The following is a 461373-nucleotide window of genomic DNA, read 5'->3' as shown; positions in this document are numbered from 1 at the left end:
CAGAGGAAAGTCTGGAAACATACGATTTAATTGTTCAGACTACATCAATTGGAATGCATCCGGACATTGGCCAAAGCCCGCTTTCGGTACATAAGCTTAAGCCTGGAGCCTTTGTCAGTGATATCATTTATAATCCGCTGCAAACCAGGATTTTAAAGGAAGCTGCCGTAAAGGGCGCCGGAATTCAGAATGGTATTGATATGTTTGTGTATCAGGGGGCTCTTGCTTTTGAAATGTGGACTGGCATTGGGCCGGACATTGAAAGAATGAGACAAAAGGTTTTAAATCAGCTGGGAGGATTATTATGCTAACAGGAAAGCAAAAGCGTTTATTGCGATCAAAAGCGCACCATTTAAACCCTATTTTCCAAGTGGGAAAGGGCGGGGTTAATGAAAACATGATTAAGCAAGTAGGAGAAGCACTGGAAGCCCGTGAGTTATTAAAGGTTTCAGTCCTTCAAAACTGTGAAGAAGACAGAGATACGGTAGCACAGCAGCTGTCAGAAGGCACGAAGGCTGATGTTGTCCAAATCATCGGAAATATAATTGTTTTATACAAAGAATCAAAAGAAAACAAACAAATCAACTTGCCGTAAGCTTCGGGGAAATTAAACTGAATGTATGGAGGAGTGTAAATGGAAAAGGTAGGCATACTTGGAGGGACCTTTAATCCGCCTCATTTAGGCCATCTCATTATTGCAAATGAGGTAATGTCTTCCCATGGTTTGGATGAAGTATGGTTTATGCCGAACCATGAGCCTCCCCATAAAAAGAGGTCAGACAATGTCAGCAGCCGTGATCGAATAGAAATGCTGAAACTGGCATTGCAGAATCATCCTGGCTTTAAATTGGAGTTGATTGAGCTGGAACGGGAAGGTCCTTCATTTACCTACGATACGATCAGGATTTTGAAGGAACACTATCCTCAAAAGCAATTTTATTTTATTATTGGAGCTGACATGGTTGAATACTTGCCCAAGTGGCATAACATTGACAAACTTCTTGAATTGATTACCTTTATAGGAGTAAGGCGGCCAACTTACAATTTGCAGACTCCGTATCCGATTCTTTATGCTGACGTTCCTGAAATGGGAATCTCCTCAAGTATGATCAGAAGCCGTGTAAAGGAAGGCGGTACTGTACGATATCTGGTACCGGATTCTATAAGGAGTTATATAAAGGAGAATCATTTATATGAATCGTGAAACAGCTCTGGATATTGTAAAGGAGCAGCTGACAGAACATCGCTACCTTCATACAGTCGGAGTGATGGAAACAGCCATTAAACTTGCAGAGAAATATGGCGCTGATAGTAAGAAAGCTGAATTGGCAGCCATTTTTCATGATTATGCTAAGTTCCGCCCTAAGGAAGAAATGAGGGAAATTATCATTAAGGAAGGTATGCCAGCCGAGCTTTTGGATTACAATAGTGAACTTTGGCATGCTCCTGTCGGTGCTTTTTTGGCTGAGAAAGAAGCGGGAATCCATGATAAAGAGGTACTGGATGCAATAAGATATCATACTTCTGGGAGACCGGGAATGGCACTTCTTGAAAAGATCATTTATCTTGCAGATTATATTGAACCTGGAAGGCATTTTCCGGGAGTTGACGAAGTGCGTGATTTAGCACAGACGAACTTGAACAAGGCTTTAATAAAATCTGTTCAAAATACCATCATGTTTTTAATGAAAAAAGGGCAGCCTGTATTTCCGGCTTCCTTCAAAACTTATAATGACCTTGTAATGAATAAGGAGGATTGATCAAATGAAAGAAAATACTATGCTGATGACGGCAGTAAAAGCAGCGGATGATAAACGTGCAGAAGATATAACGGTTCTTAATATGAAGGGAATTTCCCTGATTTCTGACTACTTTGTTATTTGCCACGGAAACTCTGATAAACAAGTGCAGGCCATTGCTCGGGAAATGAAAGAAAAATCAGAAGAACACGGGTTTACGGTTAAGCGAATGGAAGGCTTTGATGAAGCAAGGTGGATTCTGGTTGATATGGGTGATATTGTTGCACATATTTTCCATAAGGATGAAAGAAGCTACTATAATCTGGAAAGACTCTGGGGGGATGCCCCGGTCGAAAACGTTCAGGGCATTCTTAACCAATGAGCTACGGAAAGTTCGCTTATCTCTATGACAGGCTGATGGAAGATGTTCCTTATGACAGCTGGATTAAATTGGTCAATGAAAAGCATGCGGAATTTAATGTTTCAGGCAAACAATTACTGGATCTTGCATGCGGCACAGGACAGCTTTCCATAAGGTTAAGTGAACAGGGCTATAATGTAACCGGTGTGGATTTATCAGAGGATATGCTGGCTGTAGCTCAATCAAAGGCGGAGCAGAAAGGTCTGAAAATCCCCTTTTACCTGCAGAACATGGCAGAGCTTGTAGGGTTTAGTGAATTTGATATTATTGGCATCTTTTGTGATTCTCTGAATTATCTGGAGACAGAATCAGATGTGAAGAACACTTTCCGGCGGGTCCATAGCTATTTAAAAAACGATGGTCTATTTATTTTTGATGTTCATTCCATTTATAAAATTATGCAGATATTTATGAACCAGACCTTTGCTGAAAATGACGAGGAAATTTCATATATCTGGCACAGCTTTCAGGGCGAATACCCCAATTCTGTAGAGCATGATCTTTCATTTTTTGTTCTGGACGCAGAAACAGGAAAGTATGACCGCTATGACGAACTTCATTTGCAGCGCACTTATCCTATTGATCAATATAAAAGCTGGCTTGAGGAATGCGGTTTTGACCTTGTTGACGTTTCAGGAGATTTTAAAGAAGGACCGCCAGACACCCAGGCTGAACGAATCATTTTTATTGCAAAGAAAAGACACTAAAAAAAACAGCCGGTTTCTCGGCTGTTTTTTTTTAATAGTGAAGGATTATTTCCATTAACGTCGAATAGCTAGTGGAGAGAATACTGCTTTTTTACTTCGACAAGATCTTCGTCAAACTTGGAATGTGTCGCCTGGAATAAGTGTTCAAATACACTGCCGAGCTCGCTTTCAAGAATTTTAATTCCCTCTCCTGTAATTCCTCCTTTGACACACACCTTTTCCTGCAATGTAGGCAATGTATAAAAACCTTTTTTCAGTAATTCCCCAAGCCCGATCAGCATTTCTCCTGCAAGCTTTGTAGCTGTTTCATTATCAATCTCCGTTTCCGCAACTGCCGCATTGATGAAGCGCTGTGTCAAGTAGCTGAAAAAGGCAGGTCCGCAGCTGACAATATCCGAAGAAACCCTGGTAATCGCTTCCTCTATAAAGACAGGTGTGGAGATGCTTTCAAAAAGCTTGTTAAGTTCCCCTTTCCATTGTTTGCTGCACTGCTCACCGAATGATAATAATGACACCCCTGATAAGGCCCGGTTAGTAATGCTTGGAATCGCCCTCGCTGCTGAGCAAGGCACAATTGATTCAAGCTGTTGTACACTAATAGGGCTGGTTATGGACACAACACATTTATCTTCTGACAGGAACGGCAAAATATCCTGAACGACATTATATACATCATGAGGCTTTACACAAATAAAGATCAGCGAAGAACGATGAGCAGCCTCTCTTGCATTATTTACAACGGTAATTTCCTGATGTGTTTCTTTTATTTCCTTCGCTTTTGCCACTGTCCGATTGGTTATAGTCATGGAGGCCGGGGAAACGGCTCCTCCATCCAGGAAGGCCTCGGTCAAAATTCTCCCCATATTACCTGTGCCAATGATTCCGATTTTCAATGCTATATCCCTCCTTTAAAAGCAGGCTCTCTCATATAACGATATGTATCAAAAAAACATTTATTCCAAAAAGAAAGGATGATCCATAGTGCCCGAATGGATAAAAATCTATAAATTTTACTTTGCAGGAGGTGCGATTGCATTGGCTGCACTCCTCTATCATATTTTAATGCCCGTTCAGGAGACTGAAGCATTTCCTGAGATTGAACAGTCAATTTCTTTGAACGGAGAAGAAGGTAAAGAAAAAGCAGGTGATATGCAGGCTGAACAGGTGCCACTGGCGATGAAAGCAGATATTAAAGGAGCAGTAGAAAAGCCGGGAGTGTATGAAGCAGAAGAGGGTGAAAGGGTGATAGACCTGCTGGAAAAAGCAGGGGGACTGACAGCAAAAGCCGATAGCACTAAAATTAATTTTGCCCTGAAAATTACAGATGAAATGGTGATATATGTTCCGAAAGAGGGTGAAATTCTTGAGGAGACCCGGGCGGGAGCCGGAAATGGCGAGGTTAAAGGACAGCAGGATAGCGGAAAGGTAAATTTAAACGGGGCGGATGAAACAGAATTGCAGACATTGCCGGGAATTGGCCCCTCTAAGGCTGCAGTGATAATTGAACACCGCGATACAAATGGACCCTTTAAGAATATTGAGGATTTGAAATTAATATCAGGGATAGGGGAAAAAACTTTTGAAAAACTCAAAGAGCATATTAGTGTAAACTAATTTCATTCCATTGACCTGCACAAGCTTGAGGCTTACACTTATTGAGAGAAAAAGATATATTTTAATTCAGGGCATACAAGCCTGTGTAAAGGGGAGAGACAGATGGACCGGATTTCCTGGAACCAATATTTTATGGCACAAAGCCATTTGCTTGCTTTGAGGAGCACATGTACAAGACTTGCGGTCGGAGCAACCATTGTAAGGGATAAGAGAATCATTGCAGGAGGCTATAATGGATCAATTGCCGGCGGTGAACATTGTGTTGATGAAGGCTGCTATGTTATTGATAACCATTGTGTCAGGACCATTCATGCGGAAATGAATGCGATTTTACAGTGTGCAAAATTTGGGGTGCCGACAAGTGATGCAGAAATATATGTAACTCATTTTCCGTGCCTTCAATGCTGCAAAGCAATTATTCAGGCGGGAATTAAAACAGTTTACTACGCACAGGACTATAAAAATCATCCTTATGGAATTGAACTCTTTGAGAAGGCTGGTGTGAAATCTGTCCAGGTGGCGGCCGAAAAAGTATCCTTCGATGACAGCATACAGGAAAAACGTGATTTTATAGAGGATTTAATCAATGAGCTTGAAAAAAGCGGTAAAGATCAGGACATTATGAAAGGCTATAAAGAAAAAAAGGACAAGCTTTTTCAAAATTAATCCATTGAAGAAGCAGCACCTTCAATGATAAGGTGCTGCTTCCCTTCAAAAAAACTAAAGGAGCAAATGATATGAAAGGCAGATGGATCTACGCAGCTGCTGCCTCACTTCTGGGAAATTTGACATCATTACTTCATCCGGCAATTGCTGTCATTTTTTCTCTTCTTGCCCTTTTCCTTTTAAAAAGGAATATCTTGACTAAACAGAACATGACCATCCTGATTTTGATTTACCTTTCCTTAATCATAAGGAGTGAATTAGCGGCAGAATATCACAGGACAAGTCTTACAGGAAATGAGGGTGATTTTGAAATTACCCTGTCAGAATCAGTGAAGATAGATGGGGACCTTCTCACAGTCCTAATTGAATTGACCGAAAAAAAGGAAAAGCTGGCTGCCAGGTATAAGATTAAATCCGAAGCAGAACAAAAAATCCTTTCAGACCATCTGAGGATAGGCATGACATGCCGGGTTAATGGCACCTTACAGACTCCTCCAACATCTACAAATCCTAATTCCTTCAGCTACAAGGATTACTTAAACCACAATAGTATCTTTTGGATCCTCGAATTGGAACAGTTAAACCTCTCTGATTGCACCTACAATAAAAGCCGCATCACATTACCTATTTTAAAAATGAGGGAGATGGGCACAAAACATATTTTAGAGCATTTCCCTGAACAGACAGCTCCGCTTTCAATCGCACTTGTCTTCGGCGATCGGAGTTTTATTGATGAGAATATTGTCGCTTCTTATCAGAAAATCGGAATTATCCATTTGCTTGCAATATCCGGACTTCATGTAGGAATGCTTGCTGGTATGTTTTTTCTTGCAGGAGTACGTGCCGGGATCACCAGAGAAAAAATGACCAGTATCCTAATAATGGTTTTGCCGGTATATGCAATACTTACAGGTGCTGCACCGTCTGTACTGCGGGCTGTGTTTATGATGCTTCTGGTTTTACTGGCAAAGAAGCTGAAGGCCCCTATTCAATTAGCTGATGTTATCTCCATTGTGTTTGCCGGCTATCTTTTTATCTCCCCTTTTATTATCTATAATGCGGGGTTTCAGCTGTCTTTTGCTGTGGCCTTATCGCTTATTCTCTCAGCTCCTGCCATACTCAAAAAATTCACTCATCCTCTCGCTGCACTCCTGTCTGTTTCTCTTATTTGCCAGATAGCGGCCATTCCTATCCTCCTTTGGCATTTTTATGAGGTATCGATTATTTCCATAATTGCCAATCTGATCTTTGTGCCTTTGTATTCTTCCATAGTCCTGCCTGTTGTATTAATTTTATTTATTTTTGATTTATTAACAGGAGGAAGGGCAGATTTCTTACTTCATGTATTGGAAAAAATGATCGTTTTTCTTAATTGGATTGCTGAAATGCTTTCCGCCATTCCTAATTCGACCCTTATTCTTGGCAGGCCATCCCCTTTAAATCTGATTATATATCTTCTGCTCATTCCCGCATTCTTTGCCGGCTGGGAAAGGTCAAAAAACAAAAAAGCTATTATTAAGAACGGTGTGCTTCCTGTTCTTGCGATAGTAATTCATTATTTTGTAAATGTGCTTACACCAGCTGGTGAGATTACATTTATTGATGTTGGGCAGGGGGACAGCATCCTGATAAAGCTTCCGTATGGGAGAGGGAATTATTTGATAGATGCAGGAGGTGCGCCTATGTTTGAGACAGAGGAATGGAAGATGCGAAGCGACCCATATGAAACAGGAAAGGACACAGTAGTGCCTTTTCTGAAAAGCAAAGGGATCAGTAAAATAGATAAACTTTTTCTCACTCACGGGGATATGGACCACATTGGCGGAGCATCAGCTGTTCTGAGGGAAATGAAGGTAAAGTCTGTTGTGTTTCCACATGGAGCTGAGTTCTCGGAGGCTGAAAAGGATTTGGTTGTACAGGCTAAAAATAACAAAAGTGAAATTTTCTTCATTAAAGCCGGAGATAGCTGGCTCATAGGAGATTCCGTATTTCGAGTTTTGTCCCCGTTTGGCGGGGAGATGGGGGACGGTGTTGGCAAAAATGATGGATCTATTGTCCTTTTTGCCAAAATTGGAGGGTTAAACTGGCTGTTTACCGGAGATTTGGAGGAACAGGGGGAAGGTCAGCTCATAAAGTCTTATCCCAAGTTGAGAGCTGATGTATTGAAAATCGCACATCATGGAAGCAAAACCTCCTCAACAGATTTATTTCTTGCTGGATTGAAGCCGCGGATTGGCGTTATTTCTGCAGGCAGGAACAACAGGTATGGGCATCCTCATAATGATGTAATGAGAAGGATGAATGACTATAATGTCAAAGTATTGAGAACCGATAAGCAAGGGGCAATTACCTATTTTTTTAAAGGGGATTCAGGAACCTTTTCAGTGCAGCTTCCATAGTATATGTTAGAAAGCATCAGCTTCCAAACTTGATAATGCTTCATCGGAATTCCGTCCAAAAAAAAGAGGCTGCTGAGGCAGCCTCAATGTGTCAGCAGTATTGTGACACATTACTGTATGTAGCCATTAAGCTCCTAAAAATTTAATGACTGTAGCAATAATAAATAACGTTGCGAAGAAACCGAATGATACGATGAATCCTACACCAGAGTCGATTGCATCATTACGTTTGCTTTGGACGTTCTTTTCAAATTCGTTCACAGTCTACCCCTCCTATTTCCTATATAGTATAAGTCATTCAAATGAAAAAATCTAGAGTTCGCCTGCCCTTTTCCTGCATTAGCAGGAGTTGTCACAAATATGACGAAACATCATGGGAATAATAACTAACAAAGGTGCACCGCAGCTTCCTGAGTTTCCCGGGCCTCAAGGATGCAGCGTTCTATATAGATTGGAAATTGGCGTTCATGTGGGCGCCAATTTCTTATGTCTTGTCAAATTGCCATCGCTTCTTTAGGATATATAGTGAATATATTGTTTGGCGAACGGAGAGAAGAAATTGGTTTTTGATATTTGGAACAGAATTAAAGCGAAAAGTTTTGCTCCTATTTATTTATTATACGGAACAGAACCTTATCTTATAAACGAAACGAAGCAGCTTCTGATCAGCAATGTGCTAAGTGAAGAAGAAGCTGATTTTAATTTATCCTCTTATGACCTTGAGGAAACCCCCATTGATACAGCGCTTGAAGATGCGGAGACATTTCCTTTTATGGGTGAAAGAAGACTGATCTTTTTACATAACCCGGTTTTTTTAACGTCAGAGAAATCGAAAGCTAAACAGGAGCATAACCTGGCTAAGCTTGAAGCCTATATTAAAGAACCTGCTCCATATTCAGTGGTGGTATTTTCCTCATCGGCAGAAAAACTCGATGATCGGAAAAAAATAACCAAACAATTGAAAAAAACGGCTGCAGTCCTTGAAGCCAAGAAATTAAATGAAGGTGAATTGAAAGCCTGGATCAGGGAAAGGGCAGCATTAAACGGTGTGCAGATTGATGAATCGGCTGTTGAGCTGATTTTGACATTGGCAGGCGCCAACCTGTTTATTCTGACCAACGAGATCGATAAATTAGCCCTATATGCGAATGACACAAAGCGGATAGATGAACAAATGGCAGAAAAAATGGTATCACGGTCTTTAGAGCAAAACATTTTTTCCCTTGTGGATAAGGTGGTTCACCGCAAAATAGAAGAAGCCCTGAGAATTTATTATGATTTATTAAAGCAAAACGAAGAGCCAATTAAGATTTTATCTGTTATTACAGGGCAGTTCAGACTGATTTATCAGGTGAAGGAGCTTGCCAGGAGAGGCTACGGCCAGCAGCAGATTGCCGGCTATTTAAAGATTCATCCTTTCCGGGTGAAGCTGGCGGCCGGACAGGCTCAACTGTTTGCAGATGAAGAACTGGCAGCGATCATAAGCTTGCTTGCTGATGCGGATTATCAAATGAAAACAGGGGGCATGAATAAAACCATGCTGATTGAAATGTTCCTGTTTCGTCTGCAAAGTCAGGCGCTCAGAAAATAGAAAAGCGGAAGTGCCTTGCCCGAAATGTGGAGGCGACTGCTCAGGGACGACAAGCATAAGACGAGCCCTGCAAGAAGGTGTTCTTTCCTTCTGGAAGGGATTAGGCTGGTCTTTCGTCCCTAGGAGCCGAAACAAGACAAGCTTGTGACCTTGAGGGGGTAGGCGCTGGAGCTAGACAGTTCTCGAAGTACAAAGTTATAAATTCTGATTACATAAAAAAAGCGGTCCGCAATTTGGACCGCTTTTTTATGTAAAATAAAAGGCTATCCCTTAAGATAGCCGATATCTTTAAACATTACGCATTTAAAGAGTTCATTTTTTTCATTAAACGAGACTTTTTACGGGCAGCAGCATTTTTGTGGATAAGACCTTTTGCAGCAGCTTTGTCCAGTTTACGAGCAGCATCAGCGAAAGATTCAGTTGCAGCAGCAGAATCGTTGTTTACGATTGCAGCATCAACCTTCTTAACAGCTGTACGCATTGCTGATTTAACAGTAGCGTTTTGAGCGTTGCGAGCTTCGCTAGTTTTAACACGCTTGATAGCAGATTTAATGTTTGGCATTCCATTCACCTCCTGAAAAAGCATCGAGATTCTATAACTCGACATTCACGTTCATTAACAAATTCAGAACAAGTGATATTTTATCAAACACAGGGGCATAATGCAATACTCTGTACTTAAAATTACTGAAGGATAAATCGGGAAGTTCATTCTTTTTCTGCATGTTTTTGCATTTTAAAGGCAAAGATAGTATATATCTGAATTTTAGTAATTTGTCTGTTTTTTTCCAACCTAATAAGCTGAGATTGTGAGGGATACATGTGAAGGAATCCATAGATTTAAGCCAGTACTCAGTTCGAACGGATCTTGCCATTGAAGCCAGGGAAATGGTGATTTCCGGCAGGCAGAAAGACAATGTTCACGAGCAGGAGAATCTTTCCCAAATAGAAGGCGTCATAATTAAAGAAAAAGAAGAAAACGATATTAAAATTTCCTTTGTTGAAGTAACAAAGGAAGGAGCAGAAGCATTAGGAAAAAAAGAGGGCAAATATCTTACCCTCGAAGTGACGGGCATACGCCAGCAGGATACGGAGCTTCAGCACAAAGTGGAGACTGTATTTGCAAGTGAATTTTCCCAATTTATAAAGCAGCTGGGCATTAATGAAAATGCATCCTGTTTAATTGTCGGACTGGGCAATTGGAATGTCACTCCCGACGCATTGGGGCCGCAAGTCTGCGAAAATCTGCTTATTACAAGACATCTCTATCAGCTGCAGCCTGAAAGCGTAGAAGAAGGCTACCGGCCGGTCAGTGCTATTTCTCCAGGGGTTATGGGCCTGACAGGAATTGAAACAAGTGACATTATTCATGGCATTGTTGAAAAAACAAAGCCCGACTTTGTCATTGCGATTGATGCTCTTGCTTCCCGATCAATTGAAAGAGTCAATTCTACTATTCAAATTTCGGATACAGGGATTCACCCTGGTTCTGGTGTAGGGAATAAACGAAAAGAAATAAGCAAAGAAACTTTAGGAATACCTGTCATAGCGATTGGCATCCCAACAGTTGTTGATGCCGTATCCATAACAAGCGATACAATTGATTACATCCTGAAGCATTTCGGCAAGGAAATGAAAGAAGGCGGCCGTCCATCACGTGCCTTGGCTCCTGCAGGAATGACTTTTGGAGAGAAGAAAAAGCTGACAGATGAGGACCTCCCGGAAGAGCATCATAGAAAAACCTTTCTTGGCATGATCGGAACCTTGCCTGAAGAGGAGAAGCGGAAGCTTATTTATGAAGTTCTGTCTCCTTTGGGTCACAACCTTATGGTGACGCCAAAGGAAGTGGATGTATTTATTGAAGATATGTCAAACTTAATTGCCAACGGTTTGAACGCAGCGCTCCACCAGAAAGTGAATCAGGATAATGCCGGATTTTATACAAGATAGAAAATATCCTGTTCTATCTTCTCTAGCAAAGTCATAACATTTACTAGACTAGCAAGGAGAGGTGGAACAATGAAACCTTTTAAAACCAACGGATTTGTAGTAACTATCCAAGGGACAAGCCTGCTGAAGGCTATTGGCGGATTTCTGCTTTTTCTATTTATGATATTTTCCATAAGCGGAGCAATAACTTCCTTAAAGCCTGAATACCGAATCAGTTCATCTTCAGTAAATTCTGCAGCGAACAGCCTGACAGGAGAAATGCTTTATCGTTTTCTCGGATGGGAAAATCACGCATTTCTCCAGGGGGTTTCTGAAAGCAGTTCTCCCCCGGGCTTTGCCAATTTAATTTTTCAGCTATCCACGAATGTCAATTTGGATGATCCCAGAAGTCTTCTGGGAAGGGAGCTTCCTTTTTTCTCGATTTATGACAGTAAAATTCTGGTTGCAGGTGAGGGAACAGATTATACAAACATGCCTGTAGAATCTTCTCCGCCTTTAGAAGTACTCATGGCCGAACAGGAGGCAGCCCTGCAAAACACCGAAGAGCTTGAGCAATCTGGAGATAAAAAACAATCAAATGCCCCGCCGGTGTCAACAGGAGATAAAAAACCTGTCTATGTATACTTTTCGCATAATACTGAATCCTATCTTCCGTATCTGAAGGGTGTCACCAACCCTGATGCTGCCTACCATTCAAAAATTAATATTACTAAAATCGGTGATAAGCTTAAGGAAGAGATGGAGAGTAAAGGAATCGGCACATTTGTGGATAAAACGGATATTCAGGGGAATTTAAACAAAAAGGGCTTAACATATGGACGCTCCTATCAGGAATCCAGAGAGGTAGTCCAGGCAGCAATTACTTCCAATCGGGATCTGGCTTATTTAATCGATATTCACCGTGATTCAAAAAGAAAAAAAGATACTACAAAAGAAATTAACGGAGAGTCTTATGCCAAGCTGGCTTTTATTATTGGAGGAAATAATCCGAATTATGAAAAGAACTTAAAATTTGCAAAAGAGCTGCATGATAGACTGAGCGTCAAGTACAAAGGATTAAGCAGAGGAATAATGAAAAAAGAAGGCGCAGGGACAAATGGCAACTTCAATCAGGATTTATCAGGCAATGCCATACTCATTGAGTTTGGGGGAGTCGATAATACGTTTGAGGAGTTAAACCGATCGGCCGAAGCACTCGCGGAAGTGTTCAGTGAATATTATTGGCAGGCCGAGGAAGTGAATTCACCGGCTGGCGGTGAATCAGAAAAGAAATAGTAATAGGATGATGCGGAATGAAAATGTTTATACTTAAAGCTCTTTTTCTGGCAGCGCTTATGTTTGTCTCAGTGTTATTCGGAATGCAGCAGGCAAATGAAGGAATTCACAGAATGAAGGGATTCCATGACGGGGATTTCAAAAGTGCCCTGACTATAGATGAAACCAACGAAGGCGAAGTTCAGGCTTCTGTCCTGGGGAATGATGTGTCAAGCCATGATCTTCAGAAGAAAAGGGAAAAGCTTGAAGAAATGAAAGCATATAATTTCTTTTCATCCTTAGGAAAAAGCATATCCAATGGCATATCAGAGCTGACAGAAAAATCGGTCGCAATCATCACAGACTTAATAAAAGGGAAATAGGCTGCTCAGGTGGGCAGGCTTTTTTTTTGGAAAATTAGCGGCTTAAAGCTTAGCATTGAATCTTCACAAACCTACTGATATAATCAAAAATAGTGTATAAACTAAAAGGACTATTTTAAAATTGACCACACTTAGCTCCAGGCGCCTGTTTAAGGCGCTTGCGCTTTTCTTAAAAATAAGAAGGTCTGAAATTTTAACGTCGATAGCTGTCTAGCTCCAGCGCCTACCCCCTCGAGGTCACAAGCCGCCCCTCCCAAAAAGGCAAAGAACGCCTTTCTGGGAGGCTCGTCTTGTGCTTGTCGGGGGTGGGCAAGGCGCTTGCGCTTTTCTATAGTAGGAGTTGAAATAATATACAATGAACAGAGAAGAGAGATTAAAAAGACAAGAGAAAATAAGGAATTTTTCGATCATCGCCCATATTGACCATGGTAAATCGACTTTGGCCGACAGAATTCTTGAAAAAACCAATGCGCTGACTTCACGCGAAATGAAGGACCAGCTCCTTGATTCCATGGATCTTGAAAGGGAGCGCGGCATTACGATCAAGCTGAATTCCGTTCAGTTAAAATATAAAGCGAAAGATGGAGAGATATACACTTTCCACTTAATAGATACACCGGGACACGTCGATTTTACATATGAAGTATCCCGAAGCCTTGCAGCATGTGAAGGAGCCATTCTGGTTGTGGATGCAGCTCAGGGTATTGAAGCGCAAACACTTGCCAATGTTTATCTGGCCCTGGATAACGATCTTGAGATTCTTCCAATTATTAATAAGATCGACCTGCCAAGCGCGGATCCGGAAAGGGTTCGAAATGAGATCGAAGAAGTTATCGGCCTGGATGCATCTGAAGCAGTACTGGCTTCAGCAAAGGCTGGAATTGGAATAGAAGAAATTCTTGAACAGGTCGTTGAAAAAGTTCCTGCTCCAGTAGGGGATCCGGAAGCCCCATTAAAGGCTCTTATATTTGATTCCCTTTATGATGCCTACCGCGGTGTAGTAGCCTATATCCGTGTGGTTGAGGGTACGGTTAAAGTAGGGGATAAAATTAAAATGATGGCAACCGGCAAAGAGTTTGAAGTCACTGAGGTTGGTGTGTTTACGCCAAAATCAACGCCATTGCCTGAATTGTCAGTTGGAGACGTAGGGTTTTTGACTGCTGCAATCAAAAATGTTGGTGATACACGAGTGGGTGATACCATTACAAGCGCGAAAAACGGTGCTGCAGAAGCTCTTCCTGGATACAGAAAGATGAACCCGATGGTTTATTGCGGACTTTATCCAATTGATAGCGCCAAGTTCAATGACCTGCGTGAAGCGCTTGAAAAGCTGGAGCTGAATGATTCCGCCCTTCAGTTTGAACCGGAAACTTCACAGGCACTCGGATTTGGATTCCGCTGCGGTTTCCTTGGATTGCTTCACATGGAAATTATCCAGGAGCGCATTGAGCGCGAATTCAAAATAGATTTGATTACAACAGCACCTAGTGTTATCTATGATGTTATCCTGACAGATGGCACTGAGGTTAAAGTAGATAACCCATCCAATATGCCTGATCCTCAAAAAATTGACCGTGTTGAGGAACCTTATGTAAAAGCTACAATGATGGCCCCAAATGATTATGTGGGAGCCATTATGGAACTTTGCCAGCAAAAACGCGGCATCTTTATTGATATGCAATACATGGATGAAACCAGAGTCAATATTATATATGAGATTCCTTTATCGGAAATTGTTTATGATTTCTTTGATCAGCTGAAATCCAATACAAAAGGATATGCTTCTTTTGATTATGAATTAATTGGATATAAGCCATCAAAACTTGTTAAGATGGATATTTTGTTAAATGCAGAAAAGGTAGACGCATTGAGCTTCATCGTTCATAAGGATTTTGCTTATGAAAGAGGAAAAGTAATCGTTGAGAAGTTAAAAGAGCTAATTCCCCGTCAGCAGTTTGAGGTTCCTATTCAAGCTGCGATCGGCCAGAAAATTGTAGCCCGCTCAACCATTAAAGCCATCCGCAAAAATGTATTGGCTAAATGTTACGGCGGAGACATTTCCCGTAAGCGTAAATTATTGGAGAAGCAGAAAGAAGGTAAAAAGCGGATGAAGCAGGTTGGTTCTGTTGAAGTTCCGCAGGAAGCTTTCATGGCCGTTTTGAAGATGGACGATAACACCCCTAAAAAGTAAAATATTTGCTTTGTTTTAAGAGGTTAGATATGCTGTCATAATAATAACAGCACTAGCCTCTTTTTATTTAGGAAACTGCTGTATATGAATGTTGATTGAATGATGAAAGTAGTGAAATGAATGATTAAAGCAGCTTATATACACATCCCCTTTTGTGAACATATCTGCCATTACTGTGATTTTAATAAAGTGTATTTGAAGAACCAGCCGGTTGGAGAATACCTTGACTCTCTTGATAAAGAGATGGATCTTGCTTTGAAAGAAACACCCGCATCGCGCCTGGACTCCATCTTTGTCGGAGGCGGCACACCCACTGCACTGAACGGGAAGCAGCTTGAACAGCTTTGCAGCACAATTAAACGTCAGCTTCCCTATGACTCTTTCACAGAATATACATTTGAAGCTAATCCGGGAGATCTCTCTAAGGAAAAGCTTCAAATATTGCATGATGCCGGAGTCAACAGGCTCAGCTTTGGTGTCCAGACCTTCAACGATGAACTCTTAAAAAGAATTGGAAGGTCACACCGGGCAAAAGATGTTTTTCAGTCAATTGAAGCTGCAAAACAAGTAGGTTTCGATAACATCAGCATCGATCTGATATACAGTCTTCCCGGCCAGACACTTCAGGACTTTAAAGATACACTTGAAACATCATTTACATTGGATATTGTTCATTATTCGGGCTATTCTCTGATCATTGAGCCCAAGACGGTATTCTATAATCTGATGAGGAGAGGGAAACTGCCTACACCCGGAGAAGATGTGGAAGCTGAAATGTATGACTTATTGATGGAGCAAATGGACAAACATGGATTTGCCCAATATGAAATCAGCAATTTTGCCAAACCTGGCTATGAGAGCAGGCATAACATCACTTATTGGGATAATGAATGGTACTTCGGTTTTGGGGCAGGTGCGCATGGCTATGTTAATGGGCTTCGCCGTTCAAACCACGGACCCCTGAAAAAATATATGGAGCCAATTGAAAAGGGCCAGCTTCCGATCCTTGAAGAACATAAGGTGCCCCTTGAAGAACAGATGGAAGAGGAAATGTTTCTTGGGCTGAGAAAAACTGCAGGTGTCTCAATTAGTCGCTTTAAAGAGAAATTTGGCAAAGACCCGCTTGTGCACTTTGAAAATCAAATTAAACAGCACACCGAAAAAAAATTAATTATTGCCGGGGAAGAGCATATTAAATTGACAAGGCGAGGCCGATTTCTCGGAAATGAAGTATTTCAGTCCTTTATAGGGTAATCTGCCTGGGGATTCCTTCAGGAAAAAAGGAAGCCAAATTATTGACACTGCACGTATGATTTGATAATTTATTAGTAGAATTAGCACTCGGGGGCAAAGAGTGCTAACAGAGGTGATAACTGTGTTAACAGATCGTCAATTATTAATTTTTCAAGTAATTGTTGATGATTTTATTCAAACTGCACAGCCTGTAGGGTCGAGAACTCTGTCGAAAAAAAAAGAAATTTCTTTTAGTTCCGCAACGATCAGAAATGAGATGGCTGATTTAGAGGAACTTGGGTTTATTGAGAAAACACACACCTCATCGGGGAGGATTCCATCTGAAAAAGGGTACCGCTACTACGTGGATCACCTTTTATCCCCGCAAAAATTAAATCAGCATGATATCCACAAAGTACAATCGATCTTTGCGGAAAGAATTTATGAGCTGGAGAAAATTGTTCAAAAATCGGCAAAAATCCTATCTGAGCTGACTAATTATACATCCATAGTCCTCGGGCCTGCAGTAAGGGATAACAAGCTGAAGAGAATTCAGATTGTTCCTTTGAATAAAGAAACAGCGATAGCAATTATTATTACAGATACAGGCCATGTGGAAAACAGAATGTTCCACTTGCCGGAAAACATTGATGCAGGTGATTTGGAAAAAGTCGTCAATATCCTTAATGACCGTCTTGCCGGTGCACCATTGGAAAGTCTAAACAATAAGTTATATAAAGAGGTTGCCGTCCTTTTAAGGCATCATATCAATAATTATGATCTAATGCTGAATTCAATTGCCGATACAATAAAGATACCGGCCTATGATAAGCTTTTCTTTGGCGGTAAAACAAATATGCTCAGCCAGCCGGAGTTTCATGATATTGAAAAGGTTAAAAACCTCATGAATATGATCGAGCAGGAAAAAGGCATATATGATTTACTAAGTAAAAACAAGTCAGGGATCAATATTAAAATCGGCCGGGAAAATAATAATTCAGCAATGGAAAACTGCAGTCTGATAACAGCAAGCTATTCAATCGGCACCGAACAGCTCGGCACAATTGCCATTCTGGGCCCTACCAGAATGGAGTATTCAAGAGTCATCAGCTTATTGAACTATATCAGTGCAGACTTATCATCTGTTTTATCCAAGTTGTATCAAAACAGATGATGGTGGAGATATTGATTAAGGGTGGAAAAACCTTTCCACTCCTTTCCTTATGTTTTTTATTCTATAATACAGCCATTCTTTAAGGGAGGTGAACATGTTGGCAGAAGAGAAAGAGACATTGAGTCATGAATTAGATGAACAAACCAACGAACCTGAAGGAACTGAAAATGAGGCTCCTATTGAAGAGGTATTTGCAGAGGCTGATGAAGCAGAAGCAGGTCCTGATGAGGGAACTGATTCAGACCGTACAGCAGCAAATGCAAAAATAGCTGAATTGGAAGGTAAGCTGGAAGAGGCTGAAAATCGCATCTACCGTCTTCAGGCAGATTTTGAAAATTCCCGGCGCCGTGCAAGGCTGGACCTTGAAGCGTCTCAAAAATATAGAGCACAAAGCTTAATCTCTGATTTGCTGCCTGCGCTTGACAATTTTGAAAGAGCACTTCAGATGGAAGCTGAAAATGAACAGGCTAAATCTATTCTTCAAGGAATGGAAATGGTTTATCGAAGCTTGGTGGAGGCTATAAAAAAAGAAGGCGCAGAACAGATTGAGGCAGTCGGGAAAGAATTCGACCCTCATATGCACCAGGCTGTAATGCAGGTAGAAGATGAGAATTTTGATTCCAATATCGTGGTCGAGGAGTTCCAAAAAGGCTACAAGCTAAAGGATCGGGTCATTCGTCCATCAATGGTTAAAGTAAATCAATAATTACATATTTGGGGAGGTAAAGAACATGAGCAAAATTATCGGAATCGATTTAGGTACAACAAACTCATGTGTCGCTGTACTTGAAGGCGGCGAACCGAAAGTAATTCCAAATCCGGAAGGCAACCGTACAACGCCATCAGTTGTAGCGTTTAAGAACGGCGAGCGTCAGGTTGGTGAGGTGGCTAAGCGCCAGTCTATTACAAACCCGAACACCATCATGTCCGTTAAACGCCATATGGGTACAGATCATAAAACAGAGGTTGAAGGAAAGGAATACTCTCCGCAAGAGGTTTCTGCTATTATTCTTCAATATTTGAAATCTTATGCAGAAGACTATCTTGGCGAGAAGGTTACTAAAGCGGTAATCACAGTTCCAGCATATTTCAACGATGCTGAGCGTCAGGCTACAAAGGATGCAGGCCGAATTGCCGGCTTGGAAGTTGAACGAATCATCAACGAACCGACTGCTGCGGCGTTGGCATATGGACTTGATAAAATGGATGAAGACCAGACTATCCTTGTTTATGACCTTGGCGGCGGTACATTTGACGTATCTATCCTTGAGCTTGGCGATGGTGTATTTGAAGTAAAATCCACTGCCGGGGATAACCGTCTTGGCGGAGATGATTTTGACCAGGTAATTATTGATTACCTCGTTGATCAATTCAAAAAAGAGAACGGCATTGATCTTTCTAAAGATAAAATGGCTCTGCAGCGTTTAAAAGATGCTGCTGAAAAAGCGAAAAAGGATCTTTCCGGTGTAACTTCAACACAAATTTCACTTCCGTTTATTACTGCCGGAGAAGCTGGACCTTTACACCTGGAAGTAACACTTTCAAGAGCTAAATTTGAAGAGCTGTCAGGAGATCTTGTTGAACGTACAATGGGACCTACACGCCAGGCATTAAAGGATGCTGGTTTGACTCCTTCAGAAATCGATAAAGTTATCCTTGTCGGCGGTTCAACGCGTATTCCGGCTGTACAGGAAGCAATCAAAAAAGAAACAGGAAAAGAACCGCACAGAGGAGTTAACCCTGATGAGGTTGTAGCTATGGGTGCAGCTATTCAGGGCGGTGTCATCACTGGCGATGTTAAGGATGTTGTCCTTCTGGACGTAACACCTTTGTCTCTTGGAATTGAAACAATGGGTGGAGTGTTCACTAAGCTGATTGAACGCAATACAACTATTCCAACATCAAAATCCCAGGTGTTCTCAACTGCTGCTGATAATCAGTCTGCTGTTGATATCCATGTTCTTCAAGGGGAGCGCCCAATGGCAGCGGATAACAAAACACTTGGGCGTTTCCAGCTAGGGGATATTCCTCCAGCACCGCGTGGTGTGCCTCAGATCGAAGTGTCTTTTGATATCGATAAAAATGGTATCGTAAACGTACGCGCTAAAGACCTTGGAACAAACAAAGAGCAAGCCATTACGATCAAATCATCAACAGGATTATCTGATGAAGAAATTGAAAAAATGGTAAGAGAAGCTGAAGAAAATGCTGAAGCTGATAAGAAACGCAAAGAAGAAGTTGAACTCCGCAATGAAGCGGACCAGCTGGTATTCACTACTGAAAAGACTCTAAAAGATCTTGAAGGCAAAGTGGATGAAGCAGAAGTGAACAAAGCAAATGAAGCTAAAGATGCACTAAAAGCTGCAATTGAAAAGAACGATCTGGATGAAATCCGTACTAAGAAAGATGCTTTACAGGAAGTTGTCCAGGCGTTAACAATGAAGCTTTATGAGCAGGCGCAGGCTGCTCAGGGAGCTCAGGGCGCAGAAGGTGCTGAAAGCAAAAATGATGACGATAACGTTGTAGATGCTGAGTTCGAAGAAGTTAAAGACGATAAATAACCTCTGAATCTTTTAAGTCAAAGTCAGGTCTTTCTTGGCTTTGGCTTTTATTTTTGATACAATAATCTTTATGTGAAATGAATCGGGGAGTGGTAATCATGAGTAAAAGGGATTACTATGAGGTTCTCGGAATCAGCAAGGGTGCATCCAAGGATGAAATTAAGAAGGCTTATCGAAAGCTTTCAAAGAAATACCATCCTGATATTAATAAAGAGCCTGATGCTGACGAGAAGTTCAAGGAAGTTAAAGAAGCATATGAAGTCCTAAGCGACGACCAGAAAAAGGCCCACTATGATCAATTTGGCCATACGGACCCTAATCAGGGCTTTGGCGGAGCCGGTTTTGAAGGTTTCGGAGGATTTGAAGACATTTTCAGCACCTTCTTCGGAGGGGGCTCCCGCAGGCGTGATCCTAACGCTCCAAGACAGGGTGCAGATTTACAGTACACCATGTCCTTAACTTTTGAGGAAGCAGTATTTGGCAAAGAGACCGATATTGAAATTCCGCGTGAAGAGACGTGCGATACATGCAGCGGGTCAGGCGCTAAACCGGGAACTAAGCCGGAAACATGCCGTCATTGTCATGGATCAGGTCAGTTGAATGTTGAACAGAATACGCCATTTGGCAAGATCGTAAATAGAAGAGTTTGCCATTACTGTAATGGTACCGGCAAAGAAATCAAAGAAAAGTGCACAACCTGCCGTGGAGCCGGTAAAGTGCAAAAACGCAGAAAGATACACGTGAAAATTCCTGCAGGCATTGATGATGGCCAGCAGCTTCGCGTAGCAGGCCAGGGGGAACCAGGTGTTAACGGAGGACCTCCAGGCGACCTATATGTTGTATTCCATGTTCGGTCACATGAGTTCTTTGAGCGTGATGGTGATGATGTTTATTGTGAAATGCCTATAACATTTGTGCAGGCTGCCCTCGGCGATGAAATAGAAGTGCCGACACTGCATGGGAAAGTAAAACTTAAAGTCCCTTCAGGCACACAAACAGGAACCAAATTCCGTCTGAAGGGAAAAGGTGTGCCAAATGTAAGAGGATACGGAACAGGAGATCAGCACATTATTGTCCGTGTTATTACTCCGACAAAGCTGACCGAAAAACAGAAGCAGCTTTTAAGCGAGTTTGCTGAAGTCAGCGGAACAGTTCCACAGGGAGAACAGGAAGAAAGCTTTTTTTCTAAAGTAAAACGAGCCTTTAAAGGTGAATAAAGGAATGGGAGTTGGTAGTAGTGAAATGGTCAGAAATCAGTATTCATACTGCAAATGAAGCTGTTGAACCGATTTCGAATATTTTGCATGAAGCCGGAGCAAGCGGAGTTGTAATAGAGGATCCTTTAGAACTTGTAAAAGAAAGAAAGGATCAATTCGGTGAAATCTACCAGCTCAATCCGCAGGACTATCCTGAAGAAGGCGTAATTGTAAAAGCATATTTGCCAGTAAACAGTTTCCTTGGGGAAACAGTTGATGAAATAAAAGAAGCAATTAATAACCTCATTTTATTTAACATCGATATTGGCGCAAATAATGTCAGCATTAGTGAGGTAAATGAAGAAGAATGGGCTACTGCCTGGAAAAAATATTATAACCCTGTAAAAATTTCAGAACGCTTTACCATTGTCCCAACCTGGGAGGATTACACACCTGTCAGCAGTGATGAACTTATCATAGAGCTTGACCCGGGCATGGCCTTTGGAACTGGGACACACCCCACAACGGTTATGTGTATCCAGGCTCTTGAAAGAACAGTAAAACAGGGAGATAATGTTGTAGATGTAGGAACAGGATCGGGTGTTTTAAGCATTGCTGCAGCTATGCTGGGTGCAGGGAAGGTAAAAGCCCTTGATCTTGATGAAGTGGCAGTAAATTCAGCTAAATTAAATATTAAGCTGAATAAAGTGCAGAATATAGTGGATGTATCACAAGGGAATCTGCTCGACGGTGTCAGCCAGGGAGCAGATGTAGTCGTTGCCAACATCCTTGCAGAAGTAATTCTTCGCTTTACAGATGATGTTGCGTCAGTCGTAAGGGAAGGCGGATACTTCATCGCTTCAGGCATTATCCAGCAGAAGAAACAGGAAGTTAGGGATGCTATTTCCGCTGCAGGGTTTGAAATAGAAGAGACCATACAAATGGAAGATTGGGTTGCCATTGTAGCAAGGAGAAAGTAATTAGAAAAACACCGGCTTCCCGGGATGGGAGGGGCCGGAGCTGGATATACCGTAAAAAGGGGGTAATGAACTTACCCTCCTTTTTACAGTTGAAAGGATCTTGAACAGGTAAGAAAGAGGGTGCCGATTGTGCAGCGGTATTTCACAGAAAATGCAGTTAAAGATAAGTACTTTCATATTACAGGAGAAGACCGTCATCATATAGTGAAGGTAATGCGCATGAAAGAAGGCGACAAAATTATCTGTGTCGATCCATCCCAAAATAGTGCACTTTGCTCAATTGCAGAAATTACCGATGAACATGTGGCTGCAGAAGTTGTACAATGGATTGAAGGATCTTCTGAGCTTCCTGCAGATATTACTATTGTGAGCGGACTGCCTAAAGGGGATAAGCTGGAGTGGATCATTCAAAAGGGCACTGAGCTGGGAGCGCGCCGTTTTATCCCTTTTACTTCAGCTCGTTCAGTAGTAAAATGGGATGCTAAGAAATCAGTGAAGAAAGCAGAGAGATGGCAGAAGATTGCTAAAGAAGCTGCTGAACAGTCACATAGGAGCATAGTGCCTGAAGTGCTTGCACCGCTTGATTTAAAGTCATTGCTGAAAATATCAGCTGATTATTCATATAAATTGATTGCCTTTGAGGAAGAAGCGAAGCAGGGAGAGGACTCTGTGCTCTATAAAACACTTTCTTCCATGAACAAAGGAGAATCACTTTTCGTTGTATTCGGACCTGAAGGCGGCCTTGCAGATAATGAAGTTTCATTGCTGCTCGAAGCAGGCTTTCTTGCCTGCGGTTTGGGACCGCGTATTTTAAGGACAGAGACAGCGCCTCTCTATTTGCTGTCAGCTGTTTCCTATCATTTTGAATTAATGGGGTGAATATAGATGCCTGCAGTTGCATTTCATACACTTGGCTGCAAAGTCAATCATTACGAAACAGAAGCCATTTGGCAGCTGTTCAAAGAAGCTGGCTATGAACGGACAGACTTCGAATCCGTTTCAGATGTTTATGTGATTAATACTTGTACGGTTACTAATACCGGTGATAAGAAAAGCCGTCAGGTAATCAGAAGGGCAATCAGAAAAAACCCTGATGCCGTTATCTGTGTAACAGGCTGTTATGCACAAACCTCACCTGCCGAAATTATGGCAATCCCTGGAGTTGATATCGTTGTAGGGACTCAGGATCGGGTGAAAATGCTTGAATATATCGAGCAATATAAACAAGAACGGCAGCCGATCAATGGCGTCGGAAACATCATGAAGAACCGTGTCTACGAAGAGCTTGATGTGCCGGCATTTACTGATCGGACACGTGCTTCCCTTAAAATTCAGGAGGGCTGCAATAACTTCTGCACATTCTGTATTATTCCCTGGGCGCGCGGCTTAATGAGATCAAGAGACCCGAAAGAAGTAATCCGGCAGGCTCAGCAGCTTGTTGATGCCGGATATAAAGAAATCGTCCTGACTGGAATCCATACAGGCGGATATGGCGAAGACATGAAGGATTACAATCTGGCTATGCTTCTTACGGATCTGGAAGCTCAGGTAAAAGGTCTCAAACGTTTAAGAATCTCTTCAATTGAAGCCAGCCAAATTACCGATGAAGTCATTGAAGTTATGGATAAGTCCAAGGTCGTGGTAAGGCACTTGCACATTCCTCTGCAGTCAGGCTCAAATACGGTTCTTAAAAGAATGCGCCGCAAATATACCATGGAATTTTTTGCTGAGCGTCTCGAGCGCTTGAAGGAAGCTCTTCCAGGTTTGGCTGTTACATCTGATGTTATCGTAGGCTTTCCGGGGGAAACAGAAGAAGAATTTATGGAAACCTACAACTTTATTAAAGAGCATAAGTTCTCTGAGCTTCATGTATTCCCGTACTCAAAGCGTACAGGAACGCCTGCGGCAAGAATGGACGACCAGATCGATGAAGAAGTCAAAAACGAGCGTGTTCATCGCCTGATTGCTCTGTCAGATCAGCTTGCAAAAGAATATGCATCTCAGTACGAAGGTGAAGTTCTCGAAGTGATCCCGGAGGAAAGCTTTAAAGAGAGCAGTGACAGCAATTTATTTGTCGGATACACGGACAATTATTTAAAAATCGTCTTCCCGGCAACAGAAGAAATGGTAGGCCAGATCGTAAAAGTGAAAATTACAAAAGCTGGCTACCCATACAATGAAGGTCAATTTGTAAGAGTTCTAGATGAATTGAACGAAACAGAAGAGGCGGCAGTTTAAAGGAATTACCTTTTGGTAGTTCCTTTTTTTGATAAGCGGTAATTGTTTAGTTTATTGCTTATTTGTTTAGAATCACTGAGTTGATTGGAGCGAAGGGCAATTGATCCTCGAAAATGCATTCGCATTTTCTTCGTGCGGTGTTTAGTCAAGGAAGCTTAATCATTGTCCTGCGGGAGACCCCGCAGGCGAAGCTGAGGAGCTCCGTTCTCCCCCGCGGAAAGCAAGTGTCCGCAGCGGAAACAACGGGCTGAATTCACAAGCATAGACATCATCTATGAGAAACGTGACTTTGATAAATTTATTAATATCTTTTGGGAAAACTACTTTCGAAAACGATTACAAAAAATATAAATAGTGCTCGATATTTTTTTATCTAAGTGATATTATGAAGAGGTACGTACAACTGTTTTTTAAAGGAGTAGTTATAATGACAAATAACGTAGCAAAAATGATCGATCATACATTACTAAAAGCCGATGCAACAAAAGACCAAATAGAAAAAATCTGTGCGGAAGCTAAAGAATACAATTTCGCTTCTGTTTGTGTTAATCCGACATGGGTTAAACTTTCAAGCGACCTGCTTAACGGAACCGAAGTGAAGGTCTGCACAGTTATCGGATTCCCGCTGGGAGCTTCAACACCTGAAACAAAAGCATTTGAAACAAAGAATGCCATTGAAAACGGTGCAACAGAAGTAGATATGGTCATTAACATTGGCGCTTTAAAAGGCGGAGACAATGAGCTGGTTGAACGGGACATACGTGCGGTTGTAGATGCTGCAAAAGGAAAAGCATTAACCAAGGTTATTATCGAAACTTGCCTTCTGACTGAAGAAGAAAAAGTTAGAGCATGTGAGCTATCTGTAAAAGCTGGTGCTGACTTTGTTAAAACATCTACAGGATTCTCAACTGGCGGCGCAACAGCTGAAGATATTGCCCTAATGAGAAAAACTGTCGGACCCGATCTTGGCGTAAAAGCTTCGGGCGGAGTAAGAAGCGCAGAAGATGCACAGAAGATGATTGAAGCAGGTGCAACGAGAATCGGAGCAAGCTCTGGCGCTGCTATTGTCAACGGTTTAACAAGCGATTCGGATTACTAAGAAAGCGGAAGGCGCCCGTTTATAAAAAACGCAGACTAAAACAGCTACGTCCTCCCAAAAGCTGCCGGTTTTGGTCGTGCGATGTATCGCTGCCGCAGCTTTCCTTGTCATGCGGCAACGTCTGCATGACCCGCATTGAGCAGGCCCCAAGCATAAGACAAGCCGGCTGAAAGGTTGTTCTTTAACCTTTTGCACGGATTGAGAGAAATGTTGAGGCGACTGCCCAGGGAAGACCTAGCATAAGGCGGTCCCTGTAAGAAGGTGTTTTTTCCTTCTGGATGGGAACGTCTTAGACCCGAGAGTCCCTAGGAGCCAAAACTAGACAAGATTAGACCCGTGAGCCGATGGCGCCTGGGGCTGGACAGTTATCGAAATTCTAAAATATAATAATTGCTGCAGGAAAATGCCGGGAATTCCCGGCATTTTTTATTTATTATCGGCCGTGCAGTCTAATGACAAACCTTCCAAACTGATTTGCAAATGGGAGAACAAGCAGGGAAGATATTACATTAAATAAAACACTGATATGTGCAAGCTGCACATCCGGGGAACTGGCTGCACTCTCTCCTAAGACAGCAAGGACATGAATAAAAGGATAAAAGGCCGCCACACCCAAACAGTTCAGCCAAATATGGGCAAAGGCAGTCAGTTTTGCTTCTTTTCCTGAACCGATGGATGCTAAATATGCGTCTACACATGTACCTATATTAGATCCAAGCATTATGGCAATGCCGGTATCCAAATCCATTGCGCCAGCAGTTAAAAACCCCATTATAATGCCAGTTGTTGCCGTGCTTGATTGGATGATAGCCGTAAGGACAATTCCGGCAGCCACAGCGAACAAATAATTCCCATCCAAAGTAAGCAGCCAGTGGTTGACCATATCATTATCTTTAACAGAACCAGCAAGGTATTCAAACCCGCGCATTGCAGCAAAAACCGCTGATAATCCAAGTAATGCCAGACCGGAGCTTCGCAAGCTCCTATTCTTCATTACAGCCAGGATGCTCCCGGCAGCAGCAAGCGGAACAATATATGATTCAATATTAAAAGTGATTAACTCTGTCGTAAATGTTGTACCTATGTTGGTTCCTAATATGATGCCAATCGTCTGGGGAAAAGTCAGCATCCGTGCAGAAACCATTCCAATTGTTATAATCATTACCGCTGAACTGCTTTGAAGGACAGCCGTCACGATTGTGCCCATCACAGTGCCTTTCCAAGGTGAATTAGTCACAGCTGCCAGCCAATTCTTTAATGAACCTGCAGATAAATTAAAAAGACCCGACCGTAAGAGTGTCATACCATAAATAAATAACCCGATTAGCAGAAAAAATAATAACAGCTGGACCAAGCAGCATTCACCCCCTACATTTAATACTATGGAACACCCTGCCGGGACATGCTTATGTACAAAAAATTGTTTAGCTTGTCAGGAATGGGGTACTAAATAATCACAAACTAATAAAAATCAATCCCGCAGCAGGCTAAATACTGTTGACCTTGATAAGCTGTTATATTATAATTGCAAGGTACATGGAATAAACCATGTTGTTGATGTAAGTGTGTTGTGCTCGGAGGGAGGGAAAGAGAATGTCTAAAACCGTCGTTCGTAAAAACGAATCGCTTGAAGATGCTCTTCGTCGCTTCAAACGTTCAGTATCAAAAACTGGTACTTTGCAGGAAGCAAGAAAGCGCGAATTCTACGAAAAACCTAGTATTAAACGTAAGAAAAAGTCTGAGGCTGCTAGAAAGCGTAAGTGGTAAGAGAGGGTGTATGTAATGAGTCTTCTCGAGCGTTTAAATGAAGATATGAAACAAGCGATGAGGAATAAAGAAAAAGAAAAGCTTACTGTTATTCGTATGATTAAAGCTTCGCTTCAAAATGAAGCAATCAAGCTTGGTGAAGATCTTAACGAAGAACAGGAGCTAACTGTCCTTTCTCGCGAAGTTAAACAACGCAAGGATTCCCTCCATGAATTTGAAAAAGCAGGTCGTGAAGATCTTGTTGAAAAAATTCGTACTGAACTTCAGTATGTCGAATTATATATGCCAAAACAGCTCTCTGAAGATGAAGTTTCAAAAATTGTTGCAGAAACAATCGCAGAAACAGGTGCTTCTTCAAAAGCTGATATGGGAAAAGTGATGGCTGCTATCATGCCTAAGGTAAAAGGCAAAGCAGATGGATCACTAATAAATAAACTTGTACAACAACACCTTTCATAAAACTATGCATTAAAAGACCGAAAGCCAATGGCTGACGGTCTTTTTTACTTTCGTAACAGCAAAAGGCCGGGTTGAATGAATTACTCTTGTTTCTGGGTTATACTAAAGCTGTAGCAGATTTCTGAATAAATAAAAATGAAACTTTTTAATGATTCAATCGTACATACATATAGAAATCACTTTTGCGGATAAAGGGGGGAAAGATTTGATTGCCAGAAGAGCAATAACCGCCTTTGCATTGTTTTTTGCTCTGCTGCTGCTGGGAAGCCCTTTTCAAGGAAAAGCCGATAATGAAAAAGTGCTGATTGTTCCTATCGAAGAAACGGTGGAGAAAGGGCTATATGCATTTTTAAATAGAGCGGTGCAAACAGCTGAAGAAGAAAATGCATCAGCCATAATATTTGAAATAAATACACCCGGAGGGGCAGTGGATGCAGCCGGGCAAATTGGCAGGCTGTTAACCTCAACAAATGTAAAAACAATATCTTTTGTCAACAAGCAGGCCTTATCTGCAGGTGCCTATATAGCTTTGAATACGGATAAAATATACATGGTACCTGGTTCAACAATGGGTTCAGCCGCAATTATTGACCAGCAGGGAAATACAGCTGGCAAGAAAGCAGAATCATACTGGTTTGCGGCAATGCAGAGTGCTGCCTCACAAACGGACAGAGATCCTGTTTATGCCCTTGCTATGGCGGATGAATCGGTGGATCTGCCTGAATTGGGGGCACCGAAAGGAAAGCTGCTTACCCTCACAGCTGAACAGGCTGAGCAGGTAGGCTATTCGGAAGGTACGGTAGATTCAAGGGCGGAGCTACTGAAAGTGCTCGGATTTAATGAAGCTAATATACAGACAATTGATGAAAGCTTTGCAGAAAAGGTTGCCCGTTTTATTACGCACCCTGTCGTTATACCAATTCTATTATCCATTGGAAGCCTCGGGCTGGTTCTGGAGCTGTATTCACCGGGGTTCGGCATCCCTGGATTAATGGGATTGTCGTCTCTGCTTCTGTTCTTTTATGGCCATATGGTCGCCGGGCTGGCAGGATATGAGACCTTAATTCTGTTTGTAATAGGCATTGGTTTAATAATAGCTGAGTTTTTCCTTCCTGGAGGAATTGCGGGAATAGCCGGTATAGCAGCAATACTGGGGAGTCTGTTCCTGGCTTCGGATAATATGGCCCATATGGGAATGTCTATTTTAATTGCTATGGGAGTTTCAATATTGGCATCTATATTAATGATAAAGGTGTTTGGTAAAAAGATGAAATTCTTTAAAAAAATTATTTTAACCGATAGCACAAATACTGAAAAAGGTTATATCTCAAATAAGAGCAGGCTTGAACTGATTGGCCTTGAGGGTTATGCACATACTGCTCTAAGGCCTTCAGGTACTGTAATTATAGGCGATGAGAGAATTGATGTTGTCAGTGAGGGAGCCTTTATCCTTAAAGGGGCAAAAGTAAAAGTTGTTAAAGCGGAAGGTTCGCGTATTGTTGTCAGAGAAATATCTAAGCTTGATTTAGATAAATAAAATCATCAGGAGGTAAGATTATGTTAGAAGCAGGAACAGTAGCAATATTGGTTGCCGTTGTACTCGGTGTTATATTGCTGGGGATATTATTCACCTTTGTACCGGTTATGCTGTGGATATCAGCATTGGCAGCGGGTGTCAGAGTCAGTATCTTTACATTAATCGGGATGAGGCTTCGACGGGTTATACCAAGCCGTGTCATTAACCCGCTAATTAAGGCACACAAAGCAGGGCTGAATGTATCAACAAACCAGCTGGAAAGCCATTATTTAGCCGGAGGTAATGTTGACAGGGTTGTGAATGCATTGATTGCAGCCCATCGTGCTAATATCGATTTAAGTTTTGAGAGAAGTGCCGCTATTGATTTGGCAGGCCGAGATGTTTTGGAAGCAGTACAGATGAGCGTTAACCCTAAAGTAATTGAAACTCCTTTTATTGCAGGGGTGGCGATGGATGGTATTGAGGTAAAAGCAAAGGCCAGAATTACTGTAAGGGCCAATATTGACCGCCTTGTTGGTGGAGCTGGAGAGGAAACAATCGTGGCGCGTGTCGGGGAAGGAATCGTATCTACAATTGGATCATCAGATAATCATAAAAAGGTTTTGGAAAATCCGGATATGATTTCTCAGACTGTTCTTTCAAAAGGTCTGGATGCAGGCACTGCTTTTGAAATTCTCTCGATTGATATAGCGGATGTGGATATCGGCAAAAATATTGGTGCAGAACTTCAGACTGAACAGGCTGAAGCAGACAAGAAGATTGCCCAGGCTAAAGCCGAAGAAAGACGTGCCATGGCCGTAGCTCAGGAACAGGAAATGAAAGCCCGTGTTGAAGAAATGAGAGCGAAGGTTGTGGAAGCAGAGGCACAGGTACCGCTTGCCATGTCAGAAGCGCTGCGTTCCGGAAATATCGGGGTAATGGACTATATGAATATCCAGAACATTTCGGCTGATACCGAAATGAGGGATTCAATCGGCAATATGAGTGACGACGGCAAAAATGGCCGGAAAAATGACTAAATGATCCCATAAAGGGAGAAGGGAGGAAACTCTCTTGGAATTTTTATTGGAGAATCCTTTTATTCTAATTGCTGTCATAGCTTTCATTTCCTCCTTTTTCAAAAAAAAGAAGGAGGAGAAGCCCGTTAAACAGGCTCCCCGTTCAGTACAGCAAGAGAACCGGGCACAGGCGGAAAGAACTTCTGCAGATCCTGCTTTGGCCGAAGTGCTGAAAGAGGAAAAAAGGAAGCTGACCGAGAAATCCAGAAGAATAGAGGAAGATTACAGACAGCGTAAACAGCAGGCAGAACAAAGCATGAAGGCTCTCCAGAGTCAGCAGAGAGCTGCTGAAAGAAAAGCAAGCGCAATATCGAGAACAGCAGCCAATACAAAAACAGGATACCCGGTGGAAGCCTCAGGAGCTGAAAAGTTTGAGCCGCAGAAACAGTCGCTTGTTGACGGGATTATCTGGTCCGAAATTCTTGGACCTCCAAGATCAAAAAATCCTCACAGGTCTCTCAACAGACAGCGGTAAAAAATAAGTGCTAGAACCTTCGTTCATTTCATAAATATGAGATGAAAGGGGGTTCTTTTTTTATGGCAAAAAAGTGGGGACAATTCGTCCGCGGCTGGATGACTAAAAATATGGAGCTTCCTCAAGATGTCATGATGGATCTGCCCCGCATTACAATGATTGGGCAAATCCATATCTATATAGAAAACCACAGGGGATTACTGGCTTTTTCAGATAAGGAATTAAGACTGCTATTAAAGCAGGGGCAGCTATTAATAAGAGGGAAAGCCTTCGTCATAAAAACGATTTTGCCGGAAGAAATACTGCTTGAGGGAAAAATTGATTCAGTAACTTATATTACAGACACTGATTAAGAATTCAGGGGGAAGGAAATGAAGAACCAGTGGATCGAATTTTACAGGGGCCTTGTAACAGTTAAAGCAAGCGGGAAAGGAATAGAAAGATTTATTAATGCTCTTACCCGGAGCGGAATCAACATCTGGAATGTAAAGAACCATGGCACGCAATCAGTCACCTTCAAAATGAAATTGGAAGATGCAAAAAAAATAAGGAGCCACGCCAGGAACAGCGATTGCAGAATCGAGTTCCTGCAGCGGGCAGGAGCACCGTTCCTTATGAAAAGGCTGCTGAAAAACAGCGGATTTGCAGCTGGTGCCCTCGCGTTTTTTGCTGTTATTCTCCTTTTATCCAATATGGTTTGGGGCATAGAGATTAAGGGGGCAAATCCTGCAACTGAATATCAGATCATCAAAGAATTGGACAAGATGGGGGTTAAAAAAGGAAAGCTGCAGTTCTTTGTAGATAACGTGGAGTCTATTCAGCGGACTCTATCCAACAATATTGAGGCAATAACATGGGTTGGCGTGGAGTTAAAAGGGACAACCTACCATTTACAGGTAGTTGAGAAAAATGAACCTGAGAAACCCGAGTATTTAAGCCCGCGTCATCTGGTAGCCAAGAAGAAAGCTGTCATTGTAGAAATGTTTGTTGAAGAAGGACGTCCGGTCGTCGATATTCACGATCATGTTCAGCCAGGACAGCTTTTAGTCTCAGGGATAATCGGTAAAGAGGGCCAAACGGAGACTGTTCCTTCAAAAGGGGAGGTTTTCGGGGAAACATGGTATAAATCTGAAGTCATTCTTCCGCTTAAGAGCACATTCAAAGTCTTCAGCGGCAATGAAAAGGTTAAGCATAGCATTACAATCGGAAATCTTGAAATTCCTATATGGGGTTTTGGAAAACCGGAGTTTGAAGAGTATGAATTAGAGGAAAATGAGAAAGCAGTAAAGTTCCTGAAATGGGAACTGCCTGTTTCATATGTAAACAAGACATTCCGTGAAAGAGAGCAAGTCACCAGAATATATTCCAATAAAGAGGCTTTTGAAGCTGCGAAAGATTTGGCAAGAAAAAAAATAAAAAGCAGCTTAGATGAAAATGCTAAAGTTAAGGGAGAAAAAGTTTTGCACCAATCAATTGACAATGGTAAAGTAACTATAGCAATACATTTCCAAATTATTGAGAATATTGCAGAAGGACAACCAATTATTCAAGGAGATTCGGAATGACAGAAGACTTGAAAACAATGAACCTGCAACTTGAAGATCCTAATGAAGCCATTGCATTATTAGGCAATTCAGATGCAAACCTAAAAATTATTGAGCAAGAACTGAATGTCTCCATCGTAACCAGGGGAGAATCCGTTTATGTGTCTGGTGAAATGGAGAAGGTAGAATTGGCTGGAAAGGTTCTGGATAAACTGCTTTATGTAATCCGGAAAGGAATAAATATAAGCCAGAGAGATGTTATGTATGCTCTTCAAATGGCAAACAAGGGAACACTGGAGTATTTCAGCGATTTATACGAAGAAGAAATCACCAAAAATGCAAAAGGAAAGTCTATTCGTGTTAAGACATTAGGACAGCGGCAATACATTCATGCAATCCGCCAAAATGACCTGGTTTTTGGCATAGGGCCAGCAGGAACAGGAAAAACGTATTTGGCAGTTGTCATGGCTGTCAATGCTTTGAAAAATGGGAATGTGAAAAGAATCATTCTTACCCGCCCTGCAGTCGAAGCAGGGGAAAGCCTTGGCTTTCTGCCAGGAGATCTGAAGGAAAAAGTAGATCCTTACTTACGGCCTTTGTATGATGCTTTGCATGATATATTAGGTGCAGAGCATACGCAAAGAATGATTGAAAGAGGCACGATTGAAATTGCACCGCTGGCTTATATGCGCGGAAGAACTTTAGATGATGCCTTTGTCATACTGGATGAAGCGCAAAATACAACTCAGGCACAAATGAAGATGTTTCTAACCAGGCTGGGCTTTGGTTCAAAAATGATTATTACCGGAGACAGAACACAGGTTGACCTTCCAAAAGGTGTAAAATCAGGCCTGATTGCAGCAGAAGACACACTTAAGGGTGTAAGCGGACTATCATTCGTTCACTTGGAACAAAGTGATGTTGTGCGGCATCCGCTTGTGGCCAGGATTATTCAGGCATACCAAAAAGAAGATAGCCAATGAACCTTTAAGCCGCCGTTTTGGCGGTTTTTTCTTTAGCTGATAAAATCGGCAGGTAATTACCATGGAATTATTTGCTATTAATGAAATGTTTAGGTAACCTGTTGTTAGATAGGTCTTTTTCATTGGTGAAAACCAACAGAAAAACTGTTATGATCTTACATAATTAATAATTAAAACATTTAAGAATATTGGAAGTTTTTTTACCCAGGACAGGAGGGGTAAATGTGCCAAATCTTCAGCAAAGTATGACTACAATCAAAAATTTACTTAATATGACCTTTTTTCGTGTTCTCTTATTTTTTCTTTTGGGAGTTGCTATGTATTTTTCCATGTATAGCAATGTGAAACCTGAAAAGCTGGATTTAAGTCTGTTCTCTGTAGCTGAACAGACAATAAGGTCACCCATAACAATAGAGGATAAAGCAAGCACAGAAAGAAAGAGAAAAGAAGCTGAAAATAATGTTAAGGATATTTACGTTGTAAAAAAAGAGATTGCCCAAAACAGAGTTGACCTGGTTACCTCCATTTTCGGGTCAGTTTCGGAAGTGAATGAAGAAGTAAAAGAAGAGATGGAAGAGAAAAAGAAGGCTGCTGCAAATGAGTCAGACAAAGATGTAGTGGAACCGGACCCTTCCGCCCCTGGTCCTGAAGAGAAATTGTCCATGGTTAAAGAAAAACTCACTGATGACGTAACACGTGAAGTATCGGATGGCGTCTTCCTTGCCTTGCTGCAGGCCAAGGAGGGTGAACTGAGCATTGCGAAAGACCTTACTGTTACTGCCATCAATAAAATCATGAATAATGAAATTCCGGCCGAACAGGTGGAGAACGCTAAGAAGCGCGTTGAAGAAGAACTAAAGTTCACCAGCTTAAATTCAGAAATAAAAAAAGCCGCAATAGAGCTGGGGCGCTATGCAATATATCAAAATCAATTTTATGATCCTGCTGCCACAGAAGAATTGCGGCAGCAGACCATTGAGAGTGTCGAGCCAGTAAAAATCCTTCAGGGACAGATCATTGTTGAAGAAAATCAGCTGATCAGCAGGGACATATACCGACAGCTTGAACTTGTAGGGCTTCTGGACAGTGTTAATTCGATTCAGCCTTTTATCGGCTTATCTCTAATCATTGTCATTGTTTTATCAGCCCTATATTATTATTTCCACGAACTGAATGTACAGAGAGAATTAAAGCAAAGCTATTTATTGCTGTTCAGCCTTGTCTTTATCTTATCGATATTGCTTATGAAGGTCATAAGCCTTTTCCAATACGCTGATTACTCAGAGATAGGGTATATATATCCTGCAGCAATGGGAGCTATGCTGATTAAGATACTGATTGATGAAAAGCTTGCAATGTACTACACAATTATTATGGCTATCAGCGGAAGCATCATTTTTAATGAAGGTGTTACAGGGACATTCCAGCTGACATCAGCCATTTACATCCTTTGCAGCGGATTGGCGGCCATATTGTTTTTAAGTAAGCAGAATCGCCGCTCCAAAATATTGCAGGCTGGTTTATTTGTATCTGCGGTAAACATCCTTGTTATCTTTTCAATGCTTTTCTTAAGAAATGGCCACTATGAGACGATTGAATATGGATTTTACTTTGTAATCGCTCTGATTTCAGGAATCTCATCTGCAGTCCTGGCCATTGGCCTGCTGCCATATTTTGAGGCGGGATTTGGAATCTTGTCTACTATGAGGCTGATTGAGCTATCCAATCCTAATCATCCGCTGCTGAGAAAGATACTAACTGAATCTCCCGGAACCTACCATCATAGTGTAATGGTTGCAAATCTCTCCGAGTCAGCTTGTGAAGCTATTGGGGCAAATGGACTTTTAGCAAGGGTGGGCTGCTACTATCACGATATCGGCAAGACGAAACGGCCGCAGTTTTTTATCGAAAATCAGGTGAATATAGAAAATCCGCATGATCGGCTTCCTCCCCAGACCAGTAAGAATATTATTATCGCCCATGCCGCAGATGGTGCTGAAATGCTGAGAAAGCATAAGATGCCTAAGGAGATAGTGGATATTGCCGAACAGCATCATGGAACAACATTGCTGAAATATTTTTACTACAAAGCAAAACAGAATGGTCTCGAGGTAAAAGAAGAGGACTACCGCTATCCTGGACCTAAACCGCAATCAAAAGAGTCGGCAGTCATTGGCATTGCGGATAGCGTAGAAGCTGCAGTCCGTTCGATGGCACATCCTACAACAGAGCAAATAGAGGATTTAGTCAAAAAGATAATCGCAGACAGGCTTCAGGATGGACAGCTGAATGAATGTGATTTAACCTTAAAAGAACTGGAAACTGTTTCACACTCGTTCTGTGAAACGTTAAACGGAATTTTCCATTCACGTATTGAGTATCCTGAAATGACAAAACAGAAGGTGAAACAGGCATGAATTTAAACATTGATTTTTTAGACGAAACGACTGAGCTCCAGGAAAATGATATAGCCAAAATCAAAGAGTTAATTAACTTTGCGGCTTCAAAAGAATCTGTGGAGCCTGAAAGCGAAGTATCCATTACTTTTGTGACCAATGAGCGCATCCGCGAAATCAACAGGGAGTACCGGGATAAAGATCGGCCGACAGATGTTATTTCTTTCGCGATGGAAGAGCTGGGTGAAGGTGAAGTTGAACTGATTGGTGCTGATATGCCGCGAATCCTGGGGGATATCATTATCTCCACTGCTAAGGCGAAGGAGCAGGCGGAGGAGTATGGACATTCTTTTATTAGGGAGCTTGGCTTTTTGGCGGTCCATGGCTTCCTGCATCTTCTTGGCTATGATCATGAAAATCCGGAAGATGAGAAAAAAATGTTTTCCCGCCAGAAGGATATACTTGATGAATTCGGGCTCACAAGATAAAAAAGTCCGAAAACACAATGTCCTCAAATCCTTTGTGTTTGCTTTTTCCGGAATTAGAATGGCGTTAGTGAATGAAAGGAATCTGCAGATACATTTGGCAGTATCCCTGGCTGTCATGTTCTCTGGAATATATTTTGGCATTACCAGGCTTGAATGGATGATCATTCTGCTGGCCATCGGGGGAATGTTCTCACTTGAATTGCTGAATACAGCCATTGAAAGGGCTGTGGATCTGTCAACAGAAGATTACCATCCCCTTGCCAAACAGGCGAAGGATATAGCCGCTGGAGCGGTGCTGGTGTTTGCCATTATAAGTGTAATAATAGGCGGAGTAATATTCCTCCCTAAAATCCTGAAATTTTTGCAGTAAAGTGAAGCTGTCCGAATGGGCAGCTTTGCTTTTTTGCTTTTTCTATATTAATAATTATGGCTGACCGTAATCTGCTTTGAATTATCGGGCCTGAGTTTGAAAACGTTCACTGAATCAGCTAAAATGACAGAACAGCATTAAATTTCACAGGCCGGGGAGATTTTGAGGGATGCCACTTAGATATCAATGGCCAGATAAAATTTAAACAGCCTGCATATTTTTAGAAAATTCAATTTTTTTATTACGTTTTTGCTACAAACGATGAAAATCAAAGTAAAATGTTGTAAAATAAGAGAGAAGCGGCTGCTTTTCACAGAAAGAAGCTTTGCGAGCCCCAAGGCCCATGATTGCATCGGGAGCAGTTCCGTTTTACAGGAAAGGAAGAAATATTTGTGAATAACGATCAACTAATACAGGAAGCAAAGATTGCAAGAGATAGAGCATATGTGCCATATTCAAAATTCAAAGTGGGAGCGGCGCTATTAAGCAGTGACGGTCAGGTTTTTCACGGCTGCAACATAGAAAATGCAGCGTACAGCATGTGTAATTGCGCTGAAAGGACTGCTCTCTTCAAAGCATATTCTGATGGCGTAAAAAGCTTTTCAGCCATTGCTGTTGTTGCGGACACAGACCGTCCTGTCCCCCCATGCGGTGCATGCAGACAGGTAATATCCGAATTATGTCCGCCTGAAATGAAAGTTGTTTTAACCAACTTAAAAGGGGATATTAAAGAATTAACAGTTGAAGAATTACTGCCAGGAGCATTTTCACCGGAGGACTTACATGAATAATACACAACAAGGACACAAATCAGGCTTTATTTCCATAATCGGCAGACCAAACGTAGGAAAGTCAACATTCTTAAATCGCGTAATTGGGCAGAAAATTGCCATTATGAGTGATAAGCCGCAAACGACGCGCAATAAAGTTCAGGGTGTCCTGACAACCAATGACGCACAATTTATTTTTATTGATACGCCAGGAATCCATAAGCCAAAGCATAAACTGGGAGACTTTATGATGAAAGTTGCCCAAAACACACTGAAAGAAGTGGATGTCATCCTGTTTATGGTAAATGCCCAGGAAGGCTTTGGACGCGGTGAAGAATTCATACTTGAGAAATTTCAGTCAGTCCGTACGCCAATTTTCCTTGTGATCAATAAGATTGACCAGGTGCATCCAGATGAACTTTTTAAAATTATTGAGTCTTACAAGGAAAAGTACGATTTCAGTGAAATTATCCCCATTTCTGCTTTGGAAGGCAATAATGTAGAGACGCTCTTAGAACAGATTAAAAAATATATTCCGGAAGGGCCGCAGTTTTATCCTGCTGATCAGGTAACAGATCACCCTGAGAGATTTATCGTTTCTGAACTGATCAGGGAAAAAGCGCTGCATCTAACAAGAGAGGAAATACCGCACTCGCTTGCTGTAACTATTGATAAAATGGAGCGCCGCGAAGATAAAGATGTCGTTCATGTCATGGCTACGATCATTGTGGAACGTGACTCCCAGAAAGGCATTGTCATTGGAAAGCAAGGAAAAATGCTCAAGGAAATCGGAAAAAGAGCAAGGGTGGATATTGAAAATCTTCTTGGATCACAGGTTTTTCTGGAGCTGTGGGTCAAAGTCCAGAAAGACTGGCGCAATAAAATGTCTCAGCTCCGCGATTTTGGCTTCCGTGAAGATGAGTACTGAACCAGCCCTAATTAAAGTATTATCCATTTCTGGTTTATATGCATACAGGTGATTGACAATATTTTCGTCTCATGATTTTACAAAGACAGGCTATGATATAGATAAATGTATTGGGATAAAGAATTGCTAGTTGAATAACTGAAAGGTGGGGTTTTCGATGATGGATTTTACCTGGAGAGTGTTTTCCCAGACAGGAAACATTGACACATATCTTCTCTTCAAGGAGCTAGAAAAGGAAACTCAGGATATACCCGGCAGCAATGACGAAGAGCTAGCAGAAGCTGATTTTCCCATCTCATAGGTTTGTCGAAAGACAGGGATGGTGTCACGGTTGCTTGATAAATGTGAAGGCATTGTCATCAGGACAACTAATTATAGTGAAACAAATAAGATAGTTACTTTATATACCCGTGAATGGGGAAAAGTTGGTGTGATGGCACGAGGAGCTAAAAAACCGAACAGCAGACTTGCTGCTGTCACCCAGCTTTTTACATACGGGAATTTTTTAGTTCAGCGCGGAAGCGGTCTGGGCACCCTGCAGCAGGGTGACATGATTTCATCCATGCGATCTATTAAAGAAGATATTTTTCTTACGGCTTATGCAAGCTATATTGTCGATTTAACGGATAAAAGCAGTGAGGATAAGAAGCCCAACCCATTTTTGTTCGAATTGCTGCATCAAACGCTAAATTTAATAAACGAAGGATATGATCCGGAGATTCTCACGAACATTTATGAAATGAAAATGCTGAACGGTTTGGGTTTATATCCAGTTCTTGATCAATGTTCTGTCTGCGGGAGCACTGACGGGCATTTTGCATTTTCAATCCGGGAAAACGGCCTCATTTGTCACCGCTGTCTTGATAAGGATCCTTACCATTATAAAGTATCACAGGCGACAATTAAGCTGCTGCGCCTGTTTTATTTTTTTGACTTGTCCAGGCTCGGCAATATCTCTGTTAAACCGGAAACCAAAGCTGAATTGAAAAAGATTATCTCTGCTTATTATGAAGAGTATTCCGGCTTAAGCCTTAAGACTAAGAAGTTTTTGAATCAAATGGACAAGTTTAATGATCTGATGTAATGAGCTCGTCTTGCTTTTTATTAAAGATTGACAATCCAATGTGATTCCGCTATGATTCAAATTAATAAAATATTATTGCTGTGAAGGAGAAGAGTACTTAACTTTTTCTCATTAAAGCGAACCCGGGACAGTGGGAGCCGGGTATGGATAGTTAAGGAAGGGCGCTCTGGAGCAATTTTGTCTATTGACAACCAAAGAGGCTGCGTTCAAACTCGCAGCAAATAGGGTGGAACCGCGGGTAACTCTCGTCCCTATGCCATTTGGCATAGAGACGGGAGTTTTTTATGTTCCGCAGGAAAAGCGAGCAGCCTGGAGCGGAAATCAACGGACAACATTGAGAGACGAAATATAACTATTTATACGAAAGAGGTGTCCTATGAATATTCAAAACATGATATTAACACTTCAAAAACATTGGTCTGAACAGGGTTGTATCCTGATGCAGGCTTATGATACTGAAAAGGGCGCAGGTACTATGAGCCCATATACATTTTTACGTGCAATCGGACCAGAGCCGTGGAATGTGGCTTATGTAGAGCCTTCACGCCGTCCGGCTGATGGCCGATATGGAGAGAATCCCAACCGGCTTTATCAGCATCATCAATTTCAGGTGATCATGAAGCCATCCCCTGATAATATCCAGGAGCTGTATCTTGATTCACTTAAGGCATTGGGCATTGATCCGCTTGAACATGACATCCGGTTTGTGGAAGATAACTGGGAGAATCCTTCACTGGGCTGTGCGGGCTTAGGGTGGGAAGTGTGGCTTGATGGAATGGAAATAACACAGTTCACATACTTCCAGCAGGTAGGCGGATTAGAATGCAAGCCTGTGTCTGTTGAAATTACATATGGAATTGAAAGGCTTGCCTCTTACATTCAGGATAAGGAAAATGTCTTTGACCTTGAATGGACAGAAGGATTTACAGTTAGGGACATTTTCCTGCAGCCCGAGTTTGAGCATTCGAAATACACGTTTGAAACATCAGATCAGGAAATGCTCTTCAATTTGTTCAATATTTATGAGAAAGAAGCACATAGGCAAATGGATGAAGGGCTTGTACACCCGGCTTATGACTATGTATTGAAATGTTCCCATACTTTTAACCTGCTCGATGCCAGGGGAGCGATCTCAGTAACAGAAAGAACAGGCTATATTGCAAGGTGCCGGAATCTGGCCAGAAAAATAGCCAAGACCTTTTATGAAGAGAGAGAAAAACTTGGCTTCCCAATTCTAAAGGATAAGGAGGAAGGCTCTCATGAATAAGAAAGATCTTCTGCTGGAAATTGGACTCGAAGAAATGCCTGCCAGATTTGTCACTAATTCAATGAATCAGCTTTCAGATAAAGTGAAATCATGGCTTTTGGAAAAGAAAATATCTTTTGAAGAGATCAGCGCTTTCTCCTCTCCCCGCCGTTTGGCTGTTCTTGTAAGGGGAGTGGATACCGCCCAGGAGGACATAAATGAGGAAGCGAAAGGACCTGCGAAAAAAATCGCTTTAACAGAAGATGGAGAATGGTCAAAAGCTGCGGTTGGATTCAGCCGGGGTCAGGGAGCTTCTATTGAAGATATATTTTTTAAAGAAATTAACGGCGTTGAATACGCCCATGTCAGCAAATTCATTAAAGGTCAGGAAACAGCTGCTCTTCTGCCTGAACTTCAGCAGATTATTACCTCGCTATCATTCCCGAAGAACATGCGCTGGGCAAACCAGGATTTGCGTTTTATCAGGCCGATCAAATGGCTTATTGCATTATTCGGAAATGAAGTCATTCCTTTTTCAATCACAAATGTCCAGACCTCCAATCTTACAAGAGGTCACCGCTTTTTAGGGGAAGAGATTGAGATTAACAATCCTGCTGATTATGAAAAGGCATTGCTGGCTCAATATGTGATCACTAACCCTCAGGAAAGAAAAAGTGCCATTCTCTCTCAATTGGAAAAAATTGAGGAAGAACATGGCTGGGTTGTCCCGGTGGATGAAGATTTATTGGAAGAAGTAAATAATCTGGTTGAGTACCCGACTGCATTATATGGCAAGTTTGAAGAAGAATACCTTGAGCTTCCGGAAGAGGTGTTAATTACTTCCATGAAAGAGCATCAGCGCTATTTCCCGGTAAAGTCCAAAGATGGCACTCTTCTTCCTTACTTTGTGACAGTCCGGAATGGTTCACATGAACATTTGGAAAAAGTGGCTAAAGGAAATGAAAAGGTATTGCGGGCAAGGCTTTCTGATGCAGCTTTCTTCTACAGAGAAGACCAAAAAACGGATATCTCAGCATCGCTCGAAAAACTCAATAACATTGTGTATCACGAAGAAATTGGAACCCTTGCTGAAAAGGTAAACCGTGTCCGCCAGCTGGCAGCAAAGCTGAGTGAGATTCTTGACTTCAGTGGTGAAGCAAAAGCAGTGACAGACCGCGCTGCTGAAATCTCTAAGTTTGACCTTGTTTCACATATGGTTTACGAATTTCCTGAGCTGCAAGGGTTTATGGGAGAAAAATACGCCCTGCAAAAAGGTGAAAAGGAAGCTGTGGCGCGTGCAATTAATGAACATTACATGCCGCGCAATGCAGAGGACCAGACGCCGGAAAGTGATGCTGGTGCAGTGCTTTCCATTGCTGAGAAGCTGGATACGATTGTGTCATCCTTTGCAATTGGAATTATTCCAAGCGGTTCCCAGGATCCATATGCTTTAAGAAGACAGGCATCCGGTATCATCCAGACGTTACTGGCTAAACACTGGGATTTGAAACTCGAAGAATTGATCGCATTATCTTTAGAGACCGTGCTGAATGCGAATATAGGAAAGAAATCAAAAAATGATTTAATGCAGGAATTAGTTTCTTTCTTTAAATTAAGAATTAAATATATGCTGCAGGAAAAAGCAATACGCTATGACTTAATTGAAGCTGTATTAGGAAATGATATCGGCTCCGTGCCTTCACTTGTGAATAGGGCTCAGGTATTGGAATCCAACAAGGATGCAGATGGCTTCAAGGAAAGCATTGAAGCGCTTAGCCGGGTAATCAACATTGCTTCTAAGGCTGAAGATAAAGGGGATATTGACAGCGGCTTATTTGAAAATGATAATGAAAAAGCTCTGTTCAGTAAATATTTATCAGTAACCGAGGAGTTGAAAAAAGAGGTTAAAGAGGAAGAAGCCTTTAACTTGCTAATCAGCTTGAAACCTGAAATTGATCAGTACTTTGAGCATACTATGGTAATGGATGAGAATCAGGAAATTCGCCGCAATAGGCTGCATCAAATGGCACATTTGTCTGATGTGATAAAGAAATTTGCAAATATGAACGAAATAATTGTTAAGTAATAAGCTAAAACTTTGCGTCTTATGCTTGAATACGATTAAAATCTAAGATGAGGACAGCTGCCGTGGCTGTCAGGAAAGAGCCTGTTTATCACACTGACGGGCTCTTTCGTATTTTGGGCATATTAGGCAGCGTAAATCAAACTATAGATGAAACACATCTTTTCATTTATGACAAATAGTATATAATAATTATATAAAAGTATAACCTTATTATAGTGGGAAATGAGTGCCAAAAGCATCTCCTTTTCAGATTAGGTGGTGAGAAAAATCGAATTAAATAAAAGGCAGGAAAAAATAATAGAAATCGTTAAGGAAAACGGGCCGATCACTGGTGAGAGTATTGCAGAACAGCTTAATTTAACGAGGGCAACACTAAGGCCGGATCTGGCTATATTAACGATGGCAGGCTATTTAGATGCCCGTCCGCGTGTAGGCTATTTTTATACAGGGAAGACTGGGGCGCAGCTGCTGACTGAAAACCTTCAAAAGCTATATGTAAGGGATTATCAATCTATTCCTGTAGTGGTTAATGAGAATGTGTCGGTATATGATGCAATTGTGACAATGTTTCTGGAAGATGTCGGCACGTTATTTGTTGTCGATCAGGGTTCACTGCTTGTTGGGGTTCTGTCAAGGAAGGATTTACTCCGTGCAAGTATTGGCAAGCAGGAGCTAAATTCCATCCCTGTAAATATCATTATGACCAGAATGCCTAACATTACCATGTGTGAAAAAGATGATTTGCTTATCGAAGTTGCTAAAAAGCTGATTGAAAAGCAGATCGACGCCCTTCCTGTTGTAAAAAAGACGGAGAAAGGGTTTGAAGTAAACGGCAGGATAACCAAAACAAATCTGACGAAAGCATTCTTGGCTCTAGCCGGGGAAAAGTAGCAGTGAAAGAAGGAGATGGTGTTAAAGGATGGAAAAATTGCCAGTCATTTATGTCGTTTCAGACTCAGTGGGAGAAACGGCTGAACTTGTAACAAAAGCTGCAACGAGCCAATTCAATGGCAGCGATATATCTATCAAGCGTTTTCCATATGTTGAAGAAAAAGTACATATTGATGAAGTTATTTCACTCGCAAAGCTTGATAATGGGATGATAGCCTATACGATGGTCAAGCCGGACATGAGGAAATATATTAACCAGCGGGCTGCTGAAGAAGGGATATATGCTTTTGATATTGTTGGCCCTTTAATGGATCAAATCCAAAGAGCCTGCGGCATTACACCGCTTTTCGAACCAGGACTGGTCAGAAAGCTGGATGAAGATTATTTTAAAAAGATTGAAGCAATCGAGTTCGCTGTAAAATATGATGATGGCCGTGACCCCCGTGGTATATTAAAGGCTGATATAGTGCTTATCGGTGTATCAAGGACTTCAAAAACACCTCTTTCCCAGTATCTTGCCCACAAGCGCCTTAAAGTGGCTAACGTGCCCCTTGTGCCTGAAGTCGATCCTCCAGAAGAGCTGTTTCTAGTCCCGCCGGATAAGTGCTTCGGTCTGAAAATCAGTCCTGAAAAATTAAACTTTATTCGAAGAGAACGCCTGATATCATTAGGTCTAAGCGATAATGCCAGCTATGCAAATATAGAGAGAATCAAAGAAGAAATAGGTTACTTTGAAAAAACCGTTTCCAAAATTAAATGCCCGGTTATTGATGTTACGAACAAAGCAGTAGAAGAAACAGCCAATATGATCCTAAATCAATACCGGAAAAACTTTCCAAAAAGCTAGCACATAAATTCTTTATGTGCCTTTTCTTTTTTTTTACCCGGCAAGGTTACAAGGGCTTTTTTCATATAAAAACTGCAAAATTAAATTATATTCTTGCCAGATAAAATAATGGCAAAATAGAGATTAATGTACTATAATAAAAAATTGTGATAAAAATGTATCCGAATAGGTTTAGAGTTCATTGCCAAGGAATAAACTATTTATTGTGGCATGTCAAGCTTTCGACCAAGAAAAAATTCGACATATCTCACTATGCAAAAGTTATTCATGTAAAGAAGGATTATGCGGAGTGATGTAGAATTATTAGAACATTAGGCAAACCAATCATTATGGTGGATGCTGATTCCTGTCCTGTAAAAGAAGAAATTGTCGAAATAGCCAATTCCTTTACTGTGGACGCAGTGTTTGTTGCTTCTTATGCCCATATGCAAAATGACCTGAATGGGGCTGTCTGGAAATTTGTTGACAGCAGTAAGGAAGCTGCAGATTTATTCATAATGAACAATGTGAAAACAGGAGATGCAGTTGTAACTCAAGATATTGGATTGGCATCAACTCTTTTGTTAAAGGGTGTTTATGTCCTTTATCCCAGGGGAATTTTATTTGAGGAAAGTGAAATTCGAACCGCTTTGGAAATGAGGCACCTTTCAGCCAAGGCGCGAAGAAGAGGGGTTTATGGGAAAGGCCCAAAACCATTTAGTCAAGAGGACCGATCCAGGTTTGTGCAGCAGCTGACAAAGATTTTGTCGAATTTTGAAGGGATTCAGTAACGTTTATCGAATACCTCAGTAAGTAATGGAGTTGTTCATATGGCAGAACGGATCGCCGAGGAGAAAGTAAATGAGATTCGGCAAGCTGTAGATATTGTTGATGTCATTGGCGACTATATCCAATTAAACAAGCAAGGACGCAACTACTTTGGGCTTTGTCCTTTTCATGGCGAAAATACTCCTTCCTTTTCTGTATCACCCGAAAAGCAAATCTACCATTGCTTTGGATGCGGAGCAGGAGGCAATGCGTTTTCTTTCATAATGGATTTAGAAGGATATTCCTTTCAGGAAGCCGCATTAAAACTCGCTGAAAAGGGAAATATCAAGCTCGAAATTGATGCATCCGCAGCATCAGCAAAATCAATGCCTGTGGATATACAGCAGATGATGGAAGCCCATGAGCTTCTGCGTAAATTTTATCACCATCTGCTTGTAAACACAAAAGATGGTCAGCATGCATTAGAATATTTGCTGAATAGAGGCTTTACGATGGAATCGATTGAGAAATTTCAAATCGGTTATTCATTAAAGTCCTGGGATTTTGTCTTCAAGTTCCTGACTAAAAGAAAGTTCCCCGAAGGCGTCATGGAAAGAGCAGGACTGATCATCAAAAGGGAGAAAGACGGGAACTATTTTGACCGCTTCAGAGATAGAATTATGTTCCCGATTTTTGACCGCAGCGGAAATACGATTGCTTTTTCAGGGAGATCCCTTGGGGCCGATGAGCCCAAATATTTAAATAGCCCTGAAACAGCAATCTTTAATAAAAGCAAAACTTTATATAATTTTCATTTGGCGAGACCACAGATTAAAAAATTGCAGAGAGCCGTTCTTTTTGAAGGGTTTGCAGATGTAATCGCCGCTGATCGTGCTGGCGTCGGTAATGGTGTTGGTACGATGGGCACTGCTTTAACTGAAGAACATGTTGCTTCCTTAAGAAGAAATGTTCAATCAATCACGATCTGTTATGATTCCGATAATGCCGGTATCGAAGCCGCATACCGGGCAGCAAACCTGCTAACGGAAGCAGGCTGCCAGATCAGAGTGGCACTGATGCCTGACGGCTATGATCCGGATGATTATATTAAAGAATACGGCGAAGAAAAATTTCGTCATGATGTAATCGAATCCAGCATAACCTTTATGGCATTTAAACTTCTTTATCTCCGCAGAGGCAAAAGGCTTCAAAATGAAGGAGATAGGCTCCTTTATATCGAAGAGGTATTAAAAGAAATCAGCCGACTTGATAAAGCGGTGGAAAGAGACCATTATCTTCGCCAGATGGCGAATGAATTTTCACTTTCTCTGGAAGCCTTGAAAGAGCAGCAAAAACAGGTTTATTACACGGAGAAGAGAAAAAGCAGCCAGAAGGGCAAAGGTGCTTTCGAGCCTCAAAAAAGGCTGCAGACACCCAAAAGGGCTGATAGTCTTAAACCCGCCTTTCATACAGCGGAAAGAAGGCTGATTGCCCATATGCTCAGGAATAGTGACATAGCATTTAAAGTTCAGGATATGCTTCAGGGAAATACATTTAACATCGATGAACACCAGGCTATTATTACCTATCTTTTAGGTTTCTACGAAAAAGGCCATACGCCTGATCCGAGTGCATTCATAAATTTTATAAATGATGAAAAGCTTAAGCGTATTGTGGTGGATATAGAAATGATGTCCATAAATGATGAAATAAGTGAACAGGAATTATCAGATTACCTTAAACAGGTGTTGAATTATCAAAAGATGTTAAAAATAAAAGAAAAACTAAATGAAGAAAAGGAAGCAGAACGCCAGAAGGATTATGCTAAAGCGGCTTTAATCGCAATGGAAATTCTTCATTTGCGAAAGTCACTATAAGAAGGCTGTGTGCCTTGAATAAATGTTTTTGGATTAGCATTACCTTAGGAAAAGTCCCATTTTAAGAAGATTTAGAATGTGTGTGATTTTTGGAAGGAGGGGGACATATGGCTGAAAAGTCGGCCCGTTCAAAAGAGGTTGATACAGAATTGACCCTTGAACAAGCGAAAGATCAATTAGTTGAAATAGGAAAAAAGACAGGTGTCCTTGCCTATGATGATATAGCAGAAAGATTGTCTCAATTTGAACTTGATTCCCACCAGATGGATGAATTCTATGAATTCCTCGGAGATCAGGGTGTTGAGTTAGTTGGTGATAATGAAAATGAAGATCCGAATGTTCAGGAACTTGCAAAAAATGAGGAAGAATTTGATCTTAATGATTTAAGTGTCCCTCCGGGTGTGAAAATTAATGATCCTGTCCGTATGTACTTAAAAGAAATTGGACGTGTTGATTTACTCTCTGCAGAAGAAGAGATTGCACTTGCCAACCGTATTGAGGAAGGCGATGAAGAAGCTAAAAGACGCCTGGCAGAAGCGAACCTCCGATTGGTTGTGAGTATCGCGAAAAGGTATGTAGGACGCGGAATGCTGTTCCTTGACCTTATCCAGGAAGGGAATATGGGACTGATAAAAGCGGTTGAAAAATTCGATTACCGCAAAGGATTCAAGTTCAGTACGTATGCAACTTGGTGGATACGCCAGGCCATTACGAGAGCGATTGCTGACCAGGCCAGAACGATACGTATTCCTGTCCATATGGTGGAAACCATCAATAAATTGATTCGTGTTCAGCGCCAGCTTCTTCAGGATCTTGGCCGTGAACCAACACCGGAAGAAATTGCTGAAGATATGGATTTAACTCCAGACAAAGTAAGAGAAATTCTTAAGATTGCACAGGAACCTGTTTCATTAGAAACACCTATCGGTGAGGAGGATGACTCTCACTTAGGTGACTTCATCGAAGATCAGGATGCCACTTCTCCATCGGAGCATGCGGCATACGAGCTTCTGAAAGAACAGCTTGAAGATGTTCTGGACACACTGACTGACCGAGAAGAAAACGTTCTGCGTCTTCGATTCGGCCTTGACGATGGCCGTACGAGAACTTTGGAAGAAGTCGGCAAGGTATTTGGCGTTACCCGCGAACGTATTCGCCAAATCGAAGCCAAAGCCTTAAGAAAGCTGCGCCATCCGAGCAGAAGCAAACGTTTAAAAGACTTTTTAGAATAAAAAATAATTGCCAGTGGATAGTTTACTTCTTACAATGGAAGTAAACTATTTTTTTTGACAGGATGTGCTTTGGTTGGAAGAAAACAGAAAAAAAATCATTGTTAACGAGCTGCTTCATTGGAAAAAGAGCCGAATGCTCCCTGACCATTATTGTGACTACCTGCTTGCTCTTTACACCGAAGGAAGTCAGCCGAAAGGAATAAAAAAACGTAAAAATACAGTGGTTTTATATCTTGCCAACCTTATCCTCCTACTGCTGATTCCAATTTCTGCTTTATTAATTTATTTTACTGAATTGTCTATTACTTTGCAAACCGTCATTTTAATTCTTTTCATTTCTTCGGATATTTTCTTTATTTTTTATTTTTCTAAAAAAGTAAAAATGATGCATATCCCCATCATATCAGGAGCTTTGATTTTACTAATGGGATCTGTTGATATTGTATCGGTGTTTTATCCAGGAAACGAGAGAATTCTCTATGTTTCCCTAGTAATTAATTGTGTTCTTTGGCTGTTTTCAGGATTAAAATGGAATTTCCTATATCTATGGATTTCAGGGGCTCTTGGCTTTCTTTTATTAGTTATTTCTATATTCGTATAATAAAATATTTTAAAAAGTTTTTAAATGTTGAGAAAACTCTAATATCCCTTATATAATAGTAATGAAAGCGTATACAACTTTTGTTCTTATAAGGGGGATTTACATGAATTTTGACTTAACTGCAGAACAGAATATGATCCTTAAAACAATCAGGGAATTTGCTCAGGAAGAAGTTGCACCGGGAGCTTTAGAAAGAGACCGTACAAAGGAATTTCCAGTAGAAGTATTTAAGAAAATGGCTGACCTTGGCTTGATGGGGCTTCCTTTCCCTGAAGAATATGGTGGGGCAGGGGCAGATACTGTTAGCTTTGCTATTGTAACAGAGGAGTTGAGCAGGGCTTGCGCGTCAACTGGAATCACTTATTCCGCGCATATATCACTTGGCGGAGCACCGCTTTATTTATTCGGTACCGAAGAGCAGAAGCAAAAGTATCTGGTGCCTATCTGTACAGGTGAGTCTTTTGGAGCTTTCGGGCTGACAGAGCCTAATGCAGGCTCAGATGCTGGCGGTACCAGAACAACAGCTGTCGAAAAAGATGGTGAATATTTCATTAATGGTAATAAATGCTTTATTACGAATGCCAGCTATGCGAAGCATTTAGCTTTGACTGCTGTCACGGGTGAAGTGGATGGAAAAAAAGAAATTAGTGCGATTATTGTTCCAACGGATGCAGAAGGATTTACCGTTATCGATAATTATGAAAAAATGGGACTCAATGCCTCAAATACAACTGAACTGGTACTTGAAGACGTACGCGTTCCGACTGAGCACTTGCTCGGCAAAAAAGGCGAGGGCTTCAAACAGTTTTTAATCACACTGGATGGAGGGCGTATTGGTATTGGAGCAATGGCTTTGGGGATAGCGCAGGCTGCTTATGATAAAGCGCTTCAATATGCAAAGGAGCGCCAGCAGTTCGGCCGTTCTCTCTCAAACTTCCAAGCTATTCAGTTTAAACTTGCAGATATGGCGATGAAAATTGAATTAGCACGAAATATGGTCTACAAGGCTGCATGGCTGAAAGATCAGGGGAGACCATTTGCCAAAGAAGCTTCCATGTGTAAGCTCTATGCCTCTGAAATCTGTATGGAAATCGCCGACCAGGCTGTCCAGATCCACGGCGGATACGGCTATATGAAAGAATACCATGTTGAACGATACATGAGGGACGGTAAGCTCACAGAAATCGGTGAAGGCACCTCTGAAGTACAAAGAATGGTCATTGCGCGCCTCATCGGATGCTAAGACTGTATATTATAGGTATGAATAAGCTATGCAGGTGAAATAATTAGCAAAAACTCCATCCTCAAGATGGAGTTTTTTGTCCATTTTATGAACAAGATTTGACAAAGTTTACAATAGGGCTTTTCCTTCTGTCTTTTTTAAAGTAAAATAGACATTGTTTGTATACTTACTTAAACTGAATGTGCTTACATAAGGGAGGTTAAATCATGAATCGCAATCCAATCATTCCATTTGTGTTAATTATGGTTTTTGGTGTGGTAGCAATGTTCCTAGTTTCTTTTAAAGGTCTTGGCGATATGGAAGAGCTTGCAAAAGAACAGGAAGGCGGCGGTGCTGAAACTGAAGAAACTGCAGCTGCGACCCCTGAAGAAATTTACCAGAAGAGCTGTATCGGATGTCACGGTGACCAGTATCAAGGCGGAGTTGGTCCTGCTCTAACAGGTGTAGGCGATCGTTTATCGCAGGATGAGATCGCTGATATCGTAGTAAACGGTAAAGGCTCAATGCCTCCAGGATTAGTGCCTCAAGACAAAGCTGCCGAAATGGCTGAATGGTTAGCAGGCCTTAAGTAATACCTATAATGAAAGTCCTTTGCATATGTAAAGGACTTTTTTTATACTATAAGAAAGGCTATCGTAAATTGACGATAGCTTTTCTAGCTTTTGCTCAGGAAGAGCAGGCGCTTTGCGCTTTTTACAATACATAAATAAGTGGTGACAGAATGAATACTGAAAAATTATCAAATCGGCTTGAAGCTGTAACAAATTATATTCCCTCAGGCGCACGAGTAGCTGATATCGGCTCAGACCACGCGTATTTGCCATGCTATGCAGTAAAGAAAGGGATTGCCTCTTTTGCTGTTGCTGGTGAAGTGGTGGAGGGTCCCTATCTATCCGCCAAAAAACAGGTGAAAATGGAAGGACTCGAAAATCAGATCTCCGTTAGAAAAGGGAACGGGCTTGAAGTGATTAGCCCAAATGAAGTTGACTGCATAACTATTGCAGGCATGGGAGGGGCTTTAATTGCGAGCATTCTTGAAGAGGGGAAGAGCAAGCTTGCTTCTGTAAAGAGGCTGATCCTCCAGCCGAATTTAAGTGCTATCTCAATTAGAAGCTGGCTGATTGACAATGGCTGGGAGTTAATAGCCGAACAAATCCTTGAAGAAGACGGAAAGATCTATGAAATCCTTGCAGCTGAAAAAGGAGAGCCATTGAAACCCTACCAGAATACAGAAAAAGGTTTACTGATGGGCCCTTTTCTTATGGAGCAAAAATCAGCCGTATTTCAAAACAAGTGGCTCGGCGAAAAGAAGAATTGGGAGAGAATCCTTTTGCAGCTTGAAAAAGCAGCAAATTCCAGTGAAACAGAGAAGAGAAAACAGGAGTTAAAGCGGAAAATCAAAATGGCAGAGGAGGTATTGATGCAGTGAAAAAAATAAATGGACATGAGATTATCCAACTATTTGAACAGTATTCCCCAAAAGGATATGCGATGGAAGGAGACAAGATTGGCCTCCAGGTTGGCAGGCTTAACACTCCTGTTGAAAATGTCATGATTGCTCTGGATGTTCTCGAAGGTGTAGTTGATGAGGCAATTGCAAAGAATGTTCAGCTGATCATAGCTCATCACCCGTTAATATACAGACCTCTGCAAAAAATTCCCACTGATACTCCATCAGGAAGAATTATTGAAAAGCTTATCAAACATAATATAGCTGTGTATGCAGCACATACAAATTTGGATATCGCCAAAGGCGGCGTCAATGATATGTTGGCTGATGCACTGAAGCTTTCCAGTACGGAAGTCTTATATCCCACATACGAAACTGTATTGAAAAAGCTAGCTGTGTTTGTGCCTGAAGAAAATGCTGAGTCTTTAAGACAAGCACTTGGAAACGCAGGGGCTGGTTCAATCGGCAATTACAGTCATTGCTCCTTTACGTCTTCAGGGACAGGGCAGTTTAAGCCTGGCAGTGAAGCAAATCCTCATATTGGCCAGCTGGGTGAGCTTGCGGCTGTTAGTGAAGTCTGCATTGAGACCATTTTTCCCGAACATATAGAAAAGAAAGTGCTTTCTGCTATGTTCAAAAACCATCCTTATGAAGAAGTTGCCTATGATATTTACAAGCTTGAAAACAAGGGTGAAGTTCTGGGGCTGGGTAAAATTGGAGTAATTGGCGAGATGACTCTGGGGGAATTTGCGGAGCATGTAAAACAAACACTTGAAGTGGAGAGAGTTCGTGTAGTGGGCGACCTTTCTTCAAAAGTGAAGAAAGTTGCTGTTCTGGGGGGAGATGGAAACAAGTACTTTATGTCAGCAAAGATGAAGGGTGCTGATGTATATGTGACTGGGGACATGTATTACCATGTGGCACATGATGCGATGATGACGGGCCTGAATATTGTTGATCCCGGCCATAATGTTGAAAAGGTAATGAAAAAAGGAGTCACCCAAAAATTATCTCAGATGTGTACAGAAAAAGGGTATAGCGTATCCATTTTTCCTTCTGAAGTTCATACAGATCCGTTTAAATTTGTCTGATAATAAACAGAACCGGCCTCCCTCAGGGACCGGTTCTGTTTATCGCAGCCTAACGGGCAGTAAGATCCCGCTTCAAGAATCAGAGAAATCAAATGAGGGTAAGTGGGGGTCAAACTGCCCAATCTAGCTGCGGCTCCTAGGGGCTCGAGGTCATAAGCCGATCAGCTGATGGGAAGAAAAGCACTTCCCACCATCTGCTCGTCTTATGCTTGTCACCCCTGGGCAAGTCGCCTCGCTTTATAATGTAAAGGCCCGAAAAGAAGAACAAAGACTAAGAACGCCACATCCTCCCAAAAGCTGCCGCTTTCGGTCGTGCGATGTATCGCTGCCGTAGCTTTCCTTGACCTGTGGCAACGTCTTTGTGACCCGCTTTCCGTGGGCCTCAACTAACAATCAGCGGGGGATAAAGCCCCCGCTGATTGAAGTTTCACTTTATATGCACTTCCGTTTTTCTTATAACTTTGCAGGCTTCTTTACTTTCGGAAGTATTTTATTTAGCGGCACTTTCTTCTCGCGTGACCATGTGGACTCATCAGCCGGATCAAATTGTTCAAGGAAAGTAATAACTTCCTTTGTAATCGGTGTCGGGGTTGAGGCTCCTGATGTAACGGCAACTGTTGATGCCTCTTTAATCCAATTCACATCCAGTTCAGTAATATCAGCAATACGGTAGGCTTTTGTCCCCGCAATTTCTTCTGATACCTGTGCAAGACGATTGGAGTTATTGCTCTTAGGGTCACCTACAACGATTAATACATCGGCCTGGCCAGCTTGTTCTGCAACTGCTTCCTGGCGGACCTGGGTAGCCATGCAGATTTCTTTGTGGAACTCTGCATGAGGGTATTTTTCCTTAATCTGATCCATTACATGGACAACATCCCATTGGCTCATTGTAGTCTGATTTGTCACCAGTATTTTATCAGCCTGTATGTTAAGTTCATTTACATCCTCAACAGTCTGCACTAAATGAACTGCATGGGGAGCCACTCCAACTGCACCTTCAGGTTCAGGATGGCCTTTTTTGCCAATGTAAATGATTTGAAAGCCTTCCTTTTCCTTTTCCCTGATCAAGTCATGTGTCCTTGTTACATCAGGGCAGGTTGCATCAAGTGTTACAAGGCCTTTTTGTTTCGCTGCTTCCCGCACTTCAGGTGAAATGCCATGTGCTGTAAAAATGACAGTGCCTTTGTCCACTTTATCCAGGATTTCTTTGCGGTCTTTACCATCAAGTGTAACAATGCCTTCCTCTTCAAAAGCATCTGTCACATGTTTGTTATGGACGATCATACCCAAAATATAGATGGGTCTCGGCAAAGATGGGTCAAGTGCAGCGTTCCTTGCAATCACCATTGCATCCACCACACCGTAACAATACCCCCGAGGAGAGATTTTTATGACGTTCATCGGTATATCCTCCCTAATTAAAAGCTTATATATGAATTGAACTGAGTTCTGTTTCTAAACGGAAAAACTCCATATTGCATCTTTATTATATAAGAGATAAACCGATAATACAAAAGGAGTAATTTTTCTTAAGGAAAAAGAAAAAAGAATGCCCCGGCATCCTTTTCTTTAAATATATAATTTGGGTTTGGAAATACCTTCTGCTGATGATCGCTTGGCAGCGGGCTGTTCCATCTCATGCTCCTTATTGATGTTTTTTGGCCTTGAATTCTGTTTCTTTTTTTCTGTATTTGCCTGAGGGGATTCCGATTTAGCTTCTGAAGCTGTCTCATCAGCTTCAGGTGCATCCTTTATGCCTCTATAAAGCTTCCACATGGCAGGAAGATTCCTGACCAGCGGTCCATACTGCTGAACCATAGGTCCGATCTGCTGTGCTGTATTTAAGACCTTTTGAGTGTTGGTTAAAAAACCGTTTATGGAAGATGGGCTGCTTATTGACTGAAGGATGCCTCCGCCTGCCTGCGAGCCCCCTGCAGCTCTTGCAGCTCCCATTCCTGCTCCAGGCTGGGCATTTCCTTTTCCTAATATTTTGGAGAGCAATCCTCCTCCTCCGCGTTTCATTCCCGGAGGACCGCCTGTCATTGGACCGCCCATCATTGGCCCCATGGGAGGTCTACCCTGCATCGGGGTCATAAAAGGATGGGGATGCATCCCTCCGCGCATAGGGGGTCTTGATCCTGGCATCATATTAATTGGCCTCCTTTCGCTGCATAGTTCTTCTTTTTAAATAAAAATTCATATTATAAAGTATGCGTTTATCCCATTTTGGTTTAGGCATTATGCAGAAGAAACCAATTTATTTATTAAAATCACCTAAAAAGCTCATCATAAAAATATAAATGCCTGTTTGAGTGGTTATTTGCAGGAAACTTTATTATAATAACAGGATGTAAGAAAAGCTCGGAACCAGCAAGTTGTCAGTTGATACTAGTAGATCTTACTCACTAATATATGTTTCGGATGAAGCCTGAACCAAGGCAAATCTGAAAAATTGAGGAGTTTTTTATATGAACGAAACGAAATTTGACCGATTTAATTTAAAGCCATTTATTATAGAAGCGGTTAAAGATTTTGGCTTTTTTGAGCCGACAGAAATTCAGGAAAGAATGATCCCTGCCGTGCTGAAGGGTGAAAGCGCAATAGGACAATCACAGACAGGAACAGGAAAAACGCACTCATATGTGCTGCCTATCCTTCATAAGGTTGATCCTTCCCGTCAGGAGGTTCAGGCTATTATAACAGCTCCAACCAGAGAGCTTGCCAATCAGATATATCATGAAATTCTTAAGGTTACAGAGCATTGCCCGGAGGGAGAAGAAATAACTGCACGCTGCTATATTGGCGGTACGGACAAGCAGAGAACCATTGAAAAGCTTAAAAAACAGCCTCATGTGGTTGTAGGCACACCGGGAAGGATCAATGATCTTGTAAAAGAACAGGCATTATTTGTGCATACTGCCGAAATCCTTATTGTGGATGAAGCAGATTTAATGCTCGATATGGGGTTCATTGAAGATGTTGATCAGATTGCAGCAAGGATGCCGGAGAAGCTCCAGATGCTGGTGTTCTCAGCTACCATTCCAGAGAAGCTGAAGCCTTTCCTGAAAAAATACATGGAAAATCCTAAATATGTTCACGTGGAGCCTAAGCAGGCCGCAGCAGCCAATATTGAGCACTGGCTTCTTCCATCCAAACACCGTAATAAAGTGGAGCTGGTCTATCAGGCACTGACTTCCTTAAATCCTTACTTAGCCATTGTTTTCACCAACACCAAGAAAAAAGCAGATGAAGTGGCAGACGGATTAATCAGCAAAGGCCTGAAAGTCGGACGTATCCACGGGGACCTTAACCCGCGTGAAAGAAAGAAAATGATGAAGCAGATTCTCGACCTTGAGTTTCAATATATTGTGGCTACAGACCTGGCTGCCCGGGGCATTGATATACAGGGAATCAGCCATGTAATCAACTATGAGCTTCCAACTGATCTTGATTTTTATATACATCGGGTTGGGCGTACAGCGCGTGCAGGTTTCTCAGGAATTGCTGTAACAGTGTATGAGATTTCCGATGAGGATGCATTAAACAGACTTGAAAAAATGGGAATCGAATTCAGGCACAAAGATCTGCAAAAAGGTGAATGGACAGACCTGGAAAATCGCAACAAGCGGAAAACAAGACAGAAACAAACAGATGACATTGATAAAAAAGCCGCTTCATTGGTGAAAAAGCCGAAAAAAGTTAAACCAGGCTACAAAAAGAAAATGAAATGGGAAATGGACAAAATAAAAAAACGCGAAAGAAGAATCAAGCGTAAATAAAGAAATAAAGGGAGAGGTATTGTCATGCTGAAAATTGGATCACATGTTTCCATGAGCGGGAAAAAAATGCTTCTAGCAGCAAGTGAAGAAGCTGTTTCATATGGCTCCAATACATTTATGATCTATACAGGAGCTCCGCAAAACACAAGAAGAAAAAAAATCGAAGATCTGAACATTGATGCCGGGCTGAAGCATATGGCAGAGAACGGGATTGCTGATATTGTTGTACATGCTCCTTACATTATCAATATCGGGAATACTTCAAACCCATCAACATTTGAATTAGGCGTTAATTTTCTTCGCTCTGAAATCGACCGCACCGAGGCGATTGGAGCTAAGCAGATCGTTCTCCATCCCGGCGCCCATGTTGGGGCAGGAACAGAGGCCGGCATCAAAAAGATCGTAGAAGGCTTAAATGAAGTCTTAAACGGCGAAGAAAATGTGCAGATCGCACTTGAGACCATGGCGGGAAAAGGATCGGAGTGCGGGAGGTCCTTTGAAGAGCTGGCTATGATTATAGAGGGAGTCAATTATAACAACCACTTATCTGTATGCTTTGATACTTGCCATACACATGATGCAGGATATGACATTGTGAATGATTTTGACGGGGTATTGGAAGAATTCGATAAAGTTATTGGACTTGACCGCCTGAAAGTTCTCCATATCAATGACAGCAAGAATGAGCGCGGAATGCGTAAAGACCGTCATGCAAATATCGGCTTCGGCCACATCGGCTTCAGCGCGTTAAATTATATTGTCCATCATCCTCAATTAAAGGATATCCCTAAAATTCTGGAGACTCCTTATGTTGGCGAAGATAAAAATAATAAAAAAGCCCCTTATAAACATGAAATTGATATGCTGCGCAGCCAGGAATTCAATGAAAGCTTATTAGAAGCTATTACGGCTGTATAAACATAGTAAAAAGCTGTGCCTGGACTGCACAGCTTTTTTGCATGAGAAATTAAGTATCATAAACTAAGTTCTATTTTGTAAATTGCAAAAAAAGCCTGTTTACTTCCCTTGCAGTTTCCGGGCCGGCAATCCTGGCAATTTCCTTTATGATTTTTGTCCTTTCCCGGTCATCAAAGATGTTTACCTGTTTGCCTCTCAAATGATCTGCAATTTTTTGGGCCTGCGCTTTTGTTATCTGGATGTTGAACTGCTCCCCATATTTTAATAATTCATCTGCGGTTATATTGCTTAATTTATGATTAATGATGTTTTCGAATATTTTCACTTTCATCACTCCTCCTCAGTACTGTATGAGTGAAGAATGTGAATAGTGACAATAAGTTTTAAGATTTATGATAAAAGCATGTACCTTTACTTTAAATGCAGGTTCCTGTATACTGTGTTAGTAAATCGTAATGATTCTTAATATTTTAGGTGATAAAAATGGAACAGCCAATAATTGAAATAGCTCATGTATCTTATAGATATGAGAAAGAGAATGTTCTTGAGGATATCAATCTGACCATTAATTCAGGAGATTTCCTCGGAATTGTAGGTCCCAATGGGTCGGGTAAATCAACCCTTTTAAAGCTTATTCTGAATTTGCTTAAAGTGCAGAAGGGGAGCGTCAAACTGTTCGGCCAGGAAATCAGCCGATTTAAGGATTGGCAGAATATTGGATTTGTTTCTCAAAAGGCAAATTCATTTAATACAGGATTCCCGGCAACAGTCTTTGAAGTCGTTTCAAGCGGTCTTACAAAGAAGCTGGGGCTTTTTAAATTTATGGGCAAGGCCGATCAGGCAAAAGTTATGCGTGCAATTGAATCTGTTGGCATGCATGAGTATGCAGGACGTAATATTGGCGAGCTTTCAGGCGGGCAGCAGCAGCGGGTCTTCATCGCCCGGGCATTGGTAAGCGACCCGAAATTATTAATATTGGATGAACCTACAGTAGGTGTGGATGTGAAAAATGTTCAGTCCTTTTATGAAATGCTGGATGATTTAAATAAGGAGCTGGGCATTACTTTATTGCTTGTTACGCATGATATTGGGACAATTTCTGATAAAGTCACTCATGTGGCATGCCTGAATAAAAATTTGCATTTCCATGGAAATACAGCAGAATTTGAAAGCTTGAATATAAATGAAATGTCGGAAATCTACGGACATGATGTACATGTCCTGACACATAACCATGATCACCATGATCACTACCACCACGATAAAGGAGCAGGCAGATGATTTCGGGAATCCTTCAATATGAATTTTTACAAAATGCTTTTTTAACTGGAATGATCATCGGGATCATTGCTCCTCTTCTGGGTGTGTTTATTGTTGTCAGAAGGCTATCTTTAATTGCCGATGCTTTAAGCCATGTCACACTTGCAGGCATCGCTGCAAGCCTGCTGCTCGAAAAGAAATTTATCGGTCTGAGCGGGTTGAACCCTTTGTATATGGGGATGGCTTTTTCAGTAGCCGGGTCGTTGTTTATTGAAAAGCTGAGAGCTGTTTATAAGCACTATCAGGAGCTGGCTATTCCCATTATATTATCTGGCGGCATTGGGCTTGGAGTCATATTCATTTCACTGGCTGACGGATTCAATACAGATTTATTCAGTTATCTCTTTGGCAGCGTCAGTGCAGTCAGCCGGCTTGATTTATGGACTATTTTGATTATCAGCGTGCTTGTCATTGCACTTGTGGTCTTGCTCTATAAAGAATTGTTTTTGCTGTCATTTGATGAAGAGCATGCCAAGGCATCCGGAATAGCTGCCAAAAGTGTCCACTTCATATTTATTGTGATGGTGGCCCTGGTTATAGCTGCTTCCATGAGAATAGTGGGTATTTTATTAGTTTCCTCCCTTATGACATTGCCGGTTGCTGCGAGCATCAGAATTGCAAAAGGATTCAAGCAGACCATTTTCCTGTCCATGCTTTTTGGTGAAATATCAGTTCTGGGCGGATTGACTATTTCCTACTATATTGATTTGGCGCCGGGCGGAACAATCGTTATGATTGCTGTATTAATACTGATTGCAACAATATTGCTGAAAAAACTTGCGGGCATGAGGCCGGCATAAATATGAGTGACTTCTATCCCAGATGATTTAAAAGCAAAAAAGAGGTGGAAAGAATGAATGTTGATGAAGCCATGCAGCTTTTAAAGGATAAAGGCTATAAGCATACGGGGAAAAGGGAAGAGATGCTTCAGCTGTTTGCCGACAGTGATAAATATATAACGGCTAAAGATGTTCTCGAAAAAATGAAAGATAATTACCCTGGACTTAGTTTTGATACCATTTACAGAAATTTATCGTTATTCGTGGAACTGGGTATTTTTGAAATGACAGAGCTGTCAGGCGAAAAACACTTCCGCTTTACGTGCTCTCATGATCATCATCATCATCATTTTATATGCCTGGATTGCGGAAAGACGAAAGAAATTGAAGTCTGTCCTATGAAACAGGTGCAGGAAAATCTAAAGGGCTATGATGTTTCAGGACATAAGTTTGAAATATATGGTAAATGCCCGGAGTGTTTTTAATACTGTAACAAACAAAGAAGCATGGAGCTATTCTTCCATGCTTCTTTTTTGCTGAAGCCAATCCTCTGCCCATGCATTGGCTTCCTTCCAGTTTCGAACTCTTATGACGCCATTGGGAAGGGGATCCTGATTATAGGGTGTATCGAATAAAATGACAGGAATTCCGCAAGCTTCATGAATCATGACCGCATTATCATGCTTGTCTTCCAAAAAGATATCCACCTCATACTTTTTGGCAGCTTCGATTTTATCATGGTTCCCGATTAGTTCGATATGATCAAAATCCAATGCATTCTCTAAAAACCATTCCTCTGTGACTTGCTGCAGGTGAGAGCCCCTGGCACTTATAAAATACAATTCATGCTCCTGTTTCCATTTGGTCAGAACTTCCTTTGCGCCTTTTGCCAGGGGGGATTCTTTGTAGATAACGGGCTCATTTTCATAAAACCACTGTGCAAATTGTTCTTCTGAAATCGTCACTAAAGGTGTTAAATCATATTGCTTAATATCATTTAAAGTAATATTCAAATTAAATGCTTCATTTAGATACGGGACCATGGCTTCAGGGCTGGTAACCGTTCCGTCTATATCGATGCCAAAGCGCTTCTTCATTATAATAATCTCCTTTAATGCATATATCCCTTATCTTAACAAAAGTCATGGCCTTACAAAAGAGTGTTGCAGACCAGGTTTGACAGTTAAACATTAACATCTTAAAAAAGCCTTTTATCGCAAACACTATAAATGCTCCATTAAGCAATATTTTTTTAGGAACACAGCAAAGAAAGAGAGGGATCATGATGGCAGACCAAGATCGCACCAATGAAGAGTATGACCTCCGATACAGTGAGCGAATTGGTGAAGCAGGTGCAGCAGATTATTCAGAAGAAGCTGCTGCAGAAATAGCGGCGCCGGGTGTCTATGACAGGTCGCTTGATCGGGATGAGGAAATCGAAGAAGAGGCAGTTCAGGCAAATTATTCTGAGGAAACCTCTGCAGAAATAGCAGCGCCAGGTGTCTACAATAGATCATTGGACAGGGATGAAGAGAATGAAACCGCTGCAGCCGGCAGAGGAGTCGGTTATGCAGCCCTGGCACTTTCCATTTTATCTTTGTTTGTGCTGCCGGTTCTTTTTGGAGCAACAGGAATTGTCCTTGGTTTTATCGCAAGAAGAAGGGGTTCAGAAAGCCTTGGGGGCTGGGCGATTGCCATAGGAGCGATTTCCATTATTGTCGGTATGTTTATACTGCCGTTTTTTTAGAAAATAACAAAAAAGCCTGGTTTCCAAATATAATTTGGTGCCAGGCTTTTCTGTTTAATTTATCGTGCGGTTCTTTCTATGGCTGCAGGCTTTCTGACTGTGCTTTTTCTTCTTCCTGTTTTGCAAAATATTCTTCAGCGATTTTGTCGATTTCAATCTTAAGTTCCTCGACCATCGTTTCTTCCGGAACCTTCCTTACAATCTGGCCTTTGCGGAACAGAAGACCTTCTCCACGGGCGCCGGCAATGCCGATATCAGCTTCCCTGGCTTCACCAGGTCCGTTAACCGCACAGCCTAATACAGCAACCTTAATGGGCGCTTTAATTTTTTGAATATATTCTTCCACTTCATTAGCAATACTGATTAAGTCAATCTCAATCCGTCCGCATGTTGGACAGGAGATCAGTGTGGCAGCATTGGAGGATAAGCCAAACACTTTAAGAAGTTCGCGGGCAACCTTGACTTCTTCAACCGGGTCTGCACTCAATGAAATTCTTAATGTGTTTCCAATGCCTTTGCTTAATATTGCCCCGAGTCCGGCAGCACTTTTCACAGTACCGGCAAAAAGTGTACCTGATTCTGTTATACCCAAATGAAGAGGGTAGTCAAAAGCTTGTGAAGCTTTCTCATATGCTTCAATGGCCAAGTTCACATCGGAAGCCTTCATAGAAACGATGATGTCATGGAAATCAAGGTCTTCTAAGATTTTGATATGATGCAGGGCGCTTTCAACCATGCCATCTGCTGTAGGGTATCCATATTTCTCGAGGATTCTTTTCTCAAGAGAACCTGCATTTACCCCAATCCGGATAGGTATACCTTTTGCTTTGGCAGCCTTGACGACTGCTTCCACTTTTTCACGTTTACCTATATTTCCGGGATTAATGCGGATTTTATCTGCTCCGCCCTCGATAGCCTTTAGAGCCAGCTTGTAATCGAAGTGGATATCAACAACAAGCGGTATGTTAATTTGTCTTTTAATATCTGCTATGGCATTTGCAGCTCTTTCATCTGGGCAAGCAACACGTACGATCTGACAGCCTGCTTCTTCCAGCCTTTTAATTTCGGCAACAGTTGCTTCAACATCATGTGTTTTTGTTGTGGTCATGCTCTGGATGAACAGCTCATTGCTTCCGCCAATTGTTAAAGGCCCAACTTTTACAGGCCTTGTTTTCGTGCGATGTATAATTTCACTCAATGGAGATTCGCTCCTTTTTATCTATTCATATAACAGCTGAATAGTACGCTGTTAGAGAAGGTCCACTCTATTGTATCAATGAACCGCTGATATTGACAAGAATGATGATTAGTTGTCCTGACTATATTTTGGGAATCTATAGGTTTCACCGGATTTTATTTCTTCTGGCTGCATTCCATTGTTCAATTCCGAGAAGTCAGATACCACCTGGTCTATGCCAACCGGAATTGGCCCATCAAGGTTTAGTTCAATTATTGAAAGAACTGTCTCTCCCGGATTGACCTTTTTCTCAAAAAACCCTGCTTCTGTTTCTGCAGATGGAATTGTGCTGGCCTCCATAGACGGGTTTTGCCCAGCTGGGAGTGTACCATGATTCAGGTCATAAAAAATTACGTAAATTACAAGGACTGAAAGCAATACTCCCGCGAGTTTCTTCATATTGGACAAACCTCCTGCAAATAGCATGTTTACCCAATATGTATGCTTGTCCTATCGGTCTTAGAACAACAAAAGATCTTTTTTATTATTCTGCAGACATAAGAGAATTATTTTAATGCAAAATAAAAAACGCGCTGGGTGCACGTTTTATTTTGGGTTATGAGCAGGAACTTCCCTAATGGCCAGCAGAAGAATAATAAGGGAAACAAGCCAGTTAATAATTGCCCCGTTTTGCACGGTGGTTTGCAGGGCTGACATGATAGCAAAGAAAATGGTTGGCAAAGTAATACTGTAGGCAGACATGCGCCATAACTGGCGGTATTCCAGTTTTTTGGCAAGAGCTTTTTTAATTAGAAGACCTGCCAGTGCTAAAATAGATATCTCAATAAATCGAATGGCCGCTGCAAAAATATAAATGACAATCCCTATTAAGGGAATAATAATCGGCATAAGGGATTCTGCAGAAGCAAGGAACTCGGAAAGATCACTTTTGGAAATTGTGCCGCCCGACAGCATCAAGTATGGATATGTCTGTTCCTGTCCTTCTGCACGTATGTAGACTTCATTTGTCAATAAAGCAATCGTATTGCCGCTTTCGGTTAGAACTGAAGGGTCAACTGCACCAGTCGAATCAACAATGATTGTAAAGTCATCCTTGCTGATGGTAACTGGTGCTTTTTCATCTGTGTAAAGCTGTCCATTTTTTATTTCAAAATTGGGTAATTGATTATCAATGGTTTCATCAATAGCATTGAAGCCATTTATGATTCCTGCCCCTGAATAAAATACGGTTGGCAATACTGACAGCAGGGTAAGGAAAAACACATACAAAATCGTCTTGCCTATTCCCTGATGCCTGAATAAAGCAATATCTTTAGGAGAAAACAAACTTTTATAAAACTGAACAAAAATATTCATTTGCACACACCCTTTTTGAGATTCACATTCTTATTTTAGCCAAATTCCAAGGAGTTACAAGGGAAATACTCTTTTCGTATTAAAGCAATACTTCTTCTGTTTTTGTAACGAAACTGTAACATTAGGGGCCAATGTTAAGGAATTGTAAATTTGGCTCTGATTATATTTACTTTTATCTTGAATAACATTAATAATTGTATGGGGTTTGATGAATCATGTCGAATAAATTATAGGGGTTGAAAATTGTGGAACTAAATGTTCAGCAAATGCTTTTTGAATTTTTTGGGGGACTTGGTATTTTCCTTTATGGAATCAAGTTCATGGGTGACGGGCTCCAAAAATCAGCTGGTGACCGGCTGAGAGATTTATTAGATCGTTTTACGACAAATCCGCTAATGGGGGTATTGGCGGGTGTACTTGTCACCATCCTTATACAAAGCAGCTCTGCAACTACTGTAATTACAGTTGGGTTAGTATCAGCCGGGTTCATGACTTTGCGCCAGGCGATAGGTGTAATTATGGGGGCTAATATAGGAACTACAGTTACTGCATTCATCATTGGGATTGATATCGGGGAGTATGCTCTGCCGATCATTGCTTTAGGCTCAATTCTATTATTTTTCTTTAAAAAACAGAAAATCCACAATATCGGGCAAATTGTTTTTGGATTTGGTGCGTTATTTTACGGACTGGAATTAATGAGCGGAGGAATGAAGCCTCTCCGCACATTGGAATCTTTCCATGACTTGACCGTCAGCATGAGTTCAAATCCAATTCTGGGTGTAGTTGTCGGAACTGTGTTTACAGTTATTGTTCAGAGCTCGAGTGCCACAATCGGTATACTTCAAGGCTTGTTTTCTGAAGAACTGATCAATCTGGATGCTGCACTGCCCGTTCTGTTTGGAGATAATATTGGTACAACCATTACAGCGGTTTTAGCTGCTATTGGTGCTTCTGTTGCTGCAAGAAGAGCTGCAGCTGTACACGTAATGTTTAATTTAATTGGTACAACCATTTTCTTGATTTTATTAAAGCCTTTTACATTCCTAGTTGAAACTCTGCAGGGTAAAATGGATTTAAATCCTGAAATGACAATTGCCTTTGCACATGGAATTTTTAATGCGTCTAATACAATTATTCAGCTTCCATTTGTAGCTGTACTGGCTTGGATCGTGACCAAGCTAATTCCGGGTGAAGATGCGGTTGCTGATTATAAAGCAAAGCATTTGGATCCTATGTTTATTGAACAATCACCATCAATTGCACTTGGACAAGCTAAGGAAGAAGTGCTCCGTATGGGAACATTCTCTTTACGCGGACTTGAAGAAACGGTTCAGTATTTAAAAACAGGCAATCAAAAACATTCTGATACTGCATACCAGTTAGAAGATGCAATCAATAACCTTGACCGTAAAATTACAGATTATTTGATTAAGCTCTCTACAAGCTCACTTTCTGCAAATGAATCTGCTGAGCACACAATGCTGATGGATACGGTAAGAGATATTGAGCGTATCGGTGACCATTTCGAAAATGTAATAGAACTTATTGATTATAAACAGGCAAATAAAGTGTCCATTACTGATTCAGCCATGGCAGATCTGGAGCAAATGTTCAAATTAACCATTTCCACCGTGAAAGAAGCTATGCAGGCACTGGATCATAATGATAAAATTGCTGCAGAGCATGTTGTAAAAAAAGAAGAAGAGATTGACAAGATGGAAAGAAAGCTCCGCAAACAGCACATTCTTCGATTGAATGAAGGAGCCTGCACTGGACAGGCCGGCATTGTGTATGTCGACATTGTCAGCAACCTGGAGCGTATCGGTGATCACGCTGTGAATATTGCTGAAGCTGTTTTAGGGGAAGAATAAGTGGTAAAATAAGCAAGGGATAATCCCTTGCTTATTTTATTTTAATGAAGGGGTGCTGAAATTGGATATAGTTTATTGGACACTGATTATTCTGTTGTTTATTATCGCTTTTGCGGGTCTGGTTTTTCCAATTATACCAAGTGTGCTGTTTTTGCTGGGCGGTTTTATCCTTTATGGAGTCCTTTTTTCTTTTGAACCGTTTAACTGGCTATTTTGGACGATTCAGGGGCTGTTTGTTCTCCTGCTGTTTGGAGCTGATTACGTAGCCAATATGATTGGCGTGAAAAAATATGGCGGTTCAAAAGCTGGTGTATGGGGAAGTACAATCGGCCTTTTAGCTGGCCCATTTGTCATACCTGTACTGGGAATCCTGATTGGCCCATTTCTTGGAGCGGTTATTGCTGAACTTGCAGTTAACAGGACAAACTTTAATGATGCATTAAAGATTGGATTTGGATCTGTAATAGGATTTGTCAGCAGCGCAGCAGCCAAAGCGGTGATCCAGGGAGTTATGATTATTTATTTTCTTTTTGTGGTTCTTTAAATAAGGCTGTTTTCGCAAGGTTTGTTGCTTTTTATATATTATTTACTGAGTTGATTGCAGCGGAAGGTGCGATACTCGAAAATGCATTCGCATATTCTTCGTGCGGTGTTTACTCAAGGGGGTTTTTTCAATGTCCTTCGGGAGCAGCGGGACAGGTGAGACCCGGCAGACGCAAAGCGTCGGGGAGGCTCACAGCCCGCCCCGCAGTCGCTGAGCAGCCTGGAGCGGAAATCAACGGATAACATTGTTGGCGAAAAACAACTATTTATACGAAAGAGACTTAAATTAGCAAGCTCCTGCGGATTAAAAAATACTAATTTGGATAATGTATATATGTAGCAAAGCATTTTATTTGAAACAAAAATCCAACTTTGGTAATCTTAATCTAAAGACCTTAGAAACATTATAAAATCTGAATTTTATAAATGATTGAATTGTTTCGGGGGCTGACCAAATCATATACATAGGGAGGAATTTTATTATGGCATTCGAATTACCGCAATTACCTTACGCTTACGATGCATTGGAACCAAACATCGACAAAGAAACGATGAATATCCACCATACAAAGCATCACAATACTTATGTAACAAACCTTAATAATGCGTTAGAAGGGAACGAAGAGCTTCTTTCTAAAACTGTTGAAGAAGTGGTATCCAACCTGGATGCTGTTCCTGAAGCTGCCCGTACTGCTGTACGCAACAACGGCGGCGGTCATGCAAACCATTCTCTTTTCTGGCAGATCATTTCTCCTAATGGCGGCGGAGAGCCAACAGGTGAATTAGCAGATGCCATCAGCAGCAAATTCGGAAGCTATGACAGCTTCAAAGAAGAGTTCGCTAAGGCGGCTACAACTCGCTTTGGTTCAGGCTGGGCATGGCTTGCAGTAAACAATGGTGAACTTGAAGTAACAAGCACACCTAATCAGGATTCACCATTAATGGAAGGCAAGACTCCAATCCTTGGCCTTGACGTTTGGGAGCATGCTTACTACTTAAAATACCAAAACCGCCGTCCTGAATACATCAATTCTTTCTGGAATGTTGTTAACTGGGATGAGGTTTCTAAGCGTTACAGCGCTGCAAAATAATAAATCAAACAGCACGGCAGATTATATCTGCCGTGTTTTTCTTTTTACATTGAATTTGCGGCGGTTCTTGCGCAAATTTCTAAATCATTGCATAACCGCAGTGGCTTTGTAGGAGACTACCCTTAGAACCAAAGGGGAGTTTTTTTATGAGCAGATTTAAAAAACTGATCGGTGATGTCGATTTAACAAAAGATTTAACATTGCTATTATTTATTGGCGGGCTGTATTCTTTAAGTGCTGCCCTTTCAAACACGTTTGTAAATATCTATCTCTGGAAGCAGTCTGGTGAGTTCAGTGATCTGGCTTTGTATAACCTGGCCATTGTTGTTCTGCAGCCTTTGACTTTTATTCTGGCGGGGAGATGGGCGAAGAAGATTGACCGTGTCATAGTACTGAGAATCGGTGTGATTTTTTTAGCCCTTTTTTATCTGACCGTACTGTTTATTGGAACAAACGCCTCGAACTTCTTATTGCTTCTTGGTGCTCTGCTGGGGGTAGGGTATGGGTTCTACTGGCTTGCTTTCAATGTACTCACTTTTGAAATAACTGAGCCGGAGAATCGGGATTTCTTTAATGGCTTCCTTGGAATACTAACATCCGTTGGGGGTATGATTGGCCCGATAGCAGCGGGTTTCATTATTTCAAGGATGGAAAAGTTCACCGGCTATTCCGTTATCTTCGGAATTTCCCTGACTCTTTTCTCAATAGCTGTCTTTTTAAGCTTCTTTCTTAAAAGGCGGCCGGCAGATGGAAGGTATTTATTTAAAAGAATTCTTGCAGAACGAAAAAACAGCCTGAATTGGCGCATGATTACAAATGCCCACTTTTTTCAGGGGCTCAGAGAAGGAACCTTTATATTTGTCATATCAGTTTATGTCTTTATTTCAACTGGCAGTGAATTGGCTCTTGGCACATACGGTTTGGTCAACTCAAGTATATCTTTTTTAGGGTATTATCTTGTGTCAAGACTCTTGAAAAAAGAGTATCGGAAAAGAGCCATACTGATCGGCGGATTATTACTATATGCGGCCATATTCTTTATTGTATTTGATGTCACCTATCCAAAGCTGCTGATGTATGCAGCCGCGATTGCTGTAGCGTATCCGCTCTTGCTTGTGCCTTATATCTCATTAACCTATGACGTCATTGGCAGAGGGTGGAAGGCTGCGGAGATGAGGATTGAATATATTGTCGTCAGGGAAATCTTTTTAAATGCAGGACGTATAGTATCGATTTTAAGTTTTTTAGCTGCGGTAACTTTTTTTCAGGAAGAAAAAAGCATCCCTATTCTTCTCCTGATAATAGGAGCCGGACATTCAGTCATTTATTTTTTCGTCAGAAAAATTCAATTTCAGTCTGCATGAGAGAGGAAATCCTCTCTCTTTTTTTTACCAATAAAATTATCTTTGTCGAAAAAGGGTTCTTTATAGAATTTATTGTTATTTTCTTTTAGAATGGGATTATGAGACTTTTTTAAAGGAAGTGTGCGTAATTTGAATAGGAAGAAAAAGAAGACCCATGTTCCTTTCCGTCTGAATATGCTCTTCTTTGCTGTGTTTTTATTGTTTTCTATGCTGATCCTCCGGCTTGGGATGGTTCAGATTGTTTATGGCGATGATTATAAGCGTGAGATTGAAAGAACGGAAGATGTTACAGTCAACAGTCCTGTGCCAAGAGGTAAAATGTTTGACCGAAATGGACAGGTTATTGTCGATAATACCCCGCAAAATGCCATCACTTATACTAATAATGGGTACAAGCAGGATGAAATGCTTGAGGTGGCAGAAAAGCTGGCCAAGCTGATAGACAAAGATACCAAAAAGGTTCAGGAACGCGATAAGAAAGATTACTGGATCATGAAGAATCCTGAAAAGGCAGAAGAAAAGGTTACTAAAAAAGATAAAGAAGAACTTGAAAAGAAGTATGAGGGTAAGGAAAAGGAGCTGGATAAGGCCCTATATCAGCTCACTTTGGATCGGATTACAGAAGAGGAATTAAGTGAATTGACAAAAGACGATCTTGAAGTTCTTGCTATCTATAGAGAATTTACAAGCGGATATGCTTTAACACCCCAAATCGTTAAGAATAAAAAAGTAACACCTGAGGAATTTGCAGTTGTCAGTGAAAATCTGCAGCTTTTACCAGGTGTTGATACAACAACCGACTGGGAAAGATATTATGCCTTTGGAGATACTTTGAAATCAGTGCTTGGAAAAGTAACAAGCTCTGATGAAGGTCTTCCGGCTGAACAGATTGAATACTATATGGCACGTGACTACAGCCGTAATGACCGTGTAGGAAAAAGTTACATTGAGATGCAATATGAAGAAGTACTCCACGGGCAAAAGGCAAAAGTGAAAAATATTACGGACAAAGCCGGGAATGTCCTTGAAACTATTCCCATTACAGATGGTCAAAGAGGCAAGGACCTTGTGCTGAGCATTGATATGGATCTTCAGAAGGAAGTTGAGAAAATCATTGAAGAGGAATTGCGTAAAGCCAAGGCATCATCCGGAACTTCATTACTGGACAGGGCTTATGTGGTACTGATGGACCCGCATACTGGAGAAGTTCTTTCAATGGCCGGCAAAAAGATTGTAAAGGATAAAGACACAGGCCAATCCGAAATGCAGGATGATGCATTAGGCAACATCACGACTACTTATAATGTCGGTTCAGCTGTGAAGGGTGCTACAATACTTACCGGTTATAAAACGGGGGCTATTAATCCCGGAACCGTTTTTTATGATCGTCCTTTAAAAATCAAAGGAACACCGGTAAAAAAATCCTGGAGAAACTTCGGCCCTTTAAATGATATCAATGCTCTTAAATTTTCCTCCAACGTTTATATGTTTGAAACTGTCATCAATATAGGCGGGGGGAAATATGAGTTCGAGAAGCCTTTATGGATAGATAAAAAAGCGTTTAGTACTGTAAGGGAATCCTTCGCTCAATTCGGTCTTGGCGTTCGGACCGGGATTGATTTGCCTAATGAGCAAACGGGATTTAAAGGAATGAGTGCATTGCCTGGTTTCATGCTTGACCTTTCGATTGGACAGTACGACACCTATTCCAACATGCAGCTTGCCCAATATGTGTCTGTCATTGCCAATGGCGGCAATAGGATGGAGCCTCATATTGTAAAAGAAATCCGTGAGCCATTAATGGAAAATAATGAACTTGGCCCTATTGTTCAGGAAATGGAGCCAAAGGTTCTTAATAGGGTTGAACTTGAAGATGGCTGGATGGACCGTGTCCAGGAAGGCTTCCGCAGAGTCATGCAGGAAAAAGGCGGTACAGGTTATTCTTATTTTGCCGGCAAAGAGTATAAACCGGCGGGTAAAACAGGTACAGCAGAGGCCTTTTATGATGGACCCGAGCGCAGCAAATTTGGAAAAGAGCCTCCTGAGGTCATGAATCTCAGCCTTGTTGGCTATGCACCATCAGAGAATCCCGAGATTGCCATGGCTGTTTTAGTTCCATGGGCCTATCAGGGAAGCGTGGACCACGGAGCGAATAAAAAAATTGGCGAACGTGTTCTGGATGCTTACTTTGAGCTTAAAAAGGAGCGTCACAAGAAAGGCAGCGACAGCAAAGAGTCTGTTCAAAAAGTGGAAAATATCGATGAAGTAATTGAAGGGCAGGAAGATGCCCGCAAAGAAAATGAAGAAAATGAATAAGCTTGATGGACTGTCTCCCTATTTAAACGGGAGACAGTTTTTTTTGTCTTAGTATCTTTGATATCTAAATATAACGTTATACCTCTAATTCGACATATTTACACAAGAATTGCTGACATTTACAAAAGCTTTACAATCAGTTAAAACCGCGTTAACAGTCAACCCTTATTCTAAATGCGTAGGACAAAACAACCAAATTTCTTAGGGGGAATTCAGGAATGAAACGTCTTAAAAAAATGAGTCTTTTACTAATGCTATCAGCCGTAATGGCATTCACTGCAGCATGCGGAGGCGAAGAAGGCACCAGCGCAAATGGAGATAACAATGAAGCACTGGAAGGCAGTGTGGTCATAGATGGTTCTGGTACAGTTTATCCATTTATGGCACGCATGGCTGAAAATTATATGGGAGAACAGGAAAATGTCTCTGTAGAAGTCAGCCGCTCCGGAACTTCAGCTGGCTTTAAGAAATTCCTTGCCGAAGACGGAACAGATTTTAACGACGCTTCCCGCCAAATTAAAGATGAGGAGAAAGCTTCCGCTGAAGATCTTGGCATTGATGTACAGGAAATGAAGGTAGCTTTAGACGGTATCACAATCGTAATTAACAAAGAAAATGAATGGGCTAAAGAGCTTACACAGCAGGAAGTTGTTGATATCTTCCTTGCAAGTGCAGGAAAGAAAAAATGGTCGGATGTTCGCCCTGATTTCCCGGATGAAGAAATTCAAACATATGGTCCAAATGAAAACCACGGCACTTACGAATTTATGTTTGAGAATATTCTCGACGAACAGGATCTTCCTGAAAATATCAATCTGCAGCAGGATTACTCAACTTTAGTGGATCTTGTATCTAAAGATAAAAATGCTATCGGATTCTTTGGCTATGGTTACTATGACAGCAACAAAGATAAATTGTCTGCAGTAAAAGTAGACTTTGGCAACGGGCCTGTTGAACCATCATTAGACACAATCAAAGAAGACGGAGATTATGCTCCATTTACTCGCCCGGTATTCACATATTTGAATACAAATATGGCTAAAGAAAAGCCTCAAGTTCTTGATTATGCTATCTATACAATGGAAAATGCACAGGATGTTGCAGCAGAAACTGGATTCGCACCATTATCAGACGAAGATATCCAAGCTTCTCTGGATGCTTTGAACGGATTGAAATAAAGAAGTTTTGTTATGAGAAGATGAGAGGTTTGCATTCTCATCTTCTTGTGATGTTCATGTAAAGAGTTCTTCTTTGGATGAGAAGGCTGAAAGGGGTTTTTCACTTGGCTAAAAGTTCTGTTCAACACGGTAACAAAACGCTGAATGTACGAGAAATCATTCAGCAAAAGAAAAAATCTCGAAGTGTCAATAATTACACAGAAAAATTAATACCGAAAATATTATTCGGCATCGCAGCAATTTCAGTTCTTACCACTATTGGAATTGTACTTACATTAATTACGGAAACAATCGCCTTTTTTAAAGACGTTTCTTTTATAGATTTCTTTACAGGCACTCAATTAAAGCCTTTAGGTGAAAATGCTGTCTTTGGTGTTCTGCCTTTATTGACGGGAACCATCATTTCGACTTTAATAGCTATGCTGGTTGCGATTCCAGTAGGACTGATGACAGCCATATTTTTAAGTGAATACGCATCAGAAAAAACAAGAAAGGCATTAAAGCCTCTTCTTGAAATACTGGCAGGTATTCCTACCATTGTTTATGGATTTTTTGCTTTTACGTTTGTAACACCTTTATTAAGATCTTTTATTCCTGGTCTTGAACCAACAAATATATTAAGCCCCGGGATTGTAATGGGAATCATGATTATCCCAATGGTAGCTTCCCTTTCTGAAGATGCAATGAGTTCTGTACCAAATGCGATGAGGGAGGGTGCTCTTGCACTGGGGGCAACAAAGCTTGAGGTAACCTGGAAAGTGGTAGTACCAGCAGCAATTTCGGGTATCATTGCTTCGTTTGTATTAGGAATTTCCAGAGCAATCGGGGAAACGATGATCGTCACCATTGCGAGCGGAAGTTCGAAAAATTTTACTTTTGATGTTACACAGTCCATGCAGACTATGACTGCTTATATTGTGGAAGTAACAGGCGGGGAAGCAGCCGCAGGAACAACCTTATATTATAGCCTTTACGCTGTTGCAATGACATTGTTTGTGTTTACGTTAATAATGAACCTTCTTGCTCAGTATATCTCTCGCAGGTTTAGGGAGGAATATTAATGAAATATGTAGATACAGAACAAGTGCATAAAAAAATGGGCAGCCGCCTGCTTGCCAATAACCTGGCTAAAACACTATTCTTTTTGGCCACTTTATTCGGTCTGGTTGTATTAATTGTATTAATCTATCGGGTCCTCGCTGATGGTTTAAGCTGGATCAATATGGATTTTCTGATGAATCGCTTATCAACAGATCCTGAAAGGGCTGGAATCTGGGGAGCCATAACAGGAACATTTTGGCTGATGCTTGTAGTTGCTCCTGTAACGATGATTCTTGGAGTAGGCACAGCAATTTACCTTGAAGAATATGCAGCCAAGGGCCGCGTTTCTTCATTTATTAAGACGAACATTTCCAACCTGGCGGGCGTTCCGTCAGTTGTTTTTGGAATCCTTGGATTAACTGTTTTTGCAAGAGCGTTAGATTTGGGTTCTGTAGTTCTCGCAGGAGGACTCACGATGGCACTGCTTGTTCTTCCTGTTGTAGTAGTTGCCAGCCAGGAAGCAATCCGTGCTGTTCCCCAATTTCTAAGAGAAGCCTCTTACGGAATGGGAGCAACAAAGTGGCAAACGATTAAAAATGTAGTACTTCCAGCAGCATTACCTGGAATCCTTACGGGGGTTATTCTTGCATTATCGCGGGCAATAGGCGAAACAGCGCCATTGGTTGTTATTGGAATACCGGCTTTGTTAATTCCCGTTCCTGATGGAATCTTTGATAAATTTACGATTTTGCCGGTACAGATTTATTATTGGACAATCGACTCTGCTCTAGTAGCAGAATATGCAAACCTGGCAGCTGCAACAATTGTGATATTATTAATTGTTTTATTCGTGATGAACTCAATAGCCATCTTAATTCGGAACAAGTTCCAAAAAAGATATTAGCCTGGGAGGTTTTCTAAAATGCCTGTTGTGACAGAAAAAACAAATCCAAATATAAAAAAAGAAAGCATAGCTCCAAATTCAGCAGAAAACAAAAAAGTTGTTTATAATACAAAAGATCTTAACCTTTGGTATGGTGAAGGCCATGCTTTAAAAAATATAAATTTAGCCATCAATGAAAATGAAGTAACGGCAATTATCGGACCATCAGGATGCGGTAAGTCCACATATATTAAAACGCTGAACCGCATGGTTGAACTTGTGCCTTCAGTAAGAATTTCCGGAGAAATCTTATACCGGGAGCGAAATATTCTTGATAAATCATTTAAAGTGGAGGATTTAAGAACAAATGTGGGGATGGTTTTTCAAAAGCCAAATCCATTTCCAAAGTCCATTTATGAAAATGTAGCCTATGGACCGAAAATTCATGGTATCCGCGATAAAAAAATCCTTGATGAGATTGTTGAGAAAAGTTTGAGGGGTGCCGCCATCTGGGACGAAGTTAAAGATCGCCTGAATCAGAATGCGTATGGCCTATCAGGCGGGCAGCAGCAGCGACTTTGCATTGCACGCTGTCTTGCAATTGAACCGGATGTCATCTTAATGGATGAGCCTACATCTGCACTTGACCCTATCTCTACCCTAAAAGTAGAGGAGCTGGTGCAGGAGCTTAAGGAAGAATTCAGTATTATCATCGTTACTCATAATATGCAGCAGGCAGCCCGTATTTCTGATAAAACAGCTTTCTTCTTAAACGGTGAAGTAATCGAGTTTGCCGATACGGATAAGATATTCTCTACCCCTTCAGATAAGCGGACTGAAGATTATATCACCGGACGATTCGGTTAATCGAATGATTATGAAAGAATACAAGCATTATTATATGGATGAAGGGGGATTACATTGATGGCAGTACGTGAAAGGTTTGACTATGATCTTCAGGAGCTTCAAAAAATGCTTATAGAAATTGGCAATTTTGCAATAGAGGCCCTGCATAGATCAGTTGAAGCACTTGAAACCCAAAACATTGAATTGGCACTTGAAATCATTGATGACGACAATCAGGCTGATATTCTGTATGAGGAAATAAATGATTTAGCCATTCTGCTAATTGCAAAACAACAGCCAGTGGCTATTGACCTCCGCCGCATCATTGTGGCTATAAAAATCGCAACAGACATTGAACGAATTGCAGACTTTGGAGTGAATATTGCAAAGTCCACCATACGGATTGGGTCAGAGCCGCTAATTAAGCCGATTGAACATATAAAGAAAATGTATGAAATTTCAACTGAAATGCTGCGTCTATCACTGGAAGCTTTCACTGAAGAAGATACTGCAAAAGCCAAAAAAGTTGCCGATATGGATGATCAGGTCGATGACCTCTATGGTGAAACCATTAAAGAGCTGCTGCAAATTAATCTGCAGAAACCGGAATACCTTCCGCAGATCACCCAGCTTTCATTTATTTGCCGTTATTTAGAAAGAGCAGCTGACCATGTTACGAATATTTCAGAGCATATTTTTTATTTGGTTAAAGGACGCCAGTATGATTTAAATAATTAACAAGAAAAGCGGAAGCGCCTGGTTCACGAGGAATGCAGACTAAGGTCGCCACGTCCTGTGGCGGCAACGTCTGCATGACCCGCATCCTCCCAAAAGCTGTCGCTTTTGGTCGTGCGATGTTTATGCTGACGAAGTCTTCCTTGTCCTGCGGGCCACAAGCACAAGACGAGCGTTGCGGAAAGGCGTTTTTTGCCTTTTTGGGAGGATTGCCCGAAATGTGTAGGCGACTGCCCAGGGACGACAGGCATAAGACGGTTCCTGTAAGAAGGCGTTTTTCCTTCTGAAAGGAAACGGCTTATGACCCCGAGTTCCTAGGAGCCGCAACTAGACAAGCTTGTGACCTCGAGGGGGTAGGCGCTGGAGCTAGACAAGAAAGCGGAAGCGCCTTGTTCACCCCCGACAAGCACAAGACGAGCCTCGCGGAAAGGCGTTTTTTGCCTTTTTGGGAGGATTGGCTTGTGACCTCGAGGGGGTAGGCGCTGGAGCTAGACAAGAAAGCGGAAGCGCCTTGCCATAAAGGAGCTGCAGTAAAAAAAGCTAAAAGGAATCTTAACCTTTTAGCTTTTTGTTATGATTTTAGCAATTTCTTTATAGCTCATATTATGGGTCAGTTCAAATGTGCCCAGCTGTATTTTTTTGCTGTACCCGTATTCCTCCAGGTAATTGCCGAAGTCTGCTGCCTGGTCGATTACACTCGATTTTTCAAGCAGTGACGCGATTTCCCCGGGTGTCATGCCGCTCTCAATGGTAAGCTGATAGACTTTCTGAGACTCTTCTTCCTGCTCCGTATTTTTCTCAGCAGGTTCTTCTTTTACTTCCTTATTCTCGTTTTGGTCTTTAGCGTCCTTCTGCTGCAGGAGAGTATATTCTTCGTTTGTTAATACAGTGTAGCCGTGTGCCTGCAGGAAGTTTTTTGCGCTGTTTTCATCGATTGTTCTATTTTCAGTATGCTCCGGTTTATTCAAAAAGTAGGCTGTGCCAAAGGCTATGACAGCAATAAGGATGCCAAATGCAAATGCCCTGGTATTTCTTTTATACATGGCTATGGCCCCTAAATTTCATTTCTGTTTGGATGGTCCTTACTTCATCAGGAGAGAGTGAAGATTGTCTTGCAATTTGTTCTACTGACAGCCCTTGCCTGGTAAGCAGAATCACCTGATTTTTTATTATTTCATGAACTTCCCTTTTTTCTGCAGAATGAATAGAAGGCTCTGCAGGAACGTGCTGAGTAAAGGGTTCATCCGCCACGAGCAGTTCTTCTTCCAATACTTTTAATTTCTTTTTAATTTGATACATTTCCTGGATTTGCTGCATGGACATTTGGTCCATTTCATCGCGCAGCTCTTTATAAGGATCTCTCAAAAACACTGAAAGAATGAATAGCCCTATAGATAAGATCAATAATGACAGTAAGATAGATTCCAATAAAAGTCACCTCTAATTCATTGCACAGAAATATTTTACCATCTAAATTGACAAATTTCGATATATAATCCATAAACAGGTGAAATTTAAAGATAATTGTCGCTGAAGCTCTGTCGAATAAGAAGCTCAGCAAACGTTTTAAAAGTTTTTTCTATTTGAAATCGGGAAGGCATGTGCATTCGCAAGAAGCGACAATTTCTGTTCATTGTAGGCTATCCATATCAGTGATAACATTGAGTTATATAAATAGTCATAAAATTTTGCTTTTTGTCATATAGAACCCTTTTTCTATGAAAATAATTGCAAGAGGTGCCGTCATGATAGATGAAATTATTAAGCTTCGCCGCAGGGGGCTGTCATTCCGTAAAATCGCCAGTAAGCTTGATACAACAGTAGGAAAGGTACAGTACCAGTGGACCAAACTTATCCAAAATAAAGGGAAACGCGACAGCGGGGAGTCTTTAGGGGAAAAATTAATATCTGAAGAAAACATTGTGCAAAATCAATCGAAAGATCATTTGACATTAACACGCTCAAGCGATGATAAGGCAAAAGTATCCTGGAGATTGTCTATTCAGAAGGTGAAGATGCTATCACTATACTTGGACAAGCCTGTATCCTCCTTGAGAAAATCTTTAAGAATCTATGATGTTACCGGGGTTGTTTTTGACGGAGCCAATGCAGTCTGTGATCATGAAGTTATCCTGTCCGATCATTCTGAATGGACCTTTAAAGGGCTCAAACCCGGCAAAGTGTATTGTGTTGAGCTGGGCATTAAAATAACAGATACTCATTTCATCCCGTTACTGCGTTCAGAAGCACTATATACTTCTGAGGAATCACCTTCCCAAGAAAAAAGTGAATCTGAGGTTCAGCCTGCATGGACGGTAAATGTGAGTACATACACCTATTATGAATCAGTGAGTGAAGGAGAAGGAAAAGAATGATGGACTCGGTAACTTCAGAACTAACTAATAATCGTATCATTAATAATAAACCTAAAATCCTTCTTCTTACCTGGGAGTATCCTCCCCATGTAGTAGGCGGTTTATCAAGGCATGTGTATGGACTCGCAGGAGGATTAAAACAGGATTATGAGGTTCATATACTGACTGCTAATCCCGGCACTCTTTCCAGCTATGAACATATAAACGGTATCTATATCCACCGGGTTAAGCCGCTAAATGAAAAAGATCCTAATTTTCTGCACTGGATTTTGGGGTTGAATTTGGCGATGGAGCAAAAAGCCATTGAACTGTCATCCTTCCACCACTTTGAAATCATTCATGCACATGACTGGCTTGTAGGTGCATGCGGCCTGTCCTTAAAGGAGAGCTTGCACTGTCCTTTAATTACAACTATACATGCAACAGAATATGGAAGGAATAATGGGATTTACACAGAATTGCAGAAATTTATCCATACAAAAGAAGAGCAGCTGATCATTGGATCAGATCAGGTTATTGTCTGCAGTGAATATATGAAGGAAGAAGTACTTCAGCAATTTTCAATTGCCAGGGAAAAAATAGCTGTTATCGCAAACGGAATCAGCAAAGAATCACTTCTTGATGATCCTGACAGCTTATTGGAAGGGGTTCCGGTAAAAAAAGGCGGAAGGCTGATATTCTCCATTGGACGGATGGTGAGGGAGAAAGGGTTTGAAACCTTGATTGAGGCAGCGCCTATAATAAAAGAGAAGTATCAGGATGCTTATATAATCGTTGCCGGCAAAGGTCCTATGCTTGAAGCACACAGAAAAAAAGCAAGAGAACTGAAGGTTGATGATGTCATACTTTTTCCGGGATTTATAAATGACATGCAAAGATTAGCTCTCTTTCAGAAGTGCGAAATCGCTGCTTTTCCAAGTTATTATGAGCCATTTGGCATTGTAGCCCTCGAAGCAATGATCACAGGAAAGCCGGCGATCGTTTCCTATACAGGAGGGTTAAAGGGAATTGTTAAACATGAATATTCCGGACTGTTCATGGTTCCAGGAGATCCACACAGCTTCGCAGAGCAGGCTTCCGCTCTTCTTGAGAACCCTAAAGCCGCCGATACAATTGGCAAACAAGGTCAAAAGGTCGCAGAAAGCCTATTCAGCTGGAGACGCATTGCTGATGAAACAAATAGAGTATTTCAAGAAACCCGGATCAGCCGGAAGCTTGAAGATCTGGTGTGATATATTTTACCTGCCATTAAAATGATGTTAAAAAAATTATAGAAAAAGGTGCATAAAGATGAATACATTAAATTGGATTCAATCTGATGTTTATGAAGAAATGGAGAAAGCGCCGATCGGGAAATTGAGGATGATTCCCGGATTATGGATAGACGGGAAAACTTACTGGATGGAAAATGTCAGTAAAGAAATGTTTCCTGATGAAAATATTTCTGTTCAAATTAAAACAGAAAAAATCCACTCTAAAATTTCCTATTTTAGATGCTATATTACGAACCATGCGGACGAGCCCAGAACGATTAAGCTTCTATTGCAGCACAGACATGAGTTTTCTTCCCGTGAACACCTTTCTTTCATTTCTCCCGCAGAAAATGTCATCTTTCATATGGCTGATTCCAAGCTGTTTTTGGTCAATGGCCAGCTAAACGGTAAAAAAATGGAAGAGTGTACGATTCAGCCATACTGGAACATTTTCAGTGACCAAATATGGAACTGCAAAAAGAAGGGAACATTGAAATACCACCCTATGGCCCAAGGGAATGCAATAAGCATCTTCGCACTTAATGCAGTATTTAATGGCAGAGGAACAGCAGAAGGGGAGTCATGGATTATCAACGGAAACAGCAAATCAGAGACGCTTCAGTATAACAGCCTGCTGATAGACAGGGTTAAAGAGGATACTTTTAAAAAAACGTACTAGCATTTCGATTTAAAAAATGATATTATAGAAAAGTCGTATGAACGAACTAGTTTGAACATAGTTTGGAGGGAAATTACATGCGTGTAAACATTACGTTAGCTTGCACAGAATGTGGAGATCGTAACTATATTTCTAAAAAAAATAAACGAAATAATCCAGATCGTCTTGAGCTTAAAAAATATTGCCCAAGAGACAAGCGTTCGACTGCACATCGCGAAACAAAATAAGCGGTAGGATCATTCCTACTGCTTTTTTTGTTGACTTTTTTTATGGGTATCCTTCCCTTTTCTGGATAAATTATTGTTAGCTTTGTAAAAACTGGAGGTTTTTATATGGAAATTGATAAGAAGGTCCTTAGGAAGCAAATGCAGGATCGGATGAAGGAATTGAGCAAGCCTGAGTATGAACAGCTATCCTATCAAATTGCCACAAGCCTTTATAGCACCACTTTATGGAGCCAGGCCAAAACGATAGGAATAACGGTTTCAAAGGCGCCTGAGGCTGATACATGGCAGATCATCAGAAGAGCTTGGGAAGAAGGGAAGAGGGTTGTTGTCCCGAAGTGCATACCTCAATCAAAGCAAATGGAGTTCCGTGAATTGAATAGCTTCATGGATTTGGAGTCAGTATTTTATGGATTATGGGAGCCAAATCCGAAAAAAACGGATGAAGTCCGCAGTGAAGAAATCGATACTTTAATCGTTCCCGGACTGGCATACATGAAAAACGGCTTCCGGCTTGGGTTTGGTGGAGGATATTATGATCGTTTTCTCGAGCATTATAAAGGAAGAACGGTTTCACTGGCTTTTGAAATGCAGGTTATAACCCGCTTTCCAGTGGAAAACCATGACAAGCCGGTGGAAATGATAATTACCGATCAGCAGGTGTGTGATGTTTGAATCCATAGCTATTATTATTTTTATATTGATCACATCCCTGGCCGGATATTATTTCCGATTACTGACCTTTTCAGGCAGTATAGCGGCATTCATTGTGGGTGCGGCAGCAGGCTGGGGATTTGGTTTTTATGGCCTTCTTGTCCTGGGGTTCTTTTTTGCAAGTTCAAGCTTCTGGTCAAAATTTAAAAGCCATAAAAAAAAGGAATTCGAAAATAAGCATGCAAAAGGATCAAGAAGGGATTGGCAGCAGGTTGCTGCAAATGGAGGCATAGCCGCAATTGCCAGCATATTTAATCTGCTGGATCCATCACAGGTTTGGCTGATAATGTTTCTTATCGGACTGGCTGCAGCAAACTCGGATACATGGGCATCAGAAATTGGCTCATTAAGTCAAAAACTCCCCATTTCTCTGAAAACCTGGAGGACAATCGAAACGGGTACTTCCGGTGCTGTCAGCTCTCTCGGGACACTTGCAGCTTTGTCAGGTTCTTTTATAATAGCCCTTCTATCAAATGTGCTGTTTGACATTTCAACTTATGAGGTTTTACTTATTGGAGTTTTTGGGTTTGCAGGAAATTTGATTGATTCTTTATTGGGTGCTTTTTTTCAAGCTGAATACAAGTGCCCGCTATGCAGTTCAATCGTGGAAACTGCACAACATTGCGGGCAGACGGCCTTTTTGATAAAAGGCTGGCATTTTGTAGATAATGATTTTGTTAATTTTTTTTCAGGTTTAGCTTCTGCCTCAGTGGGAATGCTTCTATATATCTTATTGGCATAAAGTAACTTTGCTGTTCTCTACAATTAAGTAAAGGGGAGTTATTATGAAAAATCGGGTAAACAGAGTGGTGCTGATCGGAACTGGATTCGTTGGATCAAGCTATGCGTTTGCACTATTAAATCAAGGTGTTACAGAAGAAGTGGTGCTGATTGATTTAAATAAGGATAAATCTGAAGGAGATGCCATGGACTTGAATCACGGCATGCCCTTTGCCCCTTCCCCAACATCGATCTGGTTTGGAGATTATTCCGATTGCAAAGATGCTGATTTGATTGTCATTACTGCAGGAGCGAATCAAAAACCCGGTGAGACCCGCCTGGATCTTGTAGAAAAAAATTCTAAAATCTTTAAAGGAATAGTTGAGCATGTCATGAACAGCGGTTTTGATGGCATTTTTCTGGTTGCGACAAATCCAGTGGATATTCTCACGTATGCTGTCTGGAAATACTCCGGGCTTCCAAAAGAAAGAGTAATTGGATCCGGAACGATATTGGATACGGCCAGATTCAGATTTCTGCTGGGTGAATATTTCAAGGTCGATACGAGAAATGTTCATGCTTATATAATTGGTGAACACGGAGATACTGAATTGCCTGTATGGAGCCATGCCGATATTGCAGGGAAAAGCATTGAAGACTGGATGAAGAAAGAAGAGAACTATAGGCAGGAAGATCTTAACGGGTTATTCCTTAATGTCAGAGATGCAGCTTATCATATTATCGAGCGAAAAGGTGCGACTTATTATGGAATAGCCATGGGTCTGGTCAGACTGACGAAAGCCATCCTTCAGAACGAAAATTCCGTCCTTACGGTGTCAGCTTATTTAGATGGTGAATATGGTCATGAGGATGTTTATATTGGGGTGCCTGCTATAGTCAATAGAAATGGCATTCGTGATATTGTTGAACTTCACCTAAACACCGAAGAGAAGAATCAGTTTACCCATTCAGTTAATGTTCTCAAGAAAACGATGGAACCAATATTGAAGGATTAATCAGCTTGTATCAATGGTGAAATTTATCGCAGTCTAACGGGCAGTAAGACCCCCACTTCAAGACTCAGAGGAATCAAAGGAGGATAAGTGGGGGTCAAACTGCTCGTAAAGGCCCGATTGGTGAGATACAGTGAAACTTGCCGACGCGCAGGCAGAGGCTTAGTTGAACCAATCGGGTTCGTAGTGTCGATTGATCGAAGCGCTAGCGGAGATCTTAGCGACACTAGAACGCGACTAACAATCAGTGGGGGATAAGGAAAACCCCCACTGATTGAAGTTTCACTTTATTTTACTATAGAGAATGGATAAAAATTATTCCCTCTTCTCACAATAAGGAAGAGGAGGGAATTCAATGTCTCGATTACTATCTATTTTTATGATTGGGCTGGGTACTTATTTTGCCTATCATAACCGTTATCGATTGATTAATGTTATGTTTGGGAATGTTTTTCTGCGGAAGCTGCTGGTTACTTCAGTCATGAGTTTTCCGCTTATCCGCGACAGGATGATGAGCTCTGTTTTCTCTTCAGGGCCATCAGAAGGGCGGCAATCTTGAAGTAAAAAGACCGTAATAGGTCTTTTTATTTTGCCGATATGTAAAGGTGCTTTTTCTTTTACAAAAGGTTTCTTTTTTGCCTATAGTTAAATAAAGTATAGTAATTATGCAACATATAGAGAGTGGGGGAAGAATTGGCTGTTCAAGAGGATTATGTATTTTGGAAACTTGCGGATTATTTCATATCTGACCACGGGTACAGAATGATTCAGTTATCTGGAGATCAGGATGAATTATGGCTTGAAAGGATGGAGGATAAAAACATAAAGGCAATCAGGCTCTTAAAATATGACCTTGACTGGAGCAATTGGATGCAGCGGGATATTGAAGTGACGGCCGAAAAAGCTGAATCGGTCAGGAAGCAGCTTGGAAAAAGGGAAATGCCGGTTTTAAATATCTATGTTTCTGCGTATCTGCCTGTTGATGACTATGAATTCCGCATCACAGACCCCTTCATGCCTGAAAATGGGAAAGCGTCTGTTCAAAGCATGATCATTGAATCCGGCAAACCGGAAAGCCTGCATGCGGTTGAAGAAATTTTCGAAAAACCGTTAACCCTTCCGTCCGGAAATTATACGGAAATGGATGCCGATGCCCTGAAGCATACTGCTCTTTCTAAAGCGGTAAAAACAGCAAAAAAAGAAAAGGAAATGTTCAATTTTGGGAAGCCTTTTTTCACGTATATATTTATGGTTATTCAAGTTGCTGTTTTTTTACTTTTGGAAGCAATGGGCGGCAGTACAGATACCTCGACGTTAATTAAGTATGGGGCTAAATTTAATCCATTAATTCTAGATGGGGAATGGTGGAGATTTTTAACCCCGATTGTCCTTCATATTGGATTGCTTCATTTACTAATGAATACACTTGCCTTATTTTATCTTGGAACCACAGTGGAACGTGTGTATGGAAATTTAAGATTCCTATTTATCTATTTGGCTGCTGGATTTGGCGGAACATTAGCCAGTTTTGTTTTTAGCCCTGCACTTTCAGCAGGGGCCAGCGGTGCTATTTTTGGCTGCTTTGGGGCACTTTTATATTTTGGGCTCATTTATCCAGGCCTTTTCTTCCGGACTATGGGTTTTAATATACTTGTTGTATTAGGAATCAACCTTGCATTTGGATTTACCATCCCGGGAATTGATAATGCCGGACATATAGGAGGGCTGATTGGCGGATTTCTTGCTACTGGCATTGTGCATTTTCCCAAGAAGAAAAAGCCATTGCTTCAGCTGCTGTTTTTAGCTGGAACATTCTGTCTGGCAGCCGGCTTGATGAAGTATGGATTCAATGAACCGGGAAGACTATTAAATGAACAAACAGCTATGGTAATGGCCGAGGAACATATCAATGGTGAAGAGTTTGAAAAGGCTCGTTTAATGCTTGCTGATTTTATTGAAGAAGGGAATGCTTCACCGGAAGTCTATTTTCTATTATCATATACTGAAATAAAAGTGGGGAGATTAAAAGAAGCAGAAGAGCACCTGCTTTATGTAATTAAGGGAGATGCTTCTTTTCATGAAGCACATTATAATCTTGCACTAATTTATTTAGAAGAAAAGCAGCCGGAAAAAGCAAGAAATCATGCACAAAAGGCCGCTGATCTTCAGCCGGATCAGGAGGAGTATCAAAAGCTGTTAAATCAAATAGAATAATGCTGACAGAATTTTCAGCTTACTTCCTGGGAAATAACAGCTGAATTTCCCTGCGAATTTTTATGAATCATGCCATTCATTGGTATGATTTTTTTTTTGCATGTCAATGATGTTGAATAGTATGCAAGGAAAAGAATGGAACAGAATGCTGAGGTGGGGATTTTGGAGAAAGCGAGAAGAGAGCCTGTAAAGGTTTCTCTAAAAGATAATATTGAGTATCTTAGAGATGCTCTTGGTGTTGAAAAAAGCTTTGATGTGATTCAGCTTGATGTTGAATATGCAGAAAGGGAAATGGCTTTATATCTGGTAGACGGCTTTGTAAAAGATGACATTCTGCACTATCTGATGAAAATGCTTGCCGGCCTGGATGCAGCCCAGCTGGAAGGAGATACACTATCCAGACTGATAAAAACGTATATACCATACGTTGAAGTTGAAACAACTGATGACCTGGATAAAGTGGTGGATATGGTGCTGGCAGGGCCGACTGCTCTAGTCGTGGATGGTATCGATGAAGTAATTCTCATTGATGCACGTACATATCCGGTAAGAGGCCCTCAGGAGCCTGATATTGAACGTGTTGTCCGCGGCTCAAGGGATGGGTTTGTAGAAACACTCGTTTTTAATACAGCTTTAACGAGGAGAAGAATTAGGGACAGAACACTGCGCATGGAATATATGCAGGTGGGCAGACGTTCCAAGACAGATATTGTTGTCAGTTATATTGAAGACATTGCAGATCCGGATATGGTGAAGAAAATAAAGGAGTCTATCTCTAAAATTGATACTGATGGATTGCCGATGGCCGAAAAATCAATAGAGGAATTCATTTCAGGCCGCCATTGGAATCCGTATCCCATGGTAAGGTATACCGAAAGGCCTGATACGGCAGCAACCCACCTTTATGAAGGCCACGTCTGCATCATCGTCGATGGTTCGCCAAGTGTTATCATAACACCTACAACCTTCTGGCATCACCTGCAGCATGCTGAAGAGTACAGGAATAAGCCGCTTGTAGGCGCTTATTTGCGATTTGTCCGATTTTTAGCTGTATGGGCTTCCATTTTCCTTTTGCCATTATGGTATTTATTTGCGATAGAGCCGCAGCTGCTTCCTGATGCATTATCCTATATCGGGCCCAATGACACGGGAGAGCTGCCATTAGTCGTTCAGTTCCTGATGATAGAGCTTGGTCTTGATATGCTTAGGATGGCTGCAATCCATACACCTTCCGCCCTGGCCACTGCATTGGGACTCGTGGCGGCCCTGATGATTGGTCAGGTAGCAGTTGAAGTGGGTTTGTTTATAAATGAAGTCATTCTTTATTTAGCGATAGCGGCAATTGGTACATTTTCAACCCCAAGCTATGAAATGAGCCTGGCAAACAGGCTGATAAGAATCGGTCTGCTGATATCAACCAGTATTTTTCATACCTACGGCTATGTAGTTGGCATCCTGCTGATGATTATCATGCTTGCCAGAATGAAGTCTTTTGGAGTGCCCTATTTATGGCCGTTCATCCCTTTTAATCTGAGAGCATTCAGGGATGTATTGCTAAGGTCACCAATACCATTGAAGAACAGGCGGCCGCGTTTCCTGCATCCAAAGGATCCGGACCGCTGATCTAAATCCCTTCCTGCTGGAAGGGATTTTTTATATATTCTAGGCGCTTCTCTGTCTTGAGAAGGGGGGGATTTTAGATTATACTTTAATGTGGTATAAACTTATCAATAAGGCAGAGGTACAGAATGAAAACCATTTATGATATACAGCAGTTTCTAAAGAAATACGGAACTATCATCTACATAGGGGATCGGGAAGCTGATTTGGAGCTTATGGCTGCTGAATTAACAGAGCTATATGACTCCCAGCTTATTGATGTAAAAGATTATCAGAGCAGCATCTTGATCCTGCGGACGGAAATTCAGAATCTTAAAGAGAATAAATAGAAAGAAAAGGTGATGGAGTTTGGCAGAAAAATGGCTGGTAGGGGTAGATTTAGGCGGAACAACAACAAAGCTTGCTTTTATTAACTACTATGGGGAAATAATTCATAAATGGGAAATTCCCACGGATAATAGTGAAGAAGGAAAAAATATTACTATAAATATAGCTAAAGCCATCGACCATAAGTTAGATGAATTGGATTTAAGCAAGGATAAAATTATCGGCATTGGCATGGGGGCGCCGGGTCCAGTAAATCTGGCAACAGGAGTTGTATATAACACTGTTAATTTAGGCTGGAAAGATAATTACCCGCTGAAGGATCTGCTTGAAGTGGAAACATCACTTCCAGTCATTATTGATAATGATGCTAACTGTGCTGCCCTTGGGGAAATGTGGAAGGGTGCCGGAAATGGTGCTAAAGATCTGGTCTGTGTAACACTTGGAACAGGTGTCGGCGGAGGCGTAATTGCCAACGGAGATATTGTGCAGGGAGTCAGCGGAGCTGCAGGTGAAATAGGCCATATTACGTCCATTCCTGTTGGCGGGGCACAGTGTAATTGCGGCAAAACTGGCTGCCTTGAAACAATTGCATCTGCTACAGGCATTGTCCGGCAGGCTCTGGAAAGCCTGGAATCTGGCGGAGAAGGGGCTCTATCTCAATTGTACAAGGCCAACGGGTTTATTACCGCAAAAGATGTTTTTGATTCTGCAAGGAATGGGGATGAAACATCACTTCTGACAGTCAATAATACAGCTATGCACCTTGGCTTGGCACTGGCAAATATTGCGAATACGTTAAATCCTGAGAAAATAGTATTGGGCGGTGGAGTTTCCAGAGCAGGAGATATACTGCTTAAGCCGGTTATTGCAAATTTCATTAAATTTGCGTTTCCAGGAGTGAAGGAGTCAACAGTCATTGATATTGCGACATTGGGCAATGATGCTGGAGTAATTGGTGCAGCCTGGCTGGCAAAAAATAAGTAAACTGAGAGAAAAGTACCTGATGTGCAGGTGCTTTTTCTTTTTCTCCAAAATTGAGAGTTTAGACAAGAATCCCTGGTTACATACCAGCTGCTCATTTTTACAAAGTTGTACAGTCATCTTTTTTTTCTTTTTCTCATAAAATTGAAATGATGGAAAGGGGGAGAAAAGATGAAAGTCAAAGTCCGCTCAGGAGATTCCTTATGGTATTACAGTCAGCTCTTTATGATGCCAGTCAATCTCATTGCTGATGCTAATCCCGGGATTAATCCTGAATCACTAAAAATAGGCCAGGAAATTAACATTCCCGGCTTTACATTACTAAATTATACGGTTAAGTCAGGTGACACCTTTTGGAAGCTGAGTTCTTCACGCAACCTCTCTGTGGATGCTCTTCTCCTGGTCAATCAATCCCTTAATCCGAACAGCCTGATCCCTGGTACAGCTATAAAACTGCCGAGGCGCGTCATTTCCCCAATTGTATCAGGCAGGAGGAATTATGATTATAAAGCATTAACAGCTGATATCTCCATGCTGGCAGATATTTATCCGTTTATAAAAGTAAATACAATTGGCCAGAGTGTTCTTGGAAAGCCGATTCAGGAAATACGGTTGGGAAAAGGGAATAAGAAAGTGCAAATCAATGCCTCTTTTCATGCGAATGAATGGATTACGACCCCTATATTAATGGCTTTGTTGAACACTTATCTTTTATCCATTACAAATGTCCGGCCGATAAGAGGAGTTTCAACAATGCCTTTGTATAATTCGGTTGACCTTTCCGTAGTGCCAATGGTGAACCCTGACGGGGTTGACCTGGTTTTGAATGGGCCTCCAGCGGAAGTCAGGGAGGAAGTTATTTCAATAAATAGGGGCAGCACTGATTTCACAGGCTGGAAGGCTAATATTAGAGGGGTTGATTTAAATAATCAGTTTCCTGCCAAATGGGACTTTGAGAAACAGAGAAGTGAACAAAGCAGCCCGGCACCAAGAGATTATCTTGGCGAAGCCCCGTTAACGGAACCGGAAGCCATAGCGATGGCGGAACTGGCAAGAGATAATCAATTCGATCGGATGCTGGCCTTCCATACACAAGGTGCAGAGTTTTATTGGGGATTTGAGGGAATGGAGCCTCCGGAATCGGAGGTAATCGCGCAAGAGTTCGAGCGTGTCAGCGGATATAGGGCAGTCCAGTACATTGATAGCTTTGCCGGTTATAAGGATTGGTTTATACAGGATTTCCGGATGCCGGGATTCACAATTGAATTGGGAAGAGGCATTAATCCGCTGCCCCTGTCACAGTATGATGATATTTATGAAGAGGTGCTCGGCATTTTTCTTGCATCGCTTTATATGTGAAAAAATTATCTTTATAATTGATTCTGTATTGTATTTTAATCAAGCAGACATTAAAATTACTATCATACTAACATCACTATGCCAATAGTTCTATGGAAACCAGCCGCTTTTCCAAAATGAAGACGGAAAAACGGCTTTTTCCTATTAAGCTTATTAATTCTACTTTTATTGAAACATTTTCATGCAATTTACGTACTTATATTTAGGGAGAAAAGGAGGTGCGGATTTGGTAAACATTTCAGATCAAAGGAAGTTTCTTTTATTATCTTTTATTCTGCTGGTTTCCTTATTTTTAATAACCGGCTGCGTACAGCCTGAAAAAACTGAGATAGAGCAGAATAAGGATCAGGAAAAAGAAGCTTCTGAACCTTCCGCACCACCTGATGAAGCCGGAAACAAGAGCATTAAGACTATTCGGATAAAAGAAGGGGAATTTCAGGGAGCAAATGGCTGGCTCAACAATGATCAAATTGTTTACACTGTAAATGATGGCGCAGCTTCCAGGATTTATGCTTATAGCCTGTTTTCAGGTGAACAAGAGCTTCTCTATGAAAGTTCACACCCGATTGCGTCTGTAACGGTAAGCCCAGCCGGCAAATACATACTGATTCGATCATCACCTGGAACTTATGAAGCAGCCTTAACGGTTATGAAATCAAATGGAAAAGTTGTCTGGGAGGAAAATGTTACTGGCTTTGATTTTGCTGTTGAGTGGAACCCTTATCATGAAGAGTCTATATTAATTGCTTCATTTACTGAAGACTGGGATTTCACACCTTACCATATAGATATCGCAAAAGGGACATTAGCAGAATTAAATTTAAGGGAGCCTTTTGCTAAATGGGGGGATTCAAATCATCTTATTTTCCTTGATTGGGACAGTGAAAACCCGTCACTTTTCGCACCGCTCGTTAAGCAATCTATTGCTGGAAATAATGAAATCCTCGTTGAGGAAGACATTTTTCAATTCGATGCTGCCAGGGACAGGCTAATGACCATTACTGTGCCCGCGGATCAATCAGACCAAGCTCTGTATACTTTTATGGATAATGATTTTAAAGAGCTGGCTTCATTTTCAATACCCCATTTGACAAGGTTTTCAGATTGGCTGGTGCCGTACTATGACTGGACTCCCCGGGGAATCATTACTTTTCAGCCATTGTACAGCGCTGAGAGTGATATGTATGCTGGGGGATTTCAGCTTATATCCGTTGAAAGTGAAACCGGTGATAAGGAAGTGCTTTTCGAAGATATGGAAAACGCGCCGCTTAGCTGTTCACCCAACGGGAAAGCCTGTTTAACAGGATTCTATCTTGAGGAACTGATCATGACCGACAGAAAAGAGGTCATCCCGTTAGTTGGACAAAACGAGTAATCAAACAGGCAAAGGAGCAGAGATATGGCAATTGCAGATGTTACAGTCATTCCAATTGGAACGGAAACACCAAGTGTCAGCAGTTATGTGGCTGACATTCAGCGTGTATTACAAAAGTACGAGGAAAGCGGCACAATCCGATTTCAGCTGACACCCATGAGTACCATTATTGAAGGGGAGCTTCCTGATTTGTTTGAAGTTATTCAGGCAATGCATGAAGTCCCTTTTGAAAAAGGCTTAATGAGAGTGGCGACAAATATCCGCATTGATGACAGAAGAGATGTTAAGAGGAAAATGGAAGAAAAGGTCCAAAGAGTTGAAAGCCGGCTAAATGTCTAAAATAAAAGGGCTCCCACTGAGGGAAGCCCTTTTATTTCTTAAGGTAAAGCATGATGTGTTTTTCTTAGTGAACAGCAGGATATCCACTGTTAATTAAGGTCATTACAGAGAACCATCCGAAAACGGCAAGTGTTCCTACAGCAAAAACCAAGCCAAGGAAGTTCTTGTTTTTCAGTGCACTAAATGCACCAAATGCTGCAAGAACTGCGACTAATGCAAAAATGATTGGTAGTCCCATTAAAACAGCCCCCTTTATTTCGTGATCAGCAGGCAAAAGCCATATCAAAATCATTCTTCAGGTTATATACCCATTATGTAAAACCCAAGTATATACATTCGTCCTTTATTTTATATTTTTTTCTTCTATTTGTCGAGGTCTAAAAATGACACTTGTATGTCATATGCTTCAGCAATGCCGATTATTAAATCCTTTAGATGAAATTCTGTAAAATAAACTGCCGGCATTGTATCTTCTTTTGCCGTAAAGACTAGATGCTCCTGAAATTGATAGACAGCCATCCGGATATCTTCCATATTGCCCCCGGTTATAGTAAAGGCGCTAAGGAGCTCAGTGAACAAGCAAACTCCGCTTTCTGTTTCAATCGCAAAGTCTTCAAAAGTTTCTCCCTTTACACCCGATTTTATGTAATAGAGCTTAAAAAATTCTTCAAAAAGTCCGGCATCGACCAGGACGCTTTTGGTAAATTCCGCATGAGTCCTCTCTTCAAACAGAAAGATGCTCTGCTGAAAATCGAACAGTTCAGTATTATTTTTTATTAAGTTCATGAATTCAGGCACATCTTGAATAATATAGCCGGCTTCAACGCCATATAGGATTTTCATCTTATACTCCTTTTGCAGATATAAGGCATTCCATTCTGATATAGTGTAAAATAATAGACAAATAAATCAACTATGGAGGTGTAGGCAATGGAATGGAATCAGATCCCTCTTGGCCCATTGCAAACAAACTGTTATGTCCTTTCGAATGAAAACAAAGATTGTTTAATCTTTGATCCGGGTGAAGAGAGCGGAAAACTGAGCGGCATTATCGAACAAAAAGGACTGAAACCTCTTGCTGTCATACTTACTCATGCCCATTTTGATCATATTGGCGCTGTAGACGAAATAAGAGATGCATTTTCTATCCCAGTATACATACATGAAAAAGAAGCAGCGTGGCTTCCGGATCCAGCCTTAAATGGTTCTCACCTATTTAAAATAGGCAAGCTGATAAAAGCAAGGCCTGCCGACCATATTATAACAGCTGAACAAGAGTTGAGCATAGGTGAATTTACCTTTAACATTCTGGAGACACCAGGCCATTCTCCAGGGAGTGTTTCTCTGTATTTTAGAGATGCTGGTCTTGTGGTGGCCGGTGACGCGCTGTTCAGCGGAAGCATCGGACGCACAGATCTGCCGGGCGGCAATCATCAGCAGCTCCTTGAAAGTATACATAATAAGCTTTTGTCAATGCCTGAAGATACAGAAGTGCTTCCTGGACACGGACCGGTTACGACAATTGGCCGGGAAATGGATTCAAATCCATTTCTGAATGGATTCTGATTGGAAAATAGAAAAGCCCTTCTCCAATGAGAAGGGCTTTTCTGGGGGATGTTTTATTCATATAAAATGGGAGGGGATATAGTTAAGCTACTACATTAACAATATAACAGGGAAAACACTATGTCAATAGTGAAAACAGTGTCCAAAACAATAAAAATGGCTGTTTCCAGAAATCCAGATTTTTCAATCGAAAAGGGAGTTTATATGCTGAATTTACTAATAAATTATATAGAAAATACTCCTCAAAAAATGATCAGCTATGCTGACTATATCCAGCAGGCCCTTTATCATTCCGAATATGGATACTATATGAAAGATGATGAAAAAATTGGGCCGGGGGGAGATTTTATTACAACCAGCAATGTTTCTGATATATATGGTAGGACCATATCAAAATGGTTTCATCAATTGGCAGGGAAAAATAAGCTGCCTTTTCAGGTCTGTGAAATAGGGGGCGGAAATGGACGCTTTGCAAAAGCTTTCCTTGATGAGTGGAATCTTAATTCTGATGAAGAGATTCATTATTATATCTTTGAAACAAGCCCCTATCACAGGAAGCTGCAGCAGGATCAGATAATATTTTCCGAACATATCAGACAAATAGATAGCTGGAACGAGATTTCTCCATTTTGCGGCCTGATTTTTTCAAATGAGCTGTTCGATGCCTTGCCTGTACATGTGGTTGAAAAAACAAATGATCAATTGACTGAAATTATGGTAACCGTAAAAGACGGAAAGCTTGCAGAACAAGCTGTACCATTAGCAAATAGAGATATTTCCTTATACCTTGAAGAAAGCGGTTTGTCACTTAGTGAAGGCCAAAGAATTGAAATCCCTCTGCAAATGGAGCAGATGATCAAGAGTATCTCTGCTGCTCTGAATAAAGGGTTTGTTCTGACTGCCGATTATGGCTATACAGATGAGGAATGGCAGGAACCGATTAGAAGGGATGGAAGTCTCAGAGGTTATTACAAGCATTCTTTAATTCCTAATGTACTCGAGCACCCTGGCGAGATGGATATAACCAGCCATATTCATTTTGATTCCCTGATCCGATTGGGAGAGAAAGAAGGGCTGAATTTTCATTTTATGATGAGACAGGATGAATTCCTGCTGTCTGCAGGCATTTTACAGGAGCTTGAAAATCATTATGATCCTAATCCGTTTTCTCCTGTCAGCAAAAGAAACAGGGCAATAAGAAGTCTGATAACGCCTTCAGGCATGAGTGCAGCATTTCACCTGATCCTGCAGGGGAAAAAAATAGGTGGAAAATAAAAAAGCGATGATTTCATCGCTTTTTTATCGGCTATTAGTGGCCGCCGGCACCAGGTGTCATCATAAATGTTGACCAGTAAGTGAAGCCTACGAAGAAAACAGTTAAGTATGCTCCAAAAACATAAATATACATACGTTCGGAAAGCTTTAAGTAGCTTAAAAGCAGGAAAAATCCTGTTTGGCCGAAGAAAATAAGGGACGTTGTATACATATCGCCAAGGTAGAACATAACAGCGAAAATTCCCGTCCAGAATCCTAATACTCTGTACATACGATCCATATGTATCCCTCCTTTTACCCTTACAAGTCCATCACTACAATATTATAAAGTAAATGCTTATTAAAAGTAAATAATGGTTTCTAAATAGTCCAGAAAAGGGCAGGAAAAAAAGCTTAGCAAGGTCTTTTTTTCGCCATTTTTCTGCGGATGCCTTTAATTTCCAACAATTGCTTTGTATGCGCACGAATCACAGCCAGTGAGCATATTCTGCTTTTCCACCAGTTGAATGGAATCAAACAGACTTTCAAACATCCCCTTTAAAAATTCATAATGCATATTGCAGACTGGTTCAGCATGCCGGGCTGCAACCTCTTTAAATGGGCAATTATAAATTTGGAAATAGACGATGGTCTTTTCCTCATTTGCATCAAATTCAGGGTGAAAACCTGACAAATCGGCAGCATGCTTTAAGATGTTTAATTTCTGTTCAAAAGTAAGCTGATCTGTGTTTCCATACCGTTTAAGCTCTTGCCCGATCAGTTCACTGCCAAACTTCTTCCCTGTTGCATACAGTGCTTTTCGTCCTTCTTCACCTAAGTCAAGCATTGTTTCCATGGCTATTTTGGCCAGCAGCTGATAATCCCTGTAAGGGAAATGCAGCTGAACAACATCATCAGACAACCGATATAACCGGCTGGGCCTTCCGCCTTTGCCCGTTTTTTTTGTTTCAGAAACAAGCATATTTACATCTTCAAGCTTGGATAAATGCAGCCTTGCAACATTGGGATGGATGCTGAAATTATCTGCAATCTCCTGCACAGTAACATCTTTATGCCGTTTAGTAATGTATTGATAAATATAATAGCGGGTTGGATCGGATAACACATTTGTTATTTTTAATGTTTGCTCCATTTATTGTCACCTCAAAAGGGTTATTTATTCCCGAGGTCATCAGCTGTCACTTATAGCATTTAGCTGGCGCCTTCCTGGCCTGCTTCCATTATAATACAGCCAATTAAGGTTAACACTGTAATCACTATAAGTTTAGAAAATGTTCACAAATGAAGTTTAATTACTTATACAAAAGTGTATACATATATTGTACAATTGATATACAATGAGTATAGGCAAAATAATGAATTTTTGAGGTGAAGAGGTATGAGCCAATTGACATTTTTCACATATCCCAGCTGTACTTCCTGCAGAAAGACGAAAAAATGGCTGACATCCCATTCAATTGATTTTGAAGAAAGGCATCTCTTCAGGGAGACTCCATCACCAAGAGAATTATTAAAAATCCTTTCTTTAACAACAAGCGGCCTTGATGAGATTCTCGCGACCCGCAGCCAGACCTATAAAGAACTGGGAGAGAACCTTGAGGAATTATCATTATCAGAAGTGGTGCAAATGGTTATTAAGGAGCCAAAACTGCTGCGGAGGCCGATTCTGACAAACGGAGATAAGATTGTTATAGGCTATAATCCGGATGCATTTAAGAATATGGCTAAATAGATTATTCTAAATTGAAAAAGGAAGGACATCCGGTGTCCTTCCACAACTACTGGGCTAGCAGGATTCGAACCTGCGCATGACGGAGTCAAAGTCCGGTGCCTTACCGCTTGGCTATAGCCCATCAATTCGCTATATCCTTTTTTATTATGGAAAGAAATAAATAATCTATTCACAAATTCGTCAAAAAAATTTGCCGAAAAATGAAGGAAATGCTTTGGATAAGTCGAATTATTATCCAGAACAATTAAAAAAGGTGGTGTATAATTAGTTGAGTATAATTGAAAGATTGGCAGAACGAATTATTAGAGACGCGGTCAGAAGCCATGCTTCCGACATCCACATCATTCCCCGAAGAAAAGACACACTCATTCAGCTGAGGTTCGGCAGCCAATTGACCCCAAGGCTTTATCTTCCCAAAGAAGAGTGTGACAGATTGATTTCCCATTATAAATTTACAGCATCGATGGATATTGGTGAAAAAAGAAGGCCGCAGAGCGGTGCATACTCACTTGAAGTAGACGGACAAATGATTGGCCTGCGCTTTTCAACCCTCCCATCAAGCCACAGCGAAAGCCTCGTTATCAGAATCCTTCCCCAGCAGGAACAAATTCCTTTTTACCAGCTCAGCCTTTTTCCAGACATGACAAGAAAAATGCTGGCACTGCTGAAGCATGCTCATGGTTTGATTATTTTCACTGGCCCGACCGGCAGCGGTAAAACCACAACTTTGTATTCCCTTCTGAATGAAACCTCCCATATGTTCCATCGCAATGTCATCACCCTGGAAGATCCCATTGAAAAAGAGAATGACTTAGTTCTTCAAGTCCAAGTGAATGAGAAAGCGGGCGTGTCTTATTCTGCAGGCTTAAAAGCAATCCTTCGCCATGACCCCGATATCATTATGGTCGGTGAAATCCGGGATGCGGAAACGGCGAAGATTGCAGTTAGAGCAGCTCTCACCGGTCACCTTGTTTTAAGCACCATGCATACCCGGGATGCCGAGGGGGCTGTTTACCGTTTAGCTGAGTTTGGAGTGAACATGCTGGAAATTGAGCAGACTTTGGTGGCAGTCACCGCACAGCGCCTCGTCGAATTGAATTGTCCATATTGTGAAAAGGAATGCTCCCCATTCTGCTATGGATATGGCAGGTGGAAAAGGGCGAGTGTGTTTGAATTGCTCGCAGGAAGGGCGCTCAATGCCTCCATAAAGAAGGCAAGAGGGGAAAGCAGCCATGTTAAGTATCGAACACTGAAGGAAGTCATAACTAAAGGGATTGCTCTAGGCTATATAAAGGATACAGAGTACAGCAGGTGGGTGCATGACGATGGAGAAGCATAAATGGACCATACAGGAACAGGGTTTGTTTTTGAAGAATACAGGGGAACTTTTGTCCAGAGGCTACCCTTTATCTGAAGCCCTGGAGTCACTGGTACATCAGCTGCCGCTAAAAAGAAAACATGAAATCAGGCAGTGCCTCTCTCAATTGAGAGAAGGGTTTCCTTTTTATCAAATACTTTCAAACATGAACTTTAATAAAAATCTGATTGGCTATGTTTTTTTTGCAGAACAGCACGGAGGCCTTGCTTCTGCATTTCTTGAAGGAAGCGAAATGGTGCTTCGAAAAGGCAGGGACACTGAAAAATTGAAAAAGCTGCTGGCCTATCCGATTTTCCTGATGCTCATTACCGCATTCTTATTTATTTTCGTTGATAAAATCCTGTTGCCCCGTTTCACTTCCTTATTCGATTCAATGCAGCTTCAGCCAAATTTCTTTACGAAAGCCGTTTATTTGTTTGGTGATTTTCTCCCATTTTTTCTCCTTATCCTGCTCTTCGGCTTGGTCGCTTTGCTTATATACTATTTTGCCAGATTCAGAAATCTTTCCCCTATCCATCAAAAAAATATCCTGGTTAGAGTACCTGCAGCAGGTCAGTTTCTTCGCCTTTACTATACCCACTTCTTTGCAGTGCAGCTCAGTTATCTTTTAAATGGGGGCTTATCTATATCTGAGGCGCTGAGTCTTTTTGAGAAAAATGAAAAGCAGCCTTTTTACAGTGTCCTCGGCAAAGCCGTGAAGCTCAAGCTCCGTGAAGGGAATAAGCTGGAAGACATCCTTGTGAGTTTTCCGTTTTTTGACAGAGAACTGTCTAATATTATCAGACATGGTCAAAAAAATGGCAGGCTGGACCAGGAATTAACGTTTTTCAGCAGGCATTGTCTGCACAAAATAGAGGAAAAAACAGAAAAACTTCTTAAGATCTTTCAGCCCGTTTTATATATGTTTATCGGTTTTTTAATAGTTTCGATGTATTTGGCAGTTTTGCTGCCTATGTTTCATTTACTGGAGGGATTTTAATGAAATGGCGTATGTTAAACAATAACAGAGGATTCACGCTTATTGAAATGATGATTGTTTTATTGGTGATTTCAGTGCTCTTAATCATCACCATTCCCAATGTAACAAAACACAATTCAAAAATAAACAGCAAGGGATGCGATGCGTTTGTTAAAATGGTGCAGGCGCAGGTTCAGGCATATGAAATCGATAAAAAAGCACTTCCTTCGAATATACAGGATTTAGTGGATGACGATTATCTAAATGAAAATAACACGACTTGCCCAAATGGAAAAGCCATTACAATTTCTGCAGATGGGAAGGTTGAATCTGAAGAGTCATGATGAAAAACAAAGCAGGCTTTACATTGATAGAGTCGCTATTCGTTCTCAGTATTTTCCTTATTATTGCCTCGGTTACAGCCCTGCTTCTAAAACCGCATATTTTCTATCTTGAAAAGATAATGTTCTTTTCCCAATTAAAATCTGACCTCCTTTATGCCCAAAACTATGCCATAACCCACCAGACAGATGTAGCTATTCAGATCATTCCAGAGGAGAATAGGTATTTCGCTAAGGAAAAGCTTGCGGCTGATCCTATCTTTAGCAGAGAATATTCAGGAATCATTGAGATTAAGCCGGGAACAATGCCATTTTATTTTCAATATGGACCTGGCGGAATTACAAATAAATTTGGAAGCTTCTATATTAAAGCAGACAGGGAGCAATACAAACTAACATTTTTTATCGGAAGAGGACGATTTAATGTGGAGAAGGAATGAAGGTTTTTTTCTGGCTGAGCTCCTGCTGTCTTTATCAGGGATGCTGCTTGCAGCGGGAATAATATTTCCCCTCGTCATAAAGGCACTTGTGCATTCTGAAGAGGTAAAACAGGAATATGAAAGCACCCAGCTGCTTTATGAAAGCCTTATGGAGGCTGCATCGGAGGGGAGTTTTCCTGAGGGGAAGACCATAAAAAAAAATCAGACAGTCTATCAAATATTCCTTAAGGAAAACCAAGGATTTATGGAGGTTTGCATAAGGTATGAAAATGTACGGGATAACACAAAGGAAAAGTGTGAGGTATTTAAGTAATAAGGGGTTTACCATGCTTGAAATGCTGTTTTCATTTTCAATATTTTTATTGATTGTTTCCTTTTTGACGGTGGGCTTAAATTTCCTTTTTCAGGACTGGAAAATGGAAGCTAGGACACAAAGACTTGAATGGCATGTATTTATCAACCAGCTGAAAAAAGAAATCAGGCTTGCTGATGCTGCAAATATAACAGCTGGATCAATTGTTTTGACTATAGACGGGAAAAGTGTGCTTTATGAAAAATATGGATCTAACTTGCGGAGGAGAGTGGATATGAAGGGCCATGAGATTGTCCTTCAAAAACTAAATGCCATTACCTTTACGTCTGTCAATGGCGGGGTTGAAATAAATGTTTCGGATCATTTTGATCAGAAGCATTCCGCGTTTCTTTATTACTTAATGGATATGGAGGAAATTGATGTACCGTAATCAGGAAGGATTTTCTTATCCTCTTACTTTAACAATTATTCTGGCTGCACTCTTTCTTCTTACAATTCAATTAGACCAGTTTATTTCCGAGAAAAGGATTGTGAATCAGGCGGAAACCGTCCTAATGCAGGAATACTACCTGCTGAGTTCCTTTAAAAAAACAGAAAAAATGCTGAGTGAAAATGCAGAACCGGAAGAATCAGGCGTTTATTCGTTTAAAAAAGGATCAGTTTCCTATGAGATTTCTCCAGTGGCAACAAGCTTAATCCAGATTACCTTCAAAACAAAAATTGGATCTGATAAAGAAATTTCCGGTTATGCTTACTATGACACAGACCTGCAAAAAATGATAAAATGGATTGAAAAAAACTGAGTGGGGATAAAAATGAAGCCAATTTATTTAATCGGATTCATGGGTTCCGGCAAAACTACGATAGGAAAAGAGCTGGCAGCCTGCTTAAATCAGGAAGTAATTGATACAGATGAAGAAATAGTGAAGCGCGAGAATAAAAATATTAATGATATTTTCGCTCAGCATGGAGAGGGATACTTCAGAAGCCTTGAATCACTTATATTAATTGAAATGGATGGCAGAGCGGGAGTTATAACCACTGGCGGCGGCATTGTAATAAATCCTGAAAACAGAAAAAGGCTTAGAGAAACAGGAATTGTTTTCTTCCTTTATGCTTCTCCTGAAGAAATCTTCAAACGGATTGAGAAGGATCATTCACGACCGCTGCTGAAAGGCGATAAAAAAAGGCTGATCCACGAACTTTATGAAAAAAGGATGCCGCTCTATATAGAAACCGCCCATGTGATCATTGATACAACTAATAAAGATAAAGCAGAAATTATACAAGAAATAATCGATTGTTTAGAGTGAAAACCCGTTGGACATACTTGTAAATGATAAATAGCAGGCAGCTCTTGCGATTCTGTACGGAAAAAGGCAGGTATGAACATGAAATCCAATGATTATGTAAAGTATCTTACACAGACAGTAGTAAAATATATTGATCAGCCAAAAGATGAGCGAAAACGGCATCGTATTGAAAAAAAGGATATGAAAGAGCCGTTTTTATTCAGATGGTTTGGAATGTTTTCTTATCTGTTTTACTTGGGCATGAGAAAAAAGAAACATAAATAGCTTTTATGCAAAAAACCGGCTAAATTGCCGGTTTTTTGCATTTTTAGACTGCGCTGTCTGTCAGATAAAAGAGACCGCCATTTATGATGGAGATATTAACCTTTGGTTCATATTGCTCCTGTAAGGCTGTTTTTTCGTTTTCATAACTTTCGCCCTTTTCTTCTGCCTCCTCATAAAAATGTTCAAGAAGGCTGAGATCTTTTTGCCAGCGCTTACGGGCCTCATCAGCCCATATATGATCTTCTTGTTCAATTTCGGCTTTAATAAAATTTGCTACCCTGTATACTCCGCTTCCCGGCATAATAAGCGGAGACAGTGTGAACGAGTAGTCGGGGATTTTGGGCGTAAGGCTCATGCCAAGCAATCTGTCATGAAAACTTTCGACCATCTGGCCATTTATCAATTGGAGGCCGATGGATTTGAAGACATCCCGTTTTCGGTCGCATTGATAGGATACGCGAATGTTCATTCCCAGCCATGGTCTTAGCGGCACCTGCTTTCCGGGTGCCTGCCGGTGATTTTCATATAATCGGATATAGCCGGCCAGATTCCTGGCCGAATCAAAAATCTGGTGAAGCCTTGGGGAGCCAAAATGAATGACTTCCCCCTTAATATGCGAAGGGGCCAGCTGCTGGTTTGTAATAAGCGTCAGCTGCATCGGGTTAGGAATTCCGCCTGTTTTTTCGAGATAGTGCCAATAAAAGGGACGATTCATTAACTCCTTATCCAAATCAATCGTCAGCTGTACGGTCATATACCCCGGACCTCTATCAATTATTTCACACCCATTTGCGTGAAAATACCTTTCAAGGAATTTATGAATTTCCTGTTGCTGCATTCAGTTCACCTTCTTTCAGATCCTCTGCGAATTGAATCATGCTCGTCAAGTTCTCCATTTTAATTCTCATTTCACCTTCTGAAGCCGATTTTCCGAAAATATCAACAAGATGATCGTCAATACTGCCGAATTCAAGCTTTGTTAAAATGTCGTCTAAATCACCGATGACTTTTTCAAAGAGATGTATTTTCTCATATAGAAGCTTCATTATGTGTTCTTCGACTGTTTCTTTTGTGGCGAAATTATAAATCATGACATCCTTTTCCTGTCCGAGACGATGGATGCGCCCAATCCTTTGTTCGAGCCGCATTGGGTTCCAGGGGAGATCAAAATTAATGATATGATTGCAGAACTGCAGGTTTATTCCTTCTCCTCCCGCTTCTGTTGCAATCAGGACTTGAGCATTCTTTTGGAAAAGCTCCCTCATCCAGTCCTTTTTGCCTCTTTTAAATCCACCCCTGAACGGAACCGATGTGATCCCATATTGCTTTAAAAACCACTGCAGGTACATTTGCGTTGCCCTGTATTCAGTAAAGATTATGACCTTGTCATTTATTTTCTGTATTAATTCCAGTGCCTTTTGAGCTTTTGAGTTTTGCTGGACCGCTTCAACCTTTTTAATAAGGTATTGTATTTGCTCCTGGAAAGCTATTGAAGGCTGCTCCTGTCTTTTCAGCATATTCTGAAGCGTAAAATAGACAGCTTCTCTGCTTGAGCATGCCTCTCTTTGCAGGGTCATTACTGAAAACTGGCTGGAACCCACCCAATTTTCTTCACTCCGCAGCTCTGTTACAGCTTCATAGAGCTCACGCTCGGCCTGCGAAAATTCAATCGGTATGGTTTCCACATGCCGTTTGGTCCATTCAATCCCGGTATCTGCCCTGCGGTTGCGGATCATGACTTTGTTTACGAGTTCCTTTAGATGTGCATCATCGTTTAAAGATCGTGAGTCTTTTTTATAATTCTCATAAAAAGCTGATTCATTACCAAGATGTCCGGGTTTAAGCAGAGACACAAGATTGAAAATCTCACTGATTCGATTTTGAATAGGTGTTGCTGTTAATAGGAGGCAAAACTTCTTTTTAAGGTTTTGTACAAATTCATAGTTTCTCGTTTTATTATTTTTTAGCTTGTGAGCTTCGTCTATAATGATCAGGTCATAATCAAGGCTGTAAATAATGTCCCGATGAGGATTGCGTTTGGCTGTATCGATGGATGATACCACAACGTCGCATTGTTCCCATACATAGCTTTTCCGCTGCGCCACAGCCGGAATAAAAAATTTGCTGTTCAGCTCTATGGCCCACTGGGAAACGAGGGAAGCTGGAACGAGTATTAGGACTTTTTTTACGAGTCCCCTGATCATATATTCCTTTAATATCAGTCCAGCTTCAATCGTTTTTCCAAGACCGACCTCATCAGCCAGGATCGCCTTGCCGTTCATGCTTTCGACTACCTGCTTGGCCACTTCCAGCTGATGGGGAAGAGGAGTAAGGTTCGGAAGATGCTTCGGAGCCTGCAAGCCTTCAAATTCAGGAATAGTTGTATGGTTCTCAACCTCAACAGCCAGTTTATAAAGTTCCCAGTTTCCCCATGGGCCGTCGTCATCAATCCTTTTTAAGAATTCATCCTGCCAGGCAGAATCAAAGCCAATTTGCACTGTCATAAAAACAGCTCCTTTTATCTATATAAAGATATTGCCCAAACCTTGTTTAGGTGGTACGATGTTAATAGCTTTGAAAGTTTTGAAAGTTAACACATTACATTTAGTGAACCGAAGTAATGGATGCTTAATTTTTTCTGTTTGGTATAAGTATGACCATCTTGGAAAATTTTATAAATGCGAATGACAACAAGGGGAGAGACTACATTAGTAGCGCCGAAGGAGCAAGCAAAATCTGTGAATCTCTCAGGCAAAAGAACTCTTGTTTGACGCAGCTCTGGAGAGTGCTTTTTAATAAGCCACCCAAGGGGACAGCCGGTTTCGGTAAACTTTCAGGTGCAAGGACAGAGATCTTCTCATAATTGAGGGGATATTCTGTCCTTTTTTATGTTCCTAAAACAAATTTCAAGAGATTTAAGGGGGACGAGTAAATGTCACAGTTAAAACGCACGCCTTTATTTGAGGTGTACAAGGATTACGGAGCAAAAACCATCGACTTCGGCGGCTGGGACCTTCCTGTTCAATTTTCAAGCATTAAAGAAGAACATGAAGCAGTCCGTACAAAAGCAGGCCTTTTTGATGTATCCCATATGGGTGAAATCGAAGTGAAGGGGACGGACAGTCTTAAATACCTTCAAAAAATGATGACGAACGATATTTCCAAACTAAAGAACTCAGGTGCTCAATATACGGCCATGTGCTATGAAAATGGCGGAACTGTTGATGATTTACTTGTCTATAAAATAGAGGATGACCACTATTTGCTGGTTGTAAATGCTTCCAATATCGAAAAGGATTTCAACTGGCTGCAGGACCATGCTGAAGGCAATGTGGAATTGAAAAACCTTTCAGAAGATATGGCACAGCTGGCGATTCAGGGGCCGCTTGCAGAAAAAGTGCTCCAAAAGCTTGCTGGCACGAATCTGTCGGATATCGGATTTTTTAAATTCCAGCAGGATGTTGATTTGAAAGGCAAGAAAGCCCTTGTATCCAGAACTGGATATACAGGAGAAGACGGATTTGAAGTTTACTGTGATGCCAAGGATGCAGCCGCATTATGGAATGAAATTCTTGAAGCAGGCAAAGAAGAAGGCGTTCTCCCATGCGGACTTGGCGCAAGGGATACCCTTCGCTTCGAAGCCAATCTGGCACTATATGGCCAGGAGCTCTCACCTGATATCACGCCGCTTGAGGCAGGAATCGGCTTTGCTGTTAAGGTGAATAAAGAAGCGGATTTTATCGGAAAAGAAGTGCTTAAGAACCAAAAAGAAAACGGAGTGCCGCGCAAGCTGGCCGGAATTGAAATGATTGACCGCGGTATTCCGCGCCATGGATATCCTGTATATAAGGGAGAAGAGCTGATCGGGGAAGTGACAACAGGCACTCAATCTCCGACATTGAAAAAGAACATCGGCCTTGTTCTTATCAAGAAAGAGCATGCGGAGCTTGGAACTGAATTGGAAGTGGAGATTCGCGGCAAACGGCTGAAGGCTAAGATTGAAGCAACACCTTTTTACAAAAGAGAAAAGAACTAACCGGGGGGAGAAAATGATGAAACATCGCTATTTACCGATGACAGAGTCTGACCAGAAAGCAATGCTTGAGAAAATCGGCGTCAGTTCTGTGGAAGAATTATTCAGTGATATTCCCGAGAGTGTAAGATTTAAGGGCGAATATAAAATCAAGCCGGCGAAATCAGAGACAGCCTTACTGAAAGAGCTTACTAAAATGGCTCAAAAAAATGCTGATCTTCGCACAAATACATCTTTCCTTGGTGCGGGAGTTTATGATCATTACATGCCGGTCATTGTCGATCATGTTTTATCCCGTTCAGAGTTTTATACTGCCTATACTCCTTACCAGCCGGAAATTTCCCAGGGAGAGCTGCAGGCAATTTTCGAATTTCAGACCATGATCTGTGAATTAACAGGAATGGATGTTGCCAACTCATCCATGTATGATGGCGGAACTGCTCTTGCTGAAGCAGCCATGCTAAGCGCAGGCAGCACACGCCGGAAGAAAATATTAATCTCAAGCGCAGTTCACCCTGAATCGAAGGAAGTAGTCAAAACATACGCAAAGGGCCAGTATATTGAAGTGATTGAGATTCCTCATAAAGATGGCACCACTGACCTTGAAGCCCTAAATGAAATGATTGGCGATGACATCGCAGCTGTGATTGTACAGTACCCTAACTTTTTTGGGAGAGTCGAGCCTTTAAAAGAGCTTGAGGAAATTATTCATGCCCACAAGTCCATGTTTGTTGTTTCAAGCAACCCGCTTGCTCTTGGCGCGCTTACTCCTCCAGGGAAATTCGGAGCAGACATCGTAGCAGGAGATGCTCAGGTTTTTGGTATTCCTACTGCTTTTGGAGGCCCTCATTGCGGATATTTTGCTGTAACATCCAAGCTGATGAGAAAAGTGCCGGGACGTCTTGTTGGACAAACGGTAGACGATCAGGGACGCCGCGGTTTCGTGCTTACCCTTCAGGCGCGTGAACAGCATATACGCCGTGATAAGGCAACATCCAATATCTGTTCCAATCAGGCACTCAACGCACTGGCGGCATCTGTAGCGATGACTGCTCTCGGCAAGAAGGGCGTAAAGGAAATGGCTGCTGCCAATATGCAAAAAGCCCATTATGCAAAACAGCAATTCAAGGCCGCCGGCTTTGAAGTCCCATTCGAAGGCCCTTCATTTAATGAATTCGTCATCAAACTGAATAAGCCTGTTAAGGAAGTAAATCAAAAGCTCCTTGAAAAGGATATTATTGGCGGTTACGATTTGGGCAGAGATTATACTGACCTGAAAAATCATATGCTTGTTGCTGTAACGGAATTGAGAACGAAGGAAGAAATCGATGCATTCGTTAAAGAAATGGGGGATTACCATGCATAAGGAAGATCAGCCACTCATCTTTGAATTAAGCACAGAAGGCCGTATCGGCTACAGCCTGCCGGAGATGGATATTCCGGAAATTGACCTGGGCGAGCTTCTTCCTGAGGGCTATCTGCGAGAAGAAGAGCCTGAGCTGCCGGAAGTGTCAGAACTTGATATCATGCGCCACTATACTGCACTTTCCAAACGAAATCATGGTGTTGATTCGGGATTTTATCCACTTGGATCCTGCACAATGAAATATAATCCTAAAATCAATGAGAATGTAGCGCGCTTCAACGGTTTTGCCCACTTACACCCGCTGCAGGATGAAAGCTCTGTTCAGGGTGCGCTGGAATTAATGTATGATCTGCAGGAGCACCTGATTGAGATTACAGGAATGGATGAAGTTACACTTCAGCCGGCTGCAGGAGCGCACGGAGAATGGACTGGATTAATGATGATCCGTTCTTATCATGAAGCGAATGGCGATACCAAACGCACTAAAGTTGTCGTTCCTGACTCTGCCCACGGAACAAATCCGGCATCCGCAACAGTTGCAGGCTTTGAAACAGTAACGGTTAAATCGGATGAAAATGGGTTGGTGGATTTAGAGGACCTGAGAAGAGTGGTTGGCGAGGATACTGCTGCTCTTATGCTGACTAACCCGAACACATTAGGGTTGTTTGAAGAAAACATTCTTGAAATGGCAGAGATTGTTCACAGTGCCGGCGGAAAGCTTTACTATGATGGAGCTAACCTGAATGCTGTACTTTCAAAGGCACGCCCTGGAGACATGGGATTTGATGTTGTTCACCTTAATCTTCATAAAACATTTACAGGACCGCATGGGGGCGGCGGACCGGGATCTGGCCCTGTCGGCGTAAAAGCGGATCTGATCCCATACCTTCCGAAGCCTGTTTTAGTTAAGAATGGTGACCAGTATGAATTTGATTATGACCGCCCGCAATCAATCGGCCGCGTGAAGCCGTATTATGGAAACTTCGGCATCAATGTCCGGGCTTATACTTATATCCGTACTATGGGGCCGGATGGCCTGAAGGCAGTTACGGAAAATGCGGTACTAAACGCAAACTATATGATGAGAAGGCTTGAGCCATTCTTTGACCTGCCATTTGACAGACATTGCAAGCATGAATTCGTTTTAAGCGGCAAGCGCCAGAAGAAGCTTGGCGTGCGTACTTTGGATATTGCCAAGCGCCTTCTTGACTTTGGCTATCATCCGCCAACCATCTACTTCCCTCTTAACGTGGAAGAGTGCATCATGATTGAGCCGACAGAAACAGAATCCAAAGAAACCCTGGACGCTTTTGTTGACGCGATGATTCAAATTGCAAAAGAAGCTGAGGAAAACCCTGAGATTGTTCAGGAAGCACCTCATACAACAGTGATTGGCCGTCTGGATGAAACCATGGCTGCAAGAAAGCCGGTTCTTCGTTACCAAAAACAATAATAAACAAGAGGCCCCGTCAAACTGACGGGGCCTTTTCAAATAACACTATTATTTTTTCGCCTTCACTTTTCCGGACCATTTTTTAAACCCGCCCTGCAGGTGTGAAAGGTCTTTATAGCCTTTACGGTGCAAAAACTGGGCAGCTCTCGCACTTCTCATGCCGCTCTGGCAATATAAGTAGACTGGCTTGTCCGGACGCAATTCTTTCATGCGCATTTTCATTTGTGAAAGCGGTATATTGCGTGCACCTAAAATATGGCCGTTTTCAAATTCATTTGGTTCGCGAACATCGATTAACTGGGCTTTTCTATAGCCTTCTCTAAACTGGTCTTCAGTAAGCGTTTTAACAATTCGGCGCTGATAAAACCATGTTATGACAGAATAGGTAATGATTGCACCCAAAATGATAAGAATGAAATAAAGTGTTTCCAATATGTCTTTCTCCTTTCACGCATAGGTAAGCCAACTAATATTATATAAGTCTTTGCTGATTGGAGTAAAGGAAATCAGGTAAATTTGTTCTGGAAATTCAACTTGCTTTAAATTTCATTGGAATTTTGTTAGACTAATAACCGCAAATGACCAGTTAAAGAAATTGAAAATGAGGGTTACATATGACTAAAGAAGTTTGGCGGTTTATCGATTCAGGAGAAGGTTCGCCTTCTTTTAATATGGCTTTGGATGAAGCCTTGCTTGATTGGAACAGTGAGGGGAAGATGCCACCTGTAATCCGGTTTTACGGCTGGAATCCCGCAACTCTTTCAATTGGATACTTCCAAAAGGTTGAAAAAGAAATAGATATGGAAGCAGTGAAGCAGCATGGCCTGGGATTTGTCCGCAGACCAACAGGCGGAAGAGGGGTGCTGCACGAACATGAACTCACATACAGTGTTATCGTTCCTGAAGCCCATCCGGATATGCCAAGTACAGTAACTGAAGCATACAGAGTCATTTCTGAAGGAATTCTAAAAGGTTTTCACGCTCTGGGGATGGAAGCTTATTTTGCTGTACCAAAGACGGCTGAAGAAAGGGACTCTCTAAAAAATCCAAGATCTGCTGTTTGTTTTGATGCCCCAAGCTGGTATGAACTTGTTGTAGAAGGCCGTAAAGTAGCAGGGAGTGCACAAACAAGACAAAAAGGTGTAATCCTTCAGCATGGCTCTATTTTGCTTGATTTGGATGAAGACAAGCTGTTCAGCTTATTCAAATATCCTAATGACCGGGTAAAAGAGAGAATGCAAAAGGCTTTTAAAAATAAAGCTGTTGCCATAAATGAGCTGACAGCAGAAAATATTACTCTTGAACAGGCTAAGGCAGCTTTCAAGAAGGGGTTTGAGGAAGGCCTGGATATTGTACTGGAACCTTACGAGCTCTCAGAAGAAGAGATGGCATATGTACAAAAAATCGCAAAAGAACGATATGAAAGCGATGACTGGAACTATAAGAGATAAAAGCGGCTAAGTCGCTTTTTCTCTTTTTTTAATGAATAATTTTCCAATTGCTGTTCTTAAAAAGTGCAAGCTTCAAAATATGTTAAAATTTATCGTTAATTGTCGGAAATCGGCTGTTAACTCTGTTTTTCTTTTATTTTTAGTATATTTTAAGTTTGACAAAATCAGATTCAGTTGAATCAGACACAATATGTAGTGGTGTCGAAAATATTTAGGACACTATATATTGATTTTGGGGTTTGAGTTATGGTAACTTTAGGGTACTCTTTTAAAACAGATAGATTTACCCTATCTGACAGAATACTTACACACATTAATTAGATAATTGAATTTAGAAGGAGTTGTAACAATGTCTGTTGCTCTAGGACAAAAAATGAAATTGAACATTGAACGTTTAAACAAGGACATCCGTCTCTTTCCTCAGGTTCACCCAGTAACCTCAGATATGAAAATGACCCACAAAGGTGTTTCCCGCTTGGTTATGCTAGATCGCTATACCTTCAAAGACACCGAGAAAGTGACACTCACAAACGGTGACTTCGTTGTCCTCACCATCAAGGAAGATCCCAAATTTCCTGCACGCGGCTTAGGCTACATCATCGATATTGACTGGGAAAACAAGACAGCCAAGGTTTTAGTAGAGGAAGATTACAGAGGAGTGCTGGATGATCCGGAAGAATCGAGAACAGGCATTATTACAAAGCCTCTTGATGTAATCGAGAAGCCTTTGGAAATCTACTATGAGCAAATCGCCAAGCGTAACGCAACAGGCCTTGCATCGGTTGAGAAGACCGAAGAAAAGAAAAAAGAGTGGTTTGAGAAGTTCTATCAGGAATTGAAAAACCTTAATTTCATTCCAGCTGGCCGCGTGCTGTATGGAGCTGGTGCTGACACAGATGTTACGTATTTCAATTGCTATGTAATGCCATTCGTGCAGGATTCCCGTGAAGGAATCTCCGAGCACCGCAAGCAGGTAATGGAGATCATGAGCCGCGGCGGCGGAGTAGGGACAAACGGTTCAACTCTGAGACCTCGCAATACACTGGCCAAAGGTGTAAACGGCAAATCCTCCGGTTCGGTTTCCTGGCTGGATGATATTGCGAAGCTTACACACCTGGTGGAGCAGGGGGGATCCCGCAGAGGTGCGCAAATGATTATGCTGTCTGATTGGCATCCGGACATTATCGAATTCATCATCTCGAAAATGCAAAACCCGAGAATTTTACGCTTCCTTCTTGAAAATACAAATGATGAAACAATAAAAAAATATGCTAAAGAAAAATTAAAATTTACTCCATTTAATGAACAGGAAATTGCCATGTATCAGGGCATTATTAATTATAAAAGCATTCCAGGCTATGGCGGCTTCAGTGAAAACATCATAAAAGATGCTGAGGAGAAGCTGGCAGCTGGCGGTACTTTTAGTGTTCATAACTCTGAGTTCCTTACAGGAGCAAACATTTCAGTCTGCCTCACGAAAGAATTTATGGATGCGGTTGAAAATGATGGAGAATATGAGCTTCGTTTCCCGGATGTTGAATCCTATGATGCCGAAACGATGAAAACATACAACGAAGAATGGCATAAAGTCGGTGATGTCAGAGAGTGGAAAAAACTAGGCTATAAAGTCCGCGTTCACCGTAAAATTAAAGCGAAAGAGCTTTGGAACCTGATTAACATCTGTGCAACATACTCAGCTGAACCAGGCATTTTCTTTATCGATAATGCAAACGACATGACGAATGCACAGGCTTACGGACAAAGGGTTGTAGCTACAAATCCTTGTGGCGAGCAGCCTCTGGCGCCAAATTCGGTATGCAACCTTGCAGCAGTAAATCTTGCAGAAATGGCAGATAAAGAAAATAAAACTGTTGATTTTGAAAAGCTGAAACGTACTGTTGAAGTAGGTGTACGGATGCAGGACAATGTAATAGATGCTACACCATACTTCCTTGAAGAGAACAAAAAGCAGGCATTAGGCGAGCGACGAGTTGGTCTTGGCGTTATGGGGCTTCATGATCTGCTCATCTATTGTGAAACAGAATATGGCTCTGAAGAAGGAAACGTGCTGATTGATAAAGTCTTTGAAACCATTGCTACATCAGCTTACAAAGCTTCTGTAGAGCTTGCTGAGGAAAAAGGAAGTTTCCCGTTCTTAACAGGTGACAATCCTGAAGAAACGAATCGTCTGCGCAAAGCTTTTACCGAAACAGGCTTCATGCAGAGAATGCCTGAGGATATCCGTGCTTCCATTTTAGAAAGCGGAATCCGCAATTCACATCTTCTAACCGTTGCTCCTACGGGATCCACAGGAACAATGGTTGGAGTTTCTACAGGCCTTGAACCATATTTCTCCTTCTCATACTTCAGAAGCGGCCGCTTAGGCAAGTTCATTGAAGTGAAGGCAGATATTGTTCAGGAATATTTAGACCGCAATCCGGATGCAGATCCTGAAAATCTGCCTGAATGGTTTATCGCAGCGATGGATCTTGCTCCAGAAGCGCACGCAGATGTTCAATGTGTAATTCAGCGCTGGATCGACAGCTCCATCAGTAAAACTGTCAACGCACCGAAAGGCTACAGTGTTGAACAGGTTGAGAAGGTGTATGAACGTTTATACCGCGGCGGAGCAAAGGGCGGAACAGTATATGTGGACGGATCACGCGATTCTCAAGTATTGACGCTGAAAGCAGAAGAAAACAGCTTTGATGGTACTGATACAGTCAAAAAAGAAAAATCAAAGCAGCATGTTGTGCTGGTAGATACAATCAGTGACCTGCGTTCCACCGATGTAACAATCGGTTCAGAAGTAGGCAATACATGCCCGGTATGCCGCAAAGGAAAAGTCAAAGAAATCGGCGGCTGCAATACTTGCACAAACTGTAATGCCCAGCTGAAGTGCGGTTTATAAAAATGGCTGTTTTCGCAAGGTTTGTTGCTATTTTTAAATTATTTACTGAGTTGATTGGAGCGGAAGGTGCGAGATCCTCGAAAATGCTATCGCATTTTCTTCGTGCGATGTTTTTTCCGGGAAGCTTATTCAACGTCCTGCGGAAGTAGCGGGACAGGTGAGACCCCGCAGACGCGCAGCGTCGAGGAGGCTCACCGCCTGCCCCGCGGTTCGCTGAGCATCCTGTAGCGGAAATCAACGGGCAGCATTGGTAGGCGAAAAACAAAAATTTATACGAAAAAGCCATAAAAATAAATAAAACGAATTAGAGAAGATGGAAATAATTGTTCCATCTTCTTTTTTTGCTGTTGGATTAATTGGCTCATACTACAGTCATAGGGTTCATCCGAAATTATAAAACGGCAGGACAAATTGACAAAGAGAGGTTAATCCAATGAAGCCATTTATCCCTCAGCTCGTTTATATAGAGCCTCAAGCTCTTGAGTATCCATTAGGAAGAGAACTAAAGGAAAAATTTGAGAAAATGAATATTGAAATCAGGGAAACAACTTCACATAATCAGGTGAGGAATATTCCTGGCGATAATGAATTGCAGAAATACCGCAATGCTAAATCTACTTTAGTGGTAGGAATCAGACGAACTCTGAAATTTGATACATCCAAGCCTTCGGCAGAATATGCCATTCCCCTTGCAACTGGCTGCATGGGTCACTGTCATTATTGCTATCTGCAAACCACACTTGGCAGCAAGCCGTATATTCGGACGTATGTAAACCTCGAAGAAATCTTTGATCAGGCCTCCAAATATATGGAAGAGCGCAAGCCTGAGTTAACACGCTTTGAGGCTGCTTGTACTTCCGATATCGTAGGGATTGATCATCTGACCCACTCACTGAAAAAAACGATTGAATTTATCGGTCAGACTGAATACGGCCAGCTCCGGTTTGTCACAAAGTATCATCATGTCGATCATTTGCTGGATGCGAAACATAATGGGAAAACCCGGTTCCGATTTAGCATCAATTCCCGCTATGTAATAAAAAACTTTGAGCCGGGTACTTCCTCTTTTGATGAACGGCTTGAAGCTGCCCGTAAAGTAGCCAATGCCGGCTATCCGCTTGGATTTATCGTGGCGCCTATTTACATGCATGATGATTGGCGAGAAGGCTATCATGAACTTTTTCAAAGGTTAAGCAAAGAACTTGATGGCATCAATCTGGAAGGCTTAACTTTCGAATTGATCCAGCACAGATTTACGAAACCGGCCAAAAAGGTAATTGAAAAGCGCTACCCGAAAACAAAGCTTGAAATGGATGAAGAAAAGCGAAAATATAAGTGGGGAAGATACGGTATAGGCAAGTATGTTTATCCGACAGATGAAGCAAAGGATCTGGAACATACAATCAGGGAGTATATACACTCATATTTTCCAGAAGCAGAAGTGCAATATTTTACTTAATTATGAAATTTTGCTTGTCAGCCGTACTATTTTAAAAAGCTCCTGATTAAAGATGTATAAGTAAAGGTTCCTCTATGAGCAAGTACATCGACAGGAGTGGCTTACATGTATATAGATGGTGTTTTTTCAGGAGGAGGCATCAAAGGATTTGCCTTAATCGGCGCATATGAAGCAGTTCATAGAAGGGGATTTCGCTTCAAGCGGGTTGCTGGTACCAGTGCAGGATCCATTGTGGCTGCGTTAATAGCTGCTAATTATACAAGTGAGGAAATATATCAGCTCGTCGATGAATTTGAAGTAAAAAAGCTCCTTGATGAAAGAAAAACATTTATCCCTTTTGCAGTTGGAAAATGGATTAATCTCTATTGGCGTTTGGGATTATATAAAGGATCTGAGCTGGAAAGCTGGATGGCTCAGAAACTTGGCGATAGGGGAATTAGGACATTTTCAGATCTGCCGCCTCAATCGCTGAGAGTCATTGCGTCAGACCTGACAAATGGAAGATTGATGGTACTTCCGGATGATCTTGTGCATTATGGCATTGATCCAGCTTCATTTCCGGTGGCAAAAGCTATCAGGATGAGCTGCAGCCTCCCGTATTTTTTTGAGCCTGTCAAGCTAAATGGCTTCAGCAGCACAAGTGTGATTGTGGATGGAGGGGTTTTAAGCAATTTTCCGATGTGGCTTTTTGATAAGGAAAATGTGAAAAAAACCAGGCCAGTGCTCGGGATAAAGTTAAGTCATAACTTAAGCCAACGGCCCCCGAATAAAATCGACAATGCCATACAAATGTATGCGGCGCTTTTTGAGACGATGAAGGACGCTCATGATGCAAGATACATCTCGAGAAAGCATGCACAAAATATTATTTTCATTCCAACCGATGGTGTACTGACTGCGGAATTCAATATAACTGAACAGAAGAAAAAAGACCTTCTAGAGCACGGCAGGCAATGTGCAGAGCAGTTTTTTACCTCATGGAGCTACTAATTAGAAAGCTAAGGAGCTTTCAAGTCAAACAATATATAAACATAAAAAAATCGAGCCCTGATTAAAGGGAGGCTCGATTTTTCTTTTTGCCTTTTTTGCCTTCTATGACTGTCAAATGTGGAGAAGACTTTTTCTTGGACTTTTTTATAGAAGTTATGGAACCGACAGATCCTTTTCTTCCATTAACAGTGCCAGATTCTTTATTATTAAAGCGTCTTTTTGATTTTTTGGCTGCCTTTATAAAAGCTCGCTGTTCTCGCTTTGAGGGATTAGATCTGTTAAAGCGCTGAAAAAGAAAGTATACAACAGCTCCAATGATGACAATGACAGCTATTCTCTGCAAAAAACCGGCAGGATTTGAAATCAAGCTGACGGCAACTCCGATAACAGCTAGAATAATAAGACCGGAGACAATATAAAATGTAAATGGTTTTTTCAAGAAAGCCACCTCCCTAAAAGCATGATGAGCAATTTTATAAGCTTTTAAACTCTATAAGCTAAAGTTTATCGAAATAATTATGAAAGCTGTTCTTCATTTTTTTATTTTCCTATTTCTTTACAATTTAAACAGAAGAACATTAACTTTTAATAAGTCTTAGTAAGGTTTTCCAAAGAATCACGAAAATGCTTATACTTAAATTTATGCTGTGCACCCCAGTCCCGGAACTCGCATAACCGGAAAAGCACAAAATTAAAGAGCTTTATCCTTAATTATTTTATTCGACTTAAAATCTCATAAAACCTCTATAACACAGGAAAATATATAAAAAATATGAACGGTTTTTTCAGCAGAAATTATTCCGGCCGCTTTTATTTAAAATTGGATGCAATGGAATAATTGTGTGTGGACATAATAGGAAAAGGAGGTGGCGCAAAGTGGCAGAAGAAAAAGAGCGCTTGGAACAGGATCAAAGGGAAAAACCGATGTCTTTTATGACAATGGTGGTCATTACCGGACTGGTTGGAGGCATTCTTTGGAGCGGTCTGGCCTATCTTGCTTATGTGTTTAATTTCACGGAAATTCGCCCTAATGTCATTCTCGAGCCCTGGACGATTGGAGCCTGGAAAGAGGGGTGGCTTGGAACACTGATCTCAATTTTCCTAATAGGGGGAGTATCTATTATAGCTGCCCTGATCTATTATGCAGCGCTGCGGAAATTTCAAAGTATTTTCGTGGGGGCAGGCTATGGAGTTGCCCTTTTTTTACTGGTGTTTTTTGTTCTCAATCCAATCTTCCCTGGAATCAGCCCGTTTTGGGATCTTGAGCGAAATACAATTATTACATCACTTTGTTTCTATATTTTATTTGGCGTATTTGTAGGGTATTCCATTTCATATGAAGCTCAAGAACTCAGAGGCAAAACCGAAGATGAAAAAAAGGCCCGCACAGATCCGGATTTAATTTAGTGGATTAGAGTCAGACTTCTTATTTGCAGATTAAAGCAAAATGACGAACGGTAAATTTTCTAGCATGGAATAATGAAAAATAATGAGAAAAGCGCTATACATCAGAACTGTATGAAATTTTGCTTTATGATAGAATGTTCTTAAGTGGGCATTCTTTTTCAGTGCTTTCATCAGGATGTTAAATAGAAGGAGAAGCCTGTAAGCAATTGTTAAAAAAGGGGGTTGAATATGGGGAAAATACTCCTGTTAAATGGGCCGAATTTAAACCTGCTAGGCAAAAGGGAACCAGGTGTTTATGGAAAAGAAACACTGGGTCAGCTTGAGCAAAATATGAAAGCATTGGGTGCTTCATATGAGACAGAAGTAATCTGTTTTCAGTCAAATCACGAAGGTGAACTCATTGACAGGCTACACCTTGCCAATGAAGATGGCACACAGGGTATAATTTTCAATCCCGGGGCATTTACTCATTATAGCTACGCAATAAGGGATGCTGTTGCAGGAATACAGGTTCCTGTGATCGAAGTACATATTTCAAATGTTCATGCCAGGGAAGAATTCAGGCATATTTCTGTCATTGCACCCGCTGCAATGGGCCAGATAGTCGGCCTTGGATTTAAAGGGTATGAACTGGCATTTTATGCATTAATGGATTTTGTCAAGGGGAGAGGATAATATGGAGAAAATACAAAAATTACGTGCACGCTTTACAGAGTCAGGGATTGATGGGATGCTGATTACCAGCAATTACAATCGCCGTTATATGACTGGTTTTACCGGTTCATCGGGCGTGGTTTTAATCAGTGCGGATAAAGCGCTCTTTATAACCGATTTCCGCTACACGGAACAGGCTGCCAAACAATGTGAAGGGTATGAAATTGTAAAACATACTGGTGCAATTCCGGAAGAAGTCGCTACACAGGCAGAACAGCTTGGGATTAAAAAGCTTGGTTTTGAAGAGAATCATGTAACCTTTTCATCCTATAAAGCCTATGAAAAAGCTGTTAACGCCGAGCTTGTCCCTGTTTCTGACACTATTGAAAAGTTACGCTTGATAAAGACCGATTCAGAGATTAAGATAATAAAGGTGGCGGCAGACATTGCAGATGCTGCGTTTAAACATATTCTTGATGTCATTCGGCCAGGTATTACGGAACTGGAAGTATCGAATGAATTAGAGTTCTTTATGAGAAAAGCGGGTGCAGATTCATCTTCGTTTGACATTATCGTAGCATCCGGGTACCGTTCTGCTCTTCCGCATGGAGTTGCCAGTGATAAGGTTATTGAAAAAGGCGATTTTGTCACTTTGGACTTCGGCGCTTATTATAAGGGGTATGTTTCAGATATTACCCGCACAGTTGCTGTTGGGGAACCGGAAGATAAGCTGAAAGAAATTTATACAATTGTGCAGGAAGCCCAGGAGCGGGGAATGGAAGGCATCAAACCTGGAATGAGCGGCAAAGAGGCAGATGCCTTAACTCGTGATTATATTGCAGGTAAAGGCTATGGCGAATATTTTGGCCATTCTACCGGACACGGGATCGGCCTTGAAGTGCATGAAGGTCCTGCATTATCATTTAAGTCTGATGTTATCCTTGAACCCGGAATGATTGTGACGGTGGAGCCTGGCATTTACATACCGGGACTTGGCGGTGTCCGCATTGAGGATGATACAGTCATAACAAATGATCATAATGAAACGCTTACTCATTCTACTAAAGAATTGATTATTCTTTAATTGTACACATTAGGAGGACAAACTTATGATTTCAGTAAACGATTTTCGTACGGGATTGACGATTGAAGTTGATAACGGAATTTGGCGCGTAATGGATTTCCAGCACGTTAAACCAGGAAAAGGAGCGGCTTTTGTACGTTCCAAATTACGCAACCTTCGCACGGGCGCGATTCAGGAAAAAACCTTCCGTGCAGGTGAAAAAGTAGGGAAAGCTCAGATCGATAACCGTAAAATGCAGTACCTTTATGCAAATGGAGATCAGCATGTTTTCATGGACAATGAGTCTTATGAGCAAATCGAGCTGCCTGCGTCAGCAATTGAGTATGAATTAAAGTTTTTAAAAGAAAACATGGAAGTTGCTATTATGCTTTATCAGGGAGAGTCTCTTGGAATCGAGCTTCCTAACTCTGTTGAGCTTACAGTAACGGAAACAGAACCAGGCATTAAAGGGGATACTGCATCCGGCGGAACAAAGCCTGCAACAGTTGAAACCGGCCTGATTGTGCAAGTTCCTTTCTTTGTTAACGAAGGGGATAAACTGATTATCAATACAACTGATGGTTCATACGTATCACGTGCATAGTTTAAAAAAAATCCCGAGAAATCGGGATTTTTTTATCCTTTATATTTCCTGCCTTCTGCGCCGGGGGATATGTCAGTGTCATTGCGATTATTATAATCAGGATCAGATGTGGGAGCAGTTCTGTTATCGCGGGTTCCGCCCAGATAAGCCCTGTCGCCTTTTTTCTGGTTTTTTAAAAATTCATCTAAATTTTCATTCATCCAATAACCTCTTTTCTATAAAATTGCTCAGTGCCGCCTTATTAGTATTTGCTTTTTCACTGCGATTATAAGCCGAAGATTTCCTAGCTGTAGAATATGAAATCTGCCGTGATGCGGCTTTCGATTTCTATTGTTCCCGGCTGGATAGGTGTGCTGACGGCACTTTTAACTAAAGCGGAGGATTGAAAAGAGACAGGCTGCACCATCCCTGAATTTCCTTCTGAAACCGATACTGGTGTTCTGATTAATTGGACTCTTAGTGAAGCAGCGATTGTTTCTGCCTTTCTATATGCATCCATTACGGCCATGCTTAGTGCCTGCTGATACAATTCCTGCTGGTTTTCTGTTTCAAACGTAATTCCTCTTACCGTATTTGCGCCGCTGTCTACTGCTGTGTCCACTACAAGTCCTGTATTTTCAATCTCATCGGCCGTAATGTTCAGTATATGCTCAACCTTGTACCCGCGGAAAATTTGCTTGCCATCCACAAAATCATACTGCGGAAAAATGGAGAATTCTGACGTTTGAATTTGTTTATCTGTTATTCCAATGGCATTAAGAGCCTTTTTGACATTTGAAATGGCTGCAGCATTCTGCTCCTGTGCCTTCTGAAGCTCCTGGTCTTCTGTTAAAACTCCCAGCTTTATTCTAGCCTGATCTGGCTGTACAGCTATCTTTCCTTCACCTGAAACCCTTATAGTATTTGGCTTGGATCTGGAATGCCTTCCAGTCTGCACAGTATTGCGGACGAATGGCTGATAATAATACATAACTTTCTCACCCCGCTTTCATGAATGTATCTTTCTAGAATTACGCGGGAGAAAGAGAGAAAATGCGCATAATATTAATGCAAGCTATAATTCATCAGTCCGGCAATTTTTTTCGGTATATCTGTATTCTCCAGTACTCCTGTAAAAGTTTCACTCCCATTGCCATAAGCAAATAAAGGGATCATATTGCCTGTATGACCGCCGGTAGAGCTGAGAGATCTTACTGTATCCGTTAAAATTCCCCCATGATATTTCTCGGCAATCAGGCTTCCTATTTCCCATGCTGCTAAATATTGAGGATAAACTTTGCTGCCTGTGTTCATTAGCTTTCCATTAAACGCTTCAATCTCCTGCTGGGTTAAATCAATATTCGCATACTTTTTTAGAACACCCTTCACACTTTCTGATCGATAAATGCCCCTCTCTACATCTCTTGCCAATTGGCTGACCATATACTGCGGTGTCGCCTTGATTTCCTTTAATTCCTGTATCTTCAGCGGCTCTGATGCTGATATTCCCATAGTCTCATGATCTGCGACAACCAAAACCAGTGTTTCTTTGTCCTTTTTTGCCCATTCAACTGCATATTTGACAGCTTCATCAAATTCAATGGTTTCTTTCCAGATGCTTGTAATATCACCTGCGTGCGAAGCATGATCAATTCTTGCTCCTTCCGCCATGAGGAAAAATCCCTGTTCTCCTTTTGCGAGTACATCGATCGCTTTTTCAGTCATTTCTTTTAAACTGGGTTCTTTGCTGTTCAGTAAAGGCCGGTCCAGTTTAAAGCTCATATATCCGTCATTGAACAAACCGAGCAGCTTTGGGGCTTCGGCATTAAGCAATTCGTCGCGACTTCCGGCATAGGCATATCCTTGTTGCTTTGCCTCTTTTATTAAATCCCTTCCGCTTTGCTTTTCCTGTGTGAAGTATGCTCTGCCGCCTCCCATCAGCACATCCACCCCTGATTTCAGCTGCTGGCGTGCAATTTCCTCCTGTCCCGACCATCTGTTGGCAACACTTGCTGTAAAGGCTGCGGGTGTTGCATCTGTAACTGAATTGGTGGATATCACCCCTGCTTTTTTACCGTTTTTTCTGAATAAATCAAGGATACTGTCTGCTTCCTTCCCATCCGGCGTAACTCCGATCATCTCATTATTTGTTTTTTTTCCAATTGCAAGTGCCGTACCACCGGCAGCTGAATCTGTCACAAAATTATTGGCAGATTCGGTATGCACCAACGCGGTGTGAGGCAGAGATTCCAGGAACAGCCGACCGTCCTTCCCATATTCCAGTTTTCTTGCAATCTCAATCTGACCTATTCCCATTCCATCGCCAATCATCAGAATGACATTTTGGGGTCCGTTTGTATTTCTCTGATGAGCTATTCCTTCCGCAGGTAAGAAACCAAGAACAATCAGGTGAAAAATAACCATGATGTAAATGCATTTTGCTTTCATAAATGGCACCAGCCTTTCTCTATGTTCCTTTTGAATTATTTTTTGAAGAAAGATATTTTTTTACTCAGGCAAAAGCTTGTACTAAATAAATGTGAAGCTTTCAAATCTAAGTCATATTGTTTTGCCGCAGGCATACATTTTAAATAATGAGAAGCTAGTCCGAAATCAGATTGGGAATGGAGGAGCAGACATGGAAACGATTATAGCCTTTTTGCCGAAAAAAATTGCCGAACAATTACAGAGAATCCCTCCGAAAATTTTAAAGGATCTGGAGGAAATCAGGGTCCGAATTTCGAGGCCTATTGAGCTGACAGCAAGGGGCGTACCGCATTTTCTCCCTTATATAATTGATTCAGAGGATGCCGTGCATTTATTGAATAAAATAAGCCATTTTTCGATTTACACACTCGAGGAAGAGCTGAAAAGAGGTTATATCACGATTGAGGGCGGCCATCGGGTTGGGCTTGCCGGAAAGGTTATTCTTGAGCAGGGCAAGGTTAAAGCGATCAGGGATATTTCCTCTTTTAACATTAGAATTGCCAGAGAGAAAGTCGGCATTGCCCAAACGCTGATTCCAAGGATTTACAGGGACGGATGGCTGCATACGATGATTATTGGACCGCCGCAGACTGGTAAAACCACATTGCTGCGCGATATTGCAAGAATCATTTCATCTGGTGATCAAGGCAGCGGCCTTCCTGCAAGTAAGGTTGGGATTGTGGATGAACGCTCCGAAATAGCAGGATGTGTGAATGGGATCCCCCAGATGACTTTTGGAAACAGGATTGATGTCCTGGATGCCTGTCCCAAAGCTGAGGGCATGATGATGATGATTCGTTCCATGAGCCCCGAGGTTCTCGTTGTTGATGAAATTGGCAGGCATGAAGATGCAGAGGCCATAATGGAGGCAGTAAATGCCGGAATAAAGCTGATTATGACTACACATGGAAATTCCCTGGAGGAAATTAAGAGGCGCCCGACTTTACAGGCCATACTTGAAATGGGCGTTTTTCAGCGATTTATTGAATTGAGCAGAAAAGATGGGCCTGGCAGCATTGACTGCATACGAAACACAGACGGTGCAAGATATCAGCATCAAGCGGGTGTGATGTAAATGATGAAACTTATTGGAGCTGTTTTGATCATCATTGCAACAACATGGGCAGGGTTTGAAGCTTCAAGGCACCTGACAGAACGGCCGCGCCAGCTTCGTCAGCTTAAATCGGCACTTCAGTCCTTGGAGGCTGAAATTATGTATGGCCATACACCTCTTCATGAAGCAGCCAGACGGCTTTCTGACCAGCTTTCCAAGCCCTTATCCTGGTTCTTTGAATCCTTTGCAAAAAAACTGACCGATTCCGAGACGACAGTAAAGGACGCCTGGGAAGAAAGCTTGACGGAAATATGGAAAATGACCGCCTTTAAACAAGGGGAATTCGAAATCATGAAGCAATTTGGCGAAACACTTGGAAGACATGACCGTCTTTCTCAGCAAAAGCAGATCATGCTGACCCTTACCCACCTGGAACGTGAAGAAGCTGATGCACATGACAGACAAGTGAAATACGAGAGAATGGTCAAAAGTCTGGGGTTTTTATCCGGATTGCTCTTAATCATTTTACTAATGTAGGAAACGCCGGCTTGATTTGCCGGACGCTGATCAGAGCTTAGGGGGAGAAAAGATGGGCTTAGAGGTAGATATCATATTCAAGATTGCGGGTGTGGGAATTGTTGTAGCCTTTTTGCATACTATTCTGGATCAGGTGGGCAAAAAAGAATACGCCCAATGGGTAACGCTTTTCGGATTTATTTATATCTTATTTATGGTTGCTTCCATTGTAGATAACCTTTTCCAAAAAATTAAATCAGTCTTCTTGTTTCAGGGATAAAAGGGGGGCTCAGCCATTGAAATTCTCCAGATAGTCGGATTTTCGCTTGTTGCCACGTTCCTGGCGCTGATTGTTAAGGAGCAAAAGCCGAATTTTGCCTTTTTGCTGATTGTTTTTGTCGGCTGTGCCATCTTTCTTTTTCTTGTCGATCAAATTTACGCCATTATCCATATGATTGAAAAGATTGCCGTCAATGCAAAGGTGAATATCGTCTATGTTGAAACCATTTTAAAGATAATCGGAATAGCCTATATTGCTGAATTTGCTGCACAAATTACGAAGGATGCAGGACAGGGAGCCATTGCAGCAAAAATCGAAATGGGCGGGAAAATTCTTATTCTTGCCATGGCCATACCAATCCTAACTGTATTAATCGAAACCATTATTCGCATGATTCCGAGCTAGCCGGCTGCCTGCTGAAACGACAGGCAGCAGGACTGGACAAGCTCACATTGCTGGAATTAGAGAGGGTCCTTTAAAAGAGGTGAGAAAATGAAGCAAAGGATGCAGAAAATTTTAGGGTTCAGTTTATTTCTATTCTTTTTCCTGGCACCAATTGTACAAGCCTCACCTAAGACCGGCGAAGCAGAAGAAACGATATCCCCGCAGGATTTAATTGAATCCCAGGTGGATAAGTTAGACCTTAATGAATTAAAGAGCTTTTGGGAAGAAATCACAACAGAGTATGGAGGGTTTTTGCCCGAGAGCCAAAAGGGGAGTCTCTATGAATTCATAAAGGGAGAAAAGGAGTTTTCACTAAAAGAGTGGGCTGGCGGCGCGATGAAGTTTGTATTCCATGAGTTTATAGTCAACGGGAAACTGCTTGGGACTCTAATATTGCTGACGGTATTCAGCATGTTCCTGCAGTCGCTGCAGAATTCATTTGAAAAAAGCACTGTCAGTAAAGCCGCCTATTCAATCGTCTTCATGGTGTTGATTATTATCGCACTGAATAGCTTCCATGTAGCGATCACCTACACAGAAGAAACCATTTCAACTATGGTGTCATTCATAATGGCTCTCATACCGCTGCTGCTTGCGCTGATTGCTTCTTCCGGGGGTTTGGTATCTGCAGCATTTTTCCACCCGGTGATACTGTTTTTAATGAATGTCAGCGGGTTATTTATCCAGTATGTCATTCTTCCGCTTCTATTTTTATCAGCCCTGTTAAGCATTGTCAGCACCTTGTCTGAACACTATAAGGTAACTCAGCTTGCCAATCTGCTCCGAAATTGGAGCATTGGACTTCTTGGGATGTTTCTGACAGTCTTTCTCGGAGTTATATCAGTTCAGGGAGCATCTGCAGCGGTTACCGATGGAATTACCATTCGTACAGCAAAATTTATTACGGGGAATTTTATTCCGGTCATTGGAAGAATGTTTACAGATGCGACAGATACCGTAATCAGCGCATCGGTGCTTTTGAAAAATACTGTTGGGATAGCAGGAGTAACCATTCTCCTTATTATTGCAGCCTTTCCTGCAATCAAAATTCTAATGATTGCGTTTATATATAAATTTGCGGCAGCAATTTTGCAGCCGTTGGGAGGAGGGCCGATCATATCCTGCCTGGATATAATCAGCAAGAGCATCATCTATGTTTTTGCAGCTCTGGCCATTGTCTCCCTGATGTTTTTCCTTAGCATTACGGTTATAATAGCGGCCGGCAATTTGACCATGATGGTCAGGTAGGGAGGGAATGAAGTGGATTTCATAAAAGAATGGGTTACCAACATCATATTATTTGTTCTGCTTGCCACTGTCATAGATATGCTCCTCCCGAGCTCCAAGCTTCAGAAATATACAAAAATGGTGACAGGGCTGCTATTAATAGCGATTATTCTTACACCGATTTTGAGAATTATATCAAGTGATTTTGAAGAAGCTCTTGTTTCCGTGCCGGTTTTTGAGGCTTCCGGAGAAAAAAATATGGAAAATTTAATAGAAATGAAGAAAAAAGAAATACAAGCCTCAAGTGATGCATATATTTTAGAACAAATGGCTGTCCACATGAAACAGGACGCAGAAGAGGAGTTGATGGAACAGTACGGTCTGGAAATTGCTAACATTGATATTTTAGTAGATGAAAGCAGTGATCAAGCCTTCCCGGATAACCTGCAAAAGGTCATGATCCAACTCAAAGCAGAAGATGCAGAAGCTGAAGCTGTAGAAGTGGTTAAAACAGTGGAAATCAATGCCGGGAAACCTCTTCCATCCAGCGGGCCCGAACATGAAGATGCAGAAAGAATTGCTTCTCTTCTCGCACAAAAATGGAATGTAGACGCAAACTCAATCGAAGTTCTGGTAGAAGGGGGGAATATGGATAGGGATGGATAATGAAAAAGGTCCTTTTACATGGTTAAAGAAGATAATTTCCAAGGATGGACAGTCTGATAAGAAGCCCGGAAAATTCCACTATTTGCTGCTGGTTCTCCTATTTGGGGCAGCGATCATGCTGATAAGCAATACGCTGTTTCAAGAAGACGGTTCCACCGGTGATTTGCCCGTATTTAAAAATGGGGAAGAAGTGAAGCAGGAGGAAGAAGTGCCAGTCTTCGGCCAGCAGAAATCCGGAGGAAATGACACCATCGCCAATTATGAAAAGGTATATGAAGCCCAAATAAAAGAGGCGCTTGATGCAATCGTAGGGGTGGAAGATGCCACTGTTGTGGTGAATGTCGATGCCACAGAGAAGAAAGTCCTTGAAAAAAACAAAACTACGCAAACTCAGAAAACTGATGAAACAGATCGGGAAGGCGGCAAAAGGAAGGTTGAGGATCAGTCACAGGAGGAACAGCTCGTGATTGTCCGAAATGGAGAAAAAGAGGTTCCCATTGTCATAGAAACCAAGAAACCTGAAATAAGGGGAGTGCTGGTTGTGGCAAAAGGGGCTGAAAATATACAAGTGAAAAAGTGGATTATTGAGGCAGTAACCAGAGCTCTGGATGTTCCAAGCCATAGAGTATCCGTAATGCCTAAAAAAACTAAGGGGGAATAATAGATGCTTTTAAAGAAACAAACGGTCTGGCTATTAACAATGCTGAGTTTGGTGGTTGTATTATCGGTTTATTATGTAACATCACCGGAGCAAAAAGGCAGTGACCTTGCTGGAATGGAAGAAAAGGCACAGGGTGAAATGGAGTCAGTTGAGAGTGAAGACGGCAAAGCGATCATTACAAACACTGCCAGTGATGAAATGTTTGAAAATCTCCGTCTTCAGCTTGATGACGAGCGCAGCCGCATGAAGGAAGACCTGCAGGAGGTCCTTGGTCAAACTGACCTTCCTGCCGAAGAAAGAATGAAGGCGAAAGATCAAATTGATGAATTAAATGAAATTGCACAAAAGGAAGCGATGCTTGAAACATTAATCAGAGCGATGGATTATGAAGATGTGCTTGTCCGTGCCGATGGCAAGAAGGTTCAAATTACTGTTAAAGCAAAAGATCATTCAGCTTCAGCTGCAAACAACATCATCCAGGAAGTAAGAAACGAAATTGGAAAGCTTGAGGCAGTGGCTGTTGAATTTCAGGTTGAAAAATAAAAATGTAGCGGGAGCCTGCAAAACTTTGCGGGCTCCCCTTTTCTTTTTATTGGCAGTTTGGTAACTATTGCTTCAGGAAATGGTATAAAAGTCCTGAATGTGAAGTGATTTTGGATGAAATTCGGTTAAATCCAATGAAACATTTCACAAACATTTAGAAAAATATTAAAATGGAACATAGGACGGAAAGAGAAATTATTATCCAGTACATAATAGAATGTTGAAGTTTTATAAGGTCTTATCGTATGATATTAGTATCTAGTCATAATTCAAACCATGCAGAACATTCCAGCCGTATGTTTCTAAATCTTTCAGCAAAATCAGCATACGGATTAAGGGAATTATCATGCAATGAGAAAACAAGGGGTGCAAAAATGTTAAAAGTACAAGAAATCCGTGAACTGATTAAATTGGTAGATCAGTCAAATATTGATGAATTTGTATATGAGCATGAAGGTTCTAAAATTGAAATGAAGAAAAAAGGCAATGAAGCCGCTGTTGTACAGCAAGTTCAGCCTGCAGCTGCCCAAGTGTTAGCGCCTGCTCCACAGCCGGTCCAGCCAGCTGCTGTGAAAGTGGAAGAGCCAAAAGCAGAAGCGCCAGCAGCTGCTCCTGAACCAAAGGCGGAAGCCGCGGAAGATTTACATAAGATTGTCTCACCAATGGTAGGGACCTTTTATCAGTCATCCTCACCTGATGCTGATGCATATGTAAAAGCCGGTTCAAAAGTTACGAATGATTCCATTGTCTGCATTGTAGAGGCAATGAAATTATTTAATGAAATCGAAGCGGAAGTTAATGGTGAAATTGTAGAAGTGCTTGTAAAGGACGGCCAATTAGTAGAATATGGCCAGCCACTATTTTTAGTAAAGCCTGAATAAGGAGCGGTTACAGAATGATAAAAAAACTCTTGATTGCCAACAGAGGAGAAATAGCTGTCCGCATTATCAGGGCAGCCCGCGAAATGGGGATTGAATCTGTTGCTGTCTTTTCAGAAGCTGACAGGGAAGCGCTCCATGTTCAGCTGGCGGATGAGGCATACTGCATTGGTCCAACAGCATCTAAGGACAGCTATTTAAATTTTACAAATATAATAAGTGTCGCTAAGCTTACCGGCTGTGACGCCATTCATCCAGGTTATGGATTCCTTGCAGAGAATGCGGACTTTGCCGAATTGTGCAGAGAATGCAATATTATTTTTGTAGGACCTACACCTGAAGCCATCAGCAAAATGGGCACAAAGGATATTGCAAGGGAAACGATGAAGGAAGCAGGAGTTCCGATTGTTCCGGGCTCTAATGGAATCATTAAGGATGCTGAAGATGCTATCCAGCTGGCAGAAAAGATTGAATATCCGGTCATTATTAAAGCGACTGCGGGCGGAGGCGGGAAAGGAATCCGCGTAGCGCGCAATGAGCAGGAGCTTATTAAAGGAATTACAATTACACAGCAGGAAGCACTTACAGCATTCGGGAATCCTGGCGTTTATATCGAAAAATATATCGAGGACTTCCGTCATGTGGAGATTCAGGTTCTTGCAGACAATTACGGGAACACCGTCCATCTCGGGGAAAGGGATTGTTCCATCCAAAGGCGTCTGCAAAAGCTGCTTGAGGAAACGCCTTCACCTGCGCTTGACGGTGAAACACGCGAAGAGATGGGAAATGCTGCTGTAAAAGCTGCAAAAGCGGTTGATTATACAGGCGCTGGCACGATAGAATTTATATATGATTATAAAAATCGCAAGTTCTATTTCATGGAAATGAACACACGTATTCAGGTTGAGCATCCTGTTACAGAGATGGTAACGGGGGTCGATTTAATCAAGGAGCAAATTAAGGTTGCTTCAGGAGAAAAGCTTAACTTCACACAAAGTGATGTGACATTTAACGGCTGGTCAATCGAATGCAGAATTAATGCGGAAAACCCGGAGAAGAATTTTATGCCATCAGCAGGAAGGATCAATATGTATCTGCCTCCTGGAGGGCTTGGTGTCCGAGTCGACTCTGCTGCCTACCCGGGCTATATGATTCCTCCATATTACGATTCAATGATTGCAAAAGTGATCACTTATGGCAATACTAGAGAAGAAGCCATTTCCAGAATGAAAAGGGCATTAAGCGAATTTGTAGTTGAAGGGGTTCATACAACAATCCCGTTCCATCTCAAGCTCTTAAGCCATGAAAATTTTGTGGAAGGGCAGTTTAATACGAAATTTCTTGAATTGCATGATGTAATGAATTCTTAAAGACTTGTGGAGGTGCTAAAATGAACGAAAATAACATTCTCGAAATGAGCCCTGAGAATTCAGGCCTGGGCAAGGTGGAAATTGCACCGGAAGTTATTGAGGTTATTGCCGGCATTGCTGCTTCAGAAGTAGAAGGTGTTGCGCAAATGCGCGGGAACTTCGCTACAGGAGTGGTTGAGCGGCTTGGTAAAAAGAACCACGGCAAAGGTGTTAAAGTTGAATTAACAGAAGAAGGCATCAAAGTCGATGTTTATTGTCTGATGAAATTCGGCATTTCCATCCCAAGCGTTGCCCAAAAAATCCAGGACAACATCCGTCAAGCACTGTTGAATATGACAGCCCTGGACGCCCAGGAAGTAAACATTCACGTAGTAGGAATCATGTTTGAAAACCAAAAGCATGAAGTTGAATACGAACAGGAAATGTAACACACACATCAAGCCAAAGACATCAGACTCGTCTTTGGCTTTTTTATGGTTCATTCTCTTCATCATTCACTCCCTAAATCGTTATAAAGGCGTTTGTAAAGGGGAAATTAATATTATAAGTTTTCTTGCATATGTTTCTGACCAAACATAATGCTCTTGTTGTAGTGCGAAGATTCCTTACTTATGCTATTATCTTCTTATGCAATTTTTGGACGTGCAAATGCTCAAAAATGAAAATTACTATGCTAGCCATAAAGGAGTTTTATAAAGATGAAGAGAAGAACAGCCAGAGAAAAAGCATTGCAGGCGTTATTTCAAATTGATGTAAGCGGGACAGAACCAGAGACCGCCATCGAACATGTTTTAGAGGGCGGAAAGAACGATGAATATCTAAGCAAACTTGTATCTGGTGTGCTGGAGCATAAAGAAACAATTGATAGTGAAATCAAAGGATTTCTTGAAAAATGGACGCTGGAGAGACTTGCCACTGTAGACCGCAATCTTCTGCGCTTATCTGTTTTTGAGCTGCTGTATTTAACAGAGGAAGTGCCAGCCAATGTGGTGCTCGATGAAGCAATTGAGATTGCCAAACTATACGGCGATGATCAGTCAAGCAAGTTTATTAATGGTGTTTTATCAAAGGTAAAAGAAAAACTCTAAAAAACATACACTGGATATGCTGGCACTTTCTAGATGCAAGCCGGCAGTCCTTATCAAAGGCGCTTTCGAGTTTCTGATAGGGGGATACAAATGGCTGCAGAATTAATAGATGGAAAAGAAATTGCAAGAAAGAAACAGGATCGTATCGGTGCTGAAGTGCAAAAGCTTAAGGCAGAAGGAGTCACGCCAGGATTGGCTGTTATTTTAGCTGGGGATAATCAGGCATCCAGAACGTATGTGAATAACAAGCAGAAAACCTGCAATAAGCTGGGCATGTATTCTATGCTTATTGAACTTCCCGAAAGTGTCAGCGAACAAGAGCTTATCAGAAAAATCACTGAGTTAAACAAAAGTGATGCAATCCATGGAATCCTGGTCCAGCTGCCGCTCCCAAGCCATATTAATGAAAAAGCCATCATCGAGACCATATCTCCTGAAAAAGATGTGGATGGATTTCATCCCATAAATATCGGCAGGATGATGACAGCTCAGGATGCCTATATCCCATGTACTCCTGCAGGGATCATTGAAATGCTTGAAAGCATCGGGGCGGACATTTCCGGAAAGCATGTAGTGGTTATTGGCAGAAGCAACATTGTAGGTAAACCTGCAGGGCAGCTGTTTCTTAATAAAGATGCAACTGTCACCTACTGTCACTCGAAAACAGCTAATCTAAAGGAATATACAAAGCGGGCAGATATTCTGGTGGCAGCAGCAGGTAAAGCCAATTTAATTACGGAGGACCATGTTAAAAATGGTGCAATCGTGATTGATGTGGGCATGAATCGAAATGCGGCAGGAAAGCTTTGCGGCGATGTTGATTTCGAGACAGTTAAGCACAAAGCAGGGTATATTACTCCTGTTCCGGGCGGAGTGGGGCCGATGACTATTACCATGTTAATGCATAACACATTAAAGGCAGCAAAGTATTCTATAAGCAAAATCTAAAATTCCTGGCCGCCATAGATGCAAAATCTGTCCATTTCCATTATCCTGTATTTAGGAAGCCTGTGATGCAGGCTGAATGGAAGGACAGTTTTTTTTATTGGTAAGATAGAATAACCTCGAACTTGATAATTGTCCAGCTCCACAAGGAAAGCTTCGACAGCTTTCAGGGGGAGCGCCTACCCCCTCGAGGTCACTTGAGGCCCCCAGTACAAGGAAGGCTTCGTAAGCATAAACATCGCACGACCGAAAGCGGCAGCTTTTAGGAGGACGTGGCGTTCTTAGTCTGCGTTCCTTCGTGGGCAAGGCGCTTGCGCTTTTCATGTGTTATTGCTTTGCAGGAGGTTCAATACGACTTCTGCATAAAGGAGATTGTTATGAAGGAACAGCAGTATCTGACAGTTCACGCACTGACCAAATACATAAAAAGAAAATTTGACGCCGACCCTCATTTACAAAATATTTTGGTTAAGGGAGAAATCTCAAACTTTAAACAGCACTCAAGCGGCCATATGTATTTCACTTTAAAGGATGAGAAAGCCAGAATTTTAGCTGTAATGTTTGCAGGAAATGCGAGATCCATGAAATTCAGGCCGGAGAACGGCATGAAAGTATTAGTTCGCGGAGCGATTTCCGTTTATGAATCCAGCGGGCAATATCAAATGTATGTACAGGAAATGCAGCCGGACGGGGTTGGTGAGCTCTATCTGGCATACGAGCAGCTTAAGGAGAAACTGGAGAAAGAAGGATACTTTTCGTCTGCGCATAAAAAAAATATCCCTCGTTATCCACGTACAGTTGCTGTTATCACATCCCCTACCGGTGCTGCAATCAGAGATATTTTGACAACGCTCAAAAGGCGCTATCCAATCGCGAACATACTTATATACCCTGCGCTTGTCCAGGGTAACCAGGCAGCTCCGTCGATTGTGAAAGCGATAAAGGATGCAAATGCCTCCAGGGAAGCGGATGTCTTAATTATCGGCAGAGGCGGAGGTTCCATTGAAGAGCTTTGGGCCTTTAATGAAGAAGCTGTGGCAAGGGCCATATTCAAGTCGGAAATACCTGTAATATCAGCTGTTGGCCATGAAACAGATTTTACAATAGCCGATTTTGTTGCAGATTTAAGGGCTCCAACCCCAACGGGAGCTGCTGAATTGGCAGTCCCGCATATTGATGATTTGTCAGAAAGGCTTTTTAACAGGCAATCAAGGCTGATAAGAGCGATGAAGGAACAAATTGCACTGCAAAATGAACGGCTTCTAAGGGTACAGAAATCCTATGCTTTCAGATTCCCCAAAAAATTGTATGAACAAAAACTGGAACAGCTTGACAAATTCACCGAACAGCTGCTGCGGGGATCAAAGAGGCTGCATGATTTAAAGCAGGAACAGGCTGATATCCTCCAAAAAAGGCTGGTTCGTAGTCACCCCGGTCAGCTGATGGATCAGGCAAAAGAAAAACATGATCGGCTGCATAAGCTTTTAAACAAAACAATGGCAAATACCCTGGCTGCAAAAGAAAAGGATTTTGCGAGAGTTATTTCAACCCTTGAGGCGCTCAGTCCTCTCAAAATCATGGATAGAGGCTATAGCCTTGCTTATACAGAAAAGGAATCCCTGGTAAAGACTGTGTCTCAGGTTAAAGTGAATGATATGTTAAAATTGAAGGTATCTGATGGAACTATTGAATGCCGGGTAACGGATATTGAGGAGTGAATGGCATGGCGGATGAAAAGCAACTTTCATTTGAGCAAGCGATGGAAGAACTTGAAGTGATTGTGGAAAAGCTTGAAGAGGGCGATGTTCCTCTTGAGGAGGCTATTAATATTTATAAAAAGGGCATGGAGCTTTCAAAATTATGCCATGATAAGCTTAAAAATGTGGAATCACAGCTTACGGAAATACTGACGGAAGATGGCCGAAAAACGAACTTCGCCATTCCGGAGGAGGAATAATCTTGCAGCAGCAATCCTTAAGTTCTTTCTCTGAATTGCATAAGCGTAAACTGGAAATTCATTTAAAAGAATATGTACATAAATTGAATGCTCCACCTGAAATCAAGGAAGCGATGAATTATTCACTTGAAGCCGGAGGAAAGCGGATCAGGCCGATGCTGTTATTTGCCACATTGGCTGCTTTTGGCGAAGATACGGCAAAAGGGTTATGGACTGCGGCGGCAATCGAAATGATCCATACCTATTCGCTCATTCACGATGACCTGCCAAGTATGGATAATGACGATTTAAGAAGAGGTAAACCGACTAACCATAAAGTATATGGAGAAGCTTTTGCCATCCTGGCAGGCGATGCCTTGCTCACATACAGCTTCCAAACCATTGCGGAAACCCCGGACGAATTTGCTTCAGCCGAAACCAGGCTGTCTTTAATTAAAGTGCTTTCAAAAGCTGCAGGTGCTGAAGGGATGGTTGGAGGTCAGGCAGCAGACATTAAAGGAGAGGGCAAACAGCTGGACTTAGAGGACCTGGAGTATATCCACGTGCATAAGACCGGCAAATTGCTGGAATGCAGTGTGGTTTCAGGTGCTATTTTGGCAAATGCCAATGAAGACACGATTCAGGCACTATCCCATTTTGCTTATCATCTGGGACTTGCTTTTCAAATAAGGGATGACATTCTCGACCTTGAAGGAACAGAAGAGATAATCGGGAAGCCCGTTGGCAGTGATGAATCAAAAAATAAAAGCACCTATCCAGCTCTTCTTACAATGAACGGCGCGAAAGAGGCGCTCGAATACCATATCAGCTCTGCAAAAGAGAAGCTGAAGGAAACAGGCCTTCAAACAGAGCTGCTCGAAGAAATAACAGATCTAATTGCAAACAGGGACCACTAATTTCTGGATTACATACTCATAATCGCAAAGACAGGGTACAAAAATGAATGAAGAAACGATGGTCTTGCCGCTGTACTATTTGTACCAGCGGCATTTGCTGTTTAATAAAATGATGGTCTTTATTGTATATATTTTGGTATGATAGGAATTGCTGCCGGGAGTCTTTCCGAAGAAAGACTGGCCGGAGTGATAGACTGTTTAAAATGAAAAGCATTTGGAAAATCTCCTGTAATAAGGTAATCTTAAGATATTATCTTTTAGACAGGCTGGAAGCCGTAAAAAAAAAGCTTTGATTTGTTATAAACATGATTGCCAAAATATACGTAAAAAAACGGACGAATAAGAAACGAAAGTGAGTGGTCCGCAGTATGGATCTGTTATCAATTAAAGACCCTTCCTTTTTAAAAGGGCTCTCGAATAAAGAATTGGAAAGTCTCAGTCAGGAAATCCGCACTTTCCTGATTGAGAAGCTATCAGGCACAGGGGGACATATTGGCCCTAATCTTGGAGTTGTTGAGCTGACTGTTGCATTGCATAAGTGTTTCGACAGTCCGAAGGATAAAATTATTTGGGATGTCGGACATCAGTCATACGTACACAAAATCCTTACAGGCCGTGCGTGCCAATTCGATACTCTTAGACAATATAAAGGTCTTTGCGGTTTTCCAAAGATGATTGAAAGTGAGCATGATGTATGGGAAACAGGTCATAGCTCTACTTCTTTATCTGCCGCGATGGGAATGGCCATTGCAAGAGACTTGAAAAAAGAGAGCAATTATGTCATTCCCGTTATTGGGGATGGTGCCTTAACAGGCGGAATGGCTTTAGAGGCCTTAAATCATATCGGCCATGAAAAAAAGGATATGATTGTCATATTAAATGATAATGAAATGTCGATTGCTCCTAATGTAGGTGCTCTGCACAATGTTCTTGGAAGGTTAAGGACTGCAGGTAAATATAATTGGGTTAAAGATGAACTTGAATATTTATTAAAAAAGGTTCCGGCAGTCGGCGGCAAATTGGCCTCAACTGCTGAAAGACTGAAAGACAGCCTAAAGTATCTGTTTGTTTCAGGCATGTTCTTCGAGGAATTAGGCTTTACCTATTTGGGGCCTGTCGATGGGCATAATTATGAAGCTTTATTTGAGAACCTTGCGTATGCTAAGAAAACAGAAGGTCCGGTGCTTCTCCATGTTATAACGAAAAAAGGGAAAGGCTATCACCCTGCAGAAAACGACAAGATTGGCACTTGGCACGGTACAGGCCCTTATAAAATGGAAACAGGGGACTTTGTGAAGCCTTCAGCTGCGCCGCCTGCATGGAGCAAGCTTGTGTCAGAAACTGTCAGGGAACTTGCGAGAGAAGATGAAAGAATTGTTGCAATCACTCCAGCAATGCCTGTTGGTTCGAAGCTTGAAGGCTTTGCAAGTGAATTTCCGGAACGGATGTATGATGTGGGTATTGCTGAACAGCATGCAGCAACAGTAGCTGCTGGCCTGGCAACTCAAAACATGAAGCCGTTCCTTGCGATATATTCTACTTTCCTGCAGCGTGCTTATGATCAGGTCGTACACGATATTGCACGCCAGAACTTGAATGTATTTATTGGAATCGACCGGGCAGGACTTGTTGGCGCAGATGGTGAGACGCATCAGGGTGTATTCGATATCGCTTTTTTAAGGCATTTGCCAAACATGGTTTTGATGATGCCAAAAGATGAAAATGAAGGCCAGCACATGGTGAAAACAGCCATTGAGTATAACGATGGCCCAATCGCCATGCGGTTCCCGCGCGGAAATGGCATTGGGGTGCCGATGGACACAGAACTTAAAGCTATTCCAATTGGAACATGGGAAGTTCTGCGCGATGGCAGCGACGGAGCAATTTTAACCTTTGGGACAACCATTCCAATGGCATTGAAGGCAGCTCAGCTCCTGGAAAAACAAGGGCATTCCATTAAAGTCATTAATGCAAGGTTTATTAAGCCATTTGATGAAAAAATGCTGCATGAATTGTTCGGAGCGAATATGCCTATTCTTACGATAGAAGAAGCTGTCCTGCAGGGAGGCTTTGGAAGTGCCATTCTTGAATATGCACATGAGCATGGCTTCCACCATTCCGAAATCGACCGTATGGGAATACCTGATAAATTTATTGAGCATGGCAGTGTAAATGAACTACTAGAGGAAATCGGGATGACTGTAGACGATGTTGTGGAGAGAATGGGAAAACTGGCAAGAAAAAAACAAAAAAGGGCTTAAAAAATGAAAACAAAGAAAGAACGATTAGACGTTTTATTAGTTGAAAGAGGTCTTGCTGAAACGAGAGAAAAAGCGAAAAGGGCCGTTATGGCCGGTTTGGTGTTCAGCAATGAAAGCAGATTGGATAAACCGGGCGAGAAGGTTAGTACAGATATTCCGCTGGCAATCAAGGGAAAGGTTATGCCCTATGTCAGCCGCGGTGGCTTAAAGCTTGAGAAAGCTCTGAAGGTTTTTGATTTAGAAATCGAAGGCAAGATCCTCCTTGACATTGGATCCTCAACCGGAGGCTTTACAGATTGCGCCCTGCAGAATGGCGCAAAAATGTCCTATGCTTTGGATGTCGGATATAATCAGCTTGCCTGGAAATTAAGGCAGGATGAACGGGTTGTTGTCATGGAAAGGACCAATTTCCGGTATGTAACTCCTGCAGACCTCTCAGCCGGTATGCCTGATTTTGCTTCCATCGATGTTTCGTTCATCTCTCTAAAGCTTATATTGCCTGTATTAAAAACACTGCTGGTTCCAGGCAGTGATACAGTTGCCTTAGTGAAACCGCAATTTGAAGCCGGACGGGAGCAGGTTGGAAAAAAAGGAATTGTCAGAGATCCTAAAATACACGAAGCCGTCCTTGATAAAATTATCCAATTTGCTTTGGGTCTTGGCTATGATGTCAAAGACGTTTCTTATTCACCGATTACTGGCGGAGATGGCAACATAGAGTTTCTCCTCCATCTGTATTGGTCAGGCAGCAAAGAAGAAGGAGAAAATCTCCTTAAAGCCCAGACCGATAAGATTGTAAAAGAAGCCCACGCCGAATTGAAAACAAAGCAGGTTAAAGAAGAGGAATAGGCAGATGCCTGTTCCTTTTTTTAAAGGAATTTGTCGTGTAAGGACGAATTATAATAATAATATACGGGAAAATTGTACTTTATTGAGAAAATCAGCTAACATTATAGTACAAAACACTATAAATTAATTTTTTCTGCCTGCTGTCAAGCGGCTGATTATAGAGGTGAAAAAATGAATAAAGGGCAAAGACATATTAAGATACGCGAAATTATTACTAATAACGATATCGAAACACAGGATGACCTGGTAGATGAATTGAAAAACGCAGGATTTAATGTTACCCAGGCGACAGTCTCAAGAGATATTAAAGAGCTTCATCTGGTAAAAGTACCTTTAATGGACGGAAGGTATAAATACAGTCTTCCAGCTGATCAGCGTTTCAATCCACTGCAAAAACTTAAAAGAAACTTAATGGATGCCTTTGTTAGAGTGGATACTGCAGGACATCTCCTTGTAATGAAGACTCTTCCAGGAAATGCCATGGCTATAGGCGCACTTATTGATAACCTTGACTGGGAAGAGATTCTGGGGACAATTTGCGGGGATGACACATGCCTGATCATTTGCAAAACCCCAGAAGACACAGAAGCCATTTCAAACCGTTTTCTTGAAATGCTGTAGATAATTTTTCAAGTTCAGAGCGCCTGTCCCCCCCTCGAGGTGCCGGTGGCAAAGCGCTTCTGCTTTTTCTAATGAGGTGATAAGCTTGTTAAATGAAATAACGATACGAAATTTTGCTATAATCGAAGCCCTTTCTGTCTCATTTGAAAAGGGCTTAACTGTTTTAACTGGTGAAACAGGGGCAGGGAAATCCATTATTATTGATGCCATTCACTTGCTGGCTGGAGGCAGGGGATCTGCAGAGTTTGTCCGGCATGGTGAAGATAAAGCTGAGTTAGAGGGGCTTTTTATCCTGGATGATCCTAAGCACCCTTGCTATAAACGAGCTGCAGAATTTGGGATAGATATTGAAGATGGAATGATTGTTCTCCGCAGAGATATATCAAAGACAGGAAAAAGCATTTGCAGAGTGAATGGAAAACTGGTCACTATTTCTGCTTTGAGGGAAATCGGAAGTTCACTTATTGATATACACGGTCAGCACGAACATCAGGAATTAATGAATGAAACCTTGCATCTTCCTCTTCTCGATCAGTTTGGAGGAACGAAGATTTCTGCTTCCCTTTCTGAATATCAGGATATCTACAGATTATATGAAAGCACCTTGAAAAAGCTTAAGAATTTAAGCGAGAATGAACAGCAAATGGCACACCGGCTTGATTTAATCCAATTTCAGCTTGATGAAATCCAGTCAGCACAGCTGAAATTGAATGAAGATGAGGATCTGATTGAAGAAAAGAGAAAGCTATCCAATTTTGAACGTATTTTTGACTCAGTTCAGTCTGGCTATAATGCTCTTCAAGGAGAGCAAAAAGGGCTCGATTGGATTGGGCTGGTTATGGGGTATATGAATGATGCCGCGGAATTGGACCCATCGTATAAAGAAATAGCGGAAAATGTGGCAAACAGCTTCTATTTGCTTGAAGATGCGGCCAGTTCCCTGCGCAATGAAATGGACTTTATGGAATATGATCCCCAGAGGCTCAATGAAATCGAAAACAGACTGAATGAAATAAATGGTCTAAAAAGAAAATATGGAAAAACGGTAGAAGAAGTGCTGGAATACGCAGCAAAAATAGAAGAAGAAATTGAAACCTTGCAAAATAAAGAAACCCATATTGATAAGCTGCAAAAAGAAGTTACTGCCCTGAAAAAAGACCTTATGGTTGAAGGGGAAGAACTGAGCAAGCTGCGGAGAAAATCTGCCCTAAAGCTTACGAAGTTAATTCATAAAGAGCTTAAGGAATTATACATGGAAAAAACAGTTTTTGAGGTAAGATTCTTTTCTGATCCCGAAGTCCTTCTGAAAAATGGCATTGACAGAGCGGAATTCTATATTTCCACCAATCCGGGAGAACCGCTCAAGCCTCTGTCTAAGATTGCATCGGGAGGGGAATTATCCCGAATCATGCTTGCCTTGAAGAGTATTTTCTCAAAACATCAAGGTGTTACAAGTATTATCTTCGATGAAGTGGATACAGGCGTGAGCGGAAGAGTGGCACAAGCTATCGCGGAAAAGATTCATCATGTTTCCGTGGATTCACAAGTGCTTTGCATCTCTCACCTGCCACAGGTTGCAGCGATTGCAGATACTCATTTATTTATTGCTAAAAACACGAATGAAGGACGGACCAAAACTACAGTGAAGCCTCTGAATGAAGAAGAGAAGATAAAAGAAATCAGCCGTATGATTTCTGGTGTGGAAATTACCGATTTGACGAAAGAGCATGCAAAAGAGCTGCTGCATATGGCTAAACAGCTGAAATAATTATGACCCAATATCCGGTGTGTGCCCTTAAGCTGCGCAGCGAGATCTAATACCTTGAAAAGCTATCCAAAGCAGGATAGCTTTTTTTATGTCACTGGCAGTTATAAATGCCATCGATGCAGGCAAAATTAAAGATGTAGCCATTTGACGTGGATGGACTAGAAGCGAGGAGAGTGAAAAATTTGACATATGATGTTTTGCGCAAAATAATTGGTGGAATTCTCCTTGTTTCATTAATTGCTTTAGGTTTTTCCAAGCCTGTTCAGGAATATTTGCAAATACCTGCAAATATTACCCTTTTTGAAGGGCAGCAGCTGGATATTGCAAAGGCAGAAGCAGTGTCAGCCGGGCTGTCCATAGATAATACAAGTGTTGCACTTAAGGAAGATAACCATTCGATTTTGCTTTCAGCAAAAGAAAATGGAAAAAATGAAATGCTTCTCGAACTGGCAGGTTTTCCGATAAAGAAGGTTGATGTAAATGTCTTAAAAGATTTTAAAGTAATTCCAGGAGGCCAATCAATCGGGGTTAAACTAAATACAGTAGGTGTGTTAGTAGTGGGGCACCATCAGGTTAATACGGCTGAAGGAAAAGCTTCGCCAGGCGAAACGGCCGGGATTAAAATCGGAGATATCATTACAGAAATCAATGGCAAGAAAATTGAAAAGATGTCAGATGTTGCCCCTTTTGTTCAAGAAGCAGGCAAAAGCGGCAACCCGCTCCAAATCATTGTCAGCCGTGAAAGCGGGAAGGTGAAAACGGAGCTTACTCCTCTTAAAGAAAACGGGGAAGAAACCTATAAGCTTGGTTTATATATACGTGATTCAGCAGCAGGCATTGGGACGATGACATTCTATCACCCGGAATCGAAAAAGTATGGAGCACTCGGACATGTTATTTCCGATATGGATACGAAAAAACCCATTGTTGTTGAAGACGGCCAAATTGTAAGATCGACTGTTACTTCCATTGAAAAAGGAAGTAATGGCAATCCAGGTGAAAAACTTGCACGATTTTCCTCAGACAAAGAAATAATCGGGAATATTGTCAGGAACAGTCCTTTCGGAATTTTTGGGGAATTAAACAGGGATATGAAAAATGGGATCTTTGACAAACCGATGCCAATAGCACTATCCCATCAGGTGAAAGAGGGAGCTGCTCAAATATTGACTGTAGTTGACAATGATGAAGTACAATTGTTTGATATTGAAATTGTCAGCACGATTCCGCAAAAGTTTCCGGCAACAAAAGGAATGGTCATAAAAGTGACGGATCAGAAGCTCCTCGATAAAACAGGCGGCATTGTCCAGGGGATGAGCGGAAGCCCGATTATACAGGATGGCAGAATTATTGGAGCGGTAACGCACGTATTTGTAAATGATCCTACTTCAGGATATGGTGTTCATATCGAATGGATGCTGAATGAAGCGGGAATCAATATATATGAAAAAGCAGAAGAAAAAGCATCCTAATAAGGGAATGGATCAAATAAAAAGGCGGGGAAATCCCGTCTTTTTGATTTTTTATGTTAAAATGACGATAATTAAAGATTTTTCGACAAGTATACACGAATTGTAAAGAGTATGGCGAAACTGGTCGAAAACAGAAGAAAACCAAAGAAAAAATGAGATTTCGGTGGTTTTTTAAGAAAATTTCAAAAAAGTAGAGGAATTTTTGTTGCATTGTCGAATTTCTCATTTAGAATAGAAAATAGAAATCATAAAAAGAGCGTGTTCAAATGAACATTCATTAAAGAGACCATAATGGGCCGAGGAGGAAAGTAAGTGAAGAAAATAAAAGTTTGTGTTGTGGATGATAATAGGGAGCTGGTCGGGCTTTTAGAGGAATATATATCTTCTCAGGAGGATATGGAAGTTGCGGGTGTTGCACATAATGGACAGGATTGCCTCGACATTTTAGAGCAGACACAGCCTGATGTTCTTGTGCTGGATATCATCATGCCTCACTTGGATGGACTTGCTGTACTCGAGAAAATGAGAGAATTAAATTTGAATGCACTTCCTAATGTAATTATGCTTACTGCATTCGGCCAGGAGGATGTCACCAAAAAGGCAGTGGATTTAGGAGCATCTTACTTTATTCTTAAACCATTTGATATGGACAATTTGGCAAGCCATATCCGTCAGGTCAGCGGAAAATCCAGCTCTTTTCTCCGCAAACCCGTTCCATCTTACCGTCCCCAGGCAGAAGCAAAGCCGAAGAACCTGGATGCCAGCATTACCAGCATCATTCATGAAATTGGCGTACCTGCTCATATTAAAGGATACTTATATCTTCGTGAAGCGATTTCAATGGTGTACAATGATATCGAACTTCTCGGTTCCATTACAAAAGTGCTGTACCCTGATATTGCTAAAAAATTTAATACGACTGCAAGCCGGGTTGAACGTGCGATCCGCCATGCGATTGAAGTTGCTTGGAGCCGCGGCAATATAGATTCAATTTCCTCTCTTTTTGGGTATACAGTCAGCATGACCAAAGCCAAGCCGACAAATTCCGAGTTTATTGCCATGGTCGCCGATAAACTTCGTCTCGAGCATAAGGCTTCTTGAAAGGGTAAGGACTTATAACAATTTTTATTTAATTTGCTGCGCTCCTATTGGGGCGTTTTTTATTTTCCTCATGAAATAAGCTGAGATATAAAAAGGTTCAGTTTGAATGCTTCAAACTGAACCTTTACTTTATCGCAGTCTAACGGGCAGTAAGACCCCCACTTCAAGACTTAGAAGAATCAAAGGAGGATAAGTGGGGGTCAAACTGCCCGTAAAGGCCCGATTGGTTCAACTAACAATCAGTGGGGGATAAGGAAAACCCCCACTGAATGAAGTTTCACTTTATTTGTTTTCTTCTTTCTCAAGCTCCATCATTTTTTGGATCAGGATATGCTGAGGCATGTGCATGATTTGCTCAAGAGGAAGATTAAGTTTTTCAGCGAGCTTTAATGCTGTTTCCGGTGATATCTGCAGCGGCTTCACTATTATCCCCCACTAACTTATTTAGATTTAAAACGATCCTGGACTTTGTTTCTTTTTCGGTCACGATAAAGAATAAATCCTGCGATGAAGCCAAGCCCTATAATCAAGAAAAGGAAACCTGACACAAATTGAAGCCATAAATAGGGAAATGGGCTTTGCAGGATGCCAAAGACCATATCTCTCATTAATTTTATCCCATACACAGCCAATATGCCCGGCAGGAGTAAAATTAATAAAGCAATTAGTCTTATCATAAAAAAATTCCCTTCAAATCGAGTTGCCTACCGAAATCATAAATCATTAAAGAAATTTGTCAAGTGCTTCTCCTATGCTAAAATAAAACATGAAGAATATTGCAGTAATTTCTATTGAATATGCAAGAATTTTCAATGAAAGCAGGTATGACTATGCAAACAGTGATGATTGTCGGTGCAGGAAAAGGCGGTACCGCCATCCTGAAAATAATAAAAGAAACGGCAGTTTTGGATGTAAAAGCCATGGTGGATATCGACCCTGATGCCGAAGGACTTCTGCTTGCCAACGAAAGCGGCATCCCAACCGGCGCTGATTGGCGACAGTTTATGAAACAAGATATTGACATCATTATTGAAGTTACCGGAAATGAGCAAGTGTTTATCGACATTAGGGAAGCCAGAAGCAAAAATACAGTTCTAATACCTGGAAGTGTAGCCTTTTTAATCGCGAAATTACTTGAGGAAAAGGAAGAGCTGATTTCGAAATTCAGAAATGAAACATATAAGCATGACTTGATTTTTAATTCGACCGATGACGGAATGATTGTAATAAATAACCAAACTGAAATTATAGTCTTTAATCGCAGTGCTGAGAGAATGACAGGAATAAAGAGGAAAGATGCTTTAGGGAAAAAAATTAATGAAATCATTACCGACAGCATGCTTCCCAGAGTTATGGCGACAAGGAGAATTGAAGCGAATCAGGAAATGACTTTGGCTAATGGCCTGAAGATTATTACGACAAGAATCCCTATGCTCGGTGAAAATAATGAATTAATGGGTGCCTTTGCCGTTTTTAAGGATATTACAGAAGTTGTTTCACTTGCGGAAGAAATAACGAACTTGAAAGACATACAGACGATGCTTCAGGCAATTATTCAATCAAGTGAGGAGGCCATCTCCGTTGTTGATGAAAATGGGAAAGGGATTTTGATCAATCCGGCATACTCCAGGCTTACAGGTCTGGAGGAGGAAAAGGTAATCGGAAAGCCTGCTACAGCAGATATATCAGAAGGTGAAAGCGTTCATATGAAGGTCCTTCAAACGCGAAGAGCGATGAGAGGTGTGGCCATGAGGGTCGGTCCAAAGAGAAAGGATGTAATTGTAAATGTTGCGCCTGTTATTGTTGATGGGAAATTAAAAGGGAGTGTTGGTGTTATACACGACGTCTCGGAAATTCAAAATCTGAACCGTGAATTAAACCGGGCCAGACAGATTATTCGTACACTGGAAGCGAAGTATTCATTCGAGGATATAATTGGAACATCTGAAGAGATGACCATTGCAATCGAACAGGCAAGACTTGGAGCTAAAACTCCTGCCACAGTTTTGCTGAGAGGAGAGTCCGGGACTGGTAAAGAGCTTTTCGCCCACGCTATACATAATGCAAGCGACCGAAAATATAACAAGTTTATCAGGGTAAATTGTGCGGCATTATCAGAATCTCTTTTGGAAAGTGAATTATTCGGTTATGAAGAGGGGGCATTCTCGGGTGCAAAAAGAGGCGGCAAAAGAGGTTTATTTGAGGAAGCTGATAAAGGCAGTATTTTTCTTGATGAAATTGGCGAGCTGACAGCTAACACTCAGGCAAAGCTGCTCAGGGTTCTTCAGGAACATGAAATTACAAGAGTGGGAGGGACTAAGCCTATTACAATTGATGTTCGGATAATTGCCGCGACCAATGTCAATTTAGAAAAAGGAATTGCAGATGGCACCTTTAGGGAAGACTTATACTACAGGCTGAATAGAATGCCCATACATATTCCTTCATTAAGACGCAGGAAGGAGGATATTCCTTTGCTGTGCAGCAGACTTATTCAAAAGATAAACCAGGAATATGGGCGGAATGTAGAAGGTGTGACAGAAGAAGCTGTTGATAAGCTGATGGCCTATAATTGGCCGGGGAATGTGAGGGAACTTGATAATATCTTGGGCAGAGCCATCATTTTTATGAATTACAGCGAAACGAAAATAGAAGAACGGCATATTCCTGATCTGGGTGCCAATAATCCGTCACCCAATATTGAAGCTAGTGAAGAAGCGCAAAATAAATCATTAACGCAAATGATTGAGCAGTATGAGGCAAGGGTGATCAGGCAAACTCTTCAAAAGCTGGATGGAAATAAGACCAGGACAGCTAAAATGCTTGGACTCTCAGTCAGGAATCTTTACTACAAATTGGAGAAATTTGAAATTGCAAAACCTGGCATGCAATAAATTTCATATTGTGCAATAAATTGCATGATTTAGTTTAATGAATAAAGCGTTTTCACAGCTTTTAAAGTTGGCACACTTCTTGCAAATATACTAAACGGAAGAACATCAAGAAAATGGCGTCGATTATTTTAAGTTTCTTGAACCTATGACGCCTGCGCTTTTCATGTAAGGGGGTTGAACAGATGACATTGGATTCGCTTCTAACGAAAGCAACCCAATATGGTGAGAAAACGGTAGCCGTAGCTGCAGCGGAAGACGAAGAAGTTCTCGAAGCAGTTTCTGAAGCAATTAAGCTGAACTTAGCAAGCTTTCTATTATTCGGGGATGAAGAAAAAATCCGCAAAATCCTGGACGAGAAGCATAGCGAAGCAGCCGAAAGCCCTAAAGTTAAAATCGTGCACGCAGAATCATCTGCGCATGCAGCGGAATTGTCAGTAAGGGCTGTGAAGGATCAGAAGGCCAATGTGCTGATGAAGGGTAATATTCCGACGGCAGGCATTTTAAAAGCTGTCTTAAATAAAGAATTTGGCTTAAGAACAGGAAATGTTTTATCACATGTGGCTGTTTTTGAGGTCCCAGGCTTTGAACGGTTTACAATCGTAACGGATGCAGCTATGAATATTGCGCCAGATCTTAATCAAAAAGCACAAATCCTGAAAAATGCAGTTTATATTGCAAAAAGCATTGGGATTGAAAAACCTCTCGCAGCCCCAATTGCTGCAGTAGAGGCGGTTAATCCTGCTATGCAGGCTACTTTGGATGCTGCAGCATTAACTCTTATGAACCAAAGAGGGCAGATTAAAGATTGTATAGTCGATGGTCCTCTTGCTCTGGACAATGCAATTTCTTTTGAAGCAGCTGAACATAAGGGAATTAAAAGCAAAGTTGCCGGACAGGCAGATATTTTATTGGTGCCGACTATAGAAGTTGGGAATGCTTTATATAAATCACTTGTCTACTTTGCAAAAGCAAAAGTAGGAGCCGTTATCGCAGGGGCGACAGCGCCAATCGTTCTTACTTCAAGGGCTGATTCGGCCGAAAGCAAGGTTTATTCATTGGCATTAGCGATATGCTCAGCAAAGTAATTTGCTGATATTCAGCATTTAAATAAAAAATTTTAATCAAACGAACATAAATTTTTTCATAATCCGGGGAGGAATTAGAACATGGAAATCTTCAAATACTTAGAAACTTACGATTACGAACAAGTGGTGTTTTGCCAGGACAAACAATCAGGCTTAAAAGCTATAATTGCTATTCATGACACTACTTTAGGTCCTGCGCTTGGCGGTACTCGCATGTGGACTTATGAATCTGAAGAGGCAGCTATTGAGGATGCATTGCGCCTTGCACGCGGCATGACTTATAAGAATGCAGCAGCAGGCTTAAACCTTGGTGGCGGTAAAACAGTTATTATCGGCGATCCGCGCAAAGACAAAAACGAAGAGATGTTCCGTGCTTTCGGACGTTACATCCAAGGATTAAATGGACGTTATATTACTGCAGAGGACGTAGGCACTACTGTAGCTGATATGGATCTGATCCATGAGGAAACAGATTATGTAACAGGTATTTCACCTGCCTTCGGTTCTTCAGGCAACCCTTCACCAGTTACAGCTTATGGCGTATACAGAGGAATGAAGGCAGCAGCAAAGGCTGCATTCGGAACTGACTCTTTAGAAGGCAAAACAATTGCCGTTCAGGGTGTTGGAAACGTAGCGTTCAATCTTTGCCGTCATCTGCATGAAGAAGGTGCACAGCTAATTGTAACAGATATTAATAAAGAAGCAGTTCAGCGTGCAGTTGAAGAGTTCGGTGCTAAAGCTGTTGAACCAAATGAAATTTATGGTGTTGAATGTGATATTTATGCACCATGTGCTTTAGGTGCAACAGTTAATGATGATACAATTCCACAGCTGAAAGCAAAAGTAATTGCTGGTGCTGCAAACAATCAGCTTAAAGAAACCCGCCATGGTGATTTAATTCATGAGATGGGCATTGTTTATGCACCTGATTATGTAATTAATGCAGGCGGAGTTATCAATGTTGCAGATGAGCTGTACGGATACAACCGTGAACGTGCAATGAAAAAAGTTGAAACTGTATACAACAATATTGAAAAAGTTATTGATATTGCTAAAAGGGATGGAATTCCAACATATAAAGCGGCTGACCGCATGGTTGAGGAAAGAATTGAAAGAATGCGTAATTCGCGCGGACAGTTCCTCCAAAACGGCCACCATATCCTTAGCCGCAGATAGGTTTTATGAGAAGAGGAATTTAGCCTGTCTTTCCTGAAATGCAAAGCGCTGAATTATGAATTCAGCGTCTTTGCCTTTAAAAGCATCGTATAAAAAATGCAGCGGCAAATAAAGTCCCCTGAGTAAGAGTATGCTTTTACAAGGGAGATTTCCGCTCTTTATGGAGGTTTAAACGTGCTAGAACAAGAACATCGAATTCTCGTCATCAATCCGGGATCCACTTCAACTAAGATTGGAGTTTTCGATAATGAGATCTCTGTCCTGGAGAAGACATTACGCCATGATGCAGATGTCATTAACTCATATGAAAGTATTATCGATCAGTATGAATTCCGTAAACAGACCATTTTAGAGACGCTGGATCATGAAGGAATCAATATTTCCAAATTAAGTGCAGTGTGCGGCCGCGGCGGGCTTCTTCGCCCAATTGAAGGAGGCACATATTCTGTTAATGATGCAATGCTTGGGGATCTTCGTGCCGGTTTTGCTGGCCAGCATGCTTCTAACCTTGGCGGAATCCTGGCATATGAGATTGCTTCGGGTTTAAATATTCCATCGTTCATTGTTGATCCGGTTGTGGTTGATGAACTGGACCCAATTGCCCGTATTTCAGGCTTTTCAATGATAGAAAGAAAAAGTATTTTCCATGCTTTGAATCAGAAAGCTGTTGCCAGGAGAGTGGCCAAGGAGCTCGGCAAAAAGTATGAGGAGCTTAACCTGATCGTCACACATATGGGCGGAGGTATTACTGTTGGCGCTCATAAAAAAGGCAGAGTAGTGGATGTCAATAACGGACTTCATGGAGACGGGCCGTTCAGTCCGGAACGGGCAGGTACAGTACCTGCCGGTGATCTGGTGGGACTTTGCTACTCCGGCAGCTTTTATCGTGAAGAAGTGATGAAGAAACTTGTTGGACAAGGTGGCCTTGTTGGTTATCTGGGAACAAATGATGCTGTAAAGGTTGAAAAGATGATTGAAAACGGAGATGAGAAAGCAAAGCTTGTCTACTCCGCAATGGCTTATCAGGTGGCTAAGGAGATTGGTTCTGCCAGTGCAGTGCTTGGCGGAAAGGTTGATGCCATTATCCTTACAGGCGGTCTCGCCTATGGCAAGGGCTTTGTAAAAGAAATCAGTGAGCGGATTAACTGGATAGCAGATGTCATCGTCCAGCCTGGTGAAAATGAGCTTCAGGCACTTGCGGAAGGTGCACTTCGCGTCTTGCGCGGTGAAGAGACTGAAAAAGAATATCCCGGAAAAACAGCTGGGAAAGCAGCATTGAAATAGAAGGGGGAAGCAACTTGGCACAGGAATATGATTTGGTGATTTTAGGCGGAGGCACAGGCGGTTATGTAGCAGCCATCCGTGCTTCACAGCTTGGTTTAAAAACGGCAATCGTTGAAAAAGGAAAACTTGGAGGGACTTGCCTTCATAAAGGCTGCATACCAAGCAAGGCATTATTAAGAAGTGCTGAAGTGTTTGCAACTGCAAAGCACAGTGAAGATTTTGGCGTAATCACAAGTGATGTATCAATCAATTTTGGTAAGGTGCAGGAACGAAAAAACAAAATCGTTGATCAGCTTCATAAAGGTGTTCAGCACTTGATGAAGCAAGGTAAGATTGATGTTTTTGAAGGCACAGGCCGCATTCTTGGACCTTCTATTTTCTCTCCAATGCCAGGGACAATTTCTGTTGAAATGAACAATGGGGACGAAAATAAAATGCTGATCCCTAAAAATGTGATTGTAGCAACTGGATCTCGCCCCCGTACCCTGCCAGGATTGGACATTGATGGACAACTTGTCATGACTTCTGATGAGGCATTAGCTTTGGAAGAAGTGCCAAACTCCATTATCATTGTTGGCGGCGGAGTCATCGGCATCGAATGGGCATCCATGTTATCAGACTTTGGGGCTGATGTAACAGTGATTGAATATGCTGACCGCATTATACCTACAGAAGACAAAGAAATTTCAAAGGAAATGCAGCGCCTTATGAAGAAAAAAGGAGTCAAAATTGTTACTGGAGCAAAGGTTCTTCCTGAAACCCTTCAGAAAGGTGAAGGAGTAACGATTTCAGCTGAAGTGAAAGGTTCCCAAAAGGAATTTTCCGCTGAGAAATTGCTTGTTTCTGTGGGCCGTCAGGCAAATACAGAAGGAATCGGCATTGAAAATACGGATATTCAAATTGAAAAGGGATTTATTTCCGCAAATGAATACTTCCAGACAAAGGAATCTCATATCTATGCGATTGGCGATGTCATTGGCGGTCTTCAGCTGGCACATGTTGCTTCTCATGAGGGAATTGTTGCAGTGGAGCACATTGCAGGCCAGAATCCTTCTCCAATTGACTACAGCCTGGTTTCTAAATGCATTTACAGTTCACCGGAAGCGGCAAGTGTAGGATTAACAGAGGATGAAGCAAAGGAAAAAGGCCATAATGTAAAAACTGGCAAATTCTCATTCCGTGCAATCGGAAAGGCGCTTGTATTCGGTGAATCTGACGGGTTTGTAAAAATTGTGGCAGATAAAGATTCCGATGATATTCTTGGTGTCCATATGATCGGCCCGCATGTAACAGATATGATTTCAGAAGCAGGCCTTGCACGCGTTCTTGATGCAACTCCATGGGAAGTAGCACATACTATCCACCCGCATCCGACGTTATCTGAAGCAATCGGTGAAGCTGCCCTTGCTGTAGATGGAAAAGCAATCCACGGATAAAAATCCGATTAAATAAAATAAGTCCTGGCCCCAAATGGGAGCCCGGGCTGATACATATTAGCTTAGGAGGTTGTATAAATGGCTGAAAACCGTCATAAAGATTTAGGTTTAAGTGATGAGAAAGTTCTTGAAATGTATGAGACGATGCTATTAGCCCGCCGTCTTGATGAGCGCATGTGGCTTTTGAACCGTGCTGGAAAAATTCCGTTCGTTATTTCATGCCAGGGGCAGGAAGCTGCGCAGGTAGGTGCCGCATTTGCTCTTGATCGCGAGAAAGATTATGTTCTACCATATTATCGTGACATGGGTGTTGTTTTAACATTTGGCATGACCGCAAGGGAATTAATGCTGTCAGGGTTTGCTAAAGCGGAAGACCCAAACTCAGGCGGACGCCAAATGCCTGGACACTTCGGCCAAAAGAAAAACCGGATCGTGACAGGGTCTTCTCCTGTTACTACACAGGTGCCTCATGCTGTTGGTGTCGCCCTCGGCGGAAAGCTTGAAGGGAAGGACCTGGTTACTTTTGTAACATTCGGTGAAGGCTCTTCTAACCAGGGAGATTTCCATGAAGGTGCGAACTTTGCAGGTGTTCATAAACTTCCTGTTATCTTTATGTGTGAAAATAATAAATATGCAATCTCTGTTCCGATTGAAAAGCAGCTTGCTTGCGAAAATGTGTCTGACAGAGCTATTGGCTATGGTATGCCAGGTATAACAGTTGACGGAAACGATCCGCTTGAAGTTTATAAAGCTGTGAAAGAAGCAGCAGACAGAGGCCGCCGCGGAGAAGGTCCGACATTAGTCGAAACCGTTTCATACCGTTTAACACCACACTCATCTGATGATGATGACCGAAGCTACCGTGCTCCTGATGAAGTGGCTGAAGCAAAAACTAAAGATCCGATTATTACTTTTGGGGCCTACCTGAAAGAAAATGGCGTTATGGACGATGCGATTGAAAAGGAAATCAATGATCGGGTTATGAAACTGGTAAACGAAGCAACTGATTATGCTGAAAACGCTCCATATGCAGAAGCGGAATCTGCTTTAAAGCATGTATATGCTGAACAGTAAGGGGGAGAGAATATGGCTGTAATTTCTTATATCGATGCGGTGACTATGGCAATCCGCGAGGAAATGGAAAGAGATCCAAAGGTATTTGTTTTAGGTGAAGACGTAGGTAAAAAAGGTGGCGTATTTAAAGCGACACAAGGACTATATGACAAATTTGGCGAAGACCGCGTAATTGATACTCCGCTTGCTGAATCAGCGATTGCAGGGGTTGGAATCGGTGCAGCAATGTATGGAATGCGTCCAATTGCAGAAATGCAATTTGCCGACTTCATTATGCCGGCTGTTAACCAGATTATTTCAGAAGCGGCACGCATCCGCTATCGTTCAAATAATGACTGGAGCTGTCCGATTGTAGTACGTGCACCATATGGCGGCGGTGTTCATGGAGCACTTTATCATTCACAGTCCGTCGAAGCTGTATTTGCCAATCAGCCGGGACTTAAGATTGTTATGCCTTCTACCCCTTATGATGTTAAGGGACTATTGAAAGCAGCAATCCGTGATGAGGATCCGGTGCTGTTTTTTGAACATAAGCGCGCATATCGCCTGATAAAAGGTGAGGTTCCTGATGATGATTATGTGCTGCCAATCGGAAAAGCAGATGTAAAACGCGAAGGTGAAGATATCACGGTCATCACTTATGGCCTATGCGTCCATTTTGCTCTTCAAGCTGCTGAAAGACTTGCTAAAGATGGCATTTCAGCGCACATACTGGATTTAAGAACGGTTTATCCGTTAGATAAAGAAGCAATTATTGAAGCTGCTTCTAAAACAGGAAAAGTGCTTCTTCTAACTGAGGATAATAAAGAAGGCAGTATCATGGGCGAAGTTGCTGCGATTATTGCAGAGAACTGCCTGTTTGAGCTGGATGCACCGATCAAACGCCTTGCAGGTCCTGATGTGCCAGCAATGCCTTACGCTCCAACTATGGAGAAATACTTTATGGTTAACCCTGATAAAGTAGAAAAAGCAATGCGTGAATTGGCTGAATTTTAATAATGGCATCTTAGTTAATAAAAATGGAGAGCTCGCAGAGGGTGCGGCTCTAAGGCCGGATTCCATTCCGGTTCAGCTGCACCTGCTGCATGACCCGCAGAGTGCGGGCAGCTAGAAGGAGGTTACTCAGGTGGCTATTGAACAAATAAAAATGCCCCAGCTTGGGGAAAGTGTTACAGAAGGTACAATCAGCAAATGGCTGGTTTCCGTTGGAGATAAAGTAAATAAATATGATCCGCTTGCTGAAGTAATGACTGACAAAGTAAACGCGGAAGTACCGTCCTCTTTCACTGGTGTAATCAAAGAATTGATTGCAGAAGAAGGCGAAACGTATGAAGTCGGCCAGGTGATTTTGACAATCGAAACCGAAGGCGGCGGGGAAACTGCTCAAGATGCGCCAGCAGAGACAAAAGCGGAGGATAAGACTACGGCTGCACCTTCAGCCTCAGCGCCTTCTGCACCAGCGGCACCTGTTAAAGCAGCGGATGCTCCAAAAGGAGTCCGTTATTCACCTGCAGTCTTAAGGCTTTCTCAAGAGCATGGAATCGACTTGAACCAGGTGACAGGTACTGGCGGCGGCGGACGCATCACCCGTAAAGATCTTATGAAGATCATTGAGTCCGGAGATATTCCAACTGCTGCAGCGGCTGCGGCTGCACCGGAAAAGACAGAAGCGCCAGCACCGGAAGCTGCACCTGCACCTTCCCAGCCTGCTGCATCCAAACAGGCGGCGCCAGCACCTAATGTACCGGTTATGCCAGGTGATGTTGAAATCCCTGTTACCGGAGTGCGTAAGGCGATTGCTGCCAATATGCTCCGCAGTAAACATGAAGCACCTCATGCCTGGACAATGATGGAAGTGGATGTTACAAATCTTGTTGAGTACCGCAACAGCATTAAAGGGGAGTTTAAGCAAAAAGAGGGCTTCAATATTACATTCTTTGCTTTCTTCGTAAAAGCAGTTGCACAGGCCCTTAAGGAATTCCCGCAGATTAATTCCATGTGGGCAGGAGATAAGATCATCCAGAAGAAGGATATTAATATATCCATTGCAGTTGCAACAGATGACGCGTTATTCGTTCCTGTCATCAAAGCTGCTGATGAAAAAACGATTAAAGGTATTGGCCGTGAAATAAATGATCTTGCCTTAAAAGTACGTACAGGAAAACTGACTTCTGCTGAAATGCAGGGTGGAACTTTCACTGTAAATAATACCGGATCATTCGGTTCCGTACAGTCCATGGGCATTATCAATTATCCGCAGGCTGCAATTCTTCAGGTTGAATCCATTGTGAAACGTCCTGTTGTCATGAACAATGGCATGATCGCTGTCCGTGATATGGTTAACCTTTGCATGTCACTTGATCACCGTGTACTTGACGGTCTGGTATGCGGACGCTTCCTGCAGCGCGTAAAGGAAATTCTGGAGAACACATCCAAAGAAAATACATCTATTTATTAATAAGTAAAATGACCGCTGCCCTGCTATGGGGCAGCGGTTTCTTATTGTTCATTGCTTGTTTCTTCTTTGTATACTAAAATAGGTGTATGGAGAATTTAGAATTTTATTATAATTTTCTTGCGGCAATGTTTCATAAGAGAAACGGGTCCGCTGCCGCATGAGGGGAGGGAACGCTGTCAGCTACAAGGACAGCCTAATTATGTCATTAAAGAAAATGATTGAAGAAAAATTCCCGCAGCAGACTAATGAAGATTGGGAACAGAGTGCAGAAAAAGCTCTTAAAGGGAAATCCTTAGAAACATTATCACGAAATACATATGAAAACATAAAATTGAAACCGCTTTATTCCAGAGAGGACCTGACCGAAATCCCGTTATCCCAATATCCGGGTGCAGAAGACTTCAGAAGGGGTTCATACGCTGCCGGATACCTGGGAGAGGAATGGAAGGTTGCACAGAAGGTTAGTGCTTCAGCTTCTGAAGAGCTGGCAGAAAAACTCCTTGCTGCTGTTGCGAAGGGTCAGACAGCGCTGGCTTTCCAGCCAGAACAGCTGACAAATCCAGAGAAGATCAGCATCGCTGTTGGAGAACTTTATAAAAAATATCCTTTCAGTGTGGATGCCGCTCAAAGTCACCGTCAATTAATAGAAGAACTTGGGAGATTAAGTGAAAGCGAAAAAATCACAGGATATATTGCAGCAGACCCGCTTGCCATTGCTGCTGCAGACAAAATGAACGATCGCTCAATCGATGAGCTTTACGAAAATTTGAATGAAACGGCCAATTCGGCAGCTGAACATATGCCAAGCCTGAAAACCATCATGGTGAATACTGCTGTTTATCACAATGGCGGCGCAAATGGCGTCCAGGAACTTGCTTTTGCACTGGCTGCAGGAGTAAATCACCTGCAGTATTTTCTTGGAAAAGGCAAAAAAATCGAAGAAATTCTATCCAAAATGCTATTCAAGTTTGCTGTTGGCTCAAACTTTTTTATGGAGATTGCCAAGCTTCGTGCGGCAAAGGTTTTATGGGGCAAGGTTGCAGAAGTATATGGAGCTGAGAGAGACAGTAAAAAAATAGTCATTTCAGCAGAAACATCCTCCTTTACTAAGTCAGCTTATGATCCTTATGTTAATGTGCTGAGAGCAGGGAATGAAGCATTTGCAGCAGTATTGGGAGGAGTCCAATTCCTGCATGTCAGTCCGTATAATGAACCGGAAGGAGCACATTCTCCTTTTTCAGACCGAATTGCCCGAAACACCCAGCTCATTCTAATGGAGGAAGCGCATCTGCTGAAGGTCTCTGACCCGGCGGGCGGCTCCTGGTATGTGGAGCATCTGACGAATGAACTGATTGATAAAGCCTGGGAACTTTTCCTTGAGATAGAAGAGCTGGGAGGAATGGCTGAAGCCCTCCAGACAGGGTGGGTTCAGAGTCAGATTTCTCAAGTTCATGAAAAGAAGCAGAAAGATGTTCATACTAGAAAACAAAGTATCATTGGAACAAATATTTATGCTAACCCTGATGAAAAGCCGCTTCAAATAGAGGCCGAAACCATTGAAAACAGCAAGAGTGTTATCAAGCCAATCCCGCAGGTTCGGCTTCCAGAGTCCTTCGAAGGTTTGCGGAGTTTATCGGAAAGATTAAAGGAAAAGGGGATACGTCCTCAAGCAGGACTAATCTGTCTGGGAGAATTGAAGAATCATAAGGCCCGTGCTGATTTTATTGCAGGCTTCCTCGCACCCGGAGGGGTTGAGGCAGTCAGAAGCGGCTCAGTAGTGAACCCGGAAGATGCTAAAGCATTTATCCAAGAAACAAATTGCAGGCATTATTTTATTTGCGGATCAAACGACCAATATGACAGTATGGCTGTTCCTTTAATTAAACAACTGAAAGAAGCTTTCCCATCAGCTGCAATCTATTTAGCCGGCCTTCCTGAAGAGAGAAAAAGGGATGAATTTAAAGGTGCTGGAATCAGAGGATACATTCACATGAAAAGCGATTGCTATGAAACTCTCTTGAAGATGCTGAACGAGATGGAGGTGGCAAACAATGGCCAATAAACCAGATTTTAAAAGCCTGGATATTCATAAAGTAAAACAATCAGCAAAGGATGACTGGAAAAGAAAAGCGGAGGAAGAAATCAATTCATCCATCGATCATCTTCTCTTTGAAACAAATGAGAGAATAAAAATAAAGCCGCTATACACAAATGAAGACCTAAAAGATATGGAGCATTTAAACGATAAGCCGGGGCTTCCTCCATATACAAGGGGGCCTTATTCAACCATGTATGTGAACAGGCCCTGGACTGTCCGTCAATATGCCGGATTTTCTACTGCAGAGGAAAGCAATGCTTTCTACCGCCGCAATCTTGCCATGGGGCAAAAGGGTTTATCAGTCGCTTTTGATCTTGCCACCCATAGAGGCTATGATTCTGATCATCCAAGAGTCGAAGGGGATGTAGGGAAAGCTGGCGTGGCCATTGATTCCATCCTGGACATGAAGACACTGTTTGATGGGATCCCTTTAGATCAAATGTCTGTATCCATGACGATGAATGGCGCAGTTTTGCCTGTTATGGCTTTTTATATTGTCACAGCGGAAGAGCAGGGAGTAAGCCAGGAGAAGCTTTCGGGAACGATCCAGAATGATATTTTAAAAGAATATATGGTGCGCAACACCTATATTTATCCGCCGGAAATGTCTATGAAGATCATTGCCGACATATTTGAATATACATCAAAATACATGCCGAAATTCAATAGCATCAGCATCTCAGGATATCATATGCAGGAAGCGGGTGCACCAGCTGATATTGAGCTTGCCTATACGCTCGCAGATGGACTTGAATACGTAAGAACCGGACTTAAAGCCGGAATCGATATTGATTCCTTTGCACCGAGACTCTCGTTTTTCTGGGCTATCGGCATGAACTACTTTATGGAAGTGGCAAAAATGAGGGCAGCCCGCTACATTTGGGCAAAAATGATGAAGACCTTCGAACCCGTTAATCCAAAATCAATGGCGCTTAGAACGCATTCTCAAACCTCAGGCTGGAGCTTGACCGAGCAGGACCCATTCAATAATGTAACAAGGACTCTTATTGAAGCACATGCAGCAGCGATGGGGCATACTCAATCTCTTCATACGAATGCATTGGACGAAGCCATCGCATTGCCGACGGATTTTTCAGCCCGTATAGCGAGAAATACACAACTGTACCTTCAGGAGGAAACAGGTATCACCAATGTAATTGATCCATGGGGCGGTTCTTATTATGTAGAAGCACTAACAGATCAGTTAATTAAGCGAGCCTGGGAGCATATTGAGGAAATCGAGAATCTTGGCGGAATGGCCAGGGCAATTGAGACAGGATTGCCAAAAATGAGAATCGAAGAAGCTGCTGCCAGAAGGCAGGCACAAATCGATTCCGGAAAAGAAACCATTATTGGTGTCAATAAATACAGGCTGGAAAAAGAAGAGCCGATTGACATTCTGGACATCGACAACACAGCTGTACGATTAAAGCAAATCGAAAAGCTGGAGCGGCTAAAGGCCTCCCGCGATAATGAGAAAGTTGCTGAGGCCCTGGAGGCTATTACAAAAGCTGCTGAATCAGGGGAAGGTAACCTTCTTGAGCTTGCAGTAAATGCAGCACGGGTTAGAGCCACTCTTGGCGAAATTTCCGAAGCAATTGAAAAAGTGGCCAGCCGCCATAAAGCGATTATTCGTTCAATCAGCGGCGTTTATAGTTCTGCTTTTTCAAATGAAAAAGAAATTGCAGAAGTAAAGCAGATGACAGATGAATTCCTTGAAAATGAAGGAAGAAGACCGCGGATTCTGATTGCCAAGATGGGGCAGGATGGCCATGACAGGGGAGCAAAAGTCATTTCAACAGCCTTTGCTGATCTTGGTTTTGATGTTGATATCGGCCCTCTGTTCCAGACTCCGGAAGAAACAGCTCTTCAGGCGGTCGAAAATGACGTTCATGTCATTGGCATCAGTTCACTTGCAGCAGGCCATAAGACCCTTCTGCCGCAGCTTGCTGCTGAACTGAAGAAACTGGATAGGGAAGATATTATTGTAGTCATCGGCGGGGTAATTCCGGCGCAGGATTATCAATATTTATATGAGCATGGTGCCTCTGCCATTTTTGGCCCGGGGACCGTCATTCCAGTGGCTGCCCAAAAGGTCATCAGAGAGATATACAGCCGTCTCGGGTACGAGGAAGTGACCCGGTAAATGACTGAGGATAAAAAACCGGAATGGTTTGATGAAGAAAAGGCAGAAGATTTTACAAGCACCGTGCGCAGTGGTGTGGATTCAGGTGAGCCGAAGCAGAAATTCGAGAAAATAGGCAGGTTTCAAAAAAAATCTGCCTCTCTGCCGGATCTTGACGTTCTTGAAGAAGGAATCTTGAGTGGCAGCAGAACTGTTCTTGCAAGAGCGATCACTCTGATTGAAAGTAACGCAGAGCATCATTTTCGCCATGCACAGGAACTCCTGCACAGGCTCCTGCCTCATTCAGGGCGATCGCTCAGGATCGGGATAACCGGAGTGCCGGGGGCAGGAAAGAGCACGTTCATTGAATCTTTTGGGACATATCTATGTGATGCGGGTTTAAAAACAGCTGTTCTTGCCGTTGATCCGAGCTCAAGCTTGAGCGGCGGCAGCATCCTTGGCGATAAAACAAGAATGGAGCAGCTATCAAGAAACCCGCGTGCTTTCATAAGACCTTCTCCTTCAGCCGGGAAACTGGGAGGTGTCCACAGAAAAACAAGAGAGACCATGCTGCTGTGTGAAGCAGCAGGCTTTGATGTTATTCTCGTTGAAACCGTCGGTGTGGGACAAAGTGAAGTCATTGTCAGGGAAATGGTGGATTTCTTTATGCTTTTAACACTGACTGGGGCAGGGGATGAACTGCAGGGAATGAAAAAAGGCATTATGGAACTGGCTGATGCGGTAATTGTCAATAAAGCCGATGGAAGCAATAAAAAATTGGCCGAAAAAACAAAAGCAGAGTATAACCGTATCCTTCACTTTCTTCAGCCAGCTACTAAAGGATGGCAAACGAAAGCTTATACCTGCTCATCTGTCTTTCATGAAGGCATCTCTGAGATCTGGAATGTGATCAAAACGTTTGAAAATACGGCAAAGACATCAGGAGTTTTTGAAGAAAGAAGAAGGCTCCAGACAAAACAATGGATACATTCTATGATTCTGGATCAGCTCCAATTCAGCTTTTTTTATCATCCTGACATAAAACCGCTTCTTCCAAAAATAGAGAACGAGGTCATCGCAGGGAACAGGACGGTTACATCTGCAGTTGAAGAATTGTTTAATGTTTATACAAAAAGATAGAGCTTTCTGTTTCGGGCAGGCTTTTCCCGAAGGCAAAAAAATGGCCAGTGCCTTGCGGGCACTGGCGAATCTAGGGAGTTTAGGGGTATGGATCTAGCTGTAGTTTTATCTTTCCCCGATAATCCAAAAGCTAAACTTTTTTATTCGAAAAATTGACTTGATTGTAAAATTTACTATTGTATTGGTATTATGTATATAGTCAAGAGAATTTTTAAATGAGGAGCGATGACTTTGAATATGGATTTTAATTTATTTATGAATGATGTTGTCAGGCAGGCGCGTCAGGAAATAACGCATGCCGGCTTTACGGAATTAACGGCACCTGAAGAAGTGGATGAGGCCCTTAATAAGAAGGGAACTACACTTGTGATGGTGAACTCTGTCTGCGGATGTGCGGGCGGAATTGCACGTCCTGCAGCCATGCATTCCCTGCATTATGATAAGCGCCCTGACCATTTGGTAACGGTATTTGCCGGACAGGATAAAGAAGCAACCGAAAAAGCAAGATCTTACTTCACAGGTTATCCGCCATCATCACCATCTTTTGCACTTCTCAAAGACGGTGAGCTATGCACGATGATCGAGCGCCACGAAATCGAAGGCCATGAGCCTATGGCAGTAGTCCAGAAACTGCAAGATGCCTTTGAGAAATATTGCGAAGAAGTTTAAATAGCGAAAAGGCCCCGAATAACGGGGCTTTTTTTTGTATGAAATTTATCTGAATAATTAAACTTCTAATAAATAATTAAAAACCTTATTGCATAAATATAAAAATCTGTTAAAATTCATTTTAGTGAATATTTATTAATAGATATGCAGAAATTATTCATATTTTTATAGGGGGAAACAAAGATGAAAAAAGTGATCATGATTGCTTTAAGCATGCTTTTAGTTGGTTTATTAGCTGCATGCGGGACTAGTGAAGAAGATGGAAAAAGCGGCTCTGGAGAAAGCTCAGATAAAAAGGTTTTAACAATGGGTACGTCAGCGGATTATCCGCCATTTGAATATGTAGATTCAGCAAAAGGGGAAGAAATCATCGGCTTTGATGTTGATTTGGCCAAAGCGATTGCTGAAAAATTGGGCTATGAAATCCAAGTGAAGGATATGGACTTTAACGGACTGATCCCTGCACTGGAAACGAGCCAGGTTGATTTTGTTTTAGCGGGTATGACTCCTACTGAAGAGCGTAAAGAAAACGTAGATTTCAGCGATGTATATTATACAGCGAGCCACATGATTGTTTCTAAAAAAGGCAGCGGAATTGAATCATTGGAAGATTTAGACGGAAAAACAATAGGTGTGCAGCTTGCTTCCATTCAGGCAGATAAGGCAGAAGAAATTGCTGAAACAGTTGATATGACTGTGGAAAACCGCAACCGAATCCCTGAGTTAATTCAGGAAATCATGGCAGGCCGATTTGATGCTGCCATGATTGAAGACACAGTTGCAAAAGGATATTTTGAAAAAAATAAAGACCTGGCCGGTTTCACAATTGAAGAAGATGAAACAGAGGCAGGCTCTGCCATTGCTTTTCCTAAAGGCAGTGAATTAACTGAAGAATTCAATGCAGAGCTTTTGAAGATGAAAGAAAACGGTGAATTGGAAGAATTGATCGTAAAATGGTTTGATAACAAATAATTCGCTGGGAATTGGCGTCCAAGGCATATCTTCCTTTGGACGCTTTATTCTTCTCAGAAAATAAATTACTTACAGAAAGGATGGAAAGATAGTGAATCTGGATTTTCAGCAGTTCATTCCCTCCCTTCCATATATACTTAAAGGCATTGGCGTCACGCTGCAAATTGTGTCTATGGCAGGCATACTGGGTTTTGTATTAGGTATTATTCTATCATTCTTTAAAATTAGCAAATTTAAATTTCTTGGCTGGATTGCAGATGCCTATACATCCGTTTTTAGGGGAACACCTCTTGTTCTTCAGCTGATGCTTATCTATTATGGGTCACCCCAGCTGATCGGATATAAAATTGATCCTTCCACAGCTGCCGTCCTGTCTTTTGGGCTTAATTCAGCGGCCTATATCTCGGAGATCATCAGGGCGGGAATCCTGGCGGTGGATAAAGGCCAAAGTGAAGCGGCAATGGCACTGGGCGTTCCATACAGGCCGGCCATGATGGATATCATACTTCCGCAGGCAATGAAAAACATTTTGCCTGCATTAATGAACGAGTTTATTACTCTTACAAAAGAGTCTGCGATCGTAACAGTCATTGGAGTAACAGACGTGATGCGCCGGGCTTACATCGTGGGAGGCGAAAAGTTTTCCTACTTCGAACCGATACTGATTGCCGGGCTGATTTATTACATTATGGTAATGGTCCTGACTGTTCTTGGAAAAGGAATTGAAAGGAGAATGAGACGCAGTGATTAAAGTGGAAAATTTGCATAAGCATTTCGGTAAACTTGAAGTTCTTAAAGGAATTTCAACCAATATTCAAGATGGCGAAGTAGTGGCTGTAATAGGTCCGTCCGGTTCCGGGAAGTCTACATTCCTCCGCTGCATCAATCTTCTGGAATTGCCAACAGACGGCAGGATCATGATTAATGGGCAGGACATTACGGATAAAAGCACGAACATAATGAAAGTGCGCCAAAATGTGGGGATGGTGTTTCAGCATTTTCATTTATTCCCCCATAAAACTGCCCTGCAAAACCTGACCTATGCACCGATGAAGGTTAGGGGATTATCAAAATCGGAAGCCGAGAAAACAGGGCTCGAGCTTTTGGAGAAGGTAGGGTTATCTGCTAAAGCACACGAATACCCCAATCGTTTATCCGGGGGGCAGAAACAAAGGGTTGCGATTGCAAGAGCTCTTGCCATGCAGCCTGAAGTTATGCTTTTTGATGAGCCAACATCTGCTCTTGACCCGGAAATGGTGAAAGAAGTGCTGGACGTTATGAAGAATTTAGCACATACTGGCATGACAATGGCGATTGTTACCCATGAAATGGGCTTTGCCCGTGAAGTGGCAGACAGGGTGCTGTTCCTCGATGGCGGTGTGCTTGTAGAGGATTCTTCGCCTGAAGAATTTTTTTCTAATCCTAAGAGTGAACGTGCAAGGGATTTCTTGCAAAAAATGCTATAATCGATATATGCTATGGGAGAAGATGGTCAACATGATCATCTTCTCTTTCGCATTTAATACCTGACAGCCTTTTTAAAATTAGATGGGCAATTGAATATAGGAGTTTGAATAAATGAAATACAGAATTGGCTACCGGACAATCAAGACTGCAGTGGGGACTTCCATCAGCATCATGATTGCACAGATGCTGCAGCTTGATAATTTTGTTTCTGCAGGAATCCTGACTATATTATGCATAAAAGTCACAAAGAAAAAATCACTCCGGGCTTCATGGGACCGATTTTTTGCCTGTCTGCTGGCAATGGCGTTTTCATCTTTGTTTTTTGAGGGCATTGCTTACCACCCGCTTGTAATCGGACTGCTGCTGCTGTTTTTTATTCCGGCAGCTGTCATGGCAAAGGCCAGCGATGGAATTGTAACAAGCTCAGTTATAATTTTGCATATTTATTCTGCAGGAGAGGTTTCAAAGGACCTCTTGCTGAATGAATTGGGCATAATTATTGTCGGAATCGGTGTTGCACTAATCGCAAACCTTTACATGCCGAGCCTGGAATCGAAGCTTAAGGAATATAGACTTGAAATAGAAGAAAACTTTAAGGTGATCTTTGACGAAATCGTGAGGTATTTGCGGACCCATGAAAGCAGCTGGGACGGCAGAGAAATTACTGAAACAATGGAAATGATCGACGAGGCAAAAGCGCTGGCCTTCAGGGATGTTGAAAATCACTTTCGAAGAGATGAAAATTTATATTATCATTATTTCAAAATGAGGGAAAAACAATTTGAAATTATTGAGAGGGTACTTCCAAGTGTTACTTCCATTGCACTTCCTGTTGAACAGGGAGAGATGATCGCTGATTTTATTGAAGAATTATCGGAACATATCCACCCGGGCAATACGGCCCTGCTATTCCTGGAGAAATTGTACCGTATGAAGGTTTCTTTTGAAAATATGGAGCTCCCCAAAACGAGGGAGGAATTTGAAGCACGTGCTGCACTGCTTCACTTTGTAAAAGAAATGGAACAGTATTTAATTATTAAGAGCTCTTTTAAAGGGTTAAAGGATAAGGAAATGAATCAAAGCGGGACTGGAGAAGCAAACTAAGGAAAAGGAATTGGAGCGTGAATTGTCATGCTGAAGTTTGCTGCAGCGGCCATCCTGTTTTTTTCACTTTCCCCAATCTGGCCATTGGGACTTAATCCGCTGCCTGGAGATCCATTTCTGATTGTCAATAAACGCACAAATGAAGTAGCGTTTGTACAGAATCATAAAGTGCAGAATGTCATCTCAGCTGCAACCGGGAAAACGGATGACCTTACACCGGAAGGGCTGTTCACTGTGACTGTAAAGGCAGCTGATCCTTACTACAGAAAAAAGGACATAAAAGGCGGTGACCCCCGGAATCCGCTCGGCACAAGGTGGATTGGGTTTGACGCAGAAAATACTGATGGCAGAATCTATGGCATTCACGGGACGAACGATCCTTCGTCCATCGGCAGATATGTCTCCAATGGATGTATCAGATTGCAGAATGAGGCAGTCGAGTCTCTATACGAATCCGTGCCGCTTGGAACAAAAATCTTAGTAGTCACCTCAGCTAAGAGCTTTGACGAACTTGGAAGAGATTACGGCGCCATAAAAAAAGATAATTGAAAGAATGTACAGCTGCATCTGAATGGATGCAGTTTTTTTATGAGCTGGATAAACGCTAACTTCGGACTCTGCAGTTCATATTTTTGCCTTTGGTGTCCGAAGTTGCTCAATGTCCGGACTCAACTCCCTGGTTCCCTGCTTTTTGTGTCCGAAGTTTCTCCAGCTCTTGGGATTTCGTTAAAAAGCATCAACTAAAACAATCAAACAAAAAAACTGCCCGGAATTGCCATCCAGAGCAGCTAATGAATAGAGTTCCCCTGTTATAAAAACATCGACATACCCATAATGAGGGTAGATGCGAGCATTGCAAATATCATTAGATAGACAATGACTTTCGCCAGTTTCTTATTTGACATTCTATGCCTCCTTGTCCCAATTCTTACTCTTATTTTACTAAGAATCATCAAATTGAACAACCGCTCAATTTTTAAAAGGATTTTCGACATTTTTAACGAATATTTAAATAATAGATTTAAAATATGCCTGTTTAATGCAGGAAGTTCATAATTTCGACATCCAAGAGGAGGGAAACAGATGATTAAGAAGGTGGACCATATTGGAATTGCTGTCAGGTCTATTGATGAAGCGCTTCCATTTTATACTGAAACGCTCAAGCTTGAATTTCTCGGATTAGAGGAAGTGGACAGCCAGGGAGTAAAGGTGGCGTTTATTAAAGCGGGGGAAACGAAACTCGAGCTGCTGGAGCCGATAAGTGAAGAAAGCCCAATTGCCAAGTTTATTGAAAAGCGGGGAGAAGGGCTGCATCATGTTGCACTGGGAGTTGACAGCATACAAGAACGCATAAACGAAATGAAAGAACAGGGTATCAGGATGCTGCAGGATGAACCAAAGATTGGTGCGGGCGGTGCCCATGTAGCCTTTATGCATCCGAAATCAGCAGGCGGTATATTATATGAATTCTGTGAAAAGAAAGGATTGAAATAAGGCATGGCAGACATCTATGAGAAAATAAATGAGTTATACGACAGGCGCAGGGAAGTAGAACTGGGCGGAGGGGATGAGCGTATACAAAAACAGCATGAAAAAGGAAAACTGACTGCCCGGGAACGAATCGATTTATTAGTAGATCCGGGAACTTTCGTTGAGCTGAACCCATTTATTGAGCACCGCAGCACGGATTTTGGACTGGAAAACCAAAAAGGGCCCGGAGATGGTGTAGTAACTGGCTATGGAAAGGTCAACGGACGTCCTATCTTCTTATTTTCACAGGACTTTACCGTTTTTGGGGGCGCTCTCGGGGAGATGCATGCAAAAAAAATTGCCAATGTAATGGATTTAGCAGCTGAAAATGGAGCGCCATTTGTAGGCTTGAATGATTCCGGCGGCGCCAGAATACAGGAAGGTGTTGTTTCCCTTGATGGGTACGGCCATATTTTCTACCGGAATTCCATTTATTCAGGCGTGATTCCGCAGATTTCAGTTATTATGGGGCCTTGTGCCGGCGGTGCAGTGTATTCTCCGGCGATTACGGATTTTGTCTTTATGGTGGAAAAGACGAGCCAGATGTTCATAACCGGACCAAAAGTAATCGAAACGGTGACTGGGGAGAAAATTTCTCCTGAGGATCTTGGCGGTGCACTTGTCCACAATACGATCAGCGGAAACGCTCACTTTAGAGGGGAGTCCGAAGAGGAAGTGATTGGGCAGGTGCGGAGTCTGTTAAGCTACCTTCCGCAGAATAACGAAGAGAAACCACCTATGTCCGAATGGGATGAAGAAGATGATTACCGTCCTGATTTGACAGACGTGATTCCTTTTGATGCCCTTCGTCCATATGACGTCCGAAAAGTCATTGAACAGGTAGTGGATAAAGATACTTTTATGGAGGTGCAGCGCGACTTCGCTAAAAATATTGTAGTCGGCCTTGCCCGGATCAAGGGTGAGACAGTGGGACTTGTCTGCAATCAGCCGAAGGTAATGGCGGGAGGCTTGGACATAGATTCTTCTGATAAGGCTTCAAGGTTTATCCGGTTCTGTGATTCCTTTAATATCCCACTTATTACATTTGAGGACGTCACAGGCTTTTTCCCGGGTGTTAAACAGGAGCATGGCGGAATTATACGGCACGGAGCAAAGATTCTCTATGCTTACTCAGAAGCAACGGTGCCAAAGCTTACTGTTATTTTAAGAAAAGCATTCGGCGGGGCTTACGTTGCCCTTAACAGTAAATCTATTGGCGCTGATCTTGTTTTTGCATGGCCGAATGCGGAAGTAGCCGTAATGGGTCCTCAAGGTGCAGCCAACATTATTTTTGCAAGGGAAATCCAGAACAGTGATGATCCCGAGGCAACAAGGGCACAAAAAATCGAAGAGTACAGAGAAAAGTTCGCCAATCCATATGTGGCGGCAAGCCGGGGCATGGTGGATGATGTCATCGATCCGCGTGAAACCAGAATCAAGCTCATTCAGGCGCTTGAAATGCTACGCAATAAGAAAGAAAGCAGGCCTCATAAAAAGCATGGAAATATCCCGCTATAATGGATTCCTGATTTGCTGTGCCAAAATTTTGGAGTTATACTTGCTTAGTAAGCTTAAAATTTGGAGGTTTGTACATAAATGATTAATGAGGAACGCTTATTAAACGAATTTCTGGAACTGGTGCAAATTGATTCTGAAACAAAGTATGAAGCTCAAATTGCCAAAGTTTTGAAGAAAAAATTCAGGGATCTTGGGGTTGAGGTGTACGAAGACGATACAACTGCACAGACCGGACATGGTGCAGGCAACCTCATCTGCACTCTTCAGGGAACGAAAGAAGGAATTGATACAATTTATTTCACTTCACACATGGATACAGTTGTTCCTGGAAAAGGAATTAAACCTTCCATCAAGGACGGCTATGTTGTAACCGATGGAACAACAATCCTGGGGGCAGACGACAAGGCGGGACTTGCCGTTATGCTCGAAATTGTTAAAGTTCTGAAAGAGCAGAATATTGCTCATGGAACTATTCAGTTCATTATCACTGTTGGTGAAGAATCCGGACTGGTTGGAGCTAAGGTTCTTGATCCTTCACTTGTTAAAGCAAAGTTCGGCTATGCATTGGACAGTGACGGAAAAGTCGGAAATATAATCGTTGCCGCTCCAACCCAGGCTAAAGTGAAAGCTGCTATTCTGGGAAAAACAGCTCATGCCGGTGTTGCTCCTGAGAAGGGCATTTCTGCCATCACGATGGCATCAAAAGCGATCTCAAGAATGCCGCTGGGCCGCATTGATGAAGAGACAACGGCTAATATCGGTCGTTTTGAAGGCGGACAGCAGACGAATATCGTATGTGACCATGTTGATGTATTAGCAGAAGCACGTTCATTAATTCCTGAAAAAATGGAACAGCAGGTAGCTAAAATGAAGGAAGCTTTTGAAAGTGCTGCCGAAGAAATGGGCGGCAAAGCTGAAGTGGATGTTCAGGTTATGTACCCTGGCTTTAAATTTGGCGAAGGTGATCATGTCGTTGAAGTAGCACGCAGAGCGGCTGCAAAAATCGGCCGCAGCTCCGAGCTTCTTCACAGTGGCGGCGGAAGCGATGCAAATGTGATCGCCGGCTTTGGCATTCCAACAGTTAACCTTGCTGTCGGCTATGAAGAAATTCATACAACCAATGAGCGCATGCCTATCGAAGAATTAAATAAACTGGCTGAAATGGTCATTGCCATTATTGAAGAAGTATCAGCTTAAACAGCAAGAGAGAGAACCAATGCGGTTCTCTTTTTTTGCTGCAGCAATCTATTATTTCCTCACTAGTTAGAAAATAATGGCTATGGTATATTAGTACTATACATAAGAGTTTCCGAGGAGGAAATAGGATGATTGAAAATAATAAAGCTGTCGTTTTCAGGGCAGGAAATGAGGAATATGCTACACCGGTTCCTTTTGTTATATCCATTGAGAAAATGGAAGGCATTACACCGATTCCTCATTTGCCCGGCTATGTAAGAGGAATTGTTAAAGTCAGGGGAGAGCTTATTCCTGTTGTGGATTTTGAAGAAATCCTCTACAGCCGGAAACTTGCTGATAGTGACTCGGCAAGAATGATCGTGCTGCAGACAGACGAGCTATCATTCGCCGTTCTTGTAAATGAAGCCAAGGAAATTCTCGATATTCCAGAAGATTGCCTGAAACAGCCAGGTTTGATTGCCTATCAAAAAACCAATTATTTCACAGGCGTGGCTAATATCGATAATAGGCTGATTGCTATAATCGATCCTTTAAAGCTGGTGGAATCACTGGAGGGAATAAGAGAAATAAAAGAGTATATGAAAACACAGCATACAACTGCATAGCGGACGAAATATAGAACAGGGGATCAGAGAGAGATTCCCTGTTTTCGCTTTTTCAAAAAGCACCTGATTAATAGAAAAGAAAAATATTTGCTAAAATAGAACTGAATTATATTTACAGGGAAGTGCCTGCATGAAACAAATGTATCCAAAAAACGGGAGAGTCATCCTTCATGTTGATATGAATAGTTTTTATGCTTCGGTTGAGATGGCTTATGATCCATCATTAAAGGGTAAGCCTTTAGCAATCGCAGGGAATCCGGAGGAGAGACGCGGTATTATTGTAACTTGCAGCTATGAGGCAAGGAAATTCGGGGTTAAAACCACCATGCCTTTATGGGAGGCTAAAAAACTCTGTCCACAGCTGATTATCATGAAGCCCAATTTTGAGAAATATCGTGCAGCTTCTATGGGAATGTTTGATATATTGCGCGAATATTCCTCCCTTGTTGAACCTGTATCCATTGATGAAGGATATGTGGACATAACAGACAGCTATGAGTTTGGGAGCCCGATAGAAATTGCCGGGACGATACAAAAGCAGGTTTTTCAGCAGCTCGATTTGCCCTGCAGCATAGGTGTTGCCCCTAATAAATTTTTAGCCAAGATGGCTTCCGATATGAAAAAGCCAATGGGGATTACAGTACTCAGAAAAAGAGATGTACCGCATATCCTATGGCCGATGGAAGTGGAAGAAATGCACGGAGTCGGCAGAAAAACCGGAGAAAAACTGAGAAACCTCAATATCACCACAATTGGGGAATTGGCAAAAGCCGATGAAATTATCCTAAAAGCAGCATTGGGCATTAATGGACCGAGGCTGAAACAAAAGGCCAATGGCCAGGATTTTAGAAAAGTCGATCCCGACTCTGCATCTGAATTTAAAAGTGTGGGGAATTCGACCACACTGCCAAGAGATGTCTCAAATCAAAGAGAGCTGCTCCAGGTATTTGGAAAGCTGGCTGCACAGGTTTCTTCCAGATTGAAGAGGAAAAAGGTTATGGCAGAATCTCTCGGAATTACTATCCGGTATAAGGACCGAAAAACCATTACAAGAAGCCGAAAACTGAAGAATCCGATTCAGCATAATGATGAAATTTACCAAATAGCAAAAGAGCTTTTTATAAAACATTGGAATGGAAATGCAGTACGGCTTCTGGGCATTACAGGAACAGACCTTGTCGAACCCGAACAGGCGGTTAAACAGCTGGATTTGTTCAGTTTTGAAAAAGACGCCAAAAAGGAGCCGCTATTTCAGACAATGGATCTTTTGCGCAAGAAATACGGCACTAAAATAATCGACAATGCGGGTGCACTTTCGGACATGAAATTGACCAGCCCCAAAATCGGCACTGACACCAGCTTTAATAAAGACTTTTTGCATGGCAGTCCAGCAAGAAGTGATAAAAAAGAAAAAGATGATCATTCATGAGTTTTTAAGGCAGCTATAAGCAAAACTAAGACAGGAAAGTTGAATCAGAATAGGAATCTTGCTAAAGTATAGTGGATTATTTTATTGAATTTTACATGTAACGCATAAAGCCTGGAAGGGAAGGTAATAAGATGACGAAATCGCAGTTTGGTGTTATCGGCTTAGCCGTCATGGGCAAAAATCTTGCCATGAATATTGAAAGCAGAGGGTACTCAGTATCAGTTTTTAACCGGTCACGTGAAAAAACGGATGAGATGCTTAAGGAAGTGGAAGGAAGAAACTTTAAAGGTACATATACAATTGAAGAATTTGTTGATTCTCTGGAAAAACCCCGCAAAATCATGCTTATGGTGAAAGCAGGCGGTCCGACAGATGCGACAATTGAGCAGTTAAAGCCTCTGTTGGATAAAGGGGATATTCTGATTGATGGAGGAAATACCTTCTTTGTGGATACGCAGCGCCGCAATAAGGAATTAAGCGAGCTGGGCATCCATTTTATCGGTACGGGTGTTTCCGGCGGTGAAGAGGGCGCTCTAAAGGGTCCTTCCATTATGCCTGGCGGCCAAAAAGAAGCCTACGAGCTGGTTGCCCCGATTTTTCAAGATATTGCTGCAAAGGTGAATGGCGAAGCATGCACCACATACATTGGTCCAGATGGGGCAGGACATTATGTGAAAATGGTTCATAACGGTATTGAATACGGCGATATGCAGCTGATTTCCGAATCTTATTTTCTTTTGAAAAACGTGCTTGGTTTGACTGCTGAAGAGCTCCATGAAGTATTCGCAGAATGGAATAAAGGCGAACTTGACAGCTATCTGATTGAAATTACGGCTGATATTTTCACGAAAAAAGATGAGGAAACCGGAAAGCCGCTGGTAGATGTCATCCTTGATACAGCAGGCCAAAAGGGAACCGGCAAATGGACAAGCCAAAGTGCGCTTGACCTCGGTGTACCGCTTCCAATCATTACTGAATCCGTTTTTGCCCGATTCATTTCTGCCATGAAAGAAGAACGTGTGAATGCAAGCAAAGTTCTTCGCGGACCGGCTGCACAGGACTTCACAGGTGATAAAAAAGCATTTATCGAGAGTGTCCGCAAAGCCCTTTACATGAGTAAAATCTGCTCATATGCACAAGGCTTTGCTCAAATGAGAGCAGCTTCCGAAGAATATGGATGGGATTTGAAATACGGTGATATTGCGATGATTTTCCGCGGCGGCTGCATTATCCGTGCCCAATTCCTGCAGAAAATCAAGGAAGCATATGACCGTGAGCCAGGCTTGAAGAATCTCCTTCTTGATCCGTACTTCAGGGAAATCGTGGAAAGCTATCAGGATGCTGCCCGTGAAATTATCAGTGTGGCTGTAAAGAACGGCATTCCTGTACCATGCTTTGCTGCTGCTTTGTCCTATTATGACAGCTACCGAACAGAAACATTGCCTGCAAACCTTCTTCAGGCACAGCGTGACTACTTTGGTGCACACACCTATCAGCGTACAGACAAAGAAGGCATTTTTCATACAAACTGGATGGAATAATAAAAAAACAGCGTCCGAGCGGCGCTGTTTTTTGTCTTTTAAAAAAATAAAAACCCCCTTCATCAGCAGGGGGGTCTCAGAATCATTAACACTGTTCAACATCAAGGTCAGTTACAGGCCACCAGAAGAAACCGTCTTTTTCAAGCAGCCGGTCTGCTTCTTTTGGACCCATGGAACCGGATTCGTAATTAGGGAAGCCTTCTTCTCTTGTGTTTTCCCAAACGTCGGAAATTTTGTCGACAAAGCTCCAGGAAAGGGCCACTTCATCCCAGTGTGTAAAGTTTGTTGCGTCACCGCGCATGCAATCATATAAAAGCCTTTCATAAGCTTCAGGTGTATTCATGTCATCGATGCCTTTGTTGGCAAAGTTTAATTTTACCGGTGTGGCTTCAATGTTTTGACCTGATTTTTGGGCATTTAAATAAAGGGTAATCCCTTCTTCTGGCTGAATATGGATCACCAGCAGGTTTGGATTTAGCGTTTGCTCAGTCTGATAATATAAGTTCATCGGAATATCCTTGAACTGGATAACAATTTTCGTTGATTTAGCAGCCATCCTTTTTCCTGTGCGAATGTAGATAGGCACACCTGCCCAGCGGAAATTGTCAATCATCAGCTTGCCTGCTGCATACGTTTCGGTGTTTGATTGCTCATCCACCATCGGCTCTTGATTGTAAGCTGGTACTTCCTGTCCATTTAAATGGCCTTTTCCATATTGGCCGCGGACAAAGTAATCTCTTACCTGATCGCCTTCAATTGGACGCATGGCTCTTAAAACTTTTACTTTTTCAGATCTGATTTCATCTGTTGTCAAGCGGATTGGCGGTTCCATTGCCAATAAGGCAACCATTTGCAGCATATGGTTTTGAACCATGTCACGAAGGGCGCCGCTTTTTTCATAGTAGCGGCCGCGTTCTTCAACACCCAGTATTTCGCTTGATGTAACCTGGATATTTGAGATGTAGCGATTGTTCCATAAGGGTTCGAAAATCGCATTGGCAAAACGAATCACTTCAATGTTTTGCACCATTTCTTTCCCCAGGTAATGGTCAATCCGGTAAATTTCATTTTCTGAAAAGGCTTTTCGGATTTGCTTATTAAGCTGCTTCGCTGATTCAAGATCATGCCCAAATGGTTTTTCAATGACAAGACGCTTAAACCCATCTACATCTGTCAGGCCATCTGCTTTTAAATGCTCTGCAATGGTTCCGAAAAACTCAGGTGCCATGGCAAGGTAAAAAATGCGGTTGCCTTCAAGGGAATAGTGAGTATCCAATTCTTCAGCCATGCTCTTTAATGCCAAATAGGAACTGGAATCCGTCACGTCATGCGAATGATAGTAAAAGTGAGAAATAAAATCTTCAAGTTCTCCGTTATCTTTTATAGCGGACTCAACAGAGGCTTTAACACTTGCCTGAAACTCATCATTTGATAGCGGCCTTCTCGCAACCCCTACAACGGCAAAGCGATCAGACAGCCTGCCCTTTTTGTATAAGCGGTAAAGTGAGGGAAACAATTTTCGTTTTGCCAAATCCCCTGTTGCTCCAAATATCATTATTAATCCGGCCGGTTTTTCGTTTGTTTTCACGATTCTAGAACCTCTTTTCGACAAAATTTCTGTATGTAAGGCGGGACTGACTTTTGTCCGTCCTCAGCTTGAGAAGAAGCTGTTATATTGCATTGCAAAAAAACGTCTGTACAAGTATAAAATTGTATCTGTTTACAGCTATTTTCGCAAATATTAAGTTTGTCCTTTTTACCATAGTTTCTATCTAACAGCCAGGAACTATCCTTTCAAATAATACAAAAAACAATTGTTAGTTGAATGAATTCCGAGGCTGCTATGGTATATTGTTTATATTCATACTGGCAAGAACAGACAGGCTTAATCCCTAAATTGCCGGAAGGAGGTATTTTATATGGACATATTTTTTCTGGGAACGGGAGCAGGAATTCCCGCTAAGCTGAGGAATGTATCTTCGATGGCTTTAAAGCTCCTGGATGAAAGAGGGAGCATATGGCTTTTTGACTGTGGCGAAGCGACCCAGCATCAAATTTTACATACAAGCATTAAACCGAGAAGAATTGAGAAAATCTTTATCACACATCTTCATGGTGACCATATTTACGGTCTGCCCGGCCTGCTTTCAAGCCGCTCTTTCCAGGGCGGTGATACAGAGGTGACCCTATATGGGCCAAAAGGTTTGAAAGAATTCATTGAAGTCTCGCTATCTGTCAGCGGCACATATCTTAAGTACCCTTTAAAGGTAGCTGAAATCACTGAGGGTATTGTGCTTGATGAAAAAGATTTTAAGGTGGAAGCCCGAATGCTCGAGCACGGAATATCCTCTTATGGCTACCGGATTACAGAAAAGGACCGTCCGGGCACATTGCTTGCGGACAAACTTGCTGAAGCGGGAATCAAACCAGGTCCGATATATAAGAAAATAAAGCATGGTGAAGACATAGAGCTTGAGGATGGAAGTATTATCGAAGCAAAAAAATTCCTGGGGCCGGCTCAAAAGGGAAGAATTGTCACGGTGCTGGGTGATACCAGATTCTGCGATGCGGCAATAGATTTGGCAGCCGATGCTGACCTATTAATACATGAGGCAACCTTCTCCGGGGGGGAAGAGAAGCTTGCATACGATTATTTTCATTCGACAACCCTGCAGGCAGCTCAGGTTGCGCTCGAGGCGAATGCAAGGAAACTTTGCCTGAATCATATCAGCTCACGATATGAACGCCAGGATTGGGAACAGCTTGTGAAAGAATCACAGACTATTTTCCCCAACACGGTTATTGCTGAGGACTTTAAGGAATTTCATATCCCGCTTGCTAAAGGAGAGGCGAATTAAATGAAGACTTTCTATATCGTGCGCCATGCAAAGGCTGAGGGCCAGCCTTTCTCTGCCAAATTGACAGAAAAGGGAAGGGAACAGGCATTAAAATTAATTGATTTCTTTAAAGGCAAAGAAATTAATCGCATTTATTCAAGCCCTTTTGTTCGGGCGGTTGAAACAATCCGGCCGCTTGCACAGTCCAGAAACCTGGATATCATTGAGGAAAGCCGTTTGGGTGAAAGAGTGCTGAGCTCTATTCTTTTTAATGATTGGCAGGACAAGCTTAAACAAAGCTTTACCGATTTTGATCTCGTTTTTGAAGGAGGAGAATCTCATTTATCAGGAATGAAACGAGCCTCTTCCCTGCTGGATGAATTAATCGCGTCCAATGAGAATCACATCGTTCTGGTCAGCCATGGCAATTTATCGACGCTGCTTCTGCGTTATTTCGATGAAGATGCAGGCTTTGAGCATCTGATGAAGATGAGCAACCCGGATGTTTTCGAAATTAAAGTAAATGGTGAAGATACCGTATGGAAGCGGATTTGGAATGAAAAGTAATGCCTGGAAAAATTGAATTTTTCAAATTTGGCATTGACGGCTCTCTGCATGCATACTATAATCACACTTATACTTTAAAACATTATAGTAAAAAGCTATGAAGAGACTCTATTAAGTTTTATCTCCCTGTTTATAGAGAGCCAGTGGATGGTGGAAACTGGCACAAAGATAAAATGAATTTCATCTTGGAGCTTATCTTTCCTGCATATAGCAGAAAAGACGGTAAATCCGTTATATTTTTGAGTGGAAAGTCACATGCTTTCAAAAAGGGTGGTACCGCGTGAACCTAAATTCACGTCCCTTTTGAAGAATGTGGCTTTTTTGTTTTTAAAAAAATTTGGAGGTACAGGCATGCAGCAAAATGAGCAATGGTCATCGAAGATAGGATTTATTTTAGCGTCAGCCGGTTCAGCAATCGGACTTGGAGCTATCTGGAAGCTTCCGTATGTGACAGGAACAAGCGGAGGCGGGGCATTTATTTTATTATTTCTATTATTTTCCCTTTTAATTGGTTTTCCGCTATTACTGGCCGAGTTTGTGATTGGCCGCAGTACGGGGAAGGAGGCAATCTCGGCATATAAGGATATTGCACCGGGAACTAAATGGCACTGGATAGGCTACCTTGGCGTATTCACGTGTTTCCTGCTTTTATCCTTCTATAGTGTAATAGGCGGGTGGATTCTGAAGTACATTGTATACGGGGTTACCGGCTCTATGAATGGTGCAGGCAATTATGAGGAGCTATTTGGCGCAGCCGTGTCAGACTCTGTGTCTGTTGTAGCGGCACAGGGGATCTTTTTATTCATAACTGTTTTAGTGGTTGCCAAAGGTGTCCAGAAGGGGATCGAGCAGGTCAGCAAAATTATGATGCCGGCTTTGTTTCTTTTATTTATTATTTTGATTGCACGATCTCTGACACTGGATAATGCGATGGAAGGCGTCTCGTTCTTTTTAAAGCCTGATTTTTCAAACTTAACATCTGAAACCGTCCTATATGCGATGGGCCAATCGTTTTTCTCTCTAAGTGTCGGGGTATCGGTTATGGTAACGTACAGCTCTTATCTATCTAAAAAAGAAAATCTGATGCAGCCTGCATTTTCTGTTGTCGCAATGAACTTATTTATTTCAGTTCTGGCTGGACTGGCAATTTTCCCTGCTGTGTTCTCATTGGGCTTTGAGCCTGCTGCAGGTCCTGGCTTATTGTTCATTGTCCTGCCATCTGTTTTCGATCAGATTCTGTTTGGGCGGGTGTTCCTGCTCTTCTTCCTTGCACTGTTTCTATTTGCAACCTTAACGTCCGCTTTTTCAATGCTTGAAATTGTGGTGGCTGCTCTGACGAATAAGAAGGGAAGTGGCAGAACCCGTGCAGCCTGGCTGACAGGACTGGCAATTTTTATCGTCGGGGTTCCATCTGCATTATCCTTCAGCAGCTTATCAGACATTTCAATTTTCGGCAAAATCATCTTTGATGCTGCTGATTTCCTTGTCAGCAACATCTTGATGCCGGTTGGAGCTTTGCTGATCTCCATATTCGTCTCATACAGAATGAAGAAAGACCTGCTGAGAAGTGAATTGATTCAAGGCTCAAAGTCGCTGAATGGAATCTTCTCCGCGTGGTATTTCCTTCTGCGCTATGTGGTTCCTCTGGTTATTATCATTGTATTCCTTGATTCACTGCAGATTATATAATAAAAACGAGGGATGGCAGCTAACAAGTGCCATCCCTCGTTTTATGTTACAGCCATCCCCGTTCATATTGCTTAGGAGGTTCGATTGATGCGCCAAGTTCTTTTGCTGCTGTCCGCGGCCAATAGGGGTCTCTCAGCAATTCTCTGGCAATAAAGACTAAATCAGCACGCTCGTTTTGGAGGATTTCTTCAGCCTGCAGGCCGGATGTAATAAGCCCGACTGCACCAGTCTGGATATTCGCACCTTCTTTAATGGTTTCAGAGAATTTGACCTGGTAGCCAGGGTAAGTATGTATTCTGGCCTGCACTACTGCTCCGGAGCTTACGTCAATTAGATCCACTCCCTGCTCCTTCATCCATTTTCCCATTTCTGCATAATCCTTTGCGGTCAACCCTTCATCATGATAATCATGGGCTGATACTCTGACAAATAAAGGTCCATCCCAAACGGCTTTAACGGCTTCAATGACTTCACCGAGGAAGCGATACCGGTTTTCAGCCGATCCCCCATACTCATCACTCCGTTTATTGCTTAGGGGTGAGAGAAACTCATTGATCAGATATCCGTGTGCCGCATGAATTTCAATTACTTCAAAGCCGGCCTTTTTCGCTCTTTCAGCGCCTTTTTTGAATGCCTGGACAGTTTCTGATACTTCTTCTTTTGTCATTTCTTTTGGTGTTTTCATTTTTTCATTAAAAGCAACAGCGGATGGGGCGAGAAGTTCTCCTTCAACAGTCGCTTTTCTGCCGGCATGCGCCAGCTGTATTCCAGGTGAAGCACCGTGTTCTTTCATTAGCCCGGTTAAATCCTTCAGGCCTGCGATGTGATCATCACTCCATATTCCCAGATCCTGAGGAGAAATTCGGCCCTGCGGAGTCACAGCAGTTGCCTCCAGGATGATTAATCCCACCTGTCCGACTGCCCGGCTCGTATAATGAGTCCGGTGCCAGTTTTCAACCATTCCGTCTTCATTATGGCTTGAGTACATGCACATCGGTGCCATAACAATTCGGTTTTTAAAGGTGACACCTTTAATTGTAAAAGGTGAAAAAAGCTTTGTTTCCATTATTTCTGCCTCCTTATTTCGCTATCCTAAATATTAAGTATATCAGGCAGTTCCAAAAATGAAAAAGAACATGCATTAAGGAAGGTGTGTGCTTTCAATGTTTATTCCTCAGTTCGCTTAACTTATATAATGTACCCCTCCAGACTATGCCGCCCCGTACAAAGGTCAGGATGCTGGCACGGATTATGGAATAAATAAACAGGAGAGCTGTAATTGGAAATACAGTAAACAGAAGCGGAGAAAAATTGGTCATTCTTTTTGTAATGATTGTATAAACACCTGCTAAAAAAATGATGTTTGCGAGGCTTAGATTGAAAATAACTTTGTCAGTTGAAAAGATGGTGAGAAAGGGAAGCACCTGTGAACTGAATGTGCCGGCAATTGCAAAGAGCACCATGCTAATTCGGTAATGGAGGCCTGCAAAAGTATTTTTCTCCAATCCTTTGAAGGCTTCTATTAAGCTTTCATACCATTCAACTTCAATCAGGTCCATCGCCGTTGCAAATTTCTGCCTGAGGCCGTTTTGTTTGATTTTCATTCCAAGCATTAAATCATCATCAGGCCGCATTTTTATTGCCTTGTGTGTTCCGATTGCTTCATAGGAACGCCTGGATACCATGTTAAATGCCCCAATGCCAACTCCGCTCTTTGAACGTTGATTATTCGCCAGCCAGGGGCGTTTATAATAAGAGAAGCCAAAAAGAAAAAAAGCAATGAACGTGTTGAGCCAGAAACTCCTGCCCGTCAAGCTCGGTGCCGCCGTTAAATGATCAAGTTCATTCTTGCTGAAATAATGAACCGCCTTGCTGAAGGCCTCCTCTTTAAATAACACATCAGCATCTGTAAACAAGATTAATTCCCCTGATGATTCCATATATCCTTTATAAAGAGCGTGGTTTTTTCCCAGCCATCCGCATGGGAGGGAATCAATATGAATACATTTAACCCTTGAATCATTATTCTGAATATGGTCCATGATGCTTCCTGTGCTGTCGGCTGAACGGTCATTGACCAATATCCATTCAATGCGCTTATAGCTTTGCCGCAGCTGGGTTTCTAAGCTCTCCGCAAGCTTTGCTTCTTCATTCCTTGCCGCTGTAATAACAGAAAGAAGGGGGCCTTCAGTCATCGTATTGCTATCTTCAAGGCGGTCCAGGCTTTTTAGTCCCAGAACGGCATCAATTAGTACTGCGATCCATACCAGGAGGCTTGCGCTTAATAGAATAATGAGTATTTGCAGGTTTCTCATCCTTTTTTAGACGACGTTTTTTAGGGGGGATGCTGTCAGCTATATTTTCACTGTGCTGCTGAAGCTTTGGCCAAGCCGCCTGGATTGGGCTGTCGCTTCCTTGATGCATTCAATGAAAGCTTCCTGCACTCCGTTCGCTTCAAGCACTTTTACACCTGCTTCGGTGGTGCCGCCGGGGCTTGTTACTTCCTTCCTCAGCTGCTCGGGGTCCTTGGCTGATCGGGCCAGCATTTCGGCTGCCCCGATGAGTGTCTGGATGATAAATTCTTTCGCCATACCCTTTTCGAGCCCGATTTCTTCCGCGCTTTTTTCCATAGCTTCCGCAAGATAGTAAATATATGCCGGTCCGCTGCCAGACAGGCCTGTTACAGCATCCAGCTGTTTTTCCTCAACAAATGCTGATTTTCCCACTGTATCAAAAATGCCTCTTACTGCTTTCATCTGTTCTTTGGACACTCTTTCATTAGCCGATAAGGCGCTTGCTGATTTTCCGACTGCTGCTGATGTATTGGGCATGGCTCTTACGACTGGCAGCTTTTTTTCTGCCAAAAGTTCAATGCCTTCGATCGAAACTCCGGCGAGAACGGAAATGATCAGCATGTCTTCGTGTAAATAAGGCTTTATGAGATTGATGGCTTCCTGAGCATCTTTTGGCTTCATCGCTAAAATAACAGCGTCAGCCCCGCTTAATAGTTCACTGAGATTATAAGTTATCTGAACGCCATAGGCTTTTTGCAGGGATTGAAGTTTTTCCCTGCTGCTTCTGTTTGTCACCCAAATATTGCTGCCGGTAATGAGCCGGCTTTCGACGATTCCTGATATTAACGCTTCTGCCATTGATCCTGCTCCTGCAATAGCTAATTTTTTCATTTGCTGTTATTCCTCCTTATTGTGCTCTATTGACCGGCTGTTAAAAATAAAAAAGCCTTTCCATCCAGTAAAGGACGAAAAGACTTTGCTTCCGCGGTACCACCTTCATTGCCTTTTCTTTCTTCGTGCAGCATGCCTGCCGCAGCCGCTGTGTTTTGAAAAGGCATCTCGATCCCGATAACGCCGGGGGTGCGTTTAGGTTTTCCTAACAGCTCATAAGGCAGGTTCAATGGTCAAGTGGACGGTGAAGCCTTTCAGCCGCTTGAGCTTCACTCTCTTTCGCCGTTTTCCATTTACTAATCTTATTCATCGCCATGTTTCTGCTGTAGAAGTACAGCTTTGATTTATGAAAATCAAATTTTAATTGTGATTATGCAAGAAGACACACTTATTTGTCAAGAAGTATTTTTTAAAAAATTATCAATATTGCATAAAAGTTATGTGAAAATAATGACAATTACTAAAAAGAACGGTACACTTATTTTTATATATGTCATTATGTGAATTATGTTATTAAATTCCGCTAATATATGCGTATGGCAAATGCTGATTTTTTAAGGGGATAACAGAACAGTTTACTAAATGAAGCATGCCTGCGGAAGTATATAGAAAAACAGCTTTATTTTATTTAAATATAGTGATTTAGGGGGATTGTAAAATGGCAAAATGGAAGGATGGTATTGCAAAGCTTGTGATCCCGACACCTTTTCCTGTCGGCGACGTTAATGTATATGCAGTAAAAGGGGAAAAGCTGACTCTTGTCGATGCCGGGCCTAAAACGGATGAAGCATGGGAAGCTTTAAAATCCCAGCTTAAAGAGCTGAATTTAACTCCCGGTGATTTTGAACAGGTTGTTCTCACACATCATCATCCCGATCATGCCGGGCTGCTTGACTTTTTCCCGGACAATCTTGATGTGTTCGGGCACCCGGTTAACCAAAGGTGGCTGTCCCGTACTGACGAATTTCTAAAATTTCATGATGAGTTTTACATAAAACTGTTTAACGAATTTGGAATTCCTGAAAGGTATGCTTCCTTTATTAACAAAATGAAAAAGACTTTGCGCTATTCCTGCAATCGTACCCTGACAGGAGAGCTGAAGGAAGGCAGCCAGCCTGAAGGGCTTAACGATTGGACGGTAACGGAGACCCCCGGGCATGCACAGAGCCATATAGGTTTGTTCAGGGAGAAAGATGGTGTATTCCTTGGAGGAGATCATTTGCTTGCACACATTTCACCTAACCCTATCCTGGAGCCGCCGCTTCCCGGCAATGCGGAAAGACCGAAGCCGCAGCTTCAGTATAACGAGTCTCTGAAAAAACTGCGGCAGCTGCCGATATCCCTTTTTTATTCCGGACATGGAGAGGATATTACAAATGTGAATGGGTTAATAAGCGAAAGGCTTGGCCGCCAGCATGAGCGGGCAATGAAAGTAAAGGCATGGCTTGAGTCCGAATCGCTTACTGTTTTTGAGGTATGCCGCCGCCTTTTTCCGAAGGTTTATGAGAAGGAGCTTTCCCTGACCATTTCCGAAACAGTCGCACAGCTTGACTATTTGCATTCAATAGGAGAGATTTATATAAATAAAGAGGAGGAAGCATTCTTGTATTCCGCATCAAAAGAGGTGGTTTGATTGTCAGACAGATTAAAAAATAAAAATGTGATTATCACCGGTGCATCAGGCGGAATCGGGGCGCAAATGGCCGTCCTTTGTGCCGAGAGGGGAGCAAATCTTGTCCTTCTTGCCCGCCGCCTTGACAAATTGCAGGAGCTGCAGGCAGACTTGCGGAAGCGCTTTTCAGTCGATGTTCATGTGGATAAGCTTGATGTTTCAGACACTGACGAAGTTTCGGCTGTTTTTTCAGAGATCATTGCCCGGTTTGGTCACATAGATGTGCTTGTGAATAACGCCGGCTTCGGTGTTTTTCGCGAGGCGCATGAAGCAAAAGTTGAAGAAATAAAAGGAATGTTTGATGTAAACGTTGTTGGCTTAATGGCCTGCACGAGCATGGTGCTCCCAGTGATGAGGAAACAGAGGAGCGGCCATATTATTAATATCGCTTCACAGGCCGGTAAAATGGCCACACCGAAATCGAGTGTCTATTCCGCAACCAAGCATGCGGTTCTTGGCTATACAAACAGCCTTCGGATGGAGCTTGCTGACAGCAATGTATTTGTGACTGCAGTTAACCCCGGACCGATTGAAACCAATTTCTTTACGATTGCAGATGAAAAGGGCACATACGTGAAAAATGTCAGCAAATTTATGCTTAAGCCTGAATACGTGGCCCGCAAGGTAGTCAATGCTATGCTGCGGCCTGTCAGGGAAATCAACCTTCCTCGGTGGATGAATGCGGGGAGCATTATCTATGCCCTTTTTCCAGGCCTGTTCGAAAAAATAGGAAAACGCGCATTCAATCAAAAATAAGAAGCTCAGAAGCTGCAGCCAAATGCCTGCAGCTTCTTTTGTTTTTGGCCGGTGAGGCGTCTATCCTGGGGAGAAAGAACCACTTTTAAGAAAAACCGCGTAAAATTTCCATTGAAACCGAACGCATATTCGCTTAATATAATGGGTATACATATACAGAACGGATGTTCTTGTGATATATATTTTTTGGGGTTCAGAGGGGCTATGCAGCATAGAAGCTGATAAGCAGCGCCTTACGCTTTTTTTGAAGGAGGATGTCGAAGTCATGGTTGATTACAGCTCAATGCCGAACAATCAAATTTTGTGTGTTGATATGAAGAGCTTTTATGCAAGCTGTTCTGCTGTCATGCTTGGTCTGGATCCTCTTGACTGCTATCTTGTAATTGCCGGGAATGTGGAACGGAAGGGGAGCGTTGTTCTGGCGGCCTCTCCACGAATGAAAAAAGAGTTTGGAATAAAGACAGGGTCCCGTCTTTTTGAGGTCCCCCAAGATCCGCGCATTCGAGTTGAGGAGCCGAAAATGGCAACTTATTTAAGAATCTCCACTGAAATCACCAGAGTGTTTAACCGATATGTCCCCAAGGAAGCCATCCATACGTACAGTGTCGATGAAAGCTTTATAAAAGTAGACGGCGCATTGCATCTCTGGGGTGATGCCCAGACGATTGCCTGGAAAATAAAAGATGATATTGAACGGGAATTTCAGCTTCCCTGTGCCATAGGAATAGGGCCTAATTTGCTAATGTCAAAGCTCTGCCTGGACCTTGAGGCGAAAAAAAAGGGAGTTGCACAATGGACGTATGGAGATGTAAAAACAAAGCTGTGGAATATATCCCCGTTACGGGAAATGTGGGGCATCGGCCGCCGTGTTGAAAAGACATTGAATGGAATGGGGATTTTTACAGTCGGCCAGCTTGCCCGCTATGATCTGGCTAAGCTCGAGAAGAAGTTTGGGATTATGGGCAATCAGCTCTATCACCATGCATGGGGTATTGATTTGTCGGAAATAGGCGCGCCGATTATGGCAGGGCAGATCAGCTTCGGCAAAAGTCAGATTTTACTGAGGGATTACAAAGAGGAAAAGGAAATTAAGCATGTGGTCCTTGAGATGTGTGAAGAAGTGGCAAGAAGGGCCCGCAGCCACCGCAAAGCCGGCAGAACCATCAGCTTTGGGCTTGGCTACAGCCAGGATGAATTCGGAGGGGGGTTTTACCGCTCCAGGACAGTTGATCAGCCAACCAATATTACGATGGATCTTTATCGGGTCTGCCTCGAGCTTTTTGACGAGAATTATGAGGGGAAAACAGTACGGCAGATTTCCATTTCCCTCGGCAATATTACGGATGACTGCGAAATGCAGCTGAGTCTGTTCGACTTGGATGGCTGGAAAAAAAGGGAGCTCGGCTATACTGTCGACCGGATCCGCTCCAAGTTTGGAGGAGGAGCTCTTCTGAGAGCCGTCTCTTATACAGGCGCAGGAACCGCCAAACACCGTGCGACATTGGTTGGCGGCCATAAAATGTAAAAGGAGGGTCAGCTTATGATTCGCGATCGGGGCAGAATTAAATGGACTTCCATGATGCTGCCGGAACATGTAAAGCTCTTAAGAGACTGGGCAAAGGAAGACACATACGAGCAAAAGCGGGAATTGGATGAGCAGAAGCTTGAATATATGAATGAAATTCTTTCGGAAGCAATGGAATTTCAAAAAAACGTTACACTTACACATTACAGGGGCAGAAATTATGAACTGGTTATCGGGAGCATTCATTATTGGGATGACCTTGGCCAAAAGCTTCATGTTGTTGACCGGTTTGGGGAAATTCACCGTATTTCCATTAACGATATAGCGGATGCGCGGTTCACGGAAGAATAGTGCTGTCTGAACTGGATGAATTTAAAACGGGTATTTTTGGGCGAGGGAAGCACCTTAACAGCAGGGAGGTGTATGAAATATGCCTAGAGGAAAAGAACTTGAACAGCTGCCAATGGCCAACGCCGCACCAGGGGCCGGGGAAGACAGTACGGACAGGGACCGGGAACGGCTTCAAGGGATAGTACAGGATGAAAGAGCGACACCTGCAAGAATAAAAAGTGAAAAATAAAAAAAACGGGGATGACTGTCCCCGTTTTCACCATTATTGCTGCTTGTCATCGGAAGCTTTCTCCGCGCGGACACAGGATTGGAAAGTTCCTTTATGAGTGCCATCACAAAATGGGATTTTCAAAGATCTTCCGCAGCGGCAAAGGGAAAAGGTTTTCCCTGTTTCGAATTTATTGCCATCCATATCAATTAACTCTACATCACCTGTTACACGCAGCGATCCATTATCCATTACTTTAATCTGCGCCTTGGACATATCCAATCATCCTTTCTAAAAATCTTTATTAGGCGGCTCAATAGCAGCTGTCTCTTTCAGAAGCATGTTATGCTTATCTGTGTTAAAATCAGCATATGCAAAGGGGAGGTAGTTTTACAACATGGAAATAACATTAACTGAATTGGCGGCAGAAAAATTATCGGGACGGATTGCCGGCAAAGATGGATTCATAAAACTAAAGTATGATATAGACGGCTGCGGCTGTGTGGTAAGCGGAGTGGCGGCACTCTGGCTTGTTGAAGAGCTGGATGAAGATGACAGGGAAATCAAAACAAACACCGGCAGCGTATATGTGGAAAAATCCAAGGAAGTATTTTTGGATGAAAAATTAACGATAGACTTTTCAGAGAAGGCAAATTGCTATCAGTTAAAAAGCCCGAATCAGTATTTAAACCCAAGAATGAGCTTTATTGATAAAACAAAATAATAATGAAGTAGCAGACGGCCGCTGAGGGAAGGCGGTCTTTTTAATAGGCTGAGATAGGTAAAAATACCCTTCCAAAATTCTGGAAAATAAGGTTTTAATATATTAGTAAAAGGTTAGATAACAAGATGTTTGTCAATATGGGTGAAGAGAGTGCTGATTGGGGGAGATTCGAATGAAGTGGAAGTTATTTTTTCTGGCGGCAGCTTTCCTGATTTTGTCGGGGTGCAGTACGGCAACGATGGGTCAGGCGATTGATGATGGAATTCCATTCAATGTAAAAGAAGTCTTACATAAAGAAAAGGTAAAAGATGGGGTCATACTGCTGTATTTAACGCAGCAGAATGATGGGCAAAATGAGGTCGAGGCCATGGCAGCTGCCTATTTGAAAGGCAGTGACAAAAAGGGCTGGAAAAATGAAGGCCATAACCATTGGGAGCATTATGAAAATGAACATATGACCGTTTATTCAGATACTTTCTATGATTACGATAAGGAAGGTAATCTGGAAAACAGATTACCAATAATTTTTGGTGAAATTCAAAGCAGAGATATTAAAAAAGTAGAGGTAGCCGGCAAGGAAGAGAAATTCGAAGAAGCGGCTATTATCAAAAAAGAAAACAAACGCTATTATTTTAAAATGGGAAATTTTCATACTGCAAGAGGGCTGTCGGCAGATGGCAAGGAAATCATAAAGAAAAAGAAAAATTAGAAAATCTTATATGAAGCAGCTGGCTTACACTGAAGCCAGCTGCTTCTATTGTGATAAAGTATCTTTGCTGCTGACATACTGCTCCAAAAACTCGTCAATGACTTTTTCATAATCCTCTCTGTTTTCGTTAAAGGATTGGGCATGGATCCCATTGGCAGCAAGGTAAAGTTTTTTAGGGCCTTGTTTCTTTTCATACAAAGCTTCGGACATGGTCGGCAAAATAAAATCATCTTTTTCACTGTGGATAAACAGGATGGGCTTCTTTATGTTTTCTATAACTGATATAGGCGACACATCAGCAATGGAATATTTCTCCCGCATCCGCAGAAATAGATCGGCAACAGGCAAAAAGAGTTTCGCGGGCAGCTTCATCTCGGTTTTTAAACGATAAGCCAGCTGCTCCTTAAAATCAGAAAAAGGGCAATCGGCAATGTAAAAATCGGCACCGTCTTCAAGCATTCCCGCATAAAGGAGCATGGTGGCTGCCCCCATGCTTTCACCATGAATGCCGATCTGGATATCAGGCCCTTTTTCCGCTTTAAGCCAATCAACAATTGCTTTTAAGTCAAACTTTTCATAATGCCCGTAGCTTGTCGTCTTCCCCCCGGATTCTCCGTGGCGGCGATGATCATAGATTACTGCGTTAAACCCCCGCTCCAGAAAGAGGTTCATATATTTAATCGAGTTCATTTTGTTTTCCGTAACCCCGTGAGAAATAATGATATAGCGGCTGTTTTTATGGGGTTCGGCAGCCACGGCTTTTAAGTTATAGCCAAATGGGGAAGGAATAAGCACTTCTCTTTTCGGGAGGCTTTCATACTTGAACAGATCAAGCCTGCCGGACTCCTTCTCCCTTTCTAAAATAAAGTCATCTTCCTTCTTTTTCATAAACATAAGCCTATTTGTAAAATAGACGCCGAGTGATGAAAGAAAGAGAACGATGGAAAATAAATAACGCAAAAACCTTCTCAAATCCATCCCTCCATCTTTTTTTCTTTTATCGCGGTCTAACGGGCAGTAAGCCCCCCACTTCAAGACTCAGAGTAATCAAAGGAGGATAAGTGGGGGGCTTACTGCCCAATCTAGCTGCGGCTCCTAGGCAAGTCGCCTCGCTTTATAATGTAAAGGCCCGAAATAAGGACAAAGACTAAGAACACCACGTCCAGTGGCAACGTCTCTGTGAGCCCAATTACTGTGGGCCTCAACTAACAATCAGAGGGGGGATAAAAGAAAACTCCTACTGATTGAAGTTTTACTTTATTTTACCATTATGGATAAAATTAAAACAGAGATGTTAACCGGGACATGGTGAAATTTCATAAAGGAGTTCTGGCACAAAAAAAGCCGCTTTTTGGCGGCTTATTGCTGTGCGTTTTGTCTTTTAGTTGGATGAATAGCTTTTTCTAATTCCTCGGCGGCAATTGTCTGGCTGACTGTATCGGAATTCGGCTTCCCCTTCTGGCTATATCCTTTATCACGTTTTTGGCTCATAGGATTATCCCCCTTTTAATGGCTGCAGCAGAACATGAATTCGTCAGCTGCTTTCATCTAATAAGATGCGATAAAAAAGGGGGCATTATTCATCTAAAACTGTAATGCTATTGAACAGTTTGAGCATTTAGCCTGAAATACGTGCTTTCAATCGGTCTGGAAAGATGTGGCTGAACAATTTTTACAGCTTCCATTAATTGGTCCAGATTAACATTGGTTTCAATTCCCATGCGCTCAAGCATATAAACAACATCTTCTGTTGCAGCATTGCCTGCAGCGCCAGGGGCAAATGGGCATCCGCCAAGTCCGCCGGCGGATGTGTCAAACCGGTCGACACCTGCCTGCAGGGCTGCAAAAATATTTGTGAGGGCCATTTTTCTTGTGTCGTGGAAGTGTGCAGTGATAAGGATATTTGGAAACTCTGCTTTCAATCGGGAAAATAGCCCATATGATTCATGGGGAGCAGCCATCCCAATCGTATCTGCCACGCTTAATTCATCAGCTCCTGCCTCTGTAAATTGACGGCATAGCCCAACTGTATCTTCAGGATTGATGGCTCCTTCATACGGACAATAAAATGCTGTAGAGATGCATGCGCGGACAAAGTAGCCTTTCTCCTTCAGTTCTCCGATAATCGGTTTTAGTTCATCCATGCTTTCCTGAGTGGTTTTATTGATGTTTTTCTTGTTAAATGTATTGCTTACACCAACGAAAACGGCAACAGCCCGGCAATCAGTCATATATACTCTGTCAATGCCTTTGCGGTTTGGGGCAAGCACGATATCCCTTGTATCCGCACCAAGGCAATCGGCCGTAATTTCAGCTGCATCCCCCATCTGCGGGACCCATTTAGGAGACACAAAAGAAGTAAGCTCCAATTCTGTTAATCCTGCATTTTTTAAACTTTTAATAAAGTCTTTCTTAACCTCAGTCGGTACAAACGACTTTTCATTTTGCAGTCCATCCCGCGGGCCCACTTCAATAATTGTTACTTTATCTGGAAATGCAAGCGTCATGTTTTCCTCTCCCGTTTCATAATTTAATTTTTAGTAAGCGTTTTCTCGGCGTCCTTAAATTTATTGTATTAGGAAAGTATTTTCGATTGCAAGAATAATAGAAATTTTGACAAAATAAAAGGAATTTTGATATCCCTCAACGAATATAAGCAAAGAGATGTTTTGAAAGGATGAGAGAGATGGCACAAACAGAAGTCGTAATAGTCAGCGCTGTCCGGACAGCAATCGGCAGTTTCAATGGAAGTCTTAAAGATGTATCAGCACCAGAGCTTGGGGCGATTGCGATAAAAGGCGCTCTTGAAAAAGCAGGTGTAACACCGGATCAAATAGATGAAGTAATCCTGGGAAATGTCCTGCAGGCAGGCCTGGGCCAAAACACAGCAAGGCAGGCAGCTCTTAAAGCGGGTCTTCCTGAAAGCGTTTCCGCAATGGCAATTAATAAAGTTTGCGGTTCAGGGCTGAAGGCGGTCCATTTAGCAGCACAGGCCATTTTGGCCGGCGATGCCGAAGCAGTGATTGCAGGCGGCATGGAAAATATGAGCCAGGCGCCTTACATACTGAAAAATGCAAGAAATGGCTTTAAAATGGGAGACCAAAAACTTATAGATTCGATGATTTCAGACGGTCTCTGGTGTGCTTTTAATGATTACCATATGGGAGTTACGGCTGAAAATCTTTGCTCGAAATATGAGCTGAGCAGGGAAGAACAGGACAAATTTGCCGCAGACAGCCAGGAAAAGGCGGTAAAGGCAATTGAAGAAGGAAAATTCAAAGATGAAATCGTTCCGGTTGAAATTCCTCAGCGAAAAGGGGATCCAATAGTTTTTGATACAGACGAGTATCCGAAAAAAGGGACAACTGCTGATAAGCTCGCAGGCCTGCGTCCGGCGTTTAAGAAAGATGGCAGCGTAACAGCCGGAAATGCGTCCGGGATTAATGACGGGGCAGCTGTATTGCTGGTTATGAGCAGAAAGAAAGCAGATGAACTGGGGCTTAAACCATTAGTGACGATTAAAGGAAATGCAAGTGCAGGTGTGGATCCAAGCATCATGGGCATTGGTCCTGTTGCTGCTGTGAAAAAAGCGCTTGAAAAGGCATCTGTTTCCATAGAAGAATTGGAGCTGATTGAAGCAAACGAGGCATTTGCAGCCCAGTCGCTTGCAGTTGACAGGGAGCTTCGTTTTAACAAGGAGATCCTTAATGTTAATGGCGGGGCCATTGCACTCGGACATCCGATCGGTGCAAGTGGAGCACGAATCCTTGTAACTCTTATTCATGAGATGCAAAAAAGACAGGCAAAGAAAGGCCTTGCAACTCTTTGCATTGGCGGAGGCCAAGGGGTAGCTACAGTAGTGGAGCTTGCATAGCCGTTTTTGATAATAGTCAGTAAAAATAAGTATTTTTTAATGAAAGGAGAGATTGAAGTGAAGAAAATTTGTACTTCCTTCAGTGAAGCGGTTCAGGAAATTCACGATGGTGCTGTCCTTATGGTTGGCGGTTTCGGTCTGTGCGGAATTCCGGAAAACCTTATTCTGGCTTTAGTTGAAAAAGGGGTTAAGGATCTGACAGTCATTTCGAATAACTGCGGTGTTGACGATTGGGGACTTGGACTGCTTTTAAAAAATAAACAGATTAAGAAAATGGTTGGTTCGTATGTTGGGGAAAACAAAGAGTTTGAAAGACAGGTTCTCTCAGGGGAAATTGAAGTAGAGCTGCTTCCTCAAGGAACACTGGCAGAGAAAATACGTGCGGGCGGCGCAGGCATTCCTGCTTTTTACACACCAGCTGGAGTAGGGACCCCAATTGCTGAGGGGAAAGAGACGAAGATGTTTGACGGCAAGGAATATCTCCTTGAAGAAGCTCTGAAAGCAGACTTCAGTCTTGTGAGGGCATGGAAGGGCGATAAGATGGGCAATCTTGTTTATCACAAAACGGCCAGAAACTTCAATCCGATGATTGCAGCAGCCGGCAAAGTGACAATTGCAGAAGTGGAGAAGCTTTATGAGATTGGTGAACTGGATCCGAATTATATTCATACCCCGAGCATCTATGTTCAATCACTGATTGAAGGGAAACAGGAGAAGCGCATTGAAAGACTGACGGTGAAGAAATAAATACCAGTGGCGGAAGGAGAGGGTGTCATGAGTAACGATAAAGCGGCAGTACGCGAAAAAATTGCCAGACGGGCTGAAAAGGAAATTGAAAATGGCTTTTACGTGAATTTAGGAATCGGTATGCCAACATTGGTTGCCAATTATATTTCTGATAATAAGGAAGTGGTCCTGCAATCTGAAAATGGATTACTGGGCATCGGCCCGTATCCTGCAGAAAGTGAAGTTGATCCGGATCTGATTAACGCAGGAAAAGAAACAGTTACAGCCATCCCGGGATCATCTTATTTTGATAGCGCTGAATCTTTTGCAATGATCAGGGGCGGCCATGTGAATATTGCCATTCTCGGCGGTATGGAAGTCTCTGAAAAAGGAGATCTTGCCAACTGGATGATTCCCGGAAAAATGATCAAGGGAATGGGCGGTGCAATGGATCTGGTTCATGGCGCCAATAAAATCATTGTCATTATGGATCATACTAATAAAAATGGCGATTCAAAAATTCTTAAAGAATGCAGCCTGCCTTTAACAGGTAAAAATGTCGTTGACCGCATTATAACTGAGCGGGCAGTCATCGATGTCACCGAGTCCGGTTTGAAGCTTGTTGAAGTAGCTAAAGGCTTCACAATTGAGGATATTATCAATTCGACAGAACCCCAATTGCAGGTTGATGAAAACGTTGTAACAGAAGCATACTAATACATCTGAAAAGTACAGCTGCATGCTGTGCTTTTCATTATTTTCAGTCTGAAGAAAAGAGGAGAAAAAATGAGTTTTTCCTTTAAAGGAATTGACCATATCCAGCTGGCAGCTCCGAAAGGCTGTGAGGAGGAAGCCAGAAAATTTTACGGTGAACAGCTTGGCCTGAAGGAAATTCCCAAGCCTGAAAATCTTCAAAAGCGAGGAGGCTGCTGGTTTATTTGTGGAAATCAGGAAATTCATATCGGGGTGCAGGAGGGCTTCCTGCCTGCCAAAAAAGCACATCCTGGATTTATTGTGGACAACCTGGAAGCCTTGAGAAGCAGTCTTCAAGAGCAGAAAATAACAATAAAGGAAGAACCTCCGATAGAAGGAAGAGAGAGGTTCTTTGTAGATGATCCATTCGGAAACAGAATTGAGTTTCTGGAGTTTTTACCATAAAAGTGATTTAGCCTGCTCCTTCATGAATAATAAAATATGCTATAATAAATGGCAAAATCAGTTGATGAGGGGATTATATGAAAAAGAAAAAACACCATTCCCAGCCTAAGAAAGACGACAAACCAGTCACGCTAGGCGATATGCTGAACCAGGACCTGGTGGAGCAGCTGAAAGGGAAAAAGCAGGAATTAAAAGCTGCTGAAGATAAACAGAAGGAAGAAGAAGAGCACAGAAAAAGAGAGGAAAGAAGTCTGCGCGAAAAAAATAAAAGTTTTGAAGAACTGCTTGGAGAGAGCGATCTGAACTGGAAAGAATACAAATAACATTAAAAGAAGGGGCAGACTTTTCCGTCAGCCCCTTTCTTGTCTTAAATTATGGACTTTCGATCATCTATGCTGCGCATATTTATTTAGCTTTGCAATAGATTTAATGATAGCCAATTCATCTTCATTGAGAGGAATGGCTCTTGCTGCTTCTGCATTGGCTTTTACTTGCTCAGCCCGGCTTGCACCTGCTGTAATAGAAGCGACTGCTGGGTCCGCGAGATTATACTGAAATGCTATCTCATTCATGGTGCGCTGGTCTGAAATTTTTTCCCGTAGGCTGGTGAGCGTTTTTTCCAATTCAGCATAGCTGTAATCCAAATAGCCTTTCTCTTTTACCGATTCTGATGCTTTATCCAGCATTTTGTCGCTGAGCAGCCCTTTGGCCAGCGGTCCTCTAGTAACAGCACTGATGCCTTTTTGATTAAGAAGAGGCAGCGCTTCTTCTTCAGGACGCCGGTCTAAAATGCTGTATTGCATCATGACAGAAACAATGGATGATTTTGAGGTGAATTCCCGAATGACATTTGGGCGAATGGAGGAAATGCCATATTGGAGGATGTATCCTTCTTCCTTTAGTTCCTCAAATGCTTCAATGGTTTCATCAATCGGATCTTCAATTGTGCCGCCGTGAAGCTGATATAAATCGATATAGTCCGTAGACAGTCTTTTCAAGCTGTCTTTTACAGCTTCTTTGATATGGCGTTTAGAGGGGTCCCAGCTCCAGCCGTCTCTATTTTTATTCCAGCGGTTGCCGGCTTTGGTTGCAATGATCACCTGTTCGCGGACATTCTTTAAGGATTGTCCGACAAGCTTTTCATTTTCGCCAAAGTCGTATAAATCGGCTGTATCGAAATAATTGATTCCTTCTTCAAGAGCCGCTTCAATAATTTCCTGGGCCTTATAAGGGTTGGTGCCAATTGACATGCAGCCCAGCCCCAGCTCGCTTACGTACAAGTCTGAATTTCCAAGTCTTCTCTTTTTCAAGTACCCACCTCATTTGAATGTTTTCTATAATTGTACATAAACAAATGAGGCATACTCAAATTTAGAGGCTTATCATTTTATCGTCTAACGGGCAGTAAGACCCCCGCTTCAAAACTAATATTAATCAAAGGAGGATAAGTTCAACTGACAATCAGTGGGGATAAGGAAAACCTCCACTGATTGAAGTTTCACTTTATAATGTTCTGAGATTCAACCCAGTCTTTTACAAGGACATACTGCCTGCTGTATTGTTTTAGCTTCTCACGGACTTCCCAGGCTTTGCCGGCCAGAATAATTCCCCTATTATGGACATACACCTTCATGCCAACTCCCCCTCATCAAGTATGATAAAATGTATGAGCAATCATTACCGGAATAGAACAGGAGTGACTGAAACAATGAGCCGCCTAGAAGAAAAAACACTTAAGACGGAAAAAATCTTCACAGGAAAAGTCATTAGTCTGCAGGTGGAGGATGTTGAGCTGCCGAATGGCAAAACATCGAAGCGGGAAATTATCAAACATCCCGGAGCAGTAGCTGTATTGGCAGTAACAGAAGATAATAAAATAGTGATGGTTGAACAATATCGAAAAGCACTGGATAAGATTATTGCTGAAATTCCTGCCGGAAAGCTTGAAGCAGGAGAAGAACCCAGCGTGTGTGCAGAAAGGGAACTGGAAGAGGAAACGGGGTACGCCTGCACGGAATTGGAATGGCTGATCTCATTCTACACTTCTCCCGGATTTGCCGATGAGCTCGTACATCTATATATAGCAAAGGGTCTTAAGAAAAAAGAAGATGCCGCTTCGCCTGATGAAGATGAATTTGTGAACCTTTTAGAGGTAACCCTTGAGGAAGCCATATCCCTGCTTGAGGAGCAAAAGGTTTATGATGCGAAAACTGCTTATGCAATCCAATATCTGCAGCTTCAAGAAGCGCTGAAAAAATAGCATGAAGCGCTTTTTTGCTGATCTTCATATCCATATTGGACGTACGTTTACGGGAAAGCCAGTTAAAATAACAGGCGCTAAATCCCTTACCTTCACTAATATCATCAGGCATGCCCGCAATGAAAAGGGGCTTGATATCATTGGCATTATTGACTGTCATTCTCCTGAAGTCATCCTTGAAATCGAGGACTTGACCCAAAAAGGCTTTGTAACCGAGCATAAGGACGGGGGACTCCAATACGGAGATTTGATGATTATTCCCGGGTCGGAGCTTGAAATTTATGATGATTCCTGTAAAGGCCCTATCCATGTCCTTTGCTACTTTCCAACCCTATCCGCAATGAAGGATTTCTCTTCCTGGCTGACAGGGTATTTGAAGAACATAACATTAAGCTCTCAAAGAATTTATGCCTCAGGCAGAATGCTGCAGGAAAAAGTAAAGGAACTGGATGGGCTTTTTATTCCTGCCCATGTTTTTACCCCGTTTAAGAGTCTATTCGGGAAAGGCGTAGAGCGGTCGCTGTCAGAGGTTTTTGATCCTGATCTAATTGATGCAATTGAGCTGGGGCTTAGTGCAGATACGATGATGGCTGATCAAATAGCTGAACTTCATAGATATACATTCTTAACAAATTCAGATGCCCATTCACTAAAAAAGATCGCCAGAGAATATCAGGTTCTGGAAATGGAAGCACCTACATTTGCTGAACTGCACAAGGCTTTGGCCGGAAAAGAAAAATGCAGGGTTAAAGCCAATTATGGGCTGGATCCTCTGCTCGGAAAATACCATCAGACTGTTTGTTCCGAATGTTTTGGCCCCTTTGATGAAGAGAATGGTAAATGCCGAAATTGCAATCACCACAAATTTATCAAAGGCGTGGCTGACCGGATCTCTGAACTAAAATCTTCAGGAGGATTGCCCGATGTACGGCCGCCTTATATTCATCAGGTCCCTCTTGAGTTCATACCAGGGTTAGGCCCGAAAATGCTCGAGAAGCTCCTGAATCATTTCGGAACTGAAATGGCCATTCTTCATGATGTTCCTTTCTCAGAAATCAGCAAAGTAATTCCTGAGAAAACAGCCATGCTTATTGGAAAAGCACGTGAAGGAAAGCTAAACCTCCAGGCAGGGGGCGGAGGCAAGTACGGCAGAATTGTTGATTCATAAAAAATAGAGCCCATCGAGGCTCTATTTTTTTAGCTGCTGACTTTAGCATAAATACAAGTATCTCTAAGCTCTTTTCCATCTGCGCTTAGACTGTCATTAATCAGGATTCCTTCAAGCGTGTACCCCAGCTTTTCGGGAATTCTCCGGCTGTTAATGTTTCTCGGATCACATCTGATTTCCACTCTGTTTGCTTGAAAATGCTCAAAGGCAAACTTCGTCAAGCCTGCAGCAGCTTCAGAAATATAGCCGTTCTTCCGAAACCTCACATCACCCCAATAGCCAATTTCGAATTTGCGGACATCCCAATCTATGCGATGCAGGCCAGTAGAGCCGACAAATACATCGTCTTCTTTCCTATAAATATGGATACGGAAATCTTCCCTTTGAATAAACTTGGCATAGGAATTTCGGATACCCGACTCAACTTCATCAGCTGATTGTTCATTCTGTGCAAAAGGAAGCCATTTTTTAAGCTCGGCAGCTGAAGCTGACACAGCTTCATGAACAGTTTTTCCGTCTCCGGGCAAGGCGGGCCTCATATAAAGTCTTTCTGTTTCAATTCTTTCTGGAAACTCTATTAAAATCGGATCCATTTTCTCCAGCGCCCCCAATGATAATTTAAATAATTTTGAAAATTATAGCAAAAAACATATGAAGTATTCAAGAACTTTTTTCACAATTGTGAGCAGCACAATTCTTTGTCATACAATTCCGGGACAGGCATACAATTTAATATCCAATTTGTTTTGTCTTAGGAGGATGAGCAATGAAGAAAAAAATGTACCAGAACGCCGCAGCAGCCCACTTTCGCGAACATTCCTCAATTTACTTATTTGTTATTGTTTTATTTCTGATGGGTGTGATTTTTGGAGCTATCGTTGTAAATAGCTTGAGTTTTACACAAAAAGAAGATTTATTTTATTATCTGTCTCAGTTTTTTGGACAAGTATCAGATGGGCATATTGCAGCAGCGGATGAATTATTCAAACAAAGCTTTTTCCATAATACAAAATTTATAGGATTGATGTGGATTTTGGGAATCTCCATAATTGGACTGCCAGTCATTCTGATTCTGTTATTTATGAAAGGCATGGTGGTTGGCTTTACAGTTGGCTTTCTCGTTAATCGAATGGGATGGGAAGGATTTTTACTTTCCTTCGTATCGGTCCTTCCCCAGAACCTGATCATCATACCTATCTTTATAATCGCCGCAACACTGGCTGTGTCTTTCTCTTTAAAGATGATTAGAAGACAATTTATGAAGAAAGCCGGACAGCCCATGATGCCTCTTTTTGGAAGATATATGATTGCTTTTGCTGTGGCCATTCTGTTTCTAATCGCTGCAGCCGGGGTAGAGGCATTTATCTCGCCTGTCTTAATGAAGTCTGTTGTTAGTTCAATCCAATCCTGATAATAATCATTGCTAAAGGCAGAGCTGCTGGCTCTGCCTTTTTGCTGTACGGGAAAAGGATAAAGATTATAATATAGGGTACATATAAAGAGGTTTAAAACTGTTTTAAAGAAAATTATAATTACTATTATATTAAATTCATTATCGTTTGTTATTTATAATTATTTTATTTTGAATGTGAACTTATTTCTGTTATAATGAGAATGTTAGTGGCGAGGGAGGGACTTTCGGTATGGAAAGCAGAATTGAAAGAATCAAAAAACAGTTGCATTCATCCAGCTATAAACTAACACCACAGCGAGAGGCAACAGTTCGCGTCCTGTTAGAACACGAAGAGGATCATTTAAGTGCGGAAGATGTCTACCTCCTAGTAAAAGAGAAATCGCCTGAGATAGGCTTGGCAACTGTATATAGAACACTTGAATTGCTGACTGAATTAAAAATTGTCGATAAAATCAACTTCGGTGATGGAGTTTCCCGTTATGACCTGCGTCAGGAAGGGGCAGCCCATTTTCACCACCATTTAGTCTGTATTGAGTGCGGAGCTGTTGATGAAATACAGGAAGATTTGCTTGAAGACGTAGAAGAAGTGGTTGAACGCCGCTGGAACTTCAAAATAAAGGATCACCGCCTTACGTTCCATGGCATCTGCTACCGCTGCCAGGATAAACAAACAGAAACCGAAGCAGATGAAAATTAATATGATTATTGGCAAAGCTTATTCTACATTAGAATAGGCTTTTTATTTTGGGTGTTTTCGAAGGGTTTGTTGCTTTTTGTATATTATTTACTGAGTTGATTGAAGCGGAAGGTGCGAGATCCTCGAAAATGCATTCGCATTTCTTCATGCGGTGTCCGGGAAGTTTATTCAAAATCCCGCGGTTCGCTGAGCAATCTGAGCGGAAATCAACGGGGAACATTTATTTGAGCTGTTTACACAAACAGAATAAGTGCCCTGAAGAAACACTATTTATGCAAATTCAGGTATAATTCTTGTCCAAAATGGCATACCTTTTAATAATAGAAAGCTGAATATCTTTCTTTTTTATTAAAAGTTATGGAGGACCAAACCATGAAATCCTGGCTGGGCATGGCTTTTCAGACCATTAAAGTATTTGTGATTTTTACTGGATGCACAATCCTTTTTTATTATGGTATTATGTGGTTAAATGAAGAATACCAGGATTATCACCGCTATGACGAACCAAGGGGAGCGGCTGTTAAGGTGTCAGCGAGCGGAACTGATGAAGATAGGAGCTTGCTGGACCGGTTAATTCTTTTCTACTTAAACGGGGAGTAATGCTATCATATGGATGATCAGTTAAAAGACTTTATTCATTATTTACTTGTAGAAAAAGGCCTCGCCAAGAATACAATTATCTCTTATGAAAGAGATTTGAAAAGTTATCTGAAGTATCTCAAGTCGGAAGAGAAGCTTGCAAGCCTTGAGGATGTGCAGCGCATGCAAATTGTCCAATTTCTCGGCTCTTTAAAAAAACAGGGCAAATCCTCAAAAACTCTGGCCCGGCATATAGCCTCCATAAGGGCCTTTCACCAATTTCTGCTCCGCGAAAAAGCAGTTGGCCATGATCCTTCTGTCCATATAGAAACACCGCAAATGGAACGTTCGCTTCCAAAAGTATTAAACATGCAGGAAGTGGAAACTTTATTGGATTTTCCGGAGATTAAGGATCACTTTGGTCTGCGGGATAAAGCCATGCTTGAACTTTTATATGCTACAGGCATTCGTGTAAGTGAGCTGATAGGCCTGAACTCAGGTGATGTTCATTTAACGATGGGCTTTGTAAGATGTATTGGCAAAGGGAACAAGGAACGGATTGTGCCTATTGGCAAAACAGCTTCTGAAGCGCTTGAAAGGTATTTAACTGAAGGAAGAGGCAAGTTCGTTTCTAAAAAGTATAGGGATGAAGCTTTATTTTTAAATCATCACGGAAGACGTCTTTCGAGACAGGGATTCTGGAAAATACTGAAGCGGCTGGCCCAGGAGGCAGGGATCGAGAAGGAGCTGACTCCACATACGCTGAGGCATTCATTTGCCACTCATCTGCTGGAAAATGGGGCAGATTTGCGGGCTGTCCAGGAAATGCTTGGACATGCCGATATTTCTACTACGCAAATTTATACGCATGTAACCAAAACACGGCTTAAAGATGTGTACAGTCAATACCATCCGCGTGCTTAAAATAGAAAAAATCAAATGTCATAAAGCTGCCATAAAAATAGGCAGCTTTTTCTTGTCATTTTACCTGTTTATTAGGTAAAATATAGATGTCAGACTTCTGACAAATGAAAGGGCTATCCTTAATATGTTTTAAAATGCGGGAGTGGCGGTATACACCCTGGCTCCAGCAAGACAATCAGTGTTAAATAAACCTAAAAAGGGTACTATACGAATATGATTTTTGTAACCGTATTCAAATAATTAGGAGGTTTTCAAATGTCTGCATATACATATAAGCGCGTTTTTTTAATTGTCATGGATTCAGTGGGAATCGGAGAAGCGCCTGATGCCGATAAGTTTGGTGATAAAGGTGCCGATACGATCGGCCACATCGCAGAAAAAATGAATGGCCTGAAGATGCCGAACATGGGCATACTTGGTCTCAGTAATATCCGCGAAATCAAAGGAATCGAAAAAGCGGATAACCCTATGGCGTTTTACACGAAGATGCAGGAAGCATCAAACGGAAAAGACACAATGACTGGCCATTGGGAAATTATGGGGTTAAATATTCAAACTCCATTTAGAGTTTTTCCTGATGGATTTCCGGAGGAATTGATTTCAGAACTTGAAGCACGCACCGGCAGGAAGATTATTGGAAATAAGCCTGCAAGCGGAACAGAAATCCTGGTTGAACTAGGAGAAGAGCATATGAGAACAGGAGCTTTGATTGTTTATACATCAGCCGATTCAGTTCTGCAGATTGCGGCACATGAAGATATTATTTCAATTGAAGAACAGTATAAAATCTGTAAAATCGCACGAGAGCTGACACTTGATGAAAAATATATGGTAGGCCGTGTGATTGCGAGACCATTCATTGGCGAGCCGGGAAATTTCCAAAGAACATCAAACAGGCATGATTATGCGCTAAAGCCATTTGACCGCACAGTAATGAATGAAATGGCAGATGGCGGACTTGATGTAGTGGCAATTGGGAAAATCTCCGACATTTATGATGGAGAGGGAGTAACTGAGGCCATTCGCACAACATCAAATATGGATGGAATGGATAAGCTGATCGAAACGTTTGATAAAGAATTTACAGGCCTGAGCTTTGTAAATCTGGTGGACTTTGATGCATTATTTGGCCATAGACGTGATCCTGAAGGGTATGGAAAAGCTCTTGAAGAGTTTGATGAACGCCTGCCTGAAGTATTTGAAAAAATGCAGGATGGCGACTTATTAATCATTACGGCAGACCACGGCAATGATCCTGTTCATCATGGCACAGATCATACAAGGGAATACGTCCCGCTTCTTGTTTATTCAAAAGATATGGAAGAAGGAAAAGAGCTTCCGGTCAGTGAAACCTTTGCAGATATAGGGGCGACTATAGCGGATAACTTTAACGTGAAAATGCCTGTCTATGGAAAAAGCTTTTTGAACCAACTGAAATAATTACATTAAAAAAGAAGATGAGGAGATTGAAAATGGATTACAGCAAAATTCAAAACGCAGCTGAATTTCTTAAAAATAAGTATACAGGCCAGCCAAAGATTGGGCTGATTTTAGGCTCAGGACTTGGTGTATTGGCAGACGAAATCGAAGAACCGGTTAAAATCCCATACAATGAAATTCCTGATTTTCCTGTATCAACAGTAGAAGGTCATGCAGGACAGCTTGTATTTGGACGCTTGAACGGCATTGAAGTGGTTGCTATGCAAGGCCGGTTCCATTATTACGAAGGATACTCCTTCGATAAGGTAACCTTCCCTGTAAGAGTTATGAATGAGATGGGTGTTGAGAAGCTCATTGTTACGAATGCGGCAGGGGGAGTGAATGAAAGCTATTCTCCAGGTGATTTAATGCTTATTTCAGACCATATCAACAATATGGGCAGCAACCCTTTAATCGGTCCTAATGATTCCCGCATGGGTCCTCGTTTTCCGGATATGTCAGAAGCATACTCAAAAGAATTGAGGAAACTTGCCAGAGGACTAGCCGAAAAGCTGAACCTGAAGATTCAGGAAGGAGTTTATGTCGGCAATACAGGCCCGACATATGAAACCCCTGCAGAAGTTCGCATGCTGAGAACAATGGGCGGAGATGCAGTCGGGATGTCAACTGTTCCGGAAGTCATTGTGGCACAGCATTCAGGCATGAAGGTCCTTGGAATCTCCTGTATCTCAAACATGGCTGCAGGCATTCTTGACCAGCCGCTTAACCATGAAGAAGTAATCGAAACTACAGAAAAAGTCAAAGCTGACTTCCTTCGTTATGTGAAAGCAATTGTTAAGGAACTTGGTGCCTAAGCTTAGTAATTTTGGCGGTTATGCTGCTAACTTGGTTTAATAACTGAGTTTATTGGAGCGGAGGGTACTTGATCCTCGAAAATACTATCGCATTTTCTTCGTGCGGTGTTCATTCGAGGGAGCTTATTCAATGCCCTGCGGGAGGAGAGGGGTCGGGTGACCCACAGGCGAAGCCGAGGAGGCTCCCGTTCCTCCCCGCGGAAAGCTGCTGAAATCAACGGGCTGACTTTTTAAGCAAAACAACAATCGATTAGACTAAAGCCATAAGAAATGAATAAATGAAAGTGGTGTTTGCTGATGAGAATGGTGGATCTTATTGAAAAGAAAAGAGACGGACTGGAGTTAACGGCAGAAGAAATTCAATTTGTCATTAAAGGATACACAGACGGTTCAATCCCGGATTATCAGGTAAGTGCATTAACAATGGCAATCTTCTTCCAGGGGATGACAGAGAATGAAAGAGCCAACTTAACTATGGCAATGGTAGAGTCCGGTGATCAAATCGACTTATCCAAAATAGAAGGAATTAAAGTAGATAAACATTCAACTGGCGGTGTAGGTGATACGACAACACTCGTACTGGGCCCGCTTGTAGCTGCAGTAGGTGTTCCGGTTGCGAAGATGTCAGGGCGCGGCCTTGGACATACAGGCGGAACAATCGACAAGCTTGAGGCTGTTGAAGGATTCCATGTTGAAATAGAGAATGAAGAATTTATTAAGCTTGTTAATCAAAATAAAATTGCAGTCATTGGCCAGAGCGGGAACTTAACGCCAGCAGACAAAAAGTTATATGCACTGCGCGATGTAACAGCCACAGTGGACAGTATTCCTCTGATTGCAAGCTCGATTATGAGCAAAAAAATCGCTGCAGGTGCTGACGCCATTGTCCTTGATGTTAAGACAGGCGCCGGCGCATTTATGAAGACACTTGACGATTCACGTGAATTAGCAAAAGCGATGGTCCGCATTGGAAATAATGTTGGCAGAAACACAATGGCTGTCATCTCAGATATGAGCCAGCCGCTTGGATATGCCATTGGCAATGCCCTTGAAGTAAAGGAAGCTATCGATACATTAAGAGGCGAAGGACCTGAAGATCTTACTGAGATTTGCCTGACCCTTGGTAGCCATATGGTTTTCCTTGCGAAAAAAGCGGATTCATTGAAGGAAGCGCGCGAAAAATTAGAGAATGCTATGAAGGATGGTTCAGCTTTAGAAACATTTAAAGTATTCCTAAGCTCACAAGGCGGAGATGCGTCAGTTGTCGATGATCCGCAGAAACTGCCACAGGCAAAATATACATTTGAATTAGAAGCTAAGCAGGATGGCTATGTTTCTGAGATTGTTGCGGATGAAATTGGAACTGCAGCCATGCTATTGGGAGCAGGAAGAGCAACAAAGGAATCAGAAATTGATTTGGCTGTCGGCCTGATTTTAAGAAAGAAAATCGGCGACCGTGTACAGAAGGGCGAATCTCTCGTCACCATCTGCAGCAATTTCGAAAATGTAGAAGAAGTAAGAACTATGCTTTATGAAAACATTACACTCTCCACTGAAAATGTGGAGGCACCAGTATTAATTCATGAAGAAATAACTGAATAATACTGAATCAAGAAGCCGCCGGGGTGATATCCGGCGGCTTTTTTGCGTGGAGCTGACTGTTTAATTTTTTTTAGTCTTACTGAACTGTATAAATTTTCTTTAACTGGAAAAAATGGAGGCTATAAAGAATGGAGGTATTGTGTGATGAAACGACTCGTCTCATTAATGTTAATAGCATTATTAATGGCAACAATCTTTGCTCCTTCCGGGTTTGCAAGAGAAAGCAGCGCAGATTTAGCGGATAATGTGAAGTCCGCAATTCTTATCGAGCGTGATACCGGTTCGGTATTGTATGAAAAAAACAGCGGTGAACAGCTTCCGCCTGCCAGCATGACAAAAGTCATGACCATGCTCTTAATTATGGAAGCGATAGATGAAGGAAAACTGTCATGGGATGAGAAAATCCGGACAAGCGAATATGCGGCATCAATGGGCGGTTCGCAAATCTTCCTGGAGCCAGGTGAAGAAATGACCACCAAGCAAATGCTGCAGGGGATTGCCATTGGTTCCGGCAATGATGCATCCGTTGCAATGGCTGAGAGAATTGCCGGTTCAGAAGAAGCTTTTGTTGAAATGATGAATAAAAAGGCAAAGGAATTAGGGCTGAAAAATACCCAATTCCAAAACCCTACAGGCCTGTCAGCTAAGGAACATTACAGTACTGCACATGATATGGCCATAATGGCCAAAGAGCTTCTTAAATATGAGAAAATAACTGATTATACGGGCACATATGAAGCCTATCTTCGTGAAGACACAGATAAAAAATTCTGGCTGGTCAATACAAATCGCCTTGTGCGTTTTTATCCTGGTGTTGATGGCCTCAAAACCGGCTTTACCTCTGAGGCAAAATACTGTCTGACGGCAACAGCCGAGAAAGACGGAATGCGGGTTATAGCCGTTGTTTTTGGCGCACCGACATCAAAAGAACGCAATGCCCAAGTGACTAAAATGCTCGACTTTGCATTTAGCCAATATAAGACACACCCAATGTACGAAAGAAATCACGTTCTTGGAAAAGTAGAAGTCAGCAAAGGCGAAAAAAAGATGGTTGAAGCCCTGACCAGTGAACCGATTTCCCTTTTAACTAAAAAAGGTGAAAGCATTAAAGAAATTGAACAGAAGATTACTTTAAATAAAAAAATTAAAGCTCCTGTCCAAAAGGGTGATCAGATCGGAACATTAACTTTGAAAAAGGATGGAAAAGTCTTAGTTGAAAGTCCTTTAGTTTCTAAAGAAGACAGCAGTGAAGCATCATGGTGGACATTGTTTAAACGATCCATGGGGTTATTTTCAAAAATTGAATAATTTATTTTTGTCGAAAAACATCCCTATGATTATTATTTTTAGCGAAAATACACTAGTTTTGTCTCCAGGAAGGAAATGAAGCTACAGGCATCGAAATTGACTCACTATAAGGGCGGATACCGGAAGTTTATAAGATTCCGGATTATCCTATCCGGAGGAAAAGCATGAGCATTAGCGGCTTTTTCAGTGCGGATACCAGATAAGGAGGCTAAGATAGTGAGTCTTAACATTAATTTGGAAGTAAAGCATGATGTCTTATGTATTCGTTTAAGCGGGGAACTGGACCATCATTCGGCAGATGAACTGCGTGAACAGGCGACAAAGGCGATTGAAGATTATGACATCCATCATATTATATTAAACCTTGAGCAGCTTTCTTTTATGGATAGTTCAGGGCTTGGAGTGATTTTGGGCCGCTACAAACAAATTAAACAGAAGCATGGTGAAATGGTTGTTTGTGCGATTTCTCCAGCAGTGCAGAGACTATTTGATATGTCGGGTTTATTTAAGATAATCCGTTTAGAACCGACAGAAGAAAACGCACTGCAAAGATTGGGGGTTGCCTGAACGATGAAAAATGTGATGAACCTCGAATTCAGTGCGCTTAGCCAAAATGAATCATTCGCCCGTGTCACTGTTGCTGCCTTTATTGCCCAGCTTGATCCGACAATGGACGAACTTACAGAAATTAAAACGGTCGTTTCTGAAGCTGTAACCAACTCCATTATTCATGGCTATGAAAATGATCCTAATGGGGTTGTCTATATTTCTGTCCTGATTGAAGATGGATTTATTGATCTGACCATTAAGGATAAAGGCCTTGGGATTATGGATGTGGAAGAAGCACGGCAGCCATTATTTACAACAAAACCTGAATTGGAAAGATCAGGTATGGGCTTTACCATCATGGAAAATTTCATGGACGAAATTGAAATCAAATCGCAGCCGGGAATAGGCACAGAGATCCGATTAAGGAAGCATTTATCAAATAGTAAAATGCTATGCAATTAAGGGAGTCTTGCTATGGATGTGGAGGTTAAAGCAGAGAAGGGCCAAACCTATTTAAAGGACAATGAAGTCAAGGAGCTAATAAAGCAAAGCCAAAGCGGAGATCAGGGTGCAAGGGACAGAATTGTTCAAAAAAATATGCGTCTTGTCTGGTCTGTCGTTCAGAGATTCTTGAATAGAGGATATGAACCTGATGACCTCTTCCAGATTGGCTGTATCGGCTTATTGAAATCGGTTGATAAGTTTGATCTCAGTTATGATGTAAAGTTTTCGACCTACGCGGTTCCAATGATTATCGGAGAGATCCAAAGGTTTATACGGGATGATGGAACGGTAAAAGTAAGCCGTTCTTTAAAGGAAATGGGCAATAAAATCAGGAAAGCCAAAGACGAGTTATCAAAAACGCTTGGACGCATCCCAACCGTTACAGAGCTTTCCAAGTTCCTGGAAATTTCTCCTGAAGATATTATCCTTGCCCAGGAAGCAAGCAGGATCCCTTCTTCTATACATGAAACAGTATATGAAAACGACGGAGATCCCATTACACTGCTCGATCAGATTGATGATGGAAATGAAGGAAAATGGTTTGATAAAATAGCATTAAAAGAAGCGATCCGTGAATTGGATGAGCGGGAAAGACTGATTGTTTACTTGCGCTACTATAAAGATCAGACTCAATCCGAAGTGGCGGCAAGGCTTGGCATTTCCCAGGTGCAGGTGTCGCGTCTGGAAAAAAAGATACTACAGCAAATGAAAGACCGGATGGATATTTAAATCCATCCGGTCTTTCATTTTTTTGTCTAACAGCCAATTATTGGAGTTCATGAAGCTAATATATGTAACTCATACTAAATATAGACACAAAAGCGAAAAGCTCCAAATAGGCGATCAATTTCGAAGAGGATATCACTTTGTGGGAAGTGAGCATATTGGAAAAAACAGTTTATATTCGCTTGCGGCATCGGCTGCAAATACGGCCCAATCAGAGAATACTGCTGAAAGATATTGCACAGGTCATTGCCGATGATGACATTTACGAAAAGCTTTGTGCACTTCCGCTTTATCAAGTAAGCGAGCAGGACCGGAATATTGTGGTAATTGATGTTATGAAGGTAATTAGGAGCATAACCCGGATATTTTCAAACATTGAAGTCCAGTCGATCGGGCCTGCTCAAGCGATAGTTGAGGTTGTTACAAAGAAGCGTAAAGTATCATTTCCTCTATTTCTGCTGGTTTGGCTGCTTCTGTTCATAGGTGCTGCCCTCGCCATTATGAATTTTCATGAAGACGTGAGCATGCAGGCTGTACAGCTTAGAATTTACACTCTCATAACCGGGGAAGTGGACAGCAGGCCTCTCATTTTTCAAATCCCCTATTCGATTGGCCTGGGGCTTGGCATGATCATTTTCTTTAACCATGTTTTTAAGAAGCGGCTGAACGAGGAGCCAAGCCCACTGGAAGTAGAAATGTTCAATTATCAGCTTGATCTTGATAACTATGTTGCGTTGAAAGAAAACAAGGAGAGTATGAAGTATCTTGATGACCATTAATGTTGTCCTGGTAATGATCATAGGATTTTCAGGCGGGCTCGCTGTTGGTTCTGGTTTTGTTGCTTTCCTGGCTGTTTTGGGCATTATCCCAAGGCTTACCCAGTTGAGCAAAACGATGAAGATGATCCATTATTATGAAGCTGCAGTTATAATGGGGGCTTTGGCTGGTGCACTGGCAACTTTATGGAATCCGGTTTTCCACCTGACAGCCCTGTTACTAATACCCATTGGGCTTGCTTCGGGCATATTTATTGGCATGCTGGCAGCTGCTTTAACTGAAGTGCTGAATGTTTTTCCAATCCTTGCGAAAAGAATCGGAGTGGATGGGAAAATTGCGATTTTATTAATGGCATTTGTATTTGGAAAGGTGTTCGGATCACTGTTTCAATGGATTTATTTTGTAAATAAATAAGCAATCGGCTGAGCATATTTAAAAATGAGGATTCGGAAAGGAAAAACCGCTATGGATGAACGGAGGCACGTCATTCTTATAACAGATGGAGACGATTTTGCAAGGAAGACAGTTGAGCTTGTTGCTCAGGAAATTGGGGGAAGATGTTTATCCTTGTCGCATGGAAATCCTTCAATCTTAACCGGTCAGCAAATCGTCAAGCTGATAAAAAAAGTCTCCCACGATCCTGTGCTGGTCATGTTTGATGACAGCGGGTTTATCGGGGAGGGAGCTGGGGAGAATGCGCTGAAATATGTTGCGTGCCATAGGGATATCGATGTTCTGGGAATCATAGCTGTTGCCTCAAAAACAAGACAGGCTGAATGGACAAAAGTAGATGTATGTATTGATAATAATGGCGAATTAACCCCCTACGGAGTTGATAAGTTTGGAGTTCCCGAGATGGAAACAGGCAGAATCAATGGTGATACCGTTTATTGTCTTGATCAGCTGGATGTCCCGATAATCGTGGGGATTGGCGATATCGGGAAGATGTCCAAAAAAGATCATTATGATGCAGGATCACCAATTACTAAAAAGGCAGTAGAACTTGTATTGGAAAGGAGCGGCTATTATGGCACAAAGCAAGACGAAGGAAGATAAGACACCCATTTTTGAATCTGTACATGAAATTGAAAAATATATGAAAAAAAGAGTCGGTCTGGGAGATAGCTTCGATCTAGGTGTCAGAAAGCTAACGATATTAAGGAAAGATGTGCATTTCTATTATATTAATGGATTAACGGATACAAGTTTCATTATTGCCATCATTGAGGGACTGGTTGGGATCAATGACAGTGAAAAACTTTCCGCTAATCTATTTAAAATCATTGAAAACAGACTGAGGCATCAATCAATTGAGCACATTAAAACAATGGATGAGCTGGTCGATCAGGTGCTTTCAGGCCTAATTGTAGTTGTGGGCGAGGGAGAGGGAGAAGGGCTTGTCATCGATGTCAGAAGCTATCCCGGCAGAACTCCTCAGGAGCCGGATACTGAAAAAGTTGTCCGCGGATCAAGAGATGGCTATGTAGAAAATATTATAGTAAACACTGCCTTAACCCGCAGAAGAATTAGGGATGAAAGACTCCGGTTTGAAATAATGCGCGTAGGAGAAAGGTCAAAAACAGATGTTGCCATCGGGTATATTAAAGATGTTGCCAATAAAGATTTAGTTGATTTAATTAGAAAAGAAATAAAGGCAATTGAAATAGATGGAATTACCATGGCTGATAAAACAGTTGAAGAATTTATATTGAAACAGGGATACAATCCTTTCCCGCTGGTCCGGTATACGGAAAGGGCCGATGTGGCAGCAGCCCATTTGCTTGAGGGGCATGTTATTGTATTCGTTGATACTTCACCAAGTGTCATTATAACACCTACTACTTATTTTCATCATTTACAGCATGCGGAAGAATACAGGCAATCGCCAGCTGTCGGCACATTTCTCCGCTGGATTCGTTTCTTAGGCTTAATGGCATCGATTGTGCTGCTTCCGCTTTGGTTTTTGTTCGTTTTGGAGCCTTCACTCCTGCCTGAAAGAATTGCGTTTGTCGGTCCTAATGAAGAAACGAATATTCCTGTCATTGTCCAGCTGTTCCTTGCCGATGTCGGGATTGAATTTCTAAGGATTGCCGCTATTCATACGCCAACTCCGCTTTCAACCGCAATGGGTTTGATCGCAGCAGTACTTATCGGGCAAATTGCTATTGATGTTGGTTTGTTTGTGCCCGAGGTCATCTTGTATGTAGCGCTTGCAGCAATCGGAACATTTGCAACGCCGAGCTATGAATTGAGTATTGCCAATAAGATTGTAAGACTTGGCCTGCTTATTGCTGTCGCGATTTTCCATACACCAGGCTTGGTAGTAGGGCTTACACTGACCATTCTTCTGCTTGCAAGCATCAAATCATTAAACACACCATATCTTTGGCCGTTTATTCCATTCAGCCCGGTGGCTTTAACCCAAATCCTGATTCGCCGTTCGATGCCGGGCTCTAAAATACGGCCAAGCATTGTCCAGACTAAAAATCGTTACAAGCAGCCTGTAAAATAAGAAATACGCGTAATGCCGATTGCTAAGATACACGAAATATGGTAAAGTTTTTTTAATTAAATAAAGGATTAAAGGAAACAGAATAGACAGTCTCTTGGGATGCTGTCTATTTCTTTCATAAATTGATCAGTCTCGGGGGGCAATGACACCCGAGGAAAAGGAAGAGGGGGAACCATGTTTTTTCACGGCACCATGAAGGCAAATGACAAAGGGCATCTTGAAATTGGCGGTATGGATACAGTCGAACTCGCCGGTCAATTTGGAACACCTTTATACGTATATGATGTGGCATTAATAAGAGATAGAGCAAGGGGATTTAAGGAAACTTTCGAAAAGCTTGGAATAGAAGCACAAGTTGCATATGCGAGCAAAGCTTTCTCAACAGTAGCAATGGTTCAGCTTGTAGATGAAGAAGGACTATCATTGGATGTGGTATCAGGCGGAGAGTTATACACTGCTCTTGCTGCAGATTTTCCATCTGAAAGAATCCATTTTCACGGGAACAATAAGAGCAGAGAAGAACTTGAGATGGCTCTAAAGAATCATGTCGGCTGTATTGTTGTCGATAATTTTTATGAGCTGGAATTATTAGAGGAAATCTGTGAATCTCTTGCGGTTAAAACTAAAATTTTACTGAGGGTCACGCCAGGAATCGAGGCACATACCCATGACTATATCTTAACCGGTCAGGAAGATTCAAAGTTTGGGTTTGACCTGCAGAATGGTCAGGCTGAAAAGGCTCTGCTAATAGCTCTAAATTCAAGCTGGATTGAAACGCTTGGACTGCACTGTCATATCGGCTCTCAGATTTTCGATACAACAGGCTTCATTTTGGCTGCCAAGAAAATTTTTGAGAAGATGGCAGAATGGAAAGAAAAACATGCATATGAACCTAAAGTGCTTAACTTAGGCGGAGGTTTTGGAATCCGCTATACAGAAGAAGATGATCCGATTCATGCATCTAAATATGTTGAAGAAATTATCCTGGAAGTAAAAAAACAGGCTAAGCATTTTTCCATGAAGATGCCGGAAATTTGGATTGAGCCGGGGCGTTCCCTAGTGGGAGATGCCGGAACAACTTTATACCAGACTGGGTCACGCAAAGAGGTTCCAAATGTAAGAAATTATCTCGCTGTAGATGGCGGCATGAGTGATAATATCAGGCCGGCCCTTTATCAGGCTAAGTATGAAGCGGTATTGGCAAACCGGGTGTTGGATAAGCCGGAAGAGACAGTATCAATTGCCGGAAAATGCTGTGAATCAGGCGATATGCTTATTTGGGATTTGCCTCTTCCAAAAGCAGGTGATCAGGACCTCCTGGCTGTTTTCTGTACAGGCGCATACGGTTATTCCATGGCAAACAATTATAATCGAATCCCAAGGCCTCCTGTAGTTTTTATTGAAAATGGAGAGGCTAAGCTTGTTGTTAAAAGGGAAACATACGAGGATCTATTAAGATTGGATCTGCCCATTAATGAAAAAATAAAAAATTAAGCTGCCCCTAAGGCAGCTTAATTTTTTTAAGAAAAGAAGGCTTTAATCGCATCTATTGCACTAGTGAAAAAACGTTTTAGGCTTTCTAAAAATCCCTGGCCTTCTTCACTTTCAAGGTACTTGGAAATTTTGTCTTTTGCCTGGTTAAGCTGTTCACCGACCTGATTCCAATCGATATCAAGCTCTTTCAGCTTGTTAAATAAATCTATTAAGCTTAGAATCTCCTGTTCGGTAAGAGTGATGCCAAGGTCCTTTGCTGCATTTTCGATAATTGTTCTGAGTTCTGCATCGGTTTCAGGTGAATTTTTGGCAATTTCCTCTTTGATTTTGGTAATTAAAGCAGCTGCATTCTCGTTTCCAACCGAATCGCCAAGCTTTGCTGTTTCCACCATTTCTTCATTTGCCGCCTGTTTTACATCTTCAGGGATCGTTGTTTCAGCTGAAATTTCATATGCCTTAATAATGCCTGTTAAAGCAGCTGTTCCAGAAACATTTGCAGGTGCTGTAATATAAATTTTTGCATCTTTTACACCTGCAGTAATCAAGGCATTAATGTACATTTCATCAGTGACCCAGTTAATATTCTTAGTCTCGACTTCAAGGCCGGAGCCTTGTTTTGCTACTGTGACTGCTGAAGAAGATATCGCTCTTGTTCCTATAAGAGCCTTAGAGATATAATTTCCAAGATACTGATGTTCTTCCTCATTTGAAACAGTAATGATGGTCGCATCTTTTGGAGCTTTCATTTCAGCCAGAAGCATATTTTTTTGTTCTTCTGATAGATTCTCACCTAAAGTGACAATTACATCACCTTCCGCCATATCTGCAAATGCCTGTATCGGCAAAATAAATAATAGCGACATTATGAATAGTAAAAGCATTTTATTCCATTTCATGCGGTTACCTCCCGGAGTAAAAATAGGGAAGCCATATGCCAGTTCTGCGGCTCGCTTAATGGCTTCCTGTAAATAGACGATTCCTTCTGCGAAAAAGTTTCAACTCTCCTCTAACAGAAACCTTAGCTCAAAATGCCTATTTCAGCAAGCAGAATGGAATTATGAGAAAGAATAGTGTAAAATGAATGATAGTTTGTAAGTCATAGGATTTATATATAAATGGGGGCAGTAAGGAAATATGAAAAAAAGCAATTGGCTTCTTTTTATAATATTGCTTGTGTTAAGCATCGGATGGGGACTTGTTTACTGGTTCTTTATAGTATAGGCTTTGCCGAAGGCGTCAAGGTAATGAATTAGCCGGTTTTATTCGAAAATAGCAACATTCAGCATGAATACATATACTGTTATGAAAAGTTTACAAACATTAAAATTTGGGAAAAATAGTTTATGATGTTTTTATTCAAATAATGAGGGATTAATATGCTAATTCGATATAAAAAGTCATTTGAAAAAATTGCAATGGGTCTTTTATCTTTCATGCCTAATGAAAAAGACTTGAAAAGGCTGCAGCAGACGATGAAGCAATATGAATCAGAAGAAAATCGGCAGCTGTTTTTGTGGAAGGAAGGCGAAGATATCATTGGACTGGTCGGCGTTACTTCAAGTGATCAGACAATGGAGATTCAGCATATCTCTGTTAACCCGTCACACCGGCATCAAGGCATTGGCAAAACAATGATAAAAGCATTGGATGAACTATATCCTGGGAAAACTTTAACTGCAACCGATGAAACCGAATCTTTTCTAAGCAAATGTGATGTTAATTAACAAAAGCGGAAGTGCCTGCACAAACCCGCACCCGGTCAGCTTAACCGCTATCGGGGTTCAGCAATATGCTTTGCTACATGGAAAAGGCAGCGAATAAATTATTCCTGCCTTTTTTTCCGGTTCAGGGCATCAAGTCTTTCTTTAATAACCATGGTTCTATCTCTTCTTTTATGGCGGTGCACAATATCTTTATCTGGTAAATTGCTGTCAAAGCACCAGGAAAATCCTTTGGATGCGCAGAACTTCATACATTCTTCCTTAAGTAAGGGATCTATAATTGGCAAGTTAACGCTGGAGTAATGTCCGCCTTTTTGAATCAGGAGAAGCCTGTTCTTAAGATCCTTTATCAATTGACCTGTTTCCAGACCCAGTGCCTGTATCTCTTCAGCTCTGCTCTCCAAAATGACGATTCCTTTGCGGAGGGTTCGTTCAGCACCATTTAAATTCTTTCTGCGATGATGATAAAAAGAAACTGCCATAAGAATTAATCCGACCCATGCAGACTTTTTATTGTTTGGGTCCGTACTCTTCCAATATTCCTCCAGTAACTCGTGACATTCAAAATAATCTCGGTCACCATGAAAATGGACCAGGAACTCAATATATTTATCAGGATACATACTTTCACTCCTTGACAATTCTTACTTCATTTTACCACAGCACAATCGATTAACAGAAAAATAAAAACCCGGCGCTTAACCGGGCTTTAACAGCTGATAAATCTGAACATATATATTGATGATTTTGGTTTCTAACAGGACAGCCTTGTCTATCGGCAAATGTGCAGAATCTGCTTAATAAACAAGGAGGTTTAGAAGAACCAGGAAGCTCCGACAATAATTAATAGGATGAACAGAACGACAATTAAAGCAAACCCGGTTCCGCAATCTCCAAATCCAGTATTAGACATATAAAATACCTCCTGTATCTTTATTTCCCTACATCGTATGTAGGCAATTGCCTTATTGATTGGGCGGTTCAAAAAAATCACGAATGAAGCAGGGGCATTGCTGACAGGGTTATTTTTCTATTGGATAACATCCATGAATAATCTATACTAGATATAGCCTTTTGGCATTTAAGGGAATTTATATTAGGAAAATTTGGTGGGTATTTTATGCAATATGATCATTATAACGTCAAAATAGATGCTTTCGAGGGGCCTCTGGATCTTCTTCTTCATCTTATTAACAGGCTGGAAATTGATATCTATGACATTCCTGTATCAGAAATTACCGAGCAGTACCTCATTTATATACATACAATGAAGGAGCTTCAGCTTGACGTAGCAAGCGAATATCTTGTAATGGCCGCAACGCTTCTGGCAATTAAAAGCAAAATGCTGCTGCCAAAGCATGATGAGGAAGAGCTCGAGGATGAATTTGGAATGGAAATGGAAGAAGACCCCAGAGATGAACTTGTAGAACGGCTGATTGAATACCGTAAATATAAGGAAGCTGCAGAGGAGCTTAAGGAGCGGGAACAGGATAGAAGTTTAATGTATACAAAGCCGCCTGCAGACCTTTCGGAATATGTGAATGAAACACAGCAGGAAAAAGCTGATTTGAATGTAAGTCTTTATGATATGCTTGGCGCTTTGCAAAAGTTATTAAGAAGGAAGAAACTGCAAAGGCCGCTTTCTGCAAAAGTTGCCCGCCAGGAGATTCCCATTGAGAAGCGGATGTCTGAAATTGTGGAACAGTTAAGAAGTGTAAAAGGCAGGAAAAAATTCACCGATCTTTTTCCGGTATCGGACAGAGAGCATATAGTAGTAACTTTCCTGGCGGTACTGGAGTTAATCAAGCGAAAAGAAATTCAGGTCGAGCAGGACAAAAATTTCTCTGATATTTTTGTAGCTTCCATGGAAGGAGGAAAATAGTGTGGAGATCGTTAATTGGAAGGGGATAGCCGAAAGCCTCCTGTTTGCAGCTGGTGATGAAGGCTTGTCTCTTAAGCAAATTGCCCATGTGCTGGAGGTGGAAGAGAATCAGGCCCGTGAAATAATGGACAGTCTTATGGAAGACTACAATACTGGCAGCCGCGGAATAATGGCTGTTGAATTGGCGGGGACTTTTCAGCTGGTTACGAAAAAAGAGTTTTCCCCATACCTGAAGAAGCTGGTAGAGTCTCCTTCTGCCGCTTCCCTTTCTCAGGCGGCACTCGAGACGCTCGCAATTATTGCTTACAGACAGCCCATTACAAGGACAGAAATTGAGGAAATTAGAGGAGTCAAGACAGAGAGACCTCTTCATACATTGTCTGCTAAAGCCTTGATTAAAGAAGTTGGACGGGCAGATGGAACAGGGCGTGCCTATTTGTATGGAACGACTAAAGAGTTCCTTGATTATTTTGGCCTTAAAAGCATAGAAGAGCTTCCGCCACTCCCGGATAAGATCAGTGAAGAAGAGGATTCATTACAGGAAGAGGCTGATTTATTCTTTGAAAAGTTCCAGGAGCTCGATTCTTGAGTTTTCTGACACATTACATAGGAAGTGTGGTAAAATAGATTTAAATTTTTCCCTTTCCTTTTAATACATATTAATCTTGTAAACCATCGGGAAATAGGAGGGTTTTGCTTGCTGATTAAACATTGCAGGGGATATGAGCTTGAAAAAGAAAAGCCAAACACCTCGGAAGATTTTTTTAACAGAAGTGAGATTGTGTTCGAAGAAGATGGACAGGAGAAGACTTTTCATGTTTTATACGTCCGTTTCTTTGATGAATCCATGAATGAGTTCACACCATATGACCAGGATCCAGTCTTTAAGGCTGGTTCTAGAGAAGTTCAGTTCAAGGATATTGTTGCTCTTTCATGTTTATTGAAGAACCCGGGTTTTAGACATCGCAAACGAATTTATCTTAATTCAAAGGCTGATTTTGCATCCTATTTTCAGGATCTGGAATTTTCCAAGCTTCCCTCCATTTTTGAAGCGCTGGAGAGTAAAAAATCCTATGACCTGCGATCACCTTTAGATTTCATTGTTCAACCGCAACAATAGCCAGTTTATAATTATGGGGGTGTAATGGATGGGGAATTCAATTGTTAAATCACAGATGGAAGATGTGAAAAATTTCCTCGGTAATAGCGTTGCCGCATTTGAAGATTTCTTAAATAATACAACAATAAAAGATCTTGAAGCAGAACAACAAGGGAATGCGAATTATTATAAAAGTATCCTCTCACATGTTAGAAAACTGCTTGTATATTGTGAAGAAGGACTTGATGCCAGCACGATCATATTAAAAAGTGACCCTTTCCAAAAAGGGGCTGCCGAAAAGACGTTATACCGGATTTACCATCAATGCATTGAAGAGTTTTTTTCTCCGAAAAATGATGCATGGTTTGAGAATAGCCGTTCAGCATATACAGGAAAAAACTCAATCCAGTTTCATGATGAAGTTCCGGACAGCCTCAAATCAATGTTCAGGCAGCTGGAAGGAGAGTTTCAAAGGGTTCGTGAGGAACTTGAATATTACGAAACAGATTACCGGACAAAAATGATTCAATCAAAATAGCATTGGAAGTGGAGAACAGCGGGCAGCTGTTCTTTTTTTTCTGGCACGTTATAGGGAGATTTCCATTTTCATTGGAAAACGTACAAACTTTCACTCATACAAATAGAAAGTGAGCTATTTATGGAAGCGAGTGAGGGATTGTATGAGTAAAATGGAAGATTACATTAAGGACGTTACGAAATGGAACAAAGAGCTAAGAGATTTTTTAGACTCGGAGGATGTTGAACAAAACAATGAATTGTGGCAGAGGCTGGATCATTTTACCGAAATTATGGATGGAATAAACGGCCCGCTGGATATAGAAGCTTTGGAAAAGCTGCAGAAACAAGTGGACTCTCTTCATTCTGATATGGAGAATTACTTTTCCAATAGACAGCAACTTGGAAATATCTATATGAATGAAACGTACATTTCTGCGGGAAAGCATATTTTACCCCCGCTGCCTTACGATTACAGCGCACTTGAACCGCATATCTCAGGGGAAATTATGAGGCTGCATCATGATAAGCATCATCAATCATATGTAGATGGCTTGAACAAAGCAGAGGTAATGCTCCAAAAAGCAAGGAATAATAATGATTACAGCCTCGTAAAACACTGGTGCCGCGAGCTGGCCTTTCATGGTTCCGGTCATTATTTGCATACGATTTTCTGGAATAATATGAGTCCTGAAGGCGGTGGGAAACCTTCCGGTGCACTCCTGAAGGAAATGAACAAATACTTTGGGAGCTTTGAGAAATTCAAAAGCCACTTCACTGAAGCAGCCAAGCAGGTAGAAGGAGTGGGCTGGGCAATCCTGGTGTGGTCTCCAAGAGCGCGCAGGCTCGAAATACTTCAATCGGAAAGGCATATGCTTTTAACCCAGTGGGATACAATCCCTCTGCTGGCTTTGGATGTATGGGAACATGCTTATTATCTGCAATATAAAAATAACCGTGGTGACTATATTAAAAATTGGTGGAATGTTGTCAACTGGAAGGATGTAGAAAACAGGTATTTAAAAGCATCTGAATTAAAATGGAAGCCTTTCTAAATAGGAGCAGAAATAAGCAAGAGGGGAGTACTAAGCGTATTCCCCTGTTTTTTGATGTACAAGCCGTTTCCAAATCCACAATACAAGTCAAACATAATAGTCATATCACTACTTGTCCTGCATAAACTTGTACAAATAAATGAAAACATGCGACTCCTCCTTTTGGGGAGATCATGTATTTCGCTCAATCTGACATCCACAAAGGAGACGGGGTTTTGTGCAATGAAAATGTTTAGCAGGCTGATGGCCATATCTTTGGTCACCGCGTTGATGATGGTGAATTTCCCTCAGAAGACAGAGGCTTCAGTTTCAGTAAGTGCCCGGAGCGCAATATTAATGGAACAGGATTCTGGCCGTATCCTTTACCAGAAAGAAGCAAATGAAATGAGGAGAATAGCAAGCATTACAAAAATCATGACGGCAATTCTGGCCATAGAATCCGGAAAAATGGACGATATGGTTAAAGTAAGTGATCGTGCTGTCAGAGCGGAAGGGTCATCGATATATCTAAAGGCAGGAGAAAAAATAAAGCTTGAAGATCTGGTTTACGGGCTAATGCTTCGTTCAGGCAATGACTCTGCAGTCGCAATCGCAGAACATGTTGGCGGAAGCCTTGAAGGATTTGGCTTTTTAATGAATAAGAAAGCTGAAGAAATCGGCATGAAGAATACCCATTTTGCAAACCCCCATGGTCTGGATGATCATGAAGACCATTATTCGACTGCCTATGATATGGCTCTGCTGACCAGGTATGCAATGAATAATGAGAACTACCAAAAGATTGCAGGAACAAAGGTGCACCGTGCACCAAACCCGAATGAAAGCTGGGACAGGGTGTGGAAAAATAAAAATAGGCTCCTGACCGAATTATATGAGTATTGCACAGGGGGGAAAACAGGATATACAAAAAGGGCAAAGAGAACTCTTGTAACAACAGCATCGAAAGGCAGTCTTAATTTGATTGCAGTCACCTTAAACGGGCCGGATGATTGGAATGACCATATAAATATGTATGAAACAGCTTTTAGAACCTTTGATTCTGTGGAAGTCATGCCTGAGGGAATTATATCGGATATTGATGATGAATTTTATAAAGGCAGGGTTTATATAAAGCATTCATACAATTATCCTGTTACCAAAGAAGAGAAAAACAACTTTAAAATTGATATAAAGCTGCTGAAGCCTGAATCAGAATGGGATGACGGCAGGACAACACCTGACGTGGTCGGTCAGGCAACTGTGTATTTTGAAGACCAGCAAATTAAAAAGCTCCCAATCTATTATAAGCATGATGAGGTAAAAGAGGATAAGTCGCTATTAGACTACTTTAAGGGTCTTTTCACCTCAATTGCAGGAGTGAAGACAAATGGTTAATATCATTTGGGTGATGCTTACAGCTATAGGCTTAGTTTTTGCTATGATAAACGGCACCATAAATGAAGTGAACGAAGCCATTTTCAATGGTGCAAAAGAAGCGGTCACGTTGTGCATCGGTCTAATCAGCATTCTTGTTTTTTGGCTGGGAATGATGAAAATTGCCGAGGACGCAGGCCTGCTGAATAAGCTTGCTTCCTTATTCAGGCCAATTGTGAAAAAACTTTTTCCGGAAGTGCCCGGTGACCACCCGGCAATGGGATATATGCTATCGAACATGATGGCCAATATGTTCGGTCTCGGAAACGCAGCTACCCCTCTTGGCATAAAAGCAATGGAAGAGCTGAAAAGATTGAATGGGGGTAAGAATGAAGCAAGCCGTTCTATGATAACCTTTTTGGCCATCAACACTTCAAGTCTGACCTTAATTCCTACAACCGTGATTGCCATACGGATGAATTATAATTCTGCCTCGCCCACCGATATCGTAGGTCCTACCTTAGTGGCTACATTCTGCTCTTCATTGGCCGCAATAATGATTGACCGTTATTTCTATTACCGAAGAACGCGAAAAGGATGAGGTTAGGATGGAGATTGTTTCAGCTGTTTCCCTTTGGTTAATTCCTATTTTAATAGGCTTTATATTAATATATGGAACATTTAAGAAAGTTCCTACTTATGAAAGCTTTACTGAAGGCGGAAAAGAAGGAATAAAAATTGCTGTATCCATTATTCCTTTTCTTGTCGGGATGCTTGTAGCCATATCGGTTTTCAGGGCTTCCGGTGCCCTGGAGTATTTTATGAATCTGATCAGGCCAGGACTGGAGGCAATTGGAGTGCCTCCTGATATCGTACCCTTGGCTATCATTCGTCCGATCTCAGGAACTGCAGCACTGGGAATGACCAGTGACTTAATTGCTGTCCATGGTCCCGACTCCTTCATAGGCAGGCTTGCCTCAGTACTGCAGGGCAGCACAGATACAACTTTTTATGTCCTGACGGTCTACTTTGGAGCAGTGGGAATCAAAAAAATGGGAGATGCACTTAAAGTCGGACTGCTGGCCGATTTGGCAGGCATCATAGCATCCATTGTGATCGTAACACTTGTTTTTGGCAGTATGTAACCATTAAAGAAATGATCCGGAACAAAAGATACCTGAGTGTGGGTATCTTTTTTATTTTACTTTCAAATCTCAACTTTCAGTAATTACAGTTTATTACTTACCTAAGCTGTTTTGGCAATGGTTTGCTTTGAAATCTTGACGAATTATGTCATAATTCATTAGGAGTGAAAAAGTATGAAGTATTGTTAATAAAACTTTGAGGTGACATAAATGGAAAGATTGCAGAAAGTTATTGCCCATGCAGGGGTTGCTTCGCGAAGGAAAGCTGAAGAGCTAATGGCTGAAGGGCGTGTAAGGGTTAACGGAAAAACAGTAAAGGAACTGGGTGTTAAGGTCTCTCCTTCTGACCGCATAGAAGTGGATGGAATACCGTTGGAGAGAGAGGAGCCTGTTTATTTTCTTCTCTATAAACCAAGAGGAATCATTTCAGCCGTCTCAGATGACAAGGGCAGAAAAGTCGTCACGGATTTCTTTGAGGGAATCAAACAAAGAATATACCCTGTTGGAAGACTGGATTACGATACATCCGGAATCCTCATTCTTACCAATGACGGGGAGTTTGCGAATCTTTTAATGCACCCAAGCAATGAGATTGAAAAAGTCTATGTTGCCAAGTTGAAAGGCATTCCTTCAAAAGAAAAAATGAAGAGCCTTCAAAGAGGCATTGTGCTTGAAGATGGAAAAACAGCACCTGCCAAAACCAAGCTGTTATCAATGGATAAGAAAAAACAGACAGCTATTGTGGAAATCAGCATTCATGAAGGACGCAACCGCCAGGTTAGGAGGATGTTTGAAGCCATTGGACATCCTGTTCTGAAACTGAAGAGGGAGAGATATGGGTTCCTCACTCTGCAGGGATTATCAGCGGGGGATGCAAGAGAACTTACTGCCCATGAAGTTAAGCAGCTTCGGACACTCGCGATGAAGAAGAAATAGTCAGCTTTAGAAAAATTCATAGAAGTGTCACAGTTACGCTAATTTGTAAACAATATAGGTATGATGAAAAATGCTATAATAGTAAACAGCTATGAGGCAAAAATCTTTTCCATATGTTACATATAAATTTGTTAAGGTACGGTCTTTTGGCCTGATTAGGATGCCTTAGGAGGGGAAGTTTTTTATGAAAAAGCAGCGTCTGGTAATGAGAACAGTCATATTGCTTGTCCTTGGTGCTGCCGTGGCATATACGCTATACGCAAATTTTACGAAAGATAAAATTCAAAAGGTTGCTGTTGGGGAAAAGGCACCTGATTTTGTTCTGACAGATATGGATGGCAATAAACACAGGTTATCCGATTATGAAGGCCAGGGTGTTTTCCTGAATTTCTGGGGTACATGGTGCAAACCCTGTGAGAAAGAAATGCCATATATGAACAATCAATATGAGCAATTTAAAGATGAGGGTGTTCAGGTTTTGGCTGTTAATGTCGGCGAGACAGATTTAGCAGTAAATAAATTTTCTGAGCGTTACGATCTGGCTTTCCCGATTGTAATTGATAAGGATAGCCAAGTCCAATCTGCTTACGGAATTAATCCTCTTCCTGCCACTTTTCTCATTGATAAAGATGGAAAAGTTGTCAAGTATATTACAGGCGAGATGACGGAAGAAACGATCAAGAACTATATGGAACAGATTAAACCATAAGTTACGGGGAGTTTTATATATGAAAGAAGTAAAATGCGACTGCGGCCATGTTAATCCCATAGGTACTATACTATGTGAGTCGTGCGGGAAGGTATTGGAAGAAAAAGAAAAAGACAAGAAACTTCTCGATATGCGGTATGAAGGCAGTGCACGCCGCTCGCAAACCTATAATAAAACGATAATTGATAAGATATGGAATTTCTTCTCATCTGTTAAGGTTGGAGTCTGGCTGATCGTAATAACGCTGATAGCATCAGCCGTTGGAACAATACTGCCTCAGGAAATGTACATTCCGCCAATCATGCCTGCTGAAGAATATTACGAAGACCAATATGGATGGATTGGTAAATTATACTACGATCTTGGATTTCATAATCTATACAGCTCATGGTGGTATTTGATTTTGATAGCCTCAATCGGTATATCTCTTGTAATATGCAGTCTGGATAGGGTTGTCCCTTTGTATAGAGCTTTAAAAAAGCAGAAGGTAAGCCGTCATGAAAGCTATCTGCAGCGCCAGAGGGTTTTTGGTGCGTCACAGCCAGAAGATACTGATAAGGCCTTCACAATGGCAAAAGAAAAATTAAAATCCAAGAAATACAGCATCCGGGAAGAGAATGGAAACATCCTTGCGGAAAAGGGACGTTTCTCAAGATGGGGCCCATACGTTAACCATGTGGGGCTTATCATATTTTTAATTGGCGGAATGCTCCGTTTTGTACCGGGCATGTATGTTGACAAAATTCTTTGGATCCGGGAAGGCGAAACAAAGGTCATTCCGGAAACCAATGGTGAATATTACCTTAAAAATGATGGCTTCATCCTTGAAATGTATGATAAAGAGAAAGATAACGAAGTGTTTGGGGAAGCGATTGACAAAGCAGGAATGGTAGCTAAAAATTATCAGTCCAATGTCATTCTTTATAAAAAACAGGGCGATACTGTTGCAGGTGAAGAGGCTGATCTCAAGAAAGTTAAGGACTATGAAATTAAGGTAAATAAACCTCTGAAGTTTGAGAACTTTGCATTATACCAAGTAGATTATAAACTTAATGAACTTAACAAAATGTCATTTGCCCTTACAAATAAAAAAACGGGTGAGGAATACGGGGATTTAACAGTCGACCTGAATCATCCACAGGATGAATATGATCTTGGAAATGGCTATAAAGCAGAAGTTGTCAGCTATTTTCCCGATTTTGAATTTGATGAAAATGGAGAACCTGTTACAAAGTCCAGAATCCCAAATAATCCTGCCTTTGTTTTTAAAATGTTTACTCCGGATAAGCCTGATGGCGAAATAAGTTTTGTTGCGATCAGACAGACTATTGAACCATTCGGCGATAATGAATACAAGATGGCCTTTAAAGGCATAGATACTAAAAATGTATCGGCCCTGACCGTCCGAAAAGATTTAACATTATGGATTATCGCATTGGGCGGCGTTATTTTCATGATAGGTGTTGCACAGGGATCTTATTGGAACCATCGGAGAGTTTGGCTGCGCCGTGTGAATGGAGAGGTGTGGGTAGCAGGACACACTAACAAAAACTGGCATGGACTTAAAAGGGAAATTGAAGCAGCATTGGATGGAACCGGAATTACGATGCCGGAAGATCAGCTGCAAAATCAAAGTGAAAAGAAAGGCTAAGGAGGAATCTGAGTGGTTACAATAAGCAGCAATTTACTATACACAGCTTTTATCCTCTATTTAATTGCTACTGTCTTTTTTGCCGGCTCTATAAAGGATAAGAATAGAACGAAACAAGGGCCAAACAGATGGGCAGCAATTGGATTATGGATCTCGATTATCGGGTTTGCTGCACAGCTTGGCTACTTTATTACAAGGTGGATTGCAGCCGGGCATGCGCCTGTCAGCAACCTTTTCGAATTTACAACATTCTTTGGAATGTCACTTGTTGGTGCTTTTATAGTGATTTACTTAATTTATAAAACACCTATTTTAGGAGTCTTTACGCTCCCGGTTGCGGTACTGATGATTGCTTATGCAAGTATGTTTCCGCGGGAAGTTTCACCGCTGATCCCCGCCCTGCAGAGTGATTGGCTTCATATTCACGTTACAACAGCTGCAGTTGGGCAGGCTATTTTGGCTGTAAGCTTCGCTGCCGGATTAATTTATTTGGTAAAATCAGTGGATCAAACTAAGCAAAGCAAACAGAGATTCTGGCTTGAAGCCGTTATGTTTGGCCTGGTTTGCACACTTGGGTTTATTGTTATAAGCTCAGGCTTCTCAGCTTCAGGCTACAAAGCGGAATTTAACTGGATTGATAAGAACGGTCAGGAAGATGTTCTGGAATATCATATGCCTGCTTTAACAGGTCCTCACGACGGTCAGCTGATTACGGAAGGTAAATTTGAACCGCTGGCGGAAATGCCTGCAATTATTAATGCAAAAAAATTAAATACCGTTATATGGTCTTTGGCTTCAGGTATTCTTCTATATCTTGCTTTAAGATTGATTCTCCGCAAAAGGGTTGGAGCAGCACTTCAGCCGCTTGCTAAAAATATTAATCTTGATTTGGTTGACGAGATCGCTTACCGCTCAGTATTAATAGGATTTCCGGTCTTTACACTAGGAGCTTTGATTTTTGCCATGATATGGGCACAAATTGCCTGGACTCGTTTCTGGGGATGGGATCCAAAGGAAGTATGGGCTCTCATCACCTTCCTATTTTACGCTGCCTACCTGCACCTTCGCCTTTCAAAGGGCTGGCATGGCGAAAAGTCTGCATGGCTAGCTGTAATCGGATTTATCATTATTATGTTTAATCTGGTTGCGGTAAACCTGGTCATTGCCGGATTGCACTCCTACGCTGGATCATAATAAAAATAAACAAGCCTTCACTTCACAATAGTGAAGGCTTTAATTAAAGATTTTAATCTTGTAAAATTTAGTGTTTTTCTGCTTTGTATACTATATTTCACCGCTGAGTTGATTGGAGCCTACGGGAGTATCGTACCAGGAAGAGACCCCGCAGACGCAGAGCGTTGAGGAGGCTCCCGGCAGCCCCGTGGGAAAGCTTGAGTGCCTGCAGCGGAAATCAACGGGCAGAATCCTTTAGCAAAAATGAATTTTGAAAAGAGCCATTTCTATTGACGTTAGGGGGACTTGAAAATGGAAAACCAAGTGAAAATATTGCTAGTGGATGATGAAGAAAGAATCCGCCGATTATTGAAGATGTACCTTGAGCGTGAAAATTTTTCAATTGATGAAGCAGAGAATGGAAACCAGGCTTTGTCAAAAGCCCTGGCAAATGATTATGATGTTATCCTATTGGATTTAATGATGCCCGGCAAAGACGGTATAGAAGTCTGCAGAGAACTGAGAGAAAAAAAAGCTACTCCCGTGATCATGCTTACAGCTAAAGGGGAGGAAGTTAATCGCGTACAGGGCTTTGAAGTCGGCACTGATGATTATATCGTAAAGCCTTTCAGTCCCAGGGAAGTTGTGCTGCGTGTTAAGGCTTTATTGCGCAGATCTTCTAAAACTACTTACCTGCAGACAGAAACAACAGCAAAAGATGTAATCGTATTTCCTCATCTAACGATCGATAATGATGCTCACAAAGTATTGGCTGATGGAAAAGAAGTCAGTTTGACGCCAAAGGAATATGAACTCCTTTATTTCCTGGCAAAGGCGCCCGATAAGGTGTTTGACAGGGAGCATCTGCTTAAAGAAGTATGGCATTATGAATTTTTTGGAGATTTGAGAACAGTTGATACTCATGTGAAGCGCTTGCGTGAAAAGCTGAATAAAGTTTCTGAGCAGGCTGCCAGAATGATTGTCACCGTTTGGGGAGTGGGCTACAAGTTTGAGGTTATTAATGAATGATGCTCTTTAGGAGTGTTGCCGGAAAGCTTTGGGGCACAATTCTTTTATTAGTTTCCTTTGTACTGCTGATTTTAACAGTCATGCTGCTGGAATTCTTTGAGAATTACCATATAAATGAAACAGAAAAAGGATTATCAAATACTGCCCATAAAATAACCAGAATTTTAAAAGAACATAATCGTGATGTCGGTTTGGAAATTTCCTGGGAACTTGTCGATGATGTTACAAAAGTAGTCATTATTAACTCGCCGAAAGAGTACTACTATTCTCCAAACCATACAGATTCATTAAAACTGCCCATTTCCTACCTCACCGAGGAAGATGATTTAAAAGAAGTTCTTACGAAAGACAAGACTGTAAAAAAAGTAACATCCGTTAATCCGGAGTATACAGACGTATCCGCAGATGACGACAGCAAAATTCTTATCATTGGAGTCCCGCTTGAAGGTGACGGCAGCAATGGAGCCGTTTTTATTTATCAGTCCATTGAGGTAATGCACGAAACATTGCGTTCAACCACAAAGTTTATTTTGCTGGCTGCGGGAGTTGCCATCATTTTAACAACCATCTTTGCTTTTTTCTTATCGACAAGAATCAATGCTCCACTGAGAAAAATGAAAGAAGCTGCCTTTGAGGTAGCAAGAGGTAAATTTGATACGAAAGTTCCGATTCTGACTAATGATGAGGTTGGCGAATTAGCCATGGCTTTTAATCAAATGGGCAGACAGCTGAAATTTAATATGAATGCCTTAAGCCAGGAAAAAGAACAGCTGGCAAGCATTTTAAGCGGGATGGCTGATGGGGTAATCACCTTCAACCGGGATGGAACGATACTGATTACGAATCCTCCTGCAGAGCGTTTTCTGCAAAGCTGGTTTTATGAGCTGGATGACATCGAGAATAATACGGAGGAAGTTCCTTCCAAAGTAATGGAGCTCTTCCAGCTTGCTGTTAATACGGAGAAGGAACAGATTGGTGAAATCCCAATACAGGGCCGTTCATGGGTGATAATCGTTAGCCCTCTTTATAATAAAAAATATATTAGGGGAGCGGTTGCAGTTATCAGGGATATGACGGAGGAGCGTAAGCTTGATAAGCTCCGCAACGATTTTATAGCTAATGTTTCTCATGAATTAAGGACGCCAATTTCGATGATGCAAGGATATAGTGAAGCGATCGTCGATGATATTGCGGGAACGGATGAAGAGAAAAAAGAGATGGCAAGTGTCATTTATGATGAATCCCTGAGAATGGGCCGGCTTGTGAACGAATTGCTTGATCTTGCCAGAATGGAAGCTGGGCATATTCAGCTGACAATGGAAGAAACTGATGTAAACTCCTTTCTGCAAAGAATCACCAGAAAATTCCAGGGACTCGCAAAAGAGAAGGAAATTAACCTGGAACATGATTTGCAAAGCGAAAATTTATCTATTCAATTGGATCCGGACAGAATAGAACAGGTTATGACCAATCTGATTGATAATGCCATCCGGCATACCCCCCATAACGGAGAGGTTAAAGTTATCGAACGGAGTGATGAACGGGGACTGCTTATCGAAGTGAAAGATTCTGGCTCGGGAATCCCCGAAGAAGACCTGCCCTTTGTATTTGAGCGTTTTTACAAAGCTGACAAAGCAAGGACAAGGGGCCGCTCCGGAACTGGCCTTGGACTCGCAATTGCAAAAAATATTATTGAAGCTCATAAAGGTCATATTACGGTTCAAAGCAAGACCGGACATGGTACGACATTTTCAATATTTATCCCTCGAAATGACGGATAAAGACGGGAATTGTGGCGATTGTTCTTGATACACGGGAAACAATTAATCATAGGCTGGGGAAGGAGATGCAAGAATTTCCTTCCCTTTCTTTTTGAATTATAATGAAAAGGCATTGGCCGTTCGTATCTGAAGGCAGGGAGTAATCCCCCGCCCAAACAGGCTCTTGCGTTTTTCTGCACAATAATAATATAGTTAAACTGTAACTTTTTTTAGAGAGAGAACGACTATTTTATTGAACGGGGAGGGGAATTCATGGACTCCGTTTTTGATGAACTTTATAAAAAATACCATCAGGACGTTTTTCAATTTCTTTTTTATATGGTCAAAAACAAGGAACTGGCTGAGGATTTAGTCCAGGAAGTCTATATAAGAGTGTTAAAGTCATATGAAAGATTTGAAGGGAAAAGCAGCGAAAAAACCTGGCTCTTTTCAATTGCGCGGAATGTTGCCATTGATTCCTTTCGCAAGCAAAAGGGCTGGAAACAAAAGATTATGGAGAAATTTGACTGGTCAACTCAGCAGGTAAAGGATGAACACCCCTTGCCTGATGAAATTGCTGTTCAACGGGAAGAAATCCAGATGATCTATCGCTGTCTTGATTTATGCACCATTGACCAGAGGCTAGTCATTATTATGAGATATATACATGAACTCACCATTACAGAAACAGCTGATTCACTTGGCTGGACTGAAAGTAAGGTAAAGACAACGCAGCACCGTGCGTTAAAGGTGTTGAAAAATCATATGGAACATTTTAAGGCAAAGGAGGGAATGGATAATGAAGGAATCAAAATGGAGCGATGAGCAGCTTCAGGAATTGCTGAGCCAGATGCCTAAGATTAAAGATAGTCGAGACCCGAGAGAAATTTATCAAACCATACAAATCAAGATGGGCAAACAAAAGAAAAGAACATGGATCATGCCTGCTGCAGCAGCGGCTGCTGCATTGCTCCTGCTTTTCATTCTTGCCCCGAACCTTATGAATTGGCAGGATTCTGCTGATCAACAAGTCGAAATTCAATCAGATCAGACACAATCATCTGAACAAATAACCGGTGACAATTACAGTATATCGGAAGCCAAAGACGAAGATTCAGACCCGGAACCTCTTGCAAAAGAAGAAGATCCACAAGAGGATCATGCGCAGCTTTCCGGTGACCCGGAAAAAGAATCTAGCAATGATATAAGCATGAAGTCTGTTTCATCCGAAGCAAGCCCTACTGCCGTTTATGAAGAAGACTTGGCAGGAAAAGAAGTCCTGACCTATGCAATTCCGGATAAGGAGGCTAAAAATATTGTACCTGTCAGCGTTCTGGTTGATAGTGACCCGGCCAGGACGAAATTTGCTCTGTTTGAAGACACGATGAGCAAACTTACTGAAGATGCATGGGGTTTAGATGATTACTATCCTTTAAAAGCAAATTTAACTCATGACCAGGAAAATAACATCCTGACAGTTGATGTGCCGGCGGATCACCCATATAGTATTTCCTCCACCTCAGAGTTACTTTTAGAGAAGGTTTTGGCGAATATAATGAACAATTTAGATATAGAAAAGATTGACCTTAGAACGGAAGGGAAAGTCGGCATTGAGTTCGGCCATTATGGATATAGAGACGAATTTATCCCGGAAAATAGCAATGGTAACTTAATTTATTATTTCTTGTATCCTAATGGTGCAGATTCAACACCATTCCTGGTGCCGTTAAGAGAAGAGCTCAATTCGGTAAAAGATGCTCTGAAAGCCATGAAACAAAATAGGACTGAAAATAATTTACAGGCATCCATACCGGATGATGTTGATTTTGAAATAGAAGAAAAAAAGGATGGCAAACTCAAAATCCGTTTTAATAATGAATCAGAAATAATCGATAATGCACCAACACTTCATGCGATCGAAGCAATCCTTCTTACGGCAAAAGACTTTGATTTCGACACGGTCAAATTAGAAAATGCAGATGTTGATAAAATAGGCAAGTTTGATCTTACTGAGGAATTAAAGGTACCTGTAGCAGCTAATAAACGAGATTTGCCAAATTAGAAAGGCGGCCCTATGTGGCCGTCTTTTCCATTTTAGGATAAAGTTCCTCCATATCTGCATAAAAACGTTGCTGCTGGAAGAATACTAATCACTGTGCTTTTATGAGCTTTATTATTAATTGTTCTAAAAGAGTACAAGCTGTCATAGGGTGAAAGAGAGTGCAGATAGAAAGCGCTCGAGCGGATATTTCAGCTGACATCATAGGAGGAAAAGAATGAAGGATTACATAAGGCGTTTCTTTATCGCAGGAATAATGGCTCTTTGTGTGAGTTTGCTATTTCTGGGAGGGAAGCATTCTAAAGCTGCTGAGCCAAAAATTTCTGAGTTGACAGAGCATTGGGTATGGCCGGCAGAAGGTGTAATTACGGACACGTATGGTACAAGAAGTGGTCAGCATAAGGGCATTGATATTGCCGGAGATTCCGGTTCTCCGGTTTATGCCGCTGACGCTGGAATTGTGTCCAGGTCGTATTACTCTCAAACATACGGAAATGTAATATTTATTAAACATAGCAACCAAACCGAAACAGTATACGCCCATCTGAATAAACGATTATCTGCTGAAGGCGACAAAGTTTCGCTCGGACAGAAAATCGGATTGATGGGAAGCACGGGTGACTCTTCAGGAGTCCATCTTCATTTTGAAATACATGCGCAGGCATGGACAGCTGATAAAATAAATGCAGTGGATCCCTCTGTGGCATATGGCATGGGAGAAGTTGGACAAGCTGTAAATGCAGCGGCAAGAACTGAAAACGCACGTGAAGTATCAGCCCGGCCGTCTAATTATAATTCTGGACAAATAACAAATGATTCCGGGGAAACCTACCATATAGTTAAAACTGGGGAAACATTATGGACCATCGCTGCACACTATAATCTGCTGCCCGGTGATATTGCCGGTTTAAATAATATTAATCCTGATCACATTCTTACAGGTCAAAAACTGATGATAAAACCCGGCAAATTTAGTGAATACACTGTTAAGCAAGGCGATACATTAACTTCTATAGCGAAAATGCATGATACAACAGCAGAAGCTATTAAAGAGTTAAACAATTCAAATTCAGATGTTATCAAAATTGGACAAATTCTAATCATTCACAAAAAATAGAATAGAAATGATTGCACCGCTTTACTCCCTTAAAGTATAATGGGTAAAAAACTGGGGGAGTTAGAGAAATGCTTACAGACTATCATAACCATCTTGAAAATGGCACGTTAAGCCTGGATTATTTAAAAAAATTTACAGATGCTGCTGCCCAAAAAGGGATTGAATCTTTTGGGATTTCGGAACATGCATATCATTTCTATCAGACAGCAGACATTCTGCAAAATCCATGGGTAAACGAAAGACGATTTTATGATATGAAAGACTATGTGAATGTTTTTCAAGAAGCGTGGAGTAATAACATAGATGTGAAAATGTCAATAGAAATGGACTATACGCCGGGCAAGCATTATGAAATGGCGAAGTTTATTAACAGCTACTCATTTGATTATGTAATTGGATCCATACATTGGGTTGGAGATTTCGGCATAGATCTTGCTGAATTTAGAAAAGAATGGGATAAAAGGGATCTTTATGAGATATATAGGAAGTATTTTGATCAAGTGGTCACACTGGCCCAATCCAATTTATTTGATATTGTAGGCCATTTAGACCTCGTGAAAATCTTTAAATATGTTCCTAAGGACGAAGAGTTTTTGCTGGAGCAGTATGATCGTGCAGCCAATGCACTGGCAGAATCCAAGACATGTGTAGAGATCAGCACAGCCGGTCTGCGAAAGCCAGTCGGTGAACTATACCCGGACAAACGGCTCCTGCAGAAATGCTATGAGAAAAATATCCCGATTGTACTTTCATCTGATGCGCACTTTCCTGAACATGTAGGTGCCGATTTTGATAAGGCTATTGCTCTTGCAAAAGAAGTGGGATATGAGTCCATCATGACTTTTTCCAAAGGAGAAAGAAAGGAATATCCTCTTGGATAATGCAAAAGGGATGGCAGAGCCTCCCTTTTATGTATTATCCAGAAAAATTTTAATAGGTATGGACATGGATATATATGTTTCAAATCCATACAGATAAACAAATCCCTTCACAGAATAACTTTTTTTCAGTATAATTAATCTGTATAAATAAATACGGTCTATCTTCGGGGCAGGGTGAAATTCCCGACCGGCGGTGATGGGTTAATCTTAACTCTAAGCCCGCGAGCCTGAGAGAAGCGTTTGGTCGAAAAACGCTTTGCATTTAATTGGGCAGGATTTGGTGCGATTCCAAAGCCGACAGTACAGTCTGGATGGGAGAAGATGGAGGTTCTGCAGACGTTCAAAAAATGCAGGTTTTGAACGTTATTAAGCATGCCTTAGCAACTCTCCCTCAAGTTATTTTTGCTTGAGGGTTATTTATTGCGAAGATATTTGCTTAGCCGAACCTTTCTTCTATAGGAGAGATAGTCCTAAAAAGGAGAGAGGAACTTGAAAAAACTTAATATCAAATCAATGGTTGCCATCGGAATGCTAAGCAGCATCTCTTATGTATTAATGCTGCTCAATTTTCCAATTCCGCCGTTTCCGCAATTTTTGATGATTGACTTCAGCGATATTCCTGCATTAATCGCGGCGTTAATCTTTGGCCCGGCGGCAGGAATATTAGTGGAGCTTATTAAAAATATTCTTGATTACTTCATGACTGGGAGTGCAACAGGGGTACCTGTCGGACATATTGCAAACTTTGCGGCAGGCATTTTGTTCGTCTTGCCTACTTATTATGTATACAGCAAGCTGAAGACCAAAAAAGGCATGACGTTTGGGCTCGTAATCGGCACCATGGTTATGGCTGTTATTATGAGTGTGCTTAATTACGTTGTCATTCTGCCGGCATATACATTCTTCCTGAATTTCCCGGCAATGTCAGCGCCTGAAATGAGAACAATGATTGTGACAGGAATATTGCCATTCAATATCCTAAAAGGAATTATTATTTCAATTGTTTTCATGCTCATTTTTACACGCATGAGAACCTGGGTAGAAAAGCAGGCTGTATTAAAAAGTGCAGCATAATGAATATATAAATCTAAAGCAGCGGCAAATGTTCCGCTGCTTTTTCAATTTGTAAGCCAAAAAACTCCCTTTCTAGTTGAAAGGGAGCAGTAGCTTAACAAAGATTAGAGTATGGCTGAGGGATTATTCGTATTTAAGCGGGTCGCCATCAAAAGCGTCATCAGCAACTTTGATTGAATCGGTTGGGCAGCCTTCGAATGCATCCATCATATCGTCCATCAATACATCTGGAATCTCAACGATACCCTGGTTATCATCAAGGGTAACAAATGCGATGCCTTCATCATCGTAATCATAAATGTCCGGTGCAGCTGCGCCGCAAGCTCCACATGCAATACATGTTTCTTTGTCAACAATTGTATACTTTGCCATGAAAAAAACCTCCCAAGAATTAAACAATTAATCTCCCATCAAGATGATGGTAACACATTCCTCACATCCTATTGTAAAACTGTATGTTCAACTTTTCAATAGAAAATGTATTGAGAATGCTTATCACATAAGGGTTTAGGCATAATTTACCCTGTTAGAAATAATTAAAACGGCCTGCCGAATTCTTTCATGATAAAATAGAAGTAAGAAAAAGAAGGTAATGAAAAAATAAAAAATCTTATGCCGTAAGGTGAACATAATGCAAAGAGCTTATTTGAAATCTGTAATAATGTACTGTGTTAACGAGTTGCAGGGACAAAGAACTATATATTCCATTTTACATTTGCTTAATGGAAAAAAGTCTTCCCAGACCATCCAAGATGCTCATCTATTTCAACTAACCCCGTTTTTTCGTACATTTGGAAATTTAAGCAGGGGAGTTCTGGACCATCTTGCAGAGGAAATCCTAAGCAGCAGCTGGATGACTGCCATTGATGAAAAGCATTACATTTTAACTGAAGAAGGGAAGAAAGAGCTCGAAAGATCTCTTTTAGAATGTCCAATACCTTCATCATTAAACGGATGGCTGTATCATAGTACAGGTGAATTGTTTTGGGAGAGGATTACACTTTTAATTCAGGTAATATCCCACTTAAATAATAACAATGTAAAGTACCTTCCTATCCAAAGAAAAAGAGATATTCATGAATGGCTGAAAGACTTTCTTGGGAAATCTGGATTTTCCCGCGGTGAAGTTGGGGTTATGCTGTACAAGGAACTTGGTCAGTGCCTTGAAGGTCTGAATAATATTAATCCTGCTGTGCTGACATTGAGGCTGACAGGCTATAACCGTATTGGCCTCACAGCTGTTCAGGCTTCTGAACAGCTTGGAATCAGCCAGGATTATTACCACCATCAGTTCCTTGGGGCTATTCATCATATACTGGCAAGCGGAAGAGATAATTCTGCCGAATATCCGCTTATCAATAAGATCGTTAGCGATGCAGGAAATGAAGTTCAGCTAACATTGTCTGCCCAAAAGACTTACACAATGTTAAAACAGGGACTGGAATTGGATGATATAGCTAAAATGAGAAGATTGAAAAAAAGTACAATTGAGGATCATATTGTGGAAGTAGCATTAAACGACAGCTGCTTTAATATCACACGTTATGTCTCCGAGGAAAAACAGAAGCTGATCCTTCATGCAGCCAATCGTGCTGATTCAATGCAATTAAAGCAAATACGTCAAATAGTGCCTGAATCCGATTATTTTGAAATCAGATTAGTAATGGCAAAGCTTGGAGAGGGACAATGAGATTGGACGAACTATTGGAAAGAAAATTTGGATATTCTGCCTTCAGACCTGGACAAAAGGAAATCATTGAATCCGTGCTCGCAGGCAGGAATACTGTTGCCATGCTGCCTACAGGTACAGGTAAATCCCTTTGTTATCAGCTGCCGGGATATATGATTGAAGGCCAGGTAATTATTATTTCTCCTTTGCTGTCCCTGATGCAGGATCAGGCAGAACAGCTCATGATGAATGGAGAAAAAAAGGTGATAGCATTCAATTCTTTTCTATCCCGTTCTGAAAAAAAGCAGGCATTAACTAATCTGGATCAGTATAAGTTTATCTTTATTTCACCCGAAATGCTTTATTTTGAATCAGTACAATCTCAGTTGAAAAAATTGCGCATCGCTTTATTTGTTGTTGATGAAGCACATTGTATCTCCCAATGGGGATATGATTTCAGGCCAGATTATTTAAAGCTTGGCGAAGTGAGACAAAAGGTAGGGAACCCGGTTACACTTGCTTTAACTGCCACAGCTACGCATGAGGTTAAATCAGATATAAAAAAGTCACTCGGCATACTGGACTGCAGCGAAATTATTTATTCGGTTGACCGTCCTAATATAGCGCTAACTGTAGAAAAGGCAGAAAATTTCCGTGTAAAAACAAAGAGGCTTGTGGAGCTTGCTGAGAGCCTTGAGGGTCCTGGCATTATATATTTTTCCAGCAAAAAAATGGCAGAACAAACAGCCGATATGCTGAGAGTAAATGGAGCTAAAAGAGTGATGGCTTATCATGGGGGAATGGACCAGGAAAGCCGCATCCTTGTGCAGCAGCAGTTTATCCATGGGCAGCTCGATCTTATTTGCGCTACAAGTGCCTTTGGCATGGGCATTAATAAAGAAAATATCCGGTACGTGATACACTTTCATATGCCTCTTCAGATTGAATCTTATTTGCAGGAAATTGGGCGGGCAGGAAGAGATGGAAAACAAAGTATAGCTATTATGCTCTATACACCCGGTGATGAGCAGCTTCCCATACAAATTGCAGAAAATGAATTTCCTGACAAGTCTCAAATTGATTGGATCAGCGGCTGGATGGAAGAAAACCCGAATGCGCTCACGAATATCAGTGCTTATGAAGAACAAATTAAACAGTGTTCCGGTTTAACAGAAATTCAGTGGAGAATATTTTATGATTTTTTTGAACGGAAAGCCAAATCTGGACTGGGGTATAAAAGGATTCTGCAGGAGATGAATGGGTACTGCGAAGGCAGAATCAAATTGAAAAGAAATAGCATTGAGGAAGTGTATAGGTGGATACACAATAAAAATTGCCGGAGAGAAAATATACTTTCCTTTTTTGATGAGGAAAAAAATACTCCGGTCCAATACTGCTGTGATATATGCGGTTTGCAATTTGATGAATTCATAAGAAACACAAAATCAGATAATCAGGATAGTATGCTTTATGATTGGAAAAATCATTTAGAATATCTCCTGATTCCAAGTGAGTGAACCGGATTGAAGAAAAAATACGAGGACATCATTAAGGAATTAACAGACAAGGAGCTATTATTCCATCTTTATCTTACTCAGGTGCTTATTTTAGCCATTGCTTTCATCTTTAGTATTATATTTTTTAACAGCTTTAAGGAATTCCAGGCTCTTTTTGTACTTGATGATATTAATATTCTTGTCATTGGGGCAGCGGCGGGATTGACTGTTGTCCTGATTGATATTGTCTTGATGAAGCTCCTCCCTGAGGAAATGTATGATGACGGAGGGTTAAATAAGAAAATCTTTCAAAACCGCCATATTCTTCATATTGCTTTTATTGCAGCAGTGGTGGCAATAAGCGAAGAACTTTTGTTCAGAGGTGTCATTCAGACCCATTTTGGACTGGCAATTTCTAGTCTTATTTTTGCACTTGTTCATTATCGATATCTTTTTAATTGGTTTTTGTTTGTAAATATTATTACATTAAGCTTTTTTATAGGTTATATTTATCATATATCCAATAATTTGCTTGTTACGATTGTTATGCATTTTCTGATTGATTTTCTTCTGGGTATTCTTATTCGAAAACGGTACCTGAAAAAATCTAAATAGGAAAAGGCAATGAACAAAGTAGATAACAGCAGCGTCAAATAAACTTCTTATGATTTTTTTTACAGGAAGGGATGAAACATGAGTAAAGAAGACCCATATAGAGATCAGGCTGAAAGACTCCGCAAGAGGATTGACAGAAAACAGGAGACGGGAGACAGCGTGCAAAAATCCGCTTTGCCGCCGCGGAGCCGTATACATCAGGAAAAAAGAAAAAAAAATAAATGGAGAGTTAAATACCCTGTTATTCGCTTGCTGGCTTTATTTTTTATCCTGCTCCCGATTACCATTTTCAGCATTTATCAATATGTAAGCAGTGATAAGAGCATTAATACCGGGTTAAATGCAGAATCTGAAGAAATAGGTTCTGAAACGGTCGTTTTTGCCACAAATGATGAAGGTGAAGGGACGACCATAGAAGCAAGAGAAGAGCAGGAAACTGAGAAACCTGAACAAGCTGAGAAACCTGAAAAAACTAAAAAAGCTGAAGAATCACAAGAGAAAGATGCTGCCAGCGACCAGCAGGAAAAACAGACTCCTCAAAAGCCTGATGAAGAAGATAAAGGTTCTGAATCCGCTTCTGAAAAGCAGGCCCGGCAAACAGCTTCTGATAGTACAGACTCGTCGAAAACTGCCGGGACACAGGAAGAATTAAATAAGGAAGGCAAAGTTGTCTACCATACGGTTAAACCAAAGGAAACAATCTTTCGAATTGCCATGACCTATTATAAATCCCAATCCGGAATTGAAATAATAAAGCAAGCCAACAATTTGCCGTCAAATGAAATACAAACGGGCCAGGTATTAAAAATTCCGCTTGAGCAATAAAAGAGTCTAAGACCATTTGCTGTCTTCTCTCCCAGTCATAGAATAATGTACAAGCTCATACATTATTATGAAAGGGAGGGAGCGTTTTTGGAATCGCCGATTAGAATGCTTGACGAACGTACAGACCAGGCAACAAGAAAAATGCTAGAGAAAGTTGTGGAGAGAAAACAAAAGTTTGATCGATTCAAGTCCTGGCATTTGATTGCCATGTGGGCGACCGTTTTTATATCCTTTTTATTCTTTTTTTATCTTTATAAAAGTGTTATGCAGCCTTACTCTTACTCGTTTGCATCGATGTTTTCGGCTTTTGTCAATCAGTCTGAAAATTTCTATTTACTAGTTTTTACGGTTGGCCTTTATGGGTTTATGAATCTTCTGAGAGAAAAAAGAGATAAAGCAGAAAAAGAATTTCATGCACTAAGGTGTGAAATAATTGATAAGAGCAAAGATCTCTGGAAAAAAGAAGATGAATGGAAAAATCGCCATAACGTTTTCGAAATGATGAAAAAAAATTATGATATAAACCTTTATCATGAAAACAAATGAAAAATAAACCAAATGGAAAAAGAAGCAGCCTGCCTGCTTCTTTTTGTTAAGTATTTAGAAGAATTTCTTTTTATCCCGTTCTTCCTTTAGAATCTCAACGGCTTCTCTGAAGCGCTGTGAATGGATGATCTCTCTTTCTCTTAAAAACCGGAGTCCGTCATTTAGATCCGGATCATCACTCAAATTTATAATCCACTGATAGGTTGCCCTTGCTTTCTCTTCTGCGGCGATATCTTCGTATAAATCTGCTATTGGATCACCTTTTGCCTGGATATAAGAAGCTGTCCACGGCACACCTGCAGCATTATGATAAAACAGAGCATTATCATGGTTAGCATAATGGGCATCCAGGCCGGCAGCCTTCATTTGATCAGGTGTAGCATCCTTTGTTAATTTGTAAATCATTGTCGCAATCATTTCAAGATGTGCAAACTCCTCTGTTCCTATATCTGTAAGTAGTCCGATGACCTTATCCGGTATAGTATAACGCTGATTCAAATATCTTAGTGCGGCAGCAAGTTCACCGTCCGCACCCCCATATTGTTCTATTAGATACTTTGCCAGCTTAGGATTGCAAGTGCTTACCTTCACCGGGTATTGCAGTTTTTTTTCATAAACCCACATTTTATTCTCAGCCTCCTTTGGAAGTCCGTTAGTAAGTCTTGAGCGCCTCCCCATTAAGAAGGCGCCTGAAAATCAACTATACCTGCCATGGCCACGGGGGATCATCCCAATTCCATGGCTGTCCCGAATAGCTGTGGCCAAATTGCATTAATGGACCATATTTGCTTTCAATGGCATTTCTCAGTTTTTTCCGTTCTTTTGCATAATGGTTGAATTGCTTAATGGCTTCTGTATCATTATTGTGAGTATCAAGGTATAAAGTCAGCTCAACAAGAACAAAGTCCACAGCCTGAAGCTGTTCAAGAAGCTGGTAGTAATCTGCGGGTAATTGTTTCATTACTGCTGTCCCTCCCTGGATTTTTCATAGGGACTGTACCATGGATCATAGAAAGCCTTCCACAGAGTTCCTGTTTTTAAGGCCTGCATTGGTGTAAATTGTTCCAGTCCTGGCGGCTGAAAACCCATATAAAGGTTTGGAGGTGTGGAATAAGTTTTGACCTTTATAGGAGTGCAGGGGTCAAAGGGGCTAACATATGGGTGCCAGGTCTTGCGGAGTGTATTCATCATAATCCCTCCTTTTTATGCGTCATTGAAACTTATGAAAAGCACAGTGATTTTATGATCGTTTACTCCAATAAAAAGAGGGGAAAGTTGAATAAATGGCGAATTAAATGTTAGGTCTAATTAATATTATTCTTGAGGTGATGGCAATGTTTGTGAAAAGTATTATGATCCCTAAACATAACTGTAAAACGGTCAGACAGGATGAAGCATTGAAAGATGCTCTGGATTTGCTTGAGGACAACCAGATTGATGGACTTCCTGTGTTGGACGGCGATCAATATGCCGGCATAATTACCAGATATGGAATATATGAGAACTTCTTTTTGTCAGGAAAATCAAAGGAAGAGTTTCTTGGAGGAACACTCGTAAAAGATATTGCCACACATCAGGAACAATATTTACAGGGGAATGAAATTTTTGAAAAAACACTGCTGGATTTAAAGGATTTTCCTTTACTTGCTGTTTTGGGCGAAAACCGTAAATTTCTGGGCATCGTTACCCGCTTTGATGTTCTGGCTCAATTTCAATCTGCCTTCGGGACGAATAAACCCGGTGTCAGGATTGCGTTTACCTCTGTGGAAGCGGAGGGGCGAATTGCCCGTTTGGCCGAAATCGCCCATTATTTCCATGAACACATCATTTCCCTTGTTACTTTTGATGAAACAGACAAGCTGGTCCGCCGCATCGTGATGAAAGTAGAGAAAAATGATAATATGGATAAGTTCATCAGCCGGCTTGAAAAATCAGGTTTCCGTGTTCTGGATATTACTGAAGATTAATGTATATATAGTCAACAAAATAAATCCTTCTCATACACTCTGTATGGGAGGGATTTTTATTGTTTATTATTTTGCTGAAGCTGGTGACAGGCTTTATTGGCGGCATTTTATATATTAAACTTTTTCCGGTGTCTATTCCCATGGGCATTTCAGATATGATTGTTATTTTTGTGCTCGAGCCGGCAGGCTTTGTCCTGGGAATGACTTTTTTTCTTATCTCCTTTATTGCCAACGCAGAAATCATTAGGATGATCATCGAATGGGCTGCAGGAGTTTTTAAAAATTTCAAGTCATTGAAAGAAAGCAATGCTTTATTTGGCACTGTTCTGATCTTATTGCTGATGGGATGCTTTTTTACTTTATCAGTCCTTTCGCCATGGGAAGCGTTTGCCCTTTTCTGTTTTTCGGCAATCTATGGTATTATTTCTTTAGATTTCAAGAAAATCAATTTTGCTGGAGACTGAGTAAAGGAAATTGATGGCAGGAGGATTTATGATATACTTAATAGCTTTAGCCTTAATTGGCGTTGCGGGTTTACTATTGTTTATGCTTAGGGAGGCATTTGCAGATAGAATTATATATAAAGAGCTTTCTTTTCCTGAATTTCCGGAAACCTTTGGTGAAATAAAGCTTTTTTTTATTTCTGATATTCATAGGAGGACAGTATCAGAAACCATTATCGGGGAGATAAAAGAGAAGAAGCCTGACCTGGTGATTATCGGCGGCGATCTCTTGGAAAGAGGAGTCCCTTTTGATAGAGTAAGGAAAAACCTGCTGGGTTTGAAGGAATGCGGGCCTGTCTATTTCGTGTGGGGGAACAATGATTATGAAGTTGATTACCATCAGCTCGACGCCCTCCTCCTCGAATGCGGAGTTAAAATTCTAGATAACACTGCCCTCTCTTTTGAATCAGAGGAAGGTGAGCGTTTTATTCTGCTGGGAACAGATGATTTCAGCAAAGAGAGGGATCGGCTCGACCTTGCACTTGAGGATATAGTCTCTGATGGATTTCGGGTTCTCGTCAGCCATGATCCACGAATCATTAATAGTATAGAAAAAGAACAAAATATTCACCTTGTCTTAAGCGGGCATACGCATGGCGGACAAATACATATTTTAGGGTATAGCCCTTATGAAAAGGGACGGATAAAAGTGCTGCCGCAAACAACAATTCTGATCAGCAACGGCTATGGAACGACTGGAGTGCCTTTAAGGCTGGGAGCAAAGTCTGAAACTCACTTCATCACCTTAAAAAAAGCTGATATCTTAGCTTCAAAATGAAAACACATCCAGATTTTACAATACTTACTGTTGTTTTTATACTTTTTAAGTAGGTATAAGTTCTGAAATTTAATCGCTGTCCAGCGATATTTGCTAATTAGCATTGAAGGGAGGGCTGAGCATGGCAACTGAAGAAGGTAAATATAATATTAAGGCTGTTTCTAAGATGCTCGGTATTCAGCCAGGAACCTTAAGGGCGTGGGAAAGGCGGTATCAAATCGTTGCTCCAAAGAGAAATGAATCAGGCCATAGACTATACACCGAAGAGCATATCAAAATACTAAAATGGCTGATCATGAAAGTAGATCAGGGCTTTTCCATCAGCCAGGCTGTTTCCCTTCTGGAGAATAAGGAATTAAATGCCGAGCCGCTTCAGGTGGATAAGGAAGGAGACCGGTCGGGTGCCCTCGCCAATGAGCTTCTTGAAGCTCTCCTTCATTTTAATGAATCGAAAGCGCATGATTTGATTAATCAGGCTTTTAGTTTTTACACAATAGATAAAGTCCTAATTGATATACTAGGCTCTCTTTTAGTGAAAATTGGACATCTATGGGATGAAGGGAAAATTACCACTGCTCATGAGCACTTTGCCTCGTCCATATTAAGATCAAGAATAGGGATGATTCTGCATTCATTTCCGCATAACGGGGTTCTGCCAAAGGTGGTCGCAGTTTGCGGGCCTGGAGAAGCTCACGAATTAGGACTTTTAATTTTTACGTTATTTCTGCGGAGAAGAGGATTTGAGGTTGTTTACCTTGGGACAAGCATTGCTGATGAAGATATTGACACTGTAATTGGAGTGGTTAAACCCAAGTTTTTATTTCTGTCGTGTACAATGAAGTCAAACGTGCCGGAAACCCTTAAACTTTCAGAGAGACTTACCGGGACTTATGGAAACCTCCATGTAGGCATTGGGGGATTCGGCATTGATTCCCTAAGCAATGAAGAAAAAATGAAGTATGAACAGTTTATACCCGGAAGTTCTCCGCAAGAATGGGAAGAATGGATTAAAGAACGGCTCCTTTAAACAATAGATCTGGCGGTTAATTGCCGGGTCTTTTCTTTTTTTAGTCACAGAAAAAAAGACGACTCACAAACTAAGCAATATATCATACACTAAACCAAAGAGTTGGTTCAGGTCAGGGGGCTTATCATGCGCTTAGAACGTTTGAATTATAATAAAATCAAAATCTTTCTCACTTTAGATGACTTGAATGATAGGGGACTGACTAAGGAAGATGTCTTGAAGGATTCATTAAAATGGCATCAGCTTTTTCATGAAATGCTGGAAGAAGCAAGTGAAGAATTCGGTGTAGACATTCACGGGTCAGTAGCAGTGGAAATATTCTCCATGCAGGCACAGGGAATGGTGATGATTGTTACGATGGAGGAGCAGATGGATGAAGAGCTCCTTGATGATGGTTTTATTGAAATGCAGGTAACTGTTGATGGCAGTGAAGATATATTATTCGAATTCCTGGATTTTGAACATGTAATTCAAATGGCAAAAAGTCTGAACAGCGTGCAGATTGAGGAAGGAAGCCTATACTTTTATAAAGAAAAATATTTTTATCATGCAGCAGATTTGGAGGGGGGAAATATTCACCGGGTAATTGCCATATTAGCTGAGTACGGTGATTCGGCTTTTACCAGCATTCACGTTATTCAGGAATATGGGAAAGTGCTGATCGAAGCCAATGCTGTAAAAAAGCTGGTGGAATATTTCTCATAATGTAAAGAGGGGATCCAACCTCTTTTTTTTATGCAGGTTACTCTTTTGCAATATGCATTCGCTGCATCCAGCAACGAATCTGGATTAATAGCTCATGAATTATATAAAAATTGGGTAAACCAAATATAGTCAAACAGCTGCAATAATATCATATATAAAGATGTTGCTTTACAAAAGGAAACAGGAGGTTTCTTTTGCCCTTCAGCGGGAAAAGGAGTACTGGGAGTAAACAGAAAATTCCCTTTAATACCAACGCTGACAGCGTTTTCACAAAAATATCAAAAAATGCGGAAAACCGCATGATTCTTCTTGCATAAATTAGGCAAAGGTGTATACTATTCCATGGAAGCGGACAACTAATGAAAGTGATTTTTCTAGGAGGTTTACAAATGGTAGCCGAGAAAGGTACTGATTCAAATAAAGCTGAAAAATTGGACGTTTTAAAGTCGACTCAAACGGTCATACATAAGGCTTTAGGGAAGCTGGGTTATTCCGATGAGGTGTATGAGCTTCTTAAAGAGCCAATTCGTATGATGACAGTGAAAATTCCTGTACGGATGGATGACGGAACAGTAAAAGTCTTTACTGGCTACCGGGCCCAGCATAATGATGCTGTTGGTCCTACTAAAGGCGGTATTCGTTTTCACCCGAATGTAACTGAAAAGGAAGTAAAAGCACTGTCGATTTGGATGAGCTTGAAATGCGGAATTGTAGATCTTCCATATGGCGGAGGTAAAGGCGGAATCGTTTGTGACCCGCGCGATATGTCCTTCGGTGAGTTAGAGCGGCTTAGCCGCGGATATGTTCGGGCAATCAGTCAAATTGTAGGTCCTACTAAGGATATTCCTGCGCCTGATGTATTTACCAACTCGCAGATCATGGCATGGATGATGGATGAATACAGCCGGATTGATGAATTTAATTCCCCAGGCTTTATTACCGGTAAACCACTTGTACTTGGGGGTTCACATGGACGGGAATCAGCAACAGCTAAAGGGGTTACAATTTGCATTCGGGAAGCTGCCAAGAAAAAAGGCATTAACCTTGAAGGTGCAAGAGTTGTTGTTCAGGGATTCGGAAACGCTGGAAGTTTCCTCTCAAAGTTTATGCATGATGCAGGTGCAAAGGTTGTTGGTATTTCAGATGCTTATGGCGGTTTATATGATCCAAACGGCCTTGATATTGATTACCTTTTGGATCGCCGTGACAGCTTTGGCACTGTGACAAAATTGTTTAATGATACAATTTCAAATAAAGAGCTGCTTGAACTTGATTGCGATATTCTGGTCCCGGCAGCCATAGAAAACCAGATAACAGAAGAAAATGCACATAACATAAGAGCTGGCATTGTAGTGGAGGCGGCTAACGGGCCAACTACTTTGGAAGCAACACAGATTCTGTCTGAGCGGGGAATCCTGCTTGTCCCTGATGTACTGGCTTCTGCCGGCGGTGTAACAGTATCCTATTTCGAATGGGTTCAAAATAACCAGGGATATTACTGGACTGAAGAAGAAGTAGAAGAAAAGCTTGAGAAAGTCATGGTTAAATCATTCGATAATATCTATCAGACATCCCAAACACGCCGTGTAGATATGCGTCTGGCTGCCTACATGGTAGGTGTCAGAAAAATGGCGGAAGCTTCAAGATTCCGTGGATGGATTTAACTGTAAATCTTCACATTTGAATAATCATAAAAAATCTCCTATCATAAACTGATGGGAGATTTTTTATAAACAGCAGCATGGAATACTTGTTTTTGGCATTTAAGGAGTGAGAATCTTGAATATAGACGCTATTATTGTTGGGGGAGGGCCCTGCGGACTGGCAGCTGCCATTGCCCTTCAGGAAGCTGGAAAAACCCCCCTTGTTATTGAAAAGGGCAATATCGTAAATGCAATATACAACTACCCGACACACCAGACTTTCTTCAGCACAAGTGAGAAGCTCGAAATCGGCGGGGTGCCCTTCATAACGGAAAATTACAAGCCTAAGAGAAACCAGGCGCTAACGTATTACCGGGAAGTGGTGAAAAGGAAAGGCATTAAGATCAATGCTTACGAAAAAGTTCTAAATGTAGTAAAAAATCATTCCGAAGCATTTGAAGTACAAACTGATAAGGGGGATTATACAGTCAATAACGTCATAATTGCTACAGGTTATTATGATAATCCCAATTACATGGAAGTTCCCGGTGAGGATCTTTCAAAGGTATTTCACTATTTCAAAGAAGCTCACCCATTTTTTGATAAAGACGTAGCAGTTATCGGAGGGAAGAACTCAAGCGTTGATGCCGCAATCGAACTGGTAAAAGCAGGAGCAAGAGTTACGGTGATCTATCGCGGAACAGAATATTCACCAAGCATAAAGCCCTGGATTCTGCCTGAGTTTGAGTCTTTAGTGAGAAATGGCGTCATTAAAATGGAGTTCAATGCACATGTGAAAGAAATTAGTGAAAATAAGCTATTATATACAGTGGATGGTAAAGCCTTTGACATTAAAAACGATTTTGTGTTTGCCATGACTGGCTATCATCCTGATCACGGATTTTTAAGAAATATGGGGATTCAAATTAATGATGAAACCGGGCGCCCTCAATTTAACCCTGAAACAATGGAAACGAATGTCCCTGGAATATTTATTGCAGGTGTGATAGCTGCCGGAAATAATGCCAACGAAATTTTTATTGAAAATGGAAGATTTCACGGCGGACAAATAGCAAAAGCAATAATTGAAAAAGAGAGCGGAAACAGAAAAGGCTGATCATTTCAGATCAGCCTTTTAATTATATTTGAAAAATCTCTTCGATATTTTGCTGTGTCTCCAGTCCAATTAACAGTTTAATTCTGGCTTTTTGTCCATTAAGCCCATTTGAAAATATTACCCCCATGTCCTTGAGATGTTTTCCGCCTCCGTCATAACCATAAACATCTTGAGCAATTCCATTGAAGCAGCGGGAAACCAATACAATCGGAATGTTTTTTTCTGTAAGGGCTTTAATGCCCTCAATTGTGGCTGGAGGCAGATTACCTTGTCCAAGTGCTTCGATAACAACACCATCGAAATCTAAATTCCCTATCGCATGAAGCAAAGAAGAATCCATTCCGGCGAAGGCTTTAATGAGTGTGACTTTTTTTACAACTGTATCCAAAGGGTAGTATTCTCTATTTGTCGGCGCGTTATGGAATAATACACCTCTCTTTGTGACTATTCCAATTGGCCCGTACTGAGGGCTCTGGAAAGTAGAGACATTACTCGTATGTGTTTTTGTAACATTTTCTGCTGTATGGATTTCATCATTCAAAACGACAAGGACTCCTTTGTCTTTTGCTTCTTCACAAGCAGCTACACGAATAGAAGAAATAAGGTTGTATAGTCCGTCTGAACCGATTTCATTACTCGATCTCATTGCACCTGTAACAACGATCGGAAGGGATGTTTTCACACTTAAGTCCAAAAAGTAGGCTGTCTCTTCTAATGTATCTGTTCCATGTGTGATCACTACGCCGCTAATCTCTTCCTTTGCAAGGCTGTTTTCAATGATTTCCTTTAATTTAAGCATTTCCTTTGGCGTAATATGCGGTGAAGGAAGGTGGAATGGCTCTTCAATCAGTAATTCTGCAAGGGACAGCAGTTCCTTTGTTTTTTCAGTTAATGGATTATTATCTGTTGGTTTTACGGCACCTGTTTCTGCATCCTCGCTCATTGAAATGGTACCCCCTGTGTGTATAACAAGTATCTTTTTTTTCACCATGTTAATCCCCCAATTTTCGCCTTGAAAAATAAATATGAACCGAAATATTTATTTTCCAATATTTGAATAATCATTTTAATTCTTACTATATCATGATACGATTAAGAAAACAGATTGAAAAGAGGACAGCTCATGCTGGGAATATTATCCGCTGGCATCGCGCCGGGACTGGCACTATTAAGTTATTTTTATTTAAAAGATCAATATGAGTCAGAACCTATCTCAATGGTTTTTAAAACTTTTTTATTTGGTGCTTTGCTTGTGTTCCCTATCATGTTCATCCAATATGTTTTAGAAACTGAAGGGGTGCTGCAGTCCAGTTTAGCGGATGCATTTCTATCATCAAGCATGCTGGAAGAGTTCTTTAAATGGTTTATATTATTCTATACTATTTATCAGCATATAACCTTTGATGAACCATATGATGGAATTGTGTATGGTGCCTCGGTATCACTCGGCTTTGCTACGGCAGAAAATATCTTCTATCTCATCGGGCTAGGTGTGGAACACGCACTTGGGAGGGCCTTGCTCCCGGTTTCCAGTCATGCTCTCTTCGGTGTTATCATGGGCTATTATATAGGAAAAGGAAAATTCTCGGCAACATCTACAAAAAAATGGATAGCCTTTTCACTTCTTATACCTTTTCTCCTTCACGGTATTTACGACTATATCCTTATTTCCCTTAAGCATTGGATTTTTATCATGTTTCCATTTATGATCTTCCTTTGGTGGCTGGGCTTAAGAAAAGTTAAAAAAGCAAGGGCTCATAGCGTAAAGCATGTGAATAATCAAATTGATATACAGAAAACTCTCCATTCCTGATGGAGGGTTTTTTATTTGCCGGCAGCCTTAATAAATGATTCAAGTTATTGAATAAAAAGCCAGAGACTACAAAAAATAGGATCAATGATAAAAGATTGACTTTTGGAGGTTATAATCCATGAAAAAGAAATTTATGGCAGGAAAGGTGTTAATCATAATCTCCCTTTGTGTTCTGGGAATTCCATTGAGCGGGAATATGGAAAAAGCCAATGCCTTTTCAAATCAGGTGATTCAGCACGGGGCTGTAGGTAACGATGTAATAGAACTTCAATCCCGTCTGCAGTATTTAGGCTTTTACAACGGGAAGATCGATGGAGTCTTTGGGTGGGGAACCTATTGGGCACTTAGGAACTTCCAATATGAATTTGGACTTCCCATTGACGGGCTTGCCGGCCAGGAAACAAAAAACAAGCTCGTGAAAGCATCTAAATATAATGAACAATATGTGAAAGAACAAATCAATAAGGGCAATAAATTTACCCATTATGGCGGGGTGGAAACTGAAAAGCAGACTAAGCCTCAGCAAGGGTCAACGGGGGGAACAGCACAGCAGCAGGAAGCTCCCAAACAGCCCACTGCTTCAAATGTCCCTAATGGATTCTCGGAAAATGATATTCAGCTAATGGCCAATGCAGTCTATGGAGAGTCAAGAGGGGAACCGTATACAGGCCAGGTGGCAGTTGCTGCAGTTATCTTAAACCGTGTAAACAGTGCTTCATTCCCAAACACTGTTTCTGGTGTCATTTTTGAGCCTCGTGCTTTTACTGCCGTTGCCGATGGACAGATATGGCTAACGCCGAATGATACGGCAAAAAAAGCAGTACTGGATGCGATTAATGGATGGGATCCGACAGGAGAGGCGCTGTATTATTTTAATCCGGATACCGCTACAAGCGGATGGATTTGGACACGGCCGCAAATCAAGCGGATTGGAAAACATATATTCTGTAAATAGAGGGGTGAATAATCATGCTTAGAGGAATTCTTATTGGAGTACTTGCGCTGGGTGTTGCCGGTACAGCGTTTTGGGGTTATCAGGAACACCGGGAGAAAAATGCAATCCTCATTAATGCTGAAAATAATTATCAAAGAGCATTTCATGATTTAACTTATCAAGTCGACCTATTGCATGACAAAATCGGAACAACTTTAGCGATGAATTCGAGAACTTCGCTATCACCTGAATTGGCAGAAGTATGGAGATTGACTTCAGAAGCCCACTCGGATGTGGGCCAGCTGCCTCTAACACTTCTTCCTTTCAATAAAACCGAAGAATTTCTATCCAATATTGGAGATTTCAGTTATCGGACAGCAGTAAGAGATTTAGAGAAGGAGCCATTATCTGAGAAGGAATACCAAACGCTCAAACAGCTTTATAAGCAATCTGCGGATGTTCAGCAGGATTTACGTAAAGTACAGCATATGGTTCTTGAAAAGAACTTAAGATGGATGGATGTCGAAATGGCTCTCGCGTCCAATAAAGAACCTGCAGATAATACAATCATAGACGGCTTTAAGACAGTGGAAAAAACAGTTGAAGGCTATGGAGAGACAGACTTTGGGCCTGCATTTGTAAATATGCAGAAAAAAGATGAAAACTACAAATATCTGAATGGCAAAGAAATAACAGAAAAAGAAGCTGCACGTATTGGCCAGCGTTATGCAGGTTTGGGAAAGAATGTGAATATCAGAGTAACGGAAAACGGCAAGGGATCTGATTACGGGTTTTTCAGTGTGAGTATCCTAAACGAGAAAACAAATGAAGAAGCAAACATGGATATTACCAAAAAAGGCGGCTATCCAATCTGGTTTATCCTCGACCGGAAAGTGGCGAAACAAAAAGTAAGTCTTAATGAGGCAAGCAATAATGCAGTTAAATTTCTTAAGGACAATGGCTTTAAAGACCTGGATTTATTCGAGAGTGCCCAATATGACAATTTAGGGGTATTCACCTTCGTGTCGAACCAGGATGGTGTAAGAATTTATCCGGACTCCATCCGTGTAAAAATTGCGCTTGACAATGGCAGGATGACTGCTTTTTCTGCCGAAGATTATTTAAAATCTCATCACCAGCGAGAAATCCCTGAGCCTGCGATTACTTCAGAAGAGGCAAGATCCAAGGTGAATCCGCAGCTGAAGGTCATGGAAGACAGGCGTGCAATAATCATTAACGATTTGAATCATGAAGTTTCCTGTTATGAATTTATGGGCACATTGGGTGAAGATACTTACAGGATTTATATAAATGCAGAAACTGGACAGGAAGAAAAAGTAGAAAAGCTTAAGAATGCAGAACCAATATTTGAAGATGTAGTGTAAAGAAAGCCGGATAGGCTTTCTTTTTTTTGTTTGGCTATTTTCGAAGGTTTGTTGCTTTTTATATATTATTCACTGATTTGATTGGAGCGGAAGGTGCGAGATCCTCGAAAATGCATTCGCATTTTCTTCGTGCGGTGTTTAACCAATGAAGCTTATTCAATGTCCTGCGGGAGTAGCGGGACAGGTGAGACCCCGCAGACGCAGAGCGTCGAGGAGGCTCACCGCCCGCCCCGCGGTTCGCTGAGCAGCCTGGAGCGGAAATCAACGGACAGCACTAAAGAACAGCAATTTATTCAGAATGTTTGGGTCTTTTTACCTAAAGAAAATCAAAATGTTATTGCAGGATTCTTATATAGCGTTCATAATTAAATGACAAGAATATCCTTTTATTATGGGGAAGTGTGGAAGTATGATAAATATTGGTGAAGCATTGATGCTCGAATTGACGTACTCTGAAAAACCTGAGAAGTATAAATGCAAGCTTGCCGAAAGAGAAGGAAATAACTTATATATTGATTATCCAATAAATCAGGAAACGAATAAAACTGCATTTCTGGTTGATGGTACACAGCTGAAGGCTACCTTTTTGGCTGATGATGGAACGGTATACCTTTTCGAAAGCGAGGTTCTTGGAAGAGTTAAGCAAAAAATCCCGATGATGATTTTATCATATCCCGGGGATGAACATTTAGTGAAAATTCAAAGACGGCAGTTTGTCCGGGTAGAAACTCCTGTTGATGTTGCAATCCATGCGGAAAATAATGAGTTCTCTCCTTTTGTGTCCGTTACGGATGATATTAGTGCAGGCGGGGCTGCGATCATTGCTAAGATGGACAGTTCCTTAAAAGCCAATATGCAAATATTTACTTATTTCGTATTAGCCATGCAAAACGGTGTCAATTATTATTTGAAGCTTAAAAGTAAGGTAATAAGAGTCTCTGAACCCCGAAATGGTAAATCGCTTATTTCTGTTCAGTTTATGGAGGTAAGCCCGCAGGACAGGCAATTGCTTCTGCGCTTTTGTTTCGAAAGGCAATTGGCCATGAAGAAAAAAGGCCTGGAAATATGAATAAAGGAATAATTTTTATATTCATCTCTCATAATAGATGGTGAAGTCTATTGACTTGATTTTATATTTCCGGTTGGAGAGATGGCAATGATGAAAACAGTGGAGAGGATTATTCTTAAATTAATAATAGTGCAATTTGTTTTCCTGCTGATCACTCAATTTTTTTTTCATCATATGGATGCTTTTCCCGAATTAAAGCAGCTGACACAGTATGAAGGTGTCACAGATCAGAATTTTACTGAGCTGCTTGAAACTTTCAGGAAAAATAATTAGCAGGCAGGCGCCTGCTTATTTTTTGTGGTGAGATTTTTTTGAGACTGCTTTTGAAAATTTGTAAGACTTAAAATACAGCTTATTTATGCACTGAAGCAGACTTATTATGTTAAAATAAAAGCGGAATGAACCTGGGGAAAAAGCGGCCAGGGTTACACAGGAGGAACTATGAGTAAACGTATATCAATCGCAATTGACGGCCCAGCTGCTGCAGGGAAAAGTACAGTAGCAAAGATCGTGGCGGAGAAATTATCTTACATATATATTGATACTGGTGCCATGTATCGAGCCTTGACTTATAAAGCAATTCAGAAAAATGCAAACCTCGAAGATGAAGCCTCTCTTATGGAGATTTTAAACAATACAGTTATTGAACTGCAGCCAGGCGAAAAAGGGCAATTAATTCATCTTGACGGCCAGGATGTGACAAATGAAATCAGGACTTCCGAAGTGACAAATTCTGTTTCCGTTGTCTCCATGCATAGGCTGGTTAGGGAAGAAATGGTTTCGCGCCAGCAAAGCTTTGCTTTAAATGGAGGAGTGGTAATGGATGGCAGGGATATCGGAACCCATGTCCTGCCCCAAGCAGAAGTAAAGATTTTTCTTTTAGCCTCTGTCGATGAAAGAGCTGTAAGGCGACATAACGAAAATATCCAGAAGGGATATCCATCTGATCTTGAAAAGCTGAAGGAAGAAATTTCTTTAAGGGACAAATTGGACTCTGAACGTGAAGTAGCTCCATTAAAGAAAGCAGATGATGCAAAAGAGATTGATACAACTTCTTTGTCAATTGGACAGGTAGTCGATAAGATAATGGATCTGGCTATTGAAAGGATTGGTTCAAAGTGAATCTCTATTCTTTTGCCAAAGCAGCAGTTTATGGAGTCCTAAAACCCATTTACAGATTTGAAGTGTTCGGAAAGGAGAACTTTCCGAAAGAAGGCGGAGTTCTTCTTTGCTCTAATCATATAGATAATCTTGATCCTCCGGTAGTCGGCATTAATGCTCCAAGGCCAGTTTATTTTATGGCCAAAGAAGAGCTTTTTAATGTACCGGTTCTGGGGAAAATTCTTCCCGATCTAAACGCTTTTCCTGTCAAAAGAGGAATGAGTGACAGGGAAGCATTAAGAAAAGGGCTTGGAATCTTAAAAGAAGGAAATGTTTTAGGGCTTTTTCCAGAGGGTACTAGAAGTAAAACGGGGCAGCTGGGGAAAGGACTGGCGGGTGCAGGCTTTTTTGCTCTCAGGTCAGAAGCGCATGTCGTTCCCTGCGCCATCATTGGCCCCTATAAAGCTTTTTCAAAATTAAAAGTTGTTTATGGAAAACCAATTGATATGAAAGAGCTAAGAGAAAGAAAGGCTTCGGCAGAGGAAACCACCGAATTGATTATGTCAGAAATACGTAAATTAATTGAAGATTACTCATAGACCTTCTTGCTTGACAAAAAACTTCTTTTGTAAGAAGTTAGTAAAAAGGCATTTTTTAAAAAGGCGAAAATATTCGAAAAATTAGGCTGTCCTTTACTGAACAATTTTTATATGAGGGCAGAAAGAGACATTCAACAACAGTTGAAAAAAAGCCTGCAAAATAAATAGCCATTCGAGTATTTCTGCTGCTGACACAGGGTTCTTGCCTGGATGGCAGGCAGTTGAATACAGATTAAAAATTTGAAAGCAGCCATTGGATTAAGGAGGAATACATATGTCAGAGGAAATGAATCAAGTAGAAGTTAAGAATTTTGAGGTGGGTGACAAGGTGAAAGGCCAAGTTACCAAGGTTGAAGAAAAGCAAGTCATTGTTGATCTTGCTGACAGCAAACTGGACGGGATTATCCCAATCAGCGAGCTTTCAAGCCTGCACATTGAAAAAGCTGGGGATGCGGTATCAGAAGGAGATCAACTCGAGCTTGAGGTTTTAAAAGTCGAGGAAGATGCTCTTATTCTTTCAAAGCGTAAAGTTGATGCCAGTAAGTCATGGGAAGCTCTCGAAAAGAAATTCAATGAGGGTGAAGTTTTTGAAGCAGAAATAAAAGATGTAGTTAAAGGCGGATTAGTAGTAGACCTGGGTGTCCGCGGATTTGTTCCTGCTTCCCTGGTTGAAGCTCATTTTGTTGAAGATTTTACTGATTATAAAGGCAAAACGATGACATTTAAAATTGTTGAGCTTGATAAAGATAAAAATCGTCTGATTCTTTCTCATCGTGCTGTAATAGAGGAAGAAAAAGGCAAGCAGAAACATCAAGTGCTGGAGTCCCTTCAGGCAGGCCAGGTCCTGGATGGAACAGTTCAAAGAATTACTGACTTTGGAGCATTTGTTGATATCGGCGGAATAGATGGACTTGTTCATATTTCCCAGCTTTCCTATGAGCATGTGGAAAAGCCTTCAGATGTTGTCGAGGAAGGCCAAAAAGTGAAAGTGAAAGTATTAAGCGTTGACCGCGACAATGAACGCATTTCACTATCCATTAAGGAGACTCTGCCTGGACCATGGGATAATATCAGCGAGAAGGCTCCTAAAGGCAGCACACTTGATGGAACAGTAAGAAGGCTTGTTTCATACGGAGCATTTGTTGAAGTTTTCCCGGGTGTTGAAGGACTTGTCCATATTTCTCAAATTGCTCATAAGCACATCGGAACTCCACATGAAGTTCTAAGCGAAGGACAGGAAGTGAAAGTGAAGGTTCTTGATGTGAACGAACAGGATCAGCGTTTGTCATTGAGCATCAAAGATCTTCTTGAAAAAGAGCAGGAAGAAGTGACTGACTATGAACTTCCTGAAGAAACAAAAGGCTTCTCGCTTGGTGATATGATTGGCGACCAGCTAAAGAATTTAAAAAAGTAATGGTGATAAATTGTGTCCAGATCAAAACGTAAATGGGATCATATACAGCATGCTTTAGCAACAGGCCAGAGCAGCAATACCGGTTTAGCGGATGTTGCTTTTGTACATCAAAGCCTTCCTGATGCGTTTCTTGATCAGGCAGATTTAGGCACTTCAATTGGCGAACTTTCATTAAGTTCGCCAATTTTTATAAATGCCATGACAGGAGGCGGAGGAGAAAGAACGGTTCAAATTAACCGTGATCTCGCCTTGGCTGCCAAATCAACAGGCCTTGCTATGGCAGTAGGGTCTCAGATGTCTGCACTTAAGGATCCAAGTGAAGCAGAATCCTACAGGGTTGTCAGACGAGAAAACCCCCGAGGGATTATTTTTGGCAACTTAGGAAGTGAAGCTACAATCGATCAGGCAAAAGCAGCAGTTGATATGATTGAAGCAGATGCACTGCAAATTCATTTAAATGCTGTACAGGAATTGACCATGCCGGAAGGGGACCGTGATTTTCGCGGTGCATTAAAGAGAATTGAAAATATCGTCGCCCATTCCGAAGTCCCAGTAGTAGTAAAAGAAGTAGGGTTTGGCATAAATAAAGAAGCAGCTTCAATGCTTGCATCTGTCGGTGTTACAGCCATTGATATCGGCGGATTTGGAGGAACAAATTTCTCCCGTATTGAAAATGCAAGAAGAGATAGACTGTTAACGTTTTTCGATGAATGGGGAATACCGACAGCTGTCTCCATCGCAGAAGCTGCATCTTTAAAAGCAGGCGTTGCTGTCATTGCTTCCGGGGGAATTCAGACAAGTCATGATATAGCAAAGGCAGTTGCGCTTGGTGCAGGAGCTGCCGGGATGGCGGGATTCTTTTTAAAGGTTCTGATGAAAGAAGGACTTGAGGCACTTATCGAAGAGATTAACAGTATTCATTCTGAATTGAAGATAATCATGACTGCCTTGGGGGCAAAAAACATAGCGGAACTCCAGCAGTCTCCGATTATCATATCTGGAAGAACCCACCATTGGCTGAATGAACGTGGAATTGATACAAAAGCATATTCCAGACGGACCACCCAAAAATAGCTCTCGTCATTTGACGAGAGCTATTTTTTTCATTATGGCTGCAGTGCATAGCAAGGCGCAGCAGCTTTTCTTAACTGTATTTCGAATCATTCAGAGATCTGGCTTCTTCGGGACTCTGCATCTTGGAAGCTCCAGGATAATGAAGTGCCTGGTCGCGATCGGACTCCACTTTTCCGCTATTCTTCAGCTTTTTTTCCTGTCTGTCTTTGCCCATATTTAACACCTCCATGTTATTAAGATGAAGTGAGCGGAAGAGAATTATGCAAAAAAGGCAACTGGGATTCCATAGACGCAGCTTTTGAACTTACAGGGTTAATTTACATACGAAGTAGCCATAATGGAAATGATAGGAGGTAGAGGATGGAAGGGTTAATTTTTTATTGGATTTCCTGGATGGTTTGGATTATGGCGACTTTTTTTATGGCTCGAACTAATAAATACAGGTTTTTATTGTCTGCCTGGATCTTATGCTTAGTGATCATGTCACCCCTGACAGTTAATATCCTTAATTTTGAAATTGGTATTGCTGTACTTTTTCTGCTTGCATCACTATATGTTTTTGCCGGGAGACTAAAAAAACTGAGCAGACTTTATTTCCTTTTTTGCACATTCATCCTGATGATGGCCTATGTCACTTTTCACCTTTTTGAACTGTTTGATCCTGTTTGGGTGATTTTCTCCCGGGAATGGATGCTTTCAGTCCTTATGGTTTATATGGCTGTACTCCTGCAAAAAAACAGAATGCTCAGGCTGCCGTTAATATTGCTCGGAGGCATTCAGGGAGAATTTTTGTATGCATTTATCCTTAAATCATTTTCCTTTCCGTATACGATTGGATCATTGGCCTTTTTGGATATCATGGCCATTTCAATTTCCATATCTTCTTTATGGATTGCAGTGCATTGGACGGTCAAATATATTGAAGCGAACTTTAAACATTTTGAAAGGGAGAAACAAAAATTATCATGAGTGAATACACGTACCCGATCCTTTTTGGTCTGGCAACAGGAACCTTGACCCGTATTTATATGCTTCGGACCGATTACCGGCAATATCCTACATATTTGCATGGGAAAATTATACACGTTGCACTGGGATTCATTGCTGCAGGCCTGGGAACGGTAGCAATTCCTTCAATTATGGAGGAAGACTTCACAGCCATCACCTTTCTGACTCTTGCAGCATCCCAGTTTAGAGAAGTCAGAAATATGGAGAGAAACACACTTACTGAGCTGGACAGCTATGAAATGGTTCCAAGAGGCAAAACATATATAGAAGGTGTAGCAATAGCCTTTGAAAGCAGGAATTATCTTGTAATCTTCACATCATTGCTTAGTACTCTAGGCTATCTGCTGTTTAATATATGGGGAGGACTTGCGGCAGCGGTTCTAGCCTTACTGATTTCCACGAAATTAATGTCGGGTGGCAGGCTGAAGGATATTGTTGATGTTGAGTTTGTGGAACCGCGTTTTGATGGAGCAGGCTTGTATGTGGACAATATTTACATTATGAATATTGGCTTGCCTGAAAGGCAAGCAGAAGTGCTCCGATATGGCATGGGGTTTATTTTAAATCCAAAAAATTTCAATGCCCGATCCACTATTGCTAATCTGGGACAGAGGCAGGCTATATTGCATGATGTTTCTACAGCTTTGGGTGTTTACCGGGATTCCGGGACTCCTGCGCTTGTTCCTCTGGCGAAAAGGGATCTGGATGATGGGCGTGTAGGGGTATTTGTCTTGCCCCAGGAAAAGGATATTAATAAAGCCCTAAAAGTCATCGAAGCAGTCCCAACACTCGAAAATGCGATTAGGATGCCTACTGAACGGCAAACGAACGGGAAAGGAAGTTAGTGTATGGTGCTTGAAAAATACATACTTGCTGCAATTACAACAAATCCATCCAAAATACCTTCAGGAACAGCCGTTTTTCATTGTGAAGATAAAAAAGAAATGGAAATCATCGCAGCCAATCTTGAAGCAATTCTAGACGGAATTGCCCATGCCTTAACAGAAGAACTATATGTAATTGTTAAGCATTAAGGGAGGTTTCCAAGTTTTTCATTGCCGTGAAGGTTTCTCTTTGTTAAAATATCTAAGTTAGACCCTTCTATCTTTGAGAAGGGTTTATTTTATAAATGTAAAGCGTTTTGGATGGTTTTAACATCAATGTAGTGTTATTGTGGACAGCCATCTGTATGCTTACTTTAAGTAAAAGTCATTTATGGATCATAGACGCAAAGTTTAACAATTTAAGAATAAAGAATCGAAAGGGTGATGTTCATGGCAAAACCAGTTTTGGCTATTGTCGGGCGTCCTAACGTTGGAAAATCAACGATATTTAACAGAATTGTAGGAGAACGGATATCAATTGTCGAAGATATTCCGGGAGTGACCAGGGACAGAATTTATAGTTCTGCAGAATGGCTGACTCATGATTTTAATATTATTGATACAGGCGGAATTGATATTGGGGACGAGCCATTTTTAGAGCAAATTCGTCTTCAGGCAGAAATTGCGATAGATGAAGCAGATGTCATTGTCTTTCTTGTGAACGGAAGAGAGGGTGTCACAAGCGCAGATGAGGAAGTTGCGAAAATTTTATATAAAGCCAAAAAGCCTGTAGTTCTGGGTGTGAATAAAATCGATAACCCTGAGATGCGGGATTTGATTTATGACTTTTATGCACTTGGCTTTGGTGAGCCGTTTCCGATTTCAGGTTCCCATGGTCTTGGTCTTGGAGACTTGCTTGATGAAGCTGCTAAGCATTTCCCAAAACATGGCCAAAGTGAATATGGAGAAGATGTCATTAAGTTTTCATTAATTGGCCGCCCGAATGTCGGGAAATCCTCCCTTGTAAATGCAATGCTTGGCGAAGAACGGGTCATTGTCAGCAATATTGCAGGCACCACAAGAGATGCAATCGACTCGAAGGTAAAAGTGGATGGACAGGAATATGTCATCATTGATACTGCGGGTATGCGAAAAAAAGGGAAAGTATATGAAACAACAGAAAAATATAGTGTACTAAGAGCTTTGAGGGCAATTGAACGTTCCGATGTTGTCCTGGTGGTCATTGATGGGGAAGAAGGAATCATTGAACAGGACAAGCGCATAGCCGGTTATGCTCATGAAGCAGGCAGAGCTGTTGTTATCGTTGTCAATAAGTGGGATGCTGTTGAAAAAGATGAGAAAACAATGAAGGCATTTGAACAAAATATCCGTGAGCATTTTCAATTCCTGGATTATGCACCTGTTGTTTTCCTTTCTGCCAAAACTAAAAAGCGTATTCATACACTTATTCCAATGATTAACACAGCCAGTGAAAATCATTCTTTGCGTGTTGAAACAAGCGTCTTGAATGATGTTGTCATGGATGCTGTTGCAATGAATCCTACGCCAACAGATAAAGGAAGACGCCTCAGAATTTATTACACCACACAGGTTGCTGTGAAGCCGCCGACATTTGTTGTGTTTGTCAATGATCCTGAACTTCTTCATTTTTCATATGAACGGTTCCTGGAAAACCGAATCAGGGACGCTTTTGGTTTTGAAGGCACACCTATTAAGATTTTTGCAAGGGAAAGAAAATAATGCGATGACTCCGGTCGGATAGCTTTATAATGTGTCTGGCTGCAGAATCGGATGAATTTTTGATGCATCAAATACATTAAAAGGCAGTGATCAAATGGAGCGAAAAAAAGAAAGCGTTGCTGTAGCTGGTGCCGGCAGCTGGGGTACTGCCCTGGCGATGGTGCTTGCAGATAATGGGCATGATGTCAGACTGTGGGGCCATAATCCTGTTCAGATAGAGGAAATTAATAAGCACCATACTAATCAAAAATATTTATCAGGGATACAGCTGCCTGCAGAAATAAAAGGATATACATCACTTGAAGAGGCTTTAACCGGAACAGACACGCTGATTTTGGCAGTTCCGACAAAGGCCATTCGTGAAGTAGTGGGGAAGATCAAGGGAATTAGAAGAGAGCCCCTAACCATTGTACATGTAAGTAAAGGAATTGAACCTGATTCACTTCTCAGGATATCTGAAATGATTGAAGAGGAAATGCACGGAGACCTTCTGGACAGTGTAGTTGTGCTATCAGGCCCAAGCCATGCAGAAGAAGTTAGTCTCAGACATCCGACAACTGTTACGGTATCATCAAAAAATATGGACGCTGCCGAAAAAATTCAGGATTTGTTTATCAATAACAACTTCAGAGTATATACCAACCCTGATATCATTGGAGTGGAAATTGGCGGTGCTTTGAAAAATATCATTGCCCTTGCTGCCGGAATTACAGATGGCTTAGGTTATGGAGACAATGCAAAGGCAGCTCTGATAACGAGAGGTCTTGCTGAAATTGCCCGTCTCGGGATGAAGATGGGGGCAAGTCCGCTTACTTTCTCCGGATTAGCGGGTATCGGGGATTTGATCGTTACATGTACTTCCGTCCATTCACGCAATTGGAGAGCAGGTAACCTTCTTGGAAAGGGACATAATCTGCAGGAAGTTCTGGATAATATGGGCATGGTCGTAGAGGGTGTCAGAACAACAAAAGCGGCGCATCAGCTTGCTCAAAAATATGACGTCAAAATGCCTATTACCACTGTTCTGTATGATGTCCTTTTTAATAATGTTAATGCGAAGGATGCTGTTGATCTTCTGATGGCAAGAGGGAAAACACATGAGATGGAAGATCTTGCGAACGTTTTGGAAGATCAAAGCGGGAATAAAAAAATCTAATATCTATATAAATTTAAAAATATAGGCATTAGATGATGCGAGACAGCAGGTTCCTGCATACAATGCAACGAAGCAAACTAGTGTAATGAACAGGGTGCTGGGTTATTTAGTCAAATGGCTGAGGTAAAGAATTGCCCCTTCTTTGCCTCAGTTTTTTTTGTCTTCATTTTTTTCGTGATGAAAAGTTTTTAGATTTATCCATTTAATATGGTATAATACATTTCGGAAAAGGGAGTTGATTTGTATGTCGCCGGCTTTAATGAAAATGTGGATTTCCCTTGCTTCTATGGGATTCATGTTTTTATCTATAATATTGATTTATCTTAGCCGATACAAGCTGAAAGCTGGAGTTTTTAAGTTTATAACAGCTATCGTTGCCTACTTTTTAATGATAATAAGCGGAATTATTATAGTGATTGTCGTGTTCAGCGGTCCGACAAGCAGCTAGCACTTTTACATAAAGGGTTGATTACATGAAAAAAGCTTTTAACATGTTTTTGCTTTTACTAAGCTTTGCTTTGATTCTGACAGGCTGTATGTACCCTGAAGAGAAATTATCTCAAAACCAGATAGCCTATAAGGATCAGATTCAGTCAGTACAGTCTGCAGTGGATCAATATAGGGAAGCGAATGGAGGTCTCCTTCCAATTAAAACCAAGGGCCAGACAACCCCTATCTATCAAAAGTATCCAATTGACTTCAAAAAAATTGCTCCTGAATACATGGCAGAACCGCCTGGAAATGCCTTTGAATCCGGCGGAGTTTTTCAATATGTGATTGTTGACGCAGAAACAGATCCAAAAGTGAAAATTTTTGATTTGAGAATTGCTGAAACAATCCGGGATATTAACCTGAGGGTTAAGGCACATGGATTCCCGCCATATAAAGAGCAAATTGCTGAAAATGTTTATACAATGGATTTTAACAAATTAGGATTTAAGGAAGAGCCAAAAGCCCTCAGTCCTTATAGCGGCCAGAGCCTTCCATATGTCGTAACCGGCAATGCTGAGGTATATGTAGATTATCGGGTTGATTTGTATAAGGCATTGGAGAATAAGAAGAATAAACCTGAACCTGGAAAGGATATTAGAAATCTTCTTGTGGAGGATTCTGATTTTGTTCCCGCCTATTCACTGCCTTATACAATTGAGCCCGGCACAAATGATCCAATCTTTTTGGTGAAATAGTCATAACCCTTCTCCTGCAAAATATATTGTAGGAGAAGGGTTATTTTTTTATTTATTTTTATAACCACTCTTCAACTAATGACTAAAAGCATAAAGGCAAAGAAATAAAGGAGCAGGGGAGTTTGAAAATAAAAAGGAAATTTGGAATGGCCTGCTGTCCATTCCAGACTGTCATAGGATTGGAGATTTCCAGCTCGATTGACAGGTGCAGTGCACTTTCCTGATAGGGGGGTAAAAAAGAAAAAAACTGTCATAACAATGTAGGACAACATCATACACATATAATGTCCAAACATAATAGATAGGATAATATTATCCCATTAACTCAAGATTTCAGGAGGGGATCACTTGGAAAAGGTTGATATTTTTAAAGATATTGCCGAAAGAACTGGCGGCGATATATATTTCGGAGTAGTTGGCGCAGTTCGCACCGGCAAATCTACATTTATAAAAAAGTTCATGGAATTGGTTGTACTGCCAAATATGGAGAACGAAGCAGAACGTGCCCGCACACAGGATGAGCTTCCGCAAAGTGCTGCCGGCAAAACAATTATGACCACAGAACCGAAATTTGTTCCTAACCAGGCTGCTACAGTTCATGTAGCAGAAGGGCTGAATGTAAATATCAGGCTTGTGGATTGTGTGGGATATACAGTACCGGGGGCGAAGGGCTATGAAGACGAAAACGGCCCGAGAATGATCAATACACCATGGTATGAAGAGCCGATTCCTTTTCACGAAGCTGCTGAAATAGGAACAAGAAAGGTGATTCAGGAGCATTCCACAATCGGAGTGGTGATTACAACAGACGGAACAATTGGGGAAATACCGCGTGCAAACTATATTGAGGCTGAAGAAAGAGTTATTGAGGAGTTAAAGGAAGTTGGCAAGCCGTTTATCATGATCATAAACAGCGTCCAGCCTCACCACCCAAATACGGATGCCCTCAGAAATGATCTTGCTGAAAAATATGATATCCCTGTCCTGGCTATGAGCGTAGAGGGCATGAGAGAATCAGATGTATTAAATGTTATGCGTGAAGCTCTTTATGAGTTCCCGGTATTGGAAGTGAATGTAAATCTTCCAAGCTGGGTTATGGTGCTGCATGAAGATCACTGGCTTCGTGAAAGCTATCAGGAAGCAGTTAAAGAAACGGTTAAGGATATTAAGAGGCTAAGAGATGTTGACCGTGTGGTCCATCAGTTCAGCGACTTTGAATTCATTGACCGGGCAGGCCTTGCAGGAATTGAGATGGGGCAGGGAGTAGCCGAAATTGACTTATATGCGCCGGACGATCTTTACGATGAGGTTCTTAAAGAGATAGTGGGCGTTGAAATCCGCGGAAAAGACCACTTGCTCGAGCTGATGCAGGAATTTGCCCATGCTAAAGCAGAGTATGACCAAATTTCCGATGCGCTGAGAATGGTGAAGCAAACCGGCTACGGCATTGCAGCCCCTTCACTGGCTGATATGAGCCTCGATGAACCGGAAATTACACGCCATGGATCACGCTTTGGTGTAAGGCTTAAGGCTGTTGCTCCATCCATTCATATGATTAAAGTAGATGTGGAATCTGAGTTCTCTCCTATCATCGGAACAGAAAAGCAAAGCGAAGAACTCGTCCGGTACCTGATGCAGGACTTTGAAGATGATCCGCTTTCAATCTGGAACTCCGACATCTTTGGACGCAGCCTCAGCTCCATCGTAAGAGAAGGAATCCAGGCAAAATTGTCACTAATGCCTGAAAATGCAAGATATAAGCTCAAAGAGACTTTAGAAAGAATCATCAACGAAGGCTCTGGCGGATTAATTGCGATAATCCTTTAATGAAGGCTCCTTTTGGAGTCTTTTTTTTTTGCCGGCGAAATGAGCCGGAACCGGGCTAACTTCGGACACAGGAGGAGAAAATCCAGTGCCCAGAGTCAGAACCTGTGTCAACTTCGGACACAGAAGGAGAAAATCCAGTGCCCAGAGTCAGAACCCGTGGCAACTTCGGACACAGAAGGAGAAAATCCAGTGCCCAGAGTCAGAACCCGTGGCAACTTCGGACACAGAAGGAGAAAATCCAGTGCCCAAAGTCAGAACCCGTGGCAACTTCGGACAGAGGAGGAGAAAATCCAGTGCTCAGAGTCAGAACCTGTGGCAACTTCGGACAGAGGAGGAGAAAATCCAGTGCTCAGAGTCAGAACCTGTGGCAACTTCGGACACGGGAGGAGAAAATCCAGTGCCCAGAGTCAGAACCTGGGCCAACTTCGGACACAAAAAGCTAAAATCCAATGTTCAAAGTCAGAACCCAGACCTCCTTATAGGAAATGGCAAACCTTGAAAATTGAAAAAATATGTTTCAACCCGCATGCTAAGGGTAATTAAACGAGGTCAGCGTATTACAAATATGTTGCAGATAAGAAAAGATTCCCATTAAATCATGAAATATTCTTGATAACAGCATTTGATTGTGATAATCTTTTAACAGAATTACCGTTATGGCGGCCAAACCCTTATTTTAAAAGGGTTTATAATGATTTTTTGATTGAAAAATTTCAATTTATCATTTAATATAAGGCTTGTTAAACAAAAACACGCCATAACGTATAGAATTCAGTAATTTTGTTTACAAATGTATGTAAGGAATCTTATTTTACTGGGTTTTATCCATATTTGGGAGGAGGTGAAAGGCATGAACAAAACAGAACTAATTAACGCAGTTGCTGAGGCTGGCGAACTTTCTAAAAAAGACGCGACTAAAGCAGTTGATGCTGTTTTCGATACAATCCTTGATGCTTTGAAAAATGGTGATAAGGTACAACTAATCGGTTTCGGAAACTTTGAAGTTCGCGAACGTGCTGCCCGCAAAGGACGCAACCCGCAAACTGGCGAAGAAATCGAAATCGCTGCAAGCAAAGTTCCTGCTTTCAAACCAGGCAAAGCGCTTAAAGATGCAGTTAAATAATCTACATACAAGTGCTTAAAGCTTATGCTTGAGCTAAAAACCGCGATATATTCGCGGTTTTTTCTTTTTTGCGTTACTGGCTCTTAAAAAGCAGAGGATTCACTCTGTTCCAGATATTTTATTTGAACTCATAGAAAGAAGTTTCAGTTTTGCCTGAATGAGGGGGTTATGCTAATATGAACATATTATTACCACAGTGTTAATACATAGGAGGCATAATTATGGCAGAGGTAAATCGTGCCCAGATCGAAGATGCGGTGCGTTTAATATTGGAAGCAATCGGTGAAGATCCAAATCGGGAAGGACTTCTTGATACACCAAAGCGGGTCGCTAAAATGTATGAAGAAGTTTTTATGGGACTGAACCAGGATCCTAAAGAATACTTTGAAACAGTATTTGGCGAAGACCATGAGGAACTTGTTTTGGTTAAAGATATTCCGTTCTATTCTATGTGTGAACATCATCTTGTGCCTTTCTTTGGTGTTGCGCATGTAGCTTACATCCCGCGGAATGGCAGAGTAACAGGTTTAAGCAAACTCGCCAGAGCTGTAGAGGCAGTTGCGAAGCGTCCTCAGCTTCAGGAACGCATTACATCTACTGTAGCAAATTCGATCCTGGAAAAGCTTGAGCCGCATGGTGTGATGGTTGTTGTGGAAGCAGAGCATATGTGCATGACAATGCGCGGAGTTAAAAAGCCTGGTTCAAAAACGGTGACATCAGCAGTAAGAGGCGTATTTGCAGAGGATGCAAGAGCACGTGCAGAAGTCCTTTCACTGATAAAACAATAATATGGACTCTGTTTATGAATGAGTTTAGGCAATAAACAGGTCAAAGGCTGAAAGATAAAACTTTTAGCCTTTTTTTGTAAATAATTATCAATCACCAACATTTCGCAAAGGATGGTATGAATGGAAAAGAAAAATCCATCAGGAAACGATTATATTGTGATTAAAGCAAAAGAAGACGGTGTTAATGTTATAGGGTTAACAAGAGGATCTGATACAAGATTCCACCATTCAGAAAAACTTGACCAGGGAGAAGTCATGATTGCGCAATTTACTGAGCATACTTCTGCGATTAAGATCAGGGGGAATGCCAGGATCATGACCAGCTATGGAGAACTCGAAAGTGAGGCTAAGAAATAGGTTTCCCCTGGAATTAAAAGGGCAGAATATTTTCATAAGATAATGTCCTGACATGTTCCTGTCATTTATGATATAATTGTCTCTGCTTGATTAATTCTCTTGAATACAAGATACCGGGTAAAAGGTTTTTTTTGCCCTTTTTATATTTAATAGGAAACAATGAATTGGCTAAAAATAGATAATAATGTGTAAGGCGTTTTGTATCCGTTCTCTTTGTCGCAGTATTCACATGGAGAAATAGCGGTTGGGAAAAGAAAATTAAGGGGAAACAAGGGTGATGGCATGCATGATGTGAAGATTAAATTAGCAGATGTGAAAGAACAGATTGAAAAAAAAGTTAACCACCCTTATCTGCTCAGGTATATTGATTCACCTGTTATTGATGAAGACAAGCTTCTGCTTTTTATCTCATTACTCGATGATGTGGAGATACCTGAATCAATAGCAGAAAAATATGCAGTAACTGCAATGCTTATCCAAATCGCCCTTGATACCCACGAACTTGTTAAGAACGATGAATCTGAAGACAAAGGTCTTAAACATAGACAGCTTACTGTCCTTGCGGGTGTTTATTACAGCGGATTATATTACAAGATTCTCGCAGCTCTTGATGATATCAAAATGATCAGGGTCTTCGCAGATGGGATCAAAGATGTAAATGAGCATAAAATTTCTCTATATCAGAAATCTCCTGAAGCGGTCGACACTCTGATGAGTTCAGTCAGGAAGGTTGAGGCGTCACTTTTTGAAAAGCTGGCTGACGCATTCAGCAAAACAGCATGGAAAGACGTAATATCCAATCTTTTATTCATTAAGCGCCTGATTATGGAGAAGCAGCAGTTCATGAAGGAAGGCACCTCAGTTGTTTTTGAAGCGCTTAAAAAGCTGACTTTCCCAAAAGTGAAAGAGATGTCTGCTGAGCAGCGGAAATATTTAATTCTCATTTGCGACAGGTATATTGATTTTTCAAGGAATATTGTCGATCAATCACTGCTTAAATTTCCTATGGCAAATGAATTATTAGAGCAGCGTATTCACTGCATTTTCAACAATAATCAGTCTGTGGCTAAAACATTTGTGGAAGAAGGATAAAATATGCAGCAATCAAAAGAAGAACGTGTTCATAGCGTATTTGAAAAGATTTATGGCAACTACGATAAAATGAATTCGGTTATCAGCTTTCAGCAGCATTTAAGATGGCGTAAAGATACAATGAAAAAGATGAATGTTCAAAAAGGTACAAAAGCGCTTGATGTATGCTGCGGTACAGCCGATTGGTCCATTGCGCTCGCTGAAGCCGTAGGTGAAAGCGGTAAAGTGGTAGGCTTGGATTTCAGCAAAAATATGCTGAAAATCGGTGAGGAAAAAATCAAGGAGCGGAAACTGAAGCAAGTTGAGCTTGTCCATGGTAATGCAATGGAGCTTCCATTCGCTGACAATTCCTTCGATTATGTTACAATCGGTTTTGGTCTGCGCAACGTTCCGGATTACCTGCAGGTGTTAAAAGAAATGCACCGTGTTGTAAAGCCAGGGGGTTTAGCAGTTTGTCTGGAGACTTCTCAGCCAACAATGTTCGGATACAAGCAGGCATATTATTTCTACTTCCGCTTTATTATGCCTATGTTCGGAAAGCTTTTTGCCAAAAGTTTTAATGAATATTCCTGGCTGCAGGAATCTGCGAGAGACTTTCCCGGGATGAAAGAGCTTGCAGGAATGTTCGAGGAAGCAGGCTTTAAAAACGTTACATTCAAGCCTTATAGCGGCGGAGTGGCTGCCGTACACATTGGAACGAAATAAAAATAATAACTTGTTCTGTATGTTTCTCATGGAAGATAGAGAATAGATCAGACGGGATCGATAAGCTGGGTGAGTAAGCGATGAAATTGAAAATGATGTATTCATTTTTAAATTCAGATTTAAATGTTATAGAAAACGAGCTGGAGGAGACGATTAAAGCTGAGTCTCCCCTATTGCATCAGGCTTCCCTGCATCTGCTGCAGGCCGGGGGGAAAAGAATCCGCCCAGTTTTCGTTTTGCTGGCTGCGAAGTTCGGAGAATACGATATTGATAAAATTAAAAACGTAGCTGTATCACTGGAGCTTATCCATATGGCGTCGCTTGTCCATGATGATGTTATTGATGATGCAGAACTGCGCAGGGGACAGCCTACCATCAAAGCAAAATGGGATAATAAAATTGCCATGTATACTGGTGATTATATTTTTGCGCGTGCGCTGGAATTAATAACAAATGTGGAAAATCCGCATGCTCATAAAATTCTCTCTCATACACTTGTGGAGCTGTGTATAGGTGAAATAGAGCAAATTAAAGATAAGTATAATTATGACCAGAATATCAGGACATATTTCCGGAGAATTAAAAGGAAAACAGCCATGCTGATTGCTGTGAGCTGTCAGCTTGGCGGAATTGCAGCTAATGTAGAGGAAGATATACATAAAAAGCTTTTTAAATTCGGCTATTTTGTGGGTATGTCCTATCAGATCATTGACGATGTCCTGGATTTTGTCGGTACAGAAAAAGAACTTGGCAAGCCGGCAGGAGGAGATCTCCATCAGGGAAACATTACGCTTCCTGCTTTATTTGCAATGGAGGATCATAGAATCTCCGAACAAATCAGGATAGTCCATGAAGGAACTGAAAGGTATGACATAGAGAACATAATTGCCTTGGTCAAAGACTCCGGTGCAATTGAAAAGTCCCTTCAAATTAGTGATAAATATCTGCAGAAAGCTTTAGGGGTACTCGAAGAGCTGCCTCATTCCAGGTCCAAGAAAGCTTTGCGGGATATCGCAAAATTTATAGGCAAAAGAAAATTCTAATTTACTGTACCAATTGCCAGCACTCTACCGGGTGCCGGCAATTTCTGTTTTTGGGAAGTTAAAATTAAAAGCGCTTTCAAATTTTTGTTGCTAAATTTTCAAAACAATGTTAATATTTTCGTGGATTAACATTATAACTATACATAAGTTTTAGGAGTGGAATTCAATGGAAAGAACTTTTTTAATGGTTAAACCAGACGGTGTACAGCGCAATTTAATCGGGGAAATCGTTTCCCGTTTCGAAAAGAAAGGCTTTCAGCTAGTAGGCGGCAAGCTAATGAGCATTAGCCAGGAACTTGCGGAAGAGCATTATGGAGAGCATAAAGAGCGTCCATTCTTTGGAGAGCTTGTTGACTTTATTACATCCGGACCAGTTTTCGCAATGGTGTGGGAAGGTGAAAATGTTATCGCAACAGCTCGTCAGATGATGGGTTCAACAAATCCTAAAGATGCTGCTCCAGGAACAATCCGAGGAGATCTCGGCATTACAGTTGGAAAAAATGTAATCCATGGATCCGATTCACCTGTAAGTGCAGAACGTGAAATTGGCCTTTTCTTCAAAGAAGAAGAAAAAGTGGAATACAAAAAATTAATGAATGACTGGATTAACTAATATTTTCAAAAAGTACTTGTCCATGACAAGTGCTTTTTTTGTAACCGAATTCATTATTTCAACTGGATGGGTATAAACGATAAAAGAAAAAAGCTCACCGGTAATATCAGAGGGGAAATAGAATGGCAGACGATTATCAGGAATTTATTCAAAATATAAAAAGAAAAACAGGAATTGATCTTTCTCTGTACAAAGAGGCTCAAATGAAGAGAAGGCTCATATCCCTTTATGAGAAAAAAGGCTTTCAATCATTTGGAAGTTTTTTTAGCGCGATAGTCAAGAATAGAGAACTGCTGAATGACTTTTTGGACAGGATGACAATAAATGTTTCCGAATTTTACCGAAATGCACAAAGGTGGGAGGTGCTCGAAAAAAATATTCTGCCTGGACTATTAGATCAAAATAGGAATCTGAAAATCTGGAGCGCAGCCTGTTCCACTGGTGAAGAACCTTATACAATTGCCATGATTTTATCAAAAATGCTGCCGATGTCCCAAATCAAGATAACTGCAACTGATATTGATGAAAATGCCCTGGCAAGGGCACGGATGGGTATTTACCCTGAGCGTTCGCTAAATGAAGTTCCTGAAATGATGAAACAAAAGTTTTTTAAGCGCGAAGGAAGTTTCTATAAAATATCCGAGGATATAAAAAGGACAGTAACCTTTAAAAAGCAAAATCTCCTTTCAGATGATTTTGGCGGTCCGTATGATCTCATCGTATGCAGGAACGTTCTCATATATTTTACAGAGGAAGCAAAGGATCAGCTTTATCATAAATTCAGCGGTGCATTAAGAAAAGATGGGATATTCTTTGTTGGGAGCACTGAACAGATATTTAACTCAGGCCGCTATCAACTGGCATCTGCTGAAACTTTCTTTTATAGAAAAGAATAATAACGCATGGAGGATGATTTTTTAATCGTCCTCTTTTTCTTTTCTTTTTTTGTTTGGTAGTAAATAACTATTCGTGTTAAAATGGCTCCATTCATAAGAAGAAATAAAATATTATAGGAATTTTCAATTTTATCTATTCTTATATTTATCATTATGTTATATTGATACATAATCCTTTAATGAGTTGAAGGGGGAAAGAGTTTTGAGATATCTTACATCTGGTGAATCTCACGGACCGCAGCTGACCACTATAATAGAAGGGCTGCCAGCAGGAATGCCGCTCGTAGATTCAGATATAAACGAAGAGCTTGCCAGACGCCAGAAAGGTTATGGCAGAGGCAGAAGGATGCAAATTGAAAAAGATACTGTTCAAATAACAGCGGGGATCAGGCATGGATACACACTGGGATCCCCGGTAGCGCTCGTTGTAGAGAATAATGATTGGAAGCACTGGACAAAAATTATGGGCCAGGATCCTCTTAATGCTGAGGATGAGGCAGAAGTGAAAAGAAAAATTTCCCGTCCTCGCCCAGGCCATGCTGATTTAAATGGAGCCCTAAAATATGGACACAGGGATATGAGAAATGTTTTGGAGCGTTCTTCAGCCAGAGAAACCACAGTAAGAGTGGCTGCCGGTGCAGCTGCAAAAAAACTGCTTTCTCAGCTAGGAATTGAGGTTGCAGCACATGTTATTGAAATTGGCGGTGTTGTTTCAGGCCAAAGAGATTATTCTTCACTTAAGGAGTTAAAGGAAATTACAGAAGAATCGCCTGTTCGCTGTCAGGATCAGGCTGCCGCCCAAAAAATGATGGCTGCGATTGATTCCGCTAAGGAAAATGGCGATTCCATTGGCGGAGTAGTGGAGGTTATTGTTGAAGGAATGCCGCCGGGAGTTGGAAGTTATGTACACTATGACCGAAAGCTTGATTCGAAGCTTGCAGGTGCAATGGTGAGCATTAATGCTTTTAAAGGTGTGGAGTTTGGCATAGGTTTCGAGGCTGCAAGGAAGCCTGGAAGTGAAGTTCATGATGAAATCGCATGGGACCCGGATAAGGGCTATTATCGGAAAACGAACCGTCTTGGCGGCTTAGAAGGGGGCATGTCAACGGGAATGCCAATCGTCATCAGAGGAGTAATGAAGCCAATACCGACTCTCTATAAACCGCTGCAAAGTGTCGATATTGAAACAAAGGAACCTTTCTCAGCAAGCATAGAGCGTTCTGACAGCTGTGCAGTGCCGGCAGCTGCAGTCGTTGCAGAAAATGTAATTGCCTGGGAACTGGCTTCTGCCATTGTAGACCAGTTCTATTCTGACCGGTTTGAGACATTAAAAGCATCGGTTGAACAGCAAAGGCAATTTGCGAGGGAGTTTTAATGAAAAGGATTTTAATCAAAACACCCGACAGGGCCTATCCGGTTTATATAGGGACCGGAGCAATTGAAGGATTGGGATCATATATTAAAGATACTTTTCCAGCCTTGACGAATGTAATGATCATTACGGATGAAACAGTTAGGGACTTACATCTGCCAGAGCTGGAAGCGGCACTTAAGGGGATGGAGCCAAAAGTCTGTACAGTGCCAAGAGGCGAGAAAGCCAAAACCTTTGAAGTATACTACCAGTGCTTATCATTTGCTCTGGAACATAAACTTGACCGAAAATCTCTGATCCTGGCGTTTGGCGGGGGAGCTGTCGGAGATTTGGCAGGTTTTGTGGCAGCCACATTTATGAGGGGAGTACCCTTCATTCAGATTCCAACTACCATCCTGGCACATGATAGCGCTGTGGGAGGAAAAGTTGCCATCAACCATCCTTCAGGAAAAAATATGGTAGGGTCTTTTTACCAGCCCCAGGCAGTATTTTATGACCTGGCGTTTCTTGACTCACTGCCTCAAAAAGAGCTGCGCTCAGGGTTTGCAGAAGTCATAAAGCATAGCCTGATAGATGATATGAACTTTTACCTGAACCTTAAAAACAACATCCTTACCCTTGAGAACCTCCCCTCTGATGTATTAAGCAGGATGCTTACAAAGGGAATAGAGATCAAAGGCAGGATCGTTGCAGAGGATGAAAAGGAAGCCGGCGTTCGGGCATTTCTGAATTTCGGCCATACCCTGGGCCATGCAATTGAAGCGGAGAAAGGCTATGGAGAATGGACACATGGCGAATCTGTTGCAGTCGGAATGTTATTCGCACTTCAATTAAGTAAAACACTGCTGGATGTTAGCTTTGATGTTAACGAGTTCAAGCTCTGGCTTGATCAGCTTGGCTACAAAACAGATCTCCCTGAAGATTTATCACATTCAAAACTGCTTGAGCGGATGAAGCAGGATAAAAAATCAGAAGGCCAGAATGTTCGCTTTGTTCTTTTAGAGGAAGTGGGTAAGCCTGTCATATATCAGGTTTCTGATGACATGATTTTGCGGGAGCTTGCTCTTTTTACAAAATAAATAGGCTTGACTATGACTAAGAGATAAAGTGAAACTTCAATCAGTGGGGGGGTTCCTTATCCCCCACTGATTGTTAGTTGAGGCCCACGGAAAGTGGGTCACAAAGACGTTGCCACAGGATGTGGCGTTCTTAGTCTTTGTTCTTCTTTTCGGGCCTTTACGGGCAGTTTGATCCCCGCTTATCCTCCTTTGATTCCTCTGAGTATTGAAGTGGGGGTCTTACTGCCCGTTAGACTGCGATAAAAAGGCTGACAAAACAGCTATGGGAGGTGCTGCAAGTGATTCGAGGGGTGAGGGGAGCCGTCACCGTAGATAAGAATTGTGAAGCTGAGATATTAGAAGCGACTGAGCTGGTGATCAGGCAAATGATTCAGGAGAATAATATTGTATCTGAGGATGTAGCTTCTGTCTTTATATCCGTTACGGAAGAATTAACAGCAGCCTTTCCTGCAAAGGCAATGCGTTCAATTGAGGGATGGAAATATGTTCCTGTTATGTGCATGAGCGAAATACCTGTTGAAGGGTCACTCCCTAATTGTATCCGGGTAATGATGCATGTGAATACAGACGCACCTCAGCAGAATATCCGCCATATTTATTTGCGTGGAGCCATCAAGCTTCGGCCAGATCTAAATACCACGAACTCTCCTTAATGGAGAGTTTTGTGATAATATAGGAGCAGATCAACAACGCTTTAATACGATAATTAGTGAAAGTGATAAAAAAAGAGGTGGATTTGAATGAAATGGAAGGAACAGCTGTTGAATTTAACTCCTTACCAGCCGGGAAAATCAATTGATCAAGTAAAAAAGGAATATGGACTGAATCAAATAGTTAAGCTTGCTTCAAATGAGAATCCTTTTGGATGCTCTGAAAAAGTTCTTTTTACGATGAATCAGTCGCCATCATTTTTTGCCCTGTATCCCGATGGTTATGCTTCTGAGCTGAGGTCGGTTTTGGCTGGGCACTTAAGCATACAGGAAGATCAGCTGATTTTTGGCAATGGCTCGGATGAAATTATTCAAATGATTTCCAGAGCTTTATTAAGTCCGGAAACCAATACTGTTATGGCGGCGCCTACATTTCCGCAATATAGGCATAATGCTGTGGTAGAAGGTGCGGAAATCAGGGAAATTCCACTGGTTGAAGGAGAGCATGATCTTGATGGAATGCTGGCTGCCATTGATGAAAAAACAGCTGTAGTTTGGGTGTGCAGTCCAAACAATCCGACAGGGAACTATATTAATGAGTCTGCATTGCTTTCATTCCTGAAAAAGGTGCCTCAAGATGTATTGGTTGTCCTTGATGAAGCTTATTATGAATATGTTACAGCAGAGGATTACTGCAATACATTGGATTTAATCAGGAATTACGAAAATTTGATTGTCCTGCGTACATTCTCGAAAATTTATGGCTTAGCAAGCCTTCGAGTAGGCTATGGAATTGCAAATCCTCAAACAATCAAAGCCCTCGAACCGGTAAGAGAGCCATTTAATGTAAATAAGTTTGCTCAGGCTGCCGCTGCTGCAGCCATAGGAGATCAGAATTTCATTGAAGAGTGCAGACGGAAAAATCGCGAAGGGCTCGAACAATTCTATGCTTTCTGTGAAGAGCATGGACTGGGTTATTACCCTTCACAAGGAAATTTCATATTAATCAATTTTAATGCCGATTCAGATGAGGTGTTTCAATTTTTACTTGAAAAAGGGTATATCGTCCGGTCCGGCAAGGCACTTGGCTTCCAGGGCTATGTCCGTGTAACGGTAGGTTCTAAGGAACAGAATGATGGTGTACTTGCCGCAATGGGTCAATATCTTGCAAAGCAGGCTGCAGCATTGTAGGAAGTTTTTGGGGTTAACAGGATTAAATACTTTTTTGATATCCATTCAGAGGCATAAGTATGCCTCTGAATTATTTTTAATAAAGGCGGTGAGAGGATGAGAGGGAAGATCTTTATTATTGGCCTTGGTTTGATCGGAGGTTCTTTGGCCCTATCAATAAAAAGAAAACATAGCGAAAGCATGATCATCGGCTTTGATGTAAATAAAGAGCAGGGGCGCCTTGCCCAAATGCTTGGGGTCGCAGACGAAATTTCTGCTACTATTAAAGATGGGGCAAGGGACGCAGATTTGATTTTAATAGCTGCACCTGTACAGGAGACTCAAAAAATTATACATATTTTAAAAGAGTGTGAATTGAAAAACAGCGTCATCATTTCGGATGCAGGCAGCACGAAAAAAGAAATTGTCAGCTGCGCAAAGGTGCTAAAGGAAAAAGGAATTACTTTTATCGGAGGGCATCCAATGGCTGGCTCCCATAAGAGCGGTGTCACTGCAGCAAAAGATTTGCTTTTTGAGAATGCCTTTTATCTGCTCACTCCTGAAGAGCATATTGCTCCGGCAGAAGTTGAAAGGTTAAAAGAATGGCTATCAGGAACAAAAGCGAAATTTCTTACCATAGCTCCCGATGAACATGATTATATAACCGGGATCGTCAGCCATTTTCCGCATATGATAGCTGCTTCCCTTGTCCATCAGGCAGAAAAAACAAGCCGTTCGCACAAGCTGATTCCAAGACTGGCAGCTGGAGGCTTTAGGGATATTACCAGGATTGCCTCCAGCAGCCCCGCTATGTGGAGGGATATTCTTCTTCAGAATAAAGAAGTGCTGCTTAAGTTAATGGAGGATTGGCAGGGAGAAATGGAGTTAGTAAAATCAATCCTCAGACAGGAAAACAGCGAGGGTATATTTGAATATTTTTCCCATGCAAAAATGTTCAGGGATGAACTGCCGCAAAAAGAAAAAGGGGCAATTCCGGCATTTTATGATCTGTTCGTGGATGTACCGGACTACCCTGGTGTCATTTCAGAAATCACTGGATATTTGGCAAAGGAAGAAATCAGCATAACGAATATTCGAATCCTGGAGACAAGAGAAGAAATTTATGGAGTTCTGGTTATAAGCTTTCAAACGGAAGAGGACAGGGATCGGGCAATCAATTGCCTGGAACAGTATACAAGCTATGAAACAACCATCGGTCTATAGAGCGAATTTATTAATCCAGCAAAGGGTGATGATAGATGAAACTGGCAAAATTGAAGTCAAATGTCAAAGGTTTAAGCGGAGAAATAGCGATACCCGGTGATAAATCCATATCACATCGTTCTGTCATGTTTGGGTCTATTGCAAAGGGGAAGACTGCTGTAACTAATTTTCTGCCCGGAGAGGACTGCCTTAGTACGATAGCCTGCTTCCGCAAGCTCGGAGTAACTATTGAGCAGGAAGGCAATAAAGTTATCATTATGGGGCGGGGAATGGATGGATTACAGGAACCGGCTGATATTCTGGATGTTGGGAATTCAGGTACGACGATACGTCTTATGATGGGGATTCTGGCTGGCCGTCCGTTCCATTCAGTCCTTGTAGGAGATGAATCCATCGCAAAAAGGCCGATGACAAGAGTGACCGCGCCACTAAGTTTATTTGGTGCAAAGATTCATGGCAGGAAGAATGGAGAATTCACCCCCTTATCAGTCATTGGCGGCCCCTTGTGTGGAGTAACATATGAGCTTCCTGTCGCGAGTGCACAGGTTAAATCAGCACTGCTCTTTGCCGGCCTGCAGGCAAGCGGCGAAACAGTCATTATTGAACCTGTGAAGACACGTGATCATACTGAAAGAATGATCACACAATTTGGCGGGGAAGTTGCAGCAGATGGGCAAACCATTCGGATTAAGGGAGGCCAAACACTGACAGGGACAGAAATTCATGTTCCCGGTGACATCTCCTCTGCTGCCTTCTTTCTGGCTGCAGGAGCCATTGTGCCTAATAGTGAAATTACTTTGAAAAACGTTGGACTGAATCCTACAAGAACCGGCATCCTTGAAGTGCTGCAGCAGATGGGTGCAGATTTCAGTATTGAGCCGTATGAAAATGGATCAGCTGAGCCTGCAGGGGATATTACCATCAGGACTTCTAAACTTAAAGGAACAGTTATCGAAGGGGCGCTCATTCCCCGGCTTATCGATGAAATTCCAATTATTGCCCTGCTCGCAACACAAGCAGAGGGAGAAACAGTAATTAAGGATGCAGAGGAACTTAAGGTGAAGGAAACGAATCGCATTGATACGGTTGTCAATGAACTTTCAAAGCTTGGAGCCGTGATTACTGCTACAGAAGATGGGATGGTTATCAGGGGGAAATCATCTCTTTCAGGTGGAACTGTCTCAAGTCATGGAGACCATCGCATCGGCATGATGCTGGCAATAGCTGCTGCTATTTCAAAAGGCGAAGTTCACCTTCAGCAGGAAGAAGCGATCTCTGTATCCTATCCGTCGTTTTTTGATCATTTAGATAGCCTTATTTCAGATTGAAATACCTTCATTGAAAAAAGAAAGGGCTGTATTCCTGCAGCTCTTTTTTTCTGTTAAAGCAGTCATATTTATCTGAAAATTTCATAGCTTGTCATAAGACCGTTTAAGAGGGTGGTTTTATGACATATATTATTGAGAATGCAAATCTGCTAAAGGGAGACAAGCTGTTAAAAACATCAATGCTGATAAGAAATAATGAGATTTCACTGATGCAGGCTGAAATGAAAAGGTTTCAGTTTACAAGAATGGATGCGGGTGCATTTATTATGTCTGCAGGATATGTGGTTCTGGACACATCTATCCCGCTGGAAATGCCTTTTTCAGAACTCAAAGAGTATTATATCCGGGAGTTCATATTAAAAGGATGTACAGCCTTCCTGACAGCCGTGCCTGTAAAGCATGAATATTCTTTGAAGAGTGATCTTAAAAGCTTTAAGGCAAGATTATTAAGCAGCCCGATTGATTATATTATTGGTGTGAAAATTCCTGTCCGTCTCCTCACCCCTTCTTTTATGAGGAAATCCAAGAGAGAAAAAGTTCCTGTTGTTTTTGTTGAAATACAGGATGCACAGGAGCTTGAACAAGTTCCATGGGGATGGCTTCGTGAAGCAATGTTTCCTTATAATTGTCCGCTTGCACCCATCTTTGCAGGCAGGAATGAAAAGGAGAAAAGCAGAATAAATACAGTATGGGCAAAACTGATGCAGGAAGAGAAAATACCTTCGGTGCCGAATGAGCTGATGGAACACGAGCCTTTATCCAGGTCAGTTCTGTCCAAAGCCGGGATTTACCCTTTAAAAGGGAATATTCTTCAGGGCGGGGAAGTCAGTTATAATTTATTTAAAAAACCTGAAGAAGGTCTTACCGTTGAAGAATCACAGCTGTTTCATTATCATAGAGATAAACTTGCTGTCACTGTACTGAAGGGAAAAGTGATTAGAGCCGGACAAGAAGTGATTTTTCGTTCAGGTTTCGGAGAGCATGTTAAAATCAGCACACCAGCTTATTTTAAAATAGCCGATTAGCATTCGAAAGGAATTTAGTATGGATAAAGTAAATAAAATCATTACTCTTTTAGAAAACGGTCATCATGAAGAAGCGTTGGAGAACTATCAGCAAATACTGCTGGATGGTTCCCATGAAGAAAGGTTCCTGCTGGCAGAAGAACTGTTCCAGTACGGGTTCCTTGAGGAATCAAAGGCCTTATATGAACGGCTTCTGGAAGCATATCCTGAAGAAGGAGAACTGCTCGTTCTGCTGGCTGAAACACATATTGATCTTGGAAATGAAGAGGAAGCCATCCTTGTCCTTGAAAGAATAAATGAACATGATCCGAGCTTTCCGCAGTCGCTTCTCTTATTAGCAGACCTTTATCAGATGGATGGTCTATTTGAGGTCAGCGAACAAAAGCTCCTGAAAGCAAAAGAAATATTGCCTGATGAGATAATTGTAGATTTTGCCCTGGGTGAACTTTATGCAGAGCAGGGACGGTTCCTGGAAGCAAAGCGGATTTATGAAAATGTTCTCAGGAAAGAGGAAATCATTGCAGGCATAAATGTAAATCAGAGATTGGCGGATATTCTCAGTGCAGGCGGAGCTTTTGAAGAAGCCCTTCCATACTACGAAAAAGCGCTTGATGACAAACTGGAGATTAATACCCTTTTCAGTTATGCTTTTACAGCGCTTCAAGCCGGCTTTAACCGTACAGCCATTGAAAAATTGACTGAACTGAAGGAGCTGGATCCCGAGTATCATTCACTGTATTTATACCTTGCTCAGGCATACGAGCGGGAGGAAGAAGCAGGCAACGGCCTGGAAGCAGTCAAGGAAGGCATAAAACAGGACGAATTTAACAAAGAATTATTCTTCTATGGCGGGAAGCTTGCCTTGAAAAATGGCAATGAAAAAGAATCAGAAGATATGTTCAGGCAGGCTCTTGCACTGGATCCCGAATATGTCCAGGCAGCCATTCTTTTAAATAAACTTCTCCTCCAGCAGGAAAGATATGAAGATGTAATCGAAATCACTGAAATGCTGAACGAGCTGGAAGAGCCCCAGCTTATATGGGATTCAGCCGTTGCCTTTCAGCATATAGAGAAATATTCAGAGGCATTAAACAAATATCAGCTTGCATATACTTTCTTTAAACAGCAGCCGGATTTTCTTTCAGATTACGGATATTTTTTAGCAGAGGAAGGAAAAAGGGAAGATGCTGCCGAAATTTTTAATACATTAACCGAACTGGAGCCTGGCAATGAGGAATATCTGGATGTGCTGCAGCGACTCACGGATGATTTACTTGATTAAAAAAGGCAGTGTCTATCCTTAATGCAGTTTCAGTAAGACCAAATTTGTCTGTAAGCAGAGGAGGGAATCAAAAATGGCGACCCCTGTATCTGTCAACGAGAAGAAAGATTTTATCCGCTGGTTTTTAAACCATTATCAGCTCAAAAGAAGAGAATGTGTTTGGATTCTCAATTATTTGATGAGTCATGACCAGCTTATGGAAAAGGTGCATTTTGTGGAGCAGGCACAGTATTGCCCAAGAGGCCTCATCATGTCGACCCATTGTGTGGATGAAGTTCCTTTCCGTTTTTACAAAGAGAATGTAATGACCACAGATGCGGAGAAGTCCTTCCATGATATCCGCTTAAACAGGGATGAAGAGATTTATATCCAGCTTAATTTCCATGCTTCAAATAAGGCTCATCAGTATGCAGCGGTCATGGAGGAAAATCCCTTTATGCCAAAGACACTTCAGATAAACGAAAAGGATCGGCTGATCGCCGAAAGGTTCCTGACAGAAAGCCTGGAAAAGTTCAGAAGAGAGAAACTCCTTGAGCTCATTGATGAAGCATTGGATAAGCAGGATAAAAAAGCTTTTAACGTTCTAACTCAGCAGCTGAATAGATTAGAAACTACTTAAGCCTTGCTTTTATAAAAGCAGGGCTTTTATTTTGCCTGCATTCTCTGATTTGAAGCACTCTAAGCATTAATGATATATTAAGGAAGGCAAATATATGTAATGGAGTGAATGATATGAAATGGATATCACAGGATATCGACATGTTCCTAAAAGAAAAGCAATATGTAGACACTGCTGTTCTGCCGCTCCTTCCTGTATCATTTGGCGATGATATCAAGCAGTCTGTAGCGATGACAGAATTTATATCACTTCTAAGTGTGCAGCTTGAAAGGCAATTCAGAGGACGCCTTATCATGCTGCCTGGATATGCCTATCTGAAACCGGCATCAGAAGAGAGCATGATCAGCGGCCTGGGCCAATGGGAATCAGAATTGAAGGCACAGGGATTTAAGCATATTTTCCTATTAACTTCGGACAGCATGTGGAAAACGTTCGAAGACCGGCTGCAAGGAGGCTTAATTTGGCTGCCATCCCTGCCTCTTGAGCATATGGATGAGAATTATCGGAATTCCATTCTGGATGACCAGGTGAAACAGCTGCTGAATCTTTTTGTGCAAAAGTGGCAAAATGGTGAATAGTGTGAATGTTAAGTCGCTCTATTTACATGTTTCGCCAAAGGATTATATTGACCTTGCATAAAGATTGATATATCATTGTTATGTCCTAGTTTTATATTGTGTTGAATTTTGTCCGTTGGACTTAACTTCATAATAGAGGGGGGAAAAGTATGAGCAAAAATCGAGTTTCTAGACGTCAATTCCTGAACTATACACTTACTGGTGTAGGCGGTTTCATGGCAGCAGGCATGCTTATGCCGATGGTCCGTTTTGCGGTTGATCCTGTATTGCAGGCAGCTGGTGAAAGTGATTTTATTCCAACAAAGCAAAAAGTGGCTGAAATTACCGAAAAGCCGACAAGGGTTGATTACACTTACGAGCAGCAGGATGCATGGTACACATCCGAAGTTACCGGCACTGCTTGGGTTTATAAGGATGATAAAGGTGAAATTGTTGCATTGTCTCCAGTATGTAAGCATTTAGGGTGCGTAGTTGACTGGAATACTGACAAGTCAAACCCTGATCATTTCTATTGCCCTTGCCATGGCGGCCTTTATACAAAGGATGGGACAAACGTTCCAGGTACACCGCCGGTTGCATCACTTGATGTATTTCCTTACAAAGAAAAAGATGGCTTCTTGTATTTAGGCAAGGCTGAACCGCGAAAGGAGGCGTAATAATTGTTAAACAAAATTTATGATTGGGTAGATGAGCGTTTAGATATTACGCCGATCTGGCGGGATATTGCTGACCATGAAGTGCCTGAGCATGTAAACCCTGCACATCATTTCTCTGCATTCGTTTACTGTTTTGGCGGTCTGACGTTCTTCGTTACTGTAATTCAAATCTTATCCGGTATGTTCCTGACAATGTACTATGTTCCGGATATCAAAAATGCATGGGAATCCGTGTATTATCTTCAAAACCATGTTGCATTCGGGCAGATTGTCCGCGGAATGCACCACTGGGGAGCAAGTTTGGTAATCGTAATGATGTTCCTACATACGTTACGTGTTTTCTTCCAGGGAGCTTATAAGAAGCCCCGTGAATTAAACTGGGTTGTCGGAGTGCTTATTTTCTTCATTATGCTTGCACTTGGACTGACTGGTTACTTATTGCCTTGGGATATGAAAGCCCTTTTCGCTACAAAAGTAACAATCCAGATCGTAGAATCAACTCCGCTGATTGGAGAATATCTGAAAATACTTATTGCAGGACATTCTGATATTGTCGGCGCGCAGACGATCACCCGATTCTTTGCTATCCATGTATTCTTCTTACCGGCTGCATTATTCGGGTTAATGGCTGCCCACTTTATTATGATTCGTAAGCAGGGTATTTCAGGACCGTTGTAAGAAATAATTTTTTGATCATTGCAAAAGGAGGGGAAATCGCCCAATGCATCGTGGTAAAGGTATGAAATTCGTAGGTGACTCTCGTGTTCCTGCAGAACGCAAACCGAATATTCCGAAAGACTATTCGGAATATCCAGGAAAAACAGAAGCATTCTGGCCAAACTTCCTGTTAAAGGAATGGATGGTAGGGGCTGTATTCCTCATCGGTTTCCTATGCTTGACAATTGCGCATGAGCCGCCGTTAGAAAAAATTGCTGATCCAAGTGATACAGCTTATATTCCGCTGCCAGACTGGTACTTCCTGTTCTTGTACCAGCTTCTGAAATACAGCTATGCATCCGGACCTTATAATGCAATCGGTGCTTTCATTATTCCGGGTCTTGCATTCGGAGCATTGCTGCTTGCACCATTCATTGACCGCGGACCTGAACGCCGTCCGTCCAAGCGTCCTTTAGCAACCGGCTTTATGCTATTGGCTCTAGCCGGCATCACTTATCTGACTTGGGAATCAGTTGCCCACCATGACTGGGAAGCGGCTGCACAGCAAGGTAAGATTGTGGCTGAAGTAGAGTTTGATAAAGAAGACGAAGGCTACAAGATTTTTGAAGCAAACGGCTGTATTTCCTGCCACGGAGGAGATCTTCAGGGTGGTGCAGGTTCACCTGCACTTGTTGACACTGGGTTAACACCTGAAGAAGTTGCTGACATTGCTAAAAACGGTAAAGGCGCTATGCCTGCAGGAATGTTCAAAGGCTCTGATGAAGAACTTCAAAAGCTTGCTGAATTCATTTCTGGCCTTGAAAGCAAATAATTTAAAAGGAGCTGGCTTTGCCAGCTTCTTTTTTTTGCCTAAAAATTGTTCGTTTTTTTACAGGAGTTTGATGTGGTAAAATAATGAAATAATCGTGTACATAGAGAAAAGGAGAAAAAACATGAAATGGATCTATCCTTTATTAGGCAGCAGAGCTATGCTGATACTGCTTCTGATTATTAACACAGCAGGCACCATCTATGGCTATATATGGTATAAGTGGCAGCTGGTAGATACACCGGCTATTTTCTTGCCATTCGTACCCGACAGCCCTACAGCGAGCCTGTTTTTTATGTTTGTGCTGATTGCCTTTCTAATGGGCAAAAATTGGCCATTAATGGAAGCTTTAGCAATTGTAACCCTTATTAAATACGGTATATGGGCCGTAGTTATGAATTTGCTGGTATTTGAGGTTACAGGTGAATTGGATCCTGTTGCTCTCATGCTAATCTTCTCCCATGGTGCAATGGCAGTCCAGGGTGTTCTTTACGCACCTTTCTATCGCTTCAAAACATGGCATCTAGTCATTACGGGTATCTGGACTTTACACAATGATGTAATTGATTATGTCTTTTTCATGCTACCCCGCTATCCTATTTTAAATCTTTACACACCGCAAATCGGCTATTTTACATTCTGGCTCAGCATTTTCTCACTAGGAACCGCGTATTACTTCGTCCTAAGAAAGAATCGGTTTAGTCTGGATATAGTGAAATAGTGCTCTGATTCCCATGATCCAAACCATTGAGTGTTTTGGGTCTTTTTTTAGGCTGTTTTCGCAAGGTTTGTTGCTTTTTTGTATCTTATTTACTGGTTGATTGGAGCGGAAGGTGCGAGATCCTCGAAAATGCTATCGCATTTTCTTCGTGCGGTGTTTCTCGGGGGAGCCTATTCAACGTCCAGCGGGAGTAACGGGACAGGTGAGACCCCGCAGTCGCGGAGCGTCGAGGAGGCTCACCGCCTGCCCCGCGTTTCGCTGAGCAGCCTGGAGCGGTAATCAACGGGCAATATTGATGAAAAACAACATTATATACGAAAAGAGCCTTTTTTAAAGAAATAACCTGGCTTCCAAAATTATTTTCTGGTCTAACCTTGTCCCTCTTTTCATATTTATCTAATAGTAATTTGAGGGGGGACAAGTTTGATGAGGCGAAAAGTAATCGCATTCTTATTCATTATTATGTTATTGCCTGGAATGGTGTCTGCAGATAAGACAACAAAAATAGATAAATTAGATCAATTATCTAATGAAGCCTTACAGATGGTTAAGCTTCACAGGTATGAGGATGCCAAGAAGCTTTTGGAGTATTTCTCCGAGCAATTCGTTGCTGTAAACGGCAAGGATAGGCCATTTACAATGGACGAACTGCGGATTATTACCGTCTCTCATGATGATGCTGTACAAGCTGCGGTAAATACATCCATGAGCCATGAAGAACGGCTGAATCATGCAACAAAATTCCGCCTCGTAATGGATGCGATTTCCTCCAAATATCAGCCTTTATGGACTGAAATGGAGAAGCCGATCATGTCAGTGTTTGGTGAGGTAAAGGAAGCGGCTTACAGCGGCAATAACGAGAACTTCCATTCACGTTTGAATTCCTTTTTGTCTTTATATGAGGTTATTTATCCCAGTCTGAAGATTGATGTGGATGCAGAAAAGGTACAAAAACTGAACGCACGCATAAATTTTATCGATCATTATCGGCCGCAGGTGCTTTCCCAGCAGGCAAGCCAGCAGGAACTTGCTGCATTGGAAAATGATCTGCAGACGATCTTTGATGAAATGACAGAGGATGAAACGGATCCATCCCTCTGGTGGGTGATCATCTCAACCGGGAGCATAATCATCATTACATTATCTTACGTAGGATGGAGAAAATATAAGGGAGACAGGGCAAGACAAAAAAATCGATCCTAAATACAAAGAGCTGTTTTCGCAAGGTTTATTGCTTTTTGTATATTATTACTGAGTTGATTGGAGCGGAAGGTGCGAGATCCTCGAAAATGCATTCGCATTTTCTTCGTGCGGTGTTTACTCAAGGGCGCTTATTTAACGTCCTGCGGGAGTAGCGGGACAGGTGAGACCTCGCAGACGCGGAGCGTCGAGGAGGCACACCGCCCGCCCCGCGGTTCGCTTAGCAGCCTGGAGCGGAAATCAACGGCCGATATTGTTGGCGAAAAACAATATTTTATACAAAAAGAGCCTTACAAAAAAAGAGAGTCTTTTCCTGTTTTGTAATGAAGAGAAAAGGGAAGAGATAGGCAGAGTGACTTGTATGCTGGGCATTCGCAGGCCAGCGGTTAAAATTCACCATGAACAGCTTAATGGGAGGTAACAGAATGGGAGGATATCTCATTTATTTTGCAATAATTATTCTTGTTCCGCTTTGGGCACAAATGAAAGTAAAGGGAGCTTACAGCAAATATTCAAAAGTTCCTTCATCCACTCAAATGAGGGGTGCTGAAGTAGCCAGAAGAATTCTGGATGAGAATGGTCTATATAAAGTTGGCGTTGAAGAAACAAGGGGGCATCTAACAGATCACTATGATCCGCGATCCAAGACAGTCAGACTTTCAGCAACAAATTATCATGGCCATTCTGTGGCTGCTGCTGCAATTGCAGCCCATGAAGTTGGCCATGCTATTCAGGATAATCAGGATTACGCTTTTCTGCGTTTCCGCCATGCACTCGTACCTGTTGCGAATCTTGGTTCCAACTTCTCCTGGATTCTGATCATGATCGGTTTTTTTGCTGGGTTGAGCGGTATGGTGCTGCTTGGAATTATCTTCATGGCAGCTGCAGTGGTTTTTCAGGTGATCACACTTCCGGTAGAGTTCAATGCTTCCAATCGTGCGATGGATCAGGTAGTATCCCTTGGAATTATCAGAAACGATGAAGAAAGAGAGACTAAGAAAGTTTTAAATGCAGCTGCTTTGACATATGTGGCGGCAGCAGCCGTGGCTGTGCTGGAATTGCTGCGTTTAATTCTTATTTACACAGGAATGACCAGATCTGAGTAAAAGCCGGCAATGCCGGCTTTTTTAATGAAAAAAAGTGATGTCCCTGGGACATCACATTAATTTTTAGCGTTCAACCGGCTTTTTATTTTCATCCAAAGTAAAGCCTTCCCCCAGCACATCATGTACAGCTGTGACAGAAACAAATGCATGGGGATCAACAGAAGTAATCGCATTTTTTAAACGGACAATTTCATTTCGGCCGACAACACAATATAATACTTCCCGCTCTTTTTTGGTGAAGGAACCATGGCCTTTTAATACTGTAACGCCTCGATCCATTTCTTTCATGATTTTATCGGCAATTGCATCGTTTTGTTCTGATATGATCATGGCCCCCCTTGCTGCATAAGCCCCTTCCTGCATGAAATCTATTACTTTTGCACCCACAAAAACAGCAACCAGGGTATACATGGCTTCCCTGTAGTTCAAATATGTAATTAATGAAAGGGCAATCACAAAAAAGTCAAAAATGAACATTGTCTTTCCCATGCTGACTCCGGCATATTTATGTACAAGTCTGGCAATTATATCAACTCCGCCTGTTGTGCCTCCAAACCTGAAAATTGTGCCAAGGCCGATCCCGATAAAAACACCCGCGAATAAGGAAGCAAGAGTCAGATCCTCTTTTAATGGCATTTCAATCTGGTACCGCTGAAAAATCCATAGGAATAGGGACACACCGACCGTTCCGATGATGGTATAAAGAAAAACATACCTGCCCAGAAGTTTCCATCCAATAAAGAAAAGAGGTATATTTAGCAGAAGGTTAGTATAGGAAGGGTCCCACTCGAAAAGGAAGTATAAAAGCAGGGTAATACCGGTGAAACCGCCTTCGGCCAAGTTATTTTGCATATTAAAGTGAACAAGGCCCCAAGAAAAAATGGCCGAACCTAGCAAAATGAAAAAAATATTCTTAAATTTTAATCCATAAAACATATTATCCCTCCGCTGCCTGAATATCACAATACCAAAGCGTATCTAATTATATAAGATACAGATTATAAGAGCAATAACATCAAAGGACAAGAAGCGGCTGACTGATCATCTATAAGCAATGATAAAAAATATTTGTAAAATGGCTGAGCTATAGCTTAACATGAAAAGTGGAAATCTCGTATATAAAACATGTAATAGAAACAGAGGTGAAAGTATGGAGAATCCAAAAACAATGAAAGAAATGCAAACAGACGTTGACAAATACATAAGCCAATTTAAAGAAGGTTATTTCAGCCCATTGGCGATGCTTGCAAGGATGACCGAGGAACTTGGGGAACTATCCAGGGAAGTAAACCATCACTATGGTGAAAAACCAAAAAAATCCACAGAGGAAGAAAAGGCTATCGAGGAAGAGCTTGGAGATATGCTCTTTGTTCTAATATGCTTTGCTAATTCCTTAAATATTGACTTAGAAGAAGCGCACAATCGCGTCATGGAAAAATTCAGCACACGCGATAAAGACAGATGGACAAGAATTGAAGAGTAGAAGGAGAGAGGACAATGGATAAAGTTAAAGTTATTATTGCGGGACCGCGGGGGAGGATGGGAAGCGAAGCCGTCCATCTTGTTAATCGAACAGAGAACTATGAGTTAGCTGCTGTGATCGATCATAAAAATGGCGGTGGCTTTCTTAGCGATTTTGAAGGCTTCTCACAATTTGGCCATGTTCCGGTATACACAGATCTGGCCCTAGCCTTTCAGGAGCTAAGTCCCGACGTTCTGATCGATTTGACAACTCCGGAAGTAGGAATGTTCCATACAAAAACTGCCCTGGAATATGGTGTAAGGCCAGTTGTTGGAACAACAGGCTTTTCGAAGGATAATCTGAAAGAGCTTGAAGAACTTTGCCATGAAAAAGGCATTGGCTGCATTATTGCCCCAAACTTTGCACTTGGTGCTGTATTAATGATGAAATTCTCCCAATTGGCAGGAAGATATTTTAATGATGTGGAAATTATTGAGCTGCACCATGACCAGAAATTGGATGCTCCATCTGGTACTGCAGTTAAAACAGCGGAGATGATTGCTGATGTAAGAACGAAAAAGGAGCAGGGGCACCCGGAGGAGAAGGAAACGATTCCTGGTGCCAGAGGCGCAAATTTCGATGGCATGCATATACATTCTGTACGCCTGCCTGGCCTGATTGCTCATCAGCAGGTAATGTTCGGCTCTGAGGGCCAGACATTGACGATCCGTCATGACTCATATAATAGAGCTTCTTTTATGTCAGGAGTAAAACTTGCTGTTGATACGGTTTTGAAAATTGATACACTCGTTTACGGTCTCGAAAATATTATTGATTAGAGAGGGGTGCCGACATGAATATTGCCTTAATAGCCCATGATAAGAAAAAGGATGATATTGTAAGGTTTGCGATCGCCTATAAATCCATTCTTGCCGAACATACCCTTTATGCTACCGGAACGACCGGTTCCCGCATCATGAAAGAATCTGGCCTTTCCATTCACCGTTTTCAGTCAGGACCTCTTGGCGGGGACCAGGAAATTGGTGCTTTAATTGCCAACAATAAAATGGATGTTGTATTTTTCTTCAGAGATCCTCTGACTGTTCAGCCCCATGAGCCGGATGTCTCAGCTTTGGTGCGTCTCTGTGACGTATATGCTGTGCCGCTCGCGACCAATATGGGCACAGCTGAAATTATTATTAAAGGCCTTGAACGCAATGATTTATCTTGGAGAAATATCGTAAGTGAAAAAGGTGACATGAATGAACCCGGATAACCTTGATATACTGGCATTTGGCGCGCATGCTGATGATGTTGAAATCGGCATGGGCGGCACAATTGCCAAATTTGCCTCTATCGGAAAAAAGATTGGAATATGCGACTTAACACGGGCAGAGCTTTCTTCCAATGGGACAGTTGAAATCCGTATAGAAGAATCGATGAAAGCAGCATGCATTCTGGGGGTTAGTGTCCGGGAGACTCTTAATCTGCCGGACAGGGGCTTATTTTATAACCAGGAATACATAAAAAAGATCGCTGAAATGATCCGCAAATATAGACCTGCCCTTGTGTTTGCGCCATATATGGAGGACAGGCATCCAGACCACGGGCATTGTGCCCGCCTGGTGGAAGAAGCCGTCTTTTCGGCCGGAATCAAGAAATATGAAACAGGCGGCAATTTTGCTCCGCATAAGGTGAAAAGCCTGCACTTTTACATGATAAACGGCTTCCATAAGCCTGACTTCCTGATCGATATCTCTTCATTTATGGATAAAAAAATTGCAGGTCTCGAGTCCTATCAAAGTCAATTTACAAGAAGCCCAGGTTCATTTGATACACCGCTTGTCAACGGTTATATTGAAACTGTTGCAGCGAGGGAAAGCTTATTTGGAAAACAGGCAGGGGTGCAATATGCAGAGGGCTTTAAAGTGAAGAATCCCTTACTGGTAAATATGGATATATTCGGTGGAGAAATATGAGAAAAAAATTAAAAATAGGTATCACCTGCTATCCCACGGTGGGAGGTTCAGGTGTTGTAGCAACAGAATTAGGGAAGATGCTTGCCGAAAAAGGCCATGAAATACATTTTATTTCATCAAGCCTCCCTTTTAGACTGAAAAGGATGTACCCCAATATTTTTTATCATCAGGTGGATGTCAATCAATACTCCGTATTTCAATATGCTCCTTACGATATCGCGCTGGCAAGTAAAATGGCGGAAGTGATAAAACGCGAGGGACTTGATCTGCTGCATGTGCATTATGCGATTCCTCATGCAGTCTGCGCGATTCTGGCAAAGCAGATGAGCGGTACAGACATTAAGATTGTTACCACCCTTCATGGAACAGATATTACAGTTCTCGGGTACGACCCATCCCTTACAGATGCGATACGTTTTGGAATCGAAAAGTCTGATGGAGTTACAGCTGTTTCCAAAGCTTTAATATCACAAACTTATGACCTGATCAAACCTGATAAGTCCATAAGAGCTGTTTATAACTTTATAGATGAAAGAATATACAGGAAAACCGATTCTCTTTATCTAAAAGAAGAATATGGCATAAACGCTGGTGAAAAGGTGATCATCCATGTATCTAATTTCCGCAGTGTAAAGCGGGTGCCGGATGTTGTGAAGGCCTTTTCAAAAATTTCTGCAGAAGTTCCTTCGAAGCTGCTGTTAGTAGGAGATGGACCGGAAATGAGCGTTATATGCAGACTGGTGAATGACCTGAAGCTTAAAGACAAGGTTTTGTTTTTGGGAAAGCAGGACAATGTGGAGGAGCTTTACAGCATCAGTGATTTAATGCTTTTATTATCGGAAAAGGAAAGCTTTGGACTTGTTGCTCTTGAGGCAATGGCATGCGGAGTGCCATGCATCGGTACAGATGTCGGTGGAATTCCCGAAGTAATCAGCGATGGTGAGACCGGCTATATTTGCACATTGGGTGATATAACTGATATCTCGCTAAAAGCAATTAAATTGCTTACTGATGAGAAACTGCTTGACAGGTTTTCTTCACAATCCATTTCGCTTGCAAAAGACAGGTTCAGTGCCGGCCGCATTGTCATTCAATATGAAGAGTTTTATTATGAACTTTTGGAAAAAGGTGACCTTTGATGAATGAAGCTTTTGCAAAGGCAGTTCCTGTGCTCGAGAAGTTAGAGGCTGCAGGTTTTGAGGCCTATTTTGTAGGAGGCTCTGTCAGGGATTATATACTTGGAAAAGAAATTGCAGACGTCGATATTGCTACTTCGGCTACCCCGGAAGAAGTAAAAAACATATTCTCGAGAACACTTGATGTGGGTATTGAACATGGCACTGTGGTGGTTCTATATCATGGCATACCCTATGAAATTACAACCTTCCGAACAGAGGCTGAATACCTGGATTTTCGGCGGCCTTCAGAAGTGCAATTTATCAGATCACTGGAAGAGGATTTGAAAAGAAGAGATTTTACGATGAACGCGATTGCCATGGATAAAGAAGGGCTGCTTATCGATCCTTTTAACGGCAGGGGCGCTATAGAGGGGAAAAAAATTTGCACTGTAGGCAACCCGGCTGAGAGATTTACTGAAGATGCCCTTCGAATGATGAGAGCAGTCCGCTTTTTCAGCCAGCTGGCATTTGAGATTGATAAAAACACTTATGATGCTTTGGCATCCCTGTCACATTTACTTGAAAACATAGCAGTGGAAAGAAAGCTGGCAGAGTTCGAAAAGCTATTAGCGGGAACCGGCAGGATGAAAGCTCTTAAGGTCATTGCGGAAACAGGATTGTCTAATTATCTGCCAAAAATGTCAGGCTTCCAACAGGAATTAAAAGAAGCAGAAAATTATAATGCAGCAGATCTGACAGGAGATGAAATGTGGGCCTTTCTTGCGTATATCTTTAAGTTGGACGAGTCACAGGCTGAAGCTTTTCTGAAGAACTGGAAACTGCCTGTAAAGAGAACAAAAAAGATAGTGTCGATTATCAGCTGGATCCGGTACAGGGCCGAAAACCAGTGGGAGGCCTATTCCCTTTATCAGGCAGGGGACAAGTCCCTGAACGCGGAACGGGTCCGCAACGTAATCTTGCATGAGGACTCAAGCAGGGGAACAGACAGCCTGCTGAGTCAATATAATTCTCTGCCGATTAAAGAAAGAAGCGACCTTCAGCTTACTGGAGATCAGCTGATGGATTGGTTTGGCAAACCTCCTGGTCCCTGGATTAAAGCGGAGCTTGAAAAAACCGAAAAAGCAGTCTTGCGCGGCGAAGTGAGTAATAGTGATGAATCCATAAGGGAGTGGCTCATAAAGTGCAATCAGAAATCAGGAACAAATTGATTGATGCTTTTACGAAAAGCAATGAGGAATTTCTTTCAGGCCAGTATTTAGCTGACCTGATTGGATGTTCAAGAACGGCTGTATGGAAGCATATTGAAGAGCTGAGGAAAGAAGGCTTTGAATTGGAAGCGGTCAGAAGAAAAGGTTATCGGATAACAAAAACACCTGAAAAAGTTACCCCTGATGAAATCAGGCTTGGTCTGCAGACTGAAACCCTTGGACGCCAGATCCATCATGAAGAAAGTGTTGATTCAACTCAGAAGATTGCCCATCGCCTTGCATACGAGGGTGCGCAGGAAGGAACGGTGGTCATTGCGGAAGAACAGCTTTCAGGCAGGGGGAGAATGGACAGGAGATGGCACTCCCCAAAATCAACAGGCATATGGATGAGTGTTATTCTAAGACCGAACATTCCACCTCCGAAAGCTCCGCAGCTTACGCTGATTACAGCAGTGGCTGTTGTACAGGCAATTGAAGAGCTGACCGATTTAACACCGCAAATTAAATGGCCAAATGATATTTTGATGAACGGGAAGAAGGTTACAGGAATTCTGACAGAACTGCAGGCGGATGCGGACCGGATTATTTCTATTATCATAGGAATTGGCATCAATGTTAACCAGCAGCTTGATGATTATCCCGATGAACTTAAAGAAATTGCCACTTCATTATCCATTGAAAAAGGCGAAAAACTTTCAAGAGCTGAGCTGATTAAGATCCTGCTTGGCAAACTGGAAAGTCTGTATAAACTTTATTTAGAGAAGGGCTTTTATCCGATTAAGCTTTTATGGGAAAGTTATGCGGTCAGCATTGGCAAAAATCTTACTGCAAGGACGATTACCGGAAGCATATATGGCAAGGCCCTTGGAATAACCGAGGATGGGGTCCTGATGATTGAAGACAGCAGCGGGAAAGTCCATCACGTATATTCTGCAGACATTGAGCTGGATGTATAGAATGCCGGCCTGAAATTTTTTATAGCCAACTCAATTGCCTTTTTGATATACTTTTTATGGGCAGTATCCTTAACAGAACTGCACCTTTCTTAAGGAAACGCAAATATAATATATCTGCCTAGATCCGAAAAATGGACCGGGACAGAGGGATGAACTGATATATGAGCTAATGTAAAATCCTTCTGCCGACAGAAGGATTTTTTTAATGTTCTGTCTTTATAACTCATTATAGTTTTATTGCCTCTTCCTGCATAAGGAGGACGAATGATGAAGCAAACAACAGACTTTTTAAAAATGAAGGAAAATGATGAGAAAATTGTCATGCTGACCGCCTATGATTTCCCTGCTGCCAAACAGGCTGAAAAAGCCAATGTGGACATGATACTTGTTGGGGATTCGCTTGGGATGGTAGTGCTGGGCTATGATTCAACCGTTCCTGTTACGATGGAGGATATGATTCATCACGGAAAAGCTGTTAAACGAGGGGCACAACATACATTCATTGTGATTGACATGCCGTTTATGAGCTATCATTTGTCCGTAAAAGATACACTGTTAAATGGGGCAAGGCTCATTCAGGAGACAGGTGCACATGCTGTTAAGCTTGAAGGCGGTGATGAAGTCGCACAACAAATTGGTGCGTTAACAAAAGCAGGCATTCCTGTTGTTGCCCATCTCGGCCTGACACCACAATCCGTGGGGGTCCTTGGAGGCTATAAGGTCCAGGGGAAAAACGCTGAAGCAGCCAGAAAGCTGATTGATGATGCCAGGGAATGTGAGAGAGCCGGAGCCTTTGCTCTTGTCCTTGAGTGTGTTCCAAAACAGCTGGCAAGGCAGATCACGGAAGAATTAACGATTCCAGTCATTGGAATCGGAGCCGGCAAGGATACAGATGGACAGGTCCTTGTGTACCATGATGTATTAGGATACGGTGTAGATCGTGTTCCAAAGTTCGTGAAACAGTATGAAAATCTGAATCCGATTATCGGCGACAGCCTTACTAAATATTCCGATGAAGTGAAGAATGGAGCATTTCCTGATGATTCCCATTCTTTCAGGATGAAAGAGGAAGAGCTGCTGAGTCTGTATGGAGGAAAAGCATGAGAACGATTACTGATATAAGAGAAATGCAAAGGATTGCTTTACAGCTTAAGAGGGAAGGAAAAACAATCGGGTTTGTCCCCACAATGGGCTATTTGCATGAAGGCCATCTTTCATTATTACAGAATGCCAGGAAAGAAAACGATGTTACAGTGGTCAGCATCTTTGTCAATCCGCTGCAATTTGGACCTAAAGAAGATTTAGCGACATACCCAAGGGATTTAGAGCGTGACAGCAGCCTTGCAGAGAAAGAGGGCTGCGATTATCTTTTTTTTCCTTCAGCAGAAGATATGTATCCTGCAGCACTGTCGGTAACGGCTAAGGTACAGGAGCGGACAGATGTTTTATGCGGAAAATCACGGCCCGGCCATTTTGATGGTGTTGCCACAGTTCTGATAAAACTGTTCAACATTGTTCAGCCGGATAAAGTGTATTTTGGGATGAAGGATGCCCAGCAGGTGGCTGTCGTTGACGGGCTTGTAAGAGATCTTAATATTCCAGTGGAGATTATCCCTGTTCAGACCGTCAGGGAAGAAGATGGTCTTGCTAAGAGCTCACGGAACGTGCATCTTCTGCCGGCAGAACGCGATCAGGCATCTGCTCTCTATAAAAGTCTTATAATGGCGGAGACTCTAATAGCTGAAGGGGAATACGATCCAGCGAGGATTCTCCGGAGAATCAGGGAATTTATTAAAAAAAACACAAGCGGAGAAATAGATTATATTGAGATTCTATCCTATCCAGATCTTAAACTGCTTTCCTGTTTGGAAGAGAAAATCATTATCGCTATGGCCGTTAAATTCAAAAAGGCCCGTTTAATAGATAACGCAATAATATCAGTGAAAAAAGAAAGCTAAGGGAGGAAGGCAGCATGTTTCGCACCATGATGAATGGCAAGATCCATCGTGCAACAGTAACAGAAGCCAATCTGAATTATGTTGGCAGCATCACAATTGATACGGACATTATTGAAGCGGTAGGAATGGCACCTAATGAAAAGGTTCAAATCGTTAATAATAACAATGGTGCTAGATTTGAAACCTATATTATCCCAGGGGAAAGAGGCAGCGGAGTAATCTGCGTGAATGGTGCAGCTGCACGTCTTGTTCAGGAAGGCGATATTGTCATTATCATTTCTTATGCTCTTGTTCCGGATGACAAGGTGCCTTATCATGAACCAAAGGTAGCCATAATGGACAGCAGCAATCGCATCGCTGACATGATACATGCAGAGCCTGAAAGTACAGTGCTATAATGTATTTTAACTAGAGCGGAACTCTTAAGGAGCTTCGGCTCTTTTTTATAATAGTCAGTGAATAAGGGACCTAAGCAGGTGGAAGAAAATAAAGAGAAAAAGGATTTGCCTTTTTCTTTTTCCGTTTTTATGATACCTTTTGAATGACTGAATATAGAGGTGTTAGCCATGGGTAATAAATATGTTGTAGTGGATTTGGAAACAACCGGTAACGCCCCGAAAAAAGGCGATAAAATAATACAATTCGCTGCTGTGGTGATCGAAAACGGAATAATTACAGAGCAGTATTCCTCCCTTATAAACCCGGAGCAATCCATTCCCCCTTTCATAGAAGAACTGACAGGTTTGTCAGATGAAATGGTAGAGAATGCCCCGCTTTTCTCGGAGATTGCCCCTAAAGTCCTGACTTTGCTCGAGGGTGCCTATTTTGTGGCTCACAATGTTTTATTTGATTTGTCCTTTTTACAGGAAGAATTGATTGAAGCGGGATATAACGGGTTTTACGGTCCTGTTCTTGATACAGTGGAGATGGCCAGAATTCTTTTTCCCACTGCAGATAGCTACAAATTATCGGATCTCGCACTCAGGGAAGGCCTTGATCATGAACGCCCCCATCAGGCTGACAGCGATGCATATGTTACCGCTGAGCTCCTGTTAATATTGTTAAACAAGCTTAATAACCTTCCTCATACCACCATAGAACGGCTGCATAAGCTGTCTGGAGGCTTAAAAAGTGATCTGGATATATTATTGGACGAGCACATTTTAATTAATGAAAGCAAGATTGAGCAATTGGCAGATGATATTGAAGTTCACAGAGGTATTGCTTTAAAAAAAGGAACAGAACCACAGGAATCTGCAGGATCCGGACTTCAGGCCTTTCCTTTCCGTGAAGAGGAAAAACAGGCGTTGTTCGTTAAAGCTTTCCCGTCCTATGAAAAAAGGCAAGGCCAGTTTATCATGATGGATTCGGTTTATGAAGCCTTCAAAAATAAACAGCATGCATTAATAGAGGCAGGAACTGGTGTTGGTAAATCCCTGGCATACCTTGTTCCGGCGGCTTTACATGCAAAGGAGAGCGGCAGAACTGTCATTATCAGTACATATACAACACAGCTGCAGGAGCAGCTGCTTTCAAAGGATGTTCCTCTGCTGCAAAAAATGCTGTCATTCCCGCTTAGTACTGTATTGCTGAAGGGGAGAAGCCACTATATCAGCCTCGCGAGGTTCGTTCAAACACTAAGAGATGATGAAGATAATTATGATACAATCCTCAGCAAAATGCAGATTCTTGTATGGCTTCTGGAGACTGACACTGGTGATATTGATGAATTAAACCTGTCAAGCGGCGGGATGATTTACTGGAGCAGAATAAAGAATGATGAAACAGCTTTTTTGCAGGATAAGTCGTGGATATCGAGAGATTTTTATTTGAGGGCAAGAAAGGAAGCACAAAAGGCAGATATCATTATTACGAATCATTCACTGCTATTAACGGATCTTACAGCAAGTACTGCTATTTTGCCGGAATTCAGCCATGTGGTGATCGATGAAGGGCATCATTTTGTTAAGGCTTCCGGGAAACATTTCGGAAACAAGCTGGATTATTTATCAGTGCGGCTGATGCTTGGACAAATTGGAATGATGGAACAGAAACAGCTCTATTATAAGCTTGAGAAGCTGGTGGAAGAGAAAGCAGGGACACGGGATGATTTCATGCATTCTTTTGAAGTCAACCAATTAATAGCTGATATTCTTCATGAAATGGATGAATTGTTCAGAATAATAGCGATTTATGCTAAGAAGTACAATAAAGCCAAAAAAAGCGTAAATCGAATTTCAGTAAGATTTAATAATAGTACTGCCAATAAGGAAACGAAGGCTGTATTAGCGGGTGCCGAACGTTTTGGATTTATGCTTAAGGATTTAATCCAGGCGATAGACAGTCGTGTATGCGCAGTTTCAGCAATTAAATCGGTCCTGTCTCTTGAGGAAAAGGCATTAATGGAGGAAGTGGCTTCTATTTTGGATGATTTGCGGGATATGAAAGAAGACTTAGAGCATATCTTTCATTTGCCGGCCTCCGAATTTGTTGTATGGGTAGAAATGGATACACGCGCAGCACAAAATGCCACAACGGTTTATGCACAGCCAGTATCGGTTTCTGAATACCTTAAAGATCAATTCTTCAGCCGAAAGGAAAGTGCGGTCATTACATCTGCCACTTTATCTGTAAAAAATTCCTTTAGTTTTATCGTAAAAGAATTAGGTCTGGAGGAACAGCAATGCACTCTAAAGCAGATTCAATCTCCTTTTGATTATCAGAATCAGGTTAAACTAGTGGTTTCTGATGATTTGCCTGAAGTTAATGCAGTACCGCTCGAGGAGTATGTGGCCTCCATAACCGAGCATATTATTTCCATTGCGGAAGCAGCAAAGGGAAGAATGCTGATTCTTTTCACTTCGCATGAAATGTTAAGGAAAACCCATGAGCTTATTAAGGAATCAGGATTTCTGGAGGACTATGCTATCATCGCCCAGGGTGTGACAAGCGGGAGCAGGTCAAGGCTAACGAGAAATTTCCAGCGTTTTGATAAAGCCATCCTCTTAGGGACAAGCAGCTTTTGGGAAGGTGTGGATATCCCGGGTGAGGATCTTTCCTGTCTTGTTATTGTAAGACTGCCTTTTTCACCGCCTGATGAACCAATGGCACAGGCAAAAAATGAGCAAATTGCCAATAAAGGAAAAAACCCGTTTTCCGAATACTCATTGCCCGAGGCAATTATCCGCTTTAAGCAGGGTGTAGGGAGATTAATCAGAACAAGTTCCGACAGGGGAGTCATCGTGATATTTGACCGGAGAATCATCACCGCAAGATATGGGAAAGCATTCCTGGATTCCATTCCGCCCATTCCTGTCGAGAAAAGCCATATTGAAGAAATTGTTGATTTGATAAATAATTGGCTATAAACGTTTTGTGTATTTTCACTTTCATTCCTTTATGATGAACAAAGGTCTGTAATGCAGGATAAATTTAGATGATTAACACATTATAAATTTGTTGGGTTTTAATTTTAAATGGCTATTTGTGATATGTAGCTTTTTCATAACTTAGTTAATTTGCTGAGTTGATCTTCGCTGTGGACACTTGATCCTCGAAAATGCTGACGCATTTCCTTCGTGCGGTGTTCAATCTAGGAAGCTTATTCAATGTCCTGCGGGAGGAGAGGGAAGTGTGAGACCCCGCAGGCGAAGCCGAGGAGGCTCGCATTCCTCCCCGCGGGTTCGCTGCGTGCCTGGAGCGGAAATCAACGGGCTAAATTCATTAACCAAAAACAACAATCTTTGAAAAGAGCCTTTTAAATAAACCCTCAGTCTGCTTTTGTTTCAATGTAGGAGGATGGAAAGATGAACGTGCTGTTCGCCTTTATGCTGCTGTTTGCGAATTGGTATTACATACCGAAAGATTCACCGGCAGTTCCTGTTAAAGTGGAAAGCATTGACCTAAAACTAAAAAGTGATGAATTGGCTATTACGTTTTTTTCTCTATCGGATGGCGAGTCTGCCTTAATTCATCATGGAAATGACGAAAAAATCCTCATTAACACCGGTGGGCAGGGAACTGAGGGTGAATTAAGAAAGCTTCTTGAATTATATGGCGTTAATCAGATTTCAGCAGTCATCCTGACAGATGAAGAATTATATAATAAGGCAAGCCTTAAATGGCTTATTAAAAACTTTGGGGTAAGGGAAATTATAGCGAATGAATCTGCCCTTTCAGAACTGAAGTCTGAAAAAGGAATAAGTGATCTCGATTGTCATGCCTGGAAACAAAATGCGAAGCAGCAGCTTTTTCCGGGATTACATGCAGAAGTTTTATACGAAGGCAGTGACCTGGGTGAAGGAATGGATATTTCTTTTATATTCCAAAGACATCGGGTATTGTTTATGAACTCGACAAGTCCGGAAGCCAAAGAATTTCTTATGAAAAAAGAGTTATCAAATGTTAATATTGTTAAACTTCCTGCGTTTGGAGGGAATGGCTCTATATCAGAAGAGATGATTAAACATCTGGATCCCCAGATCGCTATTCTTTTTTATAGACCATCCATAAAACATGATTCAGATCTGTTTCGGCTGTTAAATGATGCCTGGGTTGATGTATATTATACAAGAAAGCACGGTACGGTCACCATCAAATTTACAGACGTTAATTATGAGCTATTCACGATTTTCCCGGATGAGGAGTTCAAATAAACAGAAAATGAACCTTCATGAAAAATTCCCAGGGAAGATTTTGTGAAGGCAATTAATTTTTGGCGGCTAATTATTGTAACTCAGCTAAGTTCCTGCCTTTTGAAAAGGCAGGAAACGAAAAAGCTGCGCTTATGGCGCAGCATGACGTGGTGGACCAGAAGAAAATTTGTATTGTTTTAATACCAGTTGATCATTTCTGCTGTTATACTGTTACTGAGAATTATTTCTTTGTAAAATTAGTTTAACCTTAACGGTTGGGTATATAAGTTACAAATATTGTAGAGGCTGAGGAGGAATTCCAGAATGGAAAGCAAAATTGAGGTTTTATCTACGGTGAAGATCCAGCAAAGCCCGGATCTGTATAAAATTGTTGATGCACTGAATAGAACGTTAAAAGAAAAAGACTTGATGTTCGGTTTGGCGCTTGATCAGGAAGACCAAAATAAAGCGATTTTTACGATTTATCGTACATAAAAGAGTGATTGAGACATGAAAAAAATTTTATGGGGTATCATTATTCTGCTTGTCATAAGCATTGGAGCAGGCTCTTTCATTTACTTAAACAGCACGAAGCCAGTGAGGGCAGCAGAATCAAAGGCAGTTGAGATTGCAAAACAGGAAACGGATCTTTCTGAAGCTGAAGATTTCAATTTATATCATGGAACAGAGACCTTCTATGTGATTGAAGGCAAAGACCATGATGGTACAAGCATATATGTCTGGGTTCCGGAAAAAAAGGGAAAAATCGTCTCACTGAAGCAATCTGATGGAATTTCCAAAAATGAAGCCATTAACAGGCTCAAGCAAGAGAAAAATGCTGCTGAGATCGTGTCTGTTCGGCTGGGAATGGAGAAAAATATTCCATTATGGGAAATTCATTACCGTTCGGGCAGTAATTTAATAAATTATTACTATATAGATTTTAAAACAGGGGAATGGCTGAAAAAAATTGAAAACCTGTAGCTTGAGGCATTCACCGCCACAATGCAGGAGAAAATCGGGAGGAAGCAAGCAATGGAGATTCAATTGGCACAAAGAGTAAAAGCATTAACACCATCAACAACTCTGGCAATCACTGCTAAAGCAAAAGAGCTAAAGGCCCAGGGACATGATGTTATCGGATTGGGAGCAGGCGAGCCGGACTTTAATACGCCACAGCATATCATTGATGCTGCCGTGAAATCAATGAATGAGGGTCATACAAAATATACACCATCGGCAGGGCTTCCAGCATTAAAGAAAGAAATCGCAAACAAGTTTAAAAAAGATCAGGGACTTGAATATGATGCTTCACAAATCATCGTAACCAATGGGGCAAAGCATGGCTTATATACACTGTTCCAGGTCTTGCTGAATGAAGGGGATGAAGTCATTATCCCAATTCCATATTGGGTCAGCTATCCTGAACAGGTTAAACTAGCCGGGGGTGTTCCTGTTTATGCAGAGGGAAGAGAAGAAAATGGCTTTAAAATCACTCCGGAACAGCTGGCCAAAAGCATAACTGATAAAACCAAGGCTGTTATTATCAACTCTCCAAGCAACCCGACAGGCATGCTTTATTCTGCAGAGGAATTAAAGGAGCTTGGAGAGGTATGTTTAAAGCATAATGTTCTGATTGTTTCTGATGAAATTTATGAAAAACTGGTTTATGGCAGCCATCAGCATACTTCAATTGCTGAGCTTTCACCTGAGCTTAAGGAACAAACCATAATAATTAACGGGGTATCTAAATCTCATTCTATGACAGGCTGGAGAATTGGATATGCTGCAGGCAATAAAAGTATTATCAAAGCCATGACCAACCTTGCCAGCCACAGTACATCCAACCCGACAACAACAGCACAATATGGCTCAATCGCTGCATATGCCGGGCCGCAGGATACACTGGAAGAAATGAGAAAAGCATTCGAACATCGACTAAACGTTATCTATGATAAATTAATCAGCATTCCGGGCTTTACCTGTGTAAAGCCACAAGGTGCATTTTATCTGTTTCCTAATGTAAAAAAGGCAGCAGAATTGACCGGATTTGCGAGTGTCGATGAATTTGTGGAGGCTCTTCTGGAGGAAGCGATGGTTGCAGTCATTCCTGGATCAGGTTTTGGCGCTCCGGATAATATCCGTTTATCCTATGCAACTTCTCTTGAGTTATTAGAAAAGGCAGTGGAACGGATGCACGGATTTGTTGAAAAGAACTTAAAATAATAGTAAAACGGGAAAGCCGGATCGTATCCGGCTTCCTTCTATGTTTTCAGCCTAATTAGAGCGTTTACTAATTTACTGTTATTGCTTGTCAATGTGCTTGAAGGTATAATATATAGCGATACATAAGAAGTGATTGCTTAGATTTTTTTGGAGGGAACTTAAATTGATAAAAACAACAATTTCTCAAGTTCATAAATATGTTGACCAGGAAGTTACTATTGGTGCTTGGATTGCCAACAAGCGTTCAAGCGGGAAGATTGCGTTTTTGCAGCTGCGCGATGGTACAGGATTTATTCAAGGTGTTGTAGTAAAAGCGGAAGTGCCGGAGGAAATCTTCCAAGGTGCTAAATCAGTCACTCAGGAATCTTCCGTATATGTGACGGGCAGAATCCAGAAGGACGAGCGTTCTCCTTTCGGATTTGAAATGCTGGTTACAGGCCTTGAAGTTCTTCATCAGGCTGTCGATTATCCTATTACCCCAAAAGAGCATGGAACTGAATTCCTTATGGATAATCGCCACTTGTGGCTTCGGTCCCGCCGTCAGCATGCAGTCATGAAAATCAGAAATGAAATTATCCGGGCAACTTATGAGTTTTTCAATGAGCAAGGGTTTTCTAAGGTTGACCCGCCAATTCTGACGGGCAGCGCACCGGAAGGAACGTCCGAGCTTTTTGCGACCAAGTATTTTGATGAAGATGCTTATTTATCCCAAAGCGGCCAGCTTTATATGGAAGCAGCTGCGATGGCTCTTGGAAGAGTATTTTCATTCGGCCCGACTTTCCGTGCTGAAAAATCGAAAACCCGCCGTCATTTAATCGAATTTTGGATGATTGAACCTGAAATGGCTTTCTGCGAATTTGATGAAAACTTAAAAGTTCAGGAAGAATATGTTGCTCATATTGTTCAGTCCGTACTTAAGAATTGTTCAATTGAACTTAAAACACTTGGCCGTGATACAGAGAAGCTTGAAAAAATTACAGCTCCATTCCCTCGCATAACGTATGATGAAGCAATTAAGTTTCTTCAGGAAAAGGGCTTCGATGATATTCAGTGGGGGGACGACTTTGGAGCACCGCATGAGACTGCAATTGCAGAAAGCTATGATAAGCCAGTCTTTATCACGCACTATCCAACTTCACTGAAGCCTTTCTATATGCAGCCGGATCCTTCAAGAGAAGATGTTGTACTATGTGCCGACTTGATTGCACCTGAAGGATATGGAGAAATCATCGGCGGCTCTGAGCGGATACATGATTATGACCTGCTTAAGCAGCGCATTGATGAACATAAATTAGATTTGGATGCTTACAAGTGGTACTTGGAGCTTCGCCAATATGGTTCAGTGCCTCATTCCGGATTTGGCCTTGGGCTTGAAAGAACAGTTGCCTGGATCAGCGGCGTCGAGCATGTACGTGAAACAATTCCGTTCCCTCGATTATTAAACCGCCTATATCCATAATAAAAAGTGAATGAATAAATTAAGCAAAAATCCGCCTCCCGCGGATTTTTTGCTTCTTCCAGTTTCGTTAGAACTTTCAGAAGAAGGCAGTCAAGCTGAATCTTCATGGAAAAGTTACCGTTTTTTCAACTCACTTTGGTCACTATGTTCATGATATACTGAGAAGGAGGTGTCCCGAATGTCTAAAAATAGTTTATTAAAATGGCTGCAGGAAGGTAATATTTCAATACCTGGAGTCCTGCTTTCACAATATAAAGAAATGAATTTGAATGAGCATGAACTCGTCCTGATACTTCATGTAATTTCCTATATTGAACATGGAAATAAATTTCCCACCCCTGTAGAATTATCTTCCCGAATGACCATTTCTGTGGCTGAATGTACAGAAATGCTAAGAAAATTAATCCAAAAAGGCTTTATTGATATTAAAGATAGCTACTCTGCCGATGGAATCAGATATGAAAGTTACCATCTTGATCCGCTTTGGGAGAAGCTCATTGATCAGTTTCTGCTCAGCGGTAAAAAAGAGGAAGCTGCTAAGATGCAGCAGGAGGAAACAGACCTTTATACCTGCTTTGAAAGGGAGTTTGGCAGGCCGCTTTCACCTTTTGAATGTGAAACACTTGCTCTTTGGATGGATGATGACCACCATGATCCCCATATTATAAAAGCTGCCTTAAGAGAATCTGTCCTGTCCGGTAAACTGAATTTCAGATATATAGACAGGATCCTTTTTGAATGGAAAAAGAACGGCATAAAAACGATTGAACAGGCTAAAAGCTATGGGAAAAAATTCAGGCAGAATCAAGCACAGCAAAGGACAAAGAGGGAGGATACTCCGTCACAGACAACGAAATCTGTTCCCTTTTATAATTGGCTTGAACAGTAAGCAGGCACTGCTGCCCGAAAAAATAATGAAGATAGTAAGTTGGTGATTTCTTTGTTAAATAAAACACAAATTAGACACTGCCTTGATGCAATGGGAGAAATGTTCCCGGAGGCACATTGCGAATTGAATCATTCCAACCCGTTTGAACTGGTCATAGCAGTGGCACTGTCTGCACAATGTACTGATGCACTGGTTAACAAAGTGACAAGGAACCTGTTCCAAAAGTATAAAACCCCCGAGGATTACCTGAATGTTTCCATAGAGGAGTTGCAGGAGGATATCCGCTCCATTGGTCTTTATCGAAACAAAGCCAAGAATATCCAAAAGCTATGCAAATTGCTTCTCGATGAATACGGAGGGGTAGTGCCGCGAGACAGAGACGAGCTGACAAAGCTTCCCGGAGTAGGCCGCAAAACAGCTAATGTCGTTGTCTCAGTGGCTTTTGGGCTGCCTGCCATTGCGGTTGATACTCATGTTGAACGAGTCAGCAAAAGGCTTGGTTTCTGTCGCTGGAAGGACTCTGTACTGGAAGTTGAAAAGGCATTGATGAAGAAAGTGCCGATGGATGAATGGTCAGTTACACATCATCGTATGATCTTTTTTGGAAGATATCACTGTAAGGCACAAAAACCTCAATGTGAAATATGCCCGCTGCTCGATTTATGCCGGGAAGGCAAAAAACGAATGAAGGAGAAGCAGGCAAAATGACCGGAGAAATCGTCATACCTGTTAAAGAACAATTATGCCATTCCCTGTTTTATAAAAGGGGTGATTCAGTGGCTGTAAACCAAGAATCTCTTTTCGCTTACCAGCCCCTGCCGCCCTTTTTATACGAAGCGGCTTTTTATGCAGGTATCCCTGCAGTAAGACCTTGGGAAAACAATGCTAATTATATTCCGGTTTTGTTTGATGAGTGGGCAGGACAGAAGAATCTCCTTGGTATGCACTTCACAAACCGGGACCGGAAAGCTGCTTTAGATCCGATGAAAGTATCTTTGGGATTGTTTTTACAGATGCTCTATTGGACAAACGGGAAGCCGGTAAACCTTTTGTCCGATTCCGGAGAGTTGTCAATAAAGCCAGTGAATAGTAAAGAACGGCTGGATTTCATTTTTGCACGTCCGGCTTTTTATCATTCTTACATACAGCTGTCTGAACTTATAGCTGAAATGGAGAAGCAATATATGAGGATGCTGGCATTAGAAAAAATGAAGAAAAAGCGCTGATTCAAAACTGAATCAGCGCTTTTTTATAAGCTTTATTTAATTACGGCCGCCACTGGATTCAGATCCGTTGCCGGAATCTCCTCCGGTGTCGCCGCCAGTCCCGCCAGTTTCAGTTCCAGTTCCTGCTCCGGTACCTGTATCGCCATCTCCAGTACCTGTATCGCCATCTCCGGAACCTTCACCATCACCGTTTCCGGCTCCTTCACCATCTCCAGTACCTGTATCGCCATCTCCGGAACCTTCACCATTACCATTTCCAGAACCATCGCCATCCTGGTTTCCGTCCTGGCCGCCTTCACCATTTTGATTGTCCTGATCTTCCTGTTCTTCTTCTTCCGTTCCTTCCTGCCCTTCATCTTCCGTTTCATCTTCTTCGATGAGACTTGGGTCAGGGATTTCTACTTGTACAGAAGCAGGATCACTTTGCTGGTCACCGTTAAATGCTGTTACTTTAAAGGTATACACAGCACCTGGCTGAGGGTTGGCAATTTTTAAGCCTTTTTCTGAAGTAACGCTAAGCTGCTGATCTCCGCCTTCATTTACGGATACAGTCACTTCAAATTGAGTGCCTTCTGCGTCTTCCGGGTAATTCCATGATAATGTGATCTCATTTGCATCCTGGTCAAAGTTCGCTGACAGTCCAGAAGGGGAGTCCAGTTTATCAAACTTCTCGGACACTTGTGTCGGAGCATTGCCTTTTACAGCGTACTCATAAATGATTTGCTCCTTAGGTGTGTACTGGCTTGCCAGTTTGGCAGGATTGCTGCCTTTTTCAATGGCTACCTTCTCTACAGAGTTAGGGGCCTTGAAGTCTTCCGTTTCTTTTCCTTCTGAAACATGTGCCATTAAGCTGCTGAAAAGCTTTTGAGCAATTTTTTGCTCATCGCCGGCCGGGATGTAATTTTTTCTATCCTGATAGCCGGTCCAGACAGCTGCTGTATAATTAGTTGTATAGCCTGCAAACCAGGCATCAGGCACGGCACCTTGAGGTATTCCAAATTCCTGTTCCTGTTCATCCGTATAGTTTGTAGTCCCTGTTTTTCCTGCAACAGGCAATCCAGGTACATCAGCCAGACGGCCCGTTCCGTAAGAAGATTTAACTACACTTTTCAGCATGTCACTGATCATAAATGCTGTATAATCCTTCATCACTACTTCAGATTCAGGTTTCAAATCAAGCTTCGTGCCGTCACGCATTTCAATTTGCTTGATGGCATGTGGTTCAGTGTAGAAGCCATTATTACCAAATGCACTGTATGCACCGGCTACCTGAAGAGAAGAAACCTCATAAGCGCCGATAGAATAGGACTCATACATCTCTTTCATTGGAATGCCTAATTTATTGGTGAATTCCAATGCTTTATCAGTCCCGACTTCCTGAAGTGTTTTCAGAGCCGGAATGTTGCGTGAGCGGGCAAGGGCCTCACGCATGGACATAGGACCCATGTGTTTTCCATCCCAGTTATTGATTTCTGTACCTCCGGAATATGTGTGAGGTTCATCAACTATTGTCTGGTAAGTTCCCCATTTTAGATATTCGATTGCTGGTCCATAATCGACAATTGGTTTAAAGGTTGAACCGGCATGTCTTCTTTGATCCACGGCAAAGTTAAAGCCGCGTTTTACTTCCTGATTGCGTCCTCCTCCGATTGCTCTGATTTCCCCAGTTTTGGTATCAAGCAGGGTGATTCCTGCTTGGAATTCGTCATCTGGATACGCTACTGCTGCATCAGTGTTTAAAATGTTTTCTACGTGTTTCTGTGCATTTGGATCGAGTGTCGTATGGATTTTCAGCCCGTCAGAATATGGGTTAAGATCCGGGTATTTTTTTTCGACTTCGTCCAAGACAACATCGATGAAAGAATCATATTTTGATTCGTTTGTTTCTCTTTTTTCTTCAGCCACAAGAGTAGATTCCACAGGAACCTTTTGGGCTGCTTCCATTTCTTCTTTTGTAATAAAACCATGCTGATTCATCAGTGAAAGGACAATATTTCTCCTTTTCTCTGCTTTGTCAGGATGATCAAAAGGATTATAATTGTTCGGGCTTTGCGGCATGCCGGCTAAGAGGGCAGCTTCATGCAGTTCCAGCTCACTAAGTTCTTTACCGAAGAAAATTTTCGATGCCGTTAATACCCCATGGCCTTCAGACATATAAATCTTGTTTACATACATTTCAAAGATTTCCTGTTTTGTATACTTGCGTTCAAGCTGGAAGGCAAGCCAGGCTTCCTGGGCTTTTCTGCTAAGCGTTTTTTCATTATTCAGGAAGGAGTTCTTTACCACCTGCTGGGTAATCGTACTTGCCCCTTCAGAACCAAATCCGCGCGTAACATTTGCGATAACAGCACCGCCTAAACGGATTAAGTCCATTCCATTATGTTTATAAAATCGGACATCCTCAGTTGCTAAAAAGGCGTCTTCCACAAGTTTTGGAATGTCTTCATATGCGACATAATCCCGGTTTTCCGAGCCTACATCTGTAATGAATTCGCCCTCCATATCGTAAATCTGTGAAGAAATGGGATCCTTCAGCAATTTTTCATCAAGCTTTGGTGAGTCTTTCACCATAAATGCAAAAGCGCCTGCTCCTAAGAGCATTCCAGCAATTCCGAGGGCAATTAAAATAAGGAAAATACGTTTAAAAGTGCCTGTGCCTTTTTTCTTGCCCTTCTTTTTAGGCTTGGATTGCTGTTTGCGGCGCTCCTCCCTTGATTGATATTTTTCTGTCATATCTATGTTCATCCTTTCTGACAATGGAACTGTAAATTAATTATTTAAGGGTATAAAGATAATCTATTATCTTAATATAGTCAATTCTGGGCTGAAATCCAAGCGGAATGTAATGGCCATTCATTTCAATTTCACCCTTGGTGATTGATTTTCTCCCCCCATCCTTCATTCTCTCCCAATATGAGAGCAGATGATGTGCCTCTAACAGGAAAACTTCTTCGGTAGCCGAGAAGCGGAGGAGGACGAAACAAATCCCTTTCTGGGCTAAAACTTTCTCCATGTGCTTTACCTGGTGCTCATGAAAATTCTTTAAAGGGAAGGAGGTCGTGTTCTGGGTTTCTTTTGCTTCAAAATCAATATACCTGCCTTTATACACACCATTATAATCAGTTGTTGATGCTTGTTTGAAATAAGCTTCTTTAATAACGGCTGCACTTCTCTTTGGATAATCGACCTGTACGATTTGAACAGGCGTGGGCTTTTTATGAATAGTGGCTATTCCATGTTCCAAATAGAATTCATTGGTTTCATTTATATCTTCCTCCAGTGTCATTCCGCGATTGCTGTATGTCCATTTCTTCTCTGGAGTCAGTTTTTTGGCGCTATTAGCAGGCGGGGTATATCTCCTGCCATTAGGATAGTGGAAATTCATGCATTCACCTCATTTTCAGCTACTCCCTATGATAACAAAAGTACGCATGATTTGGTTGAATAAAAAGTTCTAAATAACAAAGTATATAGGAAACTCCAGTTAAGCAGTATTTTCCGGTTTTGCCCGGATGCTGCCTCATGCCCAAATATAGAACATTCATTTTCTGAGGTGAATTGCGGTGTTTCTTTCTGGGAAATTCCTGAACAGACATGAAAAAAAGGAACAGGCAATAAAGGATCATATTATGAAAATGACAGCCAAATATAACATGGATAATATCTCGAGAACGGAAGCTTATTTTCATTTTTACAAAAAGCACCCTGAAATACGCTGGGCGTTCCTGGCCTCCATGGTATCCCGTAATGCCGGCTGGAATATGTGCGATCTTGAAGGAAGCTGTTTTCCTAAATTGATAGGAAAGAAATTCAGGGATATGCTTTATATTACATATGAAAGGGCCAATTGGCTGATTTTTCAGGATGCATTTCCCCAGCTGCTCCTCTATCATTATTCGACGAAACTAAATAGGCCAATGTTTCATTTATTAAAAACTTTTCATGTATCGGCCTTTATGGAAAAGGAGTGGCTGTATTTCTGGAAAAATAGAAATAAAAAGAGATTAATGATTTCACTGATTATTAACGAACAAAATGTTATTCAAGAGCCTGTAATGGAGCATTCTATTTATAAAAATAAAGTTTTTCATACATTGCTTTTTTCCTTTCAGGATTATCTTCATTTTAGTTCAGTCATCTTCCCTACTTGCAAAGGGGAATTATACGGGGCGAGTGTTAATGGTTTCCGCTCTGTGTCCAAAAGAATTGATCTTGGAAAACGGCTGGCAGAAATATTATTTGACACAAGTTATTATGACGACGTGTATGAATTTGCTTTTAACACGGTTCATACTGGTTCAAGGCATGATTATGAGAAATACTTTAAGGGAAGAAAACGGAGAACTACCCCTTTCTTACGCTGTACATACCCAATAATCACTCATCACATACATCAATTTACTGATTGGTCTGTCAAAAAACGCATAAAGAGTAAATGGACATCAGAATCGGTTGTCCTAAAACATCCCGTCCATATTAAAAAATGGTATTTGCATAAGCAGGACCAGCTTCACAAGGCTGCCAAGCTGGGAAAAATATTTCGCTCAATTTGTTAACAGAATAAAACTGCAAACAAAAAAGCAAGGAGTTCCTTGCTTTTTTAGTGTCTGCATCCAGCTCCAGCGCCTGCCCCCTAGAGGTCAGAAGCCAATCCTCTTCCGCTTTTGTTCTATTAAGTTGAAGGGCGGTCAGGACCTTCAAGCTTTTTATTGCCATAGCCTGCTTTTGTTTCTTCCAGCTTTTTTGGCTGAATTTTATTTTGTTTTTCTTTTTTTGCCATAACATAACACCTCCGTTCATTAGTTTGTTCAATGATGTTATTTTCATTCTTCGGAGGCTGTCGAAACCTTGCCGCTTCTATGCAAATAAGTAGTTTCTTTGGCGAATCACTTCTAGTTTTGTCATGCATGGAGGAAACCTTCAGGGAAGATAGAATTTATGTAGGCACAAAGCAAATTTTCACTGTATCCTTCATTGTATTTATGGCAGATGGCAAGGGGAAAAAGAAATCGGGAGGTTTTTTGAATGCAGGGAAAAATGGTAGAAAAAGATGAATTGCTGGCCATGCTTTCAGAAATATATGATCAGCTTGAAGAGCTTGAAAATGTACTGGAGTCTAATTTGTCAGGACTTCGGCAGGATTGGTATTATGAACAGTCAGAAAAAATAGAGGCTTGTGAAAGCAGGCTCGAAGTGATTGAAGAAGATATGACGGCAATCAGGTCTGAGGCAGACAGTGTAGAGAGCGCAAAAAGATCGGCACGAATGAAGCTTGAACTCGGCTTCTAAGTGGAATAGAATAGCAGTATCCTTCAGTAGCTAAAATTGACTAGCTACTTTTATTTTTGGAGATGAAGCCCATGGTAAATGAAAATTCCCTGCTGCAAATGACAGAAATGCTGCTTGAATATGTGGAGATCTCGGACAGCAGGTATAAACAGGTTAAGGAATCAGGTGAAAAGGGTGATTTTTATAATGAAGTCAAACCTTTTGCTGATGAGGTTAAATCCATAAATGACAGATGGAAAGAAGAAGCCCGGGAGTGGGTTAGCATTCATAAACCACGAAATCTTTATTCACAGCAGATTGAATCTGCTTCTGAACATATTGAAATGGTTTCCATTCAGGCATTTTTTCCTGAAACAAGCAGAACCAGATTTATTAATTATGTTAATTCGGCTGTGTATGTGTTAAAGCAGTTGATAATATTATTAATTGATGAAAAAAAGGGAACCTGAATCAGGCTCCCTTCATTAAATTCTTATGCATTTACTGAATCCTGGAGGGTATTATCTCTGTAGCTTTCTGGAACGGCCGCTCCTTGAGCTTCGAGCTCACGAACGAGATTTCGATAATCTGTACTGGAAATTTCATTATGGATATAGGCCTTTTTAGCAAAATCCAATAATTCATTAACATTTTCAGGAGTATACTCCCGCAGCTGATGAAACTTCATTTGTAGTTCGTGAACATTCATGATATTGCCTCCTCTAGAATAGATTCGCGGAGAAATTTCTTCCCCGCATTCCGGTAAATGAAAAAGCGGACAAGAAACAATTTGTTTTTTATATCCTAACATGAAAATTTATTTTTCATCGTTTTTAAAAAAATCAAACTTCCGACATCTTTCATCATAGTTAGACAAAATCGGAAAGCGCTTCCTTTTTTACTCATATTTTACTCCTTTCACATTCTGGGCAAATCATTCATATATTGTAGTGGTGATAATAAGAAAGCTACTGCCTGATATTATCGCTAATATACTTATCTTATTGAATGGGGAGGATGTTTGCCCATGTTTGGCCGAGTAATGAATAGAACGAACCATATACAGCCATACGGCCATTTAAATCAAAATGTATACTTTGATCCATTTTATATGGGGCTCAATGGCCAATATTATATGAGGCAGCAGCCATTGCAGAATTATAACCAAGCTGCCGAACAGTATAATCCTTATTATTCGCCTTTTAACATGGAATACCAGCAGCCGCAGCAAATGACAGGAATGCCGCAGAGTTTTCCGCACCAGCCCTATCCGCAGCAAAATTTTGATTCCGGATATTACTCACATACAGGATCAAAAAATGCAGGGATTTTTCAGAATCCTCTAGAATCTGAAGATTATTATGGAAATCAGCCAAGTAAGCCAGCTGCTCCGCAAATGCCATACATGAATCCATATCCAAAGCAATCCTTCATTCCAAAACAGCCATCTGGCGTGCAAAGCATTATGAATTCGTTTAAAGCTCAGGACGGATCACTGGATCTTAATAAAATGGTAGACACAGCAGGCCAGATGATGTCTGCAGTCACACAGGTATCATCCATGGTTAAAGGGATTGGCGGAATATTTAAAGCTTAAAGGATCATGGCCGCACCGGCCTTTTTTTTATGTTTTAAAAAATCAGACTTGAAAAAAGATTAAATATATTTAAAAATAGAATAGCCGGTCTATTTTTAAATATATATAGGAAATATTATCTATGAGAATTTAATTGTTATGATTGGCGAAATTTAGACAAAAGTGAAAAAATAGAAAAATGACTCTTAGTCATAAAAGGGGGGTTACTATGGTTCGTGCTGTGCAGCAAATTTTTATTATATTTGTATTAATTTTATTTCTTGCAGCTCTGCCAAAGATTATATCTGTTGATCCATTGAGCGGGAGTCTACAATGGAGCTTCGAAAGTCTGCCGCATATTTATGGAGATTTTATTTCTGAAATAAGCAAGGGAAGCCTTGGTACCTATGAGCTTGGGATGCAGACACGTCCTATAGCCGGGGACATTGCTGATAACTTTTTTACCAGCCTGCTGATCGTATTGGTTGCTGTAAATGCATCCTTAATTATAAGTCTAATTTTCGGAGTGTTTATCAGCCGCTTCAGGCTTACTAAGCTTTTTGGGGCTTTCATGAATATTCTTGCGGCCATACCTGACTTTATCATCATTGTGATGTCTATGATTCTTGCCGTTAAAATATATAAAATGACCGGTATCAGGGTGATTTCACTCAGACCGGATGGAGGAGCTCTCAACACATGGTTTCCCACAGCGCTTGCAGCGATTGCCCCGACGCTATATTTATTTAAGCTCGTGTCGGTCAAATATTATCAGACAAGCGGGGAGGATTATATTAAGACTGCAGTTGCTAAAGGAATGGGCTTAAATTACATAAATTTTCAGCATGTCTTCAAAAATTTAGAGCCATTTATCAAATCTGAACTTGTCAAAGTGATTTCCCTGGCTATTGGCAATCTCTTTATTATTGAATATATTATGAATGTTTCCGGCATAACAAAATTTATTTTTCAGAGCAGCGGGGTTCAGCCGATTGCAATCGGCTTGTTTGCCATGCTTTTGATTTCTTTAATTGTCTATATTTCTAATAGACTCATATTCTATCTGTTTAAACGGGGTTTTATCTATGAATAAGCTGTTAAAAATAAATTACTCCTTAATTATCGGAACTGTTATGGTTTCCGGCTTGCTTTTTTTCAGCATTTTCGGGCCTATTCTTGCACCGCATTCATTAACATCGGTTTTAGAAACACAATATACTAACGGGAAGGTTCTGGCACCGCCATTGGAACCTTTTGAATCCTCTTCCTATCCGCTGGGCACCGATAAATGGGGCTATGATATTTTATCCATGATTTTATATGGATTAAGGTACACTGTTTTTATTGCAGCTGCTGTGACTGTTATAAAAATGGCATTTGGAACAATCATCGGTTTGTATGCGGGCACCTTAAAAAGGACGCCAGGCTGGCTGATTGCTTTCGAAAATGCATGGAGCTATGTACCGCTTTTTCTGATCCTGTATTTTTTTCTTGCGCCAATAAGCTTCAACAGTAATCTTAAGCAAAATGTGTTAATTGTCTATTTTATAGTCATTGCGTCAGTCATCAGCATTCCAAGCATTGTGTCTTCTGTAAGGCTTAAAACCGCTCAGTTATATAAGTCTGTTTATATTGAAGCTGCAAAAGCCCTGGGGGCCGGAAAACACCGTCTGATCTGGAAGCATATTTTTCCTCAGTTAAAGGAAACGTTCCTAGTAATGTTTATACTTGAAATTGTCTACGTAATCGCCCTTATGGGCCAGCTGGCACTTTTAAATATCTTTGTTGGCGGAACCATTATGAGATATGACCCCATCATCTACCTGTCAGCAACAAAGGAGCTGGCGGGATTGGTTGGCCAGGCAAGATTAAATATTTATGGCAATACCCATATATTAATTGCACCATTAGCGGTCCTTTTGCTTGCAACTGTGTCTTTCAGTCTGCTGGCAAATGGACTGAAGAACCGCTTTCAATCAAACTATCAGCGTACTCCCTGGATTAAGACTGGGCATGAGCCATTAATACAGCCTTCCAGAAAACAATATGGCCGAAAAAAGAAATTCTGGTCATTCTCCGGCCCTAAAGCAGGCTTCGCTGCATTAGTCGTTGCTTTTGCAGGTGCAGGTGTCTATGTTGTGGCTGCAAAGGATTCAAATACAGGTGTTCAAAGCGGCAGCAAGGCGGATTATAACATTGATCTGGAATTGAACGGTGAAGGCTATTTCACTGCTAAAGCAAATATCCAGATGAAAAACCAATCAGATAAAGACTGGAATGAGCTTGTCTTTTATTTCATTCCGAACGTTTTTAAAGAGGGACATTCATTTGATTCTGTTGAAGGATCGTCTGAAGCAGAGATCGAAAAAGTGACAGTGAATGGGCAAAAAGCTTCTTTTAAGCTGGATGGTGATACGCTAACAATAAACTTAAAACCTGAAATGAAGGATAAAAGCAGACATAAGGTGGAGATCCAATATGGATTTACAGTCCCAGAAAGAGGCATCCGTTTTTCAAAAGCAGGTACAAATTATTATCTTGCTCAATGGTACCCAATGGCTGCAGTCTATCAAAAAGGCAAATGGAACAAAGAGCCTTATATGGAGGGGCTGGAAACATTTCATACAGGCTTCTCTGATTTCAAAGTTTCCTATAAGCTGCCTGAAGGGTATTCCCTGGCTTCCACAGCAGAAATGGATCCGGAAAAAGGAAAGAGTGAAGGGACAGTTAAAGCCAAAAAGGTCAGGGATTTCTTCATTGCAGTCATGAAGGATATGAAAGTGTATGAAACGGAAGCGCAAGACGGTGTGAAGGTCAGACTATTTTCAAAGGGGAATCATGACAAAAACCCGGAAGCATCGTTAACACTGGCCAAAAAAGCACTATCTTTCTATCAGAATAATATTGGTGATTACCCGCATGAGCAGCTTGATATTGTTTTGGATGAAGGGCAATTTATGGAATATCCCGGTATAGTCACTATAAATCCTTATATTGATGATAAAAGGTTTTATGATATTTCTATTGTTCATGAAATTGCTCATCAGTATTTTTATGGAGCAGTAGCTAATGACCCATACAACAATGCGTGGATTGATGAAGGGATTACTGAATTTGCCACCTCTATGTACTTCTATGCAGGACAAAACCAAGCTGAACGACAGGCATTTGGCATCTCCCATTATCGGATGGAGGCTATCGAGGAAGCTGGTCTGGGCAGGCAATATTCAAATGTGCCGGTTAATGAGGTAAAGCATACAGGATATATTTATGGCCAGCCTGCTTTGGAGATTTTACAAATGATTCAGGAAAAGTATACCTTGAAAGGAGAATCCCCTAAGGAAGTGGGGATGCAGTTCCTGTCAGATTATTATCAGAAATTCCGCTATAAAGAGGTCGATACGAAGGAGTTTATATCCTTCACAAAGGATTATTTCAGTGTTCCGACCGGCTATTTCAATAATTGGATTGATACATCTAAACTGAACAGTTAAGCCCAGCTTAGATGAACAACAAAAACAAGCAGGCTTGATACTGCTTGTTTTTGTTTATCCAGACTCTATAAAAGTGCAGCCAGAATCAGTTCTCATCGATCAGGATTCTTTTTCCCTGCTGCTTAGGTACTGTGATTTGCAAAAGGCCATTTTGGTAAACCGCTTTTACTTTCTTTTCATTAACTGGCTGTGGAAGCGGAATTGTCCGGCTGGAACGCTGCATGCTTTGCTGCCTGCGGAAAATTTTGTTTTTTTCATCTTCTTCCGTTATCATCTCAGAGGATTTAACTGAAATGGTTATATAATTATCCAGGATATCAATCTGTATTTGCTCTTTATTTATTCCTGGAAGTTCCGCACTAATGATGTGTTCCTTTTCAGTTTCAGCAACATCAACATGGAAGGAAGAAGAAGCCGGGAAGGGATTTTTAAAGAAATCATCCATTGTCTGCAGAAATCCTCTGCCAGGTTTTTCATGGAAAAGCTGATTCATTGATCTCATCAAATCCCCAAATGGTTCGTTTCGATCCTTTTTCTTTGGATCCTCCATATCCATCCATCCCCTCTCAAACAGGATTTTTCAACATATCGTATGCTGCCTATTGGGTGGATGTTCCTGTGGAATAATCAGGAAAAAGAAAAAACCGCATAGTGCGGTCTTAAAATATTGTTTCTAATAGCTGATCAGGGTTTATGATTAAATGTCCATCCTGGTCTGTTTCAATTAACATTTCTTTTTTCATTTTGGTTAAAGTCCTGCTGACCGTTTCCCTTGTGGTGCCAATCATATTGGCAAGGTCTTTATTTGTAAAGTCCCCTTTTAAAACAAAGCTGCCGTTTTCAAGTTTTTTTCCATGCATTTTGGCAAGCCGGATAAGCAATTTAATGATTTGCTCATAAGTATTGTTTAAAATTTGCGATTCCAGGCGCTCCTGCAGATCGACAATCTTCTCGCCAAGGACTTTAAACACCTTAATACATAACTCTGGATTTTCAATAAGCACCTTTTCAAATTGCGAAATAGGCACAACTACGAGCTGAGCGTTTTCCAGCACCTCGGAAAAAGCCGGGTACCCGCCTTTTCTGAAGAATCCCACATGAGGGAACATCTCGCCTTTTGCCAGGATGGCCACAATCTGTTCTTTGCCATTAATATCACTTCTATAAATCTTAACTCTGCCGTTGTTAATAAAATAAACATTATCCAGCGGGTCGTCCTGCAGAAAAACATGACTTCCTTTTTTCCATTCCCGTGATATGGATATCTCAACTACTTTATCCAGTTCTTCGCTGTTCAGCTCTTTAAAAAGAGAGAACTGGGAAAGAACTCCCTTAATTTCTTCTGCTTTCATAATCCACCTCTTGCTTCTGTCCTATTAAGCTTATTGTAACAAAAAACATTAATAACGTTTATCTTAAGAAAAGCTTATTTTACTAATCCCGGCTGTGACATCTAAATATATCGGACCTTCCTGGTGAAAAATGATTTTAATCCCTCGGCGAAAATATTAAAAGTTAAGATGGCATAGGTCATGGAAAATGCCGAGAAAAAAGGAATCCAAATTGGGCCTCTTATATCCTCAAAGGCTTTAATCATCATCATTGGCCAAGAAATCGAATTATTGACCAATTGCCAATCTCCTGTCATGGATTGAACAAAATCCTGTGAAATAAAAATGCCGATAAACCCTAATTGACCAAGCAGAAACATGACTTTTCCAAGATCAGTAACCATATATACAAGAAGCTTACTATACAGAAGAGGAAGATAGTATATTCTGAAAAGCCTGTAAGGTGAAGATCCGGCAGCAATCCCTCCATTTATATACTCTTTAGATGAAATCTGATCAAATTCCAGCTTTATCATTTCAGCAGCACGGGGCATTTCTGCCAGAGCAATAATAAGGAGCAGGAATAAAGGGCGGCATTCACTCAGCAAAAATGGCGGCAGCATGGCAAGAAGCATGACAATGATGATGGTTGGAATATATGACAGCAGTCCATTCAGCCATTTAAGCAAGAGGTGTGTACCCAGCCATTTTTTGTGTGCAAGAAAGGAGAGCGGAATGGCCAGTACATAGCGAAGGACAGTTATACAGGCAACTAGCAAAATGGTTTCTTTTGCCCCCAGGATGATAAGACTGAGTAAATCCCTTCCGCTTTTGTCAGTGCCAAATATGTAATCCTCTGATGGCGGATAAGGCGGTATAACTGGCTTCTTATCCTCATTTAGGATGTATGTAATCGTTGTAAGCTCGCGGTCAACAAAAGGAAGATATGGTCCGGCAAACGTGATTGCCAGCAATAGCAGCAGCAAAAAGGTTCCTAAGCAAAATAAAGCATGTTTGTTGATCCATGATAAAAGTCGCATCTCCATCACACCCTTTCCTTTTGGACGAGCCATAATTTTGCTGTCTGTGAAAGGATAATAGTTAAAAACATGATGAAGAGAAAGGGAAGCATCAGGGACAGTGCCTTAATTTCATCATTAGATGATATGCTGAATAGAAGTTCCTTGCCTGCCCCATTGTAGCCTGCCAGCTTTTCAATGATTGGGAGACTGGATAGGATATAGAGCATCACCATCTGCGCCTGGTTCATCATGGGGGACCAGCAATTCCATAGCATGTGAAGAAGTGCTTTGAAGTCGCCAAGCCCTTTTGCATATGCTGTGCGCACATACTCTTCGCCCATTTCATTTTCAAGAGCAGCCGATGTAAAACGGGACATGTGCAAAAATGGAAACAAGGATAATGAAATGAGCGGCAATAAAAAGCTATACCAATTTTCATGTCCATATAGCTTAAAGTGCGGAAGTCCATGCTGCATCATCAGAATGAAAAGATACTGTATGGCAATAAACAGAAAAAAATCGGGTATGGAAGAAAACATCCAGGAAAGAAAATTCTGCAGTTTCCCGGTGAACTTTGTTCTCCGGTGAAATTGGACAGCACCCATTAATGTGCCAAGAAGCATGCTGAAAATGAAAGCAGGCAGAACAATTTTTAAGCTGCGCGCCACGAATATTCCAGCTTCTTCACTAACGGGGCGTCCGGTGCGGGCTTCCCCTAATCCTTTTTCAGTTAAAATATGGTCTGTGAAATCTTCTATTCTTTCCAGATATAGTTCAAAACTGAAGGGGTAATCTGCTTCAATTTGAAAGGCCGATAAAAAGGTTACTTCCTTTTCTCTTGGAAGAAAAAGAATCAGGATAAATCCAATGACAATTAACATAAATACACCTGTTGATTTTAAAATACTTTGCAGCACGACTTCACCTCATTTGAGAAAAAATGGATATGCTATATTTTCTTATATTTAGAACTTTCAGTCAATTTTTCTGTGAATCTGAAAATAAAGATTAAAGACTTTAAGGCTTAGTAGAAATTATTCCATAAAAAGTTAATAGAAATTAAGAGTTTGCTCTGTTAGAACGAACGTTTATTCGATAGAATAGGAAGATGAGGTGAAATAGATGAAAGTGCGAAAAAATTTGCCTGAAATCATGAAACAGCTTATATCTGAACAGCAATATAAAGAGAATATTGTCCATTGGCACACAATAGAAGAAAAAGAGGCTAAGACTGCCAGCCTTCCGGAAAACATTCATCCATCCTTAAAGGGTGCACTCCAAAAAAGGGGCATTTCAAGGCTTTATACACATCAGAAAACATCTTATCAGACAGCCATGAATGGGGACAGTCTGGTAGCTGTTACTCCAACGGCATCTGGAAAAACGCTTTGCTACAACCTTCCAGTCCTGCAGACGATCGTAAATGATCCAGATGCAAGGGCGCTTTATATGTTTCCGACAAAAGCATTGGCTCAGGACCAAAAAAGCGAAATCAATGAAATCATCCAGGAGTCCGGATTGGATATAAATTCCTATACATATGACGGGGATACACCGGCAAACATCCGGCAAAAAGTTCGCAGGGCCGGGCATGTAGTTATAACAAATCCCGACATGCTTCACTCGGCAATATTGCCTCACCATACAAAGTGGGTATCCTTGTTTGAAAATTTAAAGTATGTGGTCATAGATGAACTTCATATTTACAGAGGGGTATTTGGCAGTCATGTAGCAAATGTTATTCGCCGCCTTAGACGAATTTGCCGTTTTTATGGCAGCGACCCCATTTTTATCTGTACATCTGCAACAATAGCCAATCCTCTGGAGCTGGCAGAAAAGCTTACTGAAAAGCCGATGAAACTCGTGAATAATAATGGAGCTCCAAGCGGGAAGAAACATTTTGTATTTTATAATCCTCCAATCGTCAATAAACCGCTGAATATCAGAAGAAGTGCAACTCTCGAAGCGAGAAAGCTCGCAGGAGAACTTCTGAAAAATAAAATCCAGACCATTGTATTTGCAAGAAGCAGGGTCAGAGTCGAAATCCTGCTGACGTACCTCCAGGAGCTTGTCAAACATAAACTGGGGCCTAAAGCAATTCGGGGTTATAGAGGCGGTTATTTGCCAACCCAGAGACGGGAAATTGAAAAAGGACTGCGTTCAGGGGAGATCTATGGAGTTATCAGCACAAATGCCCTTGAACTGGGAGTGGATATCGGACAGCTGCAGGTTTGTGTCATGACCGGATACCCCGGTACCATTGCCAGCTCATGGCAGCAGGCTGGACGTGCAGGCAGAAGGCATGGTGAATCGCTTGTCATTATGGTGGCAAGCTACAGTCCGCTGGATCAATATGTTATTCAGAATCCTGATTACTTTTTTAATAAAAGTCCTGAAACAGCCAGAATTAACCCGGATAACCTTATTATTCTCGTTGATCATATCAAATGTGCAGCCTATGAGCTCCCTTTTAATGCCGGGGAACGTTTTGGCACTTTTGAAACTGAAGAGGTATTGGAATACCTGGCGGAGGAAAGGGTGCTTCATCAGAACGGTGACAAATTTTATTGGATGAAAGACTCATTTCCTGCCCACAACATCAGTCTTCGTTCAGCATCACAGGAGAATGTTATCATAATTGATCAGTCAGATATTGCGAATGTAAAAGTAATTGGTGAAATGGACCGCTTTTCCGCTATGACCCTTCTCCACGATGAGGCAATCTATCTTCATCAGGGAACCCAGTTTCAGGTGGAAATGCTTGATTGGGAAGAGAAGAAGGCATTTGTCCGGGAAGTGGATGTAGACTATTTTACGGATGCTAATCTGGCAGTAGAGCTCAAAGTGCTTGAGCAAGATAAAATCAGGTCGTCATCCATTGGAGAGATTGGCTTTGGGGATGTCAGTGTTGTAGCAATGGCAACAATATTTAAAAAAATTAAGTTTGAAACACATGAAAATATTGGATCCGGTCCAATAACACTTCCTGAAGAAGAGCTCCATACAAGCTCAACCTGGCTTTCGTTTAACCGGGAATCCTTGAATTATAAACAGGACCGGCTTGAACAGGGACTCATTGGAACAGCACATGCGCTCAAGCATATTGTGCCGTTATTTGTTATGTGCGATCCTCAGGACGTTCATGTTATCCCGAAAGTGAAAGCTGCCCATAATGAAAAGCCGACGATCTTTTTCTACGACAGGTATCCTGGCGGTGTAGGGTTAAGTGAGAAAATTTTCGGGGGAATCGAACATATCATGCACGAAACGATGGAAATGGTCAGCAGATGTGCATGTGACCATGGCTGTCCTTCCTGCATAGGAACAGATACCTCATCAGAAAAGGCCAAAAAAGACGTACTCAGGATTCTCGGCTCTTTTAAAAATGGCGTTAATAGCGCAGGTGATAGAATTGTCCATTAAAAACAAGCTGAACAGGCTTAAGGGCCATCTTGGCACAGATAAAGATAAACAGCCTTCATCCGTCCCAAAACATGAGAATAAGGCCGATGTCCCTTTTAAAGAAGTATGGACTAAAGAAGGTGTTTATCCGTATTACTTTGAAGACTCTTACTGTCTTGTAAGGGAAAAAGAATACAGCCTTGATTACAGGCATGGAATCTATACTTTTGGACAGTTTACAGCAGCGGTGGATGCCTGGAATTCTTCCGGCCTCAGACATCCGCTGTCTGCATCCGGTCACGGGCCGGAAAGTCTTTTCTTTTTTGATACAGAGACAACCGGTTTGGGCGGTGGTACTGGCAATACTATCTTCCTTCTTGGCCAAGCCAGCCTGCAGGGAAGCAAAATAAAGCTGAAACAGCACATTCTCCCTCAGCCGGGTGCTGAGATAGCTTTATATAAAAGTTTTCTGGAAAGCATAGATTATTCAACAATGGTCACATACAACGGGAAAGCTTTCGACTGGCCGCAGGTTAAAACGAGACATACCCTGTTAAGGGAGCATGTTCCAAAACTCCCGCCGTTTGGACATTTTGATTTATATCATGCTGCAAGGAGAATGTGGAAGCACAAGCTTGAAAGAATAAAGCTTGCTGCAGTGGAGAAAGATGTTCTGGGGATTGAAAGAAAAGATGATATTCCAGGGTTTCTGGCACCAATGATTTATTTTGATTTTATTGAAAGAAAAGATCCTGAAGGCATGCTGGGAATCATAAAGCATAATGAAATTGATATCCTATCCCTGATCAGCCTGTATACACATCTTTCTTTCCAGATTCTGCAGCTGGATGAAAGACAGACATCACGTGAGGTTTATGAAGTGGGAAGGTGGCTTTCCACACTGGGTGAATCTTCACAGGCAGCAAGTGCCTTCAATAAAATATCTGAAGGAGAGTCATCTGAAGCTTTGGATGCCAGGTTTGCATTAGCTTTTGAGCATAAGAAACATAAAAATTGGGATGAGGCAGCAAAATTATGGAAGGATATTGCTGAAAAAGGCTTGATCAATATGAAGTCAGTATCATGCATTGAACTGGCCAAGATTTACGAGCATCGAATAAAGGATATAAGCCAGGCTATACTCTATTCAAATAAAGCGTTAAACCTGCTGGAGGCAGATAACGGAACAGAAAAACTGAAAATAAAACAGGAAGATGTACACCGGCGGATTGTACGGCTTAAACGAAAATTTAATCGAGCTAATATCTCCTTGTAACATAATTTTAATATACCAGACAAAAAAATCCACTATTTCCTAGTTGTATGTACTTCTTCTAACAGTTAAAATTATAACTTGTGTGGTACTTTTTTAGGAATTTTTTATAGTGAGGCTGGTAAAAGATGTATAAAGCAATCTTATTTTTATTCTTCCTTGTAATTTTCACTACTGCAATCGTTTTCTCCAATTTAAAAGACAGTTTCTACAGTATGCTCTAAGGCTAGTACCTATAAAATAGGTGTTTTCATTAGTACAAGATTACTCTTTCTAACATAGGTTGTTAATGTAAAAACAATTTCGAAAGGGGATCTTTACATGTATTGCAGACCAAGACCTTCGCAGGTGATGCCTGCTGTTGTTCATCCGACAAAATGCTGTGTAACTCATTCGTTCCAGAACATTGTGGTTCCGCACATTCATCCTACGCATCATACTCATGTAAACCACATTAACTATGAGAATCAGCACTCTTACCCGCACACGCAGTCAAATGTTAACCAGGTTACACAATCGAATGTGAATATGGGACCAAGACCTGGCGTGGCAGGTGCATATAGCCCAGGAATGGGTCCAGGTATGGGAATGGGCCCTGGTATGGGAATGGGTCCAGGTATGGGAATGGGTCCAGGATATGGCGGACCTGGAACTGGCGTAGCTGGAGCATCAACGGGAATGGGTCCAAAACAAGGGCCAAGTTTTTCCGGCAGATAATAGACAAGGGCTTTATGCCCTTGTTTTATTTATATAAACGGCAGGTTACTCAGCCAGATTTCTTTAAGGAGTTTTGCAATTGACAAAAGTAGCAGTTATTTCAGGGTACAAGCCTTTTGAAGTAGGGATATTTAAAAACGATGCCCCTGCTGTCAGCTATATTAAAACCGCAATCAGAAAAAGCCTGCTTTCATTGCTGGATGACGGTCTGGAGTGGGTAATCATCAGCGGACAGCTTGGTGCAGAACTTTGGGCAGCTGAAGTTGTTTATGATCTTCAGATCGAAGGTTACGAAGACCTGAAGCTTGCAGTCATTACTCCCTTTTTAGATCAGGAAGCTTCCTGGAAGGCTGCCAACAAAGAATGGTATGAATCTATATTGGTTCAGGCAGATTTTGTTGATTCGGTAACAAAAAAACCTTATGAAAGCCCGCTGCAATTCAGATTGAAAAATCATTTTTTGGTCAGTAAGAGCGATGTTCTGCTGCTGTTTTATGATATGGAAAAAGAGGGAAGCCCTAAGTATCTGTATGAAACCGCAAAAAAATATCAGGAAGAAAATGAATATGATATTAGACTAATCACCTTTTATGATTTACAATTGGTTGTAGAAGAAGAACAACTCTCTCAGAGAGACTCATTTGAATAATGCTCAGATAAATTGACAAATGTACATATCTCTGGAAAAATAGTATTAATTATGATTGCCGATATACTGAGGTGAGTGTCATGCTATCCGATAAAATTAAATTAACTGCAAAAGATATTTTGGAAAAAGAGTTTAAGACAGCCATGAGAGGCTACAAGCCTGAAGATGTCGATAAGTTTTTAGATTTGGTCATTAAAGACTACGAAGCATTCCATCAGGAAATTGAAGATTTGCAGCTGGAAAATATGAAGCTGAAAAAACAGGTTGAGGAAGCTTCACGCAGACCGGCAGCACAAACTGCAGGAACAACCAATTTTGACATCCTAAAAAGATTATCAAATCTGGAAAAACACGTTTTTGGCAGTAAATTGTATGATTGACAGTATTTATCGGACTTTCCAGTTTAAAACCATTGCTATTCCATCACAGATTACATATAATATTCTTTGTGATCATTAATAGCGTTCGGGTAATCGCTGCAATATATCTTATATTGTAGAGGAAAGTCCATGCTCGCACAGGCTGAGATGCCTGTAGTGTTCGTGCCTAGCGAATTCATAAGCTAGGGCAGTCGGAGCTGGCTCCGGCTGACGGCAGGGAAAATGCCTAAGTCCTTCGGGATATGGCATGAATACCTTGAAAGTGCCACAGTGACGTAGCCTTTTCAGAAATGAAAAGGGTGGAACGAGGTAAACCCCGCGAGCGAGAAACCCAAATGATGGTAGGGGCACTTTCCCTGAGGAAATGAACAACGGGAAGGACAGGCAGAAGCCTGTAGATAGATGATTACCACCTGAGTACGAGACATTTGTCGCTTGCAGTACTACGGTACAAAACATGGCTTACAGAACGTTATTAGTGAGACAGTATGAGTGTTATAAATTCAAGCTCTCCTTTTTGGGAGAGCTTTTTTACTTTGCTGCAGGCTGGTAAGAAGTATATGCTGATTTCAAGATGACTACTCAGAGGACCTGAGAGTCTCATTGCGGCTAAAGAAATAAACAGATATACTTTATGTGTTGATTGCTATGTCCAGTTAGGGTATACATAATAGAAATAAGAATTTAGGTTAGGGTGAAAATAAATATGTCTAAATACGATTTAATCGCCACTACGGCCATGGGCCTTGAGGCACTTGCTGCCAAAGAAGTGCGCGATCTTGGATATGAATGTGAAGTTGAAAATGGCAGAATAACATTTAAAGGCGATGAAGCTGCAATTGTCCGGTCTAATTTATGGCTGAGAACAGCAGATCGGGTTCGCATAAAAGTGGGAGAATTTAAAGCAACGAGTTTTGACGAGCTTTTTGAAAAAACTAAAGCGCTGCCCTGGGAAAGGTATATGCCAGAAAACGCCGAATTCCCAGTATCAGGGAAATCTGTGAAGTCCAAGCTTTTTTCTGTTTCCGATTGTCAGGCGATTGTCAAGAAAGCAATCGTTGAACGCATGAGAACAAAGTATAATAAGACAGGCTGGCTTGAAGAAAATGGGCCCCTATTTAAAATAGAAGTCGCTCTCCATAAAGATGTAGCCCTTCTGACCATCGATGCCAGCGGAAGCGGCCTCCATAAACGGGGATATCGTGCAGGGCAGGGGGAAGCTCCACTGAAGGAAACACTTGCAGCTGCATTGGTTATGCTGACAAATTGGAACCCTGAAAAGCCATTTGCTGATCCCTTCTGCGGATCCGGCACTATCCCGATAGAAGCAGCATTAATCGGACAGAATATTGCACCCGGTTTCAATCGTGAATTCATTTCGGAAGGGTGGTCCTGGATTCCTGAAAAAGTCTGGGAAGATGCAAGAAATGAAGCTGAAGACCTGGCAAACTATGATCAGCCACTCGATATAACAGGTGCTGACATTGATCACAGGATGGTTAAGATAGCCGAAGAAAATGCTTTCGAAGCTGGGTTGGGTGATTTGATCAACTTCAAACAAATGCAAGTGCGTGATTTTACGACTGCTAAGGAATATGGTGTCATTGTCGGGAATCCTCCATATGGGGAACGCCTTGGTGAGAAGGCTGCGGTACAGCGAATGTATGCAGAGATGGGAAGTGCCTTTGCTCCTCTTGACACGTGGTCCATTTATATCCTGACTTCAGACGAGGAATTTGAGACTCACTATGGAAGAAAAGCAACTAAAAAACGAAAGCTCTTCAATGGTTTTATTCGTACAGACTATTATCAGTACTGGGGCAAAAGACCGCCGAGAAATAATTAGCAGCAAAAGCATAAAACCTCCTGAAACTGTATAGAATATATCTATCTGATTCTTTTTTCAGGAGGGGTGGCAATGAAACATTCCAGCATCGATTTCCATAAAATTTCCCAGGCGCTGAATGGAACACTTGAAGCAATACACGGAGACGGTGATCCATCAGCAGAGGCACTGGAGAGTCTTAAAAACGCACAGGATGAACTTCAGCAGGCATTGTCATTTTCTATGTCACGTTTCAACTAGTCGTTTATCGCAGTCTAACGGGCAGTAAGACCCCCACTTCAAGAGATAAGTGGGGGTCAAACTGCCCGTAAAGGCCCGATTGGTTCAACTAACAATCAGTGGGGGATAAGGAAAAACCCCACTGATTGAAGTTTCACTTTATAATGAGCAGGGGGCTGCCTTAAAGCACCCCTGTTTTTTTGATAAATTTGCAGGGTTGGCGTTATATCTTGACAGTTACTGTATTTGAGATAAAATTATATGATGTTCATTTGATTATTAATTACTGATATATGAAATAATGATAGAACTGAATTCAGGAGCGTCTGGTTTATAGGCGCTTTAACTTTTTAATTACGGAGGGGTAGCATGTCGAACCGGATGCCTTTTGCCGTATCCAAGAGCGAATCTTTTTATGAAAAGCTAAGTGAGTGGATCGGAGATGTTTTTTACGATATATTGCCTGAAGCAGGATTTGAAATTCGGGATGAGCAAATATTTATGGCTTTTCAGCTGGAGAAAGCATTTAAAGATAAAAGTGTTATTTTCGCTGAGGCAGGTGTAGGGACTGGGAAAACGATTGTTTACCTTTTATATGCAATCAGTTATGCAAGGTACATAAATAAACCTGCTATTATCGCCTGTGCGGATGAGACTTTAATCGAGCAGCTTGTGAAAAAAGAAGGTGATATTGCCAAGCTGGAAAAAGCATTAGGGTTAAATATTGATGTCAGACTGGCAAAATCACGCGATCAGTATCTATGCCTAAACAAGCTGGACAAGCTCGTTGCAAATGATGTTCATGATCACTATAATCGCATTTTTGATGATCTTCCGGATTTTGTTCAAACAGGCTCATCCATGCAAAAGTTTGAAAGATATGGTGACCGGAAAGATTACCCTGAATTGCCGGATGAGCATTGGACCAATGTCTCTTGGGATTCAATACAGGACTGTTTCACTTGTGAGAAGCGTCACCGCTGTGGTCAAACTCTCCATAGGGAATATTACCGCAGCGCAAAAGACTTGATCATTTGTTCACACGACTTTTACATGGAACATATCTGGACCAAGGAATCGAGAAAACGGGAAGGGCAGCTGCCTTTGCTCCCTGAGAGCTCATGTGTGGTTTTTGATGAAGGCCATCTGCTGGAATATGCATCGCAAAAGGCTCTGACATATCGTTTTTCCGAGCAGATTCTGGAATCCATCTTAACAAGGCTCATGGCGAATGATGTACGTGAAAAAACGTTAAATTTCATTGAAGATGCTATTTACCAGAATGAGCATTTCTTTTTGACACTGTCCATGTCAGCTTCGGGTGATACTGGTTCTGACAAGAAAACGATTGAAAAAACTGCAGATGTTATGAGTGAAGGACGTAAACTGCAGGACTTGATCAATACACTTGAGGAAGAATTAGTATTTGAAAGCGAAATGTATGTCATTAATGAATATGACTTAAAAATTGTTGAAGAATATCTTGAGCAAATCTCATACTCACTTTCATTGTTCCTTAAGGATTTAAAAGGAATCACCTGGTTTGAAGAGAATAATGGGGAAAGAACCCTGGTTATTATGCCAAGAATGGTAGAAGACATTATGCGGGAAGAAGTATTTTCCCAGAAGAAGCCGTTTGTTTTCTCCTCTGCAACACTGTCTGAGAATAAGTCCTTTGATTATATGGCAAAAAGCCTGGGAGTAGACGATTATCTATCCTTTACCGTAGATTCCCCGTTCGACTATGAAGAAAATATGGTCATTCGCATGCCGGAATTTGCGGAGGGATCAGGAACTGCGAAAATGGACTACATTCTCGAACAAGTTAAAGCAACAGAAGGAAGGGCTTTAGTATTATTCAACAGTTCTTCTGAGCTGGCAGAATTCAAAGCATTTGTTTCAGGGAAAATAAGTGTGCCGGTCTTTTTTGAAGGGGATGCAGAGATAAGCAGCCTCGTATCAAGTTTCCAAAATGATGAGCATTCAGTTCTCTGCTCTGTTCATTTATGGGAAGGTCTTGATATACCGGGCAGATCCCTGGAGAATGTGCTTATTTATGGCCTTCCATTCCCTCCTCACGATCCGGTCTTTACAGCCAAAAGGGAAGGTTCGGCCGATCCTTTCAAAGAGGTTGATCTTCCATATATGATCCTGCGTTTAAGGCAGGGGATTGGAAGATTAATTAGAACACATGAAGACAAAGGGACCGTTCATATTCTGATGAATAAAAATGAAAATCCTGAAGTCCGCGAAATGATAAAAAAGGTTCTGCCTGCAGAGCCCGTAACAAGCTGAACGAAGGCAGTGCCCAAGCGGGCGCTGCCTTCCTTTTAACCTCTCAACAGCTGATTTGCTTCGGGTGTCATACGAGCAGGAGTCCAGGCAGGCTCCCAGACAAGGTTAACCTCTACATCTGAAAACAGCTCAAGATCTTCAATGCAATACTTAACTCCACTGACTATGCTGTCATGCAGCGGGCAACCCGGTGTTGTAAGAGTCATGGTAATAACTGCCTTGTCACCATCGGGAAAATTAATATCATAAATAAGGCCCAAATCAACCACGTTTATATTCAATTCAGGATCCATAACTCTTTTTAGATTGCTGAGAACTACTTCTTTTCGATTCATGTTAATTCCCCCTATTGTTTTAAAACAGAAATAATCAAATAACAGAAAACAATGCTGGCTCCAGCCGTTACAATCTGGCCGGATAGGAACAGGGCGGGCTGTTCACATACGATGGAGACTGTCACACTGAGTATACCGAGAATAAAGGCGGAAAGAACCGGAATGGATGCCTTGTCATTCATCATATCTTTGAGAGAAGGTACACTCCGTTTGCCGATCTCTTTGCTGTATTTCCAGGTCCACCACAAGAATGGCACGATTTTAAACAGATAACCGAGAATGCTCAAAGCTACCCAGAGCATGAGGTATGCAAACACAAGATACCCAACTGTATTTTGAAAGCTTCCGATTAGTGAGCTTATGAATGCTCCAAGGTGGATTGCCAGCCCTGCAGGTATGGCGATAAGAGCATATCGGAATGAATAATCAAGCTTTTTCTTTACTCTTTTCTGCAGGATTTGCAGCATGTGCCAGGTGAAGAAGGCAAATCCGCCAGCCAGGACCAATAAGGCAATAGTAAAAAGAGAATTATTCCCGGTGAAAAAAGAGATAATTGCCGCAGCCAGTCCTGCTGCATAAACCATATACACATATTTGGCAGGCTTCATGCTGTAGCCGTGGGACAAGGAAAACATGGGAACCATTTTATAGGAAAATCCAAAAATCAGAAGTGTAAACCAGCCTGCTGTCCCAAGCAGTATGTGGCTTTTAAAAACTGCCTGGTAATCGGCGGAAATAAATCCGGTTTTCATGCTGAAGACCATAAGGATTCCCAATAGAATTGCAGACAGCAGGCTAATTAGTGCAGTTCCTACGAAAAGAGTCAGTACATTAGGCTTTGCCTGCTGCCTTAAAGTCATGAACATCTGCAGCAGAAACATTAAGATGCCTGTTAATGTAATGAGCCCGGGCAGCATTGCACCCGCCGGATTATAAAATAGACTATGCGCAAAATATAATATTCCAAAGGCAGTTACAGTAAATTGTGAAAATCCAAATCTTTCATTCCATATAGGGGTAAGAAAGGCCACCGGAACGAGCTGATACATGGCTCCCATTGCTGTCATCAACGCCCAGCCCAATATAAACAAATGAGCCGCTGACCAAATGGCGGGTATACGGAATTGACTGTTAATTATGGATTCCCCTTGAAAAAGAATGAGCGCCATAGATCCTATTAAGCAGAGCAAGCTGAAAAGTATAAAGGAAAAAGGAAGTTTTATATTGGTCTCATTTTTTGTATTGGCCAGCAACGCGATCACCTGCTTATTTTTTGATTTCTATTAAAAAGCTTCCGTTTTCCAGTTCGGAAGTTACATGCCTGCAGCCCATTTCGTCCAGCTGTTCATAAAGAAACATGGGCCGCCTGTCATTTATAATTGATAAGGTTTCTCCCTCTGGCAGATCTTCAAGAGCCGCGAGAGTTCTCATCATCGGCTGAGGCGGTTCCAGCCCCCGGTTATCCAGTTTCATTATGACGTACCTCTCTTAGTAAAGATCACTTTCCAATGCTTCTTTTCAATTTCTTCAGCTTTATATTCAAACCCTTTAGCCTTTAATACTCCAAAAAGAGGGATGGGCTTAAACGGGGCATGAAGGATAAAAACATCATCGATATCAAGTTCAGCAATCGCCGACATGATTTTCTGAAACGGCTCCAATTTATTTTTTAAATCCTCTCTTACATCAAGCTCAATAACTTTGTTTTCCATTCTGATCTCTCCTTCAATCGGCTGATGGATTAAATTAATTGCCAATAACTGAAAATCACCTGCCAGTGAGAATCGTTATTAATTACTTTAAGTTTAACAGCGTGAGCTTTTCAAATAAGTGACATATATCATATTTCAGAGAACATTTTTCAATGTACAAATCCAATGGAACAAAAAAACCCGCAGATGCTTACTCTGCGGATTCTTTCTGTTCTTCTATACATTCAAAACAGATGGTTTCATTTTTTTCATTATGGACTCCGTTGAAGAATCCATCAAGACAGTATAGGTCTTTCCCGCAAACAGCGCAGCAGCCTACTAATTCTTTCATTTTCAGTCACTCCCGCTTTTTAATATTTGAGGGCTTCTCTTTTTAAAGTATATCGACATGCCGCATACAGTTAACAATAAAATAGCTGCGGCGATTAAAAAACCTGTATCGAATGTTACTCCTAAGAAACCTAATATGGTGGAACCGGCTACCACGCCTAATGAAAAAAAGGCATAGAAGAGGCCAAATGCCTTACCTCTTGTTTTTTCAGTTGTATGATTGGCAATAAGGGCATTAATGGATGGGAATAGAAGAGCAAACCCGGTGCCGTAAAGAACCATGCATAAAAACATGAAACCAAGAGAAGATGCTGAACTTAGCAGGATTAATGCGATTCCTATGATCAGCATTCCGGTAAGCATGCTATTGTGATGTTTATACTTATCAAAGATTTTATTAATGGGCAGCAGAAAAATAAGAATTGCAGTTATTCCAAAAGTGCTTAATAAGATCCCGCTGTACATCGCATCAATTTGCAGAGCTTCTACCTGAAGAGGAAGAAGGTAGGCAAGTGTCCCTTGAGCAAACATGAGAGAAAAGGCTCCTAAATAGCTTGCTGCGAGCATAGGATTCTTAAGTAATGGAAGCATTTTTTCATGGGAGTTCTCTTTTTTTACATTTTTCAGAGTTCCTGCCGGCAGAAACAGAAAGGCGAGGACTGCGCTGCTGATCATGGTTGCCGCTATAATTAAAAAGACCCAGTTTATAGTGTAATTGGACGCAATCACCGCCCCAAAAGCCGGTCCTATAATGGCTGAACAGCCGACAGCAGCGCCTGATACAGCCATTTTTCTTCCTTGTTTTTCTGAATTTCCGATGTTTGAAATGATTGTGAAAGCCGCAGGGACCAGGAAGCCTCCAAATAACCCGTGAAAAAATCTTACTGAAATTAAATGCAGGGGTGATTCAGCAAATGTATACAGTACTAATATAATTCCAGTTAAGGTTAGGCCGGACACCAAAACTCTTTTTGCTCCGCTTTTATCGATCCAATAGCCGGCTAAAATATTGCCAATCATATTCGAGAAGGAATACATCCCAACAATCATTCCTGCAAATGCGGGTGATGGATTAAATGTCATGGCAAAGGGGCTTATTATAGGAAGCTGAGAAAATGTATCAATAAATGCTGCAATAACGATAAAGTAAATCAAATATTTCATGCTATCTCTCTTTCCGGTTAGTTCACTTTCCACTATTATAACTCTTTGGCAGCCAGGTGAAAAAGAAAAGCAGCCAAAGGGCATAGTTTAAGAAAAAGATTATAGAGACTGCCTTTTCAGAAAAATATGATAAAATGATACTGTAGTAGATACAAAGGGGGAAAAATTGTGGCAGAATCACTAAAACAGACAGAACAGCAATTCCTTGATTATGTCAAAAAAATGATGGCCTATAATGAAGCGATCGGGCTGATGTATTGGGATATGCGGACAGGCGCACCCAAGAAGGGAATGGAACAGCGCTCCGAAGTGATTGGAATGATCTCTTCAGAAGTTTTCAGAATGTCCACTTCTGAGGAAATGGCAGCATACATAGCGAAACTTTCAAGCCGGGAAAATATTTCTGAAGTAACATTGAAAACATTGGAAGAATGCAAAAAGGATTATGACAGGAATAAAAAAATTCCTGCAGAGGAATATACCGAATATGTCATCCTGCAATCCAAGGCTGAAAGTATTTGGGAAGATGCAAAGGCAAGCTCAGATTTTGAAATGTTCCAGCCTTATTTGGAAAAGCTTGTTGAAATGAATAAAAGATTCATTTCTTATTGGGGATATGAAGGAAACAAATATAATACACTGCTGGATATGTATGAACCTGGCGTAACCGTTGATACGCTTGATCAGGTGTTCGGGCAGCTGAGGGAAAAAATTGTTCCGCTTGTTCAGCAAATCTCTGAATCACAGAATAAACCGGACACCAGCTTTTTATTTGAACACTTTACCAAGGATAAGCAGCGGGATTTCAGCCTTAAAGTTCTTGATCAAATGGGCTATAACTTTAAAGCGGGACGTCTCGATGAAACTGTTCATCCTTTTGCAACAGGTTTGAATCCTGGTGATGTCCGAGTGACCACCAAATATGATGAAGCTGATTTCCGGACAGCTGTGTTTGGCACGATTCATGAAGGCGGGCATGCTCTTTATGAACAAAATATTTCTTCTGACCTGGTTGGAACTCCGCTGTGCTCTGGAACATCAATGGGAATTCATGAATCACAGTCATTATTTTATGAAAACTTTGTCGGAAGACATCGTTCTTTCTGGAAAAAGAATTATGACCTTCTTAAAGAATATGCAAACGGTCAATTTGATGATGTGTCAATAGATGCTTTTTATCGTGCAATTAATGAATCAAAGCCTTCATTAATCCGTATTGAAGCAGACGAATTAACATATCCGCTTCATATCATTATCCGTTATGAAATTGAAAAAGGCTTGTTTAACGATGAAATTGAAGTTAAAGACCTGCCAGCGATCTGGAATGAAAAATATGAACAATACCTCGGAGTAAAGCCAGAAAATAACGGAGAAGGCGTTCTGCAGGATGTTCACTGGGCAGGGGGGAGCTTTGGTTATTTCCCTTCATACGCTTTGGGTTACATGTATGCAGCACAGCTAAAAAACAGCATGTTAAAGGACTTGCCAAACTATGATGAATTACTTGAAGAAGGCAATTTAATGCCAGTCAAAGAGTGGTTTACTAAGAATGTGCACCAATTCGGCAAAATGAAAAAGCCGCTTGAAATCTTAACTGAAGTCACCGGGGAAGGCCTGAATGCCCAGCATTTAATTGATTATCTGTATGATAAGTACGGTAAGGTGTATCAGCTGAAATAAGTGTTTAATCATAATTTTTGTAAGAGGGTGGTCTCAGTCATCCTCTTACTTCATGGAGAGACATAATGAAGAAATTACTTCCATTTCTAATGATTGCATTAGGAGCAAGTCTATGGGGCATTATTGCTGTATTTGTTAAAGGGCTCGGGGAATATGGATTCTCAGCTATGGAAATCGTGGCTGTAAGAGTGTTTTTTGCGGCCATATTTCTCGTTCTAATAGGGATAATGCGTTTCCGGAACTGCTTTAAACTGGAATCTGCCACTGACATCCGGTTATTTGCTGGAACCGGGATACTGAGCATCGTCTTTTTTAATTATTGTTATTTCACAGCAATGAACCAGATCAGCATTTCATTGGCAGTCGTTCTGCTTTACACCGCTCCTGCATTTGTGACTGTATTATCCTGCCTGTTTTTAAAGGAAGGGATAAATCTAAGAAAGATTGCAGCTGTAGCAGGCACCATTGTGGGCTGCATATTAGTTGCCGGATTATCAGCAGGCAGCAGTGATATTACTCTGCTTGGAATTTTGACGGGGTTAGGTGCCGGGTTCGGGTATGCGCTTTATACCATCTTCGGGAAATTTGCGTTAAGAAAGTATCATCCTTTTACAGTTACGCTTTATACATTCCTGGTTGCTTCGGTATTTCTGATCCCGGTAACAAAGCTATGGACAAAAGCTTCAGTTTTTTTGAACGCTGAAGTTCTGTTTCTTAGTATGGGTTTAAGTTTTGTGCCTACGGTTCTCGCCTATTTTGTTTACACATGGGGACTGGAAAAAACAGATGGAAGCAAAGCAGCTGTAATCGCTACAGTCGAACCAGTCGTTGCCATGCTTTTAGGAGTGACACTTTACGGGGAAAATCTTGGTGCAATCCAGATTGCCGGTGCTTTACTGATACTTAGTTCGGTTATTATTGTGAATCTGCCTGCAAGAAGGAAAAATACGGGACTGACAGCTGAGAGCAAGTTAGAACATTAAAACACTCCGGTCCAATTTAGACCGGAGTGTTTTTTTACCATAACTTATATCCCTTGGCCCCTGGGGGTGCGTTTTGAATTAAATCGATAAATGGAATGGTGTAGGCAAATAGAATAAGAACAACAGTAATTCCGAGCCATAGCTTCCAGTTTTCGAATACCATCGGTGCTTTTTCGGCTTCTTCAGCCGCTTCTCCGACAGGGAACTCCTGCTCGCCCTTTGGTGCGAAGAATGCAAGGTTGATAAAGATATAGATCATTAATATAATGCCAATAAAGAGAATAGAACCGCCGATTGCCTGTGCAACCTGGTATGGAATCCATTCTGCTGCTTGTGCTGCTCCGCCATATTCAGAATATGATGAACGGCGCGGTGCTCCAAGCAGACCGACAGCATGCATGGCACCGGACATGAATGTCATTCCGATTGACCAGATAACTGCCTGGATGATCCCTAATTTATTCATTGCTTTGGTTAATGTTCTTCCAGTCAGATGAGGAATAAGCCAGTAAGAAACCCCAAAGAATGTAAGTACTACAGAAGTTGCCACTGTTAAGTGAAAATGACCGGTTACCCAAATCGTGTTATGAACTACCTGGTTCATCTGGTGGGAGGCGTTGACGATCCCGCCTGCACCCGCAGGGATAAAGGCTACCATCCCAATAAAAGGAACGACAAATCGCGCATCTCCCCATGGAAGCTTCTTCACCCAGCCGAATAACCCTGTAGCCCCTTTAGAACGGCCAAAGCTTTCGAAAGTAGCAAATAAAGAAAATGCAGTCATTAAAGATGGAATGACAACAAGGAATGTTAAGATAACCTGCAGGAATTTCCATGCCGGATCAATTCCCGGCTCCATTAATTGATGGTGAAATCCGACAGGGATTGAGAACAGCAGGAATAATATAAAAGACAAACGTGCCAATGAATCAGAGAAAATTTTTCCGCCGATGACTTTTGGAATGACAACATACCACGCCATATAAGCAGGCAATAGCCAGAAGTATACAAGCGGATGTCCGAAATACCAGAATAGAGTTCGGCTGACGCCGATATTTACGGTTTCTACAAATCCCAATGACCATGGAAGAAGCTGGAAAAGAACGGTAGATGCTACACCGATTGTTGCCACAATCCACATCATTGTATTGACCAATGACATGAAAGTTAATAACGGACTCGGCTGGCCAGGGTTTTTCCTGCGCCATTCTGCATACTTCATAATGATTGCTGCCCCGTCAATCCAGCTTCCCACTATAACAAGTGTTAAACCGATATAGTACAATGCATGTGCCTGAAGAGGAGCATAGAAAGTATAAAGAACTGTAGCTTCATTCAGCAGGATCATAACAGCTGCAAGAACAGTTCCCGCTGTCATCAGCCAAAAACCGATCCAGCCGGTAATTCGCTGTTTATTTGTAAGGGTCCCTGATGTTTTGCTTGTTGCAGCTAACTGGAAGCCCATTATAAAAAAAGTAGTAAGTACCAGTCCCAATACAACACCGTGAACCGTGAGGATCTGGTAATACCCGATGCCTGCCGGGAGCTCGAATTTACCGGAGCGGACCAAAGTCTGCAATAATCCGGCTAGGCCGCCTATTGCTAAAGCTGTAAAGGCAACGAAAAAGTGAGCCATTGCCAATTTTGCGTCGCGAGGGTCAACTTTTAATTTTGCTGAAGGATTAAACATTATTCCACCACCTTAATTTTAGACGACATCATGTGGTGACCAACACCGCAATATTCATTACATACAATTAAGTATTCGCCTGTTTTATCAAATGTTGTCACATGTTCACTGATATAGCCGGGTTCAAGCATCATGTTGATATTCGATCCCGCAACTTCAAAACCGTGGACGACGTCTTTGGTTGTAGCGATAATTTTCACTTTAGCCCCATATGGAACCTCTACTTCAGCTGGGCTGTAGGAAAACGCAGATGCTACGTATACCAATTCGTAATCCCAATCTTTTCCTTCTACCTTTTTCAATCCAGGCTCATTAAATGGAACGGTAGTATCGACCTTTTCAGGGTCAATGGTTGCCAAACAGCTTGGAGGCTGATTGCCCAGGTAAAATGCGCTGACTCCCAGTACTGTTAGGAAAACAAGCAGTGATCCAATTCCAAAAATGAGCCAGGCTTTTTCAAACTTATGCATATGCATGGCTTTTTCCCCCTTCTAACTTTAAAAGCGGCTGATAAATAATAGATAAACGCCTACCCATGTAATAATCAGGAAGAATCCTAATAAGAAAACGGAAGCTAACGTTCCCTTTAAGGAAGAGCTATCCTCTATTTCAGTTTTCGTTTTGCGGCTGAGTTCCGTTTTCGCCATTTTCCTTCACTCCTTTCGAAAATTGGAAAAAGTAAATGATTACACTTTCATAATACAAAACATTTAGGAAGATTCTAGATGCTTTTGGTGAGTTCACAAATTGTTCATTCGTAACTTAAACACTATGATAATGGTGAAAAATTGATATTTAAGTGATTTAAATCACAAAACCCATGTGTAAATTGTGAAATAAATGTGAAGGTTTATATTAGGCTTCAAAAGTGGGACTAATTATTGAAAAAAATCATACTGAAGATAGTAAAATGTTCAATTTACGAACAATTATGAAAAAAACATTATTTTAGTTCGCTTTTCTATGAAGGTTTTTGTTGAAGTATTAGGAAATGGTGTTATAATGTTAATAAATTAATAACATTCACTCATATAATCGCGAGGATATGGCTCGCAAGTTTCTACCGGATTACCGTAAATAATCTGACTATGAGTGAGCAATGACCAGGACGTTTTTTTGTCATCCTCGTTTGCCTGCAGCCAGCCTGAAGGCCATTGCTTCACTCATTTTTATGTTGTGAATGCAATGGGCCTCAGGCTTTTTTTATGGACCTGAAGGCTTTCTATCACAGAGGAGGATGCAAAATGGATATGCTTATTGAAAAAATAAAAAGCGAAGGGATTGTTTTATCGCATTCAGTCTTAAAGGTTGATTCATTTCTGAATCACCAAATAGATCCTAAGCTTATGCATGAAGTCGGGAGAGATTTTGCAGATAGATTCTCAAACAGCGGGATTACAAAAATATTGACAATCGAATCTTCAGGGATTGCACCAGCTGTAATGGCGGGACTTCATCTGAATGTCCCGGTTGTATTTGCGAGAAAAAGAAAATCTCTCACTCTGGTAAATGACCTGATTACAGCTTCTGTCTATTCTTTTACTAAAGAAGAAACAAGTGAAATTTCTGTTTCAAAGAAATATCTTTCAGAAAAAGATAATGTTCTTATAATCGATGATTTTCTTGCGAATGGACAGGCAGCATTAGGTCTTGCGGATATAGCGGAAAAAGCGGGATCATCAATAGCAGGGATTGGGATCGTTATTGAAAAAGGCTTTCAAAAGGGCGGACAGCAGCTGAGAGAGAAGGGATTTCGGGTCGAATCTTTAGCTATTATTGACTCTCTTGAAAATGGCATGATCAGCTTTGAAAAAACATCAGAGAATGTGGAGGAATTGTTGCGATGAATCAGAATCCAATTAAAATTGCTTCGCTCGGAATTCAGCATGTCCTTGCCATGTACGCAGGCGCGGTCATTGTACCTTTGATTGTAGGAGGGGCACTGGGCTTAACAGGGGAGCAGCTCACCTATCTGGTTTCAATTGATATTTTTATGTGCGGAATTGCAACACTGCTTCAAGTATGGCGCAGTAAATTTTTCGGGATTGGCCTTCCGGTCGTCCTTGGCTGCACATTTACGGCTGTTGGACCAATGATTGCGATTGGCGGTCAGTATGGGATACCGGCAATCTATGGGTCTATACTGGTTTCCGGTATTTTTGTGGTTGCTGTTTCAAAGTATTTTGGAAAACTGGTGAAATTTTTCCCGCCTGTTGTAACAGGGTCAGTAGTTACAATAATCGGGATTACGCTTATTCCTGTTGCTATGAATAATATGGCCGGCGGGCAGGGAAGCCCTGACTTTGGGTCGATGACAAACATAGCATTGGCTTTTGGAACATTGCTGTTCATCATTATTCTCTTCCGTTTCTTTAATGGCTTTATCCGGGCGATTGCCATTTTGCTGGGATTAGCTGCGGGAACCATAGCATCCTATTTTATGGGCATGGTCGACTTCACAGCTGTTGGTGACGCTTCCTGGTTCCATATGCCATCACCTTTCTATTTTGGCATGCCGACATTTGAGGTGACAGCCATCCTGACTATGATTCTAGTAGCAATGGTAAGTTTAGTTGAATCTACAGGCGTATACTTTGCTCTGGGAGATATTTGTGAAGAGAAACTGGAAGAAAAGGACCTCTCGAATGGTTATCGTGCCGAAGGACTTGCCATTATCCTTGGTGCTGTCTTTAATGCATTTCCTTATACAACCTATTCCCAAAACGTCGGACTTCTTCAGCTGTCAGGCGTAAAAACAAAAAATGTCATATATACAGCAGGTGCTTTCCTTGTACTGCTTGGACTGGTACCGAAAATTGGTGCATTGACCACTATCATTCCAACTCCGGTATTAGGAGGCGCAATGGTTGCCATGTTCGGTATGGTAGTCGCTTATGGAATAAAAATGCTCAGCAAAGTGGAATTCTCCTCCCAGGAAAATTTATTGATCATTGCCTGCTCTGTCGGGATGGGACTGGGCGTAACAGCTGTTCCTGAACTATTCGCGCAAATGCCTTCGAGTGTGCGGATCCTGACGGATAACGGGATAGTGGCAGGCAGTGTGACGGCCATTCTTTTAAATATCGTTTTCAATGTAGTTAAAGGAAAAAAAGCAGTTCAGCGCCCTTCTCTTGCGGAGCAAAAGGCTTTATAATTCTCTTTTGAGGCAATCACAATAATATTGGAAATTAATATAATAATCTATCGGTATTTTTACATTTCCGAAGCGATGTTTCTCGCAAGAAAGAGAGTGTAATGTGATGGAGAAATATTATTGTGATAACTGCCGGCTTTTATATAATGAAGAAGAGGTTTGTGCTGCTTGCGGTATCCTGGTGACGAAAAAAATATATATAGAAGTTCAAAAGCATCATAAAAACCATAATGGATTGGATGCATCAAAATAACTGCGTCAATCGCCGGCCGCATTTCATGGTTAGGTGCGGCATTAAAAAGTAATTGGAAAAGATTTAGTAATGCTATTCATTTAATGATTCATTTATAATAAAGATGCACAACAACTCCTTCAAAACACATTGCTTCCTCCTAATGGGGGGAGCTTTTTTTTTGCTCTTTATCCAATTTTGAAACATAAATTGCTTTTATTTGGAAAAATTAACAGAAAGCAATAGAAGGAGAGTCGCTTATGCCAGCAATTGTATCAGTAGCGGAGGCAATACCTGAATATGTTCTGACACAGGATCAGGTAATGGATTTTGCCAGAGATTTATTTTCCGATTCCTTTAAGGATATTGAACGGCTATTAAAAGCTTTCCACAACGGCCAAATTGAGAAGCGGCACTTTGCAAAGGGACTGGAATGGTTCAAAACAGATAAATCATTTGAAGAACGAAACAATGCATATATTGAGCAGTCTATTGAACTGGGAACAAGGGCCATAAAGCGCTGCCTGGAAAATGATCTTTTCCTGACCAGAAGTCTTCCGTGCGATGAGATAGATGCCATCTTTACTATCTCAAGTTCAGGGATTGCCACTCCGAGTATTGAAGCAAGAATCATGAATAAGCTTCCATTTTCTGAGTATACGAAACGAATTCCGATATGGGGGCTCGGATGTGCAGGCGGTGCTTCAGGGCTTTCAAGAGCCTATGAATATTGTCTGGCATTCCCTGAAGCGAAGGTACTGGTTTTAAGTATAGAATTATGCAGTTTGACCTTTCAGCGCAATGACCGGTCAAAAAGCAATCTTATCGGGACCTCTCTTTTTGCTGACGGTGCAGCATGTGCTCTTATAACAGGTGATAAGGTACAAAGGGATTTTCAAAAGCTGTCATCCATTCCAGGAATTCGGGGAACCCAATCGACAACCAAGCGAAATTCTCTGGATGTAATGGGCTGGGAAGTTAAGAATGAGGGTCTATATGTGGTGTTCTCAAAGGACATCCCATCCATAATAGAGGGATGGCTAAAGCCTAATGTAACGGAATTTCTAAGGGGAAAAGGCATAGAAATGGAAGAGATAAACCACTTTGTTGCCCATCCCGGCGGAAAAAAAGTCATTGATGCTTATCAGAAAGCGCTGCAATTTGACCCTGGTATGACAGAGATTTCACTTGATGTATTAAGGGAATTCGGTAATATGTCATCTGCAACTATTCTTTACGTACTCAAAAGGTTTATGGAGATAGGCAGACAGGGAGATACCGGGCTGGCAACTGCACTCGGACCGGGATTCAGCTCGGAATTATTGCTGCTGGAATGGGAGTGAATACATGCTGTTCTTAATTTTTATTACCTTCATCATTTTGCAAAGGGCTGCAGAGCTTGCTGTAGCCCGGAGTAATGAAAAGTGGATGAAAGAGCGTGGAGCATTGGAATTTGGCCAGAGGCACTATCCGTGGATCGTTGCTGTTCACGCTTCATTTTTTGTCTGCTATTTGCTGGAAGTATTCATCTTTGAAAAGAATCTGTCGCCTTTTTGGCCCATATTGCTGATTCTGTTCTTCCTTACCCAGGCGGGAAGGGTATGGGCGCTGTTTTCCTTGGGCAAATACTGGAATACGAAAATCATTGTCCTGCCGGGAGCTGAGGTAGTCAGAAGAGGGCCATACCGGTTTATAAAGCATCCCAACTATGCCATTGTAGCTGCTGAATTTCTCGTGATTCCTTTAATGTTTCAGGCTTATTTAACGGCTGCTGTATTTACTCTGCTAAACATAATAGTGTTATCTGTCAGAATACCGGCGGAGGAAAAAGCACTGAAGGAATTGACAGAATACGAAGAAGCCTTTTTACGATTACGGCCTGACCTTAATGAAGATATTAAAAAAGTTTGACAATTTTAAATTCCCTATTGAAAATGATTATCGTTCGTGATAAACTTCTAATTGAATTTGAAAATTATTCTCAATATCATTCCAACAGGAAGGTGCTGCTACATATGACAATTCTTTTCGTTGCCGGCACAATTGCTGCCTACTCACTTGTTATGAAACATGTTTTAAATAACGTAGCTAGACCACATACAAGATAATTACTACTTATTGAAACCAGGCTATCAATGCCTGGTTTTTGTTTTCATATCGTCTATTTAATTAGGTTTTTAGAAGTTAAATACATTAATGCACTGAGTTGATTGGAGCGGAAGGCGCGAGATCCTCGAAAATGCTATCGCATTTTCTTCGTGCGGTGTTTTTTCAGGGAAGCTTATTCAACGTCCAGTGAGAGCAGCGGGACAGGTGAGACCCCGGAGACGCGTAGCGTTGAGGAGGCTCAGCGCCCGCCCCACGGAAAGCGAGTGTCTGCAGCGGAAATCAACGGGCCAAATTGAAAGACAAACAATTTATAAGCAGTAATTTGAAAATAGAACATAGAATAACAGCAGAAACTGATTTGCTGATAAAAATTAGAAAAATCAAAGATTAATCCATCCTGTATAGGAAAATAAACAAAAATCATTTAAAATAGGAAGTAAATTAAAGTTACAAGGGGATTAATGGAAATGGCCGACACGATTTTGCAACCAGGATTGCAGCAAACTGAATTAATTAACAGAATAACTGCTATATATACATTTGCCCAGAGAAATGGAGATGCCGAGACAGCCCAAAGAGCTAAGGATCTCGTGCTTAAGCTAACGAATCAGGAATTTGCCATTGCTTTTTGCGGTCATTTTTCTGCCGGAAAATCAAGCATGATCAACAGGCTGGCAGGAGAAGATCTTCTTCCTTCATCGCCGATTCCAACCAGTGCCAACCTGGTCAAAGTCAAATCAGGTGAGGAAGATTATGCAAAAGTAATTTTTAAGGAAGGAAAGCCAAGACTTTATCCTGCTCCATATGATTACGGACAGGTAAAATCCTATTGCAAAGATGGCGATTCTATCCATTCCATTGAAATAAGCCATTCTGCCACCAGCTTGCCAAAGAAGGCAGTGATTATGGATACACCCGGAATCGATTCCACTGATGATGCGCATAGAATTGCTACTGAATCTGCTCTTCATTTAGCTGACCTCATTTTTTATGTAATGGATTACAACCATGTCCAGTCGGAATTAAATTTTCTTTTTACGAAAGAACTGACGGCAGCAGGAAAAGATGTTTATCTTGTTATCAATCAAATTGATAAACATCGCGATGAAGAACTCAGCTTTGAGCAATTCAAAAAAAGTGTAAAGGATTCATTTGCATCCTGGGGAGTAAAGCCTGCCCGGATTTTTTACACCACGTTAAAAGACGAGAACCATCAGGCAAACGATTTTAAGGAACTTCAGAGCTTTATTAACAGCAGCATCGCTGATCGTGAAGAACTTTTGCCTCAGTCTGTATTTAATTCTTTGAAGAAATTAACAGAGGATCATCTTGAGTTTTTAAGAGACTCTCATGCAGCTGAAAAAGCTGACTGGGAAGAAAAACTGGCAGAACTTGATCAGGATGACAGGGAGCAGCTTCCCGGCAGACTGGAAGACCTGGAGAACCAGTTAAATAAGCTGAATTCTTCCTTACATGAAGCTGATATAGAGGTAACCGGTAAATTAGATGAGATTTTGAAAAATGCTTATTTAATGCCTTTCCAAACGAGGGAACTGGCTGAATCATATCTTGAATCGTGCCAGCCTTCCTTTAAGATTGGCCTGTTTTTCAGCAAACAGAAAACGGAGCAGGAAAGGTCATTGAGGCTTGACCGCTTCTATGAGGATTTATCAGAAAACGTTAAATCTCAGCTGGAGTGGCATATAAAGGAGCTGTTTTTACAGCAGTTCAAGAAGCATAATATCCATGATTCTGAAAAACTTGCACAAGTTCAGAGCTTCAAGCTTAACTTTGAACCAGCTGTTTTAGCTGAAACGGTAAAATCCGGGGCAATGGTTTCAGGTGACTATGTTCTGCAATATACAAACGACACAGCTGAGGCTGTAAAGAGAATTGCCAAAAAGAACGCAGCTTCTTTAAAGAATGCACTTCTAGAAGCACTCGAAGAAAATAACAGCCAGGAACAAACAGCGCTGGTCAATGAAATTCACACCCTTAATGCTTACGCTGAAGCATTAAATGCGCTAAAGGCCATCCATGAAAAAATTAATAAGGCATCAGCGGGAATGAAAGTCTATTTGACTGGTGAATTTAATACTCATGAGTTTCAGGAAAAAGCCCAGATGCTTGCAGTAGAAGAAGTTGATGAAGCTGAAGTTGTTTTCCTGAATGAAGATAAAGCTAAGAAAGAACAGGCAACCCGGAAATCTGAACAGTCACTTGATGAAGAGCCTGAAAAGGAAGCGGTTGCTGTTGCGGTACAGCCTGTTATTGAAAAGCTTCGATATACTGCTAATGCAGTAAAGGAGCTCCCTGGCTTCAGAAAGCTTGCAGCTGATTTGGCAGATAAAGCATCAAGGCTTGAGAGCAAAGAATTCACAGTTGCCCTTTTTGGTGCATTTAGTGCAGGGAAGTCTTCCTTTGCCAACGCTTTGATCGGGAATAAGCTTCTTCCTGTTTCACCGAATCCGACGACAGCTGCTATCAATAAGATTAAGCCTGTTACAGATGAATATAAACATGGAACCGTTCTTGTTAAAGTTAAAGATTCACATACACTTTTAAATGATATCAATCATTCCTTGAAGGTGTTTGATTATTCAGCAGGAAACTTCGATGATGCTGCCGCCGCAATTAAGAAGATTACTGGGGAAAACCAGGATTTTGATGCGAGTGAAAAGACACACTTTGCATTTCTTAATGCATTTATGAAAGGGTACAATTTCTTCACTGATAAGCTGGGGAAAATCATTAAAGCTGACTTGGATGAGTTTGGGGATTATGTTGCCAATGAAGAAAAATCATGCTTTGTTGAAACGATTGAAGTTTACTTTGACTGTGAACTGACAAGGCAGGGAATTACCCTGGTTGACACACCCGGCGCTGATTCGATTAATGCGAGGCATACCGGCGTTGCATTTGAATATATTAAAAACTCGGATGCTATCCTTTTTGTCACTTATTATAATCATGCCTTCTCAAAAGCGGATAGAGAGTTTCTTATCCAGCTGGGGAGGGTTAAGGATACCTTCTCCCTTGATAAGATGTTCTTTATTGTCAATGCCATTGACCTTGCCAATAATGAGGAGGAAAAAGATTCGGTTCTACAGTACGTTGAAGAACAACTGGTGCAATACGGAATCCGCCGTCCTAATTTGTCTGGCATTTCAAGCCTTCAAGCTCTGGCAGAGAAGCTGGATAGCAGCAAAGAGGAAGTATCCAATATCAGTTCATTTGAAAAAAGCTTTTACTCCTTTATTAATCAGGATCTGCTGAATATTTCCATTTCATCAGCTGAAACAGAGTGGAGGCGCCTACTAGCCCAGCTGAGGTCTTATATTTCTTCCTCACAGGAAAATAAAGAAGTCCGGATTGAAAAGCTCAAACAGCTTGAGAAAGAACATAAGGATATTACTGCGATTATCAGCGGACAAAAACCTGAACTGCTTTCCCAAAGGCTTGAACAGGAAACAGATGAGCTCGTCTATTACATCAAACAGAGGGTATTTCTTCGTTTCTATGACTTTGTGAAGGAGGCCTTCAATCCATCAGTTCTGAAAGATGACGGCAGGAATTTAAAGAAAATGCTTAAGTTGGCACTGGACGAATTCCTTGCAAGCTTTGGATTTGATTTTGCCCAGGAGCTTCGTGCTACAACATTAAGGCTTGAATCCTATATATCCAAACTGATCGCTCAGCAGCAGGAGACTATTTCGAAAAAAGCCTCCAATGTAAACAGTGATTTGACTTTTAGCACATATGAGCCCTTAAAAATGGAAAGTATTGAATTTGAATCAGCATTTTCCAATGAAGACACGAACCAATTTAAAAAAGCTTTGTCCTACTTTAAAAATCCAAAAGCATTTTTTGAAAAAAATGAGCGCAAGCAATTAGCTGATGAACTGGAGAAGAACCTGCAGGAACCTGCAGAACGTTATCTGCAGGCTGAAAGCAGCAGGCTGAAATTCCATTACAGCAGCCAGCTGATGACTGAATTCGAGCGGCTGCTCAATTCGCTGATTGAACAGAACAACGAATATTATGAAGGAATTACGGCTGCTTTAAAAGATGATTTCCCAATTGAAGAGCTGAAAGAAATTGAGAGGAATATTGCACAGTACGAAAACTAACTTGGAAAGGTTGCTGCTTTTCACATGGACAAATGGCTGTGCACAGCAGAAGAGAAATATAATATCGATATCCTTTTTGCATGTGACGCGGGGAGCAGGGCGTGGGGGACAGATGATGCGGATTCGGATTATGATATTCGCTTCATCTTCAAACATAAGAATCTTAAAACATATCTTTCCCTTGAACGCGCAAAAGATGTTATCAATACAGATACCCCTTATGATGCGCATGGCTGGGATATCTTTAAAGCATTTGACCTTATGCAGAAATCCAATCCCAGTATATTTGAATGGGCATACTCACCTATTGTCTACAAGGAAATGAACGGCTTTTCAGAAAGACTGAGGAGTATTGCGGAAGAAGAGTTTTCAAGATTTAAGTTATTCCATCATTACACTCAGGCTTTTTCACGGAATCTCGGTGAAGCGGTAAAAAATGAGAATCTTACGTTTAAGAAACAAAAGCTGCTGATTCAGGCAGTAAGGGCGTGCCTCATATCAAGGCAGCTGCTTAAGCAAAGTAATGTAAAAGGGGATTTTTTGTATACAGGTCTCTTTTGCATAAAGGCCGAGGATGAGATCACCCGCTTTTATCAGACCCTGGTTCATGCAAAACAAAGCGGGAGGATTATCGAGAATCATTTAGCAATGCAAATGGCGGAGAAACTGGAGTCAGAAAGGGAACTGCTCTATGCAGCAGCTGACTCAATGCCTAAAGAAAAAGGCAAGGTATCCGGATTGAATGAATGGCTTTGGGAACTGCTGAAGATTTAATATCATTTCTGAGAAGAAAAGGGAGACAAATGGAGAAGAATTCTTTTCATGCATGTGCAACCTGCATAAACTTCCAGCCTGAAAAACGTAAAGACGGAATGTTTTATTTTTGCAGCAGGCTGGGCTATGAGACAAAGCCTGACTATCAATTTAATTGCTGGACACCAAAGGAACATATAATACACCTGATGGAAAAGAGAAAAGGGGAGAACCTTAAATGAAGTATCTAGCAGAAAAGGAATGGGTATTATCCAAACTGGATGACTCCAATATCCGAATTGCCGACTGCCGTTTTAAACTTGGATCGCCAGATGAAGGGCGCAGCTTATATGATCATAGCCATATTCCCCATGCAGTGTATTTTGATCTGGAGAAAGATCTGTCAGGTCCGGTAAGAGAACACGGAGGCCGGCATCCCCTTCCGGATCCAGCTCAACTTAAAAAAGTCCTTGAGAAAGCCGGGATCAGCAGAGATACCACAGTTATTGCCTATGACGGCGGAGAAGGGGCTTTTGCTGCAAGATTCTGGTGGCTGCTCAGGTATTTAGGGCATGAGAAAGTGTTTGTATTGAACGGCGGATATAAGGAATGGGCTGAAAGCGATTATCCTTTGACTAAAGAAGTTCCCAGCATGGAGCGCGCGGATTTTAAAATTGATCTGCAGCCTGACATAATTGCCTCATGCGAAGAAGTTAAAAGCGTCGCAGGTAATCAGGATAGCGCTGTATTAATTGACTCCAGAGAGGAAAAGAGATACCTGGGGCTGGAGGAGCCAATTGATAAAAAAGCAGGCCATATTCCAGGAGCAATCAATAAAGTTTGGCTTGAAGCATATAAAAATGGCAGATTTAAAGATACCAAAGAACAGGAAAATCGATTTGCAGGTATGGATAAAAACAAACCCATCATTGTTTATTGCGGCTCTGGTGTAACGGCGGCACCTAATTTTCTTGCTTTAAAGGAAGCCGGCTATAAACATGTTAAATTATATGCAGGAAGCTTCAGCGATTGGATCTCTTATGACAGCAATAAAATAGAAACTGTCGAAAAATAGTGAAATCCCTTTTTAAAAAGGGATTTTTTTACTGTTTAAATTATTATATAATTTAAAATGTTTGATAGATTAGAAATTTTGGAGGGGAAATATGAATACTTCGGGTTACACCATAACCAAAAAACAAAAAACCGATATAACTCAAATATTGGTCACGACGGGAATCATTCTTATATTATCTGCAATATTTATTCCAATATTTTTACTTTCGCCATTTCAGGCTCAATTTTACAGGCCTGAAGGAACCTGGGTATTCGAAGCGCCAAAATCAGCTTATTTGACATTTAGCATTGGTCTGGCAGCTGTGGGTGTTTTTATCATATTGGGAGTTTGGATGAAGAGCGCCGAAAAATTCGGGTGGTTTGGAAAAGTTTTTGTCGGAGCAGGATTTTTAATTTCGCTTTTGATGGCAATTTTAAGTTTTGATTATTATCACTATATCGATAAAAATGGTGTGCATTTCAACACCTTACTCAGTTTGCAGGAGAAGCATTATGAATGGTCGGATATTCAGCAGGCAAGGCAAACGGTTATAAATAAAATGGGTGTTATGTCAGATGATGAATTAATTTTTACTTTTTCCGATGGAACTGCTTATTCATTTCAGCTAAATGATAATATCCGCAAAGCGAGAATCGCGACTTACTATGAATTGGAAGAACAAGGAGTGGAATTGATCAGGGAAACGGACTGATTCTGTAAAACTTTTCAAGAGAAATGGAGAGTTTCCCATGTTATAATAGTTGTTATGATTATAATTGGGAGGCGGAGACATGAACGAGAATAAACCTTCACTGCTGCTTGTTGATGGAATGGCGCTGCTGTTCAGAGCTTATTTTGCAACAGCAATGTCCGGTCAATTTATGATAAATTCTAAAGGAATTCCTACAAACGGAGTTTATGGTTTTGTTAAACATTTTTTAACAGCTGTTTCTTCCTTTAATCCGTCACATGTGGCAGTATGCTGGGATATGGGCAGCAAAACCTTCCGAACGGAAATGTTCGATGCCTATAAAGCAAACCGTCCAGAAGCTCCGATTGAACTTGTGCCTCAATTCGATCTGGTAAAAGAAGTGGTGGAAGCCTTCGATGTACCTAATATTGGCCTTGAAGGATTTGAAGCTGACGATTGCATTGGAACCATTGCAAAAAAAGCAAGCCAGGAAGCGGAAGTTCTGATCCTTACTGGTGATCAGGATATGCTGCAGCTTCTGGATGACAATATTTCTGTCATTTTACTGCAAAAAGGCTACGGCAATTACCTTGTGCATACAACGGAGACGTTTTATGAAGAAAAAGGAATCACACCTAAGCAGATGATTGACCTGAAAGCCTTCATGGGAGATACGAGTGATAATTACCCGGGTGTAAAAGGAATTGGCGAAAAAACAGCGCTTAAGCTGCTTCAGCAATTTGAGCATATTGAAGGCGTATTAGAAAATCTGGAACAGCTGACAAAGGGACAGCGTGCCAAGATCGAACAGGATCTTGAAATGCTCCACTTGAGCAGGCAGCTGGCCGAAATAAAATGCGACGTTCCTGTTGAATGCCCTCTTGACCTCGCCCAATTCACAATGAACCGTGAAAAGGTCCTCGAGAAATTCACTGAAATTGAATTCCGCGGCCTTCACAGATTCCTTGATATTAAAAAGGAATATGCATAAATAAAGCTCCAGGCTTAGCCTGGAGTTTTTTTATGCATACATCGAAAAAAGCCGCACGTGGCGGCCATCCTAATATTATTTAGTATTTTTCTTCTTCGCTGCATTCTCCAGCTTGCTTTTAGGCTCTTCTGCAAATTCAGCATCCTGTCCGTATCCTTGCGGGTTTACGCCAGGTGCTTTTTTTCCTCTGTTTGTATGTCCGTTTTTACTCATCTGATTCACCTCCTAAGCCAGCAATTCTTCATTTGATAAGCTTATTATTGTTAAAGTCTTCGGGTTTTAATCATGTACAGGCAGGGTACAATTTAGCAACTGATGCGGTGAATTTTTTCTTCAGATCCGGTTTAAATTACTCCATAAAATCCAATCTATTTAGCGTTTGAAGGAGGAATAATAAAAGTCTGCATACTTAACACTAATGATGAGGTGAGTTTTTATGAATAAGGGAGTTTATATAGCTCTTTTAAGTATAGGGATGGCACAGGGTTTGAAAATTCCGATCCACTATGTGAAAAAGGGAGAACTGCGTCCGGATTTATTTTTCCAGACAGGAGGCATGCCAAGTTCCCATTCGGCAGGCGTATCGTCTTTAACCACGTTTATTGCTTTAAAGCGGGGTGTACCAACGGTGGATTTTGCTCTATCACTGGTTTATGGCCTGATCGTAATGTATGATGCACAGGGAATCAGGCGCCAGACAGGTGAGCTTACCCTAAAAGTAAACAGTCTGGGTGAGCTGGTTGATAAAATTCACAAAGATGAAACCGTAAAATTTGAGGAAGAAGGTCCAAAAAAGCTGAAGGAAATGCTTGGCCACCAGCCTGCTGAAGTATTAGGCGGAGCACTCCTGGGTGTATTAACCGGAACACTTGGCTACCTTCTTACTAAAAAGAAAAAATAGCTGCTCACTTGAGCTTACAGCGCCCCTGCTTCATGCCGAAAAAAGGTAGATAATTGTCGAAAAATCAGTTAAGATTTAAGAATACAGGAGGAGCAGGGGAAGAGGGTAAGTACAATGAAGACAGTTGAAGAATATTTGCATTTTTTGCAAAGTAAAGGTTTTCAATTCAGGGAGGACGCAGTTGGCTTCATTTACTTTGGCAAACATTATACCAATGCTTCTGACGAGCTGGCCAATGCAGCGATAGAACTGACATTAAAGGCACAGAAATCATTTGACGGAAGTTTCTACGTTTCTTTGCTGGAAACTTTGGTTTCAAAGAATATTACCAGCAGGCGGGAAGCAATAAAGTTTGTAAAGGAAAAAGCAATCATCTAAAAAGGCGTGTCTGTTTCGAGAACACGCCTTTTTTGAATTATGAAGCCGTTTTTTTTCTGAAAGTTAAAAACGTTTTCTTAGCAGGCAGTTCTGCAAAAATCATTCCCGCAAAAATAAGCAGACAGCCGGCCAGGGCACTAAACGAAAGTCTTTCATTCGCCCACATAAATCCTGCAGCTGCTGCAAACACGGGCTCCATAGCGAAAATCAGGGCAACTCTTGTTGGTGTTGTGTACTTTTGAAATGCCGTCTGTGCAAAGAATGCGATAGCGGTAGCAAAAAGTGAAGTCACAATAAGCGCAGTAACCACATTGGCTTTAAATAAAACTTCTGTCTCCAATGCCTGCTGCCAGTCTTCAGTGATCAATGCGAAAATAACTGATAATACTGCCACCGTACTTACTTGGATAACCGTTAATAGCAGGGCAGGGTATTTGCTGCTGTATTTACCTGTAAAGATAATATGGAGGGCAAAACCGACAGCACAGATTAATACATAGGCATCACCAATATTCAGCGGGGCATTATCGGTCATGGTTAGAAAATATAGTCCGGCCGTCGCGATTGAAACTCCGATAATGGCATTGAATCCCGGCTTGATTTTTAGCAGCATTAAAGAAAAGACTGGAACCATTACTACACTTAACCCCGTAATAAAGCCGGCTTTTGAAGAAGTTGTGTGCAGGAGGCCGATCGTTTGAAAGGCATAGCCAATAAATAAAAACAAGCCCATAATAACTCCGGATATTAAAAGCTTTCTATCCATTTTCTTTATCTGTTTTCTTTCAAAAATAACAAGCCATCCGCCCAGAATTAAAGCGGCCAGGAAAAAACGGACACCATTAAAAGAGAATGGCTCAAGAAAAGCAATGGCGTTTTGTACTAGCACAAAGGTGGTTCCCCACACAAAGGCAACCAGCAAAAGGCTTACATCTGCAAATATTACTGATCTATTCATGATCTTCCTGACCTTTCACTTTGTTTTTGTGAATGGCAGCTCTTGCTAATTCATCCGCTGCCTTGTTTTCAGAGCTGGGAACCCACTTCATAAAAAATAAATCAAATTTTCCTGTAAGCTCCAAAGCTTCTTCAAGCAGTGGGGCAAACTTTTTATTTTTTACAAATTCTTTTTCAACAGCACGGTTAACAAGCTGTGAATCCGTTCGAAACGAAACAGTTTTATACCCCTTATCAATGCATAATTTCAGTGCATGAATAAATGCACGGTATTCTGCTTCGTGATTTTCCATGCAGCCCAATGCGATGGAAAAGCGTTCAACCTGGCCATTATTTTTTATAAATATGCCTGCACCGCTGGGACCCGGGTTTCCCGCACTTGCTCCATCGATATATACTTCAATCAATTGAATTGCCTCCTGATTTTAACACTATTATAGGGTAAACTAAATGTAGTTTATCACAAAAATAGTTGATACTGCAGAAAAAGGATACCTAAACGGCATCCTAATCTTTTACTGGGAAACGTTTAGCGATATAGCCAAACGGGGTATCAAGTACAGCTACTATAAATTTCAGCAAGTAAGTTGTGATGAAAATTTGGATCCATTCTTCCAGGGGAAATACACCAAGGAAGGCAATGCTTGTAAACACAAGGGTATCCAATAGCTGGCTGATCATGGTGCTGCCATTATTCCTGATCCAAAACTGGCCGTCTTTTGGAAATTTCTTTTTTAAATAGGTAAAGATATAAACATCTGTAAATTGGCTGACTAAATAGGCAGCGAGGCTTCCGGCAGCAATTCGCGGCAGAACCGAGAAAAGAGTGCTGAGAGATTCCTGTGCAAAATCCGTTTCATGCGGTTTGAACATTAATACCATCTGCATAATCAGAGTCATGGACAGAAGAGTAAAGAAACCGAGCCATACAGCTTTTTTCGCTTCTTCTTTTCCGTACTTCTCATTTAAGATATCTGTAACAAGAAAAGCTGTACCATACATAGCGTTGCCTAAAGTGGCAGTCAGTCCGAACATTTCAATTGTTTTTACGACTTGAAGGTTGGCCATGACAGTGGAGAAGCCGATCCACACGAAAAGACCAGTCTTTCCGAACAGGCGGTACATCGCCAATACTAAAATGAAATTAATTAATGCAAAAAGCAATCCAAACCATTCATTAAACATCAAATTCCTCCTAGTTTTGTTAATGCGGGAGTTTTCGAACCGCAGAATATAAAAATGTCATTGACCATTATACCTTGAAATATACTCATTTAGTAATAAACAAAGGAAAGTATAATAAGTTCAACTATTGCAAACAGTTCTAATAATGATAACCAGCTAATAAAGTACAGAAAGGCTGACCTCAATGAAATATAAATTAGAATGGAAATATAAACTTAAAGGAACTGAGGATATTTTGTTTACTTCAGACCTGATCGATGGTGAAACTGCTTTGCAGGCTGGTGAAGATATTGAAAAGTCGGGCAAGGGCAAAGAGGTAATTTATTATGATGAAGCCGGCACTTCCTGGAGCACAAAGGAAATGAAAAAGCTTCTTATGGAAGTTGAAGAGGACCCTCATGATATTACCGTATTTTTTGATGGCGGCTTTAATAAAGATACCGGCCAGGCCGGACTCGGTGCGGTCATTTATTTTAAACAGGGCAAAAAAAAGTATCGTTTGCGGGCAAATGAGCTTTTTGATGAGATGGATAATAATAATGAGGCAGAATATGCAGCCATTTATTACACCCTGAATCTGCTTGAAGAAATGGGCGTTCATCATATGACATGTGAATTTAAGGGGGATTCCCAGGTAGTATTAAAACAGCTTGAAGGTGAATGGCCTTGTTATGAAGAAAATCTAAATCGCTGGCTTGACCGGATAGAGGAAAAGATTAAAAAGCTGGGCATACTGCCAAGATATAAATCCATTCCGCGCAATGAAAATAAAGAAGCGGATAAGCTGGCAAGCCAGGCACTGCAAGGGAAATTTATTAACAGCAAAATGCAGATCATATAATCGCAAATAAGGAAGGCGTGAACCGTTTTGAGCAGAAAGGAAATTATCAATGAAGTGGAGGAGCTGATGACCAGTTACTGCAAAGACTGCTTCCTTCATAAACATCATAAAGATGAAAAAGGGCGCAGATATGCCCATCGATTTTGCATTACAGAGTGCACTGTCGGTGTGAAAATAAAATCGATAGGAAGCAAGCTTTCATAAAGTGAAACTTCAATCAGTGGGGGGCTTTATCCCCACTGATTGTTAGTTGAGGCCCACGGAAAGTGGGTCACAAAGACGTTGCCACAGGACAAGGAAAGCTACGACAGCGATACATCGCACGACCGAAAGCGGCAGCTTTTGGGAGGATGTGGCGTTCTTAGTCTTTGTTCTTCTTTTCGGGCCTTTACAGGCAGTAAGACCCCCGCTTATCCTCTATTGATTCATCTGAGTTATAAAGTGGGGGTCTTACTGCCCGTTAGACTGCGATAAAGTGAAACTTCAATCAGTGGTGGCTTTATCCCCACTGATTGTTAGTTGAACCAATCGGGCCTTTACGGGCAGTTTGACCCCCGCTTATCCTCTATTGATTCATCTGAGTTATAAAGTGGGGGTCTTACTGCCCGTTAGACTGCGATAAAGTGAAACTTCAATCAGTGGGGGCTTTATCCCCACTGATTGTTAGTTGAACCAATCGGGCCTTTACGGGCAGTTTGACCCCCGCTTATCCTCTTTTGATTCATCTGAGTTTTAGAGTGGGGGTCTTACTGCCCGTTAGACTGCGATAAATCCTGGACAAAAATAAAAGGCTGGCAGATGCCAGCCTTTTTATCGTTATATTTGAATTATAGTTTTACAACGTTTGCAGCTTGAGGTCCACGGTTTCCTTCAACGATTTCAAAAGAAACTTCCTGGCCTTCTTCTAAAGATTTGAAACCATCACCTTGGATAGCTGTGAAGTGTACGAATACATCGTCTCCGCCTTCAACTTCGATAAAACCGAAACCTTTTTCATTGTTGAACCATTTTACTTTACCGTTTTGCATGTTTACTTTTCCTCCTAAGCCTTTCAAGACACAACAGGTGCCTTAGATGAATATTACCACCTAACAAAACATAAAGCAGATATTTTTAGCTAATAACGGAAATATATTCTGTTAAATGATGATTATAATATACACGAATGGGCACTTTCAGTCAAGGAAATGAACACCTTTTTTACAAAAAACATTAAAATATTTTAAATATTTTTACTTTTTTATGCTGGGGAGGAAAATACAAAGTTTCTGCTGTGATCTGATAACATAAATTATCGTTTTTCTCATATGAATTATTAATTATCTTGTTGTTAAAGGGTGAGGAAAATGTACAGGTTTTCGATTGAGGATCAGGATTGGATTTTGAGGTTTTCACCCAACATCCAAATTGAAGCGGAGGAGAAGCAGGCCATTATAAGCTCCATTCTGCAGGTTGGCAAGGATCTCCCGCAATATTCGCATGGAGAGTCTTTTATCATTATGAATGACCAATTAGGCATTATCGTTTTTAGTGTCGAGAAAATACCATCTATGATATTGACCGTCTCAAACATTGTTACAGAAGATAAATGGTACATTCAAAAGAACCTTACAATAAAGCGGTATCATAAAGAATGATCGGCAAATGCCGATTTTTTTTTGAGAGATAAAAAAGTATAAAACTTGTACGTAGATAACTGTTCAGCTCCACAAGGAACGCTTCGGCAGCATACCCATCACAGGACTAAAAGCGTTAGCTTTTAGGAGGAGCGCCTGCCCCCTCGAGGTCACAAGTCTGTCTTGTTTCGGCTCCTAGGGCCGAAAGACTAGCCAATCCCTTCCAGAAGGAAAGAACACCTTCTTGCAGGGCTCTTCTTATGCTAGTCTTCCCTGAGCAGTCGCCTCCACATTTCGGACAACCCTCCCAAAAAGGCAAAGAACGCCTTCCCATGAGGCTCGTCTTGTGCTTTAGGCCCGCAGGACAAGGAAGGCTTCGTCAGCATAAACATTGCACGACCAAAAGCGGCAGCTTTTGGGAGGACGTGGCGTTCTTAGTCTGCGTTCCTTCGTGGGCATGGCGCTTGGGCTTTTCTTATTGTGAACAGGTTTAATAGGTAAAAAATCACAGAGTCTTCCGCCTTATGCAAACGCTTTCTCTTTTGGATTAATATATAATTGCAGGAATCTTTAAACAATTTATAAAGGAGGGCTTAGGTTGAAAGGGTTTAAACAGTTTATTTTTCTGGCCGCAGCTATCATATTGGCTGCATCAAATTTTTTATTCCCATTTATGCAAACGATTGCATCGGCCGAAAAAACAACACAAGGGGCCGGTCAGACTACAGCAGTTACCATCCATTATCAGCCTGAAGAGGGCGAAATAAAGGATTGGAATTTGTGGGTATGGCCTAAAGATGGCGAGGGCCAGGTTTTTGAATTCACTGGTGAAGATGAATTTGGACTTATTGCAGAGGTTGTGCTGCAAGGTATTCATGATGAAGTTGGTTTTATTGTCCGCACTGACAGCTGGGAGAAAGATGGAGGGGACCGATTCATCAATGTAAAGAGCGGCAATGATGAGGTATGGGTGAAAGCAGGCGATGAACATACATATACATCACCGCCTGATGGTGAGTACAGAGACTTTCCAGCATTTGAACGTGTGAAGGTAAAACTCCACTACTTTCGATATGACGGAAATTATGAAGGCTGGAATTTATGGACATGGCCAGAAGGCAAGGATGGGAAAAGAGTTGATTTTACAGCAGAAGATGATTTTGGGAAAGTTGCAGAGTTTGAGCTTGAAAATCCGGAAGGTATGAAAAAGGCCGGATTTATAGTGAGGAAGAGCATGGAAGGAAATGATTGGGCCGGCAAGGAATTTGGTGATCGCTTTATTACAAAGTTCGATGAAAATGGGAATGCAGAAATATGGATTGTTCAGGGAACAGAAAGAATTTATTACAATCCAGCGTATATTGAAAAAGATCCAAAAATAGTGAATGCTTCTATGGATACTTTTAATCAGATTACGCTTGAAACCAATTTTCCTTTCCAGTGGAGGGATTGGAAATCCATAATTAATATTGACAATGCCGATATTAAAGAAGTTGTCCCTTATGACGGGAACGAGGAAAATAATTTTACAAATAAAGTAAAAGTGATAACAGAAGATAAACTGGATTTCAGGCAATCTTATAAAATCTCTGCAGTTTCATTTGGAGAGGCAGAGGTGAAGATAGGGGAGATTGTCAGATCAAATGAATTTGATGAGGCTTTCTATTATGATGGCAAGCTTGGAAATCAGTATACGAAAAATAAAACCTCTTTCAGGCTTTGGGCCCCTACAGCAAGTGAAGCATTGATTGTGCTTTATGACAGCTGGGATGATCAGACCGCTGAGGAACTTCCTCTTAAAAGAGGTGAAAAAGGAACCTGGACAACTGTTCTAAAAGGTGATCAAAATGGGCTGATTTACAATTATAAAGTCAAAATTGGAGGAGAATGGACAGAAGCCGCTGATCCCTATGTCCGGGCAGTAACAGTAAATGGCGACAGGGGCGTTGTAATGGACCTGGACTCAACCAATCCTAAACAGTGGAATAAACAGAAGCCGGAGTTAAAGAATCCAGAGGACTCCATCATTTATGAAGTTCATGTACGGGACCTTTCAATTCATGAGGACAGCGGCATTAAGCATAAGGGGAAGTTCCTAGGGGCTGCTGAGAAAAGCACCATAAATTCTAAAGGAGAAAAAACAGGTTTAAATCATATAAAAGACCTTGGAGTCACACATGTTCAGTTCCTTCCGATTTATGACTACCGGACAGTTGATGAAACAAAACTGGACGAACCTCAATATAACTGGGGCTATGATCCTAAAAACTATAATGTGCCGGAAGGATCCTATTCTACTGATCCTTATGATCCAGCGGCAAGAATTACAGAATTGAAGACTATGATTCAGGAATACCATGATGAGCAGCTGCGAGTTGTAATGGATGTTGTGTATAATCATGTGTTTGCAGTAAATGAATCCAGTTTCCACAAGCTTGTTCCAGGCTACTATTTCCGCTATAACGAAGATGGAACACTTGCCAATGGCACAGGCGTCGGCAATGATACAGCTTCAGAAAGAAAAATGGTGCAGAAATTTATTATCGACTCTGTTGCCTATTGGGCTGAGGAATATAATCTTGATGGATTCCGCTTCGATCTGATGGGCATTCATGACACTGAAACAATGAATAAAGTAAGAAAGGCATTGGATAATATTGATCCTACTATCATTATCATTGGTGAGGGCTGGGATTTAAACACTCCACTGGCAGCTGAAAAGAAGGCCAATCAGAAAAATGCCGAAGATATGCCTGGCATTGGCCATTTCAATGATGGCATCCGGGATGGATTAAAAGGCAGTGTGTTTAATGAACTGGATAAGGGCTTTGTAAATGGCAAACAAGGCATGGAAAGCTTTGTACAGCAAGGAATTGCAGCCGGATTGGATTATCCGGATGCAATGGCCACATACAAAGATCCTGAACAGGCGGTTACGTATGCTGAGGCACATGATAACCACACTCTTTGGGATAAGCTTGACCTGACCAATCCGGATGCAGCGGAAGAATCCAAAAAGAAAATGCATAAATTGGCTTCTTCCATCATACTGACATCCCAAGGAGTCAGCTTTGTTCATGCTGGCCAGGAATTCATGCGGACAAAGTATGGGGATCACAACAGCTATAAATCCCCTGACAGTGTAAATCAGTTGGACTGGGACCGCCGAACTGAATTCAGCGGGGAAGTAGACTATTTTAAAGGTCTGATTAAGCTCAGAAAGCATTATAAATCCTTTAGAATGACAACAGCTGAGGATATTCAATCAAAGCTTCATTTCATTGAAGCCCCGGATAATACGGTGGCCTACAGACTGGATGCAAAAGGCCTGAAGGATAGGGCGAAAGAGATCGTTGTAATCCATAATGCGAATACAAAACCAGTTAAAATATCACTTCCGGGCAAGGGCCCTTGGCATTTGCTTGCAGACGGAAAACAAGCTGGGGTTAGAACCCTAAAGGTATATAAGTCAAAAACAATTGAAGTACCCGCACAAACCAGCTTTATACTAAAAAGATAAGTAACGGAGGAGAATCCTGTCAGGGGTTCTTCTTTTATTTGCTTAGCGGAACACGATTGTTTTAAAAATTTCATAACTATAAAGGTATTTTAACTCCTTTTGCTAAATTTTTAGGTTAATATTAAAATAGATGTCTATATTTTGTTTTACAACAAAGGGAGCTAAAGTATGAAACTGATAATCGCGGAAAAGCCCGATCAGGGTATGACGCTGGCTTCTATTTTTAAAATGAAGAAACACCAGGGATATATTGAAATCTTTCCAAATGATATATTCCCCCAGGGGGCTCATGTTACCTGGGCTATAGGCCACCTATGCCAGCTGTCTGCCCCTGAAAAATACAAAAAGGACTGGAAAAAATGGTCATTGGACACATTGCCGATCATTCCGGAGCAATTTCAATATGAAGTGACAAAGGATAAAGCAAAGCAATTTAATATAATCAAACAGCTTGCTTCTAATCCTGATTTAACAGAAATTATCCATGCGGGCGATGCAGGGAGAGAAGGAGAGCTTATCATCCGGAACATTCTAAGGCTTACCGGATCAAGAGTGCCTATGAAAAGGCTCTGGATCTCTTCTTTGACTCCAAAGGCCATAAAGGAAGGGTTCCTTGCCCTGCTGGATGAAAGTGACACAAGGAATTTATATTATGAAGCCTATACGAGAGCATGTGCCGACTGGGTCGTTGGGATGAATGCTTCGCGTTTATACAGTCTTCTTCTGCAGCAGAAAGGTTTCTCGGATGTTTTTTCAGTAGGAAGGGTTCAGACCCCAACTCTTGCTTTAATTGTAAAGAGAGAACAGGAAATTCAGAATTTTGTTTCCGAACCTTTCTGGGAGGTAAATGCACAGTTTAAAGTGGACGGGAAAAAATATACCGGCAAGTGGGAAAAAGATGGTGAGACCAGAATTAAAACCAAAGAGCTTGCCGAAAAAATTGCGGCATTTTGCAGAGATAAAGAGGCACAGATAGAAGATGTGCAAGCTGAAAAAAAAGAATTCCTGCCGCCGATGCTTTATAATCTTTCGGCATTGCAGGCGGAAGCCAACCGCAGGTTCAAGTTCCCGCCTAAAAAAACACTTGATGTACTGCAGAAGCTCTATCAAAAAGGAATCGTATCATATCCCCGTTCAGACTCCAGGCATGTAACAGAAGGAGAAGCGGAAATGTTTCCGGAAATCCTCAGAAAAATGGAAGCAAAAGAGGAGTATAAGGAATTCTTCCCTCTGCCTATAAGCTCCATATTGCATAATAAACGGTTTGTGAATGACAAAAAGGTAACGGATCACTATGCCATCATACCGACGGAACAGGTGCCGGACCTGGGAAGATTATCTTTGGATGAAAAAATTCTCTATGATCTGATCGTAAGGAGCTTAATAGCTGCCCATTATGGAAAAGCTGTATCAGAATATACAACTATAAAAACCCTGGTTGACGGAAGGGCATTGTTCCTATCCAAGGGAAAAGTACAGCTTGAAGAGGGCTGGAGAAAAGTGATTCCGCAGCAGGAGAAGGAAAAGGAACCGATTCTGCCTTTATTGCAGGCTGGCGACCAGGGAACAGTGTTAAAGGCCGATGTAAAAGAAAGCAAAACCCAGCCGCCCAAAAGGTATACCGAAGGCCAGCTGATTACACTCATGAAATCGGCCGGGAAGCAGATCGAGGATAAGGAACTCGAAAAGGTTCTAATGAAAACAGAAGGCCTGGGAACGGAAGCCACAAGAGCGGGAATCATTACCATGCTGAAGGAGCGCAAATACATTGATATAAAGAAGAATCTTGTATATGCAAACTCAAAAGCAAAAATCCTTATAGAAGCGATAGGAACAGAGATACTTGCTTCCCCTGAAATGACTGCCAAGTGGGAACAGCGGCTGAAGGACATTTCAGATGGGCAGGCATCCCCGAAACAATTCATGGAGCAGACCAATAAAATGGTAGGACATTTAATCTCTGCCTCCATTGAACATTCTGGAAAGTGGGCATTCTCAGAAGAAGACAAAGAGGGATTCATCCCTGGGAAATTCAAACAAAAAAGGTCAGCCAATCTGGGCAAATGCATGCTGTGTGATGGTAAAGTTGTGGATAAAGGAAGCTTTTATGGCTGCTCCAATTATAATAAAACCAAATGCACTTTCACTATTTCCAAAAGCATTATGGGCAAGACAATAACTCAAAAAATGCTCAAACAGCTATTAAAGGATGGAGAAACAGAATTAGTCGAAGGATTTACAAGCAAAGGAAAAGATAAAACATTCTCTGCTAAATTATCCTGGGACCGACAGGAAAACAGAGTTAAATTTCTCTTCCCGCAAAAGGCCTGAATAAGCCAGATGCAGTATATTTCCTTGTCTCCATTTTCCAACTGTAGTAAAATCGTTAAAGTCTAATATTTATTTAAGAAAGATATAAAGTGAACATGCGCTCTGCGCTTTTCTAATAATATCTGAATTTGTATCTTTGAATTTTGAGAACTGTCTAGCTCCAGCGCCTACCCCCTCGAGGTCACAAGCTTGTCTTGTTTCGGCTCCTAGGGACTCGGGGTCATAAGCCGTTTCCTTACAGAAGGAAGAACGCCTTCTTCCAGGAACCGTCTTATGCCTGTCGTCCCAGGGCAGTCGCCTCCACATTTCGGGCACTCCTCCCAAAAAGGCAAAGAACGCCTTTCTGAGAGGCTTGTCTTGTGCTTGTCGGGGGTGGGCAAGGCGCTTGCGCTTTTCTAATTGGCAGGAGGTTGCGTAATGCCAACACCAAGTATGGAAGATTACATTGAACAAATATATATGTTAATTGAAGATAAAGGATATGCGAGGGTTTCTGATATTGCTGAGGCTCTTTCTGTGCATCCATCTTCTGTGACAAAAATGGTTCAGAAGTTAGATAAAGATGAGTATCTTGTTTATGAAAAATACCGCGGGCTTATATTAACGCCAAAAGGGAAAAAAATCGGCAAGAGGCTTGTATATCGGCATGAACTTTTAGAACAGCTACTGCGTATTATTGGAGTCAAAGAAGAAAACATTTATGAAGATGTGGAAGGCATCGAACATCACCTGAGCTGGGATGCCATCGACCGGGTTGGCGACCTGGTTCAATTTTTTGAAGAGGATGACAGCCGCATCGGAGTGCTGAGGGAAATTCAGCGTAAAAATGAAGAAGAACAGTAAAAACCTGACTGCTATAAGTCAGGTTTTTTCATGTTTCGCAATATTAATAGAGGCTTGGAAAATCATCAAAAGATGACGAATCGGAAGGATTCAGCTGCATAGAGCCGTCTTCGTTTTCATCAATATGGATCCCCTCAATTACACCGTTCTCAGCCTCCATTAGTGCTTTGCGATAAGAAATAATCCGTCCTCCGGAAGTCTGGAAGGAAATTATTTCACCATTATTGTTGCGGTAGACTGCTGTCAGCTGCTCGCCGTTCATACAAAACTCTCCTTATTCATTTTCTATTAATATTGTTGACGTTTTTACCATTTTATAATCAGAGGTATTTTTGAGAATCTTAGCGAATTTAAAATATTGGGAACTTTTTTATTGAACAATCGTATTCAAAGACGGAGGGATAAAATGAGTACTTTTAATTGGTCTGCAGAAGCAGAGAAGCTTTGGGATAATAATTCGGAATCATGGAATGCAAAGAGCAGGGCAATGTGGGAGGAAGGAAGCCGAAAGGATATCATCTCCTTCTTCGAAAAGCATGTCAAAAAAGGATCTGCTGTTTGTGATCTTGGTTGCGGAGATGGTTACGGTTCATACAAGCTTGCTTTGGCTGGCTATAGAGTTACTGGGATTGATGTCTCAGAAGAGATGATACATAAAGCTGAAAAATTAAACGCTGAAACTGATGCGGTGTTTAAGAAAGAAGACATTTCTAATCTTTCACTTGAGGAAAATGCGTTTGATTCGATTCTTGCCATTAATTCCTTGGAATGGACTGAAAGCCCGCTGGATGTTTTACAGGAAATTCAGCGAATAGTTAAGCCGGGAGGAAGAGCGTGTATAGGGATTCTTGGCCCCACAGCCGCCCCCCGGGCTAACAGCTACCGCAGACTTTATAAGGAAAAAGTTATCTGCAATACCATGATGCCATGGGAATTTGAACAGCTTGCAAATGAAAACGGATGGTTGAAGATTGATGAACTGGGTGTTTATAAAAAAGCATCAGAGCAGCTTTCAAAAGGATCGCTGACTGATGAGCTAAAGCAATCATTATCTTTTATGTGGGTCTTTATGCTTGAAAACAGGGAAATGAAAGGATGAAAAGAGAATGAGCAGATATTCAATTGAAGAGTTTGTAAACCAGACGAAACAGCAGGATAAAGGTGAAGGGCTGTTTGAACTGGAAACATCAAGGATGCTCGAAATTAATTTAACCAGCCAGGTTTGGGCTAAAGCAGGCGGGATGGTTTCCTACCGCGGCCAGATAAAGTTTGAGCGCGAAGGCATTCTCGAGCATGGCTTAGGAAAGATGTTCAAAAAGGCACTTACTGGAGAAGGCACAGCATTAATGAAAGCAACAGGCAACGGAAAGCTGTACCTTGCAGACCAGGGGAAAAAGATTTCAATCCTGAATCTTGAGGGGGATTCCATCTTTGTAAATGGGAATGATCTCCTTGCTTTCGAGCCTTCCATCAGCTGGGATATTAAATTAATGAAAAGGATGGCAGGCATGCTTGCAGGGGGCTTGTTCAATGTCCGTTTAGAAGGGACGGGAATGGTGGCTATTACTTCTCACTATGAGCCCCTGACACTTTTAGTTACTCCTGATAATCCCGTATATACCGATCCAAATGCGACAGTTGCATGGTCAGGGTCACTGCAGCCGGAATTCGTAACAGATATCTCCTTTAAAACGTTTCTTGGAAGAGGGAGCGGGGAGTCGATCCAAATGAAGTTCTCAGGCAGCGGATTTGTAGTGGTTCAGCCATTCGAAGAAGTGTATTATGCTCAGCAATCATAATGAATATCGGAAGCGCTTCCGCTTACCAGCCGCTTGAAAATATTTAAATTTTATAAAATGAAAAAGCCGGTTTTGAGAGGGAAAACCCTGCAAAAAACCGGCTGTTCCTGCTTTTAGCTGCATATTAAGTTATTCCGCTCACTGCATGATTAATCCCACTCGTAAGGAGTCTCCTGGTATACATAGTAGTTCAGCCAGTTGGAAAACATTAAATGGGCATGTGACCGCCATATATTAAGGGGTCTTCTGCCGGTATCATCATTCGGAAAATAGTGTTTTGGCACTGGAACCTGAAGACCTCTGCTTTTGTCTCTAGTATATTCTTCTGCGAGTGTGCCTGCTTCATATTCCAGATGGCCAGTTACCATGATTTGTCTGCCGCCGTTTGCGCTCATGATGAAAGGACCCGCCTCCTCAGAAGAGGAAAGAAGCTTCACTTCCGGGTGATTCAGCAGCTGCTCTTTATAAACATCGGTATTTCGTGAATGCGGAGCATAATAGATATCGTCAAAGCCCCTCAGCAATTTTTCGCTTCTGTCATGAACTTCATGAAGATAAACACCGGAGCATTTCTCAGGCAGCTCATATTTTCCGATCCCAAAGTGATAGAACAACGCTGCCTGTGCTCCCCAGCATATATGCAGAGTGGAGGTAACATTTGTTTTTGTCCACTCCATTATTACAGTTAGCTCCTCCCAATAGTCAACTTCTTGAAAGTCAAGAAGTTCTACAGGAGCTCCAGTTATAATCATCCCGTCAAATTTTCTTTTTTGAACTTGCTCAAACGTAGTATAGAATTGTTCAAGATGCAAGGGACTGGTATTTTTTGATTGATGAGTGGCTGTTTTTAAAAATGAGATATTTACCTGTAAAGGCGTATTTCCAAGAAGTCTTAAAAGGTGGGCTTCTGTTTTTTCTTTCTCAGGCATCAAATTCAGGATGAGGATATTTAATGGACGGATATCCTGCTGTTTGGCACGGTCCTCATCCATGATAAATATATTTTCTTCCTCTAAGATCTCCCTGGCAGGAAGCAGCTTAGGAATTTTTATTGGCAAGTGATCATCTCCCTGTACAAAATTCAATTAAACTTATTATAAAGACGATTCAAAATTGTATCAATGCTTTACTGTGTGAAAATGCGAAAATATCAAAAGTAATTGATAATATTTCGTTTCAGTGATGGTACAATATAGCTGTAAGTAACTTATACATATTGGATTCCGGGGGTATAAAAATGAATGTGAAACCGATCGTGAAATCAGATATTGAAATTGCTCAGGCATCAGAAATGAAGCCCATTACGGAAATAGCTGAAAAACTAGGGCTCATTGAGGATGATCTGGAGCTATTTGGCAAGTATAAAGCAAAAATATCCGCAGCAGCCTTAAAGAAATTAAGTACGAATGACAGCGGTAAAATAATTCTAGTCACTTCCATTAATCCAACACCAGCGGGCGAAGGGAAGTCCACAGTAACAGTCGGACTTGCCGATGCTTTTAACAGACTTGGCAAAAAGGCTATGGTCGCAATGCGGGAACCTTCCCTGGGGCCGACAATGGGAATTAAAGGCGGTGCAACAGGCGGGGGATATTCACAAGTTCTGCCGATGGAAGACATCAATCTGCATTTTACCGGCGATCTTCACGCAATTACAACAGCAAATAATGCCCTGGCCGCCCTGATTGATAATCACCTCCAGCAGGGAAATCTGTTGAATATCGACCAGAGAAGAATTGTCTGGAAGCGTGCTCTGGATTTGAACGACCGTGCATTGAGAAAAATCGTGATTGGCCTGGGAGGGCCGTTACAAGGTGTCCCAAGGGAGGATGGCTTTGATATTACTGTTGCTTCAGAAATTATGGCCGTTTTATGCCTTGCATCCGATCTGCAGAATCTGAAGGAAAGACTGGGGAAAATGGTTATAGCCTACAATTATGATAAACAGCCCGTAACAGTGAGCGATCTTGGAGTGGAAGGCGCTCTTACTCTCCTGCTTAAAGAAGCAGTCAAACCTAATCTGGTCCAGACTATAGAACATACACCGGCATTGGTTCATGGCGGCCCGTTTGCCAATATCGCTCATGGCTGCAACAGTGTGATTGCAACTTCCGCTGCATCCAAACTCGCTGATTATGTAGTGACAGAAGCGGGTTTTGGCGCAGATCTTGGCGCTGAAAAGTTTCTGAATATTAAAGCCCGAAACGAAGGCATTGACCCTGAAGCAGTGGTTATTGTTGCTACAATCCGTGCTTTAAAAATGCATGGAGGCTTGTCAAAGGCTGAATTGGGCATGGAAGATACTGAAGCACTCACTAGAGGCTTTGCAAACTTAAAAAAGCATGTTGAAACAGTTGAAAGCTTCGGGCTACCGTATGTAGTGGCTATTAACCGGTTTATTTCCGATAGCGAGAATGAAATTGCAACCCTTACAGATCTTTGCAGTGAGGCAGGCATGCCAGTTGCCCTGACAGAGGTTTGGGAAAAAGGCGGCCAGGGCGGGATTGAGCTGGCAGAGAAGCTGCTGGAAATTTTGGACCAAAACGCAGCGAAGTTCAATCATCTGTATGATTTATCACTGCCTCTTGAAGAAAAAATTCTAACAGTGGCTCAGAAGGTTTATGGCGCAGATAATGTTGAATACTCAACCAAAGCCAAAAAGCAGATTAAAGACTTTGAAAGCTTTGGCTGGGGTGTCCTGCCGGTTTGTATGGCTAAAACACAATATTCTTTATCTGATGATCCTTCAAAACTGGGAAGGCCATCTGATTTTACCGTTACAATCCGTGAACTGAAGCCATCGATTGGTGCAGGATTCATTGTAGCACTCACCGGTGATGTGATGACTATGCCGGGCTTGCCTAAAGCCCCTTCAGCCATGAACATGGATGTAGATGAAGATGGAAATGCAGTCGGCCTATTTTAAGGGGGATAACCATGTTTGATCCAACGGCCTTTGAAAATATGAAGGTTGTAATGGAAGGCGGATTCTATGACCGGGATCTGAGCGGAGAAATAAGAATAGTTGACCGGAATGATAATATAAACTCAGCGAAAATGAGCCGCAGGTATGATCTTACTTTCACAGATCTTGCTGAAGGCTTGGCGGAGATTCTCGGTACCTTTACTATGGAAGCGGGACTTGATAACCTTGCAGCTGAGCTCTTGCCTCAAGTGAAATCAGAAATGCTGGCCGGATGCCGGATTTCTGTGAATTTTAAAATTAAACATCAAATGGAACACAACAAATTTCAGGAAATTCGAGAAGTCCTGGAGCAAATTTGGGGCAGCGGACGGAATATCGAACAGACAGTGAAATACAGCCCTGAAAATAGGCAGGGTCTTGCCGAAACCGAAACCATCATTTCCTTTAACCGCCTTGTCCAGGAAGAACAGATAGATGACCTGCATGAAATGATCAATTATATGACTGCTTCTATGGATGCTTTGAGAAAAATTCAATTTTGACACAAAAACGCCTTGCTGGAGGAAGCAAGGCGTTTTTTTGTGTGGCTGTTTTCACAAGGTTTGTTGCTTTTTGTATCTTATTTACTGTGTTGATTGTAGCGGAAGGTGCGAGATCCTCGAAAATGCATGCGCATTTTCTTCGTGCGGTGTTCACTCAAGGAAGCTTATTCAAAGTCCTGCGGGAGTAGCGGGACAGGTGAGAACCCGCAGACGCGCAGCGTTGAGGAGGCTCACCGCCCGCCCCGCTGTTCGCTGAGCATCCTGGAGCGGAAATCAACGGACAACATTGATAGGCGGAAACAACATCAAAAAGAGCCTTTTGCAAAGGATTTTACGAAAAATTCAAAATTATATTTACAATCCATTCCTCTGATAATACGATTAAGAAGGAATGGAAAAACATTCCGAATACGATCAAAAGGAGGAGAGGCAAATGATTAAGGAAATCATTGCGAAAAAAGATTTGGAGAAGGGTAGACAAGACGTAACCTAGTCAGGAGGACAAAGGAATGATTCAAGGTACAGACAAATTAATCATTGCAGAGTATCATGAGGACTTTGCTGCAGGAATCGCAAAAATGTGGAACTTAAGCAGAGACAGCTGGGGCGGAGATACCAGTGTAATGACGGAAGAGCAAGTGAAAACGAAGGAAGCGAATAACGGCAATATTATTTTATACTTAGCCCTTGATGGGGAAGAAGTTGTAGGCTATTGCGGGCTATCGGAATATAAAGAGGATACGGGATCCCTGTATATCCCTCTTTTAAATGTAAGGCCGGATTACCATGGGCGGAAAATCGGAAAGATGCTGGTGCTAAAAGCGCTGCAAAAGACTATAGAATTGGGCTGGCCGCGCCTTGATTTATATACATGGCCAGGAAACGTGAAAGCTGTCCCGCTTTACAAAAAATGCGGCTTCTTCTGGGAAGACCGGGATGATACAACCCATTTAATGAATTTCATTCCCGCTGTTCACCAGACAGAGCTTTTAAAACCTGTCCTGGAGAAGCTTGATTGGTATGGCAGCAGCCTGAGAAATATCGATGTGAAGCCAGATGGAATCAAAAAAAATGGCTTTACATTTTACGAGTATAAATGGCAAAGCGGGGAAGTGTCTGCAAGAGTCAGATTTGAAAGAACTGGCAGAGGCATCAGTTTAATTGAAACAAATGATTATCTTCTAGAACTATGCATGGATAATCATGAAGTTATTGAAAATCAAGTTCAAACTTTTCAGCTCAACCTTGTAAATAAAACAGGAAATCCCGTTTCGTTTAAAGCCGAAGGGAATAATCAGGGAAGGGTCGAATCAATGTTCGAGCATGATTTGACAGCTGAGAGCGACGCTGTAATGACCGGAACATATATTGTGCATGAAGGGGAAGAGCCCAGTGTCTGGAAAACTCATCCTTCATTGGATGTAAAGGTTTGGGTAAATGGAGAGGAATGTGAACTGCGCCTTGGGCTTCTTCCAAAGCAGCCAGCCAAAATAACAGGCGCTTCTAAAGGAAATCTCAGTTTTTTAAATCAGGAAGCAGAATTGGAAATGGAAGTAGAAAATAACCTGGAGGATGAGGCAGTATTTCACCTTTCTTTCCCTGAAAGTGATCTGGTTGAATTAGAAAAGCGGGAGTATCGAATACAGCTCCACAAAAAAGAACGTAAGCTGCTAAAGGTGCCTTTTATAGTGAAAAAACATGGCTTTTATCAGCCCGAAATATCGATAACGGCATTAAAGAAGAACGGAGAAGAACTCTCTTTTATGTGCAGATCGGTGGGCATTCCCCTTAAAAGCTTCGGTCAGAAATTCGGAGGAGAGTCCAAGGATTACTGGCATATCTGCAATGGGATCTGCCAGGTGAATATCCGGAAATTAGATTATAAAATAACAGCAGGCAGGAATGAAAGTGTTAACCAGCCTTTTTCGTTTTTTGTTCCTAAGCTTGGCAAGCCTTATTCTACTGAATTTTCAAAGGCAAAGCCTTTGGCAGCAGAGTGGTTCACAGATGATACGGCCATCACCTTCAAATTGGTTTTCAGGTCTGAAGCTTTTCCGGGAATTCTTGTAGCCTTGTATACCTCTCTTTATAGTGAGGGCTTTGTGAAAATTTGGTCTGAACTGACAAATGATGGGGATAAAAAATATGAAAACCTGTTTTTAAGCCAGCCGTTATATCATGAAATGCAGCATCCATATTTTCCGCTGGAGAATGAGGTGATAGAGTTTTCTGATGTAAGAGAATTAGGGTTCATGGAAATACCAGGTGAAAGCATAACTGAAAATTGGTTTTTCGCCAATCATAACGGAGAGCCGATTGGATTCTGCTGGCCTAAAAGTGCTAAATCCAATCCGGATGGGTGGCAATTTTATTATCAGCAGGAGACTGGCTGTCTTGCACCCGGAGATCAGAAGGTACTGGCCCCTGGCTATTTATCCATTGGAGCTTTCAGGACATGGGAAGAAATGCAGCAATTTGCATGGGTGACGGCTGAAGCTGGAAAAATAGTGAAAAATGAAAAAGCGCTAGTAATAAATAGCGGAAATCCAGTTGCAAAGGAGCAGGGAACAGCGGAGTTTACTCTTAAAACCTATCGTTCGAGTTATCTAAACGGCACTATAGATATTTATTTAAATGAAGATAAAAAACTATCCGCAAATTTCAGCCAGGAACAGGAACTTAAGGAATTTAAATCGAATTTCCCTATTGAAGGAATGAAACCCATTTCTCTTGTAAAAGCCGAGATTACACTTGACAGTGGTAAGACGAATGTAAAAGATCTTCTGCTGATGCCCCGTGGGAAAATTCGTATATTAACTGAAGAGCAGAACGGCAAGACTGTATATACAATGGATAACGGCATTATTAGCTTCAAAGCTGCACCGAATTTTTATCCTGGATTATTCTCTTTATCATATAAAGATAGGGAATGGCTGGATTCTTCATTTCCTGAACCGGTTGCCAAGGGATGGTGGAATCCGTGGGCTGGCGGCATGAAAACTGCTCCATCGCAAATGAGTGTGTTTTCGCTATTGAAGGAGAAATCTTCTGCTGAATTTCTCAATGTTAAAGATTCGTATGAAAATGAATGGTCTGTATTGGCCATTCATACGAAAGCAGTCCAGCACTCCACCTGGAAAGGTCTTGATTATACACAGTATTTCGCGTTATTGCCGGGAGTGCCAATCCTTGCTCATTGGGTAAAAGTGATCAATGCAGGCGGGAAGTATCTGTTAAACGAAAAATGGATTACAGATATATTTTTATCCGGAGGCTCATTAAAGGATCTTACGCTTACACTAAGTGACAAAGGTGCTGAATCAGCCTACCAGGCAGGAGTCGAGGAACAATCATTTGTTAATATTGATGGATCCCGTATCAGCAGCTCCCTCTCTTCTGAAAAAATGTACGTAATGAAAAGCAAAGATACTGAATTCCTGGGGGCATATATGAATAAAGAAGCCTTCGAAGTTATTTCCGAAAGGAAGGCGTGCCCATTGGCCAAACCGGGATTTATCGCATTTGATGAAAGAAGCTTCGATGGCCGATTACTTAATAAACTGCATTATCTGGAATTCCGTTAAAGGAGAAATTATGAAAGTCATAGATGCACATATTCATTTTTCTGATATAAAATCATTTCATCATACTGCCGAGGAACTCTCATTTGTAGATTATTCATATGATGGGCACCAGAAGGAGTTCCAAAATGCCAATGTAGTTCTGAGCATCGCAATGGGACTTACAGAAACAGATAATATGGGCTTTCCTGATTATGAAACAAGAACACCCATGGGGATTGACCTGGAAGACAAGGTCCCGGCTAATATTGTTTACTGTGCCGGCATCAATCCATATGATCTCAATGAAGAGGCTTTAGAAAGGCTCGAAGAAGATCTGCAAAAGCCTGCTGTTGTGGGCATTAAGATTTACCTGGGGTATTATCCTTTCTACGCCTATGATGAAGTATACGAACCTGTGTATGCACTCGCTGAAAAATATGGAGTTCCTGTTGTATTTCATACAGGGGATACTTACTCCGAAAGGGGATTGCTTAAGTATTCTCATCCCCTGGCTATTGACGAGGTTGCAGTTAAACACCGGAATATCAATTTCATGATAGCTCATTTTGGAGATCCGTGGACGCTGACCGGAGCTGAAATCATATATAAAAATCCGAATGTCTATGCCGATCTTTCAGGCCTTATTGTTGGAACAGAAAAAGAATTGAAGAAACACAGTGAAGGAAGATTTTTGGATCATCTTAGGCATGCTTTAGTGTTTGCAGATTCTTACGATAAATTGCTTTTTGGAACCGATTGGCCGCTTGCGCCTGTGGGCCCTTATATCGAATTTATAAAAGAGCTCATACCTGGAGAGCATCATGAGGATGTTTTCTATAATACCGCTATAAAGGTTTTTCCTAAAATCAAGCCTTTTCTGCCATAGAACCAGGGGCTGGGAGAGAAATCTTTCAATTCCAGCCTTTCAAATAGTATTATTTACATACATATACGTATAAATATCTTAAAAGGGGGCGTCTTTAGTGGTTAAAATTGCATGGGTAACAGACAGCACGGCTTTTTTAAATAATGAGTTAAGGAACCACCCTGACTTGTACCAGATTCCAATGACTATCATTATGGATGGCAGTGAGTATACAGATGGTGTTGATTTATCACCTGAAGAACTTTATGCGAGATTAAAAACCCTGGATACCCCGGCTAAAACTTCCCAGCCATCCATTGGCGCTTTCAGGGATTTATACGAAAATCTGCATAAGGATTATGACTGTATCATCGCTGTACTTGTATCGGCAAAGCTCAGCGGGACTGTTTCTTCGAGTGAACAGGCTGCCCAGCTGGTTGATATTCCGGTATACAGCCTGGACTCCAAGATATTATCATATCCTTTAACAAGATTAATCCTTAAAGGGATGGAATTGGCAGAGGCCGGATTGGATAGTAAAGACATTATCAGCGAGCTTAAGACGCTTCGCGATACGGGCGAAACATATGTCCTCATCGGCAGTCTTGAACAGCTTCATCGAAGCGGCAGGATGTCCGGAGTTCAATTTTTCCTGGGAAGCATGCTTAATGTAAAGCCGATTATCTCAGTACATGATGGAGAATTAAGTGTCAGGGAGAAGGCCAGGAGCGAGAGAAAGGCAAAAGATAAGATTGTGAAGCTTCTGAGGAGCGCTCACGAGAGAAACCCGCTGAAGGAAGTATTCATCCTGTACGGTTTGCATCCGGAAGAAGCCGAGCTATGGAAGAAGGAACTTCAGGAAGAATTTACGGGCATTGAATTTGGGTGCTATTCCTTAGGAGCCACCATTGGCGTCCACGCAGGAGAGCATACACTCGGCATCAGCTGGCTGAATGGCCTGGAATAAATTATTATAAGCTCAGGTGCAGGAAATCAATTACTGGTTTTTTGCACTTTTTTTGTCTTCAAATATCAATATAGCTTGACCTTGCCATCGTTTCTTTTTAGGACTAATGTTAAAATGGACAGTGGAGTTTGAAAGCGGGTGAAATAATGAAAGAAAATATAATACATATAACAGAAAAATTTGTCCGGGATACACTCGGGGATGACTCAACCGGGCATGACTGGCATCATATTGAGCGCGTGCGAAAAAATGCCCTTTACATAGCGAAAAGGGAACAAAAAGGAGATCCTTTTTTCATTGAAATGGCAGCCTTGCTTCATGATATACCTGATGCGAAGCTGAACACTTCCAGAGAAGCAGGGGACAGGAAACTGTCGGACTTTCTGCAGGAACTTGAAATCACAGAGGAAGCATTCAGCAGTATTAAGGCAATCATTGATTCAGTTTCCTTTAATGGCGGCCATAACACCAGGATTTTAAGTGAAGAAGCCAAAATAGTCCAGGATGCGGACAGATTGGATGCGATCGGCGCCGTGGGAATTGCGAGAGCATTTGCATACGGAGGCAAAAAAGGACAGCTGATTTATGATCCTGCCCTTAATATCAGAAGAGAAATGACTGAAGATGAATACCGGAATGGCAGGTCGTCATCCATCAATCATTTTTACGAAAAGCTTTTGAAGCTGAAAGATCTGCTGAATACTGACACTGCTATGAAAATGGCAGAAGAGCGGCATGAGCTTATGGAACAGTTTCTGCACCAATTTTTTAAAGAATGGAATGGTCAAGCATGAAGATGATTTCTGTGGAAAATGTGACAAAAACCTATGGTGAGAAAGAACTTTTTAACAATATATCATTTACAATAGCCGAAAAAGAAAGGGCAGGACTGATCGGTGTAAACGGTACAGGAAAATCCTCCCTGCTGAAGGTGATCGCGGGGGTAGACCTGCCGGACTCAGGAGAAATAGTCAAACCGAGAGATTACACCATTTCATATTCAGCACAGCAGCCTGACCTGAATTATGATTTAACCGTTCTCGAGCAGGTATTTGCAGGAGATGCGCCAATACTTGTCCTGCAGAGAGAATATGAACAAGCGCTGCTGGAGCTTAGCCGGAACCCTGAAGATCCAGCTATCCAGGATAGCCTTTTCGAACTTCAAAAAAGAATGGATACACTTAATGCATGGGAGGTAAATACCGATGCCAAAACGATTCTCACTAAACTGGGCATTGAGGATTTCAGCAGAAAAATTGGCGAGCTTTCAGGCGGACAGAAAAAGCGGGTTGCGCTCGCCCAAGCTTTGATCCAGTCACCAGACTTGCTGATTCTTGACGAGCCGACAAATCATCTTGATTTTGAATCGGTTAAATGGCTGGAAGAATATCTGGGCAGATATAGGGGCGCACTGCTTCTTGTGACACATGACCGTTATTTCCTTGACCGGGTTACAAACAAAATGTTTGAGCTTGAGGGCGGAAATCTTTACAGCTATAAAGGGAATTATGCTGCATTCCTTGAAGCCAAAGCAATAAGAGAGGAAAATGAAGCAGCCACTATAGAAAAGCAGAAAAATCTGTTCAGAAGAGAACTCGAATGGATCAGAAGAGGTGCAAAAGCCCGTACCACCAAGCAAAAAGCCAGGATCCAGCGGTTCGAAACTCTTGACAGCCAGCTTGCTTCAGTTAAATCCTCCGAAAAATTGGACATGTCCCTAAGCGGCAGCCGCCTCGGAAAACAGGTATTTGAACTTGAAGCTGCATCAAAAAAATATGGCTCCCAGACAATTCTGGATCATTTTGATCTTCTCGTAAAACCAGGGGACAGAATAGGGATTATTGGAAGAAATGGGACAGGGAAATCAACTCTCCTTAACATACTGGCAGACAGGATTCCGCTTGACTCAGGTGAGCGCATTATTGGGCAGACAGTAAAAATTGCTTACTATACACAGGAAAGCGAAGATATGGATGAAAGTAAACGCATGATAGAATATCTCAAAGAAACAGCTGAAGTAGTTGAAACTTCAGATGGAAAAACCATTTCTGCGGCTCAAATGCTGGAGCGTTTCCTTTTTCCGCCATATACTCATGGCACTCCAATCCGCAAGCTTTCCGGCGGGGAAAAACGGAGGCTTTATCTACTGAAGATCTTAATGTCAGAGCCTAATGTTCTTCTTCTTGACGAGCCGACCAATAACCTTGATACCCAAACCCTGACGGTTCTCGAGGATTACCTGGATGATTTTCCCGGCGTAGTCATTACTGTTTCGCATGACCGCTACTTCCTGGATAAAGTGGCTGAGCAGCTGCTTGTGTTAAAAGGAGAGGGCAAAATCGAATCCTACTATGGAAATTACAGTGAATTTCTTGAAAGTGAAAATGCCAAACCGGTTCAGGAAATGGACCATGCCCCTAAAAAAACGAGGGAAACAAAACCGAAAAAGAAGAGAATGAGCTACAAAGAGAAGAAAGAATGGGAAGAAATAGAGGGAAAGATTGAGGCTGCTGAAGCCCGTCTTGAAGCGATTTCCTCAGAAATGGCCAGCATCGGAAGTGACTTTGAAAAGGGCCAGGCCTTAGTAGAAGAAGAAACAAAGCTGAATGAAGAGCTTGAATACTTGATTGAGAGATGGAGCTATCTATCAGAAGCAGCAGAAGATGAATAATGTCATGCCCGGGGGAATCTCCGGGTTATTTTTTATAGTTAAAACAGCTAAAATGCCTCGAAATTCTTCTTATGTTAAAATAAAATCAGTTACCAGCGTGAATATATAAAAAAGGGTGATACTTTTGAAAATAAAAGCAATCGAACCAACACCAAGTCCGAATACAATGAAGGTTATTCTTGATGAAGAGCTTCCAATGGGGAAAGCCAATAATTATAAAAAAGATAAAAAAGAAGGAGCTCCAAGGATCATCCTTGATATTCTTGAGATCGAAGGCATAAAAGGGGTTTACCATGTTGCTGATTTCCTGGCAGTAGAAAGAAATGCCAAATATGACTGGAAAGAGCTGCTTCCTCAAGTTCGATCTGCATTTGGCGAGGACGTGGAAAATGACGGTAGTGAAGAAAACGGCATGGATGAACATTTCGGTGAGGTGCAGGTATTAGTCCAAATGTACAAAGGAATTCCGATGCAGGTGAAGCTGACTGACGGCACAGAAGAAAAGCGCTTCGGACTTCCTGAAAACTTTATTAAAGCAGTTACAAAAGCGCAGGATCCTGCTGATAATGTTGTCATGGTCCGCAAGTGGAAGGAATTCGGGGTCCGCTACGGGGACTTTGACCAAGTTGGACATGATATTGTTGAGGAACTAATGGCTGCCTATCCGGAGGGACGGCTCCAGACCCTAGTGAAAACAGCTAAAAGCCCGGATAACACAGAGGATAAACATGTGCGGTCTCTCCTTAAACTTTCATTAGAAGATTTGGTTTCTCCTGATTGGCGGGAGCGCTATCAAAAACTCGAGCAGATGGATAATCCAGAACTGGGGGATCTGCCTGTTCTTGAAAAAGCTCTCAATGATGAAAAGGCTTCAATTAGAAGACTTGCGACAGTTTATCTTGGAATGATTGAAGATAAAAAGGTCCTGCCGCTTCTGTACAGAGCATTGAAGGATAAAACGGTCACTGTAAGGCGTACAGCCGGAGACTGTTTATCAGACTTAGGGTTTGCAGAAGCAATGGATGCCATGAAGGAAGCCCTGCAGGACGATAGTAAGCTTGTACGCTGGCGTGCGGCCATGTTCCTTTACGAAGTGGGTGATGAAAGTGCGCTGTCTGCTCTAAAAGCTGCAGAAGACGACCCTGAATTCGAAGTCAGTCTGCAGATTAAACTGGCAATTGAGAGAATTGAGCATGGAGAAGAAGCAAAGGGTTCAGTATGGAAACAAATGACTGAATCCCGGAATAAAGGTGAGAAATAATTTTAAAAAAACCGCTCAGATTTTAGGATCTGCAGCGGTTTTTTTATTGGAATTGATTAATTTAAAACTTACACGCATTACAGTTTCATTCATTTAAAGCGAAAAATTAAATTAAATTTGCAATAATTATTGAAATTATCCGAAAAAGGGTCTATATTGAAAAGAAATATTTGGGGGGCAGGAGGTTAGTTAATTTATTTCCATAGAATAAGAGATTATGAATCTAGGGTAAAACAGGAGGTACATACTATGACTGGCTCACAGATGAGAAGTGATATGATCAAAAAAGGGACAGACAGGGCTCCGCACCGCAGCCTGCTGCGTGCTGCCGGAGTAAAGGAAGAAGATTTCGGAAAACCATTTATTGCTGTGTGCAATTCCTACATTGATATCGTTCCTGGCCATGTGCATTTGCAGGAATTTGGTAAAATTGTTAAAGAGGCAATCCGTGAAGCAGGCGGTGTTCCATTTGAATTTAATACCATTGGAGTGGATGATGGCATTGCCATGGGCCATATCGGCATGCGCTATTCTCTGCCAAGCCGTGAGATCATTGCAGATTCACTTGAAACAGTGGTTTCTGCCCACTGGTTTGACGGAATGGTCTGTATCCCGAACTGCGATAAAATCACACCCGGAATGATGATGGGGGCATTGAGGGTTAATATTCCAACCCTTTTTGTCAGCGGAGGCCCGATGAAAGCCGGCGTAGATTCAAGCGGAAAGCCATTATCCTTAAGTTCGGTATTTGAGGGTGTAGGTGCCTTCGAATCCGGCCAGATAGATGAACAAAAGCTCCTGGAAATCGAGCAGGTAGCATGTCCGACCTGCGGTTCCTGTTCAGGGATGTTCACTGCGAATTCCATGAATTGCCTTGCAGAAGGACTGGGCCTTGCACTTCCTGGCAATGGCACGATTCTGGCCGTATCAGAAGAAAGAAAGGAATTTGTTAAACGTTCAGCCAAACAGCTGATGGAATTAATCAAGCAAGACATCAAGCCGCGTGATATTGTTACTATTGATGCCATTGACAATGCATTTGCCCTTGATATGGCAATGGGCGGTTCCACCAATACAGTTCTTCACACATTAGCGCTTGCTCACGAAGCTGAAATTGAATATCCGATTGAACGAATCAATGAGATCGCCAATCGGGTTCCGCATTTAGCCAAGATCGCTCCTGCATCAGATTATCATATTGAAGATGTTCATAATGCGGGTGGGGTGAGTGCAATCATCAATGAATTGCTTAAAAAGCCGGACGCCTTGAATGGTGACTGTCTGACAGTTACCGGAAAGCCGCTAAGGGAGAATGTAGCAGGCAGTGAGATTCTGGATAAAAATGTAATCCGGACACTGGAGAATCCGCACTCTGAACGAGGAGGGCTGGCAGTTTTATTTGGGAATTTAGCTCCTGAGGGATCAATTATAAAAGTGGGTGCAGTAGATGAGTCAGTAGGCGGATACCATAGAGGGCCAGCCATCTGCTTTGACTCGCAGGAAGATGCACTATCCGGAATCATTACTGGCAAGGTGCAGGAAGGCCATGTTGTTGTCATTCGTTATGAGGGCCCTAAAGGCGGCCCTGGAATGCCGGAGATGCTTGCACCGACTTCACAGATTGTCGGCCGTGGTTTAGGTGCAAAAGTCGGCCTGATTACAGATGGCCGTTTCTCGGGTGCTTCACGCGGCATCAGCATTGGGCACATCTCACCGGAGGCTGCTGAAGGCGGACCTATTGCATTTGTGGAAAATGGAGACATAATTGAATTGGATCTGAATAACCGTACAATCAATCTGGAAATTTCAGATGAAGAATTCGAAAAGCGGAAAGCCAATTGGAAGGGCTTCGAGCCAAAGGTTAAAAAAGGGTACCTTGCCCGTTATTCGAAGCTTGTCACGAATGCCAGCACAGGCGGCGTTATGAAAATTTAAATATATTTAGGATGCCGGTCTTTTAGGACCGGCTTTCTTGCTGAAATGATTTGAATTAGAAACCTTATGACAAAAAATAAAACCCGGCATAGAAAAATTGCATAAAGATCGTGTGATATAGTATGCTTACTTTACAAAATGAACGATAAGGAGGAAATAAATTTTATGTCAATGGCATATGAAGAATATATGAAACAAATGGTGAAGCCGATGCGTGAGGAGCTTGTACAGGCAGGCTTTAAAGAGCTTACGGCTTCAGAAGATGTAGAGCAATTCATGGAGAACCTTGAAGGCACAGCTCTTGTTGTTGTGAATTCAGTTTGCGGCTGTGCAGCAGGTCTTGCCCGCCCTGCAGCAACACAGGCTGTTCTAAGAAGTGAAAAGAAACCTGATCATCTAGTGACGGTTTTTGCAGGACAGGACAAAGAAGCAACAGCAAAAATGCGCGAGTACTTTGATGGATATGAGCCTTCATCACCTTCTATGGCTCTTTTAAGAGGAAAGGAAGTTGTGCACTTCATTCACCGCCATGATATTGAAGACCATTCCATGGAAGCAATCATGGAGAACCTGCTTGCAGCATTTGAGGCGAACTGCTGAGAACATAATGCTTAAACAAAAAAGGGTGTCTGCAGGCACCCTTTTTTAATAGCAATTTTAGGAATCAGGTGAACATATATGCTAATTACGACATCCGGACGCACCAATGAAGCAATGAAAGAAAAAGCAAAAAACATTGCAGAACAATTGGGAGCAGAGTACATCGAAAGGAATAAAAGGTCTGTTAAAGCGATTCAACAACAAGTTCCTGAAGACTGCATAGTAGTCGGAAAAGACCGGCTGGAACTTTATCAGATTGGTGAAAACCAGCCGTTCTTCTTTCATCCGAGTTCTGCAATGTTCAGAGTGAAGCGCCTCTTAAAAGGTGAGAGTGATCCTTTTCTTGAGGCTGCGGGTCTTAAAGAAGGCAGCAGTATACTCGATTGTACTCTTGGTCTGGCATCTGACAGCATAACAGCCAGTTTTGCTGCGGGCAATAAAGGTAAAGTTACGGGACTCGAAGGAAATAAATACCTTTCCTTTCTCGTTGCGAACGGGCTAAGGCAGTGGGACTCCGGGCTTGAAAGTATGAATCAGGCCATGGGAAGAATAAATGTTGAAGCAACAATGGCCCTTCCATATTTAAAAAAACTGCCTTCGGACAGTTACGATATTGTCTATTTTGATCCAATGTTTGAAGAAGAAATCTTTGAGTCAGAAGGGATTAAAGCTTTAAGGAACTTTGCTGTTTATGAAGATCTGTCAGAGGAAGTTATATTTCATGCAAAAAGAGCTGCGAGGCAAAGGGTGATCCTGAAAGACCACTTTAGAAGTTCCAGGTTTGCTCAATATGGTTTCAAAGTAATTGAAAGAAAGTCATCTAAATTTCATTTTGGCATAATTGAAAAATAAGAAAAGGTGCCAGTTAACAGGCACCTGCTTATTTAATCTGCAATAGCCAGATAAACAAAGTAAGCCATAAGTAAAAGACTTGCAATGACAAAGAATACAGACCAATCCATGATCATTTCCCCCTTATTCATTCTTCTGGACTTGAAGAACATGATTTGTTTTATTATTCCCCGCTTTGCTCCTAATTAATCCGCCAAATAAGTTATTACTATATTTCTATTGTTCTTTTTGCAGATACATGAAATCAATTTTAATTTGGTTCGAAAAGAAGTATAATAGAAAAATAGAAACGAGATACATAGCGAGGAAGGTTACGATGGAATTTCCTATTTCAAAAAGAATGGCTTCTTTTACAGAGAGCGTGTTTACGGAATTGGCCCAAATTAAGAATTCGAAACTTTCAGACGGGCTTTCGGTGATTGATTTGAGCATTGGCAGTCCTGATATGCCCCCTCCCGCTTTTGTTATGGAGGAATTGGCAAGAGGTGCCCGTGATCAAGAACTATACGGGTACTCGTTAACAGGTACAAATGAATTTCATACCGCAGTCAGCGGCTATTATAAACGAAATTTCGAAGTGGATGTCGATCCTGCTTCAGAGGTGCTGCTTTTAATGGGGTCCCAGGATGGGCTGGTACATTTGCCGATGGTTCTATGTGATCCGGGAGATTATATCCTTGTTCCTGACCCCGGATACACTGCTTATGCTGCAGGTGCTGCAATGGCTGGTGCACAAATGTACGGAATGCCTTTAAAGAAGGAGAACAGCTTTCTCCCTGATTTTAATGAGATCCCTGAAGAAATCCTTGCAAACACGAAATTAATGATATTGAACTTCCCTGGCAACCCAGTTCCGGCAATGGCCACAGAGGAACTTTTTCTTCAAGCGATCCGGCTTGCAAAGAAATACGGTTTTGCTGTACTGCATGATTTTGCTTATTCGGAACTTTATTATGAAAATAAGCCTTTAAGTTTTTTGTCTGTTGAAGGGGCCGCTGATGTGGGGATTGAAATGAACTCACTATCAAAAAGCTTTAATATGGCTGGCTGCAGGGTGGCATATGCCGCAGGTAATCAGCAGCTTATTGCGCTGCTGGCCAACTTCAAATCCAATTTGGATTATGGGGTATTTCTGCCGGTACAGGCAGCTGCGGTGAAAGCATTGAATGATCAGTCCGGTTTTTTGCAGGACTTGAGAGAGACATATAGAAAAAGAAGAGATGTATTAATAAAAGATCTTGAAACTATCGGCTGGGATATCAGCAGGCCTGAGGGGTCAATGTTCTTGTGGGCCGAGGTCCCATCCGGGTACAGCTGCTCCAAGGATTTTGCGATTGACTTAATTAACCGGGCCGGTGTAGTCGTAACTCCTGGAAGTGCATTTGGCAGGTGGGGTGAGGGATACGTTCGGATTGCTCTTGTTCAGCACGAAGATGTTTTAAGGCAAGCTGCCCTTAATATTGAAGGCAGCGGCATATTTAAAAAAATCCTTGCTTAGGGGAAAGGAAGGGCGAATAACATGCCGAATTGGCTGAGGAAATCCTTTGTTGTACTTGTTACCATTTTAACGTTTGGCCTCGTCACACCTTCTCAGGCATTTCTTTATGAAAATACGAACCAGCTAAAAGCCTCCAGAGCTTCAGATGTTGAAAACTCAGAGAAGGGCGCAGAACTTGTTGAAGAGGAAAATAGTAATTTCGATAAAGAGAACTTTATCAGGCAAATGCTTGTAGAGGCTGAGACACAATCGTATGAGAAATTTGGTGCAAAGATAGGCCCAGTTATTGAAGATGAGTTTAACGAGGTCATCCTTCCGGAAATTGAGAAAGCCATCCAGGAGGTGGCAGTGCAATTTCCCGAGGAAAGCCTTGCACAGTTAAAAGTTACAGAAACTCCGGGGGGCGGATTATCGGAAAAAATTTTCCATATCACCAATAGCATGACGGATGAGGATGTGATTCGGTTCCATGTGCGAAGGGACCACCCTCCTCAACAGGGGTACTGGTTTAATTTTCATTATCACACACACCATGATCAATTTCAGGCTCACCATGAACTCGGTTCAATCTATTGGAATAAAAACACCCCGCCTAAATGGATGAGTTAGAGGTTTAAGATTGAAATAAATTTTGGAATGTGAAAAAATATTTATACGGATTATGAAACTTTTCATGATTTATACCGTAAATACATTTATTCTACATAATGGAGGTTTGAGTTGAAATGGCAGTAAGCTTATCAAAAGGACAAAAAGTGGACTTAACAAAGACAAATCCAGGAATGAGTAAGGTAGTAGTAGGACTTGGATGGGATACGAACAAATATGATGGCGGAAATGACTTTGATTTGGATTCCTCCGTATTTCTGCTTGGAGATACTGGAAAAGTAACTTCTGAAAGTGACTTTGTTTTCTACAACAATACATCAGGCGCTAATGGTTCAGTTGTACATACTGGGGATAACCGTACAGGTGAAGGGGAGGGCGATGATGAGCAGGTGAAAATTGACCTGGCAAATGTGCCGGCAAACATTCAGCGCATTACATTCACAATCACCATTCATGATGGGGAAGCCCGCAATCAGAACTTTGGACAGGTATCCAATGCTTATGCAAGAATTCTGAATGAAGATACAGGCGAAGAATTGATCCGCTATGACCTGGGTGAAGACTTCTCAATTGAAACTGCTCTTGTAGTTGGGGAATTGTACAGACATAACGGAGAGTGGAAATTCAGTGCAATCGGAAGCGGATATCAGGGCGGACTGGCTGCACTGGCAAAAGATTTTGGTTTACAGGTTGGATAAATAAGAGGTATATTTGCTTAATAAGGCTCGGCAATGCCGGGTCTTTTATATGAAAAAGCAGTCATCACCGGGAGGAATAATTTAGAATGGAAATCTTAGAATCTATTATGCATACATATTCCCAGTTCTTTAATTGGGAAATGTGGGTTGAAGCTTTGTCAAAGCCGGAAAGCTGGGCACTGATAGGTACACTTGTAATTCTGGAAGGCCTATTATCTGCTGATAATGCGCTTGTTCTTGCTGTAATGGTAAAGCATCTGCCGGAAAAACAGCGGAAGAAAGCTCTTTTTTACGGTCTTTTAGGTGCTTACTTCTTCAGATTTATTGCTATCGGCATCGGTGTATTTTTAATTGAATTCTGGTATATCAAGGTGTTAGGTGCTGCCTACCTGGCTTGGCTTGCTATTAAGTATTTTATTGATAAGAGGCAAGCTGAAGAGGAAGGCGATGAACATGCAATTGAAGGCATCAATCAAAGAGGATTATTAATTCGCCTTTTCGGTACTTTCTGGGGAACTGTCATTGCAGTTGAATTGATGGATATTGCATTCTCAATCGATAGTATATTGGCTGCGCTTGGAGTCAGCCAGGAAATCTGGGTGCTGTTGATAGGCGGTATGCTTGGTATTATCATGATGCGTGGTGTAGCAGGCGTATTTTTGAAGCTGATTGACAGGGTTCCGGAGCTGGAAACCAGCTCATATATTCTGATCCTTCTTATTGCTGCTAAAATGCTTGCGAGTGCTGCTGGTATTCACATCGACCATATTTACTTCTTTATCGTATTGGTTATCGTGTTTGCTGTTACTTTTATTGTACATGCGAAGAATGCAAAAAAAGAAGCTGCAGATCAAGGATCAAACTAAATATGTAACTGCATAGATCTTGAAAGGGAACAGACACTTGTCCGCTCCCTTTTATTTTTATCTTTTTTGGTTGAAAAAGGAAGAAAGTAGTATTTTAGTGAAGGAATGGAGCTGCGAAAATGAGACTATTTTCCGATATTCCGGGTGAAAAAATAAATAAAATGTTTTACAAGAAGCCTGGCTATTTTAATAAGAGATCCGACAGGGAGCTATTATCATATGCTCTTGGGGCAACTTTATATATGCCGGCGACAAGGCCAAATATTCACCAGGATCTGCTGTCAAAAAAGCATGCTGGCCTTTCATCCATGGTCATATGCCTTGAAGATGCAATTGGTGATGATGAAGTGGAATTGGCGGAAAATCTGCTTTGTTCGGAATTGGAAAATTTGAGTTCAGACCTTGTGAAAGGTCTTTGTGAAGAAGAAGATCTCCCTTTGATCTTCGTGCGAATCAGAAGCTATGAGCAGCTTATGAGACTCAAAAGCAGAATTCCGAATGGAATGCATCTCCTGACCGGCTTTGTCCTGCCTAAGTTTTCACCAGCTGAAGGATGCAAAATTTTAACTGAAATAAAAGAGCTTAATTCTCATGGGTATTGTTTATATGCCATGCCGATTCTGGAGACGAAAGAAATTATTCAGAAAGAAACAAGGCTTGAAGAGTTGATCGGCATAAAGAAAGTGCTGGATCAATATTTTGAGCTGATATTAAATGTAAGAATTGGAGCTACGGATTTTAGCGGACTCTACGGAATACGAAGGAATTCTGATACGACAGTTTACGATATTGCTGTAATTAGAGATTGCATATCAGATATTATTAATATTTTTCTGCGTGCGGACCAGCCGTATGTCATTTCAGGTCCGGTATGGGAGTATTTTTCCTCAAAAGAGCGTCTTCTAAAGCCTCAAATAAGGCAAACACCATTCATGGAACGTCTTGGACAGGATGGACTGAAAATGAGAACGGACTTAATTGATCGGCATATGGATGGTTTAATAAGAGAAATTGCAATGGATATTTCAAATGGCTTAACAGGGAAAACCATTATTCATCCAACCCACATTAGGCCTGTACAGGCATTGAATACGGTAACACTTGAAGAGTACCTGGATGCTCAGAGCATCGCCGGTCAGGCCGGCGGAAAAATAGGGGTTATGAAAAGCAATTATCAAAACAAAATGAATGAAATTAAACCCCATTTATATTGGGCAAAAAAAATATTATTAAAATCAGAAGTATACGGGGTGCTGCAGGATGAGATCACATACATTGATCTACTCAAAAACGAAACATTCAATTCAGATACTCAACTCATTAACCGTTGATATTCATATAACCGAGAACCCATATGAGCTGCTCCCTGAAGATTTATTTGTCATGGCAGCAAGAATTAACAAGAAAAGATCTTTCTTATTTGTCAGCAAAGTACTCGGGAAGCATATACCGATAGACCCTAAGATCGGACTTCTGACAGGAGAATTGCTCGCCAGCCGTTATATGGAGAAGGTGAAGAAGGTGGAGACCGGAAAGGCCGCAGAGCTTTTATCCGCTATTGAAAACGGTACAGATTTCTTGAACAGCAGTCCTTTTATTGATAAAGACCATAACCCGGTTATTATTGGATTTGCCGAGACAGCAACGGCACTTGGACATGCTTTCTTTCAATCATTTAAACGTGCCGATTACTTTCATACAACAAGAGAGCAGCTGGCAAATCAGAATTCAGTCATAACTTTTGAAGAAGAGCATTCTCATGCTACTTCACACAGATGCTATGCAGATGCAGACCTTTTGGATAACAAGAGGGAGATTATACTTGTCGATGATGAAATGACTACAGGGAAAACAGCTATTAATATCATCCGCTCCATCCATGAACGCTTTCCGAGAAAGATATATACAGTCGTCTCCATCCTGGATTGGCGTTCCCCAAAAGATCAAATCCTGTTTGATGATTTGGAAAAAGAGCTGGGCATTATTATTAACAATGTGTCTCTTCTAAAAGGGGAGATCGATGTAAATGGGACTCCTGATGTGAATAAAGGTCAGTCAGCAGGCGAGCTTTCAGGACAAACTGCACAGATTTCCTATATTGATATAAGTAAAGAATTCCCTGAATTATTAGGCCGGACGAACGAACCATCAGTTACTTTAAGCGGTGAGATCAGAAGTATTCCCTATTTAAAAGATTCGGGCCGTTTCGGGCTGGATGCAAAACGCCAGGCCGGATTAAGTGTGTCATTAGCAGAGATTGGCCAATTCTTATCCCGAAAACGGGATGGAAGAAATACATTATGTCTCGGAACCGGGGAGTTCATGTATATCCCTATGAAGCTTGCCTCCTTAATGGGGGAAAGCGTAAAGTTCCACTCAACAACACGCAGTCCCATCTTTGTAAGAAATGATAAAGACTATGGAGCACAATACGGCATTTCCTTTGAAAATCCTGAAGACCCTGAAATGGCACAATATGTTTATAACATTCCAGACGGTTGTTATGATGAAGTGTTCCTGTTTTTTGAAAGAGAACCGGAAAAAGATTTCCTTATGCCTTTTATCAATCAATTAAAAAAATATATTAAAAATGTAAAAGTAGTCTACTTTAACGGAGGTGGAAAAAATGAATAAAACAGCAGATAAATTTGGTTCATATAGTAAAGATGATGTTATCTTTTTATTGAAGGATTTAAGTGGATATTCACTTGAAGGATCCATTGAACAAAGAGAAAAAAACATTCAGTCCGGTCAGCATTATAGTGAAACGCTTCCTATTGAATATCAGCCGCCTGAAAAATACCTTTCTCTGTTTTGGGAAACGCTTGATGTTTATAAACGGAAAACAGCATTGTCAACAGGAGCGGTTTCTGAGCAGATCTGGAAGCAAAAAGGAAAAAATACTGTTTTAGTTTCTCTCGCGAGAGCAGGAACACCTGTTGGAATTCTGATAAAGAGGTATCTTTCTGAAGTTTATGGTGTGAGTTTGCCGCATTACAGCATTTCCATTATCAGGGACAGGGGGATTGACGAAAATGCCATAAAGCATATTCTAAACTCACATCCCGGCTGTGAAATTCAATTTGTGGACGGATGGACAGGAAAAGGGGCTATCTCCATTGAATTAACCAAGGCCTGCAGACAGTTCCAGGAAACTTGTGGTGTTATTCTTGATGATACCTTGGCCGTTCTTGCTGATCCTGGTTATTGCACAACTTTATATGGAACGAGGGAAGATTTTCTGATTCCAAGTGCCTGTCTCAACTCAACTGTTTCAGGATTGGTCAGCAGAACAGTATTAAATAAATCCTTAATTGGGCCTGAAGATTTCCATGGCGCCAAATATTATAGTGAGCTGGAAGAAGCTGATGTTTCAAACCAATATCTCTCAGCTGTAGCAGAGGAGTTCCCGGCTATTAAACAGGAAGCTGCTGAACTTGCGAAAAGGATTATGAATAACCCGGGGGAAGCAAGTTTTAAGGGCATGGAAGAGATTCAGAGAATACAAGAGGAATTTAATATTGAATCTATTAACTTTGTAAAGCCGGGAGTAGGCGAAACAACCAGAGTTCTTCTAAGAAGGCTTCCATGGAAAATTCTGATGAAAGATCCGGAAAGTCCATATGTTGGCCATATTGTCATGCTGGCCCGGGAGCGGAATGTTGAGGTTATTCATTATCCTGATATGAGTTATACCTGCTGCGGATTAATTAAAAAGACTGGAGAAAAATCATGAGGATGTTTGCATCAGATTTGGACAGGACACTGATCTACTCAAATAAAGCACTTGCTGATTTTGGGCAGTCAGGAGAAGATTTAATAGGTGTTGAGCGTAAAGATGGCAGGGAAATTGCCTTTATGACACAAGAAGCTCGGAGTTTACTGAAAGAGATATCTGCTCAAATGCTCTTTGTGCCTGTTACAACGAGGACTTATGAGCAATATAAGCGTATTTTCATTTTTCAGGATGTCCTTAACATTCCTTACACTGTCACATCCAATGGTGCCAATATCCATTATTATGGAAAACCTCTTGAGGAGTGGTCCGTCATAGTCCGAAAGAGGCTGAAGGCAGAGTGTGCTTTGCTTGAGGAAATGATGGTCAGGTCACAAAGCCTGGAACTGAACGGGAAAATAAGAATGGCTGAAAATCTTTTCTTTTATTATATTCTTGAAGAAAAATTAACAGCTGAAGCCAAAAAAGCAATGGCTGATCTGGCGGAATCCTTTGGATGGAGGATATCCCATCAGGGAAGAAAGCTGTATTTTATGCCAAATCCCATCTGTAAGGGCGAGGCAGTGAAATTTATTCAGGAACGGGAAGATATAAATATGATAATTGGGGCAGGAGATTCCATGCTTGATCATGACTTTTTAAAGTACTGCGACTATGCATATGTCCCCAGCCACGGAGAACTGGCAGCTGAAAAGTCCATCACATCTCCTTACTTGATTACTGCTAATATAGGGACAGCGGCAGGGGAAGAAATTCTAAATAATATACTAAATAGTATGAAAGAAAGAGTTTAGTCCGGCTGGTCCCTCAGCCATTTTTTTAAAACGATAAATAAGCAGATGCAAAAAGTATAGCTTCCTGTAAAGATTAAGCTGCTGATGGGAATAGACTGGTAATTGGCAAAAGAGAAAATGGCAAGGATCAATGACAGGAAAAAGACGTCTATAAAAACAAAGGAACTTGAACATAAAGTATTCCTGATTATATCCAGATCATGATCAATCCCCCGATATCTCACTCTTCGAAAAAGCAGCCTCATACTTACTCACCTTCCTCTTACAAAGTACTCCACTTTATGCGGGGACAGGGATAAAGGTGAAAGAGTCCATTTGATGTCAATCAGCAATGAAAAATATTGCCGGAATGAAACTTTCTTACTGTTTATACGTAAAGAAAGTGAACGATTTTTAGAAAAAGGCTGTATTCCTATGATATGATGGTAATAAGTTTACATATTTTTTTCCGTGCTATTATCCGGGAACTGAAACGCAATTTTTGAATGAAATGATAAGAATGCATCTTTCGCTCATAGAGGGAAGGGATAATAATTGAACTTGTCGTACAGTCAAATTAAAACTCACATCTTAAAGGTTACATATGAGAACTGGAGCTCTCAGTTAAAAAAGCCTAATCATGAACGTGAAAGTTACAGAGAGGAACAGCAAACGCTGCATGTTGGCCAAATTGTTGCCAGATTTCTTGGAGTTCCCCTCGATGAAGATGAATATTATAATCGTCTTTTTGATCTTATTCACACAGAGAATACAGGGCTTCTCCTCCTTAGTGAAGAACATTTGGATAAAACCATTAATAATCAGCAGTTCCAGGCGATACAAAAAGTCCTGAATATTAACCGGGAACAGAATTTATCCATAAACCGATTTGCTGCTTTCCTAGATGGAGAACAGCTGCTGCTCAAATCTTCCTCACCTTCTCTGCACAGGAAAATAAGAGAAGCGATGATCAGTATGCTGAATCTGTTTTCTGAAAAGGAATCAGGCGGCTTGAAAAACCAGGATATAAGAAGAGTGCTTGTAGATGTGATTAAGTGGTCCGCTAATCATTTAGGCACAGAACTTAAAGAAATTGACCCGAAATTGGGTATGCCAAAAGTCCTTTGGTACGGGAATGGGAAAAAGAGTCATTATTACTTTTTATACTACTTAATTCAAATCGGGTGCGATATTCTTTATTTTTCTCCTTCAGGAGAAGACCTTTTTGCAGAGATGGGTCAGGAAGTTCAGGATTCTTTTGTACATCATTATACTGAAAAGAAAAAGCCTGAACCCTTCCCGCAGGAAAAGAGAAGAAGGAGTGCTACAGTCGCCTACAGGGCATCCAGGGAAATAGAAACCATCCTTAACCATGAGGGTTCAGGCCTTTATAAACCCTGGCAGCTTAGGGAGTATACTCCTTCTTCTGTTACCTTGAAAACCACTTATGATGAACTTTTTATTTTAATTAAAGAGAAAGCTATGATCCGCCCAAACTTTGAGGTGAAGGATGGAAGGGTCATGATACCCTCCCTTTTTTCAAAGATTCAGGGAGTAAGCAGGAACCGAAAGGAATATTGGGATCGAATACAAACGATCAGCCAATATGAAGAAAGTCTGCTGATAAAAAGATTCCCTTTCACGAACAGCGTCAACAATGATTTTCGTTTCCATTATCGCAATGCACTGGACGGGGAAGGGAAGCTTGACCCTGAAAAAATCATTTCAGGGCACTATTGGAGGTATCAGCAGCTTCCTGGAGGTCTTCAAAATGGAATTGCAAAGGCCATTAGAAATATGTGTGATCGCCCGCGATTAAAGCCGCTGCCGGGTGAATCGGAAGAAGAATTGAAGATTTATCTGTTTAGCCAAAGCCTGCAAATTCCGCCGAGCATTCTAAAGTTAATGCAGCAATTTGATTACTCGCAGGAAGTTCCTAAGATTATCCTCTATAACAACGAGCTGAACGGGACGATGGTAAGAACAGATGCCGCACTCCTTTTGCTGCTTAATCAATTTGGGATAGATATTGTACTGTATAATCCGCCGGGCCATAACGACATTGAAAACTTCATTGAGGAAGATTTATATGATGTTCATTGGCTTGAGGATGTTGTTTTTGAACAGGAATTTAAGGAGCCATCCTTTCTTAAAAAGGTTCTCTTTCAAGGATTATTAAAAAATTTAAAGGGTGATTGAAAATGAATCCGACCAAATCAACAGAACTGAATTTAACAGCCGAGCTGCAGGATGATAAATTAACCGAAAATAACGTTTCAGAAATTAAGCTTGCTTTAAGGCAGGAGCCTGAGGTGCAAAATCTGGCCAGGTCCATTGATGAGAAGGACCAAATCCAAATACTTGAATTCGGCAAAGAGCCCGCTGTTCAGATTTCCCGCTTCTCTGACCAGATATTGAGCAACATGAGAACAACGAAGGTTGAAGATTCAGGTGAACTTTTAAAGCAGCTCGGCAGAATCATGGACAAATTTGACAAGAAGGATTTTGAGCAGGGACCTAAAGGCATCTTTGGCAAGCTTTTCAAGCGCGGAGAAAAAATGATTGAAAAGCTTTTCGGAAAATACCAGACAATGGGTGCGGAAATTGATAAAGTGTATGTTGAAATTTCCAAATACCAAAGTGAAATGGTCGATTCCACAACCATGCTTGAACAAATGTATGAGCAGAATTATCAGTACTATCTGACGCTCGAAAAATATGCTGTTGCAGGACAAATGAAAGCTGATGATATAAAAGCCAATCAGCTTCCACAGCTGGAAGCGCGGGCGGCTCAGGGAGATCAGATGGCTTCGATGCAGCTTGATACGTTAAGAAATGCCGTCGATCTACTCGAGCAAAGAGTTTATGATCTTGAAATGGCTAAAATGGTTGCCCTTCAGACAGCACCGCAAATCCGGCTGCTGCAGAGAGGAAATACCAAACTTATCGGCAAGATTAATTCTGCGTTTGTAACCACTATTCCAATCTTTAAAAACGGTCTGATTCAGGCAGTTGCAGCCAAAAGGCAAAAGCTTGTTGCTGATTCTATGAGCGAGCTGGACAGACGGACAAATGAAATGCTGGTGCGCAATGCGCAGAATATTTCAAACCAAAGTGCTGATATTGCAAGATTGGCAGGCGGTCCAAGCATTAAGATTGAAACGATTGAGGAATCCTGGAATATCATCATGAAAGGTATGCAGGAGACAAAATCAATAGAAGAAGAAAATAAACGTCTGCGAGAAGAAGGAACCAGGAGACTGGAACAGCTCCAGGACAATTTTAAAAAAATGAAGCAGCAGGGTTAGTCAGCTGCACATTTTTAAATAAAATATAAATTATTGACGAGGTGGAATTGATATGGCAATAAATCTTCAAAAAGGCCAGCGTGTTGACTTAACTAAAGGAAATCCGGGATTATCTAAAATTATGGTAGGATTAGGCTGGGATCCAGTGCAAAAAAGCGGAGGCGGCGGTCTCCTGGGATCTTTATTCGGAGGCGGCGGCGGAGCAAATATCGACTGTGATGCTTCTGTAATCATGCTTGGTGAAAATGAAAAGCTTAAAAGCAATAAAGATGTCATTTACTTCGGCAATTTAAAAAGCAGCGACGGAAGTGTCCAGCATACGGGGGACAATCTGACAGGAGCAGGAGATGGGGACGACGAGCAGGTGCTGATTGATTTAAGCAGAGTGCCTGCACACATTCACAAAATGGTGTTCGTTGTAAACATTTATGACAGTGTAAAGAGAAAGCAGCATTTCGGAATGATTCAAAATGCATTCATCAGAGTAGTAAACTCCGGCAACAATCAGGAACTGATTCATTACAACCTGACTGACAACTACAGCGGAAGTACCAGCTTAATAGTTGGAGAGATTTATCGCCATGGAAGCGATTGGAAGTTTGCAGCAGTAGGTACTGGAACTGCTTCTCCCGGCCTTTCAGATGTAGTGCGTTCTTATTCTTAATAAAAATAAACTTCAAAGGGGCCCGAAATTACTCGGGCCCTTTTTGAATTTTCATAAAAGTTTCCCATCATTTGTTTCCTTTTAATCCTCCTTTCATATGTTATAATTTTAATAGATTATCAGATCGGTAAAAGATTTTTTCTCCATTCAGGCAGTTCCGCAGCTTATACACTTCAAAGAGCTCTGTTGCCCGCAAATTATACATCTTAGATTAGCAGAAGGGGCTTTTAACATGCGCAAAATGGTACTTACATTTACAATTATAATCGTCTCCCTTGCACTGCTTGGGAATTCTCAGGCTGCCATGGGCGGCATCAAACTAAAGGATTACCCGCATTCTTCCCAGCTTAAAGAGTTTCTTAGTCTGAAATCTCCACGCCAGCTTGGTGAAATCTTTATTGTGCCTCTCGAACCTTTTGATGAGAGAGAGGCTGCAGAGATGATTTCCCGAGTGGATCATCTGCCCGCTTCCCTGCTCTCCAAAATAGAGGGTGAAGATATTAGGGTGAAATTATTCACGGGGAAACTTACTGATAATCCTACAGCGCAGCATCTTGCAGGGGTAATTCCCCGCGGCTATACAGGGGATACCACTTGGGATGATGTCCCGGGGATTGGCGGCGCAAAAACAGTCCTTGTAAAAATAGGCTTCAGTGATAAGGGGAAAGGTCATGGATCCGTTAATCTGGAACTTCATGAACTTGCCCATTCTGTTGATCGTCATGTTTATAATGGCATTCGATTTAATCAGAAGTTTCTCTCTGTGTGGAAAGCGGAAAAAGCTAAATTGTTCCCGGGCCAAAATTATCTTCTTTCCTTCCCGGAAGAATATTTCGCTGAGGCATTTGCGATGTATTTTGCAGAAGGGGAATCGAGGGAATTATTAAGAGAGAATGCTCCGAAAACCTATGATTTTATAAAAAAATTAAACTGATTTTACCTGTTTTTTTATAATTTTTAACTAATGTTAAACAATCGGAAATTGTGTACAATAGCAATGAGTATTTTAAAAAGGTTGGGTTGATATGAAACAATATTTGGATCTTTGCAGGCATGTCCTGGAAAATGGCACTAAAAAAGAAGACCGTACAGGCACAGGTACAATAAGCACGTTTGGATATCAGATGCGCTTTGACCTGCAGGAGGGCTTCCCGCTTGTTACGACTAAGAAATTGCATCTGAAATCCATTATCCATGAGCTATTATGGTTTTTAAATGGAGATACAAATGTGAAATACCTTCAGGATAATGGTGTGCGGATATGGAATGAGTGGGCAGACGAGGAAGGGAATCTAGGGCCCGTTTATGGACATCAGTGGAGATCCTGGACAGGTGCTGATGGAAATACAGTTGATCAGATCACGAGCCTGATTGAGCAAATCAAAACAAATCCTGATTCCCGCCGCCTGATTGTAAATGCATGGAATGTTGGAGAAATTGAAAAGATGGCTTTGCCGCCTTGCCACTGCATGTTCCAGTTTTACGCTGCAGATGGAAAGCTATCCTGCCAGCTTTATCAGAGATCTGCAGATGTCTTTCTCGGCGTGCCGTTTAATATTGCTTCCTATGCTTTACTGACTATGATGGTTGCGCAGGTTTGCGATCTGGAGCCTGGTGAATTTGTTCATACTTTCGGTGATGTGCATATCTACCAGAATCATCTTGAACAGGTAAACCTCCAGCTGAGCCGCGATCCCCGAAAGCTTCCAAAGATGAAGATTAATCCTGAGGTGAAAGATATTTTCAGCTTTAAGTTTGAGGATTTCCAGCTTGAAGACTATAATCCGCATCCTCATATTAAAGGAGTTGTCAGTGTATGATTTCTTTAATGTGGGCAATGGATGAGAACCGTGTGATCGGCAGGGATAATAAACTTCCCTGGCATTTGCCTGAGGATTTAAAGTTTTTTAAAAGAACGACGATGGGGCATCCCATTGCCATGGGACGCAAAACCTGGGATTCAATCGGGAGACCTCTGCCGGGGAGAGAAAATATTGTGATAACCCGGAATAATTCCTTTTCCTGTGATGGATGTACAGTAGTACATACAGTTGAGGAGCTGCTGAAGTACAGCGGCGATAGGGAAGATGAAATTTTTGTCATTGGCGGTGCCGAGATTTTCAAAGCCATTCTTCCTGCAGCTGATCGTCTATATCTGACTATGATTTATGACGAATTTGAAGGGAACACATATTTTCCGGAATTGGACATGTCAGAATGGGACCTTCTTTCAAGGGAGAAGGGCACAAGGGATGAAAAAAATCCGTATGATTTTGAATTCCTCATTTATAAAAGAAAATAAACAAAAAGCAGCTCGCGCCGGCGGGCTGCTTTTTTAAATTTATAAACTGTAAACATATAGTGAAAGGATCCTGATTAATATATAATGTAAAACATCCCAACCCTTGGAGGTATGTATGCTTCGATTAATAATCTTTTTTCTTTATATGGGCGGATATTTGATTTATAGCCTGCCTGCTCTATCCCGGATGAGAAACCTGAATTCAGCACTTCCCGTTGAAGAGCGCGACTGCATCATCCATAAAGTGCCCCAAAAGTGGTCCAGGACAATAATGAAAATATCAGGCTCTCAAGTAAAAATTACGGGGCAGGAATTGATCCCCGAGGGGCCTGTTGTCATTGTCTGCAACCATGAAGGGGATTTCGATATTCCAGTCCTTCTATCATCTATTAATAAACCTTTTGGCTTCATATCAAAAATTGAAGTGAAGAAAGCACCCATCATCTCATCATGGATGGAAGTCATGAACTGTGTCTTTATTGATCGCAGCAATCGCAGGAGTGCTATCAATTCTTTGAAGAATGCTGCAGAGCTTTTAAAACAGGGACACTCTCTCCTGATTTTCCCGGAAGGGACGAGAAGCAGGGGCGGGCAGGTAGCGCCTTTTAAAGTAGGCGGATTCAGGCTTGCACAGGATGCAGGTGTTCCGATTGTGCCAATATCTATTAAAGGGACGGCAGATGCCTTTGAAAAGAATGGGAGACTCATAAAGCCGGCTAAAATAGAAATCAGGGTATGCAAGCCTGTGAATGCCAGGATTGTTAAAGATATGGATGCAAAGTTTCTTGCGCAGGAAGTAAGAGGGATAATCTGCAGCAGTCTCTCGAACAGAAAAATCGCATCATAAAAAGAAGGCCCCAGTCAGTCAGGGGCCTTTTAGCGGTAAATTATAAATTCGGATTCACTAAATAATCTGTGAGCTTCTGAATCATTCCGTGGTATTCCCTGGGATCGCAAAACTCTTCTGCGGTAAAGTTCTCTTTCACCCACTCTATTAATTCATCTGCACTGTTGAAGTACTCTCCACTCGTGTCGCTTTTCCGAATCATATACCTGCCGTTATCTTCATCCACTGTTACCTCCACAGGCAAAGCGCTATCCAGACTGCATAAAGAAAACTCCATTCCTGCACCCCTTTGAGATATAAATTAACTTTTGCTTATTATATGTCAGTTTTATCTGTTTCTATCCATAAAATAATTCGAAAAATGTAAATTTTTAAAATACCGGATTGAAATCGTGATTTGTCATGGTATAATGTACAAATTAATAACTTGTAAAGAAGAGGGTGGCAAAATGGAACAGAAACTAATGACAAAAAAATGGGTGCAGTTGGAAGATATTTTGATTGCATACCAGCAGCTAAAGGATATTGTTGCCCATACACCTTTACAGAAAAATGAACGCCTATCAGAAAAGTATGAGTGCAATGTCTATTTGAAAAGGGAAGATCTTCAGCATGTCCGCTCATTTAAATTAAGAGGCGCCTACTATAAAGTTAAATCTTTAACTGCAGAGGAGCTTGAAAACGGTGTAGTCTGTGCAAGTGCAGGGAATCATGCGCAGGGAGTTGCCTATGCATGCAGACACCTTGGGGTTCAGGGGAAGATCTTTATGCCAGCGACCACGCCGAGACAGAAGGTGAGCCAAGTAGAGCTGTTTGGGAGAGATACAGTGGAGATTATACTTGTTGGAGACACTTTTGATGATTCCTATCACGAAGCTCTTAAATGTGCCACGGAGGAAGACAGGGCATTTATCCATCCGTTTGATGATGAAATGGTGATAGCGGGACAGGGAACAGTAGCGGTCGAAATGCTTAACGATTGTGAAGAGCAAGTCGATTTTGTTATTGCCAGCATTGGCGGAGGCGGATTGATGGCAGGACTCAGCACATACATAAAAAGCATCTCACCGGAAACGCAGATGATTGGGGTTGAACCTGAAGGAGCACCCTCTATGAGTGAAGCTATCAGGGTTCAAACAGTAGCACCCCTCGGGGAGATTGATAAGTTTGTAGATGGTGCTGCGGTAAAGTGTGTCGGTGAAAAAACTTATGACATCTGTAATGAGCTTGTTGATGATATTTTCATGGTTCCGGAAGGGAAAGTGTGCACGACAATCCTTGAATTATATAACGAGCATGCGATTGTGGCAGAGCCTGCAGGTGCTTTGCCGATTGCTGCATTGGATATGTGCAGAGATCAAATTAAGGGAAAGAATGTTGTATGTGTGATCAGCGGGGGCAATAATGATATTGGCCGCATGCAGGAAATTAAAGAGCGTTCCCTGCTTTATGAAGGCCTGCTTTACCACTTCATAGTGAATTTCCCCCAAAGGGCAGGAGCATTAAGAGAATTCCTTGATGAAGTGCTTGGCCCAACGGACGATATTACACGTTTTGAATATACGAAAAAAAATAATAAAGAAAATGGTCCGGCCCTTGTAGGAATAGAACTGAAGCATAGGGAAGACTATAGCGACCTCATAGTGAGAATGAATAAAAAGGGATTCTCTTACAAGGAGATAAACAAAGACAGCAACCTTTTTCATCTTCTTGTATAAGTATCCGGATGACTTGCAGATCCCTATGATTTAATAAGATATGTGACTGAAATATGAATTTTTATGATATCTGTGACATTTCCTTTGAAAAGTACTATAATCGTATTAGATTCAAAAGGGAAGTACTTTAAAGGAGATGTGAATATGCTTTCAAATATCGGTGTACCAGGATTAATTTTAATCCTTGTTTTGGCGTTAATCATATTCGGTCCAAAAAAGCTGCCGGAAATTGGCCGTGCTTTTGGTGAAACACTAAGAGAATTTAAAAAATCTACCCGGGACCTGACCAGTGACGTGATGGATGAGCTTGAACAGGATACTAAGAAAAAAACGGTTAAATAAGGTGTAAGGATATACTTCTTGCACCTTTTTGTTTTGGGTTAAGATACAACAGGCTGGGCCAGATATAAAATTAGCAGGAGAATCGTATGGAAGAAAAAGAGTTAAATTTAGTCGAACATCTAGATGAATTAAGAAAAAGACTCATTATAACGGCATCAGCATTTATCCTGTTCTTTATTGCAGGCTTTGTGTTTGTGGAGGATATTTATAAATGGCTGGTAAGAGACCTGGACGTCAAATTGATTGTCCTGGGCCCAAGTGATATAATCTGGGTTTACTTTATGCTTGCTACGGTCATTGCCGTTGCAGGAACAATTCCCGTTCTGGCTTTGCAGATTTGGCTGTTTGTCAAGCCTGCCCTTACAGCAGCTGAGCGGAAGATTTCTCTTTCTTATGTGCCGGCGCTATTTATTTTGTTCATTATTGGCCTTTGCTTTGGCTATTTTGTCATTTTCCCCACCGTATTAAGTTTTCTTGTTGATTTGGGTGGAGAATTGTTTGAGGCCAATTTCACTGTGGATAAATATTTCCGCTTTGTCCTTAATATGACTTTGCCTTTTGGAGTTTTGTTTGAACTCCCGGTAGTCATCATGTTCCTGACTTCGCTGGGAATTATAAATCCTTATGTGCTTACTAAAATCAGGAAGTATGCTTACTTTGTCCTTGTCGTGATTTCGGTTGTAATATCACCTCCTGATTTCATGTCTGATATTCTTGTCACTATTCCATTGCTTCTGCTCTACGAAATAAGCATCAACTTATCAAAAATTGTCTATAAAAAAAAGCTAAAAAAACAAGAGAATACAGGAGAATCTTCTTCATAAAAGTTTTTTTGCAAGGTTTGATGATATATATATATTATTTGCCGAGTTGATTGGAGCGGAAGGTGCGAGATCCTCGAAAATGCATTCGCATTTTCTTCGTGCGGTGTTTACTCAAGGAAGCATATTCAAAGTCCTGCGGGAGTAGCGGGACAGGTGAGACCCCGCAGACGCGAAGCGTCGAGGAGGCTCACCGCCTGCCCGCGGAAAGCGAGCAGCCTGGAACGGAAATCAACGGTCAACATTGAGAGGCGAAAAACAATAATTTATAGGAAAAGAGCTTCATAAAAAAAATAATGTGATAGCATAATCAGACACATTTCGAGCCGTATTTGGGGTATAATATTAACAAACGGGTGAAAAAGAGGATTGATATTTTGCTATTTAAAAGCCTAGAGTTCAAAAATGCTGTTGGACAGAAGGTAAAAATTACTGAAATTCCTGTATTGGCAAAAGATAGCCCTTATTATTTTATGATCCAAGTCCGTTTAAAAACTTTTATTGCGGCCACTAATGCCAATCCACTTAAGAACCATTCTTTTAGAGAATATCTAAAGCGAGTTTTAAAGTGGCCCGTCTATGCAGAGATTTTTAAGACTCCAGAATTAAAAAATAACGCTTAACAACATTGATGCCGGCAGCCAGCCGGTATTTTTTTGGCCGCTTGGAAGAGAAAAACAAGCTATATATTTATTGCTTTATTTGTATTTTGCTTGAATGTATAATATGAACTAATTGTTAATGCAGGGGAAGTGAAAGCATAATGGCTAAAATTAAAATTGTTACTGATTCAACAGCTGACCTATCCAGCGAATTGCTTGAAAAATTCGATATTGAAGTCGTCCCGCTATCTATTCACATCGATGGTGATACATACTTGGACCGGGTTGATATTACTCCATCTGAATTTATGAGGAAAATGAAAGAAGCGGACGAGCTGCCTAAAAGCTCACAGCCTCCCGCGGGAGTGTTCGCAGAGGTGTATGACAGATTTGGTGACCAGGGCTATGAAATTCTCTCTATTCATATGACTGGCGGAATGAGCGGTACTGTTCAATCAGCAGAAAGTGCAGCAGCTATGTCACATGCAAATGTTACCGTGGTAGATTCCAGATATATTTCCAAAGCACTGGCTTTTCAAGTCTTGGAGGCTGCGAAAATGGCCAGAGAAGGTAAAAGTATTCAGGAAATTGTCAGCCGGCTGGAAACCATTCGCAGCAATACTAAGTTGTTTGTAGTAGTGGACACACTGGAAAACCTTGTGAAAGGCGGGAGAATTGGCAAAGGCAAAGCCATGATCGGGTCCCTGCTGAATATAAAACCAATTGCCTCGCTTGAAGGCGGTGTTTATACACCTGTCGCCAAAGTAAGAAGCCATACCCAGGTTGCAAAATATTTGGCCAAGCAATTTGCAGAAGATATTAAAGGGAAAACAATTAGAGGTGTAGGTCTTGTTCATGCAGAGGGCATTGAGTTAGCTTCTAAGCTGAAAACAATGATAGAAGAGCTGGATGCTGGCGCAGAGGTTGAAATCGAAGAAACAACTCCAATTATCAGTACACATACAGGTCCAGGTGCAATTGGGTTTATGTATCATCTGGAAGATAAATAAAAAGGACGCATAGCTCTCAGGCTATGCGTTTTTTTGCGAAATCAATTTTTTCTCTAATCATGGTTAGGAATAGTGAAATCATAGACTTTTATCCTATTTTAAAATATTTGCCATTCTTGATTATCCCCGGAATAAAATGAATTATGGGGGTGTAGGGTTGAAGAGGAAAAATGTATTATTTTTTAGTGACTTTGGTATTGACGATTTTGTTGCAGTTATATTTGCGTTTTTCTCAGAGGACATCAATATCGTCGGGATTGTTGCTGATTATGGAAATGTTTCCAGGGACGATGCCGTCCGAAATGCAGCTTACCTTCGTGAATTGACCGGACAAAATACTCCTGTATTCAGCGGAGCCGTATTGCCTTTAACCGGCGAGGTTCCGGTGTTTTTCCCGGATATTCACGGCATAGAAGGGCTGGGTCCGATTATTCCTAACCTGGAGAATTCCAATAACATGTTTGAAAACTTCGATGATTTTAAGGAACTGATCGAGAACTATGAAAATGATATAACAATCGTTAATGTAGGAAGACTTTCTTCATTGGCGACGGCCTTTATCCTTTATCCGGGACTTATGAGTAAAGTCAGTGACTTTTATATTATGGGAGGGGCATTCAATGTTCCGGGCAATGTGACTCCAGTGGCTGAAGCAAATTTTTATGGGGACCCGTATGCGGCTAATGTTGTGTTTGCCAATGCACCGAAGAAGATTCATGTCTTTCCTCTGGATGTAACCATGTCTGCAATCGTTACTCCGGCACTTATCGATTCTCTTGATGCCTATTATCAAAAAGTGCAAAATAAAGTCGGCTTGTTTCTTAAGCCTATGGTTGATTATTATTTTAATTTTTATAAGGAAACCTATCCAGACATAAGCGGAAGTCCCATGCATGATTTATTTACATTGTGGGCAATGCTTGCGGGGGCTGAAATTCAATATCAGGATGTACCGGTAAAGATAATTACTGACAAAGGGGAGGCATTTGGCCAGAGCATTGGAGACTTTAGAAATGTTCCTCCGGAAGAAAAGATGAAGTACCGGATACATCAGATTGCTGTGCAATTTAATTATTCAAACTTCATAAAAACATTTTATGAGATTATGACGAACCATAAAACGAAACCAACCTAAAAATTTTTCCATCCATCAGTTTGTCATAATAATAGAAGAAGGTTCTTATTCACAAGTTTGTCATAAGTACTTCTTTCTTCTTTCATGAATATTTGCTAAAATTAGCATCGTAACTAATCAAAGCAGGTGAATGTATGAGGAAAAAAGTTTTTGCTTTAATGGCTGCTGCTTTTATGCTTGCAGTTCTTGCAGCATGCGGACAGAGCGGCATAAAGGACGCGTTAAATTGGGAACTGGCTGATTTTACGTATACAAACCAGGATAATAAAGAATTTGGTTTAAAGGATCTTAAAGGCAAGGTGTGGGTAGCCGACTTTATTTTTACCAATTGCGAAGATGTATGTATGCCCATGACAGCTAATATGAAGAAGCTTCAGGATTTGGCTGAGGAGGAAGGCATAAAAAATATTGAATTTGTTTCATTCAGTGTAGACCCAAAAGTGGATACACCTGAAGTTTTAAAGGAATTTGCATCTACATACAATGCAGATTTCAGCAATTGGCATTTTCTGACCGGATATGAACAGGAGGAAATTGAGAAATATGCTATGGAATACTTCAAAACCATTGTGAAAAAGCCGCAAACAGGTGATCAGGTAATCCATGGAACAGATTTTTATCTTGTTGACCAGAATGGTAAAGTAATGAAGTATTATACTGGTCTTAATGAAATTCCATTAGATGAAATTATAAATGATATTAAAGCATTGCAATAGACCTTGGACGAGGTCTATTTTTCTTTTCAGTTTAGTCCTTGCTGCTGCAGGAACAATGCTGATTATTTTTAAATTTGAGTTGCATGTTATAATATGAATGAGAAAAATGGGCAGGTGATAGTATGATAAAAAAATTCACCCTCATCTTTTGGATCATGCTGCTTCTTGCCTCCTGCAGTTCAGTTAACCACAGCGATATAATTCATTCTGAAAAAGAATCCCGCCTGACAGTTAAAGAAGAAATTCCATTGGGTTTTTTCCCTCGAAACCTTACTGTTGCTGCAGTAGGTGATTCTTTAACCCAAGGGGTAGGAGACAGTACTGAACGTGGAGGTTACGTGCCATATCTTGAAATGTCACTGGAAAAAGACAAAAGTGTTCAAGACGCTGTTTTTTATAATTTCGGTGTAAAAGGCAATCGTTCCGATCAATTATTGAAAAAGCTGGGGACAGATGAGGTAAAAGATGTTGTAAAGAATGCAGACGCGGTGATCATAACCATTGGCGGCAATGACGTTATGAAAGTTGTCCGGGAAAACTTTTCAAACCTAAAGCTGAGGGCCTTTGCCAAGGAAAAAGAAATCTATGAACAAAATCTGACTGAGGTTTTAGATTCGATAAAAGAGGTAAACCCAAATAGTAAAATTGTCTTAATAGGCTTATATAATCCCTTTTTAAAATGGTTTTCAGAAATAACGGAAATTAATGCTATTCTTGGAGATTGGAATGACACAAGCCAGGATATATTGAGAAATTATCCAGGCACTTATTTTGTTGAAATAGATGATATATTTGAAAATACCGATGATAATCTTTTATATACAGACTATTTTCATCCAAATGATAAAGGCTATGAATTAATAGCTGGTCGGGTCCATCAAATACTCACAGAGGAAGTGCTGAAAGATATTCCGTATAAAAGGAAAGCTGAAGGAAATGGAGAGAAGTTGATTGAAAGATAGAAAATGGAAAAAGCTGTTTTTTGCACTGCTGGCGATTAATGCACTCGTTTTAGCTGTGCTGTTTATTTTTATCAGTATACCGGCAGATGACGAAGACTACACAGCGATCACCGAGAATAGTGATAATTACGTTCCTTTTAACATAAAAGCCAATAAAGAAGATTTGAATAGAGTCATAAACCACTACCTTGAAAAAGAAGGGCTGACAGGAGCAATAGATTACAAGGTCCTCCTAAACGATGAAGTTGATTTATATGGCACAATCCCTTTCTTCAGCCAGGATCTGCAGATGAAACTGTCATTTGAACCAGAAGCCTTGAAAAATGGGGATGTTGTCCTTCAGCAAAAGTCTATATCTGTTGGGCAGCTGAATCTTCCAGTTTCACATGTTCTAAAGCTGGTAAAAGACCGCTACAAGCTTCCGGAAGGTGTTACCATTCAGCCGCAGAAAGAAAGAATTTATGTGTCTCTGCAGGAAATGAAGCTAAAAAGTGATGTGAAAGTAAAAGTGGATGAATTTAATCTAAAACAGGATGATATTCGTTTTACCCTTCTTGTTCCGGTTAAATGAGAAAAGGGAATCCTTCCGCAGCTTTGGAGGGTTCCCTTTTTTTGATGCTTGATAAGCGGTAAAGCATTAATCTGCAATGATAATTACTTCGAGCTCAGGCTCTGTGGCCACGGAACCTACAGCCGCTAAAGTGTAGGCCTGGTCTGCTTTAAATTGCATTCGAGGGATGGACAGCACTGAATTTGGGGTTCCCGCTATCCTGGCTTCCAAGTCGACGGTCATTGGAGTTAGTGCCATGTATTTGCTTGCCTGCCTGAAAGCGATATTGGGGAAAACAACATCCCTGTTTTTTACGGCAATATCAACTGCAGGAGCATCGGGTGACAGGTGGACAAATCTGACTTTTGTTTCGCCGGCAGGCACTTCAGGCTGATCTTCTAAAAGGACAAGCTTTAAGTTTGCTGAATTCCCTGCAGCCGCAATTGTATATACTTTATCTGCAGCAGCATTGATTTTTCTGCTTAGAAGAGTGGAAACCATGCTGCCAGCCGGATATATGTCTATCTGATGCTTGCCTGCAGGCAGTGCAGCATAACCGCTTGCTTCTTTATATGAAAAGTCCTTTAAAATTCGGGTGCCATTTATATAAATATCAATCTGACCGGCATCAGGGGAACCATGGAACATCCGTACTATTGCCTGCTGTCCCTGATGAGCTTCTTCAGAAGGCGCAGAATTATTTGAACGCATCATTCGAAAAGCCTGATTGAGGCAATGTAAATGTTTATGGTAATAAGCAATATGCTGTGCTGCATCAATGTATTTAAAATACTGAGCCAAAAGATCATATTTTGCCGCTTTTTGTAAGTACCACTGCTGATTTCTCTCAGTAGGCATAATTTCCCTCCTAAATCTGCTTTAATACCATATGCTTCTCCCTGTGTGAATGCCACAAGAAATAAAAGGACTTTACTTCTGGATCAAAATTCCATATAATATAAACAAATAAACGAAAGCGGGTGATGTGCTATGACAAGAGAATTTTACGCAAATACGTCCATTGTAAATAATTCAGGCACAGCCCAAATGGAATTCGTTTAATCGAGCGGACCAGATTGTTTTTTTCTGCTTATTGAACTTTGCATGATCAAACCATGGGCTGATTGCCTATGGTTTTTTGTATGTAAAAAAATATTCGATAAGCATGGAGGAACAAACATTGACAATTAATAAACTTGGATTCGATCCCTTTTTTAAAGCCGCTTTTTCAGCGTATGAAGAAAAAGAATATCAAATGGGCCGGGTGGCTTTAGAGCATAAAAGAATGTATCGTGTATGGACAGATAAGGGTGAAATGCTCTGTGAAGTATCAGGAAAATTTTCTTTCGATGCATCATCAAGGGAGGATTTTCCTGCTGTAGGTGACTGGGTTGTCATCAAAGAAAGAGCGGATGAACAGCGGGGTACTATTCATGCTGTCCTTCCAAGAAAAAGCAAATTTTCAAGGAAGGCAGCAGGGGTGAATACGGAAGAACAAATTGTAGCTGCTAATGTAGACACCATATTCCTGGTTAATTCTCTTAATGAGGATCTAAACTTAAGAAGATTGGAACGTTATTTGCTTTTAACATGGGAAAGCGGGGCAGCTCCAGTGATTGTTCTTACCAAGGCTGACCTTTGTGAGAATCTGGAAGAAAAGCTTGCTGAGGTGGACACCGTCGCCATGGGTGTTCCTGTTCTCTCAATCAGCGTGATGGAAGAGAAGGGAATAGACCTGCTTAAGCCGTTTTTGGAGCCTGGAAAAACAATCGCACTGCTCGGCTCTTCAGGTGTTGGAAAGTCCACGCTTACCAATTATCTTCTTGGCGCGGAAAAGCAAAAGGTCCAGGATATTCGAATAAGTGATGACAAAGGAAAGCATACAACTACTCACAGGGAGCTCATCCTTCTTCCTGAGGGTGCCATACTGATTGATACCCCAGGAATGAGAGAGCTTCAGCTGTGGGATAGCGAAAGCGGTCTTTCAGAAAGCTTTACAGATATTGAGAAAGCCGCTGAAAATTGCAGATTCAGGGACTGTACACATGAAAATGAGCCGGGATGCGCTGTGCATATGCTAATAGAAGAAGGAAGCATATCAGGAGCACGTCTTAGCAGCTATAAGAAGCTTCTCAAGGAACTCGCATATCTGGATAGAAAGCAGGATAAACGAGCCCAATCTGAAGAACGCAAACGCTGGAAAAAAATAAGTGCTGGAGCAAAGAATAAAAGAATGTAAAGATTCAGAAACCTCTTTTGTAAAGAGGTTTCTTTTGCATAAAATGAATCTTTTCATTAATCTTATGTATATAGCTTTAAATCATCATTTTAAGGGAAAAAGTAAAAGATAGAAAAGTGCCGGAAAGAGGTGGAGCAGAATGACAGTGAAACAATACGAAAAGGCAAGCTTCGCAGGAGGCTGCTTCTGGTGCATGGTAAAGCCTTTTGATGAACAGCCTGGAATAAAAGAAGTACTATCCGGATATACCGGAGGGAATGTAGAAAACCCTACTTACCAGCAAGTCTGTTCGGAAACAACTGGCCATTATGAAGCGGTTCAGATCACATTTGATCCTGAGGTCTACCCATATGAAAAGCTGCTTGAATTATATTGGCAGCAGATTGACCCTACAGATGCCGGCGGGCAGTTCTATGATCGCGGCCAATCCTATCAGACAGCGATTTTTTATCACAATGAAAAACAAAAGCAGTTAGCAGAAGAATCAAAACAAAAGCTTGAAGAGACTGGTCCATTTACAAAACCGATTGTTACCAGGATTCTGCCTGCTTCAGACTTTTATCCTGCAGAGGAATATCATCAGCACTATTACAAAAAAAATCCGGAAAGATACAATGCCTATCAAACCGGCTCTGGAAGAAAAGCATTTATTAATAAACATTGGGGTGAAGAATAATGGCAAATAATAGAGAAGATTTAAAGCAGAAACTTGATCCCATGCAATATGAAGTAACTCAGAATAATGGCACAGAGCCGCCATTCCGCAATGAGTATTGGAATGAATTTAAAGATGGGATTTATGTGGATATCGTTTCCGGAAAGCCTCTCTTCAGCTCAAAAGATAAATATGACGCAGGATGCGGCTGGCCCAGCTTTACAAAACCCCTACAGGATGAAGAAGTTGTTGAAAAAGAAGACCGCAGTCACTTTATGGTCAGAACAGAAGTGAGAAGCAAATCAGCCGATTCCCATCTTGGTCATGTTTTTGATGATGGGCCGGGACCTGCGGGCCTCCGTTATTGCATTAATTCTGCTGCACTCAAGTTTATTCCTAAGGAAAAACTGGAGGAAGAAGGCTATGAAGAATATCTGAAATTATTTAATAATGAAAATTAAGAAATGGATGGTGTTTTTATGTTTAAGAAATTATTTGGCAAAAAGGAAGCGGTCAAAGCAATTGAGATTAAGGCTGCTTTGACGGGTACAGCAGTTAATCTGGAAGAGGTGCCTGATCCTGTATTTGCAGAAAGAATGATGGGTGACGGTATTGCAATTGAACCTTCAGAAGGGGTTGTTGTTTCCCCGGTAAATGGAGAAGTAGTGCAAGTATTCCCTACCAAGCATGCCATTGGCATTCGTGCTGAGAATGGTGCGGAGGTTTTAATCCATATTGGTCTTGAAACGGTCTCGATGAAAGGGGAAGGATTCGAGACACATATTTCTGAGGGTTCAAAGGTCAGCGAAGGTGATAAGCTTGTCACGTTTGATTTAGCGCTGGTTAAAGAAAAGGCAAAGAGCACAGTAACGCCAATCATAATCACTAATGGCGACCAGGTTGCTTCTCTTGAGAAAAATGCAGCAGGAGCTGTAACGAGAGGTACTTCAACAGTAATGACAGTTACTGCGAAATAATGAGAAAAAGCCGCTGATAATATTGGCGGCTTTTTTCGAGTTGTTTTTTCAGTCTTCTTCTGCTTTTGCCCTTCATTGGTCTGCCCTGGTGAGGATGGAGGAGATTTGAATAACGGCATCGTCAGTACTGTTATTCACGGATTTTTCATTGGCCACAATAAATTTCACTAAATGCTGTCCGTCTTCGAGACCGCTGACAATATATTGATATCTTTCTTTAGTCAGCGGCCACCAGGCGGATAAGGATGTAATATACACATCATCTATAAACACATCCATCTTCCCGCCTTTTTCGCTTCGAATCATATCGACCCCAAGGAAAGGGCCGCTAAATTGATATTCAAGAGTGTCTCCCGCCTTGCGGCTCTCCCAAATGCCGTCTTTGTGAATAAATGATCCAGATATATCTGTCACATGAGGGATGGATGATATTTCGATGTCCGCATTTTCATGAATGGGGGCAGAAAGCTCAGCAATATCTGCATGACTGCCGGTAAGCTCCCTTATTTTCTTTATCAAGGTATCTGCATATATTTCATAGCCGTCATCATTTGGATGGACTAAATCCTTTGTCAGTTCCTCTGCAGGTAATCCCGATAATTCAAAAGGCTTTCTCATATCCACATTTTTTGCGCCATAATGGCTGGAAATATTAATAATCGCCTGAACGAACGCTTCATTATCAAGAGGGTTTTCTGTAATAGTTATGATCTCGGTATCAGGGTAAAGCTGTTTTGTTTTCCGGATAAGCCCTTCGTAGAAATATGAAAATTGCGTCTCATCCATATATTTGCGGTCATTCTCCCCAAATACAATAAAAGTTAAATCAATTTTCCCTAAATGTTCGGATTGCTGAAGCTTATATAAACCTTCAAAGGCAGTCGCACCACTTTGGACGATGGAATGTCTTTTGGCTTTAATCCCAAATTCACTATGCAGATGCTTCTCAAGCCTTGTAAACCATGCCGATGATTTGGAGGTCGCACCTGACCCCCTGCCAATGCTATCCCCGATAATCAGGTAATTGATATTTTCTTTTGACGATAGCTTTTGATACATGTTAGTTGGATTTGCCCCTTCAACTTTAGATAGGCTATCAAACAAATGATACAAACCATATATAAAAGTGATGATAAAAAAATATATGCCAATCTTCCTTCTCTTCATTGGTTTGAATCCTCCGCTTCTTATCTGAATCTCTTACGTTTATCGTACCCTATTAATGGCTAAGGGGGAAGGTTTTAAAATGGAGTTAGAGCGTTTTTTTATAAAAATGGGCATATGCACATGCGGGTCAAGTTCACCCTACATACATTAATATTGAAAATGCCCAAGAAATCTTGTTGAGGAGTGATTATTCATGTATAAAGGTGCAGTTGCCGGTGCTGGCTACGACCAATGTTATCCGGGATATGGCTATCCTGTTGCTGGTGCTCATTATGGAGGATGTGGATATGGCGGTTTTGCATTGATCGTCGTATTGTTCATTCTATTGATTATTATCGGAGCATGCTGCTGCGGAAATTGGTAATATAAATGGATGTTGTGAAGGCTGCTCGTAATGAGCAGCCTTCTGTTTTTTGGACACGGAATTATTAACGGAATTTTACATAAATTATCGTAAATACGAACAATATATATAAACTTAAATAAAAAGTTCGTATAAACGTTGACCTGTTCTATTGTTTTTGATATAGTTACCTTTGGTTGATGAAATTAACGAATAATGCGTCTGGGGGAAAAGGACGATGAATACAAATTATGATGTTATTGTGGTCGGTGCTGGACCGGCTGGAATATTTACTTGTTATGAATTAACATTGAAAATGCCTGAAGCAAAAGTTTTATTAATTGATAAAGGACACGATATTTTTAAAAGAAATTGTCCGATTTTACAGAAAAAGATTGCTAAATGCCCGCCGGCAGCAGGAAGAAAAGAATTTGCCGGCTGCCTGCCGGCTTGCTCTATCACGAATGGATTTGGCGGAGCAGGGGCTTATTCAGATGGAAAATTCAATATTACGAGTGAGTTTGGCGGCTGGATGACCGATTATCTCCCTGACTCCCAGGTTGTTGATCTGATAAAATATGTAGACGAAATCAATTTGAAACACGGCGCGACTGAAAGCATTACAGACCCAATGACAGATGAAGTGAGGGATATCGAGCGCCGCGGATATGCAGCAGGACTTAAACTGCTTCGTGCACAGGTCAGACATTTGGGCACCGAGCAGAATCTTGAAATCCTAAAGAGCATTTATGAATATTTACGTGAAAAAATTGATATGTCCTATAAGACAGAGGTTGAAGATCTCATAACAGAGAAAACCCCTGATGGCCATCGCATTATGGGAGTTAAGCTTAAGTCCGGAAATGAAGTTCATGCTGATAAGGTGGTTGTAGCACCAGGGAGAGATGGATCAGTTTGGCTGGCAAACCTCCTGAAGTCACGCCGTTTGAAGATGATCAATAACCAGGTAGATATTGGCGTGCGGGTTGAAACTTCGGATATTGTCATGGAAGAGATCAATAAACATCTTTACGAAGGAAAGTTCACATTTAATACATCTGTCGGTACAAGAGTGCGGACATTCTGCAGCAATCCTTCCGGCCATGTTGTAGTGGAAAACCACTCAGGAATCATGCTTGCGAATGGCCATGCTTACAAAGACCCTAAGCTGGGAAGCCCGAATACGAACTTTGCGCTGCTGGTATCTCATACATTCTCGGAACCGTTTGATAAGCCAAATGAATATGCGCATGAAATTTCCAGGCTTGCCAACAGCCTTTCAAACGGCGGAATCATTGTTCAAAAGTATGGAGATATATTAAAAGGAAGAAGATCTACCGAGAAGAGAATTAAGGAAGGCTTCCTTGAACCAACCTTAAAGGAAGCGGTGCCTGGCGACTTAGGCCTTGTGCTTCCATATAATACAATGAAAAGCCTGATTGAAATGACAGAGGCATTAAACCATGTATCTCCTGGCCTTGCATCAGAACATACCCTATTCTATGGTGTGGAGGCAAAATTCTACTCTGCACGTCCCAAGTTGAATGACCGTTTCGAAACGGAAATCAGCGGACTATATGTCGGCGGGGATGGTGCAGGCATCACCAGAGGACTTGCACAGGCGGGTGCCTGCGGTGTCTGGATTGCAAGGGATATTATCGAAAAGACAAGTAATGCACCAAGAAGAGAACCTGCATTAGTATAAGAACAGAAGGCCGTGCTGGAAAGCAGGCCTTTTTTTAATAGGCTGTTTTCTTAAACTATGTTGCTTTATCATAACTTTGTTTAATTTTGCTGAGCTGATCTTCGCTGTAGGCACTTGATCCTCGAAAATGCTGACGCATTTCCTTCGTGCGGTGTTCTTCGAGGAAGCTTATTCAATGTCCTGCGGGAGGAGGCTCGCATTCCTCCCCGCGGGTTCGCTGCGTGCCTGGAGCGGAAATCAACGGGCTGAATACATAAACAACAATAATCTTTGAAAAAGAGCCTTACAATAAAAACAGTTATTTCCTAACGACCCCGTATTTGATAAAATGTAAAACAATCTAAGTCTGAAAGTGAAAAAGGAGAGGACACAATGCTTGCAGAGCGATTAAAGCCCGGCGATGAGATCCGGGTCATTGCACCGTCCAGAAGTATGGCCATCATAAAAGGAGAACAATTGCGAATTGCCCAGGAGCGGCTGAACCAGCTGGGGTTCACAGTGACATACGGCAAAAATGGAGAAGAGCATGATGAGTTTTTCAGTACTTCTATAAAAGAAAGAATTGAAGATTTGCATGATGCTTTTACTGACCCTAATGTAAAGGGAATTCTGACAGTGATCGGCGGCTATAACGCCAACCAGCTTTTAAATTACATAGACTTCGAGATTATAAAAAATAATCCAAAAATCTTTTGCGGATTTAGTGATATCACTGCACTGCAGGGAGCCATTTATAAAAAAACAGGTTTGATCACCTATTCTGGCCCGCATTTTTCAAGCTTCGGTGTAAAGCATGGGTTTGAGTACACTTTGGAATCTTTTATTAACGCAGTAACAAACGATGCCCCATATGAAATTGCAGCATCATCACATTGGAGTGATGATCCATGGTATCTCGATCAGGAAGACAGGCATTTCATCAAAAATAATGGGTATACGGTAATCCAGGAAGGGATTGCAGAAGGCAGATTAATTGGAGGGAATTTATGCACGCTTAATTTGCTGCAGGGGACAGAGTTCATGCCCTCTTTAAAGGATTCAATCTTATTTATTGAAGATGATGAGGAATCACATGCTCTCACCTTTGATCGGGATCTTCAATCACTTCTGCACCTGCCTGATGCCCGTGACATCAAAGGAATCCTCATTGGAAGGTTTCAGAAAAATTCTCAAGTGACAGATGAAGCACTGAAGAAAATTATTGTATCCAAAAAAGAGCTTCGAGGCATACCTGTAATCACAAATGTAAACTTCGGCCATGTACAGCCCTATGCCACTATCCCAATTGGAGGGAAAGCAGTTATAAAAGCACAAGGTTCTGAAAGTGAAATTTGGATTGAACAGAATTAGGAAAATGAATTTTGAGCAGCCGCTTGATAGCGGCTGTTTTTATTTGCAGCGAAAAATAGATAACTCTGCAAAATTCTTTTATGAAAGATTTCTTAAGTGACTTCATACAATTTACTATATTGCCAAATGGTAGAGAATAGTTGGCTTGTAGAATTGAGGATTTGCTGTGAAAGCTCATGAAGCCATCGGCGGATATTGATTAGCCGCAGGCAAATTTCGCAATTATTGTTGGAGGGAGTACGCTGATGAACCAGTCGAACTTGATTAAGCCGATGCTTGATGCGCAGTACCCGATCATAGATTATGGCAGGGGAGTTTATTTATATGACATGGACGGAAAGGAATACCTGGATGCGTCATCTGGCGCGATAACAGCCAATATTGGCCATGGTGTGGAGGAAATCATTGAGGCAATGCATGAACAGGCAAAAAAAGTTTCTTTTGTATATCGATCGCAATTTACGAGCGGGGCAGCTGAAAAGCTTGCCCATAAAATAGCGGAGGCTGCGATTGGCGACTTGAATTGGAGCTTTTTTGTGAACAGCGGGTCTGAGGCCACAGAAACAGCTATGAAAATAGCGATTCAGTACTGGCAGGAAAAAGGCATTGTGACAAAAACAAAGGTGCTCTCAAGGTGGATGAGCTATCATGGCATAACCCTTGGAGCTTTATCAATGTCAGGACATACGGGCAGAAGGGCTCGCTTCATACCGCTGCTGGAGGATTTCCCTGTCATTCATCCTCCATATTGCTATAGGTGCCCATACAATCTGGAAGCCCCTGAATGCGGTTATCTGTGTGCACATGAACTTGAAACCGTCATTAAACGGATAGGGCCAGAGAATATTGCTGCGTTTATCGCAGAGCCAGTCATTGGGGCTGCAGGGGGGGCTATTGCACCTCCAAAGGATTACTACCGGATAATCAAAGAAATTTGTGAGCGGAATGACATATTATTTATTGCTGATGAGGTGATGACTGGTTTTGGCAGAACAGGCACCATGCTTGCCTGTGAGCATTGGAATATAAAGCCTGATATCGTCGCACTTGGAAAAGGAATGGGAGCCGGGTATGCCCCGATTGCGGCTGCACTTGTAAGCGATGAAGTAATGGAGCCCATACTGGCAGGTTCAAAAAGCATTATGAGCGGTCATACGTTAAGTGCTAATCCGCAGTCATGTGCAGTTTCCCTCGCAGTGCTTGAATATATTGAGAAAAACAATATTATCCCGGAAGCAGAAAGCAAAGGAGTGTATTTAAGAAATAAATTGACTAAGCTGCAATCCAAATTTCCCTTTATTGGTGATGTAAGGGGAAAAGGGCTAATGGTCGGACTTGAATTTGTAATGGATCCTCTGACTAAAGAGCCGTTTACAAAAAGCTTCGGTCTGACTCAGAGGTTAATACAGGAAGCGCAGGAACAGGGTCTGCTTATTTACCCTGCAGGTGCGGGCACAAATGGTACAGACGGAGATGCCGTATTGATTGCACCGCCGCTGACCATTACCAAAAGGGAAATTGATGATCTGGTAAAGCGGTTTGAAAAGACTTTGCAGATTTTTGCAGATCATTTGAACCCTGGGGAGGAAGAGGCTGAATAACAATGGAGAACACATTTAATAAGATTATTAAACTTGATGATGCAATGAAGCATTTTCGGGACGGCATGATCATTATGTTTGGCGGCTTCGGCGGAATTGGCACCCCTCCATCCCTTATAGATGGCATTTTGGATAATGGATTCAAAGATTTAACCCTTATTGGCAATGATTCAGGCTTTCCTCATATTGGAATCGGGAAGGTGGTAAGCCAGGGAAGGGCAAAAAAAATGATTGCTTCTCATATTGGCTCAAATCCCGTTGCCGGCCAACTTATGACAGATGGAAAAATGGAGGTGGAATTTTCACCCCAGGGGATATTGGCAGAAAGAATACGCGCTGGCGGAGTCGGCATACCTGCCATTCTTTCAGACATTGGCCTTGATAACGACATTGTGACCGGCAATAAGCAAACATGCAGCGTGGGCGGAAAAAAGTATCTTGTCGAGACGGCACTGACTGCAGATGTATCGATTGTTTTTGCTAAGAAAGCTGATCCTTACGGGAACTTAATTTTTGACAAAAGTGCCAGAAACACAAACCCGCTTGTCGCCATGGCTGGTGATATGACCATTGCGGAAGTGGAAGAAATTGTCCCGCTTGGCAGCCTGGATCCTGATGAAATTATAACACCGGGCGTTTTCGTTAATTATATCGTTCCTTCGAAGGGAGTGAATTGGAAATGGGCATGGGAGTAGAAATTAGAAATCGTATTGCCAAACGTGCTGCTGAGGAAATAAAGAACGGAATGATTGTAAATCTCGGAATTGGAATCCCATCGCTTGTGCCCAATCATTTGCCTGCCGGGACAAACGTAATGTTTCATGCGGAAAATGGCATTACAGGTATGGGGCCAAGTCCGGAGAAAGGGAAAGAAGATGAGAATCTCTGTAATGCAGGAGGTTTTCCGGTTTCCATTGTCAAAGGTGCTTCATATTGCGACAGCACCATTGCATTCGGGATGATACGCAGAGGAAGAGTTGATATGACGATTCTTGGCTCCCTGGAGGTAAGCGGAAAAGGGGATCTGGCCAATTGGATTGTACCGGGAAAGAAAGTTCCAGGTATGGGCGGTGCAATGGAGCTTGCCCAAAAAGCAAAAAAAGTCATTGTCCTTATGAACCAGACAGACAAGTACGGGAACTCCAAAATTGTGGACGAGTGCACCCTGCCTCTTACATCAGCACGCTGTGTAAACATGATTATTACAGAGATGGCTGTCTTTCAAATCTCAGCTCATGGACTCACACTGACTGACTTGTTTGCGCCGCACTCTATAAATGAAGTAAGGGCAAAAACGGGCTGCAGTTTTACAATTGCTGAGAATGTGAGAGTGATTAATTGATAGATATATTGGCTTTGGTCTAAAAAGGAGTGAGAATATGAATGATCATGCAAAGGTTAAACAATGGCTGGAAGAAAATAAGCAAAGAGGAACAAGACTTCTTCAGCAGCTAGTCCAGGAAGGCAGCATCCGCGGAAATGAAAGCAGTGCACAGGCCGTCATCATTGAAAAATGCCGCAAACTTGGACTAACCCTTGATATTTGGGAAATCGGCAAGGAACAATTGATTAAGCATCCTGCCTTTTGTTCGGATCGAAAGGATTTTTCCGGAAATCCCAATGTGGTGGCTGTTTTGAAAGGAACAGGCGGAGGAAGGTCGATCATCCTCAATGGCCATATTGATGTCGTTCCGGAGGGAGACCGAAATGATTGGGAACATGATCCATTTAGCGGAAGAATTGAAGATGGAAAGCTATTTGGCCGTGGTTCGACCGATATGAAAGGCGGCACCGTTTCGCTCCTGCTTGCCATGGAAGCCATTATTGCGATTGGAATCAAGCTTAAAGGCGATGTGATTTTTCAAAGTGTCATAGAAGAAGAAAGCGGCGGGGCGGGTACATTGGCAGCAGTCCTCAGGGGATACTCAGCGGATGGGGCAATCATTCCCGAACCGACAAATATGAAACTATTTCCAAAACAGCAGGGCTCGATGTGGTTTCGGATATCAGTAAAAGGGCGTTCAGCTCATGGCGGAACCCGATATGAGGGCGTCAATGCCATCGAAAAAGCAATGTATGTGATGACAAAGCTTCAGGAGCTTGAGAAGTTAAGGAACCTTAACATTGAAGACCCGCTCTATTCAAAAATCCCTATTCCGATTCCTATTAATATCGGAAAAATATATAGCGGAGAGTGGCCATCCTCCGTACCGGATATTGCTGTCATAGAGGGAAGGATGGGGGTAGCGCCGGACGAAGAGATGAAATCGGCCGAAAAAGAGCTGGAAGATTGCCTGAAGGAAGCAGCACAAAATGATCCGTGGCTTAAAAAGAATCCTCCTCAAGTTGAATGGTTTGGCGGACGCTGGCTGCCTGGAGATCTGGAGCAGGATCATCCTTTAATGGCTGTATTATCGGAATCCTTTGAAACTGTAAAGGGAAAACTGCCGGCAGTTGAGGCATCACCATGGGGCACGGATGGAGGCATATTATCCAAAGTAGGAAATACACCTGTTGTTGTATTCGGACCAGGTGTAACGGAAGCCGCACATGATGTTAACGAATTTATTTCCTTAGAGGAAGTTTTTGATGCGGCTGAAATTATTGCTCTGGCCATACTGGAATGGTGCGGCACTAATCAGGGAGAGGGGAAATAAGGATGGGATCAATTAATATAAGAACAGAGCTGCCGGGACCAAAAGCGAAGGAGTTATTGGCTAAAAAAGAGAAGAATGTCCCAAAGGGGCCCTTTAACACGATGCAGACATTTGCTGCTAAAGGGGATGGAGCACTTCTGACAGATATAGATGGGAATACTTTTCTTGATTTTGCGGGGGCAATCGGGGCCCTGAATGTTGGACACTGTCCGCCAAGGGTTGTTGAAGCGCTCCATGCCCAAATTGACCAATATCTTCACCCATGCTTCCATGTCATGATGTATGAGCCTTATATCAAGCTGGCAGAGAAACTCAACAGCATTACACCCGGCAATCACAGCAAAAAAACCTTCTTTTTAAGCACTGGAGCAGAGGCAGTGGAAAATGCGGTTAAAATAGCAAGGAAATATACAGGCAGAAAAGGAATTATATCATTTGAAAGGGGATTCCATGGCCGGACCTATATGTCCATGAGCTTAACGAGCAAGGTAAAACCATATAAATATGAATTCGGGCCATTTGCGCCGGAAACGTATAAATGGCCTTATCCTTATTATTACCGCAGCGAAGGCCTAAAGGATAAAGACCATGATAATGCCCTGCTTAAAAGATTCGAAACGTTTTTTCTGAGCGAGGTGCCGCCTGAAGAAGTCGCTGCTGTCATTATGGAGCCTGTTCAGGGTGAAGGCGGTTTTGTTATGCCGTCTTCCCATTTTATAAAAGGTGTTAAAGCGCTTTGTGAAAAACATGGAATCCTTTTTATTGCTGATGAGGTACAGACAGGATTTGGCAGGACAGGCAAAATGTTTGCCATGGAGCATTATGATGTTGTGCCGGATCTTATGACCATGTCTAAATCAATCGGTGCCGGATTGCCGGTCAGTGCTGTAACTGGAAGAGCAGACATAATGGATTCACCAAATATTGGTGAAGTCGGCGGAACTTATGGAGGCAGTCCGCTAGGCTGTGCAGCTGCATTAGAAGTGATTCGGACGATTGAGGAAGAAGGATTATTAGAAAGAGCAAATGAAATCGGAAGTCTTTTCACTGAAAAATTTTCTGATTTTCCTTTAAAATATAAGCAAGTGGGTGATGTACGTTCTTTAGGAGCAATGTGTGCCATTGAATTTGTTAAAGATCAGGAAACAAAGGAACCCAATAAAGAAATCGTTCAGGAGATCCTGTCAAAGGCACACAATCGCGGCCTCATCATAATGAGCGCCGGCTTATATGGCAATATTATTCGTTTGCTCAGCCCCCTTGTGACAACCAATGAACAGCTTGATGAAGGATTTTCCATACTGGAAGAAGTAATAGGTGAATGCTGCACATAAGGAGGATTTCCATTGAAACAACATTTATGGATCAGCGGAAAGTTCAAGGAAACAGAGAATTACAAAGCATTAAAGAGCCCTTATAGCGGGGAGGTTATTGCAGAAGTTGCCATGGCAACTCCTTCCGATGTGAAGTCAGCAATTGATGCGGCAGAACAATCCAGAAAAGTAATAGCTGATATGCCTGCCCATAAACGGGCGGAAATACTGGAAAATGTGGTCGCCATCATGAAGGAGGAAAAAGAGGAGTGCGCAAAAATTATTGCGCTAGAAGCTTCAAAGCCGATAAAGGCTGCTAGAGGAGAAGTTGACCGCACCATCATGACATATACCTTCGCTGCCCAGGAAGCGCGCAGACTTTATGGAGAAACAATCCCAATGGATGCGGCTCCGGGAGGAGAAGGCAGAGTCTCCTATACAGTACGTGAGCCTCTCGGGATTATCGGAGCCATCACGCCATTCAATTTTCCTATGAACCTGGTTGCGCATAAAGTGGGACCGGCTATTGCGGCCGGCAACACGGTTGTTTTAAAACCTGCATCTCAAACGCCAATGTCGGCCTACAAAATTGCTGATATTTTCCACAGAGCAGGACTTCCTGCCGGAGTGCTGAATGTGGTAACCGGAAGCGGCGGAACGGTTGGGGATGTACTTGTTGCCGACGGACGCATATCAATGATTACTTTTACAGGCAGCCCGGAAGTAGGCAGGCAGATCCGCGAACATGCAGGCTTGAAGAGAGTAACACTTGAATTAGGTTCGAATTCAGCAGTTGTTGTGGATGAGAATGCAGACGTGGAGAAAATTGTCCCGCGTATCGCAGCCGGGGCTTTTGCCTTCCAGGGTCAGGTATGTATTTCCGTGCAGCGCATCTATGTGCATAAATCTCTCTGCCAGACATTTGCCGAGCGTTTTGTAGAGGAAGCCAAAAAGCTGAAAATCGGCGATCCGCTTAATGAGGATACGGATATTTCAGCGATGATCTCCCGGAGTGACACTGAACGCGCAGAGACCTGGATCAAGAGTGCCATAGAAAGCGGAGCGGAGCTTGCTCTTGGCGGGAATGCGACAGATAATACATTGTATCCGACCGTCCTGCTGAATGTTGACAAATCTGAAAAAATTTCTTGTGAGGAAGCATTTGCACCAGTGGTTCATATTAATTCATTCAGCAGCTTTGAAGAGGCGCTGGCACTTGTGAATGATTCAGATTTTGGCCTTCAGGCAGGTGTTTTCACCAATGATGTGAACAAAGCCTTCAAAGCAGCAAAAGTGCTTCATGTCGGCGGAGTAATGGTGAACGATTTCCCAACCTTCCGTGTAGACCACATGCCATATGGAGGAGTGAAAATGAGCGGAATGGGACGTGAAGGAATCAAATATGCTGTTGAAGAAATGACAGAGATGAAGCTTATCAGCTTTAAAATTGACTAAGATTGAATAGAAAGAATACTAGCGATAAAGTGCTGTTTTGGCGGGTATTCTTTAAGCTTTCATAATGCCTGGCCCCCTGGCCGGGCAGTTTTATTAATAGAAGGGGGTCTTAGCAATGAATAATACTGCTTCGGTAAAAACATTAAAAAACGAAGGCTTTGTGGCCGAATTCTATCTTGATTCATTCAATAAACGATTAAGGGTAGACGATTATGCAGGTAAATTGGCAGATGCCGTCCATGAAGCAGAGAAAACAGCAAAAGAATACCAGTATGAGAAATTAATTTTCAGGGGAAGAGTTGAAAATTATATAGATCTTCTTGCGATGGGGTTTCAGTGCGAGGCTGTTATCGACGGATATTTCCGCGGCTCTGATCAATACTTTTTCTGTAAGTATTTTTCTGACGAAAGGAGAACTAATGAACACTGGATCTCTGAAGACAGCATCGTTAAAAATGTAACCGCCCTTGAAAGAAACCCGGATGTCATTATGCCTCCTTCTGAATATCAGCTTATAAAAATAACGGAGCAGGATGCTGAAAAAATGGCTGAACTATACAGTGAAGTATTTAAGATTTATCCAACACCTCTTCATGATCCCTCATATATAAAAAAGACAATCCGGGAAGGAACCATTTATTACGCATTTAAGTATAAAGGTGACCTTGTCAGTGCTGCATCAGCGGAGGTCAATCTTTTTTATAAAAACGCAGAACTGACAGATTGTGCGACACTCCCATCCCACCGTAAACATGGTTTAATGAAAATACTCCTCGAAAAATTGGAAAAAGATCTAAAATCGCAGGGTGTATTCTGTGCCTACTCCATCGCCAGAGCGCTGTCATTCGGTATGAATGCCGTTCTGCATCAGCTTGGCTATTCCTATCGGGGCCGTCTTCTTAACAACTGCTATATTTTCGATAAACTTGAAAATATGAATGTCTGGGTAAAGAATTTAGCCTATTCGGATTGACGGATCCTCAAAAAGAAGTGCCGGATTTTCGGCACAATCCTGACAGGTTTTCGGCACCCTGTCATATACATAAGTGGGGGGGATTTAATGATTGAAACTCAAAGTATTTCTAAAGAAGTTCTGGCCGCCATATTAAAAGGCATTGATGAAGGGATTCATGTAGTGGATTTGAATGGAATTACCATTTTTTATAATGAAATAGCTGCTAGACATGATGGTCTGGAGGTTTCCGAGGTAATCGGAAAACCTGTTCTGAAAGTCTTTCCTTCATTGGATAAAGAGACAAGCACTTTATTAAAAGTTATGAAAACAAAAGCACCGATTTATAATCAGACTCAGTCCTATGTAAACCTCCATGGTGCACAAATAGAAACCATCAATACCACTCTCCCTATAACTGTTAATGGGAAGGTAGCGGGAGCTGTCGAGATTGCCAAGGACTATTCCAGATTGAAGCTTCTTTCTGAAAGCCTTCTTGATTTGCGCAAAAAAATAAAACAGCCCCTCAACAAAGCGGCTGCTGCCAATAATGTACAGTATACACTGGATAGCCTTCTCACAATAAATAAGGAAATGAAAAATATTAAAAAGGAAGCAGCCAAACTGGCAAAATCCGATTCTTCCATTCTTGTGTTTGGGGAAAGCGGGTGCGGAAAGGAGCTCTTTGTTCAGGGGCTTCATCATTCTTCCTCAAGAACTGAAGGCCCATTTATTGCACAGAACTGTGCGGCAATACCGGAGTCCTTGCTTGAAAGCATTCTTTTTGGGACTGCTAAAGGAAGCTATACTGGAGCAGTAGACCGGCCGGGGCTATTTGAATTAGCCGATGGCGGGACACTCTTTCTCGATGAAATACATGCCATGCCGATTGAACTGCAGGCTAAACTGCTTAGAGTGCTGGAGGATGGCATTGTCCGAAGAGTAGGAAGTCCGAAGAGTTCACAGGTCAATGTACGGGTGATTGCAGCCATGAATATCCATCCAGTGGAAGCACTTGAGAAAAACCAAATGAGAAAGGACTTATTTTACCGCTTAAACGTTCTCACATTCGGGCTCCTGCCGCTAAGGGAGAGAAAGGAAGATATTGAATTTCTTGCCCTTTATTTTATTAAGCAATTTAATCAGGTGTTACACAAAAGCCTCTCAGGAATCGGAGAGGATGTGCTGGCCTTTTTCAGACAATACCATTGGCCCGGAAACGTCAGGGAATTAAAGCATACAATCGAGTACATGATGAATGTCTGTGAAGAAGACTTACTTAAAGCTGAGGATTTGCCAGTTATAATGAAACAGCAGCTTCAAAAGAATAAACAGGATTTTTCATTAAAAATCCAGCCATTAAAGGCAAGTATGGAAAAGCAGGAAAAAGCTTTAATCGAAAAGGCTCTTCAAGAAACAAACGGAAATATAAAAAAAGCCGCAAAGCTATTAGAGGTGCCCCGTCAGACACTGCAATATAAACTGGCCAAATATAATATTGAAATGAATAACAGAATCCTGGTTAGTAACACTCATGAAGGTGCCGAGTAATCGGCACTTTTTTGTTTTAACGGAAATGAAAGTATCCCTTAAGTTGCAAACAATCGCCAATCCGGAAGGGATTTCATATGATAGTACGAAATATTCAGAATTGGCATGAAACTTGCAATGTGTATTTTATAGAAATTCATATAGGGGGAATAGAGATGAAGAACTTTTTATATAAACCGGATCGGCATTGGAAAGATATTGAGCTTTGGAAGGACGTCACAGAAGAACAATGGAATGACTGGCTCTGGCAGCTGACAAATACCATTCGGACAGTTGATGATTTGAAAAAGGTGATTAATCTTACACCTGAAGAGGAGGAAGGAGTCAGGATTTCTGCAAAAACCATTCCATTAAATATTACACCTTATTATGCTTCACTTATGAATCCGGATGACCCACGGTGTCCGGTGAGGATGCAATCCGTCCCTATTTCAAATGAAATCTATAAAACTAAATATGATCTTGAAGATCCGCTGCACGAAGATGAAGACTCCCCAGTTCCGGGATTAACGCACCGCTACCCCGACCGGGTCTTATTTTTGGTAACAAATCAATGTTCAATGTATTGCCGTTATTGTACAAGAAGAAGGTTCTCGGGACAAATAGGAATGGGTGTACCGAAAAAACAGCTTGATGCGGCAATCAGCTATATCAGGAATGCTCCTCAGGTTAGAGATGTTCTTATTTCTGGCGGAGATGGACTTTTGATCAATGACAATATTCTTGAATACATCCTGAAAAATTTGCGTGAAATCGACCATGTTGAAATCATCAGAATTGGCACGAGGGCTCCAGTTGTATTTCCCCAGCGGATCACCGAGAATTTATGCAATATCCTGAAAAAGTATCATCCAGTGTGGTTAAATACACATTTTAACACTTCCATTGAAATTACCGAAGATTCCAAGAGAGCATGTGAGATGCTGGCAAATGCCGGTGTGCCCGTGGGTAATCAATCAGTTATTTTGGCAGGCATAAACGACAGCGTTCCAATTATGAAAAGACTGATGCATGACCTTGTTAAAATCCGGGTCCGTCCTTATTATATATACCAATGTGATCTTTCTGAAGGCATTGGCCATTTCCGCGCTCCGGTTTCGAAAGGGCTTGAAATTATTGAAGGGCTAAGGGGACATACATCCGGCTATGCTGTCCCGACTTTTGTGGTCGATGCGCCTGGCGGAGGCGGAAAGATTTCACTGCAGCCGAATTATTTGATCTCGCAAAGTGCTGACAAAGTGGTCCTTCGCAATTTCGAAGGTGTAATCACCACTTATCCTGAGCCTGAAAACTATGTCCCAGGCCGTGCAGAAGGCTACTTTAAAGAAATTTATCCTGATATGGATGAGAAAAAATCAAATGTAGGCATTGCGGCGCTAATGAATGACCAGCAATTCAACCTGGTGCCTGAAGGCCTGGCAAGACTGGATCGCCGTGAAAAATATGACAGCGACCCAGAGCACAGCTCTTTGAAAGATAAGCGGGGCAAACGGGATGAATTAAAGGAAAAGAAATTCAATGCCCAGCAGACAAAGCAGAGTCCTGCAGCAGAAGCGGGTTCAGAAGCTGCAGCTGCCAAGGAATAGGAGGACAGGAATGGAAAATAAATGTGCCTGGTGTGAAAGCCAAAATATAAGTGAAAGCAGTGAAACGGTTTATTGGGAGCTCCCTGATGGAACAAGAGCCATCCAAATAAATGAGACACCTTCCATTTCCTGCAGGGATTGTGATATGGTTTACCAGTCAGATGAGCTTGTTAAGTCGATTGAGAACCAGCTATTTTTGATTGATGTCAAGAAGATCGGACAAGAGATTAATTATGAAAAATTGATGGAGCAGCCAAGGCTGCTGAAGCGAAATTATTTTGATTTCTCTTCCTATGATAAGTGAGGAAAAGAGCAGCCCGCAGATATGCGAGCTGTTTTTAATGTCTATAAGTAGACGAGCCTGGCACAATTCGATTATAGTAGAAAATAAATTAATGAACGACAGAATAAAAAGGAAGGCGTTAGTATGTCAAAAACTTTCTATCACTTTTTAATGAAATACAGACATCCTGCACCAAAGGATAACATCAGCCGTTTTGCCAATGACGCATATGAGGACCACAGCTTTCCGAAAACAGCTTATGATTATGATGAGGTAAGCTCTTACCTTGAACTGAACGGAAGCTATCTGGAGACCATGTCTATTTTCGATGAAGCCTGGCAATTGTATGTACTCTCTGAAAGCTGAATGAACATTTTGAAACACTCCTGCATAGGAGTGTTTTTTATTTTGAGATGGCTGATTGTGATGAACGTACGGACGATTTTCATAAAAAGTGCATATACTATTGTATTCACTACTCACGACTCAGTCATTGAGAGGATGGAGGAAATGAGCAAAAAGAAAAAACCCAAGTACAAAATCGGTGATACAGTCGTGATCACTATTTATGGTACAGTCGGAAAAGTAACAGATGTAAAGTGGCTAGATGATATGTACGTCTATGAAGTCAATAAAAGTGAAGGCCTATATATGGAATCCAGCCTTCAAATGCTGTCTGAGTATGAAGGTGAGATTATGGAAAAGGAGCATATTGACATCGAATATAAATACTTTTTTGGCGACCTTGTCCAAGTCAAGGGGTATGGTTCGGATCTTTTCAAAATCGTAGGCTTCAGGACGGAAATTTGGAGATACAAAGAAGATGCATGGGAAGATGTTATTTATGAGCTTTCAAGAATTAATGACGGGGAATGGCTGGAAGCAGGGGAAGAAGAGCTGACACTCGTTGCGGATGCTGAAAGTGCTGATGCATTTATTCAAAAGCTTGGGCTCCTCTATATGATCAATAAAAAAGAAAAGCTTCCTGAATTAAGGGAAACGGCACATTCATTCCGCAAGGCAGAAAAGGAATTGCTTGAAGGGATAAAAGAAAGAAAAGTGCTGATTGATGGTTTGCTTGATATATACAATGATTATCGTATTCTTTATGAAATGTTTCAGGATGATGAGTATAAGCATATCATGCGGGTTATACTCAGAAAGCTGAAGCATATTGCAAACAATGATGATAAGAGCACTGTGTAAAAAGCACAGAAGTCTTTGCTCTTTAGAGCCAGGTGACCAGGAGATACAGTAAAAATGGGATGCCAAACCATATGACGAGCTTGAACCAGGCATTTAATAGATTGCTATAAAGATTTACTATAGAACTTTCATCACGATTAACATCTTCTTTAATTAGTAGGGCTAGTCTGGATATACTGGACATGTCGCTGCCTCCTCAATTTCTGTATAAAATGGATTGCTGCTGGCTGTTTATCCTATATGTATGTCCTAACTGAAAAAAAATGCATCGAAAATAAAATAAAGAATATGGCTTGTTCTGCATGAATCCAGGGAGTGCTTCATACATTTTGTACAAAGGGGGCGTTGCTGTGAAGGAAATAGAAGTCGTAATAGATACAGAAGAAATTGCTGAGTTTTTCTTTCATGAGCTGGCAAAAAGGGGATATGTGCCTACTGAAGGAGAATTGGATGAACTTGCAGATATCACGTTTGAGTACCTGCTGCAAAAGTGCATCATTGATGAAGAAATTGAAGATGACTGATATAGAAAAATGACGAGGAACGATGCTCGTCATTTTTTTGCGGAGCAGCAGGAACATCTTACACATACATATTCTAAACACAGCATTTTCTGAGGTATGCAGTGAACGGAGCAATTCCGAAAAAAAATATGTGCTGCCGCCATTGAAAATGAAACCTTCTTGTTAAGAAGCACGTATATCTAAGTGAAATAAGTGCTTTGCTTTATATATGCAGTAAAAATAAAAAATGAAACAGGGAGAGAAGCATATGTCATTTTTTAATAAGGTTTTGGCAAGTGTAGGAATTGGATCAGCAAAAGTGGATACGAAACTTGAAAAGGATTTAGCAGTTCCGGGCGAAGCCCTCAGAGGCGTGGTTGAAATTACAGGGGGCAGCACCGAACAGAAAATTGATGATATTTACCTTTCATTGAATACTACTTATATTAAAGAATCAGATGATAAAAAATATACAGTCTCCGGTCTGATTGACCGTTTCAGGCTTGCTCAATCCTTTACCCTGGCAGCCAATGAACGAAAGGAAATTCCTTTTACCTTTAACCTTCCAGCTGACACACCTTTGTCTTTTGGCAAAACGAAAATTTGGGTGACGACAGGACTAGATATAAAAAACGCGGTAGATCCTGCAGATAAGGATTATATTCGTGTTGCTGCTACCCCGCTGATGGATTCTGTATTGAACGCTGTTTCAAGTATGGGATTCCGTTTGCGGGAAGCAGAATGTGAACAGGCTCCGCACCGCCTTCGCAGAAGGCTTCCGTTTATCCAGGAGTTTGAATTTGTTCCAGTCTCCGGTCCTTTCAGAGGAAAACTTGATGAACTGGAAGTGGTCTTTTTTCCACTGTCAAACGGAGAGACCGAGGTTATGATGCAAGTAGACCGTAAAGCGAGAGGAATAGGCGGATTCCTGGCAGAAGCACTGGAAATGGATGAAACATTTGTCCGTTTCACTGTTACAAATGCAGATATTCCTTATATGCAGCAAAAGCTTCAATCGGTCATTGCAAAATATGCTTAATTCATTGAGAAAACGATGGGTGATGCCCATCGTTTTTTTTGCTTTGGCTGCGACAGTGGAGCGCTATAGGTTACGCCAGAAGTGTTTTAATTAAATCCTGTCCTTTTAAAAAGGGGGTTATGAGCACGTACATGATTGAATCGGGGATTCTCTTCTCATCATCGGAAATAATGCCGTGAACACCAAGCCTCTGCATGTCTGCAAATTGGTATTGTTTACTGATGGTCCACGAATAGATCTCATAACCGAATAATTCAGCTTGATTAATGAAGGACTTGGAAAGCAGGAGATGGTGAACAGATAGAAAAGAGGCAAAATCGCGGTAGGATGCCAAATGAAACAAGTCCAGGTGTTTGCTCAGCAGCAGGCCAGCAGGAATCTCGGGAGCCAGCTCGTGAAACTTTTTCATTTCATTAATATGAAAAGATTGGACTTTTATGTGACTGTCGGGTTTGTAAGAGTTTAGTACGTCTGCGAGAATTTCTGTCATGCCAGGCTGATTTTCCGGTGATTTCATTTCAATTATAATTCCTATTTTTCCGCTGGCTTGTTTTAATACTTCAGTCAATAAAGGGATTTTTTCACCGGCATACGCAGGAGAAAACCATGATCCTGCATCCAGTTTTTTTAAGTCTTTAACTGTTAATTCCTCAATTAGCCCCTCACCGTCGGTAGTTCGCAAAACATTAGCGTCATGAATAACAACCAGCTGTTTATCCTTGCTCAGCCTTACATCTAACTCGATATAGTCAAAACCCATTTCAATAGCTTTTTCAAACGATGCAAGCGTGTTTTCCGGTGCAAGTGCAGATGCGCCTCTGTGTGCGATGGACTTAAATGGCATGAGAGGCTGAAAAAAATAAGAGAAAGTCATTAATAACATTCCAATTAGGATGGAAAGCAAAACAGGCTTTTTAGATACCAGCAATTTCATCACCTCCAGATAAGACTTTTATACATAATATGCAGATTAAACATTTTTGAAAGCGTTTACTTTACGAAAAAAACCGTTAATCGACAAAAATAGAATTTTTTTGATGGAGGAAACGACAATAAAAATGGCTAATTAAACAGTAATGAAAAGTTGTTCACTTAAATTTAGGCAGCTGGCTGGAAAACGTCATAAGAATGCTTTTGAAGACCTTATTCGATAGTTGACAGGTCACTTGGTGAATTAGAATCAGCCATAAATAACGGATGCTGGGAATAAGAGGGGGATGCCATATGCTGATGGAATTAACAAGGATCAAAAGAAGAGAGTATGATGTTACGATCTTTCAAACACCTGAATTCAGGGGCAAAAAAGGCTTTCAGCAAGTATATCGCCTTAATGTAGAAGCTTTGACTCATGATGAATGCCTTGAATCAGTTTTTAGAAAGTTTAATGTGCATGATCGGATCCCGGAGGATTTCGATGGCCGGTTTATTTCCACAGGAGATATACTCTATATTGATGAAGGCAGAAGAGGGCAATTTTATTATCAGCTGAAGCCGGGCGGCTGGGAAGAAGTTAATAGGATACATATTAGATAAATAAGAAAACAGGAGGGCATAATAGCTCTCCTGTTTATTTTTATTATATAGGAAAGTATAACTTTTAACTTCGATAACTGTCTAGCTCCAGCGCCTACCCCCTCGAGGTCACAAGCCAATCCTCCCAAAAAGGCAAAGGACGCCTTTCCGTGAGGCTCGTCTTGTGCTTGAGGCCCGCAGGATGCGGGTCATGCAGACGTTGCCACAGGACGTGGTGTTCTTAGTCTGCGTTCCTTCGTGACCAAGGCGCTTGCGCTTTTCTTATTCGGTTATGTTTGATCCCGGACTGTTTTTGCGTTTGTTGGCTGTGTATTCCTTGCCATGCGCTTCCTGCTCTGCAACAATGGCTTCTGCAGGAATATGATTATTCTTCTTTGGTGAGTTTATACGGTTACGGTGCTTTTTGCCCATCTTAAGTCCCTCCGCTTATCGATTGCTTATTGTTTTGACTGTTTTGGATGTATTAGGCTCGGTATTAGCCCTGGAAGATGGATTTGTCTCATTGGCATGCTGGACTGCCTGCCTGAGTTTTTTGCTCATTCCTTTTTGCGGCATGATTACAACCTCCTTTGGAAAAGCTAAAATTAGCTTTCCCGCACAGGGAAAAAACATGCCCTGTCATATTTGTTTCTAACTGGTGGCACATATGGTATAGTGTGACTTGGAAGCATTTACATCAGCTTCAGAATGAATTTGGAGGTTAGATTTATGAGCGTACATATTGGTGCTAAAGAAAATGAAATTGCGGAAACGGTCCTGCTTCCTGGAGACCCTTTGCGTGCAAAATATATTGCAGAAACATTCTTAGAAAATGCGGAGTGCTACAATGAAGTCCGCAACATGTTTGGTTATACAGGAACATATAAAGGGAAGCGCATATCAGTTCAGGGTACAGGCATGGGGGTTCCATCCATTTCCATCTATATCAATGAACTGATGCAAAGCTATAATGTCCAAAACCTGATTAGAGTAGGAACGTGTGGTGCGATTCAAAAAGATGTAAAGGTTCGAGATGTAATCCTTGCGATGAGCTCTTCTACAGATTCCCAAATGAACAGGCTCACTTTCGGAGGGGTTGACTTTGCGCCGACAGCCAATTTTGATCTATTGAAAAAAGCTTATGATGCAGGTATTGAAAAAGGATTAAACCTTAAAGTCGGAAATGTCTTCACATCTGACATGTTCTATAATGACAATTCGGAACTTGAAAAATGGGCAAAGTATCAGATCCTGGCAATTGAGATGGAAACAGCCGCTCTATATACACTTGCAGCGAAGTTTGACCGCAAAGCACTATCTGTCCTAACAGTCAGTGATCACATCCTGACAGGTGAGGAAACGACTGCTGAAGAAAGACAAACCACCTTCAATGAAATGATCGAAGTGGCACTTGAAGCTGCTATTAAGGAATAATATAGAATGAAACTGGTTCACCTGAGCCAGTTTTATTTTTTTTGATGATGTAATTTTGAAATTATTAAAAATGAGATTTGTGCCGTTTGTCCTGTTTTTAACACAATTATGGACTAGTTGACGTGTAGTGTTAAAATAGTAATGTTGCAAAGAAATAAAAAGACAGGTGAGTTTGAATGAAGAAGATCATAATTATGGCAGGGACCCTTAGCCTTCTGCTTTCCGGCTGCAGCCAGCTGGATCCGTATTTGGATAAAGCAAAGCCGCTTATTGAAAAAATTCCGTTCCTTGGGGAAGATAAAAGCCTCGATGAACCTTCTCAAGAAAATGAATCACTAAATAGAGAAGAAAGCAGTGCCGGGGAAGCAGGAAATGAAGACAAGAAAGATATTCAAAAGGATCCTCTTTCATTGGAAGCTTCATATTTTAATGATATTAAATCTGTGGATGGCAGAAATATTATCCAGAACCCTGATAATGTGATGGTCATGGTGAATAAACAATTCAGCCTTCCGGATGGCTATGAACCATCCAAGCTAATGATCCCGGATGTCGCATTTTCTTACGGGAAGTTAGATTTGGAAAAGAGCTATATGCGCCAGGACGCAGCTGAAGAACTGGAGAAGCTATTTGCTGGAGCATTGAATGAAGGTGTGGAATTATTTGCTGTATCCGGCTATCGCTCTTTTACACGGCAATCTGAAGTTTTTGAGGCCGAAGTAAATAGAGTTGGTAAAGAAAAAGCGGTCCAGGCTGTGGCGATTCCCGGAAGCAGTGAACATCAGACAGGACTGTCAATGGATATCTCAAGCAGAAGTGCAAGTCTTGAGCTTTCCGAAGAATTCGGGGAGACAAAGGAAGGAAAGTGGCTTGCTGAAAATGCGCATCATTATGGTTTTATTCTCCGCTATCCAAAAGGAAAAGAAGCCATCACAGGTTATAAATATGAGCCTTGGCATTTCCGTTATGTGGGCCATGAAGCTGCGAAAGTCATTTATGAAAAGAAATGGACTTTGGAAGAGTACTTTGATCTTGTTAAAAAAATCTAAGAGGCCAAAATGGCCTCTTTTATTTGCCTTTCTCCTTCAGCCTGCTTTTTCCTGATTGAAAATAGAATATCACCGCTAAAAGGAAGGGTACAGCTGGAAGGCCTGATAGAAAACGGAGCACATTTTCTGCCCCTGTTAGAGAATATCCCAATGGCAGCAGCAGAAAAAAACTTAATAGAGCAAGTTTCCATGACTGATTCATAATCCCGGCAATTAGGCTGATTAGGGAAAATGCGAAGCTTATCCATAATATTGCGGTTAACATCATAAAATCACCCCTTAAGAAAGTGCTGGGAGAGCTAAGGTCTGGATGATGAAAAGGTTTGATAGAGAATTTTAAAATGGCTTTATAATAAAATATGTTTATACCGCCAAAACATTAATCTTTTATTTTCCTGATGTAAATGCCGCTTTAATTCAAGTGAAGTTTGGCCGGGCCGGCTGTCTGTTTACCTGATGTTTATAAACCTCCTTCAATGAGGTATTAATAAAGTAAGGTTTAATTTGTAAAAAGGAGGCACATGCTTTGGAAAAAGTTTCATTTAAAGTTGTAGGCATGACCTGCGGCCATTGTGAAGAGGCAGTCAAAAATGCCCTTCTCTCCATCGATGGCGTGGCAAGCGTCTCGATTGCCTTTCATGATGAACATGCAGAAATCGTCTATGATCCTGAAAAATCTGATAAGGAACATTTGATAAAAGCGATAGAAGACCAGGGCTATGGGGTAGCCTGACATAAGAAAGAGCGCCACGCATATTTTGCTGGCGCTCTTTAATCGCTGCACACATTTTTCTTTGTAATTTATTCGATAAATGTTATTCTAATCATTAAGGATTGTACATAGTTATTTTACGGTGACGAAAGTGGTGAAAAGTTTGCAAAATGAAGATTTAAACAAAGAAACTTCAGAAACACCAGATAATAACCATTCAGGTTTTATCCGCATGAAAAAGTTTCATTTTGTAATGCTGCTGTTTTTTATTGTGTTTCTTTCAGCTGGAATTACTACCTTTGCACTGGCCTTTGGAGATGAAAAGGCAGTAGATGTGGGAACAAGCGAAAGAAGGGAATTTGATAAGCTGTATACAGCGTATGATACCCTGAAAGCAAACTATTTCCAGGAAGTGGATCAAAATAACCTTATAAATGGCGCTATTAACGGTATGCTTGAAGCGCTCGATGATCCATACTCGGACTATATGAATGAAGAAGAAGCCGAAAGCTTTCATCAGAGTATTTCATCCTCTTTTGAAGGAATCGGAGCTGAAATCCAGGAACAGGAAGGCTACATAGTCATTGTATCCCCATTGAAAGGTTCACCTGCTGAAAAAGCCGGGCTTAGGCCAAATGACAAGGTTCTCTCAGTTGATGGAAAAAGCCTTCAGGGGATGAGCTCTACAGAAGCCGTTATGCTGATCAGAGGCGAAAAAGGGACTAAAGTAGAACTTGCAGTTCAGCGTCCCGGCACAGATGAGCCTATGAAAATTTCCATTACACGCGATACCATTCCGCTTGAAACCGTCTATGGGGAAATGCTGGAAGATGGTATTGCAAAAGTACAGATTACTACATTCTCAGAAAATACTTCTAAAGAACTGGTTGAAACTCTGAATGAACTGCAGAAGCAGGGCATGAAAGGATTAATCCTTGATCTTCGCCAGAATCCAGGAGGCCTTCTGGATCAGGCAGTGGAAATCTCCAGCCTGTTTGTCCCGGATGGCGAGATATTATTCCAAATTGAAGACCGCAATGGAAACAGAGAAGAAGTAAAATCAAAGAGAGAAGAAAACCCGAATATACCTTTAGTCGTTGTGATTGATAAAGGAAGTGCCAGTGCATCAGAAATTCTGGCTGCGGCAGTACACGAATCCGCAGATGTGCCGCTTGTCGGTGAAAAATCGTTTGGGAAAGGCACCGTCCAGCGTGCACAGGACTTCTCCGATGGGTCAAACATGAAATTCACTACTGAAAAATGGCTGACACCGGATGGAAATTGGATTCATAAAAAGGGAATTACACCTGACCACAAAGTGGCCTTGCCGGAATACGCTGCACTGCCATTTATTAATCCAGACACTGAATTAAAGCTTTCTGCTTCTTCAGCTCAGGTTAAAGCAGCTCAAGCTATGCTGAAAGCTCTGGGATATAATCCTGGAAGAGAAGACGGTTTCTTTGATGAAAAAACGGAAGCAGCTGTCAAGGAATTCCAGGCTGCTGAAAAGCTTGATCAAAATGGAGTATTATCAGGGCAGTCTACTCTTAGGCTGATGGAAAAACTCCGTGAAAAAATCGACCAAAATGATACGCAAATTCAAAAAGCAGCTGAAGTGCTGAAAAAACAAATAGGGTCATAATCTAAAGCTCTCCGATTCGGAGAGCTTTTTTCATCATTTTCAAGCGAGACGATTCCTTCCTCAAGCGAGTAGCGGCAGGTGGGGGCAGTTCAAGTATGGCTGTTCTTAGAAAGTGGGTATAGAAAGCGTTTCTCTTTCCCACAATGGTAATAACTTAACTATTAAGCAGCGCAGGGGTGATTTACTTGAAAAAAATTATGATCCTATTTGCAGCGGCTGCAGCTATACTATCCGGCTGCATGTCTTTTCAGCAAAAAGAAAACAATAATGCAAGGCAGGAGACGGAGATCGGCGAGTCCGAAAAGGTGAATAAAGAGCCCTCAGCGATTGTACATGAAACGAAAAACTTTTTGCTGATTGGTGTCGATAGCAGAGGAGAAGAGGATTCACGTTCGGATGCCATTGTGCTGGCCAGCTATGAACCTTCCGGGGAATCCATTAAATTGGTCTCTCTTATGAGGGACAGCTATGTAAAAATACCGGATTACCAATATATGTACAGCAAGTTGAATCATGCTTATTATATAGGCGGCAAGGAATTATTAAAGGATACAATAGAACAAAACTTCGGAATCCAAATCGATCATACAGCAATTATTGATTTTAAGGGATTTACAGCGATGCTTGATGCGATTGCCCCGGACGGAATTGAAGCAGAAGTCAGTGCCGCCATGATTGAAGATATGGGATTGGATCTGGAGCCGGGAAAACAAAAGCTTAAGGGAAGCGACATTTTATCATATGTGAGATTTCGCCATGACGGACAAAGTGATTTCGGGAGAGTTGACCGGCAGCAGGAAATTTTAATTGGGCTTAAAGATGAAGTGATGAACCAATTCTCATCACCTGCCGGTTTAGCAAGGTTTCCTGAAGTAATCAGCCAGGCAATGAAATACGTTGAAACCGACTTAAAGATTGAAGAAGCATTATCACTCGGTGTGAAGTTTTTAATGAATCCTGTCACTGACATTGAAACACTTAGGGTACCTGTTGAAGATAGTTATGAGAATAAAACTTATGAACATGCCGGTTCGGTTCTCCAGCTTGATTTTGAAGAAAATTCAGAAGCGCTTAAGCAGTTTTTGGATGCTGAAAAGAACTGAGAGAGACGCTATTAAAAGTAAATGAGGAGCCGGCGGGCTCCTCATTTACTTTTTCTGCAGACTGCAATCCCAAAAGGGTAGTGTTTGCCTTCTCTTTTCGGTTCAATGAGAACACTTCTCTGATAATAAAATTCCGTCTCTCCGTAAGACTTGAACAGTTCAATAAATTCATCCTCAGTCAGCTGGTGAAAATGGAAGGGCTCATTTGTTGGCTTTCCCCTTCCGGCACCGAAGGGCGTGGATAAAATGAGAGTCCCGCCTGGCTTTAGCATCTTAAAAAGACTGTTAAGGAATATTTCTTCTGATGGCAGGTGTTCAAGCGTTTCAAAGCTCGTTATCACATCAAAGAATCCTAATTGTTCAGGGAGGGAATCATCTTCCGCATTGGCTTTAATATATTGCACGAGAGGATGATAATGATGCTGTCTGGCATAGTTCAGTGCACCCTCATCAATGTCCACTGCAACAATTTCATTAATTTCTTTTTTCTTGGCTTTTGCCATTATTTTTGAACCGTACCCCGTCCCGCAGGCAATATCAAGCACTCTTCCTTTAGCGTAATAAAGGGCAAAATAGTAACGTGCCAAATGTTCCAGAAGCATTCCGTTAGTAACCGGCATTTCCTCCAGTATGATTCTTTCTCCAGTATTTTCGAGCATTTTTCTCCACCATCCTTAATAGAAATTATAGCAAATATGTCTTATGGTTTGTATGGACTGGTAAAATCATATACAATGGGTCATTAGACAGGATAGCTATAAAGAGGTGATCCTTTGAAGCAGGTAGTAAAGCTTAATGAAGAGAGCCGCAGGCAAATATCAGATATTGAACAAAAATGTGAAAAGCTTGCAGAAAAACTTCTTAATAAGTACAAAACAGACTTTCAAACTGAAGAGGAAAATCTGGCAGTGGACCTGGTCAGGACGATAAAAGGCAGGCATGCATCAGAAAACGATGTGTTTGAAAATGATTATGAGTCCATTCTGGAACTGGGAATAGAGACGGAGGATGAATTTTTTCCGAATGCTTATATTCCCATCTGGAAATGCAAACAGGAAATGTTTCATTCTGTTGGTTATTTAACCAATCTGGATATTGATTCAATAGAGAAGAAAATGATGCTTATGATTGAAGAAATGCTGGCAGATCGTGTAGAAGGGGAAAAGTATGAATAAAACAGAAATATATATATTATCAGGATTTCTTGGGAGCGGGAAAACGACGCTTCTAAAGCAGCTGCTCCAGGATGAAAAAAAGCAAGGCAGAAAAGTGGCAGTCATGATGAACGAGCTTGGGAAAGTTTCCATTGACTCGGATGCAGTCGATGAGGGTGTGCCATTAAAAGAGCTGCTTGACGGCTGTATATGCTGTACCATCTCAGATAAGCTCGAGGCGCAGCTTCAGGAATTATTAATGGTTGAAAAGCCGGAAGCGATTTATATTGAAACTACAGGTGCTGCTCATCCCATTGAAGTTCTGGATAGCATCCTTTCCCCCCTTTTTGCAGACAGGATGCGGGTAAAAGGCATTATTTCTGTTGTTGACAGTCCAAGATGGCTTAATCGAAATGTGTTAAGTCCTCAGGTGCAGCAGCTTTTAATTGAGCAGGTAAGGCATGCAGACTTAATAATCCTGAATAAAGCAGATAAACTTTCCGAGGCGGAACTGGCGCGGCTTACAATGGAGATTCAGGGTCTTAACAGCCAGTCGTTCACCATCTTAACTACATATTCAAAGATTGCTGTGAAGCAGGTAAGAGATATGTCCTCCGGGAAAAAGAGCAAGGCTTCCAGATCACATGTTTTTTCTGATTTAAAGCTTAGCACGTTCGTTTATCAGTTTCAAAAACCTGTCAATCAGACTGATTTTGAAGATTTTCTTAGAGGACTTCCAGATACTGTGTACAGAATAAAAGGGTATATGAAGCTGAATTCTTCAAAGTACCCGTATCTTTTTCAGTTTTCATATGGAATGCCGCTTTATATGCAGGAAAACATCAATATGCCCCTGAATATGGTGTTTATTGGGGAGAATCTTGATTGGGCAGAAATCGAACATAGGTTGAAGATTCTAGAAGAATCTATCTAATCAGGATATTAAAGAAAATCGCATTCATACGGTGCGATTTTTTTTTATTGCCTGAATGAATGAAGAAAACCTTTTTTTGGGAAACTCATTATATAATGCCTAACCGAAAAAACCTATAAATGAGTGGAATTTATGAAAAAATTAAACATAGTCATGGTATTCATCTTTCTTTTTTTTGCAGGAGGCACATACACATCTGCAGATGAAGAAGGGGTTAGCTGGCGGATTGAGATGCTGGCATGGGAGAAAGTGAATGGGATATTGCCGAAATACAGTAAATTTACCGTCCTGGATGTTGAAACAGGCAAGAAGTTTAAAGTCCAGCGGCGTGCCGGAAGCCATCATGCAGATGTTCAGCCATTAAATGCTGAAGAAACAAAAATAATGAAAAGCATTTATGGCGGAAAATGGAGCTGGAAGCGGCGCGCCATCATTGTAATTAATGGCAATCAATGGATAGCGGCTTCCATGCATGGCATGCCCCATGGAGGAGGTGCATTGAAAAATAATTTTCCAGGGCATTTTTGTATTCATTTTTACGGCAGTACCACACATCGAACAAACTTTATGGATTTATCACACAAGCTTATGATTTTGAAAGCGGCAGGAAAGCTTGATGAATATCTCAATAATGCCAATCCATATGAAGTGATCAGTGCATTCATGGCAGGACTAAAACAGCAGGATTCCAGGATTGTCCAGTCGATTTCCCTCCAGCCTTTAGCATGGTATAAACTCATGCCCAGAATTGAGAATGTAAGGCTGAGTGCGATGCCCGTCCTTCCGGCTGAGGATTTGACAGATGAGCTGAGCCTGGAGGTGCCGGTGGAAGCGGATTGGTTTATAAAAAACCGCGGCAGACAGCATTTTCGAGGCAGCATCTATCTTGTGCGCTTTTCACAGGCAGATCCATGGAAAGTGGATAATAAAAGGTTCTTAAAGGAAAATAAGTTATTGAACGAATAAAAGCCTGAGAATAGACTCTCAGGCCTTTATTCGTTTTACTGTTTTTCGCCAAATTTAATGAATGTCCGCTCGTCTTCTACAAGTCCGCAAGCCGCACATTGAACCCTTTTTTCAGGACCTTTGTAAGGCATATGGAAGGGGGACAGCTGTTCACTGCTGTATTCTTCCAAAACATTCCCTGTCTGAGGATCCATTTTGATGGATTGAGGCACCTGCTGAATAATATTGAATCGGCTTCTGTTTGTTTTACAGTTTGGGCACCGATAAGGTGAATTCATAACTCATTCTCCTTTCTCGCATATTAGCTGTATTTTTTGCATTTATAAATTTATTTATGTAAAAATACATGTAAGGAAATATATTTGTTTCCTGTTTTGGAAGGGATGTGGCAAGTTATGAGTCCAGACTATGAAAAGCTTCTGAATGAATATCGGAAGCTATGGAATAACCGGAAACTCGAAGAGGATACTGACGCAGAAAACATTTTGAAGAAAGCAATCTCCAGGGAATTAAGGGATGAAAATTCCCATCCAAGAGTCCGTAAGACTATCTATGAAAAATTCTACCTTGCGGTTAAGAGAATTGCACATTCAGACCTGGATGACAAATCCAAAGAAGCTCTTATCCAAATCCATATCCATGAAGCAGAAGGTTTGAAATAGGGAGGGTCAAACCTTCTTTTTTTAATGGCTGTTTTCGCAAGGTTTGTCGCCGCTTTTTATTTTATGCTGAGTTGATTGGAGCGGAGTTCAGCGGACAACATTGTTAGCGAAAACAACATGTTATACGAAAAGTGCCTTTTAAATTTATAGGTTTACTGCAGATTTCAAGATCCTTTCACATTTATCTCACAATGTTAATGTAAGATAAAGATAAGATAGTCATGAGGAGAAATTGTATGTCAAAAAAAATGTATTGGCTTTTCTTTTTATGGATCATAACGGCCTTCCTTACTTCCTGCTCAGAAAAGAGGCAGCCTGCAATACCCGAGGATATTAGCTTTGCTGCCACAGTAAATATCAAGGATATGACCATATCTTTTGTGGACCTGGAAAAAAAGAAGCTGGCGGCAGAATGGGCTATGGAGAAACCTTATACAGGCGCTTTAATTCTCCCGGACAATGATTCCATCCTTCTTTATGGAAAACAGCTTGAAACGGCTGACCTTTATTCCTTAAAGGAAGGTAAACTGATTAACAGCTGGGAAACAGGAGAAGGAATCGTAAATGGAATCCTGCTTGAAACGAATGAAATCGTTTTTGCAGATCAGCATTTAAACAAAATTAGGTTCTTTCATTTAAATGGAGAAGAAGAAAAACAGGTCGAATCTGAGATAGATCCGCTTACCCTGCTGGAATCCCGTGAAAAGAATAAGTTATTTGTTCTAAGCTTCAATCATAAAAAAATGGGAATTATCGACCTTGAATCAAAAGAAAAAAGCGGGGAATTTACGATCCATCCTTCAGCAGCCGGTGCGTGGCTCAATGAGAAAAACGGTGAAATCTGGATTGGCGGACATGGAGAAGGTGTAGAGATTGAACAAAATATCCACGTATATGATGAAGAAACGGGTAAGTTAATAAAGAAAATTCCAGCCGCTTCGATGCCGATTAATTTTCTGGGACAAGAAAATCAAGTATATGTCCTAAGCCACGGGTCAAATATGTTATATAAAATTAATGAATCAGGGGAAGAAGAAGCCGCTGTGTCGATTGCGGCAAATCCTTTTGAAATGGCTTTTGCAGCAGATACACTATTAGTGGCCGGTTATGACAGCAATGATTTACATATACTGGAGCCGGAAAATTTAAAAACCCTTAAAAGCATCAAGGTTGGAGAGGGTCCTTTTAAAATAGTCATTAGGGAGAGTGTGAAATGACATGCTGAATATCCTGATTATAGATGATGAAGCTGATATGAGGCATTTGATTGAAATGTACCTCGGGAATTCAGGATTTGCATGCTTTTCAGCAGAGAGCGGCTTTGAAGCATACGGCTTACTTGAAAATAATGTGATGGACTTAGTTATTCTGGATATCATGATGCCTGGGGAGGATGGGTTTGATGTATGTTCCCGAATAAGGCAAAAATCAAATGTGCCAATAATATTTCTTTCAGCTAAGGGAGAGGAATGGGATAAAGTGAAAGCCCTGCAGTTAGGGGGAGATGATTATATTGTCAAACCATTCAGTCCTGGAGAGCTTGTCGCCAGAATCAATGCTGTCCTTCGAAGAACGGGAGGAATAAAAAATGACATGGATGCTATTCAAATTGGGAAAATCACAATTGACAAAAAAGCACGAAAGGTCTCAGTTGAGGGAAAGCATGTCACGCTTACGCTTAAAGAATATGAATTGCTTCTGTTTTTTATCGAACATAAAAACCGGGCATTAAGCAGGGAACAGCTGCTTGAAAATATTTGGGGCATTGATTATACAGGAAGTTTAAGAACAGTGGATACTCATATAAAAACGCTGAGAATGAAGCTGGGGGTTGGTGACTATATTCAAACAGTCTGGGGAGTAGGCTATAAATTCGAGGTGCCGGATGAATGAAATTCCTGACAAATAGCCTGGCTAAAAAAATGTGGCTGACTGTAACAGCCGCAATTATTATTACGATCTTATATTCCTATTTTTTATCTTACTTATTTTATGAAAAAATTTATGTAGAAAATGTCAGGGACTCTCTGCTGACTGAAGGGAGAAGCCTGGCGTCAGAGTACCAGGGTGGTGCTTTGACAGAAGATCTCAGGAAAAAAATCGATTGGTATAATTCTAAATCAGAAACAGAGATTTTTATTGTCAGTAATCCCAGAGAACTTAGTGCCTGTCTGCCTTTTGAAATTGACTATCAGACTTTAATTGGCAAAGCAGAGCGTGAAGATCTTCTTAAAGGCATTCCAGTTGAAAAACTGGGCTATGAAAAAAGGTTTGACCGGAAAATTATGGGTGTCATTATTCCGCTTCTTGATGATAATCGGCTTCAAGGCATTATTTATTTATATGTTCCCCTTGCGAAGATTTCAGAGATTACCCGGGATTTTGCATATCTGTGGCTCGCAGCTGCGGCGGTTTTTACGATTATCAGCATCATTTTAGGTACGTTGCTGGTTAAAAAACTGACAAAGCCTCTGCTGGATATGAAGGGTGCAGCAGAACATGTTTCAAAGGGATACTATGATATTCATTTAAACATTGATTCAAAGGACGAAATTGGCCAGCTGGCCAATGCCTTCAATTATATGTCCTCCTCTATACGAAAAGAAGACGAAAAGAAAAGGGATTTTCTCGCGAATGTATCTCATGAGTTAAGAACTCCTATCAGCTATGTAAAAGGATACAGTGAGGCGCTCATTTCCGGAATGGAAAAATCCGAAGAGGACAGAAAAAAATACTTACAGCTGATACTTAGAGAATCACGAAGGATGGAACGTCTCGTTGGAGATTTGCTTGATTTATCCAAACTTGAATCTAACGAATACAAACTCGAAAAAATGCCGCTGCCATTGGCACAGTTAATAGAGGACGCTATTGAAAAATACAAGCCGGTCCTCCGTGAAAAAAATGTGGATCTGCAATATCGCCTGGATCCTGAAGTAATCATTAACGGTGATGAAGGCAGGATTGAACAGGTTATCCAAAATATTATGGACAATTCCATCCGGTATACAGCAAAAGGCAGAATCAGCATCCGTTTATCTCAAGAGAGAGAGCAATGCCTGATTGAAATAGAGGATACAGGCATAGGGATTTCAGAAGAACATTTAAGCAAAATTAAACAACGGTTTTATAGAGTGAATAAAGGCAGAACAAGATCAGATGGCGGCACAGGGCTTGGTCTGGCAATTGCAGAAAAGCTGGTTAAGCTTCATCAAGGCGAGCTGACTGTGTTCAGTGAATTAAATAAGGGGACGACAGTTAGAATCATGCTGCCGCTGCTCGAAATAAAGAAAATTTAGAGGAGATTAATAATGAAAAAACTAATGTTTATTTGGCTTGCGGTAATGATAATTATTAGCCTGGCAGCCTGCAGCAATAATAATGCAGCTGAAGAAGAGCCGCAATTCCTGGATGTCGAGTTATCGATAAACCCTGAAAAAGCAAAAGTGAATGAACCGGTTGTTTTTGAAGCAAAAGTTACATATGGAGAAGAAGAGGTTACAGATGCAGACGAAGTCAAGTTTGAGATCTGGAGAGCGAATGCAGAAGAACACGAAAAAATTCTTGTTGAACATGCTGAAAACGGGATCTACCGCCTGGAGAAAAGCTTTAAAGAAGAAGGTACCTATTATATATATTCACATGTAACGGCGCGAAGGATGCATAATATGCCTAAAAAAGAATTTGTTGTCGGCAAGCCCAGTCCACCTGAAAAAGAGTCAGGCAGCCAGGAAGAAAATATGGATGACGATGATCATGGCAGCCATTAAAAAGCAGCATTGGCTGCTTTTTGTTTTGGAATCGAGTAATCCTGCAGTAATTTTTCCTTTAGGGGCATATATACCCATTCACGGGTACATATACCTATAATATTTGTTACATTGGTGTAATAAAAGTAAAAAATAGTATCAGGTTAAAAACCTGTCAATAGTGATATTTTAGTATATAAATGGTACATGATAAAGGTAGCTTCCAATAAAGACAAAAAAATGCAGAAGACTATTTACCCATTTGTAAGTATCCATAAACCTAATAAAATAAGTATTTATGAAAACTTGCAGGCTGATTTTTACTAGTTTCCAAGTCTATCAGATATGCTGCATTCAAGAATTTGTAAAATCTGTCCAAAAATATTACGAAAAACCCTGTGTTATGATGATTGTGCAAGTCACACAGCACCACACAACAAAGAAAACAAACACAGGGAGGATTTATATACATGAATAAGAAAGTTATTTACTCAGTAGCAGCGGCAGCAGCATTACTAGTATCAGCACCAGGAGCTAACCAAGCGGACGCAGCTTCAAATTGTCCTACTCCTGAGCAAGCTAAAAAAATTCAAATCTCTCAATCTGGTAACCTAAGCCAGGAACAGATCAATAACATTCTTCAAAAATACCTTAAAAACTACAATATTAATTGGGGAAATGTTCAAGTAAATAAACAGGAAGCTCAGAAGCCTGCAGCTCAAGCTCCAGCAGAGCAGCCTGCTAAAACACAAGAAACAGCAAAAGCACCTGCGCAGCAGCCTGCACAGCAGCAAGCACCTGCTGAACAGACAAAAGAAGCAGCACCTGCAACTTCTGAAGTAAGTGCTTACGAGAAGAAAGTACTTGAATTGACTAACCAGGAACGTGCAAAAGCAGGAGTACCTGCACTTAAATTGGATGTTGAATTAAGCAAAGTTGCTCGTGAAAAATCACGTGATATGCAGTCTAAAGGATATTTTGACCATAACAGCCCAACTTACGGTTCACCATTTGATATGATGAAGCAATTCGGCATCTCATACACTACAGCAGGCGAAAACATTGCTATGGGCCAGCAATCTCCTGAAGAAGTTGTACAAGCATGGATGAATAGTGAAGGCCACCGTAAAAACATCATGAATGCCAACTTCACACACCTTGGTGTTGGCCATGTTGCTGACGGTAACTACTGGACACAAATGTTCATCGGGAAATAATAGTTGAATGAATAAAAGGCAGCCTTTTTAGGCTGCTTTTTTTGTATTATTATTCAATATAGTATGAACTTCAGCTCCATGTATGTATTCAATCATTCATTGGAACATTAGTAAGAGCTGCTAAAAATGAAAAACAACAGGTGATTTAAATGGAAATTAGAAAAGGAACAAAAGCCGATTTGAAGGAAATAATAGAAATTGTCCAGAAGACGGTCAGCATTATGGAATCTGAGGGGAATGATCAATGGAACAGGACCTATCCCCGGAATGAAGATTTTTTAGCTGATGTGGAAGCAGGCAGTTTGTACACTGCCATCTTTGAAGGAAATGTCGCAGGTTCCATTACTGTCGATCAAATCCAGGCGGAGGAATATAAAAATGCCTCATGGAGAAAAGATGAGCCCTGCTTTGTATTTCATCGTCTCGCCGTAGATCCTGAGATAAGAGGCGAGGGGATTGCGAGCAGGTTAATTGCATTTGCTGAAGATCATGCAGTGAATAACGGGATATTGTATATGAGAACAGATACATACTCGCTGAATAAAAAGGCTCAAAGGTTATTTGAGAAAAATGGATATGTTAAAGCAGGTACAATCTTTATGGATCGGGAAAATCCTTTTTACTGCTATGATAAGCTGCTTGATTAAAGCTGCTCTTCACTCTTTACAAAAATGGGTATTATTTCTTCCTCTTCGAATAAGATGGGAAGAGAAATGGAAAGTATCCCATTTTCAAATGAAGATTCTATCGAATATTTATCAACAGGCATAGGGAGTGTCAGAACTTTTTCAAAAGATCTGCTATGTCTTTCTTTCAGAAAATAGCGCAAGTGCTGCTGAAATGCTGAACATTTACCTTTAATAATTAGTTCATTTTGTACAAGAGATACTTTAATATCATTTTTGTTTATACCGGGTAGCTCTGCTTCGATTTTGATCTTGCCATTGTTCTCATACATATCACAGCGCGGAAAAATTTCCTGATTAGACAGAAAATGATTTATTTTTTCCTGCTCCAGGCCTGAAAAAGAAAGTTTCTTATTATGATTGGAATCCCCAGGTGAAATAAGCGTTTCCCAGAAATCCTGATCCTGATATTGTGCGGTCATTTTGATTAAATCTTTCCATTTTTCCAGTTCCATAAGGAGGCCCCCTTTATAATATTTCCGTTACATCTATCTCTGAATATTGCATATCGATATTTTTAGGTATTTTTATCTCCATATAGCCCTCTTTGCAGCTGGCGGATGATCCTTTTTTCCTGACAATGGCAGGGAGGGTAATGATATGTTTATCGTCTTTATCGGGAATATGTTCGATAATCATTTGGTTGGAGGTGTGATAAAGCTTCATTTCTTTTAACCATTCCTCGTTTTTTATTGGAAATCTCACAAAAACATAATCATGGGTTTCGAAGACGGATGAATTAAGTGGTGCAGAATTTGGCTGTTGATTAGTTCCGGGGGCTGCGGCATTAAAGCCTTTCATAAAATCCGGTGCTCCAGTCATTCCCTGCATATTCTGAGGAAACATTTGACCCATGATATTTTTAATATATTTATCAATTTCCTCCGGTTTCATTTGGCTGGGAGGATTCTTCATATCTTTATTAAATGGAAAAAGATTCCACGGAAACATCCTTCTCATCCTTTCCTTGCTAAACTGCCGCAACGGCTGATGATTCAATACTATGCCATATATTCTATGCAGATAAATGCCTATCTGTTAATAAAGGATTCTTTTGCTAGTACTGCTGCATCATGGGCGAAAGCTTCTTATTATTTGCATTAATACACTGTAATTACTACTATATTGGTATCGATGTATACAAAATAATTAAATACTAAGGGGTAATTTTGTGAGAAATAAAGCAGCTTTAATCACGGGAGGGGCAACAGGGATCGGGAAAAGAACAGCGAATATGCTTGCCGCTAAAGGCATCGATCTGGTGATCAATTACCGTAGCAGTCAAGAGGAAGCTGTCTCATTGTGCAGGGAACTGACCGAAAAATTCGGCACTAAAAATATTGCTTTGCAGGGAGATATTTCTTTACCGGCGGACTGTGTAAAGATGTCCGAAAAAGCTCTTAATGAATTTCAAATCATCGATATAGTCATACATAATGCCGGTCCTTATGTGCACGAAAGAAAAGAGATGCTGGATTATTCTTTTGAACAATGGAATTACCTTATTAATGGCAACTTAAATGCGGTCTTTTATTTATCCAAGTTGTTTATACCGAAAATGAGGGAAAATGGATGGGGAAGAATTATCACGATAGGCTTTGATCGTGTAGAATCAGCATCTGGGTGGATATACCGTTCTGCATTCGCGGCTGCAAAAACGGGGGCAGCGTCTTTAACGAAATCCATTGCAATGGAAGAGGCCGGTAACGGAATTACCGCAAATATGGTTTGTCCGGGAGATATTATCGGTGAATGGAAGGAAAGAAATATCGAAGAAGCTGCGAAGGTTCATGATCATGCATCACCAGTCGGAAGGCCGGGTACAGGTGAGGATATTGCCCGTGTAATCAGTTTTTTGACCGATGAAAAATCCGATTTTATTACAGGAAGCATAATCCCGGTTACTGGCGGAAAAGACGTCCTGGGGAAAATTTATCAGGAATGAAAGCGAAAGGCAGAAGAACCGTATTCTTCTGCCTTTTTATCGCAGTCTAACGGGCAGTAAGACCCCCGCTTCAAGACTCAGAGGAATCAAAGGAGGATAAGTGGGGGTCAAACTGCCCAATCTAGCTGCGGCTCCTAGGGGCTCGAGGTCATAAGCCAATCAGCTGGTGGGAAGAAAGGGACTTCCCTCCAGCTGCTCGTCTTATGCTTGTCACCCCTGGGCAAGTCGCCTCGCTTTATAATGTAAAAGCCCGATTGGTGAGATACAGTGAAACTTGCCGACGCGCAGGCAGAGGCTTAGTTGAACCAATCGGGTTCGTAGTGTCGATTGATCGAAGCGCTAGCGGAGATCTTAGCGACACTAGAACGCGACTAACAACCAGTGGGGGATAAGGAAAACCCCCACTGATTGAAGTTTCACTTTATATTTACTTCGCTTCCATATATGCAGGGTATTTTCTGTTTTGCAGATAGATCAGCCGGCTTGTTAAAGTAATGGCGCCAGCTGCAAGTCCTGTAATTAAACCAATCCAATAACCATAGGCTCCCCAATCCGTATGATTGGCCAGGTAATAGCCAAACGGCAGCCCGATGATCCAATAAGAAATAAGCGACATAATGAAGGTGACATTTACGTCCTTATATCCGCGCAGCGCTCCCTGGACGGGTGCCTGAATGGCATCTGAAAGCTGAAAGAACATGGCATAAATTAAAAAAGCGGCTGTTAATTGTAATACATGGTCGTCTTTTGTATAAATCGATGCCACTTCTTTTGGGAAAGCCAAAAGAACAGCTGCACAAATTAATGCCATAAATACAGCAATACCGACACCGATCCAGCTGTACTCTTTAGCATCTCTGAATCTCTTAGCCCCCGCTTCAAAGCCCACAACGATTGTTAATGCCATTGAAATGCTTAGGGGGATCATATAAAGAAGTGATGCGAAATTGAGGGCAATCTGATGAGCTGCGATTACGGCTGTTTCAAATGTGCTCATTAATAAAGTAACTGCTGAAAAGATACTGGTTTCGAAAAAAATCGATAACCCGATTGGGATTCCGATAAGAAGGATTTCTTTCCATTTGCCGATAGAAACAGCATGCATTCTTCTGAAAATTCCATAGTTCGAGAACGGGGAATTTTTATGAATAATAATAATCGAAATAACCATGATCAGCCAGTAAGTAATAGATGAAGCATAGCCTGCACCTGCTCCGCCGAGTTCCGGAAAACCCAATTTGCCATATATAAGTATATAGTTAAAAAAAGCATTGATTGGCAGTGTTAGAAGGGTGATGATCATACTGACTCTGGTCTTTCCAAGAGCATCAATAAACGACCTTAATACATTGTAGACAAACAGGGGAATCATTCCTGTGCTTAATGCTGAGAGGTAGTTGAAAGCTGTATCCTCAACCCTGTTCTCGAGATTCATTCCACTTAAGATTGGATTTAAGGAAAGTGCTCCTCCGCCAAAAACAATGACGGCCATAATGATGGACAGATAAACACCCTGAATAACAGAAAAAGAAACTTCCTCACGCTGTTCCCCTGCTCCCACGAGGTGGGACACAATCGGGGTAACAGCTAGGAGTATTCCGCTGAGCCCGGTGAATACAGGAACCCATAGAGAAGATCCAATCGCTACACCTGCCAGGTCCTGTGAATCATAGCGGCCGGTCATTAAAGTATCAATAAATGTCATAGAGTACATCGCCAGCTGGGTTACTAGTATTGGAACTAAAATAACCAGCAGCTGATGCAGTTTTTGTTTTTTGCTGTATGTCTGATTCATGAATCTTTCCTCTTTCTATAATGTGACTAGAGAATTATATCATACTAAAGAGAAGCCGGCCCCAAGCGGGTCTGTTATTCAGTATAGTAATTTGCTGATAAATATTTCAATTATGTGAACTTTTGCATAACGGGAATAAAAATCCTTCAATCGGCGAGTATAAATAGTAAACAGCCATTTCCAAAAAATAGCTTGAGGGAGGCAGAAAGATGAGCTTCAATATAAATAGGATTAATCCCAATCAGACACAAGTTTCATTTGTGGACGGGCGTTTTGAGACTCTTACCAATGAAGAGCTGGATGAATTGCTGTCCCATTACGGAATAAGAGAAAAAACAGATGAATCGGAAACCAATATTATTAATTGAAAAAAATAAAAAGCACTTGCTCTATGCAAGTGCTTAGCGTTTTTGTACTTCGAGAGCTGCTTTTCTTTAAGCCTCCAATAATTGGGACGATTCTTGGACTGCTGCTCCATGACGCATTACATGAAGAGTATATAAATCTTTTGGGATCTCAAATAGATTGTAAATATCACCATTTGCATTCAGCTGATCATATACAGACTTTCTCGTTTCATTTGCAAGAATGACATAAGGCAGCTTTTCTGCAGCTTTTTGCGAGCGGATATTTTCCTTGCGGATCCTCATAAAAATGGTTTCAATGCCTGTTTCAAAAAAGAGCTCTTCAAAGAAAGCATCTTTTGCTAATTTGTTATACCCATTGCCATGATAAGGTTTGCCAAGCCATGTACCGAGAAAGCCGGCATTGTCCTGGATGTCATACAAATTAATCGTCCCAATCGGAGCGCCCCATTCATCAAGAATTGTGCGTGAAATCAATTCACCGCGCTCTTCAGATTCGATTGTCTGCTTTGTAATAAATATAAACTCATCATAACAATTGGCTTTTTGGCGAACAAAAGGGAAGACATCAGGGTGCGTCATTAAATCAAATAAAGCATGGCAGTCGTGAAGATCACGTTTCTTGAGCATAGGTTATCCCTCCAATTGAGGGCAGTCCTACTCCATGCCAAATAGAGCCTTCGGTCCACCCTCGAAATTTTTTATTATGCTGCTAAAAAATTTCGGGGTGGGAATCGAACCCACTAGAACCAGATAACTGGTGGCGCACCATTTGCCTTCCCTATTACTATCGTTTCCGATATTTGATTGTCTGTCATGTAGGAAGCAAAATTACACTTCACTTTAGGTATAATACTAAAAAAATTTCAAAAAGGAAATAGGTTTTTTGATTATTTTTTTTGCGATTTTATGTCAAATATCACCAGCAATATTCGACACCGTTCTAAGACTCTCTAAACACAAAATCTCCCCCTATCATTGTCCATTTTGGCTTGGAAAGAAAGTGAAATGGATGATGATTCCATAGAACTAAATCAGCATCTTTTCCTTCCTCGATGCTTCCAAGCTGATGATCGATTCTGAGGTTTCTTGCCGGTAAAATGGTGATTCCTTCTAAGGCTTTTTGCTCGGAAAGGCCTTCCCGGACTGCAATAGCTGCACACATATTTAAATATTGCACAGGTGTGTATGGATGATCTGTAGTGATGGAGACTTCCACTCCATGCTCTGTCAGCTGCTGATACGTTTTCCAGGTTTTATTTTTCAGTTCCACTTTCGATCTTCTTGTTAGAGTAGGCCCCACTGATACCTTTAAATTTAAGCCTTCCAATTCGTCTGCAATTAAATGGCCTTCTGTGCAATGTTCGATTCGAAGATCGAGATTGAATTCCTCTGCAAAGCGGATGGCAGAAATAATATCATCTGCCCTGTGTGCATGTATTCTGACGGGAATTTCTCTTTTGAGCGCCCTGACAAGCGGTGCAAATCTTAGAGAGTCGGGATTATCGCACTGTAAAGCCTCATAAAAAGTTTCCCTCAGCATTCCCATAATCCCCATTCTTGTTATGGAATCCTTGTTGCCATGACTATGAATCCGTTTTGGATTTTCACCAAGGGCAATTTTAAGGCCGGCTGTTTCCTGGATAATCATCTTGCTGATGTTTTTCCCGGATGTCTTAATAACAGAGGTTGTTCCTCCAATTACATTGGCGCTTCCCGGCATGATGTGGGCAGTTGTAATGCCATATTTCACTGCATCAGAAAAGGCGGGATCAAGAGGGTATACACCATCCATCGCTCTAATATGCGGGCTTAAGGGTTCAATTGTTTCGTTGGCATCATTGCCTGCCCATCCGGTGCCTTCATCATAAAGACCCAGATGAGTATGGACATCTATGAAGCCCGGAAGAAGGTGGTGGCTATGGCAGTCTATAATTTTTACATTTGAATCAGACTTTAAGTTCTTGCCCATCTTTAGTATTTTTCCGTTTTCTACTATTACATCCCCATGGAAGGTGGGGGAAGTCACAGGATATATGACTGCATTTTTTAATAAAATTTTCATCTTTTATCGTCCTTTGATCCTAAGTATTTGCTTTATTTTACAAAAATGATTAGAAAGTGTGAAGAATTTTCTCAACATCACTAGCTCAAATAAAAAAAGTGTAAAATTGGAATTCTACACTTTTGGTAAATTTGCTATGTTAACTTCTCCTCTTCATATAAAACAAATAAATAGCGCCGGAGACCAAAGCAATAACTATGATCGGCAAGATAAATGGTTTTGCATATTCTTTGATGTCTCTCCAGTGATCACCAAGCTCCATCCCCAATAATAGAAAGAGAACCGTCCAAGGCACCATAGCTGCTAGTGTGTAAACAGTAAAGACCGATAAAGGCATCTTAGCAATTCCGGCTGGGATTGAAATGGCATGCCGTATTACAGGTATAAATCTGGCCGTAAAAATTACTCCAGTCCCATACTTTTCGAACCATTTCTCTGATGCATCCAAATGCTTTTTTTGAATCAGAAGATATTTTCCATATTTGTCAAGAACAGGCCTTCCTCCATATGCGCCCAGCCAGTAAAGAAACAGCTGGGCAAGTGTTCCGCCTGCAATCCCTGCAAGGAGGGCTCCTATAAAATGGATTTTTCCGGTGCTGACTAAAAAGCCGCCATAGCTCAGGACAATTTCGCTTGGGATCACTTCAACCATTAACCCAAGTGCAATGCCGACATAACCCAGCTGGGAGAGTAATTCAAAAATGCCGGCAATTATCTCTTCCATTCTGATACCTCCCCATCTGAAAATTAAAAAGTCCCGGTCATTTGAAGGAATATAATGATGAACCCTAATATCCAAACGTATACAGCAAATATCTTCAGGGATTTTCTTTTTAGAAAATTAATCATCCATACGACTGCTGCATAACCGAAAATCGCTGATGACAAGGTCGCCATTAACATGCTGCCAAGAGTTATGGCTTCTGTGTGACCGGACATCAATTCGCCAAATTGCATGACAATGCCGCCAGCGATGGCAGGTATGGATAACAGGAATGAAAAATAGGCAGCTGTTTCCCTGTCAAGCTTCCTGAAGAGGCCTGCTGCAATGGTTAAGCCGGATCTAGAAACTGCCGGAAAAATGGCAGCAGCCTGAAAGGTGCCGATAAACAAGGCATCTCCGTACGTGATGCTGTCCATTTTTTTTGCGCCTTTCTTAACACCATCAGCAATCCAGAGTATGAACCCGGTAAATAGAAATTCCCAGCCGATTGTAACACCGGATTTCGAAATTGAATCGAACATGTCACTCAGCAGGAGTCCCACGATTACGGCCGGAATCGTCCCAACTATCAGAAGCATCGATAGCTTGCCGAAGGGCTTCTTAATAATTTGAAGCAATTCATTTTTATATACGACAAGGACTGCCAGTAAAGTTCCTATGTGCAGCATTGTATCAAGGAAGAGGCCTGCTTCATCAAGGCCAAATAGATGTCTCCCCAAATATAAATGTCCAGTACTGGAAATAGGCAGGAACTCGGTAAGCCCCTGGATGATTCCCAGAATGAAAGCCTCAAGTTTTGACATCATCTGTATATCACCTTCCTAGGCGGTTTAAGAATAGGCAAAGGTATATGCGCAATGCCTGTCTTTAACATGTGTATTCGAGTTGTCCCAATCGAGAACTGGAAATTAAGGCTGCAGAGGGGGGATAAAAAAATATAAAAATACATGAAACCTTTTACAGTGAATATCGTAAATAATATAAAAGAAACATCATTTATATTTGAGGTTAGCTTAGGAGGAAACAGGATGAATGATTATAAAATGCCTTCCAATGATGAAAGGCTTATAGCAGCAGCAATCTATGTAACCAGCTTTTTTACCGTTTTTGTCGGACCGCTGATCATTTGGCTATTGAAAAAGAATGACTCGGAGTTTGTAGATTACCATGGAAAGGAATATTTAAATTTTTTAATTTCCTATTCGATCTACAGCGCAATCAGCGTAGTGCTAATGATCATATTAATTGGGGTCATTACGATTTGGATCGTGGGAATCCTTGCTTTTATCTTTACAATAGTAGCTGCTGTCAAAGCATATGAAGGCAAGGAATACAGAATACCTTTAGTTTTCAGAATTTTAAAATGATGAACACAGTCCAGGGCTAGTTGCCACTGGGCTTTTTTAAATGGATAATTAACTCTGCAGAGCTTTTAGTTATAAAGTACATGGGGTGAAGTAATGAATAGACTCGATAACAAACAAAGGATGCTCAAGCTTATGGAAATTTTGAGAGAGCAGACCGATGAAGAAAATGAATATACACTGGACGATATAACTGAAAGCTTTAAAAAGGAATATGGACCGGATGTGAAATTAAACAAAAATTCATTGAGAGACGATATTGAACATCTGATTGAAGCAAAATTTGATATTACCATTAACCAGGAAAAAGAGGGAATGCCAAAGTTCTACAGCCATCAATACCGTCTATTCGAGCTTTATGAATTGCGCATGCTGATTGATGCTGTTGCTTCTGCACGCTTCATCACCAAAGATGAGACTAAACAGCTGATACGGAAAATTAAAAAGCTGACAAGCATTCATCATGCCAAAAAGCTGCATAATGAAATTTTGATCGATTCCTCTGTGAAAAGTGAAAGTAAACTGGTTCGGCTGGCTATCAATGATTTGCATGAAGCCATCTCCGAGAGGAGAATCGTCACATTTCAATACGGAAGATATAATCTCAATAAGGAATTTGTATTAAGCCACAATGGAGGGCAATACAGGGTCAAGCCGCTGGCGCTCACATGGGTAAATGACTTTTATTATTTAATAGCCTACTATTTTGCGAAAGAAGAAATCCGCCATTATCGGATTGACCGTCTCCGCAATGTTAACATAACGGAAGAACAATTCGCATATGAACCCTTTGATGTATCCAAGTATGTGAGTTCAACCTTTCATATGTATGCCGGATCTGAAGAGTGGATAAAAATCCAATTTCACAACGATTTGATCAACGTGATAATTGATAAATTTGGACGGGATGCAGACATAAGAAAACTGGATGAGAACCATTTCGTTCTATCAGCAAAAGCTATTGTGAGTGATGGACTTGTCAAATGGCTCCTCAACTGGGGTAACCAGGCCAAAGTGCTTTCACCATCCTCACTTATTGATCAGGTAACAAACGAAATTAAAAATATGATGGCTGTGTATGAAAAAGAAATGGATTAACCTTAGCAATTAAACTAATAGACACTCCAATATTGGGGTGTCTTTTCTTTAGAAAAATAGTTGAAATCCCTTTGAACGATTTTTGTACTTAAACGTCATATGAATGACAGTACAAAAAGGGAGGACATCGAAATGGAAATTTTAGAAAGCATTAACTGGGCGATTCTTGCACCTATTGTCATCATTCAGCTAATATTAATGGCTGTAGCCATTATTGATCTCGTAAAAATAGAAAAAGCAAATGGTCCAAAATGGGTATGGGCTCTCGTCATTTTATTTATTAATCTGCTAGGGCCAATCATTTACTTTATTTTCGGAAGGAGAAGCTGAATATGCCGGTTGTAAGCATAACAAATCTTAAAAAGCGGTTTAAGGAACAAGAGGTCATAAAAGGTCTGGATTTTCAATTATCTGAAGGAAAATGTATTGCATTGCTGGGAGCAAATGGAGCAGGAAAAACAACTACACTTAAGATGCTTGCCGGCCTGGTGAAGCCAGATTCCGGCACAATCGTGTATGAAGGGGGAGAAAAAGCGGATTTCCGAAGATTAATAGGCTATCTTCCTCAATTTCCTGTTTTTTATGAATGGATGACAGGCAGGGAATTTCTTGAATACGCAGGGCAGCTTGCAGGCCTTCCCAAAGCAGAAGCAAAAGACAGAGCAGCGGAGCTTCTTGAACTTACCGGTATATCCGAAGCTAAAAACCGCCGGATTGGAAAATACTCTGGAGGTATGAAGCAGCGGCTTGGCATCGCTCAGGCTATAATCCATCGTCCGAAGCTCGTCATGCTTGATGAACCAGTTTCTGCCCTTGATCCCTTTGGACGCAGAGAAGTGCTGGAAATGATGGATAAGCTGAAAAATGAAACTGCCATCCTGTTTTCAACTCATATCTTAAATGATGCCGAAGAAATCTGTGATGAAATACTATTTCTCCATAATGGTGAACTGGTTGAGTCTGGAACAATGGCAGACCTGAGAGCTAAACATCAGCAGGCAAAGATTGACTTAGCTTTTAAGCAGAATACTCCGCAATTTGCCGAAGAATTATCTCTGCTTCAGCCTGTTTCTTCAATGAAATTGGGTGGAGAGTGTGCGAGTTTTTTGGTTGAGGATATAGAATATGCCAGAAAACTATTTTTAACTGAGATTATGAAACGGAACTTGCCGCTGGTTAAGTTTGAAATCAGCAGAACAAGCCTGGAGGATGTCTTCATGAAGGTGGTGCGAAAATGAACCAATGGTTAACTTTATTTAAAAAAGAAATGCTTGAAATGGCCAGAAATTACAAATGGATCTGGGTGCCTCTTACTTTTATTTTGATAGCTGTAAAAGAGCCGCTGACATTATATTATATGCCTCAGATTATTGATTCTTTAGGCGGTCTTCCGGAAGGGGCAGTCATCGAGCTTCCTGTTCCTTCTGCAGGTGAAGCACTCGCTGCAAGTCTTAGCCAGTTCAATACGTTTGGTGTGCTTATTATTATATTAATTACAATGGGGACTATTGCTGGGGAAAGGAAAAGCGGTGTGGCGGGTCTTATACTGGTGAAGCCTGTTTCATACGCTCGGTTTGTAACTTCAAAGTGGGCGGGTTCTATGATTCTCATATGGTTATCATATTTTCTAGGTTACTTCCTCTCCTGGTACTATGTGGGTATATTATTTGAATTTATTCCTTTTGCGGATTTTCTTCAATCCTTCTTTGTTTATGGTATCTGGCTTACCCTTATAATCACTATAGTCATCCTCTTCAATACTTTTATAAAATCGCCTGGGGCAGTTGGATTTATATCAATTGGCATTATAGTCATAGCAACTCTATTGAGCACTTCGCTTTCTCATCTGCTGAAGTGGAGTCCGGCCCTTTTGTCTGCTTATACGAATGCTTTTATCATGGGCGGTAATTTCCCTGATGAATTATTGCCGAGTATTATTATTTCTGTGATTGCCATTACGATTTCCATGATTGCATCAATTGCAATTTTTAAACGAAGGGAACTTGCCTGATTTCATGCAAGTTCCTTCCTTTTGGGCATATTTGTATATCGGAGGGTGCTATTTTGGTAGTATAGCTTTAAAAGATAGAAAGGAAGATGAAAGGTGATCAGTGAAACGGGTCTGGTGCTTGAAGGCGGAGGCATGCGTGGAGTGTATACAGCCGGTGTTCTAGAATATTTTCTTGAACAGGACCTCAGCTTTCCTTATGTTATTGGTGTTTCTGCAGGGGCATGCAATGCCGCTTCTTATTTGTCCAAACAGAAGGGCAGAAACAGAATTGTAAACGTGGATTATGTAACAGATCCGCGATATATCTCATGGCGCAATTTCTTTAAATCGCGTCAGTTTTTCGGAATGGATTTTATTTTTGATGAAATACCGAATAAGCTGGTCCCGTATCACTACGAAGAGTTTTATAAAAACCAGTCTGAATTTGTAATTGGAACAACAGATTGCCATACAGGAAAGCCTGTTTATTTCAATAGAAAAGACTATGGGAAAGATATGCTGAAGGTTTTAAAAGCATCCAGTTCCCTGCCTTTTATTGCACCTGAGGTCGATTTTAATAAAAGGGTCCTCCTTGATGGAGGAATCAGCGATCCTATACCAATCAAAAAAGCACAGCAGGATGGATTCAAAAAAAATATAGTAATCCTGACAAGAAACCGGGGTTATTCCAAAAAGCCGTCTAAATTTGCTTTTATGGTAAAAAGGAAATATCCGCATTATACCGGGCTGCAAAAAGCATTGGCAGAACGGTACCTGACCTATAACGAGACCCTTCGCTATGTAGAGCAGGAAGAAAAGAAGGGGACAGTTCTTGTCGTCCAGCCGCAGGAGCCGTTAACAGTGGGACGGATGGAACGAAATCCTCAAAAATTGGATAAGTTATATCTCCAGGGATATAATGATGCCAGAAAATCATTTGAAAGAATTAATCAATTCTAACCGTATCTATCAGGATGCGGTTTATTTTTATTAGGATAAAACTCATATCTTTTCGACATTAAGGATTGGAAAGAAAAAAAGATTTTGTTGAAAATAAGGCTAATATACCTGTGGCTGTTTAAATCTATGGATTTTAATGTAAAAAATATGAGTTTTAAGTTGTGGATTTTGGTTTTGGGACAGAGGGGTATGTCGAATAAGAAAGATTGCCGGCATCTTTATTTCGAATATAATGAAAATTAGAAAATATAAGGGGGTCAATATACAAAATGAATATGAAAAAGGGCATCGTAACGGGTGCATTAAGTTTGGCATTATGTGCCTCAGCTGTTTTTGCGGGTTCTGCCGGCGTTGGACAAGCCCAAATGGCTGAAAAGAACTATTTAGTCGTTTTTAAAGATGAGGCAAATCTGCCTGCAGGGTATGCAGATTTAGTGAAAAAGGCTGGAGGGCAAGTAGAGAATAAGCTGAACAAATTAGGAGCTGTTGAAGTTTCTTCAGCTAATCCTAACTTTCTTAATGAAATCAGAAAGTCTTCCCTTGTCTCGGCTGCCGGCACTGAAAATCTCATTTATCCCGAAGCTCCTGCAGTGGAAGCAGATCTTCCATTAGATGGTGCGGATTTATATAACAGTCTGCAATGGGACATCAAACAAGTGACAAATGATGGGGCATCATGGAATCTTCCAGGAGGAACTGGAAAGGCCGCTGATGGCAAAGATATTGTTGTTGGGGTAATCGATACAGGTATCGACTATAATCACCCGGATCTTAAGGAAAATTACGCATATGGTAAATCATTTGTTCCCGGTTATCCAGATCCAATGGATGAAAACAGCCATGGAACACATGTTGCGGGATCCATTGCAGCAAAAGGAAGAACGATGGGGGTTGGACCAGACTTGAAGGTAGCGGCTTACCGTGTATTCGGTCCTGAAGGCGGAGCAGCTACTTCCCATATTGCCGAAGCTTTAATGACAGCTGCTGATGATAATGTTGATGTTGTTAATATGTCTCTTGGCGGATATGACTGGTTCCAGAATCCTGAGTATGCAACAAAGGATACTGTAGCAGACGTGCAAATGTTTAACAGAGCCATCAAATATGCGATTCAAAAAGGTGTTACTGTAGTTGGCTCAGCAGGCAATAATGCAGTTGATTTAAAAAGTCCGGGGCAGCTGTCAGGTTCAGATAATGGTGCCACACACAGAAGTCCAAGCAGTCAACTGATGATTCGGGTGTCTGCGGGAGGAGCTTTAAAGAATCTTGCCTTCTATTCCAATTATGGTGTCGGCAAAATTGATGTTATGGCTCCAGGTGGAGACTTGGGACCAAACTATGATCCAAATACTGGAGCGGGCAGGGATAATACTTACTTGGCATTAGCAACAATCCCTGGCGGAGGCTATGGCTATAAGGGAGGAACTTCAATGGCTGCTCCGAAAGTAGCGGCACTTGCAGGTGTGATCATTGCAAAACATGGTAAAGACAACATCTCTCCCGCACAAGTTAAGCATATCATTCAAACTTCATCTGAAGATATCTTTAAACCTGGGTATGACGAGCAATCTGGCCACGGGCTAATAAATGCAGTTAATGCGCTAAAATAATCCAATTAATCAGGCTGGCGGAAACTTTCCGTCAGCTTATTTTTATAAGTGAAATTTGCAAAATAAAAAGAGCTCCTGCTAATAAAATCCTCTTAAAATTCATTTTTATTGGACCTGATTAATAGAATATAGAGAGAATAAAAATAGCAGGGGAGACTTACTGATGAATATCCAGCACTATTACCTGAAAACAGCTGACATCTCTTTGAATGCAAGCCTAACTGCACTTATGCCGCCATTTTTCTTCCTATTGATATTCTTTAACAAATTTCCAGGGAATTTCATTATTATCTTGTTCCCTTTTATTATTTATAGCTTTTTGTGTCATCAAATATATCTTCTGAATAAACAAAGGGCAGCCGAGGCAGCGGCAAGTAACTTTTATTCTATTGGACAAGCCCCTCTGCCTTTTTTGCAGCAGTCAAGAGTGCTGATCGCTTTTCTGCCGGCCCCTTCTCTCAGAATGGTTATTTTTGATCCCGAAGGAAGGGTGATAGGTGAAATAAGAGATATGAAAATGCGGAAGCTTCGCTGGTTCCTGCCTTATTTTATCGACCGATTCTTTCCAAAAAGGCTGGGAATTTATGACTATACTGATAATCTTGAGGCATCAATCATCATCCGTAGAAAGGGAATCGAAGTCTTGTCTTCAGATGGTCACTGCAGGGAAATTATCGAATTAAAAAAGGAAGGAAGCACACTGCTGTTTCAGAATGGAGATATGCAGTATGCCGTTCCTAAAACCTTTTTGCATACAGATCTGCAGGTACTAGATGATCAATCGAATAGAATTGCCCGTGTTCGCAAAGGGTGGATGCCATTTGAGTGGAGTAAGCGCTTTAAGGATCCAAACACACCTGTCCTTTCTTTTAATATTAGTCTGGATGCAAAAGAAAAGCGTAGAATTTATGCCATTTTTGCGGCTCTGTTTCTTTATCGCAATCATTAAAACCATGTGCACATTTATAGATTCTGGATTCCCCATATAGTATGATAAATTCAGTTTAAGTATAGGGAATTCAGTATAGAGGTGTTGGAATGAAAAAGTTTTTACTGGCAGCTGCTGTTATTGTCCTTTTGCTGTTCATTGTTGACAAGACCATTCTTAAGGAAAAGGGAGTAGTAGAGCAAGCTGGACAAATGCAAAAATACGATAAAATTGAAGATCCTGAGGATTTGCCTATTGGTCTGGAGAAAGGCAGCCTTGCTCCAGATTTTGAACTGACAGATATGGAAGGGAATCCGGTGAAACTCAGTGACTACAGGGGCAAAGCTGTGCTTCTGAATTTTTGGGCAAGCTGGTGTCCTCCATGCCGCGCGGAAATGCCGCATATGGAGAAGCTTTATAAAAAGTACAAAGATAAAAAATTCGATATTCTTGCCGTAAATCTCACAAACACTGAAAAGAATAACGGAGACGCTGAGAAGTTCGTGAAAGAGCTGGGTCTGACTTTTAAAATCCCTATGGATGTAAAAGGCACTGTTGGTGCGGATTATAATATTATGGCCTATCCTACAAGCTATTTTATTGACTCTGATGGAGTTATTAGAGAAAAAGTTTTGGGAGCCTTAAATGAAGAATATATGGAGAAGGAAATCAAAAAGCTTCCATAAACAAACCGGAGAGCCATATTAGCTCTCCGGTTTTATATCTGCAATCATATCCTGGTGAAGTCGATTAACGATTACCCTTTTTCTGTATAGCATAATGCCGGCTTCTGCAATATCATTAACGGCAGAGCGATTTATGAATGCCCCAAAAAGCAATCCGGCAATAGGGATCATTTGGAAAAGTTTTTTCCACCCTATTTGGTCCCTGTACGAAAACACAACCTCTCTCCAGCCTTGAAGCTCAGAAACGACTTCCCTTTTTGGTCCTTCTTCTTTAGCACCAAACATGGTAAGCTGCTGCAGAATAGCTTTTTTTCCAACAATATCACTGGAGACAAATTGAAGGATTTTGACGATGAACATTCTTTCATTTTTATCTGCAGGATCGAAGCCATAGCAAATCGCAATATCCTGCAGTGTTTTTAATTGAATGCCGAGGAGAAGAGGGATATCAATGGTCAGGGTGAAAATCCCTCCGACTCCAGTTCCCGCACCCTGCAATGCAGCGGTTCTTTTTCTGTTTGAGGTTAGCTTTTCCGCGGCTGCATCCATCTTTACTATGGGCAGGGCTTCTACATCCTGCAAGGTATGGATATTCTGTCCAGGATAATAATTCTTTAACGCTGCTGCCGAACTTAAATATCTTCCTCCTGATTGAATATACGTGCCAAGTTCATCAAGAATCACTCCAACCTTTTTTTGTATGAACTCCGGTGTGAATCTATCAATAAGTTTGAAAGGAAGCCTCCCGAGCTTCTCCCAAAACCACAAATCACCTTGGTCTTTTTCCCATTCTTCGCATTTCTTTAATTCATTTATCAGCTGTTCTTTCGGTTCAATCATTAGTATCGCCCTTTCATTCCTTCTTCTATATTTTAACTATACGGCTGGTTAAAGCAAAAGTTTCACTTCTTTCACAACCAATTCTCTTTGTATATTCCGGCTATTCATGGTAAGATTCTTATAATAGAATAGGATTTCCTTCGGGGCAGGGTGAAATTCCCAACCGGCGGTGATGAGGGTACGCCCTCTTAGTCCGTGACCCGGTTTTATTTAGCAGAGATAGGTGCTTAATAATAGCGGTGGATTTGGTGAAATTCCAAAGCCGACAGTGAAAGTCTGGATGGGAGAAGGAATGAGTATAGTAACGCGTTCAAAATTTCTTTTTTTTAAACGCTTATTTCGTCATGTGTTTTTGCCCCGTTTCACCTAGCTGGTGTACGGGGTTTTGCCGTTTCATACTTAATTTGGAGAAATTGTAAGGAAAGGAGGATTTTCATAATTTGAACCACCAGGAATATATGAAGTTAGCCATCAGTCTGGCAGCGGTAGCCAAAGGACAAACAAGTCCTAACCCGCAGGTGGGTGCGGTTGTTGTTAAAAATGGTGAAATTCTGGGGATGGGTGCTCACCTGAAGGCGGGAACTCCCCATGCAGAAGTCCATGCGATTGCTGCGGCTGGCGATGAGGTTAAAGGGGCTGATATTTATGTCACTCTTGAACCGTGCAGCCATTTTGGCAGGACTCCACCATGCGCAGACTTAATTATTAATTCAGGGATTAATAGGGTTTTTATTGCTTCTGACGATCCAAATCCTCTGGTTTCAGGCAAAGGAATCGAAAGGATGCAGGATGCCGGTATTGACGTGGTGACCGGTCTGTTGAAAAAGGAAGCAGATGCCCTAAACGAACCATTTTTCCATTTTATAAAAACAAAGACACCATACGTAACCATTAAAGCAGCTTCATCGTTTGATGGGAAAACAGCTGCAAAAACCGGTGACAGCAAATGGATTACCTCTCCAGAATCCAGGCAGGATGTACACCGTCTACGGCATGAACATGACGCAATACTTACAGGTGTAAATACAATCATTCACGATAATCCCCTTTTAACCGCCAGGCTGCCCCAAGGCGGAAAAAATCCCATTCGAATTGTTTTAGATACAAACCTCAGAATTCCGGCTGACGCAAATGTCATCCGAGATCAGTCTGTTAAGACCATCATCTTTACCGGCTGCGAAATAGATTCGACAAAAGCAGAGGAAATAAGGAAGTATAATGCAGAAGTTTTTTCTTTTCCTGCTAATGAGGTGCCGATTAAAGAAGTATTAAAAAACTTAGGTGAAAGAAACATCATGACTTTATTTGTTGAAGGCGGGTCTGAGATCCATGCTTCATTTATTAAAGAAGGTTTCTTTCAGCAGATGATCCTCTATATGGCTCCTAAAATTATTGGAGGCAATAAGGCGATTCCATTTATTGGCGGGGATGGTGCCGACTATGTACAAGACTCCCCTGTACTGGAATTCACAGAAATCAAAAGGATTGGCGGAGACCTTAGAATTACCGCAAAACCGCTGAGGGAGGCCAGGCAATAATGTTTACAGGAATTATTGAGGAGCTTGGAACAGTAAAAAAAGTAGTTCAGCAAGGCAAGGCAATGAAACTGACGATACAGGCCTCCGAAGTATTATCAGATGTTCAATTGGGGGACAGCATTTCGGTTAATGGCGTGTGTCTTACGGTTACGGATTTTGCAAAAAATGAATTTTCAGCAGATGTCATGCCCGAAACATTCAAAAGCACTTCGCTTTCTGCCATTAAAGAACGAACAAAAGTCAATTTGGAGAGGGCGATGTCGGCAAATGGCCGTTTTGGCGGGCACTTTGTGACAGGGCATGTGGATGGTACAGGTCAAATCATCAAAAAGGCAGCGAGTGAGAATGCTATTTATATACAAATATCTGTGCCGCCTGCCTTAAGCCATTTGCTTATCATGAAAGGCTCTATTGCAGTAGATGGGATTTCCCTTACTGTATTCGGCAATGAAGACAATACCGTTACCGTCTCGATCATTCCACATACAGCGAGTGAAACGGTACTGGGCTTCAAAACTGTTGGAGACATTGTTAATCTCGAATTCGATATGCTTGCCAAGTATCTATATTCCTTCATGAACAGGCGGCAGGAGACCAAACCGCCTAAAGAAGGAATATCAGAAGGATTCCTTAAGGAAAACGGCTTCTTATAATTAGCAAAAGGAGGGGCAATAAACCATGTTTAGTGAAATACATGAGGCATTGGAAGATTTAAAAGCGGGGAAAGTCATCATTGTCTGTGATGATGAAGACAGGGAAAATGAAGGAGATTTCCTGGCAATCGCGGAATATGCTAAACCGGACACCATCAACTTTATGGCCAAAGAAGGCAGAGGCCTGATCTGTACACCTATCACTGAGGAGCTGGCTGAAAAGCTGGAACTGAATCCGATGGTAGAGGTGAACACTGACAGCCATGGAACAGCTTTCACAGTCAGTATTGACCATGTGAAAACCACTACAGGCATCAGTGCCTTTGAGCGTGCTTTCACGATAAAGGAAATGCTCGAGAGTGATGCTAAGCCTTCAGACTTTTCCCGTCCGGGACATGTTTTTCCGCTCGTTGCGAAAAAAGGAGGAGTCCTTAGAAGGGCAGGACATACAGAAGCTGCGGTAGATCTTGCTCGCCTTGCCGGTGCTGCACCAGCCGGGGTTATCTGTGAAATCATGAAAGATGATGGAACAATGGCGCGTGTGGATGACCTTGAAATAGTAGCGGAAAAGTTCAACTTGAAAATGATTACGATTCAGCAATTGATAGAGTATCGCTTAAAACATGACTCCATTGTAAAAAGGGAAGTGGAGATTCAGCTTCCAACAGAATTTGGAGATTTTAAAGCAGTAGGCTATACAAACACTGTCGATGGAAAAGACCATGTTGCTCTTGTAAAAGGAGAAATTGATGAAAATGAACCCGTATTGCTTCGTGTTCATTCAGAGTGCCTGACCGGAGATGTATTCGGGTCTAACCGCTGTGACTGCGGACCGCAGCTTGAAGCAGCACTGGCACAGATTGAGGCAGAAGGCCGGGGAATTCTTTTATACATGAGACAGGAAGGACGCGGCATCGGCCTGATTAATAAATTGAAAGCCTATAAGCTGCAGGAAGAGGGATATGATACCGTTGAGGCAAATCATAAGCTCGGGTTTAAGGACGATCTTCGCGACTATGGGGTAGGTGCACAAATCCTAAGGGATCTGGGAGTGAAAAAAATGCGCCTTTTAACCAATAATCCCCGCAAGATTGCAGGTTTGGGCGGCTATGGGCTGGAGGTTGCAGAACGGGTTCCTCTTCAAATGCCTGCCAAATCTGAAAATGAGAATTACTTAAAAACAAAGAAAACGAAACTTGGACATTTATTACAATTTTAAGGGAGCGATTTGAGATGAAAAAAGTAATCGAAGGACATTTAGTAGGAACAGGATTAAAAATGGCAATTGTCGTGTCGCGTTTTAATGAATTCATTACGGGCAAGCTTTTAAGCGGAGCGGAAGATGCACTTAAGCGCCATGGAGTGAGTGAAGAAGATGTGACAGTAGTATGGGTTCCTGGAGCATTTGAAATCCCGCTTGCAGCTAAAAAGCTATCCCAATCCGGAAAATTTGATGCAGTTATTACACTTGGCACAGTAATCCGCGGAGCAACTCCGCATTTTGATTATGTCAGCGGCGAAGTGGCAAAAGGGGTCTCATCAACAGCATTGCAAAGCGGTGTCCCAGTTATCTTCGGAGTTCTAACAACTGACACAATTGAACAGGCTATTGAGCGTGCCGGCACTAAGGCTGGAAACAAAGGATGGGAAGCAGCAGTCGGAGCAATTGAAATGGGCAATTTGTATAGACAGTTATCCGATGGTGAATAAGGTATCATTTTTTATTCAGACGGAACGCTTACTACGATCGACTTGATCATATAATTATACAGGTGCAGTTATGCTGACCTGTTTCTATCAAAATCGGCGGGACAATTCTCGCCGGTTTTTTTTAGGTATATCTGAACAGACGTCTGACCTTTCTATTGGCAGAATGAATTTTTTTTGTTAAAATACTGCTTGTGGCTCACCCGTGTTTACTTCTGCGGGGAGAGCGGGTAGGGAGAGGGCTAATTGAATAGATAGGTAGTATTTATGAATAAGTGGTTTAACCGGCTTTTTCAGCTGAATTCAAATGGAACAACTGTTAAAAGGGAGGTTATGGCTGGGGCAATCGGCTTTTTTACGATTGTTTATATTATCGCAGTTAACTCTCTTATTCTCTCTGAAGCAGGAATACCTTTGGAAGCAGCTATTTTTGCAACCATTATAACCTCGGTGGTCGGCTGTTTGATTATGGGGTTTTGGGCAAATGTACCGATCCTCCTTGTGCCTGGAATGGGAATCAATGCTTTATTCTCCTATACTATGGTCCAGTCCATGGGCTTATCCTGGCAGGAAGCATTGGCTGTAGTGTTCATATCCGGTCTGATCTTTGTTTTCGTGGCTTTTTCGCGATTTGCACAGACATTAAGTGAATCAATTCCACATTCACTTAAAGAAGCGATAACAGTGGGACTGGGGCTTTTCCTGATGCTGATTGGACTTGAAAAAGGCGGAATCGTTGAAAAAGGGACAAACTCCATTATTGCTTTAGGTGAGCTGGGAGACCCGCAAGTGCTTGCAACCATCTTAACGTTCCTGCTGGCCATCATTTTATTCATGCGGAATGTGCCTGGAAACTTTTTAATTACTGTTGTAGCAGGAACACTGATCGCATGGGCTTTTGGGCTGATAGATGTGCAGAAGACTGATGAAAAGTCGTTCGCGCTCTCTGATTATATGGAAGTATTTGGAGCAATGTCATTTGATAACTTGCTTTCCGTCACTTTTTGGATTGCCATTTTTTCTTTGACAATGGTTTTGGTATTTGAAAATATCGGATTAGTCCATGGTCATGTTGGTTTTATTAACAGGCCGGAACAGTTTAAGCGTGCTTTTCAGGCAAATTCTGTTTCAGCATTATTGTCCGGTATTTTTGGGACAAGCCCGACTGTTGCAACGGTTGAAAGTGCAGCAAGTATGGCTGCCGGGGGACGTACAGGATTGACAGCAGTTACAACCGGGATGCTGTTTGTGCTATCCGCATTCTTTATTCCTGTTATTAAGTTGATCCCCAACAGCGCGATTGCCCCTATTCTGATCATTATTGGCGGACTAATGCTTCAAAACATCCGCAATCTTGATTTAAAGGATATGAGCGAAAGCTTTCCGGCTATCTTTATCATTGCCATGATTCCGTTCACTTACAGTATTGCGGACGGCATTGCCATTGGATTTATTCTTTATCCAATCTTAAAGATTTCGATAGGTAAAGCAAAGGAAGTTTCATTTGCTTTATATGTCATAGCTGCTTTGTTTTTATTCAACTTTGTTTTTCATGTGATTAGTTAATATAGATTATGGGATGCCTTTATATCGGGCATCCTTTTTCTTTGTATGGAAATGCTGTTTTCGCAAGGTTTGCTGCTTTATATATATTATTTGCTGAGTTGATTGGAGCGAGCAGCCTGGAGCGGAAATCAACGGACAACTTTAATAGCAGAAAAAAATTAAAAAATGAGCCTGCAAAAAAAAGGGAAATTTTAATTAAAAATATAAAAATTTCTATTTATTCAACAAGTTTCGACACGCGTAATAACTAACTTGAGTTAAAATAGGACTATAGTATTAGGTGTTTTCGGAGGTATGTCAATGGAAGTGTTTGTAGCTAGACAGCCGATTTTCAACTCAAAGGAAGAAGTATTCGCTTATGAACTTCTGTATAGAAATAATCAGGTGAACGCTTTCCCTGATATAGATGAAGATCAGGCTACAGCTGAAGTTATCATTAATAGTTTTTTTAATATAGGAATCGATCAGCTATCTGAAGGGAAACCATGTTTTATAAATTTTACGGAAAAATTACTGAAGCTAAGGGTGCCTGCTTATTTTAGGCCCAGGGAGATTGTTGTCGAAATCCTTGAAACGGTAAAGCCGAGCGCAGAACTTGTCAGGATATGCAAGGACTTAAAGGAGCTTGGCTATCAGATAGCGCTGGATGATTATGTATTTAATGAAACCAACCCCTTTGCAAGGCAATTGCTGAAATATGCAGACATCATTAAGGTGGATTTTCTTAACACCCCAAAGGAGATGCGGGAAAAAATAGAATTGCTTGTTAGCCAGCTCAGAATAAAAACAGTAGCTGAAAAGGTTGAGACCAGAGAGGAATACGAGGAAGCCAAAAGCAAGGGGTATGATTATTTTCAGGGTTACTTTTTTGAAAAGCCTGTCATTATGTCTACACATGATGTACCAGCATATTTTCAATCCTATTATGAGATGATCCAAAACCTGTCAAAAGAGGAGCCAAGTCTTGACCGTATAGCCGAATTAATAGAACGTGACATATCACTGTCTTATAAGTTGCTGAGACTAATAAACTCACCGGCTTACCGTCCTAAGCAAAAGATAAATTCAATCCGGCAGGCCATCGTTCTCCTGGGTCTGATAGAACTTGAAAAGTGGATCTATGTACTGGCCGTAAGG

At 41.5% G+C, this 461373-nt stretch carries 490 protein-coding genes, 1 tRNA gene, 1 other RNA gene, 1 pseudogene, 4 riboswitches and 2 other annotated features (2 of these 499 cut by a window edge); of the genes and pseudogenes, 402 read left to right on the top strand and 91 right to left on the bottom strand.

The annotated features are described in order from the left end of the window. The 6 genes in view from aroE to NAF01_RS18960 are tightly spaced (at most 39 nt apart) and all read left to right on the top strand, a layout consistent with a single transcriptional unit that may run on beyond the window. Nucleotides 1-311 carry the 3' end of a shikimate dehydrogenase gene (gene aroE / locus NAF01_RS18985; protein WP_250800971.1) on the top strand. It extends 529 nt beyond the left edge of the window, so only the last 311 of its 840 coding nucleotides appear in the window; its start codon lies beyond the left edge, outside the window; it ends in the stop codon at nucleotides 309-311. Continuing rightward, nucleotides 305-595, top strand: coding sequence for a ribosome assembly RNA-binding protein YhbY (gene yhbY, locus NAF01_RS18980; protein WP_048010315.1), 291 nt, complete (start codon nucleotides 305-307; stop codon nucleotides 593-595). The genes aroE and yhbY overlap by 7 nt, the downstream gene beginning before the upstream one ends. Before the next feature lie 39 nt (nucleotides 596-634). Further along, nucleotides 635-1204, top strand: a complete 570-nt coding sequence (locus tag NAF01_RS18975; RefSeq protein WP_250800970.1) for a nicotinate-nucleotide adenylyltransferase — start codon at nucleotides 635-637, stop codon at nucleotides 1202-1204. Then, a complete protein-coding gene (gene yqeK / locus NAF01_RS18970) occupies nucleotides 1194-1760 on the top strand; it encodes a bis(5'-nucleosyl)-tetraphosphatase (symmetrical) YqeK (protein WP_250800969.1) in 567 nt (188 codons plus the stop codon). The genes NAF01_RS18975 and yqeK overlap by 11 nt, the downstream gene beginning before the upstream one ends. 4 nt (nucleotides 1761-1764) lie before the next feature. Then, the gene (rsfS, locus tag NAF01_RS18965; protein WP_048010312.1) at nucleotides 1765-2121 is read left to right on the top strand and encodes a ribosome silencing factor; all 357 of its coding nucleotides are present in this window, start codon (nucleotides 1765-1767) and stop codon (nucleotides 2119-2121) included. Then, nucleotides 2118-2867, top strand: coding sequence for a class I SAM-dependent DNA methyltransferase (locus NAF01_RS18960; RefSeq protein ID WP_197248203.1), 750 nt, complete (start codon nucleotides 2118-2120; stop codon nucleotides 2865-2867). The genes rsfS and NAF01_RS18960 overlap by 4 nt, the downstream gene beginning before the upstream one ends. Before the next feature lie 68 nt (nucleotides 2868-2935). Here the strand turns inward: NAF01_RS18960 and comER are convergent, their stop codons facing one another. Further along, nucleotides 2936-3760, bottom strand: coding sequence for a late competence protein ComER (gene comER / locus NAF01_RS18955; protein ID WP_197248201.1), 825 nt, complete (start codon nucleotides 3758-3760; stop codon nucleotides 2936-2938). Nucleotides 3761-3848: 88 nt separating this feature from the next. On the opposite strand from comER, the gene NAF01_RS18950 reads away from it, so the two are divergent. The 3 genes from NAF01_RS18950 to NAF01_RS18940 all read left to right on the top strand — a co-directional run bounded on the left by NAF01_RS18950 (nucleotide 3849) and on the right by NAF01_RS18940 (nucleotide 7546). After that, entirely contained in the window at nucleotides 3849-4481 is a 633-nt protein-coding gene (locus NAF01_RS18950) for a helix-hairpin-helix domain-containing protein (protein WP_250800968.1), read from the top strand. A 102-nt stretch (nucleotides 4482-4583) separates the two neighbouring features. Then, entirely contained in the window at nucleotides 4584-5147 is a 564-nt protein-coding gene (locus NAF01_RS18945; protein ID WP_250800967.1) for a ComE operon protein 2, read from the top strand. A 71-nt stretch (nucleotides 5148-5218) separates the two neighbouring features. Further along, the gene (locus NAF01_RS18940; RefSeq protein WP_250800966.1) at nucleotides 5219-7546 is read left to right on the top strand and encodes a DNA internalization-related competence protein ComEC/Rec2; all 2328 of its coding nucleotides are present in this window, start codon (nucleotides 5219-5221) and stop codon (nucleotides 7544-7546) included. Between the two features lie 126 nt (nucleotides 7547-7672). On the opposite strand, the gene NAF01_RS18935 is transcribed toward NAF01_RS18940, so the two are convergent. Further along, nucleotides 7673-7807 carry a YqzM family protein gene (locus tag NAF01_RS18935; RefSeq protein WP_035331183.1) on the bottom strand — a complete coding sequence of 45 codons (135 nt, stop codon included), beginning with the start codon at nucleotides 7805-7807 and terminating at the stop codon, nucleotides 7673-7675. Between the two features lie 298 nt (nucleotides 7808-8105). On the opposite strand from NAF01_RS18935, the gene holA reads away from it, so the two are divergent. Next, a complete protein-coding gene (gene holA, locus NAF01_RS18930) occupies nucleotides 8106-9137 on the top strand; it encodes a DNA polymerase III subunit delta (protein ID WP_048010306.1) in 1032 nt (343 codons plus the stop codon). Nucleotides 9138-9432: 295 nt separating this feature from the next. Here the strand turns inward: holA and rpsT are convergent, their stop codons facing one another. Continuing rightward, entirely contained in the window at nucleotides 9433-9699 is a 267-nt protein-coding gene (rpsT, locus tag NAF01_RS18925) for a 30S ribosomal protein S20 (protein WP_035331179.1), read from the bottom strand. Between the two features lie 260 nt (nucleotides 9700-9959). Here rpsT and gpr point away from each other — a divergent pair, with 260 nt between their 5' ends. From gpr to deoC, 13 genes are all read left to right on the top strand, one after another. Beyond that, the gene (gpr, locus tag NAF01_RS18920; RefSeq protein ID WP_048010305.1) at nucleotides 9960-11087 is read left to right on the top strand and encodes a GPR endopeptidase; all 1128 of its coding nucleotides are present in this window, start codon (nucleotides 9960-9962) and stop codon (nucleotides 11085-11087) included. 69 nt (nucleotides 11088-11156) lie between these two features. Further along, nucleotides 11157-12362 (top strand): stage II sporulation protein P, encoded by a 1206-nt coding sequence (gene spoIIP, locus NAF01_RS18915; RefSeq protein ID WP_197248193.1) that lies wholly within the window; start codon nucleotides 11157-11159, stop codon nucleotides 12360-12362. Nucleotides 12363-12379: 17 nt separating this feature from the next. Continuing rightward, a complete protein-coding gene (locus tag NAF01_RS18910) occupies nucleotides 12380-12724 on the top strand; it encodes a YqxA family protein (RefSeq protein WP_197248191.1) in 345 nt (114 codons plus the stop codon). A 355-nt stretch (nucleotides 12725-13079) separates the two neighbouring features. After that, nucleotides 13080-14915, top strand: coding sequence for a translation elongation factor 4 (gene lepA / locus NAF01_RS18905; RefSeq protein WP_197248189.1), 1836 nt, complete (start codon nucleotides 13080-13082; stop codon nucleotides 14913-14915). 120 nt (nucleotides 14916-15035) lie between these two features. Then, nucleotides 15036-16169 carry a radical SAM family heme chaperone HemW gene (gene hemW / locus NAF01_RS18900; protein ID WP_197213381.1) on the top strand — a complete coding sequence of 378 codons (1134 nt, stop codon included), beginning with the start codon at nucleotides 15036-15038 and terminating at the stop codon, nucleotides 16167-16169. Nucleotides 16170-16290: 121 nt separating this feature from the next. Then, nucleotides 16291-17322, top strand: coding sequence for a heat-inducible transcriptional repressor HrcA (gene hrcA / locus NAF01_RS18895; RefSeq protein WP_250802499.1), 1032 nt, complete (start codon nucleotides 16291-16293; stop codon nucleotides 17320-17322). 94 nt (nucleotides 17323-17416) lie between these two features. Further along, complete coding sequence (gene grpE, locus NAF01_RS18890) at nucleotides 17417-18028, top strand: nucleotide exchange factor GrpE (RefSeq protein WP_197213383.1); 612 nt, start codon at nucleotides 17417-17419, stop codon at nucleotides 18026-18028. Between the two features lie 25 nt (nucleotides 18029-18053). Beyond that, nucleotides 18054-19883 carry a molecular chaperone DnaK gene (dnaK, locus tag NAF01_RS18885; protein ID WP_197213385.1) on the top strand — a complete coding sequence of 610 codons (1830 nt, stop codon included), beginning with the start codon at nucleotides 18054-18056 and terminating at the stop codon, nucleotides 19881-19883. 98 nt (nucleotides 19884-19981) lie between these two features. Further along, nucleotides 19982-21100, top strand: a complete 1119-nt coding sequence (gene dnaJ / locus NAF01_RS18880; RefSeq protein WP_163143518.1) for a molecular chaperone DnaJ — start codon at nucleotides 19982-19984, stop codon at nucleotides 21098-21100. Nucleotides 21101-21120: 20 nt separating this feature from the next. Beyond that, entirely contained in the window at nucleotides 21121-22059 is a 939-nt protein-coding gene (gene prmA, locus NAF01_RS18875) for a 50S ribosomal protein L11 methyltransferase (protein ID WP_197213387.1), read from the top strand. Between the two features lie 129 nt (nucleotides 22060-22188). Continuing rightward, the gene (locus NAF01_RS18870) at nucleotides 22189-22938 is read left to right on the top strand and encodes a 16S rRNA (uracil(1498)-N(3))-methyltransferase (RefSeq protein WP_250800965.1); all 750 of its coding nucleotides are present in this window, start codon (nucleotides 22189-22191) and stop codon (nucleotides 22936-22938) included. Between the two features lie 6 nt (nucleotides 22939-22944). Next, the gene (gene mtaB, locus NAF01_RS18865) at nucleotides 22945-24297 is read left to right on the top strand and encodes a tRNA (N(6)-L-threonylcarbamoyladenosine(37)-C(2))-methylthiotransferase MtaB (protein ID WP_197213394.1); all 1353 of its coding nucleotides are present in this window, start codon (nucleotides 22945-22947) and stop codon (nucleotides 24295-24297) included. Between the two features lie 427 nt (nucleotides 24298-24724). Then, nucleotides 24725-25396, top strand: coding sequence for a deoxyribose-phosphate aldolase (gene deoC, locus NAF01_RS18860; RefSeq protein ID WP_095245644.1), 672 nt, complete (start codon nucleotides 24725-24727; stop codon nucleotides 25394-25396). Between the two features lie 433 nt (nucleotides 25397-25829). Here the strand turns inward: deoC and NAF01_RS18855 are convergent, their stop codons facing one another. Next, nucleotides 25830-26750 (bottom strand): Na/Pi symporter, encoded by a 921-nt coding sequence (locus tag NAF01_RS18855; protein WP_250800964.1) that lies wholly within the window; start codon nucleotides 26748-26750, stop codon nucleotides 25830-25832. Between the two features lie 239 nt (nucleotides 26751-26989). Between NAF01_RS18855 and rpsU the strand changes: the two genes are divergently transcribed. From rpsU to NAF01_RS18720, 27 genes are all read left to right on the top strand, one after another. Then, complete coding sequence (rpsU, locus tag NAF01_RS18850) at nucleotides 26990-27163, top strand: 30S ribosomal protein S21 (protein ID WP_009333009.1); 174 nt, start codon at nucleotides 26990-26992, stop codon at nucleotides 27161-27163. Between the two features lie 15 nt (nucleotides 27164-27178). Further along, the gene (locus NAF01_RS18845) at nucleotides 27179-27622 is read left to right on the top strand and encodes a GatB/YqeY domain-containing protein (protein ID WP_035331153.1); all 444 of its coding nucleotides are present in this window, start codon (nucleotides 27179-27181) and stop codon (nucleotides 27620-27622) included. A gap of 205 nt (nucleotides 27623-27827) precedes the next feature. After that, on the top strand, nucleotides 27828-29159 hold the full coding sequence (locus tag NAF01_RS18840; protein ID WP_250800963.1) for an NfeD family protein: 1332 nt from the start codon (nucleotides 27828-27830) through the stop codon (nucleotides 29157-29159). Nucleotides 29160-29179: 20 nt separating this feature from the next. After that, a complete protein-coding gene (floA, locus tag NAF01_RS18835; RefSeq protein WP_163143501.1) occupies nucleotides 29180-30178 on the top strand; it encodes a flotillin-like protein FloA in 999 nt (332 codons plus the stop codon). Between the two features lie 34 nt (nucleotides 30179-30212). Beyond that, a complete protein-coding gene (locus NAF01_RS18830; protein ID WP_250800962.1) occupies nucleotides 30213-30692 on the top strand; it encodes a hypothetical protein in 480 nt (159 codons plus the stop codon). A 62-nt stretch (nucleotides 30693-30754) separates the two neighbouring features. Beyond that, nucleotides 30755-31045, top strand: a complete 291-nt coding sequence (gene yqfC, locus NAF01_RS18825; RefSeq protein ID WP_035331147.1) for a sporulation protein YqfC — start codon at nucleotides 30755-30757, stop codon at nucleotides 31043-31045. A gap of 18 nt (nucleotides 31046-31063) precedes the next feature. Continuing rightward, on the top strand, nucleotides 31064-32257 hold the full coding sequence (gene yqfD, locus NAF01_RS18820) for a sporulation protein YqfD (protein WP_226618314.1): 1194 nt from the start codon (nucleotides 31064-31066) through the stop codon (nucleotides 32255-32257). After that, nucleotides 32254-33219, top strand: coding sequence for a PhoH family protein (locus NAF01_RS18815; protein ID WP_048010287.1), 966 nt, complete (start codon nucleotides 32254-32256; stop codon nucleotides 33217-33219). The genes yqfD and NAF01_RS18815 overlap by 4 nt, the downstream gene beginning before the upstream one ends. 224 nt (nucleotides 33220-33443) lie before the next feature. Beyond that, nucleotides 33444-35636, top strand: a complete 2193-nt coding sequence (locus tag NAF01_RS18810; protein WP_250800961.1) for an HD family phosphohydrolase — start codon at nucleotides 33444-33446, stop codon at nucleotides 35634-35636. Then, nucleotides 35633-36103 (top strand): rRNA maturation RNase YbeY, encoded by a 471-nt coding sequence (gene ybeY, locus NAF01_RS18805; protein WP_048011159.1) that lies wholly within the window; start codon nucleotides 35633-35635, stop codon nucleotides 36101-36103. The genes NAF01_RS18810 and ybeY overlap by 4 nt, the downstream gene beginning before the upstream one ends. Beyond that, nucleotides 36081-36473 (top strand): diacylglycerol kinase family protein, encoded by a 393-nt coding sequence (locus NAF01_RS18800; protein WP_048011158.1) that lies wholly within the window; start codon nucleotides 36081-36083, stop codon nucleotides 36471-36473. The genes ybeY and NAF01_RS18800 overlap by 23 nt, the downstream gene beginning before the upstream one ends. Before the next feature lie 347 nt (nucleotides 36474-36820). Further along, a complete protein-coding gene (locus NAF01_RS18795) occupies nucleotides 36821-37264 on the top strand; it encodes a cytidine deaminase (RefSeq protein WP_082139023.1) in 444 nt (147 codons plus the stop codon). After that, on the top strand, nucleotides 37257-38171 hold the full coding sequence (gene era / locus NAF01_RS18790; RefSeq protein WP_048011157.1) for a GTPase Era: 915 nt from the start codon (nucleotides 37257-37259) through the stop codon (nucleotides 38169-38171). The genes NAF01_RS18795 and era overlap by 8 nt, the downstream gene beginning before the upstream one ends. A gap of 157 nt (nucleotides 38172-38328) precedes the next feature. Next, complete coding sequence (locus tag NAF01_RS18785) at nucleotides 38329-38472, top strand: YqzL family protein (protein WP_009332996.1); 144 nt, start codon at nucleotides 38329-38331, stop codon at nucleotides 38470-38472. Between the two features lie 30 nt (nucleotides 38473-38502). Beyond that, nucleotides 38503-39255, top strand: a complete 753-nt coding sequence (gene recO, locus NAF01_RS18780) for a DNA repair protein RecO (protein WP_048011156.1) — start codon at nucleotides 38503-38505, stop codon at nucleotides 39253-39255. A 71-nt stretch (nucleotides 39256-39326) separates the two neighbouring features. Then, nucleotides 39327-39511: a binding site (T-box leader), on the top strand. A gap of 120 nt (nucleotides 39512-39631) precedes the next feature. Beyond that, nucleotides 39632-40522 carry a glycine--tRNA ligase subunit alpha gene (gene glyQ, locus NAF01_RS18775; protein WP_035331136.1) on the top strand — a complete coding sequence of 297 codons (891 nt, stop codon included), beginning with the start codon at nucleotides 39632-39634 and terminating at the stop codon, nucleotides 40520-40522. After that, nucleotides 40515-42587 (top strand): glycine--tRNA ligase subunit beta, encoded by a 2073-nt coding sequence (glyS, locus tag NAF01_RS18770; RefSeq protein ID WP_250800960.1) that lies wholly within the window; start codon nucleotides 40515-40517, stop codon nucleotides 42585-42587. The genes glyQ and glyS overlap by 8 nt, the downstream gene beginning before the upstream one ends. A gap of 255 nt (nucleotides 42588-42842) precedes the next feature. Continuing rightward, a complete protein-coding gene (locus NAF01_RS18765; protein ID WP_048011153.1) occupies nucleotides 42843-43478 on the top strand; it encodes a transcriptional regulator CcpN in 636 nt (211 codons plus the stop codon). 28 nt (nucleotides 43479-43506) lie between these two features. Continuing rightward, on the top strand, nucleotides 43507-44325 hold the full coding sequence (locus tag NAF01_RS18760) for a pyruvate, water dikinase regulatory protein (protein WP_048011152.1): 819 nt from the start codon (nucleotides 43507-43509) through the stop codon (nucleotides 44323-44325). Between the two features lie 329 nt (nucleotides 44326-44654). Next, a complete protein-coding gene (locus NAF01_RS18755; protein WP_226618318.1) occupies nucleotides 44655-45095 on the top strand; it encodes a YaiI/YqxD family protein in 441 nt (146 codons plus the stop codon). A gap of 39 nt (nucleotides 45096-45134) precedes the next feature. Further along, complete coding sequence (gene dnaG, locus NAF01_RS18750) at nucleotides 45135-46949, top strand: DNA primase (RefSeq protein WP_197213408.1); 1815 nt, start codon at nucleotides 45135-45137, stop codon at nucleotides 46947-46949. A 107-nt stretch (nucleotides 46950-47056) separates the two neighbouring features. Further along, a complete protein-coding gene (gene rpoD, locus NAF01_RS18745) occupies nucleotides 47057-48181 on the top strand; it encodes an RNA polymerase sigma factor RpoD (protein ID WP_035332682.1) in 1125 nt (374 codons plus the stop codon). A 73-nt stretch (nucleotides 48182-48254) separates the two neighbouring features. Beyond that, nucleotides 48255-48782, top strand: a complete 528-nt coding sequence (locus NAF01_RS18740) for a hypothetical protein (protein ID WP_250800959.1) — start codon at nucleotides 48255-48257, stop codon at nucleotides 48780-48782. Nucleotides 48783-48885: 103 nt separating this feature from the next. Further along, nucleotides 48886-50025 (top strand): acyl-CoA dehydrogenase, encoded by a 1140-nt coding sequence (locus NAF01_RS18735; RefSeq protein WP_197213418.1) that lies wholly within the window; start codon nucleotides 48886-48888, stop codon nucleotides 50023-50025. Between the two features lie 206 nt (nucleotides 50026-50231). Next, nucleotides 50232-50597, top strand: a complete 366-nt coding sequence (gene cccA, locus NAF01_RS18730; protein WP_026583849.1) for a cytochrome c550 — start codon at nucleotides 50232-50234, stop codon at nucleotides 50595-50597. A 149-nt stretch (nucleotides 50598-50746) separates the two neighbouring features. Next, the gene (locus NAF01_RS18725; RefSeq protein WP_197213420.1) at nucleotides 50747-51454 is read left to right on the top strand and encodes a tRNA (adenine(22)-N(1))-methyltransferase; all 708 of its coding nucleotides are present in this window, start codon (nucleotides 50747-50749) and stop codon (nucleotides 51452-51454) included. Further along, entirely contained in the window at nucleotides 51451-52566 is a 1116-nt protein-coding gene (locus NAF01_RS18720; protein WP_197248167.1) for a Nif3-like dinuclear metal center hexameric protein, read from the top strand. The genes NAF01_RS18725 and NAF01_RS18720 overlap by 4 nt, the downstream gene beginning before the upstream one ends. 453 nt (nucleotides 52567-53019) lie before the next feature. On the opposite strand, the gene NAF01_RS18715 is transcribed toward NAF01_RS18720, so the two are convergent. Continuing rightward, nucleotides 53020-53970, bottom strand: coding sequence for a 4-hydroxy-3-methylbut-2-enyl diphosphate reductase (locus NAF01_RS18715; protein ID WP_048011146.1), 951 nt, complete (start codon nucleotides 53968-53970; stop codon nucleotides 53020-53022). Between the two features lie 168 nt (nucleotides 53971-54138). Then, entirely contained in the window at nucleotides 54139-54717 is a 579-nt protein-coding gene (gene vrrA, locus NAF01_RS18710) for a VrrA/YqfQ family protein (RefSeq protein WP_197213433.1), read from the bottom strand. Between the two features lie 320 nt (nucleotides 54718-55037). Here vrrA and NAF01_RS18705 point away from each other — a divergent pair, with 320 nt between their 5' ends. After that, nucleotides 55038-56348, top strand: coding sequence for a DEAD/DEAH box helicase (locus NAF01_RS18705; protein WP_048011144.1), 1311 nt, complete (start codon nucleotides 55038-55040; stop codon nucleotides 56346-56348). 24 nt (nucleotides 56349-56372) lie between these two features. After that, the gene (locus tag NAF01_RS18700; RefSeq protein WP_163143460.1) at nucleotides 56373-57266 is read left to right on the top strand and encodes a deoxyribonuclease IV; all 894 of its coding nucleotides are present in this window, start codon (nucleotides 56373-56375) and stop codon (nucleotides 57264-57266) included. Between the two features lie 70 nt (nucleotides 57267-57336). Here the strand turns inward: NAF01_RS18700 and NAF01_RS18695 are convergent, their stop codons facing one another. Then, complete coding sequence (locus NAF01_RS18695) at nucleotides 57337-57597, bottom strand: DUF2624 domain-containing protein (RefSeq protein WP_048011142.1); 261 nt, start codon at nucleotides 57595-57597, stop codon at nucleotides 57337-57339. Nucleotides 57598-57749: 152 nt separating this feature from the next. On the opposite strand from NAF01_RS18695, the gene NAF01_RS18690 reads away from it, so the two are divergent. The 3 genes from NAF01_RS18690 to NAF01_RS18680 are packed head-to-tail and all read left to right on the top strand — an operon-like array spanning nucleotide 57750 to nucleotide 59850. Further along, nucleotides 57750-58547, top strand: a complete 798-nt coding sequence (locus NAF01_RS18690; RefSeq protein ID WP_048011141.1) for a metal ABC transporter ATP-binding protein — start codon at nucleotides 57750-57752, stop codon at nucleotides 58545-58547. Further along, nucleotides 58544-59386, top strand: coding sequence for a metal ABC transporter permease (locus NAF01_RS18685; protein WP_048011140.1), 843 nt, complete (start codon nucleotides 58544-58546; stop codon nucleotides 59384-59386). The genes NAF01_RS18690 and NAF01_RS18685 overlap by 4 nt, the downstream gene beginning before the upstream one ends. 53 nt (nucleotides 59387-59439) lie before the next feature. Next, on the top strand, nucleotides 59440-59850 hold the full coding sequence (locus NAF01_RS18680; RefSeq protein WP_035332694.1) for a zinc uptake transcriptional repressor Zur: 411 nt from the start codon (nucleotides 59440-59442) through the stop codon (nucleotides 59848-59850). Nucleotides 59851-59877: 27 nt separating this feature from the next. Here the strand turns inward: NAF01_RS18680 and NAF01_RS18675 are convergent, their stop codons facing one another. Then, nucleotides 59878-60462, bottom strand: coding sequence for a 5' nucleotidase, NT5C type (locus NAF01_RS18675; RefSeq protein WP_226618321.1), 585 nt, complete (start codon nucleotides 60460-60462; stop codon nucleotides 59878-59880). Nucleotides 60463-60647: 185 nt separating this feature from the next. Here NAF01_RS18675 and NAF01_RS18670 point away from each other — a divergent pair, with 185 nt between their 5' ends. Continuing rightward, nucleotides 60648-61112 carry a DUF4190 domain-containing protein gene (locus tag NAF01_RS18670; protein ID WP_197213443.1) on the top strand — a complete coding sequence of 155 codons (465 nt, stop codon included), beginning with the start codon at nucleotides 60648-60650 and terminating at the stop codon, nucleotides 61110-61112. A gap of 76 nt (nucleotides 61113-61188) precedes the next feature. Here NAF01_RS18670 and ispG read toward each other — a convergent pair whose 3' ends face one another. From ispG to NAF01_RS18655, 3 genes are all read right to left on the bottom strand, one after another. Then, nucleotides 61189-62301 (bottom strand): flavodoxin-dependent (E)-4-hydroxy-3-methylbut-2-enyl-diphosphate synthase, encoded by a 1113-nt coding sequence (ispG, locus tag NAF01_RS18665; RefSeq protein WP_174749694.1) that lies wholly within the window; start codon nucleotides 62299-62301, stop codon nucleotides 61189-61191. A gap of 117 nt (nucleotides 62302-62418) precedes the next feature. Next, nucleotides 62419-62748 (bottom strand): hypothetical protein, encoded by a 330-nt coding sequence (locus NAF01_RS18660; protein WP_197213444.1) that lies wholly within the window; start codon nucleotides 62746-62748, stop codon nucleotides 62419-62421. A gap of 147 nt (nucleotides 62749-62895) precedes the next feature. Next, on the bottom strand, nucleotides 62896-63666 hold the full coding sequence (locus tag NAF01_RS18655; RefSeq protein ID WP_250800958.1) for a DUF1189 domain-containing protein: 771 nt from the start codon (nucleotides 63664-63666) through the stop codon (nucleotides 62896-62898). Between the two features lie 266 nt (nucleotides 63667-63932). Here NAF01_RS18655 and NAF01_RS18650 point away from each other — a divergent pair, with 266 nt between their 5' ends. The 10 genes and pseudogenes from NAF01_RS18650 (at nucleotide 63933) to phoU (ending at nucleotide 75540) form a co-directional block, all read left to right on the top strand. After that, the gene (locus NAF01_RS18650; protein WP_206763077.1) at nucleotides 63933-65540 is read left to right on the top strand and encodes a Na/Pi cotransporter family protein; all 1608 of its coding nucleotides are present in this window, start codon (nucleotides 63933-63935) and stop codon (nucleotides 65538-65540) included. 61 nt (nucleotides 65541-65601) lie between these two features. Then, nucleotides 65602-66084: a DUF456 domain-containing protein gene (locus tag NAF01_RS18645; protein WP_197208265.1), complete on the top strand. Its 483-nt coding sequence runs from the start codon at nucleotides 65602-65604 to the stop codon at nucleotides 66082-66084. Between the two features lie 481 nt (nucleotides 66085-66565). Beyond that, entirely contained in the window at nucleotides 66566-67174 is a 609-nt protein-coding gene (locus NAF01_RS18640) for a superoxide dismutase (RefSeq protein WP_035332705.1), read from the top strand. Nucleotides 67175-67320: 146 nt separating this feature from the next. Beyond that, nucleotides 67321-68538 (top strand): MFS transporter, encoded by a 1218-nt coding sequence (locus NAF01_RS18635; protein ID WP_048011133.1) that lies wholly within the window; start codon nucleotides 67321-67323, stop codon nucleotides 68536-68538. Nucleotides 68539-68712: 174 nt separating this feature from the next. Then, the gene (locus NAF01_RS18630; RefSeq protein ID WP_434964688.1) at nucleotides 68713-70854 is read left to right on the top strand and encodes a peptidoglycan D,D-transpeptidase FtsI family protein; all 2142 of its coding nucleotides are present in this window, start codon (nucleotides 68713-68715) and stop codon (nucleotides 70852-70854) included. 218 nt (nucleotides 70855-71072) lie between these two features. Next, the gene (locus NAF01_RS18625) at nucleotides 71073-72032 is read left to right on the top strand and encodes a PstS family phosphate ABC transporter substrate-binding protein (protein WP_222497750.1); all 960 of its coding nucleotides are present in this window, start codon (nucleotides 71073-71075) and stop codon (nucleotides 72030-72032) included. 104 nt (nucleotides 72033-72136) lie between these two features. Further along, entirely contained in the window at nucleotides 72137-73093 is a 957-nt protein-coding gene (gene pstC / locus NAF01_RS18620; RefSeq protein WP_048011130.1) for a phosphate ABC transporter permease subunit PstC, read from the top strand. After that, nucleotides 73093-73977 carry a phosphate ABC transporter permease PstA gene (gene pstA / locus NAF01_RS18615; RefSeq protein WP_048011129.1) on the top strand — a complete coding sequence of 295 codons (885 nt, stop codon included), beginning with the start codon at nucleotides 73093-73095 and terminating at the stop codon, nucleotides 73975-73977. The genes pstC and pstA overlap by 1 nt, the downstream gene beginning before the upstream one ends. A gap of 90 nt (nucleotides 73978-74067) precedes the next feature. Next, nucleotides 74068-74823, top strand: a pseudogene (gene pstB, locus NAF01_RS18610) (phosphate ABC transporter ATP-binding protein PstB); the annotation flags it as partial. 57 nt (nucleotides 74824-74880) lie between these two features. Beyond that, on the top strand, nucleotides 74881-75540 hold the full coding sequence (phoU, locus tag NAF01_RS18605; protein WP_048011127.1) for a phosphate signaling complex protein PhoU: 660 nt from the start codon (nucleotides 74881-74883) through the stop codon (nucleotides 75538-75540). A gap of 557 nt (nucleotides 75541-76097) precedes the next feature. Here the strand turns inward: phoU and NAF01_RS18600 are convergent. Then, nucleotides 76098-76580, bottom strand: a complete 483-nt coding sequence (locus NAF01_RS18600; RefSeq protein ID WP_222497752.1) for an MltG/YceG/YrrL family protein — start codon at nucleotides 76578-76580, stop codon at nucleotides 76098-76100. Continuing rightward, the gene (locus tag NAF01_RS18595) at nucleotides 76573-76965 is read right to left on the bottom strand and encodes a hypothetical protein (RefSeq protein ID WP_222497754.1); all 393 of its coding nucleotides are present in this window, start codon (nucleotides 76963-76965) and stop codon (nucleotides 76573-76575) included. Before NAF01_RS18595 ends, NAF01_RS18600 begins: the two co-directional genes overlap by 8 nt. Nucleotides 76966-77282: 317 nt before the next feature. On the opposite strand from NAF01_RS18595, the gene NAF01_RS18590 reads away from it, so the two are divergent. The 15 genes from NAF01_RS18590 to NAF01_RS18520 all read left to right on the top strand — a co-directional run bounded on the left by NAF01_RS18590 (nucleotide 77283) and on the right by NAF01_RS18520 (nucleotide 90730). Beyond that, entirely contained in the window at nucleotides 77283-77912 is a 630-nt protein-coding gene (locus NAF01_RS18590) for a DUF4912 domain-containing protein (protein WP_231594034.1), read from the top strand. Continuing rightward, nucleotides 77909-79144: a glycosyltransferase family 4 protein gene (locus NAF01_RS18585; RefSeq protein WP_250800956.1), complete on the top strand. Its 1236-nt coding sequence runs from the start codon at nucleotides 77909-77911 to the stop codon at nucleotides 79142-79144. The genes NAF01_RS18590 and NAF01_RS18585 overlap by 4 nt, the downstream gene beginning before the upstream one ends. A gap of 58 nt (nucleotides 79145-79202) precedes the next feature. After that, nucleotides 79203-79844 (top strand): hypothetical protein, encoded by a 642-nt coding sequence (locus tag NAF01_RS18580; RefSeq protein ID WP_048011123.1) that lies wholly within the window; start codon nucleotides 79203-79205, stop codon nucleotides 79842-79844. Between the two features lie 77 nt (nucleotides 79845-79921). Then, nucleotides 79922-80071, top strand: a complete 150-nt coding sequence (rpmG, locus tag NAF01_RS18575) for a 50S ribosomal protein L33 (RefSeq protein WP_053434400.1) — start codon at nucleotides 79922-79924, stop codon at nucleotides 80069-80071. A 105-nt stretch (nucleotides 80072-80176) separates the two neighbouring features. After that, nucleotides 80177-80743 (top strand): 5-formyltetrahydrofolate cyclo-ligase, encoded by a 567-nt coding sequence (locus NAF01_RS18570; RefSeq protein WP_222497755.1) that lies wholly within the window; start codon nucleotides 80177-80179, stop codon nucleotides 80741-80743. Beyond that, complete coding sequence (locus tag NAF01_RS18565; RefSeq protein WP_222497756.1) at nucleotides 80736-81524, top strand: DUF92 domain-containing protein; 789 nt, start codon at nucleotides 80736-80738, stop codon at nucleotides 81522-81524. Before NAF01_RS18570 ends, NAF01_RS18565 begins: the two co-directional genes overlap by 8 nt. A 43-nt stretch (nucleotides 81525-81567) precedes the next feature. After that, on the top strand, nucleotides 81568-82518 hold the full coding sequence (locus NAF01_RS18560) for an L-lactate dehydrogenase (protein ID WP_222497757.1): 951 nt from the start codon (nucleotides 81568-81570) through the stop codon (nucleotides 82516-82518). Between the two features lie 352 nt (nucleotides 82519-82870). Then, complete coding sequence (locus NAF01_RS18555) at nucleotides 82871-83074, top strand: hypothetical protein (protein ID WP_163143425.1); 204 nt, start codon at nucleotides 82871-82873, stop codon at nucleotides 83072-83074. A 134-nt stretch (nucleotides 83075-83208) separates the two neighbouring features. After that, the gene (locus NAF01_RS18550) at nucleotides 83209-84729 is read left to right on the top strand and encodes a rhomboid family intramembrane serine protease (RefSeq protein ID WP_250800955.1); all 1521 of its coding nucleotides are present in this window, start codon (nucleotides 83209-83211) and stop codon (nucleotides 84727-84729) included. A gap of 135 nt (nucleotides 84730-84864) precedes the next feature. Beyond that, complete coding sequence (locus tag NAF01_RS18545) at nucleotides 84865-86352, top strand: spore germination protein (protein ID WP_396021331.1); 1488 nt, start codon at nucleotides 84865-84867, stop codon at nucleotides 86350-86352. Nucleotides 86353-86477: 125 nt separating this feature from the next. After that, a complete protein-coding gene (locus tag NAF01_RS18540; RefSeq protein WP_048008273.1) occupies nucleotides 86478-86678 on the top strand; it encodes a YqgQ family protein in 201 nt (66 codons plus the stop codon). A gap of 19 nt (nucleotides 86679-86697) precedes the next feature. Beyond that, entirely contained in the window at nucleotides 86698-87660 is a 963-nt protein-coding gene (locus tag NAF01_RS18535; protein ID WP_163143416.1) for an ROK family glucokinase, read from the top strand. Between the two features lie 168 nt (nucleotides 87661-87828). Further along, the gene (locus NAF01_RS18530) at nucleotides 87829-89016 is read left to right on the top strand and encodes a M14 family metallopeptidase (protein WP_250800954.1); all 1188 of its coding nucleotides are present in this window, start codon (nucleotides 87829-87831) and stop codon (nucleotides 89014-89016) included. Between the two features lie 226 nt (nucleotides 89017-89242). Beyond that, on the top strand, nucleotides 89243-90391 hold the full coding sequence (locus NAF01_RS18525) for a YqgU-like beta propeller domain-containing protein (RefSeq protein WP_250800953.1): 1149 nt from the start codon (nucleotides 89243-89245) through the stop codon (nucleotides 90389-90391). Between the two features lie 24 nt (nucleotides 90392-90415). Then, on the top strand, nucleotides 90416-90730 hold the full coding sequence (locus NAF01_RS18520) for an MTH1187 family thiamine-binding protein (protein ID WP_163143410.1): 315 nt from the start codon (nucleotides 90416-90418) through the stop codon (nucleotides 90728-90730). A gap of 64 nt (nucleotides 90731-90794) precedes the next feature. Here the strand turns inward: NAF01_RS18520 and NAF01_RS18515 are convergent, their stop codons facing one another. Together NAF01_RS18515 and NAF01_RS18510 are read right to left on the bottom strand one after the other, a co-directional pair. Then, the gene (locus NAF01_RS18515) at nucleotides 90795-90968 is read right to left on the bottom strand and encodes a DUF2759 domain-containing protein (protein WP_048008269.1); all 174 of its coding nucleotides are present in this window, start codon (nucleotides 90966-90968) and stop codon (nucleotides 90795-90797) included. 125 nt (nucleotides 90969-91093) lie between these two features. After that, nucleotides 91094-91573: a hypothetical protein gene (locus NAF01_RS18510; RefSeq protein WP_197247500.1), complete on the bottom strand. Its 480-nt coding sequence runs from the start codon at nucleotides 91571-91573 to the stop codon at nucleotides 91094-91096. A gap of 87 nt (nucleotides 91574-91660) precedes the next feature. Between NAF01_RS18510 and NAF01_RS18505 the strand changes: the two genes are divergently transcribed. Both NAF01_RS18505 and NAF01_RS18500 read left to right on the top strand, forming a co-directional pair. Then, nucleotides 91661-92296 (top strand): MBL fold metallo-hydrolase, encoded by a 636-nt coding sequence (locus tag NAF01_RS18505; RefSeq protein ID WP_197247501.1) that lies wholly within the window; start codon nucleotides 91661-91663, stop codon nucleotides 92294-92296. A gap of 204 nt (nucleotides 92297-92500) precedes the next feature. Further along, nucleotides 92501-93571, top strand: coding sequence for a class I SAM-dependent methyltransferase (locus NAF01_RS18500; protein ID WP_197247803.1), 1071 nt, complete (start codon nucleotides 92501-92503; stop codon nucleotides 93569-93571). A 34-nt stretch (nucleotides 93572-93605) separates the two neighbouring features. Here the strand turns inward: NAF01_RS18500 and NAF01_RS18495 are convergent, their stop codons facing one another. Continuing rightward, entirely contained in the window at nucleotides 93606-93851 is a 246-nt protein-coding gene (locus NAF01_RS18495) for a DUF2626 domain-containing protein (RefSeq protein ID WP_009332938.1), read from the bottom strand. A 153-nt stretch (nucleotides 93852-94004) separates the two neighbouring features. Beyond that, complete coding sequence (locus NAF01_RS18490; RefSeq protein ID WP_226618332.1) at nucleotides 94005-94703, bottom strand: helix-turn-helix transcriptional regulator; 699 nt, start codon at nucleotides 94701-94703, stop codon at nucleotides 94005-94007. Nucleotides 94704-94949: 246 nt separating this feature from the next. On the opposite strand from NAF01_RS18490, the gene NAF01_RS18485 reads away from it, so the two are divergent. Next, nucleotides 94950-95303, top strand: a complete 354-nt coding sequence (locus NAF01_RS18485; RefSeq protein ID WP_226618333.1) for a Spx/MgsR family RNA polymerase-binding regulatory protein — start codon at nucleotides 94950-94952, stop codon at nucleotides 95301-95303. 49 nt (nucleotides 95304-95352) lie between these two features. Here NAF01_RS18485 and NAF01_RS18480 read toward each other — a convergent pair. Next, nucleotides 95353-95424 (bottom strand) — tRNA-Gln (locus tag NAF01_RS18480). A gap of 147 nt (nucleotides 95425-95571) precedes the next feature. Here NAF01_RS18480 and comGA point away from each other — a divergent pair. The 9 genes from comGA (at nucleotide 95572) to NAF01_RS18435 (ending at nucleotide 100310) form a co-directional block, all read left to right on the top strand. Further along, complete coding sequence (gene comGA / locus NAF01_RS18475) at nucleotides 95572-96642, top strand: competence type IV pilus ATPase ComGA (protein WP_226618334.1); 1071 nt, start codon at nucleotides 95572-95574, stop codon at nucleotides 96640-96642. After that, on the top strand, nucleotides 96629-97660 hold the full coding sequence (gene comGB / locus NAF01_RS18470; protein ID WP_226618335.1) for a competence type IV pilus assembly protein ComGB: 1032 nt from the start codon (nucleotides 96629-96631) through the stop codon (nucleotides 97658-97660). Before comGA ends, comGB begins: the two co-directional genes overlap by 14 nt. Then, on the top strand, nucleotides 97660-97983 hold the full coding sequence (gene comGC / locus NAF01_RS18465) for a competence type IV pilus major pilin ComGC (protein ID WP_197247508.1): 324 nt from the start codon (nucleotides 97660-97662) through the stop codon (nucleotides 97981-97983). The genes comGB and comGC overlap by 1 nt, the downstream gene beginning before the upstream one ends. Further along, entirely contained in the window at nucleotides 97980-98420 is a 441-nt protein-coding gene (gene comGD / locus NAF01_RS18460) for a competence type IV pilus minor pilin ComGD (RefSeq protein ID WP_197247510.1), read from the top strand. The genes comGC and comGD overlap by 4 nt, the downstream gene beginning before the upstream one ends. Next, nucleotides 98404-98733, top strand: a complete 330-nt coding sequence (locus tag NAF01_RS18455) for a phosphatase (protein ID WP_226618336.1) — start codon at nucleotides 98404-98406, stop codon at nucleotides 98731-98733. The genes comGD and NAF01_RS18455 overlap by 17 nt, the downstream gene beginning before the upstream one ends. Next, nucleotides 98684-99163: a competence type IV pilus minor pilin ComGF gene (comGF, locus tag NAF01_RS18450; RefSeq protein ID WP_350457420.1), complete on the top strand. Its 480-nt coding sequence runs from the start codon at nucleotides 98684-98686 to the stop codon at nucleotides 99161-99163. The genes NAF01_RS18455 and comGF overlap by 50 nt, the downstream gene beginning before the upstream one ends. Beyond that, nucleotides 99153-99536 (top strand): competence type IV pilus minor pilin ComGG, encoded by a 384-nt coding sequence (gene comGG / locus NAF01_RS18445; protein ID WP_226618337.1) that lies wholly within the window; start codon nucleotides 99153-99155, stop codon nucleotides 99534-99536. Before comGF ends, comGG begins: the two co-directional genes overlap by 11 nt. 12 nt (nucleotides 99537-99548) lie before the next feature. After that, nucleotides 99549-100046 (top strand): shikimate kinase, encoded by a 498-nt coding sequence (locus NAF01_RS18440; protein WP_226618338.1) that lies wholly within the window; start codon nucleotides 99549-99551, stop codon nucleotides 100044-100046. A gap of 78 nt (nucleotides 100047-100124) precedes the next feature. Beyond that, nucleotides 100125-100310: a YqzE family protein gene (locus tag NAF01_RS18435; protein WP_035329975.1), complete on the top strand. Its 186-nt coding sequence runs from the start codon at nucleotides 100125-100127 to the stop codon at nucleotides 100308-100310. 43 nt (nucleotides 100311-100353) lie between these two features. Here NAF01_RS18435 and NAF01_RS18430 read toward each other — a convergent pair whose 3' ends face one another. Both NAF01_RS18430 and NAF01_RS18425 read right to left on the bottom strand, forming a co-directional pair. Beyond that, nucleotides 100354-101148 carry a YqhG family protein gene (locus NAF01_RS18430; protein ID WP_250800952.1) on the bottom strand — a complete coding sequence of 265 codons (795 nt, stop codon included), beginning with the start codon at nucleotides 101146-101148 and terminating at the stop codon, nucleotides 100354-100356. Continuing rightward, entirely contained in the window at nucleotides 101126-102814 is a 1689-nt protein-coding gene (locus NAF01_RS18425) for a DEAD/DEAH box helicase (RefSeq protein ID WP_197247521.1), read from the bottom strand. Before NAF01_RS18425 ends, NAF01_RS18430 begins: the two co-directional genes overlap by 23 nt. Before the next feature lie 180 nt (nucleotides 102815-102994). Continuing rightward, a riboswitch (glycine riboswitch) is annotated at nucleotides 102995-103083 on the top strand. 159 nt (nucleotides 103084-103242) lie between these two features. Here NAF01_RS18425 and gcvT point away from each other — a divergent pair. The 3 genes from gcvT to gcvPB are packed head-to-tail and all read left to right on the top strand — an operon-like array spanning nucleotide 103243 to nucleotide 107162. Next, nucleotides 103243-104346: a glycine cleavage system aminomethyltransferase GcvT gene (gene gcvT / locus NAF01_RS18420; RefSeq protein WP_048008254.1), complete on the top strand. Its 1104-nt coding sequence runs from the start codon at nucleotides 103243-103245 to the stop codon at nucleotides 104344-104346. Nucleotides 104347-104362: 16 nt separating this feature from the next. Continuing rightward, nucleotides 104363-105709 carry an aminomethyl-transferring glycine dehydrogenase subunit GcvPA gene (gene gcvPA, locus NAF01_RS18415; RefSeq protein WP_048008253.1) on the top strand — a complete coding sequence of 449 codons (1347 nt, stop codon included), beginning with the start codon at nucleotides 104363-104365 and terminating at the stop codon, nucleotides 105707-105709. After that, entirely contained in the window at nucleotides 105702-107162 is a 1461-nt protein-coding gene (gcvPB, locus tag NAF01_RS18410) for an aminomethyl-transferring glycine dehydrogenase subunit GcvPB (RefSeq protein ID WP_197199198.1), read from the top strand. Before gcvPA ends, gcvPB begins: the two co-directional genes overlap by 8 nt. A 48-nt stretch (nucleotides 107163-107210) precedes the next feature. Here the strand turns inward: gcvPB and NAF01_RS18405 are convergent, their stop codons facing one another. Further along, nucleotides 107211-107594, bottom strand: coding sequence for a rhodanese-like domain-containing protein (locus NAF01_RS18405; RefSeq protein ID WP_035329981.1), 384 nt, complete (start codon nucleotides 107592-107594; stop codon nucleotides 107211-107213). A 182-nt stretch (nucleotides 107595-107776) separates the two neighbouring features. On the opposite strand from NAF01_RS18405, the gene NAF01_RS18400 reads away from it, so the two are divergent. The 4 genes from NAF01_RS18400 (at nucleotide 107777) to NAF01_RS18385 (ending at nucleotide 113973) form a co-directional block, all read left to right on the top strand. Continuing rightward, entirely contained in the window at nucleotides 107777-108613 is an 837-nt protein-coding gene (locus NAF01_RS18400) for a lipoate--protein ligase family protein (protein ID WP_197213516.1), read from the top strand. Between the two features lie 349 nt (nucleotides 108614-108962). Then, complete coding sequence (locus tag NAF01_RS18395; protein WP_250800951.1) at nucleotides 108963-111524, top strand: vitamin B12-dependent ribonucleotide reductase; 2562 nt, start codon at nucleotides 108963-108965, stop codon at nucleotides 111522-111524. Nucleotides 111525-111957: 433 nt separating this feature from the next. Continuing rightward, nucleotides 111958-112983 (top strand): spore photoproduct lyase, encoded by a 1026-nt coding sequence (gene splB / locus NAF01_RS18390; RefSeq protein WP_250800950.1) that lies wholly within the window; start codon nucleotides 111958-111960, stop codon nucleotides 112981-112983. A 105-nt stretch (nucleotides 112984-113088) separates the two neighbouring features. After that, the gene (locus NAF01_RS18385; protein WP_197247531.1) at nucleotides 113089-113973 is read left to right on the top strand and encodes a patatin-like phospholipase family protein; all 885 of its coding nucleotides are present in this window, start codon (nucleotides 113089-113091) and stop codon (nucleotides 113971-113973) included. Nucleotides 113974-114034: 61 nt separating this feature from the next. Here NAF01_RS18385 and NAF01_RS18380 read toward each other — a convergent pair whose 3' ends face one another. After that, nucleotides 114035-114421 (bottom strand): SA1362 family protein, encoded by a 387-nt coding sequence (locus NAF01_RS18380; RefSeq protein ID WP_282172653.1) that lies wholly within the window; start codon nucleotides 114419-114421, stop codon nucleotides 114035-114037. A 428-nt stretch (nucleotides 114422-114849) separates the two neighbouring features. Here NAF01_RS18380 and NAF01_RS18375 point away from each other — a divergent pair, with 428 nt between their 5' ends. The 4 genes from NAF01_RS18375 (at nucleotide 114850) to efp (ending at nucleotide 117701) form a co-directional block, all read left to right on the top strand. Next, complete coding sequence (locus NAF01_RS18375) at nucleotides 114850-115380, top strand: YqhR family membrane protein (RefSeq protein WP_076258072.1); 531 nt, start codon at nucleotides 114850-114852, stop codon at nucleotides 115378-115380. A gap of 228 nt (nucleotides 115381-115608) precedes the next feature. Continuing rightward, nucleotides 115609-116055: a type II 3-dehydroquinate dehydratase gene (gene aroQ / locus NAF01_RS18370; protein ID WP_048008245.1), complete on the top strand. Its 447-nt coding sequence runs from the start codon at nucleotides 115609-115611 to the stop codon at nucleotides 116053-116055. Between the two features lies 1 nt (nucleotide 116056). Then, on the top strand, nucleotides 116057-117118 hold the full coding sequence (locus tag NAF01_RS18365) for a M24 family metallopeptidase (RefSeq protein ID WP_250800949.1): 1062 nt from the start codon (nucleotides 116057-116059) through the stop codon (nucleotides 117116-117118). A gap of 25 nt (nucleotides 117119-117143) precedes the next feature. Then, the gene (efp, locus tag NAF01_RS18360) at nucleotides 117144-117701 is read left to right on the top strand and encodes an elongation factor P (protein ID WP_035329990.1); all 558 of its coding nucleotides are present in this window, start codon (nucleotides 117144-117146) and stop codon (nucleotides 117699-117701) included. A gap of 32 nt (nucleotides 117702-117733) precedes the next feature. Here efp and NAF01_RS18355 read toward each other — a convergent pair whose 3' ends face one another. The 3 genes from NAF01_RS18355 to NAF01_RS18345 form a co-directional block, all read right to left on the bottom strand. Beyond that, nucleotides 117734-117901, bottom strand: a complete 168-nt coding sequence (locus tag NAF01_RS18355) for a hypothetical protein (protein WP_035329991.1) — start codon at nucleotides 117899-117901, stop codon at nucleotides 117734-117736. An 83-nt stretch (nucleotides 117902-117984) separates the two neighbouring features. Continuing rightward, on the bottom strand, nucleotides 117985-118671 hold the full coding sequence (locus tag NAF01_RS18350) for an SIMPL domain-containing protein (RefSeq protein ID WP_226618340.1): 687 nt from the start codon (nucleotides 118669-118671) through the stop codon (nucleotides 117985-117987). Nucleotides 118672-118745: 74 nt separating this feature from the next. Then, complete coding sequence (locus NAF01_RS18345; protein WP_250800948.1) at nucleotides 118746-120128, bottom strand: alkaline phosphatase; 1383 nt, start codon at nucleotides 120126-120128, stop codon at nucleotides 118746-118748. 190 nt (nucleotides 120129-120318) lie between these two features. Here NAF01_RS18345 and spoIIIAA point away from each other — a divergent pair, with 190 nt between their 5' ends. The 22 genes from spoIIIAA (at nucleotide 120319) to spo0A (ending at nucleotide 140764) form a co-directional block, all read left to right on the top strand. Next, entirely contained in the window at nucleotides 120319-121242 is a 924-nt protein-coding gene (gene spoIIIAA, locus NAF01_RS18340; RefSeq protein WP_048008241.1) for a stage III sporulation protein AA, read from the top strand. Continuing rightward, nucleotides 121243-121758 (top strand): stage III sporulation protein SpoIIIAB, encoded by a 516-nt coding sequence (gene spoIIIAB / locus NAF01_RS18335; RefSeq protein WP_048008240.1) that lies wholly within the window; start codon nucleotides 121243-121245, stop codon nucleotides 121756-121758. A gap of 52 nt (nucleotides 121759-121810) precedes the next feature. Continuing rightward, the gene (spoIIIAC, locus tag NAF01_RS18330) at nucleotides 121811-122017 is read left to right on the top strand and encodes a stage III sporulation protein AC (RefSeq protein WP_009332905.1); all 207 of its coding nucleotides are present in this window, start codon (nucleotides 121811-121813) and stop codon (nucleotides 122015-122017) included. A gap of 15 nt (nucleotides 122018-122032) precedes the next feature. Beyond that, entirely contained in the window at nucleotides 122033-122422 is a 390-nt protein-coding gene (gene spoIIIAD / locus NAF01_RS18325) for a stage III sporulation protein AD (RefSeq protein ID WP_172581968.1), read from the top strand. Between the two features lie 87 nt (nucleotides 122423-122509). Beyond that, complete coding sequence (spoIIIAE, locus tag NAF01_RS18320) at nucleotides 122510-123709, top strand: stage III sporulation protein AE (protein WP_197247539.1); 1200 nt, start codon at nucleotides 122510-122512, stop codon at nucleotides 123707-123709. 12 nt (nucleotides 123710-123721) lie between these two features. Next, on the top strand, nucleotides 123722-124354 hold the full coding sequence (gene spoIIIAF, locus NAF01_RS18315) for a stage III sporulation protein AF (RefSeq protein WP_048008238.1): 633 nt from the start codon (nucleotides 123722-123724) through the stop codon (nucleotides 124352-124354). Beyond that, on the top strand, nucleotides 124347-125015 hold the full coding sequence (gene spoIIIAG / locus NAF01_RS18310; protein WP_250800947.1) for a stage III sporulation protein AG: 669 nt from the start codon (nucleotides 124347-124349) through the stop codon (nucleotides 125013-125015). The genes spoIIIAF and spoIIIAG overlap by 8 nt, the downstream gene beginning before the upstream one ends. A gap of 3 nt (nucleotides 125016-125018) precedes the next feature. Continuing rightward, complete coding sequence (locus NAF01_RS18305) at nucleotides 125019-125558, top strand: SpoIIIAH-like family protein (protein ID WP_048008236.1); 540 nt, start codon at nucleotides 125019-125021, stop codon at nucleotides 125556-125558. Between the two features lie 374 nt (nucleotides 125559-125932). Continuing rightward, entirely contained in the window at nucleotides 125933-126439 is a 507-nt protein-coding gene (gene accB / locus NAF01_RS18300; protein ID WP_250800946.1) for an acetyl-CoA carboxylase biotin carboxyl carrier protein, read from the top strand. 14 nt (nucleotides 126440-126453) lie between these two features. Further along, nucleotides 126454-127806 carry an acetyl-CoA carboxylase biotin carboxylase subunit gene (gene accC, locus NAF01_RS18295; protein WP_048008234.1) on the top strand — a complete coding sequence of 451 codons (1353 nt, stop codon included), beginning with the start codon at nucleotides 126454-126456 and terminating at the stop codon, nucleotides 127804-127806. 20 nt (nucleotides 127807-127826) lie between these two features. After that, nucleotides 127827-128234, top strand: coding sequence for an Asp23/Gls24 family envelope stress response protein (locus tag NAF01_RS18290; RefSeq protein ID WP_197247544.1), 408 nt, complete (start codon nucleotides 127827-127829; stop codon nucleotides 128232-128234). A 270-nt stretch (nucleotides 128235-128504) separates the two neighbouring features. After that, a complete protein-coding gene (gene nusB / locus NAF01_RS18285; protein ID WP_048008233.1) occupies nucleotides 128505-128894 on the top strand; it encodes a transcription antitermination factor NusB in 390 nt (129 codons plus the stop codon). Between the two features lie 90 nt (nucleotides 128895-128984). After that, nucleotides 128985-129842 carry a bifunctional methylenetetrahydrofolate dehydrogenase/methenyltetrahydrofolate cyclohydrolase FolD gene (folD, locus tag NAF01_RS18280; protein WP_048008232.1) on the top strand — a complete coding sequence of 286 codons (858 nt, stop codon included), beginning with the start codon at nucleotides 128985-128987 and terminating at the stop codon, nucleotides 129840-129842. A gap of 374 nt (nucleotides 129843-130216) precedes the next feature. After that, the gene (xseA, locus tag NAF01_RS18275; RefSeq protein ID WP_197247546.1) at nucleotides 130217-131557 is read left to right on the top strand and encodes an exodeoxyribonuclease VII large subunit; all 1341 of its coding nucleotides are present in this window, start codon (nucleotides 130217-130219) and stop codon (nucleotides 131555-131557) included. Between the two features lie 5 nt (nucleotides 131558-131562). Next, nucleotides 131563-131796, top strand: coding sequence for an exodeoxyribonuclease VII small subunit (xseB, locus tag NAF01_RS18270; RefSeq protein ID WP_048008230.1), 234 nt, complete (start codon nucleotides 131563-131565; stop codon nucleotides 131794-131796). A gap of 2 nt (nucleotides 131797-131798) precedes the next feature. Next, nucleotides 131799-132692: a polyprenyl synthetase family protein gene (locus tag NAF01_RS18265; RefSeq protein WP_197247548.1), complete on the top strand. Its 894-nt coding sequence runs from the start codon at nucleotides 131799-131801 to the stop codon at nucleotides 132690-132692. A 368-nt stretch (nucleotides 132693-133060) separates the two neighbouring features. Then, nucleotides 133061-134953 carry a 1-deoxy-D-xylulose-5-phosphate synthase gene (gene dxs, locus NAF01_RS18260; protein WP_159344688.1) on the top strand — a complete coding sequence of 631 codons (1893 nt, stop codon included), beginning with the start codon at nucleotides 133061-133063 and terminating at the stop codon, nucleotides 134951-134953. A 3-nt stretch (nucleotides 134954-134956) separates the two neighbouring features. Continuing rightward, complete coding sequence (locus tag NAF01_RS18255) at nucleotides 134957-135802, top strand: TlyA family RNA methyltransferase (protein WP_250800945.1); 846 nt, start codon at nucleotides 134957-134959, stop codon at nucleotides 135800-135802. A 171-nt stretch (nucleotides 135803-135973) separates the two neighbouring features. Continuing rightward, entirely contained in the window at nucleotides 135974-136423 is a 450-nt protein-coding gene (ahrC, locus tag NAF01_RS18250; RefSeq protein ID WP_009332889.1) for a transcriptional regulator AhrC/ArgR, read from the top strand. Nucleotides 136424-136508: 85 nt separating this feature from the next. Beyond that, nucleotides 136509-138191: a DNA repair protein RecN gene (gene recN, locus NAF01_RS18245; RefSeq protein ID WP_197247550.1), complete on the top strand. Its 1683-nt coding sequence runs from the start codon at nucleotides 136509-136511 to the stop codon at nucleotides 138189-138191. A 182-nt stretch (nucleotides 138192-138373) separates the two neighbouring features. Beyond that, on the top strand, nucleotides 138374-139663 hold the full coding sequence (gene spoIVB / locus NAF01_RS18240) for a SpoIVB peptidase (RefSeq protein WP_163143354.1): 1290 nt from the start codon (nucleotides 138374-138376) through the stop codon (nucleotides 139661-139663). 312 nt (nucleotides 139664-139975) lie between these two features. Beyond that, a complete protein-coding gene (gene spo0A / locus NAF01_RS18235; RefSeq protein ID WP_048008223.1) occupies nucleotides 139976-140764 on the top strand; it encodes a sporulation transcription factor Spo0A in 789 nt (262 codons plus the stop codon). Between the two features lie 282 nt (nucleotides 140765-141046). Here spo0A and NAF01_RS18230 read toward each other — a convergent pair whose 3' ends face one another. Both NAF01_RS18230 and NAF01_RS18225 read right to left on the bottom strand, forming a co-directional pair. Then, the gene (locus NAF01_RS18230) at nucleotides 141047-141187 is read right to left on the bottom strand and encodes a YycC family protein (RefSeq protein ID WP_082138922.1); all 141 of its coding nucleotides are present in this window, start codon (nucleotides 141185-141187) and stop codon (nucleotides 141047-141049) included. A gap of 17 nt (nucleotides 141188-141204) precedes the next feature. Then, entirely contained in the window at nucleotides 141205-141441 is a 237-nt protein-coding gene (locus NAF01_RS18225; RefSeq protein WP_048008222.1) for a DUF2627 domain-containing protein, read from the bottom strand. Between the two features lie 153 nt (nucleotides 141442-141594). Between NAF01_RS18225 and NAF01_RS18220 the strand changes: the two genes are divergently transcribed. From NAF01_RS18220 to NAF01_RS18140, 18 genes are all read left to right on the top strand, one after another. Then, complete coding sequence (locus tag NAF01_RS18220) at nucleotides 141595-143658, top strand: sigma 54-interacting transcriptional regulator (RefSeq protein ID WP_250800944.1); 2064 nt, start codon at nucleotides 141595-141597, stop codon at nucleotides 143656-143658. A gap of 182 nt (nucleotides 143659-143840) precedes the next feature. After that, nucleotides 143841-144743 (top strand): phosphate butyryltransferase, encoded by a 903-nt coding sequence (gene yqiS / locus NAF01_RS18215; protein WP_197213554.1) that lies wholly within the window; start codon nucleotides 143841-143843, stop codon nucleotides 144741-144743. A gap of 81 nt (nucleotides 144744-144824) precedes the next feature. Then, a complete protein-coding gene (bcd, locus tag NAF01_RS18210) occupies nucleotides 144825-145919 on the top strand; it encodes a branched-chain amino acid dehydrogenase (RefSeq protein ID WP_048008219.1) in 1095 nt (364 codons plus the stop codon). 174 nt (nucleotides 145920-146093) lie between these two features. Then, nucleotides 146094-147203 carry a butyrate kinase gene (gene buk, locus NAF01_RS18205; RefSeq protein WP_048008218.1) on the top strand — a complete coding sequence of 370 codons (1110 nt, stop codon included), beginning with the start codon at nucleotides 146094-146096 and terminating at the stop codon, nucleotides 147201-147203. Between the two features lie 14 nt (nucleotides 147204-147217). Beyond that, a complete protein-coding gene (gene lpdA, locus NAF01_RS18200; protein WP_250800943.1) occupies nucleotides 147218-148639 on the top strand; it encodes a dihydrolipoyl dehydrogenase in 1422 nt (473 codons plus the stop codon). Between the two features lie 78 nt (nucleotides 148640-148717). After that, a complete protein-coding gene (locus NAF01_RS18195; protein ID WP_048008216.1) occupies nucleotides 148718-149713 on the top strand; it encodes a thiamine pyrophosphate-dependent dehydrogenase E1 component subunit alpha in 996 nt (331 codons plus the stop codon). A 12-nt stretch (nucleotides 149714-149725) separates the two neighbouring features. After that, complete coding sequence (locus NAF01_RS18190; protein WP_035330022.1) at nucleotides 149726-150709, top strand: alpha-ketoacid dehydrogenase subunit beta; 984 nt, start codon at nucleotides 149726-149728, stop codon at nucleotides 150707-150709. After that, nucleotides 150690-150824 carry a hypothetical protein gene (locus NAF01_RS25010; RefSeq protein WP_264193678.1) on the top strand — a complete coding sequence of 45 codons (135 nt, stop codon included), beginning with the start codon at nucleotides 150690-150692 and terminating at the stop codon, nucleotides 150822-150824. The genes NAF01_RS18190 and NAF01_RS25010 overlap by 20 nt, the downstream gene beginning before the upstream one ends. Before the next feature lie 15 nt (nucleotides 150825-150839). Next, nucleotides 150840-152171: a dihydrolipoamide acetyltransferase family protein gene (locus NAF01_RS18185; protein WP_197247558.1), complete on the top strand. Its 1332-nt coding sequence runs from the start codon at nucleotides 150840-150842 to the stop codon at nucleotides 152169-152171. Nucleotides 152172-152370: 199 nt separating this feature from the next. Continuing rightward, nucleotides 152371-154233, top strand: coding sequence for a methylmalonyl-CoA mutase family protein (locus NAF01_RS18180; protein WP_048008214.1), 1863 nt, complete (start codon nucleotides 152371-152373; stop codon nucleotides 154231-154233). Further along, nucleotides 154223-156415 carry a methylmalonyl-CoA mutase gene (gene scpA, locus NAF01_RS18175; protein ID WP_197247560.1) on the top strand — a complete coding sequence of 731 codons (2193 nt, stop codon included), beginning with the start codon at nucleotides 154223-154225 and terminating at the stop codon, nucleotides 156413-156415. Before NAF01_RS18180 ends, scpA begins: the two co-directional genes overlap by 11 nt. Next, nucleotides 156416-157534 carry a methylmalonyl Co-A mutase-associated GTPase MeaB gene (gene meaB, locus NAF01_RS18170; RefSeq protein WP_250800942.1) on the top strand — a complete coding sequence of 373 codons (1119 nt, stop codon included), beginning with the start codon at nucleotides 156416-156418 and terminating at the stop codon, nucleotides 157532-157534. It begins immediately after the preceding gene. A gap of 231 nt (nucleotides 157535-157765) precedes the next feature. Beyond that, a complete protein-coding gene (locus NAF01_RS18165; protein ID WP_048008211.1) occupies nucleotides 157766-158203 on the top strand; it encodes a BrxA/BrxB family bacilliredoxin in 438 nt (145 codons plus the stop codon). A 183-nt stretch (nucleotides 158204-158386) separates the two neighbouring features. Continuing rightward, entirely contained in the window at nucleotides 158387-159175 is a 789-nt protein-coding gene (locus NAF01_RS18160) for a transporter substrate-binding domain-containing protein (protein ID WP_048008210.1), read from the top strand. A 91-nt stretch (nucleotides 159176-159266) separates the two neighbouring features. After that, entirely contained in the window at nucleotides 159267-159926 is a 660-nt protein-coding gene (locus NAF01_RS18155) for an amino acid ABC transporter permease (RefSeq protein WP_035330029.1), read from the top strand. Then, the gene (locus NAF01_RS18150) at nucleotides 159919-160641 is read left to right on the top strand and encodes an amino acid ABC transporter ATP-binding protein (protein ID WP_048008209.1); all 723 of its coding nucleotides are present in this window, start codon (nucleotides 159919-159921) and stop codon (nucleotides 160639-160641) included. The genes NAF01_RS18155 and NAF01_RS18150 overlap by 8 nt, the downstream gene beginning before the upstream one ends. Nucleotides 160642-160753: 112 nt before the next feature. Then, the gene (locus NAF01_RS18145; RefSeq protein WP_048008208.1) at nucleotides 160754-161746 is read left to right on the top strand and encodes an aromatic acid exporter family protein; all 993 of its coding nucleotides are present in this window, start codon (nucleotides 160754-160756) and stop codon (nucleotides 161744-161746) included. Between the two features lie 27 nt (nucleotides 161747-161773). Then, a complete protein-coding gene (locus NAF01_RS18140) occupies nucleotides 161774-162295 on the top strand; it encodes a L,D-transpeptidase (RefSeq protein ID WP_197247566.1) in 522 nt (173 codons plus the stop codon). A gap of 260 nt (nucleotides 162296-162555) precedes the next feature. Here NAF01_RS18140 and prli42 read toward each other — a convergent pair whose 3' ends face one another. Next, nucleotides 162556-162651: a stressosome-associated protein Prli42 gene (gene prli42, locus NAF01_RS18135; RefSeq protein ID WP_152539676.1), complete on the bottom strand. Its 96-nt coding sequence runs from the start codon at nucleotides 162649-162651 to the stop codon at nucleotides 162556-162558. A 178-nt stretch (nucleotides 162652-162829) separates the two neighbouring features. On the opposite strand from prli42, the gene mce reads away from it, so the two are divergent. The 6 genes from mce to gndA all read left to right on the top strand — a co-directional run bounded on the left by mce (nucleotide 162830) and on the right by gndA (nucleotide 169566). Continuing rightward, nucleotides 162830-163240: a methylmalonyl-CoA epimerase gene (gene mce / locus NAF01_RS18130; RefSeq protein ID WP_048008206.1), complete on the top strand. Its 411-nt coding sequence runs from the start codon at nucleotides 162830-162832 to the stop codon at nucleotides 163238-163240. A gap of 3 nt (nucleotides 163241-163243) precedes the next feature. After that, entirely contained in the window at nucleotides 163244-164794 is a 1551-nt protein-coding gene (locus NAF01_RS18125) for an acyl-CoA carboxylase subunit beta (RefSeq protein ID WP_048008205.1), read from the top strand. A 78-nt stretch (nucleotides 164795-164872) separates the two neighbouring features. After that, nucleotides 164873-165991: a tripeptidase T gene (locus NAF01_RS18120; RefSeq protein WP_035330035.1), complete on the top strand. Its 1119-nt coding sequence runs from the start codon at nucleotides 164873-164875 to the stop codon at nucleotides 165989-165991. A 128-nt stretch (nucleotides 165992-166119) separates the two neighbouring features. Beyond that, nucleotides 166120-166596, top strand: a complete 477-nt coding sequence (locus tag NAF01_RS18115; protein WP_061793551.1) for a chemotaxis protein CheW — start codon at nucleotides 166120-166122, stop codon at nucleotides 166594-166596. Nucleotides 166597-166726: 130 nt separating this feature from the next. Continuing rightward, a complete protein-coding gene (locus NAF01_RS18110; protein ID WP_250800941.1) occupies nucleotides 166727-168025 on the top strand; it encodes a DNA polymerase IV in 1299 nt (432 codons plus the stop codon). 131 nt (nucleotides 168026-168156) lie between these two features. Next, nucleotides 168157-169566: an NADP-dependent phosphogluconate dehydrogenase gene (gndA, locus tag NAF01_RS18105; protein ID WP_163145322.1), complete on the top strand. Its 1410-nt coding sequence runs from the start codon at nucleotides 168157-168159 to the stop codon at nucleotides 169564-169566. Nucleotides 169567-169651: 85 nt separating this feature from the next. Here the strand turns inward: gndA and zwf are convergent, their stop codons facing one another. Beyond that, entirely contained in the window at nucleotides 169652-171121 is a 1470-nt protein-coding gene (gene zwf / locus NAF01_RS18100) for a glucose-6-phosphate dehydrogenase (protein ID WP_250802497.1), read from the bottom strand. Nucleotides 171122-171485: 364 nt separating this feature from the next. Between zwf and rnz the strand changes: the two genes are divergently transcribed. From rnz to NAF01_RS18085, 3 genes are all read left to right on the top strand, one after another. After that, nucleotides 171486-172424, top strand: a complete 939-nt coding sequence (rnz, locus tag NAF01_RS18095) for a ribonuclease Z (protein ID WP_250800940.1) — start codon at nucleotides 171486-171488, stop codon at nucleotides 172422-172424. Next, nucleotides 172425-172970 carry a histidine phosphatase family protein gene (locus NAF01_RS18090; RefSeq protein WP_197213580.1) on the top strand — a complete coding sequence of 182 codons (546 nt, stop codon included), beginning with the start codon at nucleotides 172425-172427 and terminating at the stop codon, nucleotides 172968-172970. Between the two features lie 88 nt (nucleotides 172971-173058). Continuing rightward, nucleotides 173059-173275 (top strand) — a binding site (T-box leader). 46 nt (nucleotides 173276-173321) lie between these two features. Continuing rightward, the gene (locus NAF01_RS18085; RefSeq protein WP_048008197.1) at nucleotides 173322-174659 is read left to right on the top strand and encodes a sodium-dependent transporter; all 1338 of its coding nucleotides are present in this window, start codon (nucleotides 173322-173324) and stop codon (nucleotides 174657-174659) included. Nucleotides 174660-174705: 46 nt separating this feature from the next. Here the strand turns inward: NAF01_RS18085 and namA are convergent, their stop codons facing one another. The 3 genes from namA to proC all read right to left on the bottom strand — a co-directional run bounded on the left by namA (nucleotide 174706) and on the right by proC (nucleotide 177844). After that, complete coding sequence (gene namA, locus NAF01_RS18080) at nucleotides 174706-175725, bottom strand: NADPH dehydrogenase NamA (protein ID WP_250800939.1); 1020 nt, start codon at nucleotides 175723-175725, stop codon at nucleotides 174706-174708. 94 nt (nucleotides 175726-175819) lie between these two features. After that, on the bottom strand, nucleotides 175820-176974 hold the full coding sequence (locus tag NAF01_RS18075) for a glycosyltransferase family 2 protein (protein WP_250800938.1): 1155 nt from the start codon (nucleotides 176972-176974) through the stop codon (nucleotides 175820-175822). A 39-nt stretch (nucleotides 176975-177013) separates the two neighbouring features. Beyond that, entirely contained in the window at nucleotides 177014-177844 is an 831-nt protein-coding gene (gene proC / locus NAF01_RS18070) for a pyrroline-5-carboxylate reductase (RefSeq protein ID WP_250800937.1), read from the bottom strand. A 658-nt stretch (nucleotides 177845-178502) separates the two neighbouring features. Here proC and NAF01_RS18065 point away from each other — a divergent pair. The 5 genes from NAF01_RS18065 to NAF01_RS18045 all read left to right on the top strand — a co-directional run bounded on the left by NAF01_RS18065 (nucleotide 178503) and on the right by NAF01_RS18045 (nucleotide 182377). Then, nucleotides 178503-179477 carry an MBL fold metallo-hydrolase gene (locus tag NAF01_RS18065; RefSeq protein ID WP_048008193.1) on the top strand — a complete coding sequence of 325 codons (975 nt, stop codon included), beginning with the start codon at nucleotides 178503-178505 and terminating at the stop codon, nucleotides 179475-179477. Next, nucleotides 179478-180272, top strand: coding sequence for an SDR family NAD(P)-dependent oxidoreductase (locus NAF01_RS18060; RefSeq protein ID WP_163145123.1), 795 nt, complete (start codon nucleotides 179478-179480; stop codon nucleotides 180270-180272). It begins immediately after the preceding gene. A gap of 265 nt (nucleotides 180273-180537) precedes the next feature. Continuing rightward, nucleotides 180538-181797 (top strand): Y-family DNA polymerase, encoded by a 1260-nt coding sequence (locus NAF01_RS18055; RefSeq protein WP_048008191.1) that lies wholly within the window; start codon nucleotides 180538-180540, stop codon nucleotides 181795-181797. A gap of 15 nt (nucleotides 181798-181812) precedes the next feature. Then, a complete protein-coding gene (locus NAF01_RS18050) occupies nucleotides 181813-182148 on the top strand; it encodes a YolD-like family protein (protein WP_048008190.1) in 336 nt (111 codons plus the stop codon). 79 nt (nucleotides 182149-182227) lie between these two features. Further along, on the top strand, nucleotides 182228-182377 hold the full coding sequence (locus tag NAF01_RS18045; protein ID WP_048008189.1) for a hypothetical protein: 150 nt from the start codon (nucleotides 182228-182230) through the stop codon (nucleotides 182375-182377). A gap of 33 nt (nucleotides 182378-182410) precedes the next feature. On the opposite strand, the gene NAF01_RS18040 is transcribed toward NAF01_RS18045, so the two are convergent. Next, nucleotides 182411-182632 (bottom strand): CDGSH iron-sulfur domain-containing protein, encoded by a 222-nt coding sequence (locus NAF01_RS18040; RefSeq protein WP_048008188.1) that lies wholly within the window; start codon nucleotides 182630-182632, stop codon nucleotides 182411-182413. Nucleotides 182633-182753: 121 nt separating this feature from the next. Between NAF01_RS18040 and NAF01_RS18035 the strand changes: the two genes are divergently transcribed. Both NAF01_RS18035 and NAF01_RS18030 read left to right on the top strand, forming a co-directional pair. After that, a complete protein-coding gene (locus tag NAF01_RS18035; RefSeq protein WP_048008187.1) occupies nucleotides 182754-183080 on the top strand; it encodes an iron-sulfur cluster biosynthesis family protein in 327 nt (108 codons plus the stop codon). A 172-nt stretch (nucleotides 183081-183252) separates the two neighbouring features. Continuing rightward, nucleotides 183253-183789 (top strand): hypothetical protein, encoded by a 537-nt coding sequence (locus tag NAF01_RS18030; protein WP_048008186.1) that lies wholly within the window; start codon nucleotides 183253-183255, stop codon nucleotides 183787-183789. A gap of 45 nt (nucleotides 183790-183834) precedes the next feature. On the opposite strand, the gene NAF01_RS18025 is transcribed toward NAF01_RS18030, so the two are convergent. The 3 genes from NAF01_RS18025 to NAF01_RS18020 all read right to left on the bottom strand — a co-directional run bounded on the left by NAF01_RS18025 (nucleotide 183835) and on the right by NAF01_RS18020 (nucleotide 186296). Then, on the bottom strand, nucleotides 183835-184761 hold the full coding sequence (locus tag NAF01_RS18025; protein ID WP_197213589.1) for an alpha/beta hydrolase: 927 nt from the start codon (nucleotides 184759-184761) through the stop codon (nucleotides 183835-183837). Nucleotides 184762-185148: 387 nt separating this feature from the next. Next, nucleotides 185149-185280, bottom strand: coding sequence for a hypothetical protein (locus NAF01_RS25005; protein ID WP_258750987.1), 132 nt, complete (start codon nucleotides 185278-185280; stop codon nucleotides 185149-185151). A 107-nt stretch (nucleotides 185281-185387) separates the two neighbouring features. Next, a complete protein-coding gene (locus tag NAF01_RS18020) occupies nucleotides 185388-186296 on the bottom strand; it encodes a hydroxymethylglutaryl-CoA lyase (RefSeq protein WP_197247583.1) in 909 nt (302 codons plus the stop codon). 179 nt (nucleotides 186297-186475) lie between these two features. On the opposite strand from NAF01_RS18020, the gene NAF01_RS18015 reads away from it, so the two are divergent. The 5 genes from NAF01_RS18015 to NAF01_RS17995 all read left to right on the top strand — a co-directional run bounded on the left by NAF01_RS18015 (nucleotide 186476) and on the right by NAF01_RS17995 (nucleotide 189870). Then, on the top strand, nucleotides 186476-187663 hold the full coding sequence (locus NAF01_RS18015) for an acetyl-CoA C-acetyltransferase (protein WP_197213591.1): 1188 nt from the start codon (nucleotides 186476-186478) through the stop codon (nucleotides 187661-187663). A 57-nt stretch (nucleotides 187664-187720) separates the two neighbouring features. After that, entirely contained in the window at nucleotides 187721-188410 is a 690-nt protein-coding gene (locus NAF01_RS18010) for a CoA transferase subunit A (RefSeq protein ID WP_197247585.1), read from the top strand. 27 nt (nucleotides 188411-188437) lie between these two features. Further along, a complete protein-coding gene (locus NAF01_RS18005; RefSeq protein ID WP_061793533.1) occupies nucleotides 188438-189106 on the top strand; it encodes a CoA transferase subunit B in 669 nt (222 codons plus the stop codon). 69 nt (nucleotides 189107-189175) lie between these two features. Continuing rightward, complete coding sequence (locus tag NAF01_RS18000) at nucleotides 189176-189547, top strand: VOC family protein (protein ID WP_048008096.1); 372 nt, start codon at nucleotides 189176-189178, stop codon at nucleotides 189545-189547. A 77-nt stretch (nucleotides 189548-189624) separates the two neighbouring features. After that, the gene (locus NAF01_RS17995; RefSeq protein ID WP_197213595.1) at nucleotides 189625-189870 is read left to right on the top strand and encodes a YqkE family protein; all 246 of its coding nucleotides are present in this window, start codon (nucleotides 189625-189627) and stop codon (nucleotides 189868-189870) included. 63 nt (nucleotides 189871-189933) lie between these two features. Here the strand turns inward: NAF01_RS17995 and NAF01_RS17990 are convergent, their stop codons facing one another. Beyond that, nucleotides 189934-190857: an aldo/keto reductase gene (locus tag NAF01_RS17990; RefSeq protein WP_048008098.1), complete on the bottom strand. Its 924-nt coding sequence runs from the start codon at nucleotides 190855-190857 to the stop codon at nucleotides 189934-189936. Nucleotides 190858-191045: 188 nt separating this feature from the next. Beyond that, nucleotides 191046-191180 (bottom strand): Z-ring formation inhibitor MciZ, encoded by a 135-nt coding sequence (gene mciZ, locus NAF01_RS17985; RefSeq protein WP_082138920.1) that lies wholly within the window; start codon nucleotides 191178-191180, stop codon nucleotides 191046-191048. 75 nt (nucleotides 191181-191255) lie between these two features. Here mciZ and NAF01_RS17980 point away from each other — a divergent pair, with 75 nt between their 5' ends. Together NAF01_RS17980 and NAF01_RS17975 are read left to right on the top strand one after the other, a co-directional pair. Continuing rightward, a complete protein-coding gene (locus tag NAF01_RS17980; RefSeq protein WP_048008099.1) occupies nucleotides 191256-191807 on the top strand; it encodes an NUDIX hydrolase in 552 nt (183 codons plus the stop codon). Between the two features lies 1 nt (nucleotide 191808). Then, complete coding sequence (locus NAF01_RS17975) at nucleotides 191809-192975, top strand: endonuclease Q family protein (protein WP_197247588.1); 1167 nt, start codon at nucleotides 191809-191811, stop codon at nucleotides 192973-192975. A gap of 29 nt (nucleotides 192976-193004) precedes the next feature. Here NAF01_RS17975 and NAF01_RS17970 read toward each other — a convergent pair whose 3' ends face one another. Continuing rightward, on the bottom strand, nucleotides 193005-193568 hold the full coding sequence (locus NAF01_RS17970; protein WP_197208346.1) for a GNAT family N-acetyltransferase: 564 nt from the start codon (nucleotides 193566-193568) through the stop codon (nucleotides 193005-193007). A gap of 173 nt (nucleotides 193569-193741) precedes the next feature. On the opposite strand from NAF01_RS17970, the gene spoIIM reads away from it, so the two are divergent. From spoIIM to lysA, 16 genes are all read left to right on the top strand, one after another. Continuing rightward, nucleotides 193742-194386: a stage II sporulation protein M gene (gene spoIIM, locus NAF01_RS17965; protein ID WP_095244751.1), complete on the top strand. Its 645-nt coding sequence runs from the start codon at nucleotides 193742-193744 to the stop codon at nucleotides 194384-194386. A 232-nt stretch (nucleotides 194387-194618) separates the two neighbouring features. Then, entirely contained in the window at nucleotides 194619-195086 is a 468-nt protein-coding gene (locus tag NAF01_RS17960) for a ferric iron uptake transcriptional regulator (RefSeq protein WP_048008103.1), read from the top strand. 372 nt (nucleotides 195087-195458) lie between these two features. Next, nucleotides 195459-195686: a YqzK family protein gene (locus tag NAF01_RS17955; RefSeq protein WP_035330067.1), complete on the top strand. Its 228-nt coding sequence runs from the start codon at nucleotides 195459-195461 to the stop codon at nucleotides 195684-195686. 9 nt (nucleotides 195687-195695) lie between these two features. Next, on the top strand, nucleotides 195696-196589 hold the full coding sequence (xerD, locus tag NAF01_RS17950) for a site-specific tyrosine recombinase XerD (protein ID WP_250800936.1): 894 nt from the start codon (nucleotides 195696-195698) through the stop codon (nucleotides 196587-196589). 255 nt (nucleotides 196590-196844) lie between these two features. Continuing rightward, entirely contained in the window at nucleotides 196845-198029 is a 1185-nt protein-coding gene (deoB, locus tag NAF01_RS17945; protein WP_197247591.1) for a phosphopentomutase, read from the top strand. 32 nt (nucleotides 198030-198061) lie between these two features. Beyond that, on the top strand, nucleotides 198062-198883 hold the full coding sequence (locus NAF01_RS17940) for a purine-nucleoside phosphorylase (protein WP_048008106.1): 822 nt from the start codon (nucleotides 198062-198064) through the stop codon (nucleotides 198881-198883). Nucleotides 198884-199180: 297 nt separating this feature from the next. After that, nucleotides 199181-200485, top strand: coding sequence for a pyrimidine-nucleoside phosphorylase (locus NAF01_RS17935; protein WP_197213609.1), 1305 nt, complete (start codon nucleotides 199181-199183; stop codon nucleotides 200483-200485). A 144-nt stretch (nucleotides 200486-200629) separates the two neighbouring features. Further along, the gene (locus NAF01_RS17930; RefSeq protein ID WP_197247593.1) at nucleotides 200630-201793 is read left to right on the top strand and encodes a D-alanyl-D-alanine carboxypeptidase family protein; all 1164 of its coding nucleotides are present in this window, start codon (nucleotides 200630-200632) and stop codon (nucleotides 201791-201793) included. A 216-nt stretch (nucleotides 201794-202009) separates the two neighbouring features. Further along, a complete protein-coding gene (spoIIAA, locus tag NAF01_RS17925) occupies nucleotides 202010-202360 on the top strand; it encodes an anti-sigma F factor antagonist (protein ID WP_197213613.1) in 351 nt (116 codons plus the stop codon). A 3-nt stretch (nucleotides 202361-202363) separates the two neighbouring features. Beyond that, nucleotides 202364-202804 carry an anti-sigma F factor gene (gene spoIIAB / locus NAF01_RS17920; protein WP_035330074.1) on the top strand — a complete coding sequence of 147 codons (441 nt, stop codon included), beginning with the start codon at nucleotides 202364-202366 and terminating at the stop codon, nucleotides 202802-202804. Nucleotides 202805-202816: 12 nt separating this feature from the next. Further along, complete coding sequence (gene sigF, locus NAF01_RS17915; protein WP_250800935.1) at nucleotides 202817-203575, top strand: RNA polymerase sporulation sigma factor SigF; 759 nt, start codon at nucleotides 202817-202819, stop codon at nucleotides 203573-203575. A gap of 155 nt (nucleotides 203576-203730) precedes the next feature. Next, nucleotides 203731-204351 (top strand): stage V sporulation protein AA, encoded by a 621-nt coding sequence (locus tag NAF01_RS17910; protein ID WP_197247595.1) that lies wholly within the window; start codon nucleotides 203731-203733, stop codon nucleotides 204349-204351. After that, nucleotides 204341-204763 carry a stage V sporulation protein AB gene (locus NAF01_RS17905; protein WP_197213970.1) on the top strand — a complete coding sequence of 141 codons (423 nt, stop codon included), beginning with the start codon at nucleotides 204341-204343 and terminating at the stop codon, nucleotides 204761-204763. Before NAF01_RS17910 ends, NAF01_RS17905 begins: the two co-directional genes overlap by 11 nt. A gap of 51 nt (nucleotides 204764-204814) precedes the next feature. Next, the gene (locus tag NAF01_RS17900) at nucleotides 204815-205405 is read left to right on the top strand and encodes a stage V sporulation protein SpoVABEA (RefSeq protein ID WP_197213615.1); all 591 of its coding nucleotides are present in this window, start codon (nucleotides 204815-204817) and stop codon (nucleotides 205403-205405) included. Continuing rightward, nucleotides 205377-206861, top strand: coding sequence for a spore germination protein (locus NAF01_RS17895; protein ID WP_197213624.1), 1485 nt, complete (start codon nucleotides 205377-205379; stop codon nucleotides 206859-206861). The genes NAF01_RS17900 and NAF01_RS17895 overlap by 29 nt, the downstream gene beginning before the upstream one ends. A 174-nt stretch (nucleotides 206862-207035) precedes the next feature. Then, nucleotides 207036-208355 carry a diaminopimelate decarboxylase gene (gene lysA / locus NAF01_RS17890; RefSeq protein ID WP_197213626.1) on the top strand — a complete coding sequence of 440 codons (1320 nt, stop codon included), beginning with the start codon at nucleotides 207036-207038 and terminating at the stop codon, nucleotides 208353-208355. Nucleotides 208356-208381: 26 nt separating this feature from the next. Here the strand turns inward: lysA and NAF01_RS17885 are convergent, their stop codons facing one another. Beyond that, entirely contained in the window at nucleotides 208382-209251 is an 870-nt protein-coding gene (locus NAF01_RS17885) for a DUF1002 domain-containing protein (RefSeq protein WP_250800934.1), read from the bottom strand. A gap of 480 nt (nucleotides 209252-209731) precedes the next feature. Between NAF01_RS17885 and NAF01_RS17880 the strand changes: the two genes are divergently transcribed. Further along, on the top strand, nucleotides 209732-210079 hold the full coding sequence (locus NAF01_RS17880; RefSeq protein WP_035330083.1) for a GNAT family N-acetyltransferase: 348 nt from the start codon (nucleotides 209732-209734) through the stop codon (nucleotides 210077-210079). A gap of 98 nt (nucleotides 210080-210177) precedes the next feature. Here NAF01_RS17880 and NAF01_RS17875 read toward each other — a convergent pair whose 3' ends face one another. Together NAF01_RS17875 and NAF01_RS17870 are read right to left on the bottom strand one after the other, a co-directional pair. Then, entirely contained in the window at nucleotides 210178-210699 is a 522-nt protein-coding gene (locus NAF01_RS17875) for a DUF309 domain-containing protein (protein WP_197213630.1), read from the bottom strand. Between the two features lie 191 nt (nucleotides 210700-210890). Next, nucleotides 210891-210989 carry a YjcZ family sporulation protein gene (locus tag NAF01_RS17870; RefSeq protein ID WP_076258148.1) on the bottom strand — a complete coding sequence of 33 codons (99 nt, stop codon included), beginning with the start codon at nucleotides 210987-210989 and terminating at the stop codon, nucleotides 210891-210893. Nucleotides 210990-211196: 207 nt separating this feature from the next. On the opposite strand from NAF01_RS17870, the gene NAF01_RS17865 reads away from it, so the two are divergent. The 19 genes from NAF01_RS17865 (at nucleotide 211197) to NAF01_RS17775 (ending at nucleotide 229515) form a co-directional block, all read left to right on the top strand. Then, complete coding sequence (locus tag NAF01_RS17865; protein WP_048008117.1) at nucleotides 211197-211958, top strand: segregation/condensation protein A; 762 nt, start codon at nucleotides 211197-211199, stop codon at nucleotides 211956-211958. A gap of 1 nt (nucleotide 211959) precedes the next feature. After that, on the top strand, nucleotides 211960-212547 hold the full coding sequence (gene scpB, locus NAF01_RS17860; RefSeq protein WP_095244736.1) for an SMC-Scp complex subunit ScpB: 588 nt from the start codon (nucleotides 211960-211962) through the stop codon (nucleotides 212545-212547). A gap of 108 nt (nucleotides 212548-212655) precedes the next feature. Further along, entirely contained in the window at nucleotides 212656-213078 is a 423-nt protein-coding gene (locus NAF01_RS17855) for a hypothetical protein (RefSeq protein WP_250800933.1), read from the top strand. A gap of 28 nt (nucleotides 213079-213106) precedes the next feature. Further along, nucleotides 213107-213595, top strand: a complete 489-nt coding sequence (locus NAF01_RS17850; RefSeq protein WP_048008120.1) for a YpuI family protein — start codon at nucleotides 213107-213109, stop codon at nucleotides 213593-213595. Between the two features lie 142 nt (nucleotides 213596-213737). Then, nucleotides 213738-214628, top strand: a complete 891-nt coding sequence (locus NAF01_RS17845; RefSeq protein ID WP_250800932.1) for a superoxide dismutase — start codon at nucleotides 213738-213740, stop codon at nucleotides 214626-214628. Between the two features lie 222 nt (nucleotides 214629-214850). Further along, nucleotides 214851-216002, top strand: a complete 1152-nt coding sequence (locus NAF01_RS17840) for a D-alanyl-D-alanine carboxypeptidase family protein (RefSeq protein ID WP_048008122.1) — start codon at nucleotides 214851-214853, stop codon at nucleotides 216000-216002. Beyond that, entirely contained in the window at nucleotides 215995-216582 is a 588-nt protein-coding gene (locus NAF01_RS17835; protein WP_163141792.1) for a nucleoside recognition domain-containing protein, read from the top strand. The genes NAF01_RS17840 and NAF01_RS17835 overlap by 8 nt, the downstream gene beginning before the upstream one ends. Before the next feature lie 7 nt (nucleotides 216583-216589). Further along, complete coding sequence (locus tag NAF01_RS17830) at nucleotides 216590-217126, top strand: spore maturation protein (RefSeq protein ID WP_048008123.1); 537 nt, start codon at nucleotides 216590-216592, stop codon at nucleotides 217124-217126. 210 nt (nucleotides 217127-217336) lie between these two features. Further along, nucleotides 217337-218062, top strand: coding sequence for a 23S rRNA pseudouridine(2605) synthase RluB (gene rluB / locus NAF01_RS17825; protein WP_048008124.1), 726 nt, complete (start codon nucleotides 217337-217339; stop codon nucleotides 218060-218062). A 184-nt stretch (nucleotides 218063-218246) separates the two neighbouring features. Next, on the top strand, nucleotides 218247-218771 hold the full coding sequence (gene resA / locus NAF01_RS17820; RefSeq protein ID WP_222497844.1) for a thiol-disulfide oxidoreductase ResA: 525 nt from the start codon (nucleotides 218247-218249) through the stop codon (nucleotides 218769-218771). Nucleotides 218772-218790: 19 nt separating this feature from the next. After that, nucleotides 218791-220422 (top strand): cytochrome c biogenesis protein ResB, encoded by a 1632-nt coding sequence (resB, locus tag NAF01_RS17815; RefSeq protein WP_197213639.1) that lies wholly within the window; start codon nucleotides 218791-218793, stop codon nucleotides 220420-220422. A 12-nt stretch (nucleotides 220423-220434) separates the two neighbouring features. After that, a complete protein-coding gene (gene ccsB, locus NAF01_RS17810) occupies nucleotides 220435-221616 on the top strand; it encodes a c-type cytochrome biogenesis protein CcsB (protein WP_197213640.1) in 1182 nt (393 codons plus the stop codon). Between the two features lie 291 nt (nucleotides 221617-221907). Beyond that, complete coding sequence (locus tag NAF01_RS17805; RefSeq protein WP_048008128.1) at nucleotides 221908-222624, top strand: response regulator transcription factor; 717 nt, start codon at nucleotides 221908-221910, stop codon at nucleotides 222622-222624. Beyond that, nucleotides 222621-224405, top strand: a complete 1785-nt coding sequence (locus NAF01_RS17800; RefSeq protein WP_048008129.1) for an ATP-binding protein — start codon at nucleotides 222621-222623, stop codon at nucleotides 224403-224405. Before NAF01_RS17805 ends, NAF01_RS17800 begins: the two co-directional genes overlap by 4 nt. A 252-nt stretch (nucleotides 224406-224657) precedes the next feature. Next, complete coding sequence (gene sigX, locus NAF01_RS17795) at nucleotides 224658-225209, top strand: RNA polymerase sigma factor SigX (protein WP_048008130.1); 552 nt, start codon at nucleotides 224658-224660, stop codon at nucleotides 225207-225209. After that, a complete protein-coding gene (locus NAF01_RS17790) occupies nucleotides 225184-226446 on the top strand; it encodes a GerMN domain-containing protein (protein ID WP_250800931.1) in 1263 nt (420 codons plus the stop codon). The genes sigX and NAF01_RS17790 overlap by 26 nt, the downstream gene beginning before the upstream one ends. A 214-nt stretch (nucleotides 226447-226660) precedes the next feature. Next, the gene (locus NAF01_RS17785; protein WP_163141801.1) at nucleotides 226661-227560 is read left to right on the top strand and encodes a peptidoglycan DD-metalloendopeptidase family protein; all 900 of its coding nucleotides are present in this window, start codon (nucleotides 226661-226663) and stop codon (nucleotides 227558-227560) included. Between the two features lie 68 nt (nucleotides 227561-227628). Next, nucleotides 227629-228441 (top strand): histidinol-phosphatase, encoded by an 813-nt coding sequence (locus tag NAF01_RS17780; protein ID WP_163141804.1) that lies wholly within the window; start codon nucleotides 227629-227631, stop codon nucleotides 228439-228441. 156 nt (nucleotides 228442-228597) lie between these two features. After that, nucleotides 228598-228768, top strand: a riboswitch (FMN riboswitch). A 162-nt stretch (nucleotides 228769-228930) separates the two neighbouring features. Next, entirely contained in the window at nucleotides 228931-229515 is a 585-nt protein-coding gene (locus NAF01_RS17775) for an ECF transporter S component (RefSeq protein ID WP_197213649.1), read from the top strand. Nucleotides 229516-229638: 123 nt separating this feature from the next. Here the strand turns inward: NAF01_RS17775 and NAF01_RS17770 are convergent, their stop codons facing one another. Further along, on the bottom strand, nucleotides 229639-229887 hold the full coding sequence (locus NAF01_RS17770; protein WP_048008135.1) for a ferredoxin: 249 nt from the start codon (nucleotides 229885-229887) through the stop codon (nucleotides 229639-229641). A 259-nt stretch (nucleotides 229888-230146) separates the two neighbouring features. On the opposite strand from NAF01_RS17770, the gene NAF01_RS17765 reads away from it, so the two are divergent. The 5 genes from NAF01_RS17765 (at nucleotide 230147) to NAF01_RS17745 (ending at nucleotide 234666) form a co-directional block, all read left to right on the top strand. After that, nucleotides 230147-231205 (top strand): YpbB family protein, encoded by a 1059-nt coding sequence (locus NAF01_RS17765; RefSeq protein ID WP_048008136.1) that lies wholly within the window; start codon nucleotides 230147-230149, stop codon nucleotides 231203-231205. Continuing rightward, nucleotides 231202-232701, top strand: coding sequence for a RecQ family ATP-dependent DNA helicase (locus NAF01_RS17760; RefSeq protein ID WP_048008137.1), 1500 nt, complete (start codon nucleotides 231202-231204; stop codon nucleotides 232699-232701). The genes NAF01_RS17765 and NAF01_RS17760 overlap by 4 nt, the downstream gene beginning before the upstream one ends. 6 nt (nucleotides 232702-232707) lie before the next feature. Then, a complete protein-coding gene (locus NAF01_RS17755; protein ID WP_250800929.1) occupies nucleotides 232708-233295 on the top strand; it encodes a CPBP family intramembrane glutamic endopeptidase in 588 nt (195 codons plus the stop codon). 78 nt (nucleotides 233296-233373) lie between these two features. Then, nucleotides 233374-234120, top strand: coding sequence for a LysM peptidoglycan-binding domain-containing protein (locus NAF01_RS17750; RefSeq protein WP_250800928.1), 747 nt, complete (start codon nucleotides 233374-233376; stop codon nucleotides 234118-234120). A gap of 87 nt (nucleotides 234121-234207) precedes the next feature. Further along, the gene (locus tag NAF01_RS17745; protein ID WP_048008139.1) at nucleotides 234208-234666 is read left to right on the top strand and encodes a YpbF family protein; all 459 of its coding nucleotides are present in this window, start codon (nucleotides 234208-234210) and stop codon (nucleotides 234664-234666) included. A 54-nt stretch (nucleotides 234667-234720) separates the two neighbouring features. Here the strand turns inward: NAF01_RS17745 and cotJC are convergent, their stop codons facing one another. From cotJC to NAF01_RS17730, 3 genes are all read right to left on the bottom strand, one after another. Next, nucleotides 234721-235290: a spore coat protein CotJC gene (gene cotJC / locus NAF01_RS17740; RefSeq protein ID WP_048008140.1), complete on the bottom strand. Its 570-nt coding sequence runs from the start codon at nucleotides 235288-235290 to the stop codon at nucleotides 234721-234723. 76 nt (nucleotides 235291-235366) lie between these two features. Then, complete coding sequence (locus tag NAF01_RS17735; RefSeq protein ID WP_048008141.1) at nucleotides 235367-235627, bottom strand: spore coat protein CotJB; 261 nt, start codon at nucleotides 235625-235627, stop codon at nucleotides 235367-235369. Then, nucleotides 235627-235854 (bottom strand): spore coat associated protein CotJA, encoded by a 228-nt coding sequence (locus tag NAF01_RS17730; RefSeq protein ID WP_048008142.1) that lies wholly within the window; start codon nucleotides 235852-235854, stop codon nucleotides 235627-235629. The genes NAF01_RS17735 and NAF01_RS17730 overlap by 1 nt, the downstream gene beginning before the upstream one ends. A 146-nt stretch (nucleotides 235855-236000) precedes the next feature. Here NAF01_RS17730 and NAF01_RS17725 point away from each other — a divergent pair, with 146 nt between their 5' ends. The 7 genes from NAF01_RS17725 (at nucleotide 236001) to NAF01_RS17695 (ending at nucleotide 242406) form a co-directional block, all read left to right on the top strand. Then, entirely contained in the window at nucleotides 236001-236633 is a 633-nt protein-coding gene (locus tag NAF01_RS17725) for a CBS domain-containing protein (protein ID WP_048008184.1), read from the top strand. Nucleotides 236634-236692: 59 nt separating this feature from the next. Beyond that, a complete protein-coding gene (locus NAF01_RS17720; protein WP_048008143.1) occupies nucleotides 236693-237097 on the top strand; it encodes a hypothetical protein in 405 nt (134 codons plus the stop codon). Nucleotides 237098-237125: 28 nt separating this feature from the next. Further along, nucleotides 237126-237914: a metallophosphoesterase gene (locus NAF01_RS17715; RefSeq protein WP_250800927.1), complete on the top strand. Its 789-nt coding sequence runs from the start codon at nucleotides 237126-237128 to the stop codon at nucleotides 237912-237914. Between the two features lie 121 nt (nucleotides 237915-238035). Further along, nucleotides 238036-238941, top strand: coding sequence for a MerR family transcriptional regulator (locus NAF01_RS17710; RefSeq protein ID WP_250800925.1), 906 nt, complete (start codon nucleotides 238036-238038; stop codon nucleotides 238939-238941). A 126-nt stretch (nucleotides 238942-239067) separates the two neighbouring features. Further along, on the top strand, nucleotides 239068-239646 hold the full coding sequence (locus NAF01_RS17705; protein WP_250800923.1) for a genetic competence negative regulator: 579 nt from the start codon (nucleotides 239068-239070) through the stop codon (nucleotides 239644-239646). Nucleotides 239647-240035: 389 nt separating this feature from the next. Next, entirely contained in the window at nucleotides 240036-241310 is a 1275-nt protein-coding gene (locus NAF01_RS17700; protein ID WP_048008147.1) for a Glu/Leu/Phe/Val family dehydrogenase, read from the top strand. 115 nt (nucleotides 241311-241425) lie between these two features. Then, the gene (locus NAF01_RS17695) at nucleotides 241426-242406 is read left to right on the top strand and encodes a YpdA family putative bacillithiol disulfide reductase (protein WP_206701302.1); all 981 of its coding nucleotides are present in this window, start codon (nucleotides 241426-241428) and stop codon (nucleotides 242404-242406) included. 22 nt (nucleotides 242407-242428) lie between these two features. Here the strand turns inward: NAF01_RS17695 and NAF01_RS17690 are convergent, their stop codons facing one another. Then, nucleotides 242429-243397 carry an asparaginase gene (locus tag NAF01_RS17690; RefSeq protein ID WP_250800921.1) on the bottom strand — a complete coding sequence of 323 codons (969 nt, stop codon included), beginning with the start codon at nucleotides 243395-243397 and terminating at the stop codon, nucleotides 242429-242431. Nucleotides 243398-243529: 132 nt separating this feature from the next. On the opposite strand from NAF01_RS17690, the gene prsW reads away from it, so the two are divergent. The 9 genes from prsW (at nucleotide 243530) to fni (ending at nucleotide 251795) form a co-directional block, all read left to right on the top strand. Further along, nucleotides 243530-244219: a glutamic-type intramembrane protease PrsW gene (prsW, locus tag NAF01_RS17685; protein ID WP_048008150.1), complete on the top strand. Its 690-nt coding sequence runs from the start codon at nucleotides 243530-243532 to the stop codon at nucleotides 244217-244219. 118 nt (nucleotides 244220-244337) lie between these two features. After that, complete coding sequence (gene sleB, locus NAF01_RS17680) at nucleotides 244338-245174, top strand: spore cortex-lytic enzyme (RefSeq protein WP_250800919.1); 837 nt, start codon at nucleotides 244338-244340, stop codon at nucleotides 245172-245174. 14 nt (nucleotides 245175-245188) lie between these two features. Beyond that, nucleotides 245189-246538, top strand: coding sequence for a germination protein YpeB (gene ypeB, locus NAF01_RS17675; RefSeq protein WP_250800917.1), 1350 nt, complete (start codon nucleotides 245189-245191; stop codon nucleotides 246536-246538). Nucleotides 246539-246947: 409 nt separating this feature from the next. Beyond that, nucleotides 246948-247607, top strand: a complete 660-nt coding sequence (locus tag NAF01_RS17670; RefSeq protein ID WP_048008154.1) for a flagellar brake protein — start codon at nucleotides 246948-246950, stop codon at nucleotides 247605-247607. An 87-nt stretch (nucleotides 247608-247694) separates the two neighbouring features. Then, complete coding sequence (locus NAF01_RS17665) at nucleotides 247695-247880, top strand: YpfB family protein (protein WP_386852051.1); 186 nt, start codon at nucleotides 247695-247697, stop codon at nucleotides 247878-247880. A gap of 168 nt (nucleotides 247881-248048) precedes the next feature. Further along, nucleotides 248049-248729 carry a (d)CMP kinase gene (cmk, locus tag NAF01_RS17660; protein WP_048008155.1) on the top strand — a complete coding sequence of 227 codons (681 nt, stop codon included), beginning with the start codon at nucleotides 248049-248051 and terminating at the stop codon, nucleotides 248727-248729. Next, on the top strand, nucleotides 248726-249307 hold the full coding sequence (locus tag NAF01_RS17655; protein WP_048008156.1) for a lysophospholipid acyltransferase family protein: 582 nt from the start codon (nucleotides 248726-248728) through the stop codon (nucleotides 249305-249307). Before cmk ends, NAF01_RS17655 begins: the two co-directional genes overlap by 4 nt. A 274-nt stretch (nucleotides 249308-249581) precedes the next feature. Continuing rightward, the gene (rpsA, locus tag NAF01_RS17650) at nucleotides 249582-250721 is read left to right on the top strand and encodes a 30S ribosomal protein S1 (RefSeq protein WP_250800915.1); all 1140 of its coding nucleotides are present in this window, start codon (nucleotides 249582-249584) and stop codon (nucleotides 250719-250721) included. A gap of 12 nt (nucleotides 250722-250733) precedes the next feature. After that, complete coding sequence (gene fni / locus NAF01_RS17645) at nucleotides 250734-251795, top strand: type 2 isopentenyl-diphosphate Delta-isomerase (protein WP_250800913.1); 1062 nt, start codon at nucleotides 250734-250736, stop codon at nucleotides 251793-251795. Between the two features lie 70 nt (nucleotides 251796-251865). Here fni and NAF01_RS17640 read toward each other — a convergent pair whose 3' ends face one another. Continuing rightward, the gene (locus NAF01_RS17640) at nucleotides 251866-252009 is read right to left on the bottom strand and encodes a YpzI family protein (RefSeq protein ID WP_082138921.1); all 144 of its coding nucleotides are present in this window, start codon (nucleotides 252007-252009) and stop codon (nucleotides 251866-251868) included. Between the two features lie 146 nt (nucleotides 252010-252155). On the opposite strand from NAF01_RS17640, the gene NAF01_RS17635 reads away from it, so the two are divergent. From NAF01_RS17635 to NAF01_RS17480, 32 genes are all read left to right on the top strand, one after another. Continuing rightward, the gene (locus tag NAF01_RS17635; RefSeq protein ID WP_163141827.1) at nucleotides 252156-252764 is read left to right on the top strand and encodes a YphA family membrane protein; all 609 of its coding nucleotides are present in this window, start codon (nucleotides 252156-252158) and stop codon (nucleotides 252762-252764) included. Further along, nucleotides 252761-253648: a YIEGIA family protein gene (locus NAF01_RS17630; protein WP_048008160.1), complete on the top strand. Its 888-nt coding sequence runs from the start codon at nucleotides 252761-252763 to the stop codon at nucleotides 253646-253648. The genes NAF01_RS17635 and NAF01_RS17630 overlap by 4 nt, the downstream gene beginning before the upstream one ends. Before the next feature lie 3 nt (nucleotides 253649-253651). After that, nucleotides 253652-253837 (top strand): capping complex subunit for YIEGIA, encoded by a 186-nt coding sequence (locus tag NAF01_RS17625; protein WP_048008161.1) that lies wholly within the window; start codon nucleotides 253652-253654, stop codon nucleotides 253835-253837. Between the two features lie 240 nt (nucleotides 253838-254077). Continuing rightward, on the top strand, nucleotides 254078-255388 hold the full coding sequence (gene der / locus NAF01_RS17620) for a ribosome biogenesis GTPase Der (protein WP_048008162.1): 1311 nt from the start codon (nucleotides 254078-254080) through the stop codon (nucleotides 255386-255388). Between the two features lie 94 nt (nucleotides 255389-255482). Next, nucleotides 255483-256544 (top strand): NAD(P)H-dependent glycerol-3-phosphate dehydrogenase, encoded by a 1062-nt coding sequence (locus NAF01_RS17615; RefSeq protein WP_250800911.1) that lies wholly within the window; start codon nucleotides 255483-255485, stop codon nucleotides 256542-256544. 244 nt (nucleotides 256545-256788) lie between these two features. Beyond that, the gene (locus NAF01_RS17610; RefSeq protein ID WP_048008164.1) at nucleotides 256789-256992 is read left to right on the top strand and encodes a DUF2768 domain-containing protein; all 204 of its coding nucleotides are present in this window, start codon (nucleotides 256789-256791) and stop codon (nucleotides 256990-256992) included. Nucleotides 256993-257017: 25 nt separating this feature from the next. After that, the gene (locus NAF01_RS17605) at nucleotides 257018-257731 is read left to right on the top strand and encodes a hypothetical protein (protein ID WP_048008165.1); all 714 of its coding nucleotides are present in this window, start codon (nucleotides 257018-257020) and stop codon (nucleotides 257729-257731) included. A 348-nt stretch (nucleotides 257732-258079) separates the two neighbouring features. Next, nucleotides 258080-259558 carry a stage IV sporulation protein A gene (gene spoIVA / locus NAF01_RS17600; protein ID WP_048008166.1) on the top strand — a complete coding sequence of 493 codons (1479 nt, stop codon included), beginning with the start codon at nucleotides 258080-258082 and terminating at the stop codon, nucleotides 259556-259558. Between the two features lie 850 nt (nucleotides 259559-260408). Continuing rightward, entirely contained in the window at nucleotides 260409-260681 is a 273-nt protein-coding gene (hbs, locus tag NAF01_RS17595; RefSeq protein ID WP_009332755.1) for a non-specific DNA-binding protein Hbs, read from the top strand. Between the two features lie 221 nt (nucleotides 260682-260902). Continuing rightward, nucleotides 260903-261469, top strand: a complete 567-nt coding sequence (gene folE / locus NAF01_RS17590; protein ID WP_035330138.1) for a GTP cyclohydrolase I FolE — start codon at nucleotides 260903-260905, stop codon at nucleotides 261467-261469. Nucleotides 261470-261589: 120 nt separating this feature from the next. Further along, nucleotides 261590-261826: a trp RNA-binding attenuation protein MtrB gene (gene mtrB / locus NAF01_RS17585; protein ID WP_048008168.1), complete on the top strand. Its 237-nt coding sequence runs from the start codon at nucleotides 261590-261592 to the stop codon at nucleotides 261824-261826. Nucleotides 261827-262108: 282 nt separating this feature from the next. Next, entirely contained in the window at nucleotides 262109-262918 is an 810-nt protein-coding gene (locus NAF01_RS17580) for a heptaprenyl diphosphate synthase component 1 (protein WP_048008169.1), read from the top strand. A gap of 3 nt (nucleotides 262919-262921) precedes the next feature. After that, nucleotides 262922-263623 carry a demethylmenaquinone methyltransferase gene (gene menG, locus NAF01_RS17575; protein WP_048008170.1) on the top strand — a complete coding sequence of 234 codons (702 nt, stop codon included), beginning with the start codon at nucleotides 262922-262924 and terminating at the stop codon, nucleotides 263621-263623. A gap of 80 nt (nucleotides 263624-263703) precedes the next feature. Beyond that, the gene (hepT, locus tag NAF01_RS17570; RefSeq protein ID WP_227888262.1) at nucleotides 263704-264666 is read left to right on the top strand and encodes a heptaprenyl diphosphate synthase component II; all 963 of its coding nucleotides are present in this window, start codon (nucleotides 263704-263706) and stop codon (nucleotides 264664-264666) included. Nucleotides 264667-264832: 166 nt separating this feature from the next. After that, a complete protein-coding gene (ndk, locus tag NAF01_RS17565) occupies nucleotides 264833-265279 on the top strand; it encodes a nucleoside-diphosphate kinase (RefSeq protein WP_250800910.1) in 447 nt (148 codons plus the stop codon). A gap of 122 nt (nucleotides 265280-265401) precedes the next feature. Further along, complete coding sequence (locus tag NAF01_RS17560; protein ID WP_163141845.1) at nucleotides 265402-266175, top strand: CheR family methyltransferase; 774 nt, start codon at nucleotides 265402-265404, stop codon at nucleotides 266173-266175. Nucleotides 266176-266377: 202 nt separating this feature from the next. After that, entirely contained in the window at nucleotides 266378-267550 is a 1173-nt protein-coding gene (gene aroC, locus NAF01_RS17555; protein WP_048008173.1) for a chorismate synthase, read from the top strand. After that, nucleotides 267550-268626 (top strand): 3-dehydroquinate synthase, encoded by a 1077-nt coding sequence (gene aroB, locus NAF01_RS17550; protein ID WP_048008174.1) that lies wholly within the window; start codon nucleotides 267550-267552, stop codon nucleotides 268624-268626. The genes aroC and aroB overlap by 1 nt, the downstream gene beginning before the upstream one ends. 278 nt (nucleotides 268627-268904) lie before the next feature. Beyond that, nucleotides 268905-269279: a chorismate mutase gene (aroH, locus tag NAF01_RS17545; protein ID WP_048008175.1), complete on the top strand. Its 375-nt coding sequence runs from the start codon at nucleotides 268905-268907 to the stop codon at nucleotides 269277-269279. 87 nt (nucleotides 269280-269366) lie between these two features. Further along, nucleotides 269367-270467 carry a histidinol-phosphate transaminase gene (gene hisC, locus NAF01_RS17540; RefSeq protein WP_048008176.1) on the top strand — a complete coding sequence of 367 codons (1101 nt, stop codon included), beginning with the start codon at nucleotides 269367-269369 and terminating at the stop codon, nucleotides 270465-270467. 96 nt (nucleotides 270468-270563) lie between these two features. Continuing rightward, complete coding sequence (locus NAF01_RS17535; protein WP_163141848.1) at nucleotides 270564-271670, top strand: prephenate dehydrogenase; 1107 nt, start codon at nucleotides 270564-270566, stop codon at nucleotides 271668-271670. Nucleotides 271671-271705: 35 nt separating this feature from the next. After that, nucleotides 271706-272998: a 3-phosphoshikimate 1-carboxyvinyltransferase gene (aroA, locus tag NAF01_RS17530; RefSeq protein WP_163141851.1), complete on the top strand. Its 1293-nt coding sequence runs from the start codon at nucleotides 271706-271708 to the stop codon at nucleotides 272996-272998. Nucleotides 272999-273117: 119 nt separating this feature from the next. Beyond that, on the top strand, nucleotides 273118-274023 hold the full coding sequence (locus NAF01_RS17525) for a hypothetical protein (RefSeq protein WP_048008179.1): 906 nt from the start codon (nucleotides 273118-273120) through the stop codon (nucleotides 274021-274023). 19 nt (nucleotides 274024-274042) lie between these two features. Continuing rightward, nucleotides 274043-275305 carry a tetratricopeptide repeat protein gene (locus NAF01_RS17520; protein WP_227888264.1) on the top strand — a complete coding sequence of 421 codons (1263 nt, stop codon included), beginning with the start codon at nucleotides 274043-274045 and terminating at the stop codon, nucleotides 275303-275305. Nucleotides 275306-275378: 73 nt separating this feature from the next. Further along, nucleotides 275379-275924, top strand: coding sequence for a ReoY family proteolytic degradation factor (locus tag NAF01_RS17515; RefSeq protein WP_048008181.1), 546 nt, complete (start codon nucleotides 275379-275381; stop codon nucleotides 275922-275924). A gap of 113 nt (nucleotides 275925-276037) precedes the next feature. After that, nucleotides 276038-276502 carry a YpiF family protein gene (locus tag NAF01_RS17510; protein WP_163141860.1) on the top strand — a complete coding sequence of 155 codons (465 nt, stop codon included), beginning with the start codon at nucleotides 276038-276040 and terminating at the stop codon, nucleotides 276500-276502. A gap of 149 nt (nucleotides 276503-276651) precedes the next feature. Continuing rightward, the gene (locus NAF01_RS17505; protein ID WP_048008301.1) at nucleotides 276652-277158 is read left to right on the top strand and encodes a Rieske (2Fe-2S) protein; all 507 of its coding nucleotides are present in this window, start codon (nucleotides 276652-276654) and stop codon (nucleotides 277156-277158) included. 3 nt (nucleotides 277159-277161) lie between these two features. After that, nucleotides 277162-277836 carry a menaquinol-cytochrome c reductase cytochrome b subunit gene (gene qcrB, locus NAF01_RS17500; RefSeq protein ID WP_035330156.1) on the top strand — a complete coding sequence of 225 codons (675 nt, stop codon included), beginning with the start codon at nucleotides 277162-277164 and terminating at the stop codon, nucleotides 277834-277836. A gap of 43 nt (nucleotides 277837-277879) precedes the next feature. Next, entirely contained in the window at nucleotides 277880-278647 is a 768-nt protein-coding gene (locus tag NAF01_RS17495; RefSeq protein ID WP_048008303.1) for a menaquinol-cytochrome c reductase cytochrome b/c subunit, read from the top strand. Between the two features lie 121 nt (nucleotides 278648-278768). Beyond that, nucleotides 278769-279365 (top strand): lipoprotein heptaprenylglyceryl N-acetyltransferase LhaT, encoded by a 597-nt coding sequence (locus NAF01_RS17490; RefSeq protein ID WP_048008304.1) that lies wholly within the window; start codon nucleotides 278769-278771, stop codon nucleotides 279363-279365. 426 nt (nucleotides 279366-279791) lie between these two features. Further along, complete coding sequence (gene ypjB, locus NAF01_RS17485; RefSeq protein ID WP_048008305.1) at nucleotides 279792-280568, top strand: sporulation protein YpjB; 777 nt, start codon at nucleotides 279792-279794, stop codon at nucleotides 280566-280568. Between the two features lie 422 nt (nucleotides 280569-280990). Beyond that, nucleotides 280991-281671, top strand: coding sequence for a zinc metallopeptidase (locus NAF01_RS17480; RefSeq protein ID WP_048008306.1), 681 nt, complete (start codon nucleotides 280991-280993; stop codon nucleotides 281669-281671). A 63-nt stretch (nucleotides 281672-281734) separates the two neighbouring features. Here NAF01_RS17480 and NAF01_RS17475 read toward each other — a convergent pair whose 3' ends face one another. Next, nucleotides 281735-282607 carry a YitT family protein gene (locus NAF01_RS17475; protein ID WP_048008307.1) on the bottom strand — a complete coding sequence of 291 codons (873 nt, stop codon included), beginning with the start codon at nucleotides 282605-282607 and terminating at the stop codon, nucleotides 281735-281737. Between the two features lie 214 nt (nucleotides 282608-282821). On the opposite strand from NAF01_RS17475, the gene NAF01_RS17470 reads away from it, so the two are divergent. The 19 genes from NAF01_RS17470 to NAF01_RS17380 all read left to right on the top strand — a co-directional run bounded on the left by NAF01_RS17470 (nucleotide 282822) and on the right by NAF01_RS17380 (nucleotide 300807). Beyond that, nucleotides 282822-283154, top strand: a complete 333-nt coding sequence (locus NAF01_RS17470) for a nucleotide pyrophosphohydrolase (RefSeq protein ID WP_048008308.1) — start codon at nucleotides 282822-282824, stop codon at nucleotides 283152-283154. Nucleotides 283155-283168: 14 nt separating this feature from the next. After that, complete coding sequence (gene dapB / locus NAF01_RS17465) at nucleotides 283169-283972, top strand: 4-hydroxy-tetrahydrodipicolinate reductase (protein WP_197247632.1); 804 nt, start codon at nucleotides 283169-283171, stop codon at nucleotides 283970-283972. Nucleotides 283973-283986: 14 nt separating this feature from the next. Further along, nucleotides 283987-284409, top strand: coding sequence for a methylglyoxal synthase (mgsA, locus tag NAF01_RS17460; protein WP_048008310.1), 423 nt, complete (start codon nucleotides 283987-283989; stop codon nucleotides 284407-284409). Next, the gene (bshB1, locus tag NAF01_RS17455; protein WP_250800908.1) at nucleotides 284396-285112 is read left to right on the top strand and encodes a bacillithiol biosynthesis deacetylase BshB1; all 717 of its coding nucleotides are present in this window, start codon (nucleotides 284396-284398) and stop codon (nucleotides 285110-285112) included. Before mgsA ends, bshB1 begins: the two co-directional genes overlap by 14 nt. After that, on the top strand, nucleotides 285109-286251 hold the full coding sequence (gene bshA, locus NAF01_RS17450; RefSeq protein WP_197247636.1) for an N-acetyl-alpha-D-glucosaminyl L-malate synthase BshA: 1143 nt from the start codon (nucleotides 285109-285111) through the stop codon (nucleotides 286249-286251). The genes bshB1 and bshA overlap by 4 nt, the downstream gene beginning before the upstream one ends. Next, nucleotides 286251-287459: a CCA tRNA nucleotidyltransferase gene (locus NAF01_RS17445; protein ID WP_048008313.1), complete on the top strand. Its 1209-nt coding sequence runs from the start codon at nucleotides 286251-286253 to the stop codon at nucleotides 287457-287459. Before bshA ends, NAF01_RS17445 begins: the two co-directional genes overlap by 1 nt. Then, complete coding sequence (locus NAF01_RS17440) at nucleotides 287432-288415, top strand: biotin--[acetyl-CoA-carboxylase] ligase (RefSeq protein ID WP_163141875.1); 984 nt, start codon at nucleotides 287432-287434, stop codon at nucleotides 288413-288415. Before NAF01_RS17445 ends, NAF01_RS17440 begins: the two co-directional genes overlap by 28 nt. Before the next feature lie 267 nt (nucleotides 288416-288682). Next, nucleotides 288683-289519: a 3-methyl-2-oxobutanoate hydroxymethyltransferase gene (gene panB / locus NAF01_RS17435; RefSeq protein WP_048008315.1), complete on the top strand. Its 837-nt coding sequence runs from the start codon at nucleotides 288683-288685 to the stop codon at nucleotides 289517-289519. Continuing rightward, nucleotides 289516-290373, top strand: a complete 858-nt coding sequence (panC, locus tag NAF01_RS17430; RefSeq protein ID WP_250800906.1) for a pantoate--beta-alanine ligase — start codon at nucleotides 289516-289518, stop codon at nucleotides 290371-290373. The genes panB and panC overlap by 4 nt, the downstream gene beginning before the upstream one ends. 14 nt (nucleotides 290374-290387) lie before the next feature. Continuing rightward, nucleotides 290388-290771, top strand: coding sequence for an aspartate 1-decarboxylase (panD, locus tag NAF01_RS17425; RefSeq protein ID WP_048008317.1), 384 nt, complete (start codon nucleotides 290388-290390; stop codon nucleotides 290769-290771). Between the two features lie 168 nt (nucleotides 290772-290939). Further along, on the top strand, nucleotides 290940-293741 hold the full coding sequence (gene dinG, locus NAF01_RS17420) for an ATP-dependent DNA helicase DinG (RefSeq protein WP_222497906.1): 2802 nt from the start codon (nucleotides 290940-290942) through the stop codon (nucleotides 293739-293741). Nucleotides 293742-294179: 438 nt separating this feature from the next. Beyond that, nucleotides 294180-295028 carry a ComEC/Rec2 family competence protein gene (locus NAF01_RS17415; protein ID WP_197247642.1) on the top strand — a complete coding sequence of 283 codons (849 nt, stop codon included), beginning with the start codon at nucleotides 294180-294182 and terminating at the stop codon, nucleotides 295026-295028. 303 nt (nucleotides 295029-295331) lie between these two features. Beyond that, nucleotides 295332-295502: a YpmA family protein gene (locus NAF01_RS17410; RefSeq protein ID WP_009332715.1), complete on the top strand. Its 171-nt coding sequence runs from the start codon at nucleotides 295332-295334 to the stop codon at nucleotides 295500-295502. Between the two features lie 15 nt (nucleotides 295503-295517). Continuing rightward, nucleotides 295518-295991, top strand: coding sequence for a cell wall elongation regulator TseB-like domain-containing protein (locus NAF01_RS17405; protein WP_197247644.1), 474 nt, complete (start codon nucleotides 295518-295520; stop codon nucleotides 295989-295991). 57 nt (nucleotides 295992-296048) lie between these two features. Continuing rightward, nucleotides 296049-297233 carry a pyridoxal phosphate-dependent aminotransferase gene (locus NAF01_RS17400; RefSeq protein ID WP_197247811.1) on the top strand — a complete coding sequence of 395 codons (1185 nt, stop codon included), beginning with the start codon at nucleotides 296049-296051 and terminating at the stop codon, nucleotides 297231-297233. 166 nt (nucleotides 297234-297399) lie between these two features. Continuing rightward, nucleotides 297400-298692: an asparagine--tRNA ligase gene (gene asnS, locus NAF01_RS17395; protein WP_156185103.1), complete on the top strand. Its 1293-nt coding sequence runs from the start codon at nucleotides 297400-297402 to the stop codon at nucleotides 298690-298692. Nucleotides 298693-298870: 178 nt separating this feature from the next. Further along, on the top strand, nucleotides 298871-299581 hold the full coding sequence (locus NAF01_RS17390) for a DnaD domain-containing protein (protein ID WP_163141884.1): 711 nt from the start codon (nucleotides 298871-298873) through the stop codon (nucleotides 299579-299581). 51 nt (nucleotides 299582-299632) lie between these two features. Beyond that, entirely contained in the window at nucleotides 299633-300289 is a 657-nt protein-coding gene (gene nth / locus NAF01_RS17385; protein WP_250800904.1) for an endonuclease III, read from the top strand. Then, a complete protein-coding gene (locus tag NAF01_RS17380) occupies nucleotides 300286-300807 on the top strand; it encodes a YpoC family protein (protein WP_048008325.1) in 522 nt (173 codons plus the stop codon). Before nth ends, NAF01_RS17380 begins: the two co-directional genes overlap by 4 nt. Nucleotides 300808-300843: 36 nt before the next feature. Here NAF01_RS17380 and NAF01_RS17375 read toward each other — a convergent pair whose 3' ends face one another. Beyond that, on the bottom strand, nucleotides 300844-303540 hold the full coding sequence (locus NAF01_RS17375; protein WP_197247648.1) for a penicillin-binding protein 1A: 2697 nt from the start codon (nucleotides 303538-303540) through the stop codon (nucleotides 300844-300846). 40 nt (nucleotides 303541-303580) lie between these two features. After that, nucleotides 303581-304192 (bottom strand): Holliday junction resolvase RecU, encoded by a 612-nt coding sequence (recU, locus tag NAF01_RS17370; RefSeq protein ID WP_095244652.1) that lies wholly within the window; start codon nucleotides 304190-304192, stop codon nucleotides 303581-303583. A gap of 178 nt (nucleotides 304193-304370) precedes the next feature. Between recU and NAF01_RS17365 the strand changes: the two genes are divergently transcribed. The 3 genes from NAF01_RS17365 to NAF01_RS17355 all read left to right on the top strand — a co-directional run bounded on the left by NAF01_RS17365 (nucleotide 304371) and on the right by NAF01_RS17355 (nucleotide 306545). Then, nucleotides 304371-305363 carry a DUF2515 domain-containing protein gene (locus NAF01_RS17365; RefSeq protein ID WP_163141890.1) on the top strand — a complete coding sequence of 331 codons (993 nt, stop codon included), beginning with the start codon at nucleotides 304371-304373 and terminating at the stop codon, nucleotides 305361-305363. A 469-nt stretch (nucleotides 305364-305832) separates the two neighbouring features. Next, nucleotides 305833-306096, top strand: a complete 264-nt coding sequence (locus tag NAF01_RS17360; RefSeq protein WP_197247650.1) for a hypothetical protein — start codon at nucleotides 305833-305835, stop codon at nucleotides 306094-306096. 71 nt (nucleotides 306097-306167) lie between these two features. Beyond that, the gene (locus NAF01_RS17355) at nucleotides 306168-306545 is read left to right on the top strand and encodes a YppE family protein (protein WP_197247652.1); all 378 of its coding nucleotides are present in this window, start codon (nucleotides 306168-306170) and stop codon (nucleotides 306543-306545) included. A gap of 23 nt (nucleotides 306546-306568) precedes the next feature. On the opposite strand, the gene NAF01_RS17350 is transcribed toward NAF01_RS17355, so the two are convergent. After that, the gene (locus NAF01_RS17350) at nucleotides 306569-306784 is read right to left on the bottom strand and encodes a YppF family protein (RefSeq protein WP_048008331.1); all 216 of its coding nucleotides are present in this window, start codon (nucleotides 306782-306784) and stop codon (nucleotides 306569-306571) included. 318 nt (nucleotides 306785-307102) lie between these two features. Here NAF01_RS17350 and NAF01_RS17345 point away from each other — a divergent pair, with 318 nt between their 5' ends. From NAF01_RS17345 to NAF01_RS17335, 3 genes are all read left to right on the top strand, one after another. Beyond that, complete coding sequence (locus NAF01_RS17345) at nucleotides 307103-307672, top strand: YppG family protein (protein WP_250800902.1); 570 nt, start codon at nucleotides 307103-307105, stop codon at nucleotides 307670-307672. A gap of 208 nt (nucleotides 307673-307880) precedes the next feature. After that, entirely contained in the window at nucleotides 307881-308744 is an 864-nt protein-coding gene (locus tag NAF01_RS17340; RefSeq protein ID WP_197247654.1) for an ABC transporter permease subunit, read from the top strand. Beyond that, entirely contained in the window at nucleotides 308737-311145 is a 2409-nt protein-coding gene (locus NAF01_RS17335; protein ID WP_250800900.1) for an ABC transporter permease subunit, read from the top strand. The genes NAF01_RS17340 and NAF01_RS17335 overlap by 8 nt, the downstream gene beginning before the upstream one ends. Before the next feature lie 85 nt (nucleotides 311146-311230). Here NAF01_RS17335 and NAF01_RS17330 read toward each other — a convergent pair whose 3' ends face one another. From NAF01_RS17330 to NAF01_RS17315, 4 genes are all read right to left on the bottom strand, one after another. After that, on the bottom strand, nucleotides 311231-311695 hold the full coding sequence (locus NAF01_RS17330) for an Hsp20 family protein (protein WP_048008335.1): 465 nt from the start codon (nucleotides 311693-311695) through the stop codon (nucleotides 311231-311233). Between the two features lie 109 nt (nucleotides 311696-311804). Continuing rightward, nucleotides 311805-312497 (bottom strand): Crp/Fnr family transcriptional regulator, encoded by a 693-nt coding sequence (locus tag NAF01_RS17325; RefSeq protein ID WP_048008336.1) that lies wholly within the window; start codon nucleotides 312495-312497, stop codon nucleotides 311805-311807. A gap of 101 nt (nucleotides 312498-312598) precedes the next feature. Beyond that, the gene (locus tag NAF01_RS17320) at nucleotides 312599-313522 is read right to left on the bottom strand and encodes a peptide ABC transporter permease (RefSeq protein ID WP_250800898.1); all 924 of its coding nucleotides are present in this window, start codon (nucleotides 313520-313522) and stop codon (nucleotides 312599-312601) included. After that, nucleotides 313522-314415: an ABC transporter permease subunit gene (locus NAF01_RS17315; protein WP_250800893.1), complete on the bottom strand. Its 894-nt coding sequence runs from the start codon at nucleotides 314413-314415 to the stop codon at nucleotides 313522-313524. The genes NAF01_RS17320 and NAF01_RS17315 overlap by 1 nt, the downstream gene beginning before the upstream one ends. A gap of 205 nt (nucleotides 314416-314620) precedes the next feature. On the opposite strand from NAF01_RS17315, the gene NAF01_RS17310 reads away from it, so the two are divergent. The 9 genes from NAF01_RS17310 (at nucleotide 314621) to NAF01_RS17265 (ending at nucleotide 324279) form a co-directional block, all read left to right on the top strand. Continuing rightward, entirely contained in the window at nucleotides 314621-316921 is a 2301-nt protein-coding gene (locus tag NAF01_RS17310; protein WP_250800891.1) for a DEAD/DEAH box helicase, read from the top strand. Next, the gene (locus NAF01_RS17305; protein WP_250800889.1) at nucleotides 316911-318176 is read left to right on the top strand and encodes a ribonuclease H-like domain-containing protein; all 1266 of its coding nucleotides are present in this window, start codon (nucleotides 316911-316913) and stop codon (nucleotides 318174-318176) included. Before NAF01_RS17310 ends, NAF01_RS17305 begins: the two co-directional genes overlap by 11 nt. 318 nt (nucleotides 318177-318494) lie before the next feature. Further along, nucleotides 318495-318890 (top strand): CotD family spore coat protein, encoded by a 396-nt coding sequence (locus NAF01_RS17295; RefSeq protein WP_048008340.1) that lies wholly within the window; start codon nucleotides 318495-318497, stop codon nucleotides 318888-318890. Between the two features lie 79 nt (nucleotides 318891-318969). Beyond that, a complete protein-coding gene (locus tag NAF01_RS17290; RefSeq protein ID WP_197247662.1) occupies nucleotides 318970-319539 on the top strand; it encodes an SLOG family protein in 570 nt (189 codons plus the stop codon). 80 nt (nucleotides 319540-319619) lie between these two features. Beyond that, nucleotides 319620-319919 (top strand): cell division regulator GpsB, encoded by a 300-nt coding sequence (gene gpsB, locus NAF01_RS17285; protein WP_048008342.1) that lies wholly within the window; start codon nucleotides 319620-319622, stop codon nucleotides 319917-319919. Between the two features lie 81 nt (nucleotides 319920-320000). After that, an RNA gene (gene rnpB, locus NAF01_RS17280) (RNase P RNA component class B) lies at nucleotides 320001-320389 on the top strand. Between the two features lie 236 nt (nucleotides 320390-320625). Continuing rightward, entirely contained in the window at nucleotides 320626-321765 is a 1140-nt protein-coding gene (locus NAF01_RS17275; protein WP_226618405.1) for a THUMP domain-containing class I SAM-dependent RNA methyltransferase, read from the top strand. A 72-nt stretch (nucleotides 321766-321837) separates the two neighbouring features. Continuing rightward, nucleotides 321838-322005, top strand: coding sequence for a hypothetical protein (locus NAF01_RS17270; protein ID WP_175609136.1), 168 nt, complete (start codon nucleotides 321838-321840; stop codon nucleotides 322003-322005). 348 nt (nucleotides 322006-322353) lie between these two features. Next, entirely contained in the window at nucleotides 322354-324279 is a 1926-nt protein-coding gene (locus NAF01_RS17265) for an ATP-dependent DNA helicase (protein WP_250800887.1), read from the top strand. A gap of 35 nt (nucleotides 324280-324314) precedes the next feature. On the opposite strand, the gene NAF01_RS17260 is transcribed toward NAF01_RS17265, so the two are convergent. From NAF01_RS17260 to NAF01_RS17235, 6 genes are all read right to left on the bottom strand, one after another. Beyond that, nucleotides 324315-324614, bottom strand: coding sequence for a metal-sulfur cluster assembly factor (locus tag NAF01_RS17260; RefSeq protein WP_048007882.1), 300 nt, complete (start codon nucleotides 324612-324614; stop codon nucleotides 324315-324317). An 11-nt stretch (nucleotides 324615-324625) separates the two neighbouring features. Then, nucleotides 324626-325867 (bottom strand): hypothetical protein, encoded by a 1242-nt coding sequence (locus tag NAF01_RS17255; protein ID WP_250800885.1) that lies wholly within the window; start codon nucleotides 325865-325867, stop codon nucleotides 324626-324628. Nucleotides 325868-325880: 13 nt separating this feature from the next. Continuing rightward, nucleotides 325881-326087, bottom strand: coding sequence for a DUF2249 domain-containing protein (locus tag NAF01_RS17250; RefSeq protein ID WP_048007880.1), 207 nt, complete (start codon nucleotides 326085-326087; stop codon nucleotides 325881-325883). Then, the gene (locus NAF01_RS17245) at nucleotides 326087-326326 is read right to left on the bottom strand and encodes a DUF2249 domain-containing protein (RefSeq protein WP_048007885.1); all 240 of its coding nucleotides are present in this window, start codon (nucleotides 326324-326326) and stop codon (nucleotides 326087-326089) included. Before NAF01_RS17245 ends, NAF01_RS17250 begins: the two co-directional genes overlap by 1 nt. Before the next feature lie 190 nt (nucleotides 326327-326516). Further along, nucleotides 326517-326657, bottom strand: a complete 141-nt coding sequence (locus NAF01_RS17240) for a hypothetical protein (protein ID WP_197087561.1) — start codon at nucleotides 326655-326657, stop codon at nucleotides 326517-326519. A gap of 2 nt (nucleotides 326658-326659) precedes the next feature. After that, on the bottom strand, nucleotides 326660-327820 hold the full coding sequence (locus NAF01_RS17235; protein WP_227888278.1) for an MFS transporter: 1161 nt from the start codon (nucleotides 327818-327820) through the stop codon (nucleotides 326660-326662). Between the two features lie 168 nt (nucleotides 327821-327988). Here NAF01_RS17235 and NAF01_RS17230 point away from each other — a divergent pair, with 168 nt between their 5' ends. Together NAF01_RS17230 and NAF01_RS17225 are read left to right on the top strand one after the other, a co-directional pair. Continuing rightward, complete coding sequence (locus NAF01_RS17230; protein WP_284709487.1) at nucleotides 327989-329500, top strand: carboxypeptidase M32; 1512 nt, start codon at nucleotides 327989-327991, stop codon at nucleotides 329498-329500. 65 nt (nucleotides 329501-329565) lie between these two features. Beyond that, entirely contained in the window at nucleotides 329566-330483 is a 918-nt protein-coding gene (locus NAF01_RS17225) for a DMT family transporter (RefSeq protein WP_250800883.1), read from the top strand. A 34-nt stretch (nucleotides 330484-330517) separates the two neighbouring features. On the opposite strand, the gene NAF01_RS17220 is transcribed toward NAF01_RS17225, so the two are convergent. From NAF01_RS17220 to NAF01_RS17210, 3 genes are read right to left on the bottom strand one after another with little or no spacing between them, the layout of a single operon-like run. Next, nucleotides 330518-332173 carry a b(o/a)3-type cytochrome-c oxidase subunit 1 gene (locus NAF01_RS17220; RefSeq protein WP_163141924.1) on the bottom strand — a complete coding sequence of 552 codons (1656 nt, stop codon included), beginning with the start codon at nucleotides 332171-332173 and terminating at the stop codon, nucleotides 330518-330520. After that, on the bottom strand, nucleotides 332173-332649 hold the full coding sequence (locus NAF01_RS17215) for a cytochrome c oxidase subunit II (RefSeq protein ID WP_035333556.1): 477 nt from the start codon (nucleotides 332647-332649) through the stop codon (nucleotides 332173-332175). Before NAF01_RS17215 ends, NAF01_RS17220 begins: the two co-directional genes overlap by 1 nt. A 21-nt stretch (nucleotides 332650-332670) precedes the next feature. Then, nucleotides 332671-332820, bottom strand: a complete 150-nt coding sequence (locus tag NAF01_RS17210) for a hypothetical protein (protein WP_035333553.1) — start codon at nucleotides 332818-332820, stop codon at nucleotides 332671-332673. A 360-nt stretch (nucleotides 332821-333180) separates the two neighbouring features. Continuing rightward, nucleotides 333181-333282, top strand: a riboswitch (purine riboswitch). A 135-nt stretch (nucleotides 333283-333417) separates the two neighbouring features. On the opposite strand from NAF01_RS17210, the gene NAF01_RS17205 reads away from it, so the two are divergent. The 11 genes from NAF01_RS17205 (at nucleotide 333418) to NAF01_RS17155 (ending at nucleotide 345290) form a co-directional block, all read left to right on the top strand. Then, nucleotides 333418-334020 carry a xanthine phosphoribosyltransferase gene (locus NAF01_RS17205; RefSeq protein WP_048007876.1) on the top strand — a complete coding sequence of 201 codons (603 nt, stop codon included), beginning with the start codon at nucleotides 333418-333420 and terminating at the stop codon, nucleotides 334018-334020. Further along, nucleotides 334017-335327, top strand: coding sequence for a nucleobase:cation symporter-2 family protein (locus NAF01_RS17200; RefSeq protein WP_048007875.1), 1311 nt, complete (start codon nucleotides 334017-334019; stop codon nucleotides 335325-335327). The genes NAF01_RS17205 and NAF01_RS17200 overlap by 4 nt, the downstream gene beginning before the upstream one ends. 106 nt (nucleotides 335328-335433) lie before the next feature. Beyond that, on the top strand, nucleotides 335434-335580 hold the full coding sequence (locus tag NAF01_RS17195; RefSeq protein ID WP_197087559.1) for a hypothetical protein: 147 nt from the start codon (nucleotides 335434-335436) through the stop codon (nucleotides 335578-335580). Nucleotides 335581-335819: 239 nt separating this feature from the next. After that, a complete protein-coding gene (locus NAF01_RS17190; protein ID WP_250800880.1) occupies nucleotides 335820-336902 on the top strand; it encodes a type III polyketide synthase in 1083 nt (360 codons plus the stop codon). Between the two features lie 4 nt (nucleotides 336903-336906). Then, on the top strand, nucleotides 336907-337470 hold the full coding sequence (locus NAF01_RS17185; protein WP_048007873.1) for an isoprenylcysteine carboxyl methyltransferase family protein: 564 nt from the start codon (nucleotides 336907-336909) through the stop codon (nucleotides 337468-337470). Between the two features lie 665 nt (nucleotides 337471-338135). Beyond that, nucleotides 338136-341798, top strand: a complete 3663-nt coding sequence (locus tag NAF01_RS17180; protein ID WP_250800879.1) for a dynamin family protein — start codon at nucleotides 338136-338138, stop codon at nucleotides 341796-341798. A 24-nt stretch (nucleotides 341799-341822) separates the two neighbouring features. Continuing rightward, nucleotides 341823-342572 (top strand): nucleotidyltransferase domain-containing protein, encoded by a 750-nt coding sequence (locus NAF01_RS17175; RefSeq protein WP_163141930.1) that lies wholly within the window; start codon nucleotides 341823-341825, stop codon nucleotides 342570-342572. 29 nt (nucleotides 342573-342601) lie between these two features. Further along, entirely contained in the window at nucleotides 342602-342793 is a 192-nt protein-coding gene (locus NAF01_RS17170; RefSeq protein ID WP_048007884.1) for a hypothetical protein, read from the top strand. Beyond that, on the top strand, nucleotides 342790-343626 hold the full coding sequence (locus tag NAF01_RS17165) for a sulfurtransferase (RefSeq protein WP_048007870.1): 837 nt from the start codon (nucleotides 342790-342792) through the stop codon (nucleotides 343624-343626). Before NAF01_RS17170 ends, NAF01_RS17165 begins: the two co-directional genes overlap by 4 nt. Nucleotides 343627-343717: 91 nt before the next feature. Further along, the gene (locus NAF01_RS17160) at nucleotides 343718-344320 is read left to right on the top strand and encodes an efflux RND transporter permease subunit (protein ID WP_250800877.1); all 603 of its coding nucleotides are present in this window, start codon (nucleotides 343718-343720) and stop codon (nucleotides 344318-344320) included. Nucleotides 344321-344399: 79 nt separating this feature from the next. Further along, nucleotides 344400-345290, top strand: a complete 891-nt coding sequence (locus NAF01_RS17155; protein ID WP_048007868.1) for a 5'-3' exonuclease — start codon at nucleotides 344400-344402, stop codon at nucleotides 345288-345290. Nucleotides 345291-345365: 75 nt separating this feature from the next. Here the strand turns inward: NAF01_RS17155 and sspL are convergent, their stop codons facing one another. Next, on the bottom strand, nucleotides 345366-345503 hold the full coding sequence (gene sspL / locus NAF01_RS17150; protein ID WP_026581140.1) for a small, acid-soluble spore protein L: 138 nt from the start codon (nucleotides 345501-345503) through the stop codon (nucleotides 345366-345368). Nucleotides 345504-345726: 223 nt separating this feature from the next. Between sspL and NAF01_RS17145 the strand changes: the two genes are divergently transcribed. Beyond that, entirely contained in the window at nucleotides 345727-346191 is a 465-nt protein-coding gene (locus NAF01_RS17145; RefSeq protein ID WP_048007867.1) for a divergent PAP2 family protein, read from the top strand. A gap of 114 nt (nucleotides 346192-346305) precedes the next feature. Then, entirely contained in the window at nucleotides 346306-346569 is a 264-nt protein-coding gene (locus tag NAF01_RS17140; protein WP_048007866.1) for a DUF6123 family protein, read from the top strand. Nucleotides 346570-346606: 37 nt separating this feature from the next. Here NAF01_RS17140 and NAF01_RS17135 read toward each other — a convergent pair whose 3' ends face one another. The 3 genes from NAF01_RS17135 to NAF01_RS17125 all read right to left on the bottom strand — a co-directional run bounded on the left by NAF01_RS17135 (nucleotide 346607) and on the right by NAF01_RS17125 (nucleotide 348711). After that, entirely contained in the window at nucleotides 346607-347527 is a 921-nt protein-coding gene (locus NAF01_RS17135; protein WP_197213795.1) for a DMT family transporter, read from the bottom strand. Then, complete coding sequence (locus tag NAF01_RS17130; protein ID WP_035333572.1) at nucleotides 347520-347933, bottom strand: reverse transcriptase-like protein; 414 nt, start codon at nucleotides 347931-347933, stop codon at nucleotides 347520-347522. The genes NAF01_RS17135 and NAF01_RS17130 overlap by 8 nt, the downstream gene beginning before the upstream one ends. 100 nt (nucleotides 347934-348033) lie before the next feature. Further along, a complete protein-coding gene (locus NAF01_RS17125) occupies nucleotides 348034-348711 on the bottom strand; it encodes a queuosine precursor transporter (RefSeq protein ID WP_197247690.1) in 678 nt (225 codons plus the stop codon). Nucleotides 348712-348895: 184 nt separating this feature from the next. On the opposite strand from NAF01_RS17125, the gene NAF01_RS17120 reads away from it, so the two are divergent. Together NAF01_RS17120 and NAF01_RS17115 are read left to right on the top strand one after the other, a co-directional pair. After that, the gene (locus NAF01_RS17120) at nucleotides 348896-349552 is read left to right on the top strand and encodes a reverse transcriptase-like protein (RefSeq protein ID WP_222497957.1); all 657 of its coding nucleotides are present in this window, start codon (nucleotides 348896-348898) and stop codon (nucleotides 349550-349552) included. Nucleotides 349553-349579: 27 nt separating this feature from the next. After that, nucleotides 349580-349756: a zinc-finger domain-containing protein gene (locus NAF01_RS17115; protein ID WP_082138913.1), complete on the top strand. Its 177-nt coding sequence runs from the start codon at nucleotides 349580-349582 to the stop codon at nucleotides 349754-349756. 623 nt (nucleotides 349757-350379) lie between these two features. Here NAF01_RS17115 and cspD read toward each other — a convergent pair. After that, a complete protein-coding gene (gene cspD, locus NAF01_RS17110; RefSeq protein ID WP_009791749.1) occupies nucleotides 350380-350580 on the bottom strand; it encodes a cold-shock protein CspD in 201 nt (66 codons plus the stop codon). A 318-nt stretch (nucleotides 350581-350898) separates the two neighbouring features. Between cspD and NAF01_RS17105 the strand changes: the two genes are divergently transcribed. From NAF01_RS17105 to mntR, 4 genes are all read left to right on the top strand, one after another. After that, a complete protein-coding gene (locus NAF01_RS17105; RefSeq protein ID WP_048009432.1) occupies nucleotides 350899-351189 on the top strand; it encodes a hypothetical protein in 291 nt (96 codons plus the stop codon). 577 nt (nucleotides 351190-351766) lie between these two features. Continuing rightward, nucleotides 351767-354688 carry a type I pullulanase gene (gene pulA, locus NAF01_RS17100; protein WP_350457419.1) on the top strand — a complete coding sequence of 974 codons (2922 nt, stop codon included), beginning with the start codon at nucleotides 351767-351769 and terminating at the stop codon, nucleotides 354686-354688. A 168-nt stretch (nucleotides 354689-354856) separates the two neighbouring features. Beyond that, a complete protein-coding gene (locus tag NAF01_RS17095; RefSeq protein ID WP_250800875.1) occupies nucleotides 354857-357019 on the top strand; it encodes a DNA topoisomerase III in 2163 nt (720 codons plus the stop codon). A gap of 417 nt (nucleotides 357020-357436) precedes the next feature. Next, the gene (gene mntR / locus NAF01_RS17090; RefSeq protein WP_048009428.1) at nucleotides 357437-357862 is read left to right on the top strand and encodes a transcriptional regulator MntR; all 426 of its coding nucleotides are present in this window, start codon (nucleotides 357437-357439) and stop codon (nucleotides 357860-357862) included. A 43-nt stretch (nucleotides 357863-357905) separates the two neighbouring features. Here mntR and NAF01_RS17085 read toward each other — a convergent pair whose 3' ends face one another. Then, complete coding sequence (locus NAF01_RS17085) at nucleotides 357906-358124, bottom strand: DUF3892 domain-containing protein (protein ID WP_048009427.1); 219 nt, start codon at nucleotides 358122-358124, stop codon at nucleotides 357906-357908. Between the two features lie 144 nt (nucleotides 358125-358268). On the opposite strand from NAF01_RS17085, the gene NAF01_RS17080 reads away from it, so the two are divergent. Next, entirely contained in the window at nucleotides 358269-358961 is a 693-nt protein-coding gene (locus tag NAF01_RS17080; RefSeq protein ID WP_197208505.1) for a class I SAM-dependent methyltransferase, read from the top strand. 7 nt (nucleotides 358962-358968) lie between these two features. Further along, nucleotides 358969-359661: an AIM24 family protein gene (locus NAF01_RS17075; protein ID WP_048009425.1), complete on the top strand. Its 693-nt coding sequence runs from the start codon at nucleotides 358969-358971 to the stop codon at nucleotides 359659-359661. 149 nt (nucleotides 359662-359810) lie between these two features. On the opposite strand, the gene metA is transcribed toward NAF01_RS17075, so the two are convergent. Then, nucleotides 359811-360719, bottom strand: a complete 909-nt coding sequence (gene metA / locus NAF01_RS17070; protein ID WP_197213812.1) for a homoserine O-acetyltransferase MetA — start codon at nucleotides 360717-360719, stop codon at nucleotides 359811-359813. Nucleotides 360720-360898: 179 nt separating this feature from the next. Here metA and NAF01_RS17065 point away from each other — a divergent pair, with 179 nt between their 5' ends. From NAF01_RS17065 to NAF01_RS16975, 19 genes are all read left to right on the top strand, one after another. Continuing rightward, nucleotides 360899-362587, top strand: coding sequence for a formate--tetrahydrofolate ligase (locus NAF01_RS17065; RefSeq protein ID WP_048009423.1), 1689 nt, complete (start codon nucleotides 360899-360901; stop codon nucleotides 362585-362587). A gap of 11 nt (nucleotides 362588-362598) precedes the next feature. Beyond that, nucleotides 362599-363129 carry a hypothetical protein gene (locus tag NAF01_RS17060; RefSeq protein ID WP_250800873.1) on the top strand — a complete coding sequence of 177 codons (531 nt, stop codon included), beginning with the start codon at nucleotides 362599-362601 and terminating at the stop codon, nucleotides 363127-363129. A gap of 509 nt (nucleotides 363130-363638) precedes the next feature. After that, nucleotides 363639-366713, top strand: coding sequence for a GNAT family N-acetyltransferase (locus NAF01_RS17055; protein ID WP_250800872.1), 3075 nt, complete (start codon nucleotides 363639-363641; stop codon nucleotides 366711-366713). A 10-nt stretch (nucleotides 366714-366723) separates the two neighbouring features. Continuing rightward, nucleotides 366724-367578, top strand: a complete 855-nt coding sequence (locus NAF01_RS17050; protein WP_048009419.1) for an amidohydrolase family protein — start codon at nucleotides 366724-366726, stop codon at nucleotides 367576-367578. Nucleotides 367579-367675: 97 nt separating this feature from the next. Continuing rightward, a complete protein-coding gene (locus NAF01_RS17045; RefSeq protein ID WP_250800869.1) occupies nucleotides 367676-368524 on the top strand; it encodes a DegV family protein in 849 nt (282 codons plus the stop codon). A gap of 146 nt (nucleotides 368525-368670) precedes the next feature. Beyond that, a complete protein-coding gene (locus NAF01_RS17040; protein ID WP_197213823.1) occupies nucleotides 368671-369318 on the top strand; it encodes an HD domain-containing protein in 648 nt (215 codons plus the stop codon). Then, complete coding sequence (locus tag NAF01_RS17035) at nucleotides 369315-371195, top strand: ABC-F family ATP-binding cassette domain-containing protein (RefSeq protein ID WP_250800865.1); 1881 nt, start codon at nucleotides 369315-369317, stop codon at nucleotides 371193-371195. Before NAF01_RS17040 ends, NAF01_RS17035 begins: the two co-directional genes overlap by 4 nt. 124 nt (nucleotides 371196-371319) lie before the next feature. Further along, nucleotides 371320-372456, top strand: coding sequence for a conserved virulence factor C family protein (locus NAF01_RS17030; RefSeq protein WP_250800864.1), 1137 nt, complete (start codon nucleotides 371320-371322; stop codon nucleotides 372454-372456). A 264-nt stretch (nucleotides 372457-372720) separates the two neighbouring features. Next, entirely contained in the window at nucleotides 372721-374391 is a 1671-nt protein-coding gene (gene ilvD / locus NAF01_RS17025) for a dihydroxy-acid dehydratase (RefSeq protein WP_035331579.1), read from the top strand. A gap of 165 nt (nucleotides 374392-374556) precedes the next feature. Further along, on the top strand, nucleotides 374557-374991 hold the full coding sequence (locus NAF01_RS17020; protein WP_250800863.1) for a BrxA/BrxB family bacilliredoxin: 435 nt from the start codon (nucleotides 374557-374559) through the stop codon (nucleotides 374989-374991). A gap of 78 nt (nucleotides 374992-375069) precedes the next feature. Next, nucleotides 375070-375843: a class I SAM-dependent methyltransferase gene (locus tag NAF01_RS17015; protein WP_222497978.1), complete on the top strand. Its 774-nt coding sequence runs from the start codon at nucleotides 375070-375072 to the stop codon at nucleotides 375841-375843. Between the two features lie 316 nt (nucleotides 375844-376159). Continuing rightward, complete coding sequence (locus tag NAF01_RS17010; RefSeq protein WP_250800862.1) at nucleotides 376160-377341, top strand: LL-diaminopimelate aminotransferase; 1182 nt, start codon at nucleotides 376160-376162, stop codon at nucleotides 377339-377341. A 21-nt stretch (nucleotides 377342-377362) separates the two neighbouring features. Beyond that, a complete protein-coding gene (locus tag NAF01_RS17005; protein WP_159343994.1) occupies nucleotides 377363-377950 on the top strand; it encodes a YpjP family protein in 588 nt (195 codons plus the stop codon). Between the two features lie 116 nt (nucleotides 377951-378066). Continuing rightward, entirely contained in the window at nucleotides 378067-378648 is a 582-nt protein-coding gene (locus tag NAF01_RS17000; protein ID WP_250800860.1) for a TerD family protein, read from the top strand. An 86-nt stretch (nucleotides 378649-378734) separates the two neighbouring features. Then, nucleotides 378735-379514 carry a TerC family protein gene (locus tag NAF01_RS16995; RefSeq protein WP_250800858.1) on the top strand — a complete coding sequence of 260 codons (780 nt, stop codon included), beginning with the start codon at nucleotides 378735-378737 and terminating at the stop codon, nucleotides 379512-379514. Between the two features lie 119 nt (nucleotides 379515-379633). After that, nucleotides 379634-380845, top strand: coding sequence for an HpcH/HpaI aldolase/citrate lyase family protein (locus tag NAF01_RS16990; protein ID WP_226618430.1), 1212 nt, complete (start codon nucleotides 379634-379636; stop codon nucleotides 380843-380845). Beyond that, nucleotides 380775-382148 carry a phosphoribosyltransferase family protein gene (locus tag NAF01_RS16985; protein ID WP_250800855.1) on the top strand — a complete coding sequence of 458 codons (1374 nt, stop codon included), beginning with the start codon at nucleotides 380775-380777 and terminating at the stop codon, nucleotides 382146-382148. The genes NAF01_RS16990 and NAF01_RS16985 overlap by 71 nt, the downstream gene beginning before the upstream one ends. Next, nucleotides 382141-383250 (top strand): cysteine protease StiP family protein, encoded by a 1110-nt coding sequence (locus NAF01_RS16980; protein WP_250800851.1) that lies wholly within the window; start codon nucleotides 382141-382143, stop codon nucleotides 383248-383250. The genes NAF01_RS16985 and NAF01_RS16980 overlap by 8 nt, the downstream gene beginning before the upstream one ends. Then, nucleotides 383247-384044: an HAD family hydrolase gene (locus NAF01_RS16975; protein WP_250800849.1), complete on the top strand. Its 798-nt coding sequence runs from the start codon at nucleotides 383247-383249 to the stop codon at nucleotides 384042-384044. Before NAF01_RS16980 ends, NAF01_RS16975 begins: the two co-directional genes overlap by 4 nt. Here the strand turns inward: NAF01_RS16975 and NAF01_RS16970 are convergent. Then, the gene (locus NAF01_RS16970; RefSeq protein WP_048009404.1) at nucleotides 384041-384289 is read right to left on the bottom strand and encodes a hypothetical protein; all 249 of its coding nucleotides are present in this window, start codon (nucleotides 384287-384289) and stop codon (nucleotides 384041-384043) included. The genes NAF01_RS16975 and NAF01_RS16970 overlap by 4 nt on opposite strands. Nucleotides 384290-384578: 289 nt before the next feature. Here NAF01_RS16970 and NAF01_RS16965 point away from each other — a divergent pair, with 289 nt between their 5' ends. The 7 genes from NAF01_RS16965 (at nucleotide 384579) to NAF01_RS16935 (ending at nucleotide 391144) form a co-directional block, all read left to right on the top strand. Continuing rightward, nucleotides 384579-386222, top strand: a complete 1644-nt coding sequence (locus NAF01_RS16965) for a YceG family protein (RefSeq protein ID WP_250800847.1) — start codon at nucleotides 384579-384581, stop codon at nucleotides 386220-386222. A gap of 2 nt (nucleotides 386223-386224) precedes the next feature. Further along, nucleotides 386225-387331: a toxic anion resistance protein gene (locus NAF01_RS16960; RefSeq protein WP_250800845.1), complete on the top strand. Its 1107-nt coding sequence runs from the start codon at nucleotides 386225-386227 to the stop codon at nucleotides 387329-387331. A 52-nt stretch (nucleotides 387332-387383) separates the two neighbouring features. Beyond that, nucleotides 387384-387995, top strand: coding sequence for a TerD family protein (locus tag NAF01_RS16955; protein WP_197213839.1), 612 nt, complete (start codon nucleotides 387384-387386; stop codon nucleotides 387993-387995). 232 nt (nucleotides 387996-388227) lie between these two features. Then, the gene (locus NAF01_RS16950; RefSeq protein WP_250800844.1) at nucleotides 388228-388929 is read left to right on the top strand and encodes an anthrax toxin lethal factor-related metalloendopeptidase; all 702 of its coding nucleotides are present in this window, start codon (nucleotides 388228-388230) and stop codon (nucleotides 388927-388929) included. A gap of 91 nt (nucleotides 388930-389020) precedes the next feature. Beyond that, complete coding sequence (locus NAF01_RS16945) at nucleotides 389021-389815, top strand: thymidylate synthase (RefSeq protein ID WP_250800842.1); 795 nt, start codon at nucleotides 389021-389023, stop codon at nucleotides 389813-389815. Then, a complete protein-coding gene (locus tag NAF01_RS16940) occupies nucleotides 389812-390297 on the top strand; it encodes a dihydrofolate reductase (protein WP_250800839.1) in 486 nt (161 codons plus the stop codon). The genes NAF01_RS16945 and NAF01_RS16940 overlap by 4 nt, the downstream gene beginning before the upstream one ends. Nucleotides 390298-390412: 115 nt before the next feature. Beyond that, complete coding sequence (locus NAF01_RS16935; RefSeq protein ID WP_048009398.1) at nucleotides 390413-391144, top strand: lysophospholipid acyltransferase family protein; 732 nt, start codon at nucleotides 390413-390415, stop codon at nucleotides 391142-391144. Nucleotides 391145-391184: 40 nt separating this feature from the next. On the opposite strand, the gene NAF01_RS16930 is transcribed toward NAF01_RS16935, so the two are convergent. Next, nucleotides 391185-391421 (bottom strand): hypothetical protein, encoded by a 237-nt coding sequence (locus NAF01_RS16930; protein ID WP_048009397.1) that lies wholly within the window; start codon nucleotides 391419-391421, stop codon nucleotides 391185-391187. Between the two features lie 172 nt (nucleotides 391422-391593). On the opposite strand from NAF01_RS16930, the gene ilvA reads away from it, so the two are divergent. The 9 genes from ilvA (at nucleotide 391594) to NAF01_RS16885 (ending at nucleotide 399021) form a co-directional block, all read left to right on the top strand. Beyond that, entirely contained in the window at nucleotides 391594-392862 is a 1269-nt protein-coding gene (gene ilvA / locus NAF01_RS16925; RefSeq protein WP_222497994.1) for a threonine ammonia-lyase IlvA, read from the top strand. A gap of 144 nt (nucleotides 392863-393006) precedes the next feature. After that, nucleotides 393007-393204, top strand: coding sequence for a twin-arginine translocase TatA/TatE family subunit (locus NAF01_RS16920; protein ID WP_035331398.1), 198 nt, complete (start codon nucleotides 393007-393009; stop codon nucleotides 393202-393204). Between the two features lie 86 nt (nucleotides 393205-393290). Beyond that, a complete protein-coding gene (gene tatC, locus NAF01_RS16915) occupies nucleotides 393291-394028 on the top strand; it encodes a twin-arginine translocase subunit TatC (protein ID WP_048009395.1) in 738 nt (245 codons plus the stop codon). A 374-nt stretch (nucleotides 394029-394402) separates the two neighbouring features. Further along, complete coding sequence (locus tag NAF01_RS16910; protein ID WP_250800838.1) at nucleotides 394403-394648, top strand: DUF2535 family protein; 246 nt, start codon at nucleotides 394403-394405, stop codon at nucleotides 394646-394648. Between the two features lie 140 nt (nucleotides 394649-394788). Beyond that, nucleotides 394789-395637, top strand: a complete 849-nt coding sequence (locus NAF01_RS16905; protein ID WP_048009393.1) for a DegV family protein — start codon at nucleotides 394789-394791, stop codon at nucleotides 395635-395637. Between the two features lie 136 nt (nucleotides 395638-395773). Further along, entirely contained in the window at nucleotides 395774-396772 is a 999-nt protein-coding gene (locus NAF01_RS16900) for a nucleoside hydrolase (RefSeq protein ID WP_431189176.1), read from the top strand. A gap of 134 nt (nucleotides 396773-396906) precedes the next feature. Further along, nucleotides 396907-397488, top strand: coding sequence for an SCO family protein (locus NAF01_RS16895; protein ID WP_226618433.1), 582 nt, complete (start codon nucleotides 396907-396909; stop codon nucleotides 397486-397488). Between the two features lie 122 nt (nucleotides 397489-397610). After that, complete coding sequence (locus tag NAF01_RS16890) at nucleotides 397611-398450, top strand: SGNH/GDSL hydrolase family protein (RefSeq protein ID WP_048009390.1); 840 nt, start codon at nucleotides 397611-397613, stop codon at nucleotides 398448-398450. Continuing rightward, on the top strand, nucleotides 398440-399021 hold the full coding sequence (locus NAF01_RS16885; RefSeq protein ID WP_197208554.1) for a YpmS family protein: 582 nt from the start codon (nucleotides 398440-398442) through the stop codon (nucleotides 399019-399021). Before NAF01_RS16890 ends, NAF01_RS16885 begins: the two co-directional genes overlap by 11 nt. A gap of 66 nt (nucleotides 399022-399087) precedes the next feature. On the opposite strand, the gene NAF01_RS16880 is transcribed toward NAF01_RS16885, so the two are convergent. After that, nucleotides 399088-399858 carry a DUF4397 domain-containing protein gene (locus NAF01_RS16880; RefSeq protein WP_250800836.1) on the bottom strand — a complete coding sequence of 257 codons (771 nt, stop codon included), beginning with the start codon at nucleotides 399856-399858 and terminating at the stop codon, nucleotides 399088-399090. 322 nt (nucleotides 399859-400180) lie between these two features. Between NAF01_RS16880 and rsgA the strand changes: the two genes are divergently transcribed. The 4 genes from rsgA to NAF01_RS16860 all read left to right on the top strand — a co-directional run bounded on the left by rsgA (nucleotide 400181) and on the right by NAF01_RS16860 (nucleotide 402871). Beyond that, nucleotides 400181-401239, top strand: coding sequence for a ribosome small subunit-dependent GTPase A (gene rsgA / locus NAF01_RS16875; protein WP_250800834.1), 1059 nt, complete (start codon nucleotides 400181-400183; stop codon nucleotides 401237-401239). Between the two features lie 139 nt (nucleotides 401240-401378). Continuing rightward, nucleotides 401379-401915: a peptide-methionine (S)-S-oxide reductase MsrA gene (gene msrA / locus NAF01_RS16870; RefSeq protein ID WP_226618436.1), complete on the top strand. Its 537-nt coding sequence runs from the start codon at nucleotides 401379-401381 to the stop codon at nucleotides 401913-401915. Beyond that, nucleotides 401915-402355 (top strand): peptide-methionine (R)-S-oxide reductase MsrB, encoded by a 441-nt coding sequence (msrB, locus tag NAF01_RS16865; protein ID WP_250800832.1) that lies wholly within the window; start codon nucleotides 401915-401917, stop codon nucleotides 402353-402355. Before msrA ends, msrB begins: the two co-directional genes overlap by 1 nt. 18 nt (nucleotides 402356-402373) lie before the next feature. After that, nucleotides 402374-402871: a PTS sugar transporter subunit IIA gene (locus NAF01_RS16860; RefSeq protein WP_222498012.1), complete on the top strand. Its 498-nt coding sequence runs from the start codon at nucleotides 402374-402376 to the stop codon at nucleotides 402869-402871. 72 nt (nucleotides 402872-402943) lie between these two features. On the opposite strand, the gene NAF01_RS16855 is transcribed toward NAF01_RS16860, so the two are convergent. Further along, complete coding sequence (locus tag NAF01_RS16855; protein ID WP_226618438.1) at nucleotides 402944-404038, bottom strand: SGNH/GDSL hydrolase family protein; 1095 nt, start codon at nucleotides 404036-404038, stop codon at nucleotides 402944-402946. Between the two features lie 193 nt (nucleotides 404039-404231). On the opposite strand from NAF01_RS16855, the gene NAF01_RS25000 reads away from it, so the two are divergent. The 15 genes from NAF01_RS25000 (at nucleotide 404232) to NAF01_RS16780 (ending at nucleotide 420040) form a co-directional block, all read left to right on the top strand. After that, nucleotides 404232-404402 carry a YjcZ family sporulation protein gene (locus NAF01_RS25000; protein WP_048009382.1) on the top strand — a complete coding sequence of 57 codons (171 nt, stop codon included), beginning with the start codon at nucleotides 404232-404234 and terminating at the stop codon, nucleotides 404400-404402. Between the two features lie 217 nt (nucleotides 404403-404619). Further along, on the top strand, nucleotides 404620-406086 hold the full coding sequence (locus tag NAF01_RS16845) for an NAD(P)/FAD-dependent oxidoreductase (protein WP_197247734.1): 1467 nt from the start codon (nucleotides 404620-404622) through the stop codon (nucleotides 406084-406086). A gap of 372 nt (nucleotides 406087-406458) precedes the next feature. Next, nucleotides 406459-407436 (top strand): S66 family peptidase, encoded by a 978-nt coding sequence (locus NAF01_RS16840; RefSeq protein ID WP_226618439.1) that lies wholly within the window; start codon nucleotides 406459-406461, stop codon nucleotides 407434-407436. A gap of 245 nt (nucleotides 407437-407681) precedes the next feature. Further along, a complete protein-coding gene (locus tag NAF01_RS16835) occupies nucleotides 407682-409037 on the top strand; it encodes an aspartate aminotransferase family protein (RefSeq protein WP_226618440.1) in 1356 nt (451 codons plus the stop codon). Between the two features lie 2 nt (nucleotides 409038-409039). After that, complete coding sequence (locus NAF01_RS16830) at nucleotides 409040-409732, top strand: CoA transferase subunit A (RefSeq protein WP_222498022.1); 693 nt, start codon at nucleotides 409040-409042, stop codon at nucleotides 409730-409732. After that, on the top strand, nucleotides 409717-410379 hold the full coding sequence (locus NAF01_RS16825) for a 3-oxoacid CoA-transferase subunit B (RefSeq protein WP_226618441.1): 663 nt from the start codon (nucleotides 409717-409719) through the stop codon (nucleotides 410377-410379). The genes NAF01_RS16830 and NAF01_RS16825 overlap by 16 nt, the downstream gene beginning before the upstream one ends. 37 nt (nucleotides 410380-410416) lie before the next feature. Further along, nucleotides 410417-411694 carry a peptidase gene (locus NAF01_RS16820; protein ID WP_226618442.1) on the top strand — a complete coding sequence of 426 codons (1278 nt, stop codon included), beginning with the start codon at nucleotides 410417-410419 and terminating at the stop codon, nucleotides 411692-411694. A gap of 2 nt (nucleotides 411695-411696) precedes the next feature. Then, on the top strand, nucleotides 411697-413028 hold the full coding sequence (gabT, locus tag NAF01_RS16815; protein WP_250800831.1) for a 4-aminobutyrate--2-oxoglutarate transaminase: 1332 nt from the start codon (nucleotides 411697-411699) through the stop codon (nucleotides 413026-413028). A 12-nt stretch (nucleotides 413029-413040) separates the two neighbouring features. Next, nucleotides 413041-414462 carry an aldehyde dehydrogenase family protein gene (locus NAF01_RS16810; protein WP_250800828.1) on the top strand — a complete coding sequence of 474 codons (1422 nt, stop codon included), beginning with the start codon at nucleotides 413041-413043 and terminating at the stop codon, nucleotides 414460-414462. A gap of 115 nt (nucleotides 414463-414577) precedes the next feature. Further along, nucleotides 414578-415435, top strand: a complete 858-nt coding sequence (gene ablB, locus NAF01_RS16805) for a putative beta-lysine N-acetyltransferase (RefSeq protein ID WP_222498029.1) — start codon at nucleotides 414578-414580, stop codon at nucleotides 415433-415435. Between the two features lie 87 nt (nucleotides 415436-415522). Further along, a complete protein-coding gene (locus NAF01_RS16800; RefSeq protein ID WP_222498031.1) occupies nucleotides 415523-416965 on the top strand; it encodes a sigma-54 interaction domain-containing protein in 1443 nt (480 codons plus the stop codon). Nucleotides 416966-417120: 155 nt separating this feature from the next. Next, a complete protein-coding gene (gene ablA, locus NAF01_RS16795) occupies nucleotides 417121-418551 on the top strand; it encodes a lysine 2,3-aminomutase (RefSeq protein ID WP_048009371.1) in 1431 nt (476 codons plus the stop codon). A 10-nt stretch (nucleotides 418552-418561) separates the two neighbouring features. Next, nucleotides 418562-418855: a YokU family protein gene (locus NAF01_RS16790; protein WP_250800824.1), complete on the top strand. Its 294-nt coding sequence runs from the start codon at nucleotides 418562-418564 to the stop codon at nucleotides 418853-418855. 123 nt (nucleotides 418856-418978) lie between these two features. Beyond that, nucleotides 418979-419200, top strand: coding sequence for a YozE family protein (locus NAF01_RS16785; RefSeq protein ID WP_048009369.1), 222 nt, complete (start codon nucleotides 418979-418981; stop codon nucleotides 419198-419200). Nucleotides 419201-419344: 144 nt separating this feature from the next. Continuing rightward, on the top strand, nucleotides 419345-420040 hold the full coding sequence (locus NAF01_RS16780; RefSeq protein WP_048009437.1) for a hypothetical protein: 696 nt from the start codon (nucleotides 419345-419347) through the stop codon (nucleotides 420038-420040). 22 nt (nucleotides 420041-420062) lie between these two features. On the opposite strand, the gene NAF01_RS16775 is transcribed toward NAF01_RS16780, so the two are convergent. Further along, a complete protein-coding gene (locus NAF01_RS16775) occupies nucleotides 420063-420224 on the bottom strand; it encodes a hypothetical protein (RefSeq protein ID WP_156185135.1) in 162 nt (53 codons plus the stop codon). A 166-nt stretch (nucleotides 420225-420390) separates the two neighbouring features. On the opposite strand from NAF01_RS16775, the gene NAF01_RS16770 reads away from it, so the two are divergent. After that, complete coding sequence (locus NAF01_RS16770; RefSeq protein WP_009332582.1) at nucleotides 420391-420564, top strand: YozD family protein; 174 nt, start codon at nucleotides 420391-420393, stop codon at nucleotides 420562-420564. 247 nt (nucleotides 420565-420811) lie between these two features. Continuing rightward, on the top strand, nucleotides 420812-421582 hold the full coding sequence (locus NAF01_RS16765; RefSeq protein ID WP_048009368.1) for a sporulation protein: 771 nt from the start codon (nucleotides 420812-420814) through the stop codon (nucleotides 421580-421582). Nucleotides 421583-421652: 70 nt separating this feature from the next. Here NAF01_RS16765 and NAF01_RS16760 read toward each other — a convergent pair whose 3' ends face one another. Then, a complete protein-coding gene (locus tag NAF01_RS16760; protein WP_250800823.1) occupies nucleotides 421653-422516 on the bottom strand; it encodes a glycerophosphodiester phosphodiesterase in 864 nt (287 codons plus the stop codon). Between the two features lie 290 nt (nucleotides 422517-422806). Here NAF01_RS16760 and NAF01_RS16755 point away from each other — a divergent pair, with 290 nt between their 5' ends. Beyond that, nucleotides 422807-423115 (top strand): YodL domain-containing protein, encoded by a 309-nt coding sequence (locus NAF01_RS16755; protein WP_048009367.1) that lies wholly within the window; start codon nucleotides 422807-422809, stop codon nucleotides 423113-423115. 261 nt (nucleotides 423116-423376) lie between these two features. Here NAF01_RS16755 and NAF01_RS16750 read toward each other — a convergent pair whose 3' ends face one another. Both NAF01_RS16750 and NAF01_RS24995 read right to left on the bottom strand, forming a co-directional pair. Beyond that, nucleotides 423377-423526 carry a hypothetical protein gene (locus tag NAF01_RS16750; RefSeq protein WP_197087636.1) on the bottom strand — a complete coding sequence of 50 codons (150 nt, stop codon included), beginning with the start codon at nucleotides 423524-423526 and terminating at the stop codon, nucleotides 423377-423379. Nucleotides 423527-423541: 15 nt separating this feature from the next. Continuing rightward, complete coding sequence (locus NAF01_RS24995) at nucleotides 423542-423670, bottom strand: hypothetical protein (RefSeq protein WP_258750918.1); 129 nt, start codon at nucleotides 423668-423670, stop codon at nucleotides 423542-423544. A gap of 153 nt (nucleotides 423671-423823) precedes the next feature. Here NAF01_RS24995 and deoD point away from each other — a divergent pair, with 153 nt between their 5' ends. Both deoD and NAF01_RS16740 read left to right on the top strand, forming a co-directional pair. Further along, nucleotides 423824-424528 (top strand): purine-nucleoside phosphorylase, encoded by a 705-nt coding sequence (gene deoD, locus NAF01_RS16745; RefSeq protein WP_048009366.1) that lies wholly within the window; start codon nucleotides 423824-423826, stop codon nucleotides 424526-424528. Nucleotides 424529-424704: 176 nt separating this feature from the next. Further along, nucleotides 424705-425577: a M15 family metallopeptidase gene (locus tag NAF01_RS16740; RefSeq protein ID WP_048009365.1), complete on the top strand. Its 873-nt coding sequence runs from the start codon at nucleotides 424705-424707 to the stop codon at nucleotides 425575-425577. 19 nt (nucleotides 425578-425596) lie between these two features. On the opposite strand, the gene NAF01_RS16735 is transcribed toward NAF01_RS16740, so the two are convergent. Beyond that, the gene (locus NAF01_RS16735) at nucleotides 425597-425845 is read right to left on the bottom strand and encodes a hypothetical protein (RefSeq protein ID WP_226618445.1); all 249 of its coding nucleotides are present in this window, start codon (nucleotides 425843-425845) and stop codon (nucleotides 425597-425599) included. A gap of 258 nt (nucleotides 425846-426103) precedes the next feature. Here NAF01_RS16735 and NAF01_RS16730 point away from each other — a divergent pair, with 258 nt between their 5' ends. The 3 genes from NAF01_RS16730 to NAF01_RS16720 all read left to right on the top strand — a co-directional run bounded on the left by NAF01_RS16730 (nucleotide 426104) and on the right by NAF01_RS16720 (nucleotide 429034). Then, on the top strand, nucleotides 426104-426310 hold the full coding sequence (locus tag NAF01_RS16730) for a heavy-metal-associated domain-containing protein (protein ID WP_048009364.1): 207 nt from the start codon (nucleotides 426104-426106) through the stop codon (nucleotides 426308-426310). Nucleotides 426311-426452: 142 nt separating this feature from the next. Next, the gene (locus NAF01_RS16725; RefSeq protein ID WP_242062000.1) at nucleotides 426453-427931 is read left to right on the top strand and encodes a lmo1851 family serine protease; all 1479 of its coding nucleotides are present in this window, start codon (nucleotides 426453-426455) and stop codon (nucleotides 427929-427931) included. Nucleotides 427932-428116: 185 nt separating this feature from the next. After that, nucleotides 428117-429034, top strand: a complete 918-nt coding sequence (locus NAF01_RS16720) for an LCP family protein (RefSeq protein ID WP_250800822.1) — start codon at nucleotides 428117-428119, stop codon at nucleotides 429032-429034. Nucleotides 429035-429075: 41 nt separating this feature from the next. On the opposite strand, the gene NAF01_RS16715 is transcribed toward NAF01_RS16720, so the two are convergent. Then, nucleotides 429076-429693: a class I SAM-dependent methyltransferase gene (locus NAF01_RS16715; protein ID WP_048009361.1), complete on the bottom strand. Its 618-nt coding sequence runs from the start codon at nucleotides 429691-429693 to the stop codon at nucleotides 429076-429078. 114 nt (nucleotides 429694-429807) lie between these two features. Between NAF01_RS16715 and NAF01_RS16710 the strand changes: the two genes are divergently transcribed. The 3 genes from NAF01_RS16710 (at nucleotide 429808) to NAF01_RS16700 (ending at nucleotide 432088) form a co-directional block, all read left to right on the top strand. Continuing rightward, nucleotides 429808-430209, top strand: coding sequence for a hypothetical protein (locus NAF01_RS16710; protein ID WP_048009360.1), 402 nt, complete (start codon nucleotides 429808-429810; stop codon nucleotides 430207-430209). After that, nucleotides 430202-431122: a CobW family GTP-binding protein gene (locus NAF01_RS16705; RefSeq protein ID WP_250800821.1), complete on the top strand. Its 921-nt coding sequence runs from the start codon at nucleotides 430202-430204 to the stop codon at nucleotides 431120-431122. The genes NAF01_RS16710 and NAF01_RS16705 overlap by 8 nt, the downstream gene beginning before the upstream one ends. A 132-nt stretch (nucleotides 431123-431254) precedes the next feature. Continuing rightward, nucleotides 431255-432088 carry a hypothetical protein gene (locus NAF01_RS16700; RefSeq protein ID WP_250800819.1) on the top strand — a complete coding sequence of 278 codons (834 nt, stop codon included), beginning with the start codon at nucleotides 431255-431257 and terminating at the stop codon, nucleotides 432086-432088. A gap of 35 nt (nucleotides 432089-432123) precedes the next feature. On the opposite strand, the gene NAF01_RS16695 is transcribed toward NAF01_RS16700, so the two are convergent. Next, the gene (locus NAF01_RS16695) at nucleotides 432124-432366 is read right to left on the bottom strand and encodes a DNA alkylation repair protein (protein ID WP_250800814.1); all 243 of its coding nucleotides are present in this window, start codon (nucleotides 432364-432366) and stop codon (nucleotides 432124-432126) included. A gap of 117 nt (nucleotides 432367-432483) precedes the next feature. On the opposite strand from NAF01_RS16695, the gene NAF01_RS16690 reads away from it, so the two are divergent. The 7 genes from NAF01_RS16690 (at nucleotide 432484) to NAF01_RS16660 (ending at nucleotide 438363) form a co-directional block, all read left to right on the top strand. After that, the gene (locus tag NAF01_RS16690) at nucleotides 432484-432750 is read left to right on the top strand and encodes a hypothetical protein (protein WP_048009434.1); all 267 of its coding nucleotides are present in this window, start codon (nucleotides 432484-432486) and stop codon (nucleotides 432748-432750) included. A 236-nt stretch (nucleotides 432751-432986) separates the two neighbouring features. Further along, nucleotides 432987-433967 (top strand): YncE family protein, encoded by a 981-nt coding sequence (locus tag NAF01_RS16685; RefSeq protein WP_048009357.1) that lies wholly within the window; start codon nucleotides 432987-432989, stop codon nucleotides 433965-433967. Between the two features lies 1 nt (nucleotide 433968). After that, complete coding sequence (locus NAF01_RS16680) at nucleotides 433969-434643, top strand: response regulator transcription factor (RefSeq protein ID WP_048009356.1); 675 nt, start codon at nucleotides 433969-433971, stop codon at nucleotides 434641-434643. Next, nucleotides 434640-436049 (top strand): sensor histidine kinase, encoded by a 1410-nt coding sequence (locus NAF01_RS16675; RefSeq protein WP_226618447.1) that lies wholly within the window; start codon nucleotides 434640-434642, stop codon nucleotides 436047-436049. The genes NAF01_RS16680 and NAF01_RS16675 overlap by 4 nt, the downstream gene beginning before the upstream one ends. A 12-nt stretch (nucleotides 436050-436061) precedes the next feature. Further along, nucleotides 436062-436520, top strand: a complete 459-nt coding sequence (locus NAF01_RS16670) for a FixH family protein (RefSeq protein ID WP_222498039.1) — start codon at nucleotides 436062-436064, stop codon at nucleotides 436518-436520. Nucleotides 436521-436969: 449 nt separating this feature from the next. Next, a complete protein-coding gene (locus tag NAF01_RS16665) occupies nucleotides 436970-437716 on the top strand; it encodes a CAP domain-containing protein (RefSeq protein WP_222498041.1) in 747 nt (248 codons plus the stop codon). 149 nt (nucleotides 437717-437865) lie between these two features. Beyond that, nucleotides 437866-438363, top strand: coding sequence for a GNAT family N-acetyltransferase (locus NAF01_RS16660; protein WP_226618448.1), 498 nt, complete (start codon nucleotides 437866-437868; stop codon nucleotides 438361-438363). Here the strand turns inward: NAF01_RS16660 and NAF01_RS16655 are convergent. Beyond that, nucleotides 438360-438857, bottom strand: a complete 498-nt coding sequence (locus tag NAF01_RS16655; protein ID WP_222498045.1) for an Hsp20/alpha crystallin family protein — start codon at nucleotides 438855-438857, stop codon at nucleotides 438360-438362. The two genes, NAF01_RS16660 and NAF01_RS16655, sit on opposite strands and share 4 nt — an antisense overlap. A gap of 13 nt (nucleotides 438858-438870) precedes the next feature. Next, nucleotides 438871-439353 (bottom strand): spore coat protein, encoded by a 483-nt coding sequence (locus NAF01_RS16650; protein WP_048009350.1) that lies wholly within the window; start codon nucleotides 439351-439353, stop codon nucleotides 438871-438873. A gap of 220 nt (nucleotides 439354-439573) precedes the next feature. Between NAF01_RS16650 and NAF01_RS16645 the strand changes: the two genes are divergently transcribed. After that, nucleotides 439574-440347, top strand: a complete 774-nt coding sequence (locus NAF01_RS16645; protein ID WP_222498046.1) for an SDR family oxidoreductase — start codon at nucleotides 439574-439576, stop codon at nucleotides 440345-440347. A 427-nt stretch (nucleotides 440348-440774) separates the two neighbouring features. On the opposite strand, the gene NAF01_RS16640 is transcribed toward NAF01_RS16645, so the two are convergent. Further along, nucleotides 440775-442142, bottom strand: a complete 1368-nt coding sequence (locus NAF01_RS16640) for an MATE family efflux transporter (protein WP_222498048.1) — start codon at nucleotides 442140-442142, stop codon at nucleotides 440775-440777. Between the two features lie 209 nt (nucleotides 442143-442351). Between NAF01_RS16640 and NAF01_RS16635 the strand changes: the two genes are divergently transcribed. Beyond that, the gene (locus tag NAF01_RS16635; protein WP_197087758.1) at nucleotides 442352-442510 is read left to right on the top strand and encodes a hypothetical protein; all 159 of its coding nucleotides are present in this window, start codon (nucleotides 442352-442354) and stop codon (nucleotides 442508-442510) included. A 66-nt stretch (nucleotides 442511-442576) separates the two neighbouring features. Here the strand turns inward: NAF01_RS16635 and NAF01_RS16630 are convergent, their stop codons facing one another. The 4 genes from NAF01_RS16630 to NAF01_RS16615 form a co-directional block, all read right to left on the bottom strand. Then, nucleotides 442577-443137, bottom strand: coding sequence for a GNAT family N-acetyltransferase (locus tag NAF01_RS16630; protein ID WP_250800813.1), 561 nt, complete (start codon nucleotides 443135-443137; stop codon nucleotides 442577-442579). A 313-nt stretch (nucleotides 443138-443450) separates the two neighbouring features. Beyond that, entirely contained in the window at nucleotides 443451-444572 is a 1122-nt protein-coding gene (locus NAF01_RS16625) for an amidohydrolase (RefSeq protein ID WP_197247775.1), read from the bottom strand. Nucleotides 444573-444711: 139 nt separating this feature from the next. Further along, nucleotides 444712-445296 (bottom strand): undecaprenyl phosphate transporter UptA, encoded by a 585-nt coding sequence (locus tag NAF01_RS16620; RefSeq protein ID WP_048011417.1) that lies wholly within the window; start codon nucleotides 445294-445296, stop codon nucleotides 444712-444714. A 23-nt stretch (nucleotides 445297-445319) separates the two neighbouring features. Beyond that, the gene (locus NAF01_RS16615; RefSeq protein WP_048011450.1) at nucleotides 445320-446099 is read right to left on the bottom strand and encodes an undecaprenyl-diphosphate phosphatase; all 780 of its coding nucleotides are present in this window, start codon (nucleotides 446097-446099) and stop codon (nucleotides 445320-445322) included. Nucleotides 446100-446324: 225 nt separating this feature from the next. Here NAF01_RS16615 and NAF01_RS16610 point away from each other — a divergent pair, with 225 nt between their 5' ends. From NAF01_RS16610 to NAF01_RS16570, 9 genes are all read left to right on the top strand, one after another. Beyond that, nucleotides 446325-446663 carry a DUF4870 domain-containing protein gene (locus NAF01_RS16610; RefSeq protein ID WP_048011451.1) on the top strand — a complete coding sequence of 113 codons (339 nt, stop codon included), beginning with the start codon at nucleotides 446325-446327 and terminating at the stop codon, nucleotides 446661-446663. Nucleotides 446664-446795: 132 nt separating this feature from the next. Then, entirely contained in the window at nucleotides 446796-447758 is a 963-nt protein-coding gene (locus NAF01_RS16605; RefSeq protein WP_250800811.1) for a helix-turn-helix transcriptional regulator, read from the top strand. A 132-nt stretch (nucleotides 447759-447890) separates the two neighbouring features. Further along, on the top strand, nucleotides 447891-448088 hold the full coding sequence (locus NAF01_RS16600; RefSeq protein ID WP_048011419.1) for a PLD nuclease N-terminal domain-containing protein: 198 nt from the start codon (nucleotides 447891-447893) through the stop codon (nucleotides 448086-448088). Nucleotides 448089-448090: 2 nt separating this feature from the next. Beyond that, nucleotides 448091-448996, top strand: a complete 906-nt coding sequence (locus NAF01_RS16595) for an ABC transporter ATP-binding protein (RefSeq protein ID WP_250800809.1) — start codon at nucleotides 448091-448093, stop codon at nucleotides 448994-448996. Beyond that, complete coding sequence (locus NAF01_RS16590; protein WP_048011421.1) at nucleotides 448993-449769, top strand: ABC transporter permease; 777 nt, start codon at nucleotides 448993-448995, stop codon at nucleotides 449767-449769. The genes NAF01_RS16595 and NAF01_RS16590 overlap by 4 nt, the downstream gene beginning before the upstream one ends. Nucleotides 449770-449862: 93 nt before the next feature. Next, nucleotides 449863-450708, top strand: coding sequence for a patatin-like phospholipase family protein (locus NAF01_RS16585; protein ID WP_048011422.1), 846 nt, complete (start codon nucleotides 449863-449865; stop codon nucleotides 450706-450708). Nucleotides 450709-450977: 269 nt separating this feature from the next. Continuing rightward, a complete protein-coding gene (locus NAF01_RS16580) occupies nucleotides 450978-452318 on the top strand; it encodes a S8 family serine peptidase (protein ID WP_048011423.1) in 1341 nt (446 codons plus the stop codon). A 163-nt stretch (nucleotides 452319-452481) separates the two neighbouring features. Continuing rightward, a complete protein-coding gene (locus NAF01_RS16575) occupies nucleotides 452482-453267 on the top strand; it encodes a hypothetical protein (RefSeq protein WP_197247782.1) in 786 nt (261 codons plus the stop codon). Between the two features lie 89 nt (nucleotides 453268-453356). Continuing rightward, nucleotides 453357-453932: a TlpA disulfide reductase family protein gene (locus NAF01_RS16570; protein WP_163142039.1), complete on the top strand. Its 576-nt coding sequence runs from the start codon at nucleotides 453357-453359 to the stop codon at nucleotides 453930-453932. An 18-nt stretch (nucleotides 453933-453950) separates the two neighbouring features. Here the strand turns inward: NAF01_RS16570 and NAF01_RS16565 are convergent, their stop codons facing one another. Continuing rightward, the gene (locus tag NAF01_RS16565; protein ID WP_048011426.1) at nucleotides 453951-454772 is read right to left on the bottom strand and encodes an EcsC family protein; all 822 of its coding nucleotides are present in this window, start codon (nucleotides 454770-454772) and stop codon (nucleotides 453951-453953) included. Between the two features lie 132 nt (nucleotides 454773-454904). After that, nucleotides 454905-455068, top strand: a riboswitch (FMN riboswitch). 144 nt (nucleotides 455069-455212) lie between these two features. Here NAF01_RS16565 and ribD point away from each other — a divergent pair. The 6 genes from ribD to NAF01_RS16535 all read left to right on the top strand — a co-directional run. Next, the gene (gene ribD / locus NAF01_RS16560; RefSeq protein ID WP_250800807.1) at nucleotides 455213-456310 is read left to right on the top strand and encodes a bifunctional diaminohydroxyphosphoribosylaminopyrimidine deaminase/5-amino-6-(5-phosphoribosylamino)uracil reductase RibD; all 1098 of its coding nucleotides are present in this window, start codon (nucleotides 455213-455215) and stop codon (nucleotides 456308-456310) included. Next, nucleotides 456310-456963: a riboflavin synthase gene (gene ribE, locus NAF01_RS16555; protein ID WP_197247784.1), complete on the top strand. Its 654-nt coding sequence runs from the start codon at nucleotides 456310-456312 to the stop codon at nucleotides 456961-456963. The genes ribD and ribE overlap by 1 nt, the downstream gene beginning before the upstream one ends. Nucleotides 456964-456988: 25 nt before the next feature. Next, nucleotides 456989-458182 (top strand): bifunctional 3,4-dihydroxy-2-butanone-4-phosphate synthase/GTP cyclohydrolase II, encoded by a 1194-nt coding sequence (locus NAF01_RS16550; protein WP_197213934.1) that lies wholly within the window; start codon nucleotides 456989-456991, stop codon nucleotides 458180-458182. A 14-nt stretch (nucleotides 458183-458196) separates the two neighbouring features. Further along, a complete protein-coding gene (gene ribH, locus NAF01_RS16545; protein ID WP_048011430.1) occupies nucleotides 458197-458673 on the top strand; it encodes a 6,7-dimethyl-8-ribityllumazine synthase in 477 nt (158 codons plus the stop codon). A gap of 264 nt (nucleotides 458674-458937) precedes the next feature. After that, nucleotides 458938-460236, top strand: coding sequence for an NCS2 family permease (locus NAF01_RS16540; protein WP_048011431.1), 1299 nt, complete (start codon nucleotides 458938-458940; stop codon nucleotides 460234-460236). Between the two features lie 300 nt (nucleotides 460237-460536). Then, on the top strand, nucleotides 460537-461373 hold the 5' portion of the coding sequence (locus NAF01_RS16535) for an EAL and HDOD domain-containing protein (RefSeq protein ID WP_250800806.1). The gene runs 408 nt beyond the window's last position; the window shows 837 of its 1245 coding nt (coding positions 1-837); its start codon is at nucleotides 460537-460539; the stop codon falls past the right edge of the window.

It is taken from the genome of Cytobacillus firmus (genome assembly GCF_023657595.1).
GTDB classification, from domain to species: Bacteria; Bacillota; Bacilli; order Bacillales; family Cytobacillaceae; genus Cytobacillus; species Cytobacillus firmus_B.
Note: the sequence above shows the minus strand (reverse complement) of the source record. Positions and strands in the feature narration are given on the sequence as shown.

What these genes read in the sequence shown, in the direction of transcription:
- NAF01_RS18520 (WP_163143410.1), top strand. Translation starts at nt 90,416, where the DNA reads ATGGCAATTGCAGATGTTACAGTCATTCCAATTGGAACGGAAACACCA.
- NAF01_RS16700 (WP_250800819.1), top strand. Translation starts at nt 431,255, where the DNA reads ATGAAAAAATTAAACATAGTCATGGTATTCATCTTTCTTTTTTTTGCA.
- namA (WP_250800939.1), bottom strand. Translation starts at nt 175,725, where the DNA reads ATGGAAACAAAGCTTTTTTCACCTTTTACAATTAAAGGTGTCACCTTT.
- ribH (WP_048011430.1), top strand. Translation starts at nt 458,197, where the DNA reads ATGAAAAAAGTAATCGAAGGACATTTAGTAGGAACAGGATTAAAAATG.
- NAF01_RS18015 (WP_197213591.1), top strand. Translation starts at nt 186,476, where the DNA reads ATGGCACAAACAGAAGTCGTAATAGTCAGCGCTGTCCGGACAGCAATC.
- rpsA (WP_250800915.1), top strand. Translation starts at nt 249,582, where the DNA reads ATGTCAGAGGAAATGAATCAAGTAGAAGTTAAGAATTTTGAGGTGGGT.
- NAF01_RS18580 (WP_048011123.1), top strand. Translation starts at nt 79,203, where the DNA reads ATGAATACATTAAATTGGATTCAATCTGATGTTTATGAAGAAATGGAG.
- recU (WP_095244652.1), bottom strand. Translation starts at nt 304,192, where the DNA reads ATGAATTTCCACTATCCTAATGGCAGGAGATATACCCCGCCTGCTAAT.
- comGB (WP_226618335.1), top strand. Translation starts at nt 96,629, where the DNA reads ATGGAGAAGCATAAATGGACCATACAGGAACAGGGTTTGTTTTTGAAG.
- NAF01_RS17160 (WP_250800877.1), top strand. Translation starts at nt 343,718, where the DNA reads ATGAATACTTCGGGTTACACCATAACCAAAAAACAAAAAACCGATATA.
- NAF01_RS18800 (WP_048011158.1), top strand. Translation starts at nt 36,081, where the DNA reads ATGAATTCGGGCTCACAAGATAAAAAAGTCCGAAAACACAATGTCCTC.
- NAF01_RS17805 (WP_048008128.1), top strand. Translation starts at nt 221,908, where the DNA reads ATGGAAAACCAAGTGAAAATATTGCTAGTGGATGATGAAGAAAGAATC.
- NAF01_RS16880 (WP_250800836.1), bottom strand. Translation starts at nt 399,858, where the DNA reads ATGCCTACTGAGAGAAATCAGCAGTGGTACTTACAAAAAGCGGCAAAA.
- efp (WP_035329990.1), top strand. Translation starts at nt 117,144, where the DNA reads ATGATTTCAGTAAACGATTTTCGTACGGGATTGACGATTGAAGTTGAT.
- NAF01_RS16650 (WP_048009350.1), bottom strand. Translation starts at nt 439,353, where the DNA reads ATGTTTCCGTGGAATCTTTTTCCATTTAATAAAGATATGAAGAATCCT.
- NAF01_RS17525 (WP_048008179.1), top strand. Translation starts at nt 273,118, where the DNA reads ATGACATATATTATTGAGAATGCAAATCTGCTAAAGGGAGACAAGCTG.
- NAF01_RS18945 (WP_250800967.1), top strand. Translation starts at nt 4,584, where the DNA reads ATGGACCGGATTTCCTGGAACCAATATTTTATGGCACAAAGCCATTTG.
- NAF01_RS16620 (WP_048011417.1), bottom strand. Translation starts at nt 445,296, where the DNA reads ATGGAAGAGATAATTGCCGGCATTTTTGAATTACTCTCCCAGCTGGGT.
- NAF01_RS18120 (WP_035330035.1), top strand. Translation starts at nt 164,873, where the DNA reads ATGATTAATGAGGAACGCTTATTAAACGAATTTCTGGAACTGGTGCAA.
- msrB (WP_250800832.1), top strand. Translation starts at nt 401,915, where the DNA reads ATGGCAAATAATAGAGAAGATTTAAAGCAGAAACTTGATCCCATGCAA.
- NAF01_RS18050 (WP_048008190.1), top strand. Translation starts at nt 181,813, where the DNA reads ATGATTCGCGATCGGGGCAGAATTAAATGGACTTCCATGATGCTGCCG.
- NAF01_RS18220 (WP_250800944.1), top strand. Translation starts at nt 141,595, where the DNA reads ATGCAAACAGTGATGATTGTCGGTGCAGGAAAAGGCGGTACCGCCATC.
- NAF01_RS16630 (WP_250800813.1), bottom strand. Translation starts at nt 443,137, where the DNA reads ATGCTCAAGAAACGTGATCTTCACGACTGCCATGCTTTATTTGATTTA.
- NAF01_RS16565 (WP_048011426.1), bottom strand. Translation starts at nt 454,772, where the DNA reads ATGATTGAACCGAAAGAACAGCTGATAAATGAATTAAAGAAATGCGAA.
- NAF01_RS17020 (WP_250800863.1), top strand. Translation starts at nt 374,557, where the DNA reads ATGTCAATGGCATATGAAGAATATATGAAACAAATGGTGAAGCCGATG.
- scpA (WP_197247560.1), top strand. Translation starts at nt 154,223, where the DNA reads ATGGCCAATAAACCAGATTTTAAAAGCCTGGATATTCATAAAGTAAAA.
- spoIIAB (WP_035330074.1), top strand. Translation starts at nt 202,364, where the DNA reads ATGAAAAATGTGATGAACCTCGAATTCAGTGCGCTTAGCCAAAATGAA.
- NAF01_RS16575 (WP_197247782.1), top strand. Translation starts at nt 452,482, where the DNA reads ATGAATATCCAGCACTATTACCTGAAAACAGCTGACATCTCTTTGAAT.
- NAF01_RS17715 (WP_250800927.1), top strand. Translation starts at nt 237,126, where the DNA reads ATGATATACTTAATAGCTTTAGCCTTAATTGGCGTTGCGGGTTTACTA.
- NAF01_RS18910 (WP_197248191.1), top strand. Translation starts at nt 12,380, where the DNA reads ATGAAAATGTTTATACTTAAAGCTCTTTTTCTGGCAGCGCTTATGTTT.
- NAF01_RS18045 (WP_048008189.1), top strand. Translation starts at nt 182,228, where the DNA reads ATGCCTAGAGGAAAAGAACTTGAACAGCTGCCAATGGCCAACGCCGCA.
- NAF01_RS18440 (WP_226618338.1), top strand. Translation starts at nt 99,549, where the DNA reads ATGAAGCCAATTTATTTAATCGGATTCATGGGTTCCGGCAAAACTACG.
- comGF (WP_350457420.1), top strand. Translation starts at nt 98,684, where the DNA reads ATGAAAATGTACGGGATAACACAAAGGAAAAGTGTGAGGTATTTAAGT.
- NAF01_RS17515 (WP_048008181.1), top strand. Translation starts at nt 275,379, where the DNA reads ATGGCGACCCCTGTATCTGTCAACGAGAAGAAAGATTTTATCCGCTGG.
- bcd (WP_048008219.1), top strand. Translation starts at nt 144,825, where the DNA reads ATGGAAATCTTCAAATACTTAGAAACTTACGATTACGAACAAGTGGTG.
- ribE (WP_197247784.1), top strand. Translation starts at nt 456,310, where the DNA reads ATGTTTACAGGAATTATTGAGGAGCTTGGAACAGTAAAAAAAGTAGTT.
- spoIIIAG (WP_250800947.1), top strand. Translation starts at nt 124,347, where the DNA reads ATGGATAATGAAAAAGGTCCTTTTACATGGTTAAAGAAGATAATTTCC.
- NAF01_RS16765 (WP_048009368.1), top strand. Translation starts at nt 420,812, where the DNA reads ATGTCATTTTTTAATAAGGTTTTGGCAAGTGTAGGAATTGGATCAGCA.
- NAF01_RS16550 (WP_197213934.1), top strand. Translation starts at nt 456,989, where the DNA reads ATGTTTAGTGAAATACATGAGGCATTGGAAGATTTAAAAGCGGGGAAA.
- xseB (WP_048008230.1), top strand. Translation starts at nt 131,563, where the DNA reads ATGGCGGATGAAAAGCAACTTTCATTTGAGCAAGCGATGGAAGAACTT.
- NAF01_RS17135 (WP_197213795.1), bottom strand. Translation starts at nt 347,527, where the DNA reads ATGAATAGATCAGTAATATTTGCAGATGTAAGCCTTTTGCTGGTTGCC.
- NAF01_RS17275 (WP_226618405.1), top strand. Translation starts at nt 320,626, where the DNA reads ATGTCTAAATACGATTTAATCGCCACTACGGCCATGGGCCTTGAGGCA.
- NAF01_RS17640 (WP_082138921.1), bottom strand. Translation starts at nt 252,009, where the DNA reads ATGGGCAAAGACAGACAGGAAAAAAAGCTGAAGAATAGCGGAAAAGTG.
- NAF01_RS17175 (WP_163141930.1), top strand. Translation starts at nt 341,823, where the DNA reads ATGGACAAATGGCTGTGCACAGCAGAAGAGAAATATAATATCGATATC.
- hbs (WP_009332755.1), top strand. Translation starts at nt 260,409, where the DNA reads ATGAACAAAACAGAACTAATTAACGCAGTTGCTGAGGCTGGCGAACTT.
- NAF01_RS16955 (WP_197213839.1), top strand. Translation starts at nt 387,384, where the DNA reads ATGGCAATAAATCTTCAAAAAGGCCAGCGTGTTGACTTAACTAAAGGA.
- grpE (WP_197213383.1), top strand. Translation starts at nt 17,417, where the DNA reads ATGTTGGCAGAAGAGAAAGAGACATTGAGTCATGAATTAGATGAACAA.
- dnaJ (WP_163143518.1), top strand. Translation starts at nt 19,982, where the DNA reads ATGAGTAAAAGGGATTACTATGAGGTTCTCGGAATCAGCAAGGGTGCA.
- NAF01_RS17330 (WP_048008335.1), bottom strand. Translation starts at nt 311,695, where the DNA reads ATGGAGGATCCAAAGAAAAAGGATCGAAACGAACCATTTGGGGATTTG.
- NAF01_RS18680 (WP_035332694.1), top strand. Translation starts at nt 59,440, where the DNA reads ATGAATGTTGATGAAGCCATGCAGCTTTTAAAGGATAAAGGCTATAAG.
- NAF01_RS17445 (WP_048008313.1), top strand. Translation starts at nt 286,251, where the DNA reads ATGAATGAAGCTTTTGCAAAGGCAGTTCCTGTGCTCGAGAAGTTAGAG.
- ablA (WP_048009371.1), top strand. Translation starts at nt 417,121, where the DNA reads ATGAAGAACTTTTTATATAAACCGGATCGGCATTGGAAAGATATTGAG.
- spoIIIAE (WP_197247539.1), top strand. Translation starts at nt 122,510, where the DNA reads ATGAAGCAAAGGATGCAGAAAATTTTAGGGTTCAGTTTATTTCTATTC.
- NAF01_RS18110 (WP_250800941.1), top strand. Translation starts at nt 166,727, where the DNA reads ATGAAACAAATGTATCCAAAAAACGGGAGAGTCATCCTTCATGTTGAT.
- NAF01_RS17270 (WP_175609136.1), top strand. Translation starts at nt 321,838, where the DNA reads ATGAAACATTCCAGCATCGATTTCCATAAAATTTCCCAGGCGCTGAAT.
- NAF01_RS17410 (WP_009332715.1), top strand. Translation starts at nt 295,332, where the DNA reads ATGGAAAGCAAAATTGAGGTTTTATCTACGGTGAAGATCCAGCAAAGC.
- ndk (WP_250800910.1), top strand. Translation starts at nt 264,833, where the DNA reads ATGGAAAGAACTTTTTTAATGGTTAAACCAGACGGTGTACAGCGCAAT.
- NAF01_RS16640 (WP_222498048.1), bottom strand. Translation starts at nt 442,142, where the DNA reads ATGAATCAGACATACAGCAAAAAACAAAAACTGCATCAGCTGCTGGTT.
- NAF01_RS17845 (WP_250800932.1), top strand. Translation starts at nt 213,738, where the DNA reads ATGAGTAAAATGGAAGATTACATTAAGGACGTTACGAAATGGAACAAA.
- NAF01_RS16715 (WP_048009361.1), bottom strand. Translation starts at nt 429,693, where the DNA reads ATGCTCGAAAATACTGGAGAAAGAATCATACTGGAGGAAATGCCGGTT.
- NAF01_RS18075 (WP_250800938.1), bottom strand. Translation starts at nt 176,974, where the DNA reads ATGAGAAACCTGCAAATACTCATTATTCTATTAAGCGCAAGCCTCCTG.
- gndA (WP_163145322.1), top strand. Translation starts at nt 168,157, where the DNA reads ATGACGAAATCGCAGTTTGGTGTTATCGGCTTAGCCGTCATGGGCAAA.
- NAF01_RS17710 (WP_250800925.1), top strand. Translation starts at nt 238,036, where the DNA reads ATGGCAACTGAAGAAGGTAAATATAATATTAAGGCTGTTTCTAAGATG.
- NAF01_RS16860 (WP_222498012.1), top strand. Translation starts at nt 402,374, where the DNA reads ATGTTTAAGAAATTATTTGGCAAAAAGGAAGCGGTCAAAGCAATTGAG.
- NAF01_RS18685 (WP_048011140.1), top strand. Translation starts at nt 58,544, where the DNA reads ATGATTTCGGGAATCCTTCAATATGAATTTTTACAAAATGCTTTTTTA.
- rnz (WP_250800940.1), top strand. Translation starts at nt 171,486, where the DNA reads ATGGACATATTTTTTCTGGGAACGGGAGCAGGAATTCCCGCTAAGCTG.
- NAF01_RS18400 (WP_197213516.1), top strand. Translation starts at nt 107,777, where the DNA reads ATGACTAAAGAAGTTTGGCGGTTTATCGATTCAGGAGAAGGTTCGCCT.
- NAF01_RS17630 (WP_048008160.1), top strand. Translation starts at nt 252,761, where the DNA reads ATGAGTGAATACACGTACCCGATCCTTTTTGGTCTGGCAACAGGAACC.
- NAF01_RS17390 (WP_163141884.1), top strand. Translation starts at nt 298,871, where the DNA reads ATGTCTAAAAATAGTTTATTAAAATGGCTGCAGGAAGGTAATATTTCA.
- aroA (WP_163141851.1), top strand. Translation starts at nt 271,706, where the DNA reads ATGAAACTGGCAAAATTGAAGTCAAATGTCAAAGGTTTAAGCGGAGAA.
- glyQ (WP_035331136.1), top strand. Translation starts at nt 39,632, where the DNA reads ATGAATATTCAAAACATGATATTAACACTTCAAAAACATTGGTCTGAA.
- sigF (WP_250800935.1), top strand. Translation starts at nt 202,817, where the DNA reads ATGGATGTGGAGGTTAAAGCAGAGAAGGGCCAAACCTATTTAAAGGAC.
- NAF01_RS17405 (WP_197247644.1), top strand. Translation starts at nt 295,518, where the DNA reads ATGAAAAAAATTTTATGGGGTATCATTATTCTGCTTGTCATAAGCATT.
- NAF01_RS17780 (WP_163141804.1), top strand. Translation starts at nt 227,629, where the DNA reads ATGCTTACAGACTATCATAACCATCTTGAAAATGGCACGTTAAGCCTG.
- mtaB (WP_197213394.1), top strand. Translation starts at nt 22,945, where the DNA reads ATGCCTGCAGTTGCATTTCATACACTTGGCTGCAAAGTCAATCATTAC.
- NAF01_RS17480 (WP_048008306.1), top strand. Translation starts at nt 280,991, where the DNA reads ATGGGAGGATATCTCATTTATTTTGCAATAATTATTCTTGTTCCGCTT.
- NAF01_RS16920 (WP_035331398.1), top strand. Translation starts at nt 393,007, where the DNA reads ATGCTTTCAAATATCGGTGTACCAGGATTAATTTTAATCCTTGTTTTG.
- NAF01_RS16995 (WP_250800858.1), top strand. Translation starts at nt 378,735, where the DNA reads ATGGAAATCTTAGAATCTATTATGCATACATATTCCCAGTTCTTTAAT.
- NAF01_RS17800 (WP_048008129.1), top strand. Translation starts at nt 222,621, where the DNA reads ATGATGCTCTTTAGGAGTGTTGCCGGAAAGCTTTGGGGCACAATTCTT.
- NAF01_RS17765 (WP_048008136.1), top strand. Translation starts at nt 230,147, where the DNA reads ATGCAAAGAGCTTATTTGAAATCTGTAATAATGTACTGTGTTAACGAG.
- NAF01_RS18530 (WP_250800954.1), top strand. Translation starts at nt 87,829, where the DNA reads ATGAAAGTCAAAGTCCGCTCAGGAGATTCCTTATGGTATTACAGTCAG.
- menG (WP_048008170.1), top strand. Translation starts at nt 262,922, where the DNA reads ATGCAGCAATCAAAAGAAGAACGTGTTCATAGCGTATTTGAAAAGATT.
- aroB (WP_048008174.1), top strand. Translation starts at nt 267,550, where the DNA reads ATGAAAAGGATTTTAATCAAAACACCCGACAGGGCCTATCCGGTTTAT.
- era (WP_048011157.1), top strand. Translation starts at nt 37,257, where the DNA reads ATGAATAATACACAACAAGGACACAAATCAGGCTTTATTTCCATAATC.
- NAF01_RS17065 (WP_048009423.1), top strand. Translation starts at nt 360,899, where the DNA reads ATGAATGTGAAACCGATCGTGAAATCAGATATTGAAATTGCTCAGGCA.
- NAF01_RS17210 (WP_035333553.1), bottom strand. Translation starts at nt 332,820, where the DNA reads ATGGCGAAAACGGAACTCAGCCGCAAAACGAAAACTGAAATAGAGGAT.
- NAF01_RS17725 (WP_048008184.1), top strand. Translation starts at nt 236,001, where the DNA reads ATGTTTGTGAAAAGTATTATGATCCCTAAACATAACTGTAAAACGGTC.
- NAF01_RS16740 (WP_048009365.1), top strand. Translation starts at nt 424,705, where the DNA reads ATGAAGAAGATCATAATTATGGCAGGGACCCTTAGCCTTCTGCTTTCC.
- NAF01_RS17960 (WP_048008103.1), top strand. Translation starts at nt 194,619, where the DNA reads ATGGAAAGCAGAATTGAAAGAATCAAAAAACAGTTGCATTCATCCAGC.
- ilvA (WP_222497994.1), top strand. Translation starts at nt 391,594, where the DNA reads ATGGAACAGAAACTAATGACAAAAAAATGGGTGCAGTTGGAAGATATT.
- NAF01_RS17580 (WP_048008169.1), top strand. Translation starts at nt 262,109, where the DNA reads ATGCATGATGTGAAGATTAAATTAGCAGATGTGAAAGAACAGATTGAA.
- NAF01_RS17005 (WP_159343994.1), top strand. Translation starts at nt 377,363, where the DNA reads ATGCCGAATTGGCTGAGGAAATCCTTTGTTGTACTTGTTACCATTTTA.
- NAF01_RS18000 (WP_048008096.1), top strand. Translation starts at nt 189,176, where the DNA reads ATGAGTTTTTCCTTTAAAGGAATTGACCATATCCAGCTGGCAGCTCCG.
- NAF01_RS17830 (WP_048008123.1), top strand. Translation starts at nt 216,590, where the DNA reads ATGGAGATTGTTTCAGCTGTTTCCCTTTGGTTAATTCCTATTTTAATA.
- NAF01_RS18660 (WP_197213444.1), bottom strand. Translation starts at nt 62,748, where the DNA reads ATGAAGAAACTCGCGGGAGTATTGCTTTCAGTCCTTGTAATTTACGTA.
- NAF01_RS17085 (WP_048009427.1), bottom strand. Translation starts at nt 358,124, where the DNA reads ATGAACGGCGAGCAGCTGACAGCAGTCTACCGCAACAATAATGGTGAA.
- rpoD (WP_035332682.1), top strand. Translation starts at nt 47,057, where the DNA reads ATGGCTGAAAAGTCGGCCCGTTCAAAAGAGGTTGATACAGAATTGACC.
- mntR (WP_048009428.1), top strand. Translation starts at nt 357,437, where the DNA reads ATGCCAACACCAAGTATGGAAGATTACATTGAACAAATATATATGTTA.
- NAF01_RS17170 (WP_048007884.1), top strand. Translation starts at nt 342,602, where the DNA reads ATGGAGAAGAATTCTTTTCATGCATGTGCAACCTGCATAAACTTCCAG.
- bshA (WP_197247636.1), top strand. Translation starts at nt 285,109, where the DNA reads ATGAGAAAAAAATTAAAAATAGGTATCACCTGCTATCCCACGGTGGGA.
- NAF01_RS18225 (WP_048008222.1), bottom strand. Translation starts at nt 141,441, where the DNA reads ATGATAAGACTAATTGCTTTATTAATTTTACTCCTGCCGGGCATATTG.
- NAF01_RS18625 (WP_222497750.1), top strand. Translation starts at nt 71,073, where the DNA reads ATGAAACGTCTTAAAAAAATGAGTCTTTTACTAATGCTATCAGCCGTA.
- ahrC (WP_009332889.1), top strand. Translation starts at nt 135,974, where the DNA reads ATGAATAAAGGGCAAAGACATATTAAGATACGCGAAATTATTACTAAT.
- NAF01_RS16780 (WP_048009437.1), top strand. Translation starts at nt 419,345, where the DNA reads ATGAGCAAAAAGAAAAAACCCAAGTACAAAATCGGTGATACAGTCGTG.
- NAF01_RS18760 (WP_048011152.1), top strand. Translation starts at nt 43,507, where the DNA reads ATGGAAAAATTGCCAGTCATTTATGTCGTTTCAGACTCAGTGGGAGAA.
- NAF01_RS17980 (WP_048008099.1), top strand. Translation starts at nt 191,256, where the DNA reads ATGAGCCGCCTAGAAGAAAAAACACTTAAGACGGAAAAAATCTTCACA.
- NAF01_RS17220 (WP_163141924.1), bottom strand. Translation starts at nt 332,173, where the DNA reads ATGTTTAATCCTTCAGCAAAATTAAAAGTTGACCCTCGCGACGCAAAA.
- deoC (WP_095245644.1), top strand. Translation starts at nt 24,725, where the DNA reads ATGACAAATAACGTAGCAAAAATGATCGATCATACATTACTAAAAGCC.
- NAF01_RS18715 (WP_048011146.1), bottom strand. Translation starts at nt 53,970, where the DNA reads ATGAACGTCATAAAAATCTCTCCTCGGGGGTATTGTTACGGTGTGGTG.
- NAF01_RS18125 (WP_048008205.1), top strand. Translation starts at nt 163,244, where the DNA reads ATGGCAGACATCTATGAGAAAATAAATGAGTTATACGACAGGCGCAGG.
- NAF01_RS16800 (WP_222498031.1), top strand. Translation starts at nt 415,523, where the DNA reads ATGATTGAAACTCAAAGTATTTCTAAAGAAGTTCTGGCCGCCATATTA.
- gcvPA (WP_048008253.1), top strand. Translation starts at nt 104,363, where the DNA reads ATGAAACATCGCTATTTACCGATGACAGAGTCTGACCAGAAAGCAATG.
- NAF01_RS17035 (WP_250800865.1), top strand. Translation starts at nt 369,315, where the DNA reads ATGAAGATGATTTCTGTGGAAAATGTGACAAAAACCTATGGTGAGAAA.
- ybeY (WP_048011159.1), top strand. Translation starts at nt 35,633, where the DNA reads ATGAATTTAAACATTGATTTTTTAGACGAAACGACTGAGCTCCAGGAA.
- phoU (WP_048011127.1), top strand. Translation starts at nt 74,881, where the DNA reads ATGGCAGTACGTGAAAGGTTTGACTATGATCTTCAGGAGCTTCAAAAA.
- NAF01_RS17190 (WP_250800880.1), top strand. Translation starts at nt 335,820, where the DNA reads ATGCCAGCAATTGTATCAGTAGCGGAGGCAATACCTGAATATGTTCTG.
- NAF01_RS16690 (WP_048009434.1), top strand. Translation starts at nt 432,484, where the DNA reads ATGAGTCCAGACTATGAAAAGCTTCTGAATGAATATCGGAAGCTATGG.
- dxs (WP_159344688.1), top strand. Translation starts at nt 133,061, where the DNA reads ATGGATCTGTTATCAATTAAAGACCCTTCCTTTTTAAAAGGGCTCTCG.
- NAF01_RS18485 (WP_226618333.1), top strand. Translation starts at nt 94,950, where the DNA reads ATGAGCCAATTGACATTTTTCACATATCCCAGCTGTACTTCCTGCAGA.
- NAF01_RS18140 (WP_197247566.1), top strand. Translation starts at nt 161,774, where the DNA reads ATGCTGAAGTTTGCTGCAGCGGCCATCCTGTTTTTTTCACTTTCCCCA.
- NAF01_RS17995 (WP_197213595.1), top strand. Translation starts at nt 189,625, where the DNA reads ATGAAAAAGAAAAAACACCATTCCCAGCCTAAGAAAGACGACAAACCA.
- proC (WP_250800937.1), bottom strand. Translation starts at nt 177,844, where the DNA reads ATGAAAAAATTAGCTATTGCAGGAGCAGGATCAATGGCAGAAGCGTTA.
- NAF01_RS18345 (WP_250800948.1), bottom strand. Translation starts at nt 120,128, where the DNA reads ATGAAAGCAAAATGCATTTACATCATGGTTATTTTTCACCTGATTGTT.
- dnaG (WP_197213408.1), top strand. Translation starts at nt 45,135, where the DNA reads ATGGCAGAACGGATCGCCGAGGAGAAAGTAAATGAGATTCGGCAAGCT.
- NAF01_RS16595 (WP_250800809.1), top strand. Translation starts at nt 448,091, where the DNA reads ATGCCGGTTGTAAGCATAACAAATCTTAAAAAGCGGTTTAAGGAACAA.
- NAF01_RS17955 (WP_035330067.1), top strand. Translation starts at nt 195,459, where the DNA reads ATGAAATCCTGGCTGGGCATGGCTTTTCAGACCATTAAAGTATTTGTG.
- NAF01_RS18435 (WP_035329975.1), top strand. Translation starts at nt 100,125, where the DNA reads ATGAAATCCAATGATTATGTAAAGTATCTTACACAGACAGTAGTAAAA.
- NAF01_RS18160 (WP_048008210.1), top strand. Translation starts at nt 158,387, where the DNA reads ATGAAAAAAGTGATCATGATTGCTTTAAGCATGCTTTTAGTTGGTTTA.
- NAF01_RS17245 (WP_048007885.1), bottom strand. Translation starts at nt 326,326, where the DNA reads ATGGAAAACAAAGTTATTGAGCTTGATGTAAGAGAGGATTTAAAAAAT.
- NAF01_RS17770 (WP_048008135.1), bottom strand. Translation starts at nt 229,887, where the DNA reads ATGGCAAAGTATACAATTGTTGACAAAGAAACATGTATTGCATGTGGA.
- NAF01_RS17080 (WP_197208505.1), top strand. Translation starts at nt 358,269, where the DNA reads ATGAGTACTTTTAATTGGTCTGCAGAAGCAGAGAAGCTTTGGGATAAT.
- NAF01_RS16940 (WP_250800839.1), top strand. Translation starts at nt 389,812, where the DNA reads ATGATTTCTTTAATGTGGGCAATGGATGAGAACCGTGTGATCGGCAGG.
- NAF01_RS16675 (WP_226618447.1), top strand. Translation starts at nt 434,640, where the DNA reads ATGAAATTCCTGACAAATAGCCTGGCTAAAAAAATGTGGCTGACTGTA.
- NAF01_RS18725 (WP_197213420.1), top strand. Translation starts at nt 50,747, where the DNA reads ATGAATACTGAAAAATTATCAAATCGGCTTGAAGCTGTAACAAATTAT.
- NAF01_RS16635 (WP_197087758.1), top strand. Translation starts at nt 442,352, where the DNA reads ATGAGCTTCAATATAAATAGGATTAATCCCAATCAGACACAAGTTTCA.
- NAF01_RS18035 (WP_048008187.1), top strand. Translation starts at nt 182,754, where the DNA reads ATGGAAATAACATTAACTGAATTGGCGGCAGAAAAATTATCGGGACGG.
- NAF01_RS18180 (WP_048008214.1), top strand. Translation starts at nt 152,371, where the DNA reads ATGTCATTAAAGAAAATGATTGAAGAAAAATTCCCGCAGCAGACTAAT.
- NAF01_RS16830 (WP_222498022.1), top strand. Translation starts at nt 409,040, where the DNA reads ATGGAGAACACATTTAATAAGATTATTAAACTTGATGATGCAATGAAG.
- NAF01_RS17345 (WP_250800902.1), top strand. Translation starts at nt 307,103, where the DNA reads ATGTTTGGCCGAGTAATGAATAGAACGAACCATATACAGCCATACGGC.
- NAF01_RS16540 (WP_048011431.1), top strand. Translation starts at nt 458,938, where the DNA reads ATGAATAAGTGGTTTAACCGGCTTTTTCAGCTGAATTCAAATGGAACA.
- NAF01_RS17250 (WP_048007880.1), bottom strand. Translation starts at nt 326,087, where the DNA reads ATGAAACTGGATAACCGGGGGCTGGAACCGCCTCAGCCGATGATGAGA.
- NAF01_RS17200 (WP_048007875.1), top strand. Translation starts at nt 334,017, where the DNA reads ATGAATCAGAATCCAATTAAAATTGCTTCGCTCGGAATTCAGCATGTC.
- cotJC (WP_048008140.1), bottom strand. Translation starts at nt 235,290, where the DNA reads ATGTGGGTTTATGAAAAAAAACTGCAATACCCGGTGAAGGTAAGCACT.
- panB (WP_048008315.1), top strand. Translation starts at nt 288,683, where the DNA reads ATGAAGCAAACAACAGACTTTTTAAAAATGAAGGAAAATGATGAGAAA.
- NAF01_RS16785 (WP_048009369.1), top strand. Translation starts at nt 418,979, where the DNA reads ATGTCAAAAACTTTCTATCACTTTTTAATGAAATACAGACATCCTGCA.
- NAF01_RS18255 (WP_250800945.1), top strand. Translation starts at nt 134,957, where the DNA reads ATGAAAACAAAGAAAGAACGATTAGACGTTTTATTAGTTGAAAGAGGT.
- NAF01_RS17735 (WP_048008141.1), bottom strand. Translation starts at nt 235,627, where the DNA reads ATGAAACAATTACCCGCAGATTACTACCAGCTTCTTGAACAGCTTCAG.
- NAF01_RS17380 (WP_048008325.1), top strand. Translation starts at nt 300,286, where the DNA reads ATGACCGGAGAAATCGTCATACCTGTTAAAGAACAATTATGCCATTCC.
- NAF01_RS18195 (WP_048008216.1), top strand. Translation starts at nt 148,718, where the DNA reads ATGGCTGAAAACCGTCATAAAGATTTAGGTTTAAGTGATGAGAAAGTT.
- NAF01_RS17140 (WP_048007866.1), top strand. Translation starts at nt 346,306, where the DNA reads ATGAAGACAGTTGAAGAATATTTGCATTTTTTGCAAAGTAAAGGTTTT.
- NAF01_RS17975 (WP_197247588.1), top strand. Translation starts at nt 191,809, where the DNA reads ATGAAGCGCTTTTTTGCTGATCTTCATATCCATATTGGACGTACGTTT.
- NAF01_RS18695 (WP_048011142.1), bottom strand. Translation starts at nt 57,597, where the DNA reads ATGAAAGTGAAAATATTCGAAAACATCATTAATCATAAATTAAGCAAT.
- NAF01_RS17105 (WP_048009432.1), top strand. Translation starts at nt 350,899, where the DNA reads ATGTACAGGTTTTCGATTGAGGATCAGGATTGGATTTTGAGGTTTTCA.
- accB (WP_250800946.1), top strand. Translation starts at nt 125,933, where the DNA reads ATGTTAAAAGTACAAGAAATCCGTGAACTGATTAAATTGGTAGATCAG.
- vrrA (WP_197213433.1), bottom strand. Translation starts at nt 54,717, where the DNA reads ATGATGCCAGGATCAAGACCCCCTATGCGCGGAGGGATGCATCCCCAT.
- NAF01_RS16670 (WP_222498039.1), top strand. Translation starts at nt 436,062, where the DNA reads ATGAAAAAACTAATGTTTATTTGGCTTGCGGTAATGATAATTATTAGC.
- NAF01_RS16775 (WP_156185135.1), bottom strand. Translation starts at nt 420,224, where the DNA reads ATGTCCAGTATATCCAGACTAGCCCTACTAATTAAAGAAGATGTTAAT.
- NAF01_RS17615 (WP_250800911.1), top strand. Translation starts at nt 255,483, where the DNA reads ATGGAGCGAAAAAAAGAAAGCGTTGCTGTAGCTGGTGCCGGCAGCTGG.
- NAF01_RS17760 (WP_048008137.1), top strand. Translation starts at nt 231,202, where the DNA reads ATGAGATTGGACGAACTATTGGAAAGAAAATTTGGATATTCTGCCTTC.
- NAF01_RS17840 (WP_048008122.1), top strand. Translation starts at nt 214,851, where the DNA reads ATGAAAATGTTTAGCAGGCTGATGGCCATATCTTTGGTCACCGCGTTG.
- NAF01_RS16905 (WP_048009393.1), top strand. Translation starts at nt 394,789, where the DNA reads ATGGCTAAAATTAAAATTGTTACTGATTCAACAGCTGACCTATCCAGC.
- NAF01_RS17010 (WP_250800862.1), top strand. Translation starts at nt 376,160, where the DNA reads ATGGAATTTCCTATTTCAAAAAGAATGGCTTCTTTTACAGAGAGCGTG.
- NAF01_RS16665 (WP_222498041.1), top strand. Translation starts at nt 436,970, where the DNA reads ATGAATAAGAAAGTTATTTACTCAGTAGCAGCGGCAGCAGCATTACTA.
- spoIIIAC (WP_009332905.1), top strand. Translation starts at nt 121,811, where the DNA reads ATGGGCTTAGAGGTAGATATCATATTCAAGATTGCGGGTGTGGGAATT.
- NAF01_RS18570 (WP_222497755.1), top strand. Translation starts at nt 80,177, where the DNA reads ATGGAAATTGATAAGAAGGTCCTTAGGAAGCAAATGCAGGATCGGATG.
- NAF01_RS17560 (WP_163141845.1), top strand. Translation starts at nt 265,402, where the DNA reads ATGGCAGACGATTATCAGGAATTTATTCAAAATATAAAAAGAAAAACA.
- resB (WP_197213639.1), top strand. Translation starts at nt 218,791, where the DNA reads ATGAAAGAAGTAAAATGCGACTGCGGCCATGTTAATCCCATAGGTACT.
- tatC (WP_048009395.1), top strand. Translation starts at nt 393,291, where the DNA reads ATGGAAGAAAAAGAGTTAAATTTAGTCGAACATCTAGATGAATTAAGA.
- lepA (WP_197248189.1), top strand. Translation starts at nt 13,080, where the DNA reads ATGAACAGAGAAGAGAGATTAAAAAGACAAGAGAAAATAAGGAATTTT.
- NAF01_RS16835 (WP_226618440.1), top strand. Translation starts at nt 407,682, where the DNA reads ATGAACCAGTCGAACTTGATTAAGCCGATGCTTGATGCGCAGTACCCG.
- NAF01_RS17935 (WP_197213609.1), top strand. Translation starts at nt 199,181, where the DNA reads ATGAGAATGGTGGATCTTATTGAAAAGAAAAGAGACGGACTGGAGTTA.
- NAF01_RS16615 (WP_048011450.1), bottom strand. Translation starts at nt 446,099, where the DNA reads ATGTCAAAACTTGAGGCTTTCATTCTGGGAATCATCCAGGGGCTTACC.
- NAF01_RS16755 (WP_048009367.1), top strand. Translation starts at nt 422,807, where the DNA reads ATGCTGATGGAATTAACAAGGATCAAAAGAAGAGAGTATGATGTTACG.
- NAF01_RS17665 (WP_386852051.1), top strand. Translation starts at nt 247,695, where the DNA reads ATGATGAAAACAGTGGAGAGGATTATTCTTAAATTAATAATAGTGCAA.
- xseA (WP_197247546.1), top strand. Translation starts at nt 130,217, where the DNA reads ATGAAGGAACAGCAGTATCTGACAGTTCACGCACTGACCAAATACATA.
- NAF01_RS16985 (WP_250800855.1), top strand. Translation starts at nt 380,775, where the DNA reads ATGAGATCACATACATTGATCTACTCAAAAACGAAACATTCAATTCAG.
- NAF01_RS16960 (WP_250800845.1), top strand. Translation starts at nt 386,225, where the DNA reads ATGAATCCGACCAAATCAACAGAACTGAATTTAACAGCCGAGCTGCAG.
- NAF01_RS17355 (WP_197247652.1), top strand. Translation starts at nt 306,168, where the DNA reads ATGGTAAATGAAAATTCCCTGCTGCAAATGACAGAAATGCTGCTTGAA.
- NAF01_RS17335 (WP_250800900.1), top strand. Translation starts at nt 308,737, where the DNA reads ATGAATAAGCTGTTAAAAATAAATTACTCCTTAATTATCGGAACTGTT.
- NAF01_RS17125 (WP_197247690.1), bottom strand. Translation starts at nt 348,711, where the DNA reads ATGTTTAATGAATGGTTTGGATTGCTTTTTGCATTAATTAATTTCATT.
- ablB (WP_222498029.1), top strand. Translation starts at nt 414,578, where the DNA reads ATGAATAATACTGCTTCGGTAAAAACATTAAAAAACGAAGGCTTTGTG.
- NAF01_RS16600 (WP_048011419.1), top strand. Translation starts at nt 447,891, where the DNA reads ATGGAAATTTTAGAAAGCATTAACTGGGCGATTCTTGCACCTATTGTC.
- NAF01_RS16970 (WP_048009404.1), bottom strand. Translation starts at nt 384,289, where the DNA reads ATGAGGCTGCTTTTTCGAAGAGTGAGATATCGGGGGATTGATCATGAT.
- NAF01_RS18690 (WP_048011141.1), top strand. Translation starts at nt 57,750, where the DNA reads ATGGAACAGCCAATAATTGAAATAGCTCATGTATCTTATAGATATGAG.
- NAF01_RS18755 (WP_226618318.1), top strand. Translation starts at nt 44,655, where the DNA reads ATGGTGGATGCTGATTCCTGTCCTGTAAAAGAAGAAATTGTCGAAATA.
- cccA (WP_026583849.1), top strand. Translation starts at nt 50,232, where the DNA reads ATGAATCGCAATCCAATCATTCCATTTGTGTTAATTATGGTTTTTGGT.
- NAF01_RS18190 (WP_035330022.1), top strand. Translation starts at nt 149,726, where the DNA reads ATGGCTGTAATTTCTTATATCGATGCGGTGACTATGGCAATCCGCGAG.
- NAF01_RS17490 (WP_048008304.1), top strand. Translation starts at nt 278,769, where the DNA reads ATGAAATGGATCTATCCTTTATTAGGCAGCAGAGCTATGCTGATACTG.
- NAF01_RS16980 (WP_250800851.1), top strand. Translation starts at nt 382,141, where the DNA reads ATGAATAAAACAGCAGATAAATTTGGTTCATATAGTAAAGATGATGTT.
- NAF01_RS16950 (WP_250800844.1), top strand. Translation starts at nt 388,228, where the DNA reads ATGCGCAAAATGGTACTTACATTTACAATTATAATCGTCTCCCTTGCA.
- NAF01_RS18600 (WP_222497752.1), bottom strand. Translation starts at nt 76,580, where the DNA reads ATGTATAAAAGAAATACCAGGGCATTTGCATTTGGCATCCTTATTGCT.
- sleB (WP_250800919.1), top strand. Translation starts at nt 244,338, where the DNA reads ATGAAAAAGAAATTTATGGCAGGAAAGGTGTTAATCATAATCTCCCTT.
- rpsU (WP_009333009.1), top strand. Translation starts at nt 26,990, where the DNA reads ATGTCTAAAACCGTCGTTCGTAAAAACGAATCGCTTGAAGATGCTCTT.
- NAF01_RS17350 (WP_048008331.1), bottom strand. Translation starts at nt 306,784, where the DNA reads ATGAATGTTCACGAACTACAAATGAAGTTTCATCAGCTGCGGGAGTAT.
- NAF01_RS17940 (WP_048008106.1), top strand. Translation starts at nt 198,062, where the DNA reads ATGGATTACAGCAAAATTCAAAACGCAGCTGAATTTCTTAAAAATAAG.
- NAF01_RS16840 (WP_226618439.1), top strand. Translation starts at nt 406,459, where the DNA reads ATGCTTGCAGAGCGATTAAAGCCCGGCGATGAGATCCGGGTCATTGCA.
- NAF01_RS16895 (WP_226618433.1), top strand. Translation starts at nt 396,907, where the DNA reads ATGAGGAAAAAAGTTTTTGCTTTAATGGCTGCTGCTTTTATGCTTGCA.
- NAF01_RS18510 (WP_197247500.1), bottom strand. Translation starts at nt 91,573, where the DNA reads ATGAAAATCCTATATGGCGTTGAAGCCGGCTATATTATTCAAGATGTG.
- yqfD (WP_226618314.1), top strand. Translation starts at nt 31,064, where the DNA reads ATGAAGAACCAGTGGATCGAATTTTACAGGGGCCTTGTAACAGTTAAA.
- NAF01_RS16705 (WP_250800821.1), top strand. Translation starts at nt 430,202, where the DNA reads ATGAATAAAACAGAAATATATATATTATCAGGATTTCTTGGGAGCGGG.
- gpsB (WP_048008342.1), top strand. Translation starts at nt 319,620, where the DNA reads ATGCTATCCGATAAAATTAAATTAACTGCAAAAGATATTTTGGAAAAA.
- NAF01_RS17705 (WP_250800923.1), top strand. Translation starts at nt 239,068, where the DNA reads ATGCGCTTAGAACGTTTGAATTATAATAAAATCAAAATCTTTCTCACT.
- NAF01_RS16735 (WP_226618445.1), bottom strand. Translation starts at nt 425,845, where the DNA reads ATGATGTTAACCGCAATATTATGGATAAGCTTCGCATTTTCCCTAATC.
- panD (WP_048008317.1), top strand. Translation starts at nt 290,388, where the DNA reads ATGTTTCGCACCATGATGAATGGCAAGATCCATCGTGCAACAGTAACA.
- msrA (WP_226618436.1), top strand. Translation starts at nt 401,379, where the DNA reads ATGACAGTGAAACAATACGAAAAGGCAAGCTTCGCAGGAGGCTGCTTC.
- panC (WP_250800906.1), top strand. Translation starts at nt 289,516, where the DNA reads ATGAGAACGATTACTGATATAAGAGAAATGCAAAGGATTGCTTTACAG.
- NAF01_RS18700 (WP_163143460.1), top strand. Translation starts at nt 56,373, where the DNA reads ATGCTGAAAATTGGATCACATGTTTCCATGAGCGGGAAAAAAATGCTT.
- NAF01_RS17790 (WP_250800931.1), top strand. Translation starts at nt 225,184, where the DNA reads ATGAAGGAATCAAAATGGAGCGATGAGCAGCTTCAGGAATTGCTGAGC.
- NAF01_RS18565 (WP_222497756.1), top strand. Translation starts at nt 80,736, where the DNA reads ATGTTTGAATCCATAGCTATTATTATTTTTATATTGATCACATCCCTG.
- bshB1 (WP_250800908.1), top strand. Translation starts at nt 284,396, where the DNA reads ATGAACCCGGATAACCTTGATATACTGGCATTTGGCGCGCATGCTGAT.
- accC (WP_048008234.1), top strand. Translation starts at nt 126,454, where the DNA reads ATGATAAAAAAACTCTTGATTGCCAACAGAGGAGAAATAGCTGTCCGC.
- pstA (WP_048011129.1), top strand. Translation starts at nt 73,093, where the DNA reads ATGAAATATGTAGATACAGAACAAGTGCATAAAAAAATGGGCAGCCGC.
- zwf (WP_250802497.1), bottom strand. Translation starts at nt 171,121, where the DNA reads ATGATATTTGGAGCAACAGGGGATTTGGCAAAACGAAAATTGTTTCCC.
- NAF01_RS18425 (WP_197247521.1), bottom strand. Translation starts at nt 102,814, where the DNA reads ATGACAGTGCAAATTGGCTTTGATTCTGCCTGGCAGGATGAATTCTTA.
- NAF01_RS18495 (WP_009332938.1), bottom strand. Translation starts at nt 93,851, where the DNA reads ATGGATCGTATGTACAGAGTATTAGGATTCTGGACGGGAATTTTCGCT.
- NAF01_RS16825 (WP_226618441.1), top strand. Translation starts at nt 409,717, where the DNA reads ATGGGCATGGGAGTAGAAATTAGAAATCGTATTGCCAAACGTGCTGCT.
- NAF01_RS16975 (WP_250800849.1), top strand. Translation starts at nt 383,247, where the DNA reads ATGAGGATGTTTGCATCAGATTTGGACAGGACACTGATCTACTCAAAT.
- NAF01_RS18845 (WP_035331153.1), top strand. Translation starts at nt 27,179, where the DNA reads ATGAGTCTTCTCGAGCGTTTAAATGAAGATATGAAACAAGCGATGAGG.
- mtrB (WP_048008168.1), top strand. Translation starts at nt 261,590, where the DNA reads ATGGAAAAGAAAAATCCATCAGGAAACGATTATATTGTGATTAAAGCA.
- NAF01_RS18055 (WP_048008191.1), top strand. Translation starts at nt 180,538, where the DNA reads ATGGTTGATTACAGCTCAATGCCGAACAATCAAATTTTGTGTGTTGAT.
- dinG (WP_222497906.1), top strand. Translation starts at nt 290,940, where the DNA reads ATGGGTAATAAATATGTTGTAGTGGATTTGGAAACAACCGGTAACGCC.
- splB (WP_250800950.1), top strand. Translation starts at nt 111,958, where the DNA reads ATGAAGCCATTTATCCCTCAGCTCGTTTATATAGAGCCTCAAGCTCTT.
- NAF01_RS17930 (WP_197247593.1), top strand. Translation starts at nt 200,630, where the DNA reads ATGAAACGACTCGTCTCATTAATGTTAATAGCATTATTAATGGCAACA.
- NAF01_RS17475 (WP_048008307.1), bottom strand. Translation starts at nt 282,607, where the DNA reads ATGTTTTATGGATTAAAATTTAAGAATATTTTTTTCATTTTGCTAGGT.
- rsfS (WP_048010312.1), top strand. Translation starts at nt 1,765, where the DNA reads ATGAAAGAAAATACTATGCTGATGACGGCAGTAAAAGCAGCGGATGAT.
- NAF01_RS18815 (WP_048010287.1), top strand. Translation starts at nt 32,254, where the DNA reads ATGACAGAAGACTTGAAAACAATGAACCTGCAACTTGAAGATCCTAAT.
- NAF01_RS18785 (WP_009332996.1), top strand. Translation starts at nt 38,329, where the DNA reads ATGATGGATTTTACCTGGAGAGTGTTTTCCCAGACAGGAAACATTGAC.
- deoB (WP_197247591.1), top strand. Translation starts at nt 196,845, where the DNA reads ATGTCTGCATATACATATAAGCGCGTTTTTTTAATTGTCATGGATTCA.
- nusB (WP_048008233.1), top strand. Translation starts at nt 128,505, where the DNA reads ATGAAGAGAAGAACAGCCAGAGAAAAAGCATTGCAGGCGTTATTTCAA.
- cspD (WP_009791749.1), bottom strand. Translation starts at nt 350,580, where the DNA reads ATGCAAAACGGTAAAGTAAAATGGTTCAACAATGAAAAAGGTTTCGGT.
- hemW (WP_197213381.1), top strand. Translation starts at nt 15,036, where the DNA reads ATGATTAAAGCAGCTTATATACACATCCCCTTTTGTGAACATATCTGC.
- NAF01_RS17520 (WP_227888264.1), top strand. Translation starts at nt 274,043, where the DNA reads ATGGATAAAGTAAATAAAATCATTACTCTTTTAGAAAACGGTCATCAT.
- NAF01_RS17095 (WP_250800875.1), top strand. Translation starts at nt 354,857, where the DNA reads ATGAAACTGATAATCGCGGAAAAGCCCGATCAGGGTATGACGCTGGCT.
- NAF01_RS16580 (WP_048011423.1), top strand. Translation starts at nt 450,978, where the DNA reads ATGAATATGAAAAAGGGCATCGTAACGGGTGCATTAAGTTTGGCATTA.
- spoIIIAB (WP_048008240.1), top strand. Translation starts at nt 121,243, where the DNA reads ATGATGAAACTTATTGGAGCTGTTTTGATCATCATTGCAACAACATGG.
- NAF01_RS17670 (WP_048008154.1), top strand. Translation starts at nt 246,948, where the DNA reads ATGATAAATATTGGTGAAGCATTGATGCTCGAATTGACGTACTCTGAA.
- comGD (WP_197247510.1), top strand. Translation starts at nt 97,980, where the DNA reads ATGATGAAAAACAAAGCAGGCTTTACATTGATAGAGTCGCTATTCGTT.
- meaB (WP_250800942.1), top strand. Translation starts at nt 156,416, where the DNA reads ATGACTGAGGATAAAAAACCGGAATGGTTTGATGAAGAAAAGGCAGAA.
- NAF01_RS17635 (WP_163141827.1), top strand. Translation starts at nt 252,156, where the DNA reads ATGGAAGGGTTAATTTTTTATTGGATTTCCTGGATGGTTTGGATTATG.
- NAF01_RS18020 (WP_197247583.1), bottom strand. Translation starts at nt 186,296, where the DNA reads ATGACGCTTGCATTTCCAGATAAAGTAACAATTATTGAAGTGGGCCCG.
- ilvD (WP_035331579.1), top strand. Translation starts at nt 372,721, where the DNA reads ATGAGAAGTGATATGATCAAAAAAGGGACAGACAGGGCTCCGCACCGC.
- NAF01_RS18630 (WP_434964688.1), top strand. Translation starts at nt 68,713, where the DNA reads ATGCTCTTCTTTGCTGTGTTTTTATTGTTTTCTATGCTGATCCTCCGG.
- NAF01_RS18655 (WP_250800958.1), bottom strand. Translation starts at nt 63,666, where the DNA reads ATGAATATTTTTGTTCAGTTTTATAAAAGTTTGTTTTCTCCTAAAGAT.
- NAF01_RS17865 (WP_048008117.1), top strand. Translation starts at nt 211,197, where the DNA reads ATGCAATATGATCATTATAACGTCAAAATAGATGCTTTCGAGGGGCCT.
- NAF01_RS16655 (WP_222498045.1), bottom strand. Translation starts at nt 438,857, where the DNA reads ATGGAACTGGAAAAATGGAAAGATTTAATCAAAATGACCGCACAATAT.
- NAF01_RS16680 (WP_048009356.1), top strand. Translation starts at nt 433,969, where the DNA reads ATGCTGAATATCCTGATTATAGATGATGAAGCTGATATGAGGCATTTG.
- NAF01_RS17505 (WP_048008301.1), top strand. Translation starts at nt 276,652, where the DNA reads ATGAGCAAAAATCGAGTTTCTAGACGTCAATTCCTGAACTATACACTT.
- prsW (WP_048008150.1), top strand. Translation starts at nt 243,530, where the DNA reads ATGCTGGGAATATTATCCGCTGGCATCGCGCCGGGACTGGCACTATTA.
- dnaK (WP_197213385.1), top strand. Translation starts at nt 18,054, where the DNA reads ATGAGCAAAATTATCGGAATCGATTTAGGTACAACAAACTCATGTGTC.
- NAF01_RS17325 (WP_048008336.1), bottom strand. Translation starts at nt 312,497, where the DNA reads ATGAAAGCAGAAGAAATTAAGGGAGTTCTTTCCCAGTTCTCTCTTTTT.
- NAF01_RS17295 (WP_048008340.1), top strand. Translation starts at nt 318,495, where the DNA reads ATGTATTGCAGACCAAGACCTTCGCAGGTGATGCCTGCTGTTGTTCAT.
- NAF01_RS17610 (WP_048008164.1), top strand. Translation starts at nt 256,789, where the DNA reads ATGTCGCCGGCTTTAATGAAAATGTGGATTTCCCTTGCTTCTATGGGA.
- NAF01_RS17535 (WP_163141848.1), top strand. Translation starts at nt 270,564, where the DNA reads ATGAGAGGGAAGATCTTTATTATTGGCCTTGGTTTGATCGGAGGTTCT.
- NAF01_RS18545 (WP_396021331.1), top strand. Translation starts at nt 84,865, where the DNA reads ATGGAACAGAATGCTGAGGTGGGGATTTTGGAGAAAGCGAGAAGAGAG.
- NAF01_RS17875 (WP_197213630.1), bottom strand. Translation starts at nt 210,699, where the DNA reads ATGTATCCTGATAAATATATTGAGTTCCTGGTCCATTTTCATGGTGAC.
- mgsA (WP_048008310.1), top strand. Translation starts at nt 283,987, where the DNA reads ATGAATATTGCCTTAATAGCCCATGATAAGAAAAAGGATGATATTGTA.
- NAF01_RS17075 (WP_048009425.1), top strand. Translation starts at nt 358,969, where the DNA reads ATGAGCAGATATTCAATTGAAGAGTTTGTAAACCAGACGAAACAGCAG.
- ypeB (WP_250800917.1), top strand. Translation starts at nt 245,189, where the DNA reads ATGCTTAGAGGAATTCTTATTGGAGTACTTGCGCTGGGTGTTGCCGGT.
- NAF01_RS25000 (WP_048009382.1), top strand. Translation starts at nt 404,232, where the DNA reads ATGTATAAAGGTGCAGTTGCCGGTGCTGGCTACGACCAATGTTATCCG.
- NAF01_RS17205 (WP_048007876.1), top strand. Translation starts at nt 333,418, where the DNA reads ATGGATATGCTTATTGAAAAAATAAAAAGCGAAGGGATTGTTTTATCG.
- gcvT (WP_048008254.1), top strand. Translation starts at nt 103,243, where the DNA reads ATGTCACAGTTAAAACGCACGCCTTTATTTGAGGTGTACAAGGATTAC.
- NAF01_RS18640 (WP_035332705.1), top strand. Translation starts at nt 66,566, where the DNA reads ATGGCATTCGAATTACCGCAATTACCTTACGCTTACGATGCATTGGAA.
- NAF01_RS18940 (WP_250800966.1), top strand. Translation starts at nt 5,219, where the DNA reads ATGAAAGGCAGATGGATCTACGCAGCTGCTGCCTCACTTCTGGGAAAT.
- NAF01_RS18305 (WP_048008236.1), top strand. Translation starts at nt 125,019, where the DNA reads ATGCTTTTAAAGAAACAAACGGTCTGGCTATTAACAATGCTGAGTTTG.
- NAF01_RS18395 (WP_250800951.1), top strand. Translation starts at nt 108,963, where the DNA reads ATGTCTGTTGCTCTAGGACAAAAAATGAAATTGAACATTGAACGTTTA.
- NAF01_RS17320 (WP_250800898.1), bottom strand. Translation starts at nt 313,522, where the DNA reads ATGGAGATGCGACTTTTATCATGGATCAACAAACATGCTTTATTTTGC.
- lysA (WP_197213626.1), top strand. Translation starts at nt 207,036, where the DNA reads ATGTTTTTTCACGGCACCATGAAGGCAAATGACAAAGGGCATCTTGAA.
- folE (WP_035330138.1), top strand. Translation starts at nt 260,903, where the DNA reads ATGGCAGAGGTAAATCGTGCCCAGATCGAAGATGCGGTGCGTTTAATA.
- NAF01_RS16695 (WP_250800814.1), bottom strand. Translation starts at nt 432,366, where the DNA reads ATGAATTCACCTTATCGGTGCCCAAACTGTAAAACAAACAGAAGCCGA.
- NAF01_RS18505 (WP_197247501.1), top strand. Translation starts at nt 91,661, where the DNA reads ATGGAATGGAATCAGATCCCTCTTGGCCCATTGCAAACAAACTGTTAT.
- NAF01_RS18555 (WP_163143425.1), top strand. Translation starts at nt 82,871, where the DNA reads ATGTCTCGATTACTATCTATTTTTATGATTGGGCTGGGTACTTATTTT.
- NAF01_RS16625 (WP_197247775.1), bottom strand. Translation starts at nt 444,572, where the DNA reads ATGAAAATTTTATTAAAAAATGCAGTCATATATCCTGTGACTTCCCCC.
- yqeK (WP_250800969.1), top strand. Translation starts at nt 1,194, where the DNA reads ATGAATCGTGAAACAGCTCTGGATATTGTAAAGGAGCAGCTGACAGAA.
- NAF01_RS17060 (WP_250800873.1), top strand. Translation starts at nt 362,599, where the DNA reads ATGTTTGATCCAACGGCCTTTGAAAATATGAAGGTTGTAATGGAAGGC.
- NAF01_RS18350 (WP_226618340.1), bottom strand. Translation starts at nt 118,671, where the DNA reads ATGTATTATTATCAGCCATTCGTCCGCAATACTGTGCAGACTGGAAGG.
- NAF01_RS17870 (WP_076258148.1), bottom strand. Translation starts at nt 210,989, where the DNA reads ATGTCTAATACTGGATTTGGAGATTGCGGAACCGGGTTTGCTTTAATT.
- NAF01_RS17700 (WP_048008147.1), top strand. Translation starts at nt 240,036, where the DNA reads ATGGTAGCCGAGAAAGGTACTGATTCAAATAAAGCTGAAAAATTGGAC.
- NAF01_RS16945 (WP_250800842.1), top strand. Translation starts at nt 389,021, where the DNA reads ATGAAACAATATTTGGATCTTTGCAGGCATGTCCTGGAAAATGGCACT.
- sigX (WP_048008130.1), top strand. Translation starts at nt 224,658, where the DNA reads ATGGACTCCGTTTTTGATGAACTTTATAAAAAATACCATCAGGACGTT.
- NAF01_RS18040 (WP_048008188.1), bottom strand. Translation starts at nt 182,632, where the DNA reads ATGTCCAAGGCGCAGATTAAAGTAATGGATAATGGATCGCTGCGTGTA.
- rpmG (WP_053434400.1), top strand. Translation starts at nt 79,922, where the DNA reads ATGCGTGTAAACATTACGTTAGCTTGCACAGAATGTGGAGATCGTAAC.
- NAF01_RS17885 (WP_250800934.1), bottom strand. Translation starts at nt 209,251, where the DNA reads ATGAAATGGAATAAAATGCTTTTACTATTCATAATGTCGCTATTATTT.
- NAF01_RS18065 (WP_048008193.1), top strand. Translation starts at nt 178,503, where the DNA reads ATGGCAAAATGGAAGGATGGTATTGCAAAGCTTGTGATCCCGACACCT.
- rpsT (WP_035331179.1), bottom strand. Translation starts at nt 9,699, where the DNA reads ATGCCAAACATTAAATCTGCTATCAAGCGTGTTAAAACTAGCGAAGCT.
- mciZ (WP_082138920.1), bottom strand. Translation starts at nt 191,180, where the DNA reads ATGAAGGTGTATGTCCATAATAGGGGAATTATTCTGGCCGGCAAAGCC.
- NAF01_RS17785 (WP_163141801.1), top strand. Translation starts at nt 226,661, where the DNA reads ATGAAGGATTACATAAGGCGTTTCTTTATCGCAGGAATAATGGCTCTT.
- spoIIIAA (WP_048008241.1), top strand. Translation starts at nt 120,319, where the DNA reads ATGGAAACGATTATAGCCTTTTTGCCGAAAAAAATTGCCGAACAATTA.
- NAF01_RS16935 (WP_048009398.1), top strand. Translation starts at nt 390,413, where the DNA reads ATGCTTCGATTAATAATCTTTTTTCTTTATATGGGCGGATATTTGATT.
- NAF01_RS25005 (WP_258750987.1), bottom strand. Translation starts at nt 185,280, where the DNA reads ATGAGCCAAAAACGTGATAAAGGATATAGCCAGAAGGGGAAGCCGAAT.
- NAF01_RS16930 (WP_048009397.1), bottom strand. Translation starts at nt 391,421, where the DNA reads ATGGAGTTTTCTTTATGCAGTCTGGATAGCGCTTTGCCTGTGGAGGTA.
- NAF01_RS18585 (WP_250800956.1), top strand. Translation starts at nt 77,909, where the DNA reads ATGATGGACTCGGTAACTTCAGAACTAACTAATAATCGTATCATTAAT.
- NAF01_RS16900 (WP_431189176.1), top strand. Translation starts at nt 395,774, where the DNA reads ATGAATTATGGGGGTGTAGGGTTGAAGAGGAAAAATGTATTATTTTTT.
- comGC (WP_197247508.1), top strand. Translation starts at nt 97,660, where the DNA reads ATGAAATGGCGTATGTTAAACAATAACAGAGGATTCACGCTTATTGAA.
- NAF01_RS17360 (WP_197247650.1), top strand. Translation starts at nt 305,833, where the DNA reads ATGCAGGGAAAAATGGTAGAAAAAGATGAATTGCTGGCCATGCTTTCA.
- NAF01_RS18030 (WP_048008186.1), top strand. Translation starts at nt 183,253, where the DNA reads ATGAAGTGGAAGTTATTTTTTCTGGCGGCAGCTTTCCTGATTTTGTCG.
- NAF01_RS16605 (WP_250800811.1), top strand. Translation starts at nt 446,796, where the DNA reads ATGGAAATTTTGAGAGAGCAGACCGATGAAGAAAATGAATATACACTG.
- folD (WP_048008232.1), top strand. Translation starts at nt 128,985, where the DNA reads ATGGCTGCAGAATTAATAGATGGAAAAGAAATTGCAAGAAAGAAACAG.
- NAF01_RS17185 (WP_048007873.1), top strand. Translation starts at nt 336,907, where the DNA reads ATGCTGTTCTTAATTTTTATTACCTTCATCATTTTGCAAAGGGCTGCA.
- deoD (WP_048009366.1), top strand. Translation starts at nt 423,824, where the DNA reads ATGAGCGTACATATTGGTGCTAAAGAAAATGAAATTGCGGAAACGGTC.
- NAF01_RS18590 (WP_231594034.1), top strand. Translation starts at nt 77,283, where the DNA reads ATGATAGATGAAATTATTAAGCTTCGCCGCAGGGGGCTGTCATTCCGT.
- NAF01_RS18675 (WP_226618321.1), bottom strand. Translation starts at nt 60,462, where the DNA reads ATGAAGAAGCGCTTTGGCATCGATATAGACGGAACGGTTACCAGCCCT.
- NAF01_RS17850 (WP_048008120.1), top strand. Translation starts at nt 213,107, where the DNA reads ATGGGGAATTCAATTGTTAAATCACAGATGGAAGATGTGAAAAATTTC.
- NAF01_RS18365 (WP_250800949.1), top strand. Translation starts at nt 116,057, where the DNA reads ATGGAGAAAATACAAAAATTACGTGCACGCTTTACAGAGTCAGGGATT.
- NAF01_RS17225 (WP_250800883.1), top strand. Translation starts at nt 329,566, where the DNA reads ATGAAGAAATTACTTCCATTTCTAATGATTGCATTAGGAGCAAGTCTA.
- mce (WP_048008206.1), top strand. Translation starts at nt 162,830, where the DNA reads ATGATTAAGAAGGTGGACCATATTGGAATTGCTGTCAGGTCTATTGAT.
- NAF01_RS17265 (WP_250800887.1), top strand. Translation starts at nt 322,354, where the DNA reads ATGTCGAACCGGATGCCTTTTGCCGTATCCAAGAGCGAATCTTTTTAT.
- NAF01_RS18540 (WP_048008273.1), top strand. Translation starts at nt 86,478, where the DNA reads ATGAAAACCATTTATGATATACAGCAGTTTCTAAAGAAATACGGAACT.
- NAF01_RS18635 (WP_048011133.1), top strand. Translation starts at nt 67,321, where the DNA reads ATGAGCAGATTTAAAAAACTGATCGGTGATGTCGATTTAACAAAAGAT.
- NAF01_RS17625 (WP_048008161.1), top strand. Translation starts at nt 253,652, where the DNA reads ATGGTGCTTGAAAAATACATACTTGCTGCAATTACAACAAATCCATCC.
- NAF01_RS17905 (WP_197213970.1), top strand. Translation starts at nt 204,341, where the DNA reads ATGACCATTAATGTTGTCCTGGTAATGATCATAGGATTTTCAGGCGGG.
- rluB (WP_048008124.1), top strand. Translation starts at nt 217,337, where the DNA reads ATGGAAAGATTGCAGAAAGTTATTGCCCATGCAGGGGTTGCTTCGCGA.
- ypjB (WP_048008305.1), top strand. Translation starts at nt 279,792, where the DNA reads ATGAGGCGAAAAGTAATCGCATTCTTATTCATTATTATGTTATTGCCT.
- dapB (WP_197247632.1), top strand. Translation starts at nt 283,169, where the DNA reads ATGGATAAAGTTAAAGTTATTATTGCGGGACCGCGGGGGAGGATGGGA.
- NAF01_RS17180 (WP_250800879.1), top strand. Translation starts at nt 338,136, where the DNA reads ATGGCCGACACGATTTTGCAACCAGGATTGCAGCAAACTGAATTAATT.
- NAF01_RS18650 (WP_206763077.1), top strand. Translation starts at nt 63,933, where the DNA reads ATGCTTTTTGAATTTTTTGGGGGACTTGGTATTTTCCTTTATGGAATC.
- NAF01_RS18490 (WP_226618332.1), bottom strand. Translation starts at nt 94,703, where the DNA reads ATGGAGCAAACATTAAAAATAACAAATGTGTTATCCGATCCAACCCGC.
- NAF01_RS17495 (WP_048008303.1), top strand. Translation starts at nt 277,880, where the DNA reads ATGCATCGTGGTAAAGGTATGAAATTCGTAGGTGACTCTCGTGTTCCT.
- NAF01_RS17215 (WP_035333556.1), bottom strand. Translation starts at nt 332,649, where the DNA reads ATGCATATGCATAAGTTTGAAAAAGCCTGGCTCATTTTTGGAATTGGA.
- NAF01_RS17310 (WP_250800891.1), top strand. Translation starts at nt 314,621, where the DNA reads ATGAAAGTGCGAAAAAATTTGCCTGAAATCATGAAACAGCTTATATCT.
- NAF01_RS17340 (WP_197247654.1), top strand. Translation starts at nt 307,881, where the DNA reads ATGGTTCGTGCTGTGCAGCAAATTTTTATTATATTTGTATTAATTTTA.
- NAF01_RS17165 (WP_048007870.1), top strand. Translation starts at nt 342,790, where the DNA reads ATGAAGTATCTAGCAGAAAAGGAATGGGTATTATCCAAACTGGATGAC.
- yqfC (WP_035331147.1), top strand. Translation starts at nt 30,755, where the DNA reads ATGGCAAAAAAGTGGGGACAATTCGTCCGCGGCTGGATGACTAAAAAT.
- NAF01_RS16570 (WP_163142039.1), top strand. Translation starts at nt 453,357, where the DNA reads ATGAAAAAGTTTTTACTGGCAGCTGCTGTTATTGTCCTTTTGCTGTTC.
- NAF01_RS18670 (WP_197213443.1), top strand. Translation starts at nt 60,648, where the DNA reads ATGATGGCAGACCAAGATCGCACCAATGAAGAGTATGACCTCCGATAC.
- NAF01_RS18115 (WP_061793551.1), top strand. Translation starts at nt 166,120, where the DNA reads ATGATTGAAAATAATAAAGCTGTCGTTTTCAGGGCAGGAAATGAGGAA.
- NAF01_RS16610 (WP_048011451.1), top strand. Translation starts at nt 446,325, where the DNA reads ATGAATGATTATAAAATGCCTTCCAATGATGAAAGGCTTATAGCAGCA.
- comGG (WP_226618337.1), top strand. Translation starts at nt 99,153, where the DNA reads ATGTACCGTAATCAGGAAGGATTTTCTTATCCTCTTACTTTAACAATT.
- NAF01_RS18005 (WP_061793533.1), top strand. Translation starts at nt 188,438, where the DNA reads ATGAGTAACGATAAAGCGGCAGTACGCGAAAAAATTGCCAGACGGGCT.
- NAF01_RS18500 (WP_197247803.1), top strand. Translation starts at nt 92,501, where the DNA reads ATGCTGAATTTACTAATAAATTATATAGAAAATACTCCTCAAAAAATG.
- yhbY (WP_048010315.1), top strand. Translation starts at nt 305, where the DNA reads ATGCTAACAGGAAAGCAAAAGCGTTTATTGCGATCAAAAGCGCACCAT.
- NAF01_RS16685 (WP_048009357.1), top strand. Translation starts at nt 432,987, where the DNA reads ATGTCAAAAAAAATGTATTGGCTTTTCTTTTTATGGATCATAACGGCC.
- NAF01_RS18290 (WP_197247544.1), top strand. Translation starts at nt 127,827, where the DNA reads ATGAACGAAAATAACATTCTCGAAATGAGCCCTGAGAATTCAGGCCTG.
- NAF01_RS16750 (WP_197087636.1), bottom strand. Translation starts at nt 423,526, where the DNA reads ATGGGCAAAAAGCACCGTAACCGTATAAACTCACCAAAGAAGAATAAT.
- cmk (WP_048008155.1), top strand. Translation starts at nt 248,049, where the DNA reads ATGAGTAAACGTATATCAATCGCAATTGACGGCCCAGCTGCTGCAGGG.
- hisC (WP_048008176.1), top strand. Translation starts at nt 269,367, where the DNA reads ATGAAATGGAAGGAACAGCTGTTGAATTTAACTCCTTACCAGCCGGGA.
- der (WP_048008162.1), top strand. Translation starts at nt 254,078, where the DNA reads ATGGCAAAACCAGTTTTGGCTATTGTCGGGCGTCCTAACGTTGGAAAA.
- NAF01_RS17895 (WP_197213624.1), top strand. Translation starts at nt 205,377, where the DNA reads ATGGCACAAAGCAAGACGAAGGAAGATAAGACACCCATTTTTGAATCT.
- NAF01_RS17750 (WP_250800928.1), top strand. Translation starts at nt 233,374, where the DNA reads ATGAGTAAAGAAGACCCATATAGAGATCAGGCTGAAAGACTCCGCAAG.
- NAF01_RS18385 (WP_197247531.1), top strand. Translation starts at nt 113,089, where the DNA reads ATGTATATAGATGGTGTTTTTTCAGGAGGAGGCATCAAAGGATTTGCC.
- gcvPB (WP_197199198.1), top strand. Translation starts at nt 105,702, where the DNA reads ATGCATAAGGAAGATCAGCCACTCATCTTTGAATTAAGCACAGAAGGC.
- NAF01_RS18355 (WP_035329991.1), bottom strand. Translation starts at nt 117,901, where the DNA reads ATGAATGAAAATTTAGATGAATTTTTAAAAAACCAGAAAAAAGGCGAC.
- NAF01_RS17120 (WP_222497957.1), top strand. Translation starts at nt 348,896, where the DNA reads ATGAAATATAAATTAGAATGGAAATATAAACTTAAAGGAACTGAGGAT.
- NAF01_RS17235 (WP_227888278.1), bottom strand. Translation starts at nt 327,820, where the DNA reads ATGAAATATTTGATTTACTTTATCGTTATTGCAGCATTTATTGATACA.
- NAF01_RS18560 (WP_222497757.1), top strand. Translation starts at nt 81,568, where the DNA reads ATGAAAAATCGGGTAAACAGAGTGGTGCTGATCGGAACTGGATTCGTT.
- NAF01_RS17415 (WP_197247642.1), top strand. Translation starts at nt 294,180, where the DNA reads ATGAACGTGCTGTTCGCCTTTATGCTGCTGTTTGCGAATTGGTATTAC.
- NAF01_RS16855 (WP_226618438.1), bottom strand. Translation starts at nt 404,038, where the DNA reads ATGAAGAGAAGGAAGATTGGCATATATTTTTTTATCATCACTTTTATA.
- NAF01_RS17470 (WP_048008308.1), top strand. Translation starts at nt 282,822, where the DNA reads ATGGAGAATCCAAAAACAATGAAAGAAATGCAAACAGACGTTGACAAA.
- NAF01_RS17900 (WP_197213615.1), top strand. Translation starts at nt 204,815, where the DNA reads ATGGATGAACGGAGGCACGTCATTCTTATAACAGATGGAGACGATTTT.
- NAF01_RS17015 (WP_222497978.1), top strand. Translation starts at nt 375,070, where the DNA reads ATGCTAATTACGACATCCGGACGCACCAATGAAGCAATGAAAGAAAAA.
- NAF01_RS18145 (WP_048008208.1), top strand. Translation starts at nt 160,754, where the DNA reads ATGAAATACAGAATTGGCTACCGGACAATCAAGACTGCAGTGGGGACT.
- floA (WP_163143501.1), top strand. Translation starts at nt 29,180, where the DNA reads ATGTTAGAAGCAGGAACAGTAGCAATATTGGTTGCCGTTGTACTCGGT.
- NAF01_RS18515 (WP_048008269.1), bottom strand. Translation starts at nt 90,968, where the DNA reads ATGGGACTACCAATCATTTTTGCATTAGTCGCAGTTCTTGCAGCATTT.
- NAF01_RS17155 (WP_048007868.1), top strand. Translation starts at nt 344,400, where the DNA reads ATGAACGAGAATAAACCTTCACTGCTGCTTGTTGATGGAATGGCGCTG.
- sspL (WP_026581140.1), bottom strand. Translation starts at nt 345,503, where the DNA reads ATGAGTAAAAACGGACATACAAACAGAGGAAAAAAAGCACCTGGCGTA.
- NAF01_RS18455 (WP_226618336.1), top strand. Translation starts at nt 98,404, where the DNA reads ATGTGGAGAAGGAATGAAGGTTTTTTTCTGGCTGAGCTCCTGCTGTCT.
- NAF01_RS17730 (WP_048008142.1), bottom strand. Translation starts at nt 235,854, where the DNA reads ATGAATACACTCCGCAAGACCTGGCACCCATATGTTAGCCCCTTTGAC.
- NAF01_RS17145 (WP_048007867.1), top strand. Translation starts at nt 345,727, where the DNA reads ATGAATAAGGGAGTTTATATAGCTCTTTTAAGTATAGGGATGGCACAG.
- spoIIM (WP_095244751.1), top strand. Translation starts at nt 193,742, where the DNA reads ATGAAGAAAAAAATGTACCAGAACGCCGCAGCAGCCCACTTTCGCGAA.
- gabT (WP_250800831.1), top strand. Translation starts at nt 411,697, where the DNA reads ATGGGATCAATTAATATAAGAACAGAGCTGCCGGGACCAAAAGCGAAG.
- NAF01_RS16990 (WP_226618430.1), top strand. Translation starts at nt 379,634, where the DNA reads ATGAGACTATTTTCCGATATTCCGGGTGAAAAAATAAATAAAATGTTT.
- prli42 (WP_152539676.1), bottom strand. Translation starts at nt 162,651, where the DNA reads ATGTCAAATAAGAAACTGGCGAAAGTCATTGTCTATCTAATGATATTT.
- NAF01_RS16890 (WP_048009390.1), top strand. Translation starts at nt 397,611, where the DNA reads ATGATAAAAAAATTCACCCTCATCTTTTGGATCATGCTGCTTCTTGCC.
- NAF01_RS17880 (WP_035330083.1), top strand. Translation starts at nt 209,732, where the DNA reads ATGCTAATTCGATATAAAAAGTCATTTGAAAAAATTGCAATGGGTCTT.
- NAF01_RS18085 (WP_048008197.1), top strand. Translation starts at nt 173,322, where the DNA reads ATGCAGCAAAATGAGCAATGGTCATCGAAGATAGGATTTATTTTAGCG.
- NAF01_RS17260 (WP_048007882.1), bottom strand. Translation starts at nt 324,614, where the DNA reads ATGAATCGAAAAGAAGTAGTTCTCAGCAATCTAAAAAGAGTTATGGAT.
- resA (WP_222497844.1), top strand. Translation starts at nt 218,247, where the DNA reads ATGAAAAAGCAGCGTCTGGTAATGAGAACAGTCATATTGCTTGTCCTT.
- NAF01_RS17240 (WP_197087561.1), bottom strand. Translation starts at nt 326,657, where the DNA reads ATGAAAGAATTAGTAGGCTGCTGCGCTGTTTGCGGGAAAGACCTATAC.
- NAF01_RS17690 (WP_250800921.1), bottom strand. Translation starts at nt 243,397, where the DNA reads ATGGTGAAAAAAAAGATACTTGTTATACACACAGGGGGTACCATTTCA.
- glyS (WP_250800960.1), top strand. Translation starts at nt 40,515, where the DNA reads ATGAATAAGAAAGATCTTCTGCTGGAAATTGGACTCGAAGAAATGCCT.
- aroQ (WP_048008245.1), top strand. Translation starts at nt 115,609, where the DNA reads ATGGGGAAAATACTCCTGTTAAATGGGCCGAATTTAAACCTGCTAGGC.
- NAF01_RS24995 (WP_258750918.1), bottom strand. Translation starts at nt 423,670, where the DNA reads ATGCCGCAAAAAGGAATGAGCAAAAAACTCAGGCAGGCAGTCCAGCAT.
- NAF01_RS16845 (WP_197247734.1), top strand. Translation starts at nt 404,620, where the DNA reads ATGAATACAAATTATGATGTTATTGTGGTCGGTGCTGGACCGGCTGGA.
- hepT (WP_227888262.1), top strand. Translation starts at nt 263,704, where the DNA reads ATGAAATTGAAAATGATGTATTCATTTTTAAATTCAGATTTAAATGTT.
- NAF01_RS17605 (WP_048008165.1), top strand. Translation starts at nt 257,018, where the DNA reads ATGAAAAAAGCTTTTAACATGTTTTTGCTTTTACTAAGCTTTGCTTTG.
- NAF01_RS17050 (WP_048009419.1), top strand. Translation starts at nt 366,724, where the DNA reads ATGAAAGTCATAGATGCACATATTCATTTTTCTGATATAAAATCATTT.
- NAF01_RS17510 (WP_163141860.1), top strand. Translation starts at nt 276,038, where the DNA reads ATGAAATGGATATCACAGGATATCGACATGTTCCTAAAAGAAAAGCAA.
- NAF01_RS18090 (WP_197213580.1), top strand. Translation starts at nt 172,425, where the DNA reads ATGAAGACTTTCTATATCGTGCGCCATGCAAAGGCTGAGGGCCAGCCT.
- NAF01_RS16790 (WP_250800824.1), top strand. Translation starts at nt 418,562, where the DNA reads ATGGAAAATAAATGTGCCTGGTGTGAAAGCCAAAATATAAGTGAAAGC.
- NAF01_RS17195 (WP_197087559.1), top strand. Translation starts at nt 335,434, where the DNA reads ATGGAGAAATATTATTGTGATAACTGCCGGCTTTTATATAATGAAGAA.
- NAF01_RS17040 (WP_197213823.1), top strand. Translation starts at nt 368,671, where the DNA reads ATGAAAGAAAATATAATACATATAACAGAAAAATTTGTCCGGGATACA.
- NAF01_RS17375 (WP_197247648.1), bottom strand. Translation starts at nt 303,540, where the DNA reads ATGACAGAAAAATATCAATCAAGGGAGGAGCGCCGCAAACAGCAATCC.
- NAF01_RS17970 (WP_197208346.1), bottom strand. Translation starts at nt 193,568, where the DNA reads ATGGATCCGATTTTAATAGAGTTTCCAGAAAGAATTGAAACAGAAAGA.
- NAF01_RS17000 (WP_250800860.1), top strand. Translation starts at nt 378,067, where the DNA reads ATGGCAGTAAGCTTATCAAAAGGACAAAAAGTGGACTTAACAAAGACA.
- NAF01_RS18430 (WP_250800952.1), bottom strand. Translation starts at nt 101,148, where the DNA reads ATGCAGCAACAGGAAATTCATAAATTCCTTGAAAGGTATTTTCACGCA.
- xerD (WP_250800936.1), top strand. Translation starts at nt 195,696, where the DNA reads ATGGATGATCAGTTAAAAGACTTTATTCATTATTTACTTGTAGAAAAA.
- spoIIP (WP_197248193.1), top strand. Translation starts at nt 11,157, where the DNA reads ATGAAACCTTTTAAAACCAACGGATTTGTAGTAACTATCCAAGGGACA.
- NAF01_RS18735 (WP_197213418.1), top strand. Translation starts at nt 48,886, where the DNA reads ATGAATTTTGACTTAACTGCAGAACAGAATATGATCCTTAAAACAATC.
- NAF01_RS17055 (WP_250800872.1), top strand. Translation starts at nt 363,639, where the DNA reads ATGATTCAAGGTACAGACAAATTAATCATTGCAGAGTATCATGAGGAC.
- NAF01_RS18975 (WP_250800970.1), top strand. Translation starts at nt 635, where the DNA reads ATGGAAAAGGTAGGCATACTTGGAGGGACCTTTAATCCGCCTCATTTA.
- NAF01_RS18960 (WP_197248203.1), top strand. Translation starts at nt 2,118, where the DNA reads ATGAGCTACGGAAAGTTCGCTTATCTCTATGACAGGCTGATGGAAGAT.
- yqiS (WP_197213554.1), top strand. Translation starts at nt 143,841, where the DNA reads ATGACATTGGATTCGCTTCTAACGAAAGCAACCCAATATGGTGAGAAA.
- NAF01_RS17835 (WP_163141792.1), top strand. Translation starts at nt 215,995, where the DNA reads ATGGTTAATATCATTTGGGTGATGCTTACAGCTATAGGCTTAGTTTTT.
- NAF01_RS16820 (WP_226618442.1), top strand. Translation starts at nt 410,417, where the DNA reads ATGAATGATCATGCAAAGGTTAAACAATGGCTGGAAGAAAATAAGCAA.
- NAF01_RS16660 (WP_226618448.1), top strand. Translation starts at nt 437,866, where the DNA reads ATGGAAATTAGAAAAGGAACAAAAGCCGATTTGAAGGAAATAATAGAA.
- NAF01_RS16760 (WP_250800823.1), bottom strand. Translation starts at nt 422,516, where the DNA reads ATGAAATTGCTGGTATCTAAAAAGCCTGTTTTGCTTTCCATCCTAATT.
- NAF01_RS16590 (WP_048011421.1), top strand. Translation starts at nt 448,993, where the DNA reads ATGAACCAATGGTTAACTTTATTTAAAAAAGAAATGCTTGAAATGGCC.
- NAF01_RS18705 (WP_048011144.1), top strand. Translation starts at nt 55,038, where the DNA reads ATGAACGAAACGAAATTTGACCGATTTAATTTAAAGCCATTTATTATA.